The 380213-nt window shown below is 66.1% G+C and carries 316 protein-coding genes, 3 tRNA genes and 6 pseudogenes; 168 read left to right on the top strand and 157 right to left on the bottom strand.

The window, feature by feature from the left end:
* From V9K91_RS09600 to V9K91_RS09580, 5 genes are all read right to left on the bottom strand, one after another.
* Positions 1-73 (bottom strand) — tRNA-Ala (locus tag V9K91_RS09600).
* A 108-nt stretch (positions 74-181) separates the two neighbouring features.
* Positions 182-257 (bottom strand) — tRNA-Glu (locus tag V9K91_RS09595).
* A gap of 50 nt (positions 258-307) precedes the next feature.
* A tRNA-Ala gene (locus V9K91_RS09590) sits at positions 308-383 on the bottom strand.
* Positions 384-439: 56 nt separating this feature from the next.
* Positions 440-2785 carry a heavy metal translocating P-type ATPase gene (locus V9K91_RS09585; RefSeq protein ID WP_336443132.1) on the bottom strand — a complete coding sequence of 782 codons (2346 nt, stop codon included), beginning with the start codon at positions 2783-2785 and terminating at the stop codon, positions 440-442.
* Positions 2782-3180, bottom strand: a complete 399-nt coding sequence (locus tag V9K91_RS09580) for a heavy metal-responsive transcriptional regulator (RefSeq protein ID WP_095362675.1) — start codon at positions 3178-3180, stop codon at positions 2782-2784. Before V9K91_RS09580 ends, V9K91_RS09585 begins: the two co-directional genes overlap by 4 nt.
* A 217-nt stretch (positions 3181-3397) precedes the next feature.
* Between V9K91_RS09580 and V9K91_RS09575 the strand changes: the two genes are divergently transcribed.
* The 8 genes from V9K91_RS09575 (at position 3398) to map (ending at position 12759) form a co-directional block, all read left to right on the top strand.
* A complete protein-coding gene (locus V9K91_RS09575; RefSeq protein WP_237334251.1) occupies positions 3398-4468 on the top strand; it encodes a helix-turn-helix domain-containing protein in 1071 nt (356 codons plus the stop codon).
* A gap of 84 nt (positions 4469-4552) precedes the next feature.
* Positions 4553-5386 carry a thiol:disulfide interchange protein DsbG gene (dsbG, locus tag V9K91_RS09570; RefSeq protein WP_336443131.1) on the top strand — a complete coding sequence of 278 codons (834 nt, stop codon included), beginning with the start codon at positions 4553-4555 and terminating at the stop codon, positions 5384-5386.
* A gap of 312 nt (positions 5387-5698) precedes the next feature.
* Entirely contained in the window at positions 5699-7129 is a 1431-nt protein-coding gene (locus V9K91_RS09565; protein ID WP_336443130.1) for a DcaP family trimeric outer membrane transporter, read from the top strand.
* Between the two features lie 13 nt (positions 7130-7142).
* Positions 7143-8492, top strand: a complete 1350-nt coding sequence (gene adiC / locus V9K91_RS09560; RefSeq protein WP_095362672.1) for an arginine/agmatine antiporter — start codon at positions 7143-7145, stop codon at positions 8490-8492.
* 21 nt (positions 8493-8513) lie between these two features.
* On the top strand, positions 8514-10802 hold the full coding sequence (locus V9K91_RS09555; protein WP_095362671.1) for an Orn/Lys/Arg decarboxylase N-terminal domain-containing protein: 2289 nt from the start codon (positions 8514-8516) through the stop codon (positions 10800-10802).
* A 26-nt stretch (positions 10803-10828) separates the two neighbouring features.
* A complete protein-coding gene (locus V9K91_RS09550) occupies positions 10829-11731 on the top strand; it encodes a cation transporter (protein WP_336443129.1) in 903 nt (300 codons plus the stop codon).
* Between the two features lie 48 nt (positions 11732-11779).
* On the top strand, positions 11780-11992 hold the full coding sequence (locus V9K91_RS09545) for a ParD-like family protein (protein ID WP_068852612.1): 213 nt from the start codon (positions 11780-11782) through the stop codon (positions 11990-11992).
* Complete coding sequence (map, locus tag V9K91_RS09540; RefSeq protein WP_336443128.1) at positions 11989-12759, top strand: type I methionyl aminopeptidase; 771 nt, start codon at positions 11989-11991, stop codon at positions 12757-12759. The genes V9K91_RS09545 and map overlap by 4 nt, the downstream gene beginning before the upstream one ends.
* Before the next feature lie 14 nt (positions 12760-12773).
* Here map and V9K91_RS09535 read toward each other — a convergent pair whose 3' ends face one another.
* Both V9K91_RS09535 and V9K91_RS09530 read right to left on the bottom strand, forming a co-directional pair.
* A complete protein-coding gene (locus V9K91_RS09535) occupies positions 12774-13553 on the bottom strand; it encodes a response regulator (RefSeq protein WP_184126899.1) in 780 nt (259 codons plus the stop codon).
* Positions 13550-14674 (bottom strand): histidine kinase, encoded by a 1125-nt coding sequence (locus V9K91_RS09530; protein ID WP_210130518.1) that lies wholly within the window; start codon positions 14672-14674, stop codon positions 13550-13552. The genes V9K91_RS09535 and V9K91_RS09530 overlap by 4 nt, the downstream gene beginning before the upstream one ends.
* Before the next feature lie 73 nt (positions 14675-14747).
* Here V9K91_RS09530 and V9K91_RS09525 point away from each other — a divergent pair, with 73 nt between their 5' ends.
* Positions 14748-15182: a hypothetical protein gene (locus tag V9K91_RS09525; RefSeq protein WP_210130517.1), complete on the top strand. Its 435-nt coding sequence runs from the start codon at positions 14748-14750 to the stop codon at positions 15180-15182.
* Between the two features lie 23 nt (positions 15183-15205).
* Here V9K91_RS09525 and V9K91_RS09520 read toward each other — a convergent pair whose 3' ends face one another.
* Positions 15206-16153, bottom strand: coding sequence for a LysR family transcriptional regulator (locus V9K91_RS09520; protein ID WP_306988359.1), 948 nt, complete (start codon positions 16151-16153; stop codon positions 15206-15208).
* Positions 16154-16266: 113 nt separating this feature from the next.
* Here V9K91_RS09520 and V9K91_RS09515 point away from each other — a divergent pair, with 113 nt between their 5' ends.
* The 4 genes from V9K91_RS09515 to V9K91_RS09500 all read left to right on the top strand — a co-directional run bounded on the left by V9K91_RS09515 (position 16267) and on the right by V9K91_RS09500 (position 20078).
* Positions 16267-16668 (top strand): RidA family protein, encoded by a 402-nt coding sequence (locus V9K91_RS09515; protein ID WP_336443127.1) that lies wholly within the window; start codon positions 16267-16269, stop codon positions 16666-16668.
* 88 nt (positions 16669-16756) lie between these two features.
* Entirely contained in the window at positions 16757-17305 is a 549-nt protein-coding gene (locus V9K91_RS09510; RefSeq protein ID WP_093535904.1) for an acyloxyacyl hydrolase, read from the top strand.
* 106 nt (positions 17306-17411) lie between these two features.
* Positions 17412-17816, top strand: coding sequence for a VOC family protein (locus V9K91_RS09505; protein WP_068852588.1), 405 nt, complete (start codon positions 17412-17414; stop codon positions 17814-17816).
* A gap of 84 nt (positions 17817-17900) precedes the next feature.
* A complete protein-coding gene (locus V9K91_RS09500; RefSeq protein WP_336443126.1) occupies positions 17901-20078 on the top strand; it encodes a hypothetical protein in 2178 nt (725 codons plus the stop codon).
* A gap of 11 nt (positions 20079-20089) precedes the next feature.
* Here V9K91_RS09500 and V9K91_RS09495 read toward each other — a convergent pair whose 3' ends face one another.
* Positions 20090-20275 carry a hypothetical protein gene (locus tag V9K91_RS09495; RefSeq protein ID WP_336443125.1) on the bottom strand — a complete coding sequence of 62 codons (186 nt, stop codon included), beginning with the start codon at positions 20273-20275 and terminating at the stop codon, positions 20090-20092.
* A 98-nt stretch (positions 20276-20373) separates the two neighbouring features.
* Between V9K91_RS09495 and V9K91_RS09490 the strand changes: the two genes are divergently transcribed.
* Complete coding sequence (locus tag V9K91_RS09490; RefSeq protein ID WP_336443124.1) at positions 20374-21273, top strand: LysR substrate-binding domain-containing protein; 900 nt, start codon at positions 20374-20376, stop codon at positions 21271-21273.
* A gap of 3 nt (positions 21274-21276) precedes the next feature.
* Here the strand turns inward: V9K91_RS09490 and V9K91_RS09485 are convergent, their stop codons facing one another.
* The 6 genes from V9K91_RS09485 to V9K91_RS09460 form a co-directional block, all read right to left on the bottom strand.
* Positions 21277-22044, bottom strand: a complete 768-nt coding sequence (locus V9K91_RS09485) for a YggS family pyridoxal phosphate-dependent enzyme (RefSeq protein ID WP_336443123.1) — start codon at positions 22042-22044, stop codon at positions 21277-21279.
* A 287-nt stretch (positions 22045-22331) separates the two neighbouring features.
* Complete coding sequence (locus V9K91_RS09480; protein ID WP_093535896.1) at positions 22332-22838, bottom strand: hypothetical protein; 507 nt, start codon at positions 22836-22838, stop codon at positions 22332-22334.
* A gap of 106 nt (positions 22839-22944) precedes the next feature.
* Positions 22945-26046 (bottom strand): error-prone DNA polymerase, encoded by a 3102-nt coding sequence (locus tag V9K91_RS09475; RefSeq protein ID WP_336443122.1) that lies wholly within the window; start codon positions 26044-26046, stop codon positions 22945-22947.
* Positions 26043-27458 carry a DNA polymerase Y family protein gene (locus tag V9K91_RS09470; RefSeq protein ID WP_336443121.1) on the bottom strand — a complete coding sequence of 472 codons (1416 nt, stop codon included), beginning with the start codon at positions 27456-27458 and terminating at the stop codon, positions 26043-26045. The genes V9K91_RS09475 and V9K91_RS09470 overlap by 4 nt, the downstream gene beginning before the upstream one ends.
* A 9-nt stretch (positions 27459-27467) precedes the next feature.
* A complete protein-coding gene (gene imuA, locus V9K91_RS09465) occupies positions 27468-28085 on the bottom strand; it encodes a translesion DNA synthesis-associated protein ImuA (RefSeq protein ID WP_093535890.1) in 618 nt (205 codons plus the stop codon).
* Positions 28086-28342: 257 nt separating this feature from the next.
* Positions 28343-29536, bottom strand: a complete 1194-nt coding sequence (locus tag V9K91_RS09460) for an MFS transporter (protein WP_336443120.1) — start codon at positions 29534-29536, stop codon at positions 28343-28345.
* 74 nt (positions 29537-29610) lie between these two features.
* On the opposite strand from V9K91_RS09460, the gene V9K91_RS09455 reads away from it, so the two are divergent.
* Entirely contained in the window at positions 29611-30081 is a 471-nt protein-coding gene (locus V9K91_RS09455; protein ID WP_336443119.1) for a helix-turn-helix domain-containing protein, read from the top strand.
* Here V9K91_RS09455 and V9K91_RS09450 read toward each other — a convergent pair.
* Positions 30045-30524, bottom strand: coding sequence for a type II TA system antitoxin MqsA family protein (locus V9K91_RS09450; RefSeq protein ID WP_249832626.1), 480 nt, complete (start codon positions 30522-30524; stop codon positions 30045-30047). The genes V9K91_RS09455 and V9K91_RS09450 overlap by 37 nt on opposite strands.
* 2 nt (positions 30525-30526) lie before the next feature.
* Entirely contained in the window at positions 30527-30940 is a 414-nt protein-coding gene (locus tag V9K91_RS09445) for a type II toxin-antitoxin system MqsR family toxin (protein WP_249832625.1), read from the bottom strand.
* 361 nt (positions 30941-31301) lie between these two features.
* Between V9K91_RS09445 and V9K91_RS09440 the strand changes: the two genes are divergently transcribed.
* Entirely contained in the window at positions 31302-34118 is a 2817-nt protein-coding gene (locus tag V9K91_RS09440; RefSeq protein WP_336443118.1) for a glycoside hydrolase family 3 C-terminal domain-containing protein, read from the top strand.
* A 567-nt stretch (positions 34119-34685) separates the two neighbouring features.
* On the top strand, positions 34686-36581 hold the full coding sequence (locus V9K91_RS09435; RefSeq protein ID WP_336443117.1) for a CocE/NonD family hydrolase: 1896 nt from the start codon (positions 34686-34688) through the stop codon (positions 36579-36581).
* A gap of 12 nt (positions 36582-36593) precedes the next feature.
* On the opposite strand, the gene V9K91_RS09430 is transcribed toward V9K91_RS09435, so the two are convergent.
* Positions 36594-37688: an alkene reductase gene (locus V9K91_RS09430; RefSeq protein WP_336443116.1), complete on the bottom strand. Its 1095-nt coding sequence runs from the start codon at positions 37686-37688 to the stop codon at positions 36594-36596.
* A 160-nt stretch (positions 37689-37848) separates the two neighbouring features.
* On the opposite strand from V9K91_RS09430, the gene V9K91_RS09425 reads away from it, so the two are divergent.
* The 4 genes from V9K91_RS09425 to lldD all read left to right on the top strand — a co-directional run bounded on the left by V9K91_RS09425 (position 37849) and on the right by lldD (position 40828).
* Positions 37849-38607: an SDR family NAD(P)-dependent oxidoreductase gene (locus V9K91_RS09425; RefSeq protein ID WP_068852549.1), complete on the top strand. Its 759-nt coding sequence runs from the start codon at positions 37849-37851 to the stop codon at positions 38605-38607.
* Positions 38608-38721: 114 nt separating this feature from the next.
* Positions 38722-39180 carry an MgtC/SapB family protein gene (locus tag V9K91_RS09420; RefSeq protein WP_068852546.1) on the top strand — a complete coding sequence of 153 codons (459 nt, stop codon included), beginning with the start codon at positions 38722-38724 and terminating at the stop codon, positions 39178-39180.
* Positions 39177-39611, top strand: a complete 435-nt coding sequence (locus tag V9K91_RS09415; RefSeq protein WP_093535860.1) for a VOC family protein — start codon at positions 39177-39179, stop codon at positions 39609-39611. Before V9K91_RS09420 ends, V9K91_RS09415 begins: the two co-directional genes overlap by 4 nt.
* Before the next feature lie 74 nt (positions 39612-39685).
* The gene (gene lldD, locus V9K91_RS09410) at positions 39686-40828 is read left to right on the top strand and encodes an FMN-dependent L-lactate dehydrogenase LldD (RefSeq protein WP_217538530.1); all 1143 of its coding nucleotides are present in this window, start codon (positions 39686-39688) and stop codon (positions 40826-40828) included.
* Between the two features lie 463 nt (positions 40829-41291).
* Here lldD and V9K91_RS09405 read toward each other — a convergent pair whose 3' ends face one another.
* Positions 41292-41597: a hypothetical protein gene (locus tag V9K91_RS09405; protein ID WP_217538531.1), complete on the bottom strand. Its 306-nt coding sequence runs from the start codon at positions 41595-41597 to the stop codon at positions 41292-41294.
* Between the two features lie 101 nt (positions 41598-41698).
* On the opposite strand from V9K91_RS09405, the gene V9K91_RS09400 reads away from it, so the two are divergent.
* Positions 41699-42193: a DUF1543 domain-containing protein gene (locus V9K91_RS09400; RefSeq protein WP_336443115.1), complete on the top strand. Its 495-nt coding sequence runs from the start codon at positions 41699-41701 to the stop codon at positions 42191-42193.
* Here the strand turns inward: V9K91_RS09400 and V9K91_RS09395 are convergent.
* Entirely contained in the window at positions 42175-42867 is a 693-nt protein-coding gene (locus tag V9K91_RS09395; RefSeq protein ID WP_306988390.1) for a hypothetical protein, read from the bottom strand. The two genes, V9K91_RS09400 and V9K91_RS09395, sit on opposite strands and share 19 nt — an antisense overlap.
* Before the next feature lie 237 nt (positions 42868-43104).
* Between V9K91_RS09395 and V9K91_RS09390 the strand changes: the two genes are divergently transcribed.
* A complete protein-coding gene (locus V9K91_RS09390) occupies positions 43105-43869 on the top strand; it encodes a SapC family protein (protein WP_336443114.1) in 765 nt (254 codons plus the stop codon).
* A gap of 66 nt (positions 43870-43935) precedes the next feature.
* Here V9K91_RS09390 and V9K91_RS09385 read toward each other — a convergent pair whose 3' ends face one another.
* Complete coding sequence (locus tag V9K91_RS09385; RefSeq protein ID WP_336443113.1) at positions 43936-45294, bottom strand: CpaF family protein; 1359 nt, start codon at positions 45292-45294, stop codon at positions 43936-43938.
* The gene (locus tag V9K91_RS09380; RefSeq protein WP_336443112.1) at positions 45279-46544 is read right to left on the bottom strand and encodes a fimbrial protein; all 1266 of its coding nucleotides are present in this window, start codon (positions 46542-46544) and stop codon (positions 45279-45281) included. The genes V9K91_RS09385 and V9K91_RS09380 overlap by 16 nt, the downstream gene beginning before the upstream one ends.
* A gap of 302 nt (positions 46545-46846) precedes the next feature.
* Between V9K91_RS09380 and V9K91_RS09375 the strand changes: the two genes are divergently transcribed.
* A complete protein-coding gene (locus tag V9K91_RS09375; protein ID WP_336443199.1) occupies positions 46847-47830 on the top strand; it encodes a helix-turn-helix domain-containing protein in 984 nt (327 codons plus the stop codon).
* 276 nt (positions 47831-48106) lie between these two features.
* Here the strand turns inward: V9K91_RS09375 and V9K91_RS09370 are convergent, their stop codons facing one another.
* From V9K91_RS09370 to V9K91_RS09360, 3 genes are all read right to left on the bottom strand, one after another.
* A complete protein-coding gene (locus tag V9K91_RS09370; RefSeq protein WP_249832616.1) occupies positions 48107-48502 on the bottom strand; it encodes an OsmC family protein in 396 nt (131 codons plus the stop codon).
* A 101-nt stretch (positions 48503-48603) separates the two neighbouring features.
* Positions 48604-49464, bottom strand: a complete 861-nt coding sequence (locus V9K91_RS09365; protein ID WP_249832615.1) for a phosphatase PAP2 family protein — start codon at positions 49462-49464, stop codon at positions 48604-48606.
* A gap of 22 nt (positions 49465-49486) precedes the next feature.
* Positions 49487-51208: a histidine kinase gene (locus V9K91_RS09360; RefSeq protein WP_283938953.1), complete on the bottom strand. Its 1722-nt coding sequence runs from the start codon at positions 51206-51208 to the stop codon at positions 49487-49489.
* A gap of 177 nt (positions 51209-51385) precedes the next feature.
* Here V9K91_RS09360 and V9K91_RS09355 point away from each other — a divergent pair, with 177 nt between their 5' ends.
* From V9K91_RS09355 to V9K91_RS09345, 3 genes are all read left to right on the top strand, one after another.
* Positions 51386-52345 carry an AraC family transcriptional regulator gene (locus tag V9K91_RS09355; protein WP_249832613.1) on the top strand — a complete coding sequence of 320 codons (960 nt, stop codon included), beginning with the start codon at positions 51386-51388 and terminating at the stop codon, positions 52343-52345.
* Between the two features lie 151 nt (positions 52346-52496).
* The gene (locus tag V9K91_RS09350) at positions 52497-53144 is read left to right on the top strand and encodes a response regulator transcription factor (RefSeq protein WP_184123369.1); all 648 of its coding nucleotides are present in this window, start codon (positions 52497-52499) and stop codon (positions 53142-53144) included.
* Positions 53145-53264: 120 nt separating this feature from the next.
* A complete protein-coding gene (locus V9K91_RS09345) occupies positions 53265-53654 on the top strand; it encodes a response regulator transcription factor (RefSeq protein WP_249832612.1) in 390 nt (129 codons plus the stop codon).
* Between the two features lie 13 nt (positions 53655-53667).
* Here the strand turns inward: V9K91_RS09345 and V9K91_RS09340 are convergent, their stop codons facing one another.
* Positions 53668-54834 (bottom strand): hypothetical protein, encoded by a 1167-nt coding sequence (locus V9K91_RS09340; protein ID WP_249832611.1) that lies wholly within the window; start codon positions 54832-54834, stop codon positions 53668-53670.
* A 131-nt stretch (positions 54835-54965) separates the two neighbouring features.
* Here V9K91_RS09340 and V9K91_RS09335 point away from each other — a divergent pair, with 131 nt between their 5' ends.
* The 8 genes from V9K91_RS09335 (at position 54966) to V9K91_RS09300 (ending at position 61051) form a co-directional block, all read left to right on the top strand.
* On the top strand, positions 54966-55397 hold the full coding sequence (locus V9K91_RS09335) for a hypothetical protein (protein WP_068852508.1): 432 nt from the start codon (positions 54966-54968) through the stop codon (positions 55395-55397).
* The gene (locus V9K91_RS09330; protein ID WP_083214162.1) at positions 55394-55906 is read left to right on the top strand and encodes a DUF202 domain-containing protein; all 513 of its coding nucleotides are present in this window, start codon (positions 55394-55396) and stop codon (positions 55904-55906) included. Before V9K91_RS09335 ends, V9K91_RS09330 begins: the two co-directional genes overlap by 4 nt.
* A 10-nt stretch (positions 55907-55916) precedes the next feature.
* The gene (locus tag V9K91_RS09325) at positions 55917-56840 is read left to right on the top strand and encodes a formylglycine-generating enzyme family protein (RefSeq protein ID WP_249832610.1); all 924 of its coding nucleotides are present in this window, start codon (positions 55917-55919) and stop codon (positions 56838-56840) included.
* Positions 56841-56857: 17 nt separating this feature from the next.
* A complete protein-coding gene (locus V9K91_RS09320) occupies positions 56858-57841 on the top strand; it encodes a transporter (protein WP_176472659.1) in 984 nt (327 codons plus the stop codon).
* Positions 57842-57877: 36 nt separating this feature from the next.
* A complete protein-coding gene (locus V9K91_RS09315) occupies positions 57878-58696 on the top strand; it encodes a DUF2092 domain-containing protein (protein WP_095363891.1) in 819 nt (272 codons plus the stop codon).
* 1 nt (position 58697) lies between these two features.
* Entirely contained in the window at positions 58698-59213 is a 516-nt protein-coding gene (locus V9K91_RS09310; protein WP_217977555.1) for a hypothetical protein, read from the top strand.
* Positions 59214-59316: 103 nt separating this feature from the next.
* Positions 59317-60429: an ATP-binding protein gene (locus tag V9K91_RS09305; protein ID WP_176472660.1), complete on the top strand. Its 1113-nt coding sequence runs from the start codon at positions 59317-59319 to the stop codon at positions 60427-60429.
* A 4-nt stretch (positions 60430-60433) separates the two neighbouring features.
* Positions 60434-61051 carry a response regulator gene (locus tag V9K91_RS09300; protein WP_068852496.1) on the top strand — a complete coding sequence of 206 codons (618 nt, stop codon included), beginning with the start codon at positions 60434-60436 and terminating at the stop codon, positions 61049-61051.
* Positions 61052-61074: 23 nt separating this feature from the next.
* Here V9K91_RS09300 and V9K91_RS09295 read toward each other — a convergent pair whose 3' ends face one another.
* From V9K91_RS09295 to V9K91_RS09280, 4 genes are read right to left on the bottom strand one after another with little or no spacing between them, the layout of a single operon-like run.
* Positions 61075-62763 (bottom strand): hypothetical protein, encoded by a 1689-nt coding sequence (locus V9K91_RS09295; RefSeq protein WP_336443111.1) that lies wholly within the window; start codon positions 62761-62763, stop codon positions 61075-61077.
* Positions 62764-62786: 23 nt separating this feature from the next.
* On the bottom strand, positions 62787-64124 hold the full coding sequence (locus V9K91_RS09290; RefSeq protein ID WP_095363893.1) for an OprD family outer membrane porin: 1338 nt from the start codon (positions 64122-64124) through the stop codon (positions 62787-62789).
* Between the two features lie 9 nt (positions 64125-64133).
* Positions 64134-65834 carry a TrkA C-terminal domain-containing protein gene (locus V9K91_RS09285; RefSeq protein ID WP_095363894.1) on the bottom strand — a complete coding sequence of 567 codons (1701 nt, stop codon included), beginning with the start codon at positions 65832-65834 and terminating at the stop codon, positions 64134-64136.
* Between the two features lie 30 nt (positions 65835-65864).
* Positions 65865-68615 (bottom strand): decarboxylase, encoded by a 2751-nt coding sequence (locus V9K91_RS09280; protein WP_068852487.1) that lies wholly within the window; start codon positions 68613-68615, stop codon positions 65865-65867.
* Between the two features lie 204 nt (positions 68616-68819).
* On the opposite strand from V9K91_RS09280, the gene V9K91_RS09275 reads away from it, so the two are divergent.
* The 3 genes from V9K91_RS09275 to V9K91_RS09265 are packed head-to-tail and all read left to right on the top strand — an operon-like array spanning position 68820 to position 71870.
* Entirely contained in the window at positions 68820-69617 is a 798-nt protein-coding gene (locus V9K91_RS09275; RefSeq protein WP_095363895.1) for an OmpA family protein, read from the top strand.
* A gap of 41 nt (positions 69618-69658) precedes the next feature.
* A complete protein-coding gene (locus tag V9K91_RS09270) occupies positions 69659-70978 on the top strand; it encodes a DUF3300 domain-containing protein (RefSeq protein ID WP_095363896.1) in 1320 nt (439 codons plus the stop codon).
* 13 nt (positions 70979-70991) lie between these two features.
* The gene (locus V9K91_RS09265) at positions 70992-71870 is read left to right on the top strand and encodes a DUF2950 domain-containing protein (protein WP_307106844.1); all 879 of its coding nucleotides are present in this window, start codon (positions 70992-70994) and stop codon (positions 71868-71870) included.
* Here V9K91_RS09265 and V9K91_RS09260 read toward each other — a convergent pair.
* The 8 genes from V9K91_RS09260 to V9K91_RS09225 are packed head-to-tail and all read right to left on the bottom strand — an operon-like array spanning position 71867 to position 79628.
* The gene (locus tag V9K91_RS09260) at positions 71867-73459 is read right to left on the bottom strand and encodes a mechanosensitive ion channel domain-containing protein (protein ID WP_336443110.1); all 1593 of its coding nucleotides are present in this window, start codon (positions 73457-73459) and stop codon (positions 71867-71869) included. The two genes, V9K91_RS09265 and V9K91_RS09260, sit on opposite strands and share 4 nt — an antisense overlap.
* 5 nt (positions 73460-73464) lie before the next feature.
* A complete protein-coding gene (locus V9K91_RS09255; protein ID WP_336443109.1) occupies positions 73465-74277 on the bottom strand; it encodes a hypothetical protein in 813 nt (270 codons plus the stop codon).
* Positions 74278-74302: 25 nt separating this feature from the next.
* Positions 74303-74965, bottom strand: coding sequence for a potassium channel family protein (locus V9K91_RS09250; protein ID WP_093535812.1), 663 nt, complete (start codon positions 74963-74965; stop codon positions 74303-74305).
* A gap of 6 nt (positions 74966-74971) precedes the next feature.
* Positions 74972-76027: a calcium/proton exchanger gene (gene cax, locus V9K91_RS09245; protein ID WP_093535810.1), complete on the bottom strand. Its 1056-nt coding sequence runs from the start codon at positions 76025-76027 to the stop codon at positions 74972-74974.
* Between the two features lie 4 nt (positions 76028-76031).
* Positions 76032-77480 carry an efflux transporter outer membrane subunit gene (locus tag V9K91_RS09240; protein WP_095363900.1) on the bottom strand — a complete coding sequence of 483 codons (1449 nt, stop codon included), beginning with the start codon at positions 77478-77480 and terminating at the stop codon, positions 76032-76034.
* A gap of 1 nt (position 77481) precedes the next feature.
* Positions 77482-78663 (bottom strand): HlyD family secretion protein, encoded by a 1182-nt coding sequence (locus tag V9K91_RS09235; protein WP_095363901.1) that lies wholly within the window; start codon positions 78661-78663, stop codon positions 77482-77484.
* A 3-nt stretch (positions 78664-78666) separates the two neighbouring features.
* Entirely contained in the window at positions 78667-79212 is a 546-nt protein-coding gene (locus V9K91_RS09230) for a DUF3302 domain-containing protein (protein WP_307106846.1), read from the bottom strand.
* Positions 79209-79628 (bottom strand): response regulator, encoded by a 420-nt coding sequence (locus V9K91_RS09225; protein WP_307106847.1) that lies wholly within the window; start codon positions 79626-79628, stop codon positions 79209-79211. The genes V9K91_RS09230 and V9K91_RS09225 overlap by 4 nt, the downstream gene beginning before the upstream one ends.
* A gap of 166 nt (positions 79629-79794) precedes the next feature.
* Here V9K91_RS09225 and V9K91_RS09220 point away from each other — a divergent pair, with 166 nt between their 5' ends.
* Together V9K91_RS09220 and V9K91_RS09215 are read left to right on the top strand one after the other, a co-directional pair.
* Positions 79795-80346 carry a DUF4136 domain-containing protein gene (locus V9K91_RS09220; RefSeq protein ID WP_336443108.1) on the top strand — a complete coding sequence of 184 codons (552 nt, stop codon included), beginning with the start codon at positions 79795-79797 and terminating at the stop codon, positions 80344-80346.
* A 119-nt stretch (positions 80347-80465) separates the two neighbouring features.
* On the top strand, positions 80466-82706 hold the full coding sequence (locus V9K91_RS09215) for a patatin-like phospholipase family protein (protein WP_336443107.1): 2241 nt from the start codon (positions 80466-80468) through the stop codon (positions 82704-82706).
* Between the two features lie 12 nt (positions 82707-82718).
* On the opposite strand, the gene V9K91_RS09210 is transcribed toward V9K91_RS09215, so the two are convergent.
* From V9K91_RS09210 to V9K91_RS09170, 9 genes are all read right to left on the bottom strand, one after another.
* The gene (locus V9K91_RS09210; RefSeq protein ID WP_176472661.1) at positions 82719-82895 is read right to left on the bottom strand and encodes a hypothetical protein; all 177 of its coding nucleotides are present in this window, start codon (positions 82893-82895) and stop codon (positions 82719-82721) included.
* A 30-nt stretch (positions 82896-82925) separates the two neighbouring features.
* Positions 82926-83741: a hypothetical protein gene (locus V9K91_RS09205; protein WP_336443106.1), complete on the bottom strand. Its 816-nt coding sequence runs from the start codon at positions 83739-83741 to the stop codon at positions 82926-82928.
* Positions 83738-83905 carry a hypothetical protein gene (locus V9K91_RS09200; RefSeq protein ID WP_167693281.1) on the bottom strand — a complete coding sequence of 56 codons (168 nt, stop codon included), beginning with the start codon at positions 83903-83905 and terminating at the stop codon, positions 83738-83740. Before V9K91_RS09200 ends, V9K91_RS09205 begins: the two co-directional genes overlap by 4 nt.
* A 493-nt stretch (positions 83906-84398) precedes the next feature.
* The gene (locus tag V9K91_RS09195) at positions 84399-85196 is read right to left on the bottom strand and encodes a DUF2092 domain-containing protein (protein ID WP_093535792.1); all 798 of its coding nucleotides are present in this window, start codon (positions 85194-85196) and stop codon (positions 84399-84401) included.
* Positions 85197-85319: 123 nt separating this feature from the next.
* Positions 85320-87203: a DUF885 domain-containing protein gene (locus V9K91_RS09190; RefSeq protein WP_336443105.1), complete on the bottom strand. Its 1884-nt coding sequence runs from the start codon at positions 87201-87203 to the stop codon at positions 85320-85322.
* 58 nt (positions 87204-87261) lie between these two features.
* Entirely contained in the window at positions 87262-89058 is a 1797-nt protein-coding gene (locus V9K91_RS09185; RefSeq protein ID WP_210132689.1) for an FAD-binding protein, read from the bottom strand.
* Between the two features lie 133 nt (positions 89059-89191).
* Positions 89192-90031 carry a class I SAM-dependent methyltransferase gene (locus V9K91_RS09180; RefSeq protein WP_336443104.1) on the bottom strand — a complete coding sequence of 280 codons (840 nt, stop codon included), beginning with the start codon at positions 90029-90031 and terminating at the stop codon, positions 89192-89194.
* Positions 90032-90120: 89 nt separating this feature from the next.
* Positions 90121-91467 (bottom strand): Nramp family divalent metal transporter, encoded by a 1347-nt coding sequence (locus V9K91_RS09175; RefSeq protein WP_336443103.1) that lies wholly within the window; start codon positions 91465-91467, stop codon positions 90121-90123.
* Between the two features lie 28 nt (positions 91468-91495).
* Positions 91496-92443, bottom strand: coding sequence for a LysR family transcriptional regulator (locus V9K91_RS09170; protein ID WP_336443102.1), 948 nt, complete (start codon positions 92441-92443; stop codon positions 91496-91498).
* Positions 92444-92539: 96 nt separating this feature from the next.
* Between V9K91_RS09170 and V9K91_RS09165 the strand changes: the two genes are divergently transcribed.
* Positions 92540-93733, top strand: a complete 1194-nt coding sequence (locus tag V9K91_RS09165; protein WP_336443101.1) for an MFS transporter — start codon at positions 92540-92542, stop codon at positions 93731-93733.
* A gap of 17 nt (positions 93734-93750) precedes the next feature.
* Here the strand turns inward: V9K91_RS09165 and V9K91_RS09160 are convergent, their stop codons facing one another.
* Positions 93751-94407: a response regulator transcription factor gene (locus tag V9K91_RS09160; protein WP_068852421.1), complete on the bottom strand. Its 657-nt coding sequence runs from the start codon at positions 94405-94407 to the stop codon at positions 93751-93753.
* 183 nt (positions 94408-94590) lie between these two features.
* Here V9K91_RS09160 and V9K91_RS09155 point away from each other — a divergent pair, with 183 nt between their 5' ends.
* From V9K91_RS09155 to V9K91_RS09125, 7 genes are all read left to right on the top strand, one after another.
* The gene (locus V9K91_RS09155) at positions 94591-95247 is read left to right on the top strand and encodes a hydrolase (protein WP_095363911.1); all 657 of its coding nucleotides are present in this window, start codon (positions 94591-94593) and stop codon (positions 95245-95247) included.
* 2 nt (positions 95248-95249) lie between these two features.
* Positions 95250-95654 carry a DoxX family protein gene (locus V9K91_RS09150; RefSeq protein WP_095363912.1) on the top strand — a complete coding sequence of 135 codons (405 nt, stop codon included), beginning with the start codon at positions 95250-95252 and terminating at the stop codon, positions 95652-95654.
* 124 nt (positions 95655-95778) lie between these two features.
* A complete protein-coding gene (locus V9K91_RS09145; protein WP_176472667.1) occupies positions 95779-97617 on the top strand; it encodes an amidohydrolase in 1839 nt (612 codons plus the stop codon).
* Positions 97596-98894: an alginate export family protein gene (locus V9K91_RS09140; protein WP_095363914.1), complete on the top strand. Its 1299-nt coding sequence runs from the start codon at positions 97596-97598 to the stop codon at positions 98892-98894. Before V9K91_RS09145 ends, V9K91_RS09140 begins: the two co-directional genes overlap by 22 nt.
* Positions 98888-100528 (top strand): MFS transporter, encoded by a 1641-nt coding sequence (locus tag V9K91_RS09135; RefSeq protein WP_336443100.1) that lies wholly within the window; start codon positions 98888-98890, stop codon positions 100526-100528. Before V9K91_RS09140 ends, V9K91_RS09135 begins: the two co-directional genes overlap by 7 nt.
* Positions 100529-100587: 59 nt before the next feature.
* Positions 100588-101364, top strand: a complete 777-nt coding sequence (locus V9K91_RS09130) for a hypothetical protein (RefSeq protein ID WP_068852403.1) — start codon at positions 100588-100590, stop codon at positions 101362-101364.
* Between the two features lie 14 nt (positions 101365-101378).
* On the top strand, positions 101379-102353 hold the full coding sequence (locus V9K91_RS09125; RefSeq protein ID WP_093535768.1) for a zinc-binding dehydrogenase: 975 nt from the start codon (positions 101379-101381) through the stop codon (positions 102351-102353).
* 10 nt (positions 102354-102363) lie between these two features.
* On the opposite strand, the gene V9K91_RS09120 is transcribed toward V9K91_RS09125, so the two are convergent.
* Positions 102364-103251, bottom strand: a complete 888-nt coding sequence (locus V9K91_RS09120) for a LysR family transcriptional regulator (RefSeq protein ID WP_068852398.1) — start codon at positions 103249-103251, stop codon at positions 102364-102366.
* Positions 103252-103373: 122 nt separating this feature from the next.
* Between V9K91_RS09120 and V9K91_RS09115 the strand changes: the two genes are divergently transcribed.
* A complete protein-coding gene (locus tag V9K91_RS09115) occupies positions 103374-104291 on the top strand; it encodes a M14 family metallocarboxypeptidase (protein ID WP_336443099.1) in 918 nt (305 codons plus the stop codon).
* A 30-nt stretch (positions 104292-104321) separates the two neighbouring features.
* On the opposite strand, the gene V9K91_RS09110 is transcribed toward V9K91_RS09115, so the two are convergent.
* From V9K91_RS09110 to V9K91_RS09100, 3 genes are all read right to left on the bottom strand, one after another.
* Positions 104322-105467, bottom strand: coding sequence for an MFS transporter (locus tag V9K91_RS09110; RefSeq protein WP_336443098.1), 1146 nt, complete (start codon positions 105465-105467; stop codon positions 104322-104324).
* A 10-nt stretch (positions 105468-105477) separates the two neighbouring features.
* The gene (locus V9K91_RS09105; protein ID WP_249832587.1) at positions 105478-106257 is read right to left on the bottom strand and encodes a DeoR/GlpR family DNA-binding transcription regulator; all 780 of its coding nucleotides are present in this window, start codon (positions 106255-106257) and stop codon (positions 105478-105480) included.
* Between the two features lie 74 nt (positions 106258-106331).
* The gene (locus tag V9K91_RS09100; RefSeq protein WP_336443097.1) at positions 106332-107237 is read right to left on the bottom strand and encodes a LysR substrate-binding domain-containing protein; all 906 of its coding nucleotides are present in this window, start codon (positions 107235-107237) and stop codon (positions 106332-106334) included.
* A 100-nt stretch (positions 107238-107337) separates the two neighbouring features.
* Between V9K91_RS09100 and V9K91_RS09095 the strand changes: the two genes are divergently transcribed.
* Positions 107338-108102, top strand: a complete 765-nt coding sequence (locus V9K91_RS09095) for an SDR family oxidoreductase (protein WP_336443096.1) — start codon at positions 107338-107340, stop codon at positions 108100-108102.
* A 31-nt stretch (positions 108103-108133) separates the two neighbouring features.
* Entirely contained in the window at positions 108134-108508 is a 375-nt protein-coding gene (locus tag V9K91_RS09090) for a DUF3817 domain-containing protein (RefSeq protein WP_176472662.1), read from the top strand.
* On the opposite strand, the gene V9K91_RS09085 is transcribed toward V9K91_RS09090, so the two are convergent.
* The gene (locus V9K91_RS09085) at positions 108492-111230 is read right to left on the bottom strand and encodes an autotransporter outer membrane beta-barrel domain-containing protein (protein ID WP_249832584.1); all 2739 of its coding nucleotides are present in this window, start codon (positions 111228-111230) and stop codon (positions 108492-108494) included. The two genes, V9K91_RS09090 and V9K91_RS09085, sit on opposite strands and share 17 nt — an antisense overlap.
* A gap of 195 nt (positions 111231-111425) precedes the next feature.
* Positions 111426-111872 carry an ATP synthase F1 subunit epsilon gene (gene atpC, locus V9K91_RS09080; RefSeq protein WP_249832583.1) on the bottom strand — a complete coding sequence of 149 codons (447 nt, stop codon included), beginning with the start codon at positions 111870-111872 and terminating at the stop codon, positions 111426-111428.
* Positions 111873-112092: 220 nt separating this feature from the next.
* Between atpC and V9K91_RS09075 the strand changes: the two genes are divergently transcribed.
* From V9K91_RS09075 to V9K91_RS09045, 7 genes are read left to right on the top strand one after another with little or no spacing between them, the layout of a single operon-like run.
* Entirely contained in the window at positions 112093-113289 is a 1197-nt protein-coding gene (locus V9K91_RS09075; protein WP_336443095.1) for an MFS transporter, read from the top strand.
* A complete protein-coding gene (locus V9K91_RS09070; RefSeq protein WP_249832581.1) occupies positions 113286-114479 on the top strand; it encodes an isochorismate synthase in 1194 nt (397 codons plus the stop codon). Before V9K91_RS09075 ends, V9K91_RS09070 begins: the two co-directional genes overlap by 4 nt.
* The gene (locus tag V9K91_RS09065; protein ID WP_336443094.1) at positions 114479-116131 is read left to right on the top strand and encodes an AMP-binding protein; all 1653 of its coding nucleotides are present in this window, start codon (positions 114479-114481) and stop codon (positions 116129-116131) included. Before V9K91_RS09070 ends, V9K91_RS09065 begins: the two co-directional genes overlap by 1 nt.
* Positions 116131-116766, top strand: a complete 636-nt coding sequence (locus V9K91_RS09060) for an isochorismatase family protein (RefSeq protein WP_336443093.1) — start codon at positions 116131-116133, stop codon at positions 116764-116766. The genes V9K91_RS09065 and V9K91_RS09060 overlap by 1 nt, the downstream gene beginning before the upstream one ends.
* Positions 116763-117029, top strand: coding sequence for a phosphopantetheine-binding protein (locus V9K91_RS09055; RefSeq protein WP_336443092.1), 267 nt, complete (start codon positions 116763-116765; stop codon positions 117027-117029). The genes V9K91_RS09060 and V9K91_RS09055 overlap by 4 nt, the downstream gene beginning before the upstream one ends.
* Positions 117030-117037: 8 nt before the next feature.
* The gene (locus V9K91_RS09050; protein WP_337308183.1) at positions 117038-120946 is read left to right on the top strand and encodes an amino acid adenylation domain-containing protein; all 3909 of its coding nucleotides are present in this window, start codon (positions 117038-117040) and stop codon (positions 120944-120946) included.
* Positions 120943-121704 (top strand): 2,3-dihydro-2,3-dihydroxybenzoate dehydrogenase, encoded by a 762-nt coding sequence (locus tag V9K91_RS09045; protein ID WP_306988475.1) that lies wholly within the window; start codon positions 120943-120945, stop codon positions 121702-121704. The genes V9K91_RS09050 and V9K91_RS09045 overlap by 4 nt, the downstream gene beginning before the upstream one ends.
* Here V9K91_RS09045 and V9K91_RS09040 read toward each other — a convergent pair.
* The 4 genes from V9K91_RS09040 to V9K91_RS09025 are packed head-to-tail and all read right to left on the bottom strand — an operon-like array spanning position 121701 to position 125898.
* Positions 121701-122294 carry a DUF2894 domain-containing protein gene (locus tag V9K91_RS09040; protein ID WP_336443090.1) on the bottom strand — a complete coding sequence of 198 codons (594 nt, stop codon included), beginning with the start codon at positions 122292-122294 and terminating at the stop codon, positions 121701-121703. The two genes, V9K91_RS09045 and V9K91_RS09040, sit on opposite strands and share 4 nt — an antisense overlap.
* The gene (locus tag V9K91_RS09035) at positions 122284-122931 is read right to left on the bottom strand and encodes an OmpA family protein (RefSeq protein WP_068852349.1); all 648 of its coding nucleotides are present in this window, start codon (positions 122929-122931) and stop codon (positions 122284-122286) included. The genes V9K91_RS09040 and V9K91_RS09035 overlap by 11 nt, the downstream gene beginning before the upstream one ends.
* A complete protein-coding gene (locus V9K91_RS09030) occupies positions 122928-125210 on the bottom strand; it encodes a DUF802 domain-containing protein (protein WP_336443089.1) in 2283 nt (760 codons plus the stop codon). The genes V9K91_RS09035 and V9K91_RS09030 overlap by 4 nt, the downstream gene beginning before the upstream one ends.
* Before the next feature lie 10 nt (positions 125211-125220).
* Positions 125221-125898, bottom strand: coding sequence for a DUF3348 domain-containing protein (locus V9K91_RS09025; protein WP_176472663.1), 678 nt, complete (start codon positions 125896-125898; stop codon positions 125221-125223).
* 152 nt (positions 125899-126050) lie between these two features.
* On the opposite strand from V9K91_RS09025, the gene V9K91_RS09020 reads away from it, so the two are divergent.
* The 6 genes from V9K91_RS09020 to V9K91_RS08995 all read left to right on the top strand — a co-directional run bounded on the left by V9K91_RS09020 (position 126051) and on the right by V9K91_RS08995 (position 132333).
* Positions 126051-126470, top strand: a complete 420-nt coding sequence (locus V9K91_RS09020) for a host attachment family protein (protein ID WP_093535732.1) — start codon at positions 126051-126053, stop codon at positions 126468-126470.
* A gap of 3 nt (positions 126471-126473) precedes the next feature.
* A complete protein-coding gene (locus tag V9K91_RS09015; protein WP_336443088.1) occupies positions 126474-126797 on the top strand; it encodes a thioredoxin family protein in 324 nt (107 codons plus the stop codon).
* 71 nt (positions 126798-126868) lie between these two features.
* Positions 126869-127210 (top strand): type II toxin-antitoxin system prevent-host-death family antitoxin, encoded by a 342-nt coding sequence (locus V9K91_RS09010; protein WP_068852335.1) that lies wholly within the window; start codon positions 126869-126871, stop codon positions 127208-127210.
* Between the two features lie 3 nt (positions 127211-127213).
* Positions 127214-127840 (top strand): hypothetical protein, encoded by a 627-nt coding sequence (locus tag V9K91_RS09005; RefSeq protein ID WP_217538163.1) that lies wholly within the window; start codon positions 127214-127216, stop codon positions 127838-127840.
* A gap of 528 nt (positions 127841-128368) precedes the next feature.
* Positions 128369-129865: a glycine betaine/L-proline transporter ProP gene (proP, locus tag V9K91_RS09000; RefSeq protein WP_307106875.1), complete on the top strand. Its 1497-nt coding sequence runs from the start codon at positions 128369-128371 to the stop codon at positions 129863-129865.
* Between the two features lie 125 nt (positions 129866-129990).
* Positions 129991-132333 carry a GH92 family glycosyl hydrolase gene (locus V9K91_RS08995; RefSeq protein WP_095363939.1) on the top strand — a complete coding sequence of 781 codons (2343 nt, stop codon included), beginning with the start codon at positions 129991-129993 and terminating at the stop codon, positions 132331-132333.
* A 6-nt stretch (positions 132334-132339) separates the two neighbouring features.
* Here the strand turns inward: V9K91_RS08995 and V9K91_RS08990 are convergent, their stop codons facing one another.
* Complete coding sequence (locus tag V9K91_RS08990) at positions 132340-133068, bottom strand: SOS response-associated peptidase family protein (protein WP_095363940.1); 729 nt, start codon at positions 133066-133068, stop codon at positions 132340-132342.
* 94 nt (positions 133069-133162) lie between these two features.
* Between V9K91_RS08990 and V9K91_RS08985 the strand changes: the two genes are divergently transcribed.
* A complete protein-coding gene (locus V9K91_RS08985; RefSeq protein WP_336443087.1) occupies positions 133163-133960 on the top strand; it encodes a helix-turn-helix transcriptional regulator in 798 nt (265 codons plus the stop codon).
* A 126-nt stretch (positions 133961-134086) separates the two neighbouring features.
* On the opposite strand, the gene V9K91_RS08980 is transcribed toward V9K91_RS08985, so the two are convergent.
* The 3 genes from V9K91_RS08980 to V9K91_RS08970 form a co-directional block, all read right to left on the bottom strand.
* The gene (locus V9K91_RS08980) at positions 134087-134851 is read right to left on the bottom strand and encodes a hypothetical protein (RefSeq protein WP_336443086.1); all 765 of its coding nucleotides are present in this window, start codon (positions 134849-134851) and stop codon (positions 134087-134089) included.
* A gap of 814 nt (positions 134852-135665) precedes the next feature.
* Entirely contained in the window at positions 135666-136673 is a 1008-nt protein-coding gene (locus tag V9K91_RS08975) for a Fic family protein (protein ID WP_336443084.1), read from the bottom strand.
* A 364-nt stretch (positions 136674-137037) separates the two neighbouring features.
* Positions 137038-138279, bottom strand: a complete 1242-nt coding sequence (locus V9K91_RS08970) for an MFS transporter (RefSeq protein ID WP_336443083.1) — start codon at positions 138277-138279, stop codon at positions 137038-137040.
* 179 nt (positions 138280-138458) lie between these two features.
* Between V9K91_RS08970 and V9K91_RS08965 the strand changes: the two genes are divergently transcribed.
* The 3 genes from V9K91_RS08965 to V9K91_RS08955 all read left to right on the top strand — a co-directional run bounded on the left by V9K91_RS08965 (position 138459) and on the right by V9K91_RS08955 (position 141682).
* Entirely contained in the window at positions 138459-139823 is a 1365-nt protein-coding gene (locus V9K91_RS08965) for a hypothetical protein (protein ID WP_336443082.1), read from the top strand.
* 66 nt (positions 139824-139889) lie between these two features.
* Entirely contained in the window at positions 139890-140312 is a 423-nt protein-coding gene (locus V9K91_RS08960) for a DUF2231 domain-containing protein (RefSeq protein ID WP_249832568.1), read from the top strand.
* Positions 140309-141682, top strand: coding sequence for a sorbosone dehydrogenase family protein (locus V9K91_RS08955; RefSeq protein ID WP_336443081.1), 1374 nt, complete (start codon positions 140309-140311; stop codon positions 141680-141682). Before V9K91_RS08960 ends, V9K91_RS08955 begins: the two co-directional genes overlap by 4 nt.
* Before the next feature lie 57 nt (positions 141683-141739).
* Here V9K91_RS08955 and V9K91_RS08950 read toward each other — a convergent pair whose 3' ends face one another.
* Positions 141740-142414 carry a hypothetical protein gene (locus tag V9K91_RS08950; protein ID WP_141236259.1) on the bottom strand — a complete coding sequence of 225 codons (675 nt, stop codon included), beginning with the start codon at positions 142412-142414 and terminating at the stop codon, positions 141740-141742.
* A 162-nt stretch (positions 142415-142576) separates the two neighbouring features.
* Here V9K91_RS08950 and xth point away from each other — a divergent pair, with 162 nt between their 5' ends.
* From xth to glgX, 8 genes and pseudogenes are all read left to right on the top strand, one after another.
* The gene (gene xth, locus V9K91_RS08945) at positions 142577-143374 is read left to right on the top strand and encodes an exodeoxyribonuclease III (RefSeq protein ID WP_336443198.1); all 798 of its coding nucleotides are present in this window, start codon (positions 142577-142579) and stop codon (positions 143372-143374) included.
* Between the two features lie 325 nt (positions 143375-143699).
* Positions 143700-145268 carry a glycogen synthase GlgA gene (gene glgA / locus V9K91_RS08940; RefSeq protein ID WP_336443080.1) on the top strand — a complete coding sequence of 523 codons (1569 nt, stop codon included), beginning with the start codon at positions 143700-143702 and terminating at the stop codon, positions 145266-145268.
* Between the two features lie 80 nt (positions 145269-145348).
* Positions 145349-147217: pseudogene (glgB, locus tag V9K91_RS08935) on the top strand (1,4-alpha-glucan branching protein GlgB); the annotation flags it as partial.
* Positions 147214-148953, top strand: coding sequence for a malto-oligosyltrehalose trehalohydrolase (treZ, locus tag V9K91_RS08930; RefSeq protein ID WP_336443079.1), 1740 nt, complete (start codon positions 147214-147216; stop codon positions 148951-148953). The pseudogene glgB and the gene treZ, both read left to right, overlap by 4 nt.
* Entirely contained in the window at positions 148950-150863 is a 1914-nt protein-coding gene (locus V9K91_RS08925) for a 4-alpha-glucanotransferase (protein WP_336443078.1), read from the top strand. The genes treZ and V9K91_RS08925 overlap by 4 nt, the downstream gene beginning before the upstream one ends.
* Positions 150860-153364: a malto-oligosyltrehalose synthase gene (gene treY / locus V9K91_RS08920; protein WP_336443077.1), complete on the top strand. Its 2505-nt coding sequence runs from the start codon at positions 150860-150862 to the stop codon at positions 153362-153364. The genes V9K91_RS08925 and treY overlap by 4 nt, the downstream gene beginning before the upstream one ends.
* A gap of 9 nt (positions 153365-153373) precedes the next feature.
* A complete protein-coding gene (locus V9K91_RS08915) occupies positions 153374-153538 on the top strand; it encodes a DUF2934 domain-containing protein (RefSeq protein WP_336443076.1) in 165 nt (54 codons plus the stop codon).
* Positions 153535-155661 carry a glycogen debranching protein GlgX gene (gene glgX, locus V9K91_RS08910; RefSeq protein ID WP_336443075.1) on the top strand — a complete coding sequence of 709 codons (2127 nt, stop codon included), beginning with the start codon at positions 153535-153537 and terminating at the stop codon, positions 155659-155661. Before V9K91_RS08915 ends, glgX begins: the two co-directional genes overlap by 4 nt.
* 18 nt (positions 155662-155679) lie before the next feature.
* Here glgX and V9K91_RS08905 read toward each other — a convergent pair whose 3' ends face one another.
* Both V9K91_RS08905 and V9K91_RS08900 read right to left on the bottom strand, forming a co-directional pair.
* A complete protein-coding gene (locus V9K91_RS08905; protein ID WP_336443074.1) occupies positions 155680-156903 on the bottom strand; it encodes a patatin-like phospholipase family protein in 1224 nt (407 codons plus the stop codon).
* Positions 156904-156958: 55 nt separating this feature from the next.
* Positions 156959-157879 (bottom strand): LysR family transcriptional regulator, encoded by a 921-nt coding sequence (locus V9K91_RS08900; protein WP_336443073.1) that lies wholly within the window; start codon positions 157877-157879, stop codon positions 156959-156961.
* A gap of 126 nt (positions 157880-158005) precedes the next feature.
* Between V9K91_RS08900 and V9K91_RS08895 the strand changes: the two genes are divergently transcribed.
* Positions 158006-159136, top strand: a complete 1131-nt coding sequence (locus tag V9K91_RS08895) for an alkene reductase (protein ID WP_336443072.1) — start codon at positions 158006-158008, stop codon at positions 159134-159136.
* On the opposite strand, the gene pip is transcribed toward V9K91_RS08895, so the two are convergent.
* Both pip and V9K91_RS08885 read right to left on the bottom strand, forming a co-directional pair.
* Positions 159112-160074, bottom strand: a complete 963-nt coding sequence (gene pip, locus V9K91_RS08890; protein WP_336443071.1) for a prolyl aminopeptidase — start codon at positions 160072-160074, stop codon at positions 159112-159114. The two genes, V9K91_RS08895 and pip, sit on opposite strands and share 25 nt — an antisense overlap.
* A 49-nt stretch (positions 160075-160123) precedes the next feature.
* A complete protein-coding gene (locus V9K91_RS08885) occupies positions 160124-160570 on the bottom strand; it encodes a hypothetical protein (RefSeq protein WP_336443070.1) in 447 nt (148 codons plus the stop codon).
* 130 nt (positions 160571-160700) lie between these two features.
* On the opposite strand from V9K91_RS08885, the gene V9K91_RS08880 reads away from it, so the two are divergent.
* On the top strand, positions 160701-165455 hold the full coding sequence (locus V9K91_RS08880; RefSeq protein WP_336443069.1) for an ATP-dependent helicase: 4755 nt from the start codon (positions 160701-160703) through the stop codon (positions 165453-165455).
* A 10-nt stretch (positions 165456-165465) separates the two neighbouring features.
* Here V9K91_RS08880 and V9K91_RS08875 read toward each other — a convergent pair whose 3' ends face one another.
* The 21 genes from V9K91_RS08875 to V9K91_RS08775 all read right to left on the bottom strand — a co-directional run bounded on the left by V9K91_RS08875 (position 165466) and on the right by V9K91_RS08775 (position 185418).
* Positions 165466-166062 (bottom strand): nucleotidyltransferase family protein, encoded by a 597-nt coding sequence (locus V9K91_RS08875; RefSeq protein WP_336443068.1) that lies wholly within the window; start codon positions 166060-166062, stop codon positions 165466-165468.
* Positions 166062-167093 (bottom strand): XdhC family protein, encoded by a 1032-nt coding sequence (locus tag V9K91_RS08870; RefSeq protein WP_336443067.1) that lies wholly within the window; start codon positions 167091-167093, stop codon positions 166062-166064. The genes V9K91_RS08875 and V9K91_RS08870 overlap by 1 nt, the downstream gene beginning before the upstream one ends.
* A complete protein-coding gene (gene paoC, locus V9K91_RS08865; RefSeq protein WP_336443066.1) occupies positions 167090-169288 on the bottom strand; it encodes an aldehyde oxidoreductase molybdenum-binding subunit PaoC in 2199 nt (732 codons plus the stop codon). The genes V9K91_RS08870 and paoC overlap by 4 nt, the downstream gene beginning before the upstream one ends.
* Before the next feature lie 3 nt (positions 169289-169291).
* Complete coding sequence (locus tag V9K91_RS08860; RefSeq protein WP_095363963.1) at positions 169292-170242, bottom strand: xanthine dehydrogenase family protein subunit M; 951 nt, start codon at positions 170240-170242, stop codon at positions 169292-169294.
* A complete protein-coding gene (gene paoA, locus V9K91_RS08855) occupies positions 170239-170883 on the bottom strand; it encodes an aldehyde dehydrogenase iron-sulfur subunit PaoA (RefSeq protein WP_093535663.1) in 645 nt (214 codons plus the stop codon). The genes V9K91_RS08860 and paoA overlap by 4 nt, the downstream gene beginning before the upstream one ends.
* 60 nt (positions 170884-170943) lie before the next feature.
* Positions 170944-171411: a molybdenum cofactor biosynthesis protein MoaE gene (locus V9K91_RS08850; RefSeq protein ID WP_184123439.1), complete on the bottom strand. Its 468-nt coding sequence runs from the start codon at positions 171409-171411 to the stop codon at positions 170944-170946.
* Complete coding sequence (locus tag V9K91_RS08845; RefSeq protein ID WP_210132817.1) at positions 171408-171653, bottom strand: MoaD/ThiS family protein; 246 nt, start codon at positions 171651-171653, stop codon at positions 171408-171410. The genes V9K91_RS08850 and V9K91_RS08845 overlap by 4 nt, the downstream gene beginning before the upstream one ends.
* The gene (locus V9K91_RS08840; protein WP_336443065.1) at positions 171650-172240 is read right to left on the bottom strand and encodes an NTP transferase domain-containing protein; all 591 of its coding nucleotides are present in this window, start codon (positions 172238-172240) and stop codon (positions 171650-171652) included. The genes V9K91_RS08845 and V9K91_RS08840 overlap by 4 nt, the downstream gene beginning before the upstream one ends.
* Entirely contained in the window at positions 172237-172728 is a 492-nt protein-coding gene (gene moaC, locus V9K91_RS08835; RefSeq protein WP_249832552.1) for a cyclic pyranopterin monophosphate synthase MoaC, read from the bottom strand. Before moaC ends, V9K91_RS08840 begins: the two co-directional genes overlap by 4 nt.
* Positions 172725-173750 carry a GTP 3',8-cyclase MoaA gene (gene moaA, locus V9K91_RS08830; protein ID WP_249832551.1) on the bottom strand — a complete coding sequence of 342 codons (1026 nt, stop codon included), beginning with the start codon at positions 173748-173750 and terminating at the stop codon, positions 172725-172727. The genes moaC and moaA overlap by 4 nt, the downstream gene beginning before the upstream one ends.
* Before the next feature lies 1 nt (position 173751).
* Complete coding sequence (locus V9K91_RS08825; RefSeq protein WP_336443064.1) at positions 173752-174948, bottom strand: molybdopterin molybdotransferase MoeA; 1197 nt, start codon at positions 174946-174948, stop codon at positions 173752-173754.
* 63 nt (positions 174949-175011) lie between these two features.
* Positions 175012-177288: a xanthine dehydrogenase family protein molybdopterin-binding subunit gene (locus V9K91_RS08820; protein WP_336443063.1), complete on the bottom strand. Its 2277-nt coding sequence runs from the start codon at positions 177286-177288 to the stop codon at positions 175012-175014.
* Positions 177285-178355 (bottom strand): xanthine dehydrogenase family protein subunit M, encoded by a 1071-nt coding sequence (locus tag V9K91_RS08815; RefSeq protein WP_336443062.1) that lies wholly within the window; start codon positions 178353-178355, stop codon positions 177285-177287. Before V9K91_RS08815 ends, V9K91_RS08820 begins: the two co-directional genes overlap by 4 nt.
* The gene (locus V9K91_RS08810; protein ID WP_336443061.1) at positions 178328-178912 is read right to left on the bottom strand and encodes a (2Fe-2S)-binding protein; all 585 of its coding nucleotides are present in this window, start codon (positions 178910-178912) and stop codon (positions 178328-178330) included. The genes V9K91_RS08815 and V9K91_RS08810 overlap by 28 nt, the downstream gene beginning before the upstream one ends.
* Positions 178913-179074: 162 nt before the next feature.
* The gene (locus V9K91_RS08805; protein ID WP_336443060.1) at positions 179075-180355 is read right to left on the bottom strand and encodes a HAMP domain-containing sensor histidine kinase; all 1281 of its coding nucleotides are present in this window, start codon (positions 180353-180355) and stop codon (positions 179075-179077) included.
* Entirely contained in the window at positions 180352-181026 is a 675-nt protein-coding gene (locus V9K91_RS08800; protein ID WP_336443197.1) for a response regulator transcription factor, read from the bottom strand. The genes V9K91_RS08805 and V9K91_RS08800 overlap by 4 nt, the downstream gene beginning before the upstream one ends.
* Positions 181027-181045: 19 nt before the next feature.
* Positions 181046-182158 (bottom strand): DJ-1/PfpI family protein, encoded by a 1113-nt coding sequence (locus V9K91_RS08795; protein WP_336443059.1) that lies wholly within the window; start codon positions 182156-182158, stop codon positions 181046-181048.
* A 74-nt stretch (positions 182159-182232) separates the two neighbouring features.
* Positions 182233-182625: a hypothetical protein gene (locus tag V9K91_RS08790; RefSeq protein WP_068852234.1), complete on the bottom strand. Its 393-nt coding sequence runs from the start codon at positions 182623-182625 to the stop codon at positions 182233-182235.
* Between the two features lie 43 nt (positions 182626-182668).
* Positions 182669-182920, bottom strand: coding sequence for a hypothetical protein (locus tag V9K91_RS08785; protein WP_093535649.1), 252 nt, complete (start codon positions 182918-182920; stop codon positions 182669-182671).
* Complete coding sequence (locus tag V9K91_RS08780) at positions 182917-184251, bottom strand: TFIIB-type zinc ribbon-containing protein (protein WP_336443058.1); 1335 nt, start codon at positions 184249-184251, stop codon at positions 182917-182919. The genes V9K91_RS08785 and V9K91_RS08780 overlap by 4 nt, the downstream gene beginning before the upstream one ends.
* An 18-nt stretch (positions 184252-184269) precedes the next feature.
* Positions 184270-185418, bottom strand: coding sequence for an SPFH domain-containing protein (locus V9K91_RS08775; protein WP_068852230.1), 1149 nt, complete (start codon positions 185416-185418; stop codon positions 184270-184272).
* Positions 185419-185939: 521 nt separating this feature from the next.
* Here V9K91_RS08775 and V9K91_RS08770 point away from each other — a divergent pair.
* A complete protein-coding gene (locus V9K91_RS08770; protein ID WP_336443057.1) occupies positions 185940-186197 on the top strand; it encodes a hypothetical protein in 258 nt (85 codons plus the stop codon).
* Between the two features lie 269 nt (positions 186198-186466).
* Positions 186467-186787, top strand: coding sequence for a hypothetical protein (locus V9K91_RS08765; protein ID WP_336443056.1), 321 nt, complete (start codon positions 186467-186469; stop codon positions 186785-186787).
* 406 nt (positions 186788-187193) lie between these two features.
* Here V9K91_RS08765 and V9K91_RS08760 read toward each other — a convergent pair whose 3' ends face one another.
* On the bottom strand, positions 187194-187469 hold the full coding sequence (locus tag V9K91_RS08760; protein ID WP_336443055.1) for a hypothetical protein: 276 nt from the start codon (positions 187467-187469) through the stop codon (positions 187194-187196).
* A gap of 150 nt (positions 187470-187619) precedes the next feature.
* Between V9K91_RS08760 and V9K91_RS08755 the strand changes: the two genes are divergently transcribed.
* Positions 187620-187934: a hypothetical protein gene (locus V9K91_RS08755; RefSeq protein WP_336443054.1), complete on the top strand. Its 315-nt coding sequence runs from the start codon at positions 187620-187622 to the stop codon at positions 187932-187934.
* Here V9K91_RS08755 and V9K91_RS08750 read toward each other — a convergent pair.
* On the bottom strand, positions 187901-189112 hold the full coding sequence (locus tag V9K91_RS08750) for a diguanylate cyclase (protein ID WP_336443053.1): 1212 nt from the start codon (positions 189110-189112) through the stop codon (positions 187901-187903). The genes V9K91_RS08755 and V9K91_RS08750 overlap by 34 nt on opposite strands.
* A 156-nt stretch (positions 189113-189268) precedes the next feature.
* Between V9K91_RS08750 and V9K91_RS08745 the strand changes: the two genes are divergently transcribed.
* Positions 189269-191314, top strand: coding sequence for a TonB-dependent receptor (locus tag V9K91_RS08745; protein ID WP_336443052.1), 2046 nt, complete (start codon positions 189269-189271; stop codon positions 191312-191314).
* 4 nt (positions 191315-191318) lie between these two features.
* On the opposite strand, the gene V9K91_RS08740 is transcribed toward V9K91_RS08745, so the two are convergent.
* The 5 genes from V9K91_RS08740 to V9K91_RS08720 form a co-directional block, all read right to left on the bottom strand.
* Entirely contained in the window at positions 191319-193367 is a 2049-nt protein-coding gene (locus V9K91_RS08740) for a TonB-dependent receptor (RefSeq protein ID WP_336443051.1), read from the bottom strand.
* 152 nt (positions 193368-193519) lie between these two features.
* On the bottom strand, positions 193520-195085 hold the full coding sequence (locus V9K91_RS08735) for an SDR family oxidoreductase (RefSeq protein WP_336443196.1): 1566 nt from the start codon (positions 195083-195085) through the stop codon (positions 193520-193522).
* Between the two features lie 182 nt (positions 195086-195267).
* Positions 195268-196653, bottom strand: coding sequence for a c-type cytochrome (locus V9K91_RS08730; RefSeq protein ID WP_336443050.1), 1386 nt, complete (start codon positions 196651-196653; stop codon positions 195268-195270).
* Between the two features lie 10 nt (positions 196654-196663).
* A complete protein-coding gene (locus V9K91_RS08725) occupies positions 196664-198439 on the bottom strand; it encodes a GMC family oxidoreductase (RefSeq protein ID WP_068852209.1) in 1776 nt (591 codons plus the stop codon).
* Between the two features lie 3 nt (positions 198440-198442).
* On the bottom strand, positions 198443-199183 hold the full coding sequence (locus tag V9K91_RS08720; protein ID WP_068852207.1) for a gluconate 2-dehydrogenase subunit 3 family protein: 741 nt from the start codon (positions 199181-199183) through the stop codon (positions 198443-198445).
* Positions 199184-199364: 181 nt separating this feature from the next.
* Here V9K91_RS08720 and V9K91_RS08715 point away from each other — a divergent pair, with 181 nt between their 5' ends.
* A complete protein-coding gene (locus tag V9K91_RS08715; RefSeq protein WP_208856097.1) occupies positions 199365-200306 on the top strand; it encodes a LysR family transcriptional regulator in 942 nt (313 codons plus the stop codon).
* Here the strand turns inward: V9K91_RS08715 and V9K91_RS08710 are convergent.
* Both V9K91_RS08710 and V9K91_RS08705 read right to left on the bottom strand, forming a co-directional pair.
* Positions 200303-201814: a DUF1254 domain-containing protein gene (locus V9K91_RS08710; RefSeq protein ID WP_336443049.1), complete on the bottom strand. Its 1512-nt coding sequence runs from the start codon at positions 201812-201814 to the stop codon at positions 200303-200305. The two genes, V9K91_RS08715 and V9K91_RS08710, sit on opposite strands and share 4 nt — an antisense overlap.
* Before the next feature lie 105 nt (positions 201815-201919).
* Positions 201920-203050 (bottom strand): DUF3667 domain-containing protein, encoded by a 1131-nt coding sequence (locus tag V9K91_RS08705; protein WP_336443048.1) that lies wholly within the window; start codon positions 203048-203050, stop codon positions 201920-201922.
* A 172-nt stretch (positions 203051-203222) separates the two neighbouring features.
* Between V9K91_RS08705 and V9K91_RS08700 the strand changes: the two genes are divergently transcribed.
* Together V9K91_RS08700 and V9K91_RS08695 are read left to right on the top strand one after the other, a co-directional pair.
* A complete protein-coding gene (locus V9K91_RS08700) occupies positions 203223-203390 on the top strand; it encodes a hypothetical protein (protein ID WP_306988551.1) in 168 nt (55 codons plus the stop codon).
* A 98-nt stretch (positions 203391-203488) separates the two neighbouring features.
* Positions 203489-203821 (top strand): hypothetical protein, encoded by a 333-nt coding sequence (locus V9K91_RS08695; RefSeq protein WP_336443047.1) that lies wholly within the window; start codon positions 203489-203491, stop codon positions 203819-203821.
* Here V9K91_RS08695 and V9K91_RS08690 read toward each other — a convergent pair.
* Positions 203736-204863, bottom strand: coding sequence for a hypothetical protein (locus V9K91_RS08690; RefSeq protein WP_336443046.1), 1128 nt, complete (start codon positions 204861-204863; stop codon positions 203736-203738). The genes V9K91_RS08695 and V9K91_RS08690 overlap by 86 nt on opposite strands.
* 5 nt (positions 204864-204868) lie before the next feature.
* Positions 204869-206290 carry an FAD-containing oxidoreductase gene (locus V9K91_RS08685; protein ID WP_336443045.1) on the bottom strand — a complete coding sequence of 474 codons (1422 nt, stop codon included), beginning with the start codon at positions 206288-206290 and terminating at the stop codon, positions 204869-204871.
* 112 nt (positions 206291-206402) lie between these two features.
* Between V9K91_RS08685 and V9K91_RS08680 the strand changes: the two genes are divergently transcribed.
* Positions 206403-207377, top strand: coding sequence for an alpha/beta hydrolase-fold protein (locus V9K91_RS08680; protein WP_336443044.1), 975 nt, complete (start codon positions 206403-206405; stop codon positions 207375-207377).
* 22 nt (positions 207378-207399) lie between these two features.
* On the opposite strand, the gene V9K91_RS08675 is transcribed toward V9K91_RS08680, so the two are convergent.
* Both V9K91_RS08675 and V9K91_RS08670 read right to left on the bottom strand, forming a co-directional pair.
* A complete protein-coding gene (locus V9K91_RS08675) occupies positions 207400-207729 on the bottom strand; it encodes a YegP family protein (protein ID WP_095364077.1) in 330 nt (109 codons plus the stop codon).
* A 94-nt stretch (positions 207730-207823) separates the two neighbouring features.
* Positions 207824-208270 carry a hypothetical protein gene (locus tag V9K91_RS08670; protein ID WP_095364078.1) on the bottom strand — a complete coding sequence of 149 codons (447 nt, stop codon included), beginning with the start codon at positions 208268-208270 and terminating at the stop codon, positions 207824-207826.
* Positions 208271-208564: 294 nt separating this feature from the next.
* Between V9K91_RS08670 and V9K91_RS08665 the strand changes: the two genes are divergently transcribed.
* The 5 genes from V9K91_RS08665 (at position 208565) to V9K91_RS08645 (ending at position 213506) form a co-directional block, all read left to right on the top strand.
* Complete coding sequence (locus V9K91_RS08665) at positions 208565-210220, top strand: acetolactate synthase large subunit (RefSeq protein ID WP_095364079.1); 1656 nt, start codon at positions 208565-208567, stop codon at positions 210218-210220.
* A gap of 36 nt (positions 210221-210256) precedes the next feature.
* On the top strand, positions 210257-211639 hold the full coding sequence (locus V9K91_RS08660) for an aldehyde dehydrogenase family protein (RefSeq protein ID WP_095364080.1): 1383 nt from the start codon (positions 210257-210259) through the stop codon (positions 211637-211639).
* Positions 211640-211886: 247 nt separating this feature from the next.
* Positions 211887-212381, top strand: a complete 495-nt coding sequence (locus V9K91_RS08655) for a hypothetical protein (protein WP_141236270.1) — start codon at positions 211887-211889, stop codon at positions 212379-212381.
* Positions 212382-212499: 118 nt separating this feature from the next.
* Entirely contained in the window at positions 212500-212790 is a 291-nt protein-coding gene (locus tag V9K91_RS08650) for a hypothetical protein (RefSeq protein ID WP_095364082.1), read from the top strand.
* Positions 212791-213266: 476 nt separating this feature from the next.
* Positions 213267-213506, top strand: a complete 240-nt coding sequence (locus tag V9K91_RS08645; RefSeq protein ID WP_141236271.1) for a hypothetical protein — start codon at positions 213267-213269, stop codon at positions 213504-213506.
* A 652-nt stretch (positions 213507-214158) separates the two neighbouring features.
* Here V9K91_RS08645 and V9K91_RS08640 read toward each other — a convergent pair.
* The 3 genes from V9K91_RS08640 to V9K91_RS08630 all read right to left on the bottom strand — a co-directional run bounded on the left by V9K91_RS08640 (position 214159) and on the right by V9K91_RS08630 (position 215899).
* Entirely contained in the window at positions 214159-214737 is a 579-nt protein-coding gene (locus V9K91_RS08640; protein ID WP_093536471.1) for a PIN domain-containing protein, read from the bottom strand.
* The gene (locus tag V9K91_RS08635; RefSeq protein WP_336443043.1) at positions 214734-215189 is read right to left on the bottom strand and encodes a helix-turn-helix domain-containing protein; all 456 of its coding nucleotides are present in this window, start codon (positions 215187-215189) and stop codon (positions 214734-214736) included. The genes V9K91_RS08640 and V9K91_RS08635 overlap by 4 nt, the downstream gene beginning before the upstream one ends.
* Positions 215190-215323: 134 nt before the next feature.
* Complete coding sequence (locus tag V9K91_RS08630) at positions 215324-215899, bottom strand: metal-dependent hydrolase (protein ID WP_095364083.1); 576 nt, start codon at positions 215897-215899, stop codon at positions 215324-215326.
* 215 nt (positions 215900-216114) lie between these two features.
* Here V9K91_RS08630 and V9K91_RS08625 point away from each other — a divergent pair, with 215 nt between their 5' ends.
* The 3 genes from V9K91_RS08625 (at position 216115) to V9K91_RS08615 (ending at position 217861) form a co-directional block, all read left to right on the top strand.
* Positions 216115-216474 carry a hypothetical protein gene (locus V9K91_RS08625; protein WP_095364084.1) on the top strand — a complete coding sequence of 120 codons (360 nt, stop codon included), beginning with the start codon at positions 216115-216117 and terminating at the stop codon, positions 216472-216474.
* Positions 216475-216943: 469 nt separating this feature from the next.
* Entirely contained in the window at positions 216944-217279 is a 336-nt protein-coding gene (locus tag V9K91_RS08620; protein ID WP_095364085.1) for a hypothetical protein, read from the top strand.
* A gap of 45 nt (positions 217280-217324) precedes the next feature.
* On the top strand, positions 217325-217861 hold the full coding sequence (locus V9K91_RS08615) for a hypothetical protein (RefSeq protein ID WP_176472673.1): 537 nt from the start codon (positions 217325-217327) through the stop codon (positions 217859-217861).
* Between the two features lie 57 nt (positions 217862-217918).
* Here V9K91_RS08615 and V9K91_RS08610 read toward each other — a convergent pair whose 3' ends face one another.
* The 3 genes from V9K91_RS08610 to V9K91_RS08600 all read right to left on the bottom strand — a co-directional run bounded on the left by V9K91_RS08610 (position 217919) and on the right by V9K91_RS08600 (position 227478).
* Positions 217919-218416 (bottom strand): ferritin-like domain-containing protein, encoded by a 498-nt coding sequence (locus tag V9K91_RS08610; RefSeq protein WP_095364086.1) that lies wholly within the window; start codon positions 218414-218416, stop codon positions 217919-217921.
* A gap of 102 nt (positions 218417-218518) precedes the next feature.
* Positions 218519-218770 carry a hypothetical protein gene (locus V9K91_RS08605; protein WP_095364087.1) on the bottom strand — a complete coding sequence of 84 codons (252 nt, stop codon included), beginning with the start codon at positions 218768-218770 and terminating at the stop codon, positions 218519-218521.
* Positions 218767-227478, bottom strand: a complete 8712-nt coding sequence (locus tag V9K91_RS08600; protein ID WP_336443041.1) for a glucoamylase family protein — start codon at positions 227476-227478, stop codon at positions 218767-218769. The genes V9K91_RS08605 and V9K91_RS08600 overlap by 4 nt, the downstream gene beginning before the upstream one ends.
* A 173-nt stretch (positions 227479-227651) precedes the next feature.
* Here V9K91_RS08600 and V9K91_RS08595 point away from each other — a divergent pair, with 173 nt between their 5' ends.
* The 3 genes from V9K91_RS08595 to V9K91_RS08585 are packed head-to-tail and all read left to right on the top strand — an operon-like array spanning position 227652 to position 230973.
* The gene (locus V9K91_RS08595) at positions 227652-228767 is read left to right on the top strand and encodes an alpha/beta fold hydrolase (RefSeq protein WP_336443040.1); all 1116 of its coding nucleotides are present in this window, start codon (positions 227652-227654) and stop codon (positions 228765-228767) included.
* The gene (locus V9K91_RS08590; protein WP_336443039.1) at positions 228764-229822 is read left to right on the top strand and encodes an alpha/beta hydrolase; all 1059 of its coding nucleotides are present in this window, start codon (positions 228764-228766) and stop codon (positions 229820-229822) included. Before V9K91_RS08595 ends, V9K91_RS08590 begins: the two co-directional genes overlap by 4 nt.
* Positions 229819-230973 (top strand): carboxymuconolactone decarboxylase family protein, encoded by a 1155-nt coding sequence (locus V9K91_RS08585; RefSeq protein ID WP_336443038.1) that lies wholly within the window; start codon positions 229819-229821, stop codon positions 230971-230973. Before V9K91_RS08590 ends, V9K91_RS08585 begins: the two co-directional genes overlap by 4 nt.
* A gap of 10 nt (positions 230974-230983) precedes the next feature.
* Here the strand turns inward: V9K91_RS08585 and V9K91_RS08580 are convergent, their stop codons facing one another.
* Entirely contained in the window at positions 230984-231877 is an 894-nt protein-coding gene (locus V9K91_RS08580) for a LysR family transcriptional regulator (protein ID WP_093536493.1), read from the bottom strand.
* 74 nt (positions 231878-231951) lie between these two features.
* On the opposite strand from V9K91_RS08580, the gene V9K91_RS08575 reads away from it, so the two are divergent.
* Together V9K91_RS08575 and V9K91_RS08570 are read left to right on the top strand one after the other, a co-directional pair.
* The gene (locus V9K91_RS08575) at positions 231952-232545 is read left to right on the top strand and encodes a flavodoxin (protein WP_249832524.1); all 594 of its coding nucleotides are present in this window, start codon (positions 231952-231954) and stop codon (positions 232543-232545) included.
* A gap of 10 nt (positions 232546-232555) precedes the next feature.
* On the top strand, positions 232556-233548 hold the full coding sequence (locus V9K91_RS08570; protein ID WP_336443037.1) for an aldo/keto reductase: 993 nt from the start codon (positions 232556-232558) through the stop codon (positions 233546-233548).
* Positions 233549-234105: 557 nt separating this feature from the next.
* Here V9K91_RS08570 and V9K91_RS08565 read toward each other — a convergent pair.
* Both V9K91_RS08565 and gcvA read right to left on the bottom strand, forming a co-directional pair.
* Entirely contained in the window at positions 234106-234450 is a 345-nt protein-coding gene (locus V9K91_RS08565; RefSeq protein ID WP_336443036.1) for a hypothetical protein, read from the bottom strand.
* Positions 234447-235370 (bottom strand): transcriptional regulator GcvA, encoded by a 924-nt coding sequence (gcvA, locus tag V9K91_RS08560; RefSeq protein WP_336443035.1) that lies wholly within the window; start codon positions 235368-235370, stop codon positions 234447-234449. The genes V9K91_RS08565 and gcvA overlap by 4 nt, the downstream gene beginning before the upstream one ends.
* Before the next feature lie 130 nt (positions 235371-235500).
* Between gcvA and V9K91_RS08555 the strand changes: the two genes are divergently transcribed.
* The 12 genes from V9K91_RS08555 to V9K91_RS08500 all read left to right on the top strand — a co-directional run bounded on the left by V9K91_RS08555 (position 235501) and on the right by V9K91_RS08500 (position 243666).
* Positions 235501-235650, top strand: coding sequence for a hypothetical protein (locus V9K91_RS08555; protein WP_176472675.1), 150 nt, complete (start codon positions 235501-235503; stop codon positions 235648-235650).
* Positions 235647-236501, top strand: a complete 855-nt coding sequence (locus V9K91_RS08550) for an MBL fold metallo-hydrolase (protein ID WP_095364096.1) — start codon at positions 235647-235649, stop codon at positions 236499-236501. Before V9K91_RS08555 ends, V9K91_RS08550 begins: the two co-directional genes overlap by 4 nt.
* Positions 236498-237184, top strand: coding sequence for a hypothetical protein (locus V9K91_RS08545; protein ID WP_336443034.1), 687 nt, complete (start codon positions 236498-236500; stop codon positions 237182-237184). The genes V9K91_RS08550 and V9K91_RS08545 overlap by 4 nt, the downstream gene beginning before the upstream one ends.
* Positions 237185-237209: 25 nt before the next feature.
* Complete coding sequence (locus tag V9K91_RS08540; RefSeq protein ID WP_210132574.1) at positions 237210-237578, top strand: nuclear transport factor 2 family protein; 369 nt, start codon at positions 237210-237212, stop codon at positions 237576-237578.
* A gap of 24 nt (positions 237579-237602) precedes the next feature.
* On the top strand, positions 237603-238613 hold the full coding sequence (locus V9K91_RS08535; protein ID WP_336443033.1) for a L,D-transpeptidase: 1011 nt from the start codon (positions 237603-237605) through the stop codon (positions 238611-238613).
* Positions 238614-238748: 135 nt separating this feature from the next.
* On the top strand, positions 238749-239783 hold the full coding sequence (locus V9K91_RS08530) for an aldo/keto reductase (RefSeq protein WP_336443032.1): 1035 nt from the start codon (positions 238749-238751) through the stop codon (positions 239781-239783).
* Between the two features lie 126 nt (positions 239784-239909).
* On the top strand, positions 239910-240170 hold the full coding sequence (locus V9K91_RS08525; RefSeq protein WP_068852137.1) for a hypothetical protein: 261 nt from the start codon (positions 239910-239912) through the stop codon (positions 240168-240170).
* Between the two features lie 150 nt (positions 240171-240320).
* The gene (locus V9K91_RS08520) at positions 240321-241010 is read left to right on the top strand and encodes a hypothetical protein (RefSeq protein WP_336443195.1); all 690 of its coding nucleotides are present in this window, start codon (positions 240321-240323) and stop codon (positions 241008-241010) included.
* Positions 241011-241043: 33 nt separating this feature from the next.
* The gene (locus V9K91_RS08515; protein ID WP_336443031.1) at positions 241044-241517 is read left to right on the top strand and encodes a lysozyme inhibitor LprI family protein; all 474 of its coding nucleotides are present in this window, start codon (positions 241044-241046) and stop codon (positions 241515-241517) included.
* A 142-nt stretch (positions 241518-241659) separates the two neighbouring features.
* Positions 241660-242316, top strand: a complete 657-nt coding sequence (locus V9K91_RS08510; RefSeq protein WP_336443030.1) for a hypothetical protein — start codon at positions 241660-241662, stop codon at positions 242314-242316.
* On the top strand, positions 242313-242648 hold the full coding sequence (locus tag V9K91_RS08505) for a transcriptional regulator (RefSeq protein ID WP_249832514.1): 336 nt from the start codon (positions 242313-242315) through the stop codon (positions 242646-242648). The genes V9K91_RS08510 and V9K91_RS08505 overlap by 4 nt, the downstream gene beginning before the upstream one ends.
* A gap of 1 nt (position 242649) precedes the next feature.
* Positions 242650-243666 (top strand): peptidoglycan DD-metalloendopeptidase family protein, encoded by a 1017-nt coding sequence (locus V9K91_RS08500; protein ID WP_336443029.1) that lies wholly within the window; start codon positions 242650-242652, stop codon positions 243664-243666.
* Positions 243667-243675: 9 nt separating this feature from the next.
* Here the strand turns inward: V9K91_RS08500 and V9K91_RS08495 are convergent, their stop codons facing one another.
* Positions 243676-244764 carry a LacI family DNA-binding transcriptional regulator gene (locus V9K91_RS08495; protein ID WP_336443028.1) on the bottom strand — a complete coding sequence of 363 codons (1089 nt, stop codon included), beginning with the start codon at positions 244762-244764 and terminating at the stop codon, positions 243676-243678.
* A 296-nt stretch (positions 244765-245060) separates the two neighbouring features.
* On the opposite strand from V9K91_RS08495, the gene V9K91_RS08490 reads away from it, so the two are divergent.
* From V9K91_RS08490 to V9K91_RS08460, 7 genes are all read left to right on the top strand, one after another.
* Positions 245061-248198 (top strand): TonB-dependent receptor, encoded by a 3138-nt coding sequence (locus tag V9K91_RS08490; RefSeq protein WP_336443027.1) that lies wholly within the window; start codon positions 245061-245063, stop codon positions 248196-248198.
* A gap of 67 nt (positions 248199-248265) precedes the next feature.
* A complete protein-coding gene (locus V9K91_RS08485; protein WP_336443026.1) occupies positions 248266-249024 on the top strand; it encodes a SapC family protein in 759 nt (252 codons plus the stop codon).
* 3 nt (positions 249025-249027) lie between these two features.
* Positions 249028-250047 (top strand): cupin-like domain-containing protein, encoded by a 1020-nt coding sequence (locus V9K91_RS08480; RefSeq protein ID WP_336443025.1) that lies wholly within the window; start codon positions 249028-249030, stop codon positions 250045-250047.
* Between the two features lie 13 nt (positions 250048-250060).
* Positions 250061-251590, top strand: a complete 1530-nt coding sequence (locus V9K91_RS08475; protein WP_336443024.1) for a tryptophan halogenase family protein — start codon at positions 250061-250063, stop codon at positions 251588-251590.
* A 65-nt stretch (positions 251591-251655) separates the two neighbouring features.
* Positions 251656-253149: a xylulokinase gene (gene xylB / locus V9K91_RS08470; RefSeq protein ID WP_336443023.1), complete on the top strand. Its 1494-nt coding sequence runs from the start codon at positions 251656-251658 to the stop codon at positions 253147-253149.
* 41 nt (positions 253150-253190) lie between these two features.
* Complete coding sequence (xylA, locus tag V9K91_RS08465; RefSeq protein ID WP_068852108.1) at positions 253191-254525, top strand: xylose isomerase; 1335 nt, start codon at positions 253191-253193, stop codon at positions 254523-254525.
* 23 nt (positions 254526-254548) lie between these two features.
* Positions 254549-257113, top strand: coding sequence for an exo 1,3/1,4-beta-D-glucan glucohydrolase (locus tag V9K91_RS08460; RefSeq protein WP_336443022.1), 2565 nt, complete (start codon positions 254549-254551; stop codon positions 257111-257113).
* 17 nt (positions 257114-257130) lie between these two features.
* On the opposite strand, the gene V9K91_RS08455 is transcribed toward V9K91_RS08460, so the two are convergent.
* On the bottom strand, positions 257131-258186 hold the full coding sequence (locus V9K91_RS08455; RefSeq protein ID WP_336443021.1) for a LacI family DNA-binding transcriptional regulator: 1056 nt from the start codon (positions 258184-258186) through the stop codon (positions 257131-257133).
* A gap of 111 nt (positions 258187-258297) precedes the next feature.
* Here V9K91_RS08455 and V9K91_RS08450 point away from each other — a divergent pair, with 111 nt between their 5' ends.
* The 9 genes and pseudogenes from V9K91_RS08450 to V9K91_RS08410 all read left to right on the top strand — a co-directional run bounded on the left by V9K91_RS08450 (position 258298) and on the right by V9K91_RS08410 (position 271811).
* Complete coding sequence (locus tag V9K91_RS08450; protein WP_336443020.1) at positions 258298-260412, top strand: alpha-glucuronidase family glycosyl hydrolase; 2115 nt, start codon at positions 258298-258300, stop codon at positions 260410-260412.
* A gap of 23 nt (positions 260413-260435) precedes the next feature.
* Positions 260436-262391: a sialate O-acetylesterase gene (locus tag V9K91_RS08445; protein ID WP_336443019.1), complete on the top strand. Its 1956-nt coding sequence runs from the start codon at positions 260436-260438 to the stop codon at positions 262389-262391.
* Complete coding sequence (locus tag V9K91_RS08440; RefSeq protein ID WP_336443018.1) at positions 262391-264076, top strand: glycoside hydrolase family 43 protein; 1686 nt, start codon at positions 262391-262393, stop codon at positions 264074-264076. The genes V9K91_RS08445 and V9K91_RS08440 overlap by 1 nt, the downstream gene beginning before the upstream one ends.
* Complete coding sequence (locus V9K91_RS08435; protein ID WP_336443017.1) at positions 264076-266745, top strand: glycoside hydrolase family 3 C-terminal domain-containing protein; 2670 nt, start codon at positions 264076-264078, stop codon at positions 266743-266745. Before V9K91_RS08440 ends, V9K91_RS08435 begins: the two co-directional genes overlap by 1 nt.
* Positions 266732-268192, top strand: a pseudogene (locus V9K91_RS08430) (MFS transporter); the annotation flags it as partial. The gene V9K91_RS08435 and the pseudogene V9K91_RS08430, both read left to right, overlap by 14 nt.
* Before the next feature lie 15 nt (positions 268193-268207).
* Complete coding sequence (locus tag V9K91_RS08425) at positions 268208-269194, top strand: glycoside hydrolase family 43 protein (RefSeq protein ID WP_336443194.1); 987 nt, start codon at positions 268208-268210, stop codon at positions 269192-269194.
* Between the two features lie 7 nt (positions 269195-269201).
* Positions 269202-270026: an aldose epimerase gene (locus V9K91_RS08420; protein WP_336443016.1), complete on the top strand. Its 825-nt coding sequence runs from the start codon at positions 269202-269204 to the stop codon at positions 270024-270026.
* A gap of 205 nt (positions 270027-270231) precedes the next feature.
* Entirely contained in the window at positions 270232-271338 is a 1107-nt protein-coding gene (locus V9K91_RS08415; RefSeq protein WP_336443015.1) for a serine hydrolase domain-containing protein, read from the top strand.
* Positions 271335-271811 carry a hypothetical protein gene (locus V9K91_RS08410; protein WP_306988608.1) on the top strand — a complete coding sequence of 159 codons (477 nt, stop codon included), beginning with the start codon at positions 271335-271337 and terminating at the stop codon, positions 271809-271811. The genes V9K91_RS08415 and V9K91_RS08410 overlap by 4 nt, the downstream gene beginning before the upstream one ends.
* Before the next feature lie 147 nt (positions 271812-271958).
* Here V9K91_RS08410 and V9K91_RS08405 read toward each other — a convergent pair whose 3' ends face one another.
* Entirely contained in the window at positions 271959-272486 is a 528-nt protein-coding gene (locus tag V9K91_RS08405; RefSeq protein WP_095364116.1) for a DUF6622 family protein, read from the bottom strand.
* Between the two features lie 137 nt (positions 272487-272623).
* Here V9K91_RS08405 and V9K91_RS08400 point away from each other — a divergent pair, with 137 nt between their 5' ends.
* From V9K91_RS08400 to V9K91_RS08390, 3 genes are all read left to right on the top strand, one after another.
* Positions 272624-274561, top strand: coding sequence for a hypothetical protein (locus tag V9K91_RS08400; protein ID WP_336443013.1), 1938 nt, complete (start codon positions 272624-272626; stop codon positions 274559-274561).
* Between the two features lie 348 nt (positions 274562-274909).
* A complete protein-coding gene (locus V9K91_RS08395; RefSeq protein WP_336443012.1) occupies positions 274910-278728 on the top strand; it encodes a M48 family metallopeptidase in 3819 nt (1272 codons plus the stop codon).
* A 279-nt stretch (positions 278729-279007) separates the two neighbouring features.
* On the top strand, positions 279008-280393 hold the full coding sequence (locus V9K91_RS08390) for an aldehyde dehydrogenase family protein (RefSeq protein WP_249832496.1): 1386 nt from the start codon (positions 279008-279010) through the stop codon (positions 280391-280393).
* A 77-nt stretch (positions 280394-280470) separates the two neighbouring features.
* On the opposite strand, the gene V9K91_RS08385 is transcribed toward V9K91_RS08390, so the two are convergent.
* From V9K91_RS08385 to V9K91_RS08335, 11 genes are all read right to left on the bottom strand, one after another.
* Positions 280471-281520 (bottom strand): sialidase family protein, encoded by a 1050-nt coding sequence (locus V9K91_RS08385; protein WP_337308182.1) that lies wholly within the window; start codon positions 281518-281520, stop codon positions 280471-280473.
* 5 nt (positions 281521-281525) lie between these two features.
* Positions 281526-283085, bottom strand: coding sequence for a sodium/sugar symporter (locus tag V9K91_RS08380; protein ID WP_184123523.1), 1560 nt, complete (start codon positions 283083-283085; stop codon positions 281526-281528).
* On the bottom strand, positions 283082-284077 hold the full coding sequence (locus V9K91_RS08375; RefSeq protein WP_336443010.1) for an SMP-30/gluconolactonase/LRE family protein: 996 nt from the start codon (positions 284075-284077) through the stop codon (positions 283082-283084). The genes V9K91_RS08380 and V9K91_RS08375 overlap by 4 nt, the downstream gene beginning before the upstream one ends.
* Positions 284074-284835, bottom strand: coding sequence for an SDR family oxidoreductase (locus V9K91_RS08370; protein ID WP_249832493.1), 762 nt, complete (start codon positions 284833-284835; stop codon positions 284074-284076). The genes V9K91_RS08375 and V9K91_RS08370 overlap by 4 nt, the downstream gene beginning before the upstream one ends.
* A complete protein-coding gene (dgoD, locus tag V9K91_RS08365) occupies positions 284835-285983 on the bottom strand; it encodes a galactonate dehydratase (protein WP_093536565.1) in 1149 nt (382 codons plus the stop codon). Before dgoD ends, V9K91_RS08370 begins: the two co-directional genes overlap by 1 nt.
* The gene (locus tag V9K91_RS08360; RefSeq protein ID WP_336443008.1) at positions 285980-286615 is read right to left on the bottom strand and encodes a 2-dehydro-3-deoxy-6-phosphogalactonate aldolase; all 636 of its coding nucleotides are present in this window, start codon (positions 286613-286615) and stop codon (positions 285980-285982) included. Before V9K91_RS08360 ends, dgoD begins: the two co-directional genes overlap by 4 nt.
* Before the next feature lie 10 nt (positions 286616-286625).
* Positions 286626-287342, bottom strand: coding sequence for a FadR/GntR family transcriptional regulator (locus tag V9K91_RS08355; RefSeq protein ID WP_095364124.1), 717 nt, complete (start codon positions 287340-287342; stop codon positions 286626-286628).
* A 102-nt stretch (positions 287343-287444) separates the two neighbouring features.
* On the bottom strand, positions 287445-290180 hold the full coding sequence (locus V9K91_RS08350; RefSeq protein ID WP_249834307.1) for a TonB-dependent receptor: 2736 nt from the start codon (positions 290178-290180) through the stop codon (positions 287445-287447).
* A gap of 73 nt (positions 290181-290253) precedes the next feature.
* Positions 290254-291402 carry a cellulase family glycosylhydrolase gene (locus tag V9K91_RS08345; RefSeq protein WP_336443007.1) on the bottom strand — a complete coding sequence of 383 codons (1149 nt, stop codon included), beginning with the start codon at positions 291400-291402 and terminating at the stop codon, positions 290254-290256.
* Between the two features lie 113 nt (positions 291403-291515).
* The gene (locus V9K91_RS08340) at positions 291516-292661 is read right to left on the bottom strand and encodes an aldose epimerase family protein (RefSeq protein ID WP_210132543.1); all 1146 of its coding nucleotides are present in this window, start codon (positions 292659-292661) and stop codon (positions 291516-291518) included.
* Positions 292662-292755: 94 nt separating this feature from the next.
* Positions 292756-293685 (bottom strand): 2-dehydro-3-deoxygalactonokinase, encoded by a 930-nt coding sequence (locus V9K91_RS08335; RefSeq protein ID WP_336443006.1) that lies wholly within the window; start codon positions 293683-293685, stop codon positions 292756-292758.
* Between the two features lie 107 nt (positions 293686-293792).
* On the opposite strand from V9K91_RS08335, the gene V9K91_RS08330 reads away from it, so the two are divergent.
* Complete coding sequence (locus V9K91_RS08330; protein ID WP_337308181.1) at positions 293793-294803, top strand: glycoside hydrolase family 43 protein; 1011 nt, start codon at positions 293793-293795, stop codon at positions 294801-294803.
* 108 nt (positions 294804-294911) lie between these two features.
* Here V9K91_RS08330 and V9K91_RS08325 read toward each other — a convergent pair whose 3' ends face one another.
* Complete coding sequence (locus tag V9K91_RS08325) at positions 294912-295472, bottom strand: fasciclin domain-containing protein (protein WP_336443004.1); 561 nt, start codon at positions 295470-295472, stop codon at positions 294912-294914.
* Between the two features lie 182 nt (positions 295473-295654).
* Between V9K91_RS08325 and ltaE the strand changes: the two genes are divergently transcribed.
* Positions 295655-296683 carry a low-specificity L-threonine aldolase gene (gene ltaE / locus V9K91_RS08320; RefSeq protein WP_336443003.1) on the top strand — a complete coding sequence of 343 codons (1029 nt, stop codon included), beginning with the start codon at positions 295655-295657 and terminating at the stop codon, positions 296681-296683.
* Between the two features lie 1989 nt (positions 296684-298672).
* Positions 298673-298960, top strand: a complete 288-nt coding sequence (locus tag V9K91_RS08315; protein ID WP_306988647.1) for a hypothetical protein — start codon at positions 298673-298675, stop codon at positions 298958-298960.
* A gap of 70 nt (positions 298961-299030) precedes the next feature.
* On the opposite strand, the gene V9K91_RS08310 is transcribed toward V9K91_RS08315, so the two are convergent.
* The 4 genes from V9K91_RS08310 to V9K91_RS08295 all read right to left on the bottom strand — a co-directional run bounded on the left by V9K91_RS08310 (position 299031) and on the right by V9K91_RS08295 (position 302047).
* Complete coding sequence (locus tag V9K91_RS08310; protein ID WP_249834300.1) at positions 299031-299213, bottom strand: DUF1778 domain-containing protein; 183 nt, start codon at positions 299211-299213, stop codon at positions 299031-299033.
* 44 nt (positions 299214-299257) lie between these two features.
* Positions 299258-299965 (bottom strand): class I SAM-dependent methyltransferase, encoded by a 708-nt coding sequence (locus V9K91_RS08305; protein WP_249834299.1) that lies wholly within the window; start codon positions 299963-299965, stop codon positions 299258-299260.
* 157 nt (positions 299966-300122) lie between these two features.
* Complete coding sequence (locus V9K91_RS08300; RefSeq protein ID WP_336443193.1) at positions 300123-301154, bottom strand: alpha/beta fold hydrolase; 1032 nt, start codon at positions 301152-301154, stop codon at positions 300123-300125.
* Between the two features lie 68 nt (positions 301155-301222).
* Complete coding sequence (locus V9K91_RS08295) at positions 301223-302047, bottom strand: AraC family transcriptional regulator (protein ID WP_336443001.1); 825 nt, start codon at positions 302045-302047, stop codon at positions 301223-301225.
* Positions 302048-302523: 476 nt separating this feature from the next.
* On the opposite strand from V9K91_RS08295, the gene V9K91_RS08290 reads away from it, so the two are divergent.
* The 3 genes from V9K91_RS08290 (at position 302524) to V9K91_RS08280 (ending at position 304266) form a co-directional block, all read left to right on the top strand.
* The gene (locus V9K91_RS08290) at positions 302524-302844 is read left to right on the top strand and encodes a hypothetical protein (RefSeq protein ID WP_336443000.1); all 321 of its coding nucleotides are present in this window, start codon (positions 302524-302526) and stop codon (positions 302842-302844) included.
* Positions 302845-303143: 299 nt separating this feature from the next.
* Positions 303144-303641 carry a hypothetical protein gene (locus tag V9K91_RS08285; protein WP_336442999.1) on the top strand — a complete coding sequence of 166 codons (498 nt, stop codon included), beginning with the start codon at positions 303144-303146 and terminating at the stop codon, positions 303639-303641.
* A 13-nt stretch (positions 303642-303654) separates the two neighbouring features.
* The gene (locus V9K91_RS08280; protein ID WP_336442998.1) at positions 303655-304266 is read left to right on the top strand and encodes a hypothetical protein; all 612 of its coding nucleotides are present in this window, start codon (positions 303655-303657) and stop codon (positions 304264-304266) included.
* A gap of 84 nt (positions 304267-304350) precedes the next feature.
* On the opposite strand, the gene V9K91_RS08275 is transcribed toward V9K91_RS08280, so the two are convergent.
* Positions 304351-304722: a MerR family transcriptional regulator gene (locus V9K91_RS08275; protein ID WP_336442997.1), complete on the bottom strand. Its 372-nt coding sequence runs from the start codon at positions 304720-304722 to the stop codon at positions 304351-304353.
* An 85-nt stretch (positions 304723-304807) separates the two neighbouring features.
* Here V9K91_RS08275 and V9K91_RS08270 point away from each other — a divergent pair, with 85 nt between their 5' ends.
* Positions 304808-305716 carry an alpha/beta hydrolase gene (locus V9K91_RS08270; RefSeq protein WP_336442996.1) on the top strand — a complete coding sequence of 303 codons (909 nt, stop codon included), beginning with the start codon at positions 304808-304810 and terminating at the stop codon, positions 305714-305716.
* A gap of 69 nt (positions 305717-305785) precedes the next feature.
* Here V9K91_RS08270 and V9K91_RS08265 read toward each other — a convergent pair whose 3' ends face one another.
* Positions 305786-306103 (bottom strand): helix-turn-helix domain-containing protein, encoded by a 318-nt coding sequence (locus tag V9K91_RS08265; RefSeq protein ID WP_245357269.1) that lies wholly within the window; start codon positions 306101-306103, stop codon positions 305786-305788.
* Between the two features lie 154 nt (positions 306104-306257).
* Between V9K91_RS08265 and V9K91_RS08260 the strand changes: the two genes are divergently transcribed.
* The 4 genes from V9K91_RS08260 (at position 306258) to V9K91_RS08245 (ending at position 309848) form a co-directional block, all read left to right on the top strand.
* Positions 306258-306989 carry an SDR family oxidoreductase gene (locus V9K91_RS08260; RefSeq protein ID WP_336442995.1) on the top strand — a complete coding sequence of 244 codons (732 nt, stop codon included), beginning with the start codon at positions 306258-306260 and terminating at the stop codon, positions 306987-306989.
* A 101-nt stretch (positions 306990-307090) separates the two neighbouring features.
* Positions 307091-307972, top strand: coding sequence for a hypothetical protein (locus V9K91_RS08255; RefSeq protein ID WP_336442994.1), 882 nt, complete (start codon positions 307091-307093; stop codon positions 307970-307972).
* A gap of 117 nt (positions 307973-308089) precedes the next feature.
* Complete coding sequence (locus V9K91_RS08250) at positions 308090-308842, top strand: hypothetical protein (RefSeq protein WP_337308180.1); 753 nt, start codon at positions 308090-308092, stop codon at positions 308840-308842.
* 298 nt (positions 308843-309140) lie between these two features.
* A complete protein-coding gene (locus V9K91_RS08245) occupies positions 309141-309848 on the top strand; it encodes a hypothetical protein (protein WP_336442992.1) in 708 nt (235 codons plus the stop codon).
* 179 nt (positions 309849-310027) lie between these two features.
* On the opposite strand, the gene V9K91_RS08240 is transcribed toward V9K91_RS08245, so the two are convergent.
* From V9K91_RS08240 to V9K91_RS08230, 3 genes are all read right to left on the bottom strand, one after another.
* Positions 310028-312361, bottom strand: a complete 2334-nt coding sequence (locus V9K91_RS08240) for an SEC-C domain-containing protein (RefSeq protein WP_336442991.1) — start codon at positions 312359-312361, stop codon at positions 310028-310030.
* 154 nt (positions 312362-312515) lie between these two features.
* Entirely contained in the window at positions 312516-313439 is a 924-nt protein-coding gene (locus tag V9K91_RS08235) for an IS3 family transposase (RefSeq protein WP_336442990.1), read from the bottom strand.
* The gene (locus V9K91_RS08230) at positions 313436-313744 is read right to left on the bottom strand and encodes a transposase (protein WP_336442989.1); all 309 of its coding nucleotides are present in this window, start codon (positions 313742-313744) and stop codon (positions 313436-313438) included. The genes V9K91_RS08235 and V9K91_RS08230 overlap by 4 nt, the downstream gene beginning before the upstream one ends.
* A gap of 135 nt (positions 313745-313879) precedes the next feature.
* On the opposite strand from V9K91_RS08230, the gene V9K91_RS08225 reads away from it, so the two are divergent.
* Complete coding sequence (locus V9K91_RS08225) at positions 313880-316120, top strand: AAA family ATPase (protein ID WP_336442988.1); 2241 nt, start codon at positions 313880-313882, stop codon at positions 316118-316120.
* A 64-nt stretch (positions 316121-316184) separates the two neighbouring features.
* On the opposite strand, the pseudogene V9K91_RS08220 reads toward V9K91_RS08225, so the two are convergent.
* Positions 316185-316295: pseudogene (locus V9K91_RS08220) on the bottom strand (integrase); the annotation flags it as partial.
* Between the two features lie 491 nt (positions 316296-316786).
* Here V9K91_RS08220 and V9K91_RS08215 point away from each other — a divergent pair.
* Positions 316787-316909, top strand: a pseudogene (locus V9K91_RS08215) (GIY-YIG nuclease family protein); the annotation flags it as partial.
* 44 nt (positions 316910-316953) lie between these two features.
* Positions 316954-318189, top strand: a complete 1236-nt coding sequence (locus V9K91_RS08210) for an abortive infection family protein (RefSeq protein ID WP_336442987.1) — start codon at positions 316954-316956, stop codon at positions 318187-318189.
* Here the strand turns inward: V9K91_RS08210 and V9K91_RS08205 are convergent, their stop codons facing one another.
* From V9K91_RS08205 to V9K91_RS08195, 3 genes are all read right to left on the bottom strand, one after another.
* Complete coding sequence (locus tag V9K91_RS08205) at positions 318190-319608, bottom strand: hypothetical protein (protein ID WP_336442986.1); 1419 nt, start codon at positions 319606-319608, stop codon at positions 318190-318192.
* Positions 319609-319756: 148 nt separating this feature from the next.
* The gene (locus tag V9K91_RS08200; RefSeq protein ID WP_336442985.1) at positions 319757-320248 is read right to left on the bottom strand and encodes a hypothetical protein; all 492 of its coding nucleotides are present in this window, start codon (positions 320246-320248) and stop codon (positions 319757-319759) included.
* A 217-nt stretch (positions 320249-320465) separates the two neighbouring features.
* Entirely contained in the window at positions 320466-320840 is a 375-nt protein-coding gene (locus V9K91_RS08195) for an HNH endonuclease (RefSeq protein WP_336442984.1), read from the bottom strand.
* Positions 320841-321122: 282 nt separating this feature from the next.
* Between V9K91_RS08195 and V9K91_RS08190 the strand changes: the two genes are divergently transcribed.
* The 3 genes from V9K91_RS08190 to V9K91_RS08180 all read left to right on the top strand — a co-directional run bounded on the left by V9K91_RS08190 (position 321123) and on the right by V9K91_RS08180 (position 322943).
* Positions 321123-321815 (top strand): hypothetical protein, encoded by a 693-nt coding sequence (locus V9K91_RS08190; protein WP_336442983.1) that lies wholly within the window; start codon positions 321123-321125, stop codon positions 321813-321815.
* A 427-nt stretch (positions 321816-322242) separates the two neighbouring features.
* Positions 322243-322770: an H-NS family nucleoid-associated regulatory protein gene (locus tag V9K91_RS08185; protein WP_336442982.1), complete on the top strand. Its 528-nt coding sequence runs from the start codon at positions 322243-322245 to the stop codon at positions 322768-322770.
* Between the two features lie 20 nt (positions 322771-322790).
* Complete coding sequence (locus V9K91_RS08180) at positions 322791-322943, top strand: hypothetical protein (RefSeq protein WP_336442981.1); 153 nt, start codon at positions 322791-322793, stop codon at positions 322941-322943.
* 1520 nt (positions 322944-324463) lie between these two features.
* Here the strand turns inward: V9K91_RS08180 and V9K91_RS08175 are convergent.
* From V9K91_RS08175 to dmeF, 5 genes are all read right to left on the bottom strand, one after another.
* Positions 324464-325429: a hypothetical protein gene (locus V9K91_RS08175; RefSeq protein WP_336442980.1), complete on the bottom strand. Its 966-nt coding sequence runs from the start codon at positions 325427-325429 to the stop codon at positions 324464-324466.
* Positions 325426-326964, bottom strand: coding sequence for a hypothetical protein (locus tag V9K91_RS08170; RefSeq protein WP_336442979.1), 1539 nt, complete (start codon positions 326962-326964; stop codon positions 325426-325428). Before V9K91_RS08170 ends, V9K91_RS08175 begins: the two co-directional genes overlap by 4 nt.
* A gap of 347 nt (positions 326965-327311) precedes the next feature.
* A complete protein-coding gene (locus tag V9K91_RS08165) occupies positions 327312-327887 on the bottom strand; it encodes a hypothetical protein (protein ID WP_336442978.1) in 576 nt (191 codons plus the stop codon).
* Positions 327888-328638: 751 nt separating this feature from the next.
* Complete coding sequence (locus V9K91_RS08160) at positions 328639-328872, bottom strand: hypothetical protein (RefSeq protein WP_102789238.1); 234 nt, start codon at positions 328870-328872, stop codon at positions 328639-328641.
* 887 nt (positions 328873-329759) lie between these two features.
* Positions 329760-330722 carry a CDF family Co(II)/Ni(II) efflux transporter DmeF gene (gene dmeF / locus V9K91_RS08155; RefSeq protein WP_336442977.1) on the bottom strand — a complete coding sequence of 321 codons (963 nt, stop codon included), beginning with the start codon at positions 330720-330722 and terminating at the stop codon, positions 329760-329762.
* Positions 330723-330771: 49 nt separating this feature from the next.
* Between dmeF and V9K91_RS08150 the strand changes: the two genes are divergently transcribed.
* From V9K91_RS08150 to V9K91_RS08100, 11 genes and pseudogenes are all read left to right on the top strand, one after another.
* The gene (locus V9K91_RS08150; RefSeq protein ID WP_336442976.1) at positions 330772-331044 is read left to right on the top strand and encodes a metal/formaldehyde-sensitive transcriptional repressor; all 273 of its coding nucleotides are present in this window, start codon (positions 330772-330774) and stop codon (positions 331042-331044) included.
* A gap of 666 nt (positions 331045-331710) precedes the next feature.
* Positions 331711-333327 (top strand): annotated as a pseudogene (locus tag V9K91_RS08145) (hypothetical protein); the annotation flags it as partial.
* 56 nt (positions 333328-333383) lie between these two features.
* Positions 333384-334706 (top strand): autotransporter outer membrane beta-barrel domain-containing protein, encoded by a 1323-nt coding sequence (locus V9K91_RS08140; RefSeq protein WP_336442975.1) that lies wholly within the window; start codon positions 333384-333386, stop codon positions 334704-334706.
* Positions 334707-335479: 773 nt separating this feature from the next.
* Entirely contained in the window at positions 335480-346672 is an 11193-nt protein-coding gene (locus tag V9K91_RS08135) for an OmpA family protein (RefSeq protein ID WP_336442974.1), read from the top strand.
* Positions 346669-350355: a hypothetical protein gene (locus V9K91_RS08130; protein WP_336442973.1), complete on the top strand. Its 3687-nt coding sequence runs from the start codon at positions 346669-346671 to the stop codon at positions 350353-350355. The genes V9K91_RS08135 and V9K91_RS08130 overlap by 4 nt, the downstream gene beginning before the upstream one ends.
* Before the next feature lie 9 nt (positions 350356-350364).
* The gene (locus tag V9K91_RS08125; protein ID WP_336442972.1) at positions 350365-351099 is read left to right on the top strand and encodes a hypothetical protein; all 735 of its coding nucleotides are present in this window, start codon (positions 350365-350367) and stop codon (positions 351097-351099) included.
* 128 nt (positions 351100-351227) lie between these two features.
* Positions 351228-351614, top strand: a complete 387-nt coding sequence (locus V9K91_RS08120; RefSeq protein ID WP_336442971.1) for a DUF1622 domain-containing protein — start codon at positions 351228-351230, stop codon at positions 351612-351614.
* A gap of 6 nt (positions 351615-351620) precedes the next feature.
* Complete coding sequence (locus tag V9K91_RS08115) at positions 351621-352481, top strand: hypothetical protein (RefSeq protein WP_336442970.1); 861 nt, start codon at positions 351621-351623, stop codon at positions 352479-352481.
* A gap of 152 nt (positions 352482-352633) precedes the next feature.
* A complete protein-coding gene (locus V9K91_RS08110; RefSeq protein ID WP_336442969.1) occupies positions 352634-353434 on the top strand; it encodes a hypothetical protein in 801 nt (266 codons plus the stop codon).
* Positions 353435-353473: 39 nt separating this feature from the next.
* Complete coding sequence (locus V9K91_RS08105; protein ID WP_336442968.1) at positions 353474-354271, top strand: transporter; 798 nt, start codon at positions 353474-353476, stop codon at positions 354269-354271.
* A 59-nt stretch (positions 354272-354330) separates the two neighbouring features.
* Positions 354331-355938: an arylsulfatase gene (locus V9K91_RS08100; protein ID WP_336442967.1), complete on the top strand. Its 1608-nt coding sequence runs from the start codon at positions 354331-354333 to the stop codon at positions 355936-355938.
* Positions 355939-355989: 51 nt separating this feature from the next.
* Here V9K91_RS08100 and V9K91_RS08095 read toward each other — a convergent pair whose 3' ends face one another.
* Complete coding sequence (locus tag V9K91_RS08095; RefSeq protein WP_336442965.1) at positions 355990-356400, bottom strand: DUF202 domain-containing protein; 411 nt, start codon at positions 356398-356400, stop codon at positions 355990-355992.
* Positions 356401-356751: 351 nt separating this feature from the next.
* Between V9K91_RS08095 and V9K91_RS08090 the strand changes: the two genes are divergently transcribed.
* Both V9K91_RS08090 and V9K91_RS08085 read left to right on the top strand, forming a co-directional pair.
* Positions 356752-357174 (top strand): hypothetical protein, encoded by a 423-nt coding sequence (locus V9K91_RS08090; RefSeq protein WP_336442964.1) that lies wholly within the window; start codon positions 356752-356754, stop codon positions 357172-357174.
* Between the two features lie 105 nt (positions 357175-357279).
* Positions 357280-358605 (top strand): chloride channel protein, encoded by a 1326-nt coding sequence (locus V9K91_RS08085; protein WP_336443192.1) that lies wholly within the window; start codon positions 357280-357282, stop codon positions 358603-358605.
* Between the two features lie 328 nt (positions 358606-358933).
* Here the strand turns inward: V9K91_RS08085 and V9K91_RS08080 are convergent.
* From V9K91_RS08080 to V9K91_RS08070, 3 genes and pseudogenes are all read right to left on the bottom strand, one after another.
* Positions 358934-359638, bottom strand: a pseudogene (locus tag V9K91_RS08080) (trehalase-like domain-containing protein); the annotation flags it as partial.
* Positions 359639-359751: 113 nt separating this feature from the next.
* The gene (locus V9K91_RS08075) at positions 359752-360618 is read right to left on the bottom strand and encodes an SDR family oxidoreductase (RefSeq protein ID WP_336442963.1); all 867 of its coding nucleotides are present in this window, start codon (positions 360616-360618) and stop codon (positions 359752-359754) included.
* A 105-nt stretch (positions 360619-360723) separates the two neighbouring features.
* Positions 360724-361203, bottom strand: a complete 480-nt coding sequence (locus V9K91_RS08070; RefSeq protein WP_336442962.1) for a DUF4126 family protein — start codon at positions 361201-361203, stop codon at positions 360724-360726.
* 154 nt (positions 361204-361357) lie between these two features.
* On the opposite strand from V9K91_RS08070, the gene V9K91_RS08065 reads away from it, so the two are divergent.
* Entirely contained in the window at positions 361358-362521 is a 1164-nt protein-coding gene (locus V9K91_RS08065; RefSeq protein ID WP_336442961.1) for a zinc-dependent alcohol dehydrogenase, read from the top strand.
* A 99-nt stretch (positions 362522-362620) separates the two neighbouring features.
* On the opposite strand, the gene V9K91_RS08060 is transcribed toward V9K91_RS08065, so the two are convergent.
* Entirely contained in the window at positions 362621-363115 is a 495-nt protein-coding gene (locus tag V9K91_RS08060) for a hypothetical protein (RefSeq protein ID WP_337308179.1), read from the bottom strand.
* A 327-nt stretch (positions 363116-363442) separates the two neighbouring features.
* Here V9K91_RS08060 and V9K91_RS08055 point away from each other — a divergent pair, with 327 nt between their 5' ends.
* The 4 genes from V9K91_RS08055 to V9K91_RS08040 are packed head-to-tail and all read left to right on the top strand — an operon-like array spanning position 363443 to position 367375.
* Positions 363443-363733, top strand: a complete 291-nt coding sequence (locus tag V9K91_RS08055; protein ID WP_336442959.1) for a hypothetical protein — start codon at positions 363443-363445, stop codon at positions 363731-363733.
* 58 nt (positions 363734-363791) lie between these two features.
* Entirely contained in the window at positions 363792-363968 is a 177-nt protein-coding gene (locus tag V9K91_RS08050) for a DUF3606 domain-containing protein (RefSeq protein ID WP_336442958.1), read from the top strand.
* Positions 363969-363981: 13 nt separating this feature from the next.
* Positions 363982-366525, top strand: coding sequence for a DNA ligase D (ligD, locus tag V9K91_RS08045; RefSeq protein WP_336442957.1), 2544 nt, complete (start codon positions 363982-363984; stop codon positions 366523-366525).
* A gap of 40 nt (positions 366526-366565) precedes the next feature.
* Positions 366566-367375 (top strand): OBAP family protein, encoded by an 810-nt coding sequence (locus V9K91_RS08040; protein WP_336442956.1) that lies wholly within the window; start codon positions 366566-366568, stop codon positions 367373-367375.
* 34 nt (positions 367376-367409) lie between these two features.
* On the opposite strand, the gene V9K91_RS08035 is transcribed toward V9K91_RS08040, so the two are convergent.
* From V9K91_RS08035 to V9K91_RS08025, 3 genes are all read right to left on the bottom strand, one after another.
* Positions 367410-367958 carry an isochorismatase family cysteine hydrolase gene (locus V9K91_RS08035; protein WP_336442955.1) on the bottom strand — a complete coding sequence of 183 codons (549 nt, stop codon included), beginning with the start codon at positions 367956-367958 and terminating at the stop codon, positions 367410-367412.
* Between the two features lie 15 nt (positions 367959-367973).
* Positions 367974-368612 carry a DUF6766 family protein gene (locus V9K91_RS08030; RefSeq protein ID WP_336442954.1) on the bottom strand — a complete coding sequence of 213 codons (639 nt, stop codon included), beginning with the start codon at positions 368610-368612 and terminating at the stop codon, positions 367974-367976.
* 142 nt (positions 368613-368754) lie between these two features.
* On the bottom strand, positions 368755-369252 hold the full coding sequence (locus tag V9K91_RS08025; RefSeq protein ID WP_336442953.1) for a DUF892 family protein: 498 nt from the start codon (positions 369250-369252) through the stop codon (positions 368755-368757).
* A gap of 591 nt (positions 369253-369843) precedes the next feature.
* Between V9K91_RS08025 and V9K91_RS08020 the strand changes: the two genes are divergently transcribed.
* Together V9K91_RS08020 and V9K91_RS08015 are read left to right on the top strand one after the other, a co-directional pair.
* Complete coding sequence (locus V9K91_RS08020; protein ID WP_336442952.1) at positions 369844-370266, top strand: BLUF domain-containing protein; 423 nt, start codon at positions 369844-369846, stop codon at positions 370264-370266.
* Positions 370267-370790: 524 nt separating this feature from the next.
* Positions 370791-371246 (top strand): BLUF domain-containing protein, encoded by a 456-nt coding sequence (locus tag V9K91_RS08015; RefSeq protein WP_336442951.1) that lies wholly within the window; start codon positions 370791-370793, stop codon positions 371244-371246.
* A gap of 494 nt (positions 371247-371740) precedes the next feature.
* Here V9K91_RS08015 and V9K91_RS08010 read toward each other — a convergent pair whose 3' ends face one another.
* A complete protein-coding gene (locus V9K91_RS08010; RefSeq protein ID WP_336442950.1) occupies positions 371741-372628 on the bottom strand; it encodes a hypothetical protein in 888 nt (295 codons plus the stop codon).
* A gap of 1726 nt (positions 372629-374354) precedes the next feature.
* On the opposite strand from V9K91_RS08010, the gene V9K91_RS08005 reads away from it, so the two are divergent.
* On the top strand, positions 374355-374957 hold the full coding sequence (locus tag V9K91_RS08005; protein WP_336442949.1) for a tyrosine-type recombinase/integrase: 603 nt from the start codon (positions 374355-374357) through the stop codon (positions 374955-374957).
* 622 nt (positions 374958-375579) lie between these two features.
* On the opposite strand, the gene V9K91_RS08000 is transcribed toward V9K91_RS08005, so the two are convergent.
* The 5 genes from V9K91_RS08000 to V9K91_RS07980 all read right to left on the bottom strand — a co-directional run.
* Positions 375580-376476, bottom strand: a complete 897-nt coding sequence (locus V9K91_RS08000) for a plasmid partitioning protein RepB C-terminal domain-containing protein (protein WP_336442947.1) — start codon at positions 376474-376476, stop codon at positions 375580-375582.
* Positions 376473-377390: a ParB/RepB/Spo0J family partition protein gene (locus V9K91_RS07995; protein ID WP_336442946.1), complete on the bottom strand. Its 918-nt coding sequence runs from the start codon at positions 377388-377390 to the stop codon at positions 376473-376475. Before V9K91_RS07995 ends, V9K91_RS08000 begins: the two co-directional genes overlap by 4 nt.
* A complete protein-coding gene (locus tag V9K91_RS07990) occupies positions 377387-378883 on the bottom strand; it encodes a recombinase family protein (protein ID WP_336443191.1) in 1497 nt (498 codons plus the stop codon). Before V9K91_RS07990 ends, V9K91_RS07995 begins: the two co-directional genes overlap by 4 nt.
* Positions 378884-379161: 278 nt before the next feature.
* Entirely contained in the window at positions 379162-379545 is a 384-nt protein-coding gene (locus tag V9K91_RS07985) for a hypothetical protein (protein WP_336442944.1), read from the bottom strand.
* Positions 379546-379685: 140 nt separating this feature from the next.
* A partial coding sequence (locus tag V9K91_RS07980; protein ID WP_336442943.1) for a LysR substrate-binding domain-containing protein occupies positions 379686-380213 on the bottom strand: 528 nt, incomplete at its 5' end.

Below are 380213 nucleotides of genomic sequence, written 5' to 3'. Positions count from 1 at the left end.
TGGAGCCAGGCGGGATCGAACCGCCGACCTCCTGCATGCCATGCAGGCGCTCTCCCAGCTGAGCTATGGCCCCACGTTGATGCTGCGAGCCGCCTATCATATCGGTGTTTTCCGAAAAGGGAAACACTTTTTTCGACGGATACAAAAAACCCCGGCATTGCCGGGGTTTTCTGCGTTTGATTGGCGTCCCCACGGGGATTCGAACCCCGGTCGCCACCGTGAAAGGGTGATGTCCTAGGCCTCTAGACGATGGGGACGCACGAAACTTTGAATTTTGCTTCTGTCGGACGGCCTATGTCCGGAGAAGTGGTGGAGCCAGGCGGGATCGAACCGCCGACCTCCTGCATGCCATGCAGGCGCTCTCCCAGCTGAGCTATGGCCCCACGTCGTGAGGAGCGAGATCATAGCGATGCTGTTTTCGATTGGCAAGAAAAAACTGTCATGACGTTGGCAATCGTTGATGGCGAAGACGCAACGCATTGCTGATCACCGACACCGAACTGAGGCTCATCGCCACCGCCGCGAGCATCGGCGACATCGTGATGCCCAGTGGATACAGCACACCGGCCGCCACCGGAATGCCCAGGCCGTTGTAGAGGAACGCGAAGCCCAGGTTCTGCCGCATGTTGCGCACACTTGCGGACGACAGCTGGCGTGCGCGCAGGATCCCGCGCAGGTCGCCCTTGACCAGCGTGACCTGTGCGCTGGACATCGCCACGTCCGTGCCGTTGCCCATCGCGATGCCGACATTCGCGCTTGCCAATGCAGGCGCATCGTTGATGCCATCGCCGGCCATGGCCACCGTGCGGCCCTGTGCCTGCAGCGTGCGGATCAGTTCGGCCTTGTCCGCCGGGCGCATTTCACCGTGCACCTCGTCCAGGCCCAGCTCGCGCGCTACGGCTTCAGCCGTGGCGGTGCCGTCGCCGGTCGCCATCACGATGCGCAGGCCATCGCGGTGCAGCTGCGCGATGGCTTCGGCGGTGGACGCCTTGATGGGATCGGCCACTGCAATCAGCCCGGCCAGGGTGCCGTCGACGGCCAGGAACATCACGCTGGCCGCCGCCTCGCGCAATTGCCCGGCATCGGCGTGCAGGAGCTGCAGGGAGATGTGGTGGTCGGCCATCAGCGCGGCGTTGCCGAGCAGCAGTGTCCTGCCTTCAACCGTGCCACGCACGCCAAGGCCGGTGAGCGAGTCGAAGTCCTCCACCGATGCGAGTGGGCGGCCTCGACGGCGCGCTTCGGCGACGATCGCCGCGGCCAGCGGGTGTTCGCTGCCCTGGTCCAGGCTGGCCGCCCAGTGCAGCACGTCGTCTGCCACGAATCCGGGCACCGCCTTTACGTCGCGGAAGGCGGGGCGGCCTTCGGTGAGGGTGCCGGTCTTGTCCACCACCAGCGTATCCACGCTGCGCAGCGCTTCGATGGCCTCGGCGTCGCGGAACAGCACACCCTGCTGCGCCGCGCGTCCGGTGGCGACCATGATGGTCATCGGCGTGGCCAGGCCAAGGGCGCAGGGGCAGGCAATGATCAGCACCGCCACCGCGCTGAGCACCGCATGCGTCCACGACGGGTCCGGTCCGAACAGGCCCCAGCCGAAGAAGGTCAGCATCGCCACGCCCAGTACCGCCAGCACGAACCAGTAGGCGACCTTGTCGGCCATCCGCTGCATCGGTGCGCGCGAACGCTGCGCCTGCGCCACCAGCTGCACGATCTGCGCCAGCATGCTGTCGTCGCCCAGCCGCTCGGCACGGATCACCAGGCTGCCGGTCCCGTTGAGGGTGGCGCCGATGACGGTATCGCCCACGGTCTTGGCCACCGGCACCGGTTCGCCGGTCAGCATCGATTCGTCCACCGTGGAACGACCCTCCAGCACGCTGCCATCCACCGGTACTTTCTCGCCCGGCCGCACCCGCAGGCGGTCGCCGGGCTGCAGTGCCGCGATGTCCACATCTTCCTCGTGGCCGTCCTCGCGCAGCACCCGCGCGGTTTTCGGTGCCAGCCCCAGCAACGCCTTGATCGCCGCCGAGGTCTGGGCGCGGGCGCGCAGTTCCATCAGCTGGCCGAGCAGGGTGAGGGAGATGATGACCGCCGCCGCTTCGAAGTACACGCCCACGTGGCCGTGCTGCTGGAACGACGGCGGGAACAGCCCGGGCGCAATCGTTGCCACCACGCTGTAGGCATACGCGGCCAGCACACCGGTACCGATCAGGGTCCACATGTTCGGGCTGCGGTTGCGGATCGACTGCGCCCAGCGCTGCACGAACGGCCAGCCTGCCCACAGCACCACCGGCGTGGCCAGCACCAGCTCGATCCACACCCGCACGCCCGGCGGCACGCCGTGCAGCAGCGGGGTCATGGCCAGCATTGCCAGCGCCATGGTGGCGATGCTCAGCGGCAGGCTCCACCAGAAGCGCCGGCGGAAGTCGGTGAGCTCCGGGTTTTCGCCCTCTTCCAGGCTGGGCATCATCGGTTCCAGCGCCATGCCGCAGATGGGGCAGGTGCCGGGCCCTTCCTGCACGATCTCTGGATCCATCGGGCAGGTGTAGAGCGTGCCGGCCGGTACCGGTTCGGCAATGTGCGATGCAGGGTCGAGATAGCGCTGCGGCGAGGCGATGAATTTCCGCCGGCAGCCGTCGCTGCAGAAGTGGTAGTCGCTGCCGGCATGCCGGGCGTGGTGCGCGGTGGTGTCCGGGTTCACGTCCATGCCGCAGACCAGGTCCTTGACCGTGTTGCCCGCCGGGGCGCCACCGCCGTGCGCGGCGCAGCAGCTGCCTTTGGGCGCGGTCATCGGTGGGGCTCCGCCAGTGCACCCAGGATCGGGCATTGTTCCAGGCCGCCATGGCCGGGGCAGGCATCGACCAGCTGCTCCAGCGCGGCATGCATGCGCTGCAGCTCGGCGACGCGCTGTTCGATGTCCTGCAGCTTCAGCACTGCCGCCTCGCGAACCTGGGCCATGTCCTGGCCGCGCTGGTCGCTAAGGGCGAGCAGTTCGCCGATTTCCTCCAGGGTAAAGCCCAGCGCCTTGGCGCGGCGGATGAAGCGCAGGCGGGTCAGGTCGGTGTCGTTGAAGACCCGGTAGCCACCGGCACTGCGCTGGGCCGTGGGCAGCAGATGCTGGCGCTCGTAATAGCGCACGGTATCGATGGGCACGCCGGCCTGGCGTGCGAGTTGTCCAATGTTCACGGCGACCTCTCTGGGGAGCAGGCGCACAGTGTGGACCCTGGAGTCTGGTCAAGAGTCAAGGGTTTGCGGCGGCGGCCTCCAATGTCGTTACCGGTCCGGATTTACAACTAGTTTCATAGCTGCCGTGGGGGGCGCTCCGTACGCTCCATTGGAATCGCCGTCAGGCCTTGATCCAGCAGGGTTTGGCGGTCTCAGCAGCCGTTCCAGGAGCGCCGCCATGGAAGCACTTCCCCCCTCTTCATCGCCCACCCACAAGCCCACGTCCCCGACCCTGATGGAAGTCGCGGTGCTCGAATACCCGGGCAGCCTGCGTGCTGCCGCACCGGTGCTGTCCGAACTTGCCCAGCGCTGCAACCGCACCGCTGCGGCGGGTAAACGCACGGGCGCGCGCATGCTGGTGACCCGCTGGACGCTGTCCACGCGTGGGCATGGCATGCAGCGGGTGGCCGGCGCCGAACTGTTCGGCGATACCCCGCCGGCCGTGATCGTGGTGCCGGGTAACGAGCCCAGCTGGCCGCTGATGCAGGCCGACGAACGCATGCTGACCTGGCTGCGTGACTGCCATGACGCGGGCAGCTTGCTGGCCGGCTGCGAAGAGGGTGGGCTGCTGCTGGCCTCGGCCGGGGTCATGACCGGGCGCTCGGTCAGCGTCCCCGACCTGTCGCGCTGCCCGTCGCTGGCGGCGGTGGTGCCGGGCTGGCATCCGAGCGAGCGCGCGCTGGTGGACGACGGAGACCTGCTGACCGCTTCCGGCCCGGATGCATGGAAATATCTCAGTCTGCGGCTTCTGGCCCGGATCTACGGGCAGAGCGTGATGAGCGCGGCCATCCAGCAGCTTCAGCTGGTCATTCCGCGCGGCGTGCAGGAAGACCTGGAGCGCTTCAGTCCGAACTTCGCCCATGGCGACCGCGGCATCCTGAAGGCGCAGCGCTGGCTGCACGGCATCGCGGCGCGTGGCGTCACCCTGCAGGACATCTGCGACGCGGCAGGGCTGGAGCCGCGCACGCTGCAGCGGCGCTTCCTGAAGGCCACCGGCCTGCGTCCGATTGCCTACTGCCAGCGGCTGCGCATCGCAAAGGCGCAGCTGCTGCTGCAGGCGGGCGGTGCGGTCGATGAGGTGTCGTGGGCGGTGGGGTACTCCGACCAGAGCGCCTTCCGCCGGCTGTTCCTGCGCATCGTCGGAGTGACCCCGGCGCGTTACCGGCGGCAGATTTTCGCGCAACGGCGCGAGCGTCCCCGCAGCCCGCTTGCGCAGCTGCAGGGCGAACCGTTGCGCCCGGCGGCCTGAGTCGCTGCGCCAGTGGCTGCAGGGTCAGGCAGATGCGTCTACCCTGTGGGCCATTCGCCGTTCGCGTGCATTCCAGGAGTTGCCATGTTGTTGAAGACCTCGCCCGTGCTGGGCTCCGTGCTGAGCGCTGCGTTGCTGCTGGCAGTCGCCGGCTGCAGCCAGGCCCAGCAAAGCCCCGCCACCGCGAAGGCGACGGCCCAAGCGGCATCCGCGAAGAGCGCCAACCGGCCGGCCGTGCTGCAGGGCATCGAGAAGCAGGGCTTCGAGGTCATCGGTGAATTCGACGCACCCGGCGGCCTGCGCGGCTTCGCTGGCGTGGTCGGCGGACAGCAGCCCGCTGCGGCTTACGTAACGGCGGACGGCAAGAATGTGATGGTCGGCACGCTCTTCAATGAGAAGGGTGAGGATGTCGGCGCGGCGCCGCTGGAAAAGCTGGTGGCCAAGCCGATGTCGGACCGGATCTGGAAGCGGCTGGATGGCAGTGCGTGGGTGCGCGATGGGCGCGCCGATGCCCCGCGCGTGGTGTACACCTTCAGCGACGCCAACTGCCCCTACTGCCATCGCTTCTGGGAAGCAGCGCGGCCGTGGGTGGACAGCGGCAAGGTGCAGCTGCGCCACGTCATGGTGGGCGTGATCCGCGAAGACAGCCCGGCAAAGGCGGCCGCGATCCTGGGCGCGCCCAATCCAAGCGCCGTGTTCCTGCAGAACGAACATGACTTCAGCAAGGGTGGCATCAAGCCGGCCGCGACGATCACGCCGACGCTTGCCAACAAGCTCGACGCCAACCAGGTGCTGATGGTGGAACTGGGCTTCCAGGGCACGCCCGGCATCCTGTTCCGTGATGCGCAGGGCATGGTGCAACGCGTGTCCGGCATGCCGCAGGGCGAGGACATGGAAAAGGTGATGGGCCCGCGTTGATCTGAATCAAGGTCGACCCGCATGCGCGCAGCCACACTGCGCGCATGGCGTTTGACAACGTAAAACTTCACGAAAAACTCACTCCTGACTTGTTACTCAGGGCGCTGGCGTGCGCAGCTACTGCGCGTCACCCGGGATGAGGAGGGAATCCCACGCGGGTGCACTGCCGATGGCAGTACGGCGATTGCAACATGTCGCCGTAATTACTGCGGTCGTCGTTCTCCTGCGGAGCAGTACCGGGTTGCCGTTATCGGCCGTGCGCGTGAGCGCAGCTGACACCGGCAGTATCGTCTGCAGTTCAGGGAGGACGTGATGCGTTGCGTTGCCGTGCTGCTGTTCTCTGCCTTGGCGCTTTCCGCGATTCCGGTGCATGCGCAGGATTCCGCCGACGCCCTGCGCCAGGACATCCGCACCCTGCGACAAACGCTGGAGGCGATGGAAAAGCGCCTGGATGCGCTGGAAACCGCCGAAGGCCGTGCGCCTGCGCAGCGTCCCGAGGTGACCGCTGTTGCGCCCACGGCGATCACGCCGTCCGCCACGCTTCCCCATGCAACCACCACCCAGGTGCCCGGCACCGGCCAGGCCATCCTGCCGCCGCGTGATTCAGTGGCCGATCCGTCATCGGCCGCCTCGCGGCCGGACAGTGTGGCCGGCCCGACCGATCCGGAACTGAAAGGGTTCCTGGCCATCCCCAATACCGACACGCTGATCCGCATCGGTGGCTATGCCAAGCTCGATGCGATCGTGGATACCCGTGCGGCCGGGGACGAGGATCAGTTCGTGACCTCCACCATTCCGGTGGGCAGCGCTCACCGCGATGTCTCCAACTTCAACCTGCATGCCAAGCAGACCCGTTTCAGCTTCGAAGCACGCCGCCCGACCAGCCGCGGCAACCTGCGCTTCTACCTGGAGAACGACTTCTTCGGCAGCAGTGACGGCTACCAGTTCCGGCTGCGGCATGCCTACGGGCAGCTCGGCAACACCTACGCCGGCTATGGCTACGCCACCTTCATGGATGCCGACAGCCTGCCCGACACGCTGGACTTCGCCGGTCCCGGCGGCGCCGGCTACCTGCTGGTGGCCGGCATTCACCACAGCTTCGCGATGGGCAAGGGCAACACGTTGACGGTGGCGGCCGAAGATCCCGATGCACAGCTGGCGGGGACCACCGATGCAACGGTAGCCGCCAACCGGGTGCCGGATGTGACCGTTACCGCGCGCCTGGAGCGTGACTGGGGCCACCTGCAGCTGGGTGGGGTGGCGCGCAGCCTTGGCTACGACGGCGACCAGCGCGACGACCGCCGGTTCGGCGGCGGCGTCCAGCTCAGCGGTTCGGCGTCGGTCGGCGAACAGGACCTGCTGCTGTTCGGCGCGCTGGGCGGCAAAGGCCTGAGCCGCTATACCGCCGACCTCACCGGTTCGGACCTGGATGCGGTGATCGGCCAGGACGGGCGCCTGCATGCGCTGTCACTGCAGGGCGGCTTCGTGGGTTACACGCACTACTGGTCGCCGCTGTGGCGCTCGAACCTGATCTACGGCCAGCTCACGATGGCGCGCAACGCCGCGCTCGCGGCCGATGCGTTCCGCCAGAGCCGGTACGGGGTGTTCAACCTGATCTGGAGCCCGGCGCCGTCGTGGACGATGGGCATGGAAGTGCTGTACGGGCAACTGGAGCAGCAGGACGGGCAACGCGCCGACACGGTGCGGGTGCAGGGCAGCCTGCAATACAACTTCATCAAGTAGCGGAGAAACCGTCATGGCGCAAGCGAAGAAAATCGGAGTTGTCGGCGCCACCTTCCTGGTGGCCGGCAACATGATGGGCTCGGGCGTGTTCCTGCTGCCGTCCAGCCTGGCCAAGATCGGCACCGCCTCGATCTGGGGCTGGCTGGTCACCACCGCCGGCGCACTGCTGCTGGCCTTCGTGTTCGCCAAACTGGGCAAGCTGGCGCCCATGGCGGGCGGCCCGTATGCGTACGCCCGCGACTGGTTCGGGCCGTACATGGGGTTCCAGACCAACACCATCTACTGGTTCGCCAACTGGATCGGCAACGTTGCGATCCCGATCGCGGCGGTGGGCTACTTCAGCTACTTCTTCCCGATCCTGTCGCAGCCGATACCGCGCTGCATCGCCGTGCTCGCGCTGGTGTGGGCGCTGAGTTTCGCCAATGTGATCGGCCCGGCCTTCGTCAGCCGCCTGCAGACGGTGACCACCAGCTTCGCGCTGGTACCGATCCTGGGCATTGCCATCTTCGGCTGGTTCTTCTTCGACCCGGCCATCTTCAAGGGCGCCTACAACGTCTCGGGCGAATCCAACTTCGGCGCGATCTCCAGCGCGGCGGCGCTGACGCTGTGGGCCTTCATCGGGGTCGAGTCGGCCTCGGTCACCGCCGGCGTGGTCGAAAACCCGGAGAAGAACGTGGCGCGGGCCACCCTGGCCGGGGTGTTCCTGGCTGCGGTGGCGTATATCGCCAGCTCGTCGGTGATCATGGGCATGGTGCCCAATGGTGACCTGCAGGTCTCCGATGCACCGTTCGCGCTGGCGGCGGCCAATGCGGTGGGCGGCTGGGGCGGCGCGCTGGTGAGCCTGTGCGCCTTCGTCGGCGCCGCCGGGTCGCTCGGCGGCTGGATCCTGCTGACCGCGCAGAGCGCCAAGGCGGCCTCGGACGATGGCCTGTTCCCCAGCGTCTTCAGCAAGACCAACAAGGATGACGTGCCGGTCAAGGGCGTAGTGATCGTGGCGGTGCTGATGACCTTGGCCGTCCTGCTCACGTCGACGTCGGAAACCGCCTCGGCGCAGTTCGACGTGATTACGTCGGCGGCGGTAGTACTGACCCTGCTGCCCTACATCTATTCCTGCGTGGCCTGCTACTTCGTGGTCGAACGCTCGCACACCCTGGTGCACACCGGCGCGTTCTGGTTCCTGACCAGCATCACCGTGGTGTACTGCCTGTGGGCGATCTTCGGCTCCTCCGGCAGCATCGTGCAGTACGCCTTCCTGTTCGTGCTGTTCATCACGGTGTTCTACCCGTTCTTCAGCGAGGAGCGCCGCCGCCAGCGCGGCCAGCTGCCGCCGCTGGACAGCCCCGCCAGCACGAAGATTCCGTGACCTTCCCCCAGGAGAAACGCTGTGTATTTCAAGTCTCTGGATTACCCGATCATCGTCATCGACGACGACTACGAGTCCCCGCGCATCGGCGGCATCCTGATCCGCGCGCTGGTCGAGGAGCTGCGTGGCAACGACCAGCGCGTGCTGTGCGGGCTGACCCTGGCCGATGCCCAGGCCGGTGCGCGGACCTATGTGGCGGCCTCGGCGGTACTGATCTCGATTGATGGCACCGAAGACAAGCCCGGTGAGTTCCAGCGCCTGCTGGGGTTCCTGCGCGAGCAGAGCGCACGCCGCGGGGGGTTGCCCGTGTTCCTGTACGGCGAGCGCCGCACCATCGAGAAGGTGCCGAGCAAGCTGCTCAAGTACGTGCACGGCTACATCTTCCTGTTCGAGGACACCAAGAGCTTCATCTCGCGCCAGGTGATGCGCGCGGCCGAAGACTACATGCAGCAGTTGCTGCCGCCGTTCTTCAAGGCACTCATCCACCATACCGCCGAATCCAACTACTCCTGGCACACCCCCGGCCACGCCGGTGGGGTGGCCTTCACCAAGTCACCGGTGGGGCGCGCGTTCCATCAGTTCTACGGTGAGAACACGCTGCGCAGCGATCTGTCGATTTCGGTGCCGGAGCTGGGCTCGCTGCTCGACCACAGCGGGCCGATCAAGGAGGCGGAAAACGAGGCTGCGCGCAACTTCGGCGCCGACCACACCTTCTTCGTCACCAATGGCACCTCCACCGCCAACAAGATCGTCTGGCATGGCACGGTGGGGCGGGGCGATGTGGTGTTCGTCGACCGCAACTGCCACAAGTCGCTGCTGCATTCGCTGATCATGACCGGCGGCGTGCCGGTGTACTTCACCCCCAGCCGCAATGCGCACGGCATCATCGGGCCGATCAGCCTGGACCAGTTCACCCCCGAGGCACTGCAGCAGGCCATCGCTGCCAACCCGCTGGCCAGCAAGGCGTTCCGCGCCGGCTCCAAACCACGGATTGCGGTGGTCACCAATTCCACCTATGACGGGCTGTGCTACAACGCCGAGAAGATCGCCGACGAGATCGGCAGCGCGGTGGATTTCCTGCATTTCGACGAGGCCTGGTACGCCTATGCGGCCTTCCATCCGTTCTATGAAAACCACTACGGCATGGCCAAGGGCAAGCCGCGTGGCCAGGACGCGATCATCTTCACCACCCATTCCACCCACAAGCTGCTGGCCGCGTTCTCGCAGGCCTCGATGATCCACGTGCGCAACGCGGCGACCCGCGAGCTGGATGCCGAACGCTTCAACGAAGCGTTCATGATGCATACCACCACCAGCCCGCATTACGGGGTGATTGCCGCCTGCGACGTGGCGTCCAAGATGATGGAAGGCGCGGCCGGTGAATCGCTGGTGCAGGAAATGCACGACGAGGCGATCGCCTTCCGTCGGGCCATGCTGCACGTACGCGAGGACCTGGGCCGCGACGACTGGTGGTTCAGCGTGTGGCAGCCGGACAAGCTGGAGCGCTCGCTGGGCAAGGGCGATGCACCAACGCCGATGGTGGCAAAGCGCGAGGAATGGTACCTGCAGCCCGATGCGCATTGGCACGGGTTCGATGGCCTGGTCGAAGACTACGTGCTGATCGACCCGATCAAGGTCACCCTGCTGACCCCGGGCCTGTCCATCGACGGTGACCTGGGCGAGCTGGGCATTCCCGCCGCCGTGCTGAGCAGGTTCCTGTGGACGCGCGGCATCACGGTGGAGAAGACCAACCTGTACTCGGTGCTGTTCCTGTTCTCGATGGGCATCACCAAGGGCAAGTGGAGCACCCTGGTGACCGAGCTGATGGCCTTCAAGGAACTGTTCGACAACAACGCGCCGCTGACCCGCGCGCTGCCCGACCTGGCGGCAGACTACCCGCAGACTTACGGTGGCTGGGGGTTGCGCGACCTGTGCGAGGCCCTGCATGCGTTCAACCGCGAGTTTGCGGTAGCCCAGGTGATGCGTGCGATGTACGTGGACCTGCCCGAGCCGGTGATGACGCCGGCCGAGGCCTACGACCACCTGGTGCGTGGCCAGATCGAGCGCGTTGATATCGAAGCGATCAGTGGTCGTGTCGCCGGGACCATGCTGGTGCCTTACCCGCCGGGCATTCCGACCATCATGCCGGGCGAGCGCTTTGGCGCGCAGGATGAGCCGATCATCCAGTCGCTGCGCATTGCCCGCGAGCAGAATGTGCGCTTCCCGGGCTTCGAGTCGGACGTGCACGGGCTTATCATCGACCGTGACGGCGACGTGCCGAGCTACAAGGTGGAGGTGCTGAAGACCTGAGCGGCGGCCAGGATCTTCGGCAGGCGATGGATACAGCACGCGAGCAGCGGATCCTGAAATTCTCGATTGGCGTGACGGTGGCGGTCAGCGCCACCGGCTTCATCGGCGGCCTGCTGGTGGGATCGCAGGCGATCCTGTTCGACGGGGTATACAGCCTGGTCGATGTAGCCCTCACGCTGGTGGCGCTGGCCGTGCTGCGCCTGCTCGGGCGCGAGGGCAGCCCACGGTTCCAGTACGGCTATTGGCACCTGGAGCCGATGGTGGAAGCGCTGGGCGGGGCGATCCTGGCGTTGGCCTGCATCTATGCGTTGGCCAATTCGATCATCGGGCTCACCACCGGCGGGCACGTCATCCGCGCCGGGCCGGCGTTGATGTGGGCGACCCTGTTGTGCGTGAGCAACCTGGGCATGGCCGCGTTCGTGCGCGTGCATGCGGCGCGATTGAGTTCGCCGCTGCTGTGGCTGGACGTACGCGCCTGGCTGCTCAGCGGCATGATGAGCCTGGCGGTGGTGCTGGCCTTTGCGCTGGCGCTGCTGCTGGAAGACGGCGACCACGCCCATTGGATTCCATTCCTGGATCCGCTGGTGCTGGCGATCATCAGCCTGGCGGTGTTGCCGGTGCCGCTGCGCGGTGCGTGGAAAGCGATGCGCGAGGTGCTGCAGGTGGCGCCCGATACGCTGGACGCGCGCGTACAGGCGGTGATGACGCAGTTCGTGGCCGAGCACGGCTATCTCGGTTTCACCAGCCATGTGGCCAAGATGGGGCGGATGCGCTTCGTGGAGATCCACATCCTCACCCACCCCGACACGGTGATCGGCACCATCGGCAGCGTCGATGCGCTGCGCGATGACATCGCCGAACGGCTGGATGCCCGTGGCAGCGAGTTCTGGCTGACCATCGATTTCACCGCCGATCCTGCCTGGACCTGATATATACGTATCGTATATGATGCGTATATTCCGTAGCCGAGGCATCCCATGGGCATCGTCAACATCGACGACGAACTGCACGACAACCTGCGCCGCGCCAGCGGCGTGTCCGGCCGCTCGATCAACGCCCAGGCCGGCTTCTGGATCAAGGTCGGCATGCTCTGCGAAATGAACCCGGGCATGAGCTACCAGGAGATCGTCAATCGTGAGCTGCGCGCGGCCGGGGTCGATCCCGGTGCCCTGCGGGTGGCGGTCGCGTGATCAAGACGCTCGAGGAACAGGCGCTGATGCGGGCATCGGGGCGGTTGTTGGCCTCGGTGTTCGAGGCACTGGACCGCTTGCCGCTGGAAGGCATGAGCACCCTGCAGGTGAACGACTGGGTGGAGCGGTTCATCGTCGATGAACTGCATGCGCGGCCGGCCAGCAAGGGCCAGTACGGGTTTGCCTATGTGCTCAACAGCTCGGTGGACAATGTGGTCTGCCATGGCGTGCCCTCGGCAGACGAGATCCTGCGCGGCGGCAGCATCGTCAACCTGGACATCACGCTGGAGAAGGATGGTTTCATCGCCGATTCCAGCAAGACCTACCTGATCGGCGAGGTCGATTTCCAGGCGAAGCGGCTGGTGCGGGTGACCCGCGAGGCCATGTGGAAAGGCATCTCGGTGGTGCGCCCGGGGGCGACGCTGGGCGATATCGGCTTCGCCATCCAGCAGCATGCCAAGGCGCACGGCTACAGCGTGGTGCGCGAGTTCTGCGGGCACGGCATCGGGCGCGAGATGCACGAAGACCCGCAGGTGCTGCATTACGGCAAGCGCGGTACCGGCGTGGAGCTGGAGCCGGGCATGACGTTCACCATCGAGCCGATGATCAACCAGGGCCGTGCGGCGATCGACATGAGCGAGGACGGCTGGACCGTGACCACCCGCGATGGGAAGTTGTCCGCGCAGGCGGAGCATACGGTGCTGGTGACGGAAACCGGGGTGGAAGTGCTGACCCTGCGCGAAGGCGAGCGCATGCCGACGGCGTAGCGCCACGCCCGGCGCTACGGTGTGTCCCGGGTGGAAACGAGCTTGAGGAACGCCTCGTTCTGGTAGCGGCTCATGCGCAGCTGCTGGCCGGTGTCCAGGGTAACGACGTGGTGGCCGTTGAACCACGGGTGGATCGCCTTGACCCGCCGGATGTTGACGATGGCCGATCGGTGCACGCGGGCAAAGTGGCGCGGGTCCAGCCGGGCGGCGAGGGCGGCCATGGTGCCACGGTGTTCGTGCATGCGGCCGGCGAGGTGGATCTCGGCGATGTTGCGTGCGGCCTTGATCCAGACGATCTCGTCCACGTCCACCAGCACCACGTGTTCGTCGACCCGTACCGGTATGCGCTGCAGGTAGGCCTCGCGCTGGCGCAGTGCGTCCAGTGCCTGCAGGATCTGCGTGGCCGTCTGCGCACTGGTGCCGGCGGCAGTTGAAAGGCGTTGCCGGGCGCGCTGCAGGGTAGCGGCAAAGCGTTCGCGGCTGAACGGCTTGACCAGGTAATCCACCGCATTGGCCTCGAAGGCCTTCACCGCGTACTGCTCGTAGGCGGTGACGAACACGGTGGCCGGCATGCGCTCGGCGCCGATGGTGGCCACCACGTCCAGGCCGGTGATCGCCGGCATCTGGATGTCCAGGAACACCAGGTCGGGCGAGTGCTCGCGGATGGCGTTCACTGCGGAGACGCCGTCGCCGCATTCGCCCAGCAGTTCGATCTCCGGGTCCTCGGCCAGCAGGCGCACGATCGCGCGGCGCGCCAGCGGCTCGTCGTCCACCACCAGCACCGACAGGGTCATGCCGGCGCCACTCCCGCCGTGAACTCCGGCGCTTCGTCTTCCACCTCCAGGGTACGGAAGGGCAGGCGTACACGGCAGGCCACGCCCTCGGGCCAGATGATGTCCAGCCGCACGTCGGCGGCATCGCCGTACAGCTCCTTCAGGCGCAGCCGGGTGTTGGACATGCCGATGCCATGGCCTGCGGGCGCGCCGGGCGTGGCGTCAAGCGTGCTGTTGCGGTTGCGCACTTCAATGCACAGCACCTCGCCGTCGCGGCGCGTTTCGATCTCGATCACGTCACTGCCCACGCGCTGCCCGATGCCGTGGCGCACCGCATTCTCCACCAACGGCTGCAGCAACAGGCTGGGCACGGCGCAGTCGAGGGTATCCGGGGCGATATAGGTGCGGGTGGTCAGCCGGTCCTTGAAGCGCACGCGCTGGATGCCCAGGTACAGCTCGATCAGGTCCAGTTCCTGGCGCAGGGGAATCTCCTGGCCGTCGTAGTCTTCCAGGAAGGCGCGCAGCAGTTCGCTCAGGCGCAGCAGCATGTCTTCGGCCGAGACCGTGTCTTCGTCCAGCAGGGTGATGATGGCGTGCAGCGTGTTGAACAGGAAATGTGGCTGCAGCTGGGATTTCAGCGCAAGCAGCCGCGATTGCGCCAGTTCGGTGGCCAGCCGGCTGGCTTCCATTTCGCGCCGCGCCTTTTCGGCCTGGAAGTGCAATGCCTGCTGCAGCGCGAACAGCGCCCAGTAGGTGAGCAGCCCGATGGCGAAATGCTGCGCCAGGAAGTACCCGAGCTGTTCGAAGAAGCCGCTGGGTTCGAACAGCGCGGAGGCCGCTGCGCCGATGAGCATTGCGCCGAAGGTCACCGCCAGGCTGGCCACGACCTGCCTGCCCAGGCCAAGCAGGCGGCGCTGGGGATCCAGCGGATAGCGCTCGGCCAGGCGGAACACCAGCGGTGCCAGTGCCGCCCACGTGTACCACTGGATCATGGCCCAGCGCAGGTGCACCAGGAACGGCCAGCTGTTGCCGTGCAGCCCATCGCTGAGCGAATGCTGCACGGCAAACACCAGCACCACGGCCGTCCACAGCAGCAGGTAGCGGGCGAGGCTGATCGATGTACTGCCAAGGCGAACCATCATGGCCGGTATCCAGGACGCCCGGCGCAGCGGGGCAGGGCCATCTTAGGCGTGCGGGCGGGCCCGGAGAAGCGCCATGGGGGCCCATTACGATTGGTCCTGCCGGGACGACGATTCGTCCCGGATCGGTGGCGTGCGCGGGGCGGCCAGCGGCCTGATGGCGGCGAACCCAACCGCCGGAGCTGCCGCGATGTTCCCGATCCGTCTTGCCTTCCTGACCAGCCTGCTTTTCGCCACGGCCACGCATGCCGCCGCCCCGCGTTACCTGACACTGCTCAACCGCGCCGATGACAGCATCACCACGCTGGAGGTGGCCACCGCCGGCGGCGACGCGTTCGAGCAGCGCCCGATCGACACCATCGACGGCGGTGGGGGCAGCACCACGGTGCGCCTGGGCGATGCCGGCTGCCGCTTCGACCTGCGCCTGCAGTTTCGTAACGGGCGCACGGCGATCTACCGCGACGTCAACGTATGCAAGGGCGATACGCTGGTGATCGCGCCGCTGCGGTGATGCATGCGTCCGGTTGCCCGCGCCTACCGATCCCGCTGCGGTGGCATCACCGGTACGTGGTCGGCCATCAGGGCCGCTACCCAGTCGACGAACACGCGCAGTTTGGCGCTGACGTGGCGGTTGGGGCGGAAGGCGATGTGCAGCGGCATCGGGTTGACCTGCCAGTCGGTGAGCACGCGTAGCAGTTCGCCGCGCCCGGCGTGTGCGGCGGCAACGTAATCGGGCAGCCAGAGCACGCCGAGCCCTGCTACTCCGGCCGCCAGATAGGCGTTGCCGTCGTCGACCGCCAGCTGATGCCGGCCGTGAACGGTCAGCGTTTCTTCGCCACGCCGCAGCGCGTAGGGCATGGCGCCTGCACGCCGCGAGCCCCGGTAACCGACGATGCGATGGGGTTCGGCTTCCAATGCCTTGGGGTGGTCGGGCATGCCAACCGTGGCCAGGTACTGCGGCGCGGCGTACAGCCCGGCCTGCAGGTCGCCGATGTGCCGCGCGACCAGCGAGGGGTCGGTGAGCACGCCGCCGCGGATCACGCAGTCCACGTTCTCATCGATCAGGTCGACATTGCGGTCGCTGACGCCCAGGTCCAGCTGGATGTCCGGATAGCGGGCGTGGAAACCGGGCAGGGCAGGGACGAGCAGGAACCGCGCCAGCGGCGCGGGCACATCCACCCGCAGCCGGCCGCGCGGGCTGGCGGCAAAGCTGGAGAGGCTGGTTTCCGCGTCGTCCAGGTTGGCGAGCAGCCGCGAGACGTGCTCGTAGTACGCCGCGCCATCGTCGGTGACATTGACCTGGCGGGTGGTGCGGTTGAGCAGGCGCACCCGCAGCCGCGCTTCCAGCTGCTGCACCAGCTGGGTCACCGTGGTGCGGCTCATGTGCAGGGTCTGCGCGGCCCGGGTGAAGCTGCCTGTCTCCACGACGCGGGCAAAGGCCTGCATGGCATCGAAACGGTCCATCGGCACTCCTGCGGGCAATTGTTTGGATTCTACAAACAGTGATGGACAAGGTTGGTCGTTTATCGACCGGGCCGGGGCGCCTACCGTGGAGATATCCCATCACCCGGGGCAAAACCCCTCTGGAGTCTGCAATGGCAAGTCGCGACGTCGTGTTCCCCTCTGGCCGGCAGGATCTGTATGCCCGCTACCGCTATTCGCCGGCGGTGCGGTCCAACGGCTTCCTGTTTGTCTCCGGCCAGGTCGGCAGCCGCGAGGACGGTTCGCCCGAACCGGGCCTGGAAGCGCAGGTGCACAAGCTGTTCGAGAACCTCAACGCAGTGCTGGCGGCCGCCGGCTGCACGTTCGACGATGTGGTCGACGTGACCGTTTTCATGATCGACCCGGACCGGATCCTGGAGCGGGTCTGGGCGATCGTGCCCGAGTACTGGGGCCAGGCGCCGCACCCGACCCTGACCGCGGTCGGGGTCACCTGGCTCAGCGGGTTCGACGTGGAGTTCAAGGTGGTGGCCAAGCTGTCAGAGGCCCGCCCCTGAGGGTTCGTTTAACGGAATTGACACAAATATGAACAGGAGGCAGAGTGGCGCCGCCCAGATGGGCAAACCACCTTTTGGAAGGACCTGAATGAAGAAGTTCGTCACCCTGGCCGCCGCCATCGCGCTGGCCACCCTGTCGACCGATGCCATGGCCGGCCACGCATTCGTGCGCGCCGAGCTGGGCAGCAGCGATACCGAAGTGCGTTACGACGGTTTCCGTGGCAGCGAGTCGGACACCTCCGCCTCGGTCGGCGGCGGCTACTGGTTCACCCCGAACATCGGCGTCGAAGGCCATGTCGGTTCGCTGTACAACAAGGACCTGGGCTACGACCAGGAGCTGGATCTGGTCTCGATCGGTGCTGGCCTGGTGGTCAAGAAGAACTTCGGCGCCGACAATACCGGCTTCTTCATCGGCGCACGCGCCGGCATCGCGCGGCTGACCGCGCAGGTGCGCGAAGACACCTTCGACGTGGTGGATGACGAAAGCTCGACCAAGCCGTACTACGGCGTCAATGTCGGTTACGACTTCAACCGCCGCTGGGGCCTGAGCCTGAACTACGACCGCCGCCAAGGCGATTTCAGCGGCGTGGACGTGGACGTGGATACGATCAGCCTGGGTGGCGAGTTCCGCTTCTGATCCCACCGCCAGCGGTGACAGGACAACGGCAGGCCGGTGCAACGGCCTGCCGTTTTCTTTTGCGCGGGCAAGGGCATAGGATCAGCACGGACCCAGGGAGACTGCGATGGCAAAGGTGACCGGAATCGGTGGGGTGTTCTTCAAGAGCCGTGGCGACCGCGCGGCGCTGGCCGAGTGGTACCGGCAGCACCTGGGCATGACGCTGGAGGAGTTTGGTGGCGCGGTGCTGCGCTGGCCCGACGACAAGGCCAATGACGGCGGGTTGACCGTGTGGGCGCTGGCCGAGCCTGACAGCCAGTGGTTCAGTCCCAGCGATGCGCCTTTCATGATCAATTACCGGGTGGATGACCTGGAGGGGCTGCTGGCGAACCTGCGCGAGGCTGGCGTGACCATCGTCAGCGGGCCGGAGACGCATGAGAACGGTTCGTTCGCCTGGATACTGGATCCGGAGGGGAACAAGCTGGAGTTGTGGCAGCCGATGGCGTGGGACCCGGAGCGGCGGGCCGGTTGAGCGGCATCGGGGGCGCTTCTTCACACGACTCCGTCGCCCGGTTGTCGATAGTGGCCGCGTCACTCCGCTTCGTCGCAGAACTCCATGCCCCTGATTCCCGAGCGCGTCCGGCGCTGGCCCCGGCCATGGCGCGTGGCGTTGCTTACCTTGCTGGCGCTGTATGCGCTGTACCTTGTTGCCGGCAACGTGTTCCTCAACACGCCGTTGTTCGATGCGGTCACCAACCGCAAACCTGAAAAATTCAGGCTGCAGACCGGGCCGGCGCTGACGCTGCTGCCCGGGCACGCGGTTGTCTGGAACGTGCGCATCCGCGGCCAGGCCAACCATACCGTCTACATCTTCCGTGCCGACCGTGCGAGCGCGTGGATCTCGCTGGTGCACCTGTTCAAGCGCGAAGTCCGCATTCCAGGCATCAACGCCACCGGCGTGGAAGCGGACATCCAACGGGTGGAAAAGGCGATCCCGCCGCCGCCGCGTGGTGATCGCGGCTGGAACATCCGGCTGGATGCGATCCACAGCGACAGCATCCGCAGCGGCCGCTTCGGAAAGCTGCTGATTGCCGGGCAGGGCCATGGCACGGTGGGCTTCCAGAAGCAGGTCAAGGGCGGGCCGTCCGAACTGTTCGATTCCACTGCTGGCTTCGAGCAGGCCACGATCACCTACGACGGGGTCAAGCTGCTTGACGAGGCGCACCTGGCCGCGCGCTTCCATTACCCGCGCCACTACCGGGATGAAGCCCCGGGCCTGCGCAAGTTCGGCATCACCTTCGCGCAGCTGCAGGTGGATGGGCGCAGCCAGGCGATCAAGATCGACACGGCCGGGCCACACGTCAAGGTCGGCAGCGTACCGGCCGAGGCACGGCTCACGGCCGATGTGGTGATGGACCGCGGCCTGCTGCAACCCGGCAGCCGGGTGGTGTGGCGGGTGCCGGTGCATGCCGGCGTGCATGCACCGGATCGCGGCTTGTTGTCGCTGCAGCTGGACGTGGCCCAGGACATGCGCGTGCAGGCACGCCTGCCGCGCGACCCGGAAACCGGCAGCGAACTGCACGCGGACCTGCGCGTCACCGGCCGGAAGATTCCGTTCGAGGCGCCGGCCGAACTGTTGCCGCGCCTGTCCGGGCAGGTACGTGGCGCGTGGCGGTTCGAGTCGTTGAACTGGATTGCCGATCTGTTCGTGCGCAAGCCGTGGTTCAAGCTGGAAGGTGGCGGGCTGCTGCAGGGTGACCTGCGCATTGCCGATGGCCAGTTGGCGCCTGGCAGCACGCTGGAGGTGCCACAGGTGGCCGCCATCGCCGAGGTGGCGGGCGTGCGCATGCAGGGCGATGCACATGCGGTGGGACGCATCGTCAACGGTGCGCCGCCGCAGGCGGAATTGAAGGTCGCTATTCCCACGTTCCGCGCGGCGCCGTCCGATGCGCCCAAGGCGGTGTTGTTCGATGGCAAGGCGCTGGCGTTGACCCTGCGCGGCGATGCACGGCTGCAGCAGCTGCGCGACGGCATGCGCGCGCAGCTGCGCTTCAACGACGCGCGGGTGCCCGACCTGAGCGCCTACAACCGCTACGTGGGCAACGACAATGTGCGTCTGCTCGGGGGGACCGCACTGCTGAGCGGCGACGTGACGCTGGATGCTGCCGGCCGGGTCGGGCAGGGGCGCGCGGACCTGCGCGGCACCGGTGCGCGCATGCAGGCCGCCGGCCTGTCGCTGCGTGGCGATGCCCAGGTCAAGGCAAGGCTGCAGCGTGCCGACTTCGACGCTGGCCAGTTCGACCTGGGCGGCACCACGCTCAGCCTGCGCAACGTGCAGGTGGACGGCGATGCCGCCAAGGGCGGCTGGTGGGGCGAGGTCGACCTGCGCAGCGGGCATATCCAGTCGGAGGCACCGTTCCAGGTGGACGCACGTGCCGACCTGCGGCTTCGCGATGCCGGTCCGCTGCTGGGCATCTACGCCGAGCGCAGCCAGTACCCGCGCTGGGTGCTGGGGCTGCTCGATTCGGGTGAAGTGCAGGCCAGCGGCCAGCTGCGCTGGCGCCGCGAGCACCTGGCGGTGGACGACCTGCAGGCCGAGAACGCGCGGCTGTCGCTACGCGCCCGGCTGGACATGGAGCAGGCGCAGCGCCGTGGCGACCTGTACCTGCGCTGGGGCCTGCTCGGGGCCGGCATCGAACTGGACGGCGGCAAGCGCACCTGGCACCTGTCCGGGGCGCGCGACTGGTACGACAGCCGCCCCCGGGTGCTGCCCGAGGCCAAGCCGGCCCCGTAAGGCCGGAAGTCTCAACGCCGCGCGGCGCCAACCTCGCAGGCAGCCCGAGCCGGTAGCGCTGCGGCCGGCGTGGCTGTCCCGGTCACCGCCCGCGCCGTGTCAGCGGCGGCGACCTTTTCCGGCTCCGCCAGCGCCCGCGCCAACCCCGCATCGGCGATATGCCCGTGCAGGAACAACAATCCGCTGTAGATGTTCATGTGCGTCCTCCACTTGAGTAGGACTCACGATAGGGGCAGGATGGACGTCGCAAAAGCGATCCTTTCGCAAGTCTTTCTTGAACTGGATTCAAGTCGCCATGTCCCGTATCCCGCTCCAGCCGCTGCAGAATTTCGTTACCGCCGCACGCCTGGGCAACCTCACCCGCGCGGCGGATTCGCTGAACCTGACCGTCAGTGCGCTCAGCCACCAGATGCGGCAGCTGGAGGAGCGCCTGGGGTATGCGCTGCTGCAGCGCCAGGCACGCGGGGTGCGGGTGACGCCCGAAGGGCAGCGCTTGCTGGAACAGGTAGGCCCGCATCTGGATGCCATCGCGCAGGCGCTGCAGCCGTTCGGTGCGCGCCACGACCGCGTGCTGTCGGTCAGTGCGTTGCCGTCGATGGCCTCCAACTGGCTGGTACCACGGCTGGGCTCGTTCGTGGCCTGCCACCCGGAGATTGAATTCAACCTGGAATCCAGCGAGCGGCTCACCGATTTCGACCGGCAGCTGCAGTGCGATGCCGCGCTGCGGGTGGGTGCCGGGCAGTGGAGCGGCCTGCATGTGGAGCCGCTGTTCGATGAGTGGCTGATGCCGATGGCCAGCCCGTCACTGGTCGAGCGCATGGGCGGGCTGGGCGCGCTGCCGCTCTCGCAGTGGCCGCTGCTGGGGGACCCGGATGGCGAGTGGCAGCGCTGGTTCGCCTCGGTCGGCGAGGTTGCGCCGTCGCGCTATGTGGCCATGCTCAATGACTCCGAATCGCACCATCGTGCCGCGCTGGATGGCTTCGGGGTGGCGCTGGGGCGGGTGACGCGGGCGCGGTTGCTGCTGGATTCGGGCCAGTTGATTGCCTTGTCACCGCACCGGTTGAAGACGCGCTGGTCGCATTGGCTGGTATATCCGCCACGGTCGTCCACGCACCGGGGGTTCCTGGCATTTCGTGAGTGGCTGCACGCGCAGGCGGCGGAGCATGCGCGGCATATGGAGGCGTTGGTGGGGTGACGATCAACCCGCAGGGGTTGGCCAATAGTGGCTGTCGGAGGTGCTGCGCGCGCCGAAAATCGCCTGGCCTACGCGTACCACCGTGGCGCCTTCCTCGATGGCAATCTCGAAATCGCCGGACATGCCCATCGACAGTTCGTCCAGGCTGACGCCCACCGGCAGGGTCGGACGCAGGCGCTCGCGCAGGTCGCGCAGGCGCACGAAACACGGGCGCACCTGTTCGGGATCGGCCGAGAACAGCGCCAGGGTCATCAAGCCGCGCACGCGCAGCTGGGGGAAGGCGGGCAGCTGCTGCACGAAGTCGGCCACCTCGATCGGGTCCAATCCGTACTTGCTGGCTTCGCCCGAGGTGTTGACCTGCACGAACACATCCAGCGTGCGGCCTTCCTGCGCCAGCCGCTGGTCCAGCGCCTGGGCCACGCGCAGGCTGTCCAGCGCCTGGAATTCGCTGGCGAAGCGGGCCACATCCCGCGCCTTGTTGGTCTGCAGGTGGCCGATCACCGACCAGCGGATGCCCAGGTCGGCCATGGCTTCGGCCTTGCCCTTGGCTTCCTGCACCTTGTTTTCGCCCAGCGTATCGCAGCCGGCCTGCACCGCCAGTCGCAGCCGCGCTTCGTCCACGGTCTTGCTCACCGGCAGCAGCCGCACCGTGGCCGGATCGCGCCCGGCACGGGCGCAGGCAGCGGCAATGCGTGCGTGCACCGCGTCCAGGTTGCGGCGGAAATCTTCGACGGTGGCAGCCTGCGGCCAGGTGGGTGCGACGATGGACATGACGTGTTCCGGAACCGGCGAGGCACGAATTTTCGCACGGGCAAACGAAATGGGTCGGTAACATTTCGTGGCCCATCGGCGCCTGCGTGGGCCGGCCAACGGCCGGCGCTACCGGTATCCGAAGCCTGCGGTTGATCCCGATCTCAATGGGCCCGTAACGGTTCGCAGCCCCGGCCGTTGGCCGGACACCGCGCGTAGCGCGGCCCAAGCGTCCGGAGACGGTCCCGCAACGATGACGGCCGGTACGCCGGCGTTTACACCTTCCGAAGCCCACCGTCAGGCGTCGATCAGGGCGCGGCAGTGGTACCCGGACGGATGTAATGCGACTGCCCGTTGTCGTTGAGGAAGATCAGCTCCGGCTTGCCCTGCCAGGAGGTGAGCATGGCGCCGGTGCTGTTCTGGTGCTTGATCACCAGGGTGGCGCCACGATCCGGGTTCGCGGTGATCTTGAACACTTCGGTGGTGCCCTTGGCATCATCCAGCGTGAGCGAGGCCTCATCGCCGACATCGGCAGTGCCATAACTGCCCCGTTCGGACCCGTCGGCACCAAGCAGCACCACGCCCGACAGCGGCGAGGCGCGCGGGCCCTGCGACACGCCCTTGCTGAGCGGATCGGGCAGCGGCGCGCCCAGGATCACCCGCGCCTGGCCGCTGCCGTCCTGGATGACCAGCCCGCGGGCGGTGATCACCCGCTCGGCGGACTGGCTGCGGTGCAGCTGCACGGCGGTGTACCCCGAGACCAGCAGGGCAAGGCTGGACACTGCCAGTGTGGTGAGGGTGAGTACGCGCGACATGGCAGGTTCCGGATCCTTGGATGGCAGCGACGATAGCCGAAGCCGTGATGGCCGCACCAGTCGGAAAAGTCTGTATCTATCGTCAGCGTGAAACCGGTCACAGCAATCAATGGAAGTCGCGGCTGTGGGTACGCACCCCCTCGATCAGCGCATCGAGGTTGTGCATGCGCTGCACGATCAGGTGCTGCACGCCATCCACCCGCTCCAGCCGGCCATCGATCTGCATCAGCTGCGCCTCCACCAGCACCCGGTGCTGGCGGTCGGCGGTCCTGCGCCAGACCACTGCGTTGACCATGCCGCTTTCGTCTTCCAGGGTGAGGAAGGTCACCCCGCTGGCGGTCTGCGGGCGCTGGCGCATGCGGACCAGGCCGGCGAAACGCACGCTGCGCCCGTGCGGCAGCTGCGCCAGTTCATCGGATCGCTGGCAAAGCCGTGCGCGCAGCTCGTCGCGCAGGAACGACACCATGTGCTGGCCCAGGGTGGTGCCGGTGCTGTTGTAATCGGCCTGCATGTCCTCGAACGCACTCGGCGCCGGCAAGGCCACGGCGGCGTCGGCGGTGGCGCGGACGTTCTCGAACAGCGGCAACGGCTTTTCCACCCCAGAGACATCCCAGCGCGCGCGGTGGCGGTGCCCGCTCAGCCCCTTCAGCGCGCCGGCGTCGGCCAGCAGCCCCTGGTGGCGGCGGTCCAGCCGGGCCCGCTGGCTGAGGTCGGCCACGCTGTCGAAGGCATGGCGCGTACGTGCCTGCATCACTTCCTCGGCCACCGCTTCGCTGAAGCCATCGATCATGCGCAGGCCGAGCCGGATGCCGGGCAGGGCATCGGCCTGCGTGGCCGGCACCAGCGTGCAATCCCAGTCGCTGTGGCGCACATCCACCGGGAGCACCGGCACGCCATGCCGGCGCGCATCCTGCAGGATCTGGTCGGGGGTGTAGAAGCCCAGCGGCTGGCTGTTGACCAGGCTGGCGGCAAACGCGGCGGGGTGGTGGCATTTGAGCCAGCAGCTGACGTAGGTGATCAGCGCGAAGCTGGCCGCGTGGCTTTCCGGGAAGCCATAGCTGCCGAAGCCCTTGATCTGCTCGAACAGGCGCTCGCCGTAGTCGCGGCTGTAGTTGTTCTTTGCCATGCCGGCCAGCAGCTTGTCGCGGTGCGGTTCCAGCCCGCCGTGGCGCTTCCAGGCGGCCATCGAACGGCGTAGCGCATCGGCCTCGCCCGGGGTGAAGCCGGCGGCGGCCACTGCCAGCTGCATCACCTGTTCCTGGAACAGCGGCACGCCCAGGGTGCGCTTGAACACTTTCTCCAGTGCCGGCGGGTAGTCGACTTCTTCGATCCCTTCTTCCTTGAGCCGCTTGCGGCGGTTGAGGTAGGGATGGACCATGTCGCCCTGGATCGGGCCGGGCCGCACGATCGCCACTTCGATCACCAGGTCGTAGAAGCAGCGCGGCTGCATGCGCGGCAGCATCGCCATCTGCGCGCGCGATTCGATCTGGAACACGCCCAGCGTGTCGGCGCGGCAGATCATGTCGTAGGTGGCGGTGTCGCCGGCCGGGATGTCGGCCATGCCCATCGCCGGGGCGCCATGCGCGTGCAGCATGGCCAGGCATTTGCGCACGGCGGTGAGCATGCCCAGCGCCAGGCAGTCGACCTTCATCAGCCCGGTGGCATCCAGGTCGTCCTTGTCCCACTGGATCACGGTGCGGTCGGCCATGGCCGCGTTCTCCACCGGCACCAGGGTGGACAGCGGGTGCTCGGAAATCACGAAGCCGCCCGGGTGCTGGGACAGGTGGCGTGGGAAGTCCACCAGTTCGGCGGTGAGCGCCACCACCCGCTGCATCAACGGCGTGTCCGGGTCGAAGCCGCGTTCGCGCAGGGCCTCGGGCAGTGGCTCGTGGCTGCTCCAGCGGTCCAGGCAGGCGGCCAGTTCGTTGACCTGGTCCGGCGGCAGGCCGAGCACGCGGGCCACGTCGCGCACCGCGCTGCGGCCACGGTAGCTGATCGCCACGGCGGTGAGCGCGGCACGTTCGCGACCGTAGCGGTTGAACACATACTGCAGCACTTCCTCGCGCCGTTCGTGTTCGAAATCGATGTCGATGTCCGGCGGTTCGTCGCGTTCTTCGGAAATGAAGCGCTCGAACAGCAGTTCCATGTGGCTGGGGTCGATCTCGGTCACGCCCAGCACGAAGCACACCGACGAATTGGCCGCCGAGCCACGGCCCTGGCACAGGATCTGCTGGCTGCGGGCGAAGCGCACGATGTCGTGCACGGTGAGGAAGTACGACTCGTACTGCTTGAGGTGGATCAGCCGCAGCTCGTGTTCGATCTGCCCGCGCTGCGCCTCGCTGGCGCCGCCGGGCCAGCGCCAGCGCATGCCCTCTTCGACCAGGGTGCGCAGCCAGCTGGCCGGGTCGTGGCCGTCGGGCACCAGCTCGCGCGGGTAGGTGTACTGCAGCTGCGCCAGGTCGAACCGGCAACGCTCGGCCACGCGCAGGGTTTCCTCCAGCAGCTCGGGCGGGTACAGCGCGGCCAGCGCCTGGCGGGTGCGCAGGTGGCGTTCGCCATTGGGGAACAGGTGCCAGCCGGCATCGGCGATGGTGCAGTGCTGGCGGATCGCGGTGAGGGTGTCCTGCAGCGCACGGCGGCGGCGCACGTGCATGTGCACATCGCCGCTGGCCAGCAGCGGCAGGTCGTGGGCGTAGCCGAATTCCAGCAGCGCTTCCAGCCGCGCCACGTCGTCGGCGTCGCGGTGCAGTTCCACCGCCAGCCACACGCGGTGCGCGAAGCGCGCATGCAGCCAGGCCGCATCTTCGGCACTGGGCGAACGCGCCGGCCACAGGCACAGCAGGCTGTCGGGCAGGGCATCGAAGTCCTCGCGCAGGCAGCGGTATTCGCCCTTTGGCGCACGCCGGCGGCAGGTGGTGATCAGCTGGCACAGCCCGGCATAGGCGGCCTGGTCGGTGCACAGCAGCACCACCTTGGGCCCGTCCTCGATCTGGAATTCCGCGCCGGTGATCAGCGCCAGCGCGTGCTTCTTCGCCGCCTGCCAGGCGCGCACGATGCCGGCCAGCGAACATTCGTCGGTGATCGCCAGGGCCTGGTAGCCCTGTTCCTTCGCACGCGCGAACAGCTCCTCGGCAATGGAGGCGCCGCGCTGGAAACTGAAGGCCGACAGGCAATGCAGTTCGGCGTAACCGGGCAGGGCGGTGCTCATGCGAACCAGCCGTGCAGCATGAATGGCCCATGCCGCGCACCGGCCGCGGTGTAGGCCCAGGCGCGCTGGCCCAGCGCCGTTTCCACCACGTAGTAGTCGCGGCGCACATCGCCTTCGTCCCACCAGCCCGATTCAATCCGCTCCGGCCCGGAAAGGATGCGCAGGTCCGGGTCGTACAGTGGCTGCGGGGTGGCCAGCAGCCAGCCCGGGCGCAGCGGCAGGGTGGGTGGCGGGCCCTTGATGGCCTGTGCGGCGGTGCCGCTGGCGCGTTCGGGGCGGTGTTCGGCGCGCAGCCCAACGCCCTGCACGGCATCGTCGCCCAGCCGCGCGCGCAGGCGTTCGCGCAGCTGTTCCCACGGCATGGCCTGCTGCGGGCGCGGGTCGAACAGGTCGCGCGCGGCCGGCACGAACGGCGGCAGGTGTTCGGCCTGCAGGCGCAGTCCACGGCTGCCGGCAGGCAGGCGCAGGTGGTCGACGCGGTTGCGCGCCAGTTCGAACAGCATCGCCGCATCGCGTTCGGGGGCGAGCAACCCTACGGTGAGCCGGGTATCGGGGTGGCGCTCGTGTTCGAACCACAGGTCGAACTGCTGCGCGCCGCCATCGCGCGAACACAGGAAGGCGGCCAGGTCGGCGGTGAGGCGGCGCAACGGGAACAGCAGGGCCTGGGTGGATTCGATTTCATACTCGAACTCGATCCGCGCATCGAACCGGTCCGGCGGCCGGAAGTACTGCAGCGGCGCACTGCCGATACCGCGCAGCGCATCCAGGTGGGCCAGAACCTGGGCCGGGAAACGCCGGGCCAGGCTTTCGCGGGGCAGCGCGAAGGCCGCGCCCAGCGTGCGCAGGCCGGAGCGCGCCAGTACCGTGACGGCCTCGGCCGGCAGGCCGCTGCGGTCGATCGGGATCTGCGCCAGTGCAGGTTCCAGCGCGGCCGCATCCACGCCCAAGCGGGCATGCACGCGGGTGAGTACCCAGGCGGCGTGCGGGTTGGGTGCCGCTACCAGCCGATGGCGGAAGCCTAGTTCCTTCAAGCCCTCGCGCAGGCGCTGTTCGATCGCCGGCCAGTCACCGAACAGGGCACGGCTGGCGCCGATTTCCAGCGCCAGCGCATGCGGGAAGGCCAGGCTCACCTGCGAGCTGATGCCGTACAGCCAGCTGGCCAGCAGCTGGCGGGTGTCCTGTTCGGCGCGCGGGTCGTAGTCCACCGTGAGCATGTCGCGGGTCAGCACCTGCGCGGCCGACAGCAGCATGCCGCGGCGCAGGCCAAGCTGGCGCGCCGCCGGGCTGACCGCATGCAGCACCCGCCGCTGGGCCGGGCCGGTGACCAGCACCAGCGGCGCGCGCGGATCGGGCTGCTGGCGCAGGGCCGCGTCCAGCGCCAATTGAGGCAGCAACAGGCAGGCCCACTGCATGGCGGCGCCTCAATGGGCCAGGGCCAGCGGCAACGGCTGCGCCGGTGCCATGCCGCCGCGGCATTTGAGCACCCGCACCTGGCCGGCATCGAGCTGCAGGCGCAACGGGGCGGGGGAGGGGTTGCGGGCCAGCCGGCTGTCGCGGAACGCAAAGCCCAGGCACTGGCCGGTTTCGGCGGCCACCTGCAGCCGGCGCAGGGCGCGGTCGTCGGCGTGCCCGGGCCAGCACAGCACCGCCGCACACGCGGCCGAGCGCAGGCATTGTTCGGCCGCCCACAGCGCTTCGCGCGGGCTGGCATGCACTACCTGCAACTGGGCCAGGGCCAGCCCGGCGCCGGCCCAGGCTGGCGCATGCGGCAGGTGCGGCGGGGCGACCAGCACTACGGTCTGCTGCAGCTGGCTGAGCCGGGCCAGGGTCGGCCAGACCAGCGCCAGCTCTCCCTGGCCGGGCGCGGCCAGCAGCACCTCGGACAGGGCCGAGGACGGCCAGCCGCCGCCGGGCAGCCGGCTGTCCAGCGCCGGGTGCCCGGTCGGGTGGGCAGCGGCTTCCCGCGCCGTCCCGCGCGGCTGCCCGCGCCAGACCTGGCGGCTTTCCAGCAGCTGTTCCAAGGCCACCACCGCGCCCATCAGCGCACCTCCCTGGCGGGCTGGAACAAGGAGAAATGGGCGGGAAACCTGAACATGGAGGCGAGGATAGGCAGGGCAGGTGTCAAGGGTTGAGACCGACATGCTACGTGGTATTAGCAAAATTGCTAATGAATTTACCGCCCTGTCGGTGACCCCGTAACAATTCGTAGCCCCGGCCGTTGGCCGGACACCGCGCGCAGCGCGGCCCAAGCGTCCGAAGCCCAATTCACATCAGCCCACCGCACATTTCCCGACGTTTACCGCCGCCGAAGCCGCCCGTCAGACGTCCATGACCCCCGCAAAAAAATCCCCAACGCCAACAGCGACACCCCAGCCCCCACCCAGCACACCGCCCCCCACCCATGCGCCGCATACACCGCGCTTCCCAGCAACGCGCCCAAGCCACTCCCGGCCGCATAGAACAGCATGTACCCCGCAATCACCTGCGCCTGGGCCTGCGTAGGTGCCGCCGCCAGGATCAGGCTCTGGTTGGTCACATGCAGGGCCTGCACGGCCAGATCCAGCAGCAATACGCCCAGCACCAGCCAGCCCAGCGAGGCGTGCAGTGCCGACAGCGGCCACCAGCTCAGCAGCAACAGCAGCAGGGCCCCCCGCGTCACCCGGTCGGCATGCCCACGGTCGCTCCAGTGCCCGCTGCGTGCGGCGGCCAGTGCGCCGAGCAGGCCCACCAGTGCGAATGCACCGATCGCGGTGTGCCCAAGCCGGAACGGCGGCGCGCTCAACGGCAGCGCCATGCTGCTCCAGAACAGCCCGAACCCGGTGAACATCAACAACCCCAGCAGCCCCCGCCGGCGCAGCACCGGTTGCTGGCGCAGCAGGGCCAGCAGTGACAACCGCGGCGAGGCGATTGGCACCGCAAGACGCGGCAGATACCGCCACAGCAGCACCCCGGTCAGTCCCATCACGCCCGCCGAGAACAGGTACACCGTGCGCCAGCCGCCCAGGTCGGCGACCACGCCCGCCACCAGCCGCGCCAGCAGCAGCCCGATCACCACCCCGGCCTGCGCCGCACCGACCACGCGGCCCCGCTCATGCGCCGGCGCGGCGGCGGCCGCGTAGGCAATCAGCCCCTGGGTCATCGCCGTGCCCAGCAGGCCGACCGCGAACATGGCCAGCAGCAGGCCCATGGCCGTACCGGCGGCAGCAACCCAGAGCAGCGCCAGCATCAGCGCAGCGGTCTGCAGCGCCATCAGCCGCCGTCGCTCGACCCGGTCGCCCAGCGGCACCAGCCACAGCAGGGCGGCCACCGACCCGACCTGCGTCGCGGCGATCACCGCGCCGATCCAGGACACGCCGATGTGCAGGTCGGCCGACAGGGCATCCAGCAGCGGCGGGGCGTAGTAGACGTTGGCCACGCTGAGCCCGCCGGCGCAGGCGAACAGCAGAAGCAGGGAAGGGGCGATGCGCGGGAGTGGGGTGGTGGCGGACATAACTGGTCTCAAAATAGAACCAGTTGAGTCTGTGTCATTTGGTTCTAAAATGAAACCACTCGAGGAGGCTCGCCATGCACCACGATCTCAACCGCACCTGCCCGGTTGCCCGCGCGCTGGACCGGATCGGCGACCGCTGGTCGCTGCTGATCGTGCGTGACGCCTTCGACGGCGTCCGCCGCTTCAGCGATTTCCAGCGCGGTCTGGGCATGTCGCGCAGCATGCTCAGCCAGCGCCTGCAGGCCCTGCAGGACGCCGGTGTGCTGATCCAGCAGGCCGCCGCCGATGGCAGCCGATACCACGACTACGTACTCACCGCCCAAGGCCAGGCGCTGTTCCCGCTGGTGGTGGCGCTGCGCCAATGGGGCGAGGGCCACCTGTTCGACCCGTCTGAACCGCGTTCGCACCTGCAGGTGATCAGCACCGGGCAGGCCGTGGCACCGCTGCTGCCCCACGATGCAGAGGGCAGGGCGCTGACGGCTGCGGAGACCGAAGTAATCAAGCCGGATCAGGTTCCCCTGAGCGGCGACTTGACCCGGGGCTGAAAGCTGGCGGCCGCCTCGAGGATTTCTCCAAGAAGGTCGGGGTGGCGATCCAAGAGGCGGAACAGGTTGAACACCGCTGCCACCGGCTGTGCCTTGCCCGTTTCATACCGGGAAAACGCATTGGGGCCGCCGCCGGCGATGGCCGCTGCCTCATGCTGACTCAAGCGCAGCTTACGACGTACGCGGCGCAGCTCCGCGCCCGCGTCCAATCGGGCCTGGTGCACCAGTTCATCGGCCGCCGCGAGATATCGTGCATGGCTGGTGTCATCCAGAAACGTCTCTTCGCAACGCTCGCAGCGCTCACCAACAAGTTGGGGCACTTCGATCGTTCGATTGCCGCTGGCCAGTGGCAGCGATCCGGCAAAAGCGACCAGTGAACCCACCGCGCCGCATGCAGGGCATTGACCTGGGGCGAGGGTGGGGTAGTCGTGTGCGGTCGTCATGGTCATAGCTTCTTGAATGAAACAACGAGCTTGGGAGTGGGGGCGATTGCGTTGCTGGAAGCAGCAGGTGGAAACCAGAGCATGAATTTGATGTACGCCAACCCGTTTTCAGTAGGGCCGTGATAGACGTCCTGCCACAGGGTATGAGCTGCGTCGTTCTCGGCTGTCATGGACTTGAAGAAGTGATCTGGGGCCAAGCCCAGGATTGCCTTGATTGCCTGCTGCGGGGCCAGCTGCATCGCGGCCATGCCCGCTACTGCCTTGAATCCGAAAACCTGGGTTCCCAAGCGCCGCACCACCTGCTTGACCTGTATCAGTGGGTACTCCGGCGCCTGCTTTTCCCAGACGCCGTCGGAGCGGACGGTGATGTCGCGTGGCGTGGCACCAGCCCGGGTGTGAGGGGGCGATGTACGCATCGCTTCCTTCCATGGTCAGGACGAATATACACCTTAGAGGTTGAATCACAATCACTGCAACGCAAACGTTTCTATCCAATTCGGTTGTTCGATAGGCCACATCGCTCGTAACTCAAAGCTGAACACGCTGTTGACACGAATGAACAGGGTGAACGACTCTTGAGCGGATGGGTGCTGGTGACGGCACCCGACGGATGCGGTGGCTGTGGCGACAGGCGGAGGGGCCTGATCGTGGCTGGCGTGCCCGTGTAGTTCGATCCCGAGCGCAGTTGCGTGCCGGGATCCCGCCATGACGGCGCTGCACCCTTCTGCGGCAAGACTCCCTGGATTTACTGCGTCAGCAAAGGTGTTTCGCCCGCTTATGAAAACGATTACAAAGCCCTTGGCCCTGACGGCCGCCATCGCCCTGTCGCTGTCTGCCCCTGCCCTTGCCGCACCGGCGGTGGGTGGCGACGCCTTCACCGTGCTCCGCCTGGACCAGGCACCGACGTACCTGGATGCCAAGCTGGTGGCCGAACAGCTGCAGGCGCTGGACGTGGATGCGCTGACCATCGGCAACGTGATCCGTCCGGCCGACAGCATGGGAAGCGCGCAGGCACCGGACCCGCTGGCGGCATTGGCCGACGACCTGGGCTACACCTATCGCTTCGTCAGTGCCGACCCGGCCGCGGCCGAACAGCGCGGCAGCATCGTGCTCTCACGCCTGCCAGTGGAAGCCGAATCGGGCGTGGAAGCGCCGGGCCTGAACTACCTGCGCCTCAACGACGGCCGCCACGTGGTGGCGCTGTACACGCGCGCTGCCGAGGCCGATGGCGCGGCGGTCAAGATGCTGGTGGACAGCTCGCGCCTGGGTGCGCCGGCGGTGCTGCTGGGTACCGATGCGGACATCGCCACCGCCGCGGGTTTCGCCGCCATCGGCAAGGGTGCCGGGTACAGTGCCGGCTTCGATGCCGCCACGACCAAGCCGGTCAAGCTGCGCCTGGATGCCGATGCGAGCATCGCCGGCCAGCTGCTGACGCTGGGCTACAACGCCCCCGTGGGCGGCGACACGCCGTGGATGGACACCGGCCTGGGCGCGGATGCGCGCGCCAGGCTGCTGGTGGCGCGGATGACCGTGGACGAGAAGTTCCAGATGCTGCACAGCTACTTCGGGCTGGGCAAGGATGGCGGGCCGCTGCCGGAAGGCGCGGTCGGTTCGGCCGGGTTCGTGCCGGGCGTGCCGCGCCTGGGTATTCCGTCCCAGCAGTCGGCCGATGCCGGCGTGGGCGTGACCAACCCGGGCGGGATCCGCAAGGGCGACCATGCCACGGCGATGCCCTCGGGCCCGTCCACCGCCTCCAGCTGGAACCCGCAGATCGCCTTCACCGGCGGTGCCACCATGGGCCGCGAAGCGTGGCAGCAGCGCTTCAACATCCTGCTGGCCGGCAGCGTCAACCTGCAGCGCGACCCGCGCAATGGCCGCAATTTCGAATACGCCGGCGAAGACCCGGTGCTGGCCGGTCGCCTGGTGGGTGAGTCGATCCGCGGTGTGCAGAGCCAGCACGTGATCTCGACGATGAAGCATTTCGCGCTCAACGACATGGAAACCTCGCGCAATTTCCACAGCGCCGAAATCGGCGAACAGGCGATGCGCGAGTCGGACCTGCTGGCCTTTGAAATCGCCCTGGACGAAGGCAAGCCCGGTTCGGTGATGTGCTCCTACAACCGCATCAACGGCACCTACGGCTGCGAACACGATTACCTGATGAACCAGGTGCTCAAGCAGGAATGGAAGTTCCCGGGTTTCGTGATGTCCGACTGGGGCGGTGTGCACAGTGGTTCGAAGGCGGCGCTGGCCGGCCTGGACCAGCAGTCGGCGGGCGAGGTGTTCGACAAGGCGGTGTATTTCGATGCGCCGCTGCGGCTGGCCGTGGCCGGTGGCACGGTGCCGCAGGCGCGCTTGGACGACATGGTGGCGCGGATCCTGCGCACGATGTTCGCGCACGGCAATTTCGACCTGCCGCCGCAGCATGTGCCGATCGACGATGAAGCGGGCTTTGCGGCCGCGCAGCGCACGGTGGAAGAGGGCAGCGTACTGTTGCGCAACGCCGGCGACGTGCTGCCGCTGGGCAAGGAGGTGCAGCGCATCGTGATCATCGGCGGGCATGCCGACAAGGGCGTGATCGGGGGCGGTGGTTCGTCGATGGTGGGCTGGACCGCGCGTGGCACCAATGCGGTGCCGGGCGTGCTGCCAACCACCTGGCCGGGCCCGGTGATCTTCCACCCGTCCTCGCCGCTGGAGGCGCTGCGCGCCGATCGCCCGGATGCGACCATCGAGTACGTGGACGGCCGTGACGTGGCGGCTGCCGCGCGCGCTGCCGCAGCAGCCGACGTAGCGATCGTGTTCGCGACGCAGTGGTCGGCCGAGTCGGTGGACCTGCCGCACATGAAGCTGCCGGACAACCAGGACACGCTGATTGCCGGGGTGGCCAAGGCCAACCCGAAGACGGTGGTGGTGCTGGAAACCAACGGTCCGGTCGAGCTGCCGTGGCTGCAGCAGGTGCCGGCGATCCTGCAGGCGTGGTACCCGGGCATCCGCGGCGGTGAGGCCATTGCGGCGCTGCTGACCGGCAAGGTGAATCCCTCGGGCCGGCTGCCGGTGACGTGGCCGGTGGACGCATCGCAGCTGCCTCGCCCGCACGTGAACGGGCTGGGCTTCAATCCGAAGCAGAAGCCGGACGACACCATCGATTACAACATCGAAGGCGCCAACGTCGGCTACAAGTGGTTCGCGGCCAAGGGCCTCACGCCGCAGTTCGCGTTCGGCCACGGGCTCTCGTACACGCAGTTCCAGTACGACAACCTGACCTACACGGCGATGGGCCAGCGCCTGGTGGCGACGGTGGACGTACGCAACACCGGCAAGGTGGCCGGTGCGGACGTGGCGCAGCTGTACCTGAAGATGCCCGAAGGCAGCACCACGCCGATCCGCCTGATCGGGTTCCAGAAGGTCACGCTGCAGCCGGGCGAATCGCGCCGGATCCGCATTGAGGCCGAACCGAAGGCGATGGCCAGTTTCGATACGCGCGACAAGCAGTGGAAGATTGCGGAAGGCCGTTACGAGCTGCAGCTTTCGCGTTCGGCCAATGAGCCGCTGCAGACCTCGCCGATGGTGTTGAGTGGTGGTGTGGTGAAGTGAGGTGTACGTGGTGCGTGGGCGTTTAGAGCGCTCACGCTTTACCGCGAACAGCCTTGGTCTGCGGGTGCACCTGGCTTGGCTGGCGGGTGTGGGTTTGCGGGACACGCTGCAAGTACATCCATGTAAGCTCGTTCGCGCCATCCATGGCGCTCTACGGTCCCGCAAACCCACCCCCGCCAGCCTTTGACAGTTGGCTGGTTGCCCACGGAAATCAAACGCAAGGCAACGGCAACGACAGCCGCGACGCTGTCGCTTTTCCCTGGCCACCGACTCACTGTCAAAGGGTCGGCGGGCATGGGGGTACGGGGGCTTTGCGAAACATGGATGTTTCGCAAGAGCCCCCATGGATGGGTTTACGGCGCCCCCCGTACCCCCATGCCCGCCGGCCCAAGCCAGGGACGCCCGCAGACCAAGGCTTTGGCTTTTGAGGCTCTGGCTTTTCAAGGCTCTGGCTCTCAAGGCTTTGCTGTAAAAGGCCGTTCGCGGCCAACCATCGGCACATATCGGCCGGGGAAGAACGGCGCTAGGCTGCGGAGGTAGGTCGCCATCACCTTCCCGGAGAGAGCCATGCGTGTTCGTGTCGTGCCTGTCGTGCTGTTGAGCCTGATGATTGCCGCCAGCGTGTCGGCGCAGACCGCGCCGATGACGCCGGACATTCCGGCCAAGGGATTCGTCACCCCTACCGCCGGGTATGACTACGACAAGCGCGAAGTGATGATTCCGATGCGCGACGGGACCAAGCTGTATACGGTCATCGTCGTGCCCAAGCGCGCGCGCAATGCACCGATGCTGTTGACCCGTACGCCCTACGACGCCGCCAACCGCGCCAAGCGCATCGATTCGCCGCACATGCGCGACATCCTCCCGCAGGGCGACGAAGTGTTCGTCGATGCCGGCTATATCCGCGTGTTCCAGGATATCCGCGGCAAGTACGGTTCCGAAGGCGATTACGTGATGACCCGGCCGCTGCGTGGCCCGCTCAATGCCACCAAGGTCGACCATGCCACCGACGCCTGGGACACCATCGACTGGCTGGTCAAGCACGTGCCCGAAAGCAACGGCAAGGTCGGCATGCTGGGCTCCTCGTATGAAGGCTTCACCGTGGTGATGGCGCTGACCAACCCACACCCCGCGCTGAAGGTCGCCGCGCCGCAGAGCCCGATGATCGATGGCTGGATGGGCGATGACTGGCTGAACTACGGCGCCTTCCGCCAGGTCAACTTCGGCTACTTCACCGGCCAGCTGGCCAAGCGCGGCAAAGGCCCGTCCATTCCCAGCACCGGCTACGACGATTACACCACCTTCCTGCGTGCCGGCTCGGCCGGTGACTATGCCAAGGCCAATGGCCTGGAACAGCTGGCGTGGTGGCACAAGCTGGTGGAACACCCGGCCTACGATGCCTTCTGGCAGGAACAGGCGCTGGATGCGCGCATGGCCAAAACCGAATTGAAAGTCCCCACCATGTGGCTGCAGGGCCTGTGGGACCAGGAAGACATGTGGGGCGCGGTGCACAGCTATGCCGCGATGGAGCCGCGTGACACCGGCAATACGCTCAACTATCTGGTCATGGGTCCGTGGCGGCACAGCCAGGTCAACTATGACGGCAGCAGCCTGGGCGCGCTGAAGTTCGACGGCGATACCGCCCTGCAGTTCCGCCGCGACGTGCTCAAGCCGTTCTTCGACCAGTACCTGGTCGACGGCGCGGCCAAGGCCGATACACCCCCGGTGCTGATCTACAACACCGGCGAAAACCACTGGGACAAGCTGCAGCAGTGGCCGCGTACCGCTGCCCAGACCAGACCGCTGTACCTGCGCGCCGGCGGCAAGCTCTCGTTCGAGGCGCCGCAGGCGGGGGAGGCCACGTACGAAGCCTACGTATCCGACCCTGCCAAGCCGGTCCCGTTCGCGCCGCGCCCGGTGCGCTTCGCCGACCGCGACATGTGGACCAGCTGGCTGGTCAAGGACCAGCGCTTCGTCGATGGCCGCACCGACGTGCTGACCTTCGTCAGCGAGCCGCTCACCGAACCGCTGCGGATCGGCGGCGCGCCGCAGGTGAACCTGCAGGCGGCCACCAGCGGCAGCGACAGTGACTGGGTGGTGAAGCTGATCGACGTGTATCCGGACCAGGTGCCGTCGACGCCGGAGATGGGCGGCTATGAGCTGGGCGTGTCGATGGCGATCTTCCGGGGCCGCTACCGCGAAAGCTTCAGCGAACCCAAGGCGATCGCCTCGAACCAGGTGCTCGATTACAGGTTCGGCCTGCCCACCGCCAACCACGTGTTCCAGCCCGGCCACCGGGTGATGGTGCAGGTGCAGTCCAGCCTGTTCCCGCTGTACGACCGCAACCCGCAGACCTTCGTGCCCAACATCTACCTGGCCAAGCCCGGCGATTACCAGAAGGCGACCCAGCAGGTGTGGCATGCACCGGGCAACGCGTCGTTCATTGCGTTGCCGGTGTACTGATGCCGGGGGCGATTAGCCGGATACGCTCGGGTAATCGGTATAGCCCTTGGCGCCGCCGCCATACAGCGTGTCCGGATCGAGGTCGGACAATGCCACGCCCAGGCGCAGGCGTTCGACCAGGTCCGGGTTGGCGATGAAGGCGCGCCCGAACGCGATCATGTCCGCATAGCCGGAAGCGATGGCCCGCTCGGCACTGTCCTTGTCGTAGCCGTTGTTGGCGATCCACGGGCCCTTGAACTTCGCGCGCAGTGCCGCGTAATCGAACGCGATGTTGTCGCGCGGGCCACCGGTGGCGCCTTCGATCACATGCACGAAGGCCAGGCCGCCAATGGCATCCAGGCGCTCGACCGCACGTTCGAACAACGGCTGCGGCTGCGAATCCCGCGCATCGTTGGCCGGGGTCACCGGCGACAGGCGCACGCCGGTACGCTCTGCGCCGATTTCCGAAGCGATCGCGCGCACCACTTCGTCGAGCAGGCGGGTGCGGTTTTCGATGCTGCCGCCGTATTCGTCGGTGCGCAGGTTGCTGCCATCACGCAGGAACTGATCGATCAGGTAGCCGTTGGCGGCATGCACTTCCACGCCGTCGAAACCGGCGGTGATCGCGTTGCGTGCGGCCTGGCGGAAGTCCTGGATCAGCGCGGGAATCTCGTCCAGGCGCAGCGCGCGCGGCTCGGAAACATCCTCGAAGCCCTTTGCGGTGAAGGTCTTGCCGTTGGCGCGCAGCGCGCTGGGTGCCACCGGCACTTCGCCGTCCGGAAGCAGGCTGGTGTGCGAGATGCGGCCCACGTGCCAGAGCTGCAGCACGATGCGGCCGCCGCGCGCATGCACCGCATCGGTCACCTTGCGCCACGCATCGATCTGGGCCTGGCTGTAGATGCCGGGCGTGTCCAGGTAGCCCTGGCCGAGCGGGCTGATCTGGGTGGCTTCGGCGATGATCAGGCCGGCGCTGGCGCGCTGCTCGTAGTACTGGATGGCCAGCGGGTTGGGCACGCGGCCTTCGATGGCGCGGTTGCGCGTCAACGGTGCCATCGCGATGCGGTTGCCGACCTCGATCGCGCCGAGCCGGGTGGGGGTGAACAACGTACCGTCAGGGGACTGTGTCATGTGCGATGCCTTGGGGAAGGGAAGTCGTGCAGGGATACGACACCCAGCATAGGCCCGGGTGCGTTGCAGCGATGGGAAGCATTGTTGCGGGGCGCTGCGTGCACGTTGTGTAACGCATCCGGGGCGTAGGGTAGTGAGGTACCCAAGCAGAGGCAGTGCAATGATCGATTACCAACTCAAGGGCAAGGTTGCCATCGTCACCGGTGGCGTTTCCGGTATCGGCCTGGCCGTGGCCGAGCTGCTGGCCGATTCCGGCGCGGCGGTGGCGGTGTGGGACCTCAAGGACGACGCGGTGCAGAAGACCGCCGAAGCCATCCGTGGTCGTGGCGTCAATGCGATCGGCATTGCCCTGGACGTCACCGATGAAGCGGCGGTGGACGCGGCCGTACAGCGCACGGTGCAGGAACTGGGCGGGCTGGATATTGCTGTCAACAACGCAGGCATCGGTGGCCCGTCGGCGACCAGCGGCGAGTACCCGGTGGACGGCTGGAAGCGCGTCATCGACGTGAACCTCAACAGCGTGTTCCTGTGCCAGCGCGCGCAGATCCAGGCGCTGCGCAAGGGCGGCAAGGGCGGCAGCATCATCAACATGGCCTCGATCCTGGGCCAGGTCGGGTTCGCCAATTCGGCCGCCTACGTGGCCGCCAAGCACGGCGTGGTGGGCCTGACCCAGACCGCAGCCTGGGAACACGCGGGCGACAACATCCGGGTCAACGCGGTTGGCCCGGGCTTCATTGCCACGCCGCTGCTGGACAAGATGGATCCGACCGTACGCAAGGCGCTGGAAGCCAAGCACGCGCTGAACCGGCTGGGGAAGGCGGAAGAAGTGGCAGCGCTGGTGGCCTGGCTGGCCAGTGCCGACGCGTCGTTCGCTACCGGTACGTATTACGCCATCGATGGCGGTTACCTGGCCCAGTAAACACCGTGGGGCAGGAGCGGGCCTGGCCCGCTCCTGCACGCCATGCTCACGCCCGACTTCACGGCACTCCCACGACGCTCACGCAAGGCTGGAACCATTGCCGAGGAGAGCTGGATGGGACTGGAACAGGATCTGTCGATTCTGCTGCGCATTGCCGCAGCAATGTTGTTTGGTGGCGTGCTCGGCCTGGAGCGGGAGTTGGGCAAGCATGCGGCCGGGCTGCGCACGCACATGCTGATTGCCGGCGCGGCCGCGCTGATCGTCGGCCTGGGCGACAGCATCGCCGAGCATTTCCAGCAGGAGCGCTACCGTGACCTGCTGCAGGTGGATCCGGTACGCCTGATCGAGGCGGTGGTGGCGTGCGTTGGCTTCGTGGCGGCGGGCACCATCCTGCGTGGCAACCGCGATGACGAGGTCAGCGGTTTGACCACGGCCAGTTCGCTGATCATGGCCGCGGCCATCGGCATCGCGGTGGGGATCGGGGAATATGTGATTGCGATCGGGGTCAGCGTGATGTGCGTGATCGTGCTGACGGTGTTTCGTCGATTGGCAAAAAAGCTGGAGTCACCATGAGCAGCGAACGTCCGTTCGAGATCAAACGCCTTGATCACCTGGTGCTGCGGGTACAGGATCTGCAACGTGCCGTGGCCTTCTACCGCGATGTATTGGGCTGCACGGTAGCGCGCGAGCGCCCGACGCTGGGCATGGTGCACCTGCATGCAGGATCCTCGATGATCGACCTGGTGAGCGTAGAAGGTGCGTTGGGCAGCCGTGGTGGTCCGGCGGCCGGCGCGCAGGGACGCAATCTCGAGCACCTGTGCCTGCGCATCGAGCCGTTCGACGAGACGGCGCTGCGCGAGCACCTGACGATGCACGGGGTGGCGGTGGATGGGCAGGTCAGCAGCAACCTGGGTGCGGAAGGCGATGGGCTGTCGCTTTACCTGCGCGACCCCGATGGCAACGGGGTGGAGCTCAAGGGACCGGCCAGTCCGTGCTGCGGTTAGGCAGCCAATCCGCTGTGGGGGCGTAGATCTTTGGTTTAATGGGCGGATCGTGAACGCTTCGCCATGGTTGGACCATGATCATTTCCGCTTCCACCGATTACCGCGCCGCCGCGCAACGCCGGCTGCCGCCGTTCCTGTTCCATTACATCGACGGCGGCGCCTACGCCGAGCACACGCTGCGCCGCAACGTCGAAGACCTGGCCGGCATCGCGCTGCGCCAGCGGATCCTGCGCAACGTGGCCGACCTCAGCCTGGATGCGGAGCTGCTGGGTGAGCGCATGGCGATGCCGGTGGCGCTGGGGCCGGTGGGGCTGACCGGGATGTTTGCGCGACGGGGCGAGGTGCAGGCGGCGAGAGCGGCGGCGAGCCGCGGCATTCCGTTCACGCTGTCGACGGTGTCGGTGTGTGCGATCGAGGAGGTGGCGCCGGCCATCGGTCGCCCGATGTGGTTCCAGTTGTATGTGCTCAAGGACCGCGGTTTCATGCGTAATGCGCTGGAACGCGCCAAGGCGGCAGGGGTCACCACGCTGGTGTTCACGGTGGACATGCCCACGCCCGGCGCGCGCTACCGCGATGCGCATTCGGGGATGAGCGGCCCCAACGCGCCGTTGCGGCGCATGCTGCAGGCCGTGACCCACCCGCGCTGGGCGTGGGACGTTGGGTTGCGTGGGCGCCCGCATGACCTGGGCAACATCTCCACCTACCGCGGCAATCCCACCGGGCTGGGCGATTACATCGGCTGGCTGGGCAGCAATTTCGATCCTTCCATTTCGTGGAAGGACCTGGAATGGATCCGCGAGTTCTGGACGGGGCCGATGGTGATCAAGGGCATCCTGGATCCCGAAGACGCGCGCGATGCGGTGCGCTTCGGCGCCGATGGCATCGTGGTATCCAACCATGGCGGCCGCCAGCTGGACGGGGTGCTGTCGACGGCGCGCGCGCTTCCGGCCATCGCCAGTGCGGTCAAGGGCGAGGTGGAGATCCTGGTCGATTCGGGCATCCGCAGCGGGCTGGACGTAGTTCGCATGCTGGCGCTGGGTGCTGACGGCGTCCTGCTGGGCCGCGCGTTCGTGTATGCGCTGGCGGCTCACGGCGAGGCCGGCGTGGCCAACCTGCTGGATCTGATCGCGAAGGAAATGCGCGTGGCGATGACGTTGACCGGCGCGCGGAACATTCGCGAGATCAGTGAGGATTCTCTTGTCGGTTTGTCGCGCTGAAAGCGGTAACGCGGTAAAGCGGTGAAGCCTTGGTCTGCGAATTTGCCTGGCTTGGGCCGGCGGGCATGGGGGTACGGGGGGCGCCGTAAACCCATCCCTGGGGGCTCTTGCGAAACATCCATGTTTCGCAAAGCCCCCGTACCCCCATGCCCGCCGACCCATTGACAGTGAGCCGGTGGCCTAGGGAGAAGCGACAGCGTAGTGGCTGCCGTTGCCGTTGCCGTTGCCGTTGCCCTTGTATTTGATTTCCGTGGGTCACCGGCCAACTGTCAAAGGCTGGCGGGGGTGGGTTTGCGGGACCGTAGAGCGCCATGGATGGCGCGAACGAGCTTACATGGATGTACTTGCAGCGTGTCCCGCAAACCCACACCCGCCGGCCAAGCCGCGGACGTTCGCAGACCAGGGCTTTTTGCTCTTGCTTGTGCTCTTGCTCTTGCTCTGCGCCGTACGCGCTAAACCAACATCACTCGCAGCGGACTGCAGTGATGATGTTGTCCTTGTCGAGGTAGACGCGCAGGCGGTCGGGACGGTGGTCGCGGGTGGCGACGGTGGAGCCGGGGCCGATGGGGATGATCAGCCCGGCGCCGCTCTGCTTGAAGACAGTGCGCATGGTGGCTTCGTCGGCATTCTTGCCGATGGCCCAGGTCAGGCCTTCGGCGTGGCATTCGCCGCTGCCGGTGATTTCCGGCCCGGGCGCGGTGGCGCAGGCGGACAGGGACAGGGTGGCCAGGGCCACCAGCGGAAGCACGTTGCGCGAACGGGTCGTCATGGGTCGCTCCTGCGGTTGCCAGCCCCGACCATACCACCGCCGTAGTGGCCCCGGGGTGGGCGCCGCTACACTGGTGGCCGGAGTCGACGAAGGAGCCGGTGGTGCTGCACGTGTTCATGCTGGGGGGGCGTCATGCCCGCGCGCGGATCGAAGTCCATGACGTGGCGTTCGCCAACGTTGAACGCATCGAAGATGCATATCCGCAGCTGCGCCGGGACTGGTTTGGCGAGGCCAGGGGCCTGCATGTCGATGGCTGGTTGGCCGTCGATGGGGTCGAGGAGTATCGGGTAGCGTTTGGCGACGCCGCCCCGGCGGCGGACGAGCCCCGGCTGTTCTTCGTCAATCTGGGTGGCTATGTGCCCGGCGCACTGGGCGAGGCGCATGATTACCTGCTGCTGGTCGCGCCTGATCTGGCGGCGGCCCGGCGCAAGGCCAAGGCGCTGCAGGATGCGCGCTGGGACAAGCCGCATACCGATGCGTTGCTGGAGGTAGATGACTGCATCGCCATCGACCAGGTGGGGGGCCGCCATGTACAGCTGGTGCGCGCTGCGCATGCAGGCATCCAGCAGGTCAGCGATTACATCGTGATCGGCTGAGCGCGCAGCGTCGACCACAGCGCCTCCAGGTGCTGCACGAACGCTGCCGGCGCGGTCGCCAGGTTCGCGCTGCCGTGGTGTTCGCCGCCGAAGGGCTCCTCCCCGGGCAGCGACACCCGCGTTTCACCTTCGATTCCGTAGCCGGTGCCGCCGTCTATCAGGCTGATGTGCAGCTGGTGCGGGTCGATGCCGCCCCCACAGAACGTGTGGCTGGCCAACGTGATCTCTGCCTGGCCATCGCCATCCAGGTCGGTCACGCCCACGTGCTCCAGAAACCAGCCCGCTTCCAGGTCCAGTCCGGCGCAGGGCTGGCGGATCTGACGCTGCCATTGCTTGCTCCAGGCCCCGCGCGGGTCCGACCGGGCATGCAGCTGCGCAGTCAGCACCGCGACCTCGAGCACGTTGCCGCTGTCGGCATCCTCATGGGTTTCGTCTCTTCGCTCCAGCACCAGCAGGCCTTCCCCGTGGCGGTCGCGGAAATGCACGCGCCGAAGCACGTGGTCGCCCCCCGGTAGCGGCGCCGCAGTGGCCACCGGTTCGGGAAGCAGGGTCAGTTCGTGCACCGCCGCCGCCGGCCCCTGCTCGGCACAGGCGGCCAGTGCCAGGCAGGCGGCCCCCATCAGCACAGGGTTGAGCAGGCGGAACAGGCGGGGCGGGCAGGCGGTATCGTGCATGGGGGGGCGTCGCGTAGCTGCCGTGATCATTACCCATCCCCTGCCGGCATGACCACGCACCGCGTCGCGACCGGCTCGTTTCGAGGGCCCGGATTGACTCGTCCGGCCCGTGTTGCTGCAGTGCAGCGAATTCACCGGGCGGTAGCCGGCTGCAAAACAGCCACGCTATAGTGGTCGATCAATGCGGTGCCCGCTTTCGTGCCCGGGCTGTATGGCGCGTCGTACCTGACCAAATTCATGACTGCTGAAACGACTACTCCGCCGGCCGCTCCGGCCCAGGCTTCCGGTCCGCTGTTCTACCGCCAGCCGCTGCCGCTGCAATCGGACAAGCACGCCAACTGGCGCCTGCGTCCGGGTTCGCTGGCGTTCGCCGCCGAGACCAACGCCATTCCGGCGGTGATCGGCGAATTCGGCATGGCCGCCCAGCATTTCCCCATCCTGTTCACCGGCCAGGATGCCTCGCCGATCGTGGCCGTGGGCCTGGCCCGCCGCAACCTGTTCGTGACCGACGGCAAGTGGGCCGACGACACCTACGCCCCGGCCTACCTGCGCCGCTATCCGTTCGTGTTCGTGCAGGCCGAGGACGACAATTTCCTGCTGGCGCTGGATGCCGATTCGGAACAGGTCAACCAGGGCGTCAGCGACGAAGGCGAGCCGCTGTTCGTTGATGGCAAGGCGACCGAACTGGTCGACAACGCCATGAAGTTCTGCGCCGATTTCACCCGCGAATACGAACAGACCCGCCAGTTCAGCGCCGCGCTGAAGGAACAGGACCTGCTGGTCGAGCGCAGCATCGACGTGACCCTGCCCAGCGGTGAAAAGATGTCGGTGAACGGCTTCCACGTGGTGGACGTCGAGAAGTTCGCCAAGCTGCCCGACGCCATCGTCGTCGCCTGGCATCGCAACGGCTGGCTGGCCTCGATCCACCACCACCTGAGCTCGCTGGCGCGCTTCAATGCGCTGGTGCAGCGCCAGAGCGCGCAGGTCGCTGCCGCGGCCTGATCACGCAATGGCGTGTGAGGACAGAAAACGGCGGCCGCAGGGCCGCCGTTTCTGTCTGTCCCGGCATCAGGAACGGCTGCCCCGTGCCTGGCGCAGCTGCCGTCGGAACGCCTCAAGCTTGCTGGAGCGGGGTTGGAGGTCGATCCCGACCCAGCGGTCCTGCTCGCGGCCATCGGCATCGATCTGCAGTTCGTGATGGAACAGTTCGCGGGTGCCGATGGCGCTGTCGCTGATGCCGGTCACCTCGCTGATCGACGCCACCACGCGGCGACCGCTGCCCAGCCGCTGGACATGCACCACGAAATCAACCGCACTGGCGATCTGCCGACGCACGTTGTCTTCGCTGCCCTGGAAGCCCGCGAGTCCTGCCAGGATCTCCAGCCGTTGCAGGCAGTCGCGCGCGGAGCTGGCGCGCACAGTGGCCATGGAGCCATCGTGCCCGGTCGCCATCGCCTGCAGCATCTCGATGACCTCGGCGCCGCGCAGTTCACCGACCAGGATCCGGTCGGGGCGCATGCCCAGGCTGCTGCGCATCAGCTCGCGGATGCCGACCGCGCCCTGGCCGTCCGTGCCCGCTGCGCGGCTTTCCAGACGCACGACATGCGGGTGCTTGAGCGTCAGTTCGGCAACCTCCTCGACGGTGGCGATGCGTTCGTCGGCCGGAATGTATCCGGCCATGGCGTTGAGCAGCGCGGTTTTCCCCGAATCGGCGGTGCCGCAGACGAGGACGTTGCAGCGGCCCAGCACCATCGCGTTCAACAGCGCATGCACGGCGGGATCGAACGTGCCCATGCGCAGCAGCTCGTCACAGGTGAACGGGGTCCTGCGGAACTTGCGGATGGAGACCACCGGGCCATCCAGCGCCAGCGGCGGGATGATCGCGTTGAGATGGCCACCAGCGGGCAGGCGTACGTCCGCGATCGGGCAGTCTTCGTCCAGCCGGCGCCCCAGCGGGGCCAGGATGCGGCGCAGGATCCGCAGCAGGTGGTCATCATCGGTGAAACGCTGGTTGATCGGTACCAGCTGCCCGGCCTGGGAGACATGGATATCCCGGTAGCCGTTGATAAGGATGGCATCGATGGCGGGATCGCGCAGCAGGTCTTCCAAGGGGCCGAAGCCGGTCAGTTCCTTGACCAGCGCGGCTGCCACGATTTCCATTTCGGCGGCATTGACCGGGATGCGCCATTCCTGCACGAACCGGTCGGTCTGGGTGGTTACGTAGCGGGCTACCGTGACCGGCGACCAGGCGTCGATGTCGACCTGCCCATCCTCGATGCTGTTGAGCAGGTGCTCATGGGCAGCGGCCAGCACCCGCAGGAAGTCCTCGGACTGCGCGAACGGCACCCGTGGGTCCGCTGCCGGATCCGCCGGCACGGAATCCGCATGCGCAGCGACCGGGCCGAGCGGGGCTACTTTCTTTTCCATTGACGGCTGTCCAGGAAGCGCATGAGGGTTTCCAGCGGGGTGTGCGGCCGCGCAGGCGGCGCGGCAGGGCACAGGCGCGCCAGCAAGGGCGCGAGCGCGCGCAGGTAGGGCGCGCGAGGGGCATCGTGCAACAGCAGGTGCCCATGGTTGGCGCTGGTGCGCAGGCGTTCGCAGCAGGGCAGGGCAGCCAGCAATGGCAGGCCGAACCGGTCAGCGATCTGGGCCGGGCCCAGTCCGCCGCCCTGGTGGTGGCGGTTGATGACCAACTGCAGGCGCGCGTCGCGGCTGCCGATGGCGTCCAGGTGTTTCAACACCTGGTCGAGTGAGACCAGCGTGCCGATCGCCGGGTCGGCGACGAGCCAGATCTCATCGGCACCGTTGAGGAGGGAGCGGGGAACCTGGCGGACCGGAACACCACCCAGGTCGCACAGCACCGTGCCGAACACCCCGCGCAGGCGCTGCATCAGTACGGCTGGATCGGCAAGGGTACCGCCATCTCCGCTTGCCGGCTGTCCCAGCAGGTGAAGTCCGCCTTCGTGCCGGGTCACCACCGTGCGGACCAGGTTGGCGTCGATGCGGTTGGCATGGCGCAGCGCATCTTCGTAGTGGAACTGGCTGTCCACGTTGAGATACAGCGCGGCATCGCCGGCCGGTTGGCCGAGGTCGACCAGCAGGGTGTCGGTGGCGTCGTCCTCTCCGGCGCGGGGCGCGGCGAGCTGTTGCGCCATCACCCCCAGATGGGTGGCCAGCGTGCTGGTGCCGACCCCGGCGCGTACGCCCAGCAGCAGGATAAGCCGGGCCTTCGCGGCGCCCGGCGCCGGCATGTCGGGAACATCGGCAGGCAGGGCGGCGGCGCGGCGCAGCAGGGCGTCGATCTCGGCGGTGCTCGCTTCCAGGTCGAGAATGTCGCGCAGGCCCGCCCGTACGGCCGCGACAATGCCATCTTCCTCCTTCGACGATGTCGACCCCACCGCGACCAGCGGCAGGTCCGGATGACTGCGCTGGAGCCGCCTGGCCAGTTCGCTGGAGGCCTGGGCGGCCCCGCGCAGATAATCCAGCAGCACCACGCAGGGGCCGCTGCGACGATGAACGTCGAGGGCACCCGGAGGCGCGGCACTGTCCTGCCAGTGCACGCGCATGCCGACCGGGAGCCGGGCTTCGAGCAGGGCGGCCAGGTGGCTGGCCGGGGCGTAGAGGACGAGGGTCATCGGTGGCGGCCTGGGGTGCAGCAGCTGGAGGGTAGCGGCCATGGGAGGCGTCCTTGCGCGCGGGCACGTCAGTCGATGTTCCGCCACCGCTGGCCCCGGCGGATGCACAAAATCGGCAGGATGCCTACATGCCGCCCTGTGATGGACCGATGGAAACAAAGTGAACGTAGGATATTGACGCCGTGTAAACACCTTCACGCAGAAACTCGCGAAAACGTACCGATATTCTGTCCGGTAGAACCCGCGATGCATTCTGAAGGGGGAATGCACAGCAAACCAGGAAGGGGCCTGCACGGTGGATGGCGACCATCGTGGAGTCCACGCCAAACGGGGAAACCACTGTCATGGCCGATGGTGAAGTGCAGGAAGTCCACGGTACCGCGTTACGCCAGCATGACCTGGCGTCGCTGGGCGGTGTGCTCCGGGTCTGCGAAGTGGAAATGGTGCTGCTGGACGACAACGGGCCGCGCGCATCGATCCAGTCGCAGGTACATGATGAATCGCTGTTCTGCACGGTCACCTGCGGTTTCCAGTTTCGCGGACGCTTCACGTTGCCGCCGGAATGGTGCCTGCTCGGTTTCATCCACGAGACCGACGAGTCGCGAAGCTGGTGCCACGGCGTGAGCCTGGGCGCGGGTACGGCATTGACGGTGTTTCCCGAAGGCGCCAGTGAATTCGCGCTCAGTGCCGGCAGCCGTTTCAGCTTCCTGCTTACGCCCATGCAGCGGGTGCAACGCAAACTCACCGAACTCAGCCTGCGTTCGAACCTGCCTTTCGGGCAGGCGCTGTCGCTGTTCGATGCGGGCGGCAGCGGTTCCGGCCTTGCCGGACGCTACGCGCAGCTTCCCGCATGGCTTGGCGGCGCGGGTCCGGCCCTGCCTGCTGACGCCGCGACCCTGCTGCTGCACGAACACGTGCAGGCCCTGCTCGCGGCCCAGGGCCAGAGCCGGGCGGCCAATTCCCGTGCGCGCCGCGCGCACTACCTGATCTCACAGCGCGCCGAATCCTTCATGCGGCAGAATCTGCGGCGCAACATCTACATGCACGAGATCTGCGCCGCGGCGGGCGTGAGCGAGCGTGCACTGCGCTATGCCTTCGAGGACCTGTTCGGCACCTCACCCAACCGGTACCTGTCGATGCTGCGGCTGTGCGCCGCATGCCGCGGCCTGTCGATGGCCGACGCCACCCGCAAGTCGGTCAAGGCGGTGGCGCTCAGCTGTGGCCTGTGGGATCTGTCGCGGTTCGCCGACAACTATCGGCGCGTATTCGGTGAGCTGCCCCGGGACACCCTGATGCGTGCGCCCGCCTCGGCGGGCATCCCGGCCTGAAGGCTCGTTTCCGGCATCGTGCCGGAATTGCGCATCCACATGCCGCATTCCTCCCTCGTCTTGCCGGAACGCACGTTCGTGCTGCCGGATCGAAGCGTCTGCGCGTCCATCCCGGCGCTCTAATGACCACGAAGCGCCGACGCGTGGATATGGCCCTGGATGTCCAGGACCACGCGACCGGCACACTTTGTCCTGGCTCGCTGTCAACCGCGGGATGTCTCCCCCGTCATCGCTCAGGGGGCAGCGAGCCAGGCCATTTCTCGCCTGCGATCCGTCTCAGCCGGCAGCCCGCTCGCTGGTGATCACCGCACCTTCGCGCATCACCAGGGTCACCGGCGTCCGTTCCACGACGTCCAGCAACCGTTGCCACTGCACGTCATCAAGCGCACCGCTGGCATGCAGCACCCGGTGGACCAGCAGGCGGTTGTCGGCGTCGCGGGAGGAGGACAGTTCGGCGCGGAACTCGCCGAGGTCCCAGCCCTTCTTCTCCGCATACATGCGCAGGGTGATGGCCGTGCAGGCCGACAGCGCCGCCAGGTACAGCTCGAACGGCGCCATGCCCGCGCCCTGTCCGCCGAGCGTGGCAGGCTCATCGGCCACCACGTGGTGTGCACCGGCGTGGATCTGGTGACGGTAGTTGGGGCCGTCGGAAACAATCCTGACCTGTGCCATGGCGTACGCTCTGCAACGGGAATGTGGGGCGCCGAGCATGCCATGCCGGCTGGCTGCGCGCAGCCTGCCAGCAGCGGGACGGTTTGTTGCCTTCGCGGTGGTTACTCCACGCCGGGGATCTTCACCTTCAATGCCGTCGCCTCGGCGTCGCAGTCCTGGGCCACCACGCCGCTGCCGCGCAGGCTGTCGATCTCGGCACGGGCCGCCCTCATATCCGCGTTGAAGGTTTCATTGGCATGCAGCACCGCGACGGCGCCAGCGCCGACCGCACGGCCCTGCAGCACATCGCTTTGCCAGTGCGCGTTGCAGATCAGCCGGTTTTCGCCGAACGCGCGACCGCGGGCGAGCACGGCATCGGCCTGGGCCGGGCTCAGCTCGCTCAGCAGCAGTGCCCAGGCCCAGCCGATCGAGGTATGCCCGGACGGATAGGAGCCGTCGGTGCGCAGCGAGGCTTCGTCGGCCGGGAAGCAGGTCTTCTCTTTGTAGAACACGAACGGCCGTGTGCGCTTGTAATGGTCCTTGGCCGCGTACGTGGCCAGGCCCGCATCGACGAGGGTGCGTTGCAGCAGCAGGTAGAGGCGCGGCGTATCCTGCTGGCTGATCGGCACCCCCAGCGCGCAGGAAAACGTGCTGGCCACCTGCGGGAAGCGCAGGTCGGCATCGCGGCTGGCCAGCGCGTAGCGCGGACTGGATTTCAACTTCTGCGATGCCCGGCTGGTCGCCTGGTCGCGGGCAAACCCGGCCGAGCCCTTGGCGGGAGGCGGCGGCAGCAACAGCAGGCTGTCGGGCAGCGCACGTCCCAGGTAGCCGGCGGGTACGCCCGGGCGCAGCTCCGGAACGGGCGCCGGCTGCGGCGGCATTGCGGAGGGGATCAGTGCCGGTGCCGGGCTGGTCAGCGGACCGGTGGCGCAGCCGGCCAACAGCACGACGGACAGCCAGGACGCCTTGCGAAGAGCGGGCATGGGAATCTCCATCCGTAGGGTTCTACTGGCCGGCCGCACCACGCGGCGCGGCATCGCGCAGGGGAAAGCGCACTTCGATCCGCGCACCGCCGAGCGGGCTGGTGCCCACGTGCAGGGTGCCGGCCAGCAGGCGTGCGCGTTCTTCCATGCTGATCAGGCCCAGCCCGGGCGTGCGCCGCAGGTGGCTGGCCAGGATGCCCACGCCATCGTCATCCACCCGCAGCACCACGTTCTGCCCACGCACGCACACCAGCACGTCGGCCACGCTGGCGCGTGCGTGCTTGTCCACGTTGTTGACCGCTTCCTGGACGATCCGGAACAGGCTCAGCTCCTGTTCGTCGTTCAGGCGTGGCGCGTCCTCGATGGTGCAGCGCAGCCGCAGCCGTCCGCGTGCGTTGCGCTTGATGCAGAACGCATCCAACGCACTGGCCAGCCCGGTGAAGCGCAGGATGCTGGGGTGCAGTTCGTGCGAAATGGCGCGGATGTCGTTGGACACCGACAACAGCTGGTCCTGCAGTTCCACCACGCTGGGGCGCTCGGCAGGCGGGATGTGGTTGCGCAGGGTGCTGAGCCGGATCGAGATCGCGGCCAGCGACTGGTTGACGTCGTCATGCAGGTCGCGCGCGATCCGGGTGCGTTCCTCTTCCTGCACCACCAGCATCCGCCCGGTGACTTCGCCCAGGCGCGCGTACGCACGCTGCAGTTTTATCCGGTTGGACAGCTTCTGCTCGGAAAGTGCGCCGAGGAACAGCAGTGCGAACCCCGTGCACAGGGTCCAGGCCTGGCCGGTGAGCAGGTTGCGCTCGGGCGTCCAGAAGCCGAACGGTCCCATCGCTTCCAGGCCCAGCTGCATCCCCAGCACCGCCACTACCACCATGGTCATGGATGCCCCCGCGATGCCGAACACGATCAGTGCCCAGACCAGCAACGGAATCGGCGCCAGGGTGAGCAGCGGGGTGACTACACCGTCCTGCCAGTCCACCGTCCACAGCACCACCAGCAGGCCCAGCAGCAGCAGGGCCAGGCCCAACGTCTGCCAATGCCAGCCGTGGCGGCGCTCGGGTGCTTCAAGGATGCGGGCCACGTTGACCAGGGCCGGCACCAGCAGCAGGTAGCTGACGCTGCTGGTGAGGGCGAACTCGCGCATCGTGGCGGGCGCCAGCGCAGAACCGCGTCCACCCAGCGCCAGCGCGTACCACCACGCCCCGCACAGGGGCAGCAGTACACAGGCCAGCAGCAGGAACAGGGTCAGGTCGCGGTAGTCCTCCAGCGCAGCGCGGTCGCCGCGCCAGCGCTGCAGCAGCCACGCCACCATTGCCACCATGGCGAACTCGCCCAGGCTGGCCAGCAGGCGCGGCAGTGCCGACAGCGGCACCAGCAGCAACGACAGCACGGTGCCGGCGCAGGCGGCGAGTATGCACCCGCGCCATTGGCTGCGCGGGGTGAACAGCAACCAGCCGAGCAGTACCGGGCCGGGTATCCACAGCACCTGCAGCTGCGGGTTGTGGCCAAGCGTGGGCAGCCAGTGGCCGAGCATGCAGCCGACCAGGAGCGGGAGTACATTTGTTATGAGAATGCGCACATCCAGTGGAGAGGATGTGAAGCGCTCACTGCGACGTGAGGGCGAGCGGTTCTGGGCAGTGTCCGGCGGGGTCGCGCCGACCTGGTTCACCTGGCTGCTGGCCTGCACTCTGCACCTCGGGGGAGATGCGCGGGATCGCCACACTGGCAATCCATGCGCCATAACGTGGTACGACTTTCGGGGTGAGCAACGGACTGCGACCGGTCGTGGCTGGGGGGTCCGGCGGCACGACTTGTCGCCATGTCGTAACGGCCCCACAATCGCGCCGATGAGAACAGGTTGACTCGACGCGCGCTATCCACATTCCGACGAATCCGGGAGCTGGCGATGGACGAACCGATGTCCCCCTACAGCCGTTTTGTCGTTGACGGCTTTGATGCGGACGCCCTGCTGGGGGTGGTGCGCGATACCCGCTTCGAGCAGCGGCTGCTGGCTGCCGGCCACTTCCGCGCCTGCGTGCAACGCCTGGTCTTTCCCGAGTTCAGTCTGGACAGTGGCGCCTACACGCTGCCGATCTTTGCCAGTGGAAGCTTCAGCCAAGGCATGATCGCGCTGGCCCTGGCCGTCACGTGCGCGCAGCCGATGTGGGCAAACGGACGCTGGATCGCAGCGGGCCAGATCATGGTGTTTGCCGAGGACAGCGAGTTGAACGTGCGCCCCAGTCCCGGGGGCTGGCAATGGGCAGTGATGCTCATTCCGCGCACCGTGCTGCAGCGGGAAGCGGTGCAGCGGGTCGGGCGCGAATTGCGGCTGCCCAAGGTGGGCTGGTACAGCCGCGGGGCGGCCCCCAGGGACGCCCGCAACCTTCGCGAAGGGGTGTTCACGGTGCTTCAGGACGCCGCCGGTTGGCAGGGGATTGTCCGGCCCGAGCAGCTGGAGATGCAGGCAGCCACCCTGCTGGGGGTGTTCATCGATGCCGTGGCGGCGTCAGATGGCGGACCCGAACGGCGGGGGTTGGGCAGCTGCAACGAGCGCCGCCGCGACGCCATCGTGCGCCAGGCAGAGGCCTATCTGAAATTGCAGCTGGAGAATCCCTATGACAGCCGGGCGCTGTCCCGGCACCTGGGCGTGGGCGAACGCCAGCTGGAGCGTCTGTTTCGTGACGCCTACGGGCATGGCCCGTGCCACTGGCACCAGCTGGCGCGGTTGAACCTGGCCCGCAGTGCCCTGCGGCATGCCCGGGGCTCGGTGGGGGTGACCGAGGTGGCGACGCGTTTCGGCTTTGCGCATCTGGGTCGCTTCTCGGTGATGTACCGCGACGTGTTCGGCGAAAGCCCCCGGGATACCCTGCGTGGCTGAACCGTTTTGAACGTCCGTCACAGTGTGAAGCAACGTCACGGCGCCATCACGTCGGCACCATCAAGGTCGAATCGTTGTGCGGGGCCGGCGCTACCGCTGGCGCGCAGAGCACTTCGATCAGGGGACGATTGATGCCACGGGAGACGACAACATGCAGGTTTCGTATTCGCCGGCGGAGTGCCGGTATCGCAGGGTAGTGCTGGCCGACGACCACCGCGTGGTGGCGCAGGGCATCGAGCATTTGTTGGAGGACCGGTTCGAGTCGATCGAACTGGTGTCTTCCGGACAGGAACTGGTTGACGCCGTCAGGCGGGATCCGCCCGACGTCGTGGTGGCCGACATCAGCATGCCTGGCCTGACCGGCATACAGGCACTGCGTCGGATGCGCGAAGAGGGCTACGAGATGCCGGTGGTGTTCCTCACCATGCATGACGAGTCGAGCGTGGCCGCCGAGGCGATCCGCGCCGGCGCCCGCGGCTATGTGCTCAAGAGTGCGGCGGGTGAGGAACTGGTGCGGGCGTTGGCGGGCGTGATGGGCGGGCACACGTACGTGACCCCGACCCTGGCGGTGGATGCCATCACCAATGCGGGCCGGCAGCAGTACGTGCTGACCGACAAGCAGCTGCGCATCCTGGAGTACGTCGCGCGCGGCCTGCGCTCCAAGCAGATCGCCTACGAACTTGGGGTGTCGGTGCGCACGATCGAATCGCACAAATACGCGATCATGCAGGAGCTCGGCGTGCACGGCACGCTGGAACTGGTGCGCAAGGCCGAACACGAAGGCCTGATCCGGCACTGAGCACCGTCTGCATACGGGACGCGGGCAAGTAGATTTACTTGCCCGCGTCCGGTTGTTTTTCCCTTGTCCGGGGCGCAGGCACGGCACACCATCAGGGAACGCGTTGACCTGGCGGGAACCATGAATGCTGCCCGTGTGCTGCTTGCCGAAGACGGCTCCGCCATGGGCCGGCAACTGCGTGGCCTGCTTGCCGAACAGTTCGAGGTGATCGGCCTGGTGCAGGACGGCGCCTCGCTGGTCAAGGCGGCGCAATCGATGCTGCCCGACGTGGTGGTCACCGATATCGCGATGCCGGAACTCAACGGGCTGGAAGCGGCGCGCCGTCTGCGCGTGCAGCGGCCCGTGCTGGGCGTGGTGTTCATCACCGTCCACTCCGAATCGCAGCTGGTGGACCAGGCCATGGCGCTGGGGCCCTGCAGTTACGTGCTGAAGTCCGACGCGGGCGATGACCTGGCCATGGCCGTGCAGGCCGCATTGCGCGGCGAACGCTTCCTCTCGCACTCGCTGTAGGCAGATCCGTCGTTCAGATCAGCATGCCTGCCAGCTTGGCGACCAGATCGTCGACCGACATCGCCACCAGCGCCAGGGGCAGCAGTGGCGCCAAGGCGGGCAGGGCCATGCCCAGCAGGGTCCAGCGGGTGAACGGTACCACTGACATCGATGCGGTGCCCTGGTAAACCGCGCTGAAATCAGCGAACGCCGAGGCATCGTTGTGGTCGAGCAGCGACTCGCTGCCGGCCGTGTCCTCACTGGCCGCTCTCCAGCGCTGGTCGAACGCGGCCGCCGCGCGGCTGCCCAGGGCGCTGAAACGGTACAGCGCATGCCGTCGCGCGCGGATCAGTATCGGGCTGAGCAGTAGCAGCGGGGCCAGCAACAGCAGGGTCACGCCAATGACGTACCCCGCCAGCAAGTGGCGCAGCGAGTACAGCGAGGCGTCGAGATAGGTCATGTGGTTGAGGCAGGCCCCGGACAGGACCAGTGCGCCAGCCGCGCCCAGCATGCTGAAACGCTCGTGGGCCACGCCCAGAAACGCCAGGCCACCGGTCCGGTCGGGATGCTCGGCGTGCAGCGTCAGACCCACCGATGGCAGCCGGGCCAGCAGCATGGCCCAGAGCAGGAACCGCCACAGCCACAGCAGCATGACCAGCCGGAACAGGGGCATGCCGACCCATGCATACCAGTGCCCCGCAGGCGTGGTCGCGCCGCCTTCGGTTCGCCAGTCGGGAACGCCGCTGAGCAGGCTGACCACGCCACCCTGGACGAACAGCGGCAGGAAGGCCAGCACGATGCAGGCCAGCTCCGGCCATCGACTGTCACGCAGACGTCGGATTGTAGCCAGCAGCGCCTGCAGCCGGGGCTGCCGACGTGGGTGGACCAGGCTGGCCTGGCTGAGTTGGCGCAGGGCACTGTGCAGCAGCGCATCGGCACGTGGCGCGGCGAGTACCAGCAGCGGCAACGCCAGCAGCAGGCGGGCGAGGGTGGCGTAGTCGCCGAGCAACGCCATGGCGTGTGGCCGCGGCAGCAGCATTCCCTGCGCGCTGGCCAGCCCGACCAGGGGAAGCAGTGTCACCGCCACCAGCAGGGCGGCAAGCCACCACGACAGGCGCCGGCTGCCATGCAGTGCGCCGCTGGCGTGCAGCAGGCGGTGCACCAGTCCACCGCGCATCAGTGAGTAGCTGTCCTGGCTCATGCCGGATGAGCATACCCTCGAGGCATACCGTTGCCGGCGCAGTAAAAATACTGACGCCGGTGCAGTACCTATCCCGATGTGCGTTTACATTGTCACCGCCAAGCTGGAATCCTCTGCAATGGAACCCGGCAATGCTCCTGGCCATCGATTTCCTGACGCGCTTCTGGACAGACATGATGGGTCGTGCGGACGGTCCGATGACGTTCCGGTTCTTCCTGCAGCCGACCATGGCGCTGATCACCGCGCTGATCGACGGCATCCGCGCCGCCCGGGCCGGCAAGCCGCCCTATGCATGGCTCATCGCCCACAGCAGCGGCGGTGAGCGCCTCGCCACATGGCGCGAAGGGGTCACCGCAACGACGCGGATCCTGTTGCTGGGCGTGGTCATGGATGTGATCTACCAGGTCCGCGTGTACGGCGGCTTCCGCTACCCGCTGGAAGCGTTCGTGCTCGCGGTCCTGCTGGGCTTCATTCCCTACCTCATCCTGCGAGGCCCCTTCACCCGCCTGGCGGGCTATTGGCTGCGGCGTCACCCCCACCACGGCAAGGACTCCCGGCCATGACCGAGAAAGATCCGGCGAAGGCACTGTCCGACCGCGCCATCACCATCGAGCAGGCACGGCAGACGCTGGGCGGCACCGACCAGGCATCGCTGGAGCTGTCCTCGCGGCGCACCGGCATGTCGTTCCAGCGCACGCGCATGAGCGCCGACCGCACGCTGATGTCGATTATCCGCACCGCGCTGTCGCTGATCGGATTCGGCTTCACCATCTACCAGTTCTTCGGCCACATGCTGGAGACGCCCGGCGTGACCCTGCGCCCGCACGCCCCGCGCAACTTCGGCGTGGCCCTGGTCGCACTGGGCATGGTGATGCTGACCCTGGGCATCATCTACCACCTGCGCTACATGAAGGAGCTGCGCCGCGAGCGTGCCCTGATGATGGGTGAAGGCCTGATCCACGGCGAAAGCCACTACCCGATATCGCTGACCCTGATCACCGCAGGCCTGCTCTGGCTGCTTGGCCTGCTGGCGATCGTGAGCATGACGTTCAATGTTGCGCCTTTCGGCTGAGGGGGAAGAGATGAGTGTGGTGGCCGATACCATGATCGACATCGAGGGCGGGGTCTTCCTGATGGGCTCCGACGACCATTACCCGGAAGAGCGCCCCGCGCACAAGGTGCGGGTGGGGCCGTTCCGGATCGACCGCTATCCGGTCACCAACCGCGAGTTCTCGCGCTTCGTCAGCGCCACCGGTTATGTGACCGCGGCCGAGCGGCCTGCCGATCCGCGCGACTACCCGGGTGCGGATCCGGCGCTGCTGGTGCCCTCGTCGGTGGTGTTCGTGCAGCCCTCCGGCCCGGTGGACATGTCCAATACCCACAACTGGTGGCACTACGTTGCAGGCGCCAACTGGCGCCATCCGCGCGGACCCTTTACCCAACTGGACGGCCTGGATGACCACCCGGTGGTCCATGTGACCTTCGCCGATGCGCAGGCGTACGCGAAATGGATCGGCAAGGACCTGCCCACGGAGGCGGAGTGGGAGTACGCCGCACGTGGCGGCCAGGAGCCCAGCGAGTTCGCCTGGGGCGACAGCCTCACCGTGCGCGGGCGCCACCAGGCCAATACCTGGCAGGGCGAGTTTCCGTGGATGAACGTGGAAGAAGACGGTCACCGCTGGACCTCGCCGGTGGGCAGCTATCCGCCCAATGGCTACGGGCTGTACGACATGATCGGCAACGTGTGGGAGTGGACCAGCGACTGGTACCAGCAGCATGACCGGCTGCAGAGCAAAGCCTGCTGCGCGATCGACAACCCACGCGGCGGCGAGCGCCAGCGCAGCCACGATCCGAACGATGGCAGCGCGATCCCACGGCGGGTGATGAAGGGTGGCTCGCACCTGTGCGCGCCCAACTATTGCCGCCGCTACCGTCCGGCCGCACGGATGGCCCAGCCGATCGATACCTCCACCTGCCACGTCGGCTTCCGCTGCGTGGAACGATGACCCACGAGGTGATTGCCATGCCAGCCCCTTCCGCCTCGCTCTATCGCCGCAGCTGTCTGGCCACGGCCGTGCTGCTTGGCACGCTTGCACTGGTCGCCGCGTTGCCCGCGCACGCGGTCGAAGGCGGGTTGGGACGTTCGATCACCGGCATGCAGATCACCTCCTACGTCGGCGTGATTCCGCCGGAGCCTGGCATGCAGTGGTCGCTGAGTTATGTGCAGTACGACGGCAAGATCGGCGCCAGCCGACCGGCGCCGATCGCGGGGCAGGTCTCGCTGGGGCTGGAGGGGGATGTCAGCCTGTGGGCCGCCAGCGGCGTGTACGTGTGGCCGACCAGGACCGGCCGGTGGAACTTCGCCAGCATGCTGACCGTGCCCTACATCGATGCCGATGTCACCGCCAGCCTGCAGGGCCCGCTGGGCAACCAGGTGCGTGTGCAGGACAGCGCTTCGAATCTGTTCGACGTGTACTTCGCGCCGGTGATCGCTGGTTTCCACATCAACGAAGTGCAGCACCTGTCGTTCGGTCTGTATGTCTACGCGCCCACCGCCAAGTACACGCCGGGCAAGCTGGCCAACCCCGGCCTGAACGTCTGGACCGTGTCGCCTGCCGCCGGCTACACCCATCTGTTCCAGAAAGGCACGCTGGAATTCAGCGTGCTTGGTGGCATGGACTGGTACAGCCGCAACGATGACACCGACTACAAGAACGGCCTGGTCCTGCGCACCGACGCGCTGCTGGTCAAGCGCACCGCCAGTGGCTGGGGGTTCGGCGCGGCCGCCGGCTGGCTGCAGCAGGTGCAGGACGATGAAAGCGACCTGGCCGACCGCCTCGACGGCTTCAAAGGTCGTTCGTTCGGTGTCGGGCCGGTGCTGACCTACGGCAAGAAATGGTCCGGCGGTGAGCATGTGGATGTTTCGTTCCGCTATCTGAGTGAGTTCAGCGTGCGCAACCGCTTTGAGGGTGATCCCTGGAGCGTGTCGATCAGCGCGGGTTTCTGAGCCGCGCGTTTCCCTTTCCTTCTCCGGAGGCATGCAATGGCGACCCCTGCAATCTGTATTGCCCGCACTGCCTGCCTGCTGATCGCTGGGCTGGCGGGCGGCGCGCTGCCGCTCGCGGCGGCGCCGGCGCGCACGCCGCCGGCCACCGCGGACGTCGGCGAGCGCGATCCTGAAGCGCTGGCGGCGCTGGATCGGATGGGTGCGGCGTTGCGTGGACTCAGACAGTTCTCGCTGACCTCCGATGCGAGCACCGAGGTGGTGCTGGAAGACGGCCAGAAGATCGAGCTGGACGGTGTGGTGACCTACAAGGTCAAGGCGCCCGACCAGCTGTTCCTGGAACTGCGCAGTGACCGCCAGTTGCGGCAGCTGTTCTACGATGGCAAGGCCTTGACGGTGTACTCGCCGCGGTTGAAGTACTACGCGCAGGTGGACGGGGCAGGGGCCACGCTGGGTGAACTGGTCGACCAGGCCGCCCTCCGCTATGGCATCGAAATGCCACTGGCCGATATGTTCCTTTGGGGTACCGACAAGGCGCCCACGTCCGCGATCCGCAACGCATTGCACATTGGCGGCGGTACCGTGGACGGTGAGCCGGTGGAGCAGTACGCGTTCAAGCAGGATGCCGTGGACTGGCAGGTGTGGATATCCAAGGCGACCTCGCTGCCGAAGAAGCTGATCATCAACTCCCTGGATGACCCGGCCCAGCCGCAGTATCGGGCCCGCCTGAACTGGGATGCCGGCACGGCGGTACCGGCCACCGCGTTCCAGTTCATCCCGGCGGCCGACGACGCGCGGATAAAGCTGGTGCCGGTCGAGGTTGCCGTGGTTGCCCCCGATGCCGGCCAGGAGAACTGACATGCGCACCCTGCTCAAGGCCCGCACCCCTGTGTTGACCTGCGCGGGTAGCCTGCTGGTCCTGCTTGCGGTGGGCATCGCGCCGGTCAACGCGCAGCACGGCCACCGCGGCGGCGGCGCGGCCCGCGCAAGCGCGCACGCCAACATCAACCGGCCGGTACGCCCGCAGGGCGGTGGCGCCCACCGCGATGTCAACCACAACGCAAACCGCAACGTGGACCGCGACGTCAACCGGAATGTGAACCGGAACGTGAATCGGGATGTCCATGTGGACGTGGACTACCACGACGACCACTGGAACCGCTATGACGACCACCCGTTCGCGACGGCGGCGGCGGTTACCGCGGGCGTGGCGGTGACCTCGGCGGTGATCGGCTCGATCGTGAATTCGGTGCCGCCCAGCTGTGTGACCACCGTCATCAATGGCATGGCCTACCAGCAGTGCGGGAGTACCTGGTATGAGCCGCGGTACAGCGGTACCACGGTGCAGTATGTGGTGATCAATCCGCCCAGGTAAGTGTGATGCGTCATCGGTGTGCGTCTGCGTTGAAGGGGGTGGGTTGAAGGAGAATCCACATGCACGGTTCGCTGCACGCTCACGGGCCTCGGAGGCCAGAATGGTGACGCTTACGCCACACCCGGAATCGACAACACGGGACCAGGTCAAGCTGCGGGCGGTACTGAACGCGCTGCCACTGGCTTTGCTTCTGGTCGACCGGCATTGCGTGGTGCGTTATGCCAACGACCGTGCGGCGACGGTATTCGGCTACGCGCCGGGTGAGATCGAGGGCCGGCCGCTGGTTGCGCTGGTGCCGGATGCCACCGGTGCCATCTGGTCCTGCAGCCATCGCGCCGACCCCGTCGCCGCGCGTTGCATGGGCCGTGACGAGCATGGCCTGCGTCGTGATGGCCAGGCGTTTCCGGTGGAACTGCTGTTCAATGCGGTGGAACTTGATTGCGGATGGCAGGGCGTGCTCGCGGTTGCCGACCTGACCGCGCAGCGGCATGCCGAGCAGGAGCTTGCGGTGGAGCGCGAAAGCATGGCCCACATGTCGCGGGTTACCCTGATCGGCGAGATTTCGGGCTCGCTGGCGCATGAGCTCAACCAGCCGCTGGCGGCAATCCTGAGCAATGCCCAAGCCGGCCTGCGGATCCTGCGCCGCGACCCGGGCGCGATCGGCGAGATCCGCGAGATCCTGCAGGACATCGTCGAAAACGACCAGCGCGCCGGCGAGGTGATCAGCCGCCTGCGCGGACTGCTGCGGCGCGAGACCCGGACGCTCGGCGCGCTGATGGTCAACGACCTGGTGCATGATGCGGTCCGTGTGATCCGCAACGACCTGATCAACCGCGGTGTCGAGTACCGGCTGGACCTGTCGGTACCGTTCAGCCGGGTCCAGGGTGATGGCGTGCAGCTGCAGCAGGTCCTGCTCAACCTGATCATCAATGCCTGCGATGCCATGGTCGACAGCCCACGCCGGGTGCTGACCGTGCGCACGGACGGCTCGGTGCCAGGGACCATCCGGATCGAGGTGCGCGACACCGGCCCCGGCATCGCGGCGGAGCGCATGGACACCATCTTCGCCCCGTTCCACAGCAGCAAGCCCAACGGCATGGGCATGGGCCTGGCGATCTGCCGCACGCTGCTTCGGGCCCACGGTGGCGAGATCAATGCCCGCAACCCGCCCGAAGGCGGCGCCTGTTTCTACATCGACCTTCCTTTGATGGAGTAGTGCCATGAGCCCTGTCGTGCACATTGTCGACGATGACCCGCGCGTGCTTGCCGCGTTGGGACGCTGCCTCCGCGCCGATGGGCTGGAGGTGACCCTGAGCGGCTCCCCGGACGAATTCCTGGCCCGGTACGATGCCGACACCGCAGGGTGCGTGGTGCTGGACCTGCACATGCCCGGGATGGACGGACTGGCGTTGCAGCAGCTGTTCGGAGAACGCGGCCAGGCGCCGGTGATGATCTTCGTCAGCGGCGATGCGGATGTTTCCAGCTGCGCCCAGGCAATGCGCGCCGGCGCGGTGGATTTCCTGACCAAGCCGGTGGATGCAGCGGTGCTGCTGGAGGCGGTGATGCGCGGCATCGACGCCGATGCCTGCGCACGGATCCGGCGCAGTGGCGAGCAGGGCGCGGTGCAGCGCTACCAGTGCCTGACCCCGCGCGAGCGCCAGGTGCTGCCGCATGTGATTTCCGGGCGGTTGAACAAGCAGATCGCCGCCGACCTGGGGATTTCGTTGAAGACCACCAAGGTGCACCGCAGCCGCATCATGGTGAAGTTCGGCGTGCGTTCGGTGGCCGCGCTGGTCCGCCTCGCCGAACTGGCCCACGTCGATCCCGGCGGCGGATGAAAGGTACCTGCGCCCTGGTGCCCTCAGGCCATCGCCAGCACCATCACCGTGCCCCAGGTGGTCAGCAGCACATGGGCAATGGCGACCGCACCGGAGTAACCGATCACCGCGATCGAACTGTCCGAGCGTTCCTGCAGCGCGGCCAGCGCCGCGGTGAACGTCTGCGCGCCTGAGATTGCACCCAGCAGCAGCACCCCGGGAATTTTCAGTACCTTGTGGCCGAACCACAGACCGGCCAGCAACGGCGTCATGGTGACCCCGATGCCGCCCAGGAACAGGCCGAGCCCGTGTTGTTCCACCGCTTCGACGAAATGCGGGCCGGCACCCAGCCCGACCATCGCAACGAACGCGGCAAGGCCGTAGGACTGCATCAGCTTGACCGCGCTCTCCGGGACCCGCCCGAACAGCGGGCGGCGCACCCGCAGATGCCCGACCACGATGCCGCCCAGCAGCGCGCCGACGCTGCTGCCGATGCTGACCGACAGCGTGCCCAGCGGCACCACGGCAACGATGCCGGACACCGCGCCGAGGAAGATCGCCATGCCCACGACCACGAAATCGGTGGCGGTGGTCGGGTGCAGGATCCGACCGACTTCGGCGGCAGCACGCACCACTGCAGGCTCCGGTCCGATCAGTTCCAGCACGTCCCCGCGTTCGAGCACTGTCTGGGTGCCGATCGGCATCGATTGGCCGTTGCGGCGGATCCCGCGCAGGAACACCGCGCGCACCGCATCGTGGCGGGCGATCTGTTCCAGCCGCTGCCCGGCCCAGGTACGCGGGCTGACCAGCACCTGGTGGGACGCCATTGGAATGTCCAGCAGTTCCGGGTCGTCCACTTCCTCGGCACGCTCGCCCAGCACTTCCACCAGCGCCTTGCGTGGACCGCCGATGACGATGTGGTCGCCGGCATGCAGGCGCGTGGCCGGGCCCGGCTCGACCAGTGACTGGCCGTGACGCACCCGGTAGACGAACAGGCGCAGGCCCGGCAGCAGGCATTCGGCCTGGTCCACGCGCAAACCGGCGATTCGCATGCCCGGCGCGATGCGATAGGCGCGGGTATCGAAGGGCTGCCAGGCCGATGCGATGCCGGCCGCCGAGCGTTCGATGCCGAACCGGTGCTCCAGTGCCAGCGCATCGTCGACCAGGTTCAGGCGCAGCAGGCGCGGCCCGATCACGTTGCAGGTGAGGATCACCCCCAGTGCCCCGGCCACGTAGCACAAGGCATCGGCAACGCCGACATGGGCGATGTAGCGGGCCTTGAGCGCGTCATCGATGGGCAGGCGCTGGATGGCCTCGCTGGCCGTGCCCATCGCCGGCGATTCGGTCAGGGCGCCGGACATCATGCCGGCCGCCAGGCCCGGATCGAGCTTCAGCGCGTGGGCGACGACCAGGGCGGCCAGCAGCCCTACCACGGGCATGAATACCGCCAGCACCGCATAGCGCCAGCCATCGCCCTTCATCGCGGACAGGAAGCGCGGACCGACCTCGTAGCCGATGCCGAACAGGAACAGCAGGAACACCAGCGATTTGGCGGTGGCCGCCACCGGGACATGGAATGCCCAGCCAATCAGCATGCCCACCAGCAACGAACCGGTGACACCGCCGAGGTTGAACCCATGGACCTTGATGCCGCCCAACCAGTGGCCCAGCGCCAGGGCCAGGTACACGGCAAGTTCCGGATAGCGGTCCAGCAGCGATGCGAAGCCGTCCATGTGCGCCCCTCCGGATGGGTGGATCAGAGTCCCGGCGGATCGTAGTAGACCAGCAGCCGGAGGTCGTCCAGGTCGCTGGTCTGCGGACCCTTCTGGCTGACGTGCGCGTAACGCACCCGCATCATCAGGCCTTTCAGCGGCCCGTCGGCCGCCGTCCATTGGGCGTTGAGGTTGTACTCGTCCTTGGCGTAGTCGGTGGGCGCGTCCGGATCGGAGCCATCCACGTACAGCGCATAGAAGCTCAGCCCCTTGACCGATTGGACGTTGTACGCCGCACGCAGCAGCCAGGCGCCTTCGCCATTGCGGTTGAAATCCTCGACCTGCACGCTGGTGTAGCCGGGATAGCCGCTCCACGGGTTCTGCATGTTGGTGCCGCCACTGGCACGGGTGTAGCCGGTGGTGAACAGCGCTCCCTTGTAACCCAGTTCCAGCTTGCCACCCCATTGGCGGGCGGAGAATTCATCGCCGCGCAGCAGGTTGTCGCCCGCACTGTCCTGGTCGGAGTACTGCAGCGCCAGGTTGAGTTTGGCGGTGTCGCCCAGCGGAAAGGCGTACTTCGCCTCGGTGTAGAAGATGCTGATGATGTCGTTGCTGTGGTAGTAGATCGCACCGGCGCTTAGCCGGTCGCGGGTGTAATTCGCGCCAAGCGTATACACGCCGCGGTCGACCCAGGATGGCGCGCCGGCGTCCCTGGCCATGGACACGAAAGTGTCGGCGTTGCGCTCCTTGATCTTGTCGAAGTAGCCGGCACCGAATTTCCATTGCGGTGCGCCGCCGTCGCCGCCATACACCCCCTGCACGGTCAGGGCCTGGAAGGTGTTCGGGGTCATGCGCGCGTCATTGCGGTTGACGTAGGGGGTATCGATGCCGAAGCGGCCGAGCTTGAGCCGGGTGTCATCGTTGATCAGGAACTCGCCATAGGCTTCGCCCAGCACGGTGTAGCCTTCCTGGCCGGGTTTGAGCAGCAGGGTGCCGTCCTTGTCATCCGGTCCGTACAGGCGCTGGGAGGTGTAGCCGGTGGCGCCGAAGGCGAAGCGTTCGCGGAAGTAGCCGGTCTTGAACCCGGCCGAGCCGCCCAGTGCCCACGCCGTGCTCTGGCTGTCGTCGTACTTGTCGCGGTCCAGGTAGAAGGTGCGCGCCTGCACGTCGAAGGCGGTGTCCTTCCACGCCTGGCGGCGCGTTTCGCGGATCCAGGCAGCGCGGTCGCGCGGGACGAACGCTTCGTCGAGGGGGGTCTGGCCCTGTTCGGTGGAACTGGGGGACGCGTCGGCCGTGGCCGGGTCGTCGGGCGCAGCGGACTGCGCCCGGGCCAGGGCGGGCAGCAGCGCCGCTGCGGCCAGCATGCATGCGAGTGGCTTCATGTCCGTCTCCTAGTGCGAGAGCAACATCGCGAAGTAGCCAAACACGGTGTACAGCACGCCGGACACGGCATAGCCGACCGGGAAGCCCACCCAGGGCACGGTACTGTCGATCTCCTTGGCGGCCTCGCGCGCGGGACCCGAGTGCGACCGTGAGCCGGCCACGCCGCCCATCAGCACGGCGGGATTGATCTTGAAGAAGTGGTACCCCACCGCCCAGGTGATGAAGGGCGGCACCGTGCTGGCGACGAAGCCCGCCAGGAAGATCTTGAGCGCGATGGCGCCGGTCAGCTGTTCCAGCAGCGTCGCGCCGGCATTGATGCCGACGATGGCGATGAAGGTCACCAGGCCCAGGTCCTCCAGGATGTTGCGGGCGGCGTTGGGCGTGCTGCCGAAGAAGCGCAGCCGCGACACCAGCGACGACACCAGGATGCCCGAGAGCAGCAGGCCGCCCGCGTTGCCAAGGCCGACCGAGAAGTCGCCGATCGGCACGTTGATCTTGCCGATCAGCAGGCCCAGCACCATGCCCCCGGACAGCGTCAGCAGGTCGGTGGTAGTGCTGGGACGGGCGATCTTGCCGAGCATGCCGGCCGCACGGTCCACCGCACTCTTCAGACCGGTGACGAACAGCACGTCCAGGCGCTTGAGTTCGGTTTCGGCGCCGGCCGGGATGGGTTCACCCGAACGTTCCAGCCGGGTGACCTGCAGCTGCCCCGCGAAATCCTCGCCGGCCAGGCTCCTCAGCGGCTTGCCGACGAAGTCCTTGTCGGTGACCAGGATCTCGGCCTGGTCCAGCGGAATGTTCAACGCCTTGGGGTCGTCCACCTCCGCACCGAGCAGGCCGATGTTGTCGGTGAGGTCCTGCAGCCGTCCACCCAGCGCGACCACGTCGCCCTGCTGCAGCACCAGGCCGGGATCCGCGCCCAGCGTTTCCTCGCCGCGGCGCACGTTGACGATGCGGTACTGCGGATACCTGCTGCGGAACTGGCCGATGCTCTGCCCGGCGCTGGTGGCGTTGTCCAGCCGGTAGGCACGCAGGCCACCGCCGCGGTAGCCCGACAGCGCGGCGTCATCGACGTTGCGCACACCGTGTTCCAGCTCGTACTCGCGTGCGGCCTTGCGTGCATCCACGCCCCACCAGCGCGGCAGGTACTTGCAGACCAGGATGATGCCGACCGTGCCCCAGATGTAGGTGACGCCGTAGCCCAGCGCGATCATTCCCGAAACCTGCTCGGCGGTCGTCCCGGGCGGCAGCTGGTAGGCGCCTTGTTCGACCGCCATTTCGGCGGTCCCGATCGCGGCCGACATGGTCTGCGACCCGGCCAGCACGCCACCGGCCGCGCCGGCCGGCAGCCCGAGCAGCCCGGACATCAGCACCACCAGCAGCAGGCCCAGCACGGCGCAGATCACCGCCAGGACGGTGAACTTGATGCCGTCCTTCTTGAGGCTGTTGAAGAACGCCGGCCCCACCCGCAGGCCCACGCCGTACATGAACAGATAGTAGAAGAGCGACTTGGCGAAGTTGTCCAGCTGCAGCTTCACGCCGTAGGTGGACGCCCAGGTGGCCAGCGCCGCGCCGACCACCACCGCTGCGGCGACCATGCCCAGGCCGTAGCCCTTGACCGAAAACTTGCCCGCCAGCACCGCCATGCCGACGGTGAAGAACAGCAGGATATAGGGGTTGTCAGCGAGAAACTGGAAGAAACCTTGCATGACGTGTGCTCCTGTCCGGGGGACGGCGGTTCACTGCAGGGAACCGGCACGCAGGCCGGCCAGCGCATCGGGTTTGATCAGTTTGATTCCCTGCGCGGCGTGGTAGCCGTGGATCTCCTTGACATCCAGCTTGCGCATGAAGGCAATGGTGTCGGCGGTGATCACCTGGCCGGGCACCATGATCGGGAAGCCGGGCGGGTAGGGGATGACGAAGTTGGCAGAGACCATCTGCGGTCCTTCGGCCAGCCGCCGGTCGACGTCGTCGCTGTGCAGCCGCACGAATTCGCAGTTGGCTTCCTCGTAGGCCATGAAGAAGGCCGGGCGCATGTGGCCTTCGTTGCTGGCCCCGTCCGGCGCTTCGCGGAAGGCATCGTGGAACTGGCTGAAGTTGGGCAGGTCGGGCACGTCGGTCATCAACGCGCGGACCCGGTCGGCGAAGACCTGGCGACCGTTGGCGCCTTCCTGTGCCAGCCGCGCTTCGATTTCGCGCGAGAGGTCGGCAAGGGCCTTGATCAACAGCGCCGCGTCGCTGTGGGTGTTGTTGATGTTGGTCTGGACCAGGATGCTGTTGCGCGAGGTCTTGTTGATCTGGATGTCGAAGCGCTCGGCCAGCAGGCCCTTGAACTGGGTGCCGTCGAAGCCGGCCGCGCCGCAGATCACGGTCAGCCGGGTCGGGTCCAGCGCGAACTCATCGTCGTCCCACGCCTGCAGCGTCTCCACCCAGCTGGCATTGGGCGGCCCGTAGTCGCGCAGGCCGGAGGCGCGGAACTCGGCCGGGATCATGTCTTCGGGCGTGGCGACGTGGAAGTACTTCGAGATCAACGGGTGGCCGTTGATGGTGCGCCGCAGGCGCAGCGCCAGGTCGGTCATCTTCAGCGTCAGGCCGTAGCCTTCCAGTTCCATCTGCCGCCGTGCCAGGTCAAGCGAGGCGATCAGCTGCAGGTTGGGCGAGGTCGAGGTATGGGCGAAGAACGCTTCTTCGAACGGGCCTTCCACCTCGTGGAAATCCTCGTCCCAGACCAGCATCATCGACCCCTGCCGGAAGGCAGACATCGACTTGTGGGTGGAGTTGGTCTGGTATACCCGGATGCGCACCTTATCCGGATCGGGCAGCAGATGTTCATCCAGCTGGGCCGGGTCGCCGGGCTCGACCTTGCCGCGCTGCGCCTTCCAGGCTTCGTACTCGGTGCGGTACGCCTTGCTGCGATAGCGTTCGGTCAACGCGGCCGCGGCGCCCAGACCGGTCCGCCGACGGTGCAGCGGGCTGAAGCGGGCGAAGCCGAACCAGGCTTCGTCCCACAGGAAGATCAGGTCCGGCTTGATCGCCAGGCACTCCTCCATCACCCGTTGCGGGTTGTACATGTGGCCGTCGAAGGTGCAGTTGGTCATGTCGATGACCTTGACCCGGTCCAGCTTGCCGCCGGCCTGGCAGTCCAGCAGCGCCTGTTTGATGGTGCGCAGCGGGACCGCGCCGTACATCGAATACTGGGTCAACGGGAACGCTTCCACGTAGTAGGGCTGCGCGCCGCTGAGCACGAAGCCGTAGTGGTGCGATTTGTGGCAGTTGCGGTCGACGATGACGATGTCGCCGGGCTTGCACACCGCCTGCACCACGATCTTGTTCGAGGTGGAAGTGCCGTTGGTGCCGAAGTAGGCGCGCTTGGCGCCAAAGGCCCTGGCCGCGGCGGTCTGCGCGCGTTTGATGGTGCCGGTGGGTTCCAGCAGGCTGTCCAGGCCACCGGTGGTGGCCGAGGATTCGGCGAACAGGATGTTGGTGCCGTAGAAGTGGCCCATGTCGCGGATCCAGTTGGAGCCGAAGATGGACTTGCCGCGTGCGATCGGCAGCGCGTGGAAAGTGCCGATCGGGCGCAGCGCGTACTTCTTGAGGTTGTCGAAGTACGGCGTTTCGTAACGGTCGGCGATGCCATCCAGCAATGCCAGGTGCACTTCCATGGGTTCTTCGACGTGGTGGAAGACGCGGCGCAGCGGCGCGGCTTCGTCGCTGCCAGCCAGACGCTCCGGGGAGCGGTCGGTGAGCAGGTAGAGGTCCAGCTCCGGTCGGAAGTGCTTCAGGGCGCGGGCCAGCGAGGTGGACAATGCGCCGGCCGTCGACGGCTCGTCGTCGCTGCCGAGGTTGCGGGCGAGGAACTGCTTCAGGTCCGGGATGTCGAGCAGCGAGGTGAAACGGAATCCGTCGACGATGACCACCGCCTGCACGTCCGCATTGACCATTGCCGCCAGCGCGGCATCCTCGAAACTGCCGGCGTGGGTGACCGCGTAGTGGAACTGATCGTCGACGCGGCGCATGGCGCGCATTTCGTCGCGGGCACGTTGCCACAGCGCCGGTTCGTTGGGGGTCACGATCAACACTTCGAAGTAGGGCTTGTCCGGCGCGCCCAGCAGCTCGGGCGGCAGCGCATCGAGCAGGGTGCGGTCGCCGTCGTCGTCGGCGTTCCAGGCCTGTTCGTCGCGGCGGAAATCGCCGGACAGGATCGCGGCCGAAAGCTTGCGTGCCAGCCGCGCGAACTGTGCGGCGTCGTTGTCGGCCAGTGCCGCGGCCAGCGCGCCCAGCAGGCGTTCGCCGGGGTAGGCCCAGCACTGTTCGAGCGGGCGCAGGTCGGCCAATGCTTCGACGCAGGCGCCACGCCGTTCGGCGCTGTCGGTGCCTGCTGCCGCCCACGCACGCGCATACGCGTTCAGTTGGCGCCAGTGGTCGGCGCGCATCGAGGCGGCAGCCAGCACCGTGGACAGTTGCGGCAGGGCAGCAGGGTCGGCATTCATGGCAGGGCTCCGGCGGGGAACGAAAGGAATCCGCCACGCGCTCGAGCAGGCGCGGCGGCCACTACGCAGCGCAGGCTAGACCCCTGCCGCAGGGCCGGGAATTGGCCCTTGGGGCCATGCCCGGCGTATGGCCCCAAGGGCCAATTGCGGGCCGGGTGGCCCACGCCTAGCGTGGTTCATCGTCCTCGTTCCTGGAGCTGCCCCATGTCCACCCGCACCGTGTCCCGCGCCGCCGCCCCCCTGCTGCTGGTGCTGGTCGGCCTCACCTCCCTGGCCGCGCTGGCCGCCGATCCGGCCAAAACCAAGCTCAAAGGCGTGATCACGGCCGTGCAGGGCGACACCATTACCGTGGTGGACCAGGCCCGAACCGCACACACCGTGCACGTGTCGGCCGACACGGTGTACAAGAAGACCAAAGGGCTGACCAACGTCATCCATGAAAAGACCGATGCCAGCGTCCTGGCGGCGGGGCTTCCGGTCACGGTCGAAGGCGGTGCCGCGGGCGATGCGCTGGCCGCGCGCGAAATCAGCTTCCGCTCCGAGGACCTGCGCACCACCCGGCAGATCCAGGCGGGCATGGCGCCCACCACGGAAGAGGTCGGTGCGATGAACAAGCGCATGGACGAGTTCGGTACGTACGAGCAGCTGGATGCGGCGGAAGTAACGTTCGACTCGGGCAGCGCAAAGCTTTCGGCCAAGGCACGTGGCGACCTGGATACATTCGCCGCCAAGGCCAAGCAGACCCACAACTACGCCGTGGTGCTGCAGGGCTTCACCGATTCCACCGGCAACGCCGCCGCCAACCAGCGCCTGAGCACCCAGCGTGCCGCAGCGGTGGCCAACTACCTGCAGCAGAATGCCGGCCTGGCACCGGGCAGGGTCCGCGCCGGCGACGGCATGGGCGTGGCACCGGATGCGGGCAGCGGCAGCAACGGCGCAGCGCGCAAGGTGGTGGCCAAGCTGGTCGTCGACAAAGGTGTACAAGCGGGCGTCAAACCCTGAACCCTGGCCGCAGGCGCACGGCGCATTGAAGTGGAGGTCGCATGCACACCTACCTGACATGGGCACGGCTACCCACGCTGGTGCTGGCACTGGCCTGCACGGCGGTGACGGTGCGCCCTGCCGTCGCTGCCGCACCCGTGCCCGCCAAAGCAGCGGCGAGCCAAGGCACCTTCACGCGCGAACAGCTGGACCAGATGCTGGCGCCGGTGGCGCTGTATCCGGACGCGCTGCTGGCGCAGGTGCTGATGGCCTCCAGCTATCCTGGCGATGTCACCGATGCGGTGGCGTGGTCAAAGGCACATCCTGATGCCAAGGGCGAAGACGCGGTGCGCCAGGTGGCCAACCAGGCGTGGGATCCCAGCGTGCAATCACTGGTTGCGTTCCCGCAGCTGCTGGCGGTGCTGGGGCAGGACCCGGCCTGGGTACAGAAGATGGGCGACGCATTCCTGGCCCAGCCCGACGCCGTGATGGATTCGGTGCAGCGCCTGCGCCGGCAGGCCCAGACCGCGGGCCACCTGGACAGCAATGAACAGCAGAAGGTCAGCACCCAGCCCGCGGCGTCCTCCGCGCCACAGACCATCGTGATCGAATCTGCCGACCCGCAGGTGGTGTACGTACCCAGTTACAACCCCAGCGTGGTGTACGGCAGCTGGGCCTACCCGGCCTACCCGCCGTACTACTACCCGCCGCCGCCGTATTACTACCCCGGCGGTGCGCTGCTCAGTTTCGGCATCGGCGTGGCCGTGGGCGGTGCGCTGTGGGGCGACCTGGACTGGGGGCACGGCGATATCGATATCGACGTGGACCGCTACAACGAGTTCAACAGCAACCGCCAGATCAACCGCGACGACAGCAGGTGGAAGCACAACGCGGCCAACCGTGACGGCGTACCGTATCGCGACGGGGCTACCCGCGAACGCTTCGACGGAGCGCGCGACAGTGCGGCGCAGCGGCAGGACTATCGAGGTCGTGATGATGCACGGGCGGCCGAGCGCGACCGCGCACGCCAGTCGATGGAACGCCGTGGATTCGATACGCCCGCCACCACCAACCGTGAGGCGCGCGACCGCGCCGGTGCGTCGCAGCGAGAGCTGGGCCAGCGCCCTGCGCAGGGGCGCAACCCGTCCGGCAGCAATCAGTTCCGCAACCAGGGGGGCGCCGGCCACGGTCGCCCGCCGGGCAGCCATCCGGAGAATGCGTTCAATGGTGCGCGCAATCCCGGCCAGTCGCTGGGCGATGCCGATCGCGGGCATCGCAGCGTGCAGAGTTCGCAGCGTCCCGCCGGCGCACGCCCGCAGGGGCGGCCGATGAATCGGCCGGCCGCTCCGCGCGGTGGTGGTGGCGGCGGTCGTCGTCGTTGATCGGAGATCTGCCATGACCCTTCGTCTTTCCCTTTTGAGCGTGGCCTGCCTGCTGCTGGTCGCGCCCGCCCAGGCCCAACAGGCCTATCCCAGCGCCGCTGCCGCGGCCGACGCCCTGGTGGCAGCGCTGCAAGTGCGCGACACGCAGCCCGGACAGGTCTCGGTGGTACTGGGCGACGACTGGGAGGATTACGTGCCGCGCGACGATATCGAGCGCAAGGACGTGGACACCTTCATCAGCCAGTACCAGCGCAGGCACGCGATAAAGCCGGTCGACGCCAGCCATGCGCTGGTCAGCGTGGGCGACGAAGGCTGGACGTTGCCGGTGCCACTGGTGAAACAGGGCAGCGGCTGGGCCTTCGACCTGGCTGCGGCCGCACCCGAACTGCGTGCGCGCCGGATCGGGCGCAACGAGCGCGAAGCGGTGCAGGCCGTGCTGGCCTACCATGACGCGCAACGCGAATACGCACGCCGTGACCGCAACGATGACACGCTGCCCGAGTACGCCGCCCGGCTGCGCAGCAGCCCCGGTACGCATGACGGCCTGTACTGGCCTGCCGACGCGGGCGGCGAGAGCCCGCTGGGGCCGTTGTTCGGCGGCGAGACGCCGGACGATGAGTGGCATGGCTACCACTACCGGATCCTGCAGGGGCAGGGCCCTTCCGCACCGCGAGGGGCGTACCCCTACTCGGTGGCCGGCGCCATGACCCGCGGCTTCGCGCTGGTGGCCTGGCCGGCGCGCTATGGCGACAGCGGCGTGATGAGCTTCACCATCAGCCATGCCGGCCAGGTCTATGAGAAAGACCTGGGGCCGGACACCGACCGCGTGGCCCGCGCCATGACCCTGTTCGATCCGGACAGCAGCTGGACGCAGGTCGATACCGCCGACTAGGTTTCGTCGCTGGCCGGCGCCGGCCGTCCTTCCCAGTGCGCCTTCGGCACCACCTTGGCCTGTTCCGGGTCGCCTTCGTAGTTGGGCGACATGATCTGCACTCCTGCCGCATTGAACGCGTCCTGGATATGCGCATGCAGCGCGCTGCGCACCTGCCAGCGGCGTTCGACCTCGACCACGCGCACGCGCAGCACGTAGCGCACCGCGACGTCGCCCAGTTCGGACTGCACCACGTGCGGTGGTGGATCGGCCAGTGCCCCGTCGGTGGCGGCCGCGGCCTGCAGCAGCAGCCGGTGCACCTGCCGCCACGGCGCGTCGTAGCCGATGGTGAGCGCGCTTTCCAGCCACAGGCCAGGCCCCTGGGGATCGCGCGAGTAGTTGCGCAGCTCGCCGGCAAGCACCACGTTGTTGGGGATGCTGACCTCCACCCCCAGCGGGGTGCGCAGGCGGGTGGTGAACAAGCCGATCTGTATCGCCACGCCTTCGGTGTCGCCCACGCGCACGACATCGCCGACCATCAGGGTGCGTGAGTAGAGCAGGGTGAAGCCGCTCGCGGCCTGGCCAACGATGCTCGACGCACCCAACGACACCATCAGGCCGACGAACACGCTCAGCCCCTTGAACGCGTCGGTCTCGGCACCGGGCAGGTAGGGGTATGCCATCGCCAGCGCGAACAGCCAGATGACCACCGTGATGATCCGCCGGGTCGGTTCGGCCAAGGGCTGGTCGATGCCCACGAACTGGAACCGGCCGCTTGCCACCCCGTCGAATACGATGCGTACCGCCTGCACCACCAGCCGTGCGGCCAGGAAGATCAGCGCCGCCGTGAACAGGTCGGGCAGCGCCTCCAACACGCCACGGCCAAAGCGGGCGACGCGTTCGCCGATCCAGCCGCCCATCGCCGCCGACCAGGGCTGGGTGTAGGGGAAGCGACCGAACACGAAGCGCAGCCATTCCTCCAGCACCACCAGCACCACCAGCCAACCCACCAGCCGCCCCAGGCTGCGCGCGCTGGTCACCAGCCCCAGCAGCAGCTGCCGCGCCGAAACGCTGCGCAGCTGCTGCACACGCTGCTGCACCCAGCCATCCACCCGTCGGCGCATGCGCCGGCTGCACCAGCGCAGCCCCCACAACACGCCGATGGCAATGGCGGTGGCCAGCAGCGCCCACGCGGCGCCTGCCAGCAGCCGCTGCGGCAGGCGAGCCTGTTCGGCGGCCGCCAGCGCCACCTGCATGCGGGCGACGGTACGGTCGCGCAGTTCGGGCAGGGTTTCATTGCCCAGTGCGTTGCAGTCGGCCGGGGTCAGCACGGTGACCAGCTGCCCGCCGGCCAGGATGACCACGCCCTGCGGCACCGGCTGGGACTGCAGGGTGGCCTGGCCGGGCAGGTCGACGATGCGTGCCAGGTTGGCTTCGGTGGCGCGTGCGCGCATCTCCGGCGTGTTGCCGTACAGCGGTGCGCGGAAGGTGACCAGGTCACGGTTGAACCAGCGCGCCGTGGCCGGCGCGGGCGCGCCGCCCGCGATGAGCGCCCAGGCCAGCAGCCAGGCGCCGCAGGCACAACGCACCACCAGCCGAAGCGCGGGCATGGCGATCAGAACCGGTAGATCACACCCACCCGCACGCCGCTGTCGACGAAGCGCAGGTTGCCATCCAGGCGCGAGGCATCCACGTCCGCTTCGATGCGCCGCACCGTGTAGTCGAGCGAGAAACCCCAGTTGTCCCACGGGAAGTACTCCACGCCGCCCCGGCCGAAGGTGACGTCGGCATCGACGTCATTGAGGCTGGCGCTGAAATAGCCCGCGTCGGCGCTCAGGCGCCAGTGCTCGCCAGGTGCCCAGCGCCAGCTGCCGCCGATCGTGGGCGCCGGCAGGTCTGCATTGACGTTGTTGCCCGCGCGGGCATTGATGGGGTTGCCGTTGACATCGGCAGTGGCGCTCAGGTCCAGGTCCATCTGGTACCAGATCAGGCCCACGCGGGGACCCAGGGCCCAGCGCCCGTCGCCCCACGCCCACCAGGTGTAGTAGCCCTCGTAGGCATCCAGGTCGAACTTGGCGCGGATCCGGGTGTGGGTGGCGTAGTGCTGGCCGTTGAAGTCGATCTCGCGGTCGGTGTTGCGCTCGGCATCGGCGCTGTCGCGGTACCAGGACAGGCCGAACTCATGCTTTTCCCACGGGCGCCAGCTCAGCGCGATCACGCCGATGGCGTTGTTGTTGTCCAGGCCCAGGTCGCGGCGGAGGTCGATGCGGGTGCCTTGGCCGGTCTGGCCGTCGGCCCGCACTTTGGTATCGAAATCGGTGATGTAGCCGCCGGCGCGGACACTGAAAGTATCCAGCGGTTCAACCGCCCAGCACGGGGCGCTGGCGAGCAGCAGAAGGAACGAGGGCAGCAGGTGCGGGCGTTTCATGACAGGCTCCCGGGGGCGCGATGGGTCAGGGGGATCGATCGGTGCTGCGCAGGCCGACCAGGCGCGCGACCAGCAGCGCCAGGTAGAGCTGGCCGGCAATCGCTTCGAGCGTGGCCAGCCCCCGCGCGACCTGGCTGACCGGGGTGATGTCGCCGTAGCCGAGTGTGGCCAGGGTGACGAAACTGAAATACATCGCGGTGCCGATGCCCAGGCCATGCGCCGTGCCCTGGCCGCCCACCGCCATGGCGCTGGGTGAAATGGCCGACAGCGCGGCGAAGACCACGCCGCCACATACGCCCAGCAGCAGGTAGGCGCTCAACGCGGCGGCCAGGTGCTCGGTGCGCACGCGCTGGCTGGACAACGAAAAGCGCACCGCGTGCCAGGCCGCGATGGTGGCCAGCACGCCCCACAGCACTGCGCCGGCCATGGCCACCGCGCCACCGGCGTCGCTTGCCAACCAGCGCAGCAGCTGGGCGACCAGCACCAGCACCAGCAGCACGTGGCGCTGCAGGCGCTGCCCGATCGGAAACAGCGCCGCCAGCAGGCTTGCGCACAGCAGCAGTTCCATCAGCCGGTGGCCGAACGACACCGCCTCCAGCAACGGGCCCAGGGTGACTGTCACCAGCAGCGCACCGAACAGGAAGGCGTAGCGGTGGCGGTGGATCAGCAGGGCGGGCGAGGAGCGCATGCGCGGTCATGATCCCGTGTCCGGCACGAACCAGAACAGCGTGGCCAGGATCACGTACAGCCCGAGCAGCTGGACCCCGCGCAACCAGTCGGCACGGCCGTCGCTGGCGACCTGACCGGTGATGATCACCGCCACCAGTACGCTCAGCACCAGGCCGGGGCCGAACTCCAGGCTCATCGGCTGCGGACCGATCACGTAGCTGAGCAGCACCAGCAGCGGCGCGACCAGCAGCGCCAGCTGCACGCCCGAGCCCAGCGCGATGGACAGGCTCAGGCTCATCTGGTTGCGGCGGGCGGCCACCAGCGCGGTGGCCTGTTCGGCTGCGCCGCCGATCACGGCCAGTACGAACACGCCGGTGAATGCATCGGAGAAGCCCAGCTGCTGGCTGGCCGGTTCGACCACGCCGACCAGGATCTCGCTCATCCAGATGATGCCGATGCTGGTGCCGCCCAACAGCAGCAGGGCGCGGGCGTTGGACAGGCCGGCATCGTGGCCGTGGCCGGCGGCGGGGCCGCTGCCCTCGCTTGCCGCGCTGCGCAGGGTGAACACCACGGTGGCCAGGTACACCAGCAGCAGCAATACCGACAGCACCAGGCTGATCGACTGCAGCGCGGCATCGGCCTCGGGCACCACCGCGCGGTAGGATGCCGGCAGGATCAGGGTGATCACCGCCAGGGTCAGCATGGTGGCCTGCATGCGGGCGTTGGCGGCGTCGTAGCGCTGCTGGCCGTGGCGCAACCCGCCCAGCACCATCGACAGGCCGAGCACGAACAGGATGTTGCCGATGATGGTGCCCGCGATGGACGCCTTTACCATGCCGTGCAGCCCGGCGCGCAGCGCCGCCAGCGCAATGATGAATTCGGCGGCGTTGCCGAAGGTGGCATTGAGCAGGCCGCCGATGCTGGGCCCGAGCCGCGTGGCCAGCGCGCCGGTGGCGCGCGACATCAGCGCCGCCAGCGGCACGATCGCCAGCGCGGTGGCGCCGAACACCAGCAGGGCGTTGCCCGGCAGCAGGTAGTGCAGCGCGATCGCCAGCGGTACCAGCAGCAGCATCCAGTACATGCACTTACTCCGGGGAGGGGGAGGGCGGGCTGGCAGGCGCCGCGGCGTCTGCCGTGGCGTAGTCGCCGCCCAGGGCCAGGTACAGATCCACGCGCCGGCTCAGCCGTTCGCGGCGCACGCCCAGCAGCGCCGAACGTGCGGCCAGCGCCTGCATTTCCTGGGTGGCCACCGCGCGGTGGTCGGCCCGGCCGATCCGTTCGGAATCGCGCACCTGCCGCACCACCTGTTCGTTGTTGGCCAGCACCTGCCCGAGCAGCTGTTCGCGCTCGGCCAGCACGCGTTCGGCGGTCAGTGCGTCTTCCACCTCGCCCAGCGCCAGCAACGCACGCCGCGCGTAGTCGGCCACCGCCTGCTTCTGTTCGGCCGAACGCAGCTGCACCTGGCCGCTGAGCGCACCGCCCGTATAGAGCGGCATGATGCCGGTGGCCGAAACGCTGGAGGTGGTCTGTTCCAGGTCGTCCCGGGTGCGCACGGCCGCGTTGCTGAGCCGTCCGTAGCCGGCCGACAGCGACAGCGTGGGCAGCATCGCCGCGCGCGCCTCGCCAACCCGGTCGAAGGCGGCCGCCACCCGACGTTCGGCGGCATGCAGGTCCGGGCGCCGGTTGAGCACATCGATGGGCATGCCGGCCGGCACTTCGCCGGGCAGCGCGGTGAGCGCGGCCGGCGCGGCCAGCGTCGCGCCAGGGTAGCGCCCCAGCAGTATCTCCAGCGCGCGGCTGGCGCTGTGGGTGGCCAGGTCGGCCTGCTGGCGGGCATCCAGGTAGCTGGCGGCGCTGGCGCGCGCGGCCAGGGTTTCATTGGAACTGCCTGCACCCACCCGTTCGCGCTGTTCGGCCAGGCCGACCAGCTGCTCACCGCTGCCGGCCATCTGCCCGGCGATGTCGTACTGCAGGCGTGCTTCGGTCACCGTGAACCATGCACGTGCGACGCTGGCGGCCAGCGATTGCTGGGCATACCGGTAGTCGGCGTTCTGCGCATCACTGGCGGCAATGGCGGCATTGCGTGCGTACCGCAGGCGCCCCCAAAGATCGATCTCCCAGCTCAGGCGCAGCATCAACCCGCTCAGCAGCGGCACCAGGTCGGCGATCGGCTTGGAGCCGCCGCGGCCGATCAAGCCAATGGCGGGGCGCAGCTGGGCCTGGGCGATGTCGACCTGGGCATTGGCCTGTTCGACCCGCGCCGCGGCAATCAGCAGGTCCGGATTACGGGCCAGCGCTTCGTGCACCAGGGCGGTCAACTGCGGGTCGGCAAACGCGTCGAGCCAGCCGCGGTCGACCTGGGCCTGGCTGGCCTGCGCCGACCAGTTCGGTGGAATGGCCACCGTGCCCAGCGCGTCCGCGCGGATCTGCTCGCTGCCCGGCTCCGGCGCGGTGGCACAACCGGCCAGCGCCAGGGCCAGCGCCAGCAGCAGCGGGCGGGGCAGGGCACCACAGCGGCGGCGCGGTGCGGTCATGTCAGTGCAGCTTCAGGACCAGCCAATCCAGCTTGCTGCCCACGCGCAGGATCACCCGGCGCACGATGTGGATCAGCTTGCCGTGCTCGGTGTAGATCGCGCCCTGGCCTTGTGCTCCCATGGCGATGAACACATCGCGGTCGCGCCCGTCCGGGCGCAGCCGTACCGCGATGCGCCCCGGCGGCAGCGGACTGGTGCCGGTCTGCGGAATCATGCCGCTGATCGGCAGCTGGCCCGTGCCGGATGCCCACACCACCGAATCCACCCGGCACTTGATGATGCGGTTGGGATAGACCTTCAGCGCGATTTCCGCTTCGTTGCCCGGCGCCACGTTGCCCAGTTCGTTCTGCGAGAACATCGCAAGGATCCACTGCTCGCGCTCGACGAAGGTCATCACCGGGGTCAACGGCAGGCTGGCGGCGTAGGAGCCTTCGCGCAGCTGCAGGTTGATCACGCTGCCATCGGCCGGGGCGCGTACGACGGTCTGCTCCAGCTGCCAGCGTGCTTCCACGATCTGCGCCTGCAGCTGGACCATGCCGGCCTGGGCCTGCGCCACTTCGGACAGTTCGCCGTCGCGGGTCTGTGCGGACAGCTTCTGCTGCACCTGCGCCATCTGCGCGGTGGTGGATACCAGGTCCGAGCGCAGGCTGGCCGCTTCGGTCTGTGCCTGCTCATGGTCGAAGCGGCTGCCGGCACCGCTGCTGGCCAGCTCACCGGTCTGGCGTTGGCGGCGTTCGGCCAGCTGCAGGCGCACGGCCAACGCCTCGCGGGTGGCGCGCGCGCCGCGCAGCTGTTCGCCCAGTTCACGCTGGTAGGCATCGGCACTGTCCACTTTGGCCGACAGTTCAGGCAGCTTCGCTTCCAGCGCCGCCAGCTGCTGCTGGTAGGGCACCGGGTCGATGCGGAACAGCACCTCGCCCTTGCGCACCGGGCGGTTGGCTTCCACCGGCACCTCGATCACCCGCCCGGTGACGCGCGGCACCACCTGCACCACGTAGTTGATCGCACGCACGTCCGAGGAGGAGGGCGCCACTACGTTCAGGACCAGGATCAGCGCGGTCATCGCAAAGATCGGCAATGAGACCACGACCACCTGCGACACGAAGTTCCACGGCAGCCACTTGAACTTGAAGAAGATCAGCCAGACGAAGAACGAATAGATGAGCAGCAGGATGACTTCCATGGTTCAGCCCTCCGGCCGCGTAGACGGGCCCGGGCGCAGGCGCTCCATCTCCGCCAGGCGCCGTTCGAGTGCATCTACCCGCTGCTGCCACGCAGACGCGTCCACGGGGGTGGGCAGGTCCGGTTCGACCGGCTCCACCCGGGCATCGTGCAGGGGCGCCAGTGCGGCGTCGCCGTGTCCGTGGTCGATCTGGTCGGTGCCATAGGCCAGCTTGTGCAGCACCGGGCGGGTATAGGCCCACAGCCACGCCAGCGGCCACAACAGGCCACCGAACAGCAGTGACAGCAGGCACAGGGTCTTGATCGCATCCAGCTGCGGGTGGTGGCGCTTGTGCGCGATCTTCTCGGGCAGGATGTGCACCATCCAGAACACTGCAATCAGGACCACCGGCACTACCACCAGGGCCAGCCAGGCGATCACGTTGGCCGCCGTATCCAGCGCCTCGCCACTGAGGAAGGAGGCGTGCGCATCGGGGGCTGCGCCGAGCAGCAGGGCGGGCAGCAGCCACGTGGCGGCTGAACCAACGACGGAACAGCGGGGACGGTTCATGGGGACTCCGGCCGACTGCGCGGGGGGGAGGGAGGGTTTCGCGCGCAGCGTTCGATCGCCGCCTGCGTGGCGTTGATCAGCGCATCGCCATCCACGGGTTTGCACAGGTACGCGTCGGCGCCCCCGGCCAGCGCCTGGTGGCGGCTGGCGGCACTGTCGTCGGCGCTCAACACGACCACCGGGATCGCCAGCTGCTGGGCGCGCAGCGCGGCCTGCACCTCGAATCCGCTGGGGCCGGGCATGCGCAGGTCCAGCACCACGCAGTCGGGCAGGCTGCTGGCCGCATGGCGCAGGAACTCCGACCCCGATTCGTAGGCCAGCACGTCGTACCCGGCCGAGCGAAGCAACCGGCGCAGTGCAAGCCGCACGTCGTCTTCGTCGTCGACCACCGCAACCACTGGCGCTCGCTTGGTCATTGGCGGTCAAGATCGCCTGTGCCGGACACGGCCAGCAATTGGCCCTTGGCCCCATGCCGGCGGAACAACCGGTAGTTTTGCTGGCTTGGCTGCGTAGTTATGCGGATGACCATGAGCAGGCCGAGGGCTAGGCTGGAAGCCAATTCACTGCCCGGAGTGTCGTGTGATGAAAGCCTTTGCGATCGCGGTCCTCGCCACCTCGCTGGTGGCCTGTGCCACCACGCCAACCGTTCACACCGACTTCGATCCGGGGGCGAACTTCGCCTCGTTCAAGACCTACAGCTGGGCGATGAAGCCGCAGGGCGGCTCCCCGCTGATCACCCAGCGCATCGTGGACGGCATTGACTCGCGGCTGGCGGCCCGTGGCTGGCGGCAGACCCCCAGCGACGGCGACGTCGCGCTGGCCGCGCATATCGTGACCAGCCAGCGCCAGACCCTGGACACCTTCTACCGCGGCAGCAACATGGGCGGTTGGGGCTGGCGCGGCGGTGGCTGGGGCGGTGGCATGGGAATGGGCAGCGCGACCACCACGGTGCGCACCTATGACGTGGGCACGCTGGTGGTGGACATGTTCGACGCGCGCAGCAGGCAGGCGGTCTGGCGCGGCACGGCCAGCGCCACGGTGCCGAGCTCGCCGGAGCGGGCCAACGCGGCGGTGGAAGCGGGCCTGGACAAGCTGTTCGCCGGCTTCCCGCCGGGCAGTGCACCGGCCCGCTGAACCGCTGCCGGTAAACCACGTTTCACCGCGCGGCGCCGCACCGGGGTCCATCCCTCCCACCGGCCCGGCGCCGCGCACTTTCATAGAGGTGGCCCTTGGCGATTCCCACGCCTGCGCGCATGCCCCTGCTGCTGGCCTGCCTGCTGGCACCGGGTGCCGCCCTGGCCGCCGAGCCGGAGGCGACCCTGGACGGCACGCAGTGTGGTCACCGCGACAGCGGGGACCCGCGGCCGCGCATCGGCGTGGCGCTGGGCGGTGGCGGTGCACGCGGTATCGCCCATGTGCGCATCCTGCGCCAGCTCGAGGCGCTGCATATTCCGGTGGACTGCATTGCCGGCACCAGCGCCGGCGCGCTGGTCGGTGCGCTGTATGCCTCCGGCAAGACGCCGGCGCAGATCGAGCAGGTGGTGCTGGATACGCAGTGGATGGCGATGTTCAGTGACACCCTGCCGCGCCGCGAGCGTTCGCTGCAGCGCAAGGCCGACGACTACCAACAGCTGGCACCGATCGGGATCGGGCTGGGCGGGCAGGGCAAACGGGTGCAGATCTCCGGCGGCATGTCGCAGGGCGAGCGGCTGATCGCGTTGTTCGAGACTGCCACCGGCGGCAGCCGGGTCACCGGTGATTTCGACGACCTGTCCATTCCGTTCCGGGCGATCGCCACCGACCTCAACACCGGCGAAGCGGTGATCCTGGACCACGGCAGCCTGCCAATGGCGATGCGCGCCAGCATGTCGTTGCCCGGCATCTTCCGGCCCATCACCATCGATGGGCGCGTGCTGCTTGATGGCGGTGTGTCCAACCAGGTTCCCATCGACGTGGTGCGGGCGATGGGCGCCGACCGGGTCATCGCGGTGGACGTGGGCACGCCGCTGAGCGCGCTCGACCGCGACGCCAGCCTGGTGGACGTGATCGGGCAGCTCAGTGGCTTTTTGACCACGCGCAATGCCCAGCGCCAACTGGATACGCTGGGCCCGCAGGATCTGCTGATTGCACCCCAGCTTACCGGCAAGGTGGCCACCGGCGATTTCGACAAGGCGCCCGAAGCGCTGGCGATCGGTCAAGAGGCCGCTGACCAGGCGGCCCCGGCGCTGCGTGCCTTCTCGCAACCGGCGCCGGTGTACCAGCGCTGGTACGCCACCCGCGAAACGCGCGCCGCGCCCTCGGCTCCGGCGCCCATCGCCTACATCGAGGTCCGCAACCACACCGGTTATGCCGATGAGCTGCTGTTGTCCTACCTGCCGGTGGAACTCGGCAAGCCGCTGGACAGCAAGGCCATGCAGGAAGGCGTGCTGCGTGCGTACGGCATGGATACCCTGGCCAGCATCAGCTACGAGCAGGACCGCCGCGACGACGGCCAGGTCGGGGTGGTGATCACCGCGTATGAGAAGCCCAACGGCCCGATCTACCTGGAGGCCGGCTGGACCCTGAGCAACGACCTGGATGGCAACCACGAAAGCAACCTGCGCGCCGGCCTGCTGTTCGCGCCGCTGTCGCCGTATGGCGCCGAGGCGAGGGTGACCCTGCAGGTGGGCAGCGAACCGGCGATACGCGGGAGTTACTACCATCCCTTCGACGTGGGCAACCGCTACGCGTTCGAAGCCCTGGGCGGTTACGAAACGCGCAGCTTCAACGTGTTCGACGACGCGGGCAACAAAACCTCGCGCTACCGGGTCAGCCGCACCGGTGCGGGCGTGGACCTGGTGCGCAATGTGTCCAACGTGCTGTCGGTACGCGCCGGCGTCGAGCGATACACCGGCAGTGCGCGGATGGACATCGGCTCGCCCCGGGTGCCGCGCACCGATTTCGACGACGGTGGGCTGACCGCCCGCGTCACGTACGACAACATCGACAGTCTGTACTTCCCGCGCGACGGCTTCCTGGTCAACCTCGGCACTTACCAGTCGAGGGAGGCCCTGGGTGCCGATACCCGCTTCGGCCAGATCGACCTGGATGCAGTGGGCGCGTTTCCGTTCGGACGCAGCGCGGTGCAGCTGGGCCTGCGCTACCACGTGACCTCCGCGGGCACCGCACCGGTACAGAGCCTCTATCGGTTGGGCGGGCGCTGGCGGCTGGCCGGGTTCCAGCACAACCAGCTGACCGGCCAGGACTATGCGCTGGGATTTGCCGGCTACACCTATGAACTGGGCAAGGTGCTGGGCCGGTCCGCGCAGGTCGGTGGCACGGTGGAGTATGGCAATGCCTGGCAGCGCCGTTCGGACATGTCGATCAGCGATGGCATCTGGAACGGCAGCCTGTTCCTGGGCTTCGATTCGTGGATCGGGCCGCTGATCTTCGGCCTGGGCATGCGCGAAGGCGGCGATCGGGTGGTGTTCATCGAGTTGGGGCAGTCGCTTTGATGGGGTGCGGTGTTACAGCACCTGGGAAAGAATGACCGCAAGGGCCCCGATCCAGCACACCAGGACGAACCATGCCAGCACGGCGTTGGCGCTGATGCCGCGCTTGCGCACCGCCAGGCTGACCACGAGCGCGGCCACCAGCGGCACGATGAACAGGCAGAGGAACCAAAACCAGGGATGGGCTTGCATGTCGGCACCTGCAGGAAGTGGCGCGGGGGGCTATTCCGGGAACACCAGCGTCACGATGAAGCGGGCGCTCCAGCGGTTTGCATACTGCGGCCGGTCCACGTTGTAGAAGCCGCCGGCGCCGACGCTGATCGGGGTTCTGCCCAGGTGCAGCACCTTGGACACGGTGGCACCCAGCGGCACCGTCCACGCATTGCCGCTGTCGGCCTTCCAGTTATAGCTGGTCTCCGAGGTCATGCTGACCGACCAGCCGGCGGGCAGGTTGCGGGTCACGAACGGCTGCACGCTGGTGCTGCTCACATCGTCGCGGTCGCTGTCGCCGGCAATCGACCAGACATGGTTGGCCAGCGCGCCGACCGTCCAGTTGCGCGTCTTGTGCACCAGGATGAACGCCGGGCCGAGCGAATACCTGCCACTGCCCAGGCTGTCGTGGGAGGCGGTGTCGAGCAATGCGGCGGCACCAAAGCCGAACTCCGTGCCACGCGCTTCAGACGCGGTCTTCGGAATGTAGTAACCCTGCACGAACAGGTCGCCGATGCCGCTGCGGTCCTGGGGGTACTGGTTCCACTGGATCGGCAGGATCGGCCTCAGGATGAACTTGCCGTGCTCGCCGACAAAGGGGATCACCGGCTGGATCTTGAGCTGCTGGTTGTGGAAGTCGCCGCTTGGGCCGACCGAGCCGAGGTAGTTGTACTGGAACGGCACGGAGATGAGCGCCGCACCGGGATCGGCCAGCTTGCGCGCGATGTCATCGGTGGACGAGGCCGCGGGCGCGTTCTGCGCGCCCGCACCCGCGCACGCCAGCACGCCACCGATCACGGTGACGGCCATGGCGAGACGGCAGTTCATCGCGGCGCGTCCACGACGATGTACTGCACCGTGGTCCCCACGTAGCGCGGCTGGTACCAGCCGTTGCTGCACTGCTGGTAGCCGATGCCGTCCACGACCACGGTGCTGCAGTCGACCGGCAGCGAATACACCACCGAGCCTATCGCAGCAGCGGTCAGCGCCACTCCGGCGGTGACGGCGGCGGCATCCCAGAACGGGTGGTCCCAGTACGGTGGCGGAGGCGGAGGCGGAGGCGGATACGGGCCGGGCCCGGGGTGTGGCCCAGGTCCAGGATGGGGGCCGGGACCCGGGCCGGGACCAGGTCCAGGTCCAGGTCCAGGTCCAGGTCCAGGTCCAGGCCCAGGGCCGGGATGCGGTCCAGGACCCGGGCCAGGACCGGGGCCAGGGTGGGGGCCAGGACCCGGGTGTGGGCCCGGGCCGGGTCCCGGTCCCGGAGCTGGTCCCGGATGCGGGCCGGGCCCGGGATGCGGCGCGAAACCGCCGTGGCCGCCGCCGGCAAACCCGCCACCGAACCCGCCGTGGCTGGCGATCGACGGATGCGCGAAGCCGCGCAGCCCGGGGCGGCCCTGTGCGTCGGCGCTGGCCAGCAGGCCGGCAGTGGTGGTGCAGACCAGCGCGGCAAGCAGCGCGGTGCGCAGCGAAGTCGTGGCAGCCATGTCAGAGCCCTCCCTTGTCGTCGGCATCGCCGGCCTGTGCCACCGGGACGAACGCGATCCGTGTGGCGCCGTCGGGGCGGAACACCAGCTCGTTGGCGGACACGGCACGGCGGGTGTCCCACTTCAGCGTGGCCTGGTAGTCGGGCAGGGCGGGATCGGCGTGGCTGGTGATCAGCAGTTGCCGCGGCAGGTGGGTGGCATCGGAAATCCAGACCTGCCAGTCCACCCCGGGTTGGCGGAACGCGTAATGGCGGGTCGCTTCGCCGTCCACGCGTTCACTGCCCACGAACAGCGCCGACTCGATCACGTCGGTCGGAAAGCCCGGCGTTCCCCACAGGAACAGGTCCGCCAGCGGGAACTCCACGCCCAGCCGCGTTGCCGAATCGCTGAGCAGCGCCTGGCTGCTGCGGTCCAGGTTCTCCACCGTGGCGTAGTACTTCTGGCGTGGCGAATGAATGGTCAGCGTGTGACCGTCGTAGAACAGCTGGCGATGCTGGTGGTCGCTGCGGACTTCGACGAAGAAACGGTCCGGGCCGAGCACCTTGTAGTCCACCGTGCCGGCCAGCGCGAGCTTCTGTCCGTCATCGAGCACGTAGTCGGTACGCGTGGTGGCGGTCAGCGTGAAATGGGGCAGGGCGCGCAACGCCTTGCCCATGCGGGTCAGTGCGGCCACCGCCTCGGGGTCCACGGTGGCGGATGCGGCCGCGCGCGGCGCAGGTGGCGCGCCGCTGGCCGACTGCCAGGGCAGCGGCGCGGCGATCAGCAGCGCAAGCAGCGGGCACGCAAGGGAATGACGCATGGTGCTCTCCTGTAGGGCGGAACCAGCCACGTGGCCATGCCCTCACTCTGCGCACCCGTACCGGGGCGGACAAGCGGAGTTACACCGAGGCGGCCTAGGTATTTCTACGCAGCCGCGCTCCGCTCATGGAGCGCGCCGGGGATCGCCACCGCCGCTGGCGACCCATGCATCCACTGCCTGCTCCACCACGGTCATCGGCAGCGCGCCGTTGCCCAGCACCAGGTCGTGGAAGGCGCGGATGTCGAACCGATCGCCGAGCTGCTTCTGCGCCTTGGCGCGCAGCGCCAGCAGGCGCAGCTGGCCCATCTTGTAGGACGAGGCCTGGCCGGGCTGCACCAGGTAGCGGTTCACTTCGATGCGCACGTCCGAGGCCTTCATGCCGGTCTTCTGCTGCATGTAGGCGATGGCCTGTTCGGGGGTCCAGCGCTTGCGGTGCAGGCCGGTGTCCACTACCAGGCGCACCGAGCGGAACATCTCGGCCTGCAGCCGGCCGATGTCGCCGGCCGGGTCGTCGCGGTAGACGCCGGCTTCTGCCATCAGCTGCTCGGCATACAGTGCCCAGCCTTCGGAAAACGCACTGGGATTGAGGCTGCGGCGCAGCAGTGGCAGGTCGGTCAGGGTCTGCCCGATCGAGATCTGGAAGTGGTGGCCCGGCGACCCCTCGTGGTAGGTCAGGGTGGGCGTGCTCCAGCGGGTGTTGGAGGCCATGTCACCCAGGTTGATGAAGAAGGTGCCCGGGCGCGAGCCGTCCATCGCCGGCGGGTAGTAGTAGCCGCCGGGCGAGGTGGCCTGCATGTGCGCCGGCACCGGCTGCACCAGCAGCTTCTGCGGCGGCAGGTGGCCGAAGTAGGTGGGCAGCAGCGGGTCGAGGTCACGCAGGCGCTGTTCGATGTCGCCGATCAGTTCCCTGCGGCCGGCATCGCTGTCGGCGTAGCGGTAACGCGGATCGTCGCCCAGGGCCCGGATGCGCTCGGCCACGGTGCCATCGCGCAGGCCGATCTCGCGCAGGCGCGCGTCCATGCTCATTTCCAGGCGCGCCACTTCGTCCAGGCCGATCTGGTGGATGGCATCGGCGCCCAGGTCGGTGCTGGTGTACCAGCGCAGGGCCGCGTCATAGAACGCATCGCCGTGTGGCAGCGCCCACATGCCCTTGTTGCCGGGGTGGGTGGCCTGCAGTGCCTGCACGCGGTCGAGCAGGCGCTGGTAGCCGGGGTTGACCGAATCGCGAACGGCCACGCTCGCCTGTTCGAGCAGCGCGGCGCGCTCGGCGGCGGGAATCGCCTGCAGCTTGTCCAGCTTGCGCTGCAGCGAAGCCACCCACAGGCTGCCCTCCGGGGCCGGTTTGAGCAGCGTGCGGAACTGGCTGGCCGCGCCGGCCAGGGCCAGTTCCGGCGGCACCACGCCCTGCGCGGCCTGCATGTCCACGTTTGCGCGCACCTGGTCCAGCTTGCTGCCCATGGCGTTCAGGCGGGCGATGTAGTGGCGCGCAGTGGTCACATCGGTGACGGCGTGCTGGTTGTCGAAGAACTGCGGCAGGTTCACCGGCAGGCTGAACAACTGGTCCACCGCATAGGTGCTGCCCCCCACCGGCAGCCACGCCGCGGCCCACTGCACCGCCATCAGGTCGATCTGTGCCTGGTAGAACCAGCGCGCCAGACCGTCGCTGAGCTGTTGCTGCGGGTCCAGCGGTGCACCCTTCCAGGCCTTGATCGCGGCCAGGTTGTCGGCCAGGAAGCGCCGGTTGACCTCACGCTGGGCCAGCGACACGTCGGTGAGCCGGTCGGAGGTATCGGCCGCGCCGTCGCCGCTGATCCCAAGCAGGGTTTTCAGTTCGGGATCGGCATTGATCGCGGCCATGGTCTGCGCATCGAGCAGTGCATTGAAGCTCTGCGCGTGCGGCACGCCTGCAGTAGCGGGTGCCGCCTGTGCAGCGGCGGTGACCGGCAACAGCGCGGTGGCGATGGAGAGGCAGAGCAGGGCGGGGACGGCGAGCGTAAACGACGGCACGGGGCGGACTCCTGCAGCGGGCGGGTGCCCCGCAGCCTAAGCCAGTGCGGGCGCCGCGTCAGCTGCGCCGTTCGAAGCCATCGGCGCTCCAGTCCTCGCTGCCCACGCCGTGATGGATCACGAACAGGCCGTCCGGGTCATAGCGCCGCTTGGCCGCCAGCAGGCGAGGGTAATGCGGGCCCCAGAACGACTGCTGCCAGTCGCGCTGGAAGAAGTCGCACTCGGACACATAGGTCGGTGCGCGCGGCAGCACCGCGCGCAGGGCGGCGTAGGAACGCCCGACCCGCGCTGCCCCTTCGCGGGCTTTGGCCTCATCCACCGTTCCGCCACTGCCCGCGTACACCGGGCCACCGGCATTCCCGATCAGCGCCAGCGCGAAGGCATCCAGCACCGCCGGATGGGTCGCGGTGTCGCGGCTGGCGGCGAGGGCGTCGGCCGGGGCGCCAAACAGCCCCTTGTTGCAGTGCAGTTCCACCGGCATGTGTGCGGCCGCCGTGCAGATCGCCGCTGCCGCCGCATCGCGCTGCGCATCGCCAAGCAGCGCCGAGGGCATCCACGCCGACGCATAGCCATGCAGGTACCAGCCCACCTGGCCCTGGTCGCCCTTCCAGAGCATGTGGGTGGCCGGCGCGCCCGCGCGGGTGTCGTCGGCGATCAGCGTCGGGGCATGCTTGCGGAAGAAGTCCGCGTCCCACATGTGCTGGGCGGGCAACGCCAACGCCTGCAGGGGATCGATCACGGTGTATTGCGGGCGCGCGGCCACCCACGCTTCAAACGGGGCCCACACCGCGGCGGCCTGTTCCTGGCTCAGCCCCTGGAACACCATCGACGCCCCGAAGGTGCGATGGCTGTCGAAGCGCAGCTGTTCGCCCCACTGCGGCGTGCACAAGGCATCGCGGCAGAAGCGCAGTACTTCGGCGGCCAGCGCCTGGAAGCTTTCGTCGCTGTCGGCACGTACCTTCATCGACACCCCGCCAAACGTGGCGGGCAGTACATGGGTGCGCAGGGTGATCCGGGTCACCACGCCAAAGCTGCCGGCGCAGCCGCCCTTCAGCGCCCAGAATAGCTCGGGATCCTGGGTCGCGTTGACCACCCGCACGCGGCCGTCGGCAGTGACCACTTCGGCTTCCAGCAGGTTGGCCGCTGCGGTGCCGAAGCCCTTGGAGAAGCTGCCGAAGCCGCCGCCGGTGACCAGACCGGTCACGCCCACCGAGGTGCAGCCGCCGCCCTGGACGTAGCGGCCGCCGCGCGTGGTGACCGCATCGTAGGCATCGATCCACATCGCCCCGGCACCGAGGCTGACCGCCGGCTGCGCGGCCGTGCCGGCGGGTGCGCCCTGTGCCACGAAGGCATCGTGCAGTTCCACCGCGTTCATGGCGCGGGTCCATACCAGCAGCGAATCCGGCGCGCAGGAGGTGCCGTGGTAGCTGTGCCCACCGCCCTTGACCACCAGCCGCAGCCGGTGCCGGCGCGCGAAGTCGACCGCCGCTGCCACATCGGCGCTGTTGGCGGCGGCCACCACCCGCGCGCTGGGCCGCGACAGCCAGGCCCCGTGGTAGCCACTGGTCTGGGTCAACCCAGGCTGGTCGCCGATGAAGAACGGGTTCTGGATCTGCGCCAGTGCCTCGGCGCGGGTGCCGGCATCGCCGAGGAAGGGCGACACCGGGATCGACAACCGTCCACCGACGGCGTTGGAGAGCTGGTCCCATTCGCTGGCAGAGGGCCACCCGGCGGCACCGGGACGGGCACGAGAGAGAGCGTTGCGTGACCCGGTTGAATTGCCTGCGGCCGCTTTTTGAACCAGCGGGAGCAAGGGCAGGGCAAGGCCGGCTTTCAGGCAGTCACGACGTTTCATGGCAGTCACAGGCAAGGGGTGATGAACCCAGCATGTGCCCGTCAACCCTTGCTGTCATTGGGCTGGGGCCGAATGACGGTCACCCGGGACGAATGGCGGCCGCGGGGTGACGTGGGTGTTGGCCGGTTCGCGGTCACGCGGCCCGGATCGACCAGCACGCGGCGGTGAACACCACCCGATCACCCCGCACGAACGGTGCGAACGCGTCGACCACGGTCGACAGCACCCCCTGCCGGACGTCCGGATCCAGCCCTTCGGCGCGCAGTGCCTGTCCGACCGGTCCCAGCAACGACACGTAGGTCGGCAGGGCGTCGCGGGCGATGCTGCATTCCACGTCGAGCGGGGCGATGTCGATGTGATCCCAACCACTGTCATCCAGGATCTTCCGCACGACGCCTGCATCGGCGAACGCAAACTGTCCCGGCCCACCTTCGGCCCGCGCCGGCAGGGTCAGCAGCGACGCTGCCGCGCGCTCGGCGGTGGTCATGAACGGATTATCGGCCGGACTGCGCCAGGCAATGGCATGCAGGCGGCCACCACGCCGAAGCGCCCGCCGCAGGTTGCCGAACGCGCGCACCGGATCATCGAAGAACATCACCCCGAACCGCGACACGATGCGGTCCAGGCTGGCGGGGGCAAAGGGATGCTGCTGGGCATCGCCCACGGTGAAATCGATAGCCTTGCCCGCCGCCAGCGCCCGCTCGCGCGCCACGGCGATCATCGGCGCGGAAATATCCACCCCGCTGCAGCGGCCCTGCGGACCCAGCCGATCGGCAATGGTCAGGCAGAGCGCCCCGGTGCCGCAGCCGACGTCCAGCACGCGCGCATCGGGCTCGGTGGCAATGGGATCGGCAAGAACCGGCTCGAAGCCGGCGAACATGCCGTCGAGCAGCGACTGCGCCTGTACCCAGGCATCGCCGGCCGGGCCGTTCCAGAGGTCGTGCTGCGAAGGCGGGGATGCGGCGTGGGGCATGCTGGGGATTCCGGGAGGATTCCGCGCACTGTGCCACCTCAACCGTGATTGAGGTCAAGCGCCAGGCGGGGCCTGCGCATCACCCCGGATCACCCCATCAACGTCCCGGTCAACAGCTTCACGTTGAGCACCACGATCACCGCGGCAATCACCCAGGCCAGCGTCAACAGCCACCGCGGCGCGACCAGCGTGCCCATCCGTGCCTTGTCACCGACGAACATCACCAGCGGAATCACCGCAAATGGCAGTTGCATCGACAACACCACCTGGCTCAGCACCAGCAGCCGCGCCGTTCCCTGTTCGCCATAGATCGCGGTGACGATCACCACCGGCACGATGGCGATGCCACGGGTCAGCAGGCGGCGCGCCCAGGGCGCGATGCGCAGGCGCAGGAAGCCCTCCATCACGATCTGCCCGGCCAGGGTGGCGGTCACCGTGGAGTTGATGCCCGAGGCGAGCAGCGCCACGGCGAACAAGATCGATGCCAGCCCGACCCCCAGCATCGGCGCCAGCAGCTCATGGGCCTGTTCAATCTCCTGCACATCGGTGCGCCCGTTGGCATGGAACACCGCCGCGGCCAGGATCAGGATCGAGGCGTTGATGAACAATGCCAGCATCAACGCGATGGTGCTGTCGGTCACCGCCCAGCGCAGCGCGCTGCGCCGGCCGCTGTCGGTGCGCGGGTAGGCACGGGTCTGCACGATGGACGAATGCAGGTACAGGTTGTGCGGCATCACCGTGGCCCCGATGATGCCGATGGCCAGGTACAGCGCATGCGGGTTGGTGACCACCTCCGCGCGCGGGATGAACCCGCCCAGCACCGCCTGCAGCGGCGGCGCGGCCAGCGCGATCTGCACCGCGAAGCAGGCGAAGATCACCAGCAGCAGGGCAATCACGAACGCTTCCAGCGCGCGGAAGCCACGGTGCATCAGCCACAGCACCAGCACCACGTCCACGGCGGTGATGATCGCGCCCATCATCAGCGGCAACCCGAACAGCAGCTTGAGCGCGATGGCGGTGCCGATCACCTCGGCCAGGTCGCAGGCGATGATCGCGATCTCGCACAGCACCCACAGGCACAGATTCACCGGTCTGGAGAAATGGTCGCGGCAGGCCTGCGCCAGATCGCGCCCGGTGGCGATGCCCAGGCGTGCCGACAACCCCTGCAGCACGATGGCCATCAGGTTGGAGAGCAGGATCACCGACAGCAGCAGGTAGCCGAACTGCGCGCCACCGGCGATATCGGTGGCCCAGTTGCCCGGGTCCATGTAACCCACCGACACCATGTAGCCGGGGCCCAGGAAGGCCAGCAGCCGGAACCACCAGTGGCCGCCCCTGGGCACGGCCACGCTGGCGTGCATCTCGCCCAGGCTGGGGCGATCGCCGGTGGCCTGCGGCCATGCGCTGGTGGTCGGGGAGGTGGGGTCCGCGCTCATGCGACCGAATATAGCAGAGGCTATGTTATCAAGGTGAGGGCATCGGCCACGAACGCATGCCATGGGTATGCGGCAGGCTGGCCTTCATGGCATCGATGAAGGCGCGCAGCCGCGAGGGCATCTGGCGCGCGGCCGGGTACACCAGATGCACCGGCAATGGCGGCGCCTCCCAGCCGGGCACCAGCTGCACCAGCCGGCCGTCGCGCAGGTCATCGCCCACCAGCCACGCCGACACCACCGCCGCGCCCAGTCCGGACACCGCCGCGCGGCGCGCCACGAACAGGTTGTCGGTGAGCAGGCGCGGCTGGATGTCCACCCGCAGCGCCGGACCGTCATCGGCCGGCAGCAGGGTGAAACGGTCGCGGTAGAAGGTGGTCAGGGCGATCCACGGCAGGCCGGGCAGCAGGGTGGGGTCGCGTGGGTCGGCCGCCTCCAGCAGCGAGGGCGCGGCGATGACGATGCGCGGCACTTCGGCCAGCGGAACCGCCACCAGTTGCGGTTCCTCCACGCGTCCCACCCGGATGGCGCAGTCGATCCCGTCGGCAATGAAGTCCACCGGCTGGTCTTCCAGCATCCACTCCAGCGTGACCTGGGGATGGCGTGCCATGAACTGCAGCATCGGTTCCAGCAGCTGGGCCTGGCCGAAGGCATGTGGCACCACCACGCGCAGGCGCCCGCGTGGCACGTCCACGTCACCACGCAGGTCGGCCTGGATCGCGTCCCAGTCGTCGACCAGGGCCCGGGCGTGCGCATAGCAGCGCTCGCCGTCTTCGGTCAGCGTCATCTGGTGGGTGGAACGCTTGATCAGGTGCAGGCCGAACAGCCGTTCCAGTGTCTGCAGGCGGCGGCTGACGGTGGGCTGGGTGGTGCCGAGCTGTACGGCGGCGGCGGAGAGGCTGCCGCTTTCGACGATGCGGACAAAGGTGGCCAGCAGGTCGATACGGTCCGCACCCGGTGCCGCGGAGGAAGTGCTCATACAACCTTCGTATGATGGATATGTACCGAAGCCTACTACACGCCTTCCTGTGCAAGGAGGATGCTGGCGCCACTTTCTTCAGGCGTGGAGTGGCTCATGTCCAGCGTGCATATTCCGGCGGTCGCCGTCCCCCGGCCTGCGGTGCCGTCGCGGCTGATCGTCGCGATGGCGGCCGGGGCCGGGTTTTCGGTGGCCTCGATCTACTACAGCCAGCCGATGCTGGGCGTCATCGCCAGCGGGCTGGGCAGCGACGCGCAGTCCACGGGCATGGTCCCGACCCTGACCCAGCTGGGCTACGCGTTGGGCATCCTGCTGCTGGCGCCGCTGGGCGACCGGGTCGACCGCCGGCAGCTGATCCTGCTCAAGTCGCTGGTGCTGGCCGCCGCGCTGGCCGGCGCCGCGCTGTCGGGCAGCCTGCCAACCCTGCTGCTGGCCAGCCTGCTGATCGGGTTGATGGCCACCGTTGCCCAGGACGTGGTGCCCTCGGCGGCGATGCTGGCGCCGGAAGCCGAACGCGGCGCGGTGGTGGGCAAGGTGATGACCGGCCTGCTGCTGGGCATCCTGCTGTCGCGCGTGGCCAGCGGGCTGGTCGCCGAGGCCCTGGGCTGGCGGGCGATGTTCGGTATTGCCGCCGGCTCGGTGGTGGTGATGGCGCTGGTACTGGCGCGCGAGCTGCCGCACCTGGCACCGACCACGTCGTTGCGGTATCCGGCGCTGCTGCGTTCGCTGGCCCACCTGTGGCGTGGACAGCCGCAGCTGCGCCGTGCGGTGTTCGCGCAGGGGCTGCTGGCCGTGGGCTTCAGCGCGTTCTGGTCGACGTTGGCGGTCATGCTGCACGACCGCTACCAGCTGGGCAGTGCGGTGGCCGGTGCCTTCGGCATTGCCGGTGCAGCCGGTGCGCTGGCGGCGCCGCTGGCCGGGCGCTGGGCCGACCGGCTGGGCAGCCACGCGGTGGCGCGCATCGCCATCGGGATTGCGCTGCTGGGCTTTGCGATGCTGCTGCTGGATGCGTGGTTGCCGCGGGTGGCCATCGTACCGTTGCTGGCCATCAGTGCGGTGGTGTTCGACTTTGGCTTCCAGGCCGCGTTGGTCTCGCACCAGACGCTGGTCTATGGGCTGGCGCCGGAAGCGCGCAGCCGGCTCAATGCGCTGTTGTTCACTGGGGTATTCCTGGGCATGGCGGCCGGTGGTGCGCTGGGCGCGGTGGTGCTGGCGCACTTCGGGTGGCCGGGCGTGGCGACGCTGGCAACCGTGTCGGCAGGCGCCAGCCTGCTGGTGCGCATGCGCTGAGGCCGCGGTTGCCGGCCCTAGCGGTCGTGGGTGGCGTCGTCCAGGCTGATGATGCCGCGCTTGAGGGCCAGGGTGACCGCGTGGGTCCGGTCGCGGGCCCCGAGCTTTTCCATGATGTTCTTCATGTGCGCCTTCACCGTCTGTTCTGAGATGCGCATCTGTTCGCCGATGCCCTTGTTCGAGCGACCGCTGGCGACGTGGCCCAGCACTTCGGTTTCGCGGGGGGACAGGCTGTCCTCCACCACGTGCGCGGCGATGCTGGCGGCCAGGGTGGCCGGAATGCCGGCGCGGCGGCCGCTGTGCACGGTGCGGATGGTGTCCACCAGTTCGTGGCGCAGCATGTCCTTGAGCAGGTAGCCGCTGGCCCCGGCCTGCAGCGCGCGCACCGCCCGCACATCGCCACGGTAGGTGGTGAGCACGATGATGCGCGCGCGCGGGTCGTGGTGGCGGATGCGGGTGATCGCTTCCACGCCATCCACGCCGGGCAGCTGCAGGTCCATCAGCACCACGTCCGGGTGCAGGGCCAGGTACTGGGCCACGGCCTCCTCGCCATCGGCGGCTTCCCCGAGCAGGCGCATGTCCGGCTGCATGTCCAGCAGGGCAGCCAGGCCATCGCGCAGCAGGGGATGGTCGTCGACCACCAGAATGCCGATCGACGGGGAGGAAGGGGTCATGCGGAATCTCCAGGGTGCGCCGCCAGCGCCAGGCGAGGATTGTCGCAGGCGCGGGGCCGGCTACGCCCCCTCTTTCGGGTGAGCGCCTCCCCCAAAAGAGTAGCTGCGTTCACCACCCAAGGGGGGTAGGGCAACCGGGCCGCGGCCGCCACCATGGCCTTACCCGCCCACCAAGGATTTCCCATGACCACCGCCACCGCCGTTCCCGGCGCCTCGCTGCTATCGCCCGCCGACCACGCCCTGGTGCTGATCGACTTCCAGTCGCAGATGGCGTTCGCCACGCGCACCATCGATGTCGCCGCGCTGCGCAACAATGTCGCGCTGATCGCCAAGGGTGCCGCCGGCTTCAAGGTGCCGGTGGTGCTGACCACCGTGGCCGAAAAGTCATTCTCCGGCCCGATGTTCCCGGAGATCGCGCCTGTCTTCCCCGGCCAGAAGGTGTTCGACCGCACCTCGATGAACTGCTGGGAAGACCAGGCGGTGATCGATGAGATCAACCGCATCGGCACGCAGCGCGTGGTCATCGCCGGCCTGTGGACCAGCGTCTGCATCGTCGGGCCGGCGCTGTCGGCGATCGACCAGGGCTTCGAGGTGTATGTGATCACCGACGCCTGCGGCGATGTCAGCGACGAAGCGCACGAGCGTGCGGTCACCCGCATGGTCCAGGCCGGCGCGGTGCCGCTTACCTCGGTGCAGTACCTGCTTGAGCTGCAGCGCGACTGGGGCCGCAGCGCCACCTACGACCTCACCACCGGCATCGCCCGCGAACACGCCGGTGGCTATGGCTTGGGCATCCAGTACGCCAAGAGCATGTTCGGCGCACAGGAAGGCGGCCACTGAGCATGGGCGGCGCCACCGGCCTGGATGTGGGGCTGCTGGTGCTGCGGCTGGCGGCAGGCGGATTCCTGCTGCCGCACGCGCTGGGCAAGCTGTTCGGCTGGTTCGGGGGTCCCGGGCTGGCCGGTTTTGCCGAGGAACTGCGCGGGTACCACCTGCCGGCGCCGGCACCGGTGCCACTGCTGCTGGCCGTGGTGCAGGTGCTTTCCGGCCTGGCCGTGCTGATCGGCTGGCAGGCCCGCCCCGCCGCCACGGTGGGCGCGCTGTTCCTGGGCATGACCGCCGTGCTGGCCCTGCCCAAGGGCTGGTTCTGGATGCGGGGCGGGATCGAGTATCCGTTGTTCTGGACACTGGCCCTGTCGGCCATTGCCTTGGCTGGCCCCGGCGCCCTTGCGCTGCATTCGACGTGAGCGGAGTGTCCCCATGTCCCCTGATCCGCCCCTTCCTGCACGCCGCGACCTACTGCTCGGCGCCGGCGCCGCGATGGCGCTGGGCCTGGCCGGTCGCGCCTTCGCCACGCACCCGGAGAAACCCATGACCACGCTGCTCATCCGCAATGCCCGCATCACCACGCTGGACCCGCGCCTGCCGCAGGCCGACGCACTGGCGGTGGTGGACGGGCGCATCGCCGCGATCGGCGCCGAAGCCGAGGTGCGCGCCGGACTGGCCGAGGCAACGGTGATCGACGCGGGCGGCCGCCGCCTGGTGCCCGGGCTCAACGACAGCCACACGCACCTGATCCGTGGTGGCCTCAACTACAACCTGGAACTGCGCTGGGACGGGCTGCGCTCGCTGGCCGACGCCATGGCCATGCTCAAGGCGCAGGTCGACATCACGCCGGCTCCGCAGTGGGTGCGGGTGGTGGGCGGATTCACCGCCGAGCAGTTCGTGGAGAAACGCCTGCCGACGCTGGCCGAGCTCAACGCCATCGCGCCGGATACGCCGGTGTTCCTGCTGCACCTGTACGACCGCGCGCTGCTCAACCGCGCCGCGCTGCGCGCCTGCGGCTACGACAAGACCACGCCGGACCCGCCGGGCGGGCAGATCGTGCGCGACAGCCTGGGCAATCCCACCGGGCTGCTGCTGGCCAAGCCCAACGCACTGATCCTCTACGCGACGCTGGCCAAGGGGCCGCGCCTGCCGATCGAGTACCAGGCCAACTCGACGCGGCATTTCATGCGCGAGCTGAACCGGCTGGGGATCACCTCGGTGATCGATGCCGGCGGTGGCTTCCAGAATTACCCCGAGGACTACCAGGTCATCGAGCAGCTGCATCGCGACGGTGAACTCACGGTGCGCATCGCCTACAACCTGTTCACCCAGAACAAGGGCAAGGAAGCGCAGGACTTCCAGCACTGGAGCGAGATCCTGGCCCCGCGCCAGGGCGACGACCTGCTGCGCCACAACGGTGCGGGCGAGATGCTGGTGTTCTCCGCGGCCGACTTCGAACTGTTCAACGAGCCGCGACCGGAACTGCCGCCGGGCATGGAGCCGGAACTGGAGGAAGTGGTCAAGCTGCTGGTGGAAAAGCGCTGGCCGTTCCGCATCCATGCCACCTATGACGAGAGCATCGACCGCATCCTGGATGTGTACGAGCAGGTCAACCGCGAGATCCCGTTCGATGGCCTGCACTGGTTCATCGACCACGCCGAAACCATCACCCCCCGCAACATCGAGCGCATCCGCGCGCTGGGCGGTGGCCTGGCAATCCAGCACCGCATGGCCTACCAGGGCGAGGCGTTCGTGCAGCGCTACGGCGCCGACGCCGCACGCCACACGCCTCCGGTACGGCGCATGCTGCAGGCCGGCGTTCCGGTCGGTGCCGGTACCGACGCCACCCGCGTGGCCAGCTACAACCCGTGGGTGGCGCTGTCCTGGCTGGTCACCGGTCGCACCGTCGGCGGACTGGCGCTGTATGGCGAAGAGAACCTGCTCGAGCGCGAAGAGGCGCTGCGGCTGTGGACCCAGGGCAGTGCCTGGTTCTCCGGCGACGAGGGCCGCAAGGGCACGCTGGCGGTCGGCCAGCTGGCCGACTTCTGCGTGCTCTCGTCGGACTTCTTCGCGGTGGACGATGCCGGCATCGCCGATATCACCAGCGTGCTGACCGTGGTCGGCGGGCGGGTGGTGCACGGCGATGGCGACTTTGCTCCGCTTGCGCCGACCCTTCCTCCGGCGATGCCGGACTGGTCGCCGGTGAACCGCTTTGGCGGGTACCACGTGGGCGGTGCCGCCACCGGCCTGGTCGCGCATGCGCACGCCCACGGCGGCGCCTGCCGCACCCACGGCCACGGCCATGCAACGGCGCACCCGGTGCCGACCGACGCGCCCACTGCGTTCTGGGGCGCACTGGGATGTTCGTGCTTCGCGTTCTGAGCCTGGCGTTGGCGACGGCACTGCCGTCGCTGGCATCTGCCTGCACACCTGGCGATACCGGTCGCTGCATCGCGCTGGACGGCGGCGGCGACGTGCAGGTGGATGCCTCGCTGCGCCTGCGGGGCATGTATTACGACCCGACCCGGTTCGGCATACAGGGTAGAGAGGACGGATACGGCCTGCTGCGCGCGCTGGGGTCGGTGGCGGCGCACCGCGGTCGCTGGGATGGGCTGGTGCAGCTTGGCGTGCACGCAGAGCAGGGGCGCGCCGGCGGGCCCGGCGGCACCGACCAGGGCGCGCTCGACCTGCAGCAGGGCTTCGTGCGCTGGCAGGGCGACCATGCAACGTGGCAGCTCGGCCGGCAGGAGGCCGCTTATGGCAGCTCGCGCCTGCTTTCGGTGCGCGATGGGCCCAACATCCGGCTGGCGTTCGATGGCGTGCGCGGGCGGTGGCAACAGGGCGCACTGAAGCTCGACGTGATGGCGCTGCGCCCGGTCGACAACCGCAGCGGCGCCTTCGATGACCGCGGCGACCGTGGCCAGTACCTGCTCGGCAGCTACGCCACCTGGCAGCCTGGGCGGCCGGGCACCGGCATCGACCTGTACGTGCTCGACTACGGTCGCGATGGCGCACGCTTCGCCAGCGCGGTCGGCGACGAACGCCGTACCTCGCTCGGCACGCGCGCCTTCGTGCTGCAGCCACGCTGGGACGCCAACATCGAGCTGGTCGCGCAGCGCGGCACCCTGTCGCGTGCCCAGGGCAACCTGGCGATCCGCGCCTGGACGCTGGCCACCGACAGCGGGCTGCGCTGGCCCGCGCGGCGCTGGCAGCCGCGGCTGGGCGTCAAGCTGGACATCGCCAGCGGCGACCAGGACCCCGGCGATGGCCGCTTGAACACCTTCAATGCGATGTACCCCAAGTCTGCGTACTTCAGCGAAGCCAGCCTGCTGGCGCCGGCCAACCTGATGGACGTGCAGCCGACGCTGACGTTGACCCTGCGCCCCGGCCTGACCACCGACATCGGCTGGCAGCTGGCGTGGAAGCACCGCCGCAGCGACGCGGTCTACACCACGCCGGCGCCACTGGCCGCGGTGCCGGGCACGGCCGGCACGCCGCGTCGCATCGGCCAGCAGTACAAGTGGGAAACCAGCTGGGAGGCCAGTGACCACTGGACCTGGAAAGGCCAGCTGGCCTGGTTCGAGGCCGGTCCCGGCCTGCGCGCGGCCGGCGGCCGCGACACCCTGTTTGCATCGGTAGTAGGAGCATGGCAATGGTAAACACACACGAAGACGCGGCCCCCGGCGCGTGGTCGCCGCTGAAGATCCGGCTGTTCCGCGCGATGTGGCTGGCCATCCTGGGCAGCAACGTCGGCACCTGGGTCAATGACGTTGCCGCCGCCTGGGTGATGGCCGAGCGCACCGGATCGCCGCTGATGGTGGCGCTGGTGCAGTCGGCCACCACGGTGCCGGTGGTGCTGCTGGCGCTGGTCGCCGGCACGTTGGCCGACATCGTCGACCGTCGGCGCTACCTGCTTTTCACCCAGGGCTGGATGCTGCTGGTGGCCGCCACGCTGGCCACCCTGACGGCACTGGGCATGCTCACGCCCCCGCTGCTGGTCCTGCTGACCTTCGCGATGGGCTGTGGCGCGGCCATGGCGATGCCGGCACAGGCCGCCATCGTGTCCGAGCTGGTGCCGCGGCCGATGCTGGCATCCGCGGTGGCGTTGAATTCGATCGGCATCAACATCGCGCGCTCGCTCGGCCCGGCCATCGGCGGCCTGATCGTGGCGCAGCTGGGCGCGGGGTGGGCGTTCGGCCTGAACGCACTGAGTTTCGCGGCCATGCTGTGGGTGCTGTTCAACTGGAGACCCGATGCGCTTGCCTCCGCCTTGCCGCCAGAAGGCTTCGGTGCCGGGCTGCGCGCCGGCGTGCGCTACGCGTTGCGCGCCGGCCGCCTGCAGGCGGTACTGATCAAGTCGGCCGGGTTCTTCTTCTTCGCCAGCGCGGTGACCGCGCTGCTGCCGCTGGTGGTACGCAGCGAACTGCACGGCGGGGCAGGCACGTACGGGCTGCTGCTGGGCTGCATCGGCATCGGTGCGGTCAGCGGCGCGCTGGTGCTGCCGAGCCTGCGCGCGCGGCTGGACCGTGACCTGCTGGTGCTGCTGGCCACGCTCGCCTGCGCGCTGAGCCTGTTCGGGCTGGCCTGGCTGCGGCACATGGCATTGCTGCCGCTGGCGATGCTGGTGAACGGGTTTGCCTGGATCACGGTGCTGTCCTCGCTGCAGATCGCCGCGCAGACCGCGGTGCCGGCGTGGGTGCGGGCGCGTGCGCTGTCGCTGTACATCATGGTGTTCTCGCTGGGCATGGCTGCCGGTGGGTTGAGCTGGGGCAGCATTGCCCAGCGCACCTCGATTCCGCTGGCGCTGACCCTCGCGGCGGTGGGCGCGGTGATCGGCGGGTTGCTGGTGTGGCGCGTGCGCATCGCCGGCAGCGAGGAACTGGACCTGCGCCCGGCCGGGCATTGGCCTGCGCCCGAGCTGGCGGTGCCGGTCACCCACGACCGCGGCCCGGTGCTGGTGACGGTGGAGTACCACATCGATGATGCCGACCGCGCCGCGTTCCATGCGCTGCTCGGTGAGCTCGGCCGTACCCGCCGCCGCGATGGCGCGGTGATCTGGGGCGTGGCCGAGGACGTGGCCACGCCAGGCATCCACCTGGAATATTTCGTGACCCCGTCCTGGATCGAGCACCTGCGCCAGCATGAGCGGGTCACCGCTGAAGACCGGATCCTGCAGGAGAAGGTCAGGGCGCTGCACCGCAACGAGCATGCGCCGATCGTGCGCCATTTCGTAGGCGGCACCGGCGCCTTGAAGGCGTTGCAGCACGGTCACGAGCATCCGGCATTGGGTTGATGGCATCTTCTTAACCGCAATGCGCGTATGGTCGGTGCTCTTTGAGCGGGAGTGGATGCATGCGCTGGATCGTGTTGTTGGCCGCCTTGGCCATGCCGTTGGTGGCGTGGTTGTCCCAGACCGGTCAGTTCGGCCCGACCAACGGTGCGATCTCCGACCGCTATCCCACGTTGCTGGTCGCGGCCGGCTATGCGTTTTCGATCTGGGGCCTGATCTTCCTGTGGGACGTGGCCTTCGGGCTGTGGCAGCTGCGCCAGCGCCGGCCCGATGACATTGCCGGCGCGCGCGGCTGGGCCGCCGCCGGGTTCGCGCTGACGGCGGCGTGGATGCCGGTGTTCTCCAACCAGGCGTTCCTGCCGGCGCTGGCCATCATCTGGCTGGCGCTGGTGTGCCTGCTGGTTGCTGCGGTACGCGCGGCGCCGGCCACCGCCAGTGCCGGGCAGCGCGCCTTCGCCGCCTATCCGCTGGCGCTGCACGCGGGCTGGCTGACCATGGCCGCCTTCCTGAACACCGCCCAGGTGATCGTGGCCTACCAGTGGCTGCCGACCGGCGACATGCTGTCGTGGAGCGTGGTGCTGCTGGCGCTGGCCACGCTGCTCGCATGGGTGATGAATTACCGCCTGCGTGGGCACTTCGCCTACCCGGCGGCGGTGATCTGGGCGCTGGTGGGCGTGTACATCAAGCAATCCGGCTGGCGCCTGCCGGGTGCCGATACCGTTGCGGTGCTGGCGCTGGCCGTGGCCGCGCTGCTGGTGCTGCAGACCCTGCTGCTGCGCACCCGGGCCTGGCGCGCACCGCGCGTGGGCGTGGTCGCCGCACACCGCCATCGTCGTTGATACAGGAGATCCGCATGCGCGCTGCATTGCATGAACAGTTTGGTGACCCGACCGTCGTCCTGCATGGCGGTGAGGCCGCCACGCCTGAACCCGGTGCGGGCGAGGTGCGCATCCGCACCGTGCTGGCGCCGATCCACAACCATGACCTGTGGACCGTGCGCGGCCAGTACGGCTACAAGCCCGAGCTGCCTGCCATCGGCGGCAGCGAAGGCACCGGCGTGATCGATGCGCTGGGCGAGGGCGTGACCAGCCTGCAGGTCGGGCAGCGGGTCAGTGCGGCGTCGGTGCATGGCACCTGGGCCGAACAGTTCATTGCGCCGGCGCGGATGGTGATTCCGATGCCGGACAGCATCAACGATGAAACGGCCGCGCAGCTGATCGCCATGCCGCTCAGCGCGTTGATGCTGCTGGAATTCCTGCAGGTGGGAGCCGGCCAGTGGATCGTGCAGAACGCGGCCAATGGTGCGGTCGGCAAGGCATTGGCGATGCTGGCCAAGGCGCGTGGCGTGCACTGCGTGAACCTGGTGCGGCGCGATGCGGGCGTGTCCGAAATGGCGGCGCTGGGCATCGACAACACGATTTCCACCGCGCAGGCGGACTGGCTGGCGCAGGTGCAGGCGCGGGTAGGCGAGGGTGCGGCGGCGGCGGTCGATTCGGTCGGCGGGCGTGCCAGCGGCGAGTTGCTCGGGCTGCTGGGCGAGGGCGGCACGCTGGTGTCGTTCGGCTCGATGACCGGCGAGCCGATGCAGCTGGGCTCGGGTGACGTGATCTTCAAGCAGGCCGTGGTGAAGGGCTTCTGGGGCAGCAAGGTGAGCCAGAACATGGCCCCGGAGAAGAAACGGGCGCTGGTGGGCGAGCTGCTGAAGCTGGCCGCCACGGGCGGGTTGAGCCTGCCTGTAGACGCCGTGTTCGGGCTGGATCAGGTAGCCGAAGCGGCGAAAGCCAGCCTCGAACCGGGCCGCAACGGCAAGGTGCTGCTGCGCCCGTAACGGCGTGGCATCACACCCGCAGCGCGTCGATCACCACGCGCAGCGCGCTGGAGGACTGCCGGCGGCTGGGGTAGTAGGCGTGGAAGCCGTCGAACACATCGCACCAGTCCTGCATCACCCGTTGCAGGCGCCCGGCCGCGATGTCCTCCAGCACCATGTCTTCCAGCAGGTAGGCCAACCCGGCGCCGGCCAGTGCGGCGCGGTGCATGGCGATGCTGCTGTTGAAGGTCCACTGGCCCTGTACGCGCACGTTGACGTTCTGCTCGTCCTTGCGCAGGTCCCACACCATCAAGCCGCCATGGGTGGGCAGGCGCAGACCGATGCAGTCATGCGCGGCCAGGTCGCCTGGCCGCTGCGGCGCGGCGTGGGTCCTGAAGTACGCGGGACTGCCGACGATCGCCATCCGCTGCGGGCCGGTGACCGGCACGGCGATCATGCCCTGCGCGACCCGTTCACCGAGCCGGATGCCGATGTCGTAGCGCTGTTCGACGATATCGGCCAGCCCGTAGTCGATGGTCAGTTCCACCTTCAAATCAGGGTAGCGGGGCAGTACGGCGGCCAGGCGGGGCCACACCACCGTGTTGGCCACGTGTTCGGACGCGGTGATGCGGATGGTGCCGGCCGGGTGGTCACGGTACTCCGCCACCGCCGCGATTTCCGCTTCGATTTCCTCCAGCCGCGGTGCCACGCTCAGGTAAAGACGCTCGCCGGCCTCGGTCATCGACACATTGCGGGTGGTGCGGGTCAACAGCCGCACCCCGAGTCGTTCCTCCAGTGCGCGCACGGTATGGCTCAGCGCGGACTGCGAAACACCCAGTTGCGCCGCAGCGCGGGTAAAGCTGCGCTCGCGCGCCACGGTCACGAAGACCTGCAGATCGTTGAAATTTTCGCGGGCCATGAGGGCAGCGGAGGCGCATGACGGTCATGCCAGCCCATGATGGCCGGGAGCCACGGCGATTGGTAGGGGCGTGGGGTGCAGGCTAAAATCGCGGTTCTTCCGTGACAACCGCGAGCCCCGCCATGAATGACACCCGCTTCTATCCCATCGGTACCCCCGGCCAGCCCTGGGGCGCTGCAGAGAAGGCGGAGTGGCGGGCGCGGCAGTTGCCGGTGCGGCGCTATGCCGACGATGTGCTGCCGGTGCTGGACCAGCTGCGCGCCGGGTTCGAGGTGGTCCAGTACGGCACCCTGGAGTACGCACCGGACCGCTACCCGCTGTTTGCCGTGCGCAGCCGCGACTGGAACCCGGCGCTGCCATCGGTGCTGGTCACTGGTGGCGTGCACGGCTACGAAACCAGCGGCGTGGAAGGCGCGCTGCAGTTCCTGGCCACGCGTGCGGCCGACTACGCCGGGCGTGCCAATGTGCTGGTCGCGCCGTGCGTGAGCCCGTGGGGCTACGAGCGCTTCCAGCGCTGGAATGCCGATGCGACCGACCCGAACCGCTCGTTCGTGGCCAACAGCCCGGCGCAGGAGTCGGCGGCACTGATGGCGCTGGTGGCACCCCTGCGTGACGGCATGGTGCTGCACATCGACCTGCACGAAACCACCGACAGCGACGAAAGCGAGTTCCGCCCGGCGCTGGCCGCGCGCGATGGCAAGCCGTTCGCCCCGGGCCTGATTCCCGATGGCTTCTACCTGGTGGACGACACCGAAAACCCGCAGCCGGCGTTCCAGCAGGCGGTCAATGCGGCGGTGGAGCAGGTGACCCACATTGCCCCGGCCGACGACAAGAACGAAATCATCGGTTCGCCGGTGGTGGCGCCGGGCGTGATCGAATATCCGCTGAAGAAGCTGGGGCTGTGCGCCAGCATCACCGGCGCGCGCTTCACCACCACCACCGAGGTGTATCCGGACAGCCCGCGTGCGACTCCGCAGCAGTGCAACGATGCACAGGTGGCGGCAGTGTGCGCGGCGATTGATTACGCGCTTGCCCATTGATTGAGCGTTGCATGCACGCAGGGCGTGAGCCTACGCCCTCACCCAGCGTGCGGTGATGCCGACCAGCAGCAGGGCAGCGGCCACCAGGCAGAAGGCCGTTACCAGGCTGCTGGCCTGGGCGACGAAGCCGATCAGGGCAGGGCCCGCCAGCACACCGGCGTAGCCCAGCGTGGTGATGGCGGGGATGGCCAGGCTTTCGGGCATGGTCTTCTGGTTGCCAGCCATGGAGAACAGCGCCGGCACGATGTTGGCGCAGCCCAGGCCGATCAGTGCGTAGCCGAGCAGGGCCGGCAGCAGGGCGCCGGCAAAGGTGGCGATGCCGAAGCCGGCCGCGGCCACGATGCTGCCCAGCAGGATCGCGCGCAGGCGACCGAGTTTCGCCACGATGCCGTCGCCGACCAGGCGGGTGAGGGTCATGGCGATGGCGAAGGTCATGAAGCCCAGGCCGGCGCGGTCCGGTGGTACCTGCTGCACTTCATGCAGGAACACCGCGCTCCAGTCGAGCATGGCGCCTTCGGCAAGGAAGGCGACGAAACAGAGCACGCCGATCGCCAGCACCACGCCATGCGGGATCGCAAACACCGGCGCGCCACTCGGCGCGCGGTCACGCCGCCAGTACGGCACTGAAACCGCCAGCACCACCACCATCGCCATCGAGGCCAGCACGCACACCCACAGCGGTGGCAGCCGCAGCGCGAGCAGCGCGGTCATCGCAGCGGCCCCCACCGCACCGCCGATGCTGTAGAAAGCGTGGAAGCCGGACATCATCGGCCGCCCGCTGTCGCGCTCCACCATCACCGCCTGGATGTTCATGGTGCAATCGCAGGCGCCCACACCGGCGCCGAACACGAACAGGGTCAGGCCCAGCGTCCACGGCGAGGGCGCGATGGCCAGCAGCGGCAGGCTGGCGATCACCATCAGCAGGGTGGCGATCATCACCGCGCGGCAGCCATGGCGGGCGGCCAGGATGCCGGCCAAGGGCATCGCCAGCAGCGAACCGGCGCCCAGGCACAGCAGGACCAGGCCCAGCGAGCCTTCATCCAGCCCGGTACGGGTTTTGGCGAACGGCACCAGGGGTGCCCAGGCGGCGGTGGCGAAGCCGGGCAGGAAAAACGCCGCACGGGTGGCGTGCTGTTCGGCGCGCGTGCCGCGCGCAGAAGGAGCGGAATCGAACATCAAGGCAGCCTCAGTACGGCGCAGCGCGCTGGATATCGACGCCACGACGCGCGAATGCCGCCACCTGCGCGTCAGGAGCATCGTGCTCGATCACCAGCAGGTCGATCTGCTCGACCCCGCCCACGCGGTAGGCGGCCTGCGTGCCGAGCTTGTCGTTAGTGGCTACTGCAACGCAGCGGCTGCTCGCCGCCAGCACTGCCCGCTTGAGAGGGGCTTCTTCGCCATCGATGGCCCACAGGCCCGCCTCGGCATCGACTGCGCAGGTGCCGATGAAACAGACATCCGCGCGCAGCCCGGCCACCGTCTCCAGCGTCTGCGCACCGATGCAGGCGCCTGCGCGGGGATCCAGCCGCCCGCCGATCAGGGTCACCTCCATCCCGCCGCGCGCCAGCAGCGCCAGGGCGATGTCGGGGGCATTGGTGATCACATGCAGGCCCTGCTGTTGCGGCAGGCACGCGGCGATGGCGCTGTTGGTGGAACCGGCATCGAGCAGGATGCGCTCACCCGGGCGGATACACGCGGCGGCGGCCAAGGCCAGCGCGTGCTTCTGCGCCGGCTGCTGCGCGTGGCGTGCGGGGAGGGGCGGGAATTCCACTGCCGCCGGCAGCGCACCGCCGTGGACTTTCCGGCAGAGCCCCTGGCTGGCGAGCTCGCGGAGGTCGCGTCGGATCGAGTCCTCCGACACCTCCATCTGCAGCGCGAGCTGGGCCGAAAACACGCGACCCTGTTCGCGTAGCAGGCGCAGGATGGTCTGTTGGCGTTCGCCGGGTAGGGTATCGGGAGTCGTCATGCGCGAACTGTACCTGATTCAGTGCGCGAATGTGCATGAATGTGCGTGATAGCGCGTGTATACGCGGTTGCGGTTCAGTCCAACCGCTGCAGCTCCGGCGTGACCAGCGCCGCCATCCAGTCCATGAAGGCGGCCACCCGGCGTGGCAGATGTCGTCGCTGCGCGTACAACAGGGTCACCGGCATGGGCTCGGCCACGCACGCCGGCAGCACTTCCACCAGCGTCCCAGCGGCCAGCGCCACGCGCGCACCCAGCCGTGGCACCTGGATGATGCCCAGCCCCGCCAGCGCCGCGGCACTGTAGGCCTCGCCACTGTTGACCGTGATCGCGCCGCGCATCGGCACACTGCGGTAGGCCTGGCCGTCGTGGTACTCGAAGCCCGGCGAGCGCTGGCCCAGCGTGCCCACGTAATGCACCAGCGCATGGTGGGAGAGATCCTCCAGCGAGTACGGCATCCCCCGTGCAGCCAGGTACGCCGGGCTGGCGCAGTTGACGATGTGCATCACCCCCAGCGGGCGCGCCACCAGCGTGTTGTCGTCCAAAGGGCCGACCCGGACCACGCAGTCGAAGCCTTCGCGGACCAGGTCGACGCGGCGGTCGGTACCGCTCAGCTCGATCTCCAGTCCCGGGTGCCGGGCCAGGAAGTCCGGCAGGTGGGGAATCACCAGCTGCCGGGCCAGCCCGCTGGACATGTCCACCCGCAGCCGGCCCTTGAGCTGGGTGTCACGGCGGAACATGCCCTGCAGATCCTCCATGTCGTCCAGCAGGTCGCGGGCGCGCTGCTGGAACTGCGCGCCGTCGGCGGTCAGCCGCACCCGGCGGGTGGTCCGGTGCAGCAGCTGCACGCCCACTTCCCCTTCCAGCCGCTGCACGGCCAGCGACACGCTGGCCTTGGGCAGGCCCAGCTGCTCGGCAGCGGCGGTGAACGAGCCCAGTTCGGCAACACGCAGGAAGCTGCGCAAGTGGTCGAGGCGGTCCATGGATTGTTCGCTCTGGCTGGACAGTCAAATCAGGATCGCGCGGTTTATGTGATGGCGCAATGCCAATAGTCTGGCGTCACACCTCACCCAGGAGCACCCCATGTCCCACTCCACCCCACGCGTTGTCCTGATCACCGGCGGCAGCCGCGGCCTCGGCCGCAATGCCGCCCTGGCGCTGGCGGCCGACGGTGCCGACATCCTGCTGACCTACCGCAGCCAGGCGGATGCGGCCAACGCCGTGGTCGCCCAGGTCCAGGCGCTGGGCCGGCGTGCCGCCGCGCTGCCGCTGGACATGGCGGACAGCGCCGACTTTGCCGGCTTCGCCGCGGCCGTGCAGGCGCAACTGCAGGCCTGGGGCGCGGCCGGCCTGCAGGGGCTGTTCAACAATGCCGGCGAAGGCCTGTATGCCGGTTTCGCCGACACCACTCCGGCCCAGTTCGACGAGCTGGTCGCCGTGCACCTGAAAGGGCCGTACTTCCTGACCCAGGCGCTGCTGCCGCTGATCGCCGATGGTGGCCGCATTCTCAACGTGTCCAGTGGCCTGGCCCGCTTCTCGCTGCCGGGCAGTTCGGCCTACGCGATGATGAAGGGCGGCATCGAAGTCTTCAGCCGGTACCTGGCCAGGGAACTGGGCGCGCGCGGCATCAGTGCCAACACGCTGGCACCGGGCGCGATCGAAACCGACTTCGGCGGCGGGCATGTGCGTGACAACGCCGACATCAATGCGATGGTGGCCGGCAACACCGCGCTGGGTCGCGCAGGGCAGCCGGACGATATCGGGCCGGTCGTCGCCGCGCTGCTGTCGCCGCGTACGGGCTGGATCAACGCGCAGCGCGTGGAAGCGTCGGGCGGCATGTTCGTCTGAGTGCGAAAGCGTCGCATTCGCGCAAGACGGTATGATGGGCGGCCTTGTCGCCCCTGCAGAGACTGTCTTGCGCGCTTCCGTACCGTTGCACCCGATGGGCCGTGTGTTTGCCGTTGTCGCCTTGTTCGAGGCGTTTACCTGGGCCGGGCTGCTGGTCGGCATGTACCTGAAGTACCACGCCGCCGAGCCGACCACCGCCGGCGTGGCGCTGTTCGGGCCGGTGCATGGCGTGGCCTTCATGGTCTACGTGGTGGTCACCGTGCTGGCGGCGGTGAAGCTGCGCTGGCCGTGGTGGGCCGCCGGCCTGGCGCTGCTGGCAGCGGTGCCGCCGCTGGTGACGCTGCCGCTGGAAGGGTGGTTCAAGCGGCGTGGCCTGTTGTCCACGCAGCTCACCACCGATAGCTGAGTCCCAGCTGCGCGCTGCGCTGGAAATAGCCCTGGCCCTGCTGCAGCGACAACCCGCCCCACGCGCCAAACCCGTTGGCGAACACCAGCGAGGCGCCGGCACTGAATTCGCCGCGGTTGCGCGGAATGCGCGCATCCACCCGCTCATCATCCATGCGTACGCGCGCGTCCGCGCCGGTGCGGATCCAGTGTGCGGCGATGTACGGCTGCACGCTGGCCGCCAGGCCGTCCCACCGGGTCACGCCGGAAAGGCGGACACCCACGCGGCCGAAGGTGCCGTTGGCGTCCTCGGTGGTGACCAGGGTGCCGTTCTGTTCAAGATGGCGCACATCGTTCCAGCGCGTGTAGCCCACCTGCAGCTGCGGCTCGATGAACACGCCGCCGTGTTCGCCGCGACCGAGGCGGAACGCGTGGCCGGCTTCCAGCGCGCCCTGCCAGGCGCGGGTGTCGTAGCGTTCGGTGGCCAGCGCGGCGCCTTCCACCCGGTTGGAGAAGCGCGCGTGCTGCAGCGAGCCGTCCAGGTAGAAACCGGTGTACGGGTCGCCATCGCCGGCGGTACGCCAGGTGGCATACACGCCCAATGCGGCCCCGCGCACCTTGCCGCGCGCGTAATACCCGGTCAGCGCGCTGGTGGAGGTGCTGGACGCATTGCCGCTGGACAGCATCACCCCGAAGCCGCTGCCCTGCGGGGTGCGCAGCAGATCGGTACCCACGCTCAGCGCCTGGCTGCTGCCGTGCACGTCGAGCTGGCGGCTGTCGGCATCGAAGCGCGAACGCGCGCCGTCCACGCGCACCCAGGCACGCCCGCTGTTCTGGCCCGCGTGGCGCTCGTGATAGCCGAGCCGGAACATGCCTTCGGCAGCCTGCAGGTTGGCCAGGTACGCGCCCGGTTCCGGCCGCAGCACCGGCACCGGCTCGGGGTCCACGCACTCGGGCAGGGTGGGATCGATCGCGCACGGATCCGGTTCGGGATCCACGCAGCCCGGCGCCGTCGGATCGATCAGGCAGGGATCGGGTTCCGGATCGACACAGCCGGGCTGGGTCGGGTCGGCGTCGCACGGGTCGGGCAGTTCCGAGCGCAGGTACCAGTTGCCATCGGCAGCGCTCTTGAACAGGAAGTACTCGTACTGGCCGCCCACCGCGCGCCCGGCAAGGTCGAAGGTGCCGTTGGACGCACCGCCGATCTCGATCAGGCTGATGCCCTGGCTGGTCTGCGCCCCGGCGCCGCCCACGTTGTTGACCCGTACGTTGGTCTGGCCGCTGGTACCACCCTCGATCAGCAGCCGGTCGGATGACGCGTCGTCGCCGGCCAGTACCGTGTTGAACAGCAGCGTGCCGCCGTCGCCGACGTAATTGCCGGCGACCTGCAGGGTGTTGAAGGTGGTGCCGTCACCCAGCGCCAGCAGCGAAGCGCCGCTCAACGACAGGTCCTGCACCGTGCTGTCGCCGGTCAGTCGCCATTGCGCGTCGGTCAGCGACACCGTGTTGCCGTTGACGATCGCGCCGGTCAGCGATGCGCCTTCGCCCAGTGCGATGTTGACCTCGGCGCTGCTGGTCCCGCGGGTCTGCCCGATGATGTCGCCGACCAGCGCGGAGGCCACTACCTCCAGGTTGGCCGTAGCGCCTGACCCCACCTGCAGGATCACGCCGTTGCCGGCCTCGACGGTGGAGCCGTTGGCGATGCGGAGGTCGGCATTGCCGGACTGCGGCATCACAATCGCCGGGCCGGTGGTCGAGACAAGGCGCGACTGGTCCACCACCACGGTGCTGGTGCCGGCCGCGCTGCCGGTGATCGACAGGGCACTGTTGCTGCCCTCCAGGGTGCTGCCCTGCGACACGACCAGCGTGGCATTGTTGAGCGCCACGCCCACGCCGTTGTTGGCGCCGCTGCCGCTGCCCGCCGTGCCACGCACCTGGCTGCCTGCCAGGGTGAGGCTGGCGCCGCGCGTGACGGTGGCGCCGGTGGTGCCGGTGACTTCGGAGCCCGACAGCGTTGCGACAGGCCCGGCCGTGCCGGTGCCGACCATCGACAGCGCGGTGCCGCTGGACGTGATCGTCGAGGCGTCCATGACCAGCTCGCCGCCGGTCATGGCCACCCCGGCCAGCGAGCCCGACAGCGCGCTGTTGCTGACGCGGGCGGTGCCGCCGGCCATCTCCAGCCCGTAGCCGAGCGCGCCACTGGCGCTGCCATCCGAGCTGGCCTGTACGTTGTCCAGCACCAGCAGTGCACCATCGTCCACCTGCAGCGCTTCGCCGCCGGCGGTAACGGTCGTGTTGGTCAACGTGAGTTCGCTGCCGTCGCCGGTGGCGCTGAAGCCGCGCCCGGCGGAAGTGACGGTGACCGCGTTGATGCCCATGGTGCTGCCGGACGAGACCCCGCCAGCGTCGGCGAAGGGAGAGGTGAAGGTCATCGTGCCGCCGTTGATGTCGGCGCTGCCGCCGTTGGCAACGCGGATCCCGAACAGCCCGCTGATGTCCACGTCAGTGCCGATCACGCGCGCGTTGTCGACCTGGGTAGGGCCTGCCAGGCCACCGGCGGCGATGGTGAGTTCGGCGCCGTCGGACACGGTCCAGTCCTCACGCAGGTCGCCGGGCTGGATGGTGTGCGTGCTGCCGGGGCCGGTGAGCGTGGCTGCTGCTGCAGCAAGGGGCAGGGTCGCGAGCGTCACGGCGATGGCCGTAACGAGCATGCGGCGCGGGCCGCATGGGGTAATGGCTGTCATGACTGGACTCCGAAACGGAACTGGGTGGACCGCACGACCCCCGTAGCACCACAACGTCGTACCAGGATCAGCGAGGGACCGAATCCTCCGGTCCAAAGGCCGCTGTATCCATGCAACATCTTGTAGGCGTCATCTATCACTACCGCCTGTTCAGCATGAGCACGTCTATGTGGGGCTCGCGTGAAGGCGGAGGTGCTATTTCCAGGGCAGCCCGCGCAGCTGCAGGGCGCGCTGGTGCATCAGCTCGGCGTGCAGGCGCACGTAGTCCTCGTCGGTGAACGCCTGTGCCATCGGTGAGCGTGCGGCCTCTGCGGCCACGCGTGCGCGCGCTTCGTCGAGATCATCGCTGCGCAGGGCGAGGTCGGCCATCACGATCACCTTGCCGGGTTGCACTTCCACATAGCCACCGGACACGTACACGTGCAGCGGCGGTTCGGGCGTGAGCGGATACGCCGACACCATGCCTTCGCGCAGCGTGCCCAGCAGCGGTGCGTGCCGGGCCATTACTCCGAAGCGGCCATTGCTGCCCGGCATGCTCACCTCGCGCACCTCGCCGTTCCACAGTTCACCGGCCAGGCTGAGGATCTGCAACGAGAAGCCCTGTGCGTCGGCAAGCAGCGCGGGCAGGGGAGGTGACGCCATGGGGAATGTCCGTGGAACGTTGCCAGCAGCTTAGTCGGGCGGGCGGAAGACGGCGTTGATCCGCATCATGAACACCGTAACCATTGATCGCGCAAACCTAAATGCGAGCTGTTATCATTTGAAACGATAGCCACGCCGGTCCTTGAATCGACGAAGCCGAATCAATCAAACGCCCGCCTTCGCGCGGTGCGTGTCCATTCCTGATCGGTCGTGGTGATGCATGCGTTCAACTCCCGTGGTTTCCGGCTTGCCGGCTCTGGTCTTCGCCGCGTGGGTCGGCACCATGGCGATGATGGCGTTCGTCGCGGTGATCGGCCCGGTGGTGCGCCTGCTGGGACTGTCCGAATGGCACGCGGGGTTGTCGGTGACCGCGGCCGGCGTGCTGTGGATGCTGTCGGCCCCACGTTGGGGCGCACTGAGCGACCGCATCGGGCGCCGCCGTGTACTGCTGATCGCACTGGCGGCGTATGCGGTGGTCTATATCGTGATGGCGGTGTTCGTGGACACCGCGTTGCAGGCACCGCCGGCGGTGTGGCTGTCGGTGCTGGTGCTGGTGGGCACGCGCGCCCTGGTCGGCCTGTTCTATGCCGCCGTGCCACCGACCGCCGCGGCGCTGGTGGCCGATGAAGCCGCACCCGGGCAACGTGCCGGTGCGATGGCCAAACTGGGCAGCGCCAATGCATTGGGCATGGTGATCGGGCCCGCAGCAGCGGGCTGGGTCGCGTTCCACGACCTTGCGCTGACCCTGTACGTGGCGGCACTGCTGCCGGTGCTCGCGCTGCTGGTCATCGCCTGGCGGCTGCCGTCGGCGCCACCGCCGGCGGCGCCCACCAACGGTCCGCGTGCCGCGCTGGCCTGGTACGACCCGCGCCTGCGCCTGCCGGTGATGGCGGTGTTCGCGGCGATGATCTCGGTGACCATTGCCCAGGTCACGGTGGGGTTCTTCGCCATCGACCGCCTGCAGCTGGCGCCAGCGGCCGGCGCGCGCATGGCCGGCCTGGCGCTCACGGCGGTCGGGGTTGGGCTGATCGTGGCTCAGGTGCTGGTGATGACCTTCAAGACCATGCCGCCACGCCGTTGGATCGCGCTGGGTGCAGTGATCTCCGGTATCGGGTTTGCGGCGGTAGCGCTGGTGCAGGCGCCCTGGCAGCTGCTGGCCACCTATGCGCTGGCGGCGTTCGGCATGGGGTTTGTGTTTCCCTCGTTCCAGGCCTTGGCCGCCGATTCGGTGCAGGCGCACGAGCAGGGTGCGGCTGCCGGTGCGGTGGCTTCCGTGCAGGGCCTGGGCATGGTGATCGGGCCGATGGTGGGCACGCTGCTGTATCGCGCGGCCCCCAGTGCGCCGTACCTGCTGGTGGGTCTGGTGCTGTTGGGGCTGGCGGCTGCGGCTACCCTGGATGGGAGGTGCGCGGCATGAACGACACAGTGCGCGGGGACAGCGATACAATCGCGCAGGCGAGCGATCCCGGTGCCGGCGAAGCAGCGGAGCACTTCATGCTGCGCCTGCCTGGGCGCACGCTGGATGCACGTGGCTGCCACGCCACCCTTCCGTCCGGCGGCACCGCGACGCTGGATGCCCGCGCGCGGACCTTCTTCGCGTGCGAAGGGCGCACACCGGCACTGCTGGTCGGCGCGGTGCCGTTCGATCCGAAGGGTGACGATGCGCTGTACCAGCCCGCCTCACTGGCGCAGGGGGTGGCGGAGGTGGTGACGCCGGCACTGCCGTTCAGCGGTGACATCCACGCCGAGCCGAACGCCGCGCAGTACGCGGACGCGGTACGGCAGGCACTGGCAGGGTTGCACGACCGCGACGGAGAACTCAAGAAAGTGGTGCTGGCCCGCACGCTGCGTGTGCACAGCCGCGCGGTTATCGACCCGCGTGCGTTGGTGGCGCGGCTGGGCCATGACCCGGACGCGGTCACCTACCTGTGCCCGCTGCCGGTAGCCGCCGGCGATGCGCCAGCGTGGCTGGTGGGTGCCAGCCCGGAGCTGCTGGTGTCGCGCCGTGGACCGCAGGTGTTTTCGCATCCGTTGGCCGGCTCGGCCCGGCGTCGCCCGGATCCGGATGAGGACGCCCAGGCGGCCCGCGAGCTGTTGGGCTCGGCGAAGGACCATGACGAACACCGCTACGTGGTCGACGCCATCGTGGCCGCGCTGCGTCCGTATTGCGAGCGGATCGACGCTGCGGCGCGGCCGACCCTGCATGCCACCACCACCCTGTGGCACCTGGGCACGCGCATCGAAGCACGCCTGCGCGATCCGTCCACCTCGGTGGCCACGCTGCTGGCTGCCCTGCATCCCACGCCGGCGGTGTGCGGCACGCCTGCCGCACTCGCGTTGGATACCATTCGCCGCCTTGAGCCGGTGCAGCGCGGCTTCTATGCAGGCGCGGTGGGCTGGATGGACGCGCACGGTGATGGCGACTGGTACGTGGCGATCCGCTGCGCACGCGTGCAGGGCCACCAGGCCTGCATCCATGCCGGCGCCGGCATCGTCGCCGGTTCGGAGCCGGCCGCGGAGGTTGCCGAGACCGGGGTGAAGTTCGGGGCCTTGTTGGCCGCGCTGGGCGCGGACGCCGCCCCACGGATTGAAGGATGGACACTCTGATGAATGCAGTCGTTTCTCCGGTGCGTGTGCCACTGCGCCAGGCCTGGCCGCCGGCGCTGGTCGCGCGCTACCGCGCCGCCGGCTATTGGCGTGGCGAAACGTTCCCCGGTTTCCTGCGTGAGCGCGCCAGACAGTTCGCCGACGACGTGGCCGTGGTCGGCGGCGGGTCCCGCCTGACTTACGCACAGCTGTGGCAGGAGGCAGGGCGCATCGGTGCTGGCCTGCTGGCCGCTGGCTTGGCGCCGGGTGACCGGGTGGTGGTGCAGCTGGGCAACACGGTCGAATTCGTCAGCGTGGTCTGCGGGCTGTTCCGCGCCGGGTTGATCCCGGTATATGCACTGCCGGCGCATCGCCTGACCGAGATAGCGCACGTGGTGCGCACGGCCGAAGCCAGCGCCTACATTGCTGCGTCGGCAGACGAGGGTTTCGACTACCGCACGCTCGCGCGCGAACTGCAGGCGTCCATCTCCAGTGTGCGCCACGTGCTGATTGTCGGCGATCCAGCGGAATTCCTTTCCGTCGCCGGGCTGGCCGGACCCGCTGACGCGCTGCCGGCAGACCCCGACCCGCAGTCGGTGGCGTTCCTGCAGCTCTCCGGTGGCAGCACCGGCCTGCCCAAGCTGATTCCGCGCACCCACGACGACTACCTGTATTCGTTCCGCGCCAGCAACGCGATCTGCGGCATCGGCCGCGACAGCGTGTACCTGGTGGCGCTGCCGGCCGCGCACAATTTCCCGATGAGTTCGCCGGGCTTCTTCGGCGCACTGTATGCCGGGGCACGGGTGGTGCTCAGCCCCGGCGCAGGCCCGGACACCGCGTTCCCGCTGATAGCGCGCGAGCGGGTGACCTGCGTGGGCCTGGTGCCGCCGTTGGCGCTGCTGTGGTCACAGGCCGCAGCCAGTACCCCGCATGACCTGTCCAGCCTGCAGGTGCTGCAGGTCGGCGGGGCCAAGCTGGTGCCGGAAGCCGCGCGCCGGGTCATCGACGGGCTGGGCTGCCAGCTGCAGCAGGTGTTCGGCATGGCCGAAGGCCTGGTCAACTACACCCGCCTGCACGATGCGCGGGAATGCGTGCTGAGCACCCAGGGCCGCCCGATCTCGCCCGACGATGAAGTGCTGGTGGTGGACGACCACGGCCACCCGGTCGCGCCGGGCGAGGTGGGCCACCTGCTGACGCGGGGCCCTTACACCATCCGCGGTTACCACAACGACCCCGGCGCGAACGCGCGGTCGTTCACCGAAGATGGCTTCTATCGCACCGGCGACATGGTCCAGCAGCTGCCGGGCGGCTACCTGGTGGTGCAGGGCCGCGCCGGCGACCACATCAACCGTGCGGGCGAAAAGGTCTCGGCCGAGGAGATCGAAGACCACCTGCTCGCGCACGCCAGCGTCTTCGACGCGGCGGTGGTGTCCATGCCTGATCCGTACCTGGGCGAGCGCAGCTGTGCCTTCGTCATCACGCGCGGCGAGCGCCCGACCGCAGCCAGCCTGAAGGCGTGGGTGCGCAGCCGCGGACTTGCTGCCTTCAAGGTGCCGGACCAGGTGGTGTTCGTGGACGCCTTCGGCACCACGGCGGTGGGCAAGGTGAGCCGCCGCGAACTGCGTGCGCAGCTGCGTGCGCGCCATATCGAACAGACAGGAGAACCGCGCTGATGGCGCTGCCCACCATTCCATCCTACGCGCTGCCCACGGCAGCCGAACTGCCGGCGCCGCGCGGACCGTGGCAGCCTGAACCGGCGCGCATCGCGCTGCTGGTGCATGACATGCAGCGCTACTTCCTGGCCGCGTTCGGCGCCGATGCCGCGCCGCTGGCCCCGGCAACCGCCAACATCGTCCGGCTGGTCGCGCACTGCCGGGCGCAGGGCATACCGGTGTTCTACACCGCCCAGCGCGGCAACCAGGACCGGCGTGACCGCGGCCTGCAGGCAGACCTGTGGGGGCCGGGCATGCAGGCAACCCGCGAACACGAGGCGATCATCGCTGCACTGGCACCCGCCGAAGGCGACCACGTAGTGGTCAAGCACCGCTACAGCGCCTTCCAGCGCAGCAACCTGGAGACGATGATGCGCGCACGCGGCCGCGACCAGCTGCTGGTGACCGGGGTGTACGCGCATATCGGCTGCACCGCCACCGTGGCCGAAGCGTTCCAGCGCGATATCGAAGCGTTCATCGCGGCGGATGCGGTGGCCGATTTCTCGCGTGCCGACCATGACCAGGCGCTGCACTGGATCGCTCGCACCTGCGGCGTGCCGATGACCACCGACCAGCTGCTGGAGCGCCTGGCATGAATGACACCCTCACCGCACCCCTGACCCTGGAACGGATGCGCGCCGATGTGGCCGGCATGCTCGGCGAAGCGCCCGACGCCGTCGGCGATGACGACCACCTGATGGACCTGGGCCTGGATTCGATGCGGGTGCTCGGGCTGGTGCTGGCCTGGAGCAATACCGGCATCGCCCTGGAGTTCGGCCACCTGGCCGAGCACACCACGCTGGCCGGCTGGTGGCAGGTGGTGCAGCAGCTGCAGGCCAGGGCCAGCGCCGGGGAATGAGCGCGCAGATGGCCAGCGCCGAGGGCGCAGGGCGGCAACGGTATCCGCTGAGTGAGGCGCAGACCGGGCTGTGGTACGCGCAGCGCCTGTCGCCTGCGCCCGCAACATTCAATACCGCACACGTCGTGTGGTTTGAAGGCGCGCTGGATGTCGACCGTTTCCGTGCGGCTGCCGATGCAGCCGCCGCTGAAGCCGAGGCACTGTGCCTGCGCGTGGCCGAAAACGAAGCGGGCGTGCCGCAGCAGTGGCTGGACCCGGAACACATTCCGCGTGTGCAGGTGGTGGATCTTTCTGTCCCGACCGATCCGCTGCACGCCGCGCGCGAGGTGATGCAGGCCGACCGCCTGCAGCCGGTCGATCCCGGCCGCGACCGCATGGCCCAGCAGCGCCTGTTCGTGCTCGGTCCGCGGCGTTTCGCGTGGTATCTGCGGGTGCATCACCTGGCCACCGATGGCTATGGCATGGCGCAGTTCAGCGCCCGGGTGTGTTCGCTGTACGCCGGCGAAGCCAGCGATGGTCTGCAGCCGCTGCGGCCGGTGCTGGACGAAGATGCGCAGTACCGCACCGGTGAGCGCCGGGTGGCCGATTCGGGCTACTGGCGGGCCTACATGCAGGACGCGGCACCCGCAGAGGGACTGGGTGGTGGCATGGCAGCGGCAACAGCCGATGCGCTGCGCGTGACCGAAACCATCAACGTGCCGCTGCGCGAACAGCTGTTGGCCGCTGCGCAGGCCATGGGCCAGCCATGGCCGGACCTGCTCACCGCGTTGACTGCCGAGTACTGCCGACGGATGACGGCCAGCGATGAGGTGACCGTCGGTGTGCCTTACATGGGGCGGCTGGGCAGCGCCTCGGCACGGGTCCCGGCGATGGTGATGAACGTGCTGCCGCTGCGCGTAGCCGCGACCGCAGATGAAACCGTTGAGGCCAGGGTGCGCGATACCGCACGGGCGCTGGTGCGGGGCCGCCGGCATGGCCGCTACCGGGGCGAGCAGATCCGCCGCGACCTGGGCTGGAGCGGCCAGCAGCATCGGCTGCACGGCGCCCTGGTGAACGTGCAGCCGTTCTACCGGCCGCTGCCGTGGCCGGGGGTCACGGCGCAGCTGGAGGTGCTGTGCACCGGACCGGTGGACGACATCACCTTCGGTTTCCGCGGGGATGCACTGACGTCGCTGGCATTGGAGATCGAGGCCAATCCGCAGCAGTACACGCGGCCGGGGATCACCGCGCATGCCCGACGGCTGCTGCATTTCGTGTCGTCCGCGCTCGACGTGCAGGCACGCGGTGGCCCGCTGGCAGACATTGCGCTGTGCACGCCTGACGAAGCGCAGCACTGGCTGTACACCGTCAATGCCACGCAGCATGCAGTTGCCGATGTGTCACTTGCCGCGCTGCTGAACCTGCAGCTGGCCGAGTCGCCAGACGCAACCGCGCTGGTGTACGACGGCGAGGCATTGAGCTACGCGGCGCTGGAACAGAGCAGCCGTGCGTTGGCGCTGCAGCTCCAGGCAATGGGCGTTACCCGCGAGTCGCGCGTTGTGGTGGCCCTGCCGCGTTCGTTGTCGCTGCTGATCGCGCTGGTGGCGGTGGTACGCGCCGGGGGCGCGTACCTGCCGGTGGACCTGGATCATCCGGATGCGCGGCTACGGAAGATCCTGGCGTCGGCGCAGCCGCAGTGCGTGCTGGCCGAAAGAGGCGATGCACATCGCTTCGTGGGCGCGCCGGTCCTGTCGCCGTCGCAATGGGCAATCCGCAGCGATGTGGCTCTCCCCGATACCGTGCAACCGGGTGACGCGGCCTATGTGATCTACACCTCCGGCTCCACCGGCGAGCCCAAGGGCGTCGTGGTGGAACACCGCGCCATCGTCAACCGTCTCGAATGGATGCGCAGCCAGTACCGGATCGGGCCGGAGGCGCGCATCCTGCAGAAGACGCCGGCCACCTTCGACGTTTCGGTGTGGGAGTTCTTCCTGCCGCTGATCAGCGGTGCCACGCTGGTGATCGCATCGCCCGGCCTGCACCGCGACCCGCAGGCGCTGACCCGATTGATCGTGGCCGAGCGCATCACCACGCTGCATTTCGTGCCGTCCATGCTGGATGCCTGGCTGGCCGTGCCGGATCTGCGCGGCCTCCCGCTGCAGCAGGTGTTCACCAGTGGCGAGGCGCTGGACGCCGGCTTGCGCGACCGCTTCCACGCGCGTGTCGACGCGGAGCTGCACAATCTCTACGGCCCCACCGAAGCAGCGGTCGACGTCAGTTACTGGCCGGCGTCCCGTGAGGACCGTTCGGACCCGGTGCCGATTGGCCATCCGGTCTGGAACACGCGGCTGTACGTGCTGGATGCACAGCTTCGGGCGCTGCCGGCGGGCGTGCCCGGCGACCTGTATCTCGGCGGGGTGCAGCTCGCGCGTGGGTACCTCGGGCGCGAGGACCTGACCGCCGAACGCTTCCTCGACGACCCGCACGTCCCCGGAGGACGCCTGTACCGCAGCGGCGACCGGGCACGCTGGCGTGATGACGGGGCGCTGGAGTACCTGGGCCGCAGTGACCACCAGGTCAAGCTGCGCGGCCTGCGCATCGAGCTGGGCGAGATTGAATCCGCGTTGCGCGGGCTGCCCGGCGTGACCCGCGCCGAGGTGCTGCTGCGCGACCAGGACCCGGGCATGCCGGCACGCCTGGTGGCGTACGTGTCCGGCGACGTACTGGACGCAGGAAGCCTGCGCCGTGCGCTCGGCACGCAGTTGCCCGAATACATGGTGCCGGCGGCCATCGTGGTGGTACAGGCGTGGCCGGTAACGGCCAACGGCAAGCTCGACCGCGCCGCGCTGCCACTGCCGGATACCCACGCGGCCGGCCGCAGCGCGCAGACGCCCACGGAACAGGCCCTGGCGGCGCTGTTCCAGCAGGTGCTCGGGCTGGCGGCGCCGGCTGCAGCGGACGCGGACTTCTTTTCGCTGGGCGGCGATTCGCTGTCGGCAGTACACCTGCTGCTGGCGATCCAGCAGCGTTGGCAGCAGGACCCGGGATTGGGTGCGGTATTCGCCACGCCGACGGTGGCGGGCTTGGCTGCACGCCTGGAGGCGCCGCTGCAGGACGCCGACCACGGCCTGGCGCCAGTGATCACACTCGCGCGCGGTGAGCCGGGCAGGGTGCCGCTGTTCGTGATCCATCCCGCAGGCGGCATCGCCTGGAACTACCGCGAGCTGGGCCGTGCGCTGCACCCGGCGCGCGACGTGCACGGCCTGCAATCGCCGGTACTCGACCCCGCGCAGCCGCTGCCGGCGGGGATCGATGCGCTGTCCGCCGACTACGCCGCACGCATCCTCGCGCTGCAGCCGCAGGGCCCGGTGCACCTGTTGGGCTGGTCGGTGGGCGGCATCATCGCCCAGGCCATCGCGGTGCACCTGCAGGCGATGCAGCGTGAGGTAGGCGCGCTGGTCCTGCTGGATGCCTACCCCAGCGAATGCTGGCGCGCGGAGCCCGAGCCGGATCCGGTGGCGGCGCTGCGTGCGCTGTTGGCCATTGCCGGCTACGACCCGGAGCGCCACCCCGAGCTGGACAGCCGCGAGCGCATCGTGGCGTTCCTACGCCGCGGCGAGAGCGCGCTGGGCAACCTGCCCGGGCACGTGCTGGACGGCGTGGTGCGCGCGGTGACCGGCACCAACCGCTTGATCCGCGAGCATCACCATCGCCACTTCGCCGGCACCCTGGTGCATGTGCGCGCCGGCAATGACCACGCGCAGCGGCCGCACCTGCAGTCTGCGCTGTGGCAGGCGCACGCCTCGCGGGTGGAGGCACTGCCGCTGCCGTTCCTGCATGCCGAGCTGACCGGCCGCGATGCCGTGGCGCAGCTGGCGCCGTGGCTGTCGGCGCGGCTGCAGCACTGGGACGGCCTTGAACGAAAGGACAGGACATGAAGCTGACAGGATTCGAGAACACGATTGCACTGGTCACCGGTGCCGGCGGCGGCATTGGCGCTGCGCTGGTCCGGCAGCTGCTGGACAGCGGCTGCAGGGTGGTCGCCACCGACCTGGCCGCACCGGCGCTGCCGCCCCATCCGCGACTACACCCGCGGTCACTGGACGTGACCGATTCAACGGCGGTTGACGCACTGGTCGGAGCGGTTGAAGTCACCCTTGGCCCGATCGGCTTCGGCATCAGCGTTGCCGGCGTGCTGCAGGTCGGCGAGGTCACCGGCATCGATGACGCCCAATGGCACCATGTGTTCGCGGTCAATGCTGATGGGGTCTTCCATCTAAGCCGTGCGCTGGCGCGGGTGATGGTGCCGCGCGGGCAGGGCGCCATCGTGACGGTGAGCTCGAATGCCGCCGGCGTGCCGCGCCATGGCATGGCCGCATATGCGGCGTCGAAGGCGGCGGCGACCATGTTCACCCGCTGCCTGGGCCTGGAACTGGCGCCGCACGGCATCCGCTGCAACATCGTGGCGCCGGGGTCGACGCTGACCCCGATGCAGACCGGCATGTGGGCCGATGACCACGGCGCGCAGCGGGTCATCGATGGCAGTCCGGCGACCTACAAGGCCGGCATTCCGTTACGCAAGCTGGCTACCCCGGATGACATCGCGCAGGCGGTGATGTTCCTGCTGTCCGACCAGGCCGGCCACATCGCCATGAGCGACCTGTACGTGGACGGCGGCGCGACCCTGCGCGGCTAGCGCGCGGTGCGGCTGCGGCGCGGCTTGGCCGGGGTGCGGCCGGGCACGCTGTCGCGGCTGGGCAGGGTGCCGCGCTGCTGCATCTGCTCCAGCCAGGCCAGGTTGTCGATGTAGGCGAGGAAATGCTGCAGGTACGCGGGCGACACCTCGCCCATCCAGCCGATGGCACGGTGCACCAGCACGCTGGAGTTCAACGGGCCGCCATCGCTCGGGGTCTGCGCCAATGTCTGCCGCACCTGGCCGGCGGTACGCAGCGCGGCCCACGCACTGCGGAAGTCGGCCAGCGCCGGCAGTACAGGGTAGTCGGGGTTGTGCGTGGCGCGCGGCTGGCCCAGCGCGGCCAGCGTATCCGCCGTTTCTGCGCGCTTCGCGGGCGCGGTTGCAACGGGCGCGGCAGCCACGCGTTCGGCGTAGGCAGCCAGCAGCGTCTCCAGGCGGGCGTCCAGCACGCCGCGCAGCGAACCGCTGGCCCGCTGCGCGCGGCGCTGCAGCGCTTCCAGGAAGGCGAACTGCACCGGATCGTGGCGATCCAGCTGCTGCCCGCGCCAGTGCGCGAGCCGGTCGCTGACGGTGGTACGGTTACCGTCCATCGCCCGCCACGGTCGGCTTCGGGCGTGGGATCGGCGCCATTTCGACACGGCGATTGCGTGCGCGGCCTTCTTCGTCGGCGTTGGAACCCACCGGCTGTTCGGCACCGAACGCGGCGGCGAACACCGAACCGGCCGGCACGCCTTCGGCGATCAGGGTGCGGGTCACGGTCAACGCGCGCTCGGCCGACAGTTCCCAGTTGTCGGCGAACTGGCGGTTGCTGTCGCGTACCGGACGGTCATCGGTAAAACCGCTGACCATCAGGATCTCTTCGCGCGATGAAAGATACCCGGCCAGCGGCGCGGCCAGGCTGCGCAGCAGCTCGCGGCCTTCCGGCTGCAGCTGGTCGGAATTGAGCGCGAACAGCACGCTGCCGCGGATGCCGATGCGGCCATCCACCAGCGTTACCCGCCCGGCGGCCAGCGGGCCGGCCAGGGCCTGTTCCAGGGTCTGGCGCCGCTTGGCTTCAGCCTGGCGCTGCGCTACTTCCTCATCGAGGCGATGCGACAGCTCCAGCTGCAGCGCCACCACGCCGACCAGGATCAGCACGAACGCGCCCAGCAGCACCGACATCAGGTCGCCGAAGGCGGCCCAGATCGGCGCGCCGGTTTCGCCTTCCAGTTCGATCTCGTCGCTCATGCGGTGGCGGCCCCGGCGCTGCGGCGGCGGCCGGCCAGCTGCTGCAGTTCCTCGATGATCTGCTGCTGGGAGAGCACGCTCAGGTCAATCACTTCACGCGCCTGGGTCACGTAATAGGCCAGCTGCTCATCGCTGCGGGTCATCGAGGCATCCAGCGCGCCGGCCACCTGCTGCAGCTGTTCACCCAGCCCGGTGCTGGCGGTGCCGAAGCTCTGCATCGCAGTGCCGAACGCGTCGGCCAGGCTGGCCACTTCCACCGCGCTGCCGCTCAGTTGCGCGGCCACGCCATCCAGCTTGCCGGTCTCGGCAGCAATGTGGTTGGTGAACTGCGTGCCCACGCGCTCCAGCAGATCGGCCGAGGTGCTGACCAGCGCGTCCACGGCGGTGCGCTGTTCGGTGGACGCGTGGTTGACTGCATCCAGCAGCGTTTCCAGCGTGGCCAGCAGGCGGGTGCGTTCGTCGAGCATGGCGGTGTCGCGGACCATGCTGTCGGACAGCTTCTGGCGCAGTTCGGCGACCACTTCGGCGGCCGCCTTCGGGGCTTCCGAGGCGAGCGTGACCAGCCGCGAGATCTCGCTGATGGTCTCGGCCGCATGCGCCTGCGCCTGCGTGCCGATCTCGTGTGCGGTACGCGACAGGGTTTCGCAGACCGCCTGCTGGCTGGCCGCAACCTGCGCGCCGTTGTCGGCCCATTGCTGGCCGAGCTGCTCCGACAACTGGGTGAAGGCATCGCTCCAGGTGGCCAGGCGCTGCGCATCGCGGGCCTCCAGACGATCCTGCAGGCCGCTGTGCGAGGCCTGCAGGCCATCCACCAGCGAACGCGCATGCCCATCGAAGCCGGCCGTGGCCGCGACCAGTGCCTGCTGGTTGCGTTCGGCCAGTTCGGCGTTCACCGACTGCTGGCCCTGCAGTGCATCGCGCCACGCCTGCGCGTGGGTGCTGGCGCTGTTGTCCATGCGCTCGGCGAGGGTGTCGACCCAGGCAGTCAAACGCGTACCCACCGAATCGAGCAGGCGGGCACCGTGCTCGCCCTGCAGCTGGCTGAAACCTTCAAGCGTGCTGCGCAGATCGCGGGTAAGGGCGGCATGGCGCTGCGCCTGTTCGGTCTGTGCCCCGGTCCATGCATCCACGCTGGCGTCGAGACGGGCGGCCAGGGTTTCCAGCAGCTGCACGGCACGCTGGTCGTGCTGTTCGCTGAGCGTGGCCAGGGTAGAACGCAGTTCTGCCGACAGGGTGTCGTGCGCCTGCTTCTGACTGCTGAGCGCAGCGTTCCAGGTCTCGCTGGTGGCGGCGCGGCTGGCATCGAAGCCACTGGCCAGGCCGTCCAGCTGCGCGCGCACGGCATCGCCCACCGTGGCCTGCAGGGCAGTGGTCTGCTGGCTGATGCCGGCCATGGTCTCGGCCATGATCGGCTGCAGCGCCTCGCCGACCGCGCGCGCACTCTGCGCGACGCTGGCCTGCAATGCCTCCTGCACCGAAGCGGCGAGGCGCTCATGGGCGGCCTCGGCGCGGGCATGGAAGGCGTCCTGGCTGGCCGACAGGCGTTCGCCGGCCGCGCCGCTCTGCGCTTCGATCGCGGCACTCATCGCTTCCAGGCGGTCCACCAGCGCCGGCATCAGGCCTGCCTGCGCCTGCAGCAGGCGGAAGGCTTCGGCGCGCTGCCACGCCTGCGAATGCAGGTGCAGGGTGGTGGCGATGCGGGTATCCAGCTGCTGCACGCCCAGCAGGCGTTCGCGCCGGCACAGCGCCGACAGCAGGCCCAGCATGGCCGAGGTGGCCACGCCGGCAATCGAGGTGCCGAACGCCACGGCCAGGCCTTCCACCGGCGCGCCCAGCGAGCCGCGGATGGACTGCAGGTCGGTGGCGCTGCCCAGCGCCAGCCCGGTGCCGCGCAGGGTGGCCATCATGCCCAGCAGGGTGCCGAGCATGCCCAGCAGCACCAGCAGGCCGACCAGATACGGGGTCAGCACCGGCGCCGGCAGCGCCACGCGCTCGCCCTCCACGCGCAGGCGCACCGCGTTGCGCAGGCCTGCCGGTACCTTCTCCAGCCAGTCGCCCAGGTTGGCCGGTGCCGTCGCCGCCTCCGCCACCGCGACGTTGAGTCCTGCGGTAGCCGCCCGGTAGCGGTGCAGTTCCACTGCACCGGCCACATAGCAGGCGGCAATCACCAGCGCCATGGCCAGGCCAACCGGGTTGCTGCCCACGTAACCGGCACCGATCCAGCACACCGCCAGCAGGCCGGCAAGGAAAACAACGAGGTAGAGAGGAGTTCTGAACATGACAGCCCGGTTAGTGGGGGCGAAGCGCTGCAAGCAGGCCTTCGATGGGGTGAAAACGGACATCCAGCTCGGCCAGCAGCACGGCCTGCATGTCGTTCCTGAACAAGTGCAACCAGCCGCTGTCGGGATCGACCTCAGCGGTGCCGGCGTCGTCGCGCAGACGCTCGAAATGGGCGCCGAGCAGGGCCGGCACGCTGGCCAGCAGTTGCTGCTCGCGCGGGCTCAGCGCCTGCTCCATGGCGGCGTCCACCTCGGCCAACCGGGGCAGCTCGCCGGGCCCGGCACTGAGCCGGTCCCGCAGCAGGCCGCGCAGGCGCCCGGTGGCGGTGAGCATGGCGCGCTGCACGGTGAGACAGCGCTGGCGGTAGGCGGTGGCGTCGGTCGCGGCCGGTTTGCCTGCCGCCGGCGGGGCGGTGATGCTTTCGACCAGGGTGGCGCGTACCCGCGCGCATTCCTCGTCAAGCGCCTCGACGGAACCCGGTGCGGCGTCGGCCACGGCCGGCAGCCGCCCGTCGAGCGCGCGCGACAGGGCCACGGCCCGGGTCCAGTCGATCCACTGGCTGAGCCGGTCGGACAGGTCGGGCCCGGTACGCGGGGCGTTGCGGTCGGCCAGCGCCGCCAGCAACCGGATGAAGGGCGGGCCGGGGACAGGCGTGCGGTGCTGCTTCTTCGCCATGGTTCCGGTCAAAAACCGCGAATTTTACACTGTAATGACCGACCGACTCCCTGAATGCCCTTGCACACACGGTGAACACGCGCCTATGCACCGCGCTTACATCCGTTTCCCTACGGTGGGGGCGGGCCAACACATCGCCCGTTTTTCCATCCAAGGAGTTCACCATGTCCACCCTGCAGATCCCCAAAGGTACCCTCGTCATCGTCGCTGATGGCGGCTCGGCCCGCGTGTTCACCAATGTGGGCGACGGCCGCACCCTGCAGCTGAAGCAGGAGGAGGAACTGGAGGTCAAGGACATCAGCGCCGAAGGCGTCTCCGGCCAGGGGCCATCCGGCTCGGTGCCCAAGGACATGAGCATTTCCCAGCTCAATGAGGCCACCTTCGCCAAACAGCTGGCGCAGCAGTTGAACGATCACGCGCTCAAGCACCGCTATGAGCATCTGATCCTGATCGCCGACCCGACTACGCTGGGCCACATCCGGCCGCAGCTGCACAAGGAAGTACAGAGCCGGATGCTGAAGGAGATCGCCAAGGACTACACCAATTCCACGCTGGACGACATCCAGCGCGCCCTGGCGGCCTGAGTCATGGCCTACGCACGCAGGTTCACCGATCTGCTGGAGCCTGCCCGCGCCGAGGTGGAGGCTGGCACGGGCTGGCAGCTTCTGGAATTCGGCACGGACTGGTGCGGGCATTGCGCGGCTGCGCAGCCGGTGGTCAAGGACTTTGTTGAAAAACACGACCTTGACCACCGCAAGGTCGAAGACGGCAAGGGGCGCCCCTTGGGGCGCGCCTTCACGGTCAAGCTCTGGCCCACGCTGGTACTGCTGCGCGACGGGCTGGAGGTGGCACGGGTGGTGCGCCCCACCGCCGAGGGAGATCTGGATGCCCTCGACCGCGCCCTCGGGTAGATGAATATCCCTTTATTCCCAATTTACCCAAAAGGGGTATAGTGGGCACATCCCTCCGCTGGATGTCCGTCATGAGCCTGCCCCTGGATGTTCCCGGCCTTGAAAAGGCCACTGCGTCATCGGTGAAGACCCGGGGCTGGCCGAGCCTGATGCGCACCGTGCGCGAAAAGCAGGCCCTGGTGATCACCAACCACAACCACCCCGAAGCGGTGATCGTGGACATCAAGGCCTACCAGGAGCTGCTGGCCCGCGCGGCGGGCAACCCGGATGACGCGCGACAGGGGGAGCTGGATCGACTGCGCGCGGAGTTCGATACCACCCTGGCCAGCCTCAATACCGACGGTGGGCTGGGCAAGGTGATGGGCCAGCCGATCCGTCGCGGGCGCAGGACCGCCCTTGGCCCGTCGCTCTGATCGGTGGCGCGGATCCTGGTACTGGCCGGCGTCAATGGCGCCGGTAAAAGCTCGCTGCTGGGCACATGGCTGCGCGACGCCGGGCTGACCTGGTTCAATCCGGACAGCTTCACCCGGCGGCTGGTGGAGCAGGGCTGGCCGCTGGACGAGGCCAACGCCGCAGCATGGAGCGAGGGCGCCCGACGGCTGCGCCAGGCGATGGCCGATGGCACCGACTTTGCGTTTGAAACCACCCTGGGCGGCAACACCATTCCGCGCCTGCTGCGCGATGCCTGCCAGACCCACGACGTGGCGATCTGGTTCTGCGGCCTGCACAGCGTGGCGCTGCACATCGAACGCGTGGCCGATCGGGTCAGCCAGGGCGGACACGATATTCCGCACGACAAGATCCGCGCACGTTTCGATTCCGCGCGCGAAAACCTGATCGAACTGCTGCCGCATCTTGCCGAGCTGCATGTGTACGACAACAGCGCGCCCGCCGATGCAAAGGGCAGGGCCGCACCGCTGCCGCTGCTGCAGCTGGATCGCGAGGGATTGCATTTTCCCGTCACGGTGATCGATCTGCTGCAGACGCCCGATTGGGCCAAGCCCATCGTGATGCGCGCGATGGAACTGCAAAGCGGGGCCTGATGCAGAGCGGTAGGGTCGCATCCCAATCGACGATGTGCATGGATGCACGAGTGGTGAGGCCGCAGGATGCGGAAGAGCACCACCGCCGTGGAATTGCCAACATTCGATTACGGCATGACCGTCGGCGACATCACGCTTCTGCCTCGGCACAGTCCATGCGTTACCGAACGCGGAAGCGCTGAGGGCAGTCGTTCGGGAACCGACTCTACCAATGGACGTCAACGATTGCCCCAACTTTACCAATGGCTGAAAAACGCCTTGAAACAAGGCGTTTGGACAACATGTGAAGAATCGATAAAGGCCACATGCACACACTGTGGTAACATGTGCGCTTGATCATTGTCCCGGGCCGTTGCCCGTCTCTCGGTCATCCTTCCTGCAGCGCCGTGGTGTACCACGCGGCCGTCCGGGAACGCCTGTTGTTACCCCTCTTCGCGCCTCGTGCCGCGTTCTTCCAGAGGCGGTGTTTACCTGTGCCTTGCGCGGGACCTCGGGTGCGTTGATGACCCTGCTTCCAGGAGAAAGCAGATGCAGGAACTGCATGCCGCACATGCCCATTTCGGGTGGTTCAAGCGCCGCCGCCAGATGAAGGTCGACGAAGTCACCGTGGTCGATCGCCCCATGCTCAAGAAAGCCGTGGGTGCCGCCGCGCTCGGCAATGCGATGGAATGGTTCGATTTCGGTGTGTATGGCTATCTTGCGGTCACGCTCGGCCAGGTGTTCTTCCCCGCCAGCAGCCCGACCGCGCAGCTGATCGCCACCTTCGCCACCTTCACCGTGGCGTTCCTGGTCCGCCCGCTGGGCGGGCTGGTGTTCGGCCCGCTGGGTGACCGATACGGCCGCCAGAAAGTGTTGGCCTTCACCATGATCCTGATGGCGCTGGGCACCTTCAGCATCGGCCTGATTCCGTCCTACGACAGCATCGGCATGTGGGCCCCGGCCTTGCTGCTGCTTGCGCGCCTGGTGCAGGGGTTCTCCACCGGCGGCGAATACGGCGGCGCGGCCACGTTCATCGCCGAATATTCCACCGACCGCAACCGCGGCCTGATGGGCAGCTGGCTCGAGTTCGGCACGCTGGGTGGCTACATCGCCGGTGCGGCCACGGTGACCGTGCTGCACATGGCCTTGAGCAGCACGCAGATGCTGGACTGGGGCTGGCGCCTGCCGTTCCTGATCGCCGGCCCGCTGGGGTTGCTCGGCCTGTACATGCGCATGAAGCTGGAAGAGACCCCGGCCTTCCGCGCCTATGCCGAAGAGGCCGACAAACGCGACCTCGAACGCCCCGGGCTGGGTGCGCTGCTGCGCGTGCATTGGCCGCAGCTGCTCAAGTGCGTGGGCCTGGTGCTGGTGTTCAACGTTACCGACTACATGCTGCTCACCTACATGCCCAGCTACCTGAGCGTGACCATGGGTTATGCCGAGAGCAAGGGCCTGCTGCTGATCATCATCGTGATGCTGGTGATGATGCCGCTCAACGTGGTGGGTGGGATGTTCAGTGACCGCCTGGGCCGCCGGCCGATGATCATCGGCGCGTGCATCGCGCTGTTCGCGCTGGCCATTCCGTGCCTGCTGCTGGTCGGCAGCGGCCACGACGGGCTGATCTTCCTCGGCCTGATGCTGCTCGGGTTGGCGCTGGTGTGTTTCACCAGTTCCATGCCGTCCACCCTGCCGGCGCTGTTCTACACCCCGGTGCGCTACAGCGCGCTGTCGATCGCGTTCAACGTCTCGGTGTCGCTGTTCGGTGGCACCACGCCGCTGATCACCGCCTGGCTGGTGGAGCGCACCGGCGACCCGCTGGTGCCGGCGTACTACCTGATGGGCGCGGCGGTGATCGGCCTGGTCACCATGCTGTTCGTCAACGAAACCGCCAACCTGCCGCTGCGCGGCTCGCCGCCGGCGGTAGCCAGCGAAGCCGAAGCCCACGCCCTGCTGCGCAGCGATGAGCCGGTGACGGTGGATGCCACGCATCCCACCCTTCCGGAAGCGAACCGTAGCGACACGCCACGCGTGTCTGGCGCAATCTGAAACCACCGACGCCGCCCGAAGCCTGGCCCAGCCAACCCACCCCAAGCGACACCCCCGCGCCGCAACATGCGGCGCGGGGACAACCAATGCTAGGATCGGTTCACCTTGAATCGATCTAAATCCATATGAGCAGAGCGGGGAAGTCGGGGTTGGTGGCACTGGCCATGGGCGCCATGCTGGTGGCAGGCACCGCAGCAGCGGCGCCGCAGAGCGCAGGCGAACGCGCCTACGCCGCCGTGGATCCATTCATTGGTACCGGGGGCGAAGGGCATACCTATCCCGGCGCGACGGTGCCCTTCGGCATGGTCCAGCTCAGCCCGGACACCCGCATCCAGCCGCGCGAAAAGGCCTACGACTGGGCCGCCGGCTACCGCCACGACGACAGCAGCATTGTCGGCTTCTCGCACACCCATTTCTCCGGCAGCGGCCATTCCGACCTGGGCGATGTGCTGGTGATGCCGTTCACCGGCGACCCCGGCCTGGAGCGTGGCGATCCGGAAAAGCCGCGCAGCGGCTACGCCTCGCGCTTCGACCACAAGGATGAGAAGGCCGAACCGGGGTATTACGCGGTCACGCTGCAGGACTACAAAGTCCGCGCCGAACTGACCGCCAGCGCGCGCACCGGCGTGCACCGTTACACCTACCCGAAGGGCCAGGAGGCGAAGGTGCTGCTGGACCTGCGCACCAGCCTGTACGACTACCCCGGCAAGATCCTGTGGTCGCGCCTGCGCCTGCGCGAAGACGGCACCGTGACCGGCTTCCGCGAGACCCGTGGCTGGGCGCCGGGCCGCCAGTTGTATTTCGCGATGCGCTTCTCGCGCCCGCTCACCGGGCACGCGCTGCACAACACCGAGACCGACATCGCCTACAAGGGCTTCCCGCCGCCGGGGCAGAACCACCCGGAGCAGCGCCCGCAGATCGAAGGCCGCCAGTTGGTCGGCACGTTCGACTTCGGCAAGCTCGATGCCCCGCTGGTGGTCAGCGTGGCGATCTCCTCGGTGAGCGAAGCCGGCGCCATCGCCAACCTCGACGCTGAAGCGAAAGACCAGAACTTCGACCGCATCCGCGCCGACGCCCGCACGCAATGGCAGCAGGCGCTGTCAGTGCTGGACATCGAGGCCCCCGCGCATGACAAACGCAGCGCCTACACCGCGCTGTACCACAGCCTGCTCGGCCCGACCCTGTTCATGGACGTGGACGGCCAGTACCGTGGCTCGGACAATGCCGTGCACCGCGCCGAGGGCTATACCAATTATTCGACCTTCTCGCTGTGGGACACCTACCGCGCCCTGCACCCGCTGCTGACCCTGGTGCAGCCGGAGCAGCGCACCAGCGACATGGTCAATTCGCTGCTCGCGCACCAGCACAACAGCGCCTACGGCATGCTGCCGGTGTGGGCGTTCCACGGCCAGGAAACCTGGTGCATGATCGGCTACCACGCGGTGCCGGTGATCGCCGATGCCTACGTCAAGGGCATTCGTGGCTTCGATGCCGACAAGGCGCTGCAGGCGATGGTGGCCACCGCAAACTACGGCCCCTACGATGGCATCGCGCAGTACCGCGAGCTGGGCTGGGTGCCGATCGACGAAGAGGGCGAGGCGGCCAGCAAGACGCTGGAGTATGCCTTCGACGACTGGACCATCGCGCGCATGGCCACGGCCATGGGCAAGACGGATGTGGCGGCCGAGTTCGACAAGCGCGCCGGCAACTGGCGCCATGCCTTCGACGCCGAAACCGGCTTCATGCGCGCACGCAAGCGTGACGGCAGCTTCCGCACCCCGTTCGATCCCAGCGCCAGCGGCTACGGCACCGACTACACCGAAGGCAACGCCTGGCAGTATTCCTGGTACGTGCCGCAGGACGTGGCCGGCCTGGCCGAAGTGCACGGCGGCGCCGACAAGCTGCTGGCGCGGCTGGACGCCGTGTTCGATGCCAAGGTCGATCCGTCCATCTTCGAGCACATGGAAGACATCACCGGCCTGATCGGCTGGTACGCGCACGGCAACGAACCCAGCCACCACGTGGCCTACCTGTATTCGTACGCGGGCCAGCCGTGGCGCGCGCAGGCGCGTTTGAAGCAGATCATGGACACCCAGTACGCCGACCGCCCCGATGGCCTGGCCGGCAATGACGACCTGGGCCAGATGTCGGCCTGGTACGTGTTCACCGCGCTGGGCTTCTACCCGGTGGCACCGGGCAGCGCCGAGTACATCATCGGCCGCCCGTTCCTGCCCAAGGCGGTGCTGAACCTGCCCAACGGCAAGAGCTTCCGCATCACCACCGACGGCATGGGCAAGGGCCACGAATACGTGGGTTCGGTGACGCTCAACGGCAAGCCGTTGAACCGCACGTTCCTGCGCCATGCGGAAATCCTGGCCGGCGGCGAACTGCACTTCACCCTGCAGGCAACGCCGAACAAGGCATGGCCGGGGCAGGGCGCGGAACAGCCGTACTCGATGTCGCGCTGACGCCGCTCAGCTGTCCTCGTCCCAGCCATCGCCGTCCCCGTCCACCGGGGGCGGCGATGTCGTTTCCAGGTCCGGATCGACCGGTTCCAGCAGCGTGTAGTCGTCGCGCTTGAGGTCGCGGAAGGCGCGTCCGACCGGATACGCCTCCAGTGCCGGCGAGCGTACCCGCAGCGAGGCAGGGGTGTTGGCGGCACCGGAAAGCCATGCCAGTGCCAGCTCGGCGGACAGGAACACCGGCCCATCCGGCGTCAGCGGTTCCGGAATGGCGCGGTTGGGTGCGGTGAGCACGCTGAAGGAATCCATCGCGTGGCCGTCGCCGTCCTCCCAATGCTCCCAGAGGCCGGCGGCCAACAGGGCCAGGCCATCGCGTCGCTGCACGAACAGCGGCCACGGCGGCCGGCGCTGGCGGTCCAGCTTGTAGTAGCCGGTCATCGGAATCACGCACGGGCGTTCTGCCCAGGCCTTGGCAAAGATGCGGCTGCCCGGCGCCCGGTCCAGCCGGGCGGTGACGGTGGTGTAGGGCGTATCCGGCGTCTTCGACCAGCGCGGCACCAGGCCCCAGACCATGTCGGTTACGATCAGCTCGCCATCGGCATTGCGGGCCAGCACCGATGCCGTGGAACCCTTGCCGATGTTGTAGCGGTCCGGCGCTGCGGCCACGGCAGTGGCGAGACCGCGCGGCAGTCCGTCGGGGACCGATTCCGGCTCGGCAATGGCTTGGGCGAAACGACGCATGGGTGCAGGGTAGGGCGCGTGCCGTGAGCGTGTGGTTGAGTGGCGGCGCGGGCGGCGCTAGAGTCGCGGGGTGGTTGTTTCGCGGTATCTGCCCATGCCTCATCGGAAAAAAGACATCCCGCCGGTTGACGCCGCGGGCCAGCGCCTGCCGCTGGGCCCCGAGTCCGCCGTGCTGTGCCGGGCGCGCGATTACGCCGCCGGCACGGTGATTCCGCTGCACCACCATCCGGACCGCCACCAGCTGGTCTACGCCGCCTCCGGCGTGCTGGTGGTGCAGGCCGGGGCAGGGCGATGGGTGGTGCCCAGCACGCGCGCGATCTGGATGCCGGCCGGGATCGGCCACAAGGTGAGCTGCATCGGCGCGGTGCGCATGCGCAGCCTGTACATCCTGCCGCAGGCCATCGCCGATGCGCCGCCCAGCGCAGCGACCGTGTCGATCACGCCCTTGCTGGCCGAACTGATCGGTGCGGCCGCCATCGTGGAGCAGCCCTACGTTCCGGACTCACGCGACGGCCATCTCATGCAGCTGATCCTGGACGAACTGCAGGCGCTGCCGGTGCTGCCACTGCATGTTCCGGAACCGGTCGACCCGCGCCTGCAGCAGATCGCGCAGCACTGGGACGCCGCGCCCGACGACGCCTCCACGCTGCAGGACTGGGCCGTTCGCCTCGGCGTGGACGCCAAGACGATCCAGCGCCTGTGCGCGCGCGAACTGCACATGACGTTCGGTCAATGGCGCCAGCAGATCCGGCTCGTCCGCGCCCTGGAACGCCTCGCCCATCGCGAAAAGGTCATCGACGTAGCGCTGTCGCAAGGCTACGCCAGCCCCAGCGCGTTCACCGCCATGTTCAAGAAGCGCTTCGGCCAGCTGCCCAGCCAGTTCTTCGAGTAGTGCCGGCCGCTGGCCGGATCCCCGCCACCCAAGCGAAAGGTCGTGCTGACGGTAGTGCTGAATGTCGGTCGGCAAAGCACTGAAGCTGCCGACCGTTGGGTCGGCAGCGAGAGACATCTGTATCAATCAGGGGCGCGGCGTTGGTTGCCGGGAATGGGCAAACGACTGGTACAGCTGTGACGCGCGTCGGTCGATGGCCGCCTGTTCCATCTGCTGCAGTCCAGGAAAGCGCCGCTGCAGCTCGTCACTTGCCTTGGAATCACCGAGAATGTAGGCGACTCTCAGATACGCGCCAGACTCTACGATGCCGCCCAATCCCGGTGTCCCATACACTCTCGACATTGCGTAATAACCATAGATGCTGCCTCGCTGAGTCGCATCGAAGATGTACACGAGACCAGCATCGGTATCTCCTTGCGAAGCCAATCGTTGGCCATAGTTGACCATCGCCGCCAGCGAGCCTCTATCAGCCTCGCGCTTCAGCTGACGATCTGACATGGCCTCGAGTCGATTCAGCAGCTCGGAGGATGGATACCCATTCTGTAACAGCCACCGGGCCTCTTCGGGTGTATTTGCGCCGAGAATATCCGCGTCGCAAACAGGACCCGCTTCGCAGATGTATGCCAATGACAAAAGCTCCTGCGATGGAGTTGAGCTGCCAGGAGGAGGGGGCGCTGAGGAATTGTCCGCACTTGGCTCGGAAGCCACCTGGGCAGCCTTCTCCAATTCCGCTTCCTTTGCCGATGCGTTCTCGTGCCGAACGCAGCCTGCGCTTGTCGTCAGGACTATCATGATTGAGATCGACAACACGAGCCTGTGGTTGCGCATGGAGAAATTCTTGGTCAAATGCTGCATTGCTTTTCCTGAATCTGCGTCCACCAGCGAGAGCAAGTTGTCTCCTGAGTGACGTGATCGTACTTGATCCTAAGAGAGTTCGCCGGATTAAGCGCGTTGACAAGTGTCTGTGGGAAATAGTCCGAAAGACTGATTCCTTCGCGATTGAGCCATTGAGCAAAGAACTGGGTAAACGACATTGTAGGTTCGGCTTCCGCCTGCAGCCTTCCCATTGCACCAAGACATAGTCGTTCCGGATTGGTCAGCCCAATACCCAGTCGGTAGGAATCCGAATCCTGTGTCTGTAATGAGCATGCATTTGATAGCGTGCGGAAGAATTGTTCGTTGATCTGATTGACTGGATAGCCTCCGGCGACGATAAAGTTGGTATGGCCATTCAGCGCTGCCGTAACTTGTCCGCGGGCTCGCGGTGACGTGCTGGGCTGTTCGCGGTAATAGAGCAGCTTGGCCAGCCCGCTTCCGTTCGGATACCGCTCGCGCCCGTACTCTGGTCCTCCGGGGAGGGGAATGGGGTTGGGGCACTGGGGAGGCTTTCGGGCAAGGAGCTCGGTGCACCTCGGGTGCGGGCCGGTGCTTCCCTGTCCCCCGTCTCCTCCGCCTCCATGGTTTCCGCCATTTGAGACATCACTACCAGGCCACGGGTCTGGTTCCGGATCGCTGGGGCGAGGGTGCGTTACTTCGATTGTGTCTTCATTCCGGGTATCGGTCGTGTCGGCAACTGAGTTCTGCGACACCAACCCTCCGCTGCAGATCAAGGTGAGGTAAATCAGAGAGCGGATTGACTTGCATAGACTTGTCTTTGAAGCTGGCCTCTTGTTCGGGTTTTTGTGCTGCGCTGCTTCCATGGGGCTCATTCAATTCCTGTTGGTGTATTTAGCTCGTCGATGCACGCGATGAGTCTATTGATGGGGCATTCTTCGTTCCTTTCCCTATGCAGGTTCAATGTGTTGGTCGCAGTGGTGAGGATCTTTCCTGCGAGTGATGCCCCGGTGCGATCAATTGCCCGGATCGTTTCTTCCGAGAACCTGCCAAAGCAGCATGTCGAGACCACCAGCGTCCGCCATGGCTTGCTGTCGGGATAAAGTCGCAGGACTTGTTCTGTTAGTTGGCCAAGGCGGACTAGTGCTGTTGAGGTGCGGGTCGCATCCACCTGCAGTTTGCTTATCGCACCTGCGTCTCCTGACCATGCGCGGCCAAATTGGCGGCGGTCTTCAAGCAACATCAGCGACAGCGCTAATCCTCCGGAATCCTGGCTGGCAAGGCTCAGTGCGGACATCCACAGTCGCGCGAAGCGCCCATTGCCGTCGGTTAGAGGATGGATATGGGTGAACTGGAAGAGGAAAATCTGGGCGATCTGCGTCGGACAGGCGCAGGCAAGTTCTCGCCCCAGGAATTCGCGTAGATCTGCAAGTAGGGAAGTGATGTGCGCTACTGGGGGTGGCACAAGCCAGGCATCCTGGAATGTGGCCCCGTCGACCCATGTAAGGCTGTCGCGAATGCTCGGCGTGCTGCTGCCAGAGTTCCGTGAAAAGCTCAGGATCTCATCAGGGTCAATAGCCGATACGAGTGTTGCTTTAGAGCGGTAGGCCGATACCATTCGCAGCGAGTGGGAGCCGATATCGGTGGGGATCGCCCCGTGAGTCACCATCCTCTGTTTGCCGCTGCTCAATGCCTCAATTCTTCGGGCAATCAGAAAGAGCAGGTCGCAGGATATGCGGCCGGCAGCTCGGGACGGAGCGTCAAGCCCCTGGAGAGGGGCTGGATGTGAGTAGATGTACGGCTTACTTCCATCCAGTGCGCGAACCATGGCCGCGAATTGGCTCGGCCTCTTCGGACGATAGAGCGTGAAGTTGGTCACGCAACTTCGCTGCCAAGGCAGGCTGAGCTGAGGCAGGCCTCAATCTCAGGGAGCGATGCTCGCGCCCAGGGCGAGCGCGACGGAACTCTACGGGTAACACTTGCTTGCAGTGGACAATCCATTTGCCGAGTCTCGCTTTGCTCCTGGCTGGAAAGTTGAATTACTTTCCGGCATCCGCAATTGAGTGCGGAGGCTGAGCAGCGTATTTCGGCGCACGCTGGATATCCAATTGATCTTCACGGCACTTGTGGGCCGGAGTGATATTTCCCGTCGATCGTTAGCTAGCGAGCTGCAGCTGTCAGCTTCCAATAACGCGAAAAGTCTGACGCGAAACGGTAGTGCCGACTGTTAGTCGGCAACTATGTCAGCGCCCGTTGGTCTTCGGCAGAAACGCAGTAGCCAACCCCAACAACGGCAGGAACGAGGTGAGGTGGTAGACCCACACGATGCCATGGATGTCAGCCAGCTTTCCCAACCCGGCCGCGCCGATCCCACCGATACCGAACATCAGCCCGAACATGAGCCCGGACACCATCCCGACGCGCCCCGGCACCGCTTCCTGCGCATACACCACCAGCGCGGCAAACGCAGACGACATCACCAGCCCGACGGCAACGGCCAACACCGCAGTGCCCATCAGATTGGCATAGGGCAGGGCAAGCGCGAACGGCGCCACGCCCAGGAACGAAATCCAGATCACTGCCTTGCGCCCGATCCGGTCACCCACCGGGCCGCCGATGAAGGTGCCCAGCGCGATCGACGCCAGGAACACGAACAGGTACATCTGGCTCTGCTGCACGCTCAGGTGGAAACGTTCGATCAGGTAGAAGGTGAAGTAGTTGGTGATGGAGGCGATGTACACGAACTTGGCGAACATCAGCACAGCGATCACCGCGATGGCCTGCACCACCTTGCCGCGGCTCAGGCCGATGCCATGCGAGCGCGCCAAGCTGTTCATCTTGGCCTGACCGTGGCGCACGGTCCAACCGGTCAGCCGGAACAGCACGAAGATGGCCACGGCGGCGATCAGCAGGAACCAGCCGATGGCGCGCTGGCCGTGCGGAATCACCACGGCAGCGGCCAGCAGCGGGCCGATGGCCGAGCCGGTATTGCCGCCGACCTGGAAGGTGGACTGCGCGGTGCCGAAACGCCCGCCCGAGGCCATGCGCGCCACCCGCGAAGCTTCCGGGTGGAACGTGGCCGAGCCCACGCCCACCACGGCGGCAGCCAGCAGCAGCATTTCGTAACTGCTGGCCATGGCCATCATGCCGATGCCGACGAACGTGGCGATCATGCCGGAGGGCAGCAGGTAGGGCAGCGGGCGCTTGTCCGTGTACATGCCCACCCACGGCTGCAGCAGCGAGGCGGTGAACTGGTAGACCAGCGCGATGGTGCCGATCTGGCCGAAGGTCAGCGCGAACTGGCTCTTGAACATCGGGTACACGGCCGGCAGCACGGCCTGGATCATGTCGTTGAGCAGGTGCGCGAACGCGGCGGCACCCACGATGCGGATCGCAAAGCCCTGGTGGGCGGGATCGGACGCGGCAGGCAGTGCCGGCGAAGCAGGGACGGCGGGTGAAGCGGACGGCGGGGTTTCTGTGCTCATGGGACCATTGGAACTACAGCTGCGGTCCCGGCCGGCCACGCCGCCAGGGATCCGGCGCGTGCTCCAGCCTGGACCTGGTGGGGGACAAGCGGAGCACGAGGGTAAGCCGACCGCACGCTGCCGTCTCGCGCGATAGGGACCACTATCGTCGCGTTAGGGACATCACGCATGATGGCGGCATGAGAATCCGCTACGCCGCGCTGTTGCTTGCCATCCTGATGACCCATGCCGAAGCGGGACCGCTGCTGGAACCCGGGATTTACCAGCTCTCGCCCGAGGCGCCCCAGGCAGAAACGGCGGCAGCGCCGGCCGCAGGCGAAATCCAGCAGGACCTTCTTGCCACCGCGATTCCCGACGCGGCGAAGGTGCGCTACGCCTTCGTGTCGCGCGATCCGGGCGAGGCGTTGAACAAGCTGGTATTCGTCACCGATGCGGTGTACCGCCACGACATCAACAGCGCCAACCGGCTGTGCCCGGCCTATGCCTTTCCCGATTGGAACGAACGTTCCGAGGCGCAGCCCTTCTGCCGCACCAACATTGGCAGCGCGGACAGCGAAGCGGCGCTGGCCTGGACCGAACGCGCCTTCACGCTGCGCTGGGCGGACCAGAAAACGCTGATCCGTACCGAGCAGGTTCCCGGCAGCCGCAAGCCCACCCCGGATGAGATCGGCGCCTGTGCGGTGGGCGGCGTGTGTGCGCCCGACGCTTACGGCAGGTCTGTGCACCACTACCAGGTAACCCACTATCGCGACGGGTTCTTCCTGCAGGCGCCACGACCCTACATCGACGTGTTCGCGGCGACCATGGACACCCCGGTCTACCGAAGCGCCGGGGACGGTACGGCATCCGGCACGCTTGCCGCGGGGCGCTATGCCGGTGTGCTCAGCAGGGGCGCTGAGTGGATCGCCATTGAAGAAGTGGCGGCAGACGGCGCGGCGACGCCCGGCTGGATCCGTCGGGATGATCTTGCCGCCGGCGATATGCGGATTCCCCAGCAGGCAACCACCGACCACCTGCGTTTCGTGCTGGTCGTTGCGCCCGCCGACGACGATCAAGCGGTGCTGCAGGCCATCGACATCCTGGACGCCACGACCGGCCAGCGCCGGCAGATCCTGCGCGACATCGATGCCGAGCCGCTGAGCGCCGGCCCGGACGTGGTGCAGCTGGTGGACGCCAACTTCGACGGCTGGCCCGACCTGAGCGTACCCGGATACGCCGGGGGTGCAGGCCCGAATGCCACGCGGAACCTGTACCTGTTCGACCCGGTGGCCCAGGCCTTCGTGTTCGAGCCAACGCTGTCGAGCCTGCCACAGCTGGACATCGACCCCGCCACGCGCACCCTCATCTCCGCCTCGCGCGGCGGCTGCTGCTCGCACGCCACCGAAACCTACCGTTATGTGGACGGCCAGCTGCAGCAGGTGGCCAGCTGGGAGGAATCGCTGTCGCCCGATGGCGAGCACCTGCAGACGACGGAGGGCACTCTGCGCAACGGAACGATGAAGTACCGCACCCGCACGCGGAAGCTGCCCGCCGACTGGCGCTGAGCACATCAACCGCCCGTCACGCAGGCGGTGGCAGGATACCGGTTGCATTCCCCTCAGGAGACAGCCGTGTCCACAACCGCCGTCGTGACCCGCCACTGGGTCATCCATCCATTCCATGCCGCCGTGCTCGGCGGCGTGCTGCCGCTGTTCCTCGGCGCGCTGCTGGCCGATTACGCGTACTGGAACACCTACGAAATCCAGTGGAGCAACTTCGCCTCCTGGCTGCTGGTCGGGGCGATGGTCATGACCACGTTGGCGCTGTTGTGCGGCCTGGTGGGCCTGGTGCGCGGCAGCCGTAACGGCTTCTACGTCATCGTGCTGGCGGCCACCTGGATCGTGGGCTTCATCAACTCGCTGCACCACGCACGCGATGCCTGGGCGATCATGCCGGCCGCGCTGCTGTGGTCGGTGATCGTCACGGTGCTGGCGTTGATCGCCACCTGGCTGGGCTTCGCCAGCGTCCGTGTGCGCGTGGGAGGTGTCCTGTGAACCGCGCCCCGAAGGTATTCGCACTTTCCGTACTCACCGTGGCCCTGGCCGCCTGCAGTGGCAAGGCGCCGGAGCTGCAGCAGCTGGGTGCCAACCCGGAACTGCCCAAGCCCCATCGCGGCGTGATGCCGGACATGACCATTGCCCAGCCGACCGCGTGGGGCGATACCGTTCCCACCGTGCCGGCCGGTTTCAAGGTCTCGGCGATCGCCACCGACCTGGCCATTCCGCGCCAGACCCTGGTGCTGCCCAACGGCGACATCCTGGTGGCCGAAGGTCGGGGCGGCAGCGCGCCCAACCTCAAGCCGAAGGATGTGATTGCCGGCAAGATCAAGGCCAAGGGCAATACGCAGGTGAAGAGCGGCAACCGCCTGACACTGCTGCGGGATGCCGATGGCGACGGCGTGTATGAGCTGAAGACGGTGTTTGCCGACAAGCTCAATGCCCCGTACGGGCTGGCACTGGTGGGCAACGCCCTGTACGTGGCCAACCAGGATGCGCTGGTGCGCTTCGACTACACCGAAGGCCAGACCAAGGCCAGCGGTGCGCCGACCAAGGTGACCGACCTGCCGTCGGCCATCAACCACCATTGGACCAAGTCGCTGGCCGCCAGCGCCGATGGCAGCCACCTGTACGTGGGCATCGGCTCCAACAGCAACATCACCGAACGCGGCATGGCGGCGGAGATCGATCGCGCCCAGGTCTGGGAGATCGATGCGCAGACCGGTGCGCACCGCACCTACGCCAGCGGCATCCGCAATCCCACGGCACTGGCCGTACAGCCCGGCACCGGCACGTTGTGGGCGGTGGTCAACGAACGTGACGAAATCGGGCCGAACCTGGTGCCGGATTACCTTACTTCGGTGCGCGACGGCGGCTTCTATGGCTGGCCCTACAGCTACTGGGGCAAGCACGTGGACCGCCGGGTGATGCCGCAGAACCCGGAGAAGGTGGCATCCGCGCTGACCCCGGACTTCGCGCTGGGCTCGCACGTGGCCGCGCTGGGCGTGGCGTTCGCCAACCCGGCGGTGGGCGGCAACTTCACCGACGGCGTCTTCGTCGGCCAGCACGGCAGCTGGAACCGCAATCCACCGGTCGGCTACAAGGTGGTGTTCGTGCCGTTCCGTGATGGCAAGCCCGCCGGAGAAGCGATCGATTTCGCCACCGGCTTCCGCGGCGATGACGGCAAGACCCGCGGCCGGCCGGTGGGCGTCAGCGTCGATCCGCGCGGCGCGGTGATCGTGGCTGATGACCTGGCCAACACCATCTGGCGGATCACGCCGACCGCAGCTCCCGCCACGCCAGCGGCACCGCCTTCGGCAACTCCGTCGACGCCGCCGGCAACCCCATCGGCGCCTTCGGCCCCGTAGCGCCAGGCCCTGCCTGGTTGCTTTGCGCCTGCGGCCCAACGCCGCAGGCGCAGACGTTCACTCCACCCAGCGCACGGCCTTCAAGGCAGCCGCAAGCTTGTCCCGCGCATCCTCAGTGCTGAACGGCGGTGTACGCGGCGGGTCGTACACCTCCGGCCGGGTACCGGCTACTACCAGATCAATCGCATAGCACCGCGCGTGCTGCACTGCGCGGTAGCTGTCGGCCGATACGTAGTGACTCATCGCTGCGTCGCCCACCGGGAAGTGGGTGAAGCTCACGCCGCCTATGTCCACGGTGTCGGCTGGCCCCGTAGCTTCTGCGGGAGGCGTCAGGCAGTCGGCGACGGCACCGGCGTCGTCGCTGCGTCCGACGCGAAGCTCGGCAGCCGTTACCTCGTTGGACCCGTCCAACACCAAGGCCGCCAGTGGCGAACCGGTGCTGCCCGAGGCATCGAACAGCTTCCAGCCATCCAGCGTCAGGTAGCTGCGGGTGAAATCCCTGCGCAGCTCCATGCCAGGAACTGCAGCCAGCGCGATGCCGGGCGGCGTTTCACTGAAGGCATCGGCAGGCGGTGACGATGTTGCACGCGCCTCGTGGGTGACTGCCGCCTTCGCCGCACCCGGATCCCCGCCGCTAGGTTGTGGCGGTCCCTCCGCGTCGGGCGAAGGCGTACAGGCGGTAGACGCCAGCACGGCGGCCAGCAGCAGCGGACGAGAGGACAGGATGGGCATCGGAAGCGGCACCAGGGAAGGGAAACCCAAGCATGCGCCCGCCCAGGTTGCGCGGAGTGAAGCAGGCAGAAGCCTGGGTGCGATGGCCCCGTGAGCGGACTCTTGACGCGCACGCAGCGCAATGCCGGGAATACTGGCGACTCCCTCCTGCTGGAGCACGCCATGGCCCGTCGCAGGCGCCTCCGGATTGCCACCTTCAACGTCAACGGAATCAAGACGCGGCTTCCGCACCTGTTGGCGTGGCTGGAGAAAGAGAAACCCGACATCGTGGCGCTGCAGGAGCTCAAGGCCAGCCAGGATGCGTTTCCTGAAACCGAGATCCGTGACGCAGGCTACGGCTGCCTGTGGCAGGGGCAACGTGCCTGGAACGGCGTGGCGCTGCTGGCGCGTGGGCAGGACCCGATCGAAAGCCGGCGTGGGCTTCCAGGCGATCGCACCGATGACCAGAGCCGCTACCTGGAGGCGGCGGCGCACGGCGTGCTGGTGGGAGGGCTGTACCTGCCCAACGGCAATCCGCAGCCCGGGCCCAAGTTCGATTACAAGCTGAAGTGGATGCAGCGGCTGCACAAGCACGCGCTGGGACTGGTCGGCCTGCCGCATCCGGTCGCGTTGATCGGCGACTTCAACGTGGTCCCGACCGACGCGGACATCTACGATCCCAAGTCGTGGCGGCGGGATGCGCTGTTGCAGCCGGAGGCGCGCGAGGCCTACGCCGATCTGCTGGCACAGGGCTGGACCGACAGTCTCCGCCATGTCTACGGCGAGCAGACGATCTACACGTTCTGGGATTATTTCCGCCAGCACTACGAGCGCGACCGCGGGCTTCGCATCGACCACCTGCTGCTCAACCCCATTCTTGCCGAGGGACTGAAGGACGCCGGTGTGGACCGCTGGGTTCGTGGTCTGGAGAAAGCGAGTGACCACGCGCCGACCTGGATCGAGGCGCTCGCGCCGCAATGATTGCAACGGAGGCGTGACAGTACGCGGCCGAGAATGAAGGATTCAGGCGGGCGGCTGCAGGCGCGAAGGTCATGATGCGAACGCATCTGCTCATGCCGTAAAAGCATCGACAGCCTGCGACAAGCGCTGCATTGCAGGCACCTTGCGCCTGCGAAGCGTGGCGGGGTCACGATGTTGTCGCATCAAGTTCACGCGGTGTTTATTCCGCACACAGGTAGATTCCAACCAAGGTTCGCGCGCGACGTTTCCGGCGCCGCAGAAACCCCCGCCCTTGGCGCAATGCCGAGGGCACCCCCACCGCGGTACCACCTTCGAGATTCCCCCCATGTCGCATCTGCGTCAGATCGCTGTTCCCGTGGCTTTGCCCGTTCCCGCTGGCGACGAAGGCGGCACCCGCGTTCGCCGCACGCCCCGGCTTCGCGCCGTGGAGACCACCCCGCCGCCGCTCGGTCGTGTCGATCCGGCTCGGCGCGTCCTGTTCGTCACCTCCGAGATGGCGGACTACGTCAAGGCCGGCGGGCTGGGCGACGTTGCCGCGGCGCTGCCACGTGCGCTGCGCACCCGGTCCGATGTGCGGGTGCTGATCCCGGGCTACGACGAAGTCATCGCCGGTGCGCCGGACCTGCGGTTGGTGGGCCGCGTGCCGGCACGGGCTGGGATTCCCGCCTGCGACATCGGTGAGACGCTTGCGGGTGGCGTGCCGGTGCTGGTGCTGGTGTGCCCCGGGCTGTTCCAGCGGGGTGGCAGTCCATACGTGGATGGCAGCGGGCAGGACTGGAGCGACAACGCAGTGCGCTTTGCCGCGCTCTCGCGCGCCGCGGCGGTGATCGCCTGCGGCAATGCCGGCATGGAATGGCAGCCGGAACTGCTGCACCTGAATGATTGGCCGTGCGCACTGGCCGCCGCCTATCTGCGCTGGTACGGCTCGGACGTGCCCGCGCTGCTGACCGTCCACAACTTGGCCTACCAAGGGTTGTTCCCGCTTGAAGACGCCGCCGTGCTGGGCGTTTCGCCCGAGCAGGCCGAGAGCATCACCTTCCATGGCCGGCTGTCGTTCCTGCAGGCGGGCATCGTGCATGCCGACCATGTGAACACGGTCAGCGTGAGCTACGCGCGCCAGATCACCGGCCCCGAACAGGGCTGTGGGCTGGACGCGCTGCTGTCCCGCCACGCGGCGAGCGGTCGCTTGAGCGGCATCGTCAACGGCATCGACAGCAGCTGGGACCCGCGCACCGACCTGCACCTGAGCGAACACTTCGACCTGCACCGCTGGGAAGGCCGGGTCGCCAACAAGCGGCGCGTGCAGCGTGCGCTGGGGCTGCCGCACAGCGACGGGCCGCTGTTCGCGGTGGTCTCGCGCCTGGTCCACCAGAAGGGCCTGGACCTGAGCTGCGCGGTGGCGCACCAGATCGCCGCCGCCGGGGGCCAGTTGGCCATCATCGGCGGCGGTGAACCGCGCATCGAAGCGGAAGTGGCCGCGCTGTCCCGGCGGTTCCCCTCCAGCGTGGGCGTGTATCCCGGGTTCGACGAAGGCCTGGCCCGCAAGATGTTCGCCGGGGCCGATTTCCTGCTCATGCCCTCCCGCTTCGAGCCGTGCGGGCTGAGCCAGATGTATGCGCAGCGGTTCGGCTGCCTGCCGATCGCGCACGCCACCGGCGGCTTGATCGACACGGTGGAGGACGGTGTGACCGGCCTGCTGTTCAACTCGGCCGACGCCGACTCGCTGCGCCGCTGCGTGCAGCGTGCGTTCCGCACCTACCGCATCCCCGGGCTGCTGTCGGCCATGCGCCGCGCGGCCATGCTGCGGCCGAGCAGCTGGGACCTGGCCGGTACGGAGTACCTGAGGCTGTATGAGCGTGTACTGGATGCGCGCGTGCCGGAGCTGCAGGCATGAGCGAGCACGCCTTCGTTGCGCGCGACGCCAGCTTCGCATCCGATCCGACCGAATCACCCGGCACGACGGACGACACCGCGCTCAACCCGGCGCAGCTCGACGCACTGCGCAGCGGCGACCCGGACGCCGCCCGTCGGCTGCTGGGCGCGGTGGCCACCGGAAACGGCGGGGTGCGCTTCGCCGTGTGGGCGCCCAATGCCAGCCGGGTGGCCGTGGTAGGCGATTTCAACGGCTGGGACGCGGAGCGGCACCCGCTGCGCCAGCATCCCGAGGCGGGGGTCTGGGAAGGGTTCGTGCCGCGCGTGGCGGCCGGTGCCCGCTACAAGTTCGCGGTCACTTCCGGTGACGGAAGCTCCGTGGCGTTCAAGGCCGACCCGATGGCACGTGCCTGCGAACTGCCGCCCGACACCGCCTCCCGCGTTGCCGGTCCGGCGACGCACGCCTGGCAGGATGGCGCGTGGATGGCCGCACGCGGCGTGGCCGGGGGCCAGGCCATTTCAGTCTATGAAGTGCACGCGGGTTCCTGGCGCCGCGATGCGGACGGCCAGCCGCTCGGCTGGTCGGCATTGGGCGATGCGCTGATCCCGTACGTGAAGGCTCTGGGTTTCACCCACATCGAGCTGCTGCCGGTCAGCGAGCATCCCTTCGGCGGGTCCTGGGGCTACCAGCCGCTGGGCCTGTTCGCGCCGACCGCGCGCCACGGCGGCCCGGAAGACTTCGCGGCATTCGTCGACCGCTGCCACGTCGCGGGGTTGGGCGTGATCGTCGACTGGGTGGGAGCGCACTTCCCGAGCGACGCACACGGCATGCAGCGCTTCGACGGTACTGCCCTGTACGAGCACGAAGACCCGCGGCTGGGCCTGCATCCGGACTGGAACACGCTGATCTACAACTACGGGCGCACCGAAGTGGCCGCGTTCCTGATCGGCAGCGCGTTGGAGTGGATCGAACGCTTCCACATCGACGGGCTGCGCGTGGATGCGGTCGCCTCGATGCTGTATCGGGACTACAGCCGCGCCGAAGGCGAATGGCTGCCGAACGTCAACGGCGGTCGCGAAAACCTGGAGGCGGTCGCCTTCCTGCGCCAGTTCAATGAGGCGATCCGGACGCGCTTCCCGGAGGTGCTGGTCATGGCCGAGGAATCCACCGCGTGGCCGGGCGTTACCGCACCGGCCAACGCGAACGGCCTGGGGTTCACCCACAAATGGAACATGGGCTGGATGCACGACACCCTCGCGTACCTGCGCCGCGATCCGATCCACCGTGGCCACCACCACGGCGAAATGACGTTCAGCGCCATCTACGCCTTCAGCGAGCGCTTCATCCTGCCGCTGTCGCACGACGAAGTGGTGCACGGCAAAGGCTCGCTGCTGGCGAAGATGCCGGGCGAGCGTGCGCAGCAGTTCGCCAACCTGCGGGCCTGTTATGGGTTCATGTGGGCGCACCCGGGCAGCAAACTGCTGTTCATGGGCGGCGAGTTCGCCCAGCCGGCGGAATGGAACCACGACGCCGCCCTCGATTGGGACAGCGCGGCGCAGCACGAACATGCCGGCGTCGCCCGGCTGGTCGGCGACCTCAACCGCTTGCTGCAGCAGGAACCGAGCCTGCGCCTGGCCAACGATGACGATGCCGGATTCGAGTGGAGCGTCAGCGATGACCACCAGAACAGCGTGCTTGCGTTCGTGCGCCACCCGCCGCGCGGCGAAGGCCGGGCGACGCTGGTGGTCTGCAACTTCACCCCGGTGGCGCGGCATGGCTACCTGCTGGGAGTGCCGTCCGCCGGCGACTGGGTGGAGATCCTCAACACCGACAGCGCGTTCTATGGCGGCAGCAACCTGGGCAATGAAGGTCGCGTGGCGACCATCGCGCAGTCGATGCACGGCCACGCGCAGTCGCTGCCGTTGACCCTGCCGCCGCTGTCGGTGCTTTACCTGCAGGCCAGGGAATGAGTGCAGCGCAGGTGCGGTGGGGAGCCTGGCAGCATACGGACGGCGGTTGGCGTTTCGCACTGTGGGCACCGGCGGCCACGTCGGTGGATCTGCTGCTGGAAGACCAGGTGCTGCCCATGGAGGGCAGCGACGACGGCTGGTTCGCGCTGACGGCGCCGGGTGCGCCCGGCATGCGCTACCGCTACCGCATCGATGGCGGCGACGCGGTGCCCGACCCCGCCTCGCGTCAGCAGCCTGATGGTCTGTTCGGACCCAGCGCGCTGGTGGCCGACGACTTCGACTGGCAGCATCCGGACCGGTCCGGCCGGCCGTGGCACGAGGCGGTGATCTACGAGGTGCACGTAGGCGCCGCCGGCGGGTCGTTCAACGCGGTGCGCGATCAGCTGCCGAAACTGGCCGACCTCGGGTTCACCGCGATCGAGCTGATGCCGGTGGCCACCTTTCCGGGTGGGCGCAACTGGGGCTACGACGGCGTGCTGCAGTATGCGCCTGCGCCCGCCTACGGCACGCCTGACGAGCTCAAGGCACTGGTAGATGCCGCCCATGGCCTGGGGATGATGGTGCTGCTTGACGTGGTGTACAACCACTTCGGGCCGGACGGCAATCCGCTGCCGGCCCTGGCGCCGACGTTCTTCCGCAGCGACCTGTGCACCCCGTGGGGCAATGCGGTCGATTTCCGCCGCCCCGAGGTGCAGTGCTACTTCATCGACAACGCGGTGATGTGGATGCGCGATTACCGGTTCGATGGCGTCCGCCTCGACGCGGTGCACGCCATCCACCCGTTGGCGTTCCTGAACCTGCTGCGTGACCGGGTGCGCGCGGCGCTGCCCGGCCGCGAGGTGCTGCTGGTGCTGGAGAACGAGAACAACCAGTCGGCGTTGCTGGCCAGCGGGTTCACCGCGCAGTGGAATGACGACTTCCACAACGCCCTGCACGTGCTGCTGACCGGGGAGCATGAAGGCTACTACGGCGACTATGTTGACGACCCCTCCGGCCGCCTGCGCCGGGTGCTGGCCGAAGGCTTTGCCTGGCAGGGCGAGACCACCCGCCGCGGGCGGGCGCGGGGCGAACCCAGCGCGGCCATTCCGCCGCAGCAGTTCGTGGTGTTCTGCCAGAACCACGACCAGACCGGCAACCGTGCGCAGGGCGAGCGCCTGCTGCAGCTGGTGGGGCCGCGCCGGACCGCGTTGGCGATGGCATTGACCGCGTTGACGCCGATGATTCCGATGTTCTTCATGGGTGAGCCCTGGGGCGCGCGCTCACCGTTCCTGTATTTCACCGACCACCGCACGCCGCTGGACGAGCAGGTGCGCGAGGGCCGCCGCGCCGAATTCGCGCACTTCAGCAGCTTCAAGGATGAGCACCGACGTGCGCTGATTCCGGATCCGAATGCGCCGACCACGCTGGCCCTGTCCCGTGCCCCGTGGCCGACGGAAGACGATCCCGACGCCGCGGCCTGGCTGACCTGGTTCCGGGACCTGCTCAAGGTGCGCGCGGCCTGGCTCGGCCCCGCCGCCAGTGCGCAGTCGCTGGGTGCCGATGTGCTGGCGCCGGGCGTGCTGCGCGCTGGCTGGCAGCTGCCCGGAGCGCAGTGGTGGATCGCGTTCAATGCCAGCGATGCCACCGTGCCGGTGACGTTGCCGGCCGGGCGCGAAGTATTCCGGCTCGGCCCACCGGCCCGTGAGGACGGACTGGCGCCCGACAGCCTGTACGCCGTGGTGGTGGCTGCAGCATGAGCACGCAACCGGGATTGGGCGCATTGGCGGAGGCGGTCGGCCTCGCCGTTGACTGGGTGGATATCGCCGGGCGTCCGCAACGCGTGGATGACGCGGTACTTGGCGCGATCCTCGACGCCCTGGAGATTCCCAACGCCACGCCCGCGCAGCGTCGCGAGGCGCTGTCCGCGTTGGGGTCGCGCCGCCAGGTCCCGCTGCTGCGCACTGCCGTGGTCGGGACGCCGGTGGATGCCGGCGCCGCAGATGCGCCCTGCGTGTGGGAAGACGAGGACGGCACCCGGGAGGACGGCCACACCAACGCGGCGGGGCAGGCGATGGCGCCGGCACGTCCGGGCTACTGGACCCTGGCCTGTGGCGCACACACGCAGCGTGTTGCGGTGGCGCCGCTGCGGTGCTTCGGGGTCCACGATGCGGTGAGCCGCGCGCATCCGTGGGGCCTGGTCCTGCAACCGTATGCGGCCCGTGGCCCACACGATGGCGGCACCGGAGATACCGCAGCCTGCGCGGCGTGGGCGCGGCAGGCGGGCGCGGCCGGCGCGGATGCGCTGGCACTCGGGCCGGTGCACGCCGGCGGCGGCATGGACGCAGACTACAGTCCCTATTTCCCGGGCGACCGGCGCTTCCTGGAGGCGGTGTACGCCGCACCGGTGGAGCAGTTCGGTGATGCGGCGCTGCAGGTGCTGGAGCGCGACGCCGCGCTGCGCGAGCAGCTCGCCGAACTGCGCGCCGCACCCCTGATCGATTGGCCGGCGGCGGCGATGGCCAAATGGGCATGGCTGGGTGCGGTGCGCGGTGCGGTGAAAGATGACGCAGATGCGACCAGCGACCTGCAGCGTTTCGTCAGCGACGGTGGCCCGGCGCTGGCGCGGCATGTGGCGTTCATGCATCCGCGCCTGGGACTGCCGTCGTCGCTGTACCTGTTCGGACAATGGATGGTGAGCCGCGGCTGGCAGCGTGCACAGGCGCAGGCGCGCGCGAGCGGCATGGGGCTGGGCCTGATTGCCGACCTCGCAGTGGGCTTCGATCCCGCCGGCGCTGAAGCCGACGCCGCCGGCAGCGCACTGCTGCGCGGGCTGGTGCTCGGTGCGCCGCCTGATAGATTCTGCGCTGCGGGCCAGGTCTGGGGCGTAACCAGCTATTCGCCGCACGGGCTGGCCGAACAGGGCTTCGCACCGTTCATCGCGCTGCTGCGTGCGGTGATGGGCGACCGTGGCGGGATCCGGATCGACCACATCCTCGGCTGGCAGCGGTTGTGGGTGGTGCCCGATGGCGCCGGGGCAGGACAGGGCGCCTACCTGAGGTATCCGCTGCAGGACCTGCTCAACATCGCCGCGATCGAGTCGTGGCGCAGCCGCTGCATCGTGATCGGCGAGGATCTCGGCGTGGTGCCTCCGGGCATCCGCCAGACACTGGCCGCACGCGGCGTGCTGGGCATGGATGTGCTGCCGTTCGCCCGCGATGAAAACGGCGGATTCATGTCGCCCCGGGCATGGCGCGCGGATGCCGTGGCGATGACCGGCACCCACGACCTGCCGACCCTGGTCGGCTGGCGACGGGGGCTGGATCTTGGCTGGCGGCACCGGCTCGGCGAGCTGGACGAGGAGGGACTGCGGCAACAGGCCGCCGAGCGCAGCGCCGATGTCGCGCGCCTCGATGAAGCCATGAAAGGGCGTGCCCTGGATGAGATATCCGGCCGCCGCGCGGCACTGGAATACGTCGGCGCCAGTCCATCGGCGCTGGCGCTGCTGCCTGTGGAAGACGCGCTGGGCATGGCCGAGCAGGTCAACCTGCCGGGGACGGTAGGGGTCCACCCGAACTGGCGCCAGCGCCTGCCCACCGAAGGGGTCGAGCACACCTTGGAGGACGCCATGCAACGTTTCGCTTCCGCCCGCGCGCAGGTGCGCCCATGAGCCGGGTGCGCGCCACCGCGCGCCTGCAGCTGCATGCAGGATTCACCCTGGACGATGCCGCGCGCCAGGTGGAGTACTACGCCGCGCTGGGGATCAGCCACCTGTACCTGTCGCCGATCTGGCGCGCCGTGCCCGGGTCGACCCATGGCTACGATGTGGTGGACCCGACTGAGGTGAACCCCGAGCTGGGTGGCGAACGTGCCCTGCGGGGGCTTGCCGACCGGGCGCGGGCGAGTGGCATGGGGCTGGTGCTGGACATCGTGCCCAACCACATGGCCGCGCACGCGGACAACCGCTGGTGGTGGGACGTGCTTCAGCACGGCCGCGGCAGCCCGTATGCCCACTGGTTCGACATCAACTGGAAGGCGCCGCTGGCAGGCGGCGCGCTGCAGCTGCCGATCCTCGATCGACCGCTGGACGCGGCCATCGAGGATGGCGTGCTGCGCGTGGAGCAGGAGGCTGGCGTTGCGGTGCTGCGTCACCACGAGGCGCGGTTGCCGCTGGCGCCCGGCACGGTGCCCGATGCCGCCCCTGCCGATCTGCGCAGCGTCATCGAGGCCCAGGCCTACCGCCCGCTCTGGTGGCGGCTGGGCGACGACCGCTTGAACTACCGGCGCTTCTTCACCATTTCCAGCCTGGTCGCCCTGCAGGTGCACCACGACGCGGTGTTCGACACCGTGCACCGCCTCCCGCTGGCGTTCCTGGCCGAAGGGCTGGTGGACGGCCTGCGCGTGGACCACGTGGACGGCATTGCCGACCCGCAGGCCTACCTGCAGCGACTGCGCACCGCGATGGACAGCGCCTGCGCCACGCACGGCGTTGCGCCCCTGCTGTGGGTGGAAAAGATCCTCGCGCCGGACGAGGAACTGCCGGCGTCGTGGGCCTGCGACGGCACCACCGGCTACGATTTCATGGACCAGGTCTCGGCCTGGCTGCACGACGCGTCGGGCGAGGCGCCGCTGGCCCGGCAGTGGCAGCAGGCCACGGGGCGCACCACGTCGTTCGGCGAGGAAGAACGGCGGGCGCGCGATGAAATGCTGGCGCGTGGCCTGCGCAGCGAGTTCGACACACTGCTGCGGCACCTGCTGCGCATGGAGCGCGCCGCGTTGCCGGCCAGCGCCCGGTTCGGGCGTGCGCTGCTGTCGCGTGCGTTGACCGCGCTGCTGGTGCGGTTCCCGGTTTATCGGACGTATGCCACGCCAACCTGTTTCGACGAACCCGACCCGCGTCGCTGGGACGCGGTGCTGGACAGCGTGGCGCGCGAGGAACCGGCGGATACAGTGCTGGCGGCGGGCTGGATCGCCGCCTGCTTCCGCGACGACGCTGGCGATGCGCGCGCACGCGCCACGCTGCGGCGGCGCTTCCAGCAGCTCAGCGCGCCGCTCAACGCCAAGGCGGTGGAGGACCGCGCGTTCTACCGCTACGGCGTGCTGCTCTCGCGCAACGAGGTGGGCAGCCGTCCCGACCATTTCGCCCTGTCCACGCGTGCCCTGCATACGCGCACGCTGATGCGCGCCCACCACCACCCGCAGGCCATGCTGGCCACGGCCACCCACGACCACAAGCGCGGGGAAGACAGCCGTGCGCGGCTGGCGGTGCTGTCCGAGCAGCCGCAGTGGTGGGGCAGGCAGGTGCGCACCCTGGATCGTCGCGCCGCACGCGACGGGTTGGCGCTGCCACCGACGCCGGTGCGCCACATGCTGTGGCAGACCCTGCTCGGCGCGTGGCCGATGCAGGGCCTGCACGATCCGCGCAGATTCGCGGAAAGGGTCGTGCAGTGGCAGCTGAAGGCGTTGCGTGAGGCAGATCTGTTTTCCTCCTGGACAGACCCGGATACCGCCTTCGAGTCCCGCACGCAGGCCTTCATCGAACAGCTGCTGCTGCACCCGGCCACGGCCTCGCTGCGCGGCGTCCTGCAGCAGGCGGCCGAGCATGTCGGCGCCGCCGGCGCCCGCAACGCGCTGGCCCAGCTCACGCTGCGGCTGACCGCGCCGGGCGTGCCCGACCTGTACCAGGGCACCGAGGGCTGGGACCTGTCGCTGGTGGATCCGGACAATCGCCGCGACGTGGACTACGTGCAGCGCCGCGCCTGGCTGGACGATGCGCGCCGCTGGCCGCAGCTGCTGGCGCACTGGCAGGACGGCGCGGTCAAGGCGCGCCTGCTGCGGCGCGTGCTGGCCCTGCGACGCGAACAACCGGCGCTGTTTGCCGAAGGCACCTACCAACCCCTGCATGCGGACCGCGAGGTGGCGATGCTGGCCTTCCAGCGCGAACACGCCGGCCAGCGGCTGCTGGTGGCGGTGGCGCACCACACTGCGGCGCAGCCTGCCCGGCATGGCGCCGCGCTGTCCGCTTCGCATTGGGGCGGGGCAACCCTGACGGTCCCGCCAGGGCATTACCGCAACCTCCTGACCGGCGCCGCGCTGGTCAGTGATGGCACTCCCCTGCGCCTGCGGCAGCTGTTCGACGGCAGCCCGGTCGCGATTCATTCAACCTGCTGAGATACGACGATGGACGAGCAACAGAAAGCCGAACGCACCCGGGAACTGGCCCGGCAGATCTGGGAGGCGGAAGGCCGCCCGGAAGGACAGTCGGCACGTCATTGGCAGATGGCCGAGCGGCTGGTCGCCGCCGATATCGAAGCGCTCCTGCACGACCAGGAGGTGCCGCGATGAGTACCGGCAACGGCGCAGGACATACCCGGGTCAGGGCAGGGCGACCGTACCCGCTGGGCGCCACCTGGGATGGGTTGGGCGTCAACTTCTCGCTGTACAGCCGGCACGCCACGCAGGTGGAGCTGTGCCTGTTCAACGAACGCGGGCGCGAGGTAGAGCGGATCCGCCTGCCCGAGTACACCGACGAGATCTGGCACGGCTACCTGCCCGACGCGCGGCCCGGCCAGCGCTATGGCTACCGCGTGCACGGGCCGTACGCGCCGGAGGCTGGCCACCGCTTCAACCCCAACAAGCTGGTCATGGACCCGTACGCCAAGCAGCTGGTCGGGCAGATCAAATGGGCGCCGCACCTGTTCGGCTACACCCTTGGCCACAAGGACAAGGACCTGAGCTTCGACCGGCGCGACAGCGCGGCCTATGTGCCGCGCTGCGTGGTGGTCGACCCGGCGTTCACCTGGGGCGCCGACCGCAGCCCGGCCACGCCGTGGGACCGGACGGTCATCTATGAGGCGCACCTGCGCGGGTTGTCGATGCAGCACCCGGCCGTGCCCGAGGCCATGCGCGGCACCTTCTCGGCGCTGCGTTCCGACGCGCTGTCCGACCACCTGCGCCAGCTGGGCGTGACCGCGCTGGAGCTGCTGCCGGTGCATGCGCACGTGGACGACCAGTACCTGGTCGAGCGCGGGTTGAAGAACTACTGGGGCTACAACACGCTGGGCTTCTTCGCGCCAGATCCGTCCTTCCTCTCCACCAGCACCATCGCCGAGTTCAAGCAGATGGTGGCCAGCCTGCATGACGCCGGACTGGAGTTGATCCTGGACGTGGTCTACAACCACACCGCCGAGGGCAACGAACTGGGTCCGACGCTGTCGTTCAAGGGCATCGACAACGCCAGCTACTACCGCCTCGCCGACGATCGCCGTTATTACATCAACGACACCGGCACCGGCAACACGTTCGACCTGACCAATGCCGGCGCACTGCGCATGGTGATGGACTCGCTGCGCTACTGGGTGCAGGACATGCACGTGGACGGCTTCCGCTTCGACCTGGCCACCATCCTCGGGCGCGAACGCGCCGGCTTCGATCCGTCCGGCAGCTTCCTCGACGCGGTGCGCCAGGACCCGGTGCTGAGCCAGGTGAAGCTGATCGCCGAACCCTGGGACATCGGGCCCGGCGGGTACCAGCTCGGCAACTTCGCGCCGGGCTGGGCCGAGTGGAACGACCGCTTCCGCGACAACCTGCGCGCGTTCTGGAAGGGCGACGAAGGCCAGCTCTCCGAGTTCGCCACGCGCCTGATGGGCTCGGCGGACCTGTTCGACCACAACGGGCGCCGGCCGTCGGCGTCGGTCAATTTCGTGACCGCGCACGACGGGTTCACCCTGCACGACCTGGTGAGCTACAACGACAAGCACAATCTGGAAAACGGCGAGGAAGGCCGCGACGGGACCGATCACAACATTTCCTGGAACCACGGCGCGGAGGGGGCGACCGACAACCCCGGCATCCTGGCGCTGCGTCGCCGGCAGATGCGCAACCTGCTGGCCAGCCTGCTGCTCGCGCAGGGCACGCCGATGCTGCTGGCCGGGGACGAGTTCGGCCGCACCCAGAACGGCAACAACAACGCGTACTGCCAGGACAACCCGATCAACTGGATCGACTGGGAGCGCGCGGCGAGCGAAGAAGGCCAGCAACAGTCGCTGTTCGTACGCCGCCTGCTGGCGTTGCGGCGACGCTACCCGCAGCTGCGTCGCAGCCGCTTCCTCGACGCCCGCGACGGCCACGGCACCGACGCCGCGCACTGGATCCGGCCGGACGGCCAGCCGATGCAGGAAGGCGACTGGCACGCACCGCAGCAGCGGGCCTTGATGCTGCAGCTGCCGGCGATGCCCGCTGATGGCGACGGCAACGGCAACGGGGTGGAGGGCATCCAGCTGTTGCTGCTGGTCAATGCCGCCGCAGAGCCGCAGGCCTTCGTGCCGCCGCCGTTGGACAACACGCCCTGGCGGCTGTTGATCACCTCCGTCGACGACGCGCCGGTGCAGGCCGACGAGCAGGGGCACTGGCACCTGCCGGACCGCGCCATCGCGTTGCTGGCCAGCCGGGGCAGCAATACGCACTGACCGCGTTGCCTCCCGCGTTCAGGGCTCGTCGGCGGGGAACATCCCGGGCGGGCGCGACAGCCACACCGGGCCTTCGCGGGCCCGGTCGTAGCCGACCTGGTAGAGCACGGTCATGCGCGCTGGATCGAAGCTGGCAGCGTCGGCCAGCGCAAGCCGCGAATCGATGGTGACCCAGGCAAAACGCGCACCGTCGCGCCGGGCGTAGGCGTACTCGCGGAACAGGTCGCCGATCATCCCGGCGCGGCCGGCAACGTCGATGGAACGGAAGGCTATGCCGCGCAGCGAACGCTCCGCCGGGTCCGACGCCGCGGCCAGCTGGCCGTTGTGGATCATGAAAGTATCGTAGGTGGCCGGCGCGCGTGACAGCCGGTTGTAAATCCGCTGCGGATCGATGATGCCCGCATGCAGGAAGATGTTGGCGGCGACGAACCCGTCCACGTGCATTTCGTCGTAGCGCTTGCCGAGCACGTCCACCTCGATCAGTACCGGCGGAAAGGCGATCGGGATCGAGGCCGACGCCAGCATCACCCGTCGGAACAGCCTCAGCGCCTCGGGCGATCCGCGCGTGGCGATCAGGCCCATGTTCCAGACCACGAACTGGCGCGAATCCAGGTCTGCCGTGCCCATGTAGAGACGACGCCCGGCGCGGTGTTCGGCGGCGATCCTGGCCAACAACGGCGCGTCGATGGCGCGTGCGATCAGTGCCTCCAGCGGCGCGGTGTTCGCCAGTGCATCGCGGCGAAGCAGCGCCATCAGCGGGTTTCCGGCCGCGAACACGTCGGCGTCGGAGGTGGTGGTGTAGAAGCGTCGCAGCGCCTGGTCGTAGTCCGGGCCGAGAAACGCGTAGGGCGCCATCAACGCACCGGTGGATACGCCGGTGACGATCTTGAAGGTGGGGCGGGTGCCGGTGGCGGTCCAACCGTTGAGAAAGCCCGCGCCGAAGGCACCATTGGCGCCCCCGCCGGACAGGGCCAGATGTGGGTAGTGGATGTGCCCGTCGGCGGCCACTGGAAACTGATCCGCGCGCTCATCGCGGATGGACTGCTCGAAGTCGAGCTCCATGTCGCGGTTCGGCCGGCCGGCCCAGGCACGCACGTCCGGCATGCCGGGTACCACGGCCCAGGCGATCTGGTCGGCGGGCACCGGGGTGCGGGGCAGGGTGGCGCAGCCGCCGAGCAGCAGGCACACCGCCAGGACAGCGGCCAGAAGCGGGAGTCGGCGGTAGGCATGGATCGCATCCATGCGCCCAGCGTGGCATCCACCCGGACCCGGTTCCACAGTAATTCCCGCAGCGTCTCTACAGATCCCAGGCGGGTGGGGTGCCGAATCCTTCCAGCAGGAACGCCGTCACCTCGCGCACCTTGCGCGACCGCAGCTTGTTCTCCGGTGACAGCAGCTGGATGTAGGAGGTCTCGGTCGCAACCGAGCCTTCCCACGCCCCGAGCAGCGGCACCAGTTGCTGCTTCGCAAAGCTTTCGCGGCGGTACAGCCAGCTGGGAAACAGCACCACGCCGTGCCCTTCGAGCGCAGCGGCGAGCAGCACTTCGGCGTTGTTGCTGCACAACGGCCCGCTGACGTTGATGCCTTCGAATGCCTGCGACGCTTCCTCTCGGAAGTACCAGCGCTGGGTGCCGAACTGGCCCTTGTAGAGCAGGCAACGGTGGTCCAGCAGGTCGGCGGGTACCTGCGGCGTGCCGTGCACGGCCAGGTAGGCCGGACTGGCGGCCACGATCTGCTGCTGGGCAGCGACGGTCCTGCCGATCAATCCCGAGTCCACCTGCGGCCCGATCCGCACCGTGATATCCACGCCTTCCTGCACCGGGTCGATGTACGCATCGGTGAGCTGCAGTTCCACATCCAGTGCCGGGTGCGCGGCCTGCAGCGCGTTGAGCAGTCGGGCCACGTGCAGCCGCCCGAAGGCTTCCGGCGCGTTGATCCGCAGCCGGCCACTCAACCCTCCGTCATCGCGCCCCAGGTCGTCCACGGCCGCATCCAGCAGCTCGATCGCCTCCCGCACCTGCTGGTGGAAGCGCTCGCCGTCCTCGGTGAGCCGCACCGCGCGGGTGCTGCGGTAGAACAGCTGGCGGCCCAGGTCTTTCTCCAGCGCGGCGATGAAGCGCGACACCGAGGAGGCCGGTACCCGGAAATGCCGGGCGGTGGCCAGGAAGCTGCTGGTACTGGCCACCATCAGGAAGTAGCGCAGGGCCTTGAGCTGCATGGGTTTGCTCCATAAATGCAATTTGAGCAATTGTGATTTGCCCGTTGGCTGGATTGTAGCTGTATCGGCATCTGTCTAGCATGCACACCTGCCCGCACTGGCGGGCCCCTCCCCAGGAACACCGCAATGACGTCCTTGTTCACCCCGTTCGATCTCGCCGGCACGCCGCTCCGCAACCGCGTGGTGATGGCGCCGCTGACCCGCGCCCGCGCGCCCAACGACATCGCCGACGAGCGCATCGCGCTCTATTACGCGCAGCGCGCCACCGCCGGCCTGATCGTCAGCGAAGGCACCCCCATCTCGCAGGAAGGGCAGGGTTACCTGTTCAATCCGGGCATCTTCCGCCCGGAGCAGATCGAGGGCTGGCGCCTGGTCACCAACTCGGTACATGCCGTGGGCGGCCGCATCGTGGCCCAGCTCTGGCACGTGGGCCGGGTTTCGCACCCGACCATCCAGGCCGATGGCCGCCTGCCGGTGAGCGCCAGCTCCAAGCAACCGGTGGGCGCGCAGGCGTTCGGTCTTGACGATGCCGGCAACCCCGCGCTGGTCGCGCCGCCGGCACCGCGACAGCTGGCCACCGACGAGATCGCACGCATCGTGGGTGAGTTCGCGCAGGCGGCGGCCAATGCGATCGCCGCCGGTTTCGACGGCGTGGAGATCCACGGCGCGAACGGCTACCTGTTCGAGCAGTTCATGAACCCGCTGGTCAACGACCGCACCGATCAGTACGCGGCAGACACCATGGAAAACCGCCTGCGCTTCACCCTGGAGGTGATCGACGCGGTGGTGGCCCGCATCGGTGCGGCGCGCACCGGCATCCGCCTGTCGCCCTACGGGCAGCTGTTCGACATGCCGCTGCACGACGGCATCGACGAAACCTACGGCGTGCTGAGCAAGGCCATCGGCGAGCGTGGGCTGGCCTTCGTCCACCTGATGGACCAGTCCGGGTTCAAGGTGGGCGATGTGGTGGTCGACCCCGGCGCTGAAGGTGGCTTCCAGGGCCTGCTGCGCACCATCAAGGGCAACCTGCCCAACACCGCGTTGATCCTTGCCGGCGGGCTGGACCGTGCACGCGCCGAGCAGTTGATCGACGCCTGCCTGATCGACCTCGCGGCCTTCGGCACGCCGTTCATCGCCAACCCGGACCTGGTGGCACGCCTGCAGAACGGCTGGCCGCTCAACACCCCTGACCGCACCACGTTCTACGGCGGTGGCGCGAAGGGCTACACCGATTACCCGGCGTACGCCGCGGCCTGATCGGCGAACGCATCGGTGGCGCGCACCAGCGCGTCCACCGTGGCCGGCTCGGTCGCGCTGTGGCCGGAGAGCACCATCTCCAGCTTCGCTTCCGGCCATGCCTGGGACAGGTCCCAGGCACTGCGCGGCGGGCAGATGATGTCGTAGCGCCCCTGCACGATCACCCCGGGCAGGTGGCGGATGCGGTCGATGTCGCGCAGCAGCTGGCCGTGTTCGAGAAAGGCGTTGTGGCGGAAGTAGTGCGCCTCGATCCGCGCCTTGGCCAGGGTATCCAGCGGGTCGGCGTCGGACACGGCATCGACCTCGTGCACCAGCGTGGCGGCGAAGTCCTCCCAGCCCAGCCAGGCCTGCGCGGCCGCGATGCGGGTGGCGCTGTCGTCGCTGTCCATGCGCTGCCAATAGGCTTCAATCATGTTGCCGTGCGCTTCCTCCGGCAGATGGGCGGCATAGCGCGCCCAGCGCTCGGGAAACACCCAACGCGCACCGCCATCGGCTTCATTGAACCAGCGGTTCTCCTCGGCACGGCCCAGGTAGACGCCGCGTACGATCACGCCGGTGGCACGGTCGGGGTGCGCCTGCGCATACGCCAGTGCCAGCGTTGAACCCCACGAGCCACCAAACACCAGCCAGCGTTCGATGCCCAGCCGGGCACGCACGGTTTCGATATCGGCCACCAGGTGCGCGGTGGTGTTGTCGCGCAGTTCGCCGAACGGAGTGGAGCGGCCGCTGCCGCGCTGGTCGATCAGCACGATCCGGTAACGCGCCGGATCGAAGAAGCGCCGGTGCGTCGGCGATACGCCTGCACCGGGGCCGCCATGCAGGAACACCACCGGGATGCCGCCTGGGGTTCCGCATTCCTCCACATACAGCGTATGCAGGTCATCGACCGGGAGGTGGTGCTCGCGGAACGGAGTGGTCGGCGGATAGAGCGTGCGCATGGCGAAAAACCTTGGGACGGGTGCCCGCCAAGGATAGCCCAGGCGTCAGTCAGTCGCGGTCCACGTCGACATCGACATCCCGTGCGGTGTCGCGCAGCAGTTCGACGGTAAAGCGGGGTGAGCCGCGCTGCGCCGTGATGACGACATCCTCACCGCCCACTACGACGGCCGCATAGCGTTGGCCGAGCCGGTTCGCCAGTGCATCGCGGGCGGCACGCGCGATCTCGCGGTCTGACTCGCCCTTGCGGATCGGAACATCGACGTGCATCGGCGACTCTTCCTGCACCCACAGGCGAAAGCTGATGATGCCGTCTGAATCGGCTGCGTCGTGGAACTCCAGCCGCCAGCGGTCGGCCGGCTCCGGTCGCGGTGCCTGGTTGGCGTTCGGCATGAGGAGCGGAGCAAACTGCGCATACGCAGGCGCATCCGGGGCAGGCAGCGCGCACAGGATGACCAACACCACCGCCAGGGTGTTTCTGATCGCCTGCGGATTCATGCTGGACGCTCCGCTGTTGGCCGAGGGGCCAACCCAGTGTGAGCCTTGCATGAAAAACCGTCGGCCGCATCGGAAAATCTGCGTGGCCGTGATCGGTATTTCTACGCAGCGGAAGGTAAGGTGGGCAGCCATGACGCCTTCGCCCGCTGCCGCCCTGACGTTGTTCGAACCCGCCACCAGCGCCTGGTTCGCCTCGGCGTTTCCCGCACCCACCCCGGTACAGACGGCGGCGTGGCGCGCCATCGGTGCGGGCGAGCACACGCTGGTGATCGCGCCGACCGGATCTGGCAAGACCCTGGCGGCGTTCCTGCACGCCATCGACCAGCTATACCGCGCACGGCAGCAGGAGGCCGCGCGCGCCGGCGCGTCGAAGGCCGCGCAGCGCCGCACCCGTGTGCTCTACCTGTCGCCGATCAAAGCGCTTGGCGCCGATGTACAGCGCAACCTGCAAGTGCCGTTGCAGGGCGTGGACGCCGAACGGGAACGGCGGGGCGATCCCGCGGTGGCGCTGACGGTCGGCATCCGCACCGGCGACACTCCCGTGGCTGAACGTGCGCGACTGCTGCGGAGGCCACCGGACATCCTGATCACCACGCCCGAATCGCTCTTCCTGATGCTGACCTCGAAGGCGCGCGAGACCCTGCGCGAGGTCGATACCGTGATCGTGGATGAAATCCATGCGGTGGCGGGCAGCAAACGCGGCACCCATCTGGCGCTCAGCCTGGAACGGCTGGACGCATTGCTGCAGGTGCCCGCGCAACGCATCGGCCTGTCGGCCACGGTGCGCCCGGTGGAGCAGGTCGCTGCCTTCCTGGGCGGCGACCGGCCGGTCACGGTGGTCGACCCGGCCAGCCCGCGCAAGCTGGACGTCAGCATCGTGGTGCCGGTGGAGGACATGGCCGACCTGCCACCGCACGCAGGGCCAGGCGCGGAACGCGAGCCGACCGGACGGGTGGGCTCGATCTGGCCGCACGTGGAAGCAAGCATCCTCGACCAGGTGCTGGCGCGGCGCTCCACCATCGTGTTCGCCAACTCACGCGGGGTGGCCGAGAAGCTGACCGCGCGGCTCAACGAACTGCATGCCGAACGCACCGCACGCGCGGCCGGCCAGCCGCCTGTCGCGCCCGTACCCGAGCAGTACGGCTCGTTCACCGGCAGCACGGTGTCGCGGGTGGTGGCCAGCCCCGAGCTGATCGCGCGCTCCCACCACGGCTCGGTGTCCAAGGAACAGCGGCGCGACATCGAGCAGTCGCTCAAGGACGGTTCGCTGCGCTGCGTGGTGGCGACCTCCAGTCTGGAGCTGGGCATCGACATGGGGCTGGTGGACCTGGTCATCCAGGTCGCGGCACCGCCGTCGGTGGCCAGTGCGCTGCAGCGGATCGGCCGGGCCAGCCACCAGGTCGGCGGCACCTCCACCGGGCTGGTCTACCCGCGCACGCGACGTGACCTGATCGACGCCACCGTGGCGATCGAGCGGATGCTGGAAGGGCGCATCGAAGCGGTGGATCCGCCGCGCAACCCGCTGGACGTGCTGGCCCAGCAGACCGTGGCGGCGGCCTCGATGGAGCCGCTGGATGTCGACGCCTGGTATGCGCGCGTGCGTCGCGCGGCGCCGTACCGCAGCCTGCCGCGCAGTGCGTTCGATGCCACCCTGGACATGCTGGCCGGGCGCTACCCGTCCGACGACTTCGCCGGCTTCCGCCCGCGCCTGGTGTGGAACCGGCAGAGCGGTGAACTGAGCGCACGGCCGGGGGCCAAGCAGCTTGCGGTGACCAGCGCCGGGACCATTCCCGACCGGGGCATGTACAGCGTGATGCTGCCCGAAGGCGAAGAACGTGCCGGCTCGCGCCGGGTCGGCGAGCTGGACGAGGAAATGGTCCACGAATCACGGGTCAATGACGTGATCACGCTGGGCGCCACTTCCTGGCGGATCGAGCGGATCACCCATGACCAGGTTGTGGTCACGCCCGCGCCCGGGCGCTCGGCACGGCTGCCGTTCTGGCGGGGCGAAGGCGTGGGCCGTCCGGCGGAACTGGGTGAGGCGGTGGGCGCGTTCCTCGCCGCGCTGGATGCCGAAGCGGGCAACAACACGCTTGCGCCGGCGTTGCTCACGCGGTTGCAGGGTGCGGGTCTGCAGCCCAATGCGATCGCCAACATCATTGGCCTGCTGGATGAGCAGCGCGCGGCAACCGGGGTGCTGCCGACCGACCGCCGGCTGGTGGTGGAACGTTGCCGTGACGAATCCGGCGATTGGCGGGTGATGCTGCATTCGCCCTACGGACGACGCATCCACGATCCCTGGGCGCTGGCACTGGCAGGGCGCATCCAGGAGCGCTGGGGCGTGGACCCGGCGGTGGTGGCCAGCGATGACGGCATCATCGTGCGGATTCCCGATTCGTCCGGGCGGCTGCCCGGCGCCGAGCTGTTCCTGTTCGAGCCCGAACGGCTGCGCCGTGAGGTGACGCTGGCCGTAGGCAGTTCAGCGCTGTTTGCCGCACGGTTCCGCGAGTGCGCGGCGCGGGCCCTGTTGCTGCCGCGAAGCAAGCCGGGAAAGCGCTCACCGCTGTGGCAGCAGCGCCTGCGCGCCGCCGAGCTGCTCGCCATCGCGCAGCGCTATCCGGAATTCCCGATCCTGATCGAGGCGGCGCGCGAGTGCCTGCAGGATGTCTACGACCTGGATGCGCTGGACACGCTGATGCAGCGGCTGGCGGATGGGCGCATCGAGATCGCCGAGGTCACCACCGAGGTGCCGTCTCCGTTTGCCGCCAACCTGCTGTTCGGCTACGTGGCCGAGTTCATGTATGGCACCGATGTGCCGCTGGCCGAGCGCCGCGCGTCGGTGCTGTCGCTGGATGCCGGGCTGCTGGGTGACCTGCTCGGCCAGGTGGATCTGGGTGAACTGCTTGATCCCACCGTTGTGGAACAGGTGGGGCTGGAGCTGCAGCGGTTGGCACCGGGGCGGCAGGCGAATGGCAGGGAAGGGCTTGCCGACCTGCTGCGCGAGCTGGGCCCGTTGAGCGCAACGGACATGGCGGCGCGCCTCGTCGATGCAGACAGCGTCGGCACGCATCTGCGTTCGCTCCAGGGCGAGCAGCGCATCGTTTCCGTCCAGCTGGCCGGGCGGGAGGTCTGGGCCGCCGTGGAGGACGCCGCCCGCTTGCGGGATGCGCTCGCCGTTGAACTGCCAGGCGGCATACCCGCCGTGTTCCTGCAGCCTTCCAGCGACCCGTTGGGCGAGCTGCTTGGACGCTACGCGCGCACCCATGCGGCATTCACCACGGGCGATGCAGCCCGCCACTGGGGGCTGGGCGTGGCCGTGGTGGATGCGGCGCTGGAGCATCTGGCCGGACAGGGCAAGGTGCTCAGTGGTCATTTCGGCGCGGGGAACGCGCGCGACGACGGCGCCGATGCTGCAACGGTTCCGTTGGCACGCCGCGAATGGGTGGGCGAAGCGGTGTTCCAGCGCCTGCGCCTGCGCTCCCTGCAGGCCGCGCGTGAAGCGACCCGCCCGGCCAGCCGGGAAGCGTATGCGGCGCTGCTGCTGGAGCGGCATGGGCTGGTGGCCGACGCGACGGTGGCATCGCGCTCCAGCGCGGTACCCGCGCACGGCGCACTGGAAGGTGGCGATGGCGTCCTGCGCGTGATCGAGCTGCTGGCCGGCGTTCCGATGCCGGTGTCGGCGTGGGAGCACCAGATCCTGTCGGCGCGGGTAGCCGACTACACCCCGACGATGCTGGACGAACTGCTGGCGACCGGCACGGTGGCGTGGGTGGGTCATGGCCGCCTGGGCGAGGATGACGGCCTGGTGTCGCTTCACGTGCAGGAGGGCATGGGCGAAACGCTGCCTGTCGCGCAGGCGATCGAACCTTCGCCCCTGCAGGCCGCGCTGTTGACGGTAATGGCCGATGGCGGTGCGTTCTTTGCACGACAACTGGCCACCGCAGTGCAGGCGCGCCTGGCTGCTGCCGGCGGGGACGATGTCGTGGTCGATGCCGAGACCCTGCACGCCGCGCTGTGGGAACTAGCGTGGTCCGGCTTGGTGACCACCGATCTGTGGACGCCGCTGCGGCACCTGTCGGCCTCGCGACCCGCGCGCCCGCGGGCGACGACCTCTGCGCGACAGAACCGCTACGCCCGGGGCAGGGCGATGATGGATCCGCTCGGCGCTGCGGGCGGCCTGCAGCCGATGGCGACCACGTTGGCCACGCCTACCCTCGCGGGTCGATGGTCGCTGCTGCAGCGGCCGTTGGTCAGCGATACGGTGCGTGCGGTCGCGCTGGCGAACGGGCTGCTGGAGCGCCACGGTATCGTGACGCGCGGCGCGGCCATTGCCGAAGGCATCGCCGGGGGTTTCCCCGCGCTGGTGCAGGTCTATCGAGGCATGGAGGATGCCGGCCGGGTGCTGCGCGGGCGGTTCGTGGACGGGATGGGCGGCGCACAGTTCGCCGAACGTGGCATGGTCGATGCCCTGCGTGAGGTAGCCGAGGCGCAGCAGCCCGGGCGGGTCGGGTTCAGCGTGGGACTGTCCGCGGCGGACCCTGCCAATCCGTTCGGACCGGTGCTGCCATGGCCGGCGCACCGCGTGTCACAGCGGCCGGTACGACGGCCCGGTGCACTGGTGGTGATCGGCGGCGGTCGCCTGCGAATGTACCTCGCCCAGGGCGGGCGGCAACTGCTGACGTGGTTCGAGCCGGGCGCGCCTGGCGAAGACGCGGCGCTGACCGCGGCCGCCCAGGCGCTGGTCATCGCACTGCGACGCGGGCGGCGGATGACGTTCACCCTGGAATTGATCGACGATGCGCCCATCCAGCGCGATGCGGTGACCGAGGCACTGCGTGCGGCGGGTTTCTCCAGCGCGCCACGCGGCCTCGACTGGCAACCCTGAAGCCACGGCGTCAGTCGTCGATCAGGCCGAGTTCGTGCGCGGCGCGCAGATCGTCCGGGGTATCGATATCCAGCGCGAGGGCAGGGGCGTGCAGCACGCCGACCGTTCCGGGTTCGAGCGCGCGCAGCCGTGCGCGGAAGCCGCTGTCACCCTGGCCGTCGGCGAGATCGGCGAACCACGCGCCGGGCACCACCGCCGGCACGCCGAGCGTGCCCAGCAACAGAGTGGCCGCGCAGCCTGAGGTTGACTGGCTGGCACTGTCCAGCAACGCCTGCAGATGCGCAGCCTCCAACGCGGGCTGGTCGCAGGCGACCACAAGCACCCGTGCGGAGGTCTGGACCATCGGCGCGGCGACCACCAGGCTGCTGCCCATGCCGCGCTGCGGCTGTGGATTGAGCGCCTGCACGCATTCGAGGTCGGCCACCGCATCGGTGAGCGGTCCAGACGCCTCGGGCAGCACCACCACCAGCACCGAAGGTACGGTGTCGGCTGCCAACCGGACCATGCGGTGCAGCAGGGTCTCGCCCTCGCGGCGCAGGAGCTGTTTAGGGCGGCCCAGCCGCGTGCTTGCGCCTGCGGCGAGCACCACGGCGGCATGGGCGTTCATTACGGCACTTCCGGCACGCCGTGCCGCCATGCCTGCAGTTGGGCGGCAATGCTCAGTGCAATGGCCTCCGGCCCCCGCCCACCCAGCCCCAGCCCGATCGGCGAACGCAGGCGAGGGGACAGCGATGCCCGTGCTTGCGGGGACAGCAGTTTGAACAGGTCGTCGCGCCTTCGCCCCGGCCCCAGCAATCCGATGAAGGGAATCGAGGTAGCCGCCAGCGCGTCCAACGCTTCCCGGTCCAGCTCGAAATTGTGGTGCATCACCAGCACCGCATCCGGAAACGGCCCGTTGGTCCACCGCGTGCTGCAATCGGTAAACGAACCCGCGGTAGCACCCGACCGTTGGTCGGGTGGCACGACAGCAGCAAGCCGCCCCTGCCACCGCGGGCGCGGCTCACGCACCTCTACCCGCCATCCCAGGCCCACCAGCAGGGGCAGCAACGGCGCGGCCTCCGGGCCCGCGCCCAACACCACCACGCTCGGCGCACGCCGCCATTGCAACTGCCACTCCCGGCGAGGCGCTTCCCAGTCGGCCGGCGGACTGGCGAGGTCATGGGAAAGGCCGATGTCGCCACACCGCCATTGCAGCGTTCCGTCACCGTGCAGCCTGAGCTCCAGCGTCCCCTCTCCCCGCAGCCACGGATCAAGCACGCTGTGGATGCCGGCAAGCGACGCCAGCGGAATCAACACCACCCGTTGCCGCCCGCGGCAGCCCACCGCGTTGCCGGCAAACAACGCGTCATCGTCGCGGGTATCGATCTCCATCCATGCCAAGGTGTTCTCGTCCACGGCCTGCATGGCGCGGCGTTCAATCTCCGGCTCCAGGCAGCCACCGCTGAGCCAGCCGACGTGGCCGTGATCGGAAAACAGCACCACCGTGCCGGCGCGCGTATAGGTGGACCCTTCGGTTTCCAGCACCACCGCCAGCGCCGCGCGGCGACCCTCGCGCAGCGCATCGAGGGTCGCCTCGAACACGAGGCCGGGGTTACCGTCCTCGGCATCCAGCGGCGTACTGGCCAGGCCGGCACTCATCCCAGCGCGGGCAGCCCGGCCAGCAGTTTGTCCAGCGTGATCGGATATTCGCGCACGCGGGTGCCGGTGGCGTTGTAGATCGCATTGGCCACCGCCGCACTGACACCGCACAGGCCGAGCTCGCCCACGCCCTTGGCCTTCATCGGTGACGACACCGGGTCGGTCTCGTCCAGGAACACCACCTCCTGGTGGGGAATGTCGGCATGCACGGGCACTTCGTAGCCGGCCAGGTCGTGGTTGACGAAGAAGCCCAGCCGCGTGTCCACCGCCAGCTCTTCCGACAAGGCCGCGCCCACGCCCATGGTCATGGCGCCAATCACCTGGCTGCGCGCGGTTTTGGGGTTGAGGATGCGCCCGGCGGCGCACACCGCCAGCATGCGCCGGATCCGGCTTTCGCCGGTGGCGACATCTACGCCCACTTCGACAAAATGCGCGGCGAAGGTGGACTGCTGGAATTTCTCCTCCAGCTCGGCGAACTCGATGGTGTCTTCCACCACCAGCTCGCCGTCGGCTGCGGCCTTGCCCAGTGCGAAGCGCTTGCCGCCGGCGCTGACCTGGCCGTCGGCAAACGTCGCCGTGGCCGGGTCCAGTCCCAGTTTCGTCGCCACCGCCTCGCGCAGCTTGGTGCACGCCGCGAACACGCCGGCAGTGGAACTGTTGGCGCCCCATTGGCCGCCGGAACCCGCCGAGGCCGGGAAGCTGGAATCGCCCAGCTTCACCGTCACCTTCTCAATGGGCACGCCCAGCATCTCTGCGGCGGTCTGGCCCAGGATGGTGTAGCTGCCGGTGCCGATGTCGGTCATGTCGGTTTCCACCGTGACCTGGCCCGTGGCATCCAGGCGCACGCGCGCACCCGACTTCATCACCAGGTTGTTGCGGAAGCCGGCGGCAACGCCCATGCCCACCAGCCAGCGGCCATCGCGCTGCTGGCCGGGGCGTGCACTGCGCTTGTCCCATCCAAAGCGCTGCGCACCGTCGCGCAGGCACTGCACCAGCTGGCGCTTGGAGAAGGGTCGTTCCGGATTGGCCGGGTCCACCTGGGTGTCATTGCGGATGCGGAACTCGACGGGATCCAAACCGAGCTTCTCGGCCATTTCATCCATCGCGATTTCCAGCGCCATCAACCCCGGGGTCTCGCCCGGCGCGCGCATGGCATTGCCTTCCGGCAGGTCCAGGTGAGCAAGGCGCAGCCCGGCCAGCCGGTTTGCGCCCGCATACATCAGCTTGGTCTGCTGGATCGCTTCTTCGGGGGAGCCGCCGTGCAGGTTGCCCGACCACGATTCATGACCGATCGCGGTGAGCGTCCCCTGCGCGGTGGCACCCAGCCGGATGCGCTGCAGCGTGGCGGGACGATGGGTGGTGTTATTGGCGATCTGCGGGCGCGACAGCGCGACCTTGACCGGGCGCTTCGCTGCGCGCGCACCCAATGCCGCCAGCAGCACGTCCGAACGGACGAACAGTTTGCCGCCAAAGCCGCCGCCGATGTACGGCGAAATCAGGCGCACGTTCTCCTTCGGCAGTCCCAGGGTCTTGGCCAGGTCGGTCTTGCCCCAGTCGATCATCTGGTTGGAGGTCCACACCGTGAGCTTGTCGCCTTCCCACGCGGCAAGGGTGGCGTGCGGTTCCATCATCGCGTGCGACTGGTCGGGGGTGTGGTACAGCGCGTCCAAGGTCACCGGTGCCTCGCCGAAGGCCTTCTCGAAATCGCCCACGCGGGCGTCCGGGTCGGTCTTCTGGAAGTTGGTGCCGGCCTTCTTCGCCGCGGCCAGGTCGTAAGCGCCTTTCTGCGTGGTGTAGCGAACCTTGACGAGGCCGACCGCGGCACGCGCCTGTTCAAAGGTCTCGGCCACCACCAGCGCCAGCGCCTGGTGGTAATGCGAGATCTCCGGCCCGCCCAGCAGCGCGGCGGTATTGCGTTGCGACCTCTGCAATGGCCCGGCGTTGTCGGCGGTGACGATAGCCAGCACCCCCGGGGAGCGGCGTGCGGCATCCAGTTCCATGCTGCTGACCCGGCCCTTGGCGATGCCGGCGGTGACCACGTAGCCGTATGCCGGCGCGGCCACCGCGTCGTGGCGTTCGTAGGCATACGGGGCATGACCGGTGGTCTTGAGCGGACCGTCGATACGATTCAACGGCTGGCCGACCACCTTGAGCTGGTCGATCGGATTCTTTCCTGCAGGCGTGTCGAATTTCATGGCTTATCCCTTCGCCTCCAGCAGCACGGCGGCGAGCGTGCGTTCGGCCAGCTGCACCTTGAAGGCGTTCTGTGACGAGGGCGTCGCGCCTTTCAGCAGCGAGGCCATGACGGCAGCCGCACCCTGCGGCAGCAGCGCGTCGGCTTCCGGCGTGCGCCAGGGCTTGTATGCCACACCGCCCAGGGCGACCCGACCACTGCCGTCGCGCTGGACCACCGCGGCCACCGACACCAGCGCAAAGGCGTACGAGGCGCGGTCGCGCACCTTGCGGTAGATGTGCGTCCCGCCAAGCGGAGCAGGCAGCACCGCAGCAGCGATCAATTCGCCCTTGTCGAGCACGGTTTCCACCTGCGGCGTGGTGCCGGGCGCGCGGTACAGGTCATTGAGCGGGATGCGCCGGCTGGAGCCGTCCGGGCGGATGGTTTCCACCACCGCGTCCAGCGCCATCATCGCCACCGCCATGTCGCTGGGGTGGGTGGCGATGCAGGCCGGGCTGGCGCCGACCACGGCCAGCTGCCGGCTGATGCCGCCGATGGCGCCGCAGCCACTACCCGGCAGGCGCTTGTTGCACGGCTGCGCGGTGTCGTAGAAATACGGGCAGCGGGTGCGCTGCAGCAGGTTACCGGCGGTGGTGGCCTTGTTGCGCAGCTGGCCGGAGGCCCCGGCGACCAGCGCGCGGGTGAGCAGGGCGTAGTCGCGACGGATGCGCGGGTCGGCCGCCAGGTCGGTATTGCGTACCAGTGCACCAACGCGCAGGCCGCCTTCGGCAGTGGCTTCGATGGTGTCCAGCGACAACCCGTTGACGTCGATCAGGTGCGCCGGCGTTTCGATCTCCAGCTTCATCAGGTCCAGCAGGTTGGTGCCGCCGGCAATGAAGCGCGCGCCCTGGGTGCGGGCCGCGGCAGCAGCCGCTTCGGCCGGGGTAGTGGCACGCTCGTAAGTGAAGGCCCTCATGCGCGCGTTCCTCCGACGTCTTCGATCGCTTCGACGATGTTGGAATAGGCGCCGCAGCGGCAGATGTTGCCGCTCATGCGTTCGCGTATCTCATCGGCGCTGAGCGTGGCGCGGGCGCCGAGGTCATCGGTGACGTGGCTGGGAATGTTGTCGCGCACTTCCTGCAGCACCGCCACCGCCGAGCAGATCTGCCCGGGGGTGCAATAGCCGCACTGGTAGCCATCGTGTTTGACGAACGCAGCCTGCATCGGGTGCAGTTTGTCCGGGGCGCCCAGCCCTTCGATGGTGGTGATCTTCGCGCCCGGGTGCATCACCGCCAGGGTCAGGCAGGCATTGATGCGGCGGCCGTCCACCAGCACCGTGCAGGCACCGCATTGGCCGTGGTCGCAGCCTTTCTTGGTGCCGGTCAGGTGCAGGTGCTCGCGCAGTGCATCCAGCAGGGTGACGCGGGTGTCCAGCTGCAGCGTGCGCGGCTTGCCGTTGACCTCGAAGGCCACCTCCGCGGTCACCGGTGCGCGTGCGCCGGCGGTGTTTCCCTGGGCTTCTGCGACCACGGTAGGGATCACCATGCTGGTGGCCGAGCCGGCGCCGAGTTTCAGCACGTCGCGGCGGGAAAGGGAAAGCTGGGGGGGCGTGCTCATGGGGTGGCTCCTCGTTGGCTGCTGCAGCCTGGCTCACGGGATCGGTACGATGATGATGGTTCAGGGGTGGTCGGCATGCGGTGAAGCGCCATGTGAATGGGGGTTGCCGCCGTGCGAGCAGACCACCCACTCGCTGTCGCCTTCCACGTACAGCTCTTTCTTCCAGACCGGAAGCCGGTGCTTGATCGCATCGATGATGTAGCGGCATGCACCGAAGGCGGCGTCGCGGTGGGGCGAGGAAACGCCGACCCACACGGCCAGCTCGCCTACCGCCAGGCGTCCGCTGCGGTGGACCCCGATCGCATCGATATCGCCGAAGCGCTCGCGGGCTTCGGCCAGGATGGTCTCGCCCTCGCTCTGCGCCAAGGCGGTGTACACCTCGTATTCCAGGCCTTCCACATCGCGGCCGTCGTTGCGGTTGCGCACCCAGCCTTCGAACGCACAGAACGCGCCGTGCGCGGGATTCTGCAGGGCCGAACGCAGCGCCGGCACATCCAGCCCAACCGCGCTTACCGAGAACCCGCTCATCCGCCGTTGACCGGTGGGATGAACACCACGGTGTCGCCGTCCTGCAGCGGGTGGTCCCATCCACAGAAGCGCTCGTTCACGGCCACCCTGAGCGTGGACGCCGGCAGGGTGAAGCCGTGCCGGGCCTGCAACTGCGCGTAGAGCGTGCCCAGCGAGTCGGCGTCGGTGTCCACGCGTTCGGCGCCCCTGTTGGCCTGTTCGCGCAGTTGCGCGAAATAATTGAGTTCGACCTGGGGCATCAGCTGGGTTCCAGTTGTTGGCGTGCCTGCAGCAGCTCGCCGGGGGTGTTGACGTTGTCCAGGGCACTGCCAGGCGAGGGCAGCGCGTGGATCTGCAACTGCAGCAGCGCTTTGCGCGGGCAGTAGTTCCCCGCGTCGAAGCGCCGGCGCAGCAGCGGCGCGGAAGAGGGTTCCCAGATCGCACAGAGCGGCTCGGGCAGGTCATCGTGGCGGCTGACGAACGCCGTGGCGTCCTTCATGGGTTGCCGTGCCGCCACCAGCGCGCGCAACGTGCGCGCATCCAGCAGGGGCAGGTCGCAGGCGATCACCAGCCATGCATGACCGGGGAATGCCTGCTGCGCGGAGAGGATGCCGGCGACGGGACCCACGCTGTCGACGCTGTCCACAAGGGGGGGCAGGCTGCCGCGCAGCGTTTCGCCGCACTGGTCCGGGCGAAGCGAGACGAAGGCCTGCACCACCTCGACATGCCTGAGCAGGGCCCAGGCACGCAGCAGCTGTGGCTGTCCGGCGTAGTCGAGCAGTGCCTTGTCAGCCTGCATGCGGCGGCTGGCACCGCCGGTCAGCAGCAGGGCAGACAGCGGTGCGCTCATGACGGGTACGCCAGGTCGGACTTGCCGCCGCGTTTGGACACCAGCCGCACCTGCTCGATCACGATGGCATGGGACAGCGCCTTGCACATGTCATACAGCGTGAGCGCGGCAATGCTGGCCCCGGTCAGGGCCTCCATCTCGACGCCGGTGGTGCCGTGGCAGGCGACCGTGCAGTCGATCACCGCGCTGTCGCCGTCCATGTCGATGGTGATATCGCAGCGCTGCAGGGCGAGCGGGTGGCACAGCGGAATCAACTGCGAGGTGACCTTGGCGCCCATCACCCCGGCAATGTGGGCCACGGTCAGCACCGCGCCCTTGGGCAGCACGAAGCCGGCCTCGCGCAGCTGGGTGGCGACCTCGCGCGGGAAGCGCACCCGGGCCTGGGCGTGTGCGACGCGGTCGGTGGCGGTCTTGCCGCCCACATCGACCATGCGCGGCCGTGCATCGGCGTCCAGGTGCGAGAGCAGGGCAGGGTTGGGTTCCATCATCCACCTATGTAGTGCATTTCGATGCGGCGTCCGGGCGTTGACGCCGGGCGGCCGCGCAGTTCGCTGTAACGGTCGTTGCGGGCCGACCACACCCCCGCCAGCACCGCGCGCAGGGCGGCGTCGTCCGCGCTGGCGCGCAGCAGGCCGCGCAGGTCGGTGCCACGGGTGGCGAACAGGCAGGTGTAGAGCTGACCTTCGGAGGAAAGGCGCGCCCGCGTGCAGTCGCCGCAGAAGGGCGTGGAGATGGACGAGATCAGGCCGATTTCACCGTCCCCATCAACGAAACGGTAGCGGGTGGCGACTTCGCCCGGATGGCGGGGCGGCAACGCCATCAGCGGCCAGCGGGCGTGGATGCGCGCGTGCAGTTCCTGCGAGCTGACCACGCTGTCCACTGACCAGGCGGTGCGGTTGCCCACGTCCATGAACTCGATGAAGCGCAGCACCACGCTGCTGCCGCGGAAGCGTTCGACCAGCGCCAGCGCGCCGGCGTCGTTGAGCCCGCGCTGCAGCACGGCGTTGATCTTGACCCCGTCACGGAAGCCAGCGGCGCAGGCCGCGTCGATCCCGCGCAGCACGGCGTCCACGTCGCCATGCCCGCCGCTGATCTGGCGGAACAGCGCGGGATCCAGCGTGTCCAGGCTGACCGTGACCCGGTCCAGGCCCGCATCAGCCAATGCCTGCGATTGCCGGTCGAGCAGCACGCCGTTGGTGGTCAGGGCGATATCGTCGATGCCGTCGATGCGACGCAGGCGCCGGATCAGGTCGGGCAACTGCGGGCGAAGCAGCGGTTCGCCGCCGGTCAGGCGCAGCTTGCTCACCCCCAGCGAGGCGGCCTGGCGGCACACGCGCTCGATCTCATCAAAGCTCAGCCGCGCGGCCGGCGGCAGGAAGGCATAGTCCTCGCCATAGGTCGCCGCCGGCATGCAGTAGGTACACCGGAAATTGCAGCGGTCCATGACCGAGATGCGCAGGTCGCGCAGGGGGCGGTTGCGGCGATCCAGGAGGGGTGCGTGGACGCTCATCTCACCACCGGTGCAGCCGCAATGGCTGGCCTGCCTGGCCCGCGCTGCCGGCAACCAGCTCCAGCACGCCGGCGGTGCCGGCCAACGCCGTGAAGTCACCGGAGTTGCGCGAGGCCACGGGCTCGGCCACCGCATTGCCGGCGCCATCGTCGCGCAGATGGACCGGAATGAACTGGGCCAGTGCAAAGGCGGGCAGGGCGGTGGCGAGGGACACCTGCTCTGGTGCGATGGGCGCAGCGCCCATGCCCGCCAGCAGCGCCGGGCGCACGTAGCGGATCAGGCAGACCAGCGACGAAACCGGATTGCCCGGCAGCGCGAAGACCCGCTGTCCTTGCGGCCCCACGCCGAACCACATGGGCTTGCCCGGCCGTTGTGCGATGCCGTGGAAGTGGCAACGCACGCCCAGCGCGTCCAGCGTGCCGGGCAGGTAGTCGCGCTGTCCCATGGAAACGCCGCCGGACAGCACCAGCGTGTCGTGCGACGCCAGCAGCCGGCCCAGCGCCTCGGCAAGCAGGGCCGGATCGTCTGCGAGGTGGTGCAGGGAGGCGCGGCCGAGGCCGGCCGCCTGCAGCGCGGCCATCAAGGCCAGGTCGTTGGAACGACGGATGCGTCCGGGCGGCAGCGCTGCGTCCACGTCCACCAGTTCATCGCCGGTCGCGACGATGGCGACCTTCGGCAACCGCGCCACGGTGACCCGGGCCACGCCGTTGGCCGCCAGCAGTGCCATCTGTGGGGGCCCTATGTGGATGCCCGGCGCCAGCACCGGCGTGCCGGCAGCGCAATCGCTGCCACGGCGGTGGATGAACTGGCCGGCGACCGGCACGGCGGTGGCGTGCAGCGCATAGCCGCCAGCGGTGCGCTCCAGCTGTTCGATCGGCACGATGCAGTCGCACCCCTCGGGCAGGACGGCGCCGGTGGAAACCTCGATGCAGCTGCCGGCGTCTTCCAGCACCTGGCCGTGCATGCCGGCCATCTGCGCACCGGCAACCCGGAGCATGGCGGGCATCACCGGCTGCCAGCGCGTGGCCACGCCATCCATCATGACCCGGTCAAACGGCGGCTGCGCGCCTTCAGCTACCACCGGCTGTGCCAGCACGCGGCCGACCGCATCCGGCAGGGCGATCTGTTCCGTGACAACGTCGGGAGTGTTGGAACGAAGCACGGCATCGGCTTCCTCTACGCTGATCAACGGCCTCATCAGTACGTGTGGGTGGCAGGGGATGGCCCAGTCTGGCGATTCCGGCGTGATCGCCATTTCACGTCAGCGCATCACCTTGTCCGGGGTGATCGGGGTGCTGCGGATGCGCTTGCCGGTGGCATGGAAGATCGCGTTGCTGATCGCGGCCGATACCCCCACCAGGCCGATTTCGCCCACGCCCTTTGCCCCCAGGCTGCTGACCACGCGGTCATCCTCCTCGGCGAACAGCACCTCTACCTCGTGGATGTCGGCGTTGACCGACACGTGGTACTGGGCGAAATCGCGGTTCATGAAGCGGCCGAACCGATGGTCGGCCTCGGTGTGCTCGTGCAGGGCCGCGCCGATGCCCCAGACCACGCCGCCGATGATCTGGCTGCGTGCCGTGGTCGGGTTGAGGATGCGCCCGGCGGCAATCGCGCTGACCACCCGCATCACCCGCACGGTGCCCAGGTCTTCGTCGACCCGCACTTCCACGAACACCGCACTGTGGGTGGCGCGGGTGAACTTCCGTTGCTCCAACAGGTTGGGCAGCAGCAGGTAGCTGGCCTCGACGCTGGCGCGATCAGCGCCGGCCAGCAGTGTGGTCAACGGCACCGCGCTGGCCGGGTTGTCGCGCAACGCCAGGCTGCCATCGCGGAACACCACATCCTGCAGACGGGCGCGCGCGAACGCGGTTCCCGGCGCCAGCCGCGCCAGTGCCAGCAACCGGCGGCGCAGTTTGGTGCAGGCGCCTTCCACCGCCGAGCCGACGGTGCTTACGTGTGACGAGCCCCCTTCGATGGGCGCCACCGGCAGCGTCGAATCGCCCAGCTGGAAGCTCACCTGCTCCAGCGGCAGTCCCAGCGCCTCGGCGGCGATCATGCTCATCACGGTGTAGGTACCGGTGCCGATGTCGCTGGCGGCGCTGCTTACCACCAGCCGTCCGTCGGCATGCAGCACGGCGCGCGCGCGGGCGAACATCTGCATGGCATCCCATTGGCCGGTGGCCATGCCCCAGCCGACCCACTCATTGCCTTCGCGGCGCGAACGCGGCTGCTGCGGGCGGTCGGCCCAGCCGAAGCGGGCGGCGCCCTGCTCGTAGCATTCACGCAGCGCCTTGCTTGAATAGGGCTTGCCGTCGGCCGGGTTGACCTCGGCATAGTTCTTCAGGCGCAGTGCCAGCGGGTCCATGCCGAGGCCTGCAGCGAGCTCGTCCATCGCCACTTCCAGCGCATGTACGCCGTGTGCGGCACCGGGTGCGCGCATGTCGATCGGGGTGTACTGGTCCAGGTCCACCACTTTGTAGCCCAGGTGCACGTTGTCGCAGGTGTACAACTGGCCGCTCCAGTTCACCACCACTTCCACGTAATCCTCGATGCGCGAGGTTTCGCCCACGGCTTCGTGCCAGATCGAGTGCAGGGTGCCGTCGGCGTCCGCGCCCAGCTTCACCCGTTGCACGGTCTCGGCGCGGTGGCCGAAGGTGAACATCTGCTGGCGGGTCAGCACCACCCGCACCGATCTCTCCAGCGCCAGCGAGCCCATCACGGCCAGCGGCAGCTGATACTGCGGGCGCAGCCCGGCCCCGAAGGCGCCACCCACATACGGGTTGCGCACCGTCACTTTCCGCTTGGGCAGGCCGAACACATGCGATACATACCATCGGCTGTTCTGCGACCCCTGGGTCTTGTCGTAGATGGTCAAGTGCCCGTCTTCGCCGCGGATCACCGTGCTGGCAAACAGCTCCATCGGGTTGTGGTGTTCCACGCCGTGGTAGAAATCGGCGGTGACCTGGAAGGGCGCCTGCGTGAATGCGTCGTGTGGCTGGCCCTTGTCCTTGGGCGGGGCCGAAAAGCCTGCCTTCAGCTTCTTCGGTGGGCGTGCCCGGGCCATGGCAGCCACCAGGTTGGTGTCATGCTCGTCGACCTCGTAGTGCACTTCCACGCGTTCGGCAGCCTCGCGGGCGGCTTCAAACGTCTCGGCCAGTACCAGCGCGACCGGCTGGCCGCTGTACAGCACGGTGGCGTCGTAGAGGGGGCGGAACGGGCTGCCAGCGGGCGCGGTCATGTCCTTGTAGAACAGACCTGCGCCGCGCATCCGCGGGCGGTTGTCGTGGGTGAGAATGCGCAGCACGCCGGGGACCGCCTCGGCGGCATCCAGGCTGAAGCCCAGGATGCGCCCCTTCGCGATGGTGCTGTTGACCGCCACGCCGTAGACCAGGTCGGGTGCAGGCCACTCGGCGGCATAGCGCGCCTGGCCGGTGACCTTCGCACGCCCGTCGATGCGCGGCGTACCGGTGCCGGTCGGCACGTGTCCGGTGCCTGCCGGGGCCACCGGCGGATGGAGCGGGTTGGGAAGATTCATGCCGGCGTCTCCGGTTGGGGGCGCGAGCTGCCCTGGTTGTCGACGGTGCCGCGTGCGGCGGTTTCGAGCGCTCGGATCACCGTGCGCCGTGCCAGCGGGATCTTGAAGGCGTTTTGGCCCTGCGACACCGCGCCCTGCACAAGTGCCTCGGCGGCGGCAGCGAAGGGTTCGGGTCCAGGGCGTGCGCCTTCCAGTGCCGCTTCGGCGGCAGCCACCCGCCACGGCTTGTGCGCCACGCTGCCCAGTGCCAGGCGCGCCGCGCGGATGGTGCCATCCGGCGCGATATCCAGTGCGGCCGCGACCGAGACCAGCGCGAATGCGTAGGACAGGCGCTCGCGAACCTTCAGATACGCGCTGTGGGCGGCAAAGCGCGTAGCCGGTGGCAGCTCGATGCGGAGGATCAGTTCATCGGCGGCGAGCGAGGTGTCGACGTCGGGCGTGTCCCCCGGCAGGCGATGGAAATCGGCGAACGGAATCTCGCGCTCACCGCGCACGCTTGCGACGTGCACCACGGCATCCAGGGCGGCCAGCGCCACGCACATGTCAGACGGATGGGTGGCGATGCAGTGCTCGCTCGCGCCCAGGATGGCGTGGTGGCGGGTCAACCCGCCGATGGCGGAGCAGCCGCTGCCCGGCTCACGCTTGTTGCAGGGCGTGGCCCGGTCATAGAAGTACGTGCAACGTGTGCGCTGCAGCAGGTTGCCACCGTTGCTGGCCATGTTGCGGATCTGCGGCGATGCCGCTGCAAGCATGGCGGCCGACAGCAACGGGTAGTCGCGCTCGACCAGCGGGTGCCAGGCGGTGTCGGCGTTGCGCGCCGTCGCGCCCAGGCGCAGGCCGCCGTCATCGCGTGCCTCGATGTGATCCAGCGGCAGCCGGTTCACGTCGACCAGTGCGCCCGGGGTGACCAGCTGCAGCTTCATCAGATCCAGCAGATTGGTGCCGCCTGCGATGGGCCGGGTATCGTTGCTTCCGAGGGAGCCGGCCAAGGCCTGCAGGGCGTAGGCGATCGAATCGGGTCGCTGGTAGGTGGCGGGAATCATGCGGGCACCGTGCCCGGAACCCATTCAGAGGCCGGGGTTTTGGCCGCCATTGGTTGTTCGCTTTCCAGGACGGACATCACCGCGTCGGTGATCTGCGGGTAGGCGCCGCAGCGGCAGACGTTGCCGCTCATCAGCTCGCGCACCTGGTCGCGGTTGCACGCCTTGCCCTCGTTGATCAAGCCCTGCGCGGAGCAGATCTGCCCCGGCGTGCAGTACCCGCATTGCAGCGCGTCGCAGGCGATGAAGGCCTGCTGCAGCGGATGCAGGTCGTCGCCGTCGGCGAGACCTTCGATGGTCTGCACCTGTGCGCCATCCTGCATCACCGCCAGGGTCAGGCAGCTGTTGATTCGCCGCCCATCCACCAGCACGGTGCACGCGCCGCACTGCCCGTGGTCACAGCCCTTCTTGGTGCCGGTCAGCTGAAGGCGTTCACGCAGCAGGTCAAGCAGGCTTACCGAGGATTCGACCTGAAGCGTATGCGGCACCCCATTGATGGTCAGGCTGAGCGGATACAGCACGCGCGGTCGGGGGGCAGGGCGTGGGGGAGTGGCGGCAAGCAGGGGGGCGACAGACTCGCTCATGGCAGTTCCGGCTGGGGCGATGGGTTCCACCGTGCGCCATGCCGCGTCCAACGGGGGTGGAGGCGCAGTGCAGTACACGCGAAGATGCAATTGACGGCCCTCACGTAGATTTACTGAGCCATCCACTGGGCTGAACGATCGGCGTTGGGCTGACAAGCGTTCTCAAGTGCACGTGCGTGCAGCAGGATCGAGCCGGATGGACACCCTGGTGCGGGTCCTGTCGGGATTGAATCGAAGGTCGATCTGGTGGCGTTCGCACAGGCGATGGACAATCGACAGCCCAAGACCGTAACCGCTGCTTGCCGCGCCTTTGCTGAAGGGCTGCAGGGCGTCCGCATCGATGCCGGCACCCGGGTTGGTGATCTGCAACCAGCCCGCTTCCACCGCAATGCTTACCTCTCCCTTCAGCGTGTGCGCGAAGGCATTGCCGATCAGGTTGGACAGGATGACACGAAGTGCGGTGGGCGGCAGGCAGGCCTTTGCATCGCCCGCCACGTCCAGCGCCAGGTGCACCGGGCGATCGCCAAGAAGGCCGGTCTGGTCCACGATCACCCGCTCGATCAGTGGCAGCAGGGTGATCGATTCCGCGGGCTCCTGCAGATGCTGTTCGCGGGCCAGCATCAGCAGCGCGCTGATGGTGTGTTCCAGTTGCAGCACCGATTGGTTCATGTGGCCGAGCTGCAGGTGAAGCGCGGGGTCCAGATCGGCACGGGCCTGCATGCGTTCGCACGCACTGCGGATGACAGCCAGCGGCGTGCGCAGTTCATGACTGGCATCCCGCGTGAACTCGCGTTCGCGGTCCACGAAGGCCTCTATGCGTACCAGCAGCCCCTGCAGCGTGCGGGCCAGTGCGCCGACTTCATCGTCGGGAAGGCTCTCGGCGAACCCCGTCGGCAGATGCGTGGGACTGGCTCCGGCGACCACGTCGGAAAGCCGTGACAGCGGCGCGGTCATCCGTCGCGCCAGCCATGCGCCCAGCAGCAGGGCGATCCCAAGCACGCCAAGGCTCGACCAGCCCAACCATTTCAGGATGCCACCCCGCATCGGCCGCACCACCAACTGCTGGCTGACCTCCGCCACCAGCCAGGCATCCGTTGGCTCCAGCCGCCGCAGATGGTAGTGGCGACCTAGGTCGCCGGCGAACTCCCGGCGCCAGGGTTCCTCAACCAACCGCGCGCCGAGCCCTTCAGGCAGGCTTGCAGCAGTCTCATGCACCGACATGCCCGGCAATGCCGGTCGCGCCCATCCACCCCGGCTGGCGTGATGATGCAGCTGCACCTTGGCTTCCTGCTCCAGAAGCCCATTGAACATCTCGTCCTCGACCAGATAGACGAACAGCACCACGTAGAACCCGTACAGCACCGCCACCAGCAGCGCGAAGCCGGAGAAGGCCAGCATCAGGCGGCGGCGCAGGCGACGACGCGGACGCGGTGCGGCGCTCACGTGTCCGCCTCCAGGCGGAAGCCCACGCCATGCACGGTCTTGAGCAGGGGCACCGGGAACGGTTTGTCGAGCACCTGCCGCAGGGTGTACAGGTGCGTGCGCAGCGGATCGGACTCGGGCGGGCTGGCGCCCCACAACCGCTCGACCAGCTCGCTTCGGGTCAGCGTCCGTGGCCATGCTTCGGCCAGGAGCAGCAGGAGCTGCAGGGCAGTGTGGTGGAGCACCAGTGTCTGCCCGTGTCGCTGCACCAGGTTGCTGCGCCGGTCAATGCTGAGGCTGCCAACCGTCAGCAGGTGCGGGGTGCCTGCGCGGTGGCGCTGCGACAGGGCCACACACCGCGCCACCAGTTCGGCGCCGGCAAACGGCTTGACCAGGTAGTCATCGGCACCGCTTCGGAACCCGGCCAGCTTGTCCTCCAACGCATCACGCGCGGTCAGCATCAACACCGGCACGTGCCGGTCGCTGCGCGCGCGCAGCTGCTCGCACACGCGCATGCCATCCAGGCCGGGAAGGCCCAGGTCCAGCACCAGCACATCGGGCGGCTCGGCCAGTGCCTCCTGCAGCCCGGAAAGGCCATCGGCGGCGAAGCGGCTGTCGATGCCCTGGCCGGCGAACAGCTGTTCGAGGTTGGCGCGCAGCACCGGGTTGTCCTCGATCACCAGTACGCGCAGGGCAGGGCAGGTTGTCATGTCAGCTGTCGATCCGTTTCAGCAGGTCACCAGCCTGTTGCATGCCGGGCGAGGCGTCCAGTACCTCCAGCACCAGTGTCCGTGCCCGGCTGCGGTCGCCCAACCGCAGGTGTGCCTCGGCGATGCCCAGTTTCAGCTGCGGCTCGGCCATGTAAGGCATGGCCAGCTCCATGGTCTGCAATGCAGGGCGCAGTGCCGCGAGGTCCGCATTCGCCGCCTTCGCCTGGTAGAAGCCCAGCATGCCGATCAGCTCGACGTGGTAGGAAGCAGGATCCTGCTTCAGCGTGCGGGCCGCACCGGCCGCATCACCGCCGCGCAGGCGCTCGACCAGCGCCGTGGAACGCTCGTCGCGCCCGGGCGTACGTGCCACCGGGGTCCGCCCCAGGCCGCGTACGAGCGCCTCGGCCACGCCGACGGTGGAGTAGGGGTTCTGACCCGTGACCAGGCGCCCATCGACCACCACGTGCGGCATCATCAGCGGCGCTTCGCTCCACTCACCGCCGCGTTGGCGAAGCGCGTCCTCCAGCAGCCACGGGAATTCCTTCGCCCATTTCTTGCCGAACAGAGCTTCTTCCTCGTTGGTGAAGCCGGTCAGCTGCCGGCCTGCGACCAACGGGCTGCCATCCGCAAGCCGCACCTCGGCCAGTGCGGCAGGCCCGTGGCACACCGCCGCGATCACCGCGCCGTTGGCCCATGCGGCACCAATCAACTGCTGCAGTGGCTGCGAGCGGGGCAGGTCGAACATGGCCCCTTTGCCGCCCACCACATAGACCGCGCGGTAATCGGTGGCACGCAGCCCGGCGATGGGCCGGGTGGCGGCAAGCTGCGCCATGGCAGCGCCATCGGCCAGCAGCTGTGCGTTGAACGGTTCGTCGGGATTGTATTTGTCGGGCTCGACCGGGCCACCCTGGGGGCTGGCCACCTCGACCGCCAGCCCGTTGGCCTTGAAGATCAGCCAGGCCTGCGAGAGCTCGTCGAATTCATACCCGGGCCGGGTCTTGCCGGCATCGCGGCCCTCGCCACTGAGGACGATCAGGACCTTGTCGGCCGCCAGTGCGGCGGGCGGGAACAGCAGGGCAGCGCCCAACAGCAGGGCAGGAAGGAAGCGGTGCATGGCAACTCCAGATCGGATGGTGATCAGAGCATGCACCGCGCCCTTCAAGCAGACTTCAAGTCACGGTTGTCGCGTCAGTTGGCGCTGTCGCCATGGCGCACGGCAAAGATGATCTCCTTGCGGTGCATCTCCGCCAGCTCCGAGCGGGCCACCACGATCTCGTCGTCCATATCCCACACGACCTCCTTGAGGTCGCCACGCAGCTCGCGCTTGGCCGACATTTCGTCATCCCAGGCGCTGCTGTCGGTGACCACGGTGACGGTGTCCGGCTCGACCTTGATGACCTTGAGCAGGCCGTAGGCCTTCTCGCCCGGCTGCTGGAACTCGGCAAACTCCGAAAGCACCGCCGCATACAGGTCACCGACCTTCGGGTCGTTCGTCTCAGCGGCCTTGTCGCCGCCACGGGCACAGGCAGTAAGAAGGCTCAGCGAGGTGAGCAGCAGGGCAAGGAAGGCAAGCTTCTTCATGGCTATCCATAATCTGAAGGGTAGAAAGTGGCGGCATTCTACCTCACCCGCTGTTGCGCACGACCCGCTTGCGGTACTCGCGCACGTTGTCGCCACGGATCCGCGTTTCCTGCGTGCCCGTGATGGTATCCACCTGACGGTCCGAGCCGGTCACCGGCTTGGCCTCCACCGTGGTCTCACGCTCGAACGCATGCGACTTGTCGGTGTTGCGGTAGTACCGGTACAGGCCCCAGTACAAGGCGGTTGCGCTGGCGGGACCCGCCAACAGCAACCAGAGACCACTGTCATCGCTCATGAGGCAGCTACCAGGAACCAGAGGGTGATGGCTTCAACGATGGTGCCGGTGGTGAGCGCGGCCAGCAGCAGCTTCCACTGCTGCACCGGCACGCTGCCCATGGTTTCACCGGTACGGCCGTTGACCGCGATGTAATGCAGCATGCCGCCGTTGCGGCCAGGCTGGTGGTACGAATACAGCCACACCGGCAGGTACATGGAGACCCAGCGCGAGCCGTGCAGGTCCACGCGTTCCTGCTCCCAGCGCACGCCACGGTCGTAGCGGCGCACCGAACCCTCCACCTGCGCGCGGGCGATGGAGAGCAGCTGGTCTTCCAGCCGCGGCTTCATCTTCTCGACGTCCAGGTTGCGCTTCTCGGACGAGAAGCCCAGCAGGTACGAGGCGTTCCACTTCAGCGCATTCTTGGTATCGAACGGCAGAATCGCATTGATGATGTTGTTGGTGTTGGCCTTGGTATCCAGGTTGCCGCGCTCGGCCGACGATTCCAGCGGCAGGTCATCCACGGTGAAGTCCACCGCACGGTCCACCTGGTACACATCGGCGTCGTAGTAGGTCTTCTTCTTGTCACCTTCGCCGCGGGTGTACTGGCGGGTCTTGATTTCACCCTTGCCGGACACGCTGGCGCTGACGTTGCTGTCCACGATCATGTAGGGCATGTACACGCCCACCACGTTCTCGGGCGTGAACTGGTCCTTGAAGGCCTTCAGCGCGAACAGCCGGCGCTTGTCCACGAACTGGCGAATGCGCGCCACTGCATCGTCTTTCGTGATGCGGAAGGGCAGCACTGCATCGGGCACCGCACCGTTGGCGACCTGCTCATTGACCCCGAACACATGGCGGCACCAGTGGCAGCGCGCGGTCATGGTGGTTTCGGTGTTGATGGTCACTTCGGCGCCGCAGCCGGTGCACTTGAAGCTCATCAGGCTGGCGGTGCCGGCCTCGATGTCGCGCGCGCCCGACGCGATGATGGTGCCGCGCAGCTGGTCCAGGCCTTCGCCCAGCCCGAACTCCTGCTCGACCAGCGCGCCATGCCATTCGTTCCGGCAGAACTGGCAGACCAGCACGTCGGTGCCCAGCTTCAGGCGCACATCGGTGGAGCCGCACTTGGGACAGCGGTTCAGGCCGTCCTTCAGCTCCTCTGCACGGGTATCGAGCGCGACCGGATCGGGCGCCTCGATCTCGGCGCGGATCGGGTCGGGCAGGGTAGCCGGGTCAAGCGGGAAGCTGCCCGGCAGCGGCGGCACATCGCGCGGCGAGCCGGGGCCGGTCACGGCGTCCGGCAACGGCGGTGGGCCCCCGGGTAGCGGGGGCGGGGTTCGGGGGGCGGACATGGTTATCGTGTGTCCGCCTTACAGACCCAGTGCCTTGGCCTTGAGCGCGTTGTAGTCGTCCTGGGTGATCAGGCCGAGGTCCAGCATCTCCTTGGCCTTCTGCAGCTTGGCCACCGGGTCATCGGCCGCAGGGGCCGCCGGGGCGACCGGCTGCTGCATGGCGCCGGCGCCGAACATGCCGGTCGCCATGCCCACACCGACCAGGCCTGCCGCGCCGCCATTCTCACCGGCCGACTGGATGCCCTGGGCCACGCTGGCCTGCAGGTTGGAATTGCCACGCCCACCCGACAGCGCATCGGCGCGCTGCACCGTCTTGAGCAGCTCGCGGGTGTTGGCGTCGTATTCAATGGAAACGATGGCGGTCTTGACGATGGCCAGGCCACGGTCGGACTTCCACTGGTAGCCCTGCTCAACCGCCGCCGACAGGCTCTGGGCAAAGCCCAGCGAATCCTGCTGCAGCTTGGTGATGCGGTTGCCCTTGCCGGGATCGTTCGTGTACAGGCTGAATGCCGGCGCGAGCGAGCCAACGACTTCATTGAACAGCTGGCTGGCCGCGGCGTTGTCCAGGTCGGTGAAGTCGAACACCTTGCCCGGCTGCAGGTAGCTGGCCGGCACGAAGTTCTTCACGAACAGGATCGGGTCGACGATCTTCAGCGTGTACGAGCCACGGGTGACCGCGCCGACCTGGGTGTTGAGGAAGCCGTCGTCCCAGTAGATTTCCGACTGGGTGCCGAAGCGGTTGTCCGGCAGCTCCTTCAGCGAGACAAAGAACGCCGCCTGCTGGCCGCCCGGCTGGCCGCCGAACTTGAAGCGCTCCCAGCTCTGCTTGATCAGCGGGGTGACGATCCCGTCGCCGGCGAAGATCGACTGCGAGTTGAGGTCATCCGACCGCCACTCATAGCCACCCGGTTCGGCGACGAAGCCGGTGATGGCCCCGTCCTGGAACAGCAGAAGGCCGTAGCCTTCGGGCACTACGATCTTCGACCCGTTGGTGATGATGTTGGAGGAGCCGCTGGTATTGGAGCCGCGCCCGGCATTGGTGCCCTGCGGCACGGCGGCGAACAGCGCCGCGGTGGCCGGCAGGCCCGCCGGTACGGTGTAGAAGTCCTTCCACTGGTCGGCCAGCACGCCGCCTACTGCACCTTTCACTGCCTGGATGAGACCCATGACCCGCTCCCTGTGATCCAACGACGGGCGGGGTGCCCGTCACGATGGATGAACTATAGCAGCGGGGCACGGCCGGGGGATGGGCGTTTCCGGCAGGCGCGGCCTCAGGGGCTAAACCTTTTAGCGCAACGCTGGATGTCCCCACAAGGGGACGGCTCGGAGCTCGGTGAAACCATCGATGGTGGAGGCAGTTCAGAGGAATCAATACGGCCCCATATCAAAGGAGGCTGCAGCGAAGAGTCGATCTGAATTCGGTCGATTTAAGGGCGACCTCATGGCAGAGTGGGAGCGCGACACCGGCCAGGTATGGCCAACCTATTCGCAGCCAGTAATCAGCAAATCCGGGGAAGTCAGCAGAAGAGTTGGTCAGCACTATGAAGCCCATCACGTCATAGAGCTTGGTTATGGAGGGCCGAATGAAGGGTGGAATACTCACCCGGCGAGGTACCCTGATCAACATCAGGCGGCCATCCACAGGTCAGGGTCGCTTGGCAGAGATCTATTCGTAAGGCGAGGCGAGAATGACTGATTACGGGCGATTGAACGATATTCAAGGCATAGACGCTTTGTTGAAGAGGCTTGTCTTCGTTTCGAGCGAGAAGGCAGTATCGTTGCGGGAACAGCATCCCGGGTTGCCAGAAGACTATGTTGAGTTCCTTTTGCGTATCGGTGCCCGGGTTGTTGAAGTTGACACAGAAGACCCGACAGCAGTCGACGTAGCACCTGACTTCGCGACATTCATCGCGCAGAAGTTTAGTGAGATTGCGTCTTGGCAGTAAATTCAGGTGTCGGTTGGGTCTCGAACAGGCGGCGGTAACGCGCTTCGCTCTGCGCCAGTGCATCCACGGCGGAGCGTTGTTCCGTGACGTCCTGGATGGCGCCGATCAAGCGTGCGCCGGTCGCGTCCTCAACGCACTTTCCTAAGATATGCAACCAGCTGCGTTCGCCAGCAGCGGTGATGGCGCGAAGCTTCAGGTCGATGGCCGAGCCATCGGTGACGCCTTCCTCTAAATGAACAGTAGGCGCAAGTCATAATGGTGAGGTAACAATGGCCGGTTCTATCGTGTTTGGAGAAGGTAATTCAGTAGGGCTGAGTACGTTTCAGTTCAATCGTATAGCCGATATCATTCGGGATGCATTTTTGCCGGGGGAGGAGGATCTTTGTGCGGAAGTCTTCAGCCCTTTTGACGAAGGCGCAATGAACTTTATTTCTGCAGTGCTACTGCCCGCTGATCAATACTTGATCTTCTGTAGTGTAATTGAGCGAGCTTATTCCGCGAGCAAGGAAAGTGGGCACGCATTGATTGGCGAGTTGTTTTGGGTAAGAATATTCAGTGCGATGGTGCTCGATCCGAGATATCCGAAGTAGCGGCCTTGGATGGGGTTTTATTTGGCGATGGAAGCCCACTCTCTGGGCGCGTGATGGACAGGATGGAGAATCAATAAGATGACTGACGTGGTAGTTCCTGCGTTCCAGACGTTTGAATCAGCGCTCGCTGAATTTATGAAGGATGGCTCTGTTTCTACGGTTCGTTGCGAGCGATGCGATGGGTTGATTGAGATCACTGCGCCGAATCAGTCCGCAATGTTCATGAGATGCAGTTGCGGTGCCTACAACGATACTTTGCGCGGACTTTGAGGTAATCCAGAATGTGGCTAGGGGTTGCTGCCGACGCAATCCATGAACTGCGGGAATGGCCGTCAGCCGCTGCCCGGAAGGTAAGGCGCGCGGCGCTGGCGGGACTAAAGATGGCGTTGTCGCAGTGCTGAATGGCTTATGGCAAATCGCACTTCATCTTACCGTCGACGTAATACGGCTTGGGCACGTTCGGGTTCTCGCTGGTCTTCTCGAAGACCACCTCAAAGGAGGTTGCATCCGGCGTGCCCTTGCGCTCGGTGCAGGCGTCCTGCAGCTTCTTCTTGACCGCGGCGATGCCCGCGTCGCGGTTGGCGCCGTCGGCGCTGTTGGTCAGGTTGGCGACCTCCGCGAAGGCAAGGGAACTCATGCCCAGCAGGCATCCGGCAAGAACGGCAGCGTGCAGCTTCTTCATTGCGACTCCTTTGCAGTGTTCGATTGCTTCCCTCGATCAAGCCGAGCGGAACGATTGATGCGCCGGGCGTTGTTCCTGTAGCGCGCTGCTAGGATAAGCAAGGCAGGTTAAGACTTCGTGGTCGGTACTGGACGGAAGGAGTGATGCAGGATGCTCATCGGGGTGACGGCGTGGTTGCTGGTGCTGGCGGCGGCATTCTTCGCGATGGTTGGAGCCGCGCCGTTCGGTGGCGGCGTGTTCTTCCCGATCATCTCGTTGCCGGCGGCCGCGTTCTTTGCATGGCGCGGAACGGTGGTGGCGCCGCTGCTGGTCGTCGTCCTGGCGTGGATCGGCTTCCGTATCTCGGTCATCCCGCGCGAAGAGATCTTTGATGGGTGGGGATTGCCTGCATGGCTGGCGCTGTGGGTTGCGGTCCTGGTCGTGGGGCTGTTTCAGTCCGGTCGTTCGCGGCGGCGGCGCTCGTAAAGCTTCATGTCCGCGCGGTTGATGGTGTCGGCGACGGTTTCGGAGGGGCGGCTGATGGCGCAGCCGCCTGAGAAGCGGACCGGTGCGAGGTGGGCGCGCGCCTGGTAGGTCTCTTCCAGTACCTGCAGCCGCTCCATCCTGGCGCCGGGTACGAACACCAGGAACTCATCGCCGCCCAGCCGTACCACCACCTCGTTTTCTTCCAGCGGGCTGGAAAGGAACGCCACGAACTCGACCAGCACCGAGTCGCCGTGCGCATGCCCCTGGGTGTCGTTGATTTCCTTGAAGTGGTCCAGGTCGAACACCAGGCAGCCCCACGCTTCCAGTTGCTGCTGCGCGAGTTCTGCCAGGTAGCGCCGGTTGAACGAGCGGGTCAGCGGATCGCGGATCGCCATCTCCAGCAGCTGGCGCTCCTGCAGGTGCTGGGTGGTGATGTCCTGCGCGTGGCCCAGCACGTACGGCGGGTCAGCTTCGGTGTCGAGCACGTTGTGGTACGCCCAATAGCGGCGTGAGCCATCGTCGGCCACCAGCTCCATCAGGCCGGAGTCGCTCTGGTTCTCCGCGACGCGTTGCAGGTAGTACTGGAGCTGATCCTGGCGTTCCAGCGGAATGATCTCTGCCAATGAACGCCCCAGCAGCTCGGCTTCGGGGCGGCCCAGTGACAGCGAGGCCGCAGGATTCACGGACGTGATCTCCCCCGACAGCGTGTGCGTGCAGATCAGGCCCAGGCTGTGCTGGAACAGGCGGCGGTAACGCGCTTCGCTCTGCGCCAGTGCATCCACGGCGGAGCGTTGTTCCGTGACGTCCTGGATCGCGCCGATCAAGCGAGCGCCGGTCGCGTCCCCAACGCGCTTTCCTACGATATGCAACCAGCTGCGTTCGCCAGCAGCGGTGATGGCGCGAACCGTCAAGTCGATGGGCGAGCCATCGGCGGCACATGCGGCGATCGCTGCCTCCAGCTGCTCTTGGCCCGGTTGCGGGTAGAAAGACAGGGCGGCACCCACATTCGGATCGAAGTCCTCGGGTACGCCATGGATCAAATGGGTCTCACGGGTCCAGGACAGCGTATTGGTGTCCAGCGCCAGCTCCCAGCCGCCCACCTTGGCCAGTGTATTGGTCTGCTCCAGGAAGGCTTGGCTTCTCAGCAACTCCTGGTGCAGGCGTGCACGTTCGGTCATGGGTTCCTCCGCAGCATCTGCCGCCATCGTAGGCACCGGGCCGGAAGCGGTTGGTGAAGCTGCTGCAGAATTACGAGGATGTAATGTTATACTGTCACATTACGCGCCCAGGCCGGCATCAGGCCTCCCCTCCAGATCTGTGACGCCTTCCTCTAAATGAAACGCCTTGCCTTGGTGACGGCCGTCGCCGCCGTCGTTTTTGCCCCCGAATCCCGCGCCCAGTTGTCCGATTCCGCACTCACCCTCGGCAAGGTCGACGTGCACCAGCACACCGAAGGCCAGCTCACCGCCCACCAGGTGCTGACCTCCGTGGACGTGCTTGGCGCCGACCAGATCGAAGACAAGAACGTCTCGCACAGCTGGGAACTGCTCGGCCAGATGCCCGGCATCCAGCTCACCGAAACCCGCCAGGGCGCCGAATCGGGCAAGGTCAGCTTCCGCGCCTTCAATGGCGAGGGCTACCTCAATGCGATCAAGACGCTGATCGATGGCGTGCCCAGCAACGTCAACAGCGGCAACCAGCGCTTCATCGACATGCTGTTCCCGCTGGAAATCAGTTTCATCGAAGTGGTGCGTGGCACCAACGACCCGCGTTATGGCCTGCACAACATTGGCGGCAACGTGAACTTCGGCACGCGCCAGGGCGGCAACTACACAGATGGCCGGTTCGGCTACGGCAGCTACAACACCCGCGATGCGCAGTTGGCCATCGGCCGTGAGAGCAACGGGTTTGCGCAGAACTACTTCGTCGGCACCCAGGCCTCGGACGGGTACCGTGACCATGACAGCTCACGCAAGTACGCCATCGGTGGCAAATGGTTCTACGGAAACCTGGACGACGGCATGCGCATTGGCCTCACCGCACGCGCATACCACCACGAAGCCGATGAACCGGGCTTCATGACGGCTGAAGAACTGCGGACAGACCGCCGCGGCTCACAGCTGCGCAACGCCAATGATGGCGACGACCGCGACATGCGCCAGATCGGCGTGCACATGGAACTCAAGCTGGCCGACACCCTGTTCCTGGGCAGCAAGATGTACTACAACCGCTACGAAGACGACCGCCGGGTGACCTTCAGCGACCTGCGCACCGGCAATGCGCCGCGCCAGCGCCGCGTGTGGGACGAAAAGCAGACGGGCATGCTCACCACGCTGACCTGGCAGCCCGGCGCCACGCTTACGCTGGAAGGCGGGGTAAATGTCGAGCACCAGGACAACGGCTACATCCGCGAGCGTTTCAGCTATGCCGAGCCCACCGACTTCAGCGCCACCCCCGCACGCGTGCAGAACGACGACCGCCACACCTTCGACAACTACGGCGCGTATGTGCAGGCGATCTACCAGCCCATCGAGGCGCTGAAGATCGTGCCGGCCTACCGGGTGGACCGTTTTGATGGTGACACCCGCCTGCCGGGCGGCATCACCGGCCCGCTGCAGCGCTACGGCACCATCGAGCAGCCCAAGCTGAGCGTGGTCTATGCCTTCACTGACAGCACCAACGTCTACGCCAACTGGGGCCGGACCTTCCAGGTGCTGACCGGCTCCACCGCGCCGGCTTACCTCACGGCGGGGCAGGGCGCCATGAGCCCGTCCACCAACACCGGCATGGAGCTGGGCATGAAGTTCAGCCCGTTCGCCGGCAGCCAGGCGCGCATCGCGGTATGGCAGCAGGATGCGGCCAACGAGGTCTCCAACATGCCCGCCACCGGCACCACCGTGACCCTGGGCAAGACCCGCCGCCGTGGCGTGGATGCGCAGATCAGCGCGCAGGTGGGCGAGAAGTGGACGGTATGGGCGTCCCACGCGTACCAGGAGGCGAAGATCGAGCGCGATGGTCGCGATGCCAGCGTGTCGCTGGAGGGCCGCGAAGTCGCCGCCACCCCACGTTACATCAGCAACATCGGCCTGGATTACCAGGTCACTGAAGCACTGCAGCTCGGCCTGCAGGGCAGGGCACAGGGTGACTACTACCTGGAAGAGCGCAACGTGGCCGGCAAGTACGGCGGTTTCGCCGTGCTCGACCTGAGTGCCCGCTATGACATCAACCCTCGTTGGAGCGTGGATGTGCAGATGAAGAACGCCACCGACCGGAAGTACGACTATGCGTGGTACGACAGCTTCTTCTGGGAGCAACCGCAGCCGATGTTCTCACCGGCTGCGGGGCGTTCGCTCCATATCGCCTTCAACATGAAGCTCTGATGGATCAGAACCGCGCCGTGGCACCGACGAAGAAGGTGCGCGCACCGCCGTCGTAGTTGTTGCCTTCGTCGATGGTGGAGACGTCGCCGGCGTTCAGCACGCCTGCGCGGAGGGTCAGGTTCTCGTTGACGTTGAACCCGGTCACCAGGTCCCATGTGGTGTACGCCTTGGCAAACGTGGAGCTGGTGCTGGAGACCAGCTGTTCGCCGATGTGCTGCGCGCTCAGGTTCAACGACCACGCTTCGGTCACCTGCCAGTCCAGCGAGGTGTTTGCGGTGATCTTCGGCACCACCAGCAGGTTCGCGCCGGTGGTGCGGTTCTTGGATTCCAGCATGCGGGTGGCGTTGGTGGTCCAGCTCAGGCGCTCGTGCAGGGGCACGGTGACGCTGGCTTCCACGCCGCGGGTGCGCGCCTTCTGGATGTTCTGCGCCACCGTCCACCAGAAACCGTTGACGAAGCTGGAGTCGTAGCCGGCAATCTCACGCAGCGGCACCTGTTCGATCTTGTCGTCGAAATCGGTGAGGAAGTAGGTGGCCGAGGCCGACCAGCCGCCGCGGTCGAAGCCGACGCCCAGCTCGTAGTTGGTGCTGGTTTCCGGTTCCAGATTCGGGTTGCCGGCCATGTAGCAGCCGGTGGTGCCATCGGCGCTGACCGAGCGGTTGGTCCAGCCTTCGACGGTGAGGCTGCGGCAGCCGTTGCCGCCGGACTGGGTGGCGGCACCGGCGCTGCCCTGCTTCAGGTTCGGCGCACGGAAGCCCTGGGATACGCCACCGCGCACGGTCCAGTCATCGGACGGGTGCCACACGCCGTAGATGCGCGGGCTCAGGTTGTCGTCGTAGTTTTCGGTGTTGTCCCAGCGCAGGCCCAGGGTGAGCGTGAAGCGCTCATGCAGGGTGATGTGGTCTTCGGCGAACAGCGCCCACGAATCGGCCTCGTTGGTCGGGCTGATCCGGCCGCTGCCGCTCCAGGTCACGGGCACGGTGCCGATGGTGTCGGTGTTCTGCAGTTCTTCGCGCTTCCACTGGCCACCCACGTTCAAGCGGTGCTCGAAGCCCAGGTGGAAACCGGTGGCGAACGCGGTATCGAACACGGTTTCCTTGGCGTGGTTGCCCACCGGGCTGCCCTTGTCCTCGTAATCGTTCTGGGTCAGGGTGGATTTCGAGGTGCTGGCATCGCCATAGCGGCCGTCATGGGTCACGACGTAGCCGGTATGCACCAGCTTGGACAGGCCCCATGCGCCGACATCGCCACCCCCACTGTTGCGCTGCACGCCATGGACGGCTTCGAAGCCCATGGTGTGGTCGCCGTTGATCGTCCAGTTGAGCAGCGCGTTGGCGTTCTCGGCCTTGGTGCCCGGCGTCTGGCCACGGCCACGATCGGATTCGCGATCGGTCACGTTGGCGCCGATGCGCAGGCCCAGGTTTTCCGTGAGCGGGCCACTGAACAGCGCGCCCATCTGGGTGGTGTTGCCGCGCGTGGACGAATCGGGCTTGCTGTAGTTGAAGGTGACCGAGCCACCCCATTCCGGGGCGATCTTGCGGGTGATGATGTTGATCACCCCGCCCATGGCGTCGGAGCCGTACAGCGACGACATCGGGCCACGCACCACTTCGATGCGTTCGATCATGTCCGGCGACAGCCAGTTCAGATCCTGCGGGCCCAGGTCATCGCGATAGTTCACGCCGGAGGAATTGCCCTGGCGGCGGCCGTCGATGAGGATCAGCGTGTACTGCTCGGGCAGGCCACGCAGGCGGATCTTCGACTGCGCACCAGACAGCGCGTAGCCACCGGTCACGCCCGGCACCGTGCTGAGCAGTTGGCCGATGCTGGTCACCGGCTTGCGCTCGATTTCCTGGCGGGTGATCACGCTGATGCTGGCCGGGGCGTCCTTGATCCACTGCTGGGCACCGGTGGCGGTGACCACCACGGTGTCCATGTTCTTGGCATCGCCCGCGGCATCACCGGCCGCATGGGCCTGGGCGGAGAGGACGATCGTGATCGCGGCGGCCAGAACGGCGGCGGCGTGGGCGGAAAGGGGAGAGGAAACGTGCATCGAGCAAACTCCTGAGTAAGAGGGTCCGCTGGCGATGGCTGGGACGTCCGTGTGCGTTGTTCAAACAACTTTAACAATCGTATCACGAAGCATTCGCATCAGATACATTGCGACATGAAGCCGCCAGCATCCTGCCGGCGCCTTTGCGCGCCTCACCAATCGGTGGGCGCGTAATCCTTCAGGAACTGGCCCCACACGTGCTCACCCGTGTTGAAGCCGTGGATGATCGGGTCGACGATGCGCGCGGCGCCATCAACGATGTCCAGCGGCGGATGGAAGCGTTCTTCCTCCACCTTGCGCGCGGCGATCTCTGCCGGATCCTCGTCGGTGACCCAGCCGGTATCCACGGAATTCATGTGGATGCCGTCGTTCTGGTAATCCGCCGCCGAGGTGCGCGTCATCATGTTCAACGCGGCCTTGGCCATGTTGGTATGCGGGTGGCGGGTGGTCTTGAAGTTGCGGTAGAACTGCCCCTCCATCGCCGACACGTTGACGATGTGCTTGTCGCGCTCGGGCGAACGCAGCATCAGCGGCTTCAGGCGCGCGTTGATGATGAAGGGTGCGATGGCGTTGACCAGCTGGGTTTCCAGCAGCTCCACCGACGGCACTTCGGCCATCAGCAGGCGCCACGAATTGCGCCCGCGCAGGTCCACCTGCTGCAGGTCCTGGTCCAGCCGGCCTTCGGGGAACAGGTGCTGCTGGCCCAGCAGTTCGTCGGCCAGCAACGGCACCTGCGAGAGTTCGGCGGCGCGGGTCAGGCCATCGGCCCCTACCAGTGCCTGCTCCTGCAGCGATGGCACGTTGGCATCCGAACCCAGGCCCAGCATCTCTGGGCTGCGCAGCCCTTCGTACTGGCCCACCAGCTTGCGGATCGTTTCCGGCAGGTCGTGCAGGGCGGCGGTTTCGCCGGCCATCATGTGCGCGTAGAACTGCGGCGGGCGGCGCACGGTCTGGCAGGCGTTGTTGATGATGAAGTCCAGCCGCGTGCGGGTGGCCAGCAGCTCGTTGCAGAACGCTTCCACGCTGGGGGTGTGGCGCAGGTCCAGGCCGTACACCTGCAGGCGGTGGCCCCATTCGGCGAAGTCGGGCTCTTCGGCATAACGTGCCGCCGAATCGCGCGGGAAGCGCGTGGTCACGATCAGTTCGGCGCCGGCGCGCAGCAGCTTCAGGCCCGCCTGGTAGCCGATCTTGACCCGGCCGCCGGTGAGCAGCGCCACGCGGCCGCGCAGGTCGGCGGTTTCGGTGCGCTTGATGAAGTTCAGCTCGGCGCAGGCCGGGCACATCTGGTCGTAGAAATGATGCAGCTGGGTGAACTTCTGCTTGCACACATAGCAGTGGCGCAATTCCGGCGAATGCACCGGCTCGGGCGTGGCGTCTGCGTTCTCACCGTTGTGCGCGTCATGCAGGCCGGCTTTGTGCGGCGGGAAGTAGTTCGGCGTGCTGAACACCGGCTTGCGGCGCAGGGTGCGGATGCCGGTCTGTTCCAGCAACGCCTCGGCCTTGCGCACCTTTTCCTGGTGGCGAACCTTGGCCTGCTGCTTGAGCATCGCCCGGCGTGCCTTGGGTTCGGGGTGGTAGACCTTCGCCACGACCTGGTGGAAACGCACGCGGTCGTCCTCCGGCAGCGTATCCAGCACGGCGCGGTCGGCCTCGATCGCCTCCAGCAGGTCCAGCGCGGCGCGCAGGCGGTCGGTCAGGGGCAGCTCGTCCTGGGGCAGGGCGTCGGCGGGAGAAGAAGCGATGGCGTTCACGTTGGATCCGGAGGTAGCGGCGGGAGGGCGGCCGGCAAGGCCGTCAACCGCGGGGGAGCGGCCCCTGCCATTCCAGGGCAGGGGCGCTCGGAGGGCCGCTATTCTCCCCGATCCGGGGGTTTCGTGCAGGCGGGGCCTGAACCGCCGGGTTATTCCGCGTCTTCGCCGCCACGGGCGGCGGTCGGGTCGTGCGCGGCCTTGGCCGCCTTGGCCTCGTCCTGCAGGTGCTGGCGGACCTTTTTGGCCTGGTCAGCGGTCACCGCGCCGGCCTTGTTGCCGAAGTCCTGGCGGATGAAGGTCGCCAGCTGCGCGATCTCGGTGTCCGACAGGCGCTCGGCGAACCCGGGCATGCCCAGGTTTGACGGACGCACGGCGGTGGACGGCAGTTCGCTGCCGGCCAGCAGCAGGCGGATCACCGAGGTCGGATCATCGGCCAGCACGGTCGGGTTGCCGGCGATGGCCGGGAACACGTTGGTGTAGCCCTTGGCATCGGTGCGGTGGCAGGCGGCGCAGTTGTCGACGAACAGCTCGGCACCGCGGCTGTCGTTGATGCCGGTCTGCAGCTTGCGCGCGGTGGCATCGCTGGCGGTGTACGCAGAAGGATCATGCGCACTGGCCGGCAGCTGCTTGAGGTACACGGCGATCGCCCTCAGATCCTCGTCGGTGAGCTTCTGCGTGCTGTGCCTGACCACGTCCGCCATCGGCGTGCCCACCACCGCGCTGTGCGCGTTGCGGGCGGTGCGCAGCGTGTCCACGATGTCCTGCTCGGACCAGCGGCCCAGGCCATCGGCCGCGTTGCCGCGCAGGTTCACCGCGTTCCAGCCGTCAATCACCTGGCCGCCGGAGAGATACGCCGTGCCCGATTCGTCCAGTGCCTTTTCCTGCAGCGCGAAGCCACGCGGCGTGTGGCAGCTGCCGCAGTGGCCCAGGCCCTGTACCAGGTAGGCACCGCGTGCCAGCTGCGGGTCGCTGTAGTGGTTCGGATCAAATGCCACCGCTTCCGCGTCGGGGGCGAAGGTCTTGCGCCAGATCGCCAGCGGCCAGCGCATCGACAGCGGCCAGGTGATGTCCACGCCCCGGTTTTCCTGATGCACCGGCGCGATATCGCCGTGCAGGAAGTAGGCGTGCAGCGCCCGTACATCGTCATCGGTGATGCGCGCGTAGGAGGGGTACGGCATAGCCGGGTACAGCGTGCGGCCGTCGGGGGCGATGCCGTGCCGCACCGCGCGGTCGAAGTCGTCCAGCGAGTATGCGCCGATGCCGGTTTCCTTGTCCGGGGTGATGTTGGTGCTGTAGATGTTGCCCAGCGGCGAGGCCACCGGCAGCCCGCCGGCGAACGGCTTGCCGCCCGGTTTGGTGTGGCAGGCGGTGCAGTCACCGGCCGCGGCCAGGTAGCGCCCGCGCTCGATCAGCGCCGCATCGGCGGTCGGCCCATCAGCAAGTACCCGGGTTTTGGTGGGAATGAAGGCATAGGCCAGCGCGGCCAGCAGCACGACCAGGCCGATCACCACGATCCAGAGAAGAAGCTTTTTCATGCGCGCCTCCTCAAGCCTGGACCAGGGGGCCCGGATCGGGCAGGTACTTCTCGCGGATGGCCTTGGCCGCCCAGTACGCCAGCCCGCCCACCAGTCCGGTGGGGTTGTAGCCGTTGTTCTGCGGGAAGGCGTTGGCGCCGATCACGAACACATTCGGCACGTCCCAGCTCTGCAGGTAGCGATTCAACGCCGAGGTCTTGGGGTCTGCGCCCATGATCGCGCCGCCGCAGGTGTGCGTGCTCTGGTACTTGGTGATGTTGTAGTGCTCGCCGTTCTTCTTGGCGTCACCACTCATCGACAGCGGATTGAGCGTGCGGCTCATCTGCATGGCCTGGTCCACGAAGAACTGCGATGCCTTGATCTCGTTGGGGTGCCAATCGAAGGTCATGCGCAGCAGCGGGCGGCCGAAGGAGTCCTTGTAGTTCGGGTCCAAGCTCAGGTAGTGCTGCCGGTAGGACATGCACGCGCCCTGCACCTCGTAATAGAAGTTGTGGCGGAAGTTGTCGGCCGCCGCCTTCTTCCATGCCGCGCCCCAGTTCGGCGTGCCTGACGGCACGTTGATGCCACGCACCGGGCCGGCGCCGGGCTGCCGCGCCCAGACCAGGCCGCCGCCGACGAAGCCGGCCTTGGCGTTGTCCAGCTGGTTGCCGTTGAGGTCGTCCATGGTGGTGCCCGCGCCCCCGATGCCGATGAAGCCGTTGGCCTGCACGTCCTTGTCGAAGAACAGCACCACCCGGTTGAGGTTCTGGTAGGAGTAGTTGCGCCCCACGGTGCCGGTGTTGGTCTGCGGGTCGTAGGCTTCACCGATGCCGGAGACCAGCATCAGGTGCACGTTGTAGAGCTGGAAGGCGCACAGCAGCACCATGTCGGCCGGCTGGTCCACTTCACGGCCCTGCGCATCCAGGTAGGTCACGCCGGTAGCCTTGGCCTTGGTGCTGTCCAGGTTCACCCGCAGCACCTGCGAATGCGTGCGCAGCTCGAACTTCGGGCGCTGGCGCAGCACCGGCAGGATGCAGGCGTTCGGGCTGGCCTTGGAGTAGTTGAGGCAGCCGTAGTCGCTGCAGAAACCACACGCATTGCACGGGCCCAGCTGGCAGCCGTACGGGTTCACATACGGGCCGGACGCGTTCGAGGCCGGAATCGGGTAGGGGTGCCAGCCCATTTCCTTGGCCGCCTTATAGAACTGCTCGCCGCCCAGGTAGTTCGGGTTGGGGCCCAGCGGATACTCGCCCGAGCGTGAGCCTTCGAACGGATTGCCGCCTTGCTGCACTACGCCGTTGATCACGCCGGCCTTGCCGGAGGTACCGCATACCAGCTCGAACATGTTCAGATGCGGCTCCAGTTCGGCGTAGGTGACCGGGAAATCCTGGATGGTCATGTCCGCCGGGATGAAGTTCTTGCCGTAGCGCTCTTCCACGTTGGTGCGCAGGATCAGGTCTTCCGGCAGCGGCCGGAAGTGCGCGCCGGACCAGTGGCTGCCCGCGCCGCCCACGCCGGTGCCCGGCTTGAACGAGCCCATCTGCCGGTAGGGCACGGCGGTATCGGCCAATGTGTGCCGCACCGTCACCGTTTCCTGGTTCAGGCTCTGCAGGTACTTGCGGTGCACCGAGCCTTCGAGCTCGTCCACCACCTTCGGGTAGGCGAAATCAGGCTGGGTATCGCGGTCGCCGCCACGTTCCAGCGCCACCACGTGCAGGCCGGCATCGGTAAGTTCCTTGGCCAGGATCGCCCCGGTCCAGCCCATGCCGACGATGACCGCATCCACTTTCGGTTTCGTGATTGCCATGCCTCAGCCCCTCCGCCCGGCCAGATCCACCGGCGGCAGGGGGTAGGCCTTGTCGCGGACGCTGATCCAGTCTATGTAGTCCGCGCGCATGCCTGGGTAACCGATCATCTTCCAGGCGGCCATATCCTTGTTGGCGCCGTACTTGGGATCAGCGAAGTAGCCGTTTTTCACTTCGCCCAGCAGGTTGGAGAAGAACAGCTTGCTGGAGATCGCCTCCAGCTCCAGCTTGCCGCCCTCGGCCGCCTTGAGCAGGGTTTCCTGCTGTTCGTGGCTCAGCTGGGCGAAGGTCTTGCCATCGAACTGGTTGCGGCAGTGCGCATCGAAGGCATCGATGCCGACCTTCAGGATGTCACGCAGGGCCAGCTTGCCCTGGTAGCCGAACTCGCTGGGTGCCTCCAGGAAGGGACCCTGCATGTACCAGATGGCGCCGGCCGCGTAGGGGGTCTGCATGTGGCGGTCGAGGAACTCGGGCACGCCAGATTCCACCGCGCCGGGGCCGGTTTCATCGGAGGGGATCAAGCGGTCGCAGGCGGCGGTGATGAACGCCCACTCGGCCGCGTTGAAGAATTCGGGGGTGTAGTCCTTGGCGGCCGGGGTAGCCGGGGTGCCGCTCCCGGTGCCGTTCCCGGTGGGGGTGCCGGGGGCGCAGCCGGGCAGGGCGGCGGCGACGGGGAGCAGGGTAAGGCCCTGGAAGAAGCGGCGACGGGTCAGCGTCGGCCGGTTCTGGTCGGCATCATCTTTCATTGTGTGGCTACCTGGCGGGTGGCTGGGGCTGAGCATGGCGCGGGTCCTGTCGCGGCAGCGTGCTCGCCGAATGCGGCCGGCCTTTCCACGGCAGGCATGAATGCGACCATTGTGTGGATGTGCGACTGTTTCCGTAATGGCAATATGGGAAAGGAACTCTTGCCAAACTGGAAACATCGGCGTGATCGACGACCTCAACGAGCTGCGCACCTTCGACCGCATCGTGCATGGCGGCAGCCTGTCCGCCGCCGCGCGCGACCTGGGCATCTCGCTCGCCGTGGTCAGCAAGCGGCTCACCGCGCTGGAGCGGCGCGTGCAGGTGCGGCTGTTGAACCGCAGCACGCGACGCGCCTCGCTCACCGACGAGGGCAGCCTGTTCCACCTGCACTGCCGCCGCGTGCTGGATGCGGTGGAAGCGGCCGAGGCGGCGCTGGAGCAGCGCCAGGACGTGGTGGCCGGCGTGCTCAAGCTCACCGCGCCCAATGGATTCGGACGCCGTCATGTGGTGCCGGCGGTGCGCAGCTTCCAGCAGGCGCATCCCGGGGTGCGCGTGCACCTGTCGCTGCGCGATGAGCTGGTGGACCTGGTCGGTGAAGGCGTGGAGCTGGCGCTGCGCTATGGCGCGCTGGACGATTCCCGCCTGGTGGCGCGCGAGCTGGCGCCGAACCGGCGCATCCTCTGCGCCTCCCCGGAATACCTGCGCCGGCGCGGCACGCCACTGAGCATCGACGACCTGCACGGCCACGATCTGATCGCCTCGGGCAGCCCGCCGGTATCGCAATGGGTGTTCGCGCAGCCCGGCGGCACCATCGCGTTTCCATTGGACGCCAGTACGCTCTGCGACGATGGCGAGGCGGCGCAGATCCTGGCCGTGCAGGGCGCCGGCATCGCCCGCAAGTCGATCTGGGACGTGGCCGATGACCTCGACGCCGGGCGCCTGAAAGAAGTGCTGCCCAACTGCGCGCTTGCGACCTCGCCGTTGAGTGCCGTGTACGCGCCCGGGAAGCAGGTCGCACCCCGGGTCCGTGCATTCCTTGGCCACATGGTGCAGCAGCTGCAGCAGTCGGCCGGCTGGCGGCATGCCAACCGGACGATGCCCGCCATTGCACTGACCGGGAGTTAATCGGCCTTGCGCTCAACCGGCGTCAATGCCGGTTTCTGCCAGCTGCGGTCCAGCACGGCCTGGCCAGGGCTGTAGTTGCGCAGGATCACGTAGAACGGTCCGGCCGGCGCCGGCAGCCAGTTGGATTCCTTGTCCTTGCCGGGCGACGCCTGCTGGATGTACAGGGTCAGGCCGCCATCGGCATCCCGCTTGAGCGTGGGCAGCATGGCCGAGTTGATCAGGTAGCGGTCCAGCGGGTTGAGCACCAGCAGCTTGCTCTTGCCGTCGTACAGGGTGACCGACCAGAACGCGTTGGTCGGCGGCAGCTGGTCCTTGGCGAAGCGCAGCACGTAGTCGTGCTGGCTGCCGTCGGCGGGCCTGCCCTGCGCATCCACGAAGTAACTCTGGTAGTCGGCCTCTGAAGCGGAGTTGCCGTAGATGCCCAGCTTGGCGCCGGCAAAACGGTACAGGTAGTTGTCCTTCAGCGCCGCGCGGGTGCCGAACATGTCCGCACTGGAAACCTTCTCGGTGTTTATCTCACTGGCGACGAACTGCTCCAGCGCTTGGTTTGCATCTGCGATGCCTGCGGTGATGGCCTCTCGGTCGGCCGGCGGCAGCGCGGCTGCATCGAAGGGCTTGCCTGCCTCAATGCCGATGCCCGCGAACCGTTGGCGAAGCGCGGTTTCGCTGTCCACGGTGGGCGCGAACTGCAGCAGGAAGTTGAGGTAGGAGAAGAAGCCCAGGCCATTGGCCTGTTCCGGGTCATACGGCGGGAAGGTGATCGCCGGGGCCGGCCGCGGCGCCGGCGTGCCCAGGAACGCGCTCAGCGGCTGCACCTTGTACTGCGCCTGCAGGTGCTTGACGTTGTCCAGGTCCGACGGCGAAAACAACTGGGTGCGGAACAGGCCATAGGCCAGCTGGGTTTCGGCGCGGAACACCTCGCGCACGCCCTTGGGTGTTTCGCCCTTCCAGTCCGGCCCGGCGACCATGAACACGCTGGCCTTGCCGTCGGTCGCGGCGCGGTTGATGTAGGCGAAGTTGTAGGTATACAGGTCGATCAGCTGCACGGAGAAGTAGCGCTTGGCATCGATCGCCGGCACGCTGATGACCAGCGGTTCGGCGCGCAGGTCCATCCACAGGAACGAATACGGCGTGTCCGAGTTGGGCGTGATGATCGAGGTGTCCTTCGGGGTGGCCACCTGGGCGACGTTGCCGATCTGGTTGAAGCCGGCGTGGAAGTTCGCACCCTTGGCATCCACGGCCTGCTGGTACATGGATTTGTAGCCTTCCACGATCGGGTAGCCCCAGATGTAGGCATCCTTGGCGGTCGCGCGCAGCTCGCTGACGCGGGTGGCATCAGCCGCGGCCGGGGCGGCGGGCTGCGCTGCCGAGGCAGGGTCGGGCGCTGGGGCGGCGCTTTCCGGTTCACGCTTGCCGCAGGCGACCAGCGCGAACACGCTGATCAACAGGGCGGCCAGCCGGAGGCCGGCAAGGAACGGTGAGCGAGCCTGGTTACGGGGCATGGCCATATTGTTCGCCTCCTGCGGCAAGGGATGCGGAGAGCATGACGGCGCGCTCATCCGCACTCCACCGAAATAGGTGCAGGCCGGCTGGGTAAAACTACTTAGCCCGGATCAGACCCGGGCAAGGCTGGCAATGGCGAGAATGACGGTCGCGGTGGTGACCACGGTGAAGTACAGCCATCCCAGCGCGACGAACTTGAGCGTGGTCACCAGCCGGGATTGTGCGTACACCCGCCGTTGCATCAGCCAGAGATACAGCGGCATCCACAGCAGCAGTGCCGTGATCAGCAGGCCGATGACAACCCCCGCGCCAGGCACGGCGGCAAGCTGCCCACCCAGCATCGACAGCAGCAGGATCCCCAGCAGCGCCACGCACAGGAACGCGTGGCTGTACAACGCCACCACCAGGTGCTCCAGGTACAGCCTTCCACTGCCCAGGTAGAACACCTTCAGCAGCACGGCAAACAACGGCACCAGCACGAACAGCGCCGAAGGCACCGAGCCGAAGAACGCGTTGACCAGCAGTTGCGGCCGTTCGCTGATGCGGGGCAGGTTCTTGCGGATGATCTCGGCCTGGCCGGTCAGCCAGCGGTTGGCGAACCCGGGCAGGAAACCGATCTCGACCGGGTCTGACTTCTGTGTCGCCATGTCCTGCACGGTGAACGGTTTGGCGGCGACGGGCTTGCGCGCGGACGCGACCGGTGGATGCTCCTTCAGTTCGCGCTCGCGCTTTGCGGCCTGCCTGTCCACCTTGGCAATGGCACTGTCGATCGGCGCGCGAAGGGACGCGGGCATCGCCTCACGCGATTGCTGCAACGGCGCCAGCAGCGCGCGGCGGACCTGCTGGACCTCGTCGTGGGTGGTGGCATCACGGAACGCACCCGGCACTTCCGGCGGGCGGGGCGTCTGGCTTACCAGGGCACCTGCATCCACATGCACCGCCAGCCGCGCCACGAAGAAGGTCAGCACGCTGAGGATCACGAACAGGCGAATCGGCGGGATGTAGCGGGTGCGGTGCCCGGCCAGGTAGGCGGCCGCCAAGCGGCCGGGCAGCAGCAGCTGGTGCAGGGTGCGGAAGATGCGCCCGTCCAGGTGCCAGAATGATTCGAACACCTCTTCCACCGCGTGCCCGAAACTGCGCACCGGGCTGTGGGCGGACTGGCCGCATTCATGGCAGAAATCGCCCTGCAGCGGGGTGCTGCAGTTCTCGCAGGCGGCAGGGTGGGCAAGGGCGGAGTGCATCAGTGCGCGGAGCCGGGCAGGAAAGGCGCCTACGATAGTGGGGGCGGGGTACCGGTGCCAGTGCCGGCCTGCATCGATGGCCCACGGGGCGGGCCGGACCGCGGAGTCCGGTTCACGGTCACGTTGCTCTACCCGAAGTAGAGTCGGCTCACCCCCTTACGGAACGCCGACCATGCCACTGACCGACAAGCAACTTGCCATTCTGCGTGCCATCGAGGCGACCGATCCTGTGTCAACCGACGATGCCACCTGGGCCGTCGCCGAAGGTCTGGCGGTGCAGGCCGAAGACAGCGACATCGACCTGACCCCTGCTGGCAAGGACGCATTGGGTGAGGTGTAGTACGAGCACGCCTTTCGCGTGCACTGCATGCCGGCTGCACGCGCGCTCCACACCGCGCTGCCTACAGTGGCTGCCATTCCCCCGACGGCGCCCATAGCGTGAACCTGCAGACCTCCATGCCCCTCCCGCTTCCGCGCCGCCCGCTGCCGGACAGCTGCCAGTTCGAACTGCTGGATGTGAACGCGCTGCAGGACCCGTGCAGCGGGCGCATCGTGCACCTGTACTCGATGGTGGCGCGTTGCCTGTCGTGCGAGGTGGTGTTCAAGGCGCAGGAAGGCGAGGGCTTTGTCAGCACCTCGGCCGCACGCGTGCTGCGCTGCCCCTCGGGTTGCGGCCAGCAATCGCTCAGGGGCGCCGCGCTTCGCCAGTGGGGCGCGCAGGCAACGAGGGGCTTTGAATCGACACCGCTTCCACAATCTGTTCCGGCGTAAACGCGCAATGTCCTTCGCCGATGGGCGGTAGCGTCCTCGGCTGGGGCGTCGCGCTAGCCTTGGCGGCAAGTGCCGGGTAGACCGGCTCGAAGCGGGGCGTCACGGAAGGGTCGTTGAGGTTGTACTGCAGCAGCAGCGGCCGGCGCAGCGCGCCGGTCAGGCGCAGGTCGCGGTCAAGCTTGGCCTTCGCCTCGGGATCTGCGGCAATGCGCCGGACGCCGGCGTTGAACGCCTTGTCATCGCCAAAGCCGGCATACACCGTGTCCTTGTTGCTGACCGGAATGCCGCCGCTGATCTTCACCAGCTGCTGGAACACCAGGGCATGCAGGCTGAGGGTGCCAGCCAGCTCATCCACCTTCAGTTCCAGGCGTTTTGCCAGTACTGCAGCTGCCTCCGGGCGGGACTGCACGGCAGCGGTGATCGCGTCGACCATCTCTCCCTGCGGCAACGTCGCAGCGGCAGGCGAGCTCAACCCACCCTCGGGCAGGCCGTTGGCGCCAGGGAAGAAGTACTCGAACGCCACCAGCGAGGTGAGCACTTCGGCGGCCAGCACATCGCCGGGCAGGTTGGCGCCGCACATCGAGATGCCACCGCTGTAGTGCTCCGGCATCCGCTCCAACGTACCGATCGCCACCGCGCCCCCCATCGAAAAGCCCAGGATCCAGCTGCGTTTCGTGTCTGGATGGCGGGCCACGAACTGCGCGCGCAGCCGCTCAAGGTCATCGATGGCCCCGCGCACGGCCCAGCCCTGGTCGGCGTACCCACTCTGCGCCACCGCGTAGCCGGCCTTGACCAGCGCCTCGCTCCACGGGTTGCCCGGCCAGGGGTCCGGGCGCGGCGTTCCGACCGGCTCGAAGCCATGGGCGTACATCACCAGTTCGCCGTTCCAGTGGGCCGGCACGTCGATGCGCCAGGGGGCCCCCTGCAGCGTGCCCGTTTCGCTGTGGGTTTCCGGCGTTACCGGGGCCTTGGCCCAGCTCGGCGGAAGGAGCAGGGCGGTGCACAACCCCAGGCACAGCGAGACGGTCGCAGCAGTACGCATCCAGATCATCCTCGGTCAGGTGCCGGCGCAAGATCGACCAGCAGCGTGGGAATCAATTCGGAAACCGTGGGGTGGATCGGCACCGCCCAGCGCAGCTCATCCAGCGGCCGGTCGGCACTGATCATGTCGAGGATGCCGTGGATGGCCTCATCGCCGCCAGTGCCAAGGATCGCCGCACCCAGGATCCGCCGGGTTTCGGCATCGGCCACCACCTTCATGAAGCCCTTGGACTCCCCTTTTTCCACCGCACGGCCGACGCGGGTCATGGGCCGCCTGGAGAACAGCAGGGGGCGGCCGGACTTCATCGCCTCGGCCTCGGACATGCCCGCACGGCCCAGCGGCGGGTCGATGTACAGCGCGTAGCCGCGCACCCGGCTGCTGACCCGGCGGTCCTCGCCATCCAGCAGGTTGGCGGCGACGATCTCGAAGTCGTTATAGGCGGTATGGGTGAACGCCCCACGGCCATTGCAGTCACCCAGCGCCCACACACCGGGGGCTGAGGTCTGCAGGTGGTCATCCACCGTAATGTACCCACGTTCGTCCCGCTCAATGCCGGCGGTGTCCAGGCCCAGGTCGTCCGTATTGGGGCGGCGCCCGATCGCCATCAGGACGTGGCTGCCGACCACGCGCGCGTCCTTGCCGCCGGCCTGGAAGGAAACGGCGATGTCATCGTCCATGCGCTCGAACGCGATCCTGTCCGCGCCGGTATGCACCTCGATGCCCTCATCCTCCAGGATGCCGCGTACCGCCTCCGATACATCGGCGTCCTCACGCGCGATCAAGCGCTCACCCCGCTCGATGATCGTCACCTGCGCGCCGAAGCGCCGGTACATCTGTGCGAACTCCAGCCCGATGTAGCTGCCGCCCACCACCACCAGATGGGCGGGCAGGGCATCCAGCGCCACGATGCTGCTGTTGGTCAGGTAGGGTACGTTCTGCAGGCCGGGCATCTCCGGCACCGCTGCACGCCCGCCCACGTTGATGAAGATCCGCGGCGCGGTGAGACGCTCGCCGTTGACCACGATGGCGCCGGGCCCATCGAAGCGGGCGTGGCCACGGATCAGCTCCACGTTGGCCATCCCGGCAAGCCAGTCTTCATTGCCCTTGCGCGAATCCATGATCACTTTGCGGGCACGGGCCTCGACCACGGTCATATCCACGCTGACCGGGCCGGCGCTGAAGCCGTACTCAGCACCACGCCGCGCCATCTGTGCGGCATAGGCGCTGGCCACCAGCGTCTTGGTCGGCTTGCAGCCAGTGTTGACGCAGGTGCCGCCCACCAGGTGACGCTCGATGATGGCCACGCGCATACCGGCCGCGTCCAGCCGCCCGGCCAGTGATGGCCCCGCCTGGCCGGTGCCGATGATGATGGCATCGAAGGCGCGGGCGGCAGCAGCGGGACCCTGCGCGGAAGAGGGGTTCGACATGGGAAGACCCTTGTTGTGTGTACCAATGGCCATTCAATACACTCGTTGGCGTGAGCGCCACGCAGACCCAGCATCGCGGATTGGCGTTCTGGACGATTTTGTCTGCAACATCATGGAGAGAGCGTTGAACAAACTGGTTACAGGCGTGCTGCTTGCACTGATTCTCACCGGGTGTGCCAAGACGCCTGAGGCCCCGGACTCCAAGTCGCTCGCCGAAGCGCCGTTGGCGGCGCCACCGATACCGGCCAAGGCTTCGGCCCTGGGCGGCCAGCGTGGCGAAGGCGCGCCTTATGAAGTGGTGGGAAGCGAAGTCTGGAATGTTCCCGACCCGGTTTCCGGGCGGACGTACCAGGTGTTCGTTGCGCTGCCGGCGTCCTATGCCGACAGCCCGGAGCGCAGATACCCGGTCCTCTATGTCACCGATGCCGACTACGCGTTTCCGTTGGCGCGGCAGATCGGCCGGCGATTGAACGTGGAAGGCCCCAAGCTGGAAGAGTTCATCCTGGTGGGCCTGTCCTATTCGGTGGGTGACGAAGGCATGCCCAGCCGCCGCCGCGATTACACCCCGACACCCAACGGCCCCAGCAGCGCACCGACCAACGCGGTGCATGGGGGGGGCGCTCCTTACATCACCTACCTGCGGGAGCAGGCACTGCCGTTCGTCGCCAGCCGCTACCGCACCGACGAAAGCCGGCGCCTGCTGCTGGGCCATTCCTACGGCGCGTTGCTGGGCAGCCAGATCCTGTTTACCGACCCGGGCATGTTTGCGGGCTATATCATGGGCAGCCCATCGTTCTGGTACGACCGCAATGTCATGTCGCGGTTCGAGAAGGACTACGCAGGCAGCCACAACGATCTGAAGGCATCGGTGTACATGTATGTCGGCGAGCGCGAAACGCCGGCCTTCGGCAACGACGCGGACATGGTGGCCGATGCGAAGAACATGCAGGCCGCGCTGCGCGCGCACAACTACCCGTCACTGCGCCTGAAGCTCGATGTGCTCAACGACGAGGACCACCTGAGCGTGGCCCCGCGCGGGTTGACGCACGGGCTGAAGTACCTGCTCGGCAAGCAGCCGGGAGGCTGACGGGATCACCGCCTGTGGAGGGTCAGGTCTGATCGTCCACAGGCGCCGCAGGGGCATTCGCCTTCACCGATTCAATCCCGCCATCGCGTGCGGTCGCGGTCGAGTAGCGCTCGCTGGTGCCGATCACCTCACCATTTCCTGCCTTGAGGTTGAACATCGGTTCGCCGTTGCTGGCGTTCTTGCGCTCGTAGCGACTGTCGGCCGGCGAATTTTTCCGCACCGATTCAATGCCGTTCTGCGCGCTCTGCTTGGTGGTGTAGCGTTCGCTGTGCAGGATGGGCTCGCCATTGCCTGCCTTGAGCACGAAAAGGAACTGGGGGCCGGAGCGGGTCAACAGAAACTTGGCAGCCATGGGACCTCCACCTGTCTCGCCAGGAATGGCGCAGGCAATGTGTTGCATGCGCTGGCGGGTGTCTATCCTGAAACCGACGTCCGCGCTTGGCCGCTCACTCGCGGCGAAGCTTGATGTCCACGTCGCGTGCCGTGTTCGAGATCAGCTGCAGCCCGAAGTCGCCGGTGCCATGCCGGGCCTTCACGAGCACATCCTCCCCATCGTCGGTCTCCACATGGAAGCCTTTGCCCAGCGCGACGCCCAGCGCATCACGCGCCGACTTGGCGATGTGGTTTTCCGATTGGCCATCCAGCACCGCCACGTCCACCTGCAGCGGTGGTGCATCTTTTGGCCAGACCCGGAAGCGGATCGTGCCATCGGACTTGGCCCGCTCGTCAAACGCGATCCGCCACTTGTTCGAGGCGCGTGGGCGTTCCGTTTCGGCCGCCGCTACCGTGGTCGGCGCGCCAGCCGGTGCCTGTGCGAACGCGAGGCAGGGGATGGCCAGCGTCAAGATGCCCGCCGCGCGCAGCAGGGCGAGGCGTAGGGAGGAGGATTTCATTGTCATGCTCCAGAAGGATGGCGAGAGCCACGCGGCCGACAGAGCGGATTTTCCGATCAACCGATTGCTATTGCATGCGTGTCAATGCGTAGCGAGACCCAGTAAAACTACGGCTGGCTGACCGCCCCCCGGCAGCTTGCGCCAGAACAACCCCCCGGCCATGGACCGCACCGTCCTGCTAGCTGAGGCTGTCATTCAGACGGCCGTACACGGCCGCGGGCGTATAGTCGATCCACACTACGTTTCCCCATGGCACCGAACTCTCCGGAGTTCATCACCGCAAGGATCGACGCAATGCCCAAGGGCTCAGACCTGCTGGTCGCCGCACTCGAAAACGAAGGCGTGGACCGCATCTTCGGCGTTCCGGGCGAGGAAAACCTCGACTTCCTGGAATCCCTTCGCAACTCCAGCATCGAGCTGGTCCTCACCCGGCACGAACAGGCGGCCGCCTTCATGGCCGCCACCCACGGCCGCCTCACCGGCAGGCCGGGCGTCTGCCTGGCCACCCTCGGCCCCGGCGCCCTGAACTTCTCCACGGGCGCGGCCTATGCCCACCTGGGCGCCTGGCCGATGATCCTGATCACCGGCCAGAAGGCGGTGATGAGCGCCAAGCAGGCCCGGTTCCAGATCGTGGATATCGTGGCCTCGATGAAGCCGCTCACGAAAATGACGCGACAGATCGTCAGCGCAGCGGCGATCCCGGCTACCGTGCGGGATGCCTTCCGCGTGGCCATGGAAGAGCGGCCCGGACCGGTCCATCTGGAGCTGCCGGAGGATATCGCCGGCGAGGAAGTGGAAGACGTTCCAGTCATTCCGGTCCACCCGCTGGAGCGCCCCATCGCCCACGCCGCCGCGCTCGACCGGGCCGCGGAAGCGATCCTGGCCGCCAAGCGGCCGCTGGTGATGATCGGCGCGGCCTGCAGTCGCCCGTGGCTGACTGAATCGCTCTCCACGTTCGTGGCGCGCACCCGGCTGCCGTTCTTCAACACCCAGATGGGCAAGGGCGCGGTGACCGGCGGCTCCAACCTGTATATGGGTACCGCCGCGCTTTCCGAAGGCGACTACGTCCACGAGGCCGTGGCGCGCGCCGACCTGATCATCGCCATCGGCCACGACACCGTTGAGAAGCCCCCGTTCCTGATGAAGGGCAAGGGCGGGCCCAAGGTCATCCATGTCGGCTTCCAGTCCGCCACGGTCGAACAGGTCTACCACCCGGATATCGAGGTGATCGGAGACATCGGCGCCACCGTGGATGGCCTCGCCGAGCGGCTGGAAGGCAAGGTGTCCGAAGACCAGGGCATGGTCGACCTGCGCCAGAAGATCCTGTCGCGCCTCAACGACCGTGCCGAGGAGGACCGCTTCCCGGTCACCCCGCAGCGGTTGGTGCACGACGTGCGTGAAGCCATGCCGGAAGACGGCATCGTCTGTCTCGACAACGGCATGTACAAGATCTGGTTCGCCCGCAATTACCGCACCCACGTGGCCAACACCTTGCTGCTGGATAACGCCCTGGCGACCATGGGCGCGGGCCTGCCGTCGGCAATGATGGCCTCGATGCTGTACCCCAACCGGCGCGTGCTGGCCGTGTGCGGCGATGGCGGCTTCATGATGAACTCGCAGGAGATGGAAACCGCCGTGCGGCTGGGCCTGAACCTGGTGGTGATCATCCTCAATGACAGCGCCTACGGCATGATCCGCTGGAAGCAGGCGGTGGATGGTTTTGAAGATTTCGGCATGCGCTTTGGCAACCCGGATTTCGTGCGCTACGCAGAAGCCTACGGCGCCAAGGGCAGTCGGGTCACGTCCGTGGAAGAGCTCGTGCCCACGATCGAAGCCGCCTTTGCCGGCGGTGGCGTGCACCTGCTGGACGTGCCGATCGACTACTCCGAAAACACCCGCGTACTGGTCGACGAGCTGCGCAACCGCACCCCCGATGTGGGCTGTGCGTAACCGCCACCGTTGACCACTGAATACAAGGAACCCCACATGTTGACCGTAGTACAAGCCTTCGACCGCGCCCCCATCCAGGACGTTCCGTTCGATGACGCCGCCGCGCTGGAGCGCAAGCTCGGCAATGCCGAACGCGTGTTCAAGGACCGCGATGGCTGGCTCAAGCCGCATCAGCGCATTGCCATCCTGCGCAGGCTGGCGGCCCTGATGGAAGCCAAGCGTGACCACCTGGCCATGCAGATCGCGCGCGAAGGCGGCAAGCCGCTGCCCGATGCCATTGTCGAAACCAACCGCGCCATCGATGGCGTGCACAACGCCGCCGATGAACTACGCAACTTCGCCGGCCGCGAAATCCCGATGGGCCTGTCGGCAGCGGCGGAGAACCGCTGGGCGTTCACGACCAAAGAACCGCTCGGCATCGTCGCCGCCATCTCGGCGTTCAACCACCCGCTGAACCTCATCGTCCACCAGGTTGCCCCTGCCATCGCGGTGGGGTGCCCGGTCATCATCAAGCCGGCCTCGACCACGCCACTGTCCTGCCTGGAGTTCGTGGCGATGGTCCACGAGGCCGGCCTGCCCGAGCCGTGGTGCCAGAGCTTCATTCCGGAAGGCAACGAACTGGCCGAAGCGCTGGCCACCGACAAGCGCGTGGCCTTCCTCAGCTTCATCGGCTCGGCGCGGGTGGGCTGGTCGCTGCACTCCAAGCTGGCCCATGGTGCACGCTCGGCGCTGGAACATGGCGGCGTAGCACCGGCCATCGTGGACCGCAGCGCGGACCTGGCCAGGATCATCGAGCCCATCGTCAAGGGCGGCTACTACCACGCCGGCCAGGTGTGCGTGTCCACCCAGCGCATCTTCGTGCACAACGACATTGCCGAAGACTTCACCGAAGCCCTCATCGCACGTGTGGAGAAGCTGCGCACCGGCGACCCCACCCTGAAGGACACCGAAGTAGGCCCGCTGATCCAGCCGCGCGAAGCCGACCGTGTGGCCGAATGGATCGACGAGGCGGTAAAGGATGGGGCCACGCTCGCCACCGGTGGCAAGCGCCTTTCCGAAACGACGTTGCAGCCCACCGTGCTGCTCAATCCCGCCGATGACGCGAGAGTCACTACGCAGGAGATCTTCGGGCCGGTGGTGGCGGTGTATCGCTACAGCGCGCTGGACGAGGCCATCGCACGCGCCAACTCGCTGCCCACCGCGTTCCAGGCCAGCATCTTCGCCCAGGATATCGACGTGGCCATGCGCGCGGCCAACCGCCTGGATGCCTCGGCCGTGATGATCAACGACCCTACCGCGTTCCGCACCGACTGGATGCCGTTTGCCGGTCGCCGGGAATCGGGCTATGGCACCGGCGGCATTCCGTACACCATGCGGGACATGTCGCAGGAAAAGATGATCCTGATGCGCAGGAGCTGAGCCCAAGGCCCGGAAACGGTATGTTTTCTGGGCAGGGCACAGTAGTTGTACGGGGGCGCAGGGGTAGGGCAGCTGATGCAATAGCACTGCATCCGCCGCCCGCCCTGTTCTGGAGAGTCACATGCGCTTCCTGGCACGTTCGTCTTCCGTCACGCTCATCGTTGCAGCGCTCGCCACCAGCGGGTGCCAAAGCACTCCGCCGCCTGCTGAACCTTCAGCGCCTGCGCCCCGGGCGTTGCCGGGCCCCATGACAGCGGCATCTGCCGGGGTGACGTTGCAGGGGCAGATCACCGCCATCGATACCCGCACCCGCGCGGTGACGGTCACCGGTGCCGACGGAGGCAGCCTGGACTTCATCGCCGGCGCCGACGTGCGCAACTTCAACCAGCTGAAGGTGGGCGACAAGGTCACCCTGGATTACCAGGCCGCCGTCGCCCTGGACCTGCAGCCGGCAGGCAGCGCGCCGGTCGGCGTGACCCAGTCTCAGGCCGGTACCGTGCCGATCCGCGGCGCCACGCCAGGCGGGGCGCGTTCGAACACCATCGAGATCGTCACCGAGGTGGCGGCCGTGGACCCGGTGGCCAACACCATTGCGCTGCGAGGGCCGCGCGGCAACACCCAGATCATTGCGGTGGAGCGCGAGGACCTGCGGGCCAAGCTCCCCAGCGTAAAGCGCGGCGACCTGCTCAAGATTTCCTATACCGAAGCCGTCGCGCTGGGCATCCGCCGCGACAGCCCCTGACACAACGGCGGGGGAGGCCCGGGGCAGGTGGGTGTACGCCTGCCCCGGTGGGGCACTTGACGGGCCAGTGGGGCAGCCTTGAAGATCGGCGTATTCAGCCTGCATCCAAGGATTGACCATGTCTGGCTTCATCGGTGACCTGTTGGAAGGCATTGTCGATTTCGTGACCGACATCTGGGTGCTTCGCCGGCAGCGCGCCGCGAATGGCCGGGGGGCGAACTCGTGGAGTGAGGATGCAGCGGATACGGCTGTGTTCAATGCCTGGGTGATCGGCTTGTCGATCCTGGCCCTGGCTGCCGGCAGCATTATGGTCTTCGTGCTCAAGCTGCCGCTGTGGATGAGCTTTGGGCCGCTCCTCGCGGTTGGCGTCTACGTGGGCTACCGTTGGATTGCGCTGACGCGCGCTTGATCGCGCACCGTGCGCCGAATGCGTCACGCGTTCGGATTCGCCGAGTCGAACACTTCTAGCGCGGCGAACGCCTCACTCGTGACCGGGTGCCAAGAAAAACACGCGACAGCGCACGGAATTGCGTGCCAACGGCCCGTTCCACGCCACGCATAGATGGCGCCGATCAAACGCGGCCAATCGAAAGATCAAAACAACTTCCGCTATGCTTACGTCCGCGACATGGTTGTGGCTCGGAGCGTAAGAACTCCCGTGGAACGATGCAATCAAGACGTGCTATGTCGGGAGGGTGACGAAATAAAACACCTTCGCGGAAATACGTTGCGCCGGTCCACGCGGTTCTTAACCTCCCGACTCCCTCGCCATCCCGGCGAGGGAAGCTTCCCAACGGAGGTTCCACCATGTCCAGCCATTCCACCGACGCATCCTCTAGCGCAGTCGCCAGCCAAAAGCTCTGGTGGCGTAAGCCCAGGAGCGTCATGACCAACGCGCTGCACCACGACGGCCTTGTTACGTTTCCCGGCTGTCCACCCATTCCCTGCCTGAAGCTACGCGGGCTGTGGATTCACGCATTAGGCATCGAGCCTGGCACTCGGCTGTACGTGGAGACAAAGCCGGGCGTAATCGTGCTTTCCGTGGATGCGCCGGCCGCAGCCAGTGCAACTGTTGTTGCATATCGAAAGCTGGGGCGCGGCCACATCACACTCGATATGCAGTGAAGTTCCAGCAGCGCGAGTCGTTGGGTGTCCGCCTCTTGCCGGAGTCGGACATCGGGTGGAGACGAGCTTGGCCTGATGACGCCTGACTGCTTTGCTCATTGAGGATTGGTCGCCAGCAGTAGCTTGCGCGAGCAGCTATGTGCTCTCAGTGGCTCCCCGAGGGAGCATGAGCTCTAGTCCGTATTCGACGGAGGAAAGGAAGCTGACTTCGGCGACGGCCAGGTCAGCATCTCGAAATGAGCCGCTCGTGCACCTTGAGCGGAATAGCTCAAGCCAGCCTGACGGCGGACCATCAGTAGGGCCGTGACTTATCTGCAGGAGCAATACTCCGTCCGCGCCGCCACAAGTAAGCTGTAATTTCGCATTTCCAACTCTTACCGTGGTAGCGGAGCCCGTCGAGGTCATCGACGAAGGCTCGTCCGAAACGTCAAACTTCCTCGCTCCGGCAAGAGCGCGGAACTGGTCTAGCGCATCTTCGACGGTCACTATGTTCACAGTTCCCCTCCAGTGGCGACTTTCCACCATTGATTGGCAGATTGAGTATTCAAGCGTGTGCTAGGTAAGTAATGGAGTCAGACCGGTAGCCTGGCCACAGGAGATTGGAGTCTGCAAGATATGACAGTCAGGCCTGCGTAAGCTGTAACCACCATCACTAGAGCATCGCCTTGTAGCCCTCAAGGCACTTCACCGTCTGAGCGAGTTCTGCCTTAAGCAATACGTTGAAGAGCTCTTCTATAGTCAAGGGCGGGCTCTTGAGCGCGAGGCGCATGTTCCGCACCGCGCCTAATACCTGGGCTTGGTGCAGATCGAATACGTTCTCCACAAACTCGTCCGGGTGTTGTACTTCGAGCCCCCAGCGTTCCAACGCTGCTGCGGGAAAGTCCTTGAGGTTGTAGGTGACGATGACGCTGGCGCCGCAGCGAATGGCCGCCGCTACAACGTGCCGGTCACCTGGATCAGGCAGACCCTCAATGCCGTCAATCAATGGCGCGTAGTCGGCCACCAGACAGTCTTCAACGGCATCATTCATTTGCTGTGCTGTACGGTCGAGCCGTTCCCGCGTGAGGTCGGGGCGATTCGCCAAAAGGTTGCGTATCCATTCGTCATGGATGTCCCCGCTCCAGCGTGCGCGAAAGCAGCGGGTGCAGGCCAGCCGCATCAGCAGGTCGCGGACGTTCGCTGGGTATAGAACGCATGCGTCAAATACCGCCGTGAATGTAGAGCTGTTCACTCGTAACCCATTCGCAGTTCCTGGGCTTCGGCGGCCAGGTTGTCCAAGGCCGACTGACTTGCCTCATCGCGCGCCTGCTTATACGTCATCAGGTCGTCGAAGCGAATACGGCGGTGCTTGCCTGTCTTGTGGAAGGCAAGCTTGCCGGTCTCCAGCAACTTGACCAGATAGGGGCGCGATACATTAAGAAGATCAGCCGCTTCCTGGGTAGTCAGCTCCGCATGTACGGGCACGATTTTCACGGCGTTGCCATCCGCCAGTTCCGATAGGATTTCGCTGAGCAGCTGCAGGGCCGCCATTGGCAGTTGGATCGGGTGGAGCCGGCCCTGAGAGTCGACCAGTTGGACCAGTTTGGTCTCGAATCCGGTGGCCAGATAAGCAGCCAGCTCACGCTGAGCGGTCGTGGCCGCTTCGATATCTTGGGTGCGGGGAAGGGTTACTTGTCGGGTCATGGTCTTCTCCGTCGCGAGCACAGCCAATGGGTGCGGCTGGGGCGCCCATTCTATTCGCAATATTCGCAATTCGCAATATTCGAAACGCTGGCGCTTGCACGGCTGGGCTCGTCCGGCTGTCCGAGCTGACCGGCCTACCTCCCCAGCCTGATCGACCAGATTAGAAAAGAGGCCCAGATCGCGAGCATAAGAAGCGTCCACCCGGCAAGCTCCGGGAACCTGCGGCGGCCGGACACAGCGACCAAGAGCGTGAATACTGGACCAAGAACGCCCATCTCGATCAGCAGGTTCCGCCAGAGATAGAAGTTGTCGAACGCCAGCGACCCTGCACTTGGAAGAACGCCGGCCGGGATGCTGACTCCACCATCGAGAGGCCAGAACAGCGGAACAGCGTGAGCACCCACCAGCAGGTCGAGCAGCGGGTGGGACATGCCGGCGGCCAGCAACCATCTGAGCTTGAGGTTCACGGTGACAAACCGCGACAGGGTGAGTTTGACCAAAAGCGTGGCACCTACCGCCACGAGAAGGCTGTGACTGAACCGAGGAGCTGCCGCGTAGTCGAAAAACCAGACAGCGAAGTAGTCCAGATCTGGCCCCACAGCCAAGGCAACGAAAGGAACCGCCGCCCAGCGCGACGAACCGCGTTGCTGCGCGTTGCAGCACAGGTACATTGTGAGTCCTGCCGAAGCATGGGCCACGATGGAAGACATCGATTCAGTTGTTGGTGATCAGCAGCGAGCTTGACCCGGCCGTATGGGCGGCTGATGGTGCCTGTGTGTGGCGGGGGTGAGGCCTGAGCCGAGCGGGGCAGGGGATCAGGCGGGCCTGTTGGCGGGGCCAGTTGTGGGGAAACCGGCACTGAACTAGGCTCGCAGCAGATGAGCTTTGCGGCTCGGCTTGAATCCGGAGTTGGTAAGGGGGGAGGATGTTTCGCCGTCAGTTGTTCTATGTCCAGGTGCACCAAGACCACTTCACTGCCCGCGCCGTCGGTGGAGACAGAGCTATTCATCGCCAGCGCTCCGCCCTTGGTAATCGAGCGGGTCCGACCAAGGACTTCTCCGCCGTCCGGGCTGAGCTAAAAGCAATCTTCTCGGAGCTCAAGACCGGCTTCTCATTCGTCAGGCCGTGGGCGCTTCTCCACTTTGATCCGGTCGAGTACCCGATCACGAAGGAAGAGCTCGCTGCGTTCCAGGCGGCGGCCATGCGGAGTGGCGTTAGCTTCTGCTGGCTCTCCACGTGGGAGCATCCTCATGAAGACAAGGAATTGTTGGATATGTTGAAGTAGGAACCGGCCCAACGGGCGTTGAACCGGAGGAGAGGCGCGGCAATGCGTTCAAGCTGATGCAGCTACGCGGAACTGGGTCAGCCAGATCTGTTGCAGTTAGGGACAGGGATGACAAACGGTTCGGCAGCCAGGAACGGCTCCAGTGATGCCATGAAGCGTGCGTGCGCTACCCGAGCGCACGCGAACTGGCGCCCCAGGTGCGGGTCTTCATCGACTGGCTGGTGGAGCGTATTAGGCCTGAGCCCTATTGGGACCGGGGGTTGTTACGTTGAGTTCGCCTGAGTATCGGCTTGAGAATGTCGCTTGGAGCGGGCGATCTGCGCTCGCTTGTTGGCCGGCCGCGCCTGCTCTAAGATCGGGCATCGGCCGGGGGGATCCTGCCGCAGCGTGTTTCCTTGGTAGTTCATGAGAGTCGAAGCCGCGTCGCGGCTCGTCCTGTTTCAGAAACTTGACCGCGAAGGGGAAGTCAATGGAATTGATCGGTTTCGCTATCGTCCTTTTCGTATGCCTGGGTATTGGCAAGGTCATCAACATCATGGCGCGCCGATTGGTGTTCAACGGCGCAGGTCTCTACCTTGCACTGTTTGCAGCCTTTGCAATCTGGAACATCTACCTGTCGTGGAACTCCACCCTCGATTCATTCCAGATGGGATACGCCCTCGGTCGCAACATCACGCCACCGCTCATCATCGCCTTGGTTGCTACTTACTTCTTCTTCAAGTTCAGGACAGACAAGGCGCATCAACTTCGTGTCCAGAAGCTGCGCCAGAGCAGGGCAGAGCTGAGTGTGACCCCTGACAACTGAGTCAGGCAGTCGTTGTCGCCAAGCATCCAAGGGCAAGGAAGAACATTGGCAAACCATACATACCGCTTGCTCCCCAGCGCCGCTCTCGGCCTGGCTGTCATCGCGGCCGCCGCGCACCTTGGCTGGGAATACACTCACGACGGCATCCGCAGCCACCATCTACTTAACCGAGCTGACCTGCCGACGATTTCCAATGCATGGGGCCTGCTGGTGCTGCCTGTGCTGGGCTGGCTCGCTGGCAGCGTCGTCGCGCGCAGGGCGTCGGTGGCACCCTCGGCGGCACGCAAGGCGCTGGCGGGCTTTCTTGGCGCGCTGGCTGCAGGTTCCGCATTGTCCGTGGCCTTCGTCGCCGGCAGCGAGTATGCCGCGGGAGCGGTGTTCCTGGGCGTGCTGCTCTCTGGACTGGTGCTTCCCACTTATCGGGCCGAGTACCTGTTCGGCTTCGTGCTGGGTATGACCTTCGTCTTCGGCTCCATTCTGCCCACTCTGTTCGGGCTTCTGGCAGTTGCCATCTCCGCCGCTGCACACCTGCTGCTGTGGCCAGCGGGAATGTGGGTATTGCGCCGCGCCCGCAGTCAATGAAGTGAACGGCATTGCGGAGCGGCCAGTCAGGCCGCTCCCTGCTGACGCGCTACCGGTTCAGGCCGCCTGCGCGGCCTTGGCGTTGCCCCCGGACTTGGCGATCATCGTCAGCTTCTCGTCGGTTGCCTTTTCTTCCGCAAGGGTTTCCAGCAGCAGCGGCAGCGCGTCCTTGTACCCAAGCTGCTTGGCGAGCGCGGCGATCGTGCCATAGGACGCGATTTCGTAGTGCTCAACCTTCTGGGCGCCGCCGATCAGGGCGGCATCGCGCACGGGGCCTTCCTCGATGCTGTCGATGGCCTCCTTGCCTTCCTCCACCAGCCCTTCCATGGCAGCGCACTTGATGCGCTTGAGCCGGATGCCGAGCAGTTCCACCACCTTGTCGATGCGCTCGATCTGGCCCTGGGTTTCCTCCAGGTGGGTTTCGAACGCGGCCGCCAGGTCCGGATTCGTCGCGGCACGGGCCAGGCGAGGCAATGCCTTGGTGAGCTGCTTTTCGGCGCTGTAGATGTCCGACAGCTCGTGGATGAACAGGTCTTCTGCGGTCTTGATCGCCATTAGGGTTCTCCGGGTGGGTGCTGAGTGAAGCACCGAACCTATGCCCCTTCCCGTGAGCTCCGCGCGCAGGGCTGTGAAGTGTTCTACACAGCCCGCTGCGCGTCACTGTTCGGTCGGCGGGCTGTCGCCCCGTTCATGCCACGGCGGAAGCTCCAGCGCGTGGCCCTTGAGCATGGCTTTGATGCGCGCGCACATCTCGCTCCTTTCCGTGTCCGCACATTGGTCGAGAATCTCCGCTGCAAGCTGTTCAAACTGCGGCCAGAACTGCGCCGGATGGCGCGTGTGCGCCAACCATTGCGCCAGCATCTCATCCAGCGCATCCAGCCGTTCCTGAGTCTCGGGTCGCAGGCTCATCCCGGCGGCGCCTCCAGATCAAGCGCCACACGGTAGTGGTGACCATCGTCGCGGAGCTGGACGGTCAGGTCCGGCTGCAGCACGTCATCCACATGCAGGGTGGGCTGCCCCCGCGCAGTTCGGGTCACCACGAACTCGTAGCGGCTGCGGCCGAACCGGTAGCTCAGTTCGAACGACGGCCAGTGGTCAGGAAGGCACGGTGCAAGCGACAGCCGGTCGCCCTGGCGGCGGATGCCGAGCAGGGATTCGACCAGCAGGCGATACATCCAACCGGCCGAACCGGTGTACCAGGTCCATCCGCCTCGGCCCACGTGCGGCGATACCGCGTACACATCGGCGGCCAACACATAGGGTTCAACGCGGTAGGTCTGGACCGCCTCCGGGTCGAGCGCGTGGTTCAGGGGGTTGATCATGCCAGCCAACTCCCAGGCTCGGGCCGCATCGCCCTGGTGTGCAAAGGCCATCGCTGCCCACACGGCTGCGTGGGTGTACTGGCCGCCGTTCTCGCGCACGCCGGGTACGTAACCCCGAATGTATCCCGGGTCTTCCGACGTCTTGTCGAAGGGCGGGTCCAGCAGCTGGATCAGCTGGGCGTCCTTTCGCACCAGATGCGTGTACAGCGAATCCAGCGCCTGCTGGGCACGCTCGGGCGCGGCGACGCCGGACAGCACCGACCAGCTCTGGGAGATTGAATCGATGCGGCATTCCTCGCTCTGTTTCGATCCCAATGGCGTGCCGTTGTCGAACCACGCACGGCGATACCATTCCCCGTCCCAGGCATGCTGTTCGAGGTTCTGGCGCAGGGTGTCGGCCTGCTCCTGGCACCAGTGCGCACGATGTTCATCGCCACGCGCACTGGCCAGCGCGATGAAGCGGCGCAGCGTGTCATGCAGGAAGAAGCCCAGCCACACGCTCTCGCCGCGCTGCTGGTCGCCGACACGGTTCATGCCGTCGTTCCAGTCGCCGCTGCCCATCAAGGGAATACCGCGTTCGCCGAGCATCCGGCAACCGCGCTCGAGCGCGAGCACGCAATGCGCATACATCGTCCCACGCAGTGCCGAAGGGGTCGGCATGTCGTAGTAGCTTTCCTCTTCCAGCGTCACTGCGCGGCCTTCGATGAAGCCGACCATTTCGTCCAGCACGGTGGCGTCGCCAGTGACCTCCAGGTAGCGGCATGCGCCCTGGGGTAGCCAGAGATAGTCGTCCGAGCACCGGGTGCGCACGCCACGCCCCTGCGGCGGGTGCCACCAGTGCATCACATCGCCTTCGGCGAACTGGTGGGCAGCGCACAGCAACAGGTGTTCGCGGGCCAGATCCGGCCGGGCGTGGATGAGTGCGAGCACATCCTGCAGCTGGTCACGGAAACCAAACGCGCCGCCGGACTGGTAGTAGCCACTGCGCGCCAGGTAGCGGCTGCCAAGCGTCTGGTAGACCAGCCAGCCATTGGCCAGCGCGTCCAGCGCCGGGTCCGGGGTGCGCACCTGCACGCTGGCCAGCACGTGGCGCCAGTGGATGCGTACGGCGTCCAGCGCATCGTTGGCCTCGTGGGCGCCCTGGCGGCCACGAACCAGCGCGAGCGTTTCGTCGCGGTCGCGGCCGGCGCCCAGGCGGAACGTGGTTTCACTGCGCTCGCCCGGCGCCAGTTCCAGCGGCACCTGCAGCGCCGCGCAGGGATCCAGGCCGGCGCCGGAACGCCCACCCAGGCGCTCGCGGCGCAGCGCCGCCGGTGCATGCAGGCCGCCGTTGCGGCCGATGAACTCCAGGCGGTCGCAGGTCCAGCCGCAGCCCTCGGCATCGGTATCGAAGAAGGCCATGCGCCCGCCGAAATCGGTGCTGTAGGTGTTGCGCGCCAGCAGCGCGCCGGTCTGCGGGTCGCGTTCGGTGACCACGTGCATGCGCGACTTCGCGCGCAGGTCACCCATCACCCATTCCACATAACCGATGGCCGACAGCCGCCTCGGCCTGCCCGACAGGTTGTGCAGCCGCAGCACCGAGTACTTCAGCGGCGCGGCGACGTCGACGAACACCCACAGCTCGCTGACGATGCCGTCTTCGAAGTGTTCGTACACCGTGTAGCCGAATCCGTGACGCGTACGGTACGCCCCGGTACCCCGGCGCGGCAGCGGCATCGGCGACCACACGCGGCCGGTATCCTCGTCGCGCACGTAGAAGGCTTCGCCGCCGGTGTCGGACACCGGGTCATTGAGCCAAGGCGTCAAACGGAATTCGTGCGCGTTCTCGAACCAGGTGTAGCCCGGCGCGCTCTCGCTGACCACCGTGCCCAGGCGGGCATTGGCGATCACGTTGGCCCACGGTGCCGGGGTCGGCGCGCCTTCGCGCAGCACCACCACGTATTCGCGACCGTCCTCGCTGAAGCTGCCGGTGCCGTTGTCGAACTGGCCGGCGCCACGGTAGGGCAGGAACGGCCACGGGTCGTCCATGTCTTCGTCGTGCGCCGGGGGCGGGGGCAGGCCAGGCTCCGGGCCCGGATCGGCGATGATGGGCAACCCTGTGGTCTGCTCCATCGAGAGTGCCAGTTCCTCCTGAACCGCCTGCGGCACCAACGCCGGAATCCGTTTCGCGGGAGTGGCTTGGCGCCCCACCTGTGCCACCAGGGTGCCATCCTCGTCACTGATCACCGCACGCGCTACGGCCTGCAACAGGATGCGGTCCTCGTGGGTCATGTTCTGCACCGGCCGCACGAAAATGCCGCCGGGGCGGTCGAGCAAGCCCGTCTCCGAACTGGCGGCCACCATGCCCAGGATCTGGTCCTGCAGCTCCTGCCGGTAGCCGGCCTTGCTGTCGTTCCAGATCACCAGGTCGGTGTTGAGGCCCTTCTGGCGCCAATAGGCATGCGCCTGCACCAACTGCCGGACCAGCTCCACGTTCTCTGCGTCGGTAACCTTGAGCAGCACGATGGGCAGGTCGCCCGAGATGGCATGGCCCCACAGCCCGGATTGTCCGCGCTGGTTCTGCTGGAGCACGCTTGCGCCCGCGCGCAGCAGTGGATTGGCATACAGCACGTGGCTGGCCAGGCGCTCATAGAGCTGCGCCTCGGCCTGGGTGGCATTGATCTGCCGGCGTACCACCTGGCTGTGTGTCCAGGCCAGGTCGAAGACGCGGTCGGCCAGGCGGCGGTCACGGTATTTGTCCAGCAAGGCCTCGCAACCGGGACGGTCGGCACCGATGCCATAGACCATGTCCAGCTGCACGGTCTGCTCAGGCTCCAGCACCACGCGCACACGGATGGCCACGATCGGGTCGAGCACCGAGCCGTCCGAACCGGAGAGGTCGGTGTCGGTGGTCAATGCCTGCGGCGTGCGCGGCGTGTTGCCGCGCCCGAGGAAGCGCGCCCGGTCGGTTTCGTAGGAGATCGACGCCACGTCGGCGTCATGCACGGCGACCAGATGGAACATCCACGGTGGCACTTCGTCGTGCGAGCGCGGCCGCCGGGTGCACAGCACGGCCTGCTTGGCGGCCACGATCTCGCTCTGCACGAACAGGTTGCTGAAGGCCGGGTGCGCATCGTCAGATGCCGCCGGTGCCAGTACCACTTCGGCATAGGTGGTGATTTCCACGGTGCGCGTGCGACGGCTGCGGTTGGTCAGGCGCAGGCGCCTGAGTTCGATGTCGTCCTCGGCGGAGATGGCCACCTGCAGGTGGCTCTCGCAGCCATGCAGTGCGCCACGGAATTCGGCCTTGGCGTCGGTGAAGATGGCCTCGTAGTTGTCCATCGGCACGCAGGTGGGCTGGTAGGCGGCCGACCAGAACTGACCGCTGTCCGCGTCGCGCAGGTAGCAGAACGTGCCCCAGGCATCGGTGGTGCCGTCCTCGCGCCAGCGCGTGAGCGACAGGTCGCCGTGGCGGCTGTAACCGCCGCCGGCGTGGGTGAGCATGCCGTGGTAGCGGCCGTTGGAGAGCAATTGCACTTCCGGACGCGGGCCCCCGGGCTTGCGCAGCACGCGCAGCGACGTTTCGTCCTGTCCCGTAGCGGCGTGCTCACCCAGCGATTCGACTTCATGCGGATGGAACACGCCGACGCGCGGAATGCGCTCCTGCAGCAACAGCAGCGTGGCCTGGAATTCAACATCGGCCACGAAGCGGCGCTGCATCGGCTGGTCGCGCAACAGGTAATCCAGCGACAGCAGGCCCATGCCCTGGTGGTGGGCCATGAACGACCGCAGCAGCACGTGGTCGTGCCCCGGCGGCACCCGGGCCGGGGTGTAGTCGATCGCTTCGTACATGCCAAAGCGCCCGGCGAAGCCCAATCCTTCCAGCGCCTGCAGGTTCTGGCAGGCCGCTTCCGGCGCCACCATCAGCGCCATCATGCTCGCGTAGGGCGCGATGACCCGATCCTGGCCCAGGCCACGCTTCAGCCCCAACCCCGGAACGCCGAACGCGCGGTACTGGTAGTTCAGGCGCGCATCCACGGCGTTGTAGCCGGACTCGGACACGCCCCATGGCAGGTTCAGGCTGCGGCCGTAGACGATCTGCGCTTCCACCGCATGCCGCGCGGTCTGGTCGAGCAGGGTGTCCGGGTAGCTGGGCATCACCAGCTGCGGCATGAGGTACTCGAACATCGAGCCACTCCACGACAGCAGCGTCGGCGTGCCGTTGACCTCGGTAAGCAGGCGGCCAAGGGCGAACCAGCTCTCCTGCGTCAGCTCCCCCTGGGCGATGGCCACGAAGGCGCACAGCCGCGCTTCGGAAGCCAGCAGGTCGTAGAAGCTGTTGTCGAGGCGGTGGTCGTCTACGTTGTAGCCAATGGAGAGCAGTTTGCGGGAGCGGTAAAACAGGAACCCGTATTCCATCAGCGAGAACTGCCCGGCGCGGTGCGCCAGGTCCTGCAGCTGCTCGATGCGTGCGCGTGCGTCCGCACCGGCCGTACCGGGCAGGGCGGCCAGCTGGCGCAGGCTGGGCACGGGCGCATCGGCATCCGCACTGGCATCGACCGGGATATCGGCGAGCGCCGCACAGCCGGCATGGCATTCGGCAGCGAACAGTGCCGGCCAATGCAGGTCACCGTCCTGCGGCGACACCGGTGCCGGCCACTGCGCCAGCACGGTGTCGGCCAGGCCGGCCAGCTCCTGCAGGCGGGCGAGTGCTTCGGCAGCACCGCGCGGCAGGTCGGCCCGCGTTGCCACCAGGCGCTGGCGCAGGTGGCTGAGCGCTTCGGCCAGCGGTGCGTCACCGGGGCGAAGGCGCTGCCGCTCCTCGTCCAGCACGCCGAGGGTATCGGCCAGGCCATCGAACGTGTGCGGCGCCAGTACCGGCGCGTCCACCAGTGCGAGCAGCCCCTGGCGTAGGGTGAGCAGGTGCCCGGCCAGGTTGCCACTGTCCACGGTGGAGACGTAACGCGGCAGCAGCGGCGCCAAGGTTTCGGTGTCGTACCAGTTCAGGAAGTGGCCGCGATGACGCGGCAGCTGGTCCAGCGTGCCAAACGCCAGCGCCGTGCGTTCAGCGACCGCGCCCTGCTGCAGGTAACCGAAGTCCCATGCCGACAGGTTGGCCAGCAGGGACAGGCCGATGTTGGTCGGCGAGGTGCGGCGCGCCACCACCAGCGCCGGATGCTCCTGGATGTTGTCCGGCGGCAGCCAGTTATCCTGTTCGCGCACCCAGGCCTGGAAGAACGACCAGGTGCGCCGTGCCAGCCGGCCAAGGAACGCCCGCTGCGTGCCGGACAGTTCGGCGACGATCTCGGCCGGCGGCCGGCCCAGCCACGCCATCAACGCGGGCGCGAAGGTCCACGCCAGCAGGAAGGGCAGGGCCAGCGGCAGCGCCTGCGGACGCAGGACGGCCACTACCGCCACCAGCGCAAGCGCCAGCAGCGATCCCGGCGCCATCACCCGCCATTCCGCGCCACGGTCGCCGCCCAGGCGGCGCTCGACTTCGCTGGAGGGATTCCACTGCAGCAGGTGGCGACGAGTGATGGCCATGCGCCACAGCGTGCGCAGCACCGCGCCGCCAGCCAGCAGTGCTTCGTAGGGCAGGCAGGCAATCTGCGTGGCAGCGCGCAGCAACGACTGCAGCGTGCCGCGCCCGACCTTGATGTAATGCGCTTCCAGCGGCGTGTCGTCCGGCACGCTCAGGGCATCGCGCAGCATGCCGATCAGCGGCGGCGCGAACCACAGGGCCAGTACCCACACGGTCCATGCGGCCGGATTCTCGGCGTACAGCCAACCCGCCACCAGCAGGACCAGCGCGGCGGGGGGCACCAGGCTCCGGCGCAGGTTGTCCAGCAACTTGCCGCGCGACAGCAGGCTGAGCCGGTTGCGTTCCCAGCCTGATCCCGGGCGCGGGGTCCACGGCATCAGCCAGGGCAACAGCTGCCAGTCGCCGCGGATCCAGCGCGCACGGCGCTTGGCGTCGGCGGCATAGCGTTCGGGGTAGTCCTCGTACAGGCGCACGTCGCTGACCAGGCCTGCACGGGCATAGCAGCCTTCCAGCAGGTCGTGGCTGAGGATGCGGTTCTCAGGCAGGCGGCCCTCCAGCGCATGCTCGAAGGCGTCCACGTCATAGATGCCCTTGCCCACGAACGAGCCTTCGTCGAACAGGTCCTGGTAGACGTCCGAGACCATGCGCGTATACGGATCGATGCCGGGTTCGCTGCCGAACATCCGGGCAAACCGCGAGGTGCGGCGCCGGCCCAGGCTGGTGCCCACGCTGGGCTGCAGGATGCCGTAACCCTCCACCACGCGTTGCAGCGTTGGATCGAAGCGCGGCCGGTTGAGCGGGTGGGCCAGGGTGGCGACGAACGCACGCGCCGCATCGCGCGGCAGCTGCGTATCCGAATCCAGGGTGATGACATAGCGGACGCCGCGCAGGACCTCCGCGTCACCGACGATGCACATGAACGCGCTTCCATCGCCATGGCGGAGCAGGGCATTGAGTGCGGCCAGCTTGCCGCGCTTGCGCTCGTGCCCCATCCACACCCCTTCACTGGGGTTCCATTGCCGGGGCCGATGCAGCAGGTAGAAGCGATCGCCACGTTCGGACGCGTAACGCTGGTTCAACCCCTCGATGCGCAGCACCGCGTGCGCAAGCAGGGCGTCGTCGGTCGGCAGCTGCGCTTCTGCGGCGTCGAGGAAGTCGGTCAGCAGCACGAAGCGCAGCTGGGGATCGCGGTTGGCCAGGAACCGGACCTCCAGCGCTTCGACCAGGACATCGATGCCGTCGGTGCTGGACAGCATCGACGGTACCGCGACCACGGTGGCGCAGGCCGCAGGAATGCCCTCGCTGAAATCCAGCTTGGGCAACGGCTTGGGAGCAACCAGCACGGTCGCGGTCCAGTTCACCAGCACGATGCCCAGCTCGCTGAACACCAGCAGCCCGAGCAGGGCAGCCAGCCAGATGGGAACCTCGCCACTGCCGGTGGCCAGCAGGCCCCAGGTGGCCAGCACCGCCAGCAGGGTGATCGGCAGCAGGTACAGCGCAAGTGGCACGCGGTGCGCAAGTCGCCGCGCCTTGCGGTGGCGTGGCGCTGCGTCGGCCACCGCGTCAACGGTGGTATGCAGGCCTTCGCCGACCAGCCAGTAGCCCACATGCGTGCGTGGCCCGTCGGGCGGGGTAGCGGCCCGTGCCAGGTCCAGCGCGATGGTCGCAACGCGTTCTTCGGCGATGCGGCTGCCGCGCGCGATCTTCTCCACCACATGGCGGTAGGCGTCGCGGGTACCGAAGTCCATCTGCGGATACACGGCCATCGGGTCTTCGCGCAGCCGCTGCTCGACCACGCTCATGTCTTCGACAAAGGTGCGCCAATCCATGGTGGACAGGAATCGCAGGCTGCCGATGCTGTTGCTGATTGACACCTGGTCGGAGGCCTGCTGCTGCCCTTCGGCGGCAACCAGCTCCTCGATGCGCTGCCCGGAGGCCGCTGCCCACTGTTCCAGCCAGGCGACGGGCATGGCCCATGCGCCGCCGCGGCCGTGCAAGGAACGGGTCAGCTCGGCGATGAACGCACCGGTCAACGGCGGCTCGGAGCGCGCCATGTCGGCCACCACCAGCACTACATCGGTGGGGGTGTCGGAGGCCGCGCGATTGAGGTCATCCGCCCATTGCGAGGCCAGCCGCCGGTCTTCTCCATCGCGCATCACCCGCGCGGCCATGCGCCGCAGGTTCTCCAGCAGGGCCAGACGCAGCATGATCGGAACGGCCCACAATTCGCCCAGGCTCAGCGGCGCGAGCGACTGGTAGGAAGCGATGAAGCGGCCCAGCGTATCGCCGTCTATCCGGCCATCACCATGTGCGATCGCCTGCATCGACAGTTCATACACGCGCGGCAACCCGGCCGAGGGGCCGGTGGCAAGCGACGGCAACTGCCGGCTGTAGCCGCGTGGCAGGTGGCGCCTCGCGGTCTGGATCTGTTCTTCGACCAGGTAATAGTTGTCGAGCAGCCATTCCCCCGCCGGGGTGACCGGGCGCTGTTCGCGCACCACGCTGCTGAGCAGGGTGTTGGCATCCTGCAGGACACGTTCGTTGGCCTGCAGGCGTTCCAGCAGGCGCTCGGGGCTGGGCCGCATCCGCACGCGGTGCTGGCGCGCAAGCGCGCGGCCGTAGACCTCCATCTGTTCAACGCTGTAGAGCGCGGCCCGCAGCGGACCCTCGGTGGCTTCAATGGCCGGAGCCGAGGCCTGGCGCTCACGCCAGCGCCAACGAACAAGCCGCCGCAGGCGAAGCCAACGGCCAAAAAGACGGCGAAGGTGGGGCATAGGATACCGGGGAGGGGGAGGCAGGTTGCGCCTTGCATCGTTGCATTTGGGGGGACGTGCACGCTGTGAAGGTCATATATACCTCCCATGCATTAGTCATATGCCACTCCTGCGCTTTTTCCATCAATCCCCTGCACGTAGATTCTCCTGACCCCTTTGTCACGGAGTGGAACATGCAGACACGCACGATTCCCCCCACTGCGGTGGCGGGCCTGAGGACTGCATTCACCTGTGTTGTGGCCGTGCTCTTTGCCGCGACCGCCATGGCCAGCGAGCCACTGCAGATCCAATCACAGGGCAGCGTGATCGCCGGCGGCACGGTACAGCAGCAGCCGGGCACGTTCGATCCGCTGGCGCCGACCAAGCCGGATGGCCAGAGCTACCACGGCGATCATGTCTACGCCTTCTACCAGGTGCCGGTGAAGGCGCGGCCGTTGCCCATCGTGATGTGGCACGGCGCGGGCCAGTCGTCCAAAAGCTGGGAAACCACGGCCGACGGTCGCGAGGGCTTCCAGAACCTGTTCCTGCGTCGCCGCTTCACCACCTATCTGATCGATCAGCCGCGGCGCGGAAAAGCTGGCCGAAGCATGGTCGAGTCCACACTGAAGCCCGTGGCGGACGAGCAGATGTGGTTCAACCAGTTCCGCATTGGCCTGTGGCCCGAGTACTTTCGTGACAGCCAGTTCCCCAAGGGCGAGGCCGCGCTTGAGCAGTTCTTCCGCTCGGTCACGCCCAACACCGGCCCCTATGACATCGGGGTAGTCTCCGATGGGGTGGTCGCTCTGCTGGAAAAGACCGGGCCGGCGATCCTGTTCACCCATTCGCAGGCTGGCGGCCCGGGCTGGATGACGGCAATCAAGAGCCCGAACGTGCGCGCCATCGTTGCCTTCGAGCCCGGCAGCAGCTTCGTCTTCGCCAAGGACGATGCACCGGCGCCGATTCCCAGTGCGTTCGATACCGTCGCACCCGTGGTGGTGTCGCCCGAGGAGTTCAAGGCGCTGACACGCATCCCCATCCTGGTGCTGTACGGCGACAACATTCCCGAAAAGCCGATGCGCATGCCCGCGCAGGACAGCTGGCGGGCGCGCCTGGAAATGGCACGCGCCTGGCGCGACGCCGTCAACCGTCAGGGTGGGAATGTCACCCTGGTCCACCTGCCGGAGATCGGCATCCGTGGCAACAGCCATTTCCCGTTCTCGGACCTCAACAACGTGCAGATCGCCGACCTGGTGAGCGATTTCCTGCAGAAGCAACATCTGGACGGTACGACCAAGGAGCACCACGAATGAAGCACCTGATGCGCGCCTCGCTGCTGGCAATATCCCTCGGCCTGGCAGCAGGCACCGCGTCCGCTGCGGACTACCGGCTCAATCCGTTCAAACTGGCCTACGAAGGTGCGATCACGCAGAACGTGCCCGGCGAGGTCAATGTCCACCCGGTGACCTATCCGCTGAATGGAATCGAGATCGCGGCCAATTTCTACACGCCGCCCAACTTCGATGCCGCCAGGAAATACCCCACCATCGTGATCGCCCACCCCAATGGCGGGGTCAAGGAGCAGGTGGCTGGCCTGTATGCACAGCGTCTGGCCGAGCAGGGCTACATCACCATCACCGCCGATGCCGCCTATCAGGGGGCAAGTGGCGGCCAGCCCCGGAGCGTGGACAAACCTGCGCACCGCATCGAAGACATCCACGGCATGGCCGATTTCATCAGCCGATTCCCCTGGGTGGACACCAGACGCCTGGGCCTGCTGGGCATCTGTGGCGGCGGTGGCTACTCGCTGGCGGCCGCCCAGTCCGACAAGCGTTTCAAGGCGGTGGCAACGATCAGCATGTTCAATTCCGGTCGCGTGCGACGCAACGGCTATGCTGATTCGCAGCTGGCCACCCTCCAGCAACGCCTGCAACAGGCCTCCGACGCGCGCGCACAGGAGCCCGCTGGCGGCGAAGTACTTTACTCCGGTAACGCCAACCTGACCGACGAACAGATCGCCAAGCTCCCCTTCGACCTGTACCGGCAAGGCTACGAGTACTACTGGAAGACCCACGCGCACCCCAATTCCACGTTCCGCTATACCACCGGCAGCCTGCTCGACCTGATGCGCTGGGACGCGATCAACCAGATAGAACTGATCAACCAGCCGCTGCTGATGATCGCCGGTAGCAAGGCTGACAGCCTGTACATGACCCAGGACGCCTTCGCCAAGGCAACCGGCACCACCGACAAAGAACTGGTGCTGCTCGATGGTGCCACTCATATCGAAACCTACTGGGTACCGCGCTACGTGGATGCCGCAGTGGGCAAGCTCAATACCTTCTATGCCCGGACACTGACCCAATGACCGATCAACGCACTTCCACTGGCCGCAACGCGGTACTTGGCCTGGCACTGAGCGTGGCCGCTCCGTTCGCCGGTGCGGCCGAATCGGCGACGCAGCAGATTGCCCGTGCCGGCACGCAGGCTTCGTTCGCAGGCCCAGCGGAAAACTTCATCGGCAAGGTCCGCGTGGACCCGCTGTTTGCCGCCGACGCAGAGGTTCAAGCCTCCTCCGCCTACGTAAGCTTCGAGCCAGGCGCGCATTCGGCCTGGCATACCCATCCGGCCGGGCAGCGCCTGGTGGTGACGTCGGGCGTTGGGCTCACGCAGGAATGGGGCAAACCGGCACAGCGGATCCACCCTGGTGATGTGGTGGTGTGCCCGGCCGGCGTGAAGCACTGGCACGGTGCGGCGCCGCACAGCGCGATGACCCATCTTGCGGTCACAGGCGTGGCCGAGGGCAAGACGGTCACGTGGATGGAACAGGTAAGTGACGGGCAATACAGCGAGGCGGCTGCGATCTTCGATGTGGCGGTTGCGGGTGCTTTGTCGGCCCGGCAGCAGGCGATTCCGCTGATCGCCGCTGCTGCGGCTACCAGCAACCTCCCGCAGCTCAATGCAGCCCTCAACCGCGGGCTGGATGCAGGGCTCAGCATCAGCGAAGCCAAGGAAATCCTGGTGCAGATGTATGCCTACACCGGCTTTCCGAAAAGCCTCAATGCCCTCGGCGAGTTGATGGAGGTGATGGAAGCGCGCAAAGGGCAGGGTATTGCCGATGCGCCCGGCCAGCCACCCAGCGGCGAGATTCCGGTGGGGGCGGCGCTGCGTGCCGTGGGCACAGCCAACCAGACCCGCATTTCCGGCGCGCCGGTAACGGGCCCGGTGATGGAGTTCGCCCCGGTCATCAACCAGTTCCTGCAATCGCACCTGTTTGGCGACATCTTCGAGCGCGACAACCTGGACTGGCAAGGCCGCGAACTGGCCACGGTGGGCGCGTTGGCAGCCATGCCTGGCGTGGAAGCGCAGTTGCGCTCGCATATGGCCGCCAGCCAGCGTGTAGGGTTGAGCCGCGAACAGCTGGAACACGTAGTCCAACTACTGGCCCATAGTGGCGACCCGGCCGCATCTGCGCGCGCAGCGAAGGCGCTGGAACAAGTCTCGACACCTTCGCCCTGAGCAACTGCCCTCAGCCCGGGTAGCGCAGGGCGTCACGCAACAGCGTGAACGCTGGCGAAGACTGCCGGCGGCTGGGGTAGTACAGGTGGTAGCCCGGGAACGACGGGCACCAGTCCTGCAGTACGTGCACCAGCGTGCCGGCCTGCACGTGCGGGCGCACCAGGTCTTCGGGCATGTAGGCCAGGCCCAGCCCTTCCAGCGCTGCGCCCAGGCGCAGGGCGACGTTGTTGAACACCAGCTGGCCTTCCACCCGGACCTTGAGCTCCTGGCCCTTTTTCTCGAACTCCCAGGCGTAGATGCCGCCGTGGGTGGGCAGGCGGATGGTGATGCAGTTGTGCTGGGTGAGATCGTGCGGCGACTTTGGCTTCGGGTTGCGCTGGAAGTAGGCCGGCGAGCCCACCACCGCCATCCGAAGGTCCGGCCCGACGCGCACGGCGATCATGTCTTTGGCCAACTGTTCGCCCATGCGGATGCCGGCATCGAAGCCTTCGGCCACGATGTCGGTCAGGCCGTAGTCCACGATCACTTCGATATTGAGGTCCGGATGCTGGGGCAGCAGTTTGCCCAGCACCGGTTGCATGACCGTAAGCGCAGCATGCTCGCCGGCGGTGATGCGCAGGCGCCCTGCAGGCTTGTCACGGAAGGCATTGAGTTGGGCCAGCTCGGCATCGATCTCCTCGAAGCGCGGGGCGATCACCTGCAGCAGCTGTTCGCCCGCTTCGGTCGGCGAAACGCTTCGAGTCGTCCGGGCGAGCAGGCGCACGCCCAGCCGCTCCTCCAGCTGGCGCATGGACCGGCTGAGCGCCGGCTGGGACATGCCCAGCTGGGCAGCGGCCCGGGTAAAGCTGCGCTCACGCGCCACCAGGGCAAACATCGCCAACTGGTCGTAATTCTCGATGGCCATTGATGCGCTCCGGATATAAGCGATATCCGATTATGCCCCTGCAAGTATGTTTTTTGGGGGCGTAGATTGGCCCCATGACCACTCCATCCCCAAACCCCGGCCGCCGCGCGGTGGTGGCTGCACTGGCGTCGCTGCCGCTGGGATGCACTGCAGCGGACCCCGAACAGCAGGCAGCATTGGCGTCCTCGACCCGGACGCTGGTGGCGTACTTCTCGCGCTCGGGAAACACGCGTGTGATTGCCGGGTTGATCCATCGCAGCCTGCCGAGCGACCTGTTCGAGATCCAGGCGGCAGAAGAATACCCGGCCGACTATCTGGAAACGGTAGCGAAGGCCAGACAGGAAAGGGACGACGGCGTTGAGCCTGCATTGCGCGCGTCCATCGACGACATGAGCCGCTACGACACCGTGTACCTGGGATTCCCGATCTGGGGTGAAACCGCGCCTCCGGTGATCCGATCCTTTCTGTCACGGCACGAGATGAGCGGCAAGACCGTCGTGCCCTTCACTACCCATGGCGGTTATGGCGTAGGCAGCAGCCTTCGCGTGCTCGCCCGCCATGCACCCAATGCTCGCATCCTGGACGCCTTCACGATGGAAGCCGATCAGGAGCGCAGGACCATGGAGACGGTCAACGCCTGGTTGGCTACTCCCCCCACTGTTCGATGAGGACGCCACGATGAAAACCCGCATTCTTGGACAAGGCCTTGCAGTTTCCGCCCTCGGCCTGGGCTGCATGGGCATGAGTTCGGGCGACGGCCCGGCGGCAGACAGGCAGGAGATGATCGCGCTGATCCGCACGGCGGTGGAGCGGGGCGTTACCCACTTCGATACGGCGGAGGCCTATGGCCCGTTCGCCAATGAAGAGCTGGTGGGCGAGGCACTGGCGACGGTGCGCGACCAGGTGGTGATCGCCACCAAGTTCGGTTTCGATATCGACCCGGTAACCGGTGCGCGTGGACCGGGCACCAACAGCCAGCCGGCGCATATCAAGGCGGCCGTTGAGGCGAGCCTGAAGCGGTTGCGTACCGAGCGCATCGACCTGCTGTACCAGCACCGGGTAGACCCGGCGGTGCCGATTGAGGACGTGGCCGGTGCGGTGAAGGACCTGATTGCGGAAGGGAAGGTAGGGCACTTCGGGCTGTCCGAAGCAGGGCTGCAGACCATCCGTAGGGCCCATGCGGTGCAGCCACTGACGGCCGTGCAGAGTGAGTACTCGCTGTTCTGGCGCGAGCCGGAAAACGAGCTGCTGCCCCTGCTGGAAGAACTGGGCATCGGCTTCGTGCCCTTCAGCCCATTGGGCGCCGGGTTCCTCACCGGCAAGATTGACGAGCACACCCAGTTCGACGCCAGCGATTTCCGTAACGTGGTGCCGCGCTTCTCTGCAGAAGCCCGCAAGGCCAACATGGCATTGGTGGATGTGGTCAAGGCACTGGCCGTCGAGAAGGGTGCCACGCCTGCGCAGGTTGCCTTGGCTTGGCTGCTGGCACAGAAGCCGTGGATCTCACCCATTCCCGGCACGACAAAGCTGCACCGCCTTGATGAGAATCTGGGCGCGTTGGACCTGATTCTGGAGCCGGCCGACCTGCAACGGATCGATGGCGAACTGGCCCATATACGCATCAGCGGCGAGCGCTTGCCCGAAGCTGCGTTGAAGATGACGGGTAGGTAGGCGGGTACTTCGCTGGCATGATGCCGGAAGTCAGGATCAGGGAGTGGACTCGCAGAATGCAGGTTTCTTCTCGAGTCCTGAAGGGAAGGCTGTCCCGCTTGTTGCCGGAACCGGGCAGCCCTATGATCACTGCGTAGGCTGGGCCCGGATCTGGAAATTCCACACATTGGAGGTGAATGATGAAGGCAGTAGCCGGTTTCCTCTCGCTTTTCTGCGTGTCAATTTCCGTATCAGCAGCCACCCCGGTATCAGTGCAGTTCACAGGCGTAGTACAGCAGGACGCCTTGCCGCCTGTTGCACTGGATCTGCAACTGCCATCCCAGCAGGCAGTAACCGTTCAACTCTCCAGCGGCTTCAATCTGGAGCTCACAACGCCTGGAAACCCAGCCAGTCCAGATGGGGCCCGCATCAGGCTGCTGTCGTCCAAGGGAGAGGTAATGCACACGGCTCGCGTACCGGATGCTGGCCTTGCCAGCGTCTCCTTCGCTTACCATGTATGCGCGGGTAGTGTCACGTACATGTCCCCGGCGCCAGCCGTCGTGCCTGCCTGCAGGGTGTCAGCCCGGCTCTCTCGCTGACTGACGCAGGGCGGGCTGGTCCTCTTTCAGCGACAACGGCCGCGCCATGTCTCTCATCCAGCCCCAGAGGATGTAAAAAATGGGGCTGGTGGTGAGAACCCCGATCGACAGCAGCACAACGCCGTAGTTGAACAGCCGCTGCGGGTCGCACTCCAGCGGTCCGCTATTGCCCTTGCCCATCCGGACACAGCCGTGTTCCGGATAGGCAACGGCGTAGGCGCCCCAGACGAACAGGCCGGCCAACAGGGCGAACAGCAACATCACGCCCAGCTCTGCATCCTTGTTTCCCAGCCGCTCCCACCGCTGCGCCAGCCGCAGGTTCAACATGGGGCACCGGAGAGCTGCTGCTGCTCCTGCCGCAGCCAGTGGCAGAATGCTTCCACCTCGGGGCGCTGTTGGGAGACGTCACGGCGTATCAGCCAGAATGCATAAGCATTCTCCAGGCCCACGCCAAGCGGCTTCACCAACCGGCCTTGCCGAAGGTCGTCGTACACGAGGGGAGCGAGGCCCAACGCAACACCCTGGCCTGAAACTGCAGCTTCCTGGGCAAGATAGATGCTGGCGAGGACAGGCCCCGACGCGGGGTTTACCTTTGTGGCACCTGCTGCCGCCAACCAATCCGACCACGCAGGAGCCCCTGGGCGGCCTGTCGCGCCCTCATCGTGCAGCAGTGTGTAGTGGCGCAGATCGTCAGGGTGTTTTAATCCGTGCGGGCTGGCGCCCAGCAGCGCGGGCGAGCAAACGGGGAACGCAGGTGCCTGCATCAGTAAATCTGCACGGACGCCAGCGTACTTGCCCGCTCCATAGCGGATGCCCACATCAAATCCCCCGCGCAGGAAGTCCGCGTGCTCGTCGCTGGTGTCGATCCGCACCCGTGCGTCCGGAAATGCCTGCTGGAACCGGTGCAGCCGTGGCACCAGCCACTTGGCCGCGAACGATTCCATGGTGGTCACCCGCAGTACGGCCGGCGCCCGGTTCCGGGCACGGTCCAACGCCAGGTCCAGCTGTCCCAACAGCTCACCCACCGTTGCAGCCAGTTCGACGCCTTCCGGCGTCAGCGTCACCGAGCGACGGTTACGCTGGAACAGGCTCACGCCAAGGTGTTCTTCCAGATGCTTTACCTGGTGGCTCACGGCCGCCGGGGTGACGAACAACTCACTGGCCGCGCCGTTGAAGCTCAGGTGGCGCGCCGCCGCTTCAAACGTACGCAGGGCATTGAGCGGGGCGGCGGGTCGGGTTTTCACAGGCGCCTGGCAGAGCGGAGTCGTCCGCATCGTATCGCATTAGATTTTCTAAGGCGAAGGGCAAAACAACTCGTTTGTCGCGCCCCGGCGGGTTGGCCACGATGCCCATCCTGCCAACAGGGTGTCCGTAATGCGAATCCAGGAACTGGCTACAGATGTCGTGATGTTCGTCGGTGACGAGGTGGAATCGGTCGCCACCACATTCATGGATGGAGAGCGGGCGCTGCTGGTCGACTCACTGGGCAGCGAGGCCGATGCCGCCCGGGAGCAAGAAGCATGAATGACCTCAACCACCGTCGGCGCTTCCTTGTGGGATGCGCGGGCGCGGCAGCGGCGACGCTGCTTCCGTTCGGGGCGCTGGCAGCAGCGGCAGTGCCCAGAACACTGCGCGCCCAGCGACTGGCATGGGCAGGAGTCCGCCTGCAATTGCCCGACAGCACGCTGTTCATCGATCCGCTGGTCAGTCCAGAGGCATGGGGCAGGGCACTACCTGACCGGCTGGTGCCAGTGGCCGATGCGGTCGGCGAAACCCACGTACTGGTCACCCACACCCATTCGGACCACTTCGATGGCACCGCAGTAGCGACCGCGCTCAAGAACGGCGGGGTGTTGGCGTATCCGGCAGGCTTGCAGCCCTCACCGTGGCCGCAGGGCGCGCGTGCCCGCCCCAGTGCGCTGTGGGAGCCGCAGCTGCTGGGCGACTTCACCGCCACGCCGGTGCCTGCATCGGATGGTTACGGGGATACGCAGGTCTCATGGGTTGTCTCGGCCGGCGGGCGGCGCATCTTCCACGGCGGCGATACCCAGTGGCATGGCAACTGGTGGCGCATCGGCCGCCAGTTTGGCCCGTTCGATGCAGCGTTTCTCCCGATCAATGGCGCGCGCTTCGGCTGGCGCGAGCCGGCGAGTGGCCAGCCGGGCGTGCTCGCGCCCGAGCAGGCGGTGGCCGCTGCGGTTATCCTCGGCGCTAGGGTGCTGGTGCCGATTCACTACGGTGTCAGCGGAATGGACAAGTATGTCGAGGTGGATGATCCGCTTGGCAGGGTTCGCCAGGCCGCACGCGAGCGGGATGTCCCTTTGCAGATCATGGAGCCGGGCACGTGGTTGCCGTGGCCGGAAGGGAGCCTATGAAAGCGCTGAACTGCATCATCATTGCCTTCGCCGTATCGTCCCCGGCCCTGCATGCACATGCGGCGGAGCGTGCCAGCCCCAAGCGCCCCTCCGTCGAGCAGCTGCAGAAGGTCATCGTCAGCAGGTCGCCGCAGACCCGTGTGGAAGCAGCGGACAGCGACCGCATCACCGCACGCCGCATCGACATCGTTGACGAACAGGGCGTGATCCGCATGACCCTTTCGGGCCAGACGCCCGCGCCGATCATCGACGGCATCCAGTACAAGCGCGCCTTCAATGTGGCGGGCATGGTGCTGTACGACGACAAGGGCAGTGAGCGCGGCGGCTTCGGTACCGCGGACGTAGATGGCGGCATGGCCGTCCTCGCCTTGGACCACCCCGCCATGGATGCCATCGGCTGGCGCGTCTCACCGGATGGCGAGGTGCGCTTTTCGATCAACCAGGCACCGCCGTTGATTCGCGAACCCCGCCTGGACAACCGCCTGATTCCGGGCGTGCAGACACCCACACGGATCCAGATGGTGGTGGGTGCCGACGGCACGCCGGCCATCGCGCTCAACGACAAGCAGGACCGGGCCAGGCTGCGCTTGACCGTCACCCCGGAAGGCTACGGCGCCATCGAGTTCCTGGATGCGCAGGGCAAAGTAATCCATACGCTGGCACCAGAAGCAGCACAACAGTAACGCCAACCACTTTCATGGAGTCCGCATGGATACTGAAATCCGGCAGCACGAGGAAGCCCTGCGCGTTGCGATGCTCACCAGCGACGTGGAGGCCCTGGAATCCCTGATCGCAGACGACCTGATCTTTGTGGGGCCGTCAGGCGATGTTTTTCACAAGCAGGATGATCTTTCGCTGCACCGTTCCGGACGCCAGAAGCTCACCTTGGCAGAGTGGCGATCTGTAGAGATCTCCGCGCAAGGGCAGGCCGCTGTAACCTCGGTAACAGCCGAACTGGCAGGCACGTTCGACGGCGCTGCGTTCGCAGGGCACTTCAGGTACTGCCGCTTCTGGGTGAAAACGGCGAGCGGCTGGCAGGTGCTGGGAGGTTCGGTTATCGCGTTACCATCGGCCTGAACCCACTGCTGGACGCACCTCATGATGAAATCTGGCCTGCTGTTGATTGTGCTGATGATGTCTGCCGGGCAGGCCCTGGCCACGCCGTCATGGGGCGCGCCCAGTTCCAGCCCGGCCAACACCTCGCCGGCCGCGCTCAAGCCGGGCGAGTGGGTGTGGGGTGGGGATTCCAAAGCGATGGGCCCGATGGCGGTGGTGGTGAGCATCACCGAGCAGCGCGCCTACGTGTACCGCAACGGCCTGCTGGAAGCCGTGTCCACGGTGAGCACCGGCAAGCCCGGTCACGAAACGCCCACGGGTGTGTTCACCATCCTGCAGAAGGACAAGGACCACCATTCCAGCAAGTACAACGACGCCGCCATGCCGTACCAGGAACGTCTTACCTGGGATGGCATTGCCCTGCATGCCGGCGGGTTGCCGGGGTACCCGGAATCCCATGGCTGCGTGCACCTGCCCACCGAGTTTGCCCGGCGGCTGTTCGGTGCGACCAACATGGGCATGGTGGTAGTGATCGCCAAGGAGGGCGTATCCGATCCGACGCTGGTGCACCCCCGCGTGGCCAGCCCGATCGACCCGGGCACCGGCAAGGAAGTGCTGTCCGTACCGCTGGGCACACAGGAGGCGTTCCGTTGGCAGCCTGACGTTGCACCCACCGGCGTTGTGTCGCTGCTGCTCAGCACCAGCGACCGCCGCCTGTTCGCATACCGTGACGGCAAGGAGATCGGCCGTTCGCGCGTGGATTTCCGCGATGGCGCAGCGCCTGAAGGAACGCGCGCGTACATGGTTGCCAGCAGCAACGCGCCGGCAACCGAACCCTCATGGGTAGAGGTTGGCATCCCGGGCGAGGAAGCGGCCCGTGGCACCGTGGTGAGCCAGGCCGACGAGCAGCGCGTGCTGCTGCCCGAAGGGTTCCGTGCCGCGCTGCGGCCGCTGATGAGCCCGGGGGTGGTACTGCTGGTAACCGACCAGCATGTGCTGCCCGACACCACGGGGCCGGCATTGCAGGTGCTGAATGCCGAGCAGCCGGCGCTTTAATGAGACCCCCAGATGGGGGAGGCATTGCGAGCCCTGATTCTGGATGCGGCAACGGGCGGCCCGGTGGACGATCACGGCATGGCAGCAGGGCAGCGTACGCTGTCGCCCCCTCGCAATGACCCTATGAGGTGCCCCATGCGGTATAGATTATTTGGCCGGACCGGCCTTCGCGTCTCCACGCTTGCGCTGGGCACGGGCAACTTCGGCAAAGGCTGGGGTTATGGCTCGGATCGCGATGAAGCGCAGCAGATCTACTCCCGGTACCGGGAGGCAGGGGGCAACTTCATCGATACGGCGGACCAGTACCAGTTCGGCCAATCGGAAGAAATGCTGGGCGGGTTCATTGGCGGCGACCGCGACGATCTGATCCTGACGACCAAGTTCTCGCTGGGCGCCAGCCCCACTGCTGGCCTGCAGCGCACTGGGAACAGCCGCAAGGCGATGATCCAGAGCGTGGAATCAAGCCTCAAACGGCTGGGGACCGATCGGATCGACCTGCTGTGGGTGCACATGCCGGATGGCGTCACGCCAATTGATGAAATTGCGCGCGGGCTGGATGACCTCGTCCGCTCGGGAAAGATCCTGTATTCAGGTCTTTCGGATTTTCCAGCGTGGCGAATTGCCACCGCAGCGACCCTGGCCGAGCTGCAAGGTTGGGCGCCGGTGTCGGCCGTGCAGCTCGAATACAGCCTGGTGGAACGCACGGCCGAACGTGAGCTGTTGCCCATGGCCGCCGCCTTCCAGCTTGGCGTGGTGAGCTGGTCGCCGCTGGGTGGTGGGCTGCTGACCGGGAAGTACCGCAAGGGCGAAACCGGTCGCGCAGAAGGGCTGGGCGCGGTCATTCACAGTGAAAGCGACGAGCGTAAGACGCGCGTGGTGGACGAGGTGCTTGCGCTCGCTGAAACCACCGGGCTGCCTCCCGGCCAGATCGCGTTGGCCTGGGTGCTGGCCAAGGGCACGCTGCCCATCATCGGCCCGCGGACGCCCGCGCAATTGGAGGACAACCTGGGCGCTGCACAGGTGCAGCTGACGCCCGAGCAGGTCCGTGGGCTGGATGACGCAAGCGCGTTCCCGCTGGGTTTCCCGCACGATGTCGTTGCAGGAAGTGCGGGATCCCTCGCCGGCGGAATGCTGGAAAGGGTTGACTTTCCGGGCTGGATGGTCAAATAGCGGCTTGGCAGAACAGAGTCCGAACGCCGGTTCAGGTCTTCACAATCCATGTACGTATCACAGCGTCATGATTGGTCCGGCAGAGGGGGCTCTATTTACCTGAAGACCCAAGAAGGAGTACTGGAAATGATGATGACCAAGAAGAATGTGGTGTTGGGCGTGGCGCTCGTTGCCACCTTGGGCCTTGGCGGTTGCGCCACCTATAAGGACGAGTTTGCCACCATCAACTCGCGCCTCGACTCGCTGGACACGAAGGTGCAGGGCGCAGCCCAGAGCGCCGAATCGGCCAACCAGTCGGCCCAGCAGGCCAACCAGCGCCTGGATCAGATCGAAAGCCGCGTCCAGCGCCTCGAGTCGGTCCCGGCCAAGCGTCAGCCGCGCGGCTGATCGTTTGTTGCACACGCTGTAACGAACGACTGGAACATGGAGACCGGTGGCCTTTGCGGGCCGCCGGTTTCCTTGCTTGACCCGTAGTTGCTTCAAGGAATCCCCACGTTCATGCACATCCCTCCCGCTATCCGCGCCACGTGCAGTGTACTGGCATTGTCCCTGGCGTTCGCCGGGTCCGCCGTCGCCCGCACCCAGCAAGCCGCGCAGGAACCCACCCAGGAATCCGCCGAGCAACCGGTCGTGTCGAACGATCAGCTGCCGCCGGACCAGCCCGTCTCCGACACCGTCATTCAACTCGCCGGCTGGATCAAGGCGAGCCGGGACACGGAAGGCTATCCGTTCGCGGTGATGGACAAGGCCGCAGCCCAGATCCTGGTATTCGATGGCAAGGGCAAACTTCTTGGTGCCGCGCCGGGCCTGTTCGGCTCAGCGGTCGGCGACCATTCGGCCCCGGGCGTGGCCGGTCTGGCGCTGAAGGAAATTCCGGGCCGTGACCGTACCACGCCAGCAGGCCGCTTCATTGGTGGCTACGGTCCATCGCTCGATGCCGGGCGCGTGCTGTGGGTGGACTACGATACGGCGGTGTCGATCCATCCAACCGCAACTGGCGTTCCCGCCGAAAAGCGCGCCGAGCGCCTCGCTACGCCGACGCCGGACGACAACCGTGTCACCCACGGCTGCATCAACGTCAATCCCGATTTTTACGCGCGGGTGATCCAGCCCACGTTCGAGAAGGGCGGCGTGTTCTACATCCTGCCAGACAAGCAGTCGCTTGCGGAAACCTTCCCGGATTTCGTGCAGAGCCGCGGAAACGAGCAGCGCACCGCACCCGAGTAACCGGCGCCGTGTAACCCCTGTGGAGCGGGTCCGATGAGAAGCTTGCTGGCCATTCTCGTTGTTGCTTGCGTAGCCACCACGGCCCATGCGCAGGTACCTGAAAGGAGTTCCGCCCAACGGGCGGCGTCGCCGCACACCTCCGACGGTATGGCGTGCGACAGCCCGAACCAGTCCCAGGCGGGCCTGAATCAATGTGCAAGCAACAGCGCACAAACCGCCGACGCCGAGCTCAACCGCGTCTATGCGAAGGTGTTGGCCGCCAACGCCCAGGACAAGGCATTCATCGAGAAGTTCAAGGCGGCGCAGCGCGCCTGGATCGTGTTCCGTGATGCACAGATCGCGGCGCGCTACCCGAACCCGGCGGACTACGGGAGTGTCCTGCCGATGTGCCAGAGCGGGGAGTACGAGCAACTGACACGCGACCGCATCAAACAGCTCAACGCCTGGATCGTCGGCACGGAGGAGGGCGACGTCTGTGCGGGCTCGTATCCGATGGCGAAGCCGTAGACGCGCCGACGGATCTCCCGCAGCAGGATGTCGATGGTGGTGTCGGCCAGGTCCGCCATCGGATGATGGACCTCACTAAATTCGCTTGACGCAAACCGGTTTGCACTACAAACTTCTCCAAGACGACCCCTTGGAGCACGTGATGCCGCAGCCGTCCGTCAGTGATCCCTACAGCCGTATCCAGGCCGTAACCCGCGAGTACTCGAGGTACTCACGAAGTGCGGGCGGCCTGTCGGCCATCGCCGGCGGCATTGCATGCCTGGCGTCCTTCCTCGCCGGCGCCCTGTTGCCGGCCACGATCGAACTGCGTGCGACACTCATCGCCGTACCGGTGCTGTGGCTCCTAGCCAAGCAATGGCTCGCGCACCGCTACTACCAGCGCTTCGGCCAGGTCGAGGAACAGATCACCGCGACCGAGCGCAACTTCCAACGCATCTTCATTGCATTCACCGCCCTGATCAGCGCGCTGATAGTAGGGTTCGTGCTGACCCGCATGGCACCGATGGGCAGATTGCCGTGGGACCTGCGCGCGATCGGGTACCTGATGGTGGTAGCGCTTCTGCCGCTGATTGTCTGGCGGTGGTTGCGCACGCCGCTGGAATTCATCGTGGGCGTGTTCCTGCTGTGCCAGGCCGCGGTGGCATTCACCGGCCAGACCTATGCGTTCGGCCCTACTACCGTGGTGTTTCCGCTGGCCGCCATTGCCTTGGTGGTGGTCGGGTGGCGCGATCACCAGCGGTTCCTGCGCTTGCAGACGGAAATGCGCGCGTTCGTGGCTGCGCGGAAGCCGATGCCATGACCCAGCTTCCCGACCCCCGCAGCCTGTTGCAGCTGGATCGGCTGATCCACGAGCCAGCGCGCCTGTTGATCCTGTCGATCCTGGCCGGCGCCGAATCAGCTGAATTTGCGTTCGTCGAACATCTCAGCGGCCTGAGCAAGGGCAACCTGTCCAGCCATCTGAGCAAGCTCGAAGCCGCAGGGTTGGTCGCCATCGATAAATCGTTCCGGGGCAAGCGCCCGTTGACCACCCTGCAGATGACGCCTGCAGGACGCCAAGGGCTGGCCCAGTACCGCAAGCAGCTTGCGGCAGTCGTCGCAGGCATTCCCGATTCCCACAGCACGGATTCCTGATATGACACTGTTCGCGAAATTGACGGCGACGCTGGTTCTATCGCTGGTGGCATCCAGCGGCCTTGCCGCCAGCCAGGACACGCGCGAGGAAGGCGCCAGCATGACCTCGCAGTTCTACCAGGGGAATGTCGATGCACTGTGGGAGCGGATGACGCCGCAGATGCAAGCCGCATTGCAATCGAAACAGAGCCTGACGGCGCTCAGGGGACAAGTGCTCGCTGCGGGTGGAGAGGAAACCGACGTTGTCAGCGAAACGGTCAGCACCGATGGCGGGTATGACATCTACGTGCGCCAAGCTCGATTCGCTAAGAGTCCGGCCATCATCCAGATCACCTGGGCATTCGACGCCCAGCGCAAGATAGCAGGCTTCAACATCCGCCCACACCAGGCCAGTCCATCGCCGCCCGCGGCAAGCGAGCGCCTTGGCTACAAGAACCGCACGCCGCTGCAACTGCCATTCTCCGACGAGTTCTACGTGTTCTGGGGCGGGCGCAGCGTCGAACAGAACTACCATGCCGCGCATGCAGGCCAGCGTTTCGCCATGGACCTGCTGGTCCTGCAGGATGGCAGTTCGCATCGCGGGGAAGGCAGCCGCAACGAGGATTACTTCTGCTTCGGCAAGCCCATCCTGGCCCCCGCAGACGGCAGAGTGGTGGAGGTGATCGACGGCGTGGCCGACAACGTGCCGGGTGAGATGAATCCCAGCCAGCCCACCGGCAACCGCGTCGTCATTGATCATGGCAACGACGAATATTCGGTCCTGGCCCACCTGCGCCAGGGCAGTGTGCGGGCAACCAAAGGGCAGGTCGTGCGTACCGGCACGCAGCTGGCAGACTGCGGCAACAGTGGAAATTCTTCCGAAGCCCACCTGCATTACCAGTTGCAGGCCGGACCCGAGTTCGGCAAGGCCACCGCATTGCCCGCGCAGTTCTCCAACTACCTGGCCGATGACAAGCCGGTCGCGCTGGGTGAGCCAGTGAAAGGCCAGCGTATCCGCCAGGCCACCGCCGCGCCGTAGTGCGTAAGGCTAGGGGCGCTGCACCGGCCCTGATACGGAATCGCGCGTGATCAGCTGATGCGCAAGCACCTGATTGACGGTGGCGCGCGCCGAAGCAGGCGCGCGCCGGATCTCACGCAGCAGGATGTCGATGGCGGTGTCGGCCATGTCCGCCACCGGCTGATGGATGGTGGTCAGTTCCGGCCACACCATCGTCGACGCTGACGTATCGTCGAAGCCCACCACCGAAAGATCACGCGGCACGTCCAGCCCGCGCCGATGTGCCACTGAAACCACCGCAGACGCCATGTCATCGTTGCTGGCGAAGATCGCACTCGGCGGGCGGGGCAGGGCCAGAAGATGCTCGGCCGCCTCCAGTCCGGATCGATACGTAAAGAGCCCGGGGTGCACCAGCGCCTCGTCGTACCCGATACCAGCCTCTGCCAATGCATCCCGATATCCCTGCCAGCGTTGCGCGCTGGCGGTCTGGTTCGGATCACCGGTGATGTAGCCGATGCGTGTGTGCCCGTGGCCGATCAGATGCGCGACCATCTGCTGGCTTGCATGGCGGTCATCAATGCGCACGCAGGAAACCCGGTCGCTGAACTGGCTGGATGCGATGGAGACGACCGGGACCCCCGCATTGACGAAAATGTCGACGATTGGCTTGGATTCGCACAGGGGCGGCGGAAGAATCACCCCGGCCACGCTGTCGCACAGCTGCCGAGCCGCCTCCCGCCGTGCGGTGGCGCTCAACCCATCCCAGGTGGAGATCGCCAACTGCGCCGCAGACCGGGTAGACCCGCGCAGCGCGCCGACCAGCAGCTCACGCAGGTAGCTGGAGCTGGGGTTGGTGTAGATCAGCGCGATGCAGGTGTGCTGCGCCGCCGCCAGGGCGCTTGCCGCCAGGTTGGGCCGGTAGTCCAATGCAAGCACGCTGCGCATGACCCGTTCGCGGTTTTCCTCGCGCACGCTGGAATGGCCATTGATTACGCGCGAAACCGTCATGGCCGACACGCCCGCGTGCGCGGCGACTTCGTCAATGGTGATTGCACTGCCTTTGCGACGCACCACTTTCTGGCTGTTTTTCAAGGAAGCGTTTCCTTTGCTGCGCTGCATGATGACAACCGTGTGACCGGGTGATTAGTCTGCGCCATGACGCGATGGTAGCGCTACCACTAAGCCAAGGTAAGGCTCAGCGGGGACCCCCCATATACCAAACGCGTGTTCTGGCAAGCCTGAAAGCGAGTTTGAGTCGCAGTGCAGCGAAAACGCACTGCGATGTTCGGTGTGGAAGACGGGCATCGCCCGTGCGTGCCCCTTGGAGGGGCGGTACATCCATTCGATCGTATGTCAGAGGGGAGAGTCATGAGCGCTTGTGCTTTCCGTCGTACCCCAGACCTGAGGGCTCACGCATGAGCCGGAAGCTGGCGAAACTTACATCCCGGGCCATGTTCACCTTCGTGGGCGGCGTCCTGGTCATCAATCCCGCATTCGCACAGGACGCCGCGTCGCCGGCGCCTGCCGCGCAGCAGCAGTCGCAGTCCCAGTCCACCCCGACCCAGCTCGACACCGTGCAGGTAACGGGTATCCGCAACAGCCTCAGCCAGGCAATGGACATCAAGCGCGACTCGGCCGGCGTAGTGGACGCGATCAGTGCCGAGGACATCGGCAAGTTCCCCGATACCAACCTCGCCGAATCCCTGCAGCGCATCACCGGCATCTCGATCGAGCGCCGTGATGGTGAAGGCGCACAGGTCACCGCGCGTGGCTTTGGCCCGCAGTTCAACATGGTGACCCTCAACGGCCGCCAGATGCCCGGTGCCGACGCGTTCGGCGCGGCGGGGCAGGTCGCCATCGGCGGCGTGGACGGCGGTACCCGCGCGTTCAACTTCGCGCAGCTGGCGGCTGAAGCGGTCAACGGCATCGAGGTCTTCAAGACCAGCCAGGCCAACGTACCCAGCGGCGGTATCGGCGCCACCATCAACATCCTCACCGGACGTCCGTTCGACCATGAGGGCACGGTGGCCAGTGCCGGGGCGAAGATCGTCTCCGACCAGAGCCAGCCGTTCGACAACGACATCACCCCTGAGCTTTCCGGCATCTTCAGCTACACCAACCCGGACAAGACCTGGGGCGTGGGTGTCAGCGCGAGCTACCAGAAGCGCAAGGGTGGCTCGGTGCAGGCCACCAACAACTACTGGAACATCCAGCCGTGGACCGGGACCATGCCCGGCAACCCGACCGTGACCAACGCACCGGCAATCGGCGCGCTGTACGGGCGCCCGAACGACCTGCGCTATGCCTTCGCCGATTTCGAGCGCGAGCGCATCAATGGCCAGGCGGTGCTGCAGTTCGCCCCGACCGATGCGGTGACCCTGACCCTGGACTACACCTATTCGACCAACGAGATCGAAGAGAATCGTGGCGAGCAGGGCATGTGGCTGCAGAACAGCAACTACACCGATGTGGTCTTCGACACCAGCGGTGCGGTGGCCACGCCGATCTACATCCGCGAAATCGCCGGCACCAAGGACTTCGGGCTTGAACAGCAGCGCAGCATGCAGAAGTACAAGCTGGGTTCGCTGGGCTTCAATGCCACCTGGAACATCACCGACCGCTTCAAGCTGAGCTTCGACGGCCACGATTCGAAGAACGAAAGCCGGCCGAACGATCCGCTCACCGGCGGCGGCTCCATCTTCTCCAGTATCGCCGGCACCAACAACTGCACCACCGGGCCGCAGTGCGGTGGAACCTACGTGCAGGAAATGGTCTGGAACAACGGCCTGCCGGTGGGCACCCAGGTCTGGTACCCGACCGCCGCCGATGCCATCGCCAAGACCAATGGCGTGGTCAACGGCGGGTTCGTGCCGGGCGAGATCGGCTCGCAGGTGCTGCGCATCAATTCGCAGACCCAGATCAGCGAGATCAAGCAGGGCCGCGTGGACGGTGAGTGGGCCTTTGACGCAGGCCGCTTCCAGTTCGGCGTGGACACCAGCAAGCAGACCACCCACCGCATCCAGGCCGCGGAAAACTACAACACCCTGGGCGACTGGGGCGTGGCCAACGTCAACGGCGATGTGGCCAACGGCCTGATGGACCTGCTGCAGCCGGTGAACATCGTCGGCATGTTCGACGATTTCAACATCAACAGCTTCAGCGCCTGGCGCGGCGACGCCGGCCGGCTGGCGCAGTGGGCGGGGCAGTACTACGGCGCCAACCTGGGCGTGAGCCCACAGAATGCTGCCGACAACCGGGTGGAAGAGAAGACGAACTCGGCGTACATGCAGATCGAGCTGGACGGTGACCTTGGCGGCCACCGTACCAATACCCGCCTGGGCGTCCGCTACGAAACCACCGACGTGGTGTCCACCTCGATCATCGCCATTCCCGAAGGGATCCAGTGGCAGGCGAACAATGACTTCCGCGTGCTGTTGTCCGACGAGCAGCAGCCCTTCACCGAGAAGACCAGCTACAGCTACATCCTGCCGAACCTGGACTTCAGCATCGACCTGCTGGATGACCTGAAGGGCCGCATCTCGTTCGGCAAGAGCATCGCCCGTGCGCCGATCGGCAATCTCTACGCCGGCCCGACCGCGCAGCAGCCGTTCGGCTCGGTGCTGATCGACCCGTCCTCGCGGGCCAGCGGCACCGCCCAGAACCCGGCCCTGAAGCCCCTGGAATCGGACAACCTGGACCTGGCGCTGGAGTGGTACTTCGCCGATGCCAGCTATGTGTCGGTGACGTACTGGAACAAGCAGGTCGCCAACTTCATCGGCAACACCATCGTGCAGGAAAACCTGTACGGCCTGCGTGACCCGACCTCCGGGCCGGACGCACAGACGGCGCTGGGCTTCCTGACCAGTGGCGCCTGCCTTGCCCAGGTGGGACCGGCCAACGCGGCGGCCTGCTCGGCCAATGACACCTCGCTGTTCACCGCCTTGGCGCTGCTGCGCAACAATCCGGCCGGGCTGGGTGCCTACGACGGCACCGGCGCACAGGTACTGGCCACCGAGGCGGCGTATGACCTGTATGGCACCGCGGCCGACCCGCTGTACCAGTTCAACGTCAACCGCCCCATCAACCAGAACGAGTCCAAGCTGCATGGCTGGGAGCTGGGCGGGCAATACTTCTTCGGCGACACCGGCTTCGGCGTGCTGGCCAACTACACCATCGTCAACGGCGACGTGGGCTACAACGACGCGGGCGACCCGAACGTCGACCAGTTCTCGCTCACTGGCCTCAGCGATACCGCCAATGCCATGCTGATGTACGAAAAGTACGGCTGGTCGGTGCGCCTGGCCTGGAACTGGCGCGACCAGTACCTGATCCTGGCCAACCAGGGTTCCAGCCGAAACCCGTACTATGTGGAAGAGTACGATCAGTGGGATCTCAGCGTGGGCTACACGCTCAATGACAACTGGTCGTTCAGCCTTGAAGCCATCAACCTGACCGGTGAGGACGTGCGTTGGCGTTCGCGCACCTCGCAGATGATGGTGAAACTGGCTGACCAGGATCCGCGTTACATGCTTGGCGTTCGTTACAGGTTCTGAACAGGCCACGGGTGCCGCTGTTCCGGCAGCGGCACCCGTGCAGGCTCCTGCAGGGATTGGACTACACATGCCGCGTTACGAAATGCTCAACAACATCGCCCACCGGGAGCTGCGTGTCGCGACCGGTTTCGGGCCCGAATTTGGCGACGCGGTAGGCATGGTGCCGGCCTACCCGAGCGAGTACGCCGAACTGCAGCGGGAATACCCGATTTTCCTGCGCAAAGACGCCGCCACCGGGGAGTGGCAGTCGGTGGTTCTGCTGGGCTTTGAACAGCACGAGAATCTGTACCTGGACGACGGCCGTTGGAATGCGTCCTACCTTCCGGGGGCTGCGGCCAAGGGGCCGTTCCTGATCGGGTTCCAGGAAAACCGCGTCGACGGAGAACTCACCCAGGAGCCGGTGCTGCACGTGGACCTGGACCACCCGCGCGTGAGCAGCAGCGCCGGCGAGCCGGTGTTCCTGCCACAGGGTGGCAACAGCCCCTATCTGGACCACATTGCCAACGTGCTGCGCGGCATCCACGACGGCCATGCCTTTGGCGCCGAGATGTTTGCGATGCTCGATACGAAAGGCCTGATTCAACCGATCACGCTCGACGTGCAGATTGACCCGCAGAACCGGGTGGGCGTAAACGGCCTGCACGCGATCGACCGCGACCGCCTGGCCCAGCTGGACGGCGCCGCGCTGGCCGAACTCAACCGCGCCGGTTACCTGGAAGGCGCGTACCTGATGCTGGCTTCACTGCACAACATGCGGCGGCTGATCGCTGAAAAGCAGCGTCGCCTGCGCGCGCAGGATGCCGCCGCCGCGACGGGCAGGAACTGACCGATGCAGGATTGCGTTGCCATGCGCACCCTGGAAGGCCTGCAGCCCGACGCGCTGCCGCTGGAGGCGCTGGTGGCCGCCGGCGAGCCGGTGGTGCTGCGGGGCATCGCGCGCGACTGGGCACTGGTGCAGGCCGGGTTGCGTTCCCCCCAGGAGGCGTTGGCCTACCTGCGTGGTTTCGATGCCGGGCTGCCGGTGCAGTACTCCTTTGGCGGCCCCGAGATCGAAGGGCGCCCGTTCTACAACGACGATTTCACCCAGTTGAATTTCGAGGTCCGGCGTGGGCTGCTGACGCAGGTGCTGGACGAGATCGCCGACAGCTTCGATGCCCCGAAGCCGCCCACCTATTACGTGGCCTCGCTGCTGATCGAGCGTGCGCTGCCCGGGTTCGCGCAGGCCAATGATGCCGGCCTGGCCGGGCAGGGCATCGATGCCTCGGCCAGCATCTGGATCGGCAACCGCGTTACCGCCTCGTGCCATTACGACACGCCGGACAACCTGGCCTGCTGCGCCGTGGGCCGGCGCCGGTTCACCCTGTTCCCGCCGGAGCAGATCGACAACCTTTATCCGGGCCCGCTGGAACCCACCCCGGGTGGGCAGGTGGTCAGCGTGGTCGATTTCGAGCGCCCGGATTTCGAGCGCCATCCCCGGTTCCGTGACGCGCTGGCCAGCGCGCAGACCGCGGAGCTGGAGCCGGGCGATGCCATCTTCATTCCCAGCATGTGGTGGCACCACGTGCGCAGCCTGGAACCGTTCAACGTGCTGGTGAACTACTGGTGGCGCAGCGTGCCCAGCTTCCTGTCCTCGCCGCTGCCGGCACTGCAGCATGCGATGTGGGCGCTGCGCGACCTGCCGGAGCGCGAAAAGAAGGCCTGGGCAAAGATCTTCGAGTACTACGTGTTCGGTCCCGGCGAGCGCGCAGGGCAGCACCTGCCCGACGCCGCCCGGGGAGAGCTTGCACCGTTCGACGAGATGCAGGCGCGCCGCACCCGCGCGCAGCTGCTCGGTCGACTGAACCGCTGATGGGAGCATCGCTTTGAACGCTGCGAACACAACAGAAGGGCGCATCCGCAAGGTGGTCATCGCTGGCGGCGGTACCGCAGGCTGGCTGGCCGGCTGCGCACTGTCGCACCAGTTCCGCGAGCAGCTGGACATCACCCTGGTGGAATCCGAGCAGATCGGCACCGTGGGCGTGGGCGAATCCACCGTGCCGCCGATCCGCACCTTCCACCGCTACCTGCAGATCGATGAGCAGGAGTTCCTGAAGGCGGTGGCCGGTACCTTCAAGCTCTCGATCTCGTTCGAGAACTGGCGCCGCCCGGCTGAGCGCTTCATCCACCCGTTCGGCACCATCGGGCAAAGCACCTGGGCCACCCCGTTCCATCATTTCTGGCTGGACAGCCTGCGCCGCGGCATGCCTTCGGACCTGGGCGACTTCTGCCTGGAAAGCGTGGCTTCGCGCGGTGACCGGTTCTCGCTGCAGACCCAGCCCCAGGTCAACTACGCCTATCATTTCGACGCCGGGCTGTACGCGAAATTCCTGCGCCGCCGGGCCGAAGCGCAGGGCCTGCGCCGGGTGGAAGGCAAGATCCGCGAAGTGCGGCAGCACCCCCACGACGGCTCCGTGGCGGCGCTGGTACTGGAAGACGGGCAGGTGATCGAAGGTGACCTGTTCATCGATTGCACCGGCTTCCGCGGCCTGCTGACCGAGCAGACCCTGCACAGCGGCTACGAGGACTGGAACCAGTGGTTGCCCAGTGACCGCGCCGTGGCCGTGCAGACCGAGTCGGTCAAGCCGCCGGTGCCGTACACCCGCGCCATCGCGCACGAGGCCGGCTGGCGCTGGCACATCGCGCTGCAGCACCGGGTAGGGTGTGGGCTGGTGTTCTCCAGCCGCCATATGTCCGATGACGAGGCGCAGGCCAAGCTGCTGCGTGACGTCGAAGGCCAGCCGCTGCGTGATCCGTGGCTGGTGCCGTTCCGCAGTGGGCGCCGCTTGAAGGCCTGGAACAAGAACGTGGTGGCGCTGGGCCTGGCCAGCGGCTTCATCGAGCCGCTGGAATCGACCAGCATCCACCTCACCATCAGCGCCGTGGTGCGGCTGATCCACCTGTTCCCGTTCGATGGCATCACCCCGACGCTGACCGCGCTGTACAACGATGTCAGCCGCCAGGAAATGGAGCACGTGCGTGACTTCATCATCCTGCATTACCACGCCACCCAGCGCGACGAGCCGATGTGGAAGGCCTGCCGCGAGATGGAGCTCCCCGAATCGTTGGCGGTGCGGCTGCGCGCCTGGCGCGAACGCGCACACGCCTGGCAGGACCCCGGCGAACTGTTCCGCGTGGACTCCTGGACCAGCGTGTTGATGGGGCAGGGCATCCTGCCCGGGCCGCCGCACCCGCTGGCGCGCGCGCTCGGCGATGCCGACCTGCGCACGCTGCTGGCGCGGATCCAGCAGCCGATACAGCAGGCCGCGGCAAGCATGCCTTCGCAGGCAGAGTTCATTGAACGCTACTGCAAGGCGCCGGCAGAAGTCTGGCCGCGGAGCCTGGCCACCGCCTAGCGGGGCCACGCTTTGCCGCACAAAATTGGTAGCGCTACCTTTCAAGAACACACGGGGTACATGGGATGGATCTGGTTGCGGGAATCGATGCAGGTACGCAGAGCCTGAAGGTGCTGGTCTACGACCCCGCCAAGCGCAGCGTGGTGGCCAGCGCCAGCGCGGCGCTTGAACTGGACAGCGCCGCCGATGGCAGCCGCGAACAGCGCCCGGCCGATTGGGTGGCCGCGTTGCACAGCTGTTTCGCTGCGATCACGCCTTCGGTGCGCTCGCGCATTGCTGCGCTGGCGGTGTCCGGCCAGCAGCACGGCTTCGTGCCGCTCGACGCCGCAGGGGAAGTGCTGGCACCGGCCAAATTGTGGTGCGATACCAGCACCGCCGCCGAGTGCACGCAGATCATGGACGCGGCCGGTGGAACAGCGCAGACAATTGCGCTGGCCGGCAACCCGATCCTGACCGGCTACACCGCCTCGAAGCTGCCTTGGACCAGAACGCACCGTCCCGACGCGTACGCGCGCCTGGCCACCATCCTGCTGCCGCACGACTACCTCAACTTCGTGCTGACCGGCGAGCGTTTCTGCGAATACGGCGATGCCTCGGGCACCGGCTGGCTGGACGTGCGCACCCGCACCTGGTCGCCCGAGCTGCTGCGCGCGACCGATCCGGAACGTGATCTGGCCGATTGCCTGCCGCCCATCGCGCCACCGGAAGCGTTGTTCGATATCGCACCGGCAGCCGCGAAATCGTTCGGCCTGCCTGCCACCGTGAAGGTGGCCGTCGGCGGTGGCGACAACATGATGGCGGCCATCGGTACTGGCTGCGTAGTGCCGGGTCGCCTGGCGATGAGCCTGGGCACCTCGGGCACGCTGTTTGCCTACTCCGACAGCCCCGTGGTCGACCCCGACGGGGCCTGGGCCGCGTTCTGCTCATCCACCGGCGGCTGGCTGCCATTGATCTGCACCATGAACTGCACCGTGGTAACCGAGCAGGTCGCAGATGCGTTCGATTTCAGCACCCGCTTCGGCGATGGCCACCTGCGGACCACGCCACCCGGTGCCGATGGCCTGGTGATGCTGCCGTTCCTCAATGGCGAGCGCACGCCCGACCTTCCACACGGCAAAGGCGTGCTGGCGGGCCTGGACACCACCAACATGACCCCGGCCCACCTGTATCGCGCGGCCATGGAAGGGGCGACCTACAGCCTGAAATACGGCTACGACGCCTTCGTCCGCGCCGGCATGCAGTTCGACCGCATCGTGCTCACCGGCGGCGGCAGCAACAGCGCCGCCTGGCGGCAGCTGGTGGCCGATGTGTTCGGCCTGCCGGTGGACGTGCCGACCCAGTCCGAAGGCGCGGCGTTCGGCGCGGCCCTGCAGGCGCTGTGGGCGCTGGGCCATGCACGCGGCGATGAGGCCAGCATTGCCGATATTGCCGAGCGTCATGTGGCGCTCGACCCGCAGTTGTCGGCGCGCCCGGAGCCGGCGCGCGTACCTGCCTATGCCACCGCCTATGCGCGCTTCCTGCGCTATCTCGACGCCGTCACGCCGCTGCAGCACGGCTGATTCCTCTACGCGACACCTCGCACAACGAAAGGAACTGCACCATGAGCACCCAACCCTACATTGGCGCCAAGGAATACTTCCCCGGGATCGGCCGCATCCCCTTCGAAGGCCGCGGTTCGGACAACCCGCTTGCGTTCAAGGTCTATGACGCCAACAAGGTGATCGGCGGCAAGACCATGCAGGAGCACCTGCGCTTCGCGGTCTGTTACTGGCACACCTTCTGCAACGCCGGGCACGACCCGTTCGGCCCGGGCACCCGCCATTTCCCGTGGGACGCCGGCTCGCCGCTGGCCAGCGCCGAAGCGAAGGTGGACGCCGCGTTCGAATTCTTCACCAAGCTGGGCGTGCCGTACTGGTGCTTCCACGATATCGACCTGTCGCCGGATGCCGACGATGTGGGCGAGTACGAAAAGAACCTCAAGCACATGGTCGGCCTGGCCAAGGCGCGCCAGGACGCCACCGGGATCAAGCTGCTGTGGGGCACCGCCAACCTGTTCTCGCACCCGCGTTACATGAATGGTGCATCGACCAATCCGGATTTCGCCGTGGTGGCGCGCGCCGCCGTGCAGGTGAAGGCCGCGCTGGAAGCCACCGTTGAACTGGGCGGCGAACATTACGTGTTCTGGGGCGGCCGCGAAGGCTACGCCTCGCTGGTGAACACCCAGATGAAGCGCGAGGTGGACCACTTCGCGCGCTTCCTCACCATGGCGCGCGACTACGGCCGCAGCATCGGCCTGAAGGGCAACTTCCTGATCGAGCCCAAGCCGATGGAGCCGATGAAGCACCAGTACGACTTCGACAGCGCCACCGTCGCCGGCTTCCTCAAGGAACACGGCCTGGAGAAGGACTTCAAGCTCAACATCGAAGCCAACCACGCCACGCTGTCCGGCCACACCTTCGAACACGACCTGCAGGTCGCCTCCGACCACGGCCTGCTGGGCAGCATCGACGCCAACCGCGGCAATGCCCAGAACGGCTGGGATACCGACCAGTTCCCGAGCGACCTGTACGACACCGTGGGCGCGATGCTGGTGGTGCTGCGCCAGGGCGGCCTGGAAGGCGGCCTCAACTTCGACGCCAAGGTGCGGCGTGAATCCACCGATCTGGACGATCTGTTCATTGCCCATATCGGTGGCATGGACGCGTTCGCGCGCGGGCTGGAAGTGGCCCATGGGCTGTTGAACGACTCGCCGTGGGAACAGTGGCGCAAGGAGCGTTACGCCAGCTTCGACAGCGGCGCCGGCAAGGACTTCGAGCGCGGCGCGCTCAGCCTCACCGAGCTGGCGGCACTGGGCGCGAAGGGGGGCGAGCCGAAGCAGATCAGCGGCAAGCAGGAACGTTACGAAAACCTGATCAACCAGTACCTCCTGCGTTGAGCCCACTGGCAAGGATGAGCACCATGACCCACTCACACGCCACCCGCCGCACCGGCTTCCTGCTGGCCGCGCTGCTGCTTTCACTCGCGGCCTGCAAGGGCGACGACAAGGCGGTAGCGCCCGTGCAGGCCGAGGCAAAGACCGATGCCAACCCCTGGCCCCAGGTAACCTGGCCGTTGCCCGACGACCCCGCGATGGAAAAGCGGATCACCGAGCTGATGGCCGGCATGACGGTCGAGGAAAAGGTCGGCCAGCTGGTGCAGGGCGACATCGCCAGCATCACGCCGGATGACGTGCGCAGGTATCGATTGGGCTCCATCCTTGCTGGCGGCAACTCCGATCCGGGCGGCCGCTACGACGCCAAGCCCGCCGAATGGCTGGCGCTGGCCGATGCCTTCTACGAAGCCTCGATGGACACCGCGCAGGGCGGCAAGGCGATTCCGGTGCTGTTCGGCATCGACGCGGTGCACGGCCAGAGCAACATCGTCGGCGCCACCCTGTTCCCGCACAACATCGGGCTGGGCGCGGCACGCAACCCGGACCTGGTGCGGCGGATCGGCGAGATCACCGCGCTGGAAACCCGCGCCACCGGCATGGAGTGGGCGTTCGCGCCCACCGTCGCGGTCCCGCAGGACGACCGCTGGGGACGCACCTACGAAGGCTATTCCGAATCGCCTGAAGTCGTGGCCAGCTACGCTGGCGCCGTGGTCGAGGGCCTGCAGGGCAAAGTGGGCTCGCCCACGTTCCTGGACGGCCGCCACGTGATCGCCTCGGTCAAGCACTTCCTCGGCGACGGCGGCACCACCGATGGCAAGGACCAGGGCGATACCCGGATCAGCGAAGCCGAGCTGGTGCGCATCCACGCCGCCGGCTACCCGACCGCGATCGCGGCGGGCGCGCAGACCGTGATGGCATCGTTCAACAGCGTCAACGGCGAGAAGATGCATGGCCACAAGGCCTACCTCACCGACGCGCTGAAGGGCCGCATGAACTTCGGCGGCTTCGTGGTGGGCGACTGGAACGGCCACGGCCAGGTCAAGGGCTGCACCACTACCGATTGCCCGGCCACCATCAATGCCGGCCTGGACATGGCCATGGCGTCGGACAGCTGGAAGGGCTTCTACGAGACCACGCTGGCAGCGGCGAAGGCCGGCACCATCACCCAGGAACGCCTGGATGATGCGGTGCGCCGGATCCTGCGGGTGAAGATGCGGCTGGGCCTGTTCGAAGCCGGCAAGCCGTCATCACGCACGGTCGGCGGCCAGTTCGCGCTGATCGGCGCACCGGAGCATCGCGCCGTGGCACGCCAGGCAGTACGCGAATCGCTGGTGCTGCTGAAGAACCAGGGCGGCGTGCTGCCGTTGGCACCCAAGCAGCGCATCCTGGTGGCCGGTGATGGGGCCAACGATGTCGGCAAGCAGGCCGGCGGCTGGACGCTGAACTGGCAGGGCACCGGTACCACCCGCAAGGACTTCCCGAACGCGGACAGCATCTTCGAAGGCATCGCCCAGCAGGCCAAGGCGGCAGGCGGCGAAGCGCTGTTGGCGGTGGATGGCAAGTACACCGCCAAGCCGGACGTGGCCGTGGTGGTGTTCGGCGAAAACCCCTATGCCGAATTCCAGGGCGACCTGGCGACCCTGGCCTACAAGCCGGGCGACGACGCGGACCTTGAGCTGATCCGGAAGCTGAAGACCGATGGCATCCCGGTGGTCGCGGTGTTCCTGAGCGGACGTCCGCTGTGGGTGAACCGCGAGATCAATGCATCCGATGCGTTCGTGGCGGCGTGGCTGCCCGGTTCGGAAGGTGGCGGCATTGCCGACGTGCTGCTGCGCAAGCCCGATGGCAGCGTGCAGCACGATTTCAAGGGCAAGCTCAGTTTCAGCTGGCCGCGCACCGCGATCCAGTACGCCAACAACGTGGGACAGAAAGACTACGACCCGCAGTTTGCCTTCGGCTTCGGCCTGACCTACGCCGACAAGGGCGACCTGGCGCCGCTGCCGGAAGTTTCCGGCGTAACCGGCAACGAAGGGGCGGCTGGTGTGTTCTTCGCACGCGGTGACGCCGGCTCCGGCATGGCGCTGCGCCTGGAAGGCAGCACGGGGCAGGGAGTGACCGTCACCAAGGTGCCGGAAGCGCTCGATGGCGACCTGCTCAAGGTCACCGGCGTGGACCACCTGGTGCAGGAGGATGGTCGCCGCCTGGCATGGTCGGGCAAGGGTGAGGCAACGGTTGCCGTGCAGTCGCACGTTCCGCTGGACCTGCAGCGCGAGAGCAATGGCGACCTGATGCTGATCACCACGCTGCGGGTGGATGCTGCGCCCAAGGGCGACGCCTGGCTGTCGGTCGGTTGTGGCGCCGGGTGTACCGCCCGCGTTCCGCTCGCACCTGCGCTGTCCAAGCTGCCGGTGGGCGAATGGAAGCGCGTGGGTGTGCCGTTGAAGTGCCTTGCAGGGGCAGGGGCGGACGTGGGCAAGCTGGATCGGCCCTGGTCGATCGGCACCGCCGGCGCAATGACGCTCTCGGTGTCACGCGTCGCGCTGGGCGCCCTGAACGAAGCGGACGCCACCGTCGCATGCCCAGGCGCGTAACCATGCGCCCGGTGCCATCACCGCTTGGGCGGGTGCGCGACCGAATCGCGCATCACCAGGCGGTGCGGCAGCACGTGGTCGGTCAGCACGCGGCTGTCGTCGGTGCGCTGGCGGATGGTGCGCAGCAGGATGTCGATGGCCGCGTCGGCCATCGCGGCGATGGGCTGGTGCAGCGTGGTGAGTTCGGGCCACACCGTGGTAGCGGCGGAGGTGTCATCGAAACCCACCACCGACAGGTCACGCGGAACCTCGAGCCCCTGCCGGTGCGCCACGGAAATGGCGGCAGCCGCCATGTCGTCGTTGCTGGCGAAGATCGCGGTGGGCGGCTGGGGCTGGGACAACAGCTTTTCGGCGGCATCCAGCCCCGAGCGGTAGGTGTAGTCCCCCTCTTGGACCAGGCTGGGCTCGACCTCCAGCCCGGCCTCGTGCAGGGCGGTGGCGAAGCCGTCGTAGCGCCGCGCGCTCGCGCTCAGGTCGTTGCGGCCGCGGATGAAGCCGATGCGGGTGTGGCCGTGCTGGATCAGGTGTTCGGCCATTTCCTTGCCGGCGTGGAAGTCATCGATGCGCACGCAGGAAACATCGTCACGCAGGTGCCCCGACGCAATCGCCACCACCGGAATGCCCGCCTGGACCAGCTCGGTCACGGCCACCGGCGATTCGCACAGTGGGGGCGGCAGGATCACGCCGTCCACGCGGCCGGCCAGGGCGCGCGCGGCCCTGCGCTCGGCAACGGGGTCCAGGTTGTCCCAGTAGTGGATGACCAGCTGGATGGCGGCGTTGGACGCGCCCCGCAGCAGGCCCACCAGCAGTTCGCGCAGGTAGGCACCGCTGGGGTTGGTGTAGATCAGCGCAATGCGCGTGTGTTGCGCCGCGGCCAGCGTACTGGCGGCCAGGTTGGGCGTGTAGCCCAATGCCTGCACCGCGCGCATCACGCGCTCGCGGGTGTCATCGCGCACCTTGCCCTGGTTGATCGCCCGCGACACCGTCATCGGCGACACCCCGGCCAGCGCCGCCACCTCGTCGATCGTCACGCCACTGGTTTTGCGGCGGACCGATTTCTTCGGTTTGTCCAATGCGCACTCCCGTTCTTCTTTGTGACGCTGTGGCGTACAAAGCACCGGCTGAGCTTACAAGGTTTGCCGGCCGCACTGGCACACCGCACGCGTGTCGAGCGGTGTCATCGGATGCTGCTTGCTGCGCTGGCATTGATGGCCTGCAACGCGGGTGCGCGCGCGGAGGATGGCTACGACCTCTGGCTGCGCTACGTACCGCTGGAACCCGTGCTTGCAGCGCACTACCGCACACAACTGGGCGAGGTTGCCGCCCCTGACAGGACGCCCACGCAGCGTGCCGCGCGCGACGAGCTGGTTCGTGGGCTCATGGGTCTGTTGGGCACCGCACCCCGGATCCAAAACGAAAGTTCCGCTGGTCACGTACTTGCGCTTGGTACGCCCCAGTCGTCGGCGTTGATCGCGCCGTTCCGCGAAGAGCTCGAATCGCTGGGGGAAGAGGGCTACCTGCTGAAGCGCACGCGGCGTGATGGGCGCGACATGCTGCTGGTGGCATCGCGCAGTGATATCGGCGTGCTGTACGGCACGTTCCATCTGCTCAGGTTGCTGCAGACCGGTGCTTCACTGGACCACCTTGAGCTGCGCGACTCGCCCAGGGTGCGGCTGCGGGTGTTGGACCACTGGGACAATCTCGACGGGTATGTCGAACGCGGCTATGCCGGCCGCTCGCTGTGGGAGTGGCAGACGCTGCCGGAATGGCGCGACCCGCGCTACACCGATTATGCACGGGCCAATGCCTCGCTGGGCATCAACGGCACGGTGCTGAACAACGTCAACGCCAACGCACAGAGCCTCGCGCCGCAGTACCTGGCCAAGGCGGCCGCACTGGCCGATGTGTTCCGGCCCTATGGCATCCGCGTGTACCTGAGCGCGCGCTTCAGCGCCCCCATCGAACTGGGCGGGCTCAAGACCGCCGATCCGCTTGACCCTGCGGTGCAGCGGTGGTGGCGCGACAAGGCCGACGAGATCTACCAGCGCATTCCCGATTTCGGCGGCTTCCTGGTCAAGGCCAACTCCGAAGGACAGCCCGGCCCACAGGACTACGGCCGCAGCCATGCCGACGGCGCCAACCTGCTCGCCGATGCATTGGCACCGCACGGCGGCGTGGTGATGTGGCGCGCCTTCGTCTATGCGCACGACGTGCCCGCAGACCGTGCCACCCAGGCCTACACCGAGTTCGCGGGGCTGGACGGTGCGTTCCGCCCGAACGTGGTGCTGCAGGTGAAGAACGGCCCCATCGACTTCCAACCGCGCGAACCCTTCCATCCACTGTTCGGCGCCATGCCGCGCACGCCGCTGATGATGGAGTTCCAGATCACCAAGGAGTACCTGGGCTTCGCCACGCACCTGGTGTACCTGGGGCCGTTATTCGAAGAAGTGCTGCATGCCGACACCCGCGCAGGCGGCAAGCGCTTCACCGTGGCGCAGTCACTGAGCGGCATCGCCGGCGTTGCCAACATCGGTACCGATCGCAGCTGGAGTGGCTCGCACTTCGATCAGGCCAACTGGTATGCGTTCGGTCGCCTTGCCTGGAATCCCGATCAATCGTCCCGTGACATCGCGGCGGACTGGGCGGCGATGACCTTCTCGGCAGACCCCGCAGTGGTGCAGCCGATCGTCGGCATGATGATGGCCTCACGCGAGGCTGCGGTTAACTACATGACCCCGCTGGGCCTGCACCACCTGATGGCGCGCGGGCACCACTACGGCCCTGGACCTTGGGTGGACGGCGGCCAGCGTGCGGACTGGACCTCGGTCTACTACCACCGTGCCGACCGCAACGGCATCGGCTTCGCCCGCACCGCGACGGGCAGCAACGCCGTGGCCCAGTACGCCCCGGAAGTGGCCGCGAGGTACGCCGACCTGACCCAGGTTCCGGAGGCGCTGCTGCTGTGGTTCCACCATGTGCCGTGGGATCACCGCATGGCCTCCGGGCGGCCGCTGTGGGACGAGTTGGTAGGTCGCTATTCGTTGGGCGTACGCCAGGTCCAGGCCATGCAGGACACCTGGGCGAGCCTGCGGGGAAGGGTGGATGCAGACCGGCACGAACAGGTCGCCGCCTTCCTCCAGATCCAGCGGCGCGAAGCGCAATGGTGGCGCGATGCCAGCGTTGCCTACTTCCAATCGATCAGCGGCAGGCCATTACCAGCGGGTGAAGCGCCACCACCGCACCCGCTGGCGTACTACCAAGCGCTGCAGTTTCCGTCGGCACCGGGAGATGGGCGATGAGCGGTAAATCTAGGATGGGATGGATGTTGGGCAGCCTTCTGGCGTGCTTCGCCGCACCGGCCATGGCGCAGGAGTCCGTGACGCCACTGTTGCACCCGCTCTTCCAGGACCATGCCGTCCTGCAGCGCGACCAGCCGATTACCGTGTGGGGCCATGCCGCGCCGGACACCACCGTATCGGTGACGTTCGCACGCCAGACCGCCACGGCACAGGCGGATGCAGAGGGGCGCTGGCGCGTCACATTCAAGCCCCTTGCCGCCGGCGGCCCCTACGACATGAGCGTGCGGGCAGGGCGGGACGTCCAGACCGTGAGCGACGTGCAGATGGGCGACGTCTGGCTGTGTTCCGGCCAATCGAACATGGAGCTGCCGGTGCGGCGCGCGCTCAACGCCGACAGTGAAATCGCCTCGGCAGCGCAGCCGGACATCCGCCTGTTCACCGTGCCCAAGGCCCCGGCCGTGACGCCTCGGGAGGGCTTCTCCGGCCCCGTGTCATGGCAACCTGCGTCACCGGAAAGCGTGCGCGACTTTTCCGCCGCCTGCTACTTCTTCGCGCGTGAACTGCGGAAGACGGTCACCGTGCCGATGGGACTGATCCAGTCGGCGTGGGGCGGTTCGCGGATAGAAGCCTGGACCAGCGCCGATGCGCTGCGCGCGCAGGGTGGCATGGAGGACGCCCTGGATGTGTTCGCCTTGTATGCCAGCGACCCCGTGGCGGCGAACGCAGCCTGGGGCAAGCACTGGCAGCAGTGGTGGGGGCAGCGCGAGGGCGCCACACCTGGCGATGCCCCCTGGCAGCCCGACGCCGACCGCACCGGATGGCGCCAGGCCCCGGCCCAGCTGGGCGCATGGGAGCGCTGGGGCGTCCCGGCGCTGTCCGCGTACAACGGCATGGTCTGGTACCGCACCCAGGTGAGGCTGAGCGCCGCACAGGCCGGGCAGGGCGCACGCCTTGAACTGGCGCCTGCCGACGAAACCGACGTGACCTGGGTCAATGGCGTGGCGGTGGGCAGCCAGAACGCCCCGGGGGACCCGCGATCCTATCGGCTGCCGCCCGGCCTGCTGAATGCCGGAACCAACAGCGTGGTCGTCAACGTGCTGGACACCTGGGGCGACGGCGGGCTGGCGGGGCCCGCAGAGGCCCACGCCCTGCAGCTGGACGATGGCACCCGGATCGTTCTGGATGCTCCCTGGTGGTACCGCGCAGCGCCGGGCGACCTGTCACCGCCACTGGCCCCGTGGCATGCCGCCAGCGGCCTTTCGACGCTGTACAACGGCATGATCGCGCCGCTGGGGAGCTATGGCCTGCGCGGCATGCTCTGGTACCAGGGCGAATCCAACACCGGCGATGGCGCTGCCTACGCGGACAGGCTGCGTACGTTGCGCGATGACTGGCGCCGGCAGTTCGGCGCGGAAATGCCGCTGCTGGTGGTACAGCTGGCCGGCTACGGGCAGCCGCCCGTGGCCCCGGTGGAAAGCGGCTGGGCGCAGGTGCGCGACGCGCAGCGGCGCGTTGCCGCAGAGGACCCGCATTCCGGGCTGGCACTCGCCATCGACATCGGCGATGCCTACGACATCCATCCGCCGAACAAACAGGAACTGGGCCGGCGTCTGGCCCGCGTGGCGCGCCATGTGGTCCATGGCGAGCAGGCGCTGGCAGCCTCCGGGCCGACGGCAAGCAAGGTTTCCCGCACGAGGGTTGAGGTGCGCATCAGTTTCGAAGATGTCACGGGAACGCTGGTCGCAACGGGTGCGAACGGCCCCATCGGCTTCGAACTATGCGATGCCGAAGCCAAGCACTGCACCTACGCCGACGCCACGCTGGACGGCAACGCGGTAGTGCTGAACAGCCTGCAGGCAGCATCCGCCGCCAGCGTCCGCTACTGCTGGGCAGACGGCCCAATCTGCACGCTGCGCGACAGCAGCGGCGCGTCCGCCGGTCCGTTCGAGCTCTCCCTGACCCCTTCAGGGACGCCCTGATGCGCCTGCTGCTTGCCACGGTACTGCTGCTGTCCGCCGCGCTTGGGGTGCAGGCGGCCACCCCCGCAGCCCCGGTCTACTTCGACTGGTTCGAATACGCCGGCAATGACGCCGCGTTTGAACCGCCGCTGCCCGCCGGGCATTACCGCAATCCGATCCTGGCCGGTTTCCACGCAGACCCCAGCATCACCCGCGCCAACGGGAAGTTCTACTTGGTCAATTCCAGCTTCACCTACTTCCCGGGGATCCCGGTATTCGAGAGCGTGGACCTGGTGCACTGGAAGCAGATCGGCAACGTGATCGACCGCCCGTCGCAGCTGGATTTCGATGGACTCAGCGTGTCCCGCGGCATCTTCGCGCCGGCCATCTCGTTCCACGACGGCGTCTTCTACGTGGTCACCACGGCGGTCGACAGCGGCGGCAATTTCATCGCCACCGCCCGCGATCCGGCCGGCCCCTGGTCCGACCCGCACTGGCTGCCGGGCATCGAGGGCATCGACCCATCGCTGTTCTTCGACGAAGAAGGCAAGGTCTACCTGCTCAACAACGATGTGCCGCCCGGTCCGCCGCGCTACGAAGGCCACCGCGCCATCTGGATGCAGCAGCTCGATCTGGCCGCGTTCAAACCGGTGGGGCCGCGCAAAGTGCTCATCGACGGCGGCGTGGAACCGGCCAAAAACCCGATCTGGATCGAGGGGCCGCATATCTACAAGCGCGATGGCTGGTATTACCTCTCCGACGCCGAAGGCGGCACCGGCCCGCAGCATTCGCAGGTGGTGCTGCGCAGCCGCGAGGCGTGGGGGCCCTACGTGCCGTATGCGGGCAACCCGATCCTCACCCAGCGCGACCTGCCCGACGATCGGCCGCTGCCGATCACCAACGCCGGCCACGCCGACCTGGTGGAAGGCCCCGATGGCTCCTGGTGGGCGGTATTCCTGGCCAGCCGCAACTACGACACACGCCACTACAACACCGGGCGCGAAACCTACCTGCTGCCGGTGGAATGGCGTGACGGCTGGCCGGTGATCCTGCCGGCGGGCCAGACCATCCCGTACGTGGCCAAGGCGCCATCGTGGATGCAGGGCGCATCAACACAGGCCCCTTCCACCGGCAACTTCTTAGAACGCAACGAGTTCGACACCCCCGCGCTCGACAACGACTGGCTGCGCGTACGCGTACCCAAACAGCCATGGGCCGATCTACGCGAGCGCCCCGGTTCCCTTGCGGTGCACCCGCTGCCGGAAGACCTCGACACGCTGCGCAACCCCGCGTTCCTCGGCCGCCGCCAGCAGCACCTGCGCTTCGAGGCCAGCACCGAAATGACGCAGCCCGCAGAAGGCGTCGCGGCAGGATTGGCCGCCTTCCAGAGCGAAGCCTACTGGTACTTCCTCGGCGTCCGCAGCGTTGGCGAAGATCGCGTGCTGATCTTCCTCGAAGCGCGTGACGGCGGCGCAACAAAAACACTCGCATCGCGCGAGGTCGCAGGGGCAGCTCTGCTGCGCCTGCAGATAAAAGGGGACGGAGGACGTTATGCCTTCGCCTTCGACACACGCGATGGGCAAGGCTGGCAGACCCTCGCCGATGACGTGGACGGAACGGTATTGAGTACGGATCGTGCAGGCGGCTTCGTCGGCGCCCTGCTGGGACCATTCGCGCGCGACGAGCGCGCCCTGAGGAGCAAATGATGACGCGCAGGCCCCTGTTCCGCACGCTGGCGCTCTGCGCCGCCATCAGCCTGGCCACCGTCGGCCACGCCGCCGCGCCGCAGCCGTGGCTCGATACCTCGGCCAGCTTCGAGACCCGCGCCGCCGCGCTGGTCGCGCAGATGACCCTGGAAGAAAAGGCGGCACAGATGCAGAACGCCGCGCCCGCCATCGAGCGGTTGGGTGTACCGGCGTACGATTGGTGGAACGAAGGCCTGCACGGCGTGGCCCGGGCAGGGCAGGCCACCGTGTTCCCGCAGGCCATCGGCCTGGCCGCCACGTTCGACGTACCGCTGATGGGGCAGGTGGCCACCACCATCAGCGACGAAGCACGCGCCAAGCACCACCAATTCATTCGCGAGGGCTCGCATGGCCGCTATCAGGGGCTGACCTTCTGGTCGCCCAACATCAACATCTTCCGTGACCCGCGCTGGGGCCGGGGCCAGGAAACCTACGGCGAAGACCCGTACCTCACCGCGCGCATGGGCGTGGCCTTCGTGCACGGCCTGCAGGGCGACGACCCGGTGTACCGCAAGCTGGACGCCACCGCCAAGCACCTGGCCGTGCACAGCGGCCCCGAGGCCGACCGCCACCACTTCGACGCCCGCCCCAGCAAGCGCGACCTGTACGACACCTACCTGCCGGCGTTCGAGGCGCTGGTGAAGGAAGGCCAGGTGGATGCCGTGATGGGCGCCTACAACCGGGTCTACGGCGAATCGGCCAGCGCCAGCCACTTCCTGCTGCGCGACGTGCTGCGCCGCGACTGGGGTTTCAAGGGCTACGTGGTCTCCGACTGCTGGGCCATCGTCGATATCTGGAAGCATCACAAAATCGTCCCGACCCGCGAAGCCGCCGCCGCGCTTGCGGTGAAGAACGGCACCGAACTGGAGTGCGGCCAGGAATACGCCACGCTGCCCGCAGCAGTGAAGCAGGGCCTGATCAGCGAAGCGGAGATCGACGACGCGGTAACCCAGCTGTTCACCGCGCGGATGCGGCTGGGCATGTTCGACCCACCGGAACGCGTGAAGTGGGCACAGATTCCGGCATCGGTGAACCAGGCCCCCGCACACGACGCGCTGGCCCTGAAAGCGGCACAGGAATCGCTGGTGCTGTTGAAGAACGATGGCGTGCTGCCGCTGTCACGCAATCTCAAGCGTATCGCCGTGGTGGGCCCCACCGCCGATGACACCATGGCGCTGCTGGGCAACTACTTCGGTACCCCGGCTGCACCGGTGACGATCCTGCAGGGCATCCGCGATGCCGCGAAGGGTGTCGAGGTGCGCTACGCGCGCGGCGTCGACCTGGTGGAAGGGCGTGACGATCCCAGCGCGACGCCCCTGATCGAAGCGACCTACCTGCGGCCTTCCGCGGATTCCCCCGAGCGCGGCCTGCGTGGTGAGTATTTCCGCACCGCCGATCTTTCCGGCACGCCAGCCCTGGTGCGCACCGATGCCCAGATCGGCTTCCGCTGGGACCGCGGCTCGCCAACCGACAACCTGCTGGCCCGCGGCGAAGCCGCACCGGGGCAGGGCATCCCCAACGACGGCTTCAGCATCCGCTGGAGCGGCTGGCTGCTGCCGCCCGTATCGGGCCGCTACCGCATCGAGGCCGCCGCCGACGACGGCTTCCGGCTGTACGTGGACGGCAAGCGCGTCCTGGACCATTGGACCCCCAGCGACCGCCTGCATGGCGATGGCGTGGACCTGGACCTGGAGGCCGGGCGCGCGTACGAAGTGAAGCTGGAATACTTCGATGCCGAGCGCGACGCCGGCGTGCGGCTGGGCTGGCGCATGCCCGGCGCGAAGCCGCCGTTTGAGGAGGCCCTGGATGCCGCGCGCAATGCCGATGTCGTGGTGTTTGTCGGCGGCCTGACCGGCGACGTCGAAGGCGAGGAGATGAAGGTCAACTACCCGGGCTTCGCCGGTGGCGACCGCACCGACCTGCGCCTGCCCGCGCCGCAGCGTGCCCTGCTCGAAGCGCTGCACGCCACCGGCAAGCCGGTGGTGATGGTCCTCACCGGGGGCTCGGCCATGGCGGTTGAATGGGCGCAGGCGAACCTGCCGGCGATCCTGATGAGCTGGTACCCCGGGCAACGCGGCGGCACCGCCGTGGGCCAGGCGCTGTTCGGCGATACCAACCCCGGCGGGCGGCTGCCGGTAACGTTCTACAAGGCAGGCCAGGCGATGCCGGCCTTTGACGACTACACCATGGAAGGCCGTACCTACCGCTACTTCCGGGGCACGCCGCTGTACCCGTTCGGGCACGGCCTGTCCTACACAACCTTCGACTACGGCAAACTGCGTCTGGATGCACCCCGCATTCCCGCAGACGGGCACCTCAAGGTTCAGGTGGACGTGGCCAACACCGGCAAGCGCGCAGGCGATGAAGTGGTGCAGCTGTATGTGCGGCGGGTGGATGCGAAGCCGGGTGATGCGCAGCAGGCGCTGCGCGGCTTCCAGCGCGTGCAGCTGGCCCCGGGCGAGCGGCGTACCGTGGCATTCGATCTGGATGCAACGCAGGCCCTGCGCCAGTACGACGAAGTGCGGGCGGCCTATGTCGTGCCGCCGGGCGCGTACGAGGTCAGGGTAGGCAGCTCCAGCGCCGCCGCCCGCGTGCAGGCCCGCTTCACCGTGGAGGCTGCCCGTGACTGAGCACGTCCTGTCGGTACGGGAAAAACTGGGCTACAGCCTGGGCGACCTCGCTGCGAACCTGATCTTCCAGACGCTGATCACCTACCTCGCGTTCTTCTATACCGATGTGTACCGGCTGCCCCCTGCCACGGCCGCGACGATCATCTTCGTGATCGGCCTGCTGGGTGCCTTCGTGTTCACCCCGCTGATCGGCATCGCCGCCGACCGCACCGCAACGCGCTGGGGCAAGTTCCGGCCGTGGATCCTGTGGACTGCAGTACCGTTCGGCGTGCTCTCGCTGCTGGCCTTCAGCACCCCGCAGCTGGGTGCGCAGGGCAAGATCATCTACGCCCTGGGCACCTACGGCCTGCTGATGCTGGTCTACGCAGCCAACAACCTGCCGTACTCCGCGCTCAGTGGTGTGCTCACCGGCAGCATGGCCCAGCGCAACAGCCTCTCGGCCTATCGCTTCGTGGCGGTGATGATCGCGCAGTTCATCATCCAGGTGCTGCTGTTGCCGCTGGTGCTGATCCTCGGTGACGGTGACCGCGTGCTGGGCTTCGAGCGGGTCATGACCGTGTTCGCGGTGGTAGGCACCGTGTTCTTCCTGATCACCTTCGCCACCACCCGCGAGCGCATCGTGCCGGCCAAGGAGCAGACCGGCGGCGTGCTGCAGGACCTGGCCGACCTGCTGCGCAACCGCCCATGGCAGGTGATGCTTGCCCTGACGATCCTGGTCTTCATCAACCTGGCGCTGAAGGGCGGCACCTACATCTACTACTTCCAGTACTACATGAGCGAGCCCGCTCTCGCAGGCTTCCTCGACAACACCGGCTTCAACCGCTTCATCGGCGGATTGAACGCCACGCTCAGTGGCATGGGGCTGTCCGGCTTCGCGTGGCCGGAGGATCCGGCAACCTCGGCGTTCAGCCTGTTCAACGCCTGCGGCATCATCTGCATGATCCTGGGCATCGGGGTATCGCGCCGGCTGGCCGACCGTTTCGGCAAGCGCGATGTATTCGGCGGCGCGTTGCTGGTCTCCACCGTGTTCCTGCTGGTGTTCTACTTCTTCCCGCCCACCGCCGTGGCCGTGGCGGTCGTGTCCTTCATACTGCACGGCTTCTTCTACGGCATCACCATTCCGTTGCTGTGGGCGATGATCGCCGACGTCGCCGACTATTCCGAATGGAAGAACAACCGCCGCGCCACCGCGATCATCTTCTCGGCGATGCTGTGCGGCCTGAAGATCGGCCTGAGCATTGGTGGCGCACTGGTCGCCGGCATCCTGGCGTACTACGGCTACCAGGCCGGCGCAGACCAGCAGCCTGAGGGCGTAGTCAACGGCATCCGCCTGACGGTGAGCGTGTACTGCTCCCTTCCGTTCCTGATCGCCGTGGCGATGCTGTTCCTCTACAAGATCGACAAGCGCATGGAAACCCGCATCGAGCAGGACCTGCAGCAGCGCCGCGAAGGCAACAACCTTGTGCACTTGGCGGCACATGCCATCTCCCAGCCGCTGGTGACCCACATCTACACGGCCGATCCGTCGGCCCATGTGTTCGGGGGGCAGCTGTACATCTATCCCTCGCACGACATCGACGCCGGCGCGCCGTTCGACGATGACGGCGGGCATTTCGGCATGGAGGACTACCACGTGCTGCGGATGGACAGCCCCACCGGCGAGGCCACCGACTGCGGCGTGGCGCTGCATGTGCGTGACGTGCCCTGGGCCGCAAAGCAGATGTGGGCTCCCGACGCGGCCCACCGTGACGGCCGCTACTACCTGTACTTCCCGGCCAAGGACGGGGAAGGCAGGTTCCGCATCGGCGTCGCCGTGGCCGATCGCCCGGAGGGCCCGTTCACCGCCGAACCGGAGCCGATGGCCGGCACGTACTCGATCGACCCGGCGGTATACGAGGACGACGACGGCGCGCATTACCTCTACTTCGGCGGCATCTGGGGCGGCCAGCTGCAGAAGTACCGTGACAACCGCTACGACGCCACCCACGAAGAGCCCACCGGCGATGCGCCGGCACTGGGCCCGCGCGTCGGTCGACTGGACGCAGGCATGACCCAGTTGGCCGAGCCCACGCGGGAAGTCACCATCCTGGATGAGCACGGCCAGCCGCTGCGCGCCGACGACCATGAGCGGCGGTTCTTCGAGGGTCCGTGGCTGCACAAGTACCAAGGCAGGTATTACCTGTCGTACTCAACCGGCAACACCCATCTACTCTGCTACGCCATCGGGGACAGCCCGTACGGCCCGTTCACCTATGGCGGCGTGATCCTCAAGCCGGTAGTGGGCTGGACCACGCATCACTCCATCTGCGAGGTCGACGGCCAGTGGTACCTGTTCTATCACGACTCCCTGTTGTCGGGCGGGGTCACCCACCTGCGTTCGGTCAAGTGCACCCCGCTGCACATGGAAGCGGACGGCAGCATCCGGACCATTGATCCCTATGGCAACTGAAAGCCCGTTGCCCATCGACGACGCGCAGGCGCCACTGCCTGCCGGCCACCTGCACTGGTTGCGGGCGGGCAGGCTGGAGGTAGCACTTGCTCCTGAGGCCGGCGGGCGCATCGCCCGCATCCGCCATGAAGGCGTCGAGTGGCTGGTGGACGAACAAGAGAGTGGGGCCGCCACCATCGCCTGGGGCTGCTACCCCATGGTGCCGTGGGCCGGCCGGATCCGGCACGGCCGCTTCAACTTCGATGGCAGGGCGTACGCATTGCCAACGAACTTCGGCGAGCACGCCATCCACGGAGTAGGGTTCGCACTGCCCTGGCAGATCGACAGTATCGCGGAGGACAGCGCCACGCTGTCGCTGGAACTTCCCGAGGACGACTACTGGCCCTTCGGCGGCACAGCAACGCAGGTCATCCAACTAACGCCACACAGCCTGGAACTGCGCCTGGTAGTGCAGGCCGGCACCCAACCGATGCCCGCCGTAATCGGCTGGCATCCGTGGTTCCGCAAGCCGGATGCGTTGCTGTTCGCGCCCGACGCCATGTACCCACGTGACGAGGAGGGCATCGCCAGGTTGCCACTGGCAAGCGCATCCCCCGGCCCATGGGACGACTGCTTCATCAACCAGAAGGACATAACACTGGTGTACAGCGGCCAGCGCCTGATGCTGCGAGCCGACACCGACCACTGGGTGGTCTATGACGCCGCGCCGCACGCCACCTGCGTAGAACCCCAAACCGGCCCACCCGACGGCTTCACCCTCGCACCCAACCGCCTCAACCCGGGCGAACAACTAGAGCTGACCTTCAATCTCGCCTGGAACCCGAAACGGTAGGGTCGGTTCCCAAACGACCGCCGATAACAGTGATCGGCACGGCAACGCATGACCTAAAATCGAAAACACGCCTCTTCCGTTCGGCAATTGGGGGATCGGCTATCCTGAGCCCCCCTCTCCACCTTGCCTTCGAGCCCCACGCATGCCCGCGACTTCGATGGTTGTTCGACCCAGGCGGTGGCTCACCTACCTCGTAATCTCCGCCGTGCTCCTGGCCGCAGGCTGTGCAGACGAACCGGCCCCTTCCAAGGATCTGGGGACGGAGATCGACGAGGTCGCCGCCGCGCTGATCGAGCAGCCCTTGCTCCACTCGACCTCGATCGGGGTCGTATACCGAGGCAAGGAATACATCCGCCATCGCGGCGACATGCAGGCAGGGAAGCGAGGCGCTCCTACCGATGCGACGCTCTACGAAATCGGCTCGTTGAGCAAGACGCTGGCGGGCACCTTGATGGCCAGCGCTGTGTTGGATGGCAAGGTGACGCTGGACGACGATGTCAGGATGTACCTGCAGGGGGCCTACCCGAACCTGCAGTACAAAGGCGAACCCATCCGCCTCCGCCATCTGCTGTCGCACACCAGCGGCCTGCCGAACATGCTGCCGGTACGCGCGAACACCGTGCTTGATGAGTTCACCGACCACGGCACACCGCCCGAACTCAATGCCATCTACGCGCACTACGGTAAACCCGATTTCTTCAACGACCTGCACACTGTGGAAATCCCGCGCGCGCCCGGAAAGGTCTACGCCTACTCAAGCACCGGCACGGAACTGACCGCGCACATTCTGGAACAGGTCTACAAGCGGGACTACGAGTCACTGCTGCGTGGATTTCTCAGCGAGACCGCAGGGATGAGCGGCATCAGGATCCGCCTGGCTGACACCGAGGTGCAGCAGCTTGCGATTGGCTACCACAGCGACAACCCCATACCGACCACCTCGATGCCGCAGCTTCCCTGGGGGGCATCCGGGAACGTAAAGGCCACCGTCCCGGAGATGGTGAAGTACCTCAGGTTCCAATTGGCCAACGGCCCTGTCGTAACGGAATCCCATCGCACGCTGGTCAAATTCGATTCCGACTTCAGCATCGGCTACTTCTGGAACATCGTCAGCGGCGACCGCCAGAAGGGCCGCTACTACGCCCACCATGGCGGCGTGCCCCGCTCTCAGTGCTACATCTACATCATCCCCAAGTACGACCTGGGCATCTTCATCATCACCAACCAGAGCGGCGACCGTACCGCGAACGCAATGGAAGCGGCGGCGGATTCGCTGGTTGAGAAGGTTGCCGCGCGGGACGGGGAGCAATGAAACTCTTCACCCGTCCACCAGACCGCCCCTATCGGAATATGTTCGTCGCTGCGTTGATTGGGGTTCCCATCGGAAGCCTGCTGATTTCGCTTCACGTCGCGCTGGTCGGGGCCACCACGTCTGCTGAACCCTTGACGCTCATCGGCGATGCTGTGTTCGTTTCCTTCTTCGGCTACGTCATGATGGCGTTGCTGCTTCTTGTATATGGGCTTCCTGCACTTTGGCTGGCGTTGAGGTTTCGCCTTGCGGGTCCGGCCATAGCGCTCACAATTGCCACGCTTCCTGGTCTTTCCGTGCTGCTCAGCGAAGGCACACTTCAGAACAGCATCCTATTGATACCGGCGGCCATGTCCTTGGCCACGGGCGTGGCATTTGTCACGCTGGCCTACTGGGGCCCCGGCGGGAATTCGGGGACGGGTAGGGTCGGTTCCCAAACGACCGCCGATAACGGTGATCGGCACAGTAACGCATGACCCAAAATCGAAAGCGCGCCGCCTGCGTCCGAGGTCATGCCCTAGAGGAGTAATCACCACCCCGGCGGTCGATTGGCATGCAACCCTACCGCGAGCCGGCATACAGCAGCGCGGCAGGCACAAACCGGCCAGGCCCGACGCTACTCCTCAGCCGGTCACCTGCAGGTCTTCGTCCGTCGCCGCCCGGCGCCAGGCGGCCACGTACCGGAGGTACTTACCGATGAAGATGCCGGTGAAACCGCCCGACAGCAGCAGATAGGCCGCGCGGAAACCAACATCGCCCGCAAGCGTCGGCGACATCGCCAGCGCCGATTCAAACCCGTACTTCACCACGAACGTCACCAGCAGCAGCGGCAGCAGGCTGTAATCCGCACTGCGCCACAGCTTCCCGGTTGCCCGGTTCGCGGTCAGCACTGCACGACGCAGCATCATCCAGCCGATACCCGTCCCCGCGCCGATGCCGATCAGCCACAGCGCCCACGCCTGCCAGGACGTGCCATAACGCGCACTGATCGACCACAAGCCCCACGCGGTAAACAGGGCAGGCACCACCGCCAGCCTTCCCAGCGTGACCTCGCCCGGCTTCATGGCGGCGACGCCGCGCGTGATCAGGAAGATCAGAAGCGCCCATACCCAGAGCGGCGTGTGCGAAGCGAATTGCTGCAGCATGTTCATGGAGGGTCCTTGGCTTGAGGTGGGTGCCGGCCGTGCAGCGCCGTGCGGGAATGGGGTAATTCTCGCTTTGGCCCGAAACGGAACAAGTGACAGCTGTCAGCCATCGGGGAGTACAGGTTGGCGGGTACCATAGGGCCATGACGAAGCACGACACGGACGCCGCGGAACCATTCGACGCCACTGGCATCGGCCCCTTCAGACGTATCCAGAGCATCGCCCAGCCGGCGCTCCTGGCACTCGCTCTGGGCATCGCGCCGGCATGGGCGGAGGCGCCCCAGACATTCGTCCTGCAGGCAAGCGGGTTCGAAAGCGGCTTGGTCGCCAACGATCAGGGCCGGCTGATCCAGGAGTGGCCGGGGCGGCCGCAGCAGATCGCCCCAGATCGCTGGCTCGTCGTGGATTTCGAGAGAAGCAGCAGCGTGTGGTTCGACGACGCTGGCCGGGTCGCCTTGAAGGGCCCGTATGTTGAGCTCCGGTCCGATGCGGCATTCGATCGTCACCCGGACGATCCGGACCCAACCCCACTTTTCAGCACATGGTCCAGGGCAGGGACCGCCCTGTTGCGTGCCGATGGAAGCACCTTTGTCGACTGGCAGCCTGGCAGCGGCGAGTGGGCCATCACGGCGCACCCGCAACGCTACAGCTGGCGCTCGCGGGAAGCGGGGGAGCGCATCTTCGATGCACGTGGGCAGCTGCGCATGCAGCTGGCCAAGGGTGAACTCCGGGCTGCCGGTCCGTTCCCGGAACGCACTCAATACCTGGTCTGCGACCTCGATCCGGCCACTCCCTGCGCGCTGCGCGATGAGGCAGGAAAGACGCTGTGGAGCGAGCGCATCGACAACCTGATTCCGCTCAACAACGGCGGCTGGCTGGGACTGCAGGGCAGGGCATGGCGCCGGCTGGATGCGGGCGGCCAACTGACCGGAGATCGCACGCTCATCTACGTGGTGGGCTACTCGTCGGCTCGTTCGCGCAGCCCCGCCTCTGAAGACTTGGGCAGCTGGCCGCGCTGGGCGACCGAATACCACGTCATCCGCGAAGACGCAGAAGGCATTTTCGCGAATGAAGCCGACACCGTGGACGGCCTCATGTACCCGGATGGGCGCTTTCTCGCGATCGCAGGGGCGACTTCCGGCGAGGAGGTCTGCCCGGGCATATGGCGCGCGCGCATGGGCGACGCCGGTGACAAGTTGGTTGATGCGAATGGCCAGATTTTGGGGCCATTCAACGCCTACGCGTGGAAGGAGGTTGAGGGGCGTCCCGAGCTTCGCCAGGCGATAGCGGAAGACGGGCAGGAAACCTTGGTGGACTGCAGGGGAAAGCAACTGGTCCAGACACCGCCGCTTAGCCAACTAAGCGAAGAGGCCACAGGCTTTTTCGGCACGCTGGACGGCGAATCCCAGCCCCGGCTGTGGCTCGACGCCGCGCTTGGCCAGCACCTGCTGCCCAACGGCACCTGGATCGACCAGGTCAGTGCTGATGGCGCATTGCTCCTCGTACGCATCGACGCGGAGGGGTCCCGCATGTATCACGTAAAGCAAGGCCGCTTCGTGGGCGACACCATCGAATCTGCACATGCGCTACTACCGGGCGGCGTCGTGTTCCTGCGCGATGGCTACTACGGCTTCATCGATGCTGATGGGGTCGAGCGGCTGCCTGCACGCTACACCGCGATCTCCCCTTGGGGCGAAGATCGCTTGTGGACGTCGCGCTACCTCGACAATGACGCGCCGGGCAGGATCACGACCCTGCATCGCATGGACGGCTCGGTCGTCGCCAGCTGGCTCAATGCCTCAATGAACGACAGCCCCATCCTCCGCAGCCTACCCAATCAAGGGTCGCTTACGGGGCTGATCGGCCCAACCTTCGAAAGGGCGGACGGGGAGTACCTCGGCCAACAATGGGTAGACCGCAACGGCCGTACCCTGTTCCTGTCACTCCACTGCCAACGCGGCTCGCGGGAGATCGATGGTGGTGTGATTGAACCACTCACAGGGTCAGCGCGACGCCAGGGCACTGATTGCACGATCCCGGATGACATCCGCGCTGCAATGAGGCCGACCGCCAACGATTGACCAACGGAATGACAGGGAACTCGATGGAATCGCGCTTCCCCGAAACGTTTGAGACACCGTAGGGTCGGTTCCCAAACGACCGCCGATAACAATAATCGGCATGGTAACGCATGACCCAAAATCGAAGCGCGCTGCCTGCGTTCCAGATAATGCCCTAATGGGTAATCACCACCCCGGCGGTTGATTGGGATGCAACCCTACCGAAGTGCGGTCTGGACCGTTTGCAGCGGCAGATGCACACCCGCCCAATAATGTGCACAATCCCCCCGGGACCGGGCATGACGCCAGGTAAGCTCCGTGCCACGTCCGGGGGGACGGCACGGAGCAGGACAAAGGGGGATATACATAATGGATTCGCTCTATCCGGCGGGGCCTTCGGCCGTGCCCGCGCAGCTCACCGCACCCAGTTCCGCTTACCGCCGCCATGCATGGCTGGCCGTGGCTGGCCTGCTCGGTTTCGCCACCGCGTACTTCGCCCTGATGGGCTGGTTCGGCTGGACCGCCTACCGCGTGTTCCGCACCCTGCTGGCAGGGGAGGGCGGCAACACCCTGCTCAACATCATCGTCGGCACCTTCGCGCTGTTCCTTGCCGTGTTCATGGCCAAGGGGCTGGTGTTTCTCAAGCGTGGGCAGGCTTCCAGGGAACTGGAGCTCAAGCAGGCCGAGCAGCCCGAGCTGTTCGCCTTTCTGCACCGCCTGGCTGACGAAGCCGGCGCGCCGCGCCCCAAGCGGGTGTACCTGTCGGCGCGGGTCAATGCCAGCGTCTTCTACGACCTGTCGCTGTTCAACCTGCTGTTTCCTTCGCGCAAGAACCTGGACATCGGCCTGCCGCTGGTCAACGCACTGAACCTGGGCGAGTTCAAGGCCGTACTGGCCCACGAATTCGGCCACTTCGCGCAGCGCACCATGGCAGTCGGCCGTTGGGTGTACGTGGCCCACCAGATCGCCAGCCAGCTGGTCGCCCGCCGCGATGCGCTCGATGCCCTGCTGGCCACCGTGTCGCGCCTGGACCTGCGCATTGCCTGGGTGGGCTGGCTGCTGTCGCTCATCGTCTGGGCCATCCGTTCGCTGGTGGATACCGCCTTCAGCGTGGTCGCCCTGTCCGAGCGCGCCCTGTCGCGTGAGATGGAATACCAGGCCGACCTGGTGGCCGCCTCGCTCGCCGGCAGCGATGCCCTCGTGCACGCCTTGCACCGCCTCGGCGCCGCCGACGATGCCTGGGACAGGTCGCTCGGCTTTGCCTCCCGCGAATTCGAAGCCGGCCATGCCGTGGCCGATCTGTTCGCGGTGCAGACGCGCATGCTCGCCAACCTGCGCCGCGTGTCGCCGGATCCGCTGTATGCCGAGCCGCCGCAGCTGCCAGAACGCGAGCGCGAGCAGCACCGCGTGTTCCGCCGCGACATGGTGCGCGTGCCGCAGATGTGGTCCACGCACCCGGCCAACGCCGACCGCGAGAACAACCTCAAGCGGCGCTATGTGGAAGCCGCGATCGACGAGCGCCCGGCCATGCTGCTGTTCCGTGACGCGGACGGACTACGGCACAAGCTCACCCGCGACATGCTGCGCGAAACCCCGCCGGCCTTCGCCGACGTCGATACCTCGCTGACCCGGCTAGACGCCGAGTTTGCCATCCGTGCCATGCACCAGCGCTACCAGGGCACCTACCTGCGGCGCTCGTTCGTGCGCGGCGTGGCCACCCCGGCCGAGCTGTTCCTTCACACCCTGGCGCCGCTGAGCGACGCCCAGATCCGCGAGCGAATCACCGGCCTGTATGCGCCCGCGCATGGCAAGGCCCTGCAGCAGCTGCAGCTGCTGGAAGATGAGCGCGCCACGCTGGACGCCGCCCGCGCCGGCCACCTGCGCGCCACCCGCAACCGCGTGCATTGGCGTGACCAGGTGCTGGACACCCGCCGCCTCGGCCCGGTCATCGCAACGCTGGATGACGAGATCGCGCCGCTGCGTCAAGCCGTGTTCCAGCACGACCAGCAATGCCGCAGCCTGCACCGGCTGGCCGCGCGTCGCAGCGGGGCAGGGTGGGAGAACCTGCTGGAAGGGCAGGTGGCCCTGCTGCACTACTGCGAGCACGTCGAAGCCGACCTGCGCGACGCCTACGGGCTGTTCCTCAATACCCTGCATGTGGTGACGGCCGACAAGCGCGTCTCCGACAAGGAACTGCGCCGCCTGCTGGGCACCGCCGAAAAGGTACGGCAGGCGCTGGGCGTCATCTACGACTACGCCCACAACTGCGTGATCGATGAAACCGTGGTCGAACACGGCGGCAAGCCGCTGAAAGAGACGCTGGGCGAGCTGGGCCTGCCCACGCCTGTACAGGCGAACATCGACAACTGGATCAAGCATTCCAGCGGCTGGGTCAACCACACCTGCGCCGCGCTCTCACAGCTGCGCGCCGCAACGCTGGAAGCCCTGCTGGCCAACGAAGATGCCGTAGTAGCACGCCTGGGCTCGGACGAAGTGGCACCGCTCGCGCCGACGCCTTCCAAGGTGCCCACGCCCTATCCGGTGCTGCTGCCCGGCCAGGAGCGCAAGCTGCAGACCAAGCTGGGCTGGTGGGATCGCTTCCAGACCGCCGACGGCTGGGCTGCCAGCACCGCGCGTGCCTCTGCTGCGGCGGCGATTGTCGTGGGCGTGCTGGCATTCGGCATGCACACCGGCGCCGCCACCGTCTCGCTGTACAACGGTCTGGCCACCCCGGTGCGGGTCACCATCGACGGCAACACCGTCGAACTGGCACCGCTGCAGAGCGCCAGCATGGACGTCGCCCCGGGCGCTGCCCACCAGGTGACCACCGAAAGCGCGGGCGGGGAGCTCATCGAGTCCTTCGAAACCGAGCGCATGACAGGCCGTTCGCACTTCACCTACAACGTCGCCGGCGCCACGCCCATGGTGCAGTGGTCGGCCGTCTACGGTGGTGCCGAGCCCGATGAAGACCGCAACCTGGGCGCGGAGCGCTGGTCCGCCACGAGCGCCGACTACGTGCTGGAGGAGCCGCCGAGCTCCATCCAGACCAAGAGCAACGACGGCGGCAAGCGCTCGGTGGTATCGGCCGTGGGTGAGCTGGCACCGCATCGACAGCTGGGGCTGGTGACCGATGAAGCCCAGCGCCAGGCCATGATCCTCGCGCACGCCCGCTGGGACGCGCCGGAATCGCGCCATCTGACGACATGGCTGGCCATGGCCTCGCAGAACCCGGCCACCCTGCAGGGCATCATTGCAGAACGGCTGACGCGCCATCCTGAAGATGTCGCGGCGCTGCGCGTCGAGCAGCAGCTCGACAAGGGCCAAGGGCAGAACGCTGCCTGCGAGCGCCAGCAGAAGATGGCAGCCGGCAAGCCCGCATCGCCGGCGCTGGCCTATCTCTCCATCCGTTGCATGCCCGAAGGCCAAGCGCAGGATGAGGCCTTCCTCGCCGGCCAACAGCGCTGGCCCCAGGATCCTTGGTTCGCGCTGGCCTCTGGTTACGTGCTTGCCTCACGCGGCGACTGGAGCGCAGCCAACGAGGTGTGGTCCAAGGCGGCAATGGGGCCGCAGACCGCAGAGTTCACCGCACCGGAGCTGGCACGCGTCAAGCGCATGTTGGGCGCCAGCGACCAGGAGCTGCAGCCGCTGGCCGCCGAGTCAGCGCACCTGACCAGCCTGCTGGCCCTGGACAGCACCGAAGTGATGGGTTCGCAGTATGAGGCCTACATCCACCTCCACCGGGGTGAGTACCAGGGGGCAGTGGCCATGGCGGAGTTGGACGCTGAATTGTTCCCGCAAGTGCTTCGCCTGGCAGGCGCCTCCGATGGCGCACCGGAGGACCTGATCAAGAAGGCCCTGGACCTGCCGGCGGAGGAGGGCATATCGCCGGATTCCGCCTGGAGCATGTGGGCACTGGCGCTGCGGCAGGGCAGGAACGAAGCCGTGTGGCGGGAAAAGGCACTGGCCACCGACGCCGAAGAAGCCGCGCGCGTGGTGGCGTTCGTAGATGCCGTGCGCGCCAATGCGTCCGTGCAGCAGGCCGAAGCCGTGCTGGGCAACGTAAGGCCGGCTAATCGCGGCTACGCCTACACCGTCGCAGCCGTGGTGCGCGGGCAGTCGTGCCCACAGGCGTGGCGCGATGGTGCCAAGAAGCTGCTGTTCGGCACCGAACGCCCGCACTTGATGTAATGCGCAAGGCACGGCGGGAACCTGTCCCGCCGTGCGAGCTTGGTAGGGTCGGTTCCCAAACGACCGCCCTCAAACGATCAACGCCCGGTAACGCATGACCCTGGAACAGGGCACTGGACGCCTGCCAATCCTTCACCGCCGCGGCGACGTGCCATGTGGACGACTGCCCAATGCGGTGAATCCCAGGTGATGCGCGCTCCTTAGGACTTCACTGCGTGGGAACCGTGACGGTGCAACGCTCTTCCGTCCCTTTCTTCCCCCACGAAGTGCAGGTTTTCCATGGCCAACAAGCAGCTCACGACGATCAATCCATTGACCGAAGAGGTGATTGCCACCTATTCGTACATGTCAGACGACGAAGCGGCAGCCGTAGTCGAATCCAGCCACAAGGCCTTCCTGGAATGGCGCCTGCGCTCTCTGGACGAGCGGGCGAAGGTGGTCGCCGCCATCGCCAAGGCGCTTCGCGAGCGCAAGGAAGAGTTCGCCCAGCTGATGACCCGCGAGGTCGGCAAGCTTATCGAAGACAGCCGCACGGAGGTGGAACTGTGTGCGGCCATCTGTGACTACACCGCCAAGCAGGGGCCTGCCGCATTGGCCGACGAGGAGCGCGATGTCGAGGGCGCCACCGGCATCGTCACCCATTCGCCGATCGGCGTCGTGTACGGCATCCAGCCCTGGAACTTCCCGGCCTACCAAGCGATCCGCTACTCCATCGCCAGCCTGATGGCAGGCAACGGCGTTCTGCTCAAGCATGCGGAGAGCTGCACCGGCAGCGGACTGCTGCTTCGTGACATCTACGAAGGTGCCGGTCTGCCCAAGGGGTTGTTCGGCGTGCTGTTGATCACCCATGACCAGTCCAACGACATCGTGGAAAACGATCTGGTGCGGGCCGTGACGTTGACCGGCAGCGAGACCGCCGGTCGTACCGTGGCCGCGAAGGCTGGCGCAGCGCTCAAGAAGACGGTGCTGGAGCTGGGTTCCAACGACGCCTACCTCGTCCTCGACGATGCGGACCTGGATCTGGCCGTCGAGACCTGCGTCAAGGGCCGCCTGTTCAACAACGGGCAGACCTGCGTCAATGCCAAACGCTTCATCGTGACGCAGAAGAACTACGACGCTTTCGTCGCTGCCTACGCCAGAAAGTTCGAAGCCATCAAGATGGGCGACCCGAACGCCGCCGATACCCAACTGGGCCCACTGGTCTCCGAGGCGCAGCGTGACAAGCTGCACGAGCAGGTGACAAAGAGTGTCTCGCAGGGCGCCCGCCTGCTGGTGGGCGGTGAAGTGCCCAAGCGTACCGGCTGGTTCTATCCCGCGACGGTTCTGGCCGATGTGTCACCGGGGCAGGTGGCGTATGAGGACGAGCTGTTCGGCCCTGCGGCCGCCATCATCCGTGCAAAGGACGATGACGATGCGCTGCGCATTGCCAACGACAGCCGCTACGGCTTGGGCGGCGGTATCTTCAGCCGCGACGTGAAGCGCGCCCGTGAGCTGGCCACGAAGTATTTCGATACCGGAATGGTCTTCATCAACACCTTCGACGTTGCCTCTCCGTCGCTGCCCTTCGGTGGGGTGAAGGCTTCGGGCTACGGCCGCGAGCACGGCCCGGAAGGCCTCAAGGAATTCGTGAACGTGAAGTCCATCAAGATCCCTTCAGCGGCCTGACGCGCGGCATTGGCTCCAGGTGGGTGGGGGCGCATCGCACCCCGCCCACGCCAACACCAACACCAAGGGCGATCTGCTCAGCGTTGATTGGCGCCTTGGCCGTACGCACCAAAGCGTATCTGGACACTGCCATCAACGACATTGACTACGCCGATCTCGTTGGGCCCGAACTCCACGACGGCCGGCCAGGAGTGGCGGAAGCCGAGCGGCCAGGCGGGCGGCTTGACGGTGGTCCACGTATCGCCGCCGTCCTCGCTTGCGCTCACCTCGTTGAAGCAGGACGTCACGAACATCGTGCCGCTGCGGGTGGTCATCACGTGGGGCCCGCAGCGCTGGTCCGCCATCGGCGTGCCCAGTCCCTCGGGCCAGGTGCGTCCATCCGGCGAGGTCTTGTAGGAGACAGGACACTGCGGATCCTCGCCGCAGGTTTCCAGCACCATCAGGAAGCCCCCATCCGGGCGCCGCGCCATCACCGGCATGCCTGGACGCAGTTTTCCTCCGCCGGGTTGGCTGGCGATGGTCACCGCCGGGCTCCAGGTCCCGCCCCCGTCGCTGGACAGCTGCTGCGATACCACCTGGTTGAAGGAAGGCGTCTCGTCGGCCCGGGTTTCATCGGCGTACACCACCGACAACGTGCCATCATCCAGACGCGTGAACACCGGCTCCCATACGCCGCGGTCCTCGCGCCCGGCCGGATTTTCGTTACGGGTGATGGTGCTCAGGAAGCGCCAGTGCGCGCCTTGGTCGTCACTGGCATACACGTTCAGCCGGTAGGACACCCCATCGATGAGCGACCGCATCGCCAGCAGCACGCGGCCATCGGGCAGGACGAACAGTTCGCCGTTGTCGAGTTTGCGCTTGGGCTCTGCCACGCGCGACAACGGTGCCCAGGTCCTGGCCTTGTCGCTGCTCACCGACAGCTGCAGCGTGGTGGTGTCTCCGCCGGGATAGCGCGTGGTCACCGCCAGCCAGCGGCCGTCTGGCAGGCGTGCCAGCCGGCCCCAGCCCGCCTTGGCCGCATCCACGGTGGCGGTGCCCGTCCAGGTGACGTCGGTGGCCAAGGCGGGAGCCGCAGCGGCAAACAGGAGCGCCAGCGCGGCCGCGCGGAGGGAAAAGGTCGGCTGCATGTTCATCACCAGTAGGTTGCGTACAGAGCGACCAGGATCGCCAGCACGGCCAGCGAAGCCGCGTTGAACGACGGCGCGGTGGCATACACCACATCATCGGTACGGATGCGGTCACGGTCTCCGGTGGCGCGGGTGGCCAGCGAAATGCCCACTGCCAGTGCCAACGTCGCCAGGAATACCACCCCCATCCGGTCCATGAACGGCAACGACGGCCACAGCAGCTTGAAGGCCAGCGAGAGCACGAACGAGCCCACCGCTGCGGCCAGTGCACCGGCTTCATTGGAGCGCTTCCAGAACAGGCCCAGCAGGAAGATCACCACGATGCCCGGAGTGAAGAAGCCGGTGAACTCCTGGATGTACTGGAAGCCCTGGTCGAACCCACCCAGCAGCGGGCGAGCGGTCAGCACTGCCACGATGATGGCCACCGACGCCGCGATCCGGCCCACGCGCACCAGCCGTGCCTGCGATGCATCGGGCGCGCGCTTGGCGTAGAAATCCAGGGTGAAGATGGTCGCCACCGAATTGATCTTGGAGGCCAGCGACGCCACGATCGCCGCCACCAGCGCTGCGAACACCAGCCCCAGGATGCCGCTGGGCAGCAGTGCCAGCATGGTCGGGTAGGCCGCATCCGGCCGCTCCAGGCCGGGGGCCAGCATCACCGCGGCAATGCCGGGCAGCACCACGATGGCCGGGATCAGCAGCTTCAGGAACGCGGCAAACACCACGCCCTTCTGCGCCTCGCGCAGGTTTTTCGCGGCCAGCGCCCGCTGGATGATGTACTGGTTGAAGCCCCAGTAGCTGAGGTTGGCGATCCACATGCCGCCCAGCAGCACCGACAGGCCCGGCAGGTCCTTGTAGAACGGGTTGTCCTTGCTGAGGATCATCTCGAACCGCTCCGGATGCTGCTGCCAGAGCTGCATGAAGCCATCGCTGACGCTGCCGTCGCCAATTTTGCTCAGGGTGATCACGGTGACCAGCAGGCCACCCAGCACCAGCAGGCATACCTGCACGATATCGGTCAGCGCCACCGCCTTCAGGCCGCCGTACAGCTGGTAGGCCAGCGCGAAGGCGCCCAGCAGCACCAGCGCCACATCCTGGTTCAGCCCTGCCACGCCCGCGATGGCGATCGAACCCAGCCACAGGATCGAGGTGAGGTTGACGAACACGTACAGGCCCAGCCAGAACACCGCCATGACCGTACGGATCCGGTTGCCATACCGCTCCTGCAGGAACTGCGGCATGGTGGTGATGCCGTTGCGCAGGAAGATGGGCAGGAACCACTTGCCCACGATCAGCAGCGTGATCGCCGCCATCCACTCATACGACGCGATGGCCAGGCCGATGGCATAGCCCGAGCCGGACATGCCGATGATCTGTTCGGCCGAAATGTTGGCCGCGATCAGCGATGCGCCGATGGCCCACCACGGCAGGCTGCGGCTGGCCAGGAAGTAATCCTGCGCCGATTTCTGCTGGCCGGCTTTCTCGCGCGACACCCACTGCGCAAGGATGAAGATGCCCGCCAGGTAGGCCAGCACGATGCTGATATCAAGGGTGGAAAGGCTCATGGAATCTCCGCGGAAGTCCCACGCGGTGCGTGGGGCGGCAAGCTGTTGGGGTCGCCGGCGAACCGGGCTTCGGGTAGGCCGGCGAACCCGGCGTCATCGAGGGAAAGCAGGTGGCCTGCAAGCGGGTCCTGTGCACGTGCCGCGGCATCCATGCCGTCATGCGCGCTGGTGATGAACAGCGTGCGGTAGGCGGGGCCGCCGAAGGCAGGGCGGGTAGGCTGGCTGACCGGCGTGGCAATGGCGCGGTCCTCGGTGCCGTCCGGCAGGTAACGCACTACGCGGGCATCGCCCCAGCGGGCATTCCAGAGGCCGCCGTCCGCGTCGACCGCGCTGCCGTCGGGCTCGCCGGGTTCGGCCTGCAGGTCCACGAACAATTGCGCAGGCCCGAGCGTGTCGCCGTAATCGCAGCGCAGGATCTGCTTCTGCAGCGAGTCACAGAAGTACATCGTGTCGCCGGATGGACTGAAGGCGATGCTGTTGGAAATGGCGACGGTGGGTAACGGCAGGATTTCCAGCGTCAGGTCTGCGTTGAGGCGCAGGAAGGGCGCTACTGCCTGCTTCGGGCCTTCAGCAGGTTCATGCAGCAGGCCAAATACAAATCGCCCTTGGCGGTCGCATGCCCCATCGTTTGCCCGCAATTCCGGTAGCGCCGGCCGTTGGCCGGCTCCGCGGGGTGCCGGAGACCCTGAGGGCCGGCCAACGGCCGGCGCTACCGTGTCTGCGAGGTCGCGGAATTCGTTGCGTTCGGGATGGAAGAACGCCAGCCGGGAAGCCAGCGCCAACAACAGCCAGCCATCGGCCTCGCACAACGCCAGCGCGGCCAACCGCTCCGGCATCGGCCAGCGCGCAATCCCCCCATCCTGCGGGCGGTAGCGCCACAGCTGCGACTGCTGGATGTCGGTCCAGTACACCACCTGCTCGCGGTCGCACCACAGCACGCCTTCGCCCAGTGTGTTGCCCGCCGGAACCGCCACGCGCACCGGGCCGGTCACACCCAGCCCCCGTCCACGATGAAGTCCTGGCCGGTGCACATGCGGCTGTCATCGGCGGCCAGGAACAGCGCCGCACGGGCCAGGTCGTCCGCACGCAGGTAGCCCGGCAGGCATTGCGACCGCCGCAGCTGCGCCTCGCCCTCCGCATCCAGCCACAGCCGCTGCTGCTTCTCGGTGATCACCCAGCCGGGCACCAGTGCGTTGATGCGGATCCGGTCGTGGCCCAGTTCGCGGGCCAGCCCGTTGACCAGCCCATGCACTGCGGATTTGGCCATGGCATACAACGGGTAGCCGCTGTTCTTGATCATCCAGCCGGTGGAGCCCAGGCAGATGATCGAGCCGCCGCCCAACGCCCGCATGTCCGGCGCCACGGCCTGGATCGCGAAGTACTGGTGGCGAAGGTTGACTGCCACGCTGCGTTCGAAATCGGCCACGCCGGTATCGGCCAAGGCATGGCGCGCATCGTTGGCCGCGTTGTTGACCAGCACCGAGAACGGTCCGACCCGTTCACGTGCTTCAACGATGGTCGCCTGGAAGGCGGCGATGTCGGTGATGTCGCAGCGCAGATAGCGCGGCAACGGTTCAACGTCGTGCAGGCTGTCCAGCAGTGCCTGCGCACCGCCATCGTCGATGTCCAGGAACACCACCTTCGCACCTTGCCGGGCGAAGTGTTCAACGAAGGCGGCGCCGATACCGGTAGCGCCACCGGTGATCAGCACCGCGCGACCTTCCAGACTGGGGTAACGGGTCATCGGCATCACCACTCGGCCACGCTGCCATCGGCATGGCGCCAGATCGGGTTGCGCCAGCGGTGTCCTTCGGCAGCGCGTTCGTCCACGTAGGCCTGGTTGATCTCGATGCCCAGCCCGGGGCCGTCGGGAATCCTGACGAAGCCTTCCTTGTAGTCGAACGGCGAACGGTCCACCAGGTAATCCAGCAGGTCGTTGCTGGCGTTGTAGTGGATGCCCAGGCTCTGTTCCTGGATGAAGGCGTTGTAGCAGACCGCATCCAGCTGCAGGTTGGCGGCCAATGCAATCGGGCCCAGCGGGCAGTGCAGGGCGATGGCTACGTCGTAGGCCTCGGCCATGGCCGCGATCTTGCGGGTTTCGGTGATGCCACCGGAGTGCGAAGGATCGGGCTGCAGGATGTCCACACCGCCTGTCTGCAGGACCCGCTTGAAATCGAACCGGGAATACAGGCGTTCACCCAGGGCGATCGGGGCGGGGGAGAGGGCCGCCAGTTCCGGAATCGCTTCAAGGTGTTCGGACAACACCGGTTCTTCAATGAACATCAACCCGAACGGGGTCAATTCACGCATCAACACCTTCGCCATCGGCTTGTGCACGCGGCCGTGGAAGTCCACGGCCAGGCCAATGTCGGGGCCCACCGCATCGCGCACGGCCTGCACGTTTTCCAGCACCCGCGTGACCTTGTCGTGGGTGTCCACGATCTGCATTTCTTCGGTGCCATTCATCTTCACTGCGGTAAACCCGCGCGCCACCGCTTCGCTGGCCGCACGTGCGGTATCGGCAGGACGGTCGCCGCCGATCCACGAATACACGCGGATGCGGTCACGCACCGGGCCGCCCAGCAGCGCGTGCACCGGCACGCCCAGGGCTTTGCCGTGGATGTCCCACAGCGCCTGGTCGATGCCGGCCAGCGCGCTCATCAGGATCGGGCCGCCACGGTAGAAACCACCGCGATAGAGCACGTTCCAATGGTCTTCGATGTGCCGGGGATCCTTGCCGATCAGGTAATCGGAAAGCTCTTCCACCGCGGCGGCCACGGTATGCGCGCGGCCCTCCACGATGGGCTCGCCCCAGCCGACGATGCCGGCGTCGGTCTCGATGCGGACAAACAGCCAGCGCGGGGGCACCAGGTAGGTGGTGATGGCAGTGATCTTCATGCGTGGGGGTCCGTGTTGGTGCTGTTCCAGGCGTCGATGAACGCGCGCGCGCGGCGCGCCACTTCTGCTGGTGGGGTCTTGGGGGCGTACAGGGCCGAGCCGATGCCGAACCCGGCCGCGCCGGCGCTGCGGTAGGCCGCCATGCGTTCGGGGGTGATGCCGCCCACGGGCAGCAGCGCGGTGCCGGCGGGCAGCACGCTGGACCAGGCTTTCAGGACCGGGGGCGGCAGCTGTTCGGCGGGGAACAGCTTCAGTGCATCGGCGCCGGCACGCAGCGCGGCGAATGCCTCGGTGGGCGTGGCCACGCCGGGCGTGCAGCGCAGGCCCTTGGCGTGCGCGGCGGCGATGACCTCCACATCCGCGTGCGGCATCACGATGATGCGGCCGCCCGCATTGGCCACCTCATCCACCTGGGCGGTGGTGAGCACGGTGCCCGCGCCGATCAGGCAGCGGTCACCGAGTTGTTTCGCCAGCAGCGCGATGCTCTCCAGCGGCTGTGGCGAGTTCAGCGGTACTTCCAGGATATGGAATCCGGCATCGGCCAGCGCGGCACCGACGGCGGGGGCCTCCTGCGGGGTGAGCCCGCGCAGGATGGCAACCAAAGGGAGGGGTTGCATCCAGGCGGTGCTCATGCGGAATCCTTCAGCGAGGGGGTTTGCGTGGGGTGCGGATTCCCTTCAGGTTGGCCCGGGAATCGGCAATCATGTCCAGCATGGCCGCGCGCGCCGCGTCCGGCTGCTTCAGCCGGATTGCGTCGTACACGTCGAAGTGGCGCGGCAGCGAATACTTGAAGTCCTTGGCGGTTTGCGCCGAGAGCAGGAAGAACGTGCCCAGCGCGGCGTCGATCACCGAGAACAGCGAGCCCAGCAGCTCGTTGTTGGTGGCCTCCAGCACACTTTCGTGGAAGCTCAGATCCGCCTTGGCCCACGCGTCCTGGTCGGTCGCGTCGGCCATCGCCTGGTACGCCGCCTTGATCTTCGCCAGCTGCGCGGGCGAACGCCGCTGCGCGGCCGAGGCGGCCGCCGCAGGTTCGATCACTTCGCGCATTTCCACCAGCTTGTCCACGAAGTCCTGGGTGGGCATCAGCGCGCAGCGCCAGGCCAGGATGTCGCTGTCCAGCTGCTTCCAGAACCGCGGTTCGCGCACCCGCGAACCGGTTTTCTGCTTGGTTTCGATCAGCCCCTTGGAGCCGAGCACCTTCAGCCCCTCGCGAAGCGCCGAGCGGCTTACCGACAAGGTCTGCGCCAACAGCTCTTCCTTGGGCAGGTACTCGCCCGGCTTGATCGTGCCGCTGATGATGCGCTGGCCGATCTCCTGGGTGACTTGGTCGTGGAGGTTGCGTACCTCGATCCGTTTCACAGGCGCCCCTTTGGCTTGGTGCTCCGCAGACTGCGGTCACTCCTATTATCCGACAAAAGGGTGGCATAAAGGGCACGTGCATCGACATGGGGGAGGTCATCATCAGAGCTTGAACCGGAAGCCCATGCCCACGGTCTTGTCCTGGTAGCGGATGTCACGCGGGCGGGTATCGCCGCTGCCCCAGAACTGGTGCAGGTTGTTGCCCAGCAGGTTGGTGGCCGAGAACACCACTGTGGCACGCGGGGTCACGTCGTAGCTGATCGAGAAGTCCAGCGAGCTGGCCGGCTCCACCTGGTCTTCGGTACCGGCCACGGTGGGCTGGGTGAAGAAGTCGATGTAGCGGCTGCGGTAGCCATAGGCCAGGCGCGCGGACAGGCCGAAGTTCTCGTAGAACAGCACGGCGTTGTAGTTGTTCTTCGACACGTTCTGCAGCGGGCGGGAAATGACCGGGCCGCCGATGAACTCCGGCGATTTCGTGTCGCCGTCGATGTAGGTGTAGTTCAACTGCGCGCCCAGGCCGCCCCACGCACCCGGCAGGAAATCGAAGGTCTGCTGGTAGGCCAGCTCCACGCCCTGCAGGTGGCCGCTGCCGGCGCTCTGCGGCGAGGACAGCTCGTAGTCTTCGCCGGCGATGACCACGTTGGTGATGTAGTTCTGGATGTAGCCGTCGATATCGCGGTAGAACACACCGGCGCTGGCGTAGCCCACCGGCGAGAAGTACCACTCCAGCGACAGGTCGTAGTTGGTCGACTCGATCGGGCTCAGGTCCGGATTGCCGCTGCTGGCCACGCCGGCACGATTCACCGTGCCCGGGTTGAGCGAGATCGACGGGTTCAACGCGCCGAAGTCCGGGTAGCTCAACGTCTTCGCCGCCAGCAGGCGCAGCTGCCACTCGTCGTTGAAGTGCAGGTTCATGCTCGCATTGGGCAGGGTATTGGTGTCCTGCGTGTTGCGGGTGATGGCGCTGTACACCCCGGTGCTGGCATCGAAGGAGAAGGCATTGAGCTCACGCTTGATCTTCTCCGCGCGCACGCCCACCAGGCCATCCACGCGCAGGCCGAACACATCGAAATCGTACTTGGCCTGCAGGTAGCCGGCCGACTTGCGTTCTTCGATGTCGAAGAAGCGGCCGGGGTTTTCCGCCGCCAGCCCGTCGGGCAGGCCGTAGAAGTTGCGCAGCGCGTCGGCGTTGCCGATCAGGTAGTCGTAGCACGGGGTCAGGAAGGACTGGCTGAGCGCCGAATTGCCGCGCTTGCTGCAGAAGAAGCTGCTGGCCGGGAACAGCCCCACCACCTGGTTGTCCGGGTTTGGGTTGGCGGTGATGTTGCCGGTGCCCGCGCCGCCCGGCGGCGGGGTGCTGATTTCCACGCTGCCCTTGGCGCTGGCGGTACGGTCGGCGTAGCGCAGCCCGAACTGCAGGAAGGCGATAGGGCCGTCGAGGAAATCGAACTTGCCATCGCCGCGCCAGCTGTTCTCTTCACCGCGCGATTCGCCCCAGGTCTGGAACAGGCCATTGAGGTAGAAGCGCGACGGATCCATGGCCGGGTTGCCGGCGAGGTACCAGTTCTGGTGCTTGCCCGCCGTGCCATCCCACACGGTGGTGATCGGCCCGTTCATGAAAGTATCGATGATGAAGTTCTCATCCCGATAGTAGCCGGAGGTACGGGTCACTTCGGTGGAGAGGTGCAGCTGGTCGCCGTTCCACTTGAAGCCCAGCGCGTTCTGGATGTCCTGGCCGCGCTGCTTGTGCGCCTGGGTGCTGCTGGCGGCGTAGGTATCGCCGGTCCAGGAGCCGCTGGTGGCATCGCAGATGGTCTGCCCGGCCAGCGGGCCCTCCAGCTGGTTGGCGTAGCAGTTGTTGCCCACCTGCAGCCCCGTGGGCGGGACCACCCCGACCGGGAAGCTGAAGAGGAAGGCCTGGTCGTAGTCGTCGCGCACGTAGTCGTACAGCCCTTCGACGTAGACCTCGGTGTTCTCGGTGGGCTTCCACTGCAGCGCATAGTTGAACGAACTGCGCTTGCGGTCGCCGTGGTTGTAGTTGGTGCCCCAGCCGTTCGGCGCGGCGATCAGGTTGCCGTCGTCGGTGCGCATCGGCGTGCCGTCCGGGTTCTCGAGCACCTTCGGGAAATCGCCCCACACGGCATCGTAGGCGTAGCGCTTGCCGATGTAGCCGAAGTTGACCATCGCGCCGATCTCACCGGCATCGGTATCCCAGCGGTTGCTCAGCAGCAGGCTGGCGTTGGGGTCGATGTCGCCGGTGTACTTGCTGTGCGTGCCGGTCACGGTGCCGGCAATCTCGGCGCCGTCGAAGTCCAGCGGGCGGCGCAGCTGGATGTCCACCAGGCCGGCGATGCCGCCCAGCGGCAGGCTGGCCTCGCTGCTCTTGTACACGTTCAGGCTCTTGATCGCGGTGGCCGGCAGGTTCTGGAAGGCATAGCCGCGGCCGGAGCTGCTGAAGATCTCGCGGCCGTTGAGCGTGCTGATCACGTTGGGCAGGCCGCGGATCACCACGCCGGTGGTTTCACCCTGGTTGCCCTGGGCGATCTGCACACCGGTCACGCGCTGCAGCGCGTCGGCCACGCTGTTGTCGGGCAGCTTGCCGATGTCTTCGGCCACCACCGAATCCACCACCATCGCCGCTTCCTGCTTGATCGTCTGCGCGGTCTGCAGGCTCTGGCGCAGGGCGGTCACGGTGACCGTATCGAGATCGACGGCGGTCGGTTGCGCCGCCGGGTCGGGGGTGGCCGCACCGGCATCCTGCGCCTGCGCCAGGGCGGGCAGGGCAAGGGCGGACAGGATGGCCAGGGAAAGCAGGGTGCGGGAAGAATGACGGTTCATGGCGGTATCTCCGGATTCCGGAAAGCGAGCGCGGTGGGTGGCCCGCCATCAGGCGATGGCGGGCGGATGGGTGTCAGAACGCGGGAACAGCGGTGCGCGGGGTCTTGGCAAGGCCGCGGAACAGCTCGGCCTCGCGCGGCCGGTACGGGGTGCCATCCGCCTTGACCAGGTCGTGGAACCACACGGTCGGCGGCTCCATCGTGTAGGGGCGCTGCCAGCTGTCCCACGGGAAGCGGGTCTGGATGGCACCGTCAACGAAGCCCCAGTTGATCATGCCGATGTTCTCGCGGCGGGCGATGGGCAGGATGGTGTCCACGTTGGAGCCTGCGCCGCGCGCCAGCCATTCGGTGCAGATCAGCGGCCTGCCATACTTCTTCAGCTGTGCCACCCGCGAAACGAACGCTTCGGGCTGCTCGTAGTTGTGGAAGGTGATCACGTCCGAGCGTTCCAGCTGGGTGCGCTGGATCGCGGTGAGCGAGGCCGCGCCAGGCGACCAGTCGTCGCCGATCCACACACCGCTGGTGAGCGGCTGGGTCGGCTTCTTCGCGCGCGCCCAATCAAAGATCTGCGGCAGCAGTTCGGCGATGCGTTCCTGCTCGCCCTTCAGCTGCTTGTCCATGTAGTTGCCGCCACCGGGGTTGTCCGGCTCGTTCCACAGGTCCCAGGCCAGCACGCGCTTGTCGTTGGCGAATGCGCCCACCACGCCTTCCACGTAGTCACGGAAGTGCTTGTCATTGGCCGGGTCCACCAGCATGTGGCGGCTCGGGCTCTGCACCCAGCCGGAGTTGTGCACGCCCGGAATGGGGCGGTGCTGCGGGCCCAGCTTCGGATCCGGGTCCCAACAGCTGTCGAACAGCACCAGCATCGGGCGGATGCCGTTCTTTTCCGCAATGCTCAGGAAGGTGTCCACGCGCTTCAGGAAGCCCTGCGGGTCCTGCTGCCACAGCAGGTCGTGCAGGTACACGCGCATGGTGTTCATGCCGAACTGTTCGTGCGCCCAGCGCAGCTCACGGTCGATCGCTTCCGGGTCGAAGGTCTCGGCCTGGAACATCTCCAGCTGGTTGATCGCGTTGGAGGTGGTGTAGTTCGCGCCCACCAGCCACTGCTGCTTCGCATACCAGGCATCGGCCTGGGCCGGCGTCCAGCGCGCAGCATCATCGGCATGCGCCATCGGCGCCACGGCGAGCAGGGTCGCCAGCAAGGGGGAAAGCCACTTTCGCATGGGATGCAACTCCTTCAGTCATGAGCTGCCCGTCCTGGCGTCAACCGGGAGGCGGGCGGTACGTGGTGGTAGCGGTGCCGGTGCGGTGACCGGCAGGTGCGCGTGGCGCGGGATCAGCGGCGCGGTGGGGCGCCGCGGTCCGTGGAGAAGTCGTAGACGATCCGGTTCAAGTAGGTCTCACCCGGTGCCAGCCGCGCCGAGCCGAACGCCGGCTGGTTGGGCGTGTCCGGGAACAGCTGCGGTTCCAGCGCGATGGCATCGCCCTGGCGGTACACGCGGCCACTCTTGCCCACCGTGCTGCCATCCAGGAAGTTGCCCGAATAGAACTGCAGGCCTGGCTGGGTGGACAGCAGCGTCATCACCCGGCCCGAGCGCGGGTCGTGCACGCGTGCCACTTCGCGCAGCTCGCGCACCGGCGCCTTGCTGATCACCCAGTTGTGGTCGTAGCCCTGGCCGTGCAGCAGCTGCGGCTCATCGCCACGGCGCAGGTCGCGGCCGATCGGCTTGGCCTTGCGGAAATCGAACACCGTGCCTTCCACCGGCTGCAGTACACCGGTGGGAATCAGGGTCGCGTCCACCGGCGTATACGCGCTCGCCGGAATGGTCAGCTCATGCTCCATCGCCGAACCGGAGCCCTCACCGGACAGGTTCCAGTACGCGTGGTTGCTCAGGTTGACGATGGTCGGCGCGTCGGTGGTGGCGCGGTAGTCGATCTCGAGCCGGCCATTGCCCTTCAGCGCATAGGTGGCGGTCACGGTCAGCGTGCCGGGGAACCCCATGTCGCCATCGGGGCTCACGTGTTGCAGCGTGGCGTGGTCGGCGGTGGCCTCCACGATTTTCCAGACCACCTTGTCGAAGCCGCGGGTGCCACCGTGCAGGCTGTTGGCGCCGTTGTTGACCGGCACCTGGTAGGTTTTGCCGTCCAGCGTGAAGCGGCCCTTGGCGATACGGTTGGCGAAGCGCCCCACGATGGTGCCGAAGTACTGCGGCTTGTCCAGCGTGGCCTGCAGGTCCTTGTCGCCCAGCAGCACATCGGCGAACGTGCCGTCGCGGTCGGGCACTTCCAGCGAGTGCAGTGCGGCGCCGAGTGTCAGCACCCGCGCCTGCATGCCGCTGCCGTCGCGCAGCAGGATCGATTCCACCTGCGTGCCGTCGGCGGTCCTGCCCACCACGGTGCGTTCCTGGGCGCCTGCGGCCCCCACCACGGACAGCGCCAACGCGCCGATCAATCCCGCCGTCTTCCCCTTGCCAGCACGCATTGCTCAAGACCCCTCTCGATGTCGTGGAGCGTACAAAAACATATAATCAGACAATAGGCACGTTGCGACGCAGCAAGCCCGTCGGGAGAGGGGCTCAGCGCGACGAACCGGCGAGGGCGTGGATGGCGGAAAAGCCTTGAATTACCGCGTCTGCAGACGCCACCGTGTGTGCATCGAAGCCGCGCTCCGCCAGCGCGGCCTGGTAGAGGCGGGTGACCGGACCGGAGCCCACCAGGGGCACCGACGCATCCCCAAGGGCAGGAAACAGCGCCACCGCATCAGCAATCTCGGCACCTGCGAGCAGGCCGCGCAGGTAGGAACTGGTCTGGTCGCGGCGCAGTGCGCCACGGATCATGCGCGCACGTACGCCGAACAGCAGGGCGCCCAGCCCAAGCGTTCCCTCCGCTGCGGTACGCACCCCCTCGGCGAACGCAGGACCCGGTTCGCCCGGCCCCTCCAGCACCGAAGCAAGCAGGCCACCGCTGGCGAGGCGGTCGAACAGTTCACCCGACATGGAGGTCATGAAACTTTCAACGCGTCCCTGGCGTAGCTGGATCCACTTGGTGTGGGTGCCGGGCAGGGCGACGATGGCATCGGGCTCCACGTTTCCGGCCGCCAGCAGGCCCAGCAGTTCCGTTTCCTCGCCACGCATCACATCCGGCGCGCCGTCGACCGCGCGCACGCAGGCCATGCCCGGCACGATGTGCAGCGCAAGCTCGCCAATGCGCGTGGGCACCAGATGCTGGGCCACCGTTTCCGCGCCTGCAGGGCAGTCCACATAGCCGGCATCCACCCGCCCCACGTTGGAACCGATCATGCCGGCGGCATATGCGTGGCCAGCCTCGGGCCAGCGCGCCCGGATCTCATTTGCCGCCGCCACCATGCCCTCGCGCTGCAGCGTCGCCACGCCCGCAGGCGCTTCGTGCGAATCGAGCATCCGCCCATCCGCGCCGATCAGGTACGCGCGCAGATTCGAACTGCCCCAGTTGATGCCAATGATGCTGTCGGTGTCGTGCGGGTGCATGGCGGTTCCTTGGGCGGACGAGGTGGCGGTTGCCTATTGTCCGATTATATGTTTTGGTTGCGCGGCACTGGCAAGCCCGCCAGCGCGGCATTCCACGGGAGGGGAACATGGTGAACGGCACACTGCGTGCGCTGGTGGTAGCAGCGCTCCTGCAGGCATCGGCAGGCGCGTCCGCGCTTGGTCCGGCCCACGACAATCCGCTGCTGGACTCCGGCCCCGATCCCTGGATCACCAAGGAAGGGCAGGTGTTCTACTACATGGGCACGCACGGCGATCGCCTCGCGATCCGCGCCACCAGCGATCTGTCGAAACTGGCCGACGCAAAGGAAGTCACCGTGTGGCGTCCGCCGGCGACGGGGCCCAATGCCAGATCGATCTGGGCCCCGGAACTGCATCGCATCGACGGCAAGTGGTACATCTACTACACCGCTGCGGCCAGCGACGCCGCCGAAGGGCAGGAGGACGCGCATCGCGGCGTGTTCGTGCTGGAAAACAGCAGCGCCGATCCCACCCGGGGCACATGGCACGACCGTGGACGACTGGCCACCGCGCACCCCGGCATCGATGGCACCACCTTCGCCAGCCAGGGCAAGCGCTACTTCGTGTACTCACCGTATGTCGGCCCGGACAGCGTGCTGGCCATCGTGGAAATGTCCAACCCTTGGACACTGGTCGGCAACGAAACGATCATCGCGCGCCCCGACCAGGCCTGGGAACGGCAGGGTGGCCGCCAGATCCTGGAAGGCCCGGAATTCCTGCAGGGTCCCAAGGGCGACCTGTTCCTGACCTACTCCGGCAGCGCCTGCTGGTCAGACGGTTACGCCATCGGGCTGCTGCGCGCCGCGGCAGGAGCCAACCCCCTCGATGCGAACGCCTGGTCAAAAGCCAAGCAACCCATCCTGGCCAAGAACCCGGCAGGCAACGTATACGCCCCCGGCCACAACGGCTTCTTCCACATGGCCGATGGCACACCGTGGATCATCTACCACGCCAACCCGGGCCCCGACATGGGCTGCACGGCAAAACGCTCGCCCCGGGTGCAGCCCGTCCACTGGGACGCCCAGGGCAGGCCGGTGCTGGATCCCCCGGCAGGACGCGCCCCAGCAGTCACCCCGTAGAGCCACGCCATGCGTGGCTGCGATGCCACCAGGCGCCGGCCGTCCAACCGACGGCCGGCCCAATAAAAAGGGCAGGGAGCCAACAACACCGCCCCCGCCCGCGCCCAGTCACTTGGGCATCAACACACCATCAATCACATGCACCACCCCGTTGGACTGCCCGACATCAGCGGTAGTCACAGCCGCCTTACCGCCCTTGGCATCCACGACCCACACCTTGCCGTCGGCAAGCTTGACCGTAAGCTTCTCGCCTTCGACAGTAGTCAGCATGCTGGATTCACCGCCTTTCTTCGCCGCCGCCGTGAGCTGCGCCGCGGTGTGCGTGCCAGGAACCACGTGATACGTCAGGATCTGGGTCAACTTGGCCTTGTTTTCCGGCTTCAGCAGCGTATCAACCGTGCCTTTGGGCAGCTTCGCGAAGGCATCGTTGGTAGGCGCGAAGACGGTGAACGGCCCCTTCCCGGACAGGGTATCGACCAACCCAGCCGCCTTGACGGCCGCGACCAGCGTGGTGAGATTCTTTGCAGCCGACGCATTCTCGACAATGGTCTTGGTGGGGTACATGGCCGCGCCGCCCACTGTCGGATTGGTGGCAGCCGACACACTGGCGGTAGCCAAAACTGCTGCGATGCACGAAGCGATAGCGAGACGCCGAATGGAGTTGTACATGGGTAGGTCCTCTGATCTTGGCGCACAACGTTGTGCCTCTATACCTACGCAGCGAGGCGGCGTTCGGATGCAGTCCCTGGCTTTGCAGATCGCCTTGAAAGCAAACACGTTCAGCCAGACACTCACGGCGCTTTCACCACGTTCTAGAATGGGCGCACGCCTCCACCTCAGCGAGTTCCGGAATGCCGTGGATTGACCTGCGCAGCGACACCGTCACCCAACCCACCCCCGCCATGCGCCAGGCCATGGCCACCGCCGAAGTAGGGGATGACGTCTATCAGGACGACCCGACCGTCATCCAGCTCGAGCGCCTCGCCGCCGACATGCTGGGCAAGGAAGATGCCCTGTTCGTGCCAACGGGGGTGTTCGGTAACCAGCTGGCCGTGTTCACCCATTGCCGCCGTGGCGATGAAGTGATTGCCGGCGATGACTCGCACCTGGTCTGGCACGAAAACGGCGCTGCGGCAGTGATCAGCGGCGTGCAGCTGCGCACGATTGCCAGCAGGCAGGGATTGTTGGAGCCCAGCGAGATCGCGTCACGTATCCGGGTGGGGGAGGACATCCACATTCCCCGCACCGGGCTGATCTGCCTGGAGAACGCGCACGGCAACGGCCGCGTGATCCCGCTGGCCACGATGGAGGCCACCGCCGCCATCGCCCGGAAGCACAGCGTTCCCATCCACCTGGACGGTGCGCGCGTGTTCAATGCCGCCGCCTACCTGGGGTGCGACGTCAAGGCCATCACCCAGCATGTGGACACGGTGATGTGCTGCCTCTCCAAGGGCCTGGCCGCCCCCGTCGGCTCGATCCTCGCGGGGCCTGCGGCCTTCATCAAGCGCGCCCGTTACAACCGCAAGCTGCTGGGAGGAGGGTGGCGGCAAGCGGGGGTCATTGCCGCGCCGGGCCTTCTCGCGCTCACCGAGATGACGCAGCGGCTGGATGTGGATCACGACAATGCAACGTACCTGGCGCAGCAACTGGCTGAAGTGCCGGGCATCGAGGTCGACATGGAAGACGTCCACATCAACATGGTGTGGTTCGCGCTGCCCGATGGGGTGGATATGCCTCGCCTGATGCAGGCCTTTGAAGCAGCAGGCATACGAGCCAACGGTGCCTACGGCGGCAAGATGCGACTGGTGACCCATTGGCAGATCGACCGGGAAGCCATTGATAGAACCGTGTCAGTGATCCGGAGCGTGGTAGCTGGGTGATCCATCGGCTCACAGGTACGGACTGGCAAGGACCCGGTAGGGTCGGTCGCAAGACGACCGCCCTCAAACCTGCAACACCCGGTAACGCATGACCTGAAAACGAAGACGTACAAAGAAGCTCACGAACCTCCACCACCACGCTTGATCGAATGCTAACGTCCGCTATCGACTCAGATCGTACCCAAGGTCACGCGAGGCACAGATGCTCAGTAGGCTTGCCAAAGCCAAACGTGCAAAGACGCAGCTCCAGTGGGCCACCTGGGTAGCACTGGCCCTTGCAGTCGCACTGTTGATGCTTTTTCTAGAGTTCGATAGGCCGCTAGGCGACCCTGAGCAAATAGATGCAGTAGTGCTTGGCTGCTACAAGCCCACTGGGCTGTATGCCAGCAGAACGCACGTGAAATGTTGGGTCAAGTTTGGTGCGAAGGGCCTGGATCTGTGGTCCCGTGAGACGCGACCATCGTCCTCTCACGCTACTGTTCTTCAGTTCCGGCGTCGCTACTCTGGTCTTGCGTTTTACCAGTTAGCTGATTCCGCGCCACATTAACATCCAGCTCTTCTTGCGAGGTCGAACGTCCGCTTCTGGCCGAAAGCAGACGTCTTTTCTGAAGCTGGCACGTAAGATTTCCGGCATATCAGTCCTTTGCAGACCAAGCCCTGCGGGGCGGCGGCAGCGGCAGGTGCGGCAAGGTGGCCGCCTCCAGCGGAAACGCAGCGCTGGTCGAGATGCGGACAGCATTGCGCACTGCGGAAGGCCCGCTAGTAGCCTCAGATCGCCGGCCTTCAACGCGCCCACAACACTTAAGTAATTATGGAGAAGACGGCAGGGCGGCCGTACGACGGCTCTGCATTGTGGCGCCGCCTAAGCTATCGCGTTCTAGGGCACCGTAACTCCTCAATCTGTCCTTGCACCGAGTTGTCCAACGCCTTGAACGTGGTCGGCAACTGCTGAGAAACGAACGAGTACGCTAACAAATAGTCCTCTGCAGCCTGCGTGCGATTACATATGTATCCACCAACTTCGGGGCTCTTCGTGCACGTGACTTCCAGCGTGTCGTCGTCCATCATGGTTGTTTGATTCGCATTGCTGACGTTCCATAGGAACAGCTTGTTGGCATCCACACTGTCCGGAATTGCGATAATTTTACTACCCAAATGGGTCGCCATCCCCCGTCCCTGAATCGCCGCCATCTTTAGATGCGCATCAGCCGGAAGGTCTCCGAATCGCCTGCCGGGAGAGGACGCCTTATCGCTAACGGAAAGCGAAAGCACATTTTCCTTACCGACGCAGTTCTCCCGTTCACCGTTCCAGCAACCATCTAAGGCAAATCCTCCTTGGACAACCCTTCCTTGGTTGGGTCGGGCAGGCGTTGCGTCAACGTCTCCTGGGACGCAAAAATCTGTAGCCGCGCCATTGATCCTGTACACGGAATCAACCGCGGGAGCACAGCCCGCAAGCGGAAGTACGGCGATAAGAAAGCAGAATCTAGCTTTTGCAGCTCGGGCTTGGGCAGTAATCATAAAATGCTCGCGTAGTCCCGCCAATGTTGTTTATGGCTTTTTCCATTGCGTCGACCTTGAATCCACCGAAAAACGCCTGGATCTGCGCCATTCGCGTTGAATTCCGCCCTATGGATCTCGCCGATTACTCCTCGGTCAAGCTTGACAGGATTCTGTGCGGTGGCGCCCGCATTATCCCCCTCCGGCGGAGATTGCTGGGGCTGAGTTGGGACCATGGATCTTGGTTGGCCAGAATCGGCCAAAAGCGGGCCGCGGAGGAATCCGAGCGGGGCTTCGAGAGCCTCATGGGGCGGCTAAGCCGCCGTCCGACAGCTAGCAGGTCCACGTCCGCATCTGGCCGGAAGCGGACATGACTACCTATGCGGCTGGTCCGGTCCTAACGTTCGCTTTCTAGCCAAGGCGTACATTCATTCGGACAATGCGTCGGTGGGGGGGATATCCACGCCGGGCATTCTCGCGCTCACCGAAATGACGCAGCGGCTGGATGTGGATCACGACAACGCAAGGTACTTGGCCCAGCAGTTGGCCGAAGTGCCGGGCATCGAGGTTGATACGGAAGACGTCCACATCAACATGGTGTGGTTCGCGCTGCCCGATGGGGTAGACGTGCCTCGCCTGATGCGGGCCTTTGAAGCAGCAGGCATACGAGCCAACGGCACCTACGGCGGAAAGATGCGATTGGTGACCCATTGGCAGATTGATCGAGAAGCGATCGACAGGACCGTCGCGGTGATCCGGATTGTGGTGGTTGGGTGAGCCGGGGAAACGACGGCCACTGGCTCGGCACGCCGTTCGTTGACTGCGGAATATTGAGATTCTCTGCTCCCTAGCGCCGCGTACTTCCGTTTGGCACGACCTGTGGGGCAGCGATGACGCGTTCGGCCTCACGCAGCACAGCATTGCGCATGAACACAGACACAGGTACGCCTTGCACGTTTGCGGCGTGGGTAACAAGCGCCTTGTCCGAAAGGCTCAGGCGCAGGGCGAGACGAATGGCAGCAGTGGGCATGGCGATTCTCCTGTACAGAGTAATCGCCGCACATTGGCAGCGTGTCAACCCTGGACCTTGTCTGCCTCGCCTGGGCCGATGAACAAAGGCCGGCGCGCCACCCAGCCCCGGAAACTGAGCGCAGCGTAGAACAGCTCCACCTCCGTGAACCCGGCCGCCTCCAGCAGCGCAGCCTCATCCTCTTCGGAGATGGCCGGGAGCTTGTCCGCCATGACCGCAACCGACGCTTCGTCGCGCTCGTCCAGAACACCGTCTATCGACGCGAACGCGGCTGAGCGACGTAACCAGCGCAGGCGGGCTTCAGGTGCATAGCTGTGGTGGGCTATCACGAGCACACCGCCAGGCCGAAGGCGCTGCAACAACCCACGCAGGGTCTGCAGCCGCGTATCAGGGTCAAGGAAGTGAAGCGTCAGGAGGCAAGCGGCGCCGTCGAACTCCCGCATCGGCGCATCCTCGATGAGGCCCTCCACCAGCACAACACGCGAGGTGTTCGCCCCCAGGGTCTCCCGCGCAAGCTCGAGCATCGGAAGTGAGGGGTCTACACCGACAAATCGCCAGCCTGGCTGCGCCTTGGCAAAGGCATCGAGCTCCAACCCGCCGCCGGCACCCAGTACCAGCACCTCGCCCGTGGGCGGAACGGATTCCGCCAGCAGGATGTGAGTCATGCGGTGGAGTGCCGCCATGCCAGGCACCTTGGCCTGGGCCGTCTGCTGATAGCTGCTGACTGCGGAGGGGTCCTTGAACGTCGACATGGATACTCAGCCCGAGTGGTCGCTTAATATGTAATCGCAATTGTTACATATAACGAACACGCAGCGCGGCCGGGTAGGGTCGGTCGCCAGACGACCGCCCGGAACCCATCAACACCCGTTGACGCATGACCCCGAACGAAGCCCGGCATTTCTGCGCCTACCGAAGCGCGGAATCGAACAGCTCCTTGGCCTGCCGGATAGCCGCCTGATGCGTAGAGCCCTTGTCAGCTCCCACCTCGCACAGCTTGCCCACCCGCTCACGGCCCAGCGCCGTGCAATCGGCCAGGAAGTCGTAGTGGCCCACCGAAGGCAACACCTGCAGGCGCGCCTCGCCATTCGCATCAGCAATGACCTTGCTGTTGGTAGCGGGCGAGGCGATGCCATCGGCCTCACCCACAACCACCGAAACCGGCATCTCCAAGCGCCCCAGCTCACCCGGCTCGAACGCCTGGACAATCGCCGGCGCCATCAGGAATACCGCGCGAACGTTGGGAATCCTGCGATCCTCCGCTGACTTGGCGACCCACGGCGCCAGCTCCGGCGTAGCGACCGCCGCCAACCGCCGCTCAAAACTCATCTCCGGATTCTCGGCCTGCGGCACGCAGACCCCATCCTTCGGCGACTCCTTGCAGAAGGCGACCAACCTGCCCATGTCCGGACGCGCACCGGCAGCCACCAGCGCCGTGAACCCACCGGCGGAATATCCCACCAGCCCCAACCGGTCCGCATCCACATGCGGAGCCACCACAGGATCGGCCTGCACCGCCGCCAGCGCGGCGGCGAGATCGTCCGCCCGGTTCCACATCAGAATGCTGGCCGCGTCCGTCATCGGGTCCACGCCGTTGTTGCCAGGATGGTCCACCGCCACCACCACATATCCCGCGCGCGCCAGGGCAGTACCGAACCAGCCCATCATGCGGGCACTGCCGCCGTTGCCATGCGACACCAGCAGTAGCGGCCAGCGGCCCGGCGCAGCCGGGGCATCCACGGCAGAAGAGCCCTCCTCGAACAGCGGCGCGCCCGGCGGCCCTATCGTGAGTGGCTGCTCCTTCGCACCCGGCTGTGCCGGGTACCACACCGTATAGCGCACGCGGTCACTGTGGCCGGCATCGCGCACCGCTGCGCTGGCTGTGTGCGCCAGGCCATGGGTTTCCCCAACAGCAGGGGAGGGCTGAGCCGACCATGCCACTGGCGCGAACAGACAAGACAACAGGACGAAGGCGTGTGGCAGTACTCGCACGGAAGAATCTCCTTGGGTCAACTCGGGTTGGACAGCGGCAGCCAGATCTCAACGCCACCGTGTCCGGTGCGGTCGTCGAAGCGGGCGTCATAGCGTTCGAAATCAGGTGCGTCTGCCAGCGTCAGGCCGGAGCGGGGCAGGTGGTCGTTCAACAGCCAGAACCAGGTGGAGCGGATCGTAGAGATGTGCCCCGCATGCCACGCCACCAGATAGTCCCCCGCCGGGATGGAAACAGCATGCCAGGCCGACGGCACGGCGGCGCTCGCACCGATCTCCATCCCGGCAATGTAGTCGAAGGCACCCTCGCCATCGCGGTTGCAACAGACGCCAAAGGCGATGTCCTTGCCAAGCTCCCGGGTCAGCGCCAACTGCTGCCACTGCGACGGTATGGATGCCACGGTAGCGGCCGTATGACGGGCGCGGATGCCGGCCACACGCAGCGGGCCCAGCCGCCGGCGTACCGGCTCCACCTCGCAGGGCAGGGGTGGGGCGTCGAGCTTGATGGCCTCAACCAGCGCCAGTCCGTGCAGGCCTTTCCGGCGCACCTGCTCCGGTGCCTGCTTGAACTGCTCCGTAAAGGCGTGGGTGAAGGCGGCATGCGAGGCATAGCCGGCGGCCAGGGCGACATCCAGTATGGGCACGTTGCCTGCAGCCAAGGTGCGAGCCGCCTCGGTCAGGCGGCGCGCACGAAGGTAACGCGCCATCGAGGTGCCGGTGCTGACCTGGAACAGGCGTGAGAGATGGAACGGCGAGAGCTCAACCGCCTCGGCGATCTGGGCCAGCGACGGATTCTCGGCAAAGTGGCTCTCGATATACCACAAGGCCTTGCGTGCCGCTCCCATGACGCCTGCTCCGTGCCAGTGACTGGGTGGCAGCGTAGCGCAGGGCGGGGGAGGGCATTTGCTGGATCTTGCTGTGGGTGCGCGGTCTGGGTTGGGAGCGACAGTGTTGGGGGTCGTTCGGTGAACTTTCTTGCTAGCGCAAGTAGCCACCGAAGTGCGACCTGGTGCCTTCGTAAATGCGCGCCGCCACACGGAATCGCACGAAATGATTTGCCCGCCACATGCCGTTTCGCGGTTCCATTGATGCCGTTAACCGCGACCGGACGACGTCGAGTTCCAGTACTCTCAAGTCTGTCGCATGGTGTGCCTTGGGTGTCAGAACCCGGTGACTGATTGCATGTTGGTTGACCTGTGTCGGGAGGGTGGCGAAATACAACACCCTCGCGGAAATACGTCGCACCGTAACAGTTACCGCGGTTCTGAACCTCCCGACTCCCTCGCCATTCCGGCGAGGGAGAACACAGAGGAGAACCATCATGCACGACGACTGGACGAACTTGACCCCCGAACAACGCGCCCTTCTCAGAGGCTTCTGGCGCGCGCCGAAGAGCGTAATGATCAACGCGCTTCATCACGACGGGCTCGAGACGTATCCTGGCTGTCCAACCATTCCGTGTCTGAAGGCGCGGGGGCTGTGGATGCGTGGACTGGGCGTCGAGCCCGGAACGCGGATGTACCTGGGCATTGGGCGTGAGCTGTTTGTCCTGGCCAAAGACCCGTCGCCAGAAGCGCTGTCCAAGGCGATGGTCCGGTTTGAGAAGACCGGGGGCAGTTGGAAGCTGGGGCCGGTTGGATAGATGAGCGTCGAGGCGGGGCGGCGGCAGCGTCGCCCCGGACCCGCAAGGGCGCAAGCAAGCGGGATGTCGCTTTGCAGATCATGGAACCGGGCACGTGCCTGCAGTGGCCCGAACCCGGCCCATAGGGGACGTTGCATGAATCAACTATAGAAACTCGCTGCTTGCGTTCAAGGTCATGCCCCAAAGAAATGATCACCAGCCCGGCGGTTGATCGGGATACAACCCCACCGCTGGCCGACCCCGGCACAGATGGCTATAGTCGACCGCGGGGATCCGCCCAATCGACGCATGGAAGCCCGATGAACCTGTTATCCCGTCCGCCGAATCGCCCTTATCGCAACCTGTTCGTCGCGGCATTGGTTGGTGTCCCCGCCGGATATCTCATGGGGTCACTTCCAATCGTCCTGATCGACCTGTTCGAGTACGCCTCACTTTCGCGGACATTGGCGCTCATCGCCAGTGCTTTGCAATTCTCATTACTCGGTTACATAGTCATGGTGCCGCTGCTTCTGGTGTATGGACTTCCTGCACTCTGGGTGGCCCTGAAAGTCCGCCTCGCCGGGCCGGCGACAGCGTTCGCAATCTCCATGCTACCTGGGCTGTACATATGGTTCAGCGACTGGCCCGACTCGAGTATCTACATGATACCGTTGGCCGTATCTGCAACCACGGGCCTGGCATTTGTAGCATTGGCCTATCGGGGCGCTGAAGACGTAAAGATGCCTGACCGGGCGCCAGGCTTTCGCGACCACGGCGAATCCAAGGCAACCAAGAGCAATCCTGAGCGTCCCCGTTAGCAGGATGAGCGCCATGAAGGAGTATCTGATCTTCGCGGCAGTGTGTCTGCTGGCCGGCTGGGTCCACGTTTTGCGCCTGATCCTGCTATGCACGCTGGTGCTGACAATGGTCGGCTGCAGTCGCATGAGTGAGTCGTGGAAAGAGGAAGTGCGGCTGTCCGACGGCCGGCTGATCGTGGTGAAGCGCACGGCGAAGGGCACTATCACTCGGGATATCGCAATGCGTGCAACCGGCTGGAAGCCAAAGGAGACCACACTGCGGATCGCGCAGGTGGACGGCGCTGCCAAGCCTCCTGTGTGGCGATCGTTCCTGATCCCGGTCGTCATTGACTACGACCCGGCTTCATCGACGTGGTCGGTCGTAGCCACTTACATGTGGTGCAGCACTTGGTACGACATGGGCCGCCCAACCTCGCCATACGTGCAGTACATCTCGGTTGGCGGGGAAGCGTGGCGCGTCGTACCCCTGCAACCGGGTTGGGCAGGCAGGCGCGCGAATCTGTTGACCGACATTCGCCCGGCAGGCGAACCGCGCATCGTCCGGGAGGCGGACAAGGAAATGCGTTGGCACAGGGAACCGGACCGGTACAAGTCGGTCTTAACGACCTGGAAAACCAAATGCTAGTGCGTCATTCCACCTGGCAACAGCCAATGACACCAGTTGGGAGAACTGGGCCCACCTGACGAGATGGGACGGAGAGCAGGACAATTACGTAGAAGCTACGAGCATGGCACGCAAGCGAGACCTCTGCTTGTCCAGCATCTCGATCTGCTTATCTAGAATCGCCAGCCTCTTGCGCTGCATCTCGCTGGTCTCTGGACACGCCAGGGCACCTTCGATCAACAGCATGCATTCCGGGAAGCTACGGATTTCCTCCAAACTGAAGCCTGCCGCAATAAGGCGCTGTATTTGCTTCACTTGGTTGACCGACACCGGTTGAAACGCGCGGTAGCCATTTCCTGATCGGGAAGATGCCAACATTCCATGCTGATCGTAGTGTCGGATCGAACGCACGCTGACGCCGCTAGCCTCGGCTAGCTCACCAATCTTCATCAGGTCATTGCTGGGTTGCTTGGACATCGCGAAATCCTGGGGACGTCTACTTGACTCTAACACTAGTGTCAGCGTTTAGCCTCTGAGTTCCGCTCAATGAGGTTTGTCATCCATGGCCCTTCCCAAAGCATCACCCATTCGATACACCTGGCTCTATTGCATCATCCTGTTGCTGGCACCACTGCTTGCGCACGGCACAAGCCGGGTTTACACAGTTGAGTCACTGGACGGAGTCAAAATCGCTGTTCAAGAGGCGGGGAATCCTCAGGGGCAGCCCATCATCTTTGTGCACGGGTTGCTGGGTAGTCACCTCAGCTGGGACAAGCAGGTTAATAGTCCTGAGTTGCAGCGCTTTCGGTTGATTACCTTTGATCTGCGCGGACACGGCCTGTCCGACAAGCCAGTGGAGCTGGACGCTTACCGTGATGGCCGTCACTGGGCAGATGACCTCGCGGCCGTCATCAAGGAGTCCGAAGCACACGAGCCTGTGCTGGTAGGGTGGTCCCTCGGGGCTGCTGTCATCACCAACTATCTGGCTGCGTTTGGGGACGGACAGATTGCGGGCGCGGTGTATGTAGGCGGGGTGATCGAACTCAAGCCGGAACAACTCGTCGCTCATCCCACCGTTTACAGCGGCATGGCGTCATCGGACCTGCGACTGCATCTTGAAGGCGAGAAGGAATTCGTCGCGCTGTGTTTCAGTACAGCGCCTGACGACGCAACGTTCCAGCGCACGATCGCCGCTGCGGCCATGGCATCAAGCGAGATGCAGAGCGCCGTCCACGGCATGTCGATCGATGCTGCCAAAGGACTTGGTTCGATGCATAAGCCGCTACTGCTGATCTACGGTGAGCAGGATGCGCTTGTTCAGCCAAGCGCATCCGCAGCACGGGCGAAGGAACTTTATCCGAGGGCCGCTGTTGAACTGTATGCAAGGTCAGGCCATTCGCCCTTCTTCGAGGAGCCCACACGCTTCAACCGAGATCTCTCTGCATTCGTTGATGCAGCGAGCGCGCACTAAGCGAGGTTGCTACCGACCCGAATGCGTTCACGCCCAACACGCCAATGGGAGCCGCAGGCTTACGCAGGTTCAATGCTTGCCTTGGTCGTATCGTGTGCATGCGGCTTCAAGCTCACTGCCGTTCTTCAAGGCCCAGCTACACAGCGCTTCAAAGGGCTGCTTCAGAGAGTGGCCCAGAGGGGTGATCGCATACTCGACGCCAATTGGTGCGGTTGGCAGTACGGTCCGCGTTACCAGGCCATGTCGCTCGAGGCGCTTAAGCGCGTCGGCAAGAGACTTGTGTGTAATTCCGTCCAATCGGCGCTTGATCTCGTTGAAGCGGGACGGTTTCGGGCAGATCACGGTAAGAATCATGATCGTCCATTTGTCCGCGATCTTCTCCAGCATCGGTCGAACCTGCGCCATGTCAGAGAGGACTTTCGCAGAGCTCTCAGCCGAACAGGTATCACCGGGTATATCTAGGCTAGCCATGGTGCGTTCTTGATACTTGATATCCAGCGTATATCTTAGCAGCACTCTTGGTTTTTACAGGTGCTCACGAATGAAGAAGATGGATGGAAAAGTTGCCCTGGTCGTTGGCGGTGCAAGGGGCATTGGCTTGGCCGTGGCTGCTCGGATCGCTGCGGAAGGCGCAACGGTGTTCATCACCGGGCGTGACCGCAAACAGGTGGAGGAGGGCGTCGCAGCGATAGGTCCAGGTGGCCGTGGCATCGTCGCCGATGCAAGCGTCCGTGAAGACATCGATCGGGTAATGAGAGAGGTTGGCAGCCAGTTCACTCGCCTCGACGCCTTGGTACTAAATGCTGGCCTGAGTGAGCCGGCATCACTTGGCGAAGTGACCGAGGAACACTTTGACCGACACTTCTCGGTGAACGTGCGCGCCCAGATCTTTGGCCTTCAGAAGGCCCTTGGCTTGCTTCAAGAAGGTGCAGCCGTGGTGCTGATGGGGTCGGTAGCAAGCTCGCTCGGCATCCCCAACTACGGAACCTACGCCGCAACGAAGGCTGCCCTTCGCTCGTATGCACGCACCTGGGCGGCAGAACTGGCGCCCCGCGGCATCCGCATCAACGTGGTGGCTCCAGGGCCTACAGATACCGAGATGATGGAGCGAGTCCCTGATGAGATGCGTAGATCAATCGTCGCCCCGATTCTTCTCGGTCGAATGGCAAGGCCCGCCGAAGTCGCCTCTGCGACGTTGTTCCTTCTCAGCGACGAGTCGAGCTTCATAACGGGCGTGGAGTTGTGCGTGGATGGAGGCATGGGCCAAGTATAAGCACCAACAAGCGGGGCGTCGGCAGCGACGCCCCGGCTGCCGTAATGGCGTTCCGTGTGAAACGCTAAGATGAGCGACGATCGACGGACGAATCAGGGTTCATGGCAGCAAAGCGCACTTTCCTGGCACTGGCGGCAACATCCTTGGCCTTGGCTGCGTGGCTGACATGGAAGCCCACCTCATTCCCCGCTCATACCGCACAAGCGGAGACATCGGCCCACGAGCCCGCACCGCCAATTACAGCCGGTTCCTCGCAAAGGCCTGACTCCACCAAGACCAGCCCCCAGCGCGCCTGGTTCCTGGCCCTGAAGCAGCGCGCTGACGCGGGCGACCCAGCCTCTCAGCGTCTGCTGGCACAGGCGTACGACAGGTGCATGTACATCAATCCAAACGTCGAACAGTACAAGGAGCGGATCCAGCGCAGCATCCGGAGCGCGGAGACCGAAGAAAAGGCGACCGTGTTGGGGTACCTGCTGCAGCACGCGCTGCAGGAGTGCGCCGCCGTGGAGGACGGGGCACCGATCAAATGGGAAGACATGCGCCTACTGTATGCGCAGGCGGCACAAGGCGGCGATCTGCCTGCACGGGTGACGGAGACCGTCTTCAATCCACAGCCAGCACTGAGTAAGGTGCAAGCGACTGCCCTGCTGGAAGAGGTGCTGGCGTCCAACGATCCTGCGGCGATGTTCGCCTTGGGTGATGCCATGGGTGAGTTCTTCGGCATGCAAGTTGCCGAGCCCTACACGGCTCTAGCGGACGGCGAGCTCGCGGGGCGCGCCTGGCAGGTCGCGGCATGCCGGATGGGCCTTGAATGCGAACCAGAGAGCCCGCCTGCCAGCAGGCTGTGTCTGCTGCAGGGCTGGTGTTATGAGGGCACTTTTGAGCAGGCCACACGTAGACGGGTGGGAACCGATGCCGAACGCGAAGCGTTGGACCGCCGGGTCGAGGCGATCCTGCGCGCGATGCCACCCGCCGCAACGTAGAGCCGGGCTCTCCCCTTCGAAGCTTGGGGGTGAGGCCATCCCGAGCTTGTCGCGAGGATCAGGCCTCCCATAGGGGATATACTCCCCCTCAACCATGATCCAGGATGGATTTGCCCTATGCGTTTCACTGCAGCAGCCAGTTCGCTTGTCGTTCTACTGTCCATGGCGTCTACCGTCCCGGCCTCTGCGGCGGAACCTGACATATTCGGCATCAAATTAGGGGCACCATTGGCGCTGCCCCTTTGCCAGATATCCGTGCCTGCTCCAGCTGCCCCCAGAAGCAACAAAGGGATAGGGGCCAGGGCGTTCAACAAGCTGACGACCCCGCCGCCGGAACCGCCGAAGGCCACCCCACCGGCAACAGGGTTGTGCGTCGCGCCCGGCACGACAAACATGGCTGTGGGCAATACCGAGTTCGCGGCAGGCGAATACGGTTACCTGGTCTTCGCCACGGATGAGTTCCCGGCGTGGGTTGCGCCCATCGGCATGGCGATCGGCGCGGGCGCAGGTGACGCTTTTTCTCTGGAAGGTGCGGGCGGCCTGGTTCTACTGCGCAACGGGCGTGTGATCGCCCTGCGCTTCAACACCACCGGGTTCGAGGCGCAGCCGCGCGTGATGGAGCTGCTCAAGCGCAAGTTCGGTTCACCCAGTGCGGAAAAAGCGGTGACCTGGAACAACGATCTGGGCGGCAGCCGCGAATCGATTTCCGCGCAATGGCGCAAGCCTGATTTCTTTGCGGATTATTCTTCGGTCGTGCAATCCCAGCCCATGCGAACACAAGGGCTGTCGGGCGGGATCGGGTTCCTCAGCATCGGCAATGATCAGGGGCAGCAAGTGCTGCAGCCTGCCAGCAAGGAAGCGGAGTTCTAGGGAACTGACGACGTTTTCGCTATGCTTCCCAGGGACATCACCAGTGCCTCCTCGATCCCTTCAATGCCTATCGCGACCGCGTAGCGCCAAGTCCCGACCGGGATCTATTGGGTGCGCGTACGTCGCAACGTATCCGGAGACGTTGTTCACCGCGATAAAGGGTAGGGGTGAGGACCAGGGAGGCGGCGACACCGTCGCCCCGGGATCTCGTCATAGAGCCGTGGCACGGTATGATCGGCCGAAGGCTCAGCCGTCAACATGAAGCGGGCGGCTCTCCAAAAGAATCGGGGTGACTGCAATGGATATGCAGGTGCGGGGTGGCGTTGATGAGGGGATACCTGCCCAAACAAGCGAGCTGACGTATTCCTGGCTCTATCAGCAGGTTCAGATGTGGGCCAATCAAAGCATCTACCCCAAGCCCTCCCGGGTTGAGAAGTGGTCGTTCCGTCTAGGCTTGTTGGCCGCCGGCGTCGGGTTGCTGGCTGCGGCCGCGTCTCCCTCAGTCCTTGCTCCGGTACAGGCTGCCGTAATCACGTCGATTTGCCTGCTCATCGAAATTGGAGGATTTCTCGTCGGCGGACTACTCACTGCCAAGCGAGAGTGGCGGCAGTACGCCAAACCTCGACTGTCTCATGCTGAGGAGATGGACGGCGAGTTCGACCACTGGCGTACCTTGATCGAGTCGCTCCGGGAGTTCCCCCGCAACCAGCGAGAGGAGCGACTGCGCTTCGTGACCGCCCTTCGCCAGGGCATGACAGAACGGATGGGTCTGATGTACGGAGGTTTGCAGAAGCTGGGGCCGTTCCCGGTTCTGATTGCCCTGTACCTTCAGTTTCGCAATTGGGAATGGGGTGACTGGGCGGGGGCGTTCGATGTGAATCTAGTGGGTGGGTTGCTGATCTTTGCGATGGTATTGATGTATGCGCTTGGCTGGGTGTTGATGGCTGTCCGGACCCGACTGGATACTTACGTCAACTTGCTGGAGGCGGCGCTCAGGCCAGAATGAGGCGCGAACCAGCGATAGGGGATGTTTATCGGGGGTAGGGGAGGGCGACTTCCGTCCCAAGCCTGCTCTTCAATTTCCCAAACTTCGAACTTCAGCCAATCCGTCGACTGCTGACGCTAAAGGTCATTTAAATAGTATGAAATTCTGAATTGGTCTCGATCAACAGTCTTGGTGCGCCCTTAGCGGCCATGACACCTTTTAAGTTTTGCTCCACTGCCGCACGGACACGGTTCATTCCGCCCCGGCTTTTTGGCCTTAAAGGGAGGGATGGCCATCTTTGACTGTTTAAGATTCACCACCCGCTTGGGGTGATCCATTTGCGCGGCGTCCTCGTAAATGTGGTCGTTTTCCTCCGTTCGCATCGACGGTATGTGGACCGCAAAGTACTGCGCCCGTTGATAGGTTCCATCAGCACTGACCTCTGCCACGACACCGATGACGTTGGAAGCGTTGATGGCCAACGCAGACGCGCTGGCCTTGTCGTTCACCCTCGCCCAGTCGACTTGGTGGCCGTGTTGTTGAAGCCAAACGAAGAGCGGCTTGCCCTCCCCGGATAGAACAAAGTAGCGAGCGGGGTGTTTGTTCAGGGTCTGACGAAGATCGGACAGCATCTTGGCCAGATCATTACGGCCTTCCTCTCCAAGATCACGAATATGGCTCTCTGCAGAAAGCCATCCTCTTGCTCGGGTGGCGTCGAGCGCCCCAAGCAACTTCAGCACCTCCTGTGGGAAGTGCTGCGTTGGAAATGACCCGCTTCCCCAGACCTCACCTTCGAAGCTTCTGTCGATGATATCGCTCATGCCTTCCCACACGAGCATGTCCACCTTGTCACCTTTCAACTGATCGGCAATGTCCTGATCAAAACGGTTCTTCTTCAAGTACGCGCCCAAGTGATCGAACTCATCGAATAGGTGGGCGCGCCGCATCCCCGCCACTGCCTGCCGTACTTCCATGTAGTGGGCAAACTGGCCAGCCGAGGGAAGGAAACGTTCGAGAACAAACAGTTCGTCGATGGACAGTGAAACGAACGCATGCTTTCCAAGCAGCGGCTCAACCTGCGGTAGTTCCTTGCAGTATGTAGAAAACGGCGAGAACGACTCTACTGTCAGGCCGATTGGCACCATCACGCGGTAGTCGGCGTAGCGAACACGGCCACACTCTTCGTATCTACCGTCCACCAGATGGTAGAGGGGCACTTCATCCGCCGAATCCAGATAGTTAAAGAAGCGCTCGCATTGCTTGTATGCCTTGAGCACCAAGTCCTGTACAGACTGGGCATGGCGGGAGAAATCAAGCGCCGGCGATGCGATGGTGGCGGCCGCGCCGGCCTTGGCTTCAACGAGGAAAAGAACGTCATCAACTAGGATGAGGGTATCGTTCTCGGACCACTGTTTGCTTGCAGGATCCTTGTAATAGACCTCCTGGAACACTGTGGCGCCGGGAAGCTGGGCAGCAAGAATTTCGGCGAAGGCAGCTTCGCTCATTGTTTTTTGCCGCTCTTCAAAAGTCTTCTTGTAGTCCGGCCTTCGCTGAAGGAGATTGAAAAGAAGCGCACGATATCCCGCATCGCGGGTGAAGCACGGGTCGATGGCGTAGTAGTCCGATCCAAGCTGGATTAGGGGTTTCTTCCGGGCAGGTAGTGTCCGGTAGGGTGTTCCCGCAAAATCGCCCGCCGCAAAGAATTCGATTTCCTCTCCGCGCTGGTATGCCAAGTCCATCAATAGCGTCGGCGGCAGTTTGGTGTGACGGCTCACGTTGGCGATGCCGCCCCGGAACATGTCATCCATCGCCCGGCCGGCGGCTTTTGATTGTTCCGAATTTTGCGCCACCCATGCCTCCATAACGTCCTCCAGAGGCTTGTTTTGTGCCATAGCGAAAGCTTGAGCCGCCTCAAATTGCGCCATCATCTCCATTACTGCATCGGCTTGCCCGGAGCGCGTTGCGTCAGCCATCGCTTGGAAGCCTTCCGCGATATCGGTGGCATCGACGCCGTACGTTTCTTGCAGGACGTCATTGTGTGGTGCCAGAACGTAGCTGTAAAACTCGCCCTCCAAGACTTGGTAGCGATTCCCGCGCAGCATGACCCAAGTGGATTTCACACGGAATTCTATGTCGGCCGTATTAGGGCCGAAGACACCATCTTTGGTATCGGCGGAAGAGACCATGGCGAAAAACATGGCCTGCTCCCGCAGTTTTCGGCTAAGCTCAAACAGCTCTGCGCACTTGGCTTCATCGAATGTCACGTCCGCAGGGGCAGCATCTGCCGCGAGAGCCGCGTGCACGTACTCCAGCAGAAACTGATTTTCGTTGATCAGATCATCCGGACGCGCGGTTCCATTTTGCTCCTGGGTGACGCTTTGGTCTGCTATCGATTTCATCATGCGCTGGGCGTAGATATAGCCGAGCAGATCATGCGGAGGCATGGCGACAATCAGCTCGCGCATGCGGGCGGCGATAGCTTCCATGTCCTTCACCAAGGAAATGGCAGCCTCTTTTCGTTCTTTTTCGCTCATAACTACCTGCGCCTGATATCACTTAATCCTAATTTATGAAGAATATACCCCAACTGACGTAGCCGCCGCTTTAGCTCGGTCGACCCGCCCCCCCCTATCCGGCGGGGATCAACTTCCGCCTCTGGGCGAGAGTAGACGTTGGCTAGACAGAGGATTAGGAAGATTTATCGGGGGTAGGCGTGATCTGACTCCCTGAAAACGGACGCCATGAAGCCTTTTCAGGGGGCAGCCCTGAGCTGCCGGGAGTAGGCATTGGGCGATTGATAGCCCAATGCCGAGTGTAGCCGGGCGGGATTGTAGAAGCCGTGGATGTAGGTGGCGATGGACTGGCTGGCCTGCTCCCGGCTTGAGTAAGGATCAGCTGCCTCTTCGGCCTTGAGCGTGGCAAAAAGCTCTCGGCTACTGCGTTGCCCCAGCAATTGCCAGGCCGGCTCATGCTTTGGACCACCCCGTGGGATTGCAGGAGCCGGCGAAACACATTGCCCCAGTATTGCCCGCCCCGATCCGAATGGAAGATCAGGCCAAGCCGTTGTGGATGCAGGGCCCAAGCGTTGGCAAAGGCTTTCACCACCAGGTCCTCGGTCATCCGGTCGGAAGTGCTGTCGCCCAGCACCTGTCGGGTCTGGACGCTGATGACCATCACCAGATGCAGCCAGCCCTGACGGGTGGCGACATAGGTGATGTCTCCGACCCACGCCGTCGGCCCGGCACCAGGAGCGAATTTTCGATCCAGCAGATTCGGGGCGAGGGTCGCACTTCCGGCCGAAGCGTTGCGGCGCCAGCGCCCCTTGGTCTTACCCTGGATGCGCTCCTCGGCCATCAGCCGCGCCACGCGCTTATGGCCGATGTGATGATTCCGGTCGCGCAGGGCCCTGACCAGCCGATGTCGTCCATAGCTGCGCTTGCTGGCCGCATGGATAGCCCGAAGCTCGGCACGGAGTGCTGCATCGGGGTCGGCGGCTGCGCCGGACTGTCGGCGCAGATAGTCATGGAATCCAGAGACGGATACTCCGAGAACAAGGCACAGCACGCGGGTCGGGTAGCGAGTCCTATGGCTGGCGACGAAGGCGTACCTCACTTGGACTCTTTGGCAAAGAACGCCGCCGCTTTTTTTAGGATTTCCCGCTCCATCCTCAGGTTGGCGTTCTCGGCCCGCAGGCTGCTGACCTCCCTTTCCAGCTCGGTGGCCGGCCTACGGGCCTCCGAGGTCAGCGACCGGCCGGCCCGAACAGCGTCGACCCAATTGGCCAGCGTTTTGACCGACATCTCCAATTGTCGGGCCGCTGCGGCTGGGCCGAGTGACTCGGCCAGCGCCACAGCCTGGTGCTTGAACTCATCGGTGTAGCTACGGCGGGTGGATACGGGACATAAAAGGACCTCCAAGTGCGATCAAAGTACCGCTTCTTGGCGTCCGCTCGCGGGGATCCAGATCAGCGAGGGCCGAAAGGCCCCGCCTTACTCTTGGCTGCCGGGATAGGGCTATGATCAGGGAAATAGGTCAGCAAAGGAGTGTGCGCAGTGATCACGGGGCTATCCATTCACCGATACAAGAGCTTCCATCCAACGGTAGCTCCCCCCATCCACTTTGAGGCGAACACGCCGCCCCAGCCTGTCTTTCTCTACGGCATCAATGGCGCCGGCAAATCAGCCATCGGAGAGGTGATCCAAGGACTGGCTGGGAAGGAAGCAGAGTTTGCCCACTGCGCCCTGCAAACTAGCAATAACGCTGACTATCGAATTCTCGTCTACAACCAGCGCTTCGTAGATAAGGTAATCCGCACGGCCGAGGGTGTGCCTGGAATCTTCACCATTGGCGTCCAAGACGCCGCCACCCAGGCGGAGATCGAAGAGAAGCAAGCCGAAACCGAAAAGCTTGAAGGGCAGTCCGCGGCGTTGGACGCGAAGATCCAGCAAACGATTGACGCAGGCAAGGCAGTTCGGGACATTGCCATTAGTGGTGCTTGGAAGGCGCATTCTGACCACGATCAAGGGCCATTCCGGGACCTGATGAAGGGCTTTCACTCTGATCGTCAGAAGTTCTTCGAGGAGCTGAACACTTGCACCGTTGCTGACGATGTGGAGCTGGATGACCTTGATCGCTTAAAGCAAAGACTGGCAGACGCCAACAGCACGGAGAGTTCCCAACCCAAGATTTCTCTAGATCTAACTGGACTCGCTATCGTTGAGGCTGACGCCATCTGGGGCGAGGTGATTGCCGTCTCTGCGACCAGTCGTCTGGCCCCGCTCATCGAAAAGTGGGGTAATAGCGATTGGGTGGGCCAGGGGCGAAAGTTTGCGCATGATCCAGAGTGTCCGTTCTGTCAGCAGCACCTGCCGCCTGGTTTCGCCGAAGATCTAGCGTTGCTACTGGATGGAGACAGGCAGTCGAAGCTCGAACGGGTCCAGTCGCTTTCCGACACCTATGCCCAGCGTGTTGCCGAGATCGAGGTGGCAGCTAAGACTATGCTCGAACAGACGCTCTCCAAGGGAGAGCCGGGGCTGGAGCAGGCTTGGGCTCTATTTCATGCGCAGATCAAGGCTAACGCCGCCTCGATGCTGTCGAAGATTGAAAAGCCGGGCGAGAGTGTTGTGCTGGAAGCCAGTGATGCTGAGGGTTTGGCGCAGGCTATCGCTACCGTGAACGAGCGGATCACCCAGTTCAACACCCGAGTTGCGGATCGAGTCGCCGAGCGTGAGCGCATCAAAGCCATGTTCTGGCAGGTCATGCGAAGGGAGCGGGCGCCCGTCTATGACACATACAGAGCGGGCAAAGACCCGCTAGTGGAGGTACTGAAGAAGGACAAGGAACAAAAGGCGGAGGTAACTAGGGCGCTGACGGCTGTCGCCGCGCGGTTAAAAGAACTGCGTCGTGTGCAAAGCGGTGTTGCTGCATCGGTGGATAAGATCAATTCGCGCCTCGCACGGATGGGGATTGCGTCCTACTCGATTGCTAGGAAAGCTGGCGAAGGGAATTTGTATTGTTTGGCGCGCCCCGGGCAAGCCGAAGGTGATATGAAGTCTCTGAGCGAAGGCGAGAAGACTCTCATTTCCTTTCTCTACTATCTGGAATACCTTGGCGGCTCAGACACCGCCGAAGCCGGCGCTGTCGATCTCGGGAGGACCATTGCGGTCATTGATGATCCTATATCCAGCTTGTCTCACAATTTTGTGTTTGACATTGCCTCGATCATCTACGGAGAGCTGATCAAGCCGGAAGATGGAACGCCCAGGCCGCGCCAAGTCATCGTCCTGACGCACAATCTGTTCTTCCTGCACGAAGTGCTTCGGCAGACGATCGGCGGATCCGATCTTGCCAAGGCATCAAAGAAGTGCCAGCTCCTGCGTGTTGTGAAGTCCGAGTACACCAAAGTCGTGCCCATGAAGGCTGCCGAGCTCATGAACGACTACCAGGCGCTCTGGCAAGTGCTACGAGACGCGCGCGACTCCAACATGCCTGCGATCATGGTGCCCAACGCCATGCGTTGTATCCTCGAACACTTTTTCTGGTTCACGCATCAAGAGGACAAGTTCAAAGACGCCTTGAAGAAGGTCGGCGACGAAGACGCAACCTTCGCTCCCTTGGCGCGCTACCTGGATCGAGGATCACACAAGGATGGGATTAACATCACGGTGATGGACTTCAATCAATACGATCTGAACTACTACTTCACCAAGTTCCAGGCTGTGTTCGTGGCCGCAGGGTTTGGCGATCACTACTCGGCAAATATGGGCGCTGCAGAAGAGCAGGCCGCAGCGTAGGGAAGGCCACTTCTAGTGAAGTGTCCTGGCGCTGGACCCCGGCTTTTGGGCGCACCGGCGAAGCTGCAGCGGGGTTAGCTGTGGCTCCGCCGGCCTGAAAATACCCCACCACACTCCTCACCGAGCGGTGCTCGGTCAGCTGTATGATCGCTGGCAGCGCCATGCCCTAGCGGCTGCCCGATACAGGCGATTGGTTGCCGAACGAAGTCCACCCGGAGACGGGGTCGGGCCTGACGCGGTCGACCCATCGCCTTGCCACCTTGAAAGCGCTGTACGAGCCCGGGGACACCTTGGAGCCGATGGTCAACATCATGCTGCCTAGCGAATACTGAGGAGAGGGGACGGGAGACCGGCCCTTCTCGTTTCGCCGTCCAAGCCCTGCCGCTACCATGGGTCAACAACCAAGGAGTTGAGCTGGGTATGGAGAAGTTTGACTGGTCAAAGGTGGAGTTCGCGCGCACCCGTTGGAGGAGCCAAGTAATTCCAGACGCTCTGCCCATCCTCATCCGATGGGCCCAAGAGGGGGAGGCCCACTCTTACAGCGACTTGGCTCAAGAGATCCGTGACAACTACGGCCGCGACATCAAACCCCGAAAAGATCTTTACGGGACCGTGGCCGGCGGTGTGGCCCAAGCGCTCCAGTGGTTGAGCGAGCAATGGGGCAAACCCCGCGAGTGGTTCTTGCTTCCGCTTCCTGTGATTGACGAGGCCCTCAAGCGCATCCAAGACGGAAGCATCACCGACTACGTCTACGACCCTGCCCAGGCCATGCTGGTTCGCCGGAGCTGATCGTGCTGACGAGCCCTCTCGATGACCAGGTATTGGAGCGGTGCTTGGGCGCCACTTACGTGCTGCTCCAAGAGAGCGGGCATACCGACGCGGCCGATCTTCTTCGCACCTCCGCCGCATCGATCCAGCACGATACCTCTGACAGCTGGAACGGGGGCACGAATTACTGGAACGTTCTGCTGGAAGTGCCGGCGCCGGAGTTTGCGCGCTTGCGGCCCAAGCTCAAGGACGTTTGCGAACAGATCACCGAGGCATTGACGGAAGCCATTCCCCCGAATGGCCGCGACTTCTTCGCCGTCCGATTGATTCCCATCGTCGGCCAGAACGAGGATTGGCGCTCCTCCTCTCCAGTTGTCATTCCCCGTACCGTTCGCCGGAACATCTTCGATGGGCTCCGACTAGAGCAGGTGAACATGTTCGGCGCGTTGGATGACACCGAGTTTCTAAGCCGCATCTACGAGCTGCGGCGGTTGCCATCCACCGATCCGCGCTACAAGGACGCCGCGGGGGACATCTACCAGCACCGGGTCAACAATTTCGACTGGGACGATTACTGGATCTTTGACGACGATCGATTCCCGTTGCTCGATGGTCCGGCGGATACCTTCCTGCGGTTCCTGGCGGAGATGGTCCACCCGGTGGTGAGGCCTGACCGAGAGGAGGCCGCTACCATCGTTGAGCACCTCAACGACCAATTGCGGCAAGCGGGTTGGCACTTGGTCGAAGTCGAGCGGATCGCAGGAAGGGCCCGGTATGAACCCCGCCCGTTGACCTCCAATGGTCACCGATCCTTTGAGAGGGGACGGTCTGCGGCCGATTCCTTGGACGCGGGAGCCATCGCCAAGCAGATACAGCGCATGGAATACGCGGTCGAGAAAGATCCCGAGCTGGCCATCGGCAGTGCCAAGGAGCTCGTGGAGTCGTGCTGCAAGACGATCCTGGGCAAGATGGGGGTGGAGATCGGCAAGAGCGATGACATGAACGACCTGGCCAAGAAGCTGGCCAAGAGCTTGGACCTGGTGCCCGAAGGGATCGATGATCAAGCCAAGGGGGCCGAGTGCATCAAGCGTATCCTGAGCAACCTGAACCAAATCGCCGGTAACCTGGCCAACCTTCGCCGCCTCTACGGCACCGGCCATGGCAAAGACGGCAAGCACCGTGGGCTGCAGCCCCGGCACGCGCGCTTGGCGGTGGCGTCTGCTGTGGCGTTCGTGGATTTCGTCACCGAGACCTACCGGGATCGGCAGGCCAAGGCGAAACCGACGTTCACCGATCGCTGATCAACGCCGTTCAACGAGCATGGGGTCAGCGTTCGTCTGTAGCAGGTGTGCCGGGAAAACCGACGGTTGCATGTCGTGCTCCAGCAACTCCGGCGTGCCGTTGGCAGGCAGGTGCTTGAACGCAATTACCCGGGTGCCCTGGGTTTTGACCAGAACGCGGGTGGGCTGGGTGGCATCGCTCAATAGCGCTTCCCCTTGAGCAATGATCGAGCGCTCTGTCCGGATATCTTGATCCAGTGAGTGAAGGGTTGAGCGGAGCTCTTTGGTGAGCTCCGTCCGGTGGGTGGCCAGCGTTGTTTTGAAGACCATCTTGGAGTCAACGCGCATGATCAGATCAGTGATGTTCTGCTCGAACAATGCGCGGAGTCCTTGGGGCGAAAAGGCCTGATCGAAATCCTGCTGGACAGTGCGAAACCGTTCCTGCTTCAGCAGCGCTTCCGCAGGAAGTGCGGTTAGCAGTGACCATGCTTGGAACCGTACCCGAGAGCAAAGCAAGGCCTCTTGGAACACTGTTTCGATCTCGCTCATTTCCTCGCGAATTTTCTGGGGAAAGCCTGAGGCGCCAAACGTCTGGGTGTCCCGAAGGTCGGCCAAGGCTTGGAGGCGTTCCCGTAGCAGTTGATGGATCTCGTGCTTCTTGTCCATCATCTTTTGATACTGGTCTTCAAGGGTTTGCCGGTTATGAGGGGTGTGCTCACCCTGCAAGATGGGCACGGATACCTCCCTAAGCGTATCCATGGCACCCATCAAAACACCGCGGCGCTGAGCATCCAGCTTGCCCTCCACCCGGCCGATGGTGGTCACGATACCGTCCAGTTTTTCGCTGATATCGGCCAAATGCTTTTGGGCGACTACGACGGAAGCGACCTGCCAAATCGCGGCTGCGTTCATGGCGTTGCTCAAATTCTCGGGCTTGGTCAACAACCCATGTTCCTTGATGCCACCGCTTCCGCCGTTGGTTATCGCTCGATAGGTCCCTTCGATGACATTGCCCGCCGAATCTTTGGCGTTGAGCAGAGGACCGTTGATCGCTATCTCAAAAACGTTTTCTGGGACGCCTGGGGCGGCCAATGCGCTCGTGGGACCTGCCTGGAGAAGGGCGTTCAAGCGGCCCACCGCTTTGGAGGGCTTGCGGCTCTTGCCGGCGACTTTGTCAAACAAGGCCAGTGGTAGCTCCGTCACAGCGAGGGCTCTTTCACCCTGCTGGTTCTGGACGATTAACGACGTGGGTGCCGGTGAGGGCGAGGGCCCGGGAAGGCTCAGGCTGGGTTCGTGCAGTTGGGATTCGAGCGAGACTGCATCCCGCTGTCCTTTCAACTGTTCGTTCACCACAGGGCGGCGTCGGCTGGTGATGCCCCATACGACTGTGTCGCCAAGCACGGCCGCGACCGCCATTGCAGCGAAGGTTTGAATATCCATATTTCCCCCCCTGTTGCCAATCTGCAAAATCTACCGCAACGTTCGCATCAGCGCATCTTGATCAGCTGATCATGCCGCGGCCGAACGCGTTCGCCTGGTCCGTTAGGTTCATGGGCGTTTGCGGCGCGGTTCCACATGCCGCGGGTTCTCAAGGCTCGGCTGGTCCAAACGCGTCATGTTCCACCAGATCCAACAGGATCTTGGCCACGTCCAGGGCGGCGCGCCCCCATTCGCTGTCATCGCCGTCGAACGGCTGATCACCCGGCTCTTCCTTGCCGCCGTGAAAGAGGTTGTTGCGCACGCGTCGGGCTGCCTCGACCAGGGCCATGGCATCCGACGGATCGTGGTCGGGCAGATCCAAGGGGCGCTCGCGGAAACGCGCCCGCCGCAGGCCGTCCACCTCCACGACTACCTGGACCTTGGGCCGGTAGCGCTCCCCGGCAAGAATCTTGTCCCGGGTGTCCTCCTCCAGCCGCTCCACGAACGCGGCGGACGGCAATGCGGAAACAACGGCGTTGACCGCCCGCCAATCCACCATGGCATCGCGTTGCCCCTGGCGGATGAATCGGGGGCGGCGCTTCAGCTTGGCCTCTAGACGGCCAAAGATGCGAAGCAGAGGAAAGGCGATGTGGTCGGACACCGGTATATCCGCATCCTAGCCCAGCCTCCTGCTACCTTGCAGCCTTCCACGGTCGCTCCCGAGCGAAAAAGGCCGCGGAGCCCTCAACGCCTTTCATCCACAAAGGAGGGCGCAAGGGATGCAGAGAAGCAAGCAGAGCCACCCATCCGGGTCTCCTGGGATCTGATCGACCGCGTCCGCAGCGAAGCACGGCGGTAGCGCGTGAGCGTGGCGGAACTCATCCGTCGGGTGGTTGCGGTCCACGCGTTCTGAGGCGCAACTTGGCCACGCTCGGCGGGTGCCACTTCCCCTTCGCTAGGCGTTTCTGCACAAAGGCTTTATAGACCTCCGGGGAGGGTGGGCATTTCCGCTTGTGCCGGCGTGTGTTGCAGAGCCAGCAGGCGGCAGCGATGTTGCCGGCCACGTCCTTGCCGCCCTCTTGCTGGGCGACTAGGTGCTCGGCGGTGCAACGGAGCGGCGCGGCCGTTTTGGCGCGCAGGCCGAACGGCTTTAGTTCATCGGGAAAGGCGTTCCACATCGGCAGGCTGCAATAGCAGCACAGGCCCTTCTGGGCGTGGAAAGCCTCGGATCTCAGGCGTTGGAGTTTGGGCATGCTTAGATCTCAAAAGACAGGAAAAAGCATCCCGTCGTCGCTTGTGCGATCGAATCGGGAACCTGTTGCCTTGAGCTAAGCAGGCAATACGCCGGGGGCATTTCCCCTCGCGGCAAGGGAGTTATCGCGCCCCAGGGCGGAGGGTGTCAAGATGGGCCATGACTACCCTTGACCAAACCAATGATCTGCTCGACGCCTCGGTAACCTTGTGTCCGGTTCCGGCCAGCGGGGAGGAGACCGATGCCTGAGGGCGGAGCAGCACCGGACGCATGGCTCGTTTGGTTGAAAGAACCGCGCGTGCAGCGGGCATTGGAGTGGGCGGACCACGTGCGGCGTTGGAACGAGGAGCAACTCTATGGGTTGGTTCTGCATGGCCCGGAGCCAGACCACATGGCGGTCGTGGCTTTCGCGGTGGTTCACGAGCACCAATCGTCAGCCATGCTCCTCGTCAAACATGGGCTGTTGGGCTCTGCAACGGCATTGATGCGGCCTGCCTTTGAGGCGTTCGTGCGCGGGCTGTGGCTGCAATGGGCCGATGACCAAGAGTTGGCGCGTTTCCAGAGGGGCCATGACACTGCAACCCCCGAGAAGATGATCCGCACGGTGGTCCAGCGTTCCCGTGAAGAGCGCTACGCGGATTTGTTGGATACCTGGGGGCAATCTCAGAAGACGATGCACGGCTACGTCCACCACGGATACCAGTCCCTGATCCGTCGTTCCGGCGTCATCGACACGTCCCCTGACGAGGTGGTGGACCTGCTGGGATTCAGCGCGTCCATGGCGCTCCATGCTTCTCTCGAAACCGTGGAACTCGCCGGAAAGCGGGTGCCAGAGGAAGAAGTGGCAATCCGGCCACGATGGGTTGCGGAGAAGCAACTCGAGATCGTCACCATGCTGCGCGACATGGGCCTGGCTCAGGTGTCGGGCGAGGCGGCGCCCGCTCCACCGATCTTTGACGATGGCGGGAAGGCGTAGGGCAGGGGTGCTTCAGCGCGCAAAAAAAACTTGCGGGAAAACGTCGCAGTTTTTGAAAGGGAACGTGGGGTGCCTCCTTACAGAACCCGAAAACGTGGTTTCCCGAAACAGTAGCGCTTGTCCACGGATGGAATGGTGCTATACAAGAAGGTCGGCAGAACCGGCCTGGTCGGTCAAACCTTCATGGATTTGTGATGAGCTCGTGAAAGAGCTTGATTGCTCGAATCGTTTTCTTGATCCAGAAGCATTTTTGCCGCAAGAGCTGCCACTCCTGCAGCAGCCAATGGAAGCTTCAACGCTGTGAGAGGTGCAACTCTCACAGCGTTCTCATCTGCAGAGAAGGGCTTGCCTGGCGCCCGGTCGGGTGGCCATGCCAAGGGCGATGGGCTATAACCGTTGGATTCTCGAACGGAGCGCTCCTTTGGCCTTGACCACCCTGAAATCCCTCAACGCCGAAATCAAACAGCTCGAAGCCCAGAAGAAACTGGTAGAGAAGCGCGACGGCGAGGTGCCCAAAGCCCTGGCGGTCCTCCAGAAGTATGCGAAGGTCCTCAGCCCGGCCCAGCGGCGGCAGGTGGCCAGGCTCACCCGGGAGACGGTCGACGCCAAGCCGGCGCGTGCCACCAAGGCTGCCGCCGGTCCCCTCAAGGGGCGCAAGCTCGGCAAGGTGGCTCCAAAGTATCGCCTTCCTACCGGTGAGACGTGGGCAGGTCGCGGTTTGGCCCCCAAGGCCTTCACCGCATGGGCCAAGTCCGCCGAGGGCAAGGCGTGGGCCCAGGCCAACCCCGGAGCGAAGTTCCCCCCGGCTGGTGGCACGGTGAGGAAGGCACACGCCAAGGTGGCCAAGAAGGCGGGCAAGCCGGTGAAGAAAGCCGCACGGAAGGCCGTGAAGAAGGGTGCCCCGAAGACGGCCGAGAAGGTGGCAGAAAAGGTGGCGAGGAAGGCTGCCAAGTAAGCCATCAGAGGACGGGTAGGGTGGCCATCTTCTTCGCTTCCGACGGCGACGACGTGGTGTGGAATCAGCGGCTTGAACGGCCTGCCGTTTACCTGGATACCTTCGCCATCCGCGAAATCGCCGACAGCGACGAGTGTTCGTCGCAGAGATTTGACGGCAAGCTAAGCCACTGATTTCTTGGGTCATAATTCTATCGCAACGCCACAATCTCCATGATCCAACGCAGATCTTTCTGGGCCTAGGATGCCAGTCGCAGCCATTCCTTCCACTGGAAGGACAGATGCCGACAATTCCGCCCTTTGGAGATCCGATGCAGACATTTCTGCATCTCAACGAACTTAGTAAGAGGCGGTCCAGGTTTGGCAGGGAAGGATCCCCCATTCACTACACCTGACCGCCGGCTCTGCTTCGCTTCTTGCCGGCGCAGCCCAGCCACGCCAGAGTCAGAAAGCACGAGCTCCTTCTATGTCTGATCAACACCACTGGGCGGATCAGTGCGGCTTCACCATCAGTAGCAGAGCCGTCAAGTCGGCCGAGCAAGTGAAGGGCGGAGCTCGCGAAGCCGCGGCCCAGTACCCGCTCGTATGCCCGCGCCAGGGCCTCGATCGCAGGGTTGTCAGACGGGAGGAGAGACATTGCCTGCGCGATCTCCCTTAGGACCGCCTGTGTGGGCCTACCCAATACACGGCCATCCAGGAACAGGTGCTCGCGGACCCTGTAGGCGGGGAGCAATACAACCGAAGCGCGCGAGGATGGCTGCCCACCTTCCGAGGCCTCAGGCAAGCCTAAGCAGGCTCGCTCACGTGCCGAGAAGGTCGACTCGCGGAACTTCGCCGCAACTGAGGCCGTGATACGCGCCATCGGTCTTTCAAGCGCCTGAGGAAGCTCAAGAAAGAAGTCACGACCTGGCCCCATGGACGGGGCAAGGCGCGAGAACGCGGCCTTCTGGGAGCGAGCTTCGACGGATTGCCCATGACGTACGGTAGATGCCCTGATGAGCACGTCCGACGAGGCGTACTGCGGTCGGTACCAAGGGTAAGCCCTGCCGCGAAACAGGACTGCCGCCTCCTCGGCGGACGTCAGATCATCCCCCACCCCGATCAGCGTTCGCCGACCTCGACTCGTCCCGGCCCAGCGAAGGTATCGCTTTATCCAGCTGCCACGAAGGGCCTCGATCCTACCTTCTTCGTCAATGGTATTCCGGCTCGAAACCGGGTCATGCCCGCATGGGCATAGTAGGGGAGGGGCATCGGAGCGAAAGCCATGCCACAGCGGTCTCGAGCAATGGTCGCACTGGGATGTGAGGGGTTGCGAGTGCCACGGACACCGGTTGACCCAAGGCATCTGGAACAACATCGAGTGATACCCAGTTCTCATGCACTCAGTACACCCAGACAGGTATGGACACCAGTGCGTCGCAGAACCGCCGAATACTTGCCAAGCAGTTGGCTGCCACAGTGGCGCGAGGATAGACGCAGCAGGAATTCTTGCCGCAATCGAAGTTCTGGCCTTTGCGGAGAGACAGAGCTGACGACACAAATCCTCGGTGTACCTTGGGCGAATGCCGAACGCACCATGTCCATCACTGCAGTAAAGGCTATTGAATCTCAGCGTCTGAACAACGAATCCGAACGGGGAAATGCCGGCACTCCACGCTGGCGGTAGGTGGGCTACAGTTCCGACCTCACTGTCGCTATCCATTGATGCCTCCATCTGCTGTGAAAGTCAGCGCTCCCGATTCGCCATCAAAGGCAGCAAGATCTGAGAAGGCGACCGACATTTCAATGTCACTAGACGTGACCTCCTTGAAGCCACTTTTGCAGATGACTCTGGTCGCCAAGTAGTACGCAATGAGGCGCATAGCCTTGAGAGGCCACTCATCTTGACTGGAGTGCCCGGCTGCGGCGCGACAGCTGCAACCGGCATTCCAAATCTGCTCACTGAAATGCCGTAAACGGAACTCCCCGTCGTAGAGCTCTGGTGCAAGGCTCCTGGGCAAGGTAACGCCGGCCCCGGCGCTAGCCTCTACCTCGTCCTCGAAGCGCTCCAAGAACGTCTCAACGTCCAGGGCCCCTCGAATTCCATGCAGGCGATGGTAGCGGGTCAAGAAGCGCCCACGGACCTGAGGTGTGACCGTGGTTCTATTGATCTCTTCGCGCCGGCTGGAAGTGTGATTGTCCTGAAACAAGAAGATGACAAAGAGCGAAATGCCCTTCTTCTCCAGCGCGTTGTCTATTGTAATGAAATGTTGAAAGGCGGCTTGCTCCAGCAAGTTTGCATCATCGGCGATGAAGAATAGCGATCCGCCGCCTGCAGCCCTGAGCATCAGATCAACGGTATTAACGATCCTCTCGATCTTTCGGTCAGCAGCCTGGTGGGAGATCACTTGTGAGCCGAGCTGTGAAATGAACCAGTCCAGGAATGCGGACTCTCCAGGACCAAGCACCCGGAGGTTTGCCTGCTTGGCCACGTACTTGCATTCTGTCCATTCAGTGTTGGCGCAGATGAACTGCGCGAGGGTACTTTTCCCAAACCGGGTCAGCGAATGAAATCCGATACCGCGGTAGTCAACCTCAAGTGCGGAGATGATCTTGGTCAGAGCATCTTCCATGCCGCGGGTCGGGATGATGGGCTCTCCTTTGTAGTTGAACGTGGTCATTGCTTCGGCCCCTTCCGACCCAAGTTGACCCGGCCGGTAATGGGTACGAACAAATCCTCTGCAGGTGCTCGCTGTTGGCCGATCTCGGCCAAAGGCAGTGTCGTTTCCTGAGCCACCAGTGCAGCCTCAGATGCCGCGTCTAGATCACGCCGGTGTCGCGTTGCTGCAAGCGCAGCGCCGTGCTCTGAGCTGAAGTTCCTTCTTACATGCTCCCTGTACGCGATGACCGCATCTTCTGCACCACTGATCTCGAAGCCATCCGTTCGGCTTCGGTGTTGGATTAACCGCCTAAGCGCAAGGCTATGCGGTGAGTTACCCCAGGGCCGGAGCGCCCTCAGGACTACGAACAGCTCTCCTGACGCGGTGTATAGATGCAAGAACCTTCCATCGTGGATGTCGACCTCTGCCGCGAACTTCTGGCCTAACAAGTCCCACCTGTTCTTCATTGATGCGGCTCGATATTTCGCGTGCCCAAAGCGCGCATAGGGCTGACGCCTCTTACGTCGATCGCCACGAATGGTTACGGTAAAATTGTGCTTCGAAAGTGATCGAGCCCGGTCCTCGTGATCCTTAGTGGCAAATAGCCATCCGCCAGACGCTACAAAAGACTGAAGTGCCTGCACTGGCGTGCGGTTCTGGAGTGGGTTGATCGGCGAGATGTTATAAGCCGAAATCGTGACATCCATGAGATCTTCGAGCGCAGTGGGCTGCAGTGGAAATTTCTCGAATTTGTAGCCATTTGTTTTGGTCGCGCCGGACAGCTCGCCCGCTGGCCGGAACCCGCCTGGCAGCTTTCTAATTACCGCTTCTTCCATCCGCTTGTTCCAAGCCTCGAGGTGACCACGCGTTTCAGGAATATGGCTATGCCCAAAGTGAATGACACCCATCAGCTCCGACGCCATTCGCAACCTATTGACCTTCAACTTGTGAGCCATCGCATTGTCGACACTCGTAATTGCCCCTGTTGCCACAAATCCAATGGCGGACATTGATCCGATGCACGCCCCTGGCTCATAGCTCATTGAGGGCGCAACGAGGTCACGAACGAACCATTCCCGTAAGCTATCTGCGCATGCCGCGTTGAATTCGGTCCCGTTGTAATTGGTGGAGTAGGAGAGCCTCCAGCTGCAGCAGAGCCTCAGGAGCGCGAAATAGCCGACTATCAACCAAGTCTTCAGGATCGTTTGGAAGAACGGGTTCCCGTCCGCGTCCTCGCCTTCAACATTGAAATTCGTGTCCAAAGAGTGTCCATCGAACTGCACCCAGTCACCCATCTGTAACGCAAACACTTCGTTCAGCTGGCTGGCTAGGGTTGCGTCCTCTATCGCGAAGCCATCATCTACAAACGGAGAGCCTTGACGCAGTCTTTTTAGGTACTGCAGGACGCTTCTCCTCGCACATGATTTGTCGTTAGCTGGATAACGATCTGCCGGAACCGACTTCTGCACAGTCTTCTTCAGTAGTTTGAAGAATCGATCAAACTTGGGGCTGCGCTCATTTCTCGAAGGCAGTGGGCCGGCGTAGCCTATGAGCATTTCTTCGAATTCCGGGAGCTTTCTCAGGAACGAATTGAATGCTCCCGGTCCCGCAGCGGCTGGAAATTCTGCGGGAAGGCGTTGGCTGGTATTTCTTACTCTGTATGGCAGGCAGGCGCGCCAACCCCACGGCCGCCCATCTGGGGACGTCTGCTGTGTGTTTCGCAGCGTCAATGCAAGCGTCTTGGCGTTCAGCCCGTGACGCTTCGCGACCGCAGCGATCGAGGAGCCTGCGACGACGGCATGAACTGCGTCAACGCGAGCCTGGTAGGACTTGAGTTGGTTTGAGGTCAGCCCTTGAGGACTAAGCAGATCCCAGGACAGTAGCTCCTCGCGACTAACCCCGCTCATTGGTTTGCTCCCAGCGTAACTGACGACGAGGTCCGAAGCCTCTCATTGAAGTTGATCGCCAGGTCCCCGCGATGTACCAGAAGACAGGTCGCACTGCGAATATCCCGCCAATCGAACGTCGGGCGCAGGCTCGTTTCGATTGCATGGAAAGAGCTGACGGGGTGCCTTCTCATGTGGGTCATCACTGCGTCAATGAAGACACTGATTCCTCGCGACCGTCTAGCTGCCTGCACATAAGGAAGCAGCTCAAGTCGCGTGGCATTGGCCACCCGTGCTGCAAGAATGGACTGCAACTTCCGGATTGCAAGGTCCAAACCCGCACGCTGTGAAGCTTCCATCAGTTCGGCGCAAAACTGCTGTTCGGCGCGGAGCGCCGGAACAGTGGCGGCGGCCTGTCTGCGGAATACGATGAAGCTTTCGGTGCCACACTTCCTGGAGATCCAGAAGCAGAGCTCAACATCTCGGCCACGCACCAGTAATGTTCTAGGGCGCTCAACGTAGGTTGCCACGCTTGGGTCAAACTCCAGATCCAGCGCCAAGGCCAAGCGGCACGGTTCCACGACAGCAACCATGCGTTGGTTATTCCTTGGTGACTGGTAGTAGTAGGCGTCCAGTCTGGTGGATTCAGAGGGCGTGAGTGGGCGAGCGGTGTACGCCTCCGTGCTAGACGAGGGCGGGGTGTCTGACGCGGTGCCTAGAAGGTGGGGAAGACTAGCCATGACGCCTCTCCCATTGAATCCGTAGCCAGCCACCCGCAAGGGGCGCGGTGGCCGGAGGAGCGGCAAGGGCATGGCACCGAGACTGAAAGGCGCGAGCTGCGCACATATCACTGCCGTCATGGTGACTGTTCGCGGCAGTCATCACGGGGTAGTGGCGAGTGATGTCGTGCAAAGTGGCGACTAGCCGGCTTCGGTAGCCACGCCAAGCGGCATCGGAAGTTTCGGTCGGGCGCAGGTTGTGGTGATTTACCCGGGCAGTGTCGAACGCTCCCGGGCAGGCTGCTCCTGAAGGCATGGTTTTCTCCGGATTAGGTGCACGGTGGCACCGCACCGCGAGAGACGGGGCGGGCCAGGGCGCAACCTTCCCGCGGGTCGGCATATGCCGGCCCATGCGAAGGCAACACCTGTCTGGCCGACCATCACTGGCGGCTTGACTTCGCGGAAGAAATGAAGGAGCCTAAACCCACGGATGTTTAGTGCTTCCTACCTCTCGCTCTTTCGAGAGGCCAATGCCCTCGTTGACGCGGGGGCATTTTCATTTCCAGGGTCAGAGAGGGCGGTTTCAGCTCATGCTCAGGGAGTCCTGGTGGGTTGGGGAATGCGGCTAACCGCCGGACGATGCCTTCGCAGAATCTACGAAGGCGGCAACATCGACAGTGTCGGCAAACCAGCCGCGGCGCTTGGGCAGCAGGAACATTTGGAAGGGCAGCGACCCGCGTGCGCGCGCCTTGGCCAACGACGCAGTGCTCTTGTAACCAAGGATCCTCGCGGTCTGTGCCGCAGACAGGACAGCGCCGAAGGTGCGCAGGTACTTCGTTTCGAGCGAGTCTTCGGACATCTGCCGTACTCAGTCGTGGTCTGGTCGCGCAAGGTCGCGCACTGACAACGACTCTACTCGTGCGTGCACCCTCCTGCAATATGGCTAAGATATTGATTGCAATGCAATTAATTGCGGGCAATTAGGCGTGGAAGCACTTTCAAATCGCATGGTTGGGAATGCGAAATTGCGCCGGTTGGGCTTTCAAAGCTTGAAAGTTTGCGGTTGAGTTCCTCGTGTCCTTAGCGACCGCTTGTGAGGAGCTAGGAGACACCCCGGTAGCGTTCGACTCCTGCGACGTTCCGAAAAGCGATCTCCCTTGAGGAGCGCCGCCCATGGACAGGGCATCCAGAGCCGGTGCTTAGCCGGAAGATCAAATCAGAAAGCATGATGCACTGGGAATCGCGGAGTAGAGGGCGGCGTAGAAGACGCAGTAGTCGAGCAGCACACTCGGACGCCGGGTTGTGAGGTGCTTTGGGCCGGAAGTTGTTCTCCGCCAAACGCGGGAGGAGGCATTCAGCTTCAGGATTAGGGTTCGTTATCGGGGTTAGGGCAGTGGTGCGCTTTGGGCGATAACCAGACTTCCGATGGAGAGGGTGATTAGGGATGGTTATCGGGGGCGGCAGAGGCCTGCCGCTAGCTGCTAGAACGTCCGTTAGTGGCCGAAATCGGACCTTGAACCGCACTGAAGATTGCGACCTTCCGGCGAACCGACGCAGTCATCATCTAATTGGTTACCGGAGCTGCCACTGCGCCAAGCATGCGCATACGCGCTGGAAGTTCGCGCTCTATCGCCGTGTGGCGAGAGGGCGTCAAATTCTTCCAGGAGCGAATCTCCTCGAGTGAGCGACCGCATCCTTCGCAGGGAGCACGTGCAGTGAAGGAGCAACGCTTGGTGCATGGGGTGATCATGATTCCCACCTGACTTCGATCGTGACATGGACCAGCTCTTCATGAATGCTGAGCGCATTTCTGAAATAGTCGGCAGAGACCGGTGACTTCGTCACCAGCGCGAGAATGCAGGCGTAGTGATTGCGGCCCACACGCCAGACGTGAATGTCCTCGATCTGTGCGGGGATCTGCGAATCGGCAATGACCTCCCGTACCTCATCGACAACGCCTGCGTCCATTTCCGCGTCCAGCAGCACCTTGCCAGAGTCTCGCAGCAGGCCGATCGCCCACACGGTGACAAGCACCGCGCCGGCAATACCCATGACCGGATCCAACCACGAAGCACCCCAGAGCTTGCCGCCAAATAGCGCGACGATGGCCAGCACAGAGGTGGCTGCGTCGGCCATGACATGGATGTAGGCAGAACGAAGGTTCAGGTCATGCGCATGGCCGCCATGATCATGACCGTGGCCGCGGTGTTCAACATGACCGTGCCCGTGATCATGTCCATGATCGTGGTTGTCCCGCAGCAGCCAGGCGCAGATCAGGTTCACGCACAGACCGACGAAGGCGATAATGATGGCCTGGTTGTAGTGGATATCGGTTGGCGCCAGAAGGCGGTTGACTGATTCGAACGCCATGATTGCAGCCACGCCCAGCAGCAGTATCGCGCTGGTGTAGCCGCCGAGCACCTCTACCTTCCACGTGCCAAAGGCAAAGCGCGGGTTGCTCGCATGCTTGCGTGCGAATGCATAGGCAAACGCCGAGAGGCCCAAAGCCAACGCATGTGAGCTCATGTGCCAGCCATCGGCCAGGACGGCCATTGAGTTGTACCACCAGCCCCCGATGATCTCTACGGCCATCATGACGGCCGTGAGCCAGAAAGCGCGGCGGGTGTTCAGTTCCGCAAGCGGGTCCCCGGTTCCGAACTGATGGGTGAGGGCCCGGGCGGAGTGGGCTACGCTGGTCACTTCATTCATAGGGTAGGGGGGTATGTTAGAGTACCCCGGTAGGGTATACTAGTTCCTCATGTCGCACATCCAAGCCAATCCAAAAAAGCTTCTTACCCGAGTCCGCCGCATCGGTGGGCAGGTCGCTGCGCTGGAGCAGAGTCTGGTGAACGGTGTTGAGTGCGTAGATGTGCTGACCCAGATCGCCGCCGCCCGGGGAGCCATGCACGGATTGATGCTTGAAGTGCTGAACGACCACCTTCGTGCGCACATCGCCGATGAACCGGATCAAGCTGCGCGTACCGCCGAGATCGAGGCCGTGACCCAGCTGATGAAGACCTACTTCAAGTAGTCAACCAATCCTATCCGGCTCCAAACTGGCCCAGGTTCATCCGTCCCTGACTTTGCCGTAGACCACGAGAGCGCTAATGGTCGCGGTCGAGCTATCGGACTGGTGCCTTTAATGATGCGTAGCCGTTTCGGGCTCGGCTTGTATGCCAGTGATGTCTGCTTTGGGCCGAAAGCGGACATCAGCAGGGGGTCCTAGAGAGTGGTGGGTCCATCCTGCGCCACATTGTCCAACCCTGTGTGCTTACCGTCTTAGGCGCACTTTAGTCAGTTCAGAATGGTTTCCGCGCCAGATCTCGCCGGAACAGCCGCCTGGGGATCGGTAGTTTTACTGGCTCCCCCTGCGTAGAACACCAGAGGCGGGCGGCCGGTGCATACCGCAGCATCGTGGCATTGTCCCAAAGCACTGGAACGGCCATGGCAGACGAAAGGCATCGTTCGCCCACGACGGTATCAGCTGAAACCGTGGGCCCCATACCGGGTAGCCAACGCAGTGGCGACCACGCAGGGTACGTTGACGCTGCTCAATGCCACGCTCACGCTGCATCCGGGTACCAGCTACGCTCCCACGCAGACCCTGGCCGTGGTGGCAGCCTTCGGCGGCGGCGTGGTCAATGTCGAGAACTCCATCATCGACATTCCCACCACGCTGGGGTACGGCCTGCAGGTCATGAACACGGATCCGGGCGGCGGCCTGCCGGGCCAGGCCGGTAGCTTCGCGCAGATAAATGCAGCAAATACTATCGTACGGATCGGCAGCGGCATCACAGGCACCGGGCGCACCTTCGGTGGCTTCGTGGCGGGCGAATCCGAGCTCAACGTCACCAACGGAACCTTCGAACTGGGCGACTACTCGACGGGCATCTACAACATCTTCAGTACTACCTACGCCTCGCCCGTGCTGGGTTCGCGAACGAACCTGACCGACACTTCGCTCACCCTGGGAAATCGCAGCGTAGGGTGGTGGGGCACTGGTGCACGCGCGCCGGCGCGACTGAGCGACACCCGCGGAAGATTCCTGGTAGGGGAGCAGAGCTGGGGCCTGTACATGACCACAGGCAGCTTTGCCACGTTGACGGACACGCAGGTCCAGACCGGCAGCAACAGCTACGGTGCGGCGCTGGTCCAGGGCGCCGAACTGACGCTGGCAGGTCAGGCGGCCATTACCGCTGCGGGAACGGGCTCGATCGGCATCGACAGCAACGCCAGTCGCGTGTTCTTCAACCCGGGCAGTTTGAAGGTGCTGGGCGGCAAGCAGGGGATCGTGGGCAGCAACGCGGCCAATTTCCTCCTGCGCAGTGGCGGCACCCTCGGCGTCCAGGGCCAAAGTGGGGAAGGCGCCATCTATCTCGATACGGGCTCGCAGTTTACGAGTGAAGCGAGCAGCGCCTTGAACGTGTCCTCTCCAACCGGTGGCGGCATCTTCGCTCTGGGTTCGCAGGCGCTACTGGCAGGCACCGTCAACGTGAGTGCGGGTCGGTCTGCCGTATATGTAAGGGACTCGCTAGGCCACGTGGCCTTGTCTGGCGGCGGAACACTCGCGAGCACGAACGAGGATACGGAAGGCGTGATTGCCGCCGAGGCTACGGGCTTGTTCGAAGGAAGCGGGTTGACGATCAGCGGTATCGGTGTTGAAAACTCGTGGGGTGCAGTGGGTCGCAACGGCGGCGAAGTCCGACTGGCTTCCAGTACGGTCAAGACCGTAGGCACTACGAGTTACGCTGTGGTAGCACAAGGGGGCACCGGCACCGGGCTGTGGCTGCATGTGGGCAATATCGAAAACTTCGAGCTGCTCGACGCCGTGGTGCCCGACCTGCCACCGGACCTGCCGCCGGATGATCCGTCCACGCCGCTGCCGACGGCCACGGCCTCGGCCGTGTTCGCGCTGCCGGCCGCGCAGACGCCGACCGTTGCCGACATCACGGCCACCCGGAGCACGCTCAATGGCGCGGCGCTGACCGATCCGGGCGCCGCGGCCAATCTCCTCCTGCAGGACTCGCTGTGGAACATGAGCGGCAGCTCCAACCTCACCACGCTGCAGAACACGCGCAGCCGGATCCTGTTCGCGCCGCCGGCGGGTGATCCGAGCGTGGCCGCCGGTTACAGAACGCTCACCGTGTCCGGGTATGGCGGCGATGGGACGCTGGTGCTCAACACCTGGCTGGCTGCCGACGATTCGCCTTCCGATCAGTTGGTGGTGTCCGGCGGCGCCAGCAGTGGGCCGGGGCAGCTGGAGATACACGCCAGCGGTGGCCTGGGCGATCTGACCCGGGCGGACGGCATCCGCGTGGTGCAGGCGTTTGTGCGACAAGCACGCCGGACAATTTCCGCCTGGCAGCGCCGGTGGTTGCCGGACCCTACGAATACTTCCTGTACCGCGGTGGCGCTGCGGCCGACGGCGGCGCGGACGTGGAGAACAGCTGGTTCCTGCGCACGGTCATCGACTGCGCCGCACCGGGCGCGCCCATCCCGCCATGCCCCCCCAATCTGCCGCCCGAGCCGCCGGCGCCGCCTACGCCACCGGTGCCACCCGTGCCTCCCGTGCCGCCGCCACCGGATCCGCCGACACCGCCAGCACCGCCGCCGCCCACACCGCCCGCGCCGGACCCGGATCCGCGGCTGCCTCCCGCCTACCGGCAGGAAGTGTCCCTGATCGCCGCTGCGCCGGCCATGGCGCAGGTGTATGGGCGCACGCTGATCGATACCCTGCACGAGCGGGTCGGCGACGAGCAGCTGCTGCGCCAGCGCGACGATCTGGATACCCAACGCAGGGGATTCAACGGCGCCTGGCTGCGGTACGTTGGCCACGATGGTGAGCACGACGGTGGCCGGCGCGGCATCTACGGCGACCGCGGCCCGGATTTCGACTACCGCTTCGACGCCCTGCAGATCGGTACCGACCTCTACCGCCACATCGATGCCGGCGACCTCAGCCGCCGCCATGCGGGGTTCTATCTGGCGTACGGGAAAGGCGAGGGCAACGTCCGCCACAACTACCTGGACTACCGCATCCACGCCGGCAATGACCGGTTCAAGGCGGGCTCGGTCGGGTTGTACTGGACCGCGTTCAGTGCCGAAGGCGCGTACCTGGATGCCGTGGGCCAGTACACCTGGTACGACATGCGGGTGCAGTCGCCGCGCAGCACCGAGAGCTTCTTGGACGCGACCGGCATGGCGCTGTCGCTCGAGGGCGGCTGGCCCTTCGTGCTCAATGACGGCGACGGCCTGACCATTGAAGACGGGCGCTGGCGGCTGGAGCCACAGGCCCAGGTGATCTGGCAGCAGATCGACGTCGACGACCTGCGCGAGGACACCCTGCAGGTGAGCTTCGAGGACGGCGATTCACTGGTAGGCCGGTTCGGCGCGCGCTTGAACCGCAATGGCCAACGCGAGAACCGCGCCGGCATGGTGCGCACCAGCAACGCCTGGCTGCGCGCGAACCTCTGGCACGAATTCCGCGGCGCACCCAGCGCCCGCTTCGCCACCAACAGCGGTTACGTGCCGTTCGCGGTGGATCTGGGGGGCAGCTGGGGCGAGGTTGGCCTGGGCGGCACATGGCAGGTCAGCGACACGGGCTATCTGTACGCCGACATCGACTACAACTGGAGCCTGGACGGTGACGAGACGGCGTGGAACGGAAAGCTCGGGATGCGCTGGAACTGGTAGGGCTTCATATATATCACCACGCGTAAGTTATATGCCGCTCATGCCCTTTTTTCCATCAATTCCCCGCGCGTAAATTCTCCTGACGATCCGTCACGGAGTGGTCCACGCAGACCGGCACGCTCCGCCGCACTGGAGTGCACGGCTTGAGGTCCACCTTGTAGCACGGCAAAGCCGCGCGAGGCTCGTCGAATCAGGGCTCATGCCCGTAGCCGACGATCTGATGGCGGACGTCTTTCACTCAGACCTAGTTGGTGAGACTCGTTCATTCGAGCCGGCACGTCTGGATCTCATCAACCCGACGTCGGAACCGGCATAGTGCAAGTCTTGGAAGCGTCCGCTACTGGCCGATAGCGGACGCTTGGCCGGCAGGCGTGCTGTAACGGGTCCAAGGCGTCGCCGTCGCAATCAGGGCGCGACAACCTCTCGTTGCTTGAACGTGCACACCGGATGTCGCGCGCGGCATGAGTGCATGGAAGCGTTCAGTACATTTACTGGGCGCGATGCAGTGTTTCCCCGGAAGGCTTGTAGGTATGGGAAGGTGGACACTGTTAGCGGGCGGTTCCGTCATGTTCGAGACTGCGGAACCCAGCTGTACGGGCTGCCGAAGCGGGGAAAGCTGCGTGACGAAGTGGAGCCGCGTTCACTGTCGGGGGAAGGATGGGGAGCGAGGCCGCGTCCGCCGCTCCACGTCCCCGCGGTGGCTCCTCCTGCTGGTACTGCTGGCGCTGAATGGTCCGCTGAGCGCGCAGACCATAGTCGAGAACGCCGCCAGCGTGCAGCTTCCCGCCGGCCAGACCGACGCCAACCCCGGCGACAACAGCGATTCGATCGATGTGCAGGTGTATGCGGCCACGATCGCCAAGTCAGGCAGCCCGGCTAGCGGCGTGCCGGTAGCGCCCAACGATACGATCGGCTTCACGCTTACCGTGACGGTGACAGGCACCGCCACCGCGGCCGACACCCTGTTCACCGATACGCTCAGCCCCGGGCTGACCCTGCTGCCGGGTTCGCTGCCCCCCGGGTGCAGCGGAAGCGGCCAGTCAGCGGTGTGCACGTTGCCGGCGGGCAGTGCGCCCGGCACCTACAGCTGGTCCTACCAGGCCACCGTGGATGCCGATGCCACCGGCACCGTCAGCAATACCGTCAGCGGTGGGCAGGGCTGCACCGCCGCCGCGACCTGCACGGTGTCCCACCCGGTCTACTTCGGCCTGGCGCTGGGCAAGACCTGGGAAAACGGCCTGGACGGCAACAGCTTGGACCTGGCCATCAGCGGCAGCGCCGATGAGGTGATCGTGCTGGCCGGTGGCAGTTCCACCCCAGGCGGCACCACCACCCAAGCGCGGGCCGCCGTTGCGCCGGGTGTGGCGGTGGACCTGGCCGAGATTTTCGTGGCCGGCGATCCCGCCGACTACACCACCGTGCTGAACTGCGCCAGCAACGATGGCGGCGGGGTGATCCCCGTCAGCGGGGCCGGCGCCAACGGCAGCATCGTCATGCCCACCGACAGCGGCGTGACCTGCGAGTTCGTCAACAGCCGCCTGCAGGCAACGCTGACCCTGACCAAGCAATGGGTGAACGCGCGCGTGGGCGAGACGGCCACGGTGCTGTCTGCCGGCTTCACCAACGATGCCAGCAGCGGCCTCTCCACCTCCACCGGCAACAACACCACGACTGGCGCGCCGGCCATCGTGTTCGCGGGCGACATCGGCAACCTGGGCGAGACACTGACCAATGCCGCCAACTACGATGCCACCCTGGCCTGCACCGGCAATGCCAACCCGCTGGCCGGGGTGACGCTCACCATCGCGCCGACCGACACGGCCATCAGCTGTACCCAGACCAATACCCGTCGCCAGGCCACGCTGGTACTCAGCAAGACGTGGGTGAATGGGCTGCCGGGCGATACCGCCACCGTGAGCAGCAGCGGCTTCGAGAATCCCGCCAGCAGCGGCCCGTCGACCTCGAGCGGCAACAACACCACGACCGGCACTGCGGTGGTCGTGTATGCCGGTGAGAGCGGCAGCATCACCGAAGTGCTGAGCAACGCCGCGAACTATGACAGCGCGCTGGCGTGTACCGGCAACGCGGTGCCGCTCAGCGGCACCACGCTGACCGTGGACCCGGCCGATACGGCCATCACCTGTACCCAGACCAACACGCGCCGCGAGGTGAACCTGACCCTGCGCAAGAGCTGGGTGGACGCGGCCGTGGGAGAAACGGTGGAACTGAGCGCGACCGGCAGCACCACCTCGCCGATCACGCTCACCTCGGTGGCCGACAGCGCCACCGAGACCGACACCGGCACCACGGTGCCGGTGTTCGTGGGCGAAACCATCACGCTGGCGGAAGCGTTCGCCGTACCCGGCAACGCCGCCAACTACACCAGTACGCTGGCCTGTACCGGCAGCACCGGGCTGAGTGGCAACACCCTGGTGGTGGGGCAGGGTGACAGCAACATCGTCTGCACCTACACCAACACCCGCCCGCAGGCCACGCTGCAGCTGGTCAAGGTCTGGGCAGCGGACAGCCGCAATGGCGACGTGGCCCAGCTCGGTGCGACCACCGGGCTGCAGAACAACACCAACGCGTTCACCGCCACCGCCTCGATTGGTGCCAACAGCACCACCGTGCCGGTGTTCGTCGGCGAACAGGCCACCCTGCCGGCCGAGACGATGGGCGGTGCGGCGCTGGCCAACTACGCCGTGGCGCTGAGCTGCAGCGGCGGCACCTTGGGTGGCACCGATGGCAAGGCGGCGAATACGCTGGACATCACCCCGGCCGACGCCGGCACGCCGATCATCTGCACGTACACCAACACCCGCACCGCGACCACGCTGACCCTGCAGAAGACCTGGCTCAACGCGCTGCCCAATGATGAGGTGACCATCGTCGCCACCGGCCTGGCGCCGCTGGCGTCCACCGCCACCGGCGGGGCCAGCCAGACCGATACCGGTGCGGCGCAGACCGTGCATGCGGGCGATGTCATCAGCCTGACCGAGTCGTTCGGCTCGGTCACCTCCAACCTGTACACCACCACCCTGTCGTGCACCAACACCAGCGGGCTGGTGGTGAACGATGCCACCACCGGCACGCTCACGGTGGGCCCGACCGATGGTCCGATGACGTGCACCTACGTCAATGACCGGCGCAGCGCCGAGCTGATCGTGCGGAAGGTCTGGAGCGGTGGCCCGCCCACCACGGTCACGATTCCCGCCAGCACCGGTTTCACCAACAACACCCCGGCCTTTACCTCGACCTCGCCAGGGCCGGACCAGGTCGGGCCGGTCACCGTATACGCGCTGGAGAACGGCGGCCTCGGCGCGGAAAGCTTCCCGGGCGGCAATGGCGGTGACTACACCAACAGCGTGAGCTGCGATGGCACCGACACCAATCCCGGCAATGGCCTGCTCATTGCCATCGCCGACGCCGGCACCACCATCACCTGCACCTACAGCAACACCTTCGTGCCGCGCGCCACGCTGGACCTGCAGAAGAACACCCCGGTCACCAGCGTCACCGCGCCTGGGCAGGTGGTGCCGTATACGATCACCGCCACCAACACCGGCAACGTGCCACTGACCGATGTGACCGTGGTCGATCCGCTGATTGCCGGCAACCTGGTCTGCACCCCGGCCATTCCCATCGCGTCGCTGGCCCCGGGCGCCACCGTCAGCTGCACGGGCAGCTATACCGTCACCCAGGGCGACATCGACCGCGTTGGCAGCGGCGACGGCATCAATGACGATGTCATCACCAACAGTGCCGATATCGAGGGCACCGATCCGGATGGCAACGCGGTGGTCGACACCAGCAGCGTCGACACCACCCTGCCTGCGCGCAGCTACGTGGCCGAGTTCACCAAGACCCCGAATCTGGCCGATGCCAATGGCAGCGGCACCGGCAGCGTGGGCGAAGTGATCAGCTACAACTTCACGGTCACCAATGCCGGCAACACCACCATCCAGAGCGTAACCATCGCCGATCCGGCGCTGCCGGGGCTAAGCTGCCCGCCCGGAGGCCCGCTGGCACCGGGTGAGTCGGTCACGTTCGGTACCGCGCCGCCGGCGGACATCGCCTGCACCGGCAATACCCACACCATCACCCAGGCCGACATCGACGACCGCGGCGGCGGCGATGGCGATATCGACAACGACGCCACGGCCACGGCGGTGGCGCCCGGCGGTGGCAGCGTGGATGGCAATGCCACCTCCAGCGTGCCGCTGGATCCGCCGGCGCCGCAGCTGGTGCTGGACAAGACCGCCAGTCCCACCCAGGTCAGCGCGGCGGGCGAGGTGATCACCTATGCCTTCAGCGTCAGCAACCCGGGCAACGTCACCCTGACCAACATCAGCGTGATCGATCCGAAGGCCGGGCTGAGCGCGATCACCTGCACGCCGCCGGCCCCGTTCAGTCTGGCGCCTGGCGCCACCGCGACCTGCACGGCGACCTATACCGTCACCCAGGCCGACATCGATGGCGGCAACGCGATCACCAACCTGGCCACGGCCGCCGGCGACTACGACGGCACGCCGATCACCGATACCGACGGCAGCGCGGTGATCATCAACCACGGCACGGTGTCGCCGGAGCTCATCAAGATTCCCAGCCGCACCTCGGTCAGCGCGGTGGGCGACCAGATCAGCTACACCTTCCGGGTCAACAATCCGTCCAGCGTCACCCTGACCAACCTGCAGATCACCGACGACACGCTGCTGGGTACCGGCCTGTCGTGCACGCCCATCGCCACTCTGGCACCCGGCGGCAGCGCCGACTTCAGCTGCACCGGCAACACCTACACCGTGCAGCAGTCGGACATCGACAACCAGGGCAATCCGGTCAACGACACCCAGGTGATTCACAACGACGTCACCGGCACGGCCCAGTACCAGATCGGGGCAGGGCCGGTGATCACGGTCACCGACGTGGCCAGCGCCGATGTCGCGCTGCCACAGCGCACGCCCGCGATCTTCCTGACCAAGGGCTCGGATGTGGCTTCGGTGAGCGGGCCCAACCAGCCGATCACCTACACGTTCTCGGTGCAGAACACCGGCAACGTGACGCTGTTCAACCTGGTCCTGACCGACCCGATGCTGCCGTCGTTGTCGTGCCCGCCGGTGTCCAGCCTGGCACCGGGTGCGCTGGTGGTGTTCAGCGGCTGCACCGGCATCGTCTACACGGTGACCCAGGCCGACATCGACAGCGGCAGTACCGACAGCCTGCCGGGCAATGGCCAGATCGACAACGTGGCCACGGTGGTGGCCGACACCCCGGTGGCCGGCGCCACCGTCACCGATACCGGCGAGCACCAGGTCAACCTGCCGGTGCGCGGCCCGCAGATGACCATCGTCAAGAGCGCCGACGTCGCGACCATCACCGCGCCGGGCACGCTCAACTACCGCTTCACGGTCAGCAACACCGGCAACGTGACGCTCGAAGACGTCACCGTGAGTGATCCGACGCTGGGCCTGGCCTGCCCGAGCGTCGACCTCGCACCCGGGCAGACGGTGGTGTTCGGTGGCGCTGGCGCGGACGTGGCCTGCACCGGCACCACCCGCGCGGTGACCCAGGCGGACGTGGACACGTTGAACGTGGTCAGCAACGTGGCGACGGCCACGGGGACTTCGCAGGCCGCCGGCACGATCAGCCGCAGCGGCGCACTGGACATTCCGGTGGCGCGCAGCCCGGCACTGGGCTTCACCAAGACCGCGGATGTCACCCAGGTGCTCAACCCCGGCGATGCCATCGTCTACACGCTCACCGCCACCAACAACGGCAATACCACGCTGACCAACGTGAGTGTCAGCGACCCGATGCTGCCGGCGCTGTCCTGCACCCCGGCCATCCCGGTCGCTGCACTGGCACCGGCTGCCACCGTCGTCTGCCAGGGCACCTACATCACCACCCAGGCCGACTTCGACACCAACGGCGGTGGTGACCAGACAATCGACAACACCGCCACGGCCAGCAGCGATGGGACCAGCACCACGGCCAGCGCGCAGGTCACCCTGCCGTTGCCGCAGCAGTCGCTTGAGATCGACAAGACCGCCGGCACCCCCACCCTCAACCTGGGCCTGGACCCGGCGGTGACCGACGCCGGCGACACCATCACCTACACCTTCGTGGTGACCAATACCGGCAACCAGAGCCTGTCCGCGCTGGCGGTCATCGACACCAACCTCAATGCGGCCGCAACCTGCGACAAGACCACGCTGACCGCCAGCGGGCCGGATGCGGTGGCTACCTGTACCGGCGTGCATACCATCACCCAGGCCGAGATGGACAACGGCACCGTCACCAACACCGCCACGGCCGAAGGCACGCCGCCGGGAAGCGCGCGTGTGAGTTCCTCGCCGGATTCGGTGGTGGTCACGCTGGCACCGCAGCCGGTGCTGGTGCTGGACAAGACGGCGGGCGCGCCGACCGCGTCCGGTGGCGCGCTGCCCACGGTGACCGACGCCGGCGACACCATCAGCTACAGCTTCGTGGTCACCAATGCCGGCAACGTCACCCTCGACAACATCACTGTGGCCGATCCGCTGCCGGGCATGCCGGCAATCAGCTGCCCGCCGGGGCAGCTGGCGCCGGGGGCAAGCCGCACCTGTTCAACGGTGGTGTACACGCTCACCCAGGGCAACCTGGATGCCGGGGCGGTAACCAATACCGCCGCCGGGCAGGGCGCGCCGCCCTCCGGGCCCAATGCCACGGGGGATGACAGCACCACCACGCCGCTGACTGCAGGGCCAGCGCTGAGCCTGGCCAAGACCGCGAACCCGACCACCTACGCCAGCGTCGGCCAGTCCATCAGCTACAGCTACGCGGTGACCAACACCGGCAACGTCACCCTCAACACCCTGGCGCTGACCGACGACCGCATCGCCAGCGTCAGCTGCCCGGTCACCACCCTGGCGCCGGGCGCGGGCACCACCTGCACCGGCACCTATCAGATCACCCAGGCCGACCTGGATGCCGGCAGCGTGACCAACACCGCCAGCGCCAGCGTGGTGCCGGCGCAGGGCAGTGTAGCCCCGGCCACCGCGCAGGCCACCATCACGGCCGTGCAGAACCGTGCGCTCGCGCTGGTCAAGAGCAGCACCGCCACCGGCTTCAACGCAGTGGGCACCGTACTGCCCTACAGCTACCTGGTCACCAATACCGGCAACATCACCCTGACCGACCCGGTGACCATCAGTGACGACCGCATCGCTTCGGTCAGTTGCCCCGCGCTGCCGGCCGGCGGGCTCGCCCCGGGTACCAGCGTGACCTGCACAGGCACCTACACCGTGACCCAGGCCGACCTGGATACCGGCAGCGTGACCAACATCGCCACGGCGCAGTCCGGTGCGACCAGCTCCGCGCCATCCACGGTCACCATCACCGGCACCCAGCAGCCGGGACTGGGGCTGGACAAGACCACCACCACCAGCAGCTACGACAGCGTGGGCGACACGCTGGCCTACAGCTACCGCGTCACCAACACCGGCAACGTGACCCTCACCGCTGCGGTGGTGGTCACCGACGACCGCATCGTTGCGCCCAACGCGGTGGCGTGCCCGGCACTGCCGGTGGGTGGGCTGGCACCGGGCGGGGAGCTGGTCTGTACGGCCACCTACAGCGTCACCCAGGCCGATCTCGATGCAGGCAGCGTGACCAACACCGCCACGGCGACCTCCGGCAGCACCACGTCGGGGCCGGATTCGGTGACGGTCAGTGGGGTGCAGAATCCCGCCTTGAGCATGGCCAAGGTGGTCAGCAATGCGCCCAACCCGGTGGTGCTCGGCAGCGTGCTGGAATACACGGTTACCGGTACCAACAGTGGCAACACCACCCTGACCAACGTGGTGATCAGCGACAGCAGGATCACCCCGTCCAGCACGACCTGCGCCAGCGTGGCTCCTGCCGGCACCTGCGTGCTGGTAGGCACCTACACCGTGACCCAGGCCGACGTCGATGCCGGCCAGGTGCTCAACATCGGCAGCGGCATCTCCGACACCACGCCGCTGACCCCGTCGCCGCCGACGATCACCCCGGTGCAGCAGCTGCGCGGGCTCACCCTCGACAAGGCCAGCAGTACCGCCACCTATACCGCTGTGGGCGATGTGCTGGCTTACACCTACCTGGTCACCAACAGCGGCACCGTCACCGTCACCAGCCCGATCTCCGTGGCTGACGACCGCATCGTCGCGCCCGGCACCGTGAGCTGCCCGGCACTGCCTGCCGGTGGTCTTGCCCCGGGTGCCAGCCTGACCTGCACCGCCAGCTACGCCGTCACCCAGGCCGACCTCAACCAGGGCAGCGTGACCAACACCGCCACCGCCACGGACGGCACCAGCACGTCCGCACCCGACAGTGTGACCATCAACGCCACCCAGCTGCCGTCAATCACCCTGGACAAGACCGCCAGCGTGGCCGACAGCAATGGCGACGGCATCACCGGCGATGCCGGCGACGTGATCAGCTATGCGTTCAGCGTGACCAACACCGGCAACGTGCTGCTCGCGCCGGTGACCGTGGTCGATCCGCGCCTGCCGGGGCTGGGCTGCACCGTGCTGCTGCTGCCACCGGGCACCACCACCGCATGCACAGCCAGCAACAACGCCTACACGGTCACCTTCGCCGACGAAACGGCCACCACCGTGGTCAATACGGCAACGGCCACCGGCGATGCGCCGGGCAGCGCACCCGACGCCACCGCGACCGACACCGAAACCACGCCCACGGCCATCACCCCGGCCGCGATCACCGTCAACAAGAGCGCCCAACCTGCATCGGGCACGCAGGTGGCGCCGGGCGATGTGGTGCAGTTCACGCTCACCACCACCGTCGCCAACAACGAACTGCACGAGCCGCTCACGCTGACCGACACCCTGGGCGATGGCTTCAGCTTCGTGGCCGTCACCAGCCCCGGTGCCTACACCTGCAATGCCGCCAATCCGCTGGTGTGCACGCTGCCGGTGGGTACCGCTGCGGGTACCTACGCGGTCGTGTACACCGCAACCGTGGATGCCGACGCCACCGGCACGTTGCGCAATGCCGTGGTGCCGGGCAAACCGGCCGGCATCGATCCGGCGCCGGTCTGCCAGAGCTGCAGCACCGAACATCCGGTGGTGCCGTCCACCGCGACGGTGAGAAAGAGTGCCACCCCGCCCAGCGGCAGTTTCGTGCAGCAGCGCCAGGCCATCACCTATACCGTCACCACGGTGATCGCGGGCTCGGCCACGACCCAGCCGGTGATCCTCACCGACCAGCTGGACGCAGGGCTGGGCCAGGTCAGCTTGGTCGCCGCCGGGGCCTACACCTGCAGCGGCAACCTGGCCTGCATCCTGCCCACCGGCACGCTGCCGGGCAGCTATCCGCTGGTGTACACCGCGACCGTTGCCGCCGACGCCAGCGGCACGCTGCACAACGTGGTCAGCGCGACCAATCTGCCCGGTGGCGATCCCGATCCCACCTGCGTGCAGTGCAGCACCGAGCACATTGTCGAACAGCCCGCACTGGAAACCGCCAAGCGGCTGAGCGGCAATACCGATCCCGCCGGCGACGTGGCTACCGGCGATACGCTCACCTACAGCGTCACTGCCACCAACACCGGCAACGTGGCGCTGAGCGATGTCACCATCGACGACCCGCTGATCACGCCCAACCGCATTGTCTGCGCCAGTGTGGCGCCCGGCGGCGAGTGCACGTTGACCGGCACCTATGTGGTGACCCAGGCCGATACCGATGCCGGCACCGTCGACAATATCGCCACCATCACCGCGCAACCTGGCCCCGGCGGCAGCCCGCTGCCCCCGGCGGTGTGCCCGCCGGGCTCGGCCGATGCGCGCTGCCGCCCGGTGCTGAACCTGCCGATCGTGCGCCGGCCGGCGCTGGCCACCACCAAGACCGCCACGCTCAGCGTGGACCGCGGTACCACGGGCAAGGGCAATGCCGACGACGTGGTGACCTATGCGGTGACCGCCACCAACATCGGCAACGTGACCCTGGACCAGCTGGTGATCCAGGACACCCTGCAGGGCGGCACGCCGACGCTGCTCAGTTGCGCACCCACCCAGCTCGCGCCGGGGCAGAGCGCTGCCTGTGCCAGCTACGACCACACCATCACCGAAGCCGATGCCGGCGTGGAGGGTGGCCAGTTGAACAACACCGTGCTCGCCACCGGCCAGCCCACCGGGGCCGGGCTGGCCAGCGCCACCGCCACCGCAGCAGCCGTCATCGCCGTGGAAAACGCGCCGGCCGATATCCGGCTGGGCAAGGTCGCCAACGTGCGCGAAGTGAAGGTGGGCGATCTGGTGCGCTACACCCTGACCGCGCAGAACGTGGGCGATATCGATCTGGTGGATGGCTATCTGATCGATACCCCGGCGCCAGGCTTCACTTACGTGGAGGGGTCGCTGCAGGGCGATGATGACGATCATTCCGTCACCGCGAGCGGTAGCGCGCCGCTGCGCATCAACGACCTCGACATCGCCGCCGGCAATACCGCGCGCATTTCCTACCTGATGCGGGTTGGCGCGGGTGTGCGGCCGGGCACGCTGATCAACCGGGCGCAGACCTTCGCGCCCACCGACAAGGCCGCCTCCAACGTGGCCACCGCCGAAGTGGTGACCGGCAGCGACCCGCTGCTGGACGACAGCCTCATCATCGGCAGCGTGTTCGATGACCGCGACGGCGACGGCTGGCAGGACAGCGCCGCGTTGACCGGCCTCAAGGCACAGGGTGGCTTCGCCGCCGAGGCCTACATCGCCGGGTCGACCACCATCGACCGCGGCAACGGCCCGCAGCCGGTGGCCGACGCCAGCGCGCCGCTGCTGCATGGGCTTGCCCTGGGCGAGCTGGGCGGACGCAGCAGCGAGGCCGCACCGGCAGGAACGATCGTGGTCCGCCAGCGGCTGCGCGAGCCGCGCTTCACCGACGATTTCGTGCTGACCAGCCGGCAGGGCGTCAGCGTGCACCTGGCGGCCGACGGCAGCACCCGCCAGCAACGTGAGGGCGATGCCGCCAAGGGCCTCACCGCGGCCCAGCCGAGCGTGAGCCGCAAGGTGATGCCGGGCGAGGGCGGCTACGTGGTCGATTACGTGATCGCCAACGCCGGCATCGACGAGAGCGGCATTCCCGGCGTACGGATCGGCTCGGTGGAAGGGCTGTTGATGGAGACCGACCAGTTCGGGCGCTACCACCTTGTCGGCGTGTCCGGCGGTGGCCTGGCGCGCGGCCGCAACTTCATCCTGAAGGTGGACGCGGCCACCCTGCCGGCCGGTACCACCTTCGTGACCCGCAATCCGCTGCTGCGCCGGATCACGCCCGGAGTGCCGGCCCGCTTCGATTTCGCGGTCAGCCTGCCGGCCACCGTGCTGGAAGAGCAGCGCGAGGTGGAAATGGTGCTGGGCGAAGTTGTTTTCGCGCCGGACAGCGCCCGCATCGGTGAACGCTACCAGCCGGTGATCGAAAAGATGGCCGAGCAGGCGCGCGGGCAGGGCGAAGGCGAGATTGTGATCGCCGCCAACGGTGGCAGCGAGGCGCTGGCGCTGGATCGGGCCAACGCCGTGCGCAACGCCCTGGTGAGCGCGCTGGGCGGCGACGGCGCGGCCATCCGCGTACTCGCGCGCGCCGACGTGGTCGACCCGGCCTCGTTGCTGGTCGGGGTCGACCAGGGCGGCGCACTGGTCGGCACGGTGCTGTTCGATACCGACAGCGTGGTGATCCGCCCGGCCATGCAGCCGCTGCTGGATCGCATCGCGCAGCAGCTTGAACAGCGCGGCGGCGGGCGCGTCCTGATTGTCGGCCATGCCGATGTGCGCGGTGCGTCCGCGTACAACGTGCAGCTTGGCCTGCGCCGCGCCGAAGCGGTCTACGCCGCACTCCGCGCGCACCTGAGCCCCGGTGTGCGTGACAAGGTCCAGGTCGACAGCAGTGCCGATCCTGCCGCACCGCTGGATGCGCGCCCGGGCGTGGGAGAGACACGATGAAGCCGCACCTGCTCAGCGGCGCGCTCGCCACCCTGATCGCCGGCATGGCGGGCAGCGCGCATGCGCAGCCGGCACAGGTTCCGCCGCCCGTGCCGGTGCAGACCCCGCCGGTCAGCTGCGGTGAGCAGGACTGCCATGAAGGCGAGGACCTGCTGCTGCGTATCCGCACGCGCGGCAAGACCGAGCCGGTCACTGAAGGTACCAACGCGCAGTCCGGTGCCGCCGCCCTGCAGCCGGACCGCCGCGTCACGATCTCGGCGCCGCCGCCCGGGCGTGCCGTAGCGACCGGGCGCTTCAATATCCGCCTGCCCAGTGGCGGCGTGCTCTGGGCCACCGAGGACCCCAACCTGGGCCAGTCCGAACTCTCGGCCTCGGCCCCGTCGCTGGTCGCCTTCGAAGACGGGCGCATCCAGAAGCCGGTCCCGTTCTATGTGCGCGGCAACTACGGCGACTTCATCGAGCGCATGGAGATCCTGGTCTACCGCGCCACCGACGTGGACCTGATCGCGCCGCTGGCGCACATCCCCGTAGAGGTATCGGCGGTCAGCCAGGTGGAGTGGGATGGCACGTTGCCCGCCGGGGAACCGTTCCGCGCAGGCGATGAACTGCTGTATGTGGTGCGCGCCTACGGCCACAACGGCATCTTCGACGAGACCGTGGCGCAACGCCTGCAGCTGGTGCGCCCGATTGAGGCCGACAGCCAGCTGCGGGGACTGCGCAGCCAGGTGGAACGCAGCCAAGGCACCTCGCTGGGCGTGGACCAGGCCCTGCAGCAGAGCCTGATCGACACGGCCTTCGCCGCCAATGGCCTGCGCCTGCAGAACATTCCCATCTACGGTTCGCGCATCCGCATCACCGGGCGCGACATTCCCGAGTCCACCTCGCTCACCATCAATGGCGCTTCGTACCCGGTGGACATGGAGCGCAAGTTCGTCGCCGAATACCTGGTCCCGGTCGGCCTGCACCGCTTCGACATCGCCGTGCGCGGTGGCCGCGGTGGGGTGGAGCAACAGCACACCCTGGAAGTGGATGTGACAGGCAAGTACTTCTACGGCATCGGCCTGGCCGATGTGACCATCGCCCAGAACAACGTCAGCAGCGCCACCGCACCGTTCGCGGTGGACGAGCGCTACAGTGACGACGTGATCAGCGACGGCCGGCTGGCGTTCTATGCCAAGGGCAAGGCGCGCGGCAAGTATCTGGTGACTGCCCAGGCCGACACCACCGAACAGGATATCGAGCACCTGTTCGACGGCTTCACCGAGGCGTGGCCACAGGACATCTTCCGCCGGCTGGACCCGGACCTGTACTACCCGACCTACGGCGACGATTCCACCACCTACCGCGACGTGGACAGCATGGGCCGCTTCTACGTCCGGGTGGACTGGGACAAGAACCAGGCGCTGTGGGGCAACTTCGCCACCGGCATCACCGGCACCGAATACGCCCAGTACGTGCGCTCGCTGTACGGTGGCGCGCTGAGCTGGCGCTCACAGGCGATCAACCCCTGGGGCGACCCGCGCAGCACGCTGCGCCTGTTCGGTGCGCAGGAGCAGACCGCGCCGGGCCACAACGAATTCATCGGCACCGGCGGCAGCCTGTACTACCTGCGCAACACCGACATCCTGCCCGGTTCGGACCAGGTGGTGCTGGAGATCCGCGACCGCACCACCGGTCGGGTGGAAAAGCGCATCACCCTGCAGCGCGGCACCGATTATGAGATCGACGAGATGCAGGGCCGGCTGCTGCTGACCCGGCCACTGAGCCAGGTCACCCGCGAGAACATGCCCACGCTCACCCGCGATTCGCCGCTCGACGGCTACCAGCAGCACCTGCTGGTCGATTACGAATGGCTGCCGTCCGGCTTCGATGACGGCGAACTCACCGCCGGCGTACGCGGCAAGCAGTGGCTCGGCGACCACGTCGGCGTGGGCGTCACCTACGTGGACGAGAATCGTGACGGCCAGGACTATTCGCTGGCCGCAGGCGACCTGACCCTGCAGGCAGGCAAGGGCACCTTCCTGAAGCTGGAGTACGCGCACACCGAATCGTTCGGGGTACCGTCGTTCTTCTCCGATAATGGCGGCTTCACCTTCATCCGCAGCAACAGCACCGATCCGCATCGCGAGGGCGACGCCAAGGCCGTGGAAGCCCGCGCCAACCTGCGCGAGCTGGGCTGGACCACGCTGGACTGGAGTGCCGGCGGCTGGTGGCGCGAAACCGATCCGGGCTTCTCCATCGCCCGCCACGATACGGGGCTGCCGGTCACCGAGTATGGCGCCGAGGTGCTGGGACGGTTGACCCGCGAGCTGGGCCTGTATGCGCGCTACAGCAAGGCTGAAAGTGGCTATGAGCAGTTCACCCAGGCCCAGGCGACACTGGAATGGCGCCCGGATGACTGGAACACGCTTAGCGCCGAACTGCGCCGGGTGGAGGAGGGCAGCACCAACGACCCTGCCGCCGGCCTGCTGGGTGCGGTGAAGTACAGCCACCGGTTCGGTACCGCGCTGGAGCTGTATGGTCTGGTGCAGGGCACCCTCGACGATGACGGCGGGCGCTACGCGGACAACAACGCGGTGGCCATCGGCGGCGATTACCTGTTGGATGACCGTGCGAGCGTGGGCGCGGAAGTCAGCACCGGTGACCGCGGCGATTCGGCCACGGTGGACGCCGAGTACAAGCTCGACAGCGACCATTCGCTGTACGGCGCCTACACCTATTCCACCGACACCACGCAGTACGAATCGCTGTTCAACCCCACCCGCCAGAACGGCTGGTCGCTGGGCCAGCGCTGGCGCCTGTCCAGCCGCGCCAACCTGTTCAACGAAAGCCAGTTCCTGAAAGAGCCGGAACAATCCGGGCTGGCGCATACGATGGGCATGGATTTCTATCCGGCCCAGGGCTGGAACCTCGGCTTCACCCTGCAGTCGGGTGACCTGGATACGGTCGACGGCGGCCACGTGGACCGCAGCGCCGTCAGCGTCAGCGGTGGGCGCACCTCGGCCGACACCGACTGGCGCAGCAAGATCGAATGGCGCAAGGACATCGGCAGCGAGCGCCGCGAACAGTGGGTCACCACCAACCGGCTCACCCACCGCTTCAACGACAGCTGGCGCATTGCCGGGCGGCTGAACTACTCGCGCACCACCGATGAACTGAACGCGCTGGCCGGCGCCCGGTTCTGGGAAGCCAACATCGGCTTCGCCTACCGCCCGTGGAACAGTCAGCGCTGGGCGCTGTTCGGCCGTTACACCTATCTCTACGACCTGGCCACCGAGGCGCAGCTGGGCGGCGCCGACCAGGACCAGAAGACCCGCATCCTCTCGTTCGAGGGTGTCTACAAGCACGACACCCAGTGGGAATTCGGCGCCAAGCTGGCCCGCCGCGAAGGCGAGGTGCGGCTGGGCCGCGGCAGCGGACCGTGGTTCGATTCGGCCACCACGCTCAGCGTGCTGCAGACGCGCTATCAACTGCACCAGAAGTGGTATGCGCTGGGCGAGTACCGCTGGCTGGACGTCGATGAAGGCGGCACCCAGTCCGGCTTCCTGGTCGGCGTGGACCGTGACATCGGCGCGAACTTCCGGCTGGGCGTGGGCTACAACTTCACCCGGTTCAGCGACGACCTGACCGACTTCGATGACGACCATGAGGGCTGGTTCCTGAACATGGTCGGCACTTACTGAGGACGCATGATGAGCAACCCGAACCATGACCGCTCAGTTCGCCGCCGGATCGCCTGGACGGCGCTACTGTGCGCGGCGCTGCCCGCGCTTGCCGGCGCGCAGACGGTGCAGCTGGCCAAGACCAGCCAGGGCGGGGTGGGGACGTTCGCGTTCTCGCTGACCAATCTGGACGGCGTCAGCGACAGCATCACTACCACGGTGGCCGGCACGCCGACGTCCTCGGCAACGGTGTTCACGGTGACCAATCCGGCGCTGCCGGTTGCGCTTACCGAAGCCGCCAACGCGCAGTTCAGCCTGGATGGCGCCAGCTGCGTCGATACCAGCGGCACCGTCCCGGGCACGATCGGCACGCTGGGCGGCAACACGCTGGTAATTGCCCCCGCCAGCCTGCAGCCGGGCGTGACCCTGGTCTGCACGTTCGTCAACACTCAGCTCGCTGCCGACCTTGCGATCACCAAGCAGGCCAGCCCTGGCGTGGTCGCCACCGGCGGTACGGTGACCTACACGCTGACCGCCAGCAACGTGGGGGTGGTCGATGTGACCAATGCGGTGGTGGCCGACGTACCCGGTACAGGCCTGAGCTGCACCGCCGCCGGCAGCTGCAGTGCCAGCGGCGGCGCCACGTGCCCGGGGAGCGTGCCGGCCTCGGCGCTGTTCGGCGCCGGGGTCACGATTCCGGCGCTACCAGCGGGCGGCAGCGTGGCCATCAGCGTGCCGTGCACGGTTTCCGCATCGGGCAACTGAGCGGCGTGGGCGGCCTGAAAACGCGCTATGCAGGTAAATTTACTGAGCAGGGTTCGGTAGTAAAACGCTGGTTGCCGCGGGGCGCTGCCGCCACTCTTGATGCAGATTCCAGCGTCGGATAGCGCGTCATGCCTAGTGAAGAAGTCGCCATCCAATGGGTTGAATGGTCCGCACTCGGCATCGAGCTGCTGGCGATCGGCCTGATTGTCGCCACCATACTGGTGTCGACGGCGGTGTACGTGCTCGCGCTGGCCGTGCAGCACAAGGACCGGGCCGACAGCTATGAGCGCTACCGGCGTCGGCTGGGCCGTGCACTGCTGCTTGGCCTGGAAATCCTGGTGGCCGCCGACATCGTCCGCACGGTGGCGCTGGACAGCACCATGAATGCGATTCTCTCGCTCGGCCTGCTCGTTATCATCCGTACCTTCCTGAGCTGGTCGGTGGTGCTGGAAGTGGAGGGGTTCTGGCCCTGGAAGCGACCGCCTGAGCGGGTGCCACCGGCCGGTGAGGAATAGCGGCCCATGAACACCCAGGCGCTGATCCTGCATTGCCTGCAGGCGAGCATCCTCGGCACGGTGTTTTCGTACGGCCTGCAGGCGACCGTTTCGGATGCGCTGTTCCTGGTGCGCCACCCCGGGCTGCTGCTGCGCTCGGTGCTTGCCATCTTCATCATCATGCCGCTGGTGGCCATCGCAATGGTGGAGGTATTCGCGCTGCCGCGTGCCACGGAAATCGCGCTGGTGGTGCTGGCGTTGGCCCCGATTCCACCGCTGCTTCCCAAAAAGGAAAGCAAAGCCGGCGGCGAAGGCGCCTATGCGTTGGGCTTGATGGTGGTCATGGGCCTGCTGGCGATCCTGCTGGTGCCGTTGCTGGCCTGGATGCTCGGCGCGTACTTCGACCGCGATTTCGGCATGCCGCCAACGTCCATTGCCAGGATCATCATCGTCATGATCGTGCTGCCGCTGCTGGCCGGCATGCTCGTCCGCGCCTTGGCACCAGCGCTTGCCACGACGCTGGCCCGGCCGATCGCGCTGGCATCGCTGGTGCTGCTGCTGGGCGCCGCGGCGCCGATCCTGTTCGCTGCGGTGCCGATCGTGTTGAACCTGCTGCACAGCGGCACCCTGCTGGCCATCGTGGCGTTCATCATCATCGGCCTGGTCGTGGGACAGCTGCTCGCCGGGTCGGTCGAACAGCGCCAGACCGTACTGGCGCTGTCCACCGCCAGTCGCCATCCGGCCATCGCCCTGGCCATTGCCAAGACCAATTTTCCGGACGAGCCGTTCCTCGCCGCCACGATCGTGCTGTACCTGCTGGTGGTAACGCTGCTGGCCCTTCCCTACGTCAAGTGGCGCCGGCGCAGCGCGGAATCGCACATCTCTTGAAGTAGCGTGTGTGCGGCATGGACAGGGGGCGAGCCCATGCCAGTGCAGGCATGCATCAATCACTGGACGAGGGTCGGTAGAAGTACTGAAGCAGTTTTGGCAGCCATCGACCATCCTCGAACCCATCCCACTGTATCCGTTGGTGATGGAACATGCATCTGCCAGGCAGCCCGTCCTTCGTCCCGCTGTGGTTGCTCACCGTGATCTTCTTCGTGGCGTTGTTAGCCGCCCGCGAACTTGGGGCTTTCCTGCGATCCCGACAGAACCTGCGGAAGTCACGAAAGCCAGTAATCACCGGTGCCGATGAGGGCGACTCGTTCTCGACCAACACCGTGCTGGGCTTGCTGGCGCTGCTTATCGGCTTTACGTTTTCGCTCGCACTTGGTCGCTACGACGAGCGCAGGTCGCTGGTGCTGCATGAGGCGAACGCGCTGGGAACGACCTGGCTGCGGACGGTTCTGCTGGAGACGCCCGACGCCGAACGCGTACGCGCCGTGTTGCGGCGGTACATCGACGCACGCGTGGATTTCGCCAAGGCAAAGACCGCGCAGCAGGAGCTGGATCAGTACGCACGCACCACCGCGCTGCAGACGGAGCTCTGGGCGGCCGTGATGTCGGCCACCGCCTCCTTCCGGGACACTCCGCGCGCCAGCCTGATGATCACCACCACCAACGACTCCATCGACCTGGCCGGCGAGCGGTTCGCGGCCCGGCAGGACCACATTCCCCATCGCATCCTGCGGATGCTGTTCCTGTTCGCGCTGTTTTCCGCAGGGCTGCTCGGCTATGAACGCGTTCGCCAGCGGACGTCGACAACCCTGCTGCTCCTGTTGTTCTCGCTTGCCGTGGGCCTCGTACTGGACCTGGACCTGCCCAGTACCGGCGGCATCAACGTGCCGCAGGACCCCATGCTCGATCTCCAGCGTTCCGTGGCCCTGCCCACGCCTTCATAGGTGTCCGTCATGCATTGCTCATCCAACGCTGCGCGCCCCGTGCGTCCACGCCCGCTGCTGGCTGCGCTTGCCATGGTCCCGGTACTGGCAGGGCTGTCCGGCCCGGTGTCGGCGCAGGATGCGGACGCCCTGGCGAAGAAGCTCTCCAATCCGGTCGCGGCGCTCATCAGCGTGCCGTTCCAGTACAACTACGACGACGGCTACGCCAATGGTGGCTATCGGCATACGCTGAACATCCAGCCGGTTGCACCGTTTTCGATCTCGCCGGAGTGGAACGTCATCTCCCGCACCATCCTCCCGGTGGCCTACCAGGAGGACGTGATTCCGGGCACCGACCAGGCCGGGCTCGGCGACCTCACCCAGAGCTTCTTCTTCTCGCCCAAGGAAACCGGCCCGTCCGGCATCGTCTGGGGCATCGGCCCGGCGCTGCTCCTGCCCACCGGTACCGATGACCTGGGCGCGGATACCTGGGGCGCCGGTCCCACCTTCGTGGTGCTCAAGCAGGACGCGAGCTGGACCTTCGGCGCGCTGGTTAACCACCTTTCGGACATCGCCGGCAGCGGCTCCCGCCGCAGGGACATCAGCAACACGTTCGTGCAGCCGTTCCTCGCCAAGGCGTTCACCGGCGGCCGTACCTTGGCTGTGAACATCGAGTCCACCTACGACTGGAAGGCGAGCCAGTGGACCGTGCCGCTCAACGTCCAGTACTCGAAGGTCAGCAAGCTGGGCAACCAGATGATCAGCTACCAGGGTGGAGTTCGGGCTTACCTGGAAGGTCCGCGGGGCGGGCCGGACTGGGGCGTCCGCTTCAGTGTCACGTTGCTCTATCCCCGCTGACGAAAGGCCCCCGTGGGCAGCAGTCCGTTTGATCCGTCTCAACTGTAAAGGAGTAGATCATGGTCAAGACAGCAGAAAAAGCTACGAAAACGTCCTCCGTAAAAAACGGTAGCACTGACAAGCTCCCCAACATCCTGGTCATCTGGGGCGATGACATAGGGGTGTGGAACGTTGGCGCCTACACGCACGGGATGATGGGGCGCACCCCCAACATCGACAGCATTGCCAGTGAAGGCATGCTTTTCACCGATCACTATGGCCAGCCCAGTTGCACGGCCGGGCGCGCCGCGTTCATCATGGGCCAACTGCCGATCCGCACCGGCATGACCACCATTGGCATTCCGGGCTCCACCCGCGGTATCCAGAAGAGCGACCCGACCCTGGCCGAAGTGCTCAAGTCGGTCGGCTACGTTACCGGCCAGTTCGGCAAGAATCACCTGGGCGACCGCAACGAGTTTCTGCCTACCGTCCACGGCTTCGACGAGTGGTTCGGCAACCTCTATCACCTGAACGCGGAAGAGGAGCCCGAGGAGCTTGACTACCCGGGGCAGAAGAACCCCGAGTACAAACAAACCTACGGTCCCCGTGGCGTGCTCCACACCTGGGCCTCGGACAAGGACGATGCCACCACGGACCCGAAGTTTGGCCGGGTAGGCAAGCAGAAGATCAAAGACACCGGCCCGCTCACGCGCAAGCGCATGGAAACCTTCGACAGCGAAGTGGTCGAGGTAACCCTCGACTGGCTTGACCGGGTAGGCAAGGGTGACAAGCCGTTCTTCGGCTGGTTCAACACAACCGCCATCCACATCCATTCCCACTCGCCGAAGAAGTGGATACAGAAAGCCGTGGACGAGGGCAGGGCAGAGGAAGACGTGGTGCGGGCCAAGATGCTCGAGCATGACGAGCAGGTCGGTCAGCTGCTGGACAAACTCCGGGAGCTCGGCATCGAAGACAACACGATCGTGATCTACAGCACCGACAACGGCAACGAGCTGATGCTCTGGCCCGATGGCGGCTACGCGCCATTCCGCGGCGAAAAGGGGACGACCTGGGAAGGCGGTGTACGCGTACCCCACCTGGTCAAGTGGCCGGCCCGGATCGCCGCCGGCAGCGTCTCCAACGAAACACAGAACCACGAAGACGTCTACGCCACGCTGGCCGCAGCCGCCGGGCTTCCCGATCTGAAGGAGAAGCTGATCAAGGGCCATACCATGAACGGCACCAAATACAAGGTGCACCTGGATGGGTACAACAACCTGGCCCACTGGACCGGGGAATCGCCCAAGTCGGCGCGGCGCGAAATCTTCTACTACGATGAAACCGACCTGATGGCGGTGCGCGTGGACAACTGGAAGATGCACATCGGCGTGAAGCGGGAGGGCAGCTGGTGGGATGAAAAGTACTACCCGTCCGTGCCCTACATCTTCAACCTGCGCATGGATCCCATGGAGCGCATGGACCCACAGTCGCCGGAATGGGGTTACATCGGGCGCAAGTTCTTCGCCTCCAAGTTGTGGGCACCCACGGCTGCCGGCCCGTTCATCGCCGAGCACCTGAAGACGCTCATGGAGTTTCCGCCGTCACAGGGCGCCGACACCCTGAGCATGAAGAAGGCGCTGGAAGAGGCGCAGCGCAAGATGGAGAATCCCGCCGGGAGCAGCAACTGAAAGGCCGGCGCCGGGTGTCCCAGGACCCCGGCGCCTGCGGCGCGGCAGACCTCAGCTAGTGAACAGCCAGAGCGCCGTCAGCCCGCCCAGCAGCAGCAGGCCGATGGTGAAGACCGTTGTCGCGCGGTGCCTGGGAGCGATTACGCCGCGTTCGATATCCCTGGTTACCAGCCGATAACGGACCAGGGACCAGATAAGCAGCGCCAACCCGAGCAACACCATGCCAAAACCCGCGTTGCTCGCGTCGTGCAGCATCAGTCTGCTACCTTTGGGCGCTTGGTCGTTCTGGATCAGGTAAGTGCTGAAGCGGTTAATGGTGATCCCGAAGCCGATCAGCGACACCGTTGTGCGCAAGTACGCCAAGTGGGTGCGCTCGTTGCCAAGATGGGTGCGTCCACGTGCTAGGTCGTTGGCCAACGTGGAGGGAGGCGGGGCGTCGGGCGGGGCAGGCAGATGGCTCATGGGGGACCTCCGTGGTGGTAGTGACCCTGGCCCCAAGTGTCTCGTCCAGCCAGAACAGAATGCATACGTATCAATGCGCAACCGTCCTCAGTAAATCTACTGCGCAGCGCGTCAAGGCTGGGAAGCCTCTTGTGACGGCTCACCCATTTGCATGGCGTATTTCACCCATGTCAGAAAGCGGTCATGAGGGGTGGCGCGGAGTAGATTAGCCGGGTAGCAAGGTCCGCTCTTGGCCGAAAGCGGACGCCGGGCCGAGTCCGGCCGCGGGGAAGGATGGAAATCTCGGCCGCCGACCCATTGCGAACGTTCTTTGAGCCACAAGTCACATCCATCAGGTAGTCGGGGGAAGCTTTGGACATCACCGAGCGCATCAAGCAGAGGCGAGGACAGGACACTATCGCCGGGATACTTCCTGGTGCTGCTTCAGCAACCGTGACCGACGTTGCGAGCAGTTTTGGACTGCTGGACTCACCGGAGTGCTACGAAGAGATTGATGCTGTCGAGGCAGCCAAGGTCATAGAGAACGTCCTTCATAGGGACATGGCCTACAAGACCGAGATCATGCCTATTGCCCTCGCCCGTGAGCTTTCGGGAGAGTTCGTAGCGGCGTTCGCTGGCAGCGATGCGCGCTTCTTCACAAATGGTGAGTGGGGGCGCTCAAATGGGGCACTTGGTGTTGGCTGGACTCCAGTCACGTCCGCAACGTTCGACACTGGTGTATTGGTCGTGTCCGATCAGACGGTTGGATGCATATGGTGCATGGACGAGGATTGAGGCTGCGTTGGTAGGGCAGATGCCCGTCGGACGGCCTCATCAGGCAAGGTGACCCGCCACGCAACCGGCTTTCCGTCCCCGGTGGCGCTGGCCATACTATGGGCCATGACCTGTATACGCCGAATCCAGATGCACCTGGCCGGCCAGTTGCGGCGCGAGGCATGGCGGCGCCGTGCCGCCCTGTGGACGGGCGCGGTGGTGGTGGCACTCATCGCAATCCTCTTTGCCAAGTCCAGCGATGCGGCATTTGCCCTGTTTCGACGCGCCATCGAGCACTCGCCCTGGTGGGCGCTGCTGCTCACGCCGGGAATTTTCGCCCTGCTGGCGTGGCTGACCAGCGGGGTGCTTCGTCCCACGCGGGGCAGTGGCATTCCGCAGGTGATCGCGGCGCTGGACAAGCCGGATGAAGCATTCCGGAAAACCAACCTTTCACCGGCGGTGTCGGCAGGTAAGCTCGTCCTGACCACGCTGTCGCTGCTGGGGGGTGCTTCGGTGGGAAGGGAGGGGCCAACCGTGCACGTGGGCGCCAGCCTGATGTACCTGTTTGGCCGCTGGTTCGGTTTCAAAGATCCACGGGAGCTGGCGCACTTTCTGTTGGCAGGCGGTGCGGCCGGTATCGCGGCGGCCTTCAACACGCCGCTGGCCGGGATCGTGTTCGCCATTGAAGAGCTGAGCGGGCGCTTCGAGCATCGCTTCTCGGGCACGCTGTTGACGGCCGTCATCGTCGGCGGTGTGGTGTCGCTGGGCCTTCTGGGAAACTACACCTACTTCGGCCATGTGACAGCAGGACTGCCGCTGGGGCAGGGGTGGCTGGCCATCCTGCTATGCGGGGTGGTGGCTGGTCTGCTGGGTGGGGTATTCGCCCGCATGGTGCTGGCCAGCGCTGCAGGGCGCCCGCGCTGGCTGGGCAGCCTTCGGCAGCGGCATCCGGTGCTGCTGGCAGCCGGCTGCGGTCTGGTGGTGGTTGGGCTGGCGGCGTTGTGCGGCGATGGTGCCTTTGGCACCGGCTATGAACAAGCGCGCAGTCTGGTGCAGGGTCAACCGACGGTTGGACATGAGTTTGGGCTGATGAAGCTGCTGGCGAACCTGGCCTCTTATGTGGCCGGCATTCCCGGCGGGCTGTTCTCGCCGGCGCTGGCCGTCGGCGCCGGCCTGGGCCACAACCTGGCCGTGGTCATGCCCGGCGTGGACCCGCGTGCGTTCGTGTTGCTGGGCATGTGCGCATACCTCACCGGTGTCACACAAGCGCCATTGACCTCGGCGGTCATCTCGCTGGAACTTACCGACAGTGGCGATCTGCTGCTGCCTATCCTGGCAACGGTACTGATTGCCCGTGGGATGTCCGGGCTGGTGTGTCGGACACCGATCTACAAGGGGCTGGCGGAACAGTTGCTGCTTCCGCGGTCGCAACAGTCCAGCAACGACTCGTAACCATCTGTCGCTGCCGCGCTCACTGTTGGCTATGCGCCGGCCCTTGGTATGGGGCAGCAGCACCAACTGAGGCAGACAGTGTCCGCTTTTGGCCGATAGCGGACGCGCTCTACTAAAATGCCCATGACGAGCGGCCACGCTACTCGCTATCCACGGCGTACGCGGCATGCACCAAGGCCAAGTGACTCAGGCCCTGCGGCGTGTTGCCGAGCCCCTGTTCTGCCTGCGTATCCCACATCTCCGACATCGGACCCACGTCGTTCTGGACACGGGCCACCAACGATCCGAACAAGCGATTGACCTCGGCGTAGCGGCTGACACCGCAGTGCAGGTCGTCCACCCACTGACGCCACTCCCGGTCGGAGCGATCGATGCGGGTATCGATATCGGCCAAGGGAGGGACGGGTAGCACTTCGTCTTGCGACGCCAGCAGCGCGACGATGTGCCTGTCACCAGACCGAAGGGTGAGGCTGCCGCGCACTTCACGGTCGTCACATTGGGTGATCTCCGTGCTATCGGGATAGCGCAGCATCGTCATCACGGGGCCGGCGTGATGCACGCACCCGTTGGGGGTGTCGCTCATCCACGGCGTGCAGGTGCCAGCTCGGGTGCCTGGCAGGTAGTGCAGGTCGAAGGCTACCTCACCCTCGATGCCCTCCAACCGCCTGGCCAGCTCGGACCAAGGCAAACGACCGGCCGGGCCGCTGTTGAGCGACTCAGTTACCCGTACCAAGCCGGTCGTGGTGCGCACGAGCGTTACCAGGACGTTGCTGTTATCGCGGTAGCGCCTTTGCACTTCCTCAGCGTCCCGGGCTTGCAGGGCAAAGCGACCGCCGGCCGGGTCATCGAGCAGACGGTCGAGCAAGGGCGGGGCGTCCATACAGGGCGCGCACCACCAGTCAATGCTGCCATCGGGAGCGATGAGCGCGCCGGAACGCCCACCGCCGATGGCAGCATAGGCGTGTATGGGCGCATATCCGTCCGCATCGCGCTCGACAGGAACGCTCCCGGCCTTGCTGGTGCCAGCGGTCACGGAAGCAGCGTGCCGTCGGTGGCACCACTTGGGGACTGGATCTGCGGCTTCTGCATGTCGTATGGGTTGCGAGAAGTCATTGGATTCCCTGGTTGAGGAGAGAGCCAGCAGCGTTACAGGGTGACGGCGCCGCCGGAGACGGTGATCAGTGCGCCGGAGGTGTAGCTGGCGCTGTCGGCCGCGAGCATCACGTAAGCAGAGGCGAGTTCGGCTGGCTGACCCGGTCGACCGAAAGGCGTCTGGCTGCCAAACTGCTCAACTTCTTCCGCAGCCATGCCCGCGGGAATAAAGGGCGTCCAGATCGGGCCGGGCAGCACTGCGTTGACCCGGATGCCCTTCTCCGCGAGCAGACCCGCTAGACCAATGGTGAGGTTCGCTAGCGCGCCCTTCGTGGCCGAGTAGGGCAGGATGTTGGGCGTGGGCTTCTTCGAATTCACCGAGGCGGTGTTGATCACCGAGCCGCCGTCCTCCAAATAAGGCACGCACAGACGGGTGAGGTTGAACACCGCATGCACGTTCGTCTCGAATGTTTTGCGCCAGTCATCCAAGGTGATGTCGTCGAAGGACTCGTAGTAGCGCTGATACGCAGCATTGTTGACCAGGATGTCCAAGCCGCCGAGTTCGGCCGTGACCTGCTTGATGAGCGCCGCAGCCTGGGCGTCGTCGCTGATGTCGCAGGGGCACAGGACGGCCTTCTGCCCCGCCCCTTCGATGAGGGCGCCAATGCTGGCGGCATCCTTTTCCTCCCCCTCGAGAAACGCAATCGCCACGTCGGCGCCCTCGCGGGCGTAGGCGATGGCTACTGCGGCACCGATGCCACTGTCTCCGCCGGTAATCAGAGCTTTCTTGCCCTTCAAAAGGCCGTGGCCAACGTAGCTCTCCTCACCGTGGTCTGGCCGTGGGTCGAGCTTGTCGGTCTTGCCAGGAAACGACTGCTGCTGAGCCTTGAAGGGCGGCTTCGGGTAGTTGGGCACGGCCATCGAGGGAGCCTCTCTGGGTTGAAAGAAACGCCAGTGTGCGAATGTGCGGGTAAACACCGCGCCCCTGCGATGTGGATGGCTTGTGCAGGGCCCTGACAACGCGAATCAGCGACGTCCTCTCCGTTTGGCGCCCCTTGCGGACTGAGTGATCAGCGCGGCACTTCCGACGGCAATGGCATCTTCCACGGCTCCGGTGCTGGTTTGGCCGTAGCGGGCAATCGCGCGCATGCGCAGGTTGAACGTCACGTAGGCCATACCCACGGCAGCGCCGGCTCCCAGCAGCGCGCCCAGCTTTCGCTGCCGATGGGGAGCCAACGCCGCGCCGGCAATCAGCCCGGTAGCGACGCGCGCCACCATGCCCGCCGGGACGATGCGATCGGGGGCCGTTTTCATCTTGTCGCCGATGAGCTCACCGCCTGCCAATGCAAGCATGCCCGCCGACGCGAGTTTGTTGGACAAAAGGCGCGGCGCACCGTTATCGACAGGCAGATTGCCGCTGCGCGCAGCGTTCGTCACTGCGGCCAAGGGGGTCATCGCGCGCATGCCGGCTACTGCTCCCATCAATATTGAATGGATCAGGGCCATGTGGTTCTCCTGAGTCGAAAATGTGTATGGTGGGCCTCTGACGATGAGCGCGGCGTTCTGGTGGGCCCCACACTTTCACTACATGGCAGTCACTGACCGGGGACACAGTGACGGGTATCTCTAATGACACCGATCACGCCACGAGGAACCCACAATGCGCGCATTGACCTACCACGGCAGCAAGGACGTCCGGGTTGACACTGTCCCGGATCCGACCCTGGCTGCGCCGGATGATCTGATCCTGCGCGTTACCGCGACGGCCATTTGCGGCTCGGACCTTCACCTTTACCGCGGCAAGATTCCTGACCTTCATACCGGCGATGTGCTGGGCCATGAATTCATGGGGGTCGTGGAGGAGGTGGGCAGTGGGGTAACCGATCTGAGGCCGGGCGACCGGGTCGTGGTGCCGTTCGTCATCGCCTGCGGAGAGTGTTTCCACTGCAAGCTGGCTGAACACGCAGCGTGCGAGACAACCAACACCGGCAAGGGGGCGGCAGTGAACCAGAAGGGTATTCGCCCGCCGGCGGCACTTTTCGGCTACAGCCATCTATACGGTGGTGTTTCAGGCGGCCAGGCTGAATACGTGCGCGTTCCTAAGGCAAACGTGGGCCCGCTGCGCGTGCCGGATGCGCTGCCCGACGAACAGGTGCTGTTCTTGTCGGACATCCTGCCAACCGGCTACCAGGCCGCGCTCAATGCGGGCGTCAAACCGGGGTCTACTGTGGCCATCTTCGGCGCCGGCCCGGTCGGACTGATGGCTGCCGCGTGCTGTCGCTTGTTGGGCGCTGAGACCATCTTCATGGTCGATCATCTGGCCTACCGGCTGGCCTTCGCCGCGCAGACCTACGGCGTAACCCCGGTGGATTTCAGTCAGATCGAGGACCCTGCGCAATACATCATCACCCAGACCAATGGGCGCGGCGTGGACGCGTCCATCGAAGCAGTCGGCTTCGAAGCCGAAGGCAGCGCGCTCGAGTCGGCGTTGACCACGCTGAAGGTGGAAGGCAGCAGCGGGGTTGCGATCCGCCAGTGCATCGCCACCACCCGCCGCTGCGGCACGGTAAGCATTCCCGGCGTCTATTCCGGCTATCTGCACGGCTTCCTGCTTGGCGATGCGTTCGACAAGGGTCTGACCTTCAAAATGGGCCAGACCCACGTGCAGGGTTTGATGCCCGAACTGCTCGACTACATCGGGGAAGGCGCGCTCGACCCTGGAGTGATCATCACCCACCGTCTTCCGCTCGAAGAAGCCGCCCGCGGCTACGAACTGTTCGACCGTAAGGAGGAGGACTGCCGCAAGGTGATCCTTATCCCCTGACAAACGAGACGGGCTGGCGGCGGCCCACTCGGCTGCGAGCAATCTCTGAGCTCCACCCGGCGAGGTCTCCCTGACCGCCGGGCTGCGGGCCGGGTTCGCCTAGTCGCGATAGGCAAGGCAGCGTCGGAACTCAACGAGGGCGGGAAGCACCGTAAGAAGTAGCGCCGGCACGATGGCAAACAGCCACATGGCGATGGGAGCCGGTTCAAACACCAAGCCAGTTACCGCGTGCGTATCAGGAAGGGACCAGTAAAAGGCGCCGATAGCGATCCAAGGGGCCAAGTCCAGGACGCTATGAACGTGTTGCTCCAAGGGGCGAATGGCTCGGGTGGGATAGGCCACGCGTGTATCCCAATAGCCTGTGATGGCATGCAGGCACATCAGCGCCAGAAGGATCACGAAAAGCGGTTGAGACGCTCGAAAGGAGAGCCACAGGAGCGTTGCCGCCCCCAGGATCGCGATCTGCGCCAAGTGCAGCGTGGATTCTTTCAGTCCCGATGTGGATTCGATGCTGCTGGCTCGGTGAAGCAGAAAGTCCATGGCCCCTGCAGCCAGCCAAAGGAGATAGAGGACGTGCCAAGCCGTCACGTCCATGGCTGCGTTGATCCTTTGACGTCCCGGACTCGGTTGCAATCACTTTTCATCGTGACTCCCGTGTAGCGGATCCAAGGTTAGCCCGACGGAAGATAATAGGTGACCGTCGCTCACGGCGGTGTGTATTTTCTGGCGTGCGTACCGCCCATCCATCCATGAACAGCAACTCGCTGCAAGCGGCCCAGTCATTTGACGTTCCCTTGACGCCGCAGTGACGCGACGTGCCCTCCGCCAAGCGGATATTTGTCTTCAAATATCTACCAGGAAGATCTTATGAGTGCTTACCCACAGTTTCGGGCCGCAACGCCCCGCGTGACTCGGATGGAAATGGCGGATCTCTACGTGGGCGATGCCACCACCGCGGTTCAGCTGGACGCGGTCCCCTGCGAGACGTGGATCCAGAACCTTCGCGTACTGGTCAGCCGGTCCACTGAGCTTGACGGAGCCCGAGTGGAAGTGGAGGGCTCATGGGTCCACTTCATCGGCGTGCGGAAAGAAGTTGGCCCCGTTGCCGCACATCTTCTGGAGCTCATCGCGGCTGCAGGCGAGATGGCCTACGCACCCGCCGCCGTTCGGTCGCCCACCTTCAGCGGCACCCCAGCACGCGCGGCGCAGTGACCTGGCACCGGCAATTGCTGGTCGCGAAAACAATCTAGAACGCAAGGACGAGATCATCATGACCGACGACAAAAAAAACGCTGGTAACCCGGACCGCGATCGCATCAACGTCAACGAGGACTATGAGCTGCAATATTGGACCAAGGCACTGGGCGTCAACGCCGAAGAACTCCGGGCGGCGGTGAAAGCGGTGGGTCCTACCGCGGTCGCAGTGCGCAAGCACTTGGGCAAGTAGCGCGGGGCAGGGCATGTCCCTCAGCGAATACCGCCGCAAGCGGAGCTTCGATAAGACAAAGGAGCCGGAGCCTGGCAAAGCGCTGCCGCAAGGGCAACGGGCGATCTTTGTGGTCCAGCTGCACCACGCCAGCCGGCGCCATTACGACTTCCGTCTCCAGGTAGGAGACGCCCTCAAGAGCTGGGCCGTTCCCAAGGGGCCCAGTTACGACCCCAAGGTCAAGCGAATGGCCGTGGAGGTGGAAGACCATCCCATGGACTACGCTGGCTTCGAGGGGGACATTCCGAAAGGGCAATATGGCGGCGGGCACGTCGCGCAGTTTGACCACGGCGTGTGGGCGACGACGGGCGACCCGGAAGCCCAGCTCGCCAAGGGGCATCTTCGGTTCGAGTTGTTCGGCACCAAGTTGAAGGGCGGGTGGCATCTGGTGCGGTCGGGAAAGCCCGCCAAGCAGCCACAGTGGTTGCTTTTCAAAGACGACGATGCCTTCGCAAGCGACGTGGAAGCGGACGATTTACTCGGCGATGTCATCGCGCCGCCTGCAGAAGACCTGAAGCGGGCGGGCGCGGGGAAGGCCGGCAAGAAGAAACTGACGGCAGTTGCGCTGCCGAAGAACGGGCGGCGCAAGGACTGGGCGAAGAAAGCATCTACGCTCACCAAGGCCAAGAAAGCGGACGCACCCCGGGGCCCGTTCGAAGCCCAGCTGGCCAAGCTTGGCGACGCCCCACCGCAAGGCGACCAGTGGGTCCACGAAATCAAGTGGGACGGTTACCGCATCCTGGCTACGATCGCCGAGGGCGAGGTGCGGCTCTGGTCCCGCAATGCGCTGGAATGGACAACGAAGATCCCCGAGATTCGGGACGCCGTCGCCGCCTTGGGACTGACATCGGGGGCATTGGACGGGGAGCTCATCGCAGGCAGCGGCACCAAGCAGGACTTCAACCTCCTCCAAGCCACGCTTTCCGGAGAGCGCCAAGGGGCCTTGGCTTACGCCCTGTTTGATCTGCTCCACATCGATGGAATCGACATCGCCGACGCGCCGCTGTTGGAACGCAAGGAGCTCCTGCAGGAGCTCTTGGACGGGAGTCCGGGGCACCTGGCCTACAGCTCCCACATCGAGGGCGATGGGCAATCGGCCTACGAACTGGCCGGCGAACGCCACTTTGAAGGGATCATCTCAAAGCGTGCGGACCGCGCCTACCACGGCGGGCGAAGCGAGGATTGGAGGAAGACCAAGCAGCTCGCCAGCGATGAGTTTGTCGTGGTGGGCTACACAGCTCCAAAGGGCAGCCGCACCGGCTTTGGTTCGCTGCTCCTGGCCAAGCCTGATCAGAAGCACGACTGGCTCTACGTCGGCCGGGTGGGCTCGGGTTTCTCAGATGAACTCATCAGAGAACTGAGTCAGCTGATCGGCAAAGCCGGCGGAAAGACCCCCACGGCCCATGTGCCCACCATGGACACTGATCTGCGGTCGGCCACGTGGTTCAAGCCCAGGTTTGTGGTGGAGGTATTTTATCGCGGCATCGGCGGACAGCAGCTGCTTCGCCAACCCTCGCTCAAAGCGGTCAGGCGCGACAAGGACGTGGCTGACCTGGTCGACTCGGATAGGGCGCCAGCGGAAAAGGAGACGGTCGCTCCCAAGCTGAAACAGTCCCGGAAGGCGTCCAAGTCGGCAGGTGAAGCGCGCCCGCCGCCGAAGCTGTCCAGCCCTGGCAAGGTGATCTTTCCGGACATCAAAGCCACCAAGCAGGACGTGTGGGATTACTACACGGCCGTGATGGATCATCTGCTGCCGGAGATCATTGATCGCCCGCTATCGGTCATTCGGTGTCCCAGCGGGACGGGCAAGCCGTGCTTCTTCCAGAAGCACCACACGGCGGGCTTGGAGCTGGTGGATTCGGTTCGCCTCAAGGAAGACAGCGGGATCAACGCCCACTACCTGGTGGTCAGGGACGAAGCAAGCCTGCTCGAGCTGGTTCAGTTCAACGCGCTGGAGTTTCACCCCTGGGGCAGCCACGCTGAAGCACCCGACAGGGCGGACCGCGTCGTCTTTGACCTGGACCCAGGCCCCGACGTGCCGTTCTCGGAGGTCAAAAAGGCCGCCGTGGACATCCGCAAGCTGCTCGAACAGCTGGAATTGGCGTCATTCCTGCGGGTGTCTGGAGGGAAAGGGTTTCATGTGGTGGTGCCGTTGAATCCGGGGTGCGACTGGGACCTGACCAAGCGGTTTGCCAAGGGGTTCGCCGAGGCGTTGTCGCAGTCGGAGCCGACCCGCTTCCTGGCCACCTCGACCAAGAGCCTTCGCAACAAACGCATCTTTGTGGACTACCTGCGAAATGGTCGCGGGGCGACGGCGGTCGCGTCGTATTCCCTGCGCGGTCGGCCCGGCGCGCCGGTGGCCATGCCCATCGCCTGGAGCGAGCTCTCCAAGCTGACCCGTGCGGACGCTTTCACCCTGAAGGACGTGCCTGAAAAGCTGAAGCGGCGCCGCAAAGATCCGTGGGCGGACATCAACACGATCCAGCAAAACCTGGCCCGGTGGGCGCAAGACGATTGATCTTGGCCCTTCCTCGAAACCGAAGTGGGAGTAGAACGCGATGCGTCGATCCATCCTATCCGCCACAGCCGCGCTTGCCTTGACCGCCTGCGGAGGCGGCAACACCGAGTCCAGCGTGCAAACCCCGGGAGGCGATGAAACGGCCAAGACCAAGGCGCTGGAGGCCGGCGCGGCGCTGCTGCAGGATCGCCCGCCGATTGCCGCGATCAATGCCTACTTGGACGGTTTCCATTTCTATAACGGCCAGATGGACGCTCAGATGGAAGCGCATCACTATTGCTCCATCCTCAACGAGGATGTCATTCAGTGCACCATCTACGACGGCAATGTGAAGGACGCCAAGCTGATGGGCGTGGAATACATCATCAGCGCGAAGCTGTTCGCCGGCCTTCCTGAGCAGGAGAAGGCGCTCTGGCACAGCCACGTCCACGAAGTGGAATCGGGGCAACTGATCGCCCCAGGGATCCCGGAGGTGGCCGAGCATGAGCTCATGGAAAAGCTCATCCACACGTACGGAAAAACGTGGCACACCTGGCACACCGACCTGGATAAAAACCTGCCGCGCGGGATGCCGCAGCTGATGATGGGCTTTACCGCCGATGGCCAAGCCGACCCCGCGATGGTGGCAGCACGGGATGCACGGCTGGGGGTCAGCAGCGAGGACAAACGGAAACGCCGCGCCGATATCCCCGAGCCCGCTATAGACCCGGGAGCAGACGCTTGGCAACAGAGGAGGGTGGTCCAGCTTCAAGACCCGACGGGTGCGCACGCTCACGGCGCCGGCAGTAACGTCAAGGAGCGTTCCAACCCAGACCAGAACGCAACCTCCAACGGCTCGCCCGAAGAATAGCTGCAGGGTCGGCATGGGGCTTGAGAAACACCCTTCAGCGGCGCAGGTAACTCGCCAGCTTGAGGACACTAGCCGCCTTGGAGTCATCCAGCAGCCGTAATGCGGTCGTTCGTCTGGAGCCAATGCCAGCCACCGCTTCCTGCACCACGATCGTATGGTATTCCCTCGCATTGCTGTCGAAGCACGTAGCGGCGATGCATGACTCGGCGGTCATTCCTGTAATCACGAGCTCCCTCACGCCAAGCTTGGCCAGGAGCACGGAAAGCGGGGTGGCGAGGAAGGCCGAGTGTTTGGGTTTGAGCACGAAGTAGTCGCCAGGCTGCGGCTGCAGAACTTCAGCGATCGCTGACGACTCGCCTTCCGTCGCCAGACAGAGACTTACCAACTCTTTGAAGTCCATCTGCCAGTTGGCAAAGTTGTCATTTGCATAAATGACCGGGTTACCTCGCTCGCGGAAGCGCCGCGCGAGGACCGCGATCTGCCCGGCGGCTTTCAACGCGTTGGCCTTCACCTGACCAGCTTCGGGAAAGTCGAAGAGAGTGAACATGTCGATGATCAGAAGAGCAGGGATGGGCTGGCTCATGGACGCTCCGGATCTTCAATCGCCCGTCTGACTGTTCGGTGCAGCCAGCGGCTTCGACTGTGGCGAGTCCTTCTGGCGCAGGAAAATGGTCAGGATTACCAACGCAAGAACAGCCAAAAATTCGCTCTGCCAGTTCTGGAACGACTCGAACCAGAAGCTGCTGCTCCAGAGATGTTCCCAGCACGTCGGCGTGGGCTGCCCAAGGGCCATCTGCTCATCCACCTCCGCGCGCCAGCTGCCCGCCAAGTGCAACGAGAAGCTCAACAGGAACAGCGCGCCGAAGGTGATCGCCAGGGAGTGGCCGTATAAGGTCTTCCAAAGCCCGCCTTTGCGAACGGCCCAAGGGGTAGGGCCAGCCTCAATGCGCTCCTCTTCTTGGGCGTCGTCCAATGGTCGGGATTCAGCAGAGCCCTTTTGGCGCAGGCTGACAGTCAGCAGGACATACATGCCCATCTGAAGGAACTCGCTTTCCCAGTTCTCAAACGTGGCGCTGACGAAGTGCCCGCTCTGCAGGTATTCCCACAGGTCCAGCGGCGCTCGGTGTGCGTCAGCCAGTTCCTGATTGTGTGCCAGGAAGCCGGTCCACACTTGCCCTCCCAAGAAGCAGAGAAGCAAAAGGAGCAGCACGATCGATAAACCGTTACGTTTCCACATTCCCATACGGCCCAGAGTTAAGCTAGCTATCCGACGTTAGTCCCGCCGGTGGCGAAATCCGGTGAAGGAGCGGCACCCAGTGCCGCTCCCCGGATTACCGGCTGGGTCAGGACGCTTTCTGGTCGCGTTCCATGGTCCTACCTCACGCCGCTTTGGCTGCCTTGGCATTTCCACCGGACTTAGCCAGGAGCGTCAACTTCTCATCGGTTGCCTTCTCTTCTTCCAGGGTCTCAAGAAGAAGCGGGAGCGCGTCCTTGTATCCGAGCTGCTTGGCGAGCGCCGCGATGGTGCCATACGAGGCGATCTCGTAGTGCTCCACCTTCTGGGCCCCGCCGATCAGCGCGGCATCGCGCACCGGGCCCTTCTCAACCGAATCAATGACTTCTTTGCCTTCCTCAACCAGCCCTTCCATCGCGGCGCACTTGATGCGCTTGAGGCGGATGCCCGGCACTTCAACGACCTGATCGATGCGCTCGATCTGTCCCTGTGTCTCTTCCAGGTGGGTCTCAAAAGCGGCCGCCAGATCCGGGTCTTCTGAGGCTCGGGCCAGGCGGGGCAGGGCTTTTGTCAGCTGCTTTTCAGCGCTGTAGATGTCGGACAGCTCGTGAACGAACAGCTCTTCAAGCGTTTTGATGGCCATCTAGTGATCCTCTGGTGGGGTGAGCTAATACCTTGCCGCCAGCCTCGACCAAGACGCGTGAAAGTAGACCCTTCGGCGTTGAGAATTTCTTAACCAAGCCATCTGGGCCACTGAGCGGTAGGCGGTGTGCGAGCAGGTAATCAAATCACCTATGCGCTCTCCAAATAACTCAGGCTCAGCCAGGGCCTCTTGCCGGGATGCAGCGTTGCGGCGCAGCGCCGTCCGCATTCAATTCGTGTAACAGCGGAAACGAAGGCGGTCTCCCCCGAAGCGACTGCCCGAGCTAAACTGGCTTTCAGGCAGCTCCTCCCCGAGCCCATGCAGCTTTGCCAACTGTCACCAAGGGAGTGCCCGCAATGGATATGCAGGTTGCAAGTAGTGTCCGCCCGCTCAGCAGCGAGACCCGGCGGCTCGCTGGCCAGCAGCATGACCATGGCGTCAGACCATCGGTTCTGGCCAAGCGCTTAAACCGTTCAGCTAGTTCAGGTCGCGAGCGACGAAATGGGCGCTCGCTCACGTCGGGTGCTCTACTTTTTCCGCTACGATTCTCTCCCCGGGATAGGAAAACCAGAGCAGCGGAGAACGGTCGGAATGACCCTGCAAGCAATCGCATACGCCAGTGAGGCGGCTATAGATCTGAGCAACGACCAGTTGAACCGACTGGTTGAGAAAGCCGCCGCGCATAACCGTTTGGCGGGCGTGACCGGGATACTGCTTTTTGATGGGTCACGCTTTCTGCAGTACATCGAAGGCCCGGATGATGGACTGTCGATGGTTTATTCGCGGATCGTCAATTCTCGTGAACACTGCAATGTCGTTGAGCTTGCCCGTGGACGGGTCTCCGAGCGACGTATGCCCTACTGGTCGATGCGGTGGATTCCTATCGTCGATACCCAATTCCAAGAGGCGGCATTCAGCGATTGGACGAGCCTCGGTGGTCGAACCGCGGGCTCTCGTCCTGTGCCGAGCGGGGTAGAGCGTCTAGCCGAAATTGCAGCTCCCTATATCGCTTAAATCTATTCCGACCGCGGATTGCTTTCCGAGCTGAGGCGGGTCGAGAACAGGTCAAAGCGTGCATTGCTAATAGCCTGTCTCGCGCCACAACCGGAGCAGGTAAGCACCGTCCCACCCGCTATGGGCGCTAAGTCGGGTGGAGCAGTCGCGTGAAACGTATGGCTGCACTTCGTGCATGTCGCTCTTACCTTGGAGATGGACGTGAACTGCCCGGGGGAGCCTGACGTGGGCCCCGAGACCTCATGGAGATAGAACACGCCAGTATTCGGCATTGCGGTCCCTACCTTCGAACGAACACGCAGCTTATGATAATTGCTAGTTAAGGGGCGGTAGATGCCACGCCCTCGGCGTGTAGAGCTCGAAGCAACTGCGATCAGGCTTGACCGATGGTCTGCGCGGGCTGGAGTTCCGTCTCAGCGTGGGGGCGCTCGGGCCAGCCTCCGCCGAAGAGTGGATCCTAGCCGTCGGTCGTCCGCTGATGGGATGGTAGGGTCGCGCATCCTGGTCGATCTGGGGGAGGCAGCATGGGAAAGCTACACACGCTCGTTTACACGAGCCAAGTTGGCCTTGGGGCGACCCTTCTTCAGGTTGAGGAAGTGGCGCGTAGCGCCGCCACTCATAACGCAACCACGGGTGTCACAGGCGTATTGCTTACCGACGGAAGCCGGTTCCTTCAGTACATCGAAGGTCTCGAGGGAGCTATGGTGAATGCTTGGTCGCGAATCAGCAGTGCAAGCTGCCATAACAACATCGCCGAGCTGGCGCGCAGCGTAGGCGGGCCGAGACGGTTTCCTTACTGGCCGATGCGTTGGCTGCCTGTTGAGCCCGAAGACCTCCGCATTGCGATGCTAAGTGACTGGCGAGGCTTGCCACGCCGCGAAGAGGTCACGATGTTCCAAGTGCCCACCGGCATCGAACGCGTCAACAGGTTGATCGATCCGTACGAAGGGGTGGACCTGCCAGATTGGTGGGATGCCTGAAGCAGCTACCTGGTGACGGCCAAGTTCTTCGCGCCGTTTTCACGCCTGTCGGCTGACATTTCCATGCAATAACGGGGGAGGCACCACCCACTGGGTGGACTCCAGCTGGACGCGGAGCGGATCCGCAGGGTGAGGTCGTAATAGAATCGGCCAGATGTCCTGCGGATCCGCGAGGCGGACGTTCTAATCCCCTTATTCGGGTCCGGCGTAGGGTGGCCAGAGGGATATCCCCAACAAAGCCGCGCCGGCACACCGCATAGATCCCACTAAGCTAGCGCCCACCCTAGGGCACCTCCTGCTGCCTGATTCCCGCACCCTTTAAGAGCAGTGCGCCGCGTCCCTGAAAGAGTCTGTCCGGCGGAAGGTGCGGGACCGGACGAAATGGTGGGAAAGAGCGGCTCCTAAAGTTGCCTTAACTCCCCCACACCGCCGGGAAGTCACCCATGCCGCAGGGCGGTGGATGTTCCGGTGCTCAGTGACGCTGACATGGCCAGTTAGTTCGGAGTGTCGGTGCCTTGGGTGGCCAGCTGCGCGCAAGCTTGCGGGTTCTCGGCCGTGCTACATGCCAGCTGCAATGCTTCAAGCGCGGCTGGCAGCCGCCCGGCGGTATGGAGGGCTGACGCCACGGCAGTGCAAAAGGTGACGCTGGGCTGCTGGCGGCACAGCTTGGCCACTTCGTCCAACTCCGCACCAGGCAAGGTTGGTTCGCTGGGCATGTCTTTGGTCAACGCAAATGCCTTGCCCACGGCCCTTGCGCGCTGGGCATCCTCCGCGTGGCGGCAGGCCTCGCCATCGAAGGCGGCGCTGTCTTCCACGCACACCGCTGGGGGGCTGGAGGGGATGCTGTCGTCGGCCATGACCTTGGCGATTACCCACGCGCTGCGAGCTTCGCTGCGATAGTCCTCGATCAACCGGTTGCAGGCGGCGGAAACGCCTTCGGTGCACCATCGCCTCCAGCTGTCTGCGCCGGCCCACCTCATCTGGCCAAAGCACGCAGTGATATCGGCGCGACAACTGCCGGGCGCGAAGGTCGACGCAGCTTGGCAGGCGACGTCAGCTTCGAGCACGTAATGCTCGGTGTCGTCGCTGAGGTTCCGGTTATCGGTACTGACCGCTAGCGTGGTCATCCTGCCGCTGGCCAGATTGGCCGCCAGCAGTTGATCGCCGTTGCGCTGTAAGTGATACGGCTCTGCGGCCTCGCCGGGCAGTTGGTGTTCACCTTGTACCGCGCTGTCAACCCGAAGTACGGCGCCACTGGCCGGATCCTTGAAGGTGCCACAACGCGGCGATTGCGCGGCAGCGGGCAGGGCCAGCACGGCCAGCAGTGGGAACAGGACAACGTGCCAGCGGCAAAGGCGGCCGGGGGAAACGGCAAGAAGCACAGTATCAACCTTGATCAGAGAAAAAATAACGCGAGGCGGACCTTCGCCGGAACCAGAACTGCACGTCGTTGCGCAGTAAGCACAGGACCAGCCTGGGACTTGCGTCACCCCGCTGCGTACGTTTCGGCCGGCAGCAGGATAGGGTCTTCGCTCTGGGGTGCCAAGGGGGGAACGATCTGTAAGATTGGCCCGCAGGGGCTGGGTATCCGCAAACCCTTCCTGATTCGCTGATCTCTGCAGCATATTCAAAGCAGAGCTTGGCCAACTCCAATTCGAATCCAGTGGAACTACGGCTATCGAACTAGGGCATCCGCGCTAAGGTCTTTCCTGCCAACGCCGTGCCCCAACCAGCAACCAAGCCTCTGAATCGATCAGGATGTCGTTGACAAGCGCCATCCTACATGCGTGTCCGCTTTTGGCCGAAAGCGGTCCTCCATCCGGAAAAATGAGCCGGTTGGCCTTGGCCGGCCAATGGTTCCACGGAGCGGTGCCGGAAGAATGCCAGCACCTATGTCATTGATTCACAACATTTCGGCGCGGGCCTCATAAGAGGCTGATCTAAGTATTTCTACTCATCTAGGGCTGACGCGCTAGCAGCCGACATTGAGCTCAAGTATATCTGATCGACATAGGCGCATGCCCCGCCCTGGTCTGGGCAGCATGGAGCTGGCGGAAGCAACTACTGGCTGAGCAAGGAACCACAATGTTCGATGGTCGGAGAGACTGGCGTAATGTTGCTCACAGGCATCTCCCCGTGCAGGTGCAGAATTACGCCCGATCTCGAAACGGGGTGCAGTGCAGAATCGACGTCTGGATGCCCCTAGGCGGCCGGGCCTTCGTATATTCCGTCTCAAGCTCGGACGGCTTCTTTCGCGTCCTTCCACCCATTGCCGACTCAGAGACTATGGACCTGGCCATCGCAGAGGGCATGGCCTACCTCGCGGCGCTGATGGACGAGCAGCCGGAGCAACCGGGGGAGGATACCCTCCAGGATGCAGCTCGCCGTAGTCCGTAGAGGAGAGTCATGCGCCGTAGCTCACGCCCCGGCGGTTGAATGATCGGGCTGCACAGTCCCAGGCCGCTCAAAGGAGTAACCAACCAGCCAGACGCCTGCGTCATCCCACAGGGCCGGTAAGGCTTGGGCTTCATACCGCATCGAACCAAATTCAGCCGGAAAAATACGAAGGCGGGCCTCGATAGACCAATGGTTTCACGGTTGCACTCCGGAAAAATGCCAGAGCGTATCTCATTGATGCATAAGCATTCGCTGCGGGCCTCATAATCCTTTGGTTCCAGGTTCGAATCCTGGTGGGCCCACCAGCCAGATCAGGCGCATCGGATGTGTGGGCGAAAGCATAAGTTGGCCGTTTCGGCCAACTTGTACTAAAGCCTAAAGCACAAGTTGGCCGGTTTGCTGCCTCAGGAAGCTTGCCGCCCTAGGCGATTCAATCACTTATGGGCCGTAAATGGTAATTTTGCCGGCTGCGGCCAACTTATGCTGGAGTGCCTCAGCGTCGGCTAGGGGGACAACTACGCCCGAAGGACTCCAAGTGATGGTGGTGCCTATTGGTCAGCTTATCGACAGGCCCAAGTGTGCTGCACCCGATGACGCTTGATCGCATACGCGCACCACCCATCGGCTTGGTATCCGCTTTCGGCCTAAGGCCGAGTCCAGCGGAGGTCACGTAAGGCAGGCAGGCTAGAGGCTTCGACCCGGGAGCCTCATATGCCATCTCAACTCACGCCGTGGAACAAAGGAAAGCTGGTCGGCCAAGAGGCGCCGCTCAGACTCAGTGACATTTGGTCCATTCGGGTGCGCCTACAGCTTGCCGGGCGAGCTCGAGATCTGGCGGTGTTCAATCTAGCGATTGATTCAAAGCTACGGGGGTGCGATCTAGTCAGCCTTCGGCTAAAAAATGTATCTCACGGCTCTACAATCGCCAGGAGGACGATCGTACTGCAGCGGAAAACAGGTAGGCCAGTTCAATTTGAGCTAACGGAGATGACAAGGTCCGCCATTGCTGACTGGTCCCGTCAAGCCCAGCTAGCATCGGCATCTTACTTATTCCCTGGGCGGGCTGCGGGCCATCTCTCCACCCGCCAGTACGCGCGAATCGTTGAGTCATGGGTCACAGATATCGGACTCGACCGACATAGCTACGGAACTCACAGCATGCGTCGGACGAAGGCATCACTAATCTATCGCCGGACTAAGAACCTTCGCGCAGTTCAGATCCTGCTCGGCCACACCAAGCTTGAGAGCACAGTTAGGTACTTGGGCATAGAGGTCGAGGACGCGTTGGAGATGGCAGAGCAGACTGAAGCCTAACGGACACAACTACTGGACCGGCGGCCTCAAGGACATACGTCCGGAGGCCGCTTTCGACCCAAAGCGGACAACCGGGGAAGGTATGGCCGGCACCAAAGTCAACTTGGCTGACTTTCCACTATCCGCAGACAGCCTCGTTCGCCTCCTGCGCGAGGGCAGAGACGGAGAGGAAGCGAGATTCACCGATCAGGCAATCGCAGATTGGTGTTACGGCCTGTTCTCTGCCATCGACTGTAAGCGTCACGTCGCGTATGGAAGGTACTCGACTGAGGCTGCGAGGGAAGTCGCGTACTCCGTCGCGCTGCAGTTCGAAGCTGACCTTCTCAATGTCACGGGAAGGGTGTTCGATGCAGCGATCTATCGATCGTGGCTAGCAGAGCTGGGACTCCAGTAACGCAGAAGCTCGTTTGACGCGCGCCGCAGTTTTGCTTGAAGCGTCATCGGATGACTGCTTCTGGCCGGAAGTAGACATCGATAACGGGCATCGCGGTCGACCCGGTTGAGCAGCTTACTCTGCACCTTGGAGTAACGGTGTGACCCGCTTGCAAGCCTCGAGACGGTTTCCTTCAAGAGCGCGTGCCCGGTGGTCCGGAGCGACCCAACACGACTCAAAAATGAGCTTCTATCCTGGCAGTTGTTTGATTTCAGAGAGCTTTTGTAACTGCTGAAGGTGGTCGGGACGTCGCTTGGCCAGCCACCGAACAACTGCCGGGTTGTTAAGCAAGGAACTTCCGACGTGGGTTTTGATGATTTCCAGTTGCAGGCTCGCCGGGCCAAAACCTTCCTGTAGTGTCTCGGTATCCGCCTGCAATGCGGCCAGCTCTTGCTCCAGGCGCTTCAGTGCCTCGCTCGGTGTGGCATCTGTTTTCCGTTGCGCGGCTTCCGGAATCAGCTGGTCTGGGGAGCTGTTTCGCAAGAGGGCCACTGCCAGTCGAGTCGAGTAGGTGTTGAGATTCACCATGGTTTGCGCCACATCGATCTGCCGCATCGGCTTCATCTGTCGAAGTACGTTGAACATCCCCGACGTTGCCGGCTTCTCCGCCAACAGGACAATGGCTTCAGGGCAGATGCCGTCGAGGAGCCTGAACTTGGCCCGGATGGTGTTGACTGACAGGTCCAACGCCTCGGCAAGCTGGGCAACCGACACACCGCCCTCGGCGGCCTTCAGGATCATCTTGTGCGCCTGGATCACCGACAGGCTATTGACCCGCTTGTTGTAGGTGTAGCCCTCGTCGTCCGTGGAGATGAGGCACAGTGCCTTCGTTACCCCTAGATCTCTAAGCGCCTCAAGCCGCATATGGCCATCCAGGACAAGAAAGCGGCCGGGCTGGTCACGGTCCATGGTGACGATGATTGGCTCAACAATGCCGATGGTCTCGATGGACTTTACGATTTGACGATACTTCACGGAGGCCTTGGCACCGCCAGGTAGCGCAATGGCCGCCCTGAGCAAGGAAAGATCCACGTCGACGCAGTTCTTTTCGAACGCTAATCGCAACCCTGTCCCCTTGGCGCTCATCGGCGGGCTCCCTTTGCAGGGACGAGGTCCGCGAGAGGGCGGGGCACCGTCGTTAACTTCTGCGCCTGAAGAAGCGCGACGAACTCCTCGTCGGCATACAGCTCCTTAAACACTTGCCTGGCAACGAGCAGCGATTGCTGCACATACTCGGACTTCATCTGGATGCGTTGGTGGGCTTCCACGTCTCGCTTGTAGAGCTTGGCAAGCTCCTCGCGACCCATGGGCTTACGCGGAGCACCCTTCACAAAGTCATTCTTGGCCTGCTTACCGCTCCGGTTCCGATGCTCTAAGATCTGGCGAATGCGGAAAATTTGCTTCCCTCGGAGGTCGCCTTTTTCATAGGCGTCTTGAAGAAGCTGCTGTGTCTCAACATCGGTCGCTCGAGCGATGCCTACAGCCAAGTGAAGCGGTATGTGCCCGGCTTCGGCAGCAGCGAGCAGGCGCTTCTCTCCCTTCTGCAGGAGCGTGGTCACATTGTTGACCCAGGATGGCGAGCACCCCAACTTCTCAGCGACTTGGGAATCTGAGTAGCCGCGCTCCCGGAGGAGGCGCACATGCTCTAAGGTTTCAGCGGCGCGTGGGGTCCTTCGGGCCACATTTTCCACGATGCTCATGACGTGCGCGGTGCTTTCATCCACATCGATGACGAAGGCCGCGATTTGCCGATGCCCAAGAAGTCGGCAAGCTTCCATGCGCCCCTGACCGCAAACCAGCGCATAGGGTTGGCCATTTGGGCCGTCTGGCCTGCGGCGGACGGTGATCGGCCGCTTAAGGCCAATCTGCTCGATGCTCCGAACGATAGCCTTGTGGGCACGATCGTTGCGGGCGCGCGGATTCGCGATGGCAATATCGTCGATTGCCAACATCACAACTTCCGATGAAGTCGAGTGATTGAACGGCGGGGACTTCTTCATGCGCTCTCCTTCAGCGGCGCTCGGCCAGCCAGGTGATAAAAGTTGTGGAGATCGTCCGTGCGGTACAGGTCCAGCCACAACCCGTTTTTGTCCAGCTTCGGCTGCTCGGTTTGACTAAAATCCAGGGAAGGGAAAACGTAGTAGTCGTAAGGGACGCGGTTATCAGCACACAGTCGGGTGACGAGGGTCACGTCTGGCTGGAGGCCGTTCTCGAACCTCATCCTCCAGCGCATTGAGCCTGCTGGGGTTGGCTTGCATGGAGCGACTACGAGTGATGCGGTGAACTCGCCGTTGACCAACAGCAGCCCTGTATTGCCATGGGGCTGCACGTGCCCGCCAGCCGCTTCGATCTGCCGGCTCATGTTCTCAACTATAGTTGGGTGCATCTTCCGCAGAGCACGATTGATCTCTAAGTAGGCGTAGTCTCGGGCGGGCGTATAGCCAACCAGTCTATAGGCGCGCAAAAGGCTGCCGAAACGGGAGCGGAATGCCGAGCTAGACGGGAGGGCTTCCTCTTCGTCGATCATTAACCCAGATAGTGCGCCGTGCTTGGCCAGCAGCTGCCGAAGCATCCCTAAGAGCTGGTCGTCTTCGTAGTGCGAGGAGCGCTGGGCGATGATCTCCCGGACCTGGAAAAACTCGTCGATCGGAACGAGGGCTGGGAAGGCGTCAGCTTTCCGCACCCATTCCTCTGGTGGGTTCTTCACATGTTGGGCTTTTAGCTTGAAAGAAGTCCGGTTGTAGACGTTGTTGCCGATGTATTTTTCGTTAGTCAGGATCTGGTGAACCACGCCACGGGACCAAGGCCTTCCGGTCTCCGTGGCAACGTTCTCCCGGTTGAGCATGGCCGCAATGACACGCTCCGGATTGCCTCTGAGGAACAGGTCGTATATGCGGCGGACGACAGAGAGCTCGTCGAGGGGCCCCGGCACAAGTATGACCCGGTCGGTTTGGATGCTCTTATGCTGACCCCGGGCCAAAAGTCCTTTTGGCTGGCGCTGTTCGTCCAGCAGTTGGCGCCTTAGGCCGTAGCCGGCTGTCCCGCCCTGGCGATACCCGTGTTGGACTATCGTGCAGGCACCGCGGAACACTTTCACCGAAAGCTCTCGGCTGTATTCGGCCGCCATGCCCCGCTTGAGGCCGATCATGATGGCAGAGGGCAGGGAGCCGTCGTTCTGGAAGGGCTCGGCGCAGTAGACGATCGCTACGCCCCGCTTTTTGCATGCATGGACATAGCTCGCTGCTTCATCCGGATCAGGAAACCTCCCCCAGCGGCTAACGTCGTAGACCAAGACGAGTTCAAAATCGCGGCCTGGTCCTTGGACATCGTCCAGTAGTCGCTGCAGGCCGGGCCTGCCCTTCAGGGTCAAGCCGCTCTTGCCGGCGTCTTCGTAGGTCCGAACGATCTCAATGCCGTGCGCCTTCGCGTATTCGGCGATGGCCGAAGCTTGGTTCTCAGTCGAGTAGCGTTGATGCTCGGTCGACATGCGCACGTACTGCGCCGCGCGAAGGCCGCTGGCACCGTTCTGCGCTGTGCTTCCTTCCGTGTTCTCTTCCAATGGCACAGAAACGTCTCAGTCAGGCCGATAGATCCACCTGACGCTAGGCCGATTCCTTGACCGATACGTGACGGTCGGACTTTGGGTCTGAAGCAGATCATCTTCGTGAGCCTAAAACTGAATTCGGGCCGAGAACTGGCAACTCGCGCTGAAGAGGGCGCCTACGACATTGCGCGATGAGCCTTCGAGGAATCTGCAATCGGCGAAAGCCTTCAATCCTCGGTCAGAACGTTGCGAGCGTAGCTTAGCCAGCCGTCCGCCTGGGGTGCCATCTTCTCGTCCGACAGCTTGCCAATCGGACCGTCCGCAGCCCGTAGCGCGCTCACCGAGCGAACGAGAGCGATGTTTTGCTCAATGTGCTCCAGCAGCTCGGCCGGGCGAGGATGTGACTTAAGCGACGCCATCAGAACCGCGTCCATCACTTGGACTTGTGCGAAAAGGCTCAAGAACGTCGGGTCCTCGATAAGTTCCATGATGCCCTCCTTGCGGGCCAATGTATCCCACCCAGCGTAGCGCACGAAGGCGGAAGCCTTCGGTCCCAGGTCAACTTCCCGCGCGGCGACCGAACTGTTCTCCGCGCGCGCCTCTAGGTTCATTTCTGTGTCCGCTTATGGCCGAAAGCGGACCTTGGAGGGCGTGGGATTAGGGATGCATCGTGGGTAGGGCGGGTGTCCATTTCCAGCCGAAGTAAGACACATGCGGGGAACTAAGGTCGCACCCCGCATCGTCCTGCACATCAAACATCCAGCTTCAGCCAAGCTACCAGTGCCGTGAATGCGGGCGAGGGCTGCCGGCGGTTCGGGTAGTAAAGATGGTAGCCGGGGAAGGGCACGCACCACCTGTCCAGCACAGCCACCAGCCTGCCCTGCGCAATGTGCTCGGCTACCATCGGTTCCGGGGCGTAGGCCAAGCCCAGTCCGTCCAGTGCGGCATTGATGACGTGGGTCATGCTGTTGAAGACCAACGGTCCGTCGCCGCGTACGGTGAACTCCTTGCCCTTCTCTTCGAACTCCCAGGCATAAATGGCGCCGTTTGGGCGATGCCGGATGTGCACGCAGCGGTGTCGGGTGATGTCGGCGGGCTTCCTGGGCTTGGGATGCTTCTGGAAGTAGCCGGGAGATCCAACCACCACCAAGCGCCAATCCGGTCCGACCCTGACAGCGATCATGTCCTTGCTCAGCGCTTCTCCGAGCCGGATGCCGGCGTCGAAGCGCTGCTCCACCACGTTGGTAAAGCCGTAATCCACGTAGAACTCAAGCGTGAT

It is taken from the genome of Stenotrophomonas sp. CCNWLW57, assembly GCF_037203925.1.
GTDB lineage: Bacteria > Pseudomonadota > Gammaproteobacteria > Xanthomonadales > Xanthomonadaceae > Stenotrophomonas > Stenotrophomonas rhizophila_A.
Note: the sequence above shows the minus strand (reverse complement) of the source record. Positions and strands in the feature narration are given on the sequence as shown.

Excerpts from the sequence above, each read along its gene's own strand:
- V9K91_RS09585 (WP_336443132.1), bottom strand. The coding sequence starts at position 2,785 with ATGACCGCGCCCAAAGGCAGCTGCTGCGCCGCGCACGGCGGTGGCGCC.
- V9K91_RS09575 (WP_237334251.1), top strand. The coding sequence starts at position 3,398 with ATGGAAGCACTTCCCCCCTCTTCATCGCCCACCCACAAGCCCACGTCC.
- dsbG (WP_336443131.1), top strand. The coding sequence starts at position 4,553 with ATGTTGTTGAAGACCTCGCCCGTGCTGGGCTCCGTGCTGAGCGCTGCG.
- V9K91_RS09565 (WP_336443130.1), top strand. The coding sequence starts at position 5,699 with ATGCGTTGCGTTGCCGTGCTGCTGTTCTCTGCCTTGGCGCTTTCCGCG.
- adiC (WP_095362672.1), top strand. The coding sequence starts at position 7,143 with ATGGCGCAAGCGAAGAAAATCGGAGTTGTCGGCGCCACCTTCCTGGTG.
- V9K91_RS09550 (WP_336443129.1), top strand. The coding sequence starts at position 10,829 with ATGGATACAGCACGCGAGCAGCGGATCCTGAAATTCTCGATTGGCGTG.
- V9K91_RS09545 (WP_068852612.1), top strand. The coding sequence starts at position 11,780 with ATGGGCATCGTCAACATCGACGACGAACTGCACGACAACCTGCGCCGC.
- V9K91_RS09535 (WP_184126899.1), bottom strand. The coding sequence starts at position 13,553 with ATGACCCTGTCGGTGCTGGTGGTGGACGACGAGCCGCTGGCGCGCCGC.
- V9K91_RS09530 (WP_210130518.1), bottom strand. The coding sequence starts at position 14,674 with ATGATGGTTCGCCTTGGCAGTACATCGATCAGCCTCGCCCGCTACCTG.
- V9K91_RS09525 (WP_210130517.1), top strand. The coding sequence starts at position 14,748 with ATGGGGGCCCATTACGATTGGTCCTGCCGGGACGACGATTCGTCCCGG.
- V9K91_RS09515 (WP_336443127.1), top strand. The coding sequence starts at position 16,267 with ATGGCAAGTCGCGACGTCGTGTTCCCCTCTGGCCGGCAGGATCTGTAT.
- V9K91_RS09510 (WP_093535904.1), top strand. The coding sequence starts at position 16,757 with ATGAAGAAGTTCGTCACCCTGGCCGCCGCCATCGCGCTGGCCACCCTG.
- V9K91_RS09505 (WP_068852588.1), top strand. The coding sequence starts at position 17,412 with ATGGCAAAGGTGACCGGAATCGGTGGGGTGTTCTTCAAGAGCCGTGGC.
- V9K91_RS09500 (WP_336443126.1), top strand. The coding sequence starts at position 17,901 with ATGCCCCTGATTCCCGAGCGCGTCCGGCGCTGGCCCCGGCCATGGCGC.
- V9K91_RS09495 (WP_336443125.1), bottom strand. The coding sequence starts at position 20,275 with ATGAACATCTACAGCGGATTGTTGTTCCTGCACGGGCATATCGCCGAT.
- V9K91_RS09490 (WP_336443124.1), top strand. The coding sequence starts at position 20,374 with ATGTCCCGTATCCCGCTCCAGCCGCTGCAGAATTTCGTTACCGCCGCA.
- V9K91_RS09485 (WP_336443123.1), bottom strand. The coding sequence starts at position 22,044 with ATGTCCATCGTCGCACCCACCTGGCCGCAGGCTGCCACCGTCGAAGAT.
- V9K91_RS09480 (WP_093535896.1), bottom strand. The coding sequence starts at position 22,838 with ATGTCGCGCGTACTCACCCTCACCACACTGGCAGTGTCCAGCCTTGCC.
- V9K91_RS09475 (WP_336443122.1), bottom strand. The coding sequence starts at position 26,046 with ATGAGCACCGCCCTGCCCGGTTACGCCGAACTGCATTGCCTGTCGGCC.
- V9K91_RS09470 (WP_336443121.1), bottom strand. The coding sequence starts at position 27,458 with ATGCAGTGGGCCTGCCTGTTGCTGCCTCAATTGGCGCTGGACGCGGCC.
- imuA (WP_093535890.1), bottom strand. The coding sequence starts at position 28,085 with ATGGGCGCGGTGGTGGCCTTGGAACAGCTGCTGGAAAGCCGCCAGGTC.
- V9K91_RS09460 (WP_336443120.1), bottom strand. The coding sequence starts at position 29,536 with ATGTCCGCCACCACCCCACTCCCGCGCATCGCCCCTTCCCTGCTTCTG.
- V9K91_RS09455 (WP_336443119.1), top strand. The coding sequence starts at position 29,611 with ATGCACCACGATCTCAACCGCACCTGCCCGGTTGCCCGCGCGCTGGAC.
- V9K91_RS09450 (WP_249832626.1), bottom strand. The coding sequence starts at position 30,524 with ATGACGACCGCACACGACTACCCCACCCTCGCCCCAGGTCAATGCCCT.
- V9K91_RS09445 (WP_249832625.1), bottom strand. The coding sequence starts at position 30,940 with ATGCGTACATCGCCCCCTCACACCCGGGCTGGTGCCACGCCACGCGAC.
- V9K91_RS09440 (WP_336443118.1), top strand. The coding sequence starts at position 31,302 with ATGAAAACGATTACAAAGCCCTTGGCCCTGACGGCCGCCATCGCCCTG.
- V9K91_RS09435 (WP_336443117.1), top strand. The coding sequence starts at position 34,686 with ATGCGTGTTCGTGTCGTGCCTGTCGTGCTGTTGAGCCTGATGATTGCC.
- V9K91_RS09430 (WP_336443116.1), bottom strand. The coding sequence starts at position 37,688 with ATGACACAGTCCCCTGACGGTACGTTGTTCACCCCCACCCGGCTCGGC.
- V9K91_RS09425 (WP_068852549.1), top strand. The coding sequence starts at position 37,849 with ATGATCGATTACCAACTCAAGGGCAAGGTTGCCATCGTCACCGGTGGC.
- V9K91_RS09420 (WP_068852546.1), top strand. The coding sequence starts at position 38,722 with ATGGGACTGGAACAGGATCTGTCGATTCTGCTGCGCATTGCCGCAGCA.
- V9K91_RS09415 (WP_093535860.1), top strand. The coding sequence starts at position 39,177 with ATGAGCAGCGAACGTCCGTTCGAGATCAAACGCCTTGATCACCTGGTG.
- lldD (WP_217538530.1), top strand. The coding sequence starts at position 39,686 with ATGATCATTTCCGCTTCCACCGATTACCGCGCCGCCGCGCAACGCCGG.
- V9K91_RS09405 (WP_217538531.1), bottom strand. The coding sequence starts at position 41,597 with ATGACGACCCGTTCGCGCAACGTGCTTCCGCTGGTGGCCCTGGCCACC.
- V9K91_RS09395 (WP_306988390.1), bottom strand. The coding sequence starts at position 42,867 with ATGCACGATACCGCCTGCCCGCCCCGCCTGTTCCGCCTGCTCAACCCT.
- V9K91_RS09390 (WP_336443114.1), top strand. The coding sequence starts at position 43,105 with ATGACTGCTGAAACGACTACTCCGCCGGCCGCTCCGGCCCAGGCTTCC.
- V9K91_RS09385 (WP_336443113.1), bottom strand. The coding sequence starts at position 45,294 with ATGGAAAAGAAAGTAGCCCCGCTCGGCCCGGTCGCTGCGCATGCGGAT.
- V9K91_RS09380 (WP_336443112.1), bottom strand. The coding sequence starts at position 46,544 with ATGGCCGCTACCCTCCAGCTGCTGCACCCCAGGCCGCCACCGATGACC.
- V9K91_RS09375 (WP_336443199.1), top strand. The coding sequence starts at position 46,847 with ATGGCCGATGGTGAAGTGCAGGAAGTCCACGGTACCGCGTTACGCCAG.
- V9K91_RS09370 (WP_249832616.1), bottom strand. The coding sequence starts at position 48,502 with ATGGCACAGGTCAGGATTGTTTCCGACGGCCCCAACTACCGTCACCAG.
- V9K91_RS09365 (WP_249832615.1), bottom strand. The coding sequence starts at position 49,464 with ATGCCCGCTCTTCGCAAGGCGTCCTGGCTGTCCGTCGTGCTGTTGGCC.
- V9K91_RS09360 (WP_283938953.1), bottom strand. The coding sequence starts at position 51,208 with ATGGCGCATGGATTGCCAGTGTGGCGATCCCGCGCATCTCCCCCGAGG.
- V9K91_RS09355 (WP_249832613.1), top strand. The coding sequence starts at position 51,386 with ATGTCCCCCTACAGCCGTTTTGTCGTTGACGGCTTTGATGCGGACGCC.
- V9K91_RS09350 (WP_184123369.1), top strand. The coding sequence starts at position 52,497 with ATGCAGGTTTCGTATTCGCCGGCGGAGTGCCGGTATCGCAGGGTAGTG.
- V9K91_RS09345 (WP_249832612.1), top strand. The coding sequence starts at position 53,265 with ATGAATGCTGCCCGTGTGCTGCTTGCCGAAGACGGCTCCGCCATGGGC.
- V9K91_RS09340 (WP_249832611.1), bottom strand. The coding sequence starts at position 54,834 with ATGAGCCAGGACAGCTACTCACTGATGCGCGGTGGACTGGTGCACCGC.
- V9K91_RS09335 (WP_068852508.1), top strand. The coding sequence starts at position 54,966 with ATGCTCCTGGCCATCGATTTCCTGACGCGCTTCTGGACAGACATGATG.
- V9K91_RS09330 (WP_083214162.1), top strand. The coding sequence starts at position 55,394 with ATGACCGAGAAAGATCCGGCGAAGGCACTGTCCGACCGCGCCATCACC.
- V9K91_RS09325 (WP_249832610.1), top strand. The coding sequence starts at position 55,917 with ATGAGTGTGGTGGCCGATACCATGATCGACATCGAGGGCGGGGTCTTC.
- V9K91_RS09320 (WP_176472659.1), top strand. The coding sequence starts at position 56,858 with ATGCCAGCCCCTTCCGCCTCGCTCTATCGCCGCAGCTGTCTGGCCACG.
- V9K91_RS09315 (WP_095363891.1), top strand. The coding sequence starts at position 57,878 with ATGGCGACCCCTGCAATCTGTATTGCCCGCACTGCCTGCCTGCTGATC.
- V9K91_RS09310 (WP_217977555.1), top strand. The coding sequence starts at position 58,698 with ATGCGCACCCTGCTCAAGGCCCGCACCCCTGTGTTGACCTGCGCGGGT.
- V9K91_RS09300 (WP_068852496.1), top strand. The coding sequence starts at position 60,434 with ATGAGCCCTGTCGTGCACATTGTCGACGATGACCCGCGCGTGCTTGCC.
- V9K91_RS09295 (WP_336443111.1), bottom strand. The coding sequence starts at position 62,763 with ATGGACGGCTTCGCATCGCTGCTGGACCGCTATCCGGAACTTGCCGTG.
- V9K91_RS09290 (WP_095363893.1), bottom strand. The coding sequence starts at position 64,124 with ATGAAGCCACTCGCATGCATGCTGGCCGCAGCGGCGCTGCTGCCCGCC.
- V9K91_RS09285 (WP_095363894.1), bottom strand. The coding sequence starts at position 65,834 with ATGCAAGGTTTCTTCCAGTTTCTCGCTGACAACCCCTATATCCTGCTG.
- V9K91_RS09280 (WP_068852487.1), bottom strand. The coding sequence starts at position 68,615 with ATGAATGCCGACCCTGCTGCCCTGCCGCAACTGTCCACGGTGCTGGCT.
- V9K91_RS09275 (WP_095363895.1), top strand. The coding sequence starts at position 68,820 with ATGTCCACCCGCACCGTGTCCCGCGCCGCCGCCCCCCTGCTGCTGGTG.
- V9K91_RS09270 (WP_095363896.1), top strand. The coding sequence starts at position 69,659 with ATGCACACCTACCTGACATGGGCACGGCTACCCACGCTGGTGCTGGCA.
- V9K91_RS09265 (WP_307106844.1), top strand. The coding sequence starts at position 70,992 with ATGACCCTTCGTCTTTCCCTTTTGAGCGTGGCCTGCCTGCTGCTGGTC.
- V9K91_RS09260 (WP_336443110.1), bottom strand. The coding sequence starts at position 73,459 with ATGCCCGCGCTTCGGCTGGTGGTGCGTTGTGCCTGCGGCGCCTGGCTG.
- V9K91_RS09255 (WP_336443109.1), bottom strand. The coding sequence starts at position 74,277 with ATGAAACGCCCGCACCTGCTGCCCTCGTTCCTTCTGCTGCTCGCCAGC.
- V9K91_RS09250 (WP_093535812.1), bottom strand. The coding sequence starts at position 74,965 with ATGCGCTCCTCGCCCGCCCTGCTGATCCACCGCCACCGCTACGCCTTC.
- cax (WP_093535810.1), bottom strand. The coding sequence starts at position 76,027 with ATGTACTGGATGCTGCTGCTGGTACCGCTGGCGATCGCGCTGCACTAC.
- V9K91_RS09240 (WP_095363900.1), bottom strand. The coding sequence starts at position 77,480 with ATGACCGCACCGCGCCGCCGCTGTGGTGCCCTGCCCCGCCCGCTGCTG.
- V9K91_RS09235 (WP_095363901.1), bottom strand. The coding sequence starts at position 78,663 with ATGGAAGTCATCCTGCTGCTCATCTATTCGTTCTTCGTCTGGCTGATC.
- V9K91_RS09230 (WP_307106846.1), bottom strand. The coding sequence starts at position 79,212 with ATGAACCGTCCCCGCTGTTCCGTCGTTGGTTCAGCCGCCACGTGGCTG.
- V9K91_RS09225 (WP_307106847.1), bottom strand. The coding sequence starts at position 79,628 with ATGACCAAGCGAGCGCCAGTGGTTGCGGTGGTCGACGACGAAGACGAC.
- V9K91_RS09220 (WP_336443108.1), top strand. The coding sequence starts at position 79,795 with ATGAAAGCCTTTGCGATCGCGGTCCTCGCCACCTCGCTGGTGGCCTGT.
- V9K91_RS09215 (WP_336443107.1), top strand. The coding sequence starts at position 80,466 with ATGCCCCTGCTGCTGGCCTGCCTGCTGGCACCGGGTGCCGCCCTGGCC.
- V9K91_RS09210 (WP_176472661.1), bottom strand. The coding sequence starts at position 82,895 with ATGCAAGCCCATCCCTGGTTTTGGTTCCTCTGCCTGTTCATCGTGCCG.
- V9K91_RS09205 (WP_336443106.1), bottom strand. The coding sequence starts at position 83,741 with ATGAACTGCCGTCTCGCCATGGCCGTCACCGTGATCGGTGGCGTGCTG.
- V9K91_RS09195 (WP_093535792.1), bottom strand. The coding sequence starts at position 85,196 with ATGCGTCATTCCCTTGCGTGCCCGCTGCTTGCGCTGCTGATCGCCGCG.
- V9K91_RS09185 (WP_210132689.1), bottom strand. The coding sequence starts at position 89,058 with ATGAAACGTCGTGACTGCCTGAAAGCCGGCCTTGCCCTGCCCTTGCTC.
- V9K91_RS09180 (WP_336443104.1), bottom strand. The coding sequence starts at position 90,031 with ATGCCCCACGCCGCATCCCCGCCTTCGCAGCACGACCTCTGGAACGGC.
- V9K91_RS09175 (WP_336443103.1), bottom strand. The coding sequence starts at position 91,467 with ATGAGCGCGGACCCCACCTCCCCGACCACCAGCGCATGGCCGCAGGCC.
- V9K91_RS09170 (WP_336443102.1), bottom strand. The coding sequence starts at position 92,443 with ATGAGCACTTCCTCCGCGGCACCGGGTGCGGACCGTATCGACCTGCTG.
- V9K91_RS09165 (WP_336443101.1), top strand. The coding sequence starts at position 92,540 with ATGTCCAGCGTGCATATTCCGGCGGTCGCCGTCCCCCGGCCTGCGGTG.
- V9K91_RS09160 (WP_068852421.1), bottom strand. The coding sequence starts at position 94,407 with ATGACCCCTTCCTCCCCGTCGATCGGCATTCTGGTGGTCGACGACCAT.
- V9K91_RS09155 (WP_095363911.1), top strand. The coding sequence starts at position 94,591 with ATGACCACCGCCACCGCCGTTCCCGGCGCCTCGCTGCTATCGCCCGCC.
- V9K91_RS09150 (WP_095363912.1), top strand. The coding sequence starts at position 95,250 with ATGGGCGGCGCCACCGGCCTGGATGTGGGGCTGCTGGTGCTGCGGCTG.
- V9K91_RS09145 (WP_176472667.1), top strand. The coding sequence starts at position 95,779 with ATGACCACGCTGCTCATCCGCAATGCCCGCATCACCACGCTGGACCCG.
- V9K91_RS09140 (WP_095363914.1), top strand. The coding sequence starts at position 97,596 with ATGTTCGTGCTTCGCGTTCTGAGCCTGGCGTTGGCGACGGCACTGCCG.
- V9K91_RS09135 (WP_336443100.1), top strand. The coding sequence starts at position 98,888 with ATGGTAAACACACACGAAGACGCGGCCCCCGGCGCGTGGTCGCCGCTG.
- V9K91_RS09130 (WP_068852403.1), top strand. The coding sequence starts at position 100,588 with ATGCGCTGGATCGTGTTGTTGGCCGCCTTGGCCATGCCGTTGGTGGCG.
- V9K91_RS09125 (WP_093535768.1), top strand. The coding sequence starts at position 101,379 with ATGCGCGCTGCATTGCATGAACAGTTTGGTGACCCGACCGTCGTCCTG.
- V9K91_RS09120 (WP_068852398.1), bottom strand. The coding sequence starts at position 103,251 with ATGGCCCGCGAAAATTTCAACGATCTGCAGGTCTTCGTGACCGTGGCG.
- V9K91_RS09115 (WP_336443099.1), top strand. The coding sequence starts at position 103,374 with ATGAATGACACCCGCTTCTATCCCATCGGTACCCCCGGCCAGCCCTGG.
- V9K91_RS09110 (WP_336443098.1), bottom strand. The coding sequence starts at position 105,467 with ATGTTCGATTCCGCTCCTTCTGCGCGCGGCACGCGCGCCGAACAGCAC.
- V9K91_RS09105 (WP_249832587.1), bottom strand. The coding sequence starts at position 106,257 with ATGACGACTCCCGATACCCTACCCGGCGAACGCCAACAGACCATCCTG.
- V9K91_RS09100 (WP_336443097.1), bottom strand. The coding sequence starts at position 107,237 with ATGGACCGCCTCGACCACTTGCGCAGCTTCCTGCGTGTTGCCGAACTG.
- V9K91_RS09095 (WP_336443096.1), top strand. The coding sequence starts at position 107,338 with ATGTCCCACTCCACCCCACGCGTTGTCCTGATCACCGGCGGCAGCCGC.
- V9K91_RS09090 (WP_176472662.1), top strand. The coding sequence starts at position 108,134 with ATGATGGGCGGCCTTGTCGCCCCTGCAGAGACTGTCTTGCGCGCTTCC.
- V9K91_RS09085 (WP_249832584.1), bottom strand. The coding sequence starts at position 111,230 with ATGACAGCCATTACCCCATGCGGCCCGCGCCGCATGCTCGTTACGGCC.
- atpC (WP_249832583.1), bottom strand. The coding sequence starts at position 111,872 with ATGGCGTCACCTCCCCTGCCCGCGCTGCTTGCCGACGCACAGGGCTTC.
- V9K91_RS09075 (WP_336443095.1), top strand. The coding sequence starts at position 112,093 with ATGCGTTCAACTCCCGTGGTTTCCGGCTTGCCGGCTCTGGTCTTCGCC.
- V9K91_RS09070 (WP_249832581.1), top strand. The coding sequence starts at position 113,286 with ATGAACGACACAGTGCGCGGGGACAGCGATACAATCGCGCAGGCGAGC.
- V9K91_RS09065 (WP_336443094.1), top strand. The coding sequence starts at position 114,479 with ATGAATGCAGTCGTTTCTCCGGTGCGTGTGCCACTGCGCCAGGCCTGG.
- V9K91_RS09060 (WP_336443093.1), top strand. The coding sequence starts at position 116,131 with ATGGCGCTGCCCACCATTCCATCCTACGCGCTGCCCACGGCAGCCGAA.
- V9K91_RS09055 (WP_336443092.1), top strand. The coding sequence starts at position 116,763 with ATGAATGACACCCTCACCGCACCCCTGACCCTGGAACGGATGCGCGCC.
- V9K91_RS09050 (WP_337308183.1), top strand. The coding sequence starts at position 117,038 with ATGGCCAGCGCCGAGGGCGCAGGGCGGCAACGGTATCCGCTGAGTGAG.
- V9K91_RS09045 (WP_306988475.1), top strand. The coding sequence starts at position 120,943 with ATGAAGCTGACAGGATTCGAGAACACGATTGCACTGGTCACCGGTGCC.
- V9K91_RS09040 (WP_336443090.1), bottom strand. The coding sequence starts at position 122,294 with ATGGACGGTAACCGTACCACCGTCAGCGACCGGCTCGCGCACTGGCGC.
- V9K91_RS09035 (WP_068852349.1), bottom strand. The coding sequence starts at position 122,931 with ATGAGCGACGAGATCGAACTGGAAGGCGAAACCGGCGCGCCGATCTGG.
- V9K91_RS09030 (WP_336443089.1), bottom strand. The coding sequence starts at position 125,210 with ATGTTCAGAACTCCTCTCTACCTCGTTGTTTTCCTTGCCGGCCTGCTG.
- V9K91_RS09020 (WP_093535732.1), top strand. The coding sequence starts at position 126,051 with ATGTCCACCCTGCAGATCCCCAAAGGTACCCTCGTCATCGTCGCTGAT.
- V9K91_RS09015 (WP_336443088.1), top strand. The coding sequence starts at position 126,474 with ATGGCCTACGCACGCAGGTTCACCGATCTGCTGGAGCCTGCCCGCGCC.
- V9K91_RS09010 (WP_068852335.1), top strand. The coding sequence starts at position 126,869 with ATGAGCCTGCCCCTGGATGTTCCCGGCCTTGAAAAGGCCACTGCGTCA.
- proP (WP_307106875.1), top strand. The coding sequence starts at position 128,369 with ATGCAGGAACTGCATGCCGCACATGCCCATTTCGGGTGGTTCAAGCGC.
- V9K91_RS08995 (WP_095363939.1), top strand. The coding sequence starts at position 129,991 with ATGAGCAGAGCGGGGAAGTCGGGGTTGGTGGCACTGGCCATGGGCGCC.
- V9K91_RS08990 (WP_095363940.1), bottom strand. The coding sequence starts at position 133,068 with ATGCGTCGTTTCGCCCAAGCCATTGCCGAGCCGGAATCGGTCCCCGAC.
- V9K91_RS08985 (WP_336443087.1), top strand. The coding sequence starts at position 133,163 with ATGCCTCATCGGAAAAAAGACATCCCGCCGGTTGACGCCGCGGGCCAG.
- V9K91_RS08970 (WP_336443083.1), bottom strand. The coding sequence starts at position 138,279 with ATGAGCACAGAAACCCCGCCGTCCGCTTCACCCGCCGTCCCTGCTTCG.
- V9K91_RS08965 (WP_336443082.1), top strand. The coding sequence starts at position 138,459 with ATGAGAATCCGCTACGCCGCGCTGTTGCTTGCCATCCTGATGACCCAT.
- V9K91_RS08950 (WP_141236259.1), bottom strand. The coding sequence starts at position 142,414 with ATGCCCATCCTGTCCTCTCGTCCGCTGCTGCTGGCCGCCGTGCTGGCG.
- xth (WP_336443198.1), top strand. The coding sequence starts at position 142,577 with ATGGCCCGTCGCAGGCGCCTCCGGATTGCCACCTTCAACGTCAACGGA.
- glgA (WP_336443080.1), top strand. The coding sequence starts at position 143,700 with ATGTCGCATCTGCGTCAGATCGCTGTTCCCGTGGCTTTGCCCGTTCCC.
- treZ (WP_336443079.1), top strand. The coding sequence starts at position 147,214 with ATGAGTGCAGCGCAGGTGCGGTGGGGAGCCTGGCAGCATACGGACGGC.
- V9K91_RS08925 (WP_336443078.1), top strand. The coding sequence starts at position 148,950 with ATGAGCACGCAACCGGGATTGGGCGCATTGGCGGAGGCGGTCGGCCTC.
- treY (WP_336443077.1), top strand. The coding sequence starts at position 150,860 with ATGAGCCGGGTGCGCGCCACCGCGCGCCTGCAGCTGCATGCAGGATTC.
- V9K91_RS08915 (WP_336443076.1), top strand. The coding sequence starts at position 153,374 with ATGGACGAGCAACAGAAAGCCGAACGCACCCGGGAACTGGCCCGGCAG.
- glgX (WP_336443075.1), top strand. The coding sequence starts at position 153,535 with ATGAGTACCGGCAACGGCGCAGGACATACCCGGGTCAGGGCAGGGCGA.
- V9K91_RS08905 (WP_336443074.1), bottom strand. The coding sequence starts at position 156,903 with ATGGATGCGATCCATGCCTACCGCCGACTCCCGCTTCTGGCCGCTGTC.
- V9K91_RS08900 (WP_336443073.1), bottom strand. The coding sequence starts at position 157,879 with ATGCAGCTCAAGGCCCTGCGCTACTTCCTGATGGTGGCCAGTACCAGC.
- V9K91_RS08895 (WP_336443072.1), top strand. The coding sequence starts at position 158,006 with ATGACGTCCTTGTTCACCCCGTTCGATCTCGCCGGCACGCCGCTCCGC.
- pip (WP_336443071.1), bottom strand. The coding sequence starts at position 160,074 with ATGCGCACGCTCTATCCGCCGACCACTCCGTTCCGCGAGCACCACCTC.
- V9K91_RS08885 (WP_336443070.1), bottom strand. The coding sequence starts at position 160,570 with ATGAATCCGCAGGCGATCAGAAACACCCTGGCGGTGGTGTTGGTCATC.
- V9K91_RS08880 (WP_336443069.1), top strand. The coding sequence starts at position 160,701 with ATGACGCCTTCGCCCGCTGCCGCCCTGACGTTGTTCGAACCCGCCACC.
- V9K91_RS08875 (WP_336443068.1), bottom strand. The coding sequence starts at position 166,062 with ATGAACGCCCATGCCGCCGTGGTGCTCGCCGCAGGCGCAAGCACGCGG.
- V9K91_RS08870 (WP_336443067.1), bottom strand. The coding sequence starts at position 167,093 with ATGAGTGCCGGCCTGGCCAGTACGCCGCTGGATGCCGAGGACGGTAAC.
- paoC (WP_336443066.1), bottom strand. The coding sequence starts at position 169,288 with ATGAAATTCGACACGCCTGCAGGAAAGAATCCGATCGACCAGCTCAAG.
- V9K91_RS08860 (WP_095363963.1), bottom strand. The coding sequence starts at position 170,242 with ATGAGGGCCTTCACTTACGAGCGTGCCACTACCCCGGCCGAAGCGGCT.
- paoA (WP_093535663.1), bottom strand. The coding sequence starts at position 170,883 with ATGAGCACGCCCCCCCAGCTTTCCCTTTCCCGCCGCGACGTGCTGAAA.
- V9K91_RS08850 (WP_184123439.1), bottom strand. The coding sequence starts at position 171,411 with ATGAGCGGGTTCTCGGTAAGCGCGGTTGGGCTGGATGTGCCGGCGCTG.
- V9K91_RS08840 (WP_336443065.1), bottom strand. The coding sequence starts at position 172,240 with ATGAGCGCACCGCTGTCTGCCCTGCTGCTGACCGGCGGTGCCAGCCGC.
- moaC (WP_249832552.1), bottom strand. The coding sequence starts at position 172,728 with ATGATGGAACCCAACCCTGCCCTGCTCTCGCACCTGGACGCCGATGCA.
- moaA (WP_249832551.1), bottom strand. The coding sequence starts at position 173,750 with ATGAGCGTCCACGCACCCCTCCTGGATCGCCGCAACCGCCCCCTGCGC.
- V9K91_RS08825 (WP_336443064.1), bottom strand. The coding sequence starts at position 174,948 with ATGAGGCCGTTGATCAGCGTAGAGGAAGCCGATGCCGTGCTTCGTTCC.
- V9K91_RS08820 (WP_336443063.1), bottom strand. The coding sequence starts at position 177,288 with ATGAATCTTCCCAACCCGCTCCATCCGCCGGTGGCCCCGGCAGGCACC.
- V9K91_RS08815 (WP_336443062.1), bottom strand. The coding sequence starts at position 178,355 with ATGGGTTCCGGGCACGGTGCCCGCATGATTCCCGCCACCTACCAGCGA.
- V9K91_RS08810 (WP_336443061.1), bottom strand. The coding sequence starts at position 178,912 with ATGAGCGAGTCTGTCGCCCCCCTGCTTGCCGCCACTCCCCCACGCCCT.
- V9K91_RS08795 (WP_336443059.1), bottom strand. The coding sequence starts at position 182,158 with ATGCACCGCTTCCTTCCTGCCCTGCTGTTGGGCGCTGCCCTGCTGTTC.
- V9K91_RS08790 (WP_068852234.1), bottom strand. The coding sequence starts at position 182,625 with ATGAAGAAGCTTGCCTTCCTTGCCCTGCTGCTCACCTCGCTGAGCCTT.
- V9K91_RS08785 (WP_093535649.1), bottom strand. The coding sequence starts at position 182,920 with ATGAGCGATGACAGTGGTCTCTGGTTGCTGTTGGCGGGTCCCGCCAGC.
- V9K91_RS08780 (WP_336443058.1), bottom strand. The coding sequence starts at position 184,251 with ATGTCCGCCCCCCGAACCCCGCCCCCGCTACCCGGGGGCCCACCGCCG.
- V9K91_RS08775 (WP_068852230.1), bottom strand. The coding sequence starts at position 185,418 with ATGGGTCTCATCCAGGCAGTGAAAGGTGCAGTAGGCGGCGTGCTGGCC.
- V9K91_RS08770 (WP_336443057.1), top strand. The coding sequence starts at position 185,940 with ATGACTGATTACGGGCGATTGAACGATATTCAAGGCATAGACGCTTTG.
- V9K91_RS08765 (WP_336443056.1), top strand. The coding sequence starts at position 186,467 with ATGGCCGGTTCTATCGTGTTTGGAGAAGGTAATTCAGTAGGGCTGAGT.
- V9K91_RS08760 (WP_336443055.1), bottom strand. The coding sequence starts at position 187,469 with ATGAAGAAGCTGCACGCTGCCGTTCTTGCCGGATGCCTGCTGGGCATG.
- V9K91_RS08755 (WP_336443054.1), top strand. The coding sequence starts at position 187,620 with ATGCTCATCGGGGTGACGGCGTGGTTGCTGGTGCTGGCGGCGGCATTC.
- V9K91_RS08750 (WP_336443053.1), bottom strand. The coding sequence starts at position 189,112 with ATGACCGAACGTGCACGCCTGCACCAGGAGTTGCTGAGAAGCCAAGCC.
- V9K91_RS08745 (WP_336443052.1), top strand. The coding sequence starts at position 189,269 with ATGAAACGCCTTGCCTTGGTGACGGCCGTCGCCGCCGTCGTTTTTGCC.
- V9K91_RS08740 (WP_336443051.1), bottom strand. The coding sequence starts at position 193,367 with ATGCACGTTTCCTCTCCCCTTTCCGCCCACGCCGCCGCCGTTCTGGCC.
- V9K91_RS08730 (WP_336443050.1), bottom strand. The coding sequence starts at position 196,653 with ATGAAAAAGCTTCTTCTCTGGATCGTGGTGATCGGCCTGGTCGTGCTG.
- V9K91_RS08725 (WP_068852209.1), bottom strand. The coding sequence starts at position 198,439 with ATGGCAATCACGAAACCGAAAGTGGATGCGGTCATCGTCGGCATGGGC.
- V9K91_RS08720 (WP_068852207.1), bottom strand. The coding sequence starts at position 199,183 with ATGAAAGATGATGCCGACCAGAACCGGCCGACGCTGACCCGTCGCCGC.
- V9K91_RS08710 (WP_336443049.1), bottom strand. The coding sequence starts at position 201,814 with ATGGCCATGCCCCGTAACCAGGCTCGCTCACCGTTCCTTGCCGGCCTC.
- V9K91_RS08705 (WP_336443048.1), bottom strand. The coding sequence starts at position 203,050 with ATGCACTCCGCCCTTGCCCACCCTGCCGCCTGCGAGAACTGCAGCACC.
- V9K91_RS08700 (WP_306988551.1), top strand. The coding sequence starts at position 203,223 with ATGCCACTGACCGACAAGCAACTTGCCATTCTGCGTGCCATCGAGGCG.
- V9K91_RS08690 (WP_336443046.1), bottom strand. The coding sequence starts at position 204,863 with ATGCGTACTGCTGCGACCGTCTCGCTGTGCCTGGGGTTGTGCACCGCC.
- V9K91_RS08685 (WP_336443045.1), bottom strand. The coding sequence starts at position 206,290 with ATGTCGAACCCCTCTTCCGCGCAGGGTCCCGCTGCTGCCGCCCGCGCC.
- V9K91_RS08680 (WP_336443044.1), top strand. The coding sequence starts at position 206,403 with ATGGAGAGAGCGTTGAACAAACTGGTTACAGGCGTGCTGCTTGCACTG.
- V9K91_RS08675 (WP_095364077.1), bottom strand. The coding sequence starts at position 207,729 with ATGGCTGCCAAGTTTCTGTTGACCCGCTCCGGCCCCCAGTTCCTTTTC.
- V9K91_RS08670 (WP_095364078.1), bottom strand. The coding sequence starts at position 208,270 with ATGAAATCCTCCTCCCTACGCCTCGCCCTGCTGCGCGCGGCGGGCATC.
- V9K91_RS08665 (WP_095364079.1), top strand. The coding sequence starts at position 208,565 with ATGCCCAAGGGCTCAGACCTGCTGGTCGCCGCACTCGAAAACGAAGGC.
- V9K91_RS08660 (WP_095364080.1), top strand. The coding sequence starts at position 210,257 with ATGTTGACCGTAGTACAAGCCTTCGACCGCGCCCCCATCCAGGACGTT.
- V9K91_RS08655 (WP_141236270.1), top strand. The coding sequence starts at position 211,887 with ATGACAGCGGCATCTGCCGGGGTGACGTTGCAGGGGCAGATCACCGCC.
- V9K91_RS08650 (WP_095364082.1), top strand. The coding sequence starts at position 212,500 with ATGTCTGGCTTCATCGGTGACCTGTTGGAAGGCATTGTCGATTTCGTG.
- V9K91_RS08645 (WP_141236271.1), top strand. The coding sequence starts at position 213,267 with ATGACCAACGCGCTGCACCACGACGGCCTTGTTACGTTTCCCGGCTGT.
- V9K91_RS08635 (WP_336443043.1), bottom strand. The coding sequence starts at position 215,189 with ATGACCCGACAAGTAACCCTTCCCCGCACCCAAGATATCGAAGCGGCC.
- V9K91_RS08630 (WP_095364083.1), bottom strand. The coding sequence starts at position 215,899 with ATGTCTTCCATCGTGGCCCATGCTTCGGCAGGACTCACAATGTACCTG.
- V9K91_RS08625 (WP_095364084.1), top strand. The coding sequence starts at position 216,115 with ATGTTTCGCCGTCAGTTGTTCTATGTCCAGGTGCACCAAGACCACTTC.
- V9K91_RS08620 (WP_095364085.1), top strand. The coding sequence starts at position 216,944 with ATGGAATTGATCGGTTTCGCTATCGTCCTTTTCGTATGCCTGGGTATT.
- V9K91_RS08610 (WP_095364086.1), bottom strand. The coding sequence starts at position 218,416 with ATGGCGATCAAGACCGCAGAAGACCTGTTCATCCACGAGCTGTCGGAC.
- V9K91_RS08605 (WP_095364087.1), bottom strand. The coding sequence starts at position 218,770 with ATGAGCCTGCGACCCGAGACTCAGGAACGGCTGGATGCGCTGGATGAG.
- V9K91_RS08600 (WP_336443041.1), bottom strand. The coding sequence starts at position 227,478 with ATGCCCCACCTTCGCCGTCTTTTTGGCCGTTGGCTTCGCCTGCGGCGG.
- V9K91_RS08595 (WP_336443040.1), top strand. The coding sequence starts at position 227,652 with ATGCAGACACGCACGATTCCCCCCACTGCGGTGGCGGGCCTGAGGACT.
- V9K91_RS08590 (WP_336443039.1), top strand. The coding sequence starts at position 228,764 with ATGAAGCACCTGATGCGCGCCTCGCTGCTGGCAATATCCCTCGGCCTG.
- V9K91_RS08585 (WP_336443038.1), top strand. The coding sequence starts at position 229,819 with ATGACCGATCAACGCACTTCCACTGGCCGCAACGCGGTACTTGGCCTG.
- V9K91_RS08580 (WP_093536493.1), bottom strand. The coding sequence starts at position 231,877 with ATGGCCATCGAGAATTACGACCAGTTGGCGATGTTTGCCCTGGTGGCG.
- V9K91_RS08575 (WP_249832524.1), top strand. The coding sequence starts at position 231,952 with ATGACCACTCCATCCCCAAACCCCGGCCGCCGCGCGGTGGTGGCTGCA.
- V9K91_RS08570 (WP_336443037.1), top strand. The coding sequence starts at position 232,556 with ATGAAAACCCGCATTCTTGGACAAGGCCTTGCAGTTTCCGCCCTCGGC.
- V9K91_RS08555 (WP_176472675.1), top strand. The coding sequence starts at position 235,501 with ATGCGAATCCAGGAACTGGCTACAGATGTCGTGATGTTCGTCGGTGAC.
- V9K91_RS08550 (WP_095364096.1), top strand. The coding sequence starts at position 235,647 with ATGAATGACCTCAACCACCGTCGGCGCTTCCTTGTGGGATGCGCGGGC.
- V9K91_RS08545 (WP_336443034.1), top strand. The coding sequence starts at position 236,498 with ATGAAAGCGCTGAACTGCATCATCATTGCCTTCGCCGTATCGTCCCCG.
- V9K91_RS08540 (WP_210132574.1), top strand. The coding sequence starts at position 237,210 with ATGGATACTGAAATCCGGCAGCACGAGGAAGCCCTGCGCGTTGCGATG.
- V9K91_RS08535 (WP_336443033.1), top strand. The coding sequence starts at position 237,603 with ATGAAATCTGGCCTGCTGTTGATTGTGCTGATGATGTCTGCCGGGCAG.
- V9K91_RS08530 (WP_336443032.1), top strand. The coding sequence starts at position 238,749 with ATGCGGTATAGATTATTTGGCCGGACCGGCCTTCGCGTCTCCACGCTT.
- V9K91_RS08525 (WP_068852137.1), top strand. The coding sequence starts at position 239,910 with ATGATGATGACCAAGAAGAATGTGGTGTTGGGCGTGGCGCTCGTTGCC.
- V9K91_RS08515 (WP_336443031.1), top strand. The coding sequence starts at position 241,044 with ATGAGAAGCTTGCTGGCCATTCTCGTTGTTGCTTGCGTAGCCACCACG.
- V9K91_RS08510 (WP_336443030.1), top strand. The coding sequence starts at position 241,660 with ATGCCGCAGCCGTCCGTCAGTGATCCCTACAGCCGTATCCAGGCCGTA.
- V9K91_RS08505 (WP_249832514.1), top strand. The coding sequence starts at position 242,313 with ATGACCCAGCTTCCCGACCCCCGCAGCCTGTTGCAGCTGGATCGGCTG.
- V9K91_RS08500 (WP_336443029.1), top strand. The coding sequence starts at position 242,650 with ATGACACTGTTCGCGAAATTGACGGCGACGCTGGTTCTATCGCTGGTG.
- V9K91_RS08495 (WP_336443028.1), bottom strand. The coding sequence starts at position 244,764 with ATGCAGCGCAGCAAAGGAAACGCTTCCTTGAAAAACAGCCAGAAAGTG.
- V9K91_RS08490 (WP_336443027.1), top strand. The coding sequence starts at position 245,061 with ATGAGCCGGAAGCTGGCGAAACTTACATCCCGGGCCATGTTCACCTTC.
- V9K91_RS08485 (WP_336443026.1), top strand. The coding sequence starts at position 248,266 with ATGCCGCGTTACGAAATGCTCAACAACATCGCCCACCGGGAGCTGCGT.
- V9K91_RS08480 (WP_336443025.1), top strand. The coding sequence starts at position 249,028 with ATGCAGGATTGCGTTGCCATGCGCACCCTGGAAGGCCTGCAGCCCGAC.
- xylB (WP_336443023.1), top strand. The coding sequence starts at position 251,656 with ATGGATCTGGTTGCGGGAATCGATGCAGGTACGCAGAGCCTGAAGGTG.
- xylA (WP_068852108.1), top strand. The coding sequence starts at position 253,191 with ATGAGCACCCAACCCTACATTGGCGCCAAGGAATACTTCCCCGGGATC.
- V9K91_RS08460 (WP_336443022.1), top strand. The coding sequence starts at position 254,549 with ATGACCCACTCACACGCCACCCGCCGCACCGGCTTCCTGCTGGCCGCG.
- V9K91_RS08450 (WP_336443020.1), top strand. The coding sequence starts at position 258,298 with ATGCTGCTTGCTGCGCTGGCATTGATGGCCTGCAACGCGGGTGCGCGC.
- V9K91_RS08445 (WP_336443019.1), top strand. The coding sequence starts at position 260,436 with ATGTTGGGCAGCCTTCTGGCGTGCTTCGCCGCACCGGCCATGGCGCAG.
- V9K91_RS08440 (WP_336443018.1), top strand. The coding sequence starts at position 262,391 with ATGCGCCTGCTGCTTGCCACGGTACTGCTGCTGTCCGCCGCGCTTGGG.
- V9K91_RS08435 (WP_336443017.1), top strand. The coding sequence starts at position 264,076 with ATGACGCGCAGGCCCCTGTTCCGCACGCTGGCGCTCTGCGCCGCCATC.
- V9K91_RS08410 (WP_306988608.1), top strand. The coding sequence starts at position 271,335 with ATGAAACTCTTCACCCGTCCACCAGACCGCCCCTATCGGAATATGTTC.
- V9K91_RS08405 (WP_095364116.1), bottom strand. The coding sequence starts at position 272,486 with ATGAACATGCTGCAGCAATTCGCTTCGCACACGCCGCTCTGGGTATGG.
- V9K91_RS08400 (WP_336443013.1), top strand. The coding sequence starts at position 272,624 with ATGACGAAGCACGACACGGACGCCGCGGAACCATTCGACGCCACTGGC.
- V9K91_RS08395 (WP_336443012.1), top strand. The coding sequence starts at position 274,910 with ATGGATTCGCTCTATCCGGCGGGGCCTTCGGCCGTGCCCGCGCAGCTC.
- V9K91_RS08390 (WP_249832496.1), top strand. The coding sequence starts at position 279,008 with ATGGCCAACAAGCAGCTCACGACGATCAATCCATTGACCGAAGAGGTG.
- V9K91_RS08385 (WP_337308182.1), bottom strand. The coding sequence starts at position 281,520 with ATGCAGCCGACCTTTTCCCTCCGCGCGGCCGCGCTGGCGCTCCTGTTT.
- V9K91_RS08380 (WP_184123523.1), bottom strand. The coding sequence starts at position 283,085 with ATGAGCCTTTCCACCCTTGATATCAGCATCGTGCTGGCCTACCTGGCG.
- V9K91_RS08370 (WP_249832493.1), bottom strand. The coding sequence starts at position 284,835 with ATGCCGATGACCCGTTACCCCAGTCTGGAAGGTCGCGCGGTGCTGATC.
- dgoD (WP_093536565.1), bottom strand. The coding sequence starts at position 285,983 with ATGAAGATCACTGCCATCACCACCTACCTGGTGCCCCCGCGCTGGCTG.
- V9K91_RS08360 (WP_336443008.1), bottom strand. The coding sequence starts at position 286,615 with ATGAGCACCGCCTGGATGCAACCCCTCCCTTTGGTTGCCATCCTGCGC.
- V9K91_RS08350 (WP_249834307.1), bottom strand. The coding sequence starts at position 290,180 with ATGAACCGTCATTCTTCCCGCACCCTGCTTTCCCTGGCCATCCTGTCC.
- V9K91_RS08345 (WP_336443007.1), bottom strand. The coding sequence starts at position 291,402 with ATGCGAAAGTGGCTTTCCCCCTTGCTGGCGACCCTGCTCGCCGTGGCG.
- V9K91_RS08340 (WP_210132543.1), bottom strand. The coding sequence starts at position 292,661 with ATGCGTGCTGGCAAGGGGAAGACGGCGGGATTGATCGGCGCGTTGGCG.
- V9K91_RS08335 (WP_336443006.1), bottom strand. The coding sequence starts at position 293,685 with ATGCACCCGCACGACACCGACAGCATCATTGGCATCAACTGGGGCAGT.
- V9K91_RS08330 (WP_337308181.1), top strand. The coding sequence starts at position 293,793 with ATGGTGAACGGCACACTGCGTGCGCTGGTGGTAGCAGCGCTCCTGCAG.
- V9K91_RS08325 (WP_336443004.1), bottom strand. The coding sequence starts at position 295,472 with ATGTACAACTCCATTCGGCGTCTCGCTATCGCTTCGTGCATCGCAGCA.
- ltaE (WP_336443003.1), top strand. The coding sequence starts at position 295,655 with ATGCCGTGGATTGACCTGCGCAGCGACACCGTCACCCAACCCACCCCC.
- V9K91_RS08315 (WP_306988647.1), top strand. The coding sequence starts at position 298,673 with ATGACGCAGCGGCTGGATGTGGATCACGACAACGCAAGGTACTTGGCC.
- V9K91_RS08310 (WP_249834300.1), bottom strand. The coding sequence starts at position 299,213 with ATGCCCACTGCTGCCATTCGTCTCGCCCTGCGCCTGAGCCTTTCGGAC.
- V9K91_RS08305 (WP_249834299.1), bottom strand. The coding sequence starts at position 299,965 with ATGTCGACGTTCAAGGACCCCTCCGCAGTCAGCAGCTATCAGCAGACG.
- V9K91_RS08295 (WP_336443001.1), bottom strand. The coding sequence starts at position 302,047 with ATGGGAGCGGCACGCAAGGCCTTGTGGTATATCGAGAGCCACTTTGCC.
- V9K91_RS08290 (WP_336443000.1), top strand. The coding sequence starts at position 302,524 with ATGCACGACGACTGGACGAACTTGACCCCCGAACAACGCGCCCTTCTC.
- V9K91_RS08285 (WP_336442999.1), top strand. The coding sequence starts at position 303,144 with ATGAACCTGTTATCCCGTCCGCCGAATCGCCCTTATCGCAACCTGTTC.
- V9K91_RS08280 (WP_336442998.1), top strand. The coding sequence starts at position 303,655 with ATGAAGGAGTATCTGATCTTCGCGGCAGTGTGTCTGCTGGCCGGCTGG.
- V9K91_RS08275 (WP_336442997.1), bottom strand. The coding sequence starts at position 304,722 with ATGTCCAAGCAACCCAGCAATGACCTGATGAAGATTGGTGAGCTAGCC.
- V9K91_RS08270 (WP_336442996.1), top strand. The coding sequence starts at position 304,808 with ATGGCCCTTCCCAAAGCATCACCCATTCGATACACCTGGCTCTATTGC.
- V9K91_RS08265 (WP_245357269.1), bottom strand. The coding sequence starts at position 306,103 with ATGCTGGAGAAGATCGCGGACAAATGGACGATCATGATTCTTACCGTG.
- V9K91_RS08260 (WP_336442995.1), top strand. The coding sequence starts at position 306,258 with ATGAAGAAGATGGATGGAAAAGTTGCCCTGGTCGTTGGCGGTGCAAGG.
- V9K91_RS08255 (WP_336442994.1), top strand. The coding sequence starts at position 307,091 with ATGGCAGCAAAGCGCACTTTCCTGGCACTGGCGGCAACATCCTTGGCC.
- V9K91_RS08250 (WP_337308180.1), top strand. The coding sequence starts at position 308,090 with ATGCGTTTCACTGCAGCAGCCAGTTCGCTTGTCGTTCTACTGTCCATG.
- V9K91_RS08245 (WP_336442992.1), top strand. The coding sequence starts at position 309,141 with ATGGATATGCAGGTGCGGGGTGGCGTTGATGAGGGGATACCTGCCCAA.
- V9K91_RS08240 (WP_336442991.1), bottom strand. The coding sequence starts at position 312,361 with ATGAGCGAAAAAGAACGAAAAGAGGCTGCCATTTCCTTGGTGAAGGAC.
- V9K91_RS08205 (WP_336442986.1), bottom strand. The coding sequence starts at position 319,608 with ATGGATATTCAAACCTTCGCTGCAATGGCGGTCGCGGCCGTGCTTGGC.
- V9K91_RS08195 (WP_336442984.1), bottom strand. The coding sequence starts at position 320,840 with ATGCCCAAACTCCAACGCCTGAGATCCGAGGCTTTCCACGCCCAGAAG.
- V9K91_RS08175 (WP_336442980.1), bottom strand. The coding sequence starts at position 325,429 with ATGACCACGTTCAACTACAAAGGAGAGCCCATCATCCCGACCCGCGGC.
- V9K91_RS08170 (WP_336442979.1), bottom strand. The coding sequence starts at position 326,964 with ATGCTCATAGGCTACGCCGGCCCACTGCCTTCGAGAAATGAGCGCAGC.
- V9K91_RS08165 (WP_336442978.1), bottom strand. The coding sequence starts at position 327,887 with ATGGTTGCTGTCGTGGAACCGTGCCGCTTGGCCTTGGCGCTGGATCTG.
- V9K91_RS08160 (WP_102789238.1), bottom strand. The coding sequence starts at position 328,872 with ATGTCCGAAGACTCGCTCGAAACGAAGTACCTGCGCACCTTCGGCGCT.
- dmeF (WP_336442977.1), bottom strand. The coding sequence starts at position 330,722 with ATGAATGAAGTGACCAGCGTAGCCCACTCCGCCCGGGCCCTCACCCAT.
- V9K91_RS08150 (WP_336442976.1), top strand. The coding sequence starts at position 330,772 with ATGTCGCACATCCAAGCCAATCCAAAAAAGCTTCTTACCCGAGTCCGC.
- V9K91_RS08130 (WP_336442973.1), top strand. The coding sequence starts at position 346,669 with ATGAAGCCGCACCTGCTCAGCGGCGCGCTCGCCACCCTGATCGCCGGC.
- V9K91_RS08125 (WP_336442972.1), top strand. The coding sequence starts at position 350,365 with ATGAGCAACCCGAACCATGACCGCTCAGTTCGCCGCCGGATCGCCTGG.
- V9K91_RS08120 (WP_336442971.1), top strand. The coding sequence starts at position 351,228 with ATGCCTAGTGAAGAAGTCGCCATCCAATGGGTTGAATGGTCCGCACTC.
- V9K91_RS08115 (WP_336442970.1), top strand. The coding sequence starts at position 351,621 with ATGAACACCCAGGCGCTGATCCTGCATTGCCTGCAGGCGAGCATCCTC.
- V9K91_RS08110 (WP_336442969.1), top strand. The coding sequence starts at position 352,634 with ATGCATCTGCCAGGCAGCCCGTCCTTCGTCCCGCTGTGGTTGCTCACC.
- V9K91_RS08100 (WP_336442967.1), top strand. The coding sequence starts at position 354,331 with ATGGTCAAGACAGCAGAAAAAGCTACGAAAACGTCCTCCGTAAAAAAC.
- V9K91_RS08095 (WP_336442965.1), bottom strand. The coding sequence starts at position 356,400 with ATGAGCCATCTGCCTGCCCCGCCCGACGCCCCGCCTCCCTCCACGTTG.
- V9K91_RS08085 (WP_336443192.1), top strand. The coding sequence starts at position 357,280 with ATGACCTGTATACGCCGAATCCAGATGCACCTGGCCGGCCAGTTGCGG.
- V9K91_RS08075 (WP_336442963.1), bottom strand. The coding sequence starts at position 360,618 with ATGGCCGTGCCCAACTACCCGAAGCCGCCCTTCAAGGCTCAGCAGCAG.
- V9K91_RS08070 (WP_336442962.1), bottom strand. The coding sequence starts at position 361,203 with ATGGCCCTGATCCATTCAATATTGATGGGAGCAGTAGCCGGCATGCGC.
- V9K91_RS08065 (WP_336442961.1), top strand. The coding sequence starts at position 361,358 with ATGCGCGCATTGACCTACCACGGCAGCAAGGACGTCCGGGTTGACACT.
- V9K91_RS08060 (WP_337308179.1), bottom strand. The coding sequence starts at position 363,115 with ATGGACGTGACGGCTTGGCACGTCCTCTATCTCCTTTGGCTGGCTGCA.
- V9K91_RS08055 (WP_336442959.1), top strand. The coding sequence starts at position 363,443 with ATGGCGGATCTCTACGTGGGCGATGCCACCACCGCGGTTCAGCTGGAC.
- V9K91_RS08050 (WP_336442958.1), top strand. The coding sequence starts at position 363,792 with ATGACCGACGACAAAAAAAACGCTGGTAACCCGGACCGCGATCGCATC.
- ligD (WP_336442957.1), top strand. The coding sequence starts at position 363,982 with ATGTCCCTCAGCGAATACCGCCGCAAGCGGAGCTTCGATAAGACAAAG.
- V9K91_RS08040 (WP_336442956.1), top strand. The coding sequence starts at position 366,566 with ATGCGTCGATCCATCCTATCCGCCACAGCCGCGCTTGCCTTGACCGCC.
- V9K91_RS08035 (WP_336442955.1), bottom strand. The coding sequence starts at position 367,958 with ATGAGCCAGCCCATCCCTGCTCTTCTGATCATCGACATGTTCACTCTC.
- V9K91_RS08030 (WP_336442954.1), bottom strand. The coding sequence starts at position 368,612 with ATGTGGAAACGTAACGGTTTATCGATCGTGCTGCTCCTTTTGCTTCTC.
- V9K91_RS08025 (WP_336442953.1), bottom strand. The coding sequence starts at position 369,252 with ATGGCCATCAAAACGCTTGAAGAGCTGTTCGTTCACGAGCTGTCCGAC.
- V9K91_RS08020 (WP_336442952.1), top strand. The coding sequence starts at position 369,844 with ATGACCCTGCAAGCAATCGCATACGCCAGTGAGGCGGCTATAGATCTG.
- V9K91_RS08015 (WP_336442951.1), top strand. The coding sequence starts at position 370,791 with ATGGGAAAGCTACACACGCTCGTTTACACGAGCCAAGTTGGCCTTGGG.
- V9K91_RS08005 (WP_336442949.1), top strand. The coding sequence starts at position 374,355 with ATGCCATCTCAACTCACGCCGTGGAACAAAGGAAAGCTGGTCGGCCAA.
- V9K91_RS08000 (WP_336442947.1), bottom strand. The coding sequence starts at position 376,476 with ATGAGCGCCAAGGGGACAGGGTTGCGATTAGCGTTCGAAAAGAACTGC.
- V9K91_RS07995 (WP_336442946.1), bottom strand. The coding sequence starts at position 377,390 with ATGAAGAAGTCCCCGCCGTTCAATCACTCGACTTCATCGGAAGTTGTG.
- V9K91_RS07985 (WP_336442944.1), bottom strand. The coding sequence starts at position 379,545 with ATGAACCTAGAGGCGCGCGCGGAGAACAGTTCGGTCGCCGCGCGGGAA.